We start from the raw sequence: 461,373 nt of genomic DNA on the forward strand, positions 1-461,373 counted from the left end.
TTCCAGGTGGCCGGCCGTACAATAGATCACTATTTCCGGCCGGTCCCCCACTAGTCTTTTGGCGTCGTCTTCGCGATCGCCATGAGGAACTCCGCGTTGTTTTGCGTGTCCTTCAACTTATCAAGCATAAGCTCAAGCGCCTGCTGCTGATCGAGCTGGCCAAGCACACGGCGCAGACGCCACATGATCGCAAGCTCTTCCTTCTTAAACAGCATCTCTTCACGCCTCGTACCCGAAGCATTCACATCAACCGCCGGGTAGATGCGACGCTCAGACAGCTGGCGCGACAAGCGCAACTCCATATTGCCCGTGCCCTTGAACTCTTCGAAGATAACCTCATCCATCTTCGAACCTGTCTCTACAAGAGCCGAAGCAATAATCGTGAGCGAACCGCCCTCTTCGACGTTACGCGCAGCACCAAAGAACTTCTTTGGCGGGTACAGCGCCGAAGCATCCACACCACCGGACAGGATGCGGCCAGAAGCCGGCGCTGCCAAGTTGTATGCGCGGCCGAGGCGCGTGATCGAATCGAGAAGAACAACCACGTCGTGGCCCAGTTCAACCAGGCGCTTGGCACGCTCAATTGCGAGCTCTGCAACGATCGTGTGGTCCGAGGCAGGACGGTCAAACGTCGAGGCAATGACCTCGCCCTTAACCGTGCGACGCATATCGGTGACCTCTTCAGGGCGCTCGTCCACAAGGACAACCATCAGGTGCACATCCGGGTTGTTCTGCGAAATCGCGTTAGCCATCTGCTGCATGATGATCGTCTTACCGGCCTTAGGCGGCGAAACGATGAGGCCACGCTGTCCCTTACCAATCGGCGCCACGAGATCAATGATGCGCGGCGTGATTGCCTTCGGCGTGGTCTCAAGACGCAGGTGCTCATCCGGGTACAGCGGGGTGAGCTTAGAAAACTCGGGGCGTTCGCCAGCCTGCTCAACCGAAATGCCATTGATCGAATCAACCGCAACAAGGGCGTTGTACTTTTGTCGCTGACGCTCGTTCTGACGCGGCTGACGGATAGAACCAACAATCGCGTCACCCGGACGCAGGTTCCAACGACGCACGTTTCCAAGAGTTACGTAAACGTCATTCGGACCAGGCAAGTAGCCGGAGGTGCGAACAAACGCGTGGTTGTTCTGCACGTCCAAAATGCCGGCAACCGGAATCAGTACGTCATCGTCTTGTAGCTGCGGCTCTTCATCATCGCGACGACGCTTTGTGCGATCCCGACCACGGCGCCTGCGACCACGGTCATCGCGGTCCCTACCATCGCGGTTGTTGTCGCGGTTATTGCGTTTGTTTCGCCTACGGTTTGAGCCGTGGTCGTTATCCGATCCATCATCGGAATGTGAATCTTCTGCGGACGGTAGCTTTATGTCATCAAGCAGGTTCGTGGCGCCAGCTCCGTCGTGCGAATCCTGCCGCTCACCCAGCTCTGCCTTCACATCCAACTGGATAGCTGCCGGTGTGCCCCCGTTGCTCTCCGCCCGGCGACGCCTACGACGAGGCTCAGAGGAATCCGCCTTGCTGCTCGACTCGTTCTTGGAAGCAGGAATCGAATCCTCACGCTTATTCTCTGCGGGCTTCTGCGCGGATTTAGTCTGCGGCTTAGGTTTCGCCTGCGGCTTCTCGCTCGCCTGCGGTTTGGATCCCTGCGCGCCTCGAATCGCTGCTAGAAGTTCGGCTTTACGCATCTTCGCCGTGTCTTGAAGCCCCATTTCATTGGCAGCTTCACGCAGTTCAGCAAGACGCATCTGCGACAGTGGGCGCTTTTTAGTAGTTGGGTTTTCGCTCAACGAATTTCCTTACTTTTACCGGCCAAAGGCCATGAAAGACTGCTGTTAAAGCAGGAGCGTTTCCATCATCAATGCGGGAAGAAAGCGACACAAAGGATGAGAATGCATTCTTCCCGGCGATAAACGCAAGATGGAAGATTTAGATAGCTAACAGTAGTTAGCAGCGGCTCAATGAACCGCCCCCAATGCTATCAGTAAAACACTCGTTTTAAAAATATGATCGGCCCGCATAGCCCTACAGGCCTGCATTCGGACTCTCCCCACCCTCGCGGGAAGCCTCCATAGACGCGCCAGCGGGCGTAATACCGGGATTCTTTACCGTCCAGCCGGCAGCCTTCGCCTCATCCACAAGCTGTGGATCAAGCGTTCCAAACACGAGCACCGACGGGCCCGCGCCGGAAACTACAGCGGGTAGACCCTCGCCACGCAAATACTGCACAAGATCATAAGTTGATGGCATTGCCTTAGCGCGCTGCGCCTGGTGAAGACGATCCTCAGTCGCATCCAACAGATGTTCGAGCGGCGCTTGACCCGAAAGAATCAAAGCAAGAAGCGACGCCCTCGAAAGATTAAACGTGGCATCTTTGAGCGGAACCTGCTTCGGGAGCGCCGCCCGCGCTTGCTTGGTTGAAACCGCGAACTTTGGCGTTAAAACCCAAGCGTCAAGGTCTGCGCGGGGCGGCCTCACAACCGTTTTTGCTTCCGTTCCCATCCAAGAGAACGTTACTCCGCCAAAAATAGCCGGGGCAGCATTATCCGGGTGGCCCTCAATCTGCGTGGCCAGCTGGAACACCTCGTCCAACGACATCGATTCTTCGCCCACCAGGCCACGCGCCAACATCAAACCAGCCACCGCGGCGGCCGCTGACGAACCCATACCCGCACCGTGGGGAATCCGATTACGCGCTACCATCCGCAGTCCGACCTGCGGCATATCCAGGTATTCCAGCCCCTTGCGCACCGAACGAACAATCAGGTTGTCCTCGCCCTCGGGAACCTTTCCCGCGCCGTGTCCCATCACCTGCACGAATGTCTCGCCCACAACCGCGCGTAGCTCGACCTCGTCAAAAATACCAAGCGCCAACCCCGCGTGGTCAAAACCCGGACCCAAGTTTGCCGACGTCGCCGGCACCTTCACCCGAACAAAATCATTTGTGAGGCGCATTATGCCTCACCCTCAATTCGGAACACCGATGCGACCTCATCCACCACGGGCAAATCGCGTAGCTTAGAGAGGACTCCGTCCATGCTCTTCCCGGACGTGGCGCTGGTAGACAGGGTTACCCGCGCGGCCTCCCCCGGCTTGGTCATCTCCTGCGAGACAGTGATCAACGAAATGCCGCTTTGCCCAAATACCCCTGCAACTTCGGCCAGCACGCCTGGCTTATCTGCAACCAGCAGAGAAACCTGGAAGCGAGAAGACGCCATACCCGGACTCAAAATCGGTAGCTTCGCGTACCGCGACTCGCGCGGAGCGTGGCCGCCCAGAACGCGGTGTGAAGCGCCCGCCACCAAATCGGAAAGCACCGCTGAGGCCGTAGGAGCGCCTCCCGCACCCTGGCCATAGAACATGAGGCGGCCAGCAGACTCGTTGTCTAACAAAATCGCGTTAAACGCACCAGCAACCGTGGCAAGAGGGTGGGAAACCGGGATCAAAGCGGGGTATACCGCCGCAGTGATGCCTTCTTCACCAGCCGCGCTCGAACGCTCCGCCACCGCGATCAGCTTAATTACCATGTCTGACTTCGCAGCCTGCGCGATGTCCTCCGCAGTAATACTGCTAATCCCCTGCGCCTTAACATCTGCCATTGAAACGCGTGTATGGAATGCGAGCGAAGCCATAATTGAGCACTTCGCAGCCGCATCGAGCCCCTCAACGTCGGCCGTTGGATCTGCCTCTGCGAAACCAAGCTCCTGCGCCTTTGCCAGCGCATCCTTGTACGTAGCACCCGTCGTGGTCATCTGGTCAAGGATGAAGTTAGTAGTGCCATTCACGATTCCAACCAGGCGATTCACCCGGTCACCCGCGATCGACTCACGCAAGCCGTACACAATCGGAATCGCACCGGCCACGGCAGCCTCGTAATAAAGATCCGTGTCGTTTTGCTCGGCAAGCTCATAAAGCTCCGCGCCGTGCTTAGCCAGCAAAGCCTTGTTGCCAGTAATCACCGTTGAACCATTACCGAGGGCACGCTTCACGTATGTGAATGCGGGTTCAATACCACCGATCAGCTCGATCACGATGTCGGACCCGTCGATCGCCTCATTCGCATCCGTAGTGAGTAGAGCAGGATCAACCTCAAAATCACGCTTCGCATTCACATCACGCACCAACACCGACTGAACCTGCAAGCGCGCTCCCGCCCGTGCGGCCAAATCCGTTTGGTGCTCTTCAATCAGACGAATGACCTGCGAACCAACTGTGCCCGCACCTAGAACGGCAATCTTTTGAACACTACTCACTTTTCCTCCACCAGTTCAGTGGTGTTTAGCGCCGCGTCGCGCGCAAACAAATCCTCGAGCTTTTCCGGATAAATCAGCCAATGCGGCTCTCCCATGCCTACGCCGAGTGTGCCCGGACGAGTCAGCATGTTGTAGTTCGACGACATCGAATGCCCGTATGCACCCGTTGCGGGCACAGCAAGCACATCACCCTCGTGAATATCACCGGGCAATGCCACATCAGAAACCACCACATCACCAGACTCGCAATGCTTGCCTACCACGCGAGCCAGACGCGGCGGCGCATCCGAAACCCTGTTGGCCAGCAGCGCCGTGTACTTCGCTTCATAAAGAGCGGGACGGATGTTGTCCGACATACCCCCATCAACCGAGACGTATAGGCGCGAGCCTCCCTCAATCGGCACATCTTTAACCGTGCCCACCCGGTACAGCGTCACCACAGCCCGGCCGATCACCGACCGCCCCGGCTCCACTGACACATGCGGCATTTTAAGATCAAACTTCTCGCATGCCTCGCGAACCGCGCCCGCGAGCGTGCGCGCAATATCCTTTGGCGCGAGGGGCTGAGGGTCTTGTCCCGTGTACGTGATCGCGTAGCCGCCGCCCAAATCAAGTTCGTGGCAAACCACGCCTTCATCAGCCAACTGCTGTGCCAAAGACAACAAGCGCGAGGCGGACTCGGCGAAAGCCTCAAGGTCACGAATCTGGGATCCGATATGGGCGTGCAATCCCATAAACTCAAGCGAATCATGCGCCGCGATCTTGCGGACAGCCTCCAGAGCCGTACCCGCCGCTAACGACAAGCCAAACTTTTGGTCTTCATGCGCGGTTGCAATGAACGCATGACCACCGGCATGTACTCCCGTAGTCACCCGAATCATCACTCGGGCGCGGCGGCCCAACTCCTTCGCAATGCGAGCAACCCGCTCCACCTCGCCTATTGAATCAACCACAATTCGCGCAATGCCACGGGTTCCCGCGCTGATCGCCAAACGTAGCTCTTCATCCGACTTGTTGTTCCCGTGCAAACCCACCAGATCAGGATCTGCACCCGCACGAAGCGCGAGCGTCAATTCGCCCAAGCTCGCCGTGTCTACGCCCATGCCGGCGCTGGTGACCAGTTCAATCACGCGCCCGCTCATCAAGGCCTTAGCCGCGTAGTACGCCGAGCCTCCGCCCATGCCATAGCCGTCCCAGAACTCTTCGGCCATAACCGTAGCCCACACGTTCGCGCGGCCGTACAGATCGGCTTCGTCCAGAACATACAGCGGCGAACCGTATGATTCCACCAGTTGCAAAGCACTGACTTTACCTAACGAAAGCCCAGTTCCGTCATGCCGTGCACTCCACGGCCATAGATCTGGCCGTTCGCTTGGCCTCGGCGCCAAAAGATTACTGAGGTCGTGGCTCATTCCAGCGGCCCTCTACATACGCTCGGGGGCAGATACCCCAAGGAGATCTAGGCCGTTTCGCAGAACCTGCGCCACCGCATCGTTCAACCAGCGGCGAGCCACGTGACCAGTATCAACCTCTTCGTCCGCTCGCGGCGTCACGCGGCACTGCGCATACCAAGTGTGGTAAGCGCCAGCAAGGGTTTCAAGGTAGCGCGCCACGCGATGCGGCTCCAAAAACTCCGCCGCCTGAGCAACCACCGTTGGGTACTGCGCGAGCACACCCAATAACTGCCCATCTGCCGGGTGTGAAAGCGCCGCCGGATCAAACTCGGCGCTACGAGTAACGCCATGTTCCTCCGCGTTGCGCGCCACGTTAGCTGTACGAGCATGCGCGTACTGTACGTAGTAAACCGGGTTGTCATTAGTATTCTGCGACAACAAGTCAAGATCAATGTCGAGGTTTTGATCCATCGACGCGCGAGTAAGAGAATAACGAGCCGCATCCACGCCAACCGCATCCAGCAGGTCATCGAGCGTCACGATCGTTCCCGCACGCTTTGACATACGCACCGGCTTGCCGGAGCGGACCAGGTTAACCATCTGACCGATCAGAATCTCCAAGTTCTCATGCGGAACGTCACCAAATGCCGCGCACATAGCCATCATGCGACCGATGTAACCGTGGTGATCCGCACCCAGCAGATACACGGCCTTATCGGCCCCGCGCGCCCTCTTGTCCAAGTAGTACGCCAGATCGCCCGCAAAATAAGCTGCGTCGCCATCCGACTTCACCAGCACACGGTCCTTATCATCACCAAATTCGGTGGTGCGAAGCCACAGGGCGCCATCCTCTTCGAAAATGTGGCCCCGCTCGCGCAAAATCTGAATCGCTTCATCTACCGCACCGGACTCATGCAAAGAATCCTCGTGGAAGAACACGTCAAACTCAGACCTGAACTCCTTTAGCTTCACCTTAATCTCGGTGAACATGAGCTCCACGCCGCGAGCGCGGAACGCCTCCACGGCCTCGTTTTCGCTCAAATCCAGCGGATTTGGTTCGTCAGCCGCAAGCGAGTCGGCGATCACCTGCTTCGCGATGTCCTCAATATACTGGCCGCCATAACCATCCTCGGGCGCTGGCTGCCCCTTTGCACGCGCATACAGCGAGCGGGCAAAACGATCAATCTGCGCACCGTGATCATTGAAGTAGTACTCGCGAGTAACGTCCGCGCCAGCTGCCTTCAACAGGCGGGCCATCGAATCGCCAACCGCTGCCCAACGTGCGCCACCAAGATGAATGGGGCCGGTTGGATTAGCCGATACATATTCCAAGTTCACATGCTTGCCAGCCTGGGACTCGTTTCGGCCGTATTCCTTGCCCGCCTCCAAAATGGTGCGTGCAAGCTCGCCGGCCGACGCCGCATCCAAACGGACATTAATAAAGCCCGGGCCCGCCACCTCAGCCTGCGCAATACCGGCCTCGGATGCCAAACGCTTCGCAATAATCTGCGCGAACTCACGCGGATTCATCCCCGCCTTCTTCGCCAGACGCATCGCTATATTCGTTGCCCAATCACCGTGCTCGCGGTTACGCGGACGCTCCACCGTCACATCCTGCTCGATGTCCTCGGCATCCAAACTAATCGCACCGTCGCTCACGCAGCCGGTCAGAACCTCATGGATAAGCTTTTCTAAATCTTTAGGAGTCACGCCCCCAATCTTAAAGGCAAACCCCCGCCCCGCGTAACCAGCGCCCACCGAGCGAACAAAGCCACCCGAAGTCAAGGCAAACAAAAGGGCAGGCCCAAACCTGGACCTGCCCTCGATTGCCTTATATCAGTGGTTGTTCTCGTACTCGCTCATCAAACCAATCCGGTAAGCATGACGAGAATCGTCCGAGAACTGGGTGGCAAGGAACACATTCACAAAGTGAGCGGCCTCCTCCATTGTGTGCTGACGGGCACCAATAGCGATCACGTTCGCATCGTTGTGCTCGCGAGCCAACACCGCGGTGGCCTCATTCCACACCAGTGCCGCACGAACACCCTTCACGAGGTTCGCCGCCATCTGTTCGCCATTACCGCTACCACCGATCACAATGCCAAGTGAACCCGGTTCAGCCGCGACCGCCTCGCCACAAGGAATACACATCGTTGGGTATGCGTCGAGGGCATCGTACTCTGTTGCACCGTGGTCAACGACTTCGTGGCCTCCTTCCTTCAACATCTCAATCAGGTAGTTACGAAGCTCAAATCCAGCATGATCAGCTGCAATATGCACGCGCATTGCGACCTCCAAAGAAAGATTGTTTACCTAATTATTACACGAAGCCGCGGAACATAGTTGGCAAGCAAAATATGGCCCAGCAAAAGGGTCCTAACGCGCTTACATCGCGAAGTGCAAAGCGCCCCGAACAGGACTCGAACCTGCGACCTTCTGCTCCGGAGGCAGACGCTCTATCCGCTGAGCTATCGGGGCCTGGCTATCTGAAAAGCCGTTGTAATCGTACCAGTCAGGCAGAGAAACCGTTAAACGAGACCGACGATCACATGGATTTGCGGGCGCGAATAATCTCACGGACCAAAACCGGATCGTCCGAGATGATCGCATCCACACCAGCATCTAGCGCCTGCACGATCTCTTCTGGCTCATTCAGCGTCCACACGTGCACCGCAATGCCAAAGGAATGCGCGAAACTAACAAAGCGTTTAGACACCAGCCGGATATGACCAATCTTTAACGGAATTTGTGCAGCTACTACTCCGAGGCGCGACCAATCCTGCCGTGCAACCAGACGCGGCGTCTGTGTCTGCGCCGCAAGGAACAGACGCGCAACCTCCACTTGTCCCAGCGAAGTTCTAATCTCCGGCGCAACCTCTCTAATACGTTGCAGGCGGCCCGAATCAAATGAGGCTAAACACACTCTATCCATCGCTCCGTGAGCGCGGATGACCTCAAGCATTGGACGCCAAACGTCCTCTTCTTTCGCATCAATATTTAGCTTCAAATGAGGGAAGGTCTGCAAGATGTCAGCGAGGAGAACCGGGCCGCGCGCAGAGCCGTTGATCGTCATGTCTTGCAACTCTTCCAACGTGTGAGCCGAGACAAGACCAAAACCGTCCGAAACTCGATCCAGAATCGGATCGTGTATCAGCACAACGTGGCCATCAGCCGTCAGATGAGCGTCCGTTTCCACGAACTGAAAACCGAGCCTAGCGCAATTTTCGAATGCTTCCCACGAGTTTTCCGGAGCCAAGTTAGCGCCACCACGGTGAGCTACAACCAGCGGGGCTCCTCTACGAGGAACGTCATACATAAACTAGTCACAACCTTGGCCCGGCTGGCGAGCATTATTTTGCTGCAACCACACCATCGGATCCACCAGCTGATTGTCTTTATCATGCACCTCGAAGTGCAGATGTGGGCCCGTAGAAGTGCCCGTGTTACCCACCGAAGCGATCCGCTGTCCCGCGTGTACCTGATCCCCAGCCTTCACCAGGACATCCTCGGCATACATGTGAGCGTAACCGGTGTAAAACACCTCTCCATCGGACTTAGTATGCTTGATCAAAATCCAATAACCGTAGCCCTCCATGGGCTCCGATGCCTGCACCACGCCATCTGATGCGGCAAAAATAGGGGTACCATTCGGGCCGGCCATATCCAGCCCCTCGTGCAACTTGGAATAACCCAGAACCGGGTGAAACCTATAACCGAACGGGGACGCAATATTGAACGTTCCCTCAAGTAGCGGCCAGACAATAGGTGCCGACTCTGACACCGAGCGGTTACCGTTAGCGGGCATCACCTGCAAGCACTGCGAAATCTCAAGTGGGGTGCGAAGCTTTGCCCTCGAGGCCGCACCCGCAACCTCACGCAACCCCTCTGCCTCCGCAACAACGACATCAGCGCTTTTAGCCCACGAGGATTGTGCGGCCGGTGAAGCTACCACCTTTGAAGGTAGCGCAATTGAAGTTTCTGGCCCAACGAAACCAGTTAGCGGAACTGCCACGGTAGCTGCCGCAACAACGGCTACAAGACCGCCCTTCAAAAGGCTTAACCAACTTGGTTTTTGGATCTTTCGCTTCGAGGACGCTTCGGCCTGCTCGCGAAGCTGACGACGCGTAGGGAAAGGCGAGCCGTTTGGAGAACCATTCACAGGCAAAATAACAGATCCCTTCCCAACAGTGCGGAATAAGAGGTTGATTCACACGAACTCACACGGTGAATACATAACGAACTTATAACGCTGAGCCTCGCGGATCAACCCGTTTGAAAAAGCTGTGCACAGACTCACGCTCATCGCTTCAAACTGGCACCAATGAGCTACAAGCCCAAGTTCGACTCACGTATCCAGGTTGCGCTCAATGAGAACATCTTCACGCTGGAGCGAGTCCCTAACCTCGCCGACCAACTCCTCAATAACATCCTCCAAGAAGAGCACGCCAACCGTCTGGCCGTCCTTTACAACCTCCGCCAAATGCGTACCCGAGCCTTGCATAATGCGCAGTGCGTCCTCTACCTCGTCATCTGCCTGAACAACCGGCATCTCCCTAAAACGCCACTCATCCAATGGCAAGTCGCGTTGATCCGGGTCCGCGAACAAGATGTCCTTCAAGTGGAGATAAAAGACCGGCATGCCCTCTTCATCCACCACCGGGTAGCGTGAAAAACCAGTTTTTGCTACCTCACGCTCCAGTTGGGCAGGCGTCACGTCACGTGGCACGCTCACCAGCTCGTCAACCGGCACCATCACGTCACCAGCGTGCTCCTCCGAGAATTCGAGTGTTCCGCTCAGTAGACCGATCTCATCGTGAATCGTCCCTTCCTGCTGGGATAGCTCGACGATCGAGGCAACCTCCTCGGCAGTGAACGACGCGGCAACCTCGTGGCGAGGTTCCAAACCGAACAAGCGCACGAACCAGTTCGCCAGATGGTCAAGACTCACAACGACTGGACGCAACACGTGCCCTATCGCAACCAGTGGCGGAGCCAGAATCAACAGCGCCTTATCAGGAGCCGAAACCGACATGTTCTTCGGCACCATCTCCCCAAAAACCACGTGCAAGTACAACACCAGTAACAAGGCCAAAACAAACGCAACCGCATGCGCGGACGCGGCTGGAAGTCCCACGGAGTGCAAAGGACGCTCCACAAGCCTTGCAATAGCAGGCTCTGCAACCGCGCCCAACGAGGTTGAAGCGATCGTGATGCCCAGCTGGGAGATCGACAGCATCAACGAAACATTCTCAATGGCGTACAGGGCCGTCTTGGCGCCTCGTTTCCCCTCGTCTGCGAGCGGCTCTATTTGCGCCCGACGCGAAGAGGTGACAGCGAACTCGGCGGCCACAAAAAACGCATTCAAAAGGAGCAGGAACAGCGTGATTAGAAGGCCAGCAGTGATACTCATTTGGCATCCTCCTTGCCCTCATCCGTTTGTTCTGGCCAAGCTGCGCGCACCAGTATCTGATCGATGCGGCGCCCATCCATACGCAAGATCTCTAAAGTTGTGTTTTCAACCTGCACTTTGTCATGAGGTTCGCCGATACGGCCAAGCTTGAGCATCATGAACCCACCCAGGGTTTCGTACGGACCGTCCTCGGGAACGAAAATACCGGTGCGTTCCAGCAACTCGTCGGGACGAAGAGTGCCGGGTACCTTCCACGAGCCATCATTCTGGCGTCGAATGCCGTGACGACGGCGATCGTGCTCATCGGCAACTTCACCCACGATTTCTTCTACAACATCTTCCAACGTGACGATTCCCGAAGTACCACCGTATTCATCCACGACCACCGCGATTTGAAGACCTTCTGCGCGGAGCATAAGGAGCAGCGGAGCAAGCGCTAGGGTTTCCGGTACGCGGAGCACCTCCGAAGTGAGCGAGGAAGAGAGTACAGATACTTCGCTTCGCTTATCCCAAGGAACCGCGATAGCGCGGCGAAGCGACACGAAAGCCACGATATCGTCCGAGTCATCACCCACGATCGGGAAGCGCGAGTGGCCCGTAGTGCGCGCAAGCTCAACTACGTCGGCGGCCGAGGCAGACTCGCTCAAATAGACCATCCGACCACGGTCTGTCATCACGTCTATCGCAGTTAGTTCTCCAATGCCAATCGACTTGGTAAGTAGCGTCGCAGTTGAGGTGTCTAGCGTGCCTTCCTGCGCGGAGTGGCGCACCAATGCGGCAAGCTCTGACGCGGACCTGGCGGAAGAAATCTCTTCCATCGGCGTGATCCCCATAGCGTGCAACACCGCGTTTGCAGTATCGTTCAACACCTTAATAAGTGGGTGCAACAGCTTTGTAAACGCCGCCTGCACCGGCGTAACAAGGCTCGCGGTGTGGAAAGGATCGGCAAGAGCCATGTTTTTTGGAACCAGCTCGCCGAACAACATGGAGAACGCGTTTATGAAGATGACGGACAGCACTACCGCGATACTGGTGGCAAGCGTGAGAGCGAGGCCAAAGCTTGCAAACATCTTCGTGAACAGGTTCATCAAAGACACCTGCGTGGTGTAACCCAGCAGAATGGTTGTTAGCGTAATACCCACCTGCGCGCCCGAAAGCTGGGTGGACAGGATACGCAGTGCTTTAACAACCTGCTTCGCCTTCTTGTCGCCTTCATTTGCCCGACGTTCCACCGACGCAACATCTAAAGCCACATATGAAAACTCTGCGGCAACAAAAACAGCTGTGCCCAGCGTGAGAACAACTCCAAATAGGAGCATAAGAACGTCATATATCACCGGCTCATCACCGGCCTAAAACTTCGAGGAGGCTCATCTTTATGCATCTATCCCAGCTTAACCGTTTTTCCATACACGCGCGCAATAGGTGTTGATTACCTCATTGACCCTGGCTTTTCTGATCCCAATTAAGTCTTTTTCAAAGCCTCGAATCCCCTTCAACTTTTAAGGTCCAAGCCATAGGCGATTATCAGTTGAGCAAATAACTGTAAAATCTCTCTATATCAAGAGAAAACGGGGATTATTCGTCCTAAACTGATTGAAGTTGCAACGCCCGATCACCATCGAAGCGATCAACTGGAATCGTTGACAATATCGCGAGCCCAAGGAAACAAGAGCGATGACAGAATACACACCCGGCCCGATTCAAGCAGCACCCCGCCCTCCGGCCCCGCCTGCCCCCCATGATCCGTCTAGGATCTCCGCGGACTCCGCTCCCGTAGAGGCCTCTGCTCCAATCGCCGCGTCCGCGTCGCGTTTCAACCCGAACGCTATCGACGAGACTCGCGCAGACCTCCCTCCCATTCCTAAGTCCAAGGTCGCCGAGGCAACGTCGCCCTACACCCGCCTTGCAAAGGCTCGTGCCGCGTCCATACTCAACAATGAGACGCGTTCCGAGGATGAGACCGAAACCCTGAAGGGAGCGTTCCGCGCCGTTGCGAAGAACATGGAAAGCTCCCTCGAGGTGCCCACTGCAACCTCGGCCCGTCAGATTCCTGCCAAGCTCTTGATTGAAAACCGTGCGGTTATTAACGGCCACCTCGCCCGCACTCGCGGCGGCAAAGTTTCTTTTACCCACCTCATCGGCTACGCGCTTGTTGAAGCCCTAGTAGAGATGCCGTCAATGAACGTGCGCTACACGTTTGACGAAAAGGATAAGCCTGCCGTTGAGCACCTCGCGCATGTTGGCTTCGGCCTCGCAATCGATATTCCTTTGAAAGATGGGAACCGCATGCTCATGGTTCCCGTCATCAAAGAAGCCGACACGCTAACGTTTGCCGAGTTCGTTGCCTCTTACGAGGACATCGTTAAGCGGGCTCGCGAAGGCAAGTTGGGCGCCGGCGACTTCCAGGGTGGCACCGTTACACTTACCAACCCGGGAACAATCGGAACTACGCACTCTGTTCCCCGCCTTATGAAGGGCCAGGGATCGATCATTGGTGTAGGCGCAACGGACTACCCTGCCGAGTGGGCGGGAGCCTCACCGCAACGCCTTGCAAAAATGGGCGTTGGCAAGATCATGACGATGACGTCTACCTACGATCACCGCATCATCCAAGGCGCGGCTTCTGGAGAACTTCTGCGAATGGTGTCGCGCAAGCTTGCCGGTCAAGACGGGTTCTACGACCGCGTGTTCGACTCTATGCAGGTTCCCTATGTGCCATACCGCTGGGAGCGCGACAAGGAATACAACGAGGAGCGCGAGAAGGGCAAGCCCGCACGCATTGTGGAGCTTATCCACGCCTACCGCGTTGCCGGTCATCTCGCCGCCAACACCGACCCGCTCGATTACAAGGTTCGCCGCCACCCCGACCTCAATCTGTCGACGTACGGGCTGAACGTATGGGACCTGGACCGCTCGTTCCCAACCGGCGGCTTTGGCGGCCGCGACCACATGACGCTACGCGAAATCCTCGAACAGCTTCGCGACACCTACACCCGCTCCACCGGCATCGAATACATGCACATGGTTGATCCGGCCCAACGCGAATGGATTCAGGAGCACGTTGAGAAGCCTTGGGAGAAGCCCACGCTTGAAACCCAGCGTCACATCATGACGATGCTGAATAAGGCCGAAGCTTTTGAACATTTCTTGCAAACCAAGTACATCGGCCAAAAGCGATTCTCGCTGGAAGGTTCCGAGTCGCTGATTCCGCTTCTGGACCGCGTACTTTGGGTGGCCGCTCACGATGGGATCGCTGAGGTTGCCATCGCAATGGCACACCGCGGCCGTCTGAACGTGCTGGCCAACATTGCCGGCAAATCCTACGGCCAGATCTTCTCGGAGTTTGAAGGCAACCAGGATCCTCGCTCTGTCCTTGGATCCGGTGACGTTAAGTACCACCTGGGCACCGAAGGTATCTTCACTTCGGACGACGGCGCAGCAACGAAGGTCTACCTCGCCGCTAACCCATCCCACCTCGAAGCTGCCGACGGTGTACTGCAGGGCGTTGCTCGCGCAAAGCATGACAAGCTGAACGAGCCCGGCTGGCCGATTCTGCCAATCCTGATCCACGGTGACGCCGCATTCGCCGGCCAGGGTGTAGTTTATGAGACCCTGAATATGAGCAGGGTCCCCGCCTACCGCAACGGCGGCACACTACACGTGATCATCAACAACCAGATCGGCTTCACCACGCCGAACACGGTGGCGCGCTCCACGAAGTACGCAACCGACATGGCCAAAGGCCTGCAGATTCCAATCTTCCACGTAAATGGTGACGATCCGGAAATGGTTGTGCGCGTCGCAAAACTCGCCTTCGCGTTCCGTCAGAAGTTCAACAAGGACGTCATCATCGACCTGGTCACCTACCGCCGCCGCGGACACAACGAGGGCGACGACCCGTCGATGACCCAACCGGTCATGTACTCCCTGATTGACCGCACGCTCACCACACGTGACCGCTACACCAAGGACCTTATCGGCCGCGGCGATATTACCGAAGAAGAGGCCGACAAGGCACTGGCCGAATACAACGCGCTACTGGACCAGATCCTCGAAGAAACGAGAGGCGCGGACAAGGCCGCAGTGTCGGGCGAAACCGTTGCAGGCCTGGAACGCCCCGAAGCGCAACGCGCGGGCGAAGGCATGATGATCGGTTGGGAATCGGCAGTAACCCGCGAAGTTATTGAACGCATCGGTGATGCACACCTAGCCATCCCAGAAGGATTTACGCCGCATCCCAAGCTTGCGAAGCTACTCGAAAAGCGTCACAAGATGTCGCGCGAGGGCAAGATCGACTGGGGCTTTGGTGAACTGATCGCGTTTGGCTCGCTACTCATGGAAGGCACCCCGGTTCGCATGTCCGGCCAGGACGCGCGCCGCGCTACCTTCGTGCAGCGCCACGCCGTCCTCCACGATCACAACGATGGTCGCGAGTGGACGCCGCTGAACTTCCTGGTGGACGAGCAGCCTAAGCTCGACATTAACGACTCAACGCTCTCTGAGTACGCACCAATGGCGTTCGAGTACGGCTACTCGCTGGAGCGCCCTGAAGCACTGGTTCTTTGGGAAGCCCAGTTTGGTGACTTCGCTAACGGCGCGCAGACCGTCGTTGACGAGTTCATCTCATCCGCGGAACAGAAATGGGATCAGCGTTCCTCCGTGACGCTACTGCTCCCCCACGGATATGAAGGCCAGGGGCCGGACCACTCCTCGGCACGCATCGAGCGCTACCTGCAGTTGGCTGCGGAAGACAACATGTGGATCGCCCAGCCGTCCACTCCGGCAAACTACTTCCACCTGCTTCGAACGCAGGCGTACAAGCGCCCGCGTAAGCCACTGATCGTGTTCACGCCCAAGCAGTTGCTCCGCCTTTCCGCAGCATCTTCCGCAGTTGAGGATTTCACCTCCGGCCACTTCCAGTCCGTAATCGGTGAAGCGGACGAGGCCATCACCGCAGGCGCGCAAGCAGTTGATCGAGTGATTATGTGCTCGGGCCGCGTCTACTACGACCTCGTGAAGGAACGCCAGCGTCGCGGTGATAGCAAGACCGCGATCGTGCGAGTGGAGCAGTACTACCCGCTTCCGCTAGATGAACTGAAAGCAGCGATTGCACCATTTGGCGACGCCGAACTGGTATGGGTGCAGGATGAGCCGCAAAACCAGGGCGCTTGGCCGTTCCTGGCGCTCAACCTGTTCACCCAAATCGACCGCAAGGTCAAGGTAGTATCACGCCCGGCGGCCGCATCTCCGGCAGCTGGCACCATGGCTCTGCATAAGTACCAGCACGAGATTTTGATGGAGGGCGCGTTCGAACGCTAAAAGACCACGGGGCGGGGCTGGCGTTAGCCGGCCCCGCTTTGCGTGTATTGTGAAGGGCTGAAGGAGACGATTGTGAACGACATCAGGCTTTGCGTGATCGGTGACGAACTCGTAGCGGGAACGGGTGACCCTCGTGCCCTCGGATGGATTGGAAGAGTGCTTGCACGCACCAACGTCCCAGAAACCATGAACGTGTTTCCCCTTGCCATGCCGGGAGAATCCACCACCGAAATGTCACAGCGCTGGGAAAACGAGTGCATGCCGAGATTCAAAGACGGGGCCGATAACCGCCTCATCATCGCCGTCGGCAAACAAGATGTGGAGACTGGGCTTTCCACACCCCGAACCCGCCTCAATCTTGCCAATATGGTGGATGTTTCTACCCAACTGGGCATCAAAGTAATGATTGTGGGACCTCCCCCACTTCAAACTTCCGATTCGCGCCAACTGTCAGAGGTTGTACGCGCTTGCCGCGAGGTTGCCGAACGCAGGTCCATCCCCTTTGTGGACACGTTCTCGCCCCTGCTAACACACGACCAGTGGCACGACGATCTCGCGATGTCACAGACCGGCCTGCCAAACCAGGCGGGCTATGGGCTACTGGCGTGGATCGTGTTGCACAACAACTGGTTCGAGTGGATAGGCCTCCCTCCTCGTGCATAGAATCGGTTAGTCAATTTATTCATGAAGATATGTGAGTGATATGCAGTCAAATACGCAGTTAGGGGTTCTAGCTGACAGGTTTGGTCGTGTTGCTCGCGATCTGCGTGTCTCTTTGACGGACCGTTGCAACCTGCGCTGTCAATACTGCATGCCGGCCGAAGGCCTGGAGTGGCTTCCAACGGAAAACACTTTGAGTGATGAAGAAATCCTGCGCTTGATCCGTGTCGGTATCGAAATGCTTGGTATCGAGCAGGTGCGCTTTACCGGAGGGGAGCCTCTACTGCGCCGCTCGCTTGAACAAATCGTTTCACAGACCAAGGCCATGATTACCCATTTGGGCGCGCCGCCACAGATTTCGATTACCTCCAACGGACTTGGACTCGACAAGCGCGCCGAAGCGCTTGCTAAAGCCGGCGTGTCACGGGCAAACATTTCACTCGACTCTCTTGACCCGCAGCGGTACGCATCCATTGCCAGGCGGGACAGACTAGCCGACGCGTTGCGTGGTATCGAAGCAGCAGACCATGCCGGAATGAATCCAATCAAGATCAATGCCGTTGCTATGAAGGGCATCAATGAAGACGACATCGTCGAGCTTCTAGCCTTCTGCCTCGACCACGGTTACCACCTACGTTTCATTGAGCACATGCCGCTTGGCCCCGCCCATTCATGGAGGCGTGACCAGCTACTTACGCAGGCCGACATTTTGGAGCGGCTTTCAACGAAATTCGAGCTAACTCCCTCCTCAACGCCACGCGGTTCAACTCCAGCCGAGCTTTGGGACGTAGCCGCGAGCGCGGACCACCCCGCCGGAGATGTGGGCGTCATTGCTTCTGTAACGAACCCGTTTTGCGCGGACTGTGACCGCACGCGGATCACGGCTGATGGGCAGATCCGTACCTGCCTATTTGCAACCACGGAAACAGACTTACGTGGCCCGCTAAGAGCCGGAGCCAGTGACGAAGAGCTGGCAAGCATTTGGATGGGTGCCACCGAACAGAAGCAAGCCGGGCACGGCATGGGCAGGCCCGATTTTCAATCCCCGAAACGCACAATGTCAAGGATTGGTGGATAGTGGCTACGATACGCCTCTTTGCCGGCGCGGCCGAAGCCGCCGGGTGCTCAACCATTCGCGTCGAACCTGCACCAACCGTTGCAGGACTACTCCAGCAGGTTAGTGCGGGAAACGACGTGCTAGAGAGAGTTGTTTCCCGCTCATTGCTACTGGCTGAGGGCAAGAAGGTTCTCCCAACTGATTCCGCAGAATCGATCGACACTCTCGACGTCCTCCCTCCATTCGCCGGGGGATAATTTAAACCTAATTGCAGGCGTTGCTCGAAACCCGAGTGACGCCTTTTTTCTTGAGACAATCCTTTAGTGGGTCAATCGATACCGTATTTTGCGCATCTAAGAACGAGTTTATTAACACGATTGTTTTTAATTTCACCACGGTTTTCTATTTATGAAAATGCGCAACGTGACTTTCTGGCAGAAACATAGGGATATGAGTCACACAAAATGAGCCAGTCATAGGATTCAAGGAAAGTTGCAGATTTGAGGAGGAAATCGTGTCCTTGGCCGACGTTAAACCACGAGAGGGCGCATCGGGCCCCTCCCGTCGTTCATTTTTGAAATGGAGCGCCGTCGCAGGAACCGCGACCGCGCTAGCCTCATCCCCCGCAGTGTTCTCCGGCAAGCCGGGCATTGGTGAAGTAAACCAAGCGTTTGCCGTTGAAGGCCACCCGGAAGCAGAAAAGACAGTTTGGAACGCCTGCGTTATCAACTGCGGTTCCAGGTGCCCACTTCGACTACAGGTTAAAGATGGACAGGTTGTTCGCGTGCTTCCCGATAACACGGGTGACGACGGCCTATTTACCCGTCAGATCCGCGCGTGTGTACGCGGCCGCTCAATGCGTCAGCGCATTCACAACCCCGACCGCATTAAGGTTCCTCTAAAGCGTAAAGAAGGCACCAAACGTGGTGCAGGAGAATGGGAAGAGATTTCCTGGGATGAGGCTTTCGACCTAGTTGCTGAGCGCTTGAAGTACACGTACGACACGTACGGTCCGCAGGCGGTTTACCGCAACTACGGTTCGGGTACTTGGAACGCCCACATTGCAACCAGTGCGGGATGGCAGAAGCTATTCAACCTCATGGGCGGGTACCTCGGTTACTACGGTAACTATTCCTACGCTCAGATTGGCACGATCACCAAGTACTTCTACGGCTCCCCCGACGAGCAGATTTCAAACTCGTTCGAGGACGCCGCACTGCACTCCGACCTCCTCGTCCTTTGGGGTAACAACCCGATGGAAACACGCATGTCGGGCGGTGGTCTCACGTTCACCTCACTGTGGGCGAAGAAGCACGGCAAGTGCAAGATCATCGTGATTGACCCCCGCTACTCCGATTCCGCTCAGCTACTGGCCGATCAGTGGGTGCCGATTCGCCCCGGAACTGATGCCGCTCTTGTGGCCGGTCTGGTTCACGTGATGCTCGAAGAAAACCTGCACGACCAGGAATTTTTGGACAAGTACACGATTGGCTTCGACGAGGATCACATGCCGGAAGGGGCTCCAAAGAACGCCTCTTACCGCTCCTACATTGAAGGCAAGGGCGAAGACGGCGTTGAGAAGACCCCCGAGTGGGCTTCTAAGATCACCGGCATCCCCGCGCACACCATCCGCCAACTCGCCCGCGAGATTGCAGGTGCGAAGGCCTGCAACATCTCCCAGGGTTGGGGACCGCAACGCCATGCCAATGGCGAGAACCAGGCAACCTCGATCTACCTACTCGCTTGCGTGACCGGTAACGTCGGCATTGCAGGCGGCGGCACGGGTGGACGTGAAGGCTACTACTGGCCAATTACCAAGTGGCTCGACAATGGCGAGAACCCCTGCAAGGCGCAGATCTCTTGCTTCGGATGGACCGAGGCAATCGATCGCGGTGAAGAAATGACCGCAACCCGTGACGGTGTGCGCGGCGTAGACAAGCTAGACACCGGCATTAAGTTCCTGCTAAACTACGGGACCAACATGCCGGGCTCGCAGCACGCGGACCTCAACCGCACGCGCGAACTTTTGCAAGACGAAACCAAGTGTGAATTCATCCTCGCCATCGACAACCAAATGACGCGAAGCGCAGAGCTTGCCGACTTGGTCCTACCCGACACCACAACAGCAGAACGCCATGACCTCGTGCCCTCCGAATACACGGGCGACATGGCCTACCTGCTCATCGTGGACAAGGCTATCGATCCGCTATACAACTCGATGCCCGCATACGAAATGGTGCGCGAGGTTGCAAAGCGACTCGGATTCGAAAAAGAGTTCGAGGACGACCTAGAAACCCTAGCCCGCAAGATGCAGGCCGAAACGGTTCGCGAGCACCCCGAGTTCCCGAGCTGGGACGAGCTACGCGAAATCGGCGTATACCGCTACCAGAACCCCGAGGGCACAACGATTGCGCTAAAGGACTTCCGTGAGGATCCCGAAGCCAACCCGCTTGAGACACCATCGGGCAAGATCGAGATTTACTCGACACAGCTGGCAGAAATGGCAAAGACGTGGGAGTTCCCCGATGCCAAGCCGGGCGACGAAATTTCGCCAATCCCGAAGCACCTTGCAACTTGGGAAGGTGCGGAAGATGCACGCACAAACAAGGAATATCCTCTGCAGTGCATTGGTCACCATTACAAGCAGCGCACGCACTCCACTTACGGCAACCTGTCGTGGCTTAATGAAGCGCACCCCCAGATGGTGTGGATCAACACCATCGATGCCAAGGAGCGCGGCATCGAAAACGGTGACCAGGTATTAATCCGTAACGATCGTGGACGGGTTCGCATTCAAGCACGAGTTACCAGCCGTATCGCTCCCGGAGTTATTTCCCTTCCTCAGGGCGCGTGGAGCCGATTCGATAAGGACGGCGTGGACGCCGGTGGCGCAGTCAACACGTTGACTAGCTGGCACCCAACGCCGGTCTCTAAAGGCAACGGCCAACACACTGCCCTCGTTCAGGTAGAGAAGGCTTAGGAGGTTTATTGTGGCTGCAAAACTTGGTTTTTACTTTGATCAAACCGCTTGCAACGGATGCAAGGCCTGCCAGATCGCTTGTAAGGACAAGCACGACACGCCCATTGGTGTGAACTGGAGGCGCGTAGTTGAGTACACGGGAGGCTCTTGGCAACAAGACGGTGACACGTTCACCCCGAACGTGTTCTCTTACTACACTTCCATCTCTTGTAATCACTGCGAGAACCCGATTTGTGTGCAGGTATGTCCCACCACCGCAATGAGCCAGGACGAAGACGGCGTTGTTACCGTTGATCCGGGTAAGTGTGTTGGTTGCCGTTACTGCGAATGGGCCTGCCCTTACTCGGCCCCGCAGTTCAACGCGGATCTGGGTTACATGACTAAATGTGACCTCTGCTCGGACTACCGTGCTACGGGACAAAACCCCGCGTGTGTAGATGCCTGCCCCTCCCGTGCATTGGACTGGGGGCCGATAGATGAGCTACGCGAAAAGTACGGCGACATCCAAGCCGTGGCACCGCTACCAGATCCATCTATTACCAACCCGAACCTAGTAGTTACACCCCACCGCGACGCTCAACCGTGGAACAACCCCTCCGGTGAGATCGCTAACCGAGAAGAGGTCTAGAAAGTGAACGTTCATGAATGGCCATTAACAGCTTTCACCATTCTTGCGCAAATGGCGGTAGGAGCTTTTGTCACGCTAGGCCTAGTAAACCTATTCGCGCAGACCAAGTACTCCAGTAAGACTGTAGATCGTTTGGCCAAGCCTGCCCTCTACGCAATCGGACCGGTCATGGTGCTAGCATTGCTTGCTTCCATGTTCCACCTTGGCAATCCCCTGAATGCGCCCAACGCGATCCGTCACGTCGCCACTTCGTGGCTGGCACGTGAAATCCTGTTTGGCGCTGGCTTTGCCGTACTTGGATTCATCTTTGCAGCTGCCACCTGGTTTGGCTGGTTCAACGCAAAAATCCGTAACGCACTAGCTATCTTCACCGCCATCTGGGGCCTGGGGTTCATCTGGGTAATGGCCCACGTGTACATGCTTCCAACCGTTCCTGCATGGAACCATTGGACCACCCCCGCCACCTTCTACATCAGCGCGGCCCTAACCGGTAGTCTTGCAATCGCCCTGGCTTTCAGTGCCTGGCCGATTGTCTCAACAAAATGGCCCAAACTGGACCACGCTCTAACCGGGGCTAACAAGAGCTCGAACGATCCGGCGCAGGCACGCGCAGATATTCAAACTGAACGCGAAACCATCAGCCTGACCAACCAGGCAACCAAATGGATCGCAATTACCACTATCGCGATGCTCGCACTCCAACTAGTGGTTGGCACCTACGCCGCCGCGAAACCGGCCGGGCCCAACCCCGCCGAAGTTGATCCATCGCCAACCTGGTACGCCATTCGCCTAGTCCTGCTTATCATCGGCGCGGGCATCATTGGCCTCTACCTGACCCTAACCACCCACAAGAACCTCGAGGGTAGCCAGCACAAGTCACTGCTAGCCCTCACCCTCACCAGCTTTGCCCTCGTAACCATCAGCGAGATCATCGCCAGGTTCCTCTTCTACGGAGAGATGAACAGGATCGGAATATAAGCCGGTAAGGACATGCATTTGAGGGCCACAAACACTTCGTTTGTGGCCCTCACGCTATTATCTGCATCAACTCGAACTTTGGATGTCAGCTATGCCTGTCCACTCGTGGTTACCATCTGGAAAATTCTGTTTCTTCCAAACCGGAACGCGAGCCTTAATCTCATCCACAAAATCACTGGTGGCACTGAACGCCATTGACCGATGCGAGGCAGCAACGACAACAACCATCGCAGTCTCCCCCACTCGAACATGCCCAACGCGGTGAACCGCGGAAACAGCATGTACTCCCTCGCGGCCAGCAATCTCCTCAGCAATCTCACGCAAAATCTCTTGTGCAATCTCATGCGAGGAATACTCGATTGACTCCACGTCCCTGCCCTGGTCATGGTTACGAACCACACCGTTGAACGTGATAACTGCGCCTGCCTTGTCATCCGTAGTGGCAGCTACGACCTCGGCCTCATTAAAAGGTTCCGGGCTAATCTCAACGCGAACAACGCGGCCACCGCTCACTTAGATTCCTCCACGAAATTTTCCTCAATATCAGCAATCAAAGAAGCGATTTTAGCGCGTGCCGTTGCCACCGTGGCTTCATTGTCACCGCCAGCCTGACCGGCAGCTAAACCAACCAAGAAAGCGGTGAGCGGGGTGCCCGGACGCGAGGTGTTATGCGCAGTCATCTGCGCGAGCTTCAACAAATCGACTTCTAGATCCAGAACGACATCCTTATCCACCTCGATTGTTTGCGCGGCGCGCGTGAGCCACTCACGCATGCGTTCCATTTTCTGTGGATCGTCTCTGCGCCCCATGTGACCTCCTAAATCTCAGTGCGCTAGATGCTCTTTCAATACTGCAACTATGCAATTCTAAGCCGCACGGAGGTCAACCGCTCACCGAGTACGACCAGCACCGGACATACAAGGTTAGATAAACTAACAGAACTAAACATTGCAACTAATGTGAGGATTGGCAGGCATGACCGTTTCAGCTGTGGAACAGGCCGAACGCATCTCGGCAGCTGGCAAAGTACTATCTCAGCTGTATCTGAGTGCTCCCGCAGAGCAGCTACGCGAAGCGATGTATTCTGCTCAAATGCTGAACGACTGGCCCCTCACTGACTCAAACTCTATTCAAGGAGTGCGCACCCTTCTTAGCTCGCGCCCCGAAAGCGAAGAAGAAATCAAACGCGACCACCTCTACCTGTTCGTTGGAGCCGGCCGAGCCCTCGCACAACCGTACGAATCGGTACGCACGTCTGAAGAGGGTCTCGTTTTTGAAGAAGAAACGTTTGCCGTGCGCGCCGCCTACGCGAAATTCGGGCTTCGCGCCCCCAACTTTAACCGCGAACCCGATGATCACATTGGCCTCGAAATCGCGTTTTTGAGCGACCTCGCGAGACGTGCTGCCGAGCAGCTAGAGACCGGCGAGGACGCGGAAGAAATTCGCACGGCAATGCGCGACTTCCTATTTGACCACCTCGATCGGTTTGCGGGAGGAGTTGTTGAGGACGTTCGCAAGCACGCAAAAACCGCCCTGTACAAGGCCGTTGCCGAGTTCACGCTCGGTTTCGTTGATAGCGTTCGCGCGTTCGTTGAAACAGCAGGCACAAATGCGGCCCAATAGTCTTGCTAACACAGCAATATCGCGAACAGAGCTCCACTCATGAATGCGAGTCTGCTTAGTTGGATCGGCGATGAGGAGCCCGTCATAACTCTCATCTGTGGCTCCGCTACCCGAACGTACAACAAATCCACTACGCCCCTTCGCGTTGAAGGATGCATTGCCGACACTCCGCTGGCCCTCGCCCCGCAGATTTTAGCTTGTGGGGCCGAAGCGCTCAGCGTTGATGTGGATGCTTGCGAGTGCGCGAACCACGAGCGGGCACGCGAACGATTCGAGGTATGGCAGAACCTGCTCGGGCCAAGGATCAGCGAGTACCAGGGAAGACCCCCTCGATTCCGCCCCGCGAAGGAGGTCTTGACGAACTCTGCTCCAGTTTCACGGCGGGCACTGTTTGGGCTGAGTTCGGATAGTTCATTACCCGTGGATATTTCCGGCAACGAGAGTGCGCAACTGAGCGCCGCCCTCGTAAGCCTGGGAATAGAGCCTGAAATAGCTGACGAGTTTGCAGCTCCCCCAAGCGCGCCACGCCTGATAATCAGTAGTTGCACTGCCTGCGGCGTGTGCGTATCCGCGTGTCCAACCCACGCCCTCGCCCTCGAAAATACAAATGAAAAAGGTAGCTCCACCGCTGTTTTGATACACGATCGCACGATCTGTGAAGGTACTGCGAGGTGTATCGAACTATGCCCCGAAGGTGCGATAAGCCGCGGAGACTCTCTTTCCCTGGCTGAAATGAAACGCGTGGAAGTTGCGCGCGTGCAAACCGCGAAGTGTCGCAAATGCCAATCGCTATTCGAAGATGACGGTGAAGACCTGTGCCCCACATGCAGGCACGTTGAGCAAGATCCATTTGGGTCCTGGCTGCCGCCCGGCTTTGAAAGAAAGTAGAAACGAAATGAAGTTCACTCACCTTAACAATGCGGGCGAGGCCTACATGGTTGATGTCACCGCAAAAGTGCCTACCGTTCGCGAGGCAACCGCGGTTGGTAAAGTCACCGCATCCGAGACAGTAATGCAGGCACTACGCGACGGCACCGTGCCCAAGGGAGACGTGCTGGCAGTTGCGCGTATTGCCGGCATTTCGGCAGCTAAACGCGTCCCCGAACTGTTGCCATTGGCCCACACCATTGGCGTTCATGGCGCAGCGGTTGAGCTGGATCTGCAAGACGATCACGTTGCGATCAAAGCCACCGTTCGCACCGCGGACCGCACCGGGGTAGAGATGGAGGCCCTCACGGCCGTCACCGTTGCCGCCCTCGCAATTATCGACATGGTGAAAGGTGTGGATCGCTCCGCCGCCATTGAAGAGTGCAAGATCATCGCGAAATCCGGGGGCCGATCCGGCAACTGGGTGCGCGATGAATAGCGGTTAGTGGTCACCCCCATCCACTTGAGCCAAGATGTGGGAGGCGACCGTCACCACGACCTCAGCCGCGTCGCGAACGCCACCGGTTGAGCCGGGCGCATTCACCACGAGTGCGCCCTCTTTTGTTAAACCAGCCAAGCCGCGCGTAATGAGGGCGTGGGGAGTGTGTTGCAATCCCTTAGACACGATCGCACTCATTAGATGGGAAAGCTCACGCTTAATGAGTGGCGCCGTGGCCTCGGGGGTGAAATCGCGCGGCCCTACCCCGGTGCCGCCCGTGGTTAGCACGAGGCGAGCTCCGTCAGCTACGGCCTCACTAATCGAACGCTGGATGGCTTCTATCGAGTCAGGAATCACCACAGGCGCCCCCGCGCTAAATCCCGCCTCCCGCAGAATCTGCACAGCAACGGGCCCAGAGCGGTCTTCATACACTCCTTGGGATGCCCGATCCGAAATGGTAATTACGCAAGCTTTCAGGTCCACAGTGCCTCCTTGATGCGCTAGCGTTTTTCACGTCACTGGTTTTAGCTTACGGTTTACCTATGGGTTCACGATACGAACGCAACATTCTAGTTAAAGACTTTGGCGCCCCAGGTCAAGCAGCCTTGCAAAATGCGCGCATTGGCGTGTTAGGGGCCGGAGGATTGGGCTCGCCCGTCCTCTACTATCTTGCAGCGGCGGGAGCCGGCTACTTGAAAGTGGTGGATTTTGACGCAGTTGAGGAATCCAACCTGCAGCGCCAAATCTTGCACGACACCGAGCGTATTGGGTGGCGTAAAGCTGAATCTGCGGCTAGAACGCTCCGCGCTCTCAATCCCGAAATCACTGTAGATACTGTCTGTGAACGTGTAGACGCAGACAACGCAGCACGTATTTTTGGTGACGTGGACGTGGTTGTCGAAGCCTCGGACAATATGGAAACAAAGTTCATGCTGGCCGATTACTGTGAAGCCTCCGGTCAGCCGTTGGTGTGGAGCAGCGCAGTGGGAATGCAGGCGATGGTAACCACGTTCGCTTCGCGCCCGCTTGCCGCGGATCCTAGCGAGAAAACGGCTACTTTGCGCGAGCTGTACCCGCAATTGCCAGATCCGCAGACCACCCCCACAGCTGCAACGCAGGGCGTGCTCGGCCCCCTCGTTGGAGTTGCCGGATCCCTAATGGCGATGGAAGTCATTAAGATTGTGTGTGGCATACCCGGGGTGCTGGTGCGCCGCCTCGCTCTTGTAGATGTGCGCGAAACCGGAGTTAGGCTCGTCGAGTTTTAGGAGAATCCTTGATCAGCGTTGAAGACTACTTTTCGCAAGTAACCTCAGGTATCACTCCCCTTCCAGCAGAAGAACAGCCCCTCGAATCTGCCCTTGGCAGCACCTTGGCAGCGAGTATCGAGGCCCGAGTTGCGGTGCCGCCCTTCACCAACTCTGCGATGGACGGATTTGCGGTGCACGCAGGTGACGTTCAGGCAGCGTCAAAAGATACCGGGGTGACACTGCCCGTTCTTGAGGACGTTGCCGCGGGAGCCACGACCAACGCTACGCTAAAGCCCGGCTTTGCAACGCGTATCATGACGGGCGCTCCCCTACCCGATGGCGCCGACGCGGTGGTGAAAGTTGAAGACACCAACATTCAACCCGGCCCGGTGCAAATGCCGGACCAAGTCACTATATTCAGCGCTGTCCAGCCCGGAACAAACGTACGCAAGGCCGGTGAAAACGTTGCCGTTGGGAGTCCTATTCTTGAGGAGGGAATTGTGGTTACTCCCCAGGTGCTGGCCGCTGCCGCCTCGGTAGGATACGGGAAGCTGACGGTAGTTCCGAAGCCTCGGATTGCGATTATTTCTACGGGAGCGGAGCTCCAGGATCCCGGGATCGATATCGCTCACGGTCAGATTCCTGACTCGAACGGGATCATGCTGGACGGTTTAACACGCTCGCTGGGAGCGGAGGTAACGTATCGAGGTCGCACCGGCGACGCGCCCGAGCATCTCGAGCAGATGTTTAACAAGGTGGGGCGCAATGCGGACCTCATCATTACTTCGGGCGGGGTTTCTGCCGGAGCGTTCGATCCTGTAAAAATCGTCGGTAAGACACACAACTTCACCTTCGAAAAAGTAGCCATGCAGCCCGGAAAACCACAAGGACACGGCGTCATTAACGTGGATGGCCGAGGCGTGCCCGTCATGTGTCTTCCCGGCAATCCGGTGTCGGTCTACGTATCGTTCATGTTATTCGTGCGCCCGATTATTTCCATATTGGCCGGCCGTCCCGGAAGCAAGCTGCAGGCGGTACCCGCTCTGGCCGGCACATCGTTCAAGTCTGCCAAGAATAGACGCCAGTACGCCCCCATGCGCGCCGAACTGAGCACGAGCGGAATTACGGTTTACCCAACCCACTCGCAAGCCTCCGGCTCTCACCTCATCGCCACTTTGCACCAGGCTACCGGACTTGCGGTTATTGCAGCCGACGTGGATGAAGTGGCACAGGGCGACCTAGTGCAATACATTCCGCTCTAAACTGCGCTCTTGCCTGATCCTCCGCAGTCATCTCACACCGCAACATTCAATAACGCAAATGCGCCTTCTCTGCGATAGTAATAACGCATTTGCTGATATAAGGTTTGGGATGTGAAATATTTACGAGTATCAAATGTAGCCACTTTACTTGGCGTATCCACCGACACAGTTCGACGCCTAGTGGAAGATGGCGCGATTAACGGCACGCGCCAGGATGGGCGCATTTTGATCGATGGCAAGTCCCTAGTTGAGTACATTCGCAAGATCGCAGCAAAAGACGATCGTTCTACGCGTGGCACAGAGGTTAACTCCATCCGTAACCAGCTGACCGGCATCGTCACAGACATCACCTCCGATAAAGTCATGACCCGAGTCGAGATGATCTGTGGCCCGTTCCGAATCGTTTCTCTAATTTCCACCGAGGCCGCGCAAGAAATGAAGCTCGAGGTAGGCTCGCTCGCCGTTGCCGGCGTGAAGTCCACCAACGTTTCCGTAAGCCTTCCCTAGATTCGCAATGAGTATGAACATGAAGAAAACAGCTAGAGTTTTCGCCTCCCTCACCGCCGCATCGATGATGCTCGCAGCATGCTCGGGCTCTCCCGCCCCGGCAGATAAGGAAGGCACCGAGCCGCAGACGTTAACCGTTTTTGCAGCGGCCTCGCTAAACAAGGTCTTCCCGCAGATCGCCGAGGAAGTTTTTGAGCCCGCAAATGAGGGCGTGAAGGTGTCCTTCTCGTTCGAGGGTTCCTCCACCCTAGTGGACCAGCTGAAGAACGGCGCCCCGGCAGATGTATTCGCCTCCGCTGACACGCGCAACATGGATAAGGCAACGGATGCGGACCTCGTTGACGCGCCCGAACCGTTCGCACTGAACACACTTACCCTAATCGTTCCGGCAGGAAACCCGGGTGGGGTTACGGGTCTCGACGACTCTTTGAAGTCCGCAAAGGTCATCAAGTGCCATGCGGAAGTACCCTGCGGCAACCTGACCAACAAGGTGCTTGACGAGGCCGGAATCGAGCTCACGCCGGTATCCGAAGAGCAGAAGGTAACCGACGTGCGCGGCAAGATCGAGTCGGGCGAGGCCGACGCAGGCTTCGTCTACATGACCGACGCTATCGCTGCCGGCGACAAGGTGGAGATTATTCCCATCGACGTCAAGGGCGTAAACGAGTACCCCATCGCTGTTGTAAAGGACTCTAAGTCTCCTGAACTCGCACGCAAGTTTATTGAGGCTGTGCTTTCAGATGAGGGCCAGGAGCTGTTGAAGCAGTACGGATTCGCCAGGCCGTAGCCTTACGGATCGCAGGACACAACCGTCCCGGCACGTTGGGCAAAACGCCGCCACCCGGCCAAATGGAACCCGCCGTGCCGGGACGAACTAATGAAAAGCGGGCGAGCACAAATGTGGAAGATCTTGAGCAGGCAGCATAGCAACAGGCGCGAGGCCGCGGCCGGCCCCGCGCCCTGGCTTGGAGTTCCGGCAGCGATAGCGCTGGCTTTTGTGGTAGTGCCATTTATTGGCATGTTCGCCGAGGTGCAGTGGGGAGACCTCCCTGCACTGTTGGCCGGCGAAGCCGCACGAGATGCTCTTTGGCTATCCCTCAAAACAACCTTTGCCTCAACCATCATTTCGCTACTTCTTGGAATCCCCTTAGCGCACATCCTCGCCCACACCAGCCACGGAGCACGCGCAAGTTTGGGTAGCGCCTCACGCCTGCTGGTCACGCTCCCTATGGTTGTGCCGCCCGTCGTCGCCGGTCTTGCGCTCCTGGTCACGTTTGGCCGGCGCGGCCTGATTGGCTCTTACCTGCACGTACTGGGCATTGAGATCGGCTTCAGCACCATCGCAGTGGTCATGGCGCAAGTGTTTGTGTCCATGCCGTTCCTCGTTGTCTCACTCGAAGGCGCACTGCGTTCACGCGGACGTGACCTCGAAAAAGCGGCAAGCAACCTGGGAGCTTCTCGCACTCGTATATTCTTCGAGATCACGCTACCCCTTACTGTTCCCGCAATGGCCTCAGGTACAGCGCTAACCTTCGCGCGCGCCCTCGGCGAGTTCGGCGCAACCATCACGTTTGCCGGGTCCTTGCAGGGGGTGACCCGCACTCTCCCCCTCGAGATTTATCTGCAGCGCGAAATTGACACCGGCACTGCCCTAGCCCTCGCAACCGTGATACTTCTAGTTGCCGGCCTTGTAATCGCTATAACTAGTGCTATTGCAAGGGCATCTGCGCGAAGGTCCAGTGAAGAAGTGCGCGGGCGGGAACCTGAATCTGCGCACCAAAACCAGTTGGACACCATGTGCGAGTTGAGCGAACTCGACATGTCACTAAAACAGTGGGAAAACGCCCCAGTTGGGATCGAAATAAACGCGGGCGTATCCAAACGACACGTTCATATCGATGCAAAACTAAAGCGAGGCGCGATTACGGCTATCGTTGGCCCAAACGGCTCGGGCAAGACAACCGGAATCGAACTGATTGCCGGAACCTTAGCGCCCTCTAGTGGAAGCAGGCGCCTCAACCTAGGAGAAAACCCCACAATCGTGTGGTTAGAGCAACGCGCACTTCTATTCCCCCACCTAACAGCTTGTCAAAATGTGGCGTTCGGGCCGCGAATCAGAGGTCTTAGTTCCGAGGCGGCAACCAAGCGCGCCCTCGCTGAGCTCGAAGCCGTAGGATGCCTGCACTTAAAGGACCGCCTGCCAAACGAACTCTCCGGAGGTCAAGCACAGCGCGTCGCAATAGCACGCGCCCTCGCTGTAAACCCCGATCTCGTTTTGTTGGACGAGCCTTTTGCCGCCGTCGACTCTGAGATTGCCTGGCCCCTTCGCCTGGTCCTGCGCGAGCGCATCCGCGCCGCTAAAGCCACCGCCGTGATGGTCACCCACGACCTCACCGACGCCGCATTCATGGCAGACCAAATCATCACCCTAGAAGAGGGCCAGGTTAGCGAGAGCGGATTCAAAACCCAGGTGTTGCAAGCCCCCTCCTCCGACTTCTTAACACGCCTTACAGGCGCAAACACGGTTACCGAGGGCAATCAAATCGTGGTGGTTCGCCCATCTGATTTCCGCGTTGAGGTGGGGCACACCGGAGGCGGAATTCACGGGCAAATCCTGCGCCGAGTGCTTTCACCAACCGGTGAGATTGCGATTATTAAGGGCGAGGACGGTGAACTGCTCTCCATATCGATCAACGCCTACAACGCCGGTGTGCTTCAGCCGGGTAGCGCCGTGACACTTCACGCCGGGCCCGTCAAGTCCCGGCAGTGAACCAGGCAATAGGCATAGAAACCAAAGAAAAGAGGCTCCCGGAAAATCCGGGAGCCTCGAAGCTTTTGCTTAAGAGTTGGGTCGCTTGCCGTGGTTAGCGGCGCTCTTGCGACGTGCCCTGCGCTTGCGGCCTCGCTTGCTCATTTCGACTCCTCTACCTACTTCATTAAACAGCTTTGCTATTTTCGCACAATTTGCGAAGTTTTAACAGCCCTGCCGGCGCGAAACCACCGAAAAACACGCAAACGTGACTAAATCAACCTGAAACTAGTCCCACTGCCGCGTAATATGCGTGACTCGCACGCTCGCAACCACGCGCGCCCGAAGCGATGATGGCGCTTGCTTCTCGTAGCACTTACGCATCAGTTCACGCACGTGCATTTCCGCATCCACGCGATCCGCGCAATGCCTACACGTCTCCAAGTGCTGTGAAAGGCGATACGCCAACTCGTCCTCCAACGCGTCATCAGCAAACGCGTAGAGGAAGGAGCTCAGTTCCTCGCAAGGATCGCAATCATTGTTGTTAAGCATGATCCTACTTCACTCCAATTCCCATTTGCTTCGCATAGTCTGCAAGCGCCGTTCGAAGCTGCGCGCGGCCGCGATAGATTCTCGACATCACAGTGCCAACGGGGGTACCCATGATTTGGGCGATCTCTTTATAAGAAAACCCTTCAACGTCGGCGAGGAGCACTGCCTCGCGATACGTGTCAGAAAGAGACTCGAGGGCTTCACGAACCGTGTCGTCTGGTAGCGAATCAAGCGCTGCGGCCTCCGCGGATTCCAGGGCAACCGGATGGTGATTGGCGGCCTCAAGTAGCTGCCAGTCCTGCACTCCCTCATCAGAGGTTTGTTGCGGCCGACGCTGATTCTTGCGGTAGGTGTTGATGAACGAGTTCTTCAAGATGCGATACATCCACGCCTTCAAGTTGGTACCCGGCTTGAATGTGTTGAACGAGCTAAACGCGCGCACGTACGCGTCCTGCACCAGATCTTGAGCGTCTGCCTCGTTACCGGTCATACGAAACGCCGCCCCGTACAGCTGGTCTAGCAAAGGGAGCGCCTCTTCTTCGAACCGTGCGCGAAGCTCGGCCTCGTCTACCTGTTCCTTCTTGTCCATCACCATCGAGCATACTTGCACCTCCAACAATTAAGGCAACAACAAAGCCCTCATTTTTCTTCCGACCTCCACTAACGCTGAGATGTAGGTAACATGGACCTATGAAGGTTTTACGGATGATTGCAAGGCCACTAATCGTGGCTCCGTTTATTGTTGATGGTCTTTCAGCTGTGAAAGACCCCGATGCGCACGCACGTCAATTCCAGAAGGTCTCGCCCTACCTTGAGCGTTTAGGGGTACCTCCTGTAATCACATCAGATGCAAAAATGGCCTCGCGCGCACTCGGCGCCGTCACCGTTCTGGCTGGCACCAGCTTTGCGCTTGGCAAAGCACCGCGCACCTGCGCCGCTATCCTCGCCGCTACCGCCGTCCCCATTGCACTGGTTCAAAACCCCGTGTGGACCGCGAAGGACCACACCCAAAAAGAGCGCTACCGCCGCGGCCTGGAACGTTATGGCGCTGCCCTAGGCGGCCTAATTCTTGCAACAGTTGACCGCGAAGGCGAGCCCTCCAAGACGTGGCAGCTTGCCAACTGGCGCGAACATCAGCTAGCTCTAACGCAGGCACGCAACGAAACGTGGGAAGCCGCTAAGGAAGCATTTGACGCCTAACCCTTGGCTCGCGCCGCAGGCAACAAAACCTGTTGATAGCGATGTCACGATTCCCGGTTCGAAATCTTTGACGAACCGGGAGCTCGTGTTGTCGGCGCTCGCGTCTGCTCCCTCCACAATTTGTGGTGCACTTAGCGCCCGCGACACCCGTCTTATGGTTGAGGCGTTGCGTTCTTTGGGAGCGCAGGTAGAGACCGGAGCTGACAACTGGGCGATTACTCCCATTCCGAGCGTTTCCGGTTCTACGCCGATCAGCATTGACTGCGGCCTTGCGGGAACCGTCATGCGATTCATACCCGCCATTGCCGCGCGTTGTTCGCGACCAGTGCGCCTCACCGCTGACAGCCAGGCAAATGCCCGCCCGATGGCTGGCCTGCTCAAAGCACTGCGTTCCATCGGCGTGAGCATCACGCATGAGGGCGACGAAACCTTTCCCCTTACCGTGCAAGGCCCCGCGTACGTGCGCGGCCCCATAAGTTTGGATTCATCCTCCTCGTCCCAATATCTATCCGCACTGTTACTCGTTGCTCCGTTGCTAGCAAGCGATCGAGAATTCATTGAGATTGAGCTGGAAGGCACGCTACCATCGCGGCCACACGTTGAAATGACGCTTGCCTCGTTGCATCTACGCGGCGTAGAAGCCGATTGGACGAGCGAGCGCGCACTGCGAATCCAACGCGGCGATATAAACGCGCGAGACTCAGTGATCGAGCCAGATCTTTCTAACGCCGGCCCGTTCCTAGCCGCCGCCGCAGTTACCGGAGGCCACGTTCGCATCCCCTACTGGCCGCTCCAAACCACGCAAGCAGGCAGCGAGTGGCTACCTATTTTGCGCAACATGGGTGCCGACGTGAACCTCGTGCCGCAAGGCACCGTGTACGGTACGCTGTGCTTGCGCGCCGGAGAGCTTCACGGGTTTACCGGCGACATGTCCCAGGTTGGGGAACTCGTTCCTACACTTGCCGCAATCTGCGCGTTCGCAGCCACTCCCTCAAAACTCACGGGAATCGGGCACCTTCGCGGACACGAAACCGACCGGCTAAAAGCGATCGCCACCGAACTGGCAAAACTGGGTGTGCACGTTGAAGAGGGAGCTGACTACCTCACAATTGATGGTACAAACCGCTGGGTGGGAAACCTTCGCGAACCGGCCCTGCTACATTCCTACGCAGATCACCGGATGGCCACATTCGGCGCCATTATCGGCCTGCGCGCCCCGCAAATCTACGTTGATAACGTGGAAACGGTGGCGAAAACTATGCCTGATTTTGTAAACCTTTGGACGAAAATGCTGGAGCTAAATGTCTAGACGAGACATTGGAACCGACGACCCGCGCGTAAAAGTACGCCCCGGAAAAGGCTCGCGCCCGCGAACCAAACGACGCCCCAGCTATGAGGATGCCCCCACGGGACGCGTGATTGCGGTTGATCGAGGCCGCTACCACGTGATTGCTGAGGACGGCACGCGTGTCACCGCTGTGAAGGCCCGCGAGATTGAGCGCGGCGGCATCGTTGTGGGAGACAGCGTGAAGCTGACTGGCGATCTCACGGGACGCAAGGACACTTTGGCACGCATCGTGCAGGTAAATGAGCGCAAGAGCGAACTTACGCGCTCCGCGGAGGATGCCGAGGCAAAAGGCCGCGAGCGCACCATCGTTGCCAATGCCGAGATCATGGTGATCGTGGTGGCGAAGACGAATCCTCCGGTTCGGCCCGGATTCATTGACCGGTGCCTCGTCGCCGCCTACGACGCGGGACTAACTCCGATTGTGTGCCTGACCAAAGCTGACCTGGGTGATCCAGATGACGTTGCTACGTTCACGGCCTCGCTGGGGATTGAGACCTACACCGTTTCGATGATGCCGGATCACCCCGCACATGCTGGCTACGAGGACGTCATTGGCCGGCTGACCGGGCACACCTCCGTACTCATCGGTCACTCCGGGGTGGGTAAATCCACGCTCATTAACGCGATTATTCCAAACGCGGATCGGGCCACGGGCCACGTCAATGAAGTGACGGGGCGAGGACGCCACACCTCGACCTCCGTCGTGGCTCTACCGATGCCGGGCGGCGGTTGGGTTATTGACACTCCGGGCGTGCGCGGCTTTGGCCTTGCACACGTTGAATCGCACACCGTCGTTGCGGCATTCGATGAGCTTTGGGACGTGACCGAGGAATGCCCGCGCGGCTGCGAACACCTAGCCAACTCGCCAGACTGTGCCCTCGACGACTGGGTTCGAAATGGAGGCCATGACAAGGATATTCGCGATATGCGCGTCCAGTCGGTTCGCCGTCTCCTCGCCTCTCTGAAGGTCGCGCAAGAAAAACCCTGGGAGAACTAGCTCGAGTACATGTCGACGAAGTTCGAGATGATTTTGTGCGCGGGCGCAACGTCAGAGCCAATGCACTGATCGATAATCTGCTGTTGATCATCCGGCTGATAGTAGCCCGAAGCTGCATACCCGATGATACGCAACTTCAGGGCAGGCCAATCAAGTTCGGGATGGAACTGCGTGCCGTACATGTTCTGTTTTACCTTAAACAACTGGATTGGGCAGGCCTCGCCGCGCGCCAGAAGCGTTGCCGATTCGGGCAGTTGCTCACACGCCTCCTTGTGGCCTACATAGGCCCGGAATATGTTTGGAATTCCGCGCGTTATCGGGTCTTCACGCCCCTCTTGCGTGAGCTCAATGACGGGGGCAGAAATAGATTCACCATACTTTTCTGAGATCTTGCCACCCTGGTGACCAAGCAGGGTACCCACGCCATAACAGATGCCAAGAAACGGGAAATCCTTTGCAACCAAATGATCCATGAGGTCCTGAAGCTCTGCTTCTACACGAAGTTGCACATCTGTTTTCTTCTCAATCGGGGCGAGCGAGTCGAAGGGCGATCCGCACAGGATCACGCCGGCCCACTCATTCAGGTTGAGCAGTGGGAGCGGACTCTGTTCAAGCCGGTGCCAGACCAGCTGGTTTGAGTCCAGCCCTGAAAGTTTTCTCAGCATTTCGACCTCGGAGGTCAAAATTGCGGGCTCGGTGCGCGTTGTGATCATTAAGAACTTCGCGTTGGATTTCATTTGCTCAGCTTACGGGATTACCCGGCCATGCGCGCCCGCGCGGGGTAGTTTGGACACATGGATAAGACTTTGCATGGCAGTGGACAAAACACGGCATCGACCGCAGATTTAAAGCTGGCACACGCCCTCGCAGATCGCGCTGACGCAGTGACGATGGCTCGCTTTCAATCGGATGATCTAAAGGTCGCAACGAAGGCAGACCTATCTCCCGTTACCGACGCTGATCGCTCTACTGAGGCCGCGATTCGCGAGCTACTGGCCACCCATCGTCCGGATGACTCAATTTTTGGCGAAGAAATGGGAGTTACTGGAAGCTCCACGCGCCAGTGGGTGATTGACCCGATTGATGGCACTAAGAACTTCCTTCGCGGCGTACCCGTGTGGGCCACGCTTATTGCTCTGGCCCAGGACGGCGAAGTAAAAGTTGGAGTGGTATCTGCCCCAGCCCTTGGCAGACGCTGGTGGGCGGGCAAAGGCCTCGGCGCCTACGTGGGCGTCCAACAGGCACTGCGTGAATCTTCAAACTGTTGCGGCTCTAACGATTGCTGCGCTGATACGCCAGTTTCGGGCGCATTTGATTATGTGAACGCCGGGCAGCGCATTCGCGTATCTACCATCGACCGTTTTGAAGATGCCTCACTGTCTTACTCCTCCTTGTCAGGATGGAAGGCACGCGGCAGGTTAGATCATTTCCTGGACCTTACTGATCGCATGTGGCGAACTCGCGCATACGGCGATTTTTGGTCGTACATGATGGTGGCCGAGGGCGTGTGCGACGTTGCGGCAGAACCAGAGCTAGAAACCTACGATATGGCGGCCCTTGTGCCCATCGTGACCGAGGCAGGGGGCCGTTTCACCTCTTTGCTGGGCGAGGACGGACCGTGGGGCGGCACGGGGGTTGCGACAAACGGCTTGCTTCACGATGAGGTGCTACAAACCCTGGCGTGGAAAGAGGGACAGTAAAATTTTTGTCCGTACCGTTCGCTAACCTGTAGGCATGAAGTTAATTCACACCGCAGATTGGCACCTGGGCAAGACGCTACACAAGCAGTCGCTGGAAGAATTTCAAGAGACGCTTCTTGACCACATTGTCGATTTGGTGCGCTTCGAAAAACCCGATGCGCTCCTAGTTGCCGGGGATGTTTACGATCGTGCGATTGCTCCGACCTCGTCAATGAATCTGCTCGAGGACGCACTGCAGCGCCTCATTGAGCTCACTCAGGTCATCATGATTCCGGGTAACCACGATTCTGCGGCCAGGTTAGGCTTCGGATCGGAGCTGTACACTGAGCGGTTAAAGATCGTTTCGCGTACGGCAGACGTAGGGAGGCCAGTCGTGATCCGAAGCGGATCCGAGGTAGCCAACATCTATCCGATTCCCTACCTGGAGCCCGATATAGCCCGCGTTAGCCTCTCCGATGAGGTCGATGACTCTGGAGTGCTCACCGGCCTTGCTCGCAGTCATCAAGCCGTTATGGAGGCTGCTCTACGGCGAGTAGACGCGGACCTCGCCAAGCGCGAAGGCATGGGCATAGCCATGATTCACGCATTCATTGCTGGATCCGAAACCAGTGATTCTGAGCGTGACATTTCGGTTGGAGGTTCGCAGTCGATTGCCCCCTCAACCTTCAAGGCTATGGGCACAAACAAGCCACTTTCGCGCGGGCTTTCCTACGTTGCTGCCGGTCACCTGCATCGGCCCCAGCAACGCAACACTGATGGGCCAATCATCCGCTACAGCGGGTCTCCCCTGCCCTTTTCATTCTCCGAAGCACGCGACAAAAAGTGCACAACTATACTTGAAATTGAGAACGGAGTTATCGACCTGCGCACTGTGCCCGTGCCCCAACCCTATTCCCTCCACCAGATCCGCGGGACCATTGCAGAGCTTACGTCCGATGTACCCGTATGGGCGAAAACCGGATTCGCCCACGTAGAGGTCACCGACCTCACAAGGCCCGAGCATCTTCACGAACGCATTAAAGCTAGTTACCCAAAAGCTCTTCTGATTCGACATACTCCTCCGACCTCGCAAATCGAAGGAACGGTAGCGGCGATCGAGAAGAAAACACCACAAGAGCTTGCCGAAGAGTTCTTTGAACTCGCGCTTGGACGCAAAGTGCTACCTGAAGAAAGCGACATTATTGAGCAAACGTGGGAAACCGTGTTGCAGGAGGAGAAGTAATGCGACTACTTACACTCGAGTTTCAAGCACTCGGCCCCTTCGCCGGACACCACCAGATTGACTTCACTCGGTTCGAACCATCCGGCCTGTACCTTCTGCGCGGACAAACCGGTTCGGGTAAGTCAACCATTATCGATGCCATCACGTTCGCTCTCTATGGCAATGTTGCTGGAGGGCAAACCTCTACACGTGACCGATTGCGTTCCAACTTTGCTAGCCGCAACACCGACACGTTTGTGCGCTTGCGTTTTGAAACGTCACACGGCGCATTTGAAGTCACCAGGCGTCCAGCTTATGTCAAAGAAGGCAACAAGACGCCGACACCTGCAAGCGCTACCCTGGTTAAGCTCGACAGTAGCTATGACCCTGACAGCGCCCCATTCGTCGGAACTGGCGAAGAAGTAGCGACCAGGGCAAGCGCCGTCACGGATGAAATTACGCGCGTAGTGGGCCTGGGACTAGACCAGTTCCTCCAAACTGTGGTTTTACCGCAGGGCAAATTCGCAAGCTTCATCCATTCAAGCCCATCGGAGCGCAAAGATGTCCTCGAGGACATTTTCGGCACGGTGCATTTTCGCCGTTTCACCGAATCCTTGACTCTGCAGTCGAAAGCTGCGCGCGCCGAGTTTGACGAGCAGCGCAATGCCGTAGCGTTTCAGGCCGGTCAAATCTGTGAGGAAGCAGCCACTGCAGTCAGGCTGGCCAACTACGAAGAAGCAATCGGCTACGCGCTCACCATCTCTAAAGAGCTCGAAGCTGAAGCAAGGCAAGCCGAAGACCGGCTATTCCGCGCCGTCGCCGACGTGCGTGAAATAGAAGCCACCGAGGCTGAGCGCGAGAGGGTTGAAACCACCACGCTTCAGTGGAACGCTGCACGTAAGCAACTCGCCGAACTTGAGCAAACCGCCGGCGAGCACAAACAACGCGAAGCCGAGTTGAAGCACGCACGCGAAGCACTTGCACTTAACGCAGACCTGCTTGCCAAAGAACGTGCGACCACAGCCCTCGAACAGGCAAAAGCAGATGCGGCTTCCAGCATTGATGCAATTAACGAGGAGGACGCTGACCTGCGCAGCACTGCGCGCGGGGCTATCGATGGCTCCTCCTGTGAGGCGATTCGTAAGCGCGATGAGGAGCTAACCCGCGAACTAACTCGGCTCGAAGAAACCGAGCAAAACATCGAGCGGTTAGAACAACTATCCGCGCAGGTTGAACAGCTTGGGGCAACTATTGTCGAGCTGGAACAGTCAGCGTCAGAGCACCAAGCCAGAATCGATCAGTTCAAGCAAGTTGAACAAAATGCTGAAGCCGCCGTGGCTCAGATGGAGCAACAAGGGCGTAGCTACACAGGTCTCTTAGACCAGAAGAATGAGCTCTCACTGCGTCTAGATGCTTCCAAGAGCGCCGACAAAGAAAGAGCACACCTCCTTGAAATCTCCGAAGAGATTGGCCACAAAGCAAAGGAACTCGAGCAGGCTCGCACCCAAGCACAAGGTCTAGCCGCAAAGTGGATAAACAACTCCGCCTTAGAGCTGGCTGCGAAGCTTGTCGATGGAGAAGAATGCATAGTATGTGGATCTACCAACCATCCTCACCCGCATGAGGGCTCACCAACCGACATCCAGCGCGAAGAAGTTGACGAGGCCCGGGTTCTCGTAGCGCGGATCGAAGCGTCTCTTACTGCAACCAGAGAAGATCACCAGCGCATCGTTGAAGCCATCAAAGAACTCAACCAGAAGGCAGGCGCAGACACCGCGTCACTACAGATCGCGTATGACGACATCGACGCGCAAGTTGTAGCGGCCAAACAAGCAGGCGACATCGCCAGCCAGTTACGTAAAGACCTTGCCGAATCGCGCGTGCAGGTTGAAGAATACAAAACCCAGATTGCCAGTGATCAAGCCAAGATTGCGGCGAATACCAAAGACGTTGAGAATAAGACCGCTGAGATTGAGCGTCTCTCACAACTGGTAGAACAGGCGCGTGGCTCCTTCACGTCCGTTGCCGAACGACGCGAAAGCATCGCCACCAGGCAAAACCGAATTCGGCACATAGTCGAGGCAATCACCGCATTTGAAGATGCTCGCAACCGGCACGCGGATGCCGTAGCCGTGCTGGACGAAGCCCTGGCAAATAGTACATTCGCCTCCGCTAACGAAGTCCAAGAAGCACTACTGCCCCAGGCCGAAATCAATGCATTAGAAGAGCAAATCTCCAACTACAACCTGACCAAACGCCAAGCGGGCGCCGCGATCGAAGAAACCGAGCGATCCGGGCTTGTGCGCACCGAATATCCCAAGCCTCTTACTAATGCGCTATCTCGGCTTCGTCGTATCCACGAAGAAGCCACCAGTACACACGCCCTCGCAAAGAATGCCCTCACTCAGCACGAGGGACAAGCGGGCAAACTCAGAGCAGGGATAGAAAACCTGCAGACGTTGGAAAAGGAGTTGGGACCAATCCGACGCCTCGCTGAGCTTGCGCAGGGGGCAAGACTCGAAGATGGTACTCCAATCCCCTTCGACACCTGGGTCATAATGCGACAATTCGAACGCGTGCTCGAAGCCGCCAACCCCTACATACTGGAGTTCTCTAACGAACGCTACCAACTGCGCCGAGTTAGCCTAGACGCTTCTAGAAAGAGTCAGCACGCCGGACTTGGACTCGCAGTCATCGACCTGAGCACAGACACAGAACGCTCCCCCGCATCACTATCTGGAGGCGAAACCTTCTACTCTTCGCTCGCACTCGCGCTCGGCCTCGTAGAAGTAATCTCATCTGAAGCGGGCGGTCTGGACCTAAAATCAATGCTTATCGATGAGGGGTTTGGCTCGCTGGACCAAGACGCGCTAGACAAGGTCATGAATGGACTTCAACGCCTGCGCGCTTCCGGACGAACCGTAGGCGTCGTGTCACACGTAGCCGAAATGCAACAACGCATCAGTGACGGCATCGAAATCAAACATGCGAAATCGAAAGGATCGACACTTGTAATACACGCCGCCGACTAGCGCCGCCGCACTTGAATGCCAGTCCTATTCTCGCGCATTCAATGCCTGGCAGAGCTGGGCGCGCTCACTTATATCAAACCATTCCAAGAAAGCATCCGTGAGCTCTTCCACGGCATCATCAGCTTCCTCTTGCGTTGTAGCCGCGCATGCGCGGCGAACCAGTGGCTCAGACTCAAGGCCGTCCACCAAGATGGCCTGCGCGTTCTCCCACACCGGCTCCCCCTCTAGGGCTACCACAATGCGTCTTTGCGTGGGCTCCTCTAAATCACGCACAAGCTCCAGCGAAATCAAAGAAGCTACCACAGCAGCTTCATACTCGAACCACTCCCGCTCTTCCGCGCAGGTCGCTCCAGAAGATGGAGTAACCAACTCGCGGACAGGCAGATCCCCACAGAGCTCAGACGCAACCAAAGGCAAGAAACAGCGCATAAAACGAGTTTAAAACAGGCCCAAACTATTTGCGACCAAACAACATAAAGCCCGGCCGCTTCGACTTACGCCTACTACGCCTGCGCGCCGGGGCAGATTCGGCTTCCCCAGTACCAATCAGCTCAATAATCTGTGCGATCCCAGCAGCGAACTTGGACTCACCCGATGCCATAACCGTCGCCGCAGAAAGCACTGCCTCATCCACATCCGTGCTGTCCTCAATCACCACGCGAGGAGTCACTGGAGCGATGGAGGCGAGCACCGTATCAATCGGGCGACTCACCGATCCGCCCGTACCCGCGGTGCGCGCCCGGTTTACTACCAAAGCGTCTGGACGCACTCCAGCCTCTTCGGCCTCGTACAGCGTGTGCGTAAGCCGAGTCAGTCCAATCGCATCGCCACGAGCCACAATCAGAACCACATCAGCGTCTTCCAAAACCGTGCGGTTAATGTCTTGTGGCGTTGGCACAAAAGTTAGCTGCGACGGATCATCATCAGCAAGACCGTCAGCCAAATCCACAACCACGTCACCCAGCTTGCGCAGCTCGCTCAGTACGTCCGCAACGACTTCAGCGCGGAGCATTCTCCACTTATCGGCGCGCGTCAGGCCAGAAAGCAAGTGGAAATGCTCATCAACCAGCAGGCGCGCATCGTCTAAAGCCAACCGGGTCATCTCACCCTGGTTACGTAAATACGAAGCCTCCAACAGGCCCGACTGCGGAGCGTCAAATCCCAGCATGAACGCCAGCGACGGGGCGTGAGCATCAGCATCAACGAGCGTCACCTCACGTCCCGCAAGGGCCAATGCGTGAGCCAAATTCAATGCCACCGTGGAGCGCCCCGGTGCACCCGATGTGCCCCACACCGCGATCAAACGTCCTTGATAATCAGCAACGTCGCTAGGCGCCGTAGGAGCAGAGAACACTTGGCTCTCTTGCCCCATCATCCAGTTTTGGATCCCCATCGTCAGGGTGTCCACCACAAACTCAGCACTGGACGCATCAGAGCGCGCGTCCTCCCCGATGGAGGCTGCCGTAATCGGATCATCAACCACCAGCAGAACAAAAACGCCGGCCTCGTGAAACTCATCTACAACAGAGCGATCCAAGCCAGGAGCTCCGCCACGTGCGACCACAACCGAGCCGATTCCCGCACGCACGCACGCGCGTGCTTCTGCTAAATCCGCACATCTACGTTGCACGGAAAACTTCGACGACTGCGCGTTGAGTTCCCGGATCACTTCCGTCTCAAAGGGCTCGTCAAGCCAAACAATTACACCCTTGACCGCCATCGCTACCCCGCGGGAACCACAATCAGGGAGCTCTTGGACCCCGTTGCTGCCAACACTGTGTCCAAATCCGACTCGGGCACTGAAATCTCAACGCTTTGGGCGCGATTTACCAGCGTTGTATCCGGCTCTGAAATCGAAAGAATAATAGCCGAGGACGCAATCATTCTCGGCTCCGTTTGGCTACTGAGCGGCGTATCCGGCGAATCTACGGCCCACACCTCAACCGTGGAGCCGGTGGACACGGATGAAGGAATGCGCGTAGCCACGTTTATTACAACCTGTCTGCGATCGAGCGAAGCCGCGCTTGCTACCGCATCACGAGGAAGCAACTCGCCTGCACTGAGGGTACGGGTTGCCACAGCGCCCTCGGGCAGCGCTCCGGCCTCCAAATACGCCGTTGACCCCGTACGAGCGGACACGATTGAAAGAGCAGAGGCTTGAATGGGCTGGCCTTGCGCAACCGGAGCGTTCAACTGGTAAACGCTCTCGCCTCCGCGAGCCTTTTGCACCAGCCAAGTAGTAGCGAGGATCGACACTACAACCAGGGCAAGTCCAAGAAGAAACCTGGGATCAGTAAACACGTGCGAGCGACGCACTCTGGGTAAAGCTTTAGACACGAGACAATGATGCAGGAATTTTCACCGCTTGTGGAAGATATCCACAGTTTGGTCTCACTATGGAGATTCGCGCTCCAAAATAACCAGTTTTCGCGGTTAATTAGCGGGCCTTTTACACAACTGCATTCGCGGACTGTTCAGAACTGGAACGAAGTGAGACAATATGGACATGAGCCAAAGATTCTTAACCATTGCGGATGTTGCCGAAACTCTTAACCTGTCTCAGTCCGCAACCCGCGCGCTACTCTCTTCGGGTGAGCTGCCAGCCATACAGGTGGGCGGAAAACGAACTTGGCGAATCGAGGCCTCCGAGCTTGAGCACTACATTGAGCGCCAGTACGCAGCCACTCGCGAACGCATCGAATCGGGCAAGATCTAGGCTTCCCACAAATCTGCAGCAACCACCAATCTGCTTAGAATCCCGGCAGGAGGCGAATGCTAAACAAGTGAGATAGCGACACCGAAGAGACCCCGCCTTCGTGCCCTATATCCACGTGATCCATGTAAACCGAAACAATAAAACCGGTTAGAGAAGTTGCTCCCACCTGCACTGCCACGCGGCGACGCTGCCGCATAATTTGGCGCAAAATAGCCGATAACCCCAGGCGCTTGTCTATAAGACTGGGCTCTGGCGCCACTCTTGCGAGCCCTTCAACAACCGCTATCGACGCTGCGGAGACCAACTCTTGCACTGCCCCATCCTCAAGCAACACCCAAGCCGGATTAGAGCGGATTATTCTTCCCTTCGCGCTAACACCAAAGGAAGAAAACACCTTTATTTCAAGGCCTTCTGCGGCCCGCAACCTATCTGATATCCCCGCCGAAACCAGTTCGGCCTCGGCAAGCTCCGCCACCTCTTCACGGCTTTGCAGCGCCTCTTCGCCCGCGAACTCCTGCGCAAGACCGGCAATTATCTTCTCGAAATCCATCTCCTGATTGAAACACATCCAGGATTCAGCATCGGGTTTTCCACCAATTTTCGAAATGCTATTGACTTACTAACCCCTGGCGTGCAAGCATCAATCATCACGAACTGATATGAACTAACACGAAAGAGGGGAAATGGAGTTGAATAGGAACTTAAAATCCAGCGCAAGCATTGCGCTGGCCAGTGCCGCTGCGTTCATTGTTACCGCGGCCGTATCACTCTCGATCGCGATCGACAACGCGAATGCGTTCGACCTTCTTCAAACCGATGCGAATGCAATCTTGCACAGTTCTTTGAATCCAAACGCGTTGGCCCTACCACTGATCACCGCTCTTCTTGGCTTTGCCATAGCTGTGTTGTCTCTGTGGAGCCTCACTTCCCTGCTACTCACCGAGATCCTTCTCATTCTTGCAAGGCGAGGCACACCCGTTCAGCGCCTACTCGAACTCGCGGTTAACACCGCGAGCCCTTTAGTCCGATCCGTGTTGAAGAAGCGGGTCGCAACGCTTGCAGTGTCGGCATCTCTCGTGGTGAGCGCTACCTCAGCGTTTGCACCGGCACCCACAACGGTTCAAGACAATCTGGGATGGCAGGCAGTATCGACACAAGCGACTCGCCCATCCCAAACGAGCGTTCCATCCGACCTCACGCTATCTGACCCATCGGCACCCACTGCACCGACCCCGCAAGCTTCATCGCCTACCCAAGGAGCGCAAGAGACCACCAGCGGCAGTGCTAACCTTCCGGCTTCACATGCACATCTGGCAAATGAATCCTCGAACTCTCAAACCACCGATGCTCTGCCGCAGGTAAATAGAAACAAGAACGCGGCCGCCGGAGAATCTGAGCCGACCATTGCCTCGGATGAAAAATACGTTGTGCGCAATGGGGACAGTCTGTGGACCATAGCCGCCCGCCATCTCCAAAGCAGCGATCCCACCAAGATTTCTGCCGAATGGCACAGAATCTACAACCTAAACAAATCCGTTATTGGCATCAACCCCGACCTCATCTATCCGGGAACAACTCTGACCTTGCCTGAGGAGGACCTCTAATGTCTACAGCACTTGCAGCCCTCGAACCCGTTTACGAACCCGTCGAGCTACGCACCGTCGAGGGCGGCAAAAGCCCTGCAAGACGGCCCTCTGACATCAAGATCAAGCGCGCGCCCAACCCGGTACGAGCCCTCAACGGCATCTTGCCCAAGCCCACACCTGCGGGGCGTCATTGGGCAATGATTGACGCGTCCTGGGATTACTCAAAACCTGAGGCTGAAATTGACACCATTGGGAGAGCAGACCAGCTTCCTGACGCCCGCAACTGGAGCCGCGCCCTGGCGCTCGCGATCGTTGAGACACTCAGCGGACAAAAGTATCCCAGCGCACTAGAACGCTTCGTCACCCCAGACCTTTACGACGCAATCGAACGAAAGGTCGCTCTCGCCACCAGACTGGATGGGCCGGCGGGGCGCTCCGCTAGAACAAAAGCCCTGTCTTCCAGAGTATGTGTGGTCAATGAATCCATTGCGGAGACCACACACGTTGTCGTTAAGGGCGAAACTACCCGAGCCGTTGCCATTCGCCTTGAAGCTCGCAGAAGACAATGGGTGGCCACCGCCCTCGAAATCCTGTAAAGATAGCCCGCCACCTGCAAATGCAAATGGCGGACAATCCTAATACGCTCTTAGCGGCGCTTGCGCTTTTGCGCCCTGCGCTGCGCGCGATTCATCGCAGGAGCCGCTCCACCCTCTGACGGAGCGGAAGCCTGCCTGCGGCCGCTCGGACGGAAAGCGGAACCCTCATCTGGGATTCCATCCGAATCCCCTGACCCAGCAGGGCCAGACATTTGCATCTTTCCAAAGTGAGAACGGCCCACATCGCCCATCACATTGTCACTCTTAGGCTGATTCAAAGCCTTTGCCTGACGAGCAACCGCAGACGCCTTCGCCGCGTCAAGCTTCTCCTCCTGCTGCTGCAGTGCAAGCTCAAACTGGCCAGCAAACGAGAACGCGAGTTTCACAGCCTCCTCACGAATGCGCTCCATCATCGCCTGGAACATCTGCGCGCCCTCAGACCCGTACTCAACCAGAGGATCACGCTGTCCCATCGCGCGAAGGCCGATACCCTCCTTCAAGTAATCCATCTCGTACAGGTGCTCACGCCACAACTTATCAACCGAAGCCAGCACAACGCGGCGCTCCAACGCCCGCATCGGCTCCTCTCCAAGCTGCGACTTAGCTAACGGATTTGCGCCTACCTTCTCAGAAATCTTGTCGTACTCATTGTGGATATCCGACACGTACTCAAACGCAAAATCTTCAGCCGAAGCGCCCGAGCCCTCACCTACTGCATCCACGATCTCTTGCGGACGAATCGACACGGGATAATACTCGCGCAACGTCGAGAACAAACCATCGAGATCCCAATCATGCTCATCGTCTGACGGAATGTACTGGGACACCACCTGGCGCACAAGTTCTTCCATGAAGAACTTCATCTGCGGGTTCATGTCTTCACCCTCAAGGACACGGCGACGCTCACCGTACACAGACTCGCGCTGGCCGGTCATCACATCGTCATACTTGAGGACGTTCTTTCGAATCTCGAAGTTACGAGCCTCAACCTGCGCCTGCGCCGAAGCAATGGACTTTGAGACCATCTTCGACTCGATCGGCAGATCCTCAGGATAGTTACCGGAAGCCATGATGCGCTGGGCAAGCCCCGCATTAAACAAGCGCATCAAGTCATCTTCCATCGACAGGTAGAAGCGGGACTCACCCGGATCGCCCTGACGGCCAGAACGACCCCGCAACTGGTTATCAATACGGCGCGACTCGTGCCTTTCCGTACCCAGCACATACAGGCCACCAAGCTCCACAACCTCATCGTGCTCCGCAGCGACGGCCTCCTTCGCGGATTCCATCACCTTCGGCCACATCTCGTTGTACTTGTCCGCATCCTCCTGCGGATCCAAGCCCTCCGACGCCATGTGAGCAAGTGCAATATGCTCAGCGTTACCACCAAGCATGATGTCCGTACCACGGCCAGCCATGTTCGTAGCCACCGTAACAGCACCCTTACGACCCGCCATGGCCACAACTGCGGCCTCACGCGCGTGCTGCTTGGCGTTCAAAACCTCGTGCGGAATGCGACGCTCCTTGAGCATGCGCGAAACCAGCTCTGACTTCTCCACCGAAGTCGTACCAACCAGGACGGGCTGGCCCTTCTTGTGGCGCTCCTCGATATCCTCCACCACAGCCTTCATCTTGCCCGCAAAAGTGGGGTAAATCAGGTCCGACTGATCCTTACGAATCATCGGCCGGTTGGTTGGGATAGGCACAACACCAATACCGTAGGTAGAAACAAACTCCGCAGCCTCAGTCTCTGCCGTACCGGTCATGCCAGCACGCGAACCCTCCGGGTACAGGCGGAAGTAGTTCTGTAGCGTGATCGTAGCGAGGGTCTGGTTCTCCGCCTTTATCTCCACGCCCTCTTTAGCTTCAATCGCCTGATGCATACCCTCGTTATAACGACGACCTGGCAACACGCGACCGGTGTGCTCATCAACGATCAGCACTTCACCGTCCTGCACGATGTAATCCTTATCGCGCTTAAACAGTTCCTTGGCCTTAATCGCATTATTCAAGTAGCCGATCAGAGGGGTGTGCGCGGCGTCGTACAGGTTGTCAATACCTAGCTGATCCTCAACCTTGTCGATGCCCGGCTCAAGAATGCCGATAGTGCGCTTCTTCTCATCAACCTCGTAATCAACCTCAGGTTCGAGCTGGCGCACCAAACGCGCAAACGTCATATACCAATCATCCGCATTGCCCTGCGCCGGCCCCGAGATAATTAGCGGCGTACGCGCCTCGTCAATCAAAATCGAGTCAACCTCATCGACGATCACGTAGTTATGACCGCGCTGCACCATGTCTTCAGGCACCTGCGCCATGTTGTCACGCAAGTAGTCAAAACCGAACTCATTGTTGGTGCCATAAGTGATGTCGCAGTTGTACTGCTTGCGGCGTTCATCGGGCGTCTGCCCCACCAAAATACACCCGCAGGAAAGACCCAAGAAGCGGTAAACGCGGCCCATCAGCTCCGACTGGTAGGAAGCCAAGTAGTCGTTCACCGTAACCACGTGCACGCCCTTGCCATCCAGCGCGCGCAGATAAGCCGGTAGCGTTGCAACCAGCGTCTTGCCTTCACCGGTCTTCATCTCCGCGATGTTGCCCCTATGCAACGCCGCGCCGCCGATCAGTTGCACATGGAAGGGGCGCAACCCCAGCACGCGATCTGCGGCTTCGCGAACCGTTGCGAAAGCCTCAACCAACAAGTCATCAAGCGTCTCGCCCTCTTCTAGGCGTTGCTTGAACTCATCCGTCTTCGCCTTGAGCTCCTCATCAGTGAGGTCCCGAAAATCGTCCTCCAGGGCATCAACCTGATCCGCAATCGCTTCAAGTTTGCGAAGGGCGCGGCCCTCACCCATCCTCAAGATCTTGTCAATAATAGACACGGCGCTCCAAAAGTTGTCCTTACACAGTTGGTTCCCATTGTAGACCGACAGCCGCGCGGCCGCCGCACCCGACCGGCTCGAAAATGATCGCAACGCCAACAGTCCTGCGTCTAAAACCCCGAGCTCACCCTAACTCATCGCGAACCCGCGCAATAAAGGGGCGAGGACTGCTCGCCCTCGCCCCTGGCCGGTAGAAACCTATTCGGCTTCAACCTTTGTATTCAAACGGATCACACCGTACGTCCAACCCTCGCGATGGTAAACAACGCACGGCTGCATCGTCTCTTCATCGATGAACAAGAACCACGGGTGGCCCACCAACTCCATCTGGTACAGAGCCTGATCAACCGTCATTGGTTCAGCCTCATGCAACTTCTGGCGAACAATTACCGGCGAGTCCCCAAGCTGTTCCTCCCTTGGCTCACCGATCTTCAGATCCTCAGCCGAGCGCAACGTATCGCGATGCGCCTCCTCCTTCAGATCCGGTTCGGCCTCCGGCTCTTCATAAATTCCGCCTAGCTCCGGTGCAATCGGAGCGTTGTAACGCCTGCGATGATCCTTCGCGCGATCACGTGCGCGACGCAGACGCTCAAACAGTTTTGCGGTTGCAATGTCGACCGCCGCATATCGATCCGAGCTGGATGCCTCCGCACGGATGATTGGGCCCTTGCCAAAGACTGTAAGTTCAATCCGCTCCGCGGTCTCAGCTCGACGCGGGTTTGGCTCGTGAGTGAGCTCAACGTCAATACGCTGTGCGCGCGGGTAGAACAGTGTCACCTTTGACACTTTCTCTTCTACGTACTCGCGGAAATTCGGGTGGATTTCGGCATTGCGTCCAACAACTGTGATGTCCATGGTTCCTCCAGGAATACGAGGGAAAAATCCCAACTGATTCGCCAGACACACATCGCGCCTGGCCGTGCGTTTAGTTACCACCCCCTACCAGACGTTTTGCGGCGAAAACCTTGCAAAGGCTTTGCCTGATTATTTAAGTTTACCCGAATTGGGTGACGGGCGTCACTTTAGCGGACGGCAATTGTGAACATCCGCGAGTGCGGCTCCCACAAAGCATTGCCCTCCCGCGTATTCCACAGCCTTTCGGCAAGCTATCATCGTAGCTCCCGTTGTAACCACGTCATCCACGAGGATGCACTGCGCCCCGCGCAACTCCACCAACGCGCTAACCGAGTTACTATGGGCGCGGCGCTGGGCGCCCGACTTCCCGGCCTGAGTCGAACCCCAAGCCTTGGCCAGCACCGGAGCAACCATTACGTCAACCCCTTCGCGATCAAGCTGAGCTGCAAACCCGCGAGCGATGTGCGGCGTAACCATAAGACCGCGCCACGCCCTCGTCCACTGAGATGGAACGGGAACAATGAGTAAGGGACTACCCGCAAGAGGAACATCCACCACCGCGCGATGCGTCATCCACCCCTGCGCTAGCGAAACACCTGCCTGCGCCAACCACTCTTGCAACCTGTTTGCCCGGTCATGTTTTGCCGCGAGGATGATTCTGCGTAGCTTTCCTTCATACTCACCAAGGCTGATGAGGCGCATCGGCATTTCACCCTCCACCAGGCCGGCTCTAGCGGGGCGTTTCGCTATCGCAGCGCACCCAGAACACAGCGCCGTATCCCACGCGCCGCATCCAACGCAAGAAGCCGGAGCGATGATATTCACTAACTCGCTAAACAAAGCCACCACGAGGCAACCATACGTAGGTACGGAAGTAGCGATAGCCCACGCCGGCGAAGGTGTGCAAACACCGGTCCCTAGCTCCCCTGGGGAACCCTGTCACCTTACACCCTAATGAATGGGCAACGAACTAGTGTGGGTAAGACTCCTCTAGGAGATCCGTTGTAGAGCTACGCCAAGACACGCCAAAACGCGAGTAAATCACCTCATCTTTGGTATCCAAAAGCACTGCCTGTGGAGTGGCTCCTCCTGAAATACTAATCGCGTCCGCCGGCGCTTCGAGCGTTTCAGGCACCGAACCAAGGCTCGAAATAGTGACCTTGCCAGCCCTGTCGTAGCGCTGCAAAATCAGTGCTGACGTGTTTCCAGCCCACGATACGTCCAGCACCTCACCCGCATCGAGTTCCACACGCCGCGGCACGTCAATACCCGCAGGTTTGCCCTGCGTATTGCGTTTAACCGCCGCCATCCACACGCTGGAAGCCCCATCCCCATTGCGGTGCAACAATGCACGCGCACCATCTGGAGAAATAGCAATGCTCTGCAGCGAGCGATCATCCTGCCATGGAGATGCGATCCTAACTGAATCATCCCCCGTAGGGTTCGTAGCAACGACCTCGTTGCCCAGCACCGTCCAAATCCAATCCAGTCGATCAATCGACGGGCGAGAAATCCCCTCACCCTCTAAAATCTGCACCGGTTTAGCACCCACGCGGACGGAGAAGAGCTTATCGTCATTGATGAAAGCCAGCGGACTGGAATCAACGGGACCAACCGAAGCGGCATGGGCTCCCGGCTGTTCGCTAGCAGGAACCACCACAGAGGTGAGCGACCTGTCGCGCAGAACCAAACCTGACTTGTTAAAACCAACGCGCTTATCCATTGCCCACGTGGGGCCGGCCGGAATAGCAACATCCTCCAAGCTCATACCGTTGTTCTGCACGAGTATCTCAGTCACGCCCGGCACCTGCGCCAGCGTTGAAGTTACCTGCCACTTCAAAGCCTCCTGCTGCTCTGGGCTAACCAGGTACTCTCCCTCCAGTTGCACGTCCGCAACGCCAGCCGTGACCACAACCTGTTGAAGCGGGAGGCGCGCCCCCGCGGGGATCGCCGAAACTACAGCCGAAGCAATGTCACTAGAAGGCCCCTCAATGAGGGCCTGCATCAGGTGAGACTCTAGACGACGCACCGGATACCAACGCCTATCCGGTACCAATGCGCTGTAGTCGGGCGCAAGAAAATACACCGAAGCCTGCGTGTACACCGCATGAAAAGAGGACTGAGATAGAACCACTCCGTCTGGAAGCTCGTCAATTCGCCACTCGCCCTGCGAATTAGCTGTGAGCTTATACTTCAACGACGTCTTGGATGAGCCCGCCTGTTCCTCATAACTGCCGTCAGGAGTCACCACGGCGTCAACTCCTACCGACACCGAGACCGTATTTGCATCCCCACTCACGAACGGTGTTTGGTCATCCGAATAGATCTGCACCTGCGATTCCGGACGCCATGCGGCCTTCGCGCGATCAGTCAAATACGAGCGCGCCACCTGAAAATCGTCCGACAAACCCGCCGCAGAAGCGCGCAAAAAATCACGTACCAAAACATCGGGAGTAGAGCCAGCCACTGGGCCGTAACCCTTCAAAACCAGCGATTCCGCATCAGGAATATCCCGCTCAAAACTTGTAACCGGCCCCGAGGAAGGTAGCGACGAACAACCTGCAAGCACCAGCGTGCAAGCCATGACCATAGTCAAAATCTTGCGTCTCATAGCTCCTCCCACAGCTTCAGAGGAGTTTGCGCTATCTCAACACCCTGCCGGCGCGGAACTGTCACCATGAACGCAGCGCCCCGGCCCGGCTCTCCATAGACCTCTATCCTACCGCCGTGCAAAGCTACGTCCTCACGCGCAATAGACAAACCTAATCCCGTACCACCGGTTGTTCGGGTGCGCGCCGGATCCGCACGATAAAAGCGCTCAAACACGTGTGCGCGCGTCTCCTCGTCCAAACCAACACCGAAGTCACGCACCCGCACCGAGGTGGCATCAGGGTCCGATCCAACCTCAACCTGCACCGGGCCGCCCTCGGCATGCTCAATCGCATTCACCAAGAAGTTTCGCAACACCCGCTCCATGCGGCGACTATCTGCCTCGGCCACATTCCTGCCCTCACCAGATTTGACCTCTACCTGCACTCCAAGTTTGTCCGCAAGCGCGCGATTTGCGTCCACAACCTTTAACGCCAGCTCCGTGAAATTCACATCATCTAGTTCCAGTGACGCAGACTTTGAGTCGTAACGCGAAATCTCCAACAAGTCCGCTAGCATTTTTTCGAAACGATCCACCTGCTGGTGAAGCAACTCTGCCGATCTTGCTGAGATCGGGTCAAACTCTTCGCGACTGTCGTAGAGCATCTCTTCTGCCATGCGAATGGTAGTCAGAGGGGTGCGTAGCTCATGAGAAACGTCCGACACGAAACGTTGCTCCAGCTTCGACAGCTCATCATACTCCGCAATCTTGTCAGCCAATGAGGACGCCATGTTGTTAAATGCGCGCCCCAGCTGCGACATCTCATCCACGCCATCAGCACTCACGCGCACGCTCAAATCACCATCTGCCAGCTGCGCGGCCGCCTCCGCGGTTCTACGAACTGGTCTAAGCAGACGATAAATCATGTATATGAGGCCCGCTCCAAATAGTAAAATCACCGGTACCGACCCGATTACCAGCGTGCGCATGAGCATCGAAATGGTTGCCTGATCGTCACTGAGTGAATAAACGGTATACAGCTCATACTCACCCGCGAGCGGTAGCGTCACGATATCGCCCACAATGATGCCCGGGCTCGGCTTGCCAATACCAGTATCAATCTCGATCGACTGGTAGTACGGGCCTCCTCCATCGGCCGTCATCTTGCGCATCTGCGGCGTAAGCGCATCAATCACATTGCTATCGATGAGGTCATTAATCGCAAACGTTGCCGAAGCGCTGGGCGCCCGCAGCAACATCGTGCCAACTGCACCCGCACCCGTAGCCGAGGATCGCAGTGACGAAACCAACTTGTGCGCGAGATCTTGAACCTGATCCGGAGTGGTAGCAGTGGACTGGTCAAACGTGGACTGCGCCTGCGCTAAACGAACCGTGGCGTCATCAAGAACCTGCTCACGCCGCTGCTCAAAAACCTCCGTGCGCACCTGAAACGTTACCGCCACAAACAGTAGCGACAAAAGGGTCAACATGAGCATTGTCATGCTAACCGCAACCTTTAGCGACAAGGACCTGCGAATAAACAGAATAGGACGGGCATCTTGGAACGCCCGCACCAACTTGGAGTCGCTCGCCGTCATCAGCTACGCCGGTGTTCCACCCGCACGGTAGCCCACGCCGCGAACGGTCACGATGAGCTCCGGATGCTCCGGATCATGTTCGATCTTCGCGCGCAAACGCTGCACGTGTACATTAACTAGACGCGTATCCGCGGCATGCCGGTAACCCCACACGTCCTCGAGTAGCTCTTCGCGAGAAAACACCTTCCACGGTGCCTTCGCTAAGGCCACAAGCAAATCAAACTCAAGCGGAGTCAAAGCAATGGAACCGCCGCCGCGCGTCACCTGGTGACCGGGCACATCGACCTCGAGGTCGCCGACCTTCAACACTTCGTCGACATGCTCATCACGGCCTCGCAAACGCGCCTTCACCCGCGCCACGAGCTCCTTTGGCTTGAACGGCTTAGGTACGTAGTCATCCGCGCCCGCCTCGAGGCCAACAACTACGTCAGTCGTATCCGAACGCGCCGTCAGCATCACTATAGGCACGTCAGACTCAGCTCGGATCTCCTTACAAATCTGGATGCCATTCTTGCCCGGCAACATCACATCCAACAAGATCAAGTCCGGCTTTACCTGGTGGAAAACGTCAACCGCTGTCTGGCCATCATGACAAAAAGCGGTCTCGTACCCTTCCGAAGATAGTACGAGGCCAATCATCTCTGCCAAGGCAACATCGTCGTCCACAACTAACACGATCGCACTCATATTACGATATTGTCACGACGGCTCGAATTTTTCACGCTTTAGAAGCGCTAGCGCGTCAGTATGACGAGTCTTCGTCTTCCACTCCGCCTTCAACCACCCGGAAATTCGCGCGCCGATTCTTAACACGCATAAATTCCGGCTTAACAGAGGGAGGTTGCGACGCAAGATTCTTACGGGGTGCGGGACGGTTCCCCACCTTGCGAACAAGATCCGCCAGTGCCATCAAATCGTCTGGTGAGGGCGGCGCGGGCTCAAAATTCGTAGCCAGGCGAATCACCTGCCAGCCGCGCGGGGCTGTGAAATTGTTAGCGTGCATTTCACAAAGCTCCATGGTTCCCGGCTCTCGCGAAGGCGAAAGCGGCCCCAAAACAGCGGTGGCCTCTGAATAGTCATAAGTCAAAGTAGCCACCGCAGGCTCGTTACAAGTGGTCTTACTACACGCACGCATCGCATTCACACCTCCAAGAATAGGAGAACTACAGCACTTGTACTACCTGTCCACGCGGCAGGTGGGTAAAGTATGCCTCATGCGCCCAACTAGAAGACGCCGTGACCGGCATGGAAGAGGAAGCCGCGGCCCCCTTTTTGTTCCTGGCGTTCCCGCACGGGCTAACTGGCGCGAATCTTTTGACCAAATAGTGGCGCTGCAAGCAGGCGAAATCACTGCTCGCCACCCCGAGCTTGCACGCATCGAGATTGGCATTGATGAAGTTCCAACCTCGAACCCGGCCTCGTGGGAGCACCACTCTGTGGTCCTGTGCCGCACGTTCCCCGAAAACCGACTCGCGCGTCTTGCTCCCCGTCTGGTGCTGTATCGGCTTCCCATTCAGGCTCGAGCCGGGCGCATATCCGTTCGCCAAATGGGATCCCCCTTGCATGCCCTCGTGAGAGGACTGCTGGTAGAAAACCTGTCCGCGCTCAGCGGCCTTTCCATGGAGGAAATCCACGGCGGCCCCATTGAAGACATCTAAAGTCGGCGGGTATCTGGCTCGGTTGCTAGCTGAACCGATTGACTGTCTAACGCGGGGCGATGAAGCGGAACGTAGGCGTTCCCGAGGTAGCATCTTGCAGTGCAAGAGCAGAGATCAGATTGCCTGAGGCGACCTCGGAAATCGCATTGACCGACGCGTGGATGGGGGCATCAGCATCAATCATTAGATCCGATCCGGATACGGCCTGGCTGATCGCATGCCCACCTGCAAGGCTGATTTCCTTGCCATTCACCCGCACCGCGACGTCCTCATCACTGGAATTGGATAGGAAGAGAGTGTAAGAAACCCCGGAAGCCGCAGGAAGAGGCTCGTGGAAGGTAGTTGCCGCATCCGTGGGCGTCCACACCACGCGATCAGCTAGCGCTTTACCGTCCTGATCCTTCTTACCGGTCATGTATCCCGATGCGGAGGCAAGCAGGGGCTCGCTGGACTCGATTAGCACACTAGCGTATTCATCCTCGAGACCGTCGAGATTTAGCTGGAACACCGCGCCGGGGTCAATCACTACGTCATTGCCGCCAGGAAGCGACGCCCTGCCCTTCTGCGAGAGCACACTGAGAGTAACCTGTGCTTCCTCTTCTCCCACGTTTTGGAGGCGAAGCTTCGGTTCCTCCAACCCCTTCACAACTCCGGATATGAGAGAAGTTCTTGTTGCAATCCCCGATCCGGAGACGTGGTCGAGGCCGCGCGGAGTGAGGCCTGCGGTGCTGATAGTGCGGATCGTTGCGGCCACACCTGGGCCGGACGCCTGCACCTGGACGCTCAGGCGTTCCTCATCGGGGAAGAAGGCAGCCAGGTTTACCGTCTCAACTGAGCCTGCGCGTACGGTGAATGTCGGTTCACCCTCAACCGGACCGATGCTCGACCACCCGCGCAACGTCACTTCGGAGGCCTGTTTGGACGGGTTCATGACTGTGAGCAACGTGGCTTCGCCAACCGTGGTTGCACCCACGTTAAACCAGGAATCATTGCGATCCGTCTGGCACTGATCGAACACCAAGCCGCGCACATCCTCGGTATTAATTTGGCCCAAAATAGCCGAAGGTGCTTTGTTCTCTACCGTGGAATGCACGGACAGGCCGATCGGGTTTTCTGACTCAAATTCGAGACCGCCTTCGCCTTTTGCGCCCGTGATCTCTTTGCCGGTTACGAGGTCTACGGCTCGAGTCAGTTCCACGCCTGAGACATCGGCAATGAACACCTTGGTGGAGGTCTTGTCGCCGAACTCAGTTTCGATACCCGCGGCGCATGCCAGTTCATAGGTCTGGTTGGGCAAGGTCACGACCTCAGAAATCTGGCGGCCAACGTCCTCACCAAAATCGATACTGGACTGCGCGGTTGCCACCAGGCCGAGCGCGACTACGGCAAGCGCGCCGGTTAGTGCGGCACCACCGGCCCGGGCGGCTGAGCGTGCTGACCATTTACGCTTCATTGTGGCGCCTCCTTCTACGGATCGGCGCGCCCGCAATAAGCAGGCTCACAACCGAAAGGGCACTAAGGGCCCACCATAGCGGCATCCATTCAGCATGGTACGCAACCTTGACCACGCCGTTCGCTCCGTCCAGTTTGAACGCCTGCTGCCAACCGTGGTCTGCGACGTCCAGCAACTGGGCTCCAACCGTGGCTCGCCAGTTAGCATCGGCACGTTCTGACAGCACCAGCGTAGCTCCCGGGCCATATTTGTACTTTGAAAGATCTATGGACGCACCAACTAGACCGGAAGGGACGGGCGTGATTTTTCCTGAATCGTCAATATACATGCGAGCCGGCTCTAGGCCCGAGGGGCGCGTTCGCCACAGAAGTCCAGCCTCAGATTCACCCGCTCGCTCTAGGTACTCATTCGAGTCGAGAGCCGTCTGAGCCGCCGTGTAAGAGGTTCCCTCCCCTGACAATGCGATCTGATCCACTGCGAAGCCAAGCAGGCCCGTTGGCTCAGCATTGTTCAGGACTTCGGCTACCGCGCGAGAGAAGTCAGCGTCCGCTTCATCGGGATTGGCCAGCGCCTGGGCTACCTCACCTTGCGGGAGATACTGCATGTTGATCGCGTCTTCGAGGCGGAATCGCGGCGACGAGTCCCCCAGTTCAACGCCGTCACCACGGCGGAGTTGTGCCTGCACTCCCTCGTCATTTACATGCATCACGAGGAAGCGAGCGTGGCGCGGGTAATCCTGAGCGTACTGCGCGGCGGCAGGCGTCTCATACTCTGGGGCAGCTGTGATAGCGCGCGGACGCGCTCCATCAACCGTTATTCCTGCAGCCCACACCGCAACCGGGGCTAGCGCAACCACTAATGTCAAAACCAGGCCCGCCGCTGCAAGCGGCCAAACAACCCGTTCAAGGGCGCTTACACGCGAATTGAGAACAGGCACGGGCGTCACAGCTTGTTCCTCAAGATGTTCGGTTTCGGACTCGTCCGGTTCGACTTCGTCCACGGATTGCACTGCGTCCACCTCAGATTGCTCGACATCAGCCTGGGCAGCCTGAGCATCAGCCTCGTCTAAGACGTCTTTCTTGGGTGCGTTCTGCTGCGAACGCTCCTTGGCTTTCAAGCGACGCTTTGCGGCTGCGTCAAGGCGGCGACGCGAACGGTACGAATAGAGGCGCTCTTGTAGAACCAGAGGACGCAGCAGGCCCGACCACGCAGCAATCATGCATATGCCCGCAATGGACAGAGCCGGTCCTGGCCAAGCAGCAACCAGAGTCCCGTCAAAGGCGATGACTGTGCGGGCTGCCACAATCGCAATGATGAAAGCGATAGTGCCCGTCAAGTAGAAGAAGCGGGTACGTATCCAAGCGTGCGAAAAGTTCACAAGAGCAAGCGTTGCACCCAGAACGCACAGAACACCGGGAGCCAAAGCCAACCAAAAGCCCACGCTACGCGGATCCAACACTAAGTTTTCCGGTATGCCGAGCACGCTCAGCCAAGTTGGTGGGGCATCAAAAGCGAGTGGACGACCCGAATCGGCAAGCAGGAATCGGAGCGCTCTTGATCCTCCGATCTGAACGGCCGCAATCCAGGTGGGTAGCATGATCGCCAGGGGCGGAGTAGCTGCGAGTAGCGTTAATTTCCATTTGCGAGGCCGCACGAGCAACTGGACGATCGTAAACAGTACGAGCGCCAAACCTGCCCATGGTGCGGCGGCAACCACCACCACGAGAGCAGCTGACGCGAGCGCGGCGTAACTGGTAGCCAAAGTACGATCTTGCACCTCTAGTTCGCCGTCTTGCGCGCCGCGGATCCGCAAAGTGGCGCCCAGGCTCAGCATCCTCATCCACCCCAGAAATACCAGTGGAACAGCCACATGCGCCATCACTGCGGCCATACGCCCATCAGACCAGGACAACAAGAACGTGGGAAGCGAAATCCAGATGGTTGCAAACGCAAACCGCCAAACTGGCCGGTGCGTGAGCGTGCTCGTAGCCCAGAACATAGCGAGCCACGCCGCCAGCGGGGCTAGTAGCCAAAAGCCCACCAGCACGTTTTTGGGGCCGATACCGATTAGAGCAAATGGGGCAGATAGAAGCGCCCAGACCATGAGTAGAGGGTCGCTAGGTCCCGCAGCTCCCGCGCCACCAACAACCCAGCCGGCCCACGCCTCGTGCCACAGTTTTGTAAAGGAAGTCGGCAGATTTGCCCAAGCTCCACCCGTTATACCGTTCGTGAGCCCGCTACTAGTAAAGAAAATTGCCACAAGTAATAGCAACGTTCCAACCCCAGCGGCGACGTTTGATGCAATCTTATGTTCGCGAAGTAATTTAGCTGCTACCGGTTCAAGGACTTCAACGGGCTTAGGTTCGCGCTCGCGTTTAGCCAGTGTGCGCTTGGCCTTGGTGATGATGAGGTTCGATTCCTCGAGACTAGCAAGAGCTTTCGCAGGAACCTTACGGGTGCGGGCCAGGCGCAGACGCGCTGAGATGGCCTGAGGAATCCTACTAAACGCGCGCGCAAACCCAACCAGTTCAAGCCAGGCCAGGTCAGGTTGTTTGGTAAACAGGCGCATAAGTGCGCGCAGAAGCGTCCAAAATGGAAGCGAAACCAGCATTAGGACGAACAAGATAGGTGGGTTTGCAACCATCGCGTTGTACAGTTGCGCGCCGCGTCGCAAGCCAAACGAACGGTTAACGTCCGCTTCCTCACCCGCGCGAACATCCCGGTAACTGCCACGCGCGTGCGCGATCTTTGCCCCAGGAGCAACCACCGTGCGGTATCCGAGTTGGCGGGTGCGCCTACACAATTCGAGGCCGTCACCAAACGGTCCCAGCACAGGATCTGGCCCGCCGGTCAGTTCCCACACCGCTGCTCGAATCAGCATGCCAGCCGTGCCAACCGCAAGCACGTCCGAGTCCGAGTCGTGCTGGCCCTGGTCAATCTCACCCGGCATCAAATAATCGAGGCGGCGGCCCGAACGAGATGCCCGCACCCCCACCTCAAGCAGGCGAGCCGAGTCAGACCAGGCGACCTGTTTTGGCCCAATAATTCCTACGGTTAAGCCGCGAGCGCCCTCGGCAATAAGATTCGCAAGAGCATCCTCAAAAGGCGCGCTATCGTCATGCAAGGTCCAAAGCCACTGGGACTGCACTATTGAAGGATCCGCCGATACCGCCTCGCGAATCGCATCACCAAAGTTATTCGCGCCCGGCGCGTCGATTACCTCAACACCGTCAACCGCTGGGAATGCTTCTTTACCAACGCGCACCAGCACAATGCGCTCAGGCAGGTGGGACTGCCCCAAAACCGCGTCAAGAGTGCGCCGCAAGAACGGCGAATTCGCGGGGGAAACAATTAGTGCTGTAACGCTTTGGTCAGCCACTTAGAGAGCCTTATACTGCGCGGCGCTTAAGCCGGCGGCGTTCGCGCTCCGACATTCCACCCCAAATTCCAAAGCGCTCATCATTTTGCAGGGCATATTCAAGGCACTGAGCGCGCACTTCACAAGAAGCGCACACCGCTTTGGCCTCCCTAGTAGAGCCGCCCTTTTCCGGGAAGAAAGCTTCCGGATCCGTCTGCGCGCAAAGAGCCTGCTCCTGCCAAGCGAGAGGACCATCATCAAGGTACGCGCTTTCATCAAATGAAAGCGGTCCTTCACCGAGAATATTCCACACGGTTTTCCCCTCACTTAGATATCGTCTTAATGAATTACACGCGTGTTATACACAATAGTCAAACCGTATGGTGTATGGAAAGTCTTTGAGAACTTTTCCACTCGCCTGAGCGCTCATTTTCGTTTGATATTGCCCACACCTGCGTCAAAATTTGCATTTCATGCAGATGAGGTCTGTGCCTCTCCTATGCTCGGCTTCCCTATCGTATGACTTCGAGCTATGCCTGTGAGAATCTAGGATCATGCTTGACCCTAACGTTTTGACCTGGATGGAATCCACGCCTTCGGCAGTACTTACTTGGTACTCACAATCTGGACGCCTTGAATTTACCGGCCCCGTCATGGCACGTTGGCTTGCAAAAACTGCGAACTACGTTGACGAAGTGCTCGGCGGAGAACAGCCGGGCGTGGCCCTAGCGCTTCCCGCATCTTGGCGAACCCTGGTCTGGGTCACGGGGACAGGACTTGCTGGAGGGAGTGTATACATCATCTCAGAGGCTGACCTTTCCAGGTTCGACATTTTCGTAACCAGCAACGAGGACGAGGCCCGCGCAGCCGCCACCGACGATCCGGGCCTCATCGTATTACTGCAGGACTTGGGCATGATGGCCCTGGAATGGAGCGGTGATCTGCCAGATGGTGTATCCGACGCGATCGCAGAGGTGGGTAGCCAACCCGACGGACTTGCTTTCGCTGGAGCTGTTCCCGCGCGGCTACCCGAGGGCGAGCCTAGCCCCTCCCTCGAGGCCGGTAACCAGCCTGTAGTGGTGTGCGGTGAGCCTTACATCGGCTCCATCTGGGAGGCATGGCGCCTGCAGCGGCCAGCAATCTGGATCGAACCAGGCCTCGACACCGACACAATAATGGCGCAGGAAAACCTCGCTTAGTTTTCCTGCGCCTACGCGCCATGCTACCGATGCTGCTACCTCATCGGGAACTGGCTACGGCTGTGCCTATGCTCTGGCTAGATGTCGGCTACGGTCCTCTTACGCGGGTGGAACACCAGCCCTTTCAGGCCGGCCTTGACGAGGCGAAGCTTGAGGGGCAGCGGAATCTGGCGGCCGCGCATTTGTTTCAGCATGCTCTCCCCAATCTGGGCGACCATGGCGGGGTTTCGTAGCGACCATGCGGCCGATACTTGGTTGCGCACCCCGTACTCGAACTTCCAAATGTTCGATTCGTTAATTTGCCCATAGTTCACGCCCAAGTTCTCCGCCAACAGGTGATCGACCTTCGAACTGGGCACGTAAATGCCGGGGCGGAATTTAGATAGACGCGTGGTGTACTCGGCGTCGTCGTACCAGATGAAGTACTCGCGGTATGGCAGGCCAGCTTCCTCGACACCCTCACGCGTCACGAGGCAGGACACGAAGGAACACGACTTCACATCCACGTGATTGTCCCCATCGATGAGGGGGCGCACCCAGTCCCATACAGTTTCAGGCGAGTTCATCTCGCACATACTTCCGTCCGTCCAAAGCACGCTGGAGCAGGCAAACGACGGCATCGCCCCGCGGCGCTTTGTGGCGGCATCGAGACCTGCGAGCAGTTCTTCTAAGGCTTCGGGTTGTGGAACCGTGTCGTCGTCCATCAACCAGAACCCGTCAAAGCCGCGCTTGTATGCTTCTTCGATACCAAGCGTGAAACCGCCCGCACCTCCCGTATTATTCACGGACGTGATGACAGCGTGAGGGCGCTTCCAATCGCGACCGAGCAAGTATTCGCGCGTGTCATCAGTTGAAGCGTTGTTAATAACGAGGATCTTGTCAACTGGACGGGTTTGAGCCTCTAGGCCCGCGATTGTCTTCTCCAACAGTTCACGGCGATTGAACGTGACAACTACAGCTGCGACTTTCACTTCGCTTCCCTACTTTCTTGCGCGTCGAGTTCCCTCATAATCTGTGCGTAGTGGTTTTCAAAGAATGTTGTTGCTGACTCTAGGCCACGAAGACTGTCGAGTTGGCTGCGCTGCTCTGCAGCCAGTCTACGCACGAACTCAGCGTCAGATGCCAGGCGTGGGAACAAGTGCTTGGCCGCTTTGAAAAATGCGATAGGTTCGCGTGGAAGTAGCGCGCCTGGAGCAATTACAGTCCGCTGCGATCCAACGTCCGTGGATACCACCAAAACACCAGCCGCGTCTGCCTCGATTGTAGTTAGAGTCAGGCCCTCATTTTCAGACGTGATTACGAGGACATCGATATCGTCAAAAAATTCTGCAACCGGCCCCCAAGGACGACGATCAATGGCCACATCAAGACGCATGCGTCGGATTTGTTTCGACACGATTTCTTCGAGTTCGCCATCGCCCTGCATCACGAACTCGAACTTGCCGGGATAACGCTTGTTCAGGTATGCGGCCAGTGCCACGAACAGGACGGGCCGCTTTTGTGGAGATAGACGGCCCAAGAATCCGAGGCGAAGCGGACGGTTTGCTGGCAACTCAACTGGCCGCGGCTGAGCCTGATCAGAGGTGAATGACGTGAGCGGGCGGTATACGACCTTCGCCGAGTCGACACCTCCCTCACGATATAAGCGCTGCAACTGCGGAGAGATCACGTGGTGCAGGTCCACGTATGCTCGCGCGCCGATAGAGGCCGACACGAAGCCGCCTCCGCGGTGCTCAGAAATATGCGTACTGTCTTCAATGCGCACGCCCGGGTAAAGGGACTTCACCAGTGGGATCATGCTGTATGCAAAAATCGAGTGGTGAATGTGGATGCGGCCGGGCCTGTGCGTGGCCATGATTTCGGTTACGAGAGCCGGCCAGTTGCGCCGCGGCACAGCTTGGTCAAACAGGTAGACAAACCGCGACATTGACGAGGCGAGATTGAGCTGCCGCTGGGGCGCGCACCGGTCGAACGTGAAGATCAGGTTGAAGCCGGCTGCTTTGGCGATGCGAGCCTGCTCCCACGCCCAGGCTTCCGCTCCCCCGGACTCCGCCCAGTGCATGGCGATCCACATGGTTTTCGAGTTGAGGTCCCCTCCGGCCTCACCCGAGCGGGTCATTGCCGGCAAAACCTGCGGCTTGCGGCCGCGCCCATGCGTGTTGCGATACTGGCGATACACATCAAGTGTGAGGGGCGCCGCGTGGTAGACCTTCGTGTAGGTCTTCGCGACGAGCGCGGCCAGCTTAGAAGTGTTGAGCTCCATCTTGAAGTTAGCCGGCTTGCCTACTAGCTCCGCGGTAGGCACTGCCATCATGATGCGTTCAAGCGGCACGTCAGTTCTGCTTTGTGCGGTTATGACGCCCACCTCGGCGCCATCTTCGTAAACATGTTCGAAGGGTTTTTGAAGCTCAGCCGGGTTGGACATGGGCTCCACATTTCGACAACTGAGGACAACCTCAATCCGTTCGTGAAGTAAAAGCAAGGGGCGAAGCCCGCTCTCAATCCATGCGTCATCGAGCCTGCCGAGGATGTTCTCACCCTCTTCGCTGAGCATGACAGTGAACTTGTAGTTGGGGAAAACGTCGGCTAGCCGCGCTGCTAGATCCTCGCTATTATTGCTCACTACGCATCCTTTCAATCGCTTCATCCACGGTGCCGTCGACAACGATCTTGCCTTTTTCAAGCAGGATGCCGCGGTCACAAATATCTGCGATCATGTCGAGGTCGTGGCTAACAATCACGAGGGTGGTGCCAGCGTCCTTCATTTCTTGCACGCGGGCGAGACACTTACGTTGGAACGGTTCGTCGCCAACCGCGAGGATCTCATCCACAAGGAAAATGTCCGGGTGGGTGTGCACCGCAACGGAGAAGGCCAGGCGCAGGAACATACCGGAGGAATAGAACTTAACCTCGGTGTCAATGAACTTCTCGATTTCCGAAAACGCCACGATCTCGTCGAACGCGTCCTCAACTTCCTTCTTAGACATGCCGAGGATAGCGCCGTTCAAGTACACGTTTTCGCGCCCGGTAAGGTCGGGGTGGAAGCCCGCACCTACCTCGATCAGGCCCGCTACCTTGCCGCGCACACCCACGTACCCCGAGTCCTCGCGTAGTACGCCAGAGATCAACTTCAAACAGGTGGACTTACCCGAACCGTTGTAGCCAAGTAGCGCAACCGTGTCCCCCTCGTTCACCGTAAAAGACACGTCATCGAGTGCGCGGAAACGTTCTGAAATCTCAGAGCGTCGCCCAGTCATGGACCAGACAAGGGTCTCTTTCAACGTGTGAGTGCGTCGAATGATGAACTCTTTGCGAACGTTCTCGACCATCACCACAGGGCGCGGCTTGTGATTCTTGTTCTCCGTAGCCATCAGAGCTCCTGCGCAAAACGGGGGTCAAGTTTTCTAAACACAGTCTCGCCAACCAGTAGCGTTACAACCGCGGACACACCCGCAATGACGCCCCACATGAACATGTCGGGAGGCCTCGTAGCTGCCTCTTCCATCATCGTTGGCTCCCAAAACACGATGTGAAACATTTCCACGATCGGCGTCAACGGGTTCAGCTGATACAACTTCCACAACCAACCATCACCGAGGAAGTCGTAAACCATCTCCCATTTGTACAGCACCGGTGACGCCCACGTAGTGACCATGAGGATGAGTTCAACGAAGTTCTCAGCATCCCTATAAAACACGTTCAAGGCCCCCATCAAAAGCCCGACACCAAGGCCGAACACGGTGAGAACCAAGAACACGTAGATAAACAGCCCCAGTTGCATTAGGCCGGGTCTCCACCCAAAAACGAGAGCGCCGCTGGCAAGGATCACCAGCTGCGGCACAAAATGCACGAACGCTACCCACGTGGAGGCTACCGGGAAAAGTTCACGCGGCAAGTAGATTTTCTTAACTAGTGGAGTGTTCCAAACTACCGAACGAGTATCGTTGTTGAATATCTCAGCAAAGTAGTTCATCGCAACAACGCCAGCAAACATGTAGATCACGTAGTTTTCAATGGCACGATCCATACCCATGAACTTGCCGATGGCCAGGTAGAACACGAGGAACTGGACTGCTGGTTTCGCGTAGCTCCACAGCATACCCAGAACGGAACCGCGGTAGCGTACCCGCAGCTCCTTGTGCACAAGAAGAGAAGCGAGGAAACGCTTATCGAATACTTCCAGTAGTCCTCGTGAGCGTCCAGGCCTTACGAACTCGTCAGTGGATGTGGTCAAACCGGCTCCTAGTTCTCACCGTCAAGCAGTGGAGCAAGCTGGTTGTCCCACATCGATAGTGCAGAGGCAATGGCCATGTGCATGTCCAAGTACTTGTAGGTTCCCAGGCGTCCTCCGAAGAACACTTTATCTTCACCATCCATTAGCTCGCGGTAACGGGCCAGGCGCTCGCGGTCCTCGTCCGTATTGACCGGGTAGTACGGTTCTTCCTCTCGGCTTGCAAAACGTGAGTATTCGCGCGCGATAACGGTCTTGTCGGCCGGATATTGATTATCTCGCTCGGGGTGGAAGTGACGGAACTCGTGAATGCGAGTGTAGGGAACGTCCTCGTCTCCGTAGTTCATAACGGAGGTTCCTTGAAAGTCGCCAGTGCTTACAACTTCAATTTCGAAGTCGAGCGTGCGCCAGGTGAGGTCGCCTTCGCAATAGTCGAAGTAGCGGTCTAGCGGGCCCGTGTACACTACGGGAACTTTGCCAACCACCTTGTCTTTAGACAGCTCGTGGGAATTATCAAAGAAGTCGGTATCGAGGAAGACATCGATCAGGTCGTGGTCTGCCATACGTTCCAGCCAAGCGGCGTATCCGTCAGTCGGTAGGCCCTCATAGGTATCAGAGAAGTACTTGTCGTTGTACGTGTAGCGCACGGGCAGGCGCGAAACGATGGAGGCCGGCAGCTTCTTCGGGTCGGTCTGCCACTGCTTGGCTGTGTATCCCTTGAAAAACGCCTCAAATAAGGGGCGCCCCACCAGGGAGATACCCTTGGATTCAAAGTCTTTAACGTCAGAGTCTGCAACTTCAGCGGACTGTTCTTTAACCAGTGCACGCGCTTCATCGGGAGTGTATGCAGCACGGAAGAACTGGTTGATGGTGCCCAGGTTCACGGGCATTGAATATACCTCGCCGCCAACCGTGGTTTTCACGTGGTGAACGTAGTTTGTGAATGAGGTGAAGCGGTTGACGTACTCCCACACGCGTTCGTTAGACGTGTGGAATAGGTGCGCGCCATATTTGTGGACTTCAATACCCGTTTCAGGATCGGCCTCGGAATAGGCGTTTCCGCCGATGTGACTGCGGCGTTCCAAAAGCGCAACTTTGAGGCCGCGTTCTTCTGCGCATTGGCGCGCAATTGTTAGGCCAAAAAGGCCGGATCCCACAATTACAACGTCATATTTCAAGGCAAGCTCCTATATCTTGGCGTAGGTACGCTCTTTTAGTTTAGCCGCGTCGGAACCATGAGAGGGTTCCAACCCCCTGGTACAGGAATTTTCTTACGGCAGTAGGAATGAGTCGATAGCCGGCGCGAATCACCACGTTGCGCACGTATTGGGCGGGAGTGACGAAACCTATACGCAGGAGGTTGCGTTGTAGTTCGAGTTCAGAGTCGAACAGATCGCTCCCTCCCCTACGCGCATATGCACCGGCCCCTACGCGGTATGCAACAAGGGGTTCTTCGATGTTGGCGGTTCGCGCTCCGGATGCAATCATGCGGGCAAACAGCCAGTAGTCTTCCATTCGATCCAGATGCTGATAACCACCGGCACGCTCTAGTGCGCTTTTGCGCATAACCACGGTTGGGTGGTTAAACGGATCGCGAAATCTTGCTGTTTTGGCGATGTCTTGATGCTTGACGGGTAGGACGCGAATCATGCCCCATTGGGTTTCGTCATGCTCGAACTCGGCGATGGCAGATCCAATGAGGTCGCGCCCACGCATAAGCGGGAGTTGCTTGGCGAAGCGCTGTGGCAGGGACACGTCATCAGCATCTGCACGCGCAATGATTTCGTGTTTGGCGGCTTTCAGTCCAGCTTCGAGGGCAAGGGCGAGCCCTTGGTTTTCAACCAATCGCACGACGTCAATGTGCTGGCCGGCGATGTCGCTGGCCCTATCGATGGTTTCTTGTAACTCGTCTGGTACGGGCCCATCTTGTACGAGCACTACCTGGTCGGGTTTCAGTTCTTGTTCACGAGTAATTGATACGAGCGCGCGTTCAAACTGCTGCGGATTATCCCCCGCATACACGGATGTGAGCACAGTGAAAGGTTCATTCTCGCCTGCAAAAACTTGGTGCCCGGCGCCTTCAAGCGCTTCAACGTCCCTTGCTACGGGGGTGTGGGAAAGGACCTCGGCGGTGGTGCGAGGCGGCTTCGTTCCCTGCTTTATACCTTCTCGAGCGAAGCCAAGTAGCGCCTTCGGATCGGCCGAGTTCTTCACGGTCATTCCCCAACGTAGCACAGATTTGCCGCCATATAGAGCCTTCTCAACCGGGTTGAGCGCATTCGAGCGCGTGTACATCCAGAGTTTGTTACGTACCTCGTTTACAAAGCGTGGACCAGGGTCGGCGGATGAGTCCCCAAACTTTTTAGTTTTGTGCACCACCACGGAATAGGGCACGTACAGGCCGACGCGGTGACGGAGCAGGCGCGCAGTGTATTCGAAGTCGTCATTCCACAGGAAGTAGTCGGCTTTCGGCAGCCCGTCTTCTTCGATGGCTCGCCTGTCGATCATGATTGAGACGAAGGAGGCCGTGCGGATCGGAATCGCGTCTATTTCTTCAGCTCGACGAGCCAGCTCCGGATCGAGCAGGGGGCGAGGTCGCGGACGGTTCATCGGGTGTTCCCGCCCGTCTGTCCAGATAGCTTTGGATGCGAGGAGGGCCGGTTGGCCCGGGTACCTCCGGCGCGCTTCTAGGAGTCCGGCGAGGGCTGTCTGCGTGGGGACCGTATCGTCGTCCATAATCCACACGAGGTCTGCGTTCCAATGGTTAACGGCTCTAGCTATGCCGGCAGCAAAACCACCTGCGCCTCCAAGATTTTCAGGCATGGTAAGAACTTCATCCACTGCCTCATGCTCTTTAGCGATGGTACGCGAGTTATCCGTGGAGGCATTATCGATAACCACTACGGCCTCGGGAGCCCGAGTTTGGCAGGCGAGGCCATCTAGTGTTTGGATCATTAGATCCTGGCGATTCCACGCCACTACTACCGCTACAACGCGAGGCTTAGTGGTTTTCACCTTTCTCCTTTGCTGACCCAAATCCGATTAGTCCTACTGGGCATTATCGCACGTGGTGATTTCGTATAGTGCGGCTCCCCCACCTTCAGCTACAAGTTTGAACGCGTCGGTATGGTCATGGGCGGCTTCCAGACCGTCATATTTTGCACCAACTGGGTTTTCAGGCCAGTAAACGATGTTGTCGGTATAGAAGTAACGGGCATGGTGGCGATTAAGCAACTCACAAACTGTCGGATCAGATTGTGTGGCCAGTTGAAAATTCTTCCCGATTTCGAGGTATTCGGTGCCCCATTGGCCTTCGACATGTCGGTAGAAGACATCGCGGCCAGTGAGTGCGTATACGAGTGGAAGGCCCGTGCGCGGATCACCAACAATCACTTCCCCCTCGCGAACGTATTTCGGAAGTGTTTGGATGAAACGAAGTTCTTCGGGACTAACCAGACCGTTGAGGCCAGATTCGTTCTTGAACTCGTAGTTCAGATGTAGCTGGGAGGATCCAGAATAGTAGCCCAGATAGTTGGTGCCTACGATCAAACCGACGGCCATAACGGAGACGAGGCCGGCGCGAGCCGGTACTTTTCGTCCGATCTGACCAACCATGCTCATAACGGTGTTGAAGATGAACCACGCGCCAATGCCAGCGATCGGGGCGCCGAACAGCGGGACGATGGCGCCTAGGCGCACAGGGTCGGAGTACCAGGGGCTCACAAGGGCGTAGCCGGGAATGTTGACCACTGCGGATGCAACGAACAGGTAGCTGCCAATGCCGTAGGTAAATACCAGCCACCGCATGCGCGGCACGGTAAGGGCGACGATACCGCCGATGATAGTGAGGACACCGAGCGCCCAGTCTATGTACGCGTCGCCGTATCCCATCCACGAGAGTTGTGATTCGAAGATGACACCAAATGATTCGCGTTTGAAGCTACCGATGGGTTCGCGCGCCCAGTTGGTCACGGTTTGCCACGCGGGGTGGCTCGTCGCAAGGTATAAGCCACCGACGAGCCCAGCCACGCCCGCGGTGAATATGGTTAACTGTCCCCTGCTGAGTTTCACCGTGCGCGCCATCAACCGGGCCAAAAGATCAATCGAGAGAGTGATGATGGCGATGAGCGCTACGAAGATTCCAGTTGGATGAATGATCGCGATACCGATAGCACCGAGCAGACCGATAAAGGAGGTGCGCAGCGCCATGGGTTTTTGATTGGTGCGTCCAAACCAGTCTGCGAGTGCAATGACGACAAGGGGAATAAGCGCGTAAGCATAGACGGTTGGCCAGAGCACCCCGTAAGACGCGGGACGTTCCGGAAACGATGAAAAAGTGGCCGCTAGCAGAGCAGTGAAGATGGGCAGTGCAGGAGATTTGGGCAGAAAGATGGAGCTGAGCTGGGCAACCGCGAGCGGCCAGAGGACGCATGAGATAACGATTACTGCCGCGTTGGTGGCTACGATTATATTCGTGTTCCCCACCATGGTGAGCGCAACGAGATCATGGAATCCTGCTGGGTAGAAGCCGCCGCTACTGGCGCGTGACTGGTCCAGCGAGGTGGCAACAGCGGAGAGGTTGAGGGCCGAGCCGTTGCCTGTTTGGAGGATCCAACGGATCGCTGACAAGTGGAACACGCCGTCCCAGGTTTGGGTTGGGTATTCGGGCCTGCCAATACCGCTAATGAAGGCCCCCACAGTGAAGGGTAACGTGATGAGCATGCCAGCAATGGCTGGCCAGATTGCAGGATTGGCGGGGATTTTACGCGTGGTTTGTGGTGACTGCGGCGAACGCGAACCGGTGCGCTGCCGGGTTAAGTATCCGATTAGATATGCGAGGGCAACAATGACCGCTGTTGCCCCTAGGTACAGGGGCCAGCCCCAACGTACGCCGATGAATGGGCCAGATATAGCGGCTATCCCCATGACACCCGCAGAGGCTAGTGGTGCGAATGTGAGGGCGCGCCATTTGCCTGGACGTAGGGCCGAAGTTACCACTAATCCCGGCCCCCACAGTGCCACGACTGTGAGTAGGGCCGGGATTAGAGCTGGGATCCAGGCGCTGATCAAGGTTTAGCCTTGGGCGTCACCGATTACGAGGCGCGGCGTGCCCTTCCACAGCTGCGGGTCGGTTACGCGACGGCCGTCAAACAGCACCTTGATGCCCGGTAGATCAGCCGGGGTGATGGTCTTGTATTCGGGGTGGTCTGCCTGCACAATGGCGGCGTCAACCGGCTCGCCCATGTTGTAAGCGTCCCAGCCGAAGCCAGCGAGTTCCTCATCGGTAAACATCGGGTCATGCACAAGCACTTTTGCACCGCGCTTACGCAGTTCATCGACAGTTGCAAAAACGCCAGAGAACGCGGTTTCTTTCACCTTGCCACGGTAGGAGGCACCAAGCACAACAACTGTCATTTTTTCAAGGCCACCAAGCACGCTCTCGAGGCGCTTAACGGAGTATTCCGGCATGGATGCGTTGAAGGTGCGAGCGGTGCGAACGATCGAGGCGTCCGGGTCGGTGGATAGGTAGAGGCGCGGGTAGACCGGAATACAGTGGCCACCAACGGCAATACCGGGGCGGTGAATGTGTGAGTAGGGCTGGGAGTTGGAGGCGTCGATGACTGCTTGCACGTCGATGCCCTGCTGGTCTGCAAATACTGCAAACTGGTTTGCAAGGCCGATGTTGACGTCCCTGTACGTGGTTTCAGCGAGCTTTGCCATTTCTGCAGCTTCAGCGGAGCCGAGATCCCACACGCCATTGGGGCGATTTAGGTCGGGGCGCTCATCGAATTGAAGAACTGATTCGTAGAACTCAATGGCCTTCTTAGTGCCTTCTGCGCTTAGGCCACCAACAAGCTTAGGGTAGCGGCGAAGGTCGGCGAATACGCGGCCGGTGAGTACTCGTTCTGGGGAGAACACGAGGTGGAAGTCTTTGCCTTCTTTAAGGCCGGAGATTTCTTCAATCATGGGCTTCCAACGTCCGCGCGTGGTGCCGACCGGTAGCGTGGTTTCGTAAGAGATGAGCGTGCCTGGCGTAAGGTTTTCTGCCAAAGACTTGGTGGCGGCGTCCATCCAGCCGAAGTCCGGCTCCCAAGTTTCGTCATTGACGAAGAGCGGAACTACCAGCACAACGGCGTCCGCGCCCGGGATTGCATCGGAGTAGTCGGTGGTGGCGCGCAGCTTTCCTGCGGGAACCAGCTGCGAGAGCTTTTCCTGTAAGTGTGCTTCGCCAGGGAACGGCTCTTTAGCATCGTTGATCATCTGAACGGTCTTTTCGTTCACGTCAACGCCGACTACTTCATGGCCAGAATCTGCGAACTGAACGGCAAGGGGCAAACCGATTTTCCCCATGGCGACTACGGCGATACGCATGCGCTTCTCCATTTCAAAGAATTTCAAGAATCAATTCATCGCCAGTTTAACACCGCGCTTCGTTCGGCTTGCTGCCGCAATGCGTGCTTCTCCGCTTTCACAAGCTCGTGAACCTGTTTGGCACACCTTTGTGAGGCGCGCCCGCCAAATCCGTATAAAGACGCGGCTTGTATAAGATAGAGGCATGAAAATCATGTCTGTGGTGGGCGCGCGCCCTCAGTTTGTAAAACTTGCTCCGATTGCGCATGCCTGTGAGCGTGCTGGTGTGGAGCACGTCATTGTTCACACCGGTCAGCACTACGATCCAATGCTCTCGGATGTGTTCTTCGAGGAGTTGAACATTCCGACCCCCGATGAACACCTTGGGGTTGGTTCTGGCTCGCACGGCGTTCAGACTGGCGCGATGCTCGCCGCAATGGATGAAGTGATATTGAAGCATGAGCCGGATTGGGTGCTGGTCTATGGCGATACCAACTCCACTCTTGCGGCTGCACTATCTGCGGTTAAGCTCCACTTCCCTATCGCTCATCTTGAGGCTGGTTTGCGCTCTTTTAATCGGGAGATGCCAGAAGAAATCAACCGCGTGCTTACTGACCATGCTGCTGATCTACTGCTTGCCCCCACCGAGGTTGGGGCGAAGCATCTTGCCGATGAGGGCCTGGCTGACCGCACCGTGGTTGTGGGCGATGTGATGACGGATGTGCTGATGGAAACCCGCGCTGAGGTTGCGGACAAGCCGAGCCCGATTATGCAAGAGTTTGGTTTTGCTGAGGGCGAGTATTCGTTGGCTACGATTCACCGCCCCGCTAACACTGACACGAAGGAGCAGCTGGACGCGGTGCTTGATTCACTAGGCAAGGTAGACCACCCCGTGGTGATATTGGCGCATCCTCGCCTGGTGGCCAAAGCCAAGGAGCACGGTCTGACAATTGAGCGGGGGAATTTAAAAGTTCACGCTCCGCTCGCCTACCCTGATCTGGTTGCGTCCACTATGCATGCTCGCGGCGTGATTACCGATTCGGGCGGTTTGCAGAAAGAAGCGTTCCTACTACGCACGCCGTGCACCACGGTTCGCCCACAAACGGAGTGGGTAGAAACTGTTGAAGTTGGCTGGAACGTCCTCGTAGATGCCGGCTCGAAGCTAGTTGAAGCCGCGTCGCGTCCACGTCCGGCCGATACAGATAGCGTCCCATACGGTGATGGCCACGCAGCCGAGCGCGTGGTTGAGGTACTGCAAGAAGCACTTTTATCGTAAGGCCGCAGGTATGAACATTAAGCTGAAACGGCGACATGCCGTAGGAATGACGCTCGCAATCCTTTTGGCGACCGTATTCACTTTTATTCTTTCAGTTGATTACATAAGTGAAGTGGCGACGCGCGCCCGAACAAGCGATCCAGTGATGACACAGATTGCGAAGCTAAGCGAATATGGAAAATCTGCATACGACGGCGGGAAGATACGGGACGACCTACTCGAATCTGAACCAATGGATGATCGCGGAGTGGTGATCACAACGGTTCATGGCGAAGAGGTCTACCACCCTGTAAACACCGCTTGGTTCATCCTTTCGATGCAAGACTCTTTTGAGGCATCTAATAACCCTGAGTACCTAGAGCACGCTCGAATCAATACGCAATACCTACTAGACGGGGCGGAGCGCGCTGACACCGGAACCTGGTTTGCATACCACTTCGAGCATGCTCCCGGCGGGTTAGACAATGGAAATCCCTGGGTTTCAGGAATGGCACAGGGGATGCTTTTATCTGTGCTCTCTAGAATGTATGAGATCACAGGCGAGCAACAATACAAGGACGAGGCTACGGGAGTTTTCCAAACATATTTCGCCCCGAAGTCTGACTCGGATTACTGGTTTGTGAACCAAGATGACTGTAATTGGGTTGGCCCCTGCCTCTACTTCGAGGAATATCCGTCTCGTCAAGAGCAACAAAACTCTCACGTGGTGAATGGCTTTATTTATTCCATTTGGGGCGTTTATGACTATATGCGAGTATTTCAAGATCCCGACGCTCTGTCCCTCTTCAATGCCAGCGTGACCACGTTAGAAAAATCATTTGACCGTTATAGGTATCCGGGGGGGGGCAAGCTGGTACGCAATGAACCAATTTGGACGTGATGCTTGGGGGCGCCCCGAGGGCTACCATATTGGGGTTACGAAGCAGCTCGAAATAACATCGGCGATAACAGGAAGCAAGATTTTAGCTGATCAAGCGCGAACACTCTCTCAGGACTGCTCGTCACAACCTTGTGACGAGCAGCAATAGCGGGAGCATTACGGATAGAATCTGCGACGTCGGTTTGAGGGCGCACTGGTGATGGGCTAGTGGTAGCCACGCGGCCAACAGGCCTTCACAGTACTGAATATAGCTTTAGCTAAGGCGGAATGATGCGGGTGAAAGAAACTCCAGGGACTCACAAGATTTCCTTATTTTTTGCAAGCGCTCTTGGAGCGGTGCTAGTACACCTCGCTGCGCGTCTAAAAGGCTAGAGTCTATCCTTTCGGAACGTACAGTGCCAGGATCCATGATTTTGGGGCCCAATACCTGCCTTTCTATTCGAGGCTTAGAGATCAGATTCTCCAAGGAAGTGGACTTTCAGGGATGACTTTCTCATGGACTTGGGATTAGGCGTCTCATCGATTCCGGACCACGCCACCTAGCTTGGCGATCCAATAACGCCTCTTGCTCTTCTGCTGGTTCCAAGCCATCAGATCCTTGCGGCCTTGCTCATCAGTATTTTGTTGAAAGTTGCCTTAGCAGCTGGCTTCATGCGGCTCTTGATAAACTATTTGAGGCGAGATTTTACCGGCATCATTCCGCTGATCATTTCCGTTGGATACGCCTGCTCTAGTTGGGTGTTTGAACTGGGTCAGTTCGTCCCCCAATGGCTCGATGTTCTGTACGGGATTCCGCTACTCTTTTTTGCCGCGTTAGAAATGCGCAAACCAAGACCCAGGTGGATCCTGGCCGGCGGCGCCGTGGCTCTAGTGTGGTGGACAAATTATTACGTTGCCTTTATGGCTAGTATCGTGGCGGGCTTATTTTCCATCACCGTGACATTAGGGCTGGGTGGTTTTAAACAAGGTATAAAAAATGTGGCGCGTTTCGGTGCAGTTGGCGTCCTGGGTGTAACCATCACTGCTCCTATCCTAGTACCGACTATTAATGTCCTGTTCCAAGGTGTAGGGTACGAGTCCGTAGAGAAACTCATTACTTTCGGAAAGTCAGTTGCTGGAATCCGAACGCTGCCGTTCACGGCCACGGTTACCTACGCACCGCCGCTGTACACAGGCTTTGTCGTGTGAGCTTTTTTTCGCCTTCTTCTTTACTCGGGATTTGACTTGGCGTTTCAAAATAGTCTGGCTGATCACAAGTGCGGTGCTGCTTTTGTCTCTGACTAATATGAAGGCACAAATCGTTTGAAGCCTGTTCCAAACTCCGCATTGTACGCCGTATCGCTGGGTTTTTGTCATCACCGCATGGATGGTAGTGACGGCCGCTTTAGCATGGGAATCGAAATCCGGTAACAACAGGTTTAATGACGGAGAACAACTGGACGGCCCGAACTGGCTTCAGATTGGCGCGGTTTCACTATTGGGTATCGGCGCTTCATTGCTTCTATACCTGCGCGCGCGTGCCGTTAGCTTTACGTTGCCCAGTCTATGGACTCTCACCACATATATGTTTATTCTCTGCGCCTTGTTATTCGCCCTATTGATTGTCAGATGGTATCCAGTACGCAAGACAGCAGTAATTCTTGGACGCACATCTGCAGCATTGCTATTGATAGCAGTTAGTTTTGAATATGTTGATACGGGCGCTCTTGTAGATGAGAAAATCATGCCTCGAATCGAAATAGTTAATACTGACGTTGAAGCCAAACGTATCGAATTGAGTGAACGTCTCACCGCCGATGAGTGGCCTATCCACCGGCTAGGTTGGATACACGACGACTTCACAGATCCTAAGGCTTCTGACAACCTATCTGCCCGCTACATTTACCCTGGAACTGATTACTACTCGACGACGGTCACGTCCCAATACCCCGATACTCTCACTACTTTGGGCATGGTGACGAGCAGCGGGGCGCGTTTCTCGTGGTTACCAGAAGATTCCATTCTCAAGGGCGTACTTTCAGTCGCATCCAAAGATGACCTACCCGCACTTCCGATGGCTCGGGTCTATCCTGACCAGTTCACCCCGAACGACATCACAATGCCCAAGGAATATGAAAGCCGTTCATCCCTTAGTAACGCACCCAATCTGTACCATTTTGAGCCTATTAGCGTTAAAAACGCCGCAACGCGTGCAGAGGAAACAGAACTGCGCGACGGTGAAACCTACTTGTTTTCCACGTCATGTAAGCCGGGAACAACAGTATTTGCCGGAGTGCATCGCTATGACAGGATTTCCGACGCCCCCACGGGATAACACATCGAGGGAGTAAACGGTGTTGCCGCTTCGTCAGACGGCCTGCTGGGCGAGATAGGCCGAGCCACCGAAGCTACCCAAAGTTTCAAGCTACATATGGCAGCGGACCGGACGCTAAATGCAAACCTTTTCGTTGGTTGTGCTGATATTGACGCATACCTGCGCGGCACAGAGAAAATTGTGGACCCATCTGGCCTTGTGATTAAGGCAGAAGAGGTAACGGCTACTTTTACGCAGCCAGTTTCTGGGGAATTCGTCTTGGCTACCCCGGCGGTTGATGGGTGGTCTTGCTCCGCTGATAGCAAGCCGATTTCGGTGTCGAGTCGAGCCGGCTTGCTATCCGCAACCGTTTCGGGTTCAACGACGGCACACTGCAGTTTCACTCCCCCACTGTTTAGAGCTGGAATAGGGATATCCGCGCTGGCTCTCCTCCTGCTATGTATGCCGAGTGTGGTAGGTAGGCTGCGCAGGCATCAAACACATTCGGCTGAGGGAGATCAGCCCACTGCGTAAATTAAATAGGTCGGGAGCAAAATGCGGTTGCACAGTCATTCTGACTTGTGCAACCGCATTTTCAGTACAAATCGAGGATGGATACCTACTCAATGCACGCCTCTTGCCTGCCTGCCAAAATGCAGGTGGTAGCAGTGCGTTCGAATGGGTAGTAGTCGGGTCGATCAGGCGAAGAGCAGAAGTTGATCTTGTAGATCGCTGCACTACCACCCTGGTCGACTTTTTCGAAGCCTTTTCGGAGCGGCACGTTATAAAGCCCCGGGCGCATCATGTCTGTATCCTGCCCGTTATAGTAAGAATGCTTGTCCGCGTAGAAGTATTCAATCCCATGAGTTTCAAGAATCTCGCAGATACGAGCATTTGTCTCAATGTCTTTGAAACTTTGCAACAGGAGAACATCGTCTCGATTACCCGGACTGTTAGGGTATGGCCAAACCGTTTTCACGTTAGACAAAGGTTGTAGTAACGCGGCTCCAGCTGCTGGATCGCCCATCACAACAGCATTCGACGGAAGCGTTTCCTTTGCTCGTTTAATCATCGCGATTTCGTCTTTATCCGCCAAGAATCGGACGTTATCGCGATCAGGATAGAACGCCTGATGAACGCTTTGCGCGATTGCCGGAGCTATCCACGAATACGCTAGGAGAGTAGATAGCATTACTACCCCCCACCTGTAACGGTCTACTCTTGCCCCCCTCGCAACGACTAGCTTATTCCAGATCGTGTCTGCCAAAAGAGCGAACAGCGGAACTACGAAAATAGCAAGCGCCGCCTTGGGCCTGTCCGGATAGTTGTAGTAAAGGCTTGTAATACGGCTCAACCCTGGAATTGGGAAGAATGTGCCAATCACGAGAAGCCACTGCGATAGCCAACCGGCAAGCATAATCCAACGGCGCCGCCTATATGCAACAAACAGAGCCGCTAGGAGCAACAGAAGCACAAAACCGTAGAAAGAAAGGGCTCTTATGCCCCCGTAGGGCATGTAGAGCGTGGCGCTGGCAAATAGTTTTTCTAGGGCGGAATCCCATCCCACTTTAGGGAATCGATGAAACAGGATATTTCGAGCAGGAGTTGGCCCATCAACAACGAATACCATCAGGTAGAAGAGGAACAGGGCACCGGCAATGTTACGAGCAGCCCGTTGCTTGTTACCACGCTTATAGAAGATGACACCAGCCCGCACGAGCTCAAACAGCAGGTACACAAAGAAAGCAAAAGACGGTGGAAGCATGGTAGACGGATGTATACCGATTAATCCAAGAATAGGAACCGCAGTCACAAACAGCACTGCAAAAATTGACAGCGCAATGTTCCGGATCGAAGTCAGTCTTCTGATGGTCTTTGTTGCGTAATACCAAAGCGCCATCATTCCAGGCATCATGACCATTCCGAGAACAAATGGCCACAGCGTAGTCTCTAACTCCAACCTGATCATCGCGATAGGTGCGAGCACAGACCCAAGCAAGCTCCATTCATACAAGCTCTGTTTACCACCAATGGCAACCGACCAAGCACCAACCCCAACGAGCCATATCAAAGGCGTTATTATCATCAACGTATTCGCGGCGATGAGGGCTTGGCTAGGTCCGTTAGTCACGAGGCTTAGCATTGCGTGCCATGTATTTGGGTAGTACCATCCGGCGTCGCTCAAACCCGCCATGGTTGCGTTCGAGGTAAGGGGCGAGGCATTACCTGACTTTTCCATGAGCCACAGCTGGTTATAGTGGTAGCTCGAATCGCCACCTTGCACGATGTCAACGGGACTGATCGTCAAGATGATTGGAAGAATTACTGCGATCCAAACAATTACCGTCATGACCAGGCGAGTTGCTACGCGCCTACCCGACAGGCAGTTTTGAGGAATCATGGCGGCAACACTCTTGCCCAGGCTAGTCCGCGCCAAAATCCAAGCGCCCACCACAGCGATCAAGGTGAAGCCAAGAAACGGTATCAAACCCCATCTAAACGGCAACAGACAATTGAAAAGCGACCATAAAAATATGAGGCCAACACTCCAGGACGGCGCGGTGGCTAACCGTAATATTGGTGAGGCTTTTGGGAATAGAACCGTTGAAACAACCATTCCAGGTATCACTATTATCGCCAAGACCGAAAGGAGCATTGGCAAAATGGGAACCCACTGACTTAAAGTTTCCAAAAGAGTCCTTTATCGTAAGTCATTTCGCAGATCTATCGGCAATGTAATTAGCCACAGCCTTCCCCACTGCCTTCATCGATCGGTTCTCTTCCACCCATTTGTGCAGGCGCTGCGGCTCTCGCGTCTCACGTGTTTCGTTAAGCAGAGTCTCCATAGCCTCAAGCACCGACTCCTCACAATAGGGCACACAAATGCCGAGATCATTATCTTCAATATCGTCTATTGCCGGCCCAACGCCAGCATAGAGAACAGACGTTCCACACGATAGAGCGGTTAGTGCTTTAGTGGGGTATGCGAGGTCATAACCGATTCCCGGCTGAATAGAGACACAGCTGGCAATAGCCTCGCTCTGCCAACTAGCTGCTTCCTGGGGTGGAACGGTCTTTTGGATCACTAGGGGCTCATAGTCCGCACCCGCCACTTGCGCCCTCTTCGCAAGCCTGTCCGCGATTTTCTCAAGCTCAGGGACGCTGTCTCCCCTCGTCAGATAAAGGAACTGAACGTCGCGGTCTGGATTCCAGAACTTCTCAAATGCGTTCGCAAACAATTCAGCGCCCTGCCACCCAGAGGCTGTACCCGCATAGATGAAGTATGGACGCGAGACCCGCATGAGATTCTTCTCTTCTGGAGTAAGCCTTGGAGCCTCGGGATTGAAAAGCTCAGTATCTGCACCATTTGGCACAACTGCCACCGACTTAGCACCCATTTCCTGCACTCTTTGCGCCACGCCGTCGGATACGGCGATGCAACCGCGTGCCCCCCTGACGGCAAACGTCTCGAGGTTTCGTACCGTCTTCTTCACGAAGCCGGGAACATCCATGCTGTCTGTAGCATCAGACCACACATCCGCCGCATACCAAAAATATGGGATACGGCGAATCGTGCATGCCACGCGCGCAACCGTTCCAGTAGTTGGAGGCGGCTCAACCAGGATGAAGTCGACTTTCGGCATTGTGAGTAGCTTCAAGAAAGCTTGGATATCAAACGAGGCATATGACAGGTAACCCTTGACGTAGCCTTCTTTGTCACGCAAAACAGGGACCCGACAGATCGTGCTATCTGGTTCAGCCTCAATACCTACGGGTGGTTCAGTAGTAAACACGCGGACCTTCGATCCTGCTTCTTCCAACCCGCGTTTTACCGCTTTTAAGCGTAGCGATGCTGCGGACGGTTCTGGTGCGAAAATCCGGCTAACAATGAGCCCCGTAAGAATCATGATCCCATTTCCTCAAATGCGCAAAGAGCTTGTTCATAAACATCGGTGTGGAGTTTTGCGTACGCATCTCCTGAGAACCTCTCGTAGGCCACCCGCCTTACCTCTTCTGGTTCTTTAATGACACTGCCCGAGGCAAAATCACGCATCGCATCTACCAGCGCATCGTGATCGTCGATCGGTACCAGAATCCCGGTTTCCTCTTGGACCATGTGTGCACCACCAAAACTTGCTGATGCAATTACGGGAATACCCAACGCTTGTGCTTCTGCAAAAACCATGCCAGCTGTTTCACTTGAAGATACCAAAACCAGTACATCCTTAGTGGAAAGAACTCTCGGTAGTTCATCGCGACTGATTTGGCCAAGCACATTCACCGCACCAGCGACCCCAAGTTTTCGGGTGAAAGCGCGCACCTCATCGCACCGAGCTTCAGACCCGCCGATAATGTCTAAAGAAGCGTCATACCCTTCATTGAGAAGGTCTTTAAATCCGACGATAGTTTCTTCAACACGCTTCCAACGGTCCAAGCTAGAAATGTGAACGAACTGAGTTTTGCCAAGCACGCTTTTATGCAAGGGGTAGTCATAAAACATTTGCGGAACAGGTAGCGTTCCAACACCGAATTCTGCTCCGTATTTTCCCCCAAGTTCCTTCGCGAAGTTTGAAGACACCGCAAGCCTAAAGTCGGCATCTTGAACCGCACGTTTAATGGCTCGAAAACGCGGATTGCTCTCGTTGGCCTCTAGTGTTGATCCTCTGTGCTCCGTAACGCCAAACGGGATATTCCAATATGTAGCCATCACTTTGGCTGTGAGGATACCGGGGAACACTGATTGCGCATGAATAATTTCCGGCTTGCCCCAACGCTTTGCATAGGCTCGAGCAGCCTCAGTCGCATGGCGTTTAATAAGAGTGTAGTCTCCAGGCAGAATTCCGCGCGGTACGGTTTTAACCGTCTGGCGTATTACACGCTTGTCTCGATCTATCTGAAGCTGGCGGTTCCCCTGCTGCCAAAAGCTCTTCGGGTTTAGGTAGTAGACGCCTACCTTATGCCCATGCTCTTGAAGAACCTCTATGGCCTCTTCAAAAAAATGCCCATTAAGCGGGAACTCGGGGCTTGGGTACCATGACGGCGTCCATAAAACGTGCATTATTGAACCTTCATCAACAAATTAGCAACAGCTTGTGCACGTGCACGCCAAGTATTATTCGGCCTGTCGGCAAGCACTTTATTTGTGTGCGTGACTATTTCTTGTCCATCTTGGTTCAAGCGTTCAAACAATTTCACCAGTGTTTGCTCTTCATTGGGAACGGTCCATCCCCAGTTGTTACGCGAAATAACCTTAGCTGCCAAAGTCCCGTCCGTAGCGATTATCGGTTTGCCGCGGCCCACATACTCATAGAGTTTGAAAGGCACAGCGAACGACCAGTAGTGAGTGGGATCAACGGCAATCACCGCTACATTCGCACTCGCGTAGTAGTCATCAAGATCGCTACCTTTGGCGTGCACTACCCGCACGTTGGATTCATGAATGTCGTATTCATGCTCAACGGCCTTCCAGCGATCCTTATCTGTACAAATCGTGAGTGTAACCGTGGGAACGCGCTGAGCGGCTCGCACCAACTGGTGCAAGTTGTAATGAGCACCGATACCGCCAACATAGAACATGTTTAGAGGTGAGGGGGACGCTGGCACGTCTACCGGTTCACCGCCCGGAGGTAACTCTTTTACCTTTGCAACGCGCAGTTGAGGGATCTCTTGTGCCATTTCAAAAGAGGGCACAAAAATTATGTCGGTGTAACGCTTATAGAGTGCTAACTCATACCTGTACAGTGCACGCATTCCTGTTGCGAGTGGTTTACCCACTCGCTCCTCGTATTCGTCATACACCCAGTACAAGTCGCGATAAAAAACCGACGTAGGCACACCATACTTTTTCAGCGTACGAAAAATTTGCGCATCTAATAGCAAATGCGGAAAGTGATTGGAATCCCCAATCATCGCAGGGATAGTCGCGGATTCTGAATACATGAACGCGAACTGTTCCCCGTTGGCTAGCTTCGCCTTCAGCTTGCGGAACTTCGCTCTTCTAACCGAGCTCTGTCCCGTCAAGTCAAAAACTTCAAAGCCCGCATCTTTGAATGCTTGAAGCATCCTTCGCGGTCTGATCGCAGAAGCGGAGACAGACTCATAGTTGAGCTCATACGCGGCATGGTAAATCATCCTTACCAATGTCAGAAGCCTCGCTTCTCAATGCCGCGTTTGTACAGATCAAAATATGAGGTAGCAATCGTGTGTGGCTCAAAACTATCGCCAACCGTTGCAGCAATGCGCTGCGCATCCCAATCAGCGGTATTTTCGAACAGGTCAACAACCGCCTCGGCATATCCGCCGGCATCCTGCACGCTCATGAGCCTGCCAATCGCAGGATCAATGTACTCCCCATGGCCGCCGTTAGCTCCTACAACTAGCGGACGCCCGTTAACAATCGCTTCGGCAGCGGCTACGAAGAAGTTCTCACCTTGAGTCGGGCCAATAAAAATATCAGCCTCTGCCAGCTCCTTTTGCACCCCGGTTTTGTCTACCGTTCCCGGGAACTTCGCATTCACACCTAGTTCAGTAGCAAGCGAGATGGCTTCGTCACGCAACGGTCCATCCCCTAGCCAAGTTAATGTGGCCTCGAAACCGCGCTTTCTGAGCTCATCCAACACTCGCACCGCGAGCAGAGGATCCTTACGCTCAACTAGCGCTCCAGTAGAGATCAAACGGATAACTCCATCACGCTCACGCCGCGCTATCACCTTTTCGGGCGATGGAACCTGACATGGGATAACCTCAACCGGTTTTGAACCGCGGATGCGACGTAGCGGCTCGGCTAGATAATCGCAGACGGCAACAGCAACATCTGGAAGTAATTCCATCTTCAAGAGAGCGGGGCGAAGTTTTTGCCATGACGCGGGCAGAGTTTGCGGGTTGGTTATCCCAGACCAGTGCTCGGTGTGCACCCAAAACTGCTTGGGGCGACCGAACACAAACGGCTCGACAGCGGAGATTGCCTGGGTATGTACCACATCAAAATCTCTAATTAATGGCGCTATTTCAAGACGTGCGCGCACGATGTCTAGCGGATTAGAGGTGCTCATCGGAACCCGAATGGTTCTAATCCCCGAAACAACCGTCTTGCGGCTTCCGTCATCTTCGTGGGGAGGTACTAAATGCACAACGCTTAAGTCCACGCCCGCTTCACACAACGCTTGACTATCTTTCAGAACAAACGCGCCTGAACTCGGGTTCACCTGCGTGGGAAACCACGGCGTAACAATGCCAACCCGCATTCCGCTCTCCCAAAATAGATATCGAAGATTATTTATTCATCCTAACCCACGCCGTGAGTCAAGACGAGTATTCAGCATCCATACGCCTAGCCTGTAAGCTTAGAAAGGCCAGTCGCGAAAGGGATATTCAGTGAAGATTGCGGATGCTCCAAAGTGGGAACAGTTTGATGTGCCAAACGGGCACCTGTGGTGGCGTTCAACCCTAAATGTAGCCCCCGAGCTTTTAACTGGTAGTTCAATCACCGATTTTGTCGCGGCTCAACGTGGGAACTGGGCGGCGATCATTAAACGCGACGATCAGGTTTGGGCAATCACGGATGGTTTGCGTTCGTTCCCGATTCTTTACACCTACATCGACGGTGAATTGGTCCTGTCTTCGTCCCCCTGTGAGCTAACCCGGATGATGAAGAAACCCGTGCGCAATGAAGAGGCGGCGCAAGAGTTTCTTCACACTGCATTCGTGCTTGGAACCGATACGCTCATCGAAGATGTGCAGACAGTACCAGCGGGAACAGTCGCCGAGTTCAGCTCGTCGAAAGACGTTCACTTCACTGCTCACGCTAGCGCGTTTAACCATGAGCAGACTCAGAATGATCCTGGTGCACTCATGGAAGAGTTCTACCAGACCATTCTTGAACTCACTTCCAGTTTTGTAGTTGACACGCGCGGCCACCAAATCTTAATTCCACTCTCTGGCGGCGCAGACTCTCGCCTTTTCATGACTGCGCTAAGAGAAGTTGGCGCCGACAATGTACTCGCGTTTACCTACGGCGTAAAAGACTCATCTGAAGCAGAAATCTCGCGCTTGGTTGCAACCGGCCTAGGGTATGAGTGGAAGTTCGTAGAACTGGATCCTGCAAGGGTTCGGCAACGCTGGTACAGCCCCGAAACCGCCTCGTTTTTGAAGGATACCTGGAGCGGGAACGCCCTACCTCACATCCAAGACTGGTATGCATTGGGCGAACTGAAGAATGATCCAGACGTAGATCCGCTCGGCATCATTAGCCCCGGACACACGGTGGTGGGAAATGAACACGACGCGTGGGCTTACGATCCGAATCTAACGCTTGGATACGCCGACATGGCGCGCGTACTTGCCCAACATCACTTCACCTTGCAAGGCGACCCGGAATTTGCGGCAACCCACAGCTATTCGCGCAATAAGATTTCCGCATTCTTGCAGCAGTACTGGCCAGATGCAGATCAACTAGACAAGATACTGGTATTCATCCAGTTCAACCTGTTAGAGCGTCAGGCAAAATACATCAACAATTCCGTTCGAGCATACGAGCACTTCGGTTTCCAATGGGCAATGCCCATGCTTGAAGCCAAGGCATGGGACAGTTGGTTCACTGGCACACCAAAGGCATGGGGAGACGACCGTGAACCGTACATCCGGTTCACCAACGAACGTTACGAGCATGTCTCCGGCACTTCCCTACCCAACTTCGGCGGCCCCGCTGCACAGTTGGATCCCACGTTCAAGAAGACGCTCAAGAAATCCCTTGATCTTGTTGGGCTGTCAAGCATTATTGAAAAAGCTTACGCGGCGCATGTCACTCGCCACCATCCGATGGCATTTGAAGCCCTCACCGGAAACCTAACGTCCAGACAACTGGATTGGAAGTTACTAAAGGGCAGGACGATCCTGGGAATATACAGCGAGCTTTTCTTGGAAGGGACGTGGACGCCAGAAGGCGCTGTGCTACCTCCAAGCAAATGATCCATGCCTTTGGCCAGGTCTAGGGCAAAGTGCTAGACGGAATCCTCAGTGGCGAGTTCGCGTCGATCAAATCGGCGGGCTGCGAAAACAGACATTACGGTCATTGCAACCAAGAATGCAGCCATAATTGCTCCCATCACGTAGACGGTTCCAAGCAGATCAAGTGGAGACAGAAGCAACCAGGTCAATGGACCGATCGTGTAAAGGATCGAGTAGATCAACAACCAGTGTTGCGTGCCGGTGACAACAAACATCGTCGAAATTGGCGACGTAATGAGTAGCATCGCCATCCATGGGATAAGAGCACGTGCAAAATAACCCGACTGGCTAAAATCTGCTCCGAACAAAATCGGTAGCAGCCACGGCGCTACCAGCCACAGAAGAGCGAACGGAACAACTCCAATCAAAATTGCACGTTTGATTACGTTCTTAACTTCCGGCAACATTTGGCCTGGCTCGACCGTAGAGAGCTTTTGGAAAAATACCTGTGAAACAGCTGAATTGATCAGCATCACGGGGACATTTACTACCTGGTTCGCGATGTTGTACTCGCCAAAATCGCCAATGGAGACTCGCCCAATAAGCAGATTAATGCCGTTGATTCTTACCGCATCAATCAGCACATTCGGGCCATTCAATACAGGCATCTTCCAATGCTTACGAGCAAGTTTGCGCATTGGGCGAGCCCCGGACACATCTAGCGTGCGCAAATCCTTAGCCCTAATCCCAAGATTAAAGAAAGCGTACGCCTGTCCAACAATCTGGCCGCCCACCAGGCCGGGAAGGGTATGGATACCTGCCCAACCAAAAACCACCTGACCGCTACTGGTTCCAACCTGTTGCACCACACGGTTTTTAGCAATGGTCTTGTAATCAGTTTTCCGGTTGTACCAATACTGAAACAAAGTTGCGCCCGCCATAAAAAATGTGGTCAGGCCAGCTAGAGGCATCCAACTTGCAACCGTTTCAGAATAAAGATTGGCTACCACATCACGTAGAGGGAACGCCAACACAGTTATTACTAGCGAATTGATCGCGATCAGGCGCAGCGCCAACATGGCTACTACTTTTGCGTCACGATCATCTTTTTCAAGCATCAACGCCATGTCATAGCGTCCCGCAGCAATCGCCACTGCAATGGCAACTATTGAGTTGAAGGTCCCCAACTCTCCTAACGCTTCACGCCCATAAAGCCGGGTAATGATCATCATCATGAAGAAGACAACCAACTGTGCAAGTGCCGTACCAGTCACAAGAGTCAAGACGTGACGAAGGAACGGAGAAGAAGCCGCGACACTCTTCACATACGAACTAATCCTGTCGAACAACAACTCCCCCTAACCACACTCAAAGAAACGGACAGGGGCAGCCCCGCTCCAAATCTAAGCAGAACCGCCCCTGCGCCAAAGCACTAAGCTACAGCTTCACAGCCTCACCAGACGCGGCCGAATCCAGCATCGCCTGAATCACCTTCATAGTCTGTAGGCCCTCACGCATCGTCACATGTTCCGTACCCGTGCCAAGGATGGCATCACGGAAATGCTCATGCTCAACACGTAGCGGCTCACGCTTAACCAGAGCAAAACGCGTAACCTCGCCCTCAGACACGCCGCGGAATGCCGCGATCTGATCCCACTCAACCGGGAAACGACCATTCTCGTAGAACGTCAAATCAGACATCGCCGTATCAGCCACAAGAGCGCCACGCTCGCCCGTAACGATCGTAATGCGATCTTTAAACGGAGTTAGCCAGTTCACCAGGTGGCTCACCAACACGCCGTTCTTAAAACGGCCAGTAGCCGAGACCATGTCTTCAAACTCGCGGCCCGAACGGTAAGCCGTCTGAGCATAAATTGACTCGTACTCAGAGCCCGCAACCCACGCCGCCAAATCCACGTCATGCGTTGCCAGATCCTTCACCACGCCCACATCCGAAATGCGAGCCGGGAACGGGGACTGACGGCGAGTCACAACCTGGTATACGTCGCCGAGGTAACCCTCCGAAACCAAGCGGCGCATCTCCAGCAACGCTGGGTTACAACGCTCCACGTAGCCAACCGCGCCAACTACGCCAGCCTCGTCAAATGCCTTGACCATGGCCTCGCCCTCTTCAAGGGTGGAGGCCAGCGGCTTTTCAACCAGCGTGTGCACACCGGCCTCAGCCAGCTTCATCACGGCCTCGAAATGGTAAGCGGTAGGTACAGCCACAACGGCGGCATCAATACCGACCTCGAGCATCTGCTCAACGCCCGGCAGAACCTCCATGCCGCGAGCTACATCAAAGCGATCGCCACCCGGATCCGCGAGCGCAACTAGTTCAAAGCCCTCCGTCTCACGCGCATTTCGCACGTGGTGGCGGCCCATGGAGCCAATGCCGAGAACACCAACTCGAATATCAGACATTAAGCACCAGCCTTAGCAAGAGCATTCACGGCCTCAACAATGCGATCCAAATCAGCCTGAGAGAGCGACGGGTGAACCGGAAGCGAAACCACGGTCTTCGCTGCTTCCTCAGTTACCGGAAGATCGAGGCCCGGAGCGTAGGGAGCGAGGGAGGGCAAACGGTGGTTTGGAATCGGGTAGTAAACGCCCGAACCAACCTGGTACTCATCACGCAGAGCTTCCATGAAACGATCGCGGTCAGTATCAACCACGCGGATCGTGTACTGGTGGTAAACGTGAACAGCGCCCTCGGCAACAGCCGGAACAACAACGCCCTCAAGGTTTTCTGAAAGGAACTTCGCGTTCTCCTGACGCTTCTGCGTCCACGCTTCAACCTTCTTCAGCTGCTCGCGACCAATCGCGGCGTGAATATCAGTCATGCGGTTGTTCAAACCAACCAGCTCATTTGCGTAGCGCTTCTCCATACCCTGGTTGCGTAGCAAACGGCTATTGCGTGCCACCTCGGGATCCGTGGTGGTGATCATACCGCCCTCACCGGCCGTCATATTCTTGGTCGGGTAGAACGAGAATGCTGCGAACGTACCGAACGTTCCGACCTTCTTACCATCCAGTGAAGCACCGTGAGCCTGCGCAGCGTCCTCAAACAGCATGAGGCCGTGCTTGTCCGCAATCGTCTTCAGATCATTCATAGGAGCCGGATGGCCATAGAGGTGGACCGGCATAATCGCCTTAGTGCGCTCCGTGATCGAAGCCTCCACGGACTTCGGATCCAAGCAGAAATGCTCAAGATCGATGTCAGCAAACACCGGCTTGGCACCTGCAATAGCAACAGAGTTGCCCGTAGCAGCGAACGTAAACGACGGTACGATGACCTCATCGCCCGCACCAATACCAGAAGCCAACAGGCCAATGTGAAGAGCGGAAGTACCGGAATTCACGGCAATCGACTCGGCCCCCGGCGTCATCTGCTGCGTGAATTCCTCTTCAAAAGCAGCTACCTGCGGGCCCTGCGCAACCATGCCAGAGCGAAGGACTGCAGTAACAGCTGCAATCTCTTCCTCACCAATCAATGGTTTCGCTGCGGGAATCATCTCTCGGGTCATTACTCGCTAACCTCTCTTAGCTCACTATCGCTAATCTGTTCAAAAACCTGCCCAGTCTTTGGGCACTTGAAACGATTTTCACTACCTTCAACCGGTTGTAGCCTCACGCCACTTTGCCCAACCCAACCAATCCGGCGGGCTGGAACACCAGCAACCAACGCAAAATCTGGCACATCCCTCGTGACAACCGAGCCTGCCGCAACAGTGGCCCACTCGCCAACCGTCACAGGAGCCACACACACCGCGCGAGCACCAACAGAAGCTCCACGCTTTAGCGTCACGCCCACGTGATCCCAATCAGATGCACTCTTTAGCGATCCATCCGCATTAATCGCACGCGGGAACAAATCATTAGTCAAGACAGCAGCCGGGCCAACAAAAACGCCGTCGGCAAGCTCAGCGGGCTCATAAACCAGGGCATAATTCTGCACCTTGCAGTTATCCCCCATCTTCACGCCCTCGCCAATATAAGCGCCGCGGCCAACAATGCAGTTCTTTCCGATCTCAGCATTTTCGCGAACCTGCGCGAGGTGCCAGATTGAGGTTCCCTCGCCAACCTTCGCCTCAGCTGAAACGTCTGCACTATCGACAATTCTCGGCATAAGTCCTCCGTTCAGTTGTAGTCAAACCTATTCTACGCTCATTATCACAACGAATAGCGGCGGCTAATCAGCGTTTTTTCACATAAAGATTGTAAAGTGGTTAACGATTAGAGACGTAAATTTGAAGAATCATAGGGCACACATGCAACTGACAGACAAAACTTGGCTCGTTGTCCCCCTATACAACGAGGGCAAAGTCGTGCGTGGAGTACTCACAGAAGTACGCAAAACCTTCCCGAACATCATCTGCGTTGACGACGGTTCCAGTGACAACTCCATCGCAGAGGCCCTCGCAGCCGGCGTCAAAGTTGCCGTACATCCCATTAACCTTGGACAAGGCGCTGCCCTTCAAACCGGGTTCAGCTACGTACTCGAAAACACCGACGCAAAATACGTCGTTACCTACGACGCCGACGGCCAGCACCGCGTTGAAGACGCGCTTGCCATGCTGGATGCAGCAGAGAGCGAAGACCTCGGCTTCGTATTCGGATCACGCTTTCTTGAAGGCAAAGCCGAAACTGGAGCATTCAAGAGACTCGTCCTTAAAACCGCGGCATTCGTCACTCGCATGCGCACCGGTGAGCAACTTACCGACGCACATAATGGTCTTCGAGTAATCCGCCGTGACGCCCTGGAGCAAATCGAAATCACCCAGAACAGGATGGCTCACGCCTCCGAAATCGTGTACCAGCTATTCGACACTAAACTCAAGTGGCGTGAAATGCCCGTACACATCATCTACACGGATTACTCGCGTTCCAAGGGGCAATCACTACTGAACTCGATCAACATTTTGGTCGAACTAATAATGAAGTAGGAGCGGAAATGTCAGCAATATTTGGATCACAATGGTTCATTAAACTCCTGATCGTCGCCATCCTACTGATAGCGACATACTTCATCATGAAGCCCGTTAAATCCGCACAGCACCTCGCAATGCGCCGGCTTTCAATGATGATCTTCATTGCATTCGCAGTAATAGCCGCGCTATTCCCCGCGCTCCTATCCCGCGTCGCAGTTTTTCTTGGTATCGGACGCGGCACTGACCTGTTGCTTTACGGGTTAACGCTTGCGTTCTTCAGCACCCTCGTCACCGCATACCGGCGTGATGCTGCAGTCGAACGTAAGCTCACCCAACTAGCGCGCACCATCGCTCTAACCACCGTTCGCGACGGCGAGCCAAAACCCAAGAAGTCCACAGAAGCCGAGGACTAACGTGAACGATCGCGAAACCAATCATCTCCAGGAAGAGGCCGTTCGCAACCTGGTACGAGACCAGGGCAAGCGGACCCTCACCAGTGGCCCCAAACCAAACAGGCGCCGCCCGCGTTCAGCACAGAAGCCTCGGCACACCGTGTTCCGATTCAAACGGCACACTCTGCGAACCATCGGCGCAGCCCTTTTTGCCATATTACTTTTTGTTGGCACCTCGGCCGGGCTCTTGTACTACGACCTATCAAACCGGGTTGCAAAGTCTGAACTACAAGTCGAACAATTTGCGCCCCGTAACGAAGCACGTCCGCCCATGGACAGCTTCGATGGGCGCCCTGTGAACATCCTTCTACTTGGAACAGACTCTCGCGTTGGTGAAGGAAACTCCCGATACGGAGACGATGAAGACACCTCAATGCGAGCAGACGTGACAATCATCGCGCACATCTCGCAGGACCGCTCACGCGTACAGCTGGTATCCATCCCTCGCGACACTGTTGTGGACATCCCCTCCTGCGTCCTCAAAGATGGAACCGAAACATACCCCCAAACTGGACAAATCAACTGGGCCATGTCCATCGGCTCCGAATACAACCAAGAAAACCTGGACGCCGGCGTGGGATGTAGCTGGAGGACCGTAGAAGAGCTAACCGGCATCCCCATCGACGGATTCATACTATTTGACTTCGCCGGGTTCGAAAGAATTATCAACGCCCTGGGCGGCGTGGATATGTGCTTCGAAGAAGACCTATACGACGAGGCTGCAGAACTCGATATATCCGCAGGATGCCACGTACTCAACGGTCACGACGCCCTCGCCTACGCCAGAGCGCGGAAGGAAGTTGGAAACGGGTCCGATATTTCTCGCATTGGCCGTCAACAAGAACTAATGGGGCGTATCTTCCACACTGCGCAATCACAAAACTTGCTGACAGATTTCCCGAAACTCTACGCTTTCCTGTCCGAATCCCTGGACATCATCAAGACGTCTTCAAACTTCTCGCGGATAAACACGTCCATGGGGCTCGCGTACTCACTATCCGGGCTTTCAGGCGATGGATTGCAATTCGTAACCATGCCACTTACCGAAGCTCCTTGGGACCCCAACCGAGTGATCCCCACGTGGCAAGCAGACGAGCTTTGGCAATCGATCCAAGAGGATGCGCCGCTGCCATCCAACATTTGGATCACCGACTCTGAAGGCAACGTGGTATTCCTCGAAGAATCTTCCGAAACCAGTTCCAGCGAGGACGGACTTGAAGACTCCGATGGCTCTAACGATGAGTATTTGAGGGACAGCGATGGTGAGGGAGAAGGCCTGTGAACGACGGTGAGCCTCCCAAGAGCATTCCACCTACCATTCCACCGCGAGAAGGGCGCAACCGCCCCTCCGTGGAGGGCGCGAAACACGTCGGAAAGAAAACCGGTGGACGGTTGAGTGACAATGCCAGCACGCGCAAAGCCAGCTCAAGCTCAGCGCAAAACGTGCACGGACGCTCCGCGTCCTCCCCCGCAAACCGTAACTATCGAGGTTCCCAAGCTGCCCGTGACGGCGCTCCCAGCCAGCACGCGCGCTCGACCAACTCTTCTACCAAACAAGAACCAAAGCAACCGCGCGAACGCAGACCTAGTGTAGATCGTGGTTCATCTCAGCCGGGAAGACGACAGCCTCCGCCCTCCTACGCACCGGCATCAAACCGATCGCGCGAGCAGACTCCACCCTCGTATGCGCCAAACCGGCGCTCATCTACCTCGCGAACACCTGTGGAACCAGCGCGCCTCAACCGCTCGGTAGCGGCCTCGCCCACCTTGAAGCCACAGCCTCGTCCAACCGCTTCCAATGCGCCAGGCGCGCCTGAAGGAAGTGCTGCCCGACGTAAACCAAACAGACGTCGCCGTGCCCTAGTAAGTGTTTTGGTGATACTTGCAGTACTGCTTGGATGGCCCCTGTTGCTGCTCGGCTGGGCAGGCGGAAAAGTAGAACATGTAGATGCGCTCAGCGGGGCCGCCGACACCCCGGGAACAACCTATCTGATTGCTGGATCGGACTCGCGCGACGGTACACAATTTACTGACGAAACTGAAGGGCACAGGTCGGACACGATCATGTTGCTTCACCGTGCGCCCAACGGCAACGCCTACCTGGTGTCGATTCCGCGCGACACGTGGGTGGATATCCCTGAATACGGGGAAGGTAAAATCAACGCCTCGTTCTCATATGGAGGCCCTGAACTGCTGGTGGATACTGTTGAAGAACTCAGTGGCATCACAGTTGACCACTATGTAGAAGTTGGGATGCAGGGTGTTGTCTACATCGTGGATGCTATGAACGGAGTTGAGCTCTGCCTCGACTACGACGTTGATGATCCTCGCTCCGAACTCGTGTGGCAGGCCGGTTGTCACAACGCGGATGGTCGCACTGCTCTCGCCTTTGCGCGCATGCGCTACTCCGATCCAAATGGCGACATTGGGCGTGCGGAAAGACAACGTCAGGTCATTGGAGCGATCGTGAAGACGGCGGCCCGTCCAACGAATTCCCTAAACCCCGTGCGGCAAATGAAGATATCCTCGGCTGCAGCTCAGTCTGTTACCACCGACCCGGATACATCGAGTCTTGAACTCGCGCGAATGGCATTGGACTTCAGAGCCGCAACATCGAGTGGCAATACGGGCACTCCCCCAATTGCCACGATTGCTCTTGAGACCAGTCAAGGCACTGCCGTGTTGCTTGACGACGATGCTGATGAATTCTTCCGCAAACTCGCCAACGGCACCCTTACCTCTGCGGAGCTAAATGCCAACGGGCTTCCCTAGCGCAGCGTCCTAATAGTTGTGGGGTGAGCGATCCAGACGGACCGCTCACCCCACAACTACTGAACTACTAAAACCTAGTTCTTCCCAAACAGCTCGTTAGTTTCTGCAACGTCAATCTTGCGAGGGCCCGCCTGCCAAGCGCTCCATGCCGACTCCACGATCTGCGTAACGTCATACTCAGCATTCCAGCCCAGGTCCTGAGTGATACGGCTGGCATTGCCAATCAGCTGGGGTGGGTCGCCGGCGCGGCGGCCTTGCTCCTCCGCCTCGAAATTAATACCACTTACCTCGCGGCACGCATCCACAATCTCGCGCACCGACGTACCCTTGCCCGTACCCACGTTGTAAACGTTGTGCTTTAGATCCGATTCGGATGCCAGAGCATCCAACGCGTCAATGTGAGCGCGCGCCAAATCCTTCACATGGATGTAATCACGGATGCACGTGCCGTCCTCCGTAGGATAATCCGTACCGAAAATAGCGGGAGCCTTACCGCGTGCCAAGCGCTCAAAAATCATTGGGATCAAGTTCAGCGTTGCAGGATCACCCAAATCGTCCCAGCCTGAGCCCGCCACATTAAAGTAACGTAGGCCGATCCAACGCAAGCCCCAAGCACGCTCACAATCAGCCATCATCCACTCGCCAATGAACTTCGTTTCACCATAGGGATTAATCGGATGCTTCTCGATGTCCTCGTCCACTACTTCAACCGGTGGCATGCCGTAAACCGCGGCAGAAGAGGAAAAGATCATCTGGTTCACGCCAGCCTTCTCCATCGCCAACATCACGTTAGCCATGCCGCCCACATTCTGCTGGTAGTACCAGGCAGGGCGCGACACCGACTCGCCCACCTGCTTGCGCGCCGCAAAATGAATCACGGCCGTGACGTCCTCGTCCACCATCGTGTTCAACAAAGCCTCGCTCGACGCCGTATCCGCGATGTCAAGCTGTACTAGTTTTGCGGAACCAATGCGATCTTTCGTTCCATACGATAGGTCGTCAACCACCACAACCTCATCGCCGCGTTCTTGCAAAAGCCTAACTACATGGGCGCCAATGTAACCGGCGCCGCCAATCACCATAATGCTCATAACTACAGTCTAAAACTCTCACTAATTGGTTTGTAAAGATCGTTGCAAAGTCTGGTTTTTCTGACCGGACTGCTGGGCCAAATCCTGCTGGAAACGCTCCATCTTCTGTTGCAAAGCCGAATTCGACATAGCAAGCATTCGAACCGCGAGGAGGCCCGCGTTACGCGCCCCACCAATCGAAACGGTAGCGACGGGAACCCCTGCGGGCATCTGCACAATCGACAACAATGAATCCATACCATCCAGGTATTTGAGTGGCACCGGTACACCAATCACCGGCAGTGGCGTTGCTGAAGCGAGCATACCCGGCAGGTGTGCCGCTCCCCCAGCACCGGCAATAATCACCTTTAGTCCGCGCCGGGCGGCCTCCTTGCCGTACTCCAGCATCGCCTCCGGCGTGCGGTGGGCAGAAACCACGCGCGCCTCAAACTCAACGTCAAACTCACGCATAACCTCAGCAGCCTGGCCCATGACCTTCCAGTCCGAATCAGACCCCATTACAATGCCAACTTGAACCATGTCGCTCACTTCCCAAACAGAATATCGATGGCCTTGCCCGCCTTGTCACGAGCCGTCTTCACATCATGGGCACGCACCGTTACGTGTCCGAGCTTACGCCCGGGGCGCACGCTCTTTCCGTACAGATGGACGTGAACTCCGGGCAGCTGCTTCAGCACCTCCGGGAGGGCGTTAGAGGCCTCCTCGTACTTACATCCAAGCAAGTTCTTCATCACCCATACACCCGGAATTGGTGTGGTCTCACCAAGGGGTAAATCTAAGACCGCACGCAAATGCTGCTCAAACTGGCTGGTCAGCGCACCATCAATCGTCCAGTGGCCCGTGTTGTGCGGACGCATTGCAAGTTCATTGACCAAAAGAACCGGCTCTGGTCCATCCACAACAAACATTTCGACCGCCAGGACGCCAGTCACCCCAAGTTCGCGCGCAATCAGGTCACCAACAGCTTGCGCTCGTGCCGCGACCTCTTCAGACAACGCGGGGGCCGGTGCAATCACCTCAGAGCAAATGCCGCCTTCTTGGATCGACTCCGCGACCGGCCACTGCTTCACCTCACCGGAGGGAGTGCGCGCCAAGAGCACCGCAACTTCGCGAGTAAACGGCACCTTTTCCTCCAGCAGAACCGGCCCGGCCGCTATCCAATCATCAACGTCGTGAGCATCCGAAACCACGCGCACGCCCTTGCCGTCGTAACCGCCCGTCGGGGTTTTTGCGATAACGGGCCAGCCTACCTCCTCGCCAAACTCTGCCACGTCCTCGCGACTGGTGGCCTGCATCCACCGGGGCACTGGCGCCCCAATTTCCTCGAGTTTCTTGCGCATGGCGAGCTTGTCTTGCGCGTACAAGAGGGCGCTTGCCGGGGGCTGAATGGAAATACCATCGCACTCGGCGAGGATCTGGGGTGGGATGTGCTCATGTTCGAACGTCAGCACGTCGGCGCCCTTAATCAACGACTTCATATCATCGAGGTTATTCGGATCACCCACGGGCGCATTCACGGTGACCTGCGCGGCCGAACCGTTACTGGCCTCGACCATGGTTCTTAGAGTAATTGCCAGCTCAGTTGCTGGAGGGACCATCATTCTGGCAAGCTGTCCGCCGCCAACCACAGCTATTGTTCGACTCACCCATTCAGCCTATCGCGCACGGCGCAATAGCGGCGGCCCGTCTCACCTGTAGGCCGACCACCTTAGAATCTGCGTTTGCGCCTGCCCACCGACACCAGCATCCCCTCTGGCATGACAACGTCCGGGTCCAAGCTGGTTGGCATTGCCGGTAGAGAGACCGTGAAGATTGCGGGTTTTGCCTGCGTGAGCTCTAGCCGGCCACCCGTTCCTTTAATGAGGTCACGAGCCAGAGGCAACCCAATTCCCGTGGACCCATGCGCAGAGACGCCCTTTTCAAAAACTATCTCCGTCATGTCTTCGGCTACGCCTTCACCTTCGTCAGAAACGTCAATCAGAACTCCACGCGACGATGTACCCTTGCGGCACACCACTCGGGTTGTGCCCGCTCCGTAACGAAGCGAGTTCTCAATCAGCGTTGCCAAAACCTGCGATAGCACCGATGCTGATGCGAGCACGGGTTGCGCAGCCTCGTCGGTGAAAACCAGCTCTCGCCCCTGTGCCTCGAATGCTTCCTCCCACTCTTCGCGCTGCTGGTTGAAGATTTCGAGAACGTGGATCGCCTCCGCGTTGCCTCCCGCGCTCTTGGTTGTGGTCAGGAGGTCACTGATCACCTGCGTGAGGCGCTCAACCTGTTCAAGACACACACGCACTTCGCTCTGAATCTCCGGATCATCCGTGATGAGTTCTATCTCCTCCAAACGCATAGACAAAGCTGTGAGCGGAGTGCGCAACTGGTGTGAGGCGTTGGCAGCGAACTGGCGTTCCGCAGCAAGACGGCCCGCCATGCGCTCCCCTGTGCGCACAAGCTCTTCTTGGACGAGATCGATCTCTTCAATACCGGAAGGGTTCACGCGGGCGCGCACCTGTCCGGAACCGATTTGCTCTGCCTGCGCAGCCAGATAAATAAGGGGCGCGGAAATGCGCCGCGATCCGCGCAAAGCTAACCAATAACCAACTGCGAGGGAAGCCATAATCCCGGCGAGGAATACCGCAACAAGCCGAATGATTGTGAGAATTGTAGGCCACGCTGAGATCTCGCTTCGTACCGTGGTGCCCGACGGCAAGACAACTGACGCCGTCATGCGAGGGGCATCAATATGCTCTCCTCTTTCAACAAGGCCGGCTTCACTTGGATTATTTATGCGCACGTACGCGCTGCTGAGCATATCGTTTCCCAACACCCAGTTGTCTAGGTTGCGTTGCGTGAGTTCATCACCCGATTGGATTCTGCGCTCAACCATGTTGCCGAGTAGTTGCGTGCGCGACTCAAGATCATGCTGTGCGGACTGCCAAACCAGCGCGCCGCCAATGAAAAGCGAGGGAATGCCCAGAATTAAGACCGCCACGGTCACAGCCGTGGCGATCATTTTAATAACGCGTGCGCGCATGTGTTAGGCCCGCTCTTTTTCGAACCTGAATCCCATGCCACGAACGGTGGTGATGTAATGCGGATCCGCAGCGTCGTCCCCAAGCTTGCGACGTAGCCAAGAAACATGCATGTCTAGCGTCTTGGTGGATCCGGTTGGATCCGAACCCCAAACCTCGCGCATAAGCACGTCGCGCTCAACCACGTTGCCTGCCTCACGAACGAGGACGCGGAGCAAATCGAATTCCTTAGCGGTTAGCTGCAACTCGCGGTCCTTGACGAATGCGCGATGCGCACCCACATCGACGCGAACGTCCTGCACGGTAAGCTCGCCGTCAGCCTCTTCGGTTCCCGTGCGGCGCAACAGCGCGCGAACACGGGCGAGAAGCTCTGCGAGCCGGAATGGCTTAGTCACATAGTCATCCGCGCCAGCGTCTAGGCCGACGACCATGTCAACCTCATCCGCGCGAGCGGTCAAAATCAGAATCGGGGTGGACAGCCCAAGTTTGCGCACCTGGCGAGCTACATCCAGCCCGTCCATATCGGGAAGTCCAAGATCAAGAACGATGAGGTCGGCGCTATCAACCTCGTTTAGAGCTCCACGACCGGTGCCGTGTGCCCTAACTTCGTAACCCTCGCGGCCAAGCGCACGGGCTAGGGGCTCTGCAATAGCAGGATCATCTTCAACCAAAAGAACTGTAGTCACGCCTTTATAGTAGGCCATATTTGAGCATTGCACATGTCTTGAGGAAGTAAAATGTAATGCGACATCAAGATACTTTTTACTATTTGAGGGTGCGAGTAATCATTTTTTCGCTACATATCGACGTTTCCTATACGAATTGTTCGCGAAACTGAATGATTACAGTTTAGAGAGATTCAATTGGTAAGTGTTCAACAGGTGGACGGTCCTCAACGGTCACCTGGAACGGGACCACCCGGCCCACTCCTCGCAGATCGGCTTCTTTCGCTGCAGACACGCGATACCACGGCCCAGCCTCACCGCGCGCGATCTTGCCAGCGGTCTCACCGTCGGTAATGATTTGCCCAACCGGCGCGACATCAACTAACCTCGAAGCGAGATTGACGGGCGGCCCAAAGACGTCCCCCGACCTCGAAAACACTGACCCTTGCACGATCGATGCGCGTACGGGCAACATCTTGTGCATGCTGTTTAGGCGTTGCATCAATTCGGTAACTACGCGCAGTCCGGTTGGTAGATCATCAGCGATGTAGAACACGGCATCGCCAATCATTTTCACTACGCGACCTCCCGCAGACGGGATCACAACGCGGCATACGGTTTCGAACTGGTCTATGAGGTCAACGAGGTCCTCTTCGGGAAGCGAAACAGACGAAGACGTGTAGGAGACCATGTCTACGAAACCGAGGGTGCGAATCAGTGGGAAACCGTTTGTCTCCCGTTCGCGACCACGGTGTGAAACTTCCTGGTCTACGCGCGTAATGATTGACTCAAGTTGGCGTTTCCACGAGTAAATGAGCTCCTCTTCGAGGAAGGGCAGGAAGTCGCGGAACTTGTCTAGCGTCACGAGCCTGGCGGACGTGTCATCTAGCGTGTATCGGCGCGCTACGTCATCGACGAGGGCTTCCATCTGCCACAGCACGAGCCGGTCCGTAATGTGTGCTTGCGCGCGAACGAGCGATAGCCCGGTTTGTAGGTCAATGCGACCCGAGTCGATTAGATCGGACCAACGCTGATATGCCTTGAGGTCCTGAGTGGTGAATACAACCTCGCCTTCGACAGCCGGAGCAAACCCCATGGCAACCCAATAGGAATTAACGCGGGTTACTGGGGTTTCAGTGCGCGCCGCTACATCTGCTGCGCTTAGCGTTGGTTCGCCGCCCAGCAGGATCTTCCTGTAAGACCCTGTAGTTGAAGGCGACTGACCGGCGTCGGGGGTGTTATGCATCACCTCAACTCTAGTCTTTTGCCGAGCTGGTTAGCGACTGTTTAGAAACCTGGCAGCAGGCCACGGGCCGTTTTGCGGTTTATTTCGTGCTAACCATTGATTTATTGTTCGTTTTCGCCATATACTTACTTGTTCTTAACAATCGCATTTTGGTTGCGCTGGTTTCCTAAAAATATTTTGGAGGCCACCACCGCGTGCGGGGTTGGGAATGGAAAACTACATAGGGGGATGATCGGTTTCGACAGCGATCTTCAATCGATGTGAAGCGGGCCGAGGATGTCTACTGACCTCGTTAACCATGTATTCAAAACAATAGGTGCTGAACAGAACCGCACCGACTTCGCCCTCGCTGCCTAATCTAGCGAGCAAGTCCGTCAGCCCAAGCAATGCTCTGAGTTTGGTTCCTGGCGTCGTTTTATGAGCCACTGGGTTGCCACCGTGTTGGGAGGCGGTGACCGACACTTTCTCAACTGAGCCACCTAGTTGCAGGTTTGCATGTTGCTAGTGGCTGAGAAACTTATTGCAAACTGCGCCCGGAGAAGAAATTGGGGTGGATCGTTGGACCCGGGTTCAATTCCCGGCATCTCCACTACAGGCCTCCCAGCACCCGCTGGGAGGCCTTATTTTATGCGGCAAACGCTCTGACAATAGCTTCGGGTTGTGATTGTAATGTTCATCCCTTGCCTCCTGGCATGGAAGGCAGCCAGGTTATCGATCAAGATCTGCTAGAGAGCGCTCACGCGGCCGTAGAAAACCGTTACGGTTCGCATGCTCCCGACGCGCGCGAGATCGACTACAAAAAACTCATCCTCGTGACCGACCGCGCTGGGTTGCAACGCATCCTGCAGGAACAAAAATCCCAACACGCGAAGCACGTTCCACCGATTTCACTGGCCAATTCATCAAGAGGACGTGCTATGGGATTGGAGGAAAAGGCGGACACCTCCATGGTCTTAGCCCAACAGAGCAGTTCGAAAAACAGAAAACACCAAGTTTCCAAAACCTTGGACTGCGGAGACGGTCGTTGAAGCTCTAAGGAAAACTATCAATGTCCTTGATATCGAGTTTCCAAAAAAGTCTCAAAGGGTTTTGACCGTCATGTTGATTCGAGCAGTAAACTGGATTTATGAGGGGTTCGTTCATTCCCATCGACCGCACGTTACCACCTGACGAAAGCGTTAAAGGCGTTGCGGCGGATATTCTGCGCGACGTTGTAGCTAGGATTGATAACAGCAAAGATAAAGAATACGTGCTAGAAGCATACTACTGCGGAGAATCCTCAGCCGACGATGCTGTATGGGATGCGCTCGCCTATGTCCGCGAAAAAGGCTGGAAACTAGATTCTTCCTATAAGCAGCGAATCATTGAATTAGCTGCCTCCCTTGAATATGGTGAAGATGCTCTCGAATACGTAGACTTCAGCATCTTCGATGATTAGCGATTACTAAACAGCTGATTCCATTCCAGAAATTCCTCCATTTCCAAGACTTTTCTAGATAGATTGAGCTCATGGCAGACAAGAATCTGATGGATCGCACGGTGGACGAACTAGCCGGCTACGTTCTGACGCCCGAGGAGAACAAGCAATATTTAGATGAAGACTTGAAGAATGTGCTAGCTGGTTTGGGCTTCCCCACTGAGTGGCCCTTTTTCATTCCTCGCCTTCGGGGTGAGATCAGCTGGGATTACATCGACTACTACGAGTAGAAATACGGATGGGCTCCTCTAGCCCATCAAAAAATTCACAGTTTCACCCCAGCCCGTTCGGGCCGGGGCGTTGTTATAACCGAGACAGCTCGGCCGCCGAATAGTGCAATAGCTGCAAGAGATTGGTGGAACGCACACCGGGTACGGACCGCTTGCGCGGTCTCGCACCCGGTGGCATTTTTAGGCAACGAGTGCCTTACTCTCCTCTAACTTCGTCTTTCGACGCAGATTTGCGAGCGTTCTCCACCACTTGTTTGAACAGTTCCTTCACCGCAGGATCATTAACTGCCGAACCTGGAATCATGAACCCGTCCGGATGCATGGGATTGGTAGAACACTCACCATTCGGCTTGGACGTCAAACTGTAGAGTCTCACGGCTTTACTATCGCCTACACAAAGTGCTGTCCCCTTCTCGCGGAACTCGATCCGGGCGTCGGTATGCTTCCTCACATAGGCCAACATGTTCTGGAGTTCTTCTGCAGAGTGATTCCAAAATGTCCATATCTTCTCGTCATTACCAAAAGTAACGTAGTTACCTTCAACGCCGATGATCTCAACCGGATAGATCGGGCCTCTGGTAGAAATCTTTGATTGGATCCAATGCGGCCTATGTCCCGCAATCATCAATTGGCAGGGGCTGACAGGGAAAAGTGGGTCCTTGCTCATAGTGAGCTCCTTAAAAATCGCGCGTCCACCAAACTTTTGTTTAGTGGCGGATCTTCCCTCAGGGGCACCGTGTGCGACACGCGGTTGCCAGCCAACTAGCCGAGGGGCTTAACGTTGGACTTCTTGATCCATCCACAGAATACCCCAAACGGAGCACCTGTCAAGGCATAGCTGTTAGGCTTGAGCGAAGCTCTTACACTAGTGAGGTCGACATGGATCAGCAACAATTTGATGGCCTAGTAAAGCTCTTCGAAGAAGCCAAAGACGGCTCCGGAAACCCGCTCCAAATGGAGTATCTGCTTATCAAACAGGGCAGCAACGAATACCTCCACACCTTCCGCGGACACACCGGACCGTCAGATATTCGATCGATTTCCAAGACCGTCCTCGCCCTCGTTCTTGGTACCGTCATCGAATCGCGCGATGATCTAACCGAAGACACGCCGGTGTGGCCTGTGCTCAAAAACCTATGCGAAGTGAAAGACCCGGAAAACCTTGAAAAGTGGCAACACATCAAAATCAAACACTTGATGAACCACACCATCGGGTTTGACCGCATACTGATGATGCGCGGCGACATTCAAGACATGGACCCCGCTGACTACATCAACTACATCGTCAACGAACCAATCGTGCATGAGGCGGGAACTTACTACCTGTATTCCAACGCGGGCTTCTACCTTATGTCTATCTACCTACAAGAATTCCTTGGCGAGGACCTAGAGGACTACATCAGGCGCACGCTATTTAACCCGCTTGGCATCACCGATTACAGGTGGGAGCGCTACGGCAAGTACCTGGCCGGAGCAACCAGACTATGGCTCCTACCCCGCGACATGCTGAAGATCGGCGAGTTGCTGCTTGAAGGCGGCAAGGGCATTGTGAGCCCACAGTGGATTGAACGCATGAAACAATTCACCGCTTTTACCCCCCACGTGGACACGCCTACAAACCCGTACTTCCGCCGCCACGCCTACGGCTCCAGCCTGTGGCTCTCCAACCGCGGCAACATCTTCTTTGGCCACGGAACCGATGGGCAAACGCTTGCGATCATTCCGGAACGCGGCGCCGTGGTGATCACTACCGCCACCCAAAAGGACGTGAAGCGGCTAGAGGAACTCGTGGACAAGGCCGTGGAACTGCTCTACTAGCGGCCGCTAATCCTCGTCCGAACCAATTTAAGTCGTGGGGTGTTGTTCTAACACAAGAGCAACACCCCACGACTATTTTCTAGCCATCAGCCTGTTTTCATGTACGGCATCCAGGCCCGAATAGCGCCCTAGTTAGCGGCTGGATTGTCAGCCATTCGCGCGTTCACATCTGCGAGGTCGTTGTAAACATCTGCATTCGCCCAAGCGAGGAATGCCTTCTTGAACACCTCGTAGTACTCGTTGTATACCGCATGGTTGCCTTCGTTCGGGTAGATGAACCCGCGCGTGTGCACCATGTTGTCTACCGCCACGTCAACGGAGGGCAGCGCTCCCGCGCCAACACCGCCAAGAATCGCAGCGCCGAGCGCAGCACATTCGGACACGATCAGGCGCTCAACTGGGCGGCCATAAATGTCAGCTTGCACCTGGCTCCAAAACACAGAGTTCGCGCCGCCACCCGACAAGCGGATGGTCTCAAATGGCTCACCCATCGCGTTTTCCATCGCCTCTACGCTCATGCGCAGCTCGTAAGCCACACCCTCGAGCACGGCGCGCGCGGCGTGAGCACGAGTATGAATCTGCGTAATGCCCAGCATCCCGCCTCGCGCATTGTCATGGAAGTACGGATTCGCCTGCGAGTTGAAGAACGGGAAGAAGATCAAGCCGTGCGAGCCCACCGGTGCCTTCGCCGCCTCAAGCGTGATGAGGTCGTACGGGCTCAAATCAAGTTCAGCGGCCGCTCTTACCTCTGGCTGGCCGTAGGTGTCACGCCACCAACGCAAGACCGCGCCCGCGGCGTGTGCAGTGCCCTCCATGTCCCAACGGCCCGGGATCGAATGAGCTCCAAACGACACGCCACTTTGCAGGTTCGCAGCCATGTCGGGTGCCTGGTCAAGCTGGGCAACCATTACTGCAGCCGTGCCGAGCGACAACTCCGCCAGCCCCTGCCTGTTCACGCCTGACCCTACAGCAGCACACTGCTGGTCACCGCCGCCCGGCGAGAGCACCGTGCCCTTCGCAAAACCGGTCTGCTCACTGGCCTGCGCGCTAACCTCGCCGATCGGGCGAAGCTCATGCAACAGAGGCGGCATCATGACTAGGTCGAGTCCCGCACGATCAAACAACTCTGGTGAGTATTCCAAGGTTTTGATGTCGAACATGCCGTTGTAGTTAAGCGCAGACGCATTTGCAAACAGCTCGGTTGAGCCAAGCTTGTGCAAAATCCACTCTTGTCCGTTAACTATCTTCCAAGTCTTCGCGTAAACCTGCGGCCAATTTTCTTTCAGCCACATCAGTTTGGGATATACCCACAGGCTGGAAATGTTCAAGCCTGAAATTTCGTAGTAACCCTCCTCGCCAAACTCCTCCTTCATCCAGCGAGTCTGCTTGCCCGAGCGCCCGTCGGACCACACGATCGCGTCACTGAGCGGATTCCAATCCGCATCAATCGGAATGAACGAGCCGCGCTGCGACGAAACTCCGATCGACACAATGTCTTTCACATCGCCAGGGAATGAGGCTGTTGCCTTCCTCGCGGCATAACAAATGCCTTCCCAAAGCTCATGCATATCCTGATCCACCCAACCAGGATGAGGATGCTTAGTGCGATATTCCTTGTAACCGCTGCTAATGATCTTGCCGGCACCATCGAAAATAATGACGCTTGCGCCTGTTGTTCCTGCGTCAATACCGGCGAAATACTTGCTCATGCCTTCACACGCCTTTCGTCGTTAACCACACCTTTGTGGCCTCCCATCACCCTACGGGAACGCAGAGACGATTTGGCGCTTTCTCAACTAAATGAGAATCGGGCGTCCCCGTTGTAGGCAGGCGCATGCGCGGAGACCTGTTTTAGCGGTGGTTCAAAGCCTCCCGGGCGCATTCAACCAGAGGGGCAATCGAGTCACGGTTCGTGTGATCGTAGCCCTGCGCAATATTATCGGCCACGGCTACAGCCCACTCTCCGCGGTCGCGGTACTTCTGTACTCGCTTAGCAAAGATCTTGAGTAGCGTCTTTTCGGCAGCGGGTAGGCCTTCATAGCGAACCCCGCCCTCGAAGTAGAAGAACGGGAACTCGCCTTTTGCCAGCTCGTTCTTGGTGAACGTGCGGGCTGCGCACTTCCAATCTCGGTCCGGGTGCTGCGGCGTACCTCCGTTTGCCCACACGATTACGCGACCCTGATTCAAAATGCCAGCATCTTTTGCCATCTTGCGGAACTTTCCGAAGCCTCGGATGATCGACATTCGCACGCCCGCACCGTAGACCATCAGGTCATATGACGCGAGGTTAATGCGACCGCTCTTCACACCCTCGATCACCTCAGTCAATGGGCGAAGATCAGCTTCTAAGTCTTCTGCGATCCAAGTCCCATAGGTCTTCGAGAATCCGGTCAGCGTGTTATAGATAACCAAAACTCGAGGTGCGCTTTCAGCTTCGTCCGCCATTATTTCCATCCTTCACTTATGAACCGCATATGAATATACACGGCAACGACCCTAACTTTTCGTTGAAATACAGCGTTTTTTACGACAACCGTGTCAGAAAACTAACGGTGAAGGAGCAACTTCCAATAAGGCAGATTTCATATATTTTGTGGGTTTTCGCAGAATTCCTGTTGATTTTTGTTAATCGTGTAGATAATCTGACGGTGCATTCAACGAAGAATGGAGATTCTAATGACACCTGAGAACAAGCACCACCTTGGTGCTGGCCCCCTTGTTATTGCTATCGACTCGTCCACCACGTCCACCAAAGCGATCATTGTTGACGCCACCGGGCACGTGCTGCACACCGCGAAGCGCAACATTCAGTTGCACACGCCAGCGATGGACTGCTACGAGCACAATCCGATTCGCTGGTGGGAGACCACGCGCGAAGCGATTGGTGAGGCAGTAGAGGCGCTCTCCCCCACAGACCGCGAACGCATTGAAGCAATCGGCATTACGCACCAGCGCGAGAGCTTCGCACCTTTCAAGGCAGATGGCACGCCGCTTCGTAACGGCATTTTGTGGCTTGATGGCCGCGCAACCGAGCAGATCCGCAAGTACGGTTCTGCGCACATCCACCAGCTGTCCGGTAAACCTGCAGGTGTAACCCCTGCGATCTACAAGATGGCTTGGGTTGCCCAGCATGAGCCGGAGGTGTTCGAGAAGGCCGACAAGGTCGTTGACGTCCTCGGCTACATCACTTTCAACCTGACCGGCCGCTGGGCATCTTCACAGGCGGCCGCGGACTCGCTCGGCCTTTTCGATATTGAAAAGCGCGACTACGCGGATGAGCTACTTGAGATTGCAGGCGTGCGCCGCGATCAAATGTCTGAGCTTGTTGAACCAGCTAGCCCAATCGCGATGCTGAAGGATGAACTGGTATCCGAATGGGGCCTGTCGAAGTCAATTCCAGTAATCGCCGGACTTGGCGATGGACAGGCCGCCGGCATTGGCGCTGCGGCAGTTACGCCAGAGATTGGTTATCTTAACCTCGGTACCGCTGTGAATGCAGGCGTTGAATCCCCGGTCTACAAGTACGATCCCGTATTCCGCACGCACGTCTCAGGCATTCCCGGCAACTACGTGTTTGAGGTCCTACAGTCTTCTGGCTCCTACCTGGCCGGCTGGTTCCGCAAGTCGCTGGGTGATCCGAAGCTCCTGGGCGAACCTGACCCGGATCTGGATGAAGCAGCTTCAAAGATTCCTGCCGGTTGCGAAGGCCTCGTAACACTCCCCTACTGGAACGCAGTGCAGTCCCCATACTGGGATTCCGTTGCGCGCGGCGCCGTAGTGGGCTGGCGCGGCACCCATTCGCGCGCCCACATGTACCGTTCGATCCTCGAGTCGATCGGCTTCGAAATGCGCTACAACCTCAACCACATCGAGGAAGGCACGGGCGTGAAGCTTGAGGGTCTACGCATTATGGGTGGTGGCACCCGCTCCAAGCTGTGGCGCCAAATCATGGCCGACTGCACGGGCCTACCTCTCACTGTCTGCCTCGAAGACGAAACCTCCGCCCTCGGCGCCGCTGTTCTCGCAATGGCGTCCACAGATGCGTACGAGGACGTCCAAAGCGCAGCCGTTGGCATGGCTCGCTACGGCGATACCATTGAGCCAGACATGGACGCACACGAAAACTACAAGGAGATTGCGGACATTCAGCACGAGCTTTACCCGAAGCTCAAGGACACTTTCGAGCGCCTCCACGATCTTTCCTTGAAACACCCATCCACGAAGCCCGAGTCCCCTGCGGCTGAGCTTTAAAGATACGGAAGGAAAAACATGTCAATCATTACCGTGCTGGGCGCTGGAGCCATGGGTTCTGCGCTGTGCACGCCGCTCATCGATTCGGGTTGGGAGGTTCGCCTGTGGGGCACGTGGCTTGACGATCACCTCCTCGATGCGATTGAGGCCGGAAAGCCGCACCCACGCACCAACGAGCACGTGGCCAAGGGCGTCAAGCTCTACCGCAGCGGAGAACTGAGCGACGCGCTCGACGGCGCTAATGTCGTAGTCATGTCGGTCGCTTCCGTAGGTGTTGAAAAGGTTACGGAGCTAGCCCTTGACGGCATTGAGAAAGCCGAGGCGCTTTGGCTAACTTCTAAGGGCTTTAATGAAGGCCCAGATGGCAACATCCAGCTACTTCCGGACGCGATCAGGCGGATCGCTAAGGCCAACGGCAAAACCGTCCCGCCGATCGTTGCAATCGCTGGTCCCGTTAAAGCCAATGAATGCGCGGCACGCAAGCCCACCGCAACGATCTTTGGTTCGAAGGACAAGGACCTGGCCACGCGCTTCGCTCGCGAAGCCCGCTCCGATGTTTACTGCATTGAGCCGAGCAGCGACGAAACCGGAGTGGAAATCTGCGCACCCATGAAGAACGTGTACGCCATCGCGCTTGGTATCGCGGATGGCCTTGAGGAAGGAACCGGGGTTCCACACCACAATCTAAAGGCAGCAACGTTTGCGCAAGCCGTGCGTGAGATGTCTCTGCTTGGGCAGTCACAAGGTGCAGATCCGGCAACCGCTTTCGGCCTGGCCGGCGTTGGAGACCTGGAAGTCACCGGCCTGTCGGGACGCAACAAGGTTTATGGTGTGCGCCTAGGCCGTGGAGAAACCGCAAAGGAGGCTCTAGCCGAGATGGATCGACTGGAGCAAACCGTTGAGGGTGTACCGGCAGCAGGCCTGGCAGTTGGCTTTGTAAAGCAACACGCGCCCGACCTGGTGGATGAGCTTCCGCTACTAGCGGCTGTAAGCCGCATCATTTCGGGAGCTGCAACCGACGTCAAGACGGAAGTTGCAGCCGCGGTACTCCCCAAGAGACCGTAACTTTCATCCCCGGCCCCGCGAACCTGACGGATCGCGGGGCCAGGTTTTAATATTGAATAGTCTTCTAGACCGAAGCAGGATTTCAACTAGGGATGGTAGATATGGATAAGAGGAGCATCCACGGACCTAAAGCCCGCAGAAACTCCATACTCTCCCACTTGCTGACCCACGGAAACTCGACGGTTGAGCAGCTCGCGGAGCTTCTTTCTGTATCGCAAATGACCGTCTACCGCGATGTTGCCGAGCTTGAATCACTGCAACTGGTACAGCGCCGAAATGGAATGATCAGCCCCGCAGCATCCTCACTGTCAGAGTCCTCTGCTCACCTACGCCAGCAGGCAAACCGGCCCCAGAAAAAGCGGCTCGCTAAGGCCGTGATGAAGCACATCACGCGCGGCATGTCACTACTAGTTGACGATTCCACCTCCAATATTTCACTCGTTGAAGACCTATCAGAGGTTACTCCCATCACGGTTGTTACCAACGCGGAGTTCATCGCCAAAATTGTCCGGCCGCAAGAAGACGCCAAGCTCATCTTGGTAGGTGGAGAATACGAGCCCTGGGCTGACTCCTACTTTGGAGACATCACCATCAAATCACTGGATCAGTTAAGGGTGGACCTGTGTGTCATGTCAGCCACCGCTCTCACCGCCACGCACGCCTTCCACCCAGACCAGCGCGTGGCCGATGTTAAAAGGCAAATGCTTGCCTCTGCAGGCAAAAAGATTCTCGTTGCCGATTCCAGCAAGTTCACCAAAAACGCGCTTTACAAAGTTGGGCCGCTAACCGATTTCGACCTAGTTATTACGGACTCTGAAACCCCGAAACCCGTATTAGAACAGCTTGCCGATCAAGACATCCGTGTTGAGGTCGTGCGGTAGTTCCCTCTTTGCGCCAAAATCCTTCCGCAGGTGATAAGCGCTACGCTCCTTTGCCTCAGAGAACAAAACGTGATGGACTTCGCATTCTATTTGTAATGATTCTCAGGCTTAACTGAAGAAAATTATCAGGATGCATACAGCTTCACGTTGCTTAATGCTTTTTGATAAATAAAAGAACTGACGCAAAGGAATAGTCTCAGATGTCGTTTGTTAAACGAGCTTGGCTGAACGTCTGGCGCAAATTAGCCAAGTCGCTTACGATCTTTTTAGTATTATTAACCGCCTCCACGCTCCTTCTCTCCACTTTCGCGGTGCGCGAGGCTGTTGCTCGCACGAGCGACGAGGTGGGTTCAGAACTGTTAGCTGGCTTCTCGGTACAAAATAATCAGCGTACTAACCCCGGCACTGCTCGCGGCGCAGGAAACGTTTCTCGCGAACAGATCGAAGCGATCGCGAAACTTCCGGGCATCACGAAGTACGTGACCAACATGAGCTCGGTGGCAGACATTGAAAACGCTGAGATTTTCAAGCTAGATGGTGCGGCATCTGACTATTCACAAGAGCGAGAAGAAAAGTTTGGCAGAGCCGTCATGGTAAACGCGGTGAACAAGTCAGACCTCGCCACTCCTTTCCGCGCGGGAACCTTCACCCTGGCGCAAGGCCGTCACCTCACCGACAATGACCACCACAAAGTAATGGTGCATGAAGAGTTTGCAGCTAAGAACAACCTCAAGGTTGGAGATACCCTGCGCATGCGCGGCAACATTTACGACCCGGACAACCGGTTCCAATCCGACGCCGCTGTTGATGCGGAGATCGTTGGTACCTTTAGCGGCAAGAACTCCCGCCCGGCCGCGCAGCGCCTAGAGCTATACCAGAACGCCATTTTTACTGACCTTGACACGGCACGGACTTTGAATGGCACTACACCTGAAAATGAGATTTACCAAGACGCTGGCTTCTTTGTTAACAGCGTCAAAGATGTTGACGCCGTCATGAAAGCCGCCGCTGCTCTACCCCTCGACTGGGAGCACTATGAGCTAGTGAAGAACACGGACATGCTTGGAGCGCTGGCATACTCGCTTCAGAGCATCAATTCCCTCGTTAATACCACTTTCATTGGCACCCTGATTTTCACCATCGTGGCACTCGCACTGGTCCTCGCCCTGTGGATGAATGAGCGCCGCAAAGAAACTGGAATCCTGCTGGCCGTAGGCGTCAGCAAGGCCAAGATCTTCGCGCAGTACTTAACGGAAAACATTTTTGCTTTCGTTGTAGCCCTCGCAGCATCGTTCGGAACTGCCACGTTGCTCGCGCAGAAGTTGGGCGATGGCATTGTTTCGCGCGCGTCTGCGCAAACCAGTGCGCAACTTAACGGCGGCCAGAACTTTGGTACCGACTTCTACACCTCCACGATTCAAAAGACCGTAGATCACGTGAACGTTGTAATCGAACCATCGCACCTGGTAATGGTTGGGGTTGCCGGCCTGATTCTCGTAATCGTTGCAACCCTGATTGCTTCAGCACCGATGCTCTCGAAGCGTCCAAAGCAGCTACTTACACAGATCGGTTAAGTAATGCAGTTTTGGACTCAAGCGGGTTTGGCTGTAAAGCGCCACCCCAAGAAAAGCGTCACGCTGGCAGCCATCATTTTCGTTATTTCGGCGGTTTTCATACTGCAAGGCATTGTGAGCGCGACCGTAAACACGGTAACGAACGCGGCTACCGAGCGGATTGCTCCCGGATTCACGGTTACTTCCACTGCGGGAGATTTCCAAGAAGAGGCCGCACAGCAGCTACTAGATTATGACCGCCTGACCGGACACAACTTTGTGCTACACACCGCGACAGAAGCGCAGCAGCTCGGATTCGTTTCCGTAACGGGCGCCAGCGACGTGAGCAAGCTACCGACTTTTGCAGAAGAAGATGCGCAGATAGATGAGGCCTCTTTGCAGAAGCTGCAGAGTAGCCAAAGCATCATCTTGCCTGAACTGATTGCGCAGCAGCTAGGCATAAAGACTGGCGACAAACTGAAGCTCGGTAGAGATTCCAGCGAGGTTGAGTTGGAGGTTGCGGGCGTTTACAAGCAGGATATTTCTGGCTCTAAGAACCCCGACACGTCGGTATATGCGAGCCTAGAGACTGCACAGATGCTGGCTGGCAAGACAGCGGTTTCCAGTGCCACTTACCTAACCGAGGCAGAAGACGTTGACCACGCAATCAAGTTCGCGAAGGAGCATGCCGCGCAAGGTTTGGAAGTCGCTAGCAATACTGGAGGCGCCGCAGACCTGCTGGGATCGGTATCCGGGTTTGCAACCCTGCTGTTGCGTTTGTTGCTCGTCATCTTAGCTTCAGGTGGATTGATCCTGGCTTTTGTGCTCGCATTCTTTGTGCGTTCACGCATTCACGAAATCGGGATCTTGCTAACCATTGGTTTTTCAAAGCTGCGGATCTTCGCCCAGGTTGCCACAGAGCTGATTATGCTGACCGTTCCAGCGTTCATTGTTGCACTGGTCGCCAGCGAGATCGCGGGACATTTCCTCTCCGCGCAAATCTTGCAATCAGCTACCGACGGGCAGATTAGCGCCGTCCCGTTCAGTGCGCTAAGCACCTCGGCTATTGCAGCTTTTGGCGGAATCATCGCCATCGTGCTGGCGGCCTTGCTTATCGCGATTCTCCCGATCTTACGGCTTCCGCCTAAACGGATTTTAGCCAAAATGAGCTGACCCCTCGCCCACTACTTTTCACTCACAAAATAGGAAGATTTCCATGACCACGCTAAAACTTGAAAACGTATCTTTTAACTACTTGGCCGGACAGAAGAATGTTCTTGACAACATCAGTGTTGAGTTTGAGTCCGGGAACTTCTACGCCATTATTGGAAACTCTGGAACTGGTAAGTCAACGCTACTGAGCTTGTTGGCGGGCCTTGATGCGCCTACCCAAGGAAGCATTTCGATGGATGGCGAGGACATTGCTAAGCGCGGCTACACGCATCACCGACAGCACAACATTGCTTTGGTGTTCCAAAACTACAATCTGATTGATTACTTGACTCCGCTGGAGAATGTTCGCCTGGTCGACTCGAAGGCGAAAGTTGATTCGCTACTGGAGCTAGGTATTTCTGAGGAGGAAGCGAACCGTAACGTGATGCAGCTTTCTGGTGGGCAGCAGCAGCGGGTTGCTATTGCGCGCGCTTTGGCCGCGAAATCACCCATAATTCTTGCCGATGAGCCTACCGGCAACCTCGATGGTGATACCGCGAGCGAAATGGTGGCGATCCTGCGTAATCTTGCCCACGAGCAAGGCAAGTGCGTCATCGCCGTTACGCACTCAAAACAGCTGGCACGCGAAGCTGACGTGGTTTACCGACTGAAGAACAAGAACCTCGTGAAGCAGTAACGAGCAGGGCTTGCTGGTTCGGCTTAACTGTAGCCGGCAAGCCTCAACTAATACATAGTGTGGGGCGCGCACCGTTTGTGGTGCGCCCCTTACATATAGGGGCATATCGTTGGCGTATGCAGTTGGAGTTGTCAACAGCACCTATCGATCAGACTACAAAGAAGCGTCTACGACGAATCGACATGAAATTCTTGCGCAACTAGGCTACCGCCTCGTTTCCTTTACCTATCACATGAAAGAACCTTTAGGAGAGTTCCTCGTCGAAGAAGTCATCATCAATCTCGTATAAAACGAACTCTTCGCTCCTGTGTACGCCAACTCCGTAAGCAAGCATCAGTGCGGTGAGCTTAATCCCATCAATCAACACGATCTTCCCGTGACGATAATTCGACGCAACAGTCTTGGCTCCGGGCAGGAAGCTTGAAGTCGTAATAAATACACCTCGGTTTGCCGCACGGGAGTCTAAGGACCCGATGAAATTTCGGATCTCCGGTTCACCTACCTTGTTTGTATCCGCATATCGTTTCGCTTGAATGTAAACATTGGTAAGCCCAAGTGCATCCTGACGAATAACACCATCAATACCGCCGTCACCAGAACGCCCCACGTGTTGTTTCTCTCCGTGAGTGCCGCCGTACCCCATGGCCCATAACAGATCTATCACGGCTTTTTCGAAAAACTCAGGAGAAGAACTCTGCAAACGTTGTCGCAACGCGGTTTCGGTTTGTGCATTAAACGTACGCTCACTTGCTTCCATTATTTCGATAGGGTCACTGGCCGTATCTGATGGTCGCGTTATTGCGCTAATAGTGTCTTGTTTTCGCGCAGCAATTTCCTCTTGATAATCGCGCCACTGTTTCCACTCCATCATGTCGTTTTCGGAGTATTTCGTCAGGCCTCGCGCGTTCACGCTCAGCCCATCAGGTGATATCAAGTAATGCCCACGTCTTGGCCGCTTCAGTAACCCCGCTTGTGTTAAACCTGAACATGCCCAGTTAATTCGATTTATGTAACGGGCTTGCCCCGACGCGATTCGCTCACTCCTTACCTGTTCTGAAAGTTGCAACTGATTGGCCACTAATTCGCATAATTTTCGAATATGTCTTTCTTCCCCATCAGCAAGAACCTGCAACACTACAGGGCGGAACTGGTCGATCGTTGGCGTATTATCAGTCATCATCATTACTTCTTTGCACGGAGACTCTCAGAACTCTCACATTAGTGTAACGAAACCTAACACTGCGTATGCTGCTCACGCAGATGAGTTCTCTTCATCCTCAAATGCTACGAGGCCTCGCGCGAAGCAAGTTCTAATATTCTGATTCCCCACCTTTATGGAAACCATTAGGGCCCGTTTACCATCTTAGAGATCGAACACCGGCGGCACACCGCTTCGTCTTGTCTGCTCAGCCCAAGGTCACGTGCACGCTCTTCCACATCATGTTTCTACGTGCCCGAGGAGGCTTCGAACCCATCCTCTAGCCGCACGTATTAATGCGATCAAAACTGGATCACGACTGCTACTTTGCCCTCTATTATGTGGGATCAAACACTCTCAGCCCGTTAGAGCGCCAATTTAGAAACAAATCCAGAAGACGCTCAGAATTTTTATATTTTTTTGCCAGAATCGGCGGCTATTTATAGAAAGTCAATTTTCGACACGTCGGTTTTAGGGAGCATTTTTAACCAAAACGCTTCTCTAAAGTATTAGTAAAGGAGAAAACTGAGTGTCTAAACCTTCACGAATCGTGGGGCTTGATGTAGCGCGCTCACTCGCGATCATCGGAATGATAGTTATCCACATGGCCTCGCTACTTTGGAGTACCAAAGTAATACTCTCTGGCCTACCCGCATCCTTATTTGCCATCATCGCCGGCGCGACGATGATGATCATCGGACGAAACTACACCAGCACCACTTTCTTGCGGCTGATAGCCCGAGGCGCTTTAATCATTCTCATCGGCCTGGCACTACTGCCCGTGGGTGGAGAAATTCAAGTAGTCCTCATCGTAATGGGCCTAGTAATGATCCTGGTTTCGTGGATGCCCGCATTGGGAACATGGTGGAGGCTCGCGCTATTTATTGCTGCCACAATCGCCGCAACAGTCGTTTACGCCCCCGTCGAACTGCCACAGATTTATCCGCTGCTGGCATGGATTGCATACTTTACCGGCGGCATGCTTCTTTTCGACGTGTACCTACGCGGCCGCCTACAGCGTAACCCCGCTGCGAACACCAGCACTAACACTCGCCTGAGCTGGATCGTATCCGCTATCAGCGTTGTCATCGCTGGTATCGGCATCTACTTCCGATTTGACCCAAACATTCCCAGCTGGCTCAGCTTTACCGGTCACACCGGTGTTGCCGGAGAGATTATACTCTCTGTTGCCGTCGCAGCCGTGGTGATTCACCTGTGCCTGATTGTCGGAGACCGCTCTCGGATCGTGGCCTATCCTTTTGCGGCCATGGGAACAATGTCGCTAACCATTTACATTCTGCACATTCTCACAGCTTTCTACTGGCAGCAAAACGTCGCGTTGCATTCCACTTTGTCAGCAATCGGTTTCATCGTATTTTTCCTCGTCGCAGCCAGCTTGTGGAAGAAGTTCGTAGGACAGGGGCCTGCTGAGAAACTCGTTGCCACCACAATCAAGGCCATTGTTCCTTCCAAGAAAGGGAATTAACCGTGAAAAAAACATCTCTTTCGGTCGCTGCCTTTGTCAGCACCACCCTGCTAATGACTGCCACTCCAGCCCTCGCACTCGAATATGGAGATCCGGCGCCAGAAAATGCGGAAAGTAGTTCCGTTGCGGCGCTCAAAATGGGCAAAATCGGCAACTTTGGTGACTGCACCGGCACACTCGTTGCCGACCAGTGGGTACTCACAGCGCGGCACTGCCTAGAGTCAGTCAACAATGAAGGAACCCAAGCACGCATCGCTGGGAAGGTCTACAACGCTGACTCCTGGGCTCTTTCGCCCACATCTGACGCGGGGTTACTTCACCTGACTGAAAAAGTCACTAACGCTACCCCTGCAAAAATCTCTCACGATACTCCAAGCCCAGGGCAGACAGGAACTCTTTACGGTTGGAGTAGCAGCTCATCCATGGCACGATCCGGACAGCTACCAATGGCCAAAATGGTTGTCAAAGAGCTACTAGGTGGCGCGCCTTCCGGTTCTGACACGCCAAGTGCTCCCGAAACTCCTTCCGATTCCGAGGCTCCTACCGGCGCTGACACGTCTACCGAGACTGCCCCGCCACAGGCTTTACAGTCGGCACCTGGAATGTCGCAGTCCGGCCAAACCGAATCTAATCCTGAGGGGATGGAGGAGGTCCCAGCTGACAACTCCATACAGCCTAGGATCGAAACCTCCATCCTGGATGTGGAATCAGTTTCTGGAGCTGGCATGCAGGGCGGTGACTCTGGTGGCCCGTTCTTTGTAGACGGTAAACTTGCCGGACTTGCAACCGCAGGAACTGCTAATGGGGACCCAGACTTACCCTCCCCCAGTGCCGCAATCACCACCATTGCGGGCACCGCTGAATGGATCGACAACATTATCTCTGGCCGCGACACCCAAAGCGTTCTAACCGCAGAAAACACTCCTGCGCCGCCGAAGAACATTCAAACCAGCGGCGATAACATTTGGGGCTACCTAGCGATCGCATTCGTAGGCCTTGCTGTTGCAGCAGCCGGATCACGTATCCGCAATGCGCGCCAGTAACAACACCTACACAGTCGCCTACAAATAGCGAATAATCCTTGAAAGCCGCCTCCCAGAAAATGCTGGGAGGCGGCTAATGGTCTTGCTCCAGCACCTTTGCAAGCCGATCAGGAGGAAGCAGATCCTCAAATTCTTCCACTATGGCCCACAAGCCAAGATGTTCTGGCTTCGACTCGAATGGGTAAACCAAGTCCTCCTCACAAATCCGGTCATCATCCTCCACAGGTAAGCAACTGGGCCACGAGCTGGAATCCCACTGCCCGTTAATCCAGTAGGCAAACCCCAAATGCATCCGTGGCTCCCACACCACGTCTTTATCGACATAGCGAATTTCTGCATCTTCACTTGGATAAAAAGCCTTCACCTCGATAGTTGCCCCAACGCGGTACCTGTCGAGCAGGCTCTGGAACAGTTCTTGTGTGCGAGCGCGCGTTCGTTCAACCAGAGGCATGAAACCATTGGTTGGATAGACTTTGATCGTCGTTGACATGCCACCATTTTACGGATCGCAAGAATGGTTTCGTCACCAAGGAGCAACTAGAGGGCGAATACTCATACGGCTTAGAGATCAGTTCGGAACGCTGAGAGAAAGTTTTATTTCTTACGTTCGTCTTGTTTTCCTACGATCATGAAGCAGACGAGAGCGAGAATCCAGATGGGCAAAGTCAGCAGCATATTTCTCGTGTAGTTCTCTGTAAACAGGATTGCGAAATCTGCAGCGACTGCGGCCACCAGAAGCCAACGCTTTTGTAAGCCTAGCCCCGCAATCGCACCTATTTTCTGCGCATGTCCAAGATAATGGGCACATGAGCTACAAGAGCAGACCACTAAACGGCCTACTAATCGGCACCGCATCCGCAGCCACCCAAATCGAAGGCGGCGACACCAACAACAACTGGTACGAGTGGGCACAAGGCCCCAACATTGCGGACGGCTCAACTCCCTTCCGCGCAAACGATCACTGGAACCGTTGGCGCGGAGACAACGAGCTCATGGGCGAACTCGGGTTCCCAATCGCCCGCATCGGCCTCGAATGGTCGCGTATCGAACCCAAACCAGGCCACTTCGACCATACGGCAATTGACCGCTACCGCGAAGAACTTGCCGACCTCAAAGAACGCGGAATAAAGCCCCTCGTGACGCTCCATCACTTCTCCAACCCGCTCTGGCTAGAACGAAGCGGACAGTGGACAAACCCGCTCAGTATCAAAGCCTTTCTTCGCTATGTCCGCTATGTTGTGCGAGCACTATCCGACCTCGTAGAGGAATGGGTAACAATCAACGAACCTAACGTTTACGCCACACAGGCACACCTATTCCGCGAAGGCCCGCCCGGAAACGTCAGCTTGCGTGACACCCTGAAAGTCATGCGGCACATGGCCATCGCGCACCTATACGCCTACGATCTCATCCACTCCATCACGCCAGACGCGACAGTCACTATTGCTCACCACCTGCGCAGCTTCGCTCCTCTGAACCCAAACAACCCGTGGCACAAATTCCTCACCAGCGCGGACTCCTACCTGTTCCAAGATCAACTAACCGAAGCATTTGGCAAAGGAAAGTTTGGGCCGGTAATGGGACGCTCACCCGTACCCGAGGGACGCTACGTCGACGTCATCGGCCTCAACTACTACTCGCGTACAGCCGTTGACGGGCTCAAAGACGGTACATTCCCCGATGTTCCACTAAACGACCTCGGCTGGGAAATCTACCCGCAAGGCCTCGTTGAATGCTCCAAAAACCTGCATGAAAGGCTCGGCGTTCCCGTCTGGATCACAGAAAACGGATGCGCAGACAACGGCGATGCGAACCACCTCGAAAGCTTCCGACCCAAATTCCTTACCGACCATCTAAGCGCCATCCTTGACTCCTCGGTGCCTATCGAACGCTACTACCACTGGTGTTTTGTTGACAACTGGGAATGGTCCGACGGGGAAATCCCCCGCTTTGGAATTGTCTACAACGATTACGAAACGCAGCGACGCATCGTTAAGCCATCTGGCCGCATGCTCAGCGAAATCGTGAAAAGCGGCGAGCTGAGCAGTGACATCATTGCGCGCTACACCGCGGGACAGACCTACCGCACCCCAAGCAGCGTTAACCGCGCCGGCACCAACCACACGAGCGACCCGCAGGAGAAACCGTGAGTGAGCAGCGCCCGCTGGTAACCCGAGGCTGGATAGCCTCCTTTGGCGTCATGTACCTGGGCATAAACATCGCCTGGGCCGCGCCCTCCCAGCTTCTGATTGCCAACCAAATCCTCGCCTGGCACCCCGCCGACAAAGAGGCGCGCCTGGCATTCATCATGGCGCTCGGAGGCTTCCTCGGCCTCATCGCCGGCCCCCTCGTTGGCATTTTCTCTGACAAAACCCGTAGCCGGCTAGGCAGACGCGCCCCCTGGATCATCATCGGTTCCATCGGCTCGGCAAGTACTCTGCTTGCATTGGCTTTCGCACCCGGATACGTGTGGCTGGTGGTCGGCTGGTGCATATTCCAAATGCTGGTTGCCGCGCCCGTTACCGCCTCACAAGCAATCCCACCAGACCGGGTTAACCACTCCCAATACGGGGTAGTCTCCGGCGTCATGGGAATCAGCTGGACGATGGCTCTAGTTGTGGGCACGCTACTGGGCGAAAGCCTATCGATCAAGGCAGCCTACATCACCAGCGCTACCCTCATGATCCTGCTGTGCCTGCCCTACCTGATAAGACACAACCGGACATCTATAAACACAGAGACAACCGAAGGCGCGTTTGCCGGCGCGATTATGGAAGCCGAGGTTGCCGGCGGACTCACCACCAAAGACGCCACCGGCATAGCGGCCTACCGCGACTTCACATGGGTGTTCATCTCTCGCCTTGCCGCCACTTTGGGTAACACGGTTGCGCTTTTCTACCTGCTTTACTTCCTGCGCGACCAAATCAAACTCGAAGACCCCGACCTAGGTGTACTGCAACTAACCGTCATTTACGCGGTTGTCGTTATTATTGCCTCAATTATCTCGGGTAAAGCATCCGACAAGGTGGGGCGGCGCAAACCGTTTGTACTGTTTAGCTGTCTTGGCATCGCCGTAGCGTGTCTACTCATGGCGTGGGCAACCAACTACACAATCGTGATCATTGCAGCCATCATTTTGGGCGCCAGTTGGGGCATCTTTACGGCAATCGACCAAGCGCTAATCAATCAAGTGCTCCCCTCCGCTTCAAGCCGCGGACGCGACATTGGCATCATGGCCATCGCGGTTGCCACCCCCAACCTGGCATCGCCTATGCTCGCCGCATTCGCCCTGCTAGTACTGGGCGGTTATCCTGGCCTCTACGTAATGTCAGCATCGCTTGCACTAGTCGGTGGAATATCCGTAATGATGGTGCGAGGAAGCCGGTAAGCGAAACGCTAAGCAATCTGGCCTCACGCCCTCCAAACACGGGCGTTGAGCGCTCGGCCTCAGTTAGACCGTGTACTGGAGAGCGATGCGATCTTCCGGATGACGATCATTCAGATAGAGGACGGCCAGGAAGTACCACTCCGCTGGTTTCATCAAAACCCACACCACATCAGCCGCCCACTGTGATCTGATCAGCTTGGCAATCGGGAAACCATACGTGTCATACAAGCGACGAATAACCCGATGAGTTCTGGGCACACGTTCTTCCAACACCTGCTCAAACGCATTTGCCACAAGCAACTGACGATTCACAACTACTGGCCGACCATGACGCAAACCCATGCGAATCGGCTTTACCACCGCTCGATGTCCGCCGGCGGCCACAGTGCAAAGATAGTGCTCGTCAAAAGACACATTCTGGGGAGCAACCTGCTGCGACAGGTTCCAGTCACTGGTCTCTGTAAATGCCCTCACCACCATGCTCGGCGACTGGCCAAATAAAGCTAGAATCCCGACCACCACGGCAAGTAGCGGGAGTGCTACCACGAACCCTAGAAGCGGCCAGCGTTTCGCATCTGCCACCATTGCATCGAGTTTGCTCAATATCGAGGAGCCATCGATGCGGCCTCGTCTATCTTCATCAGCTTCGTAGGCGCGCACTTGGATCGCAACTATTTTCACCACAATTGCAAGGATGGCCAGTAGAGGGAGAATCAGCAACGCATCTAGGGCGGTTTCAAAAGTTGTGATCTGGATAGTCCAGGCCAGGCCGAGCGCAGTGCCCAAGTAGAGCCCCGCAATCGCAATCACAACTACGAGGGGCGGCAACTGCTTGGCTTCGTTAAATCGTAAAAGGAGGAACCCGATCACGAACAGTAGAGAGATGAACAGCACGTGTGGCCATGCCCGCGTGTAAATCGGCGCGTGGGTTTGGGAATTCACCAGCTGAACGTGCCAGTCCGCAGTAGGCACAACCTCTTTGAAACCCTCTAGGTATACAAACTCATAAACCACTATGACGCACAAGGTCCAGACGTCCAGACCAGCATCTAAAACCGACAGGTCCTTACCGCTCGCCGCTTTTGCCGCACGGATTATTTGACTGACAGTCAGCGCTACTGGGTAGCCAGCCGCGAGCGCTATCAGGGCTCCTCCAAGCAGAATCTCAACCAGAGTCTGCCCGAGGGCCTGCCCCGCGCCCGAGGGAGGTTGGGATACGAGGCTGGCAATCGCTCCGGCAATTCCGATCAACAAGGCCAAAACGATTCGCGAAAAAGAGGGGTGCTTACTGGCGTAGCGGTACATCTTCACTTGTCCTCCTCTCCTGCAAAACACGATACACGCGTTTTCTGGAGTCTTGAACCAACGCAGGACGATGCGGCCGCGTATTGATTAGCTTCATTGACACCGAATACGCAACAGAGGCGCGACTCCAGATAGTTTGAAGTCGCGCCCCGCATACGCGCATGGTTAGCGAATCTTGTTGATCACCGCTGTAGTTCGCTCTACAACGAGTTGCACCCTACCGGGTTAGTCCTCCAGCCAGGCGATGATATTGACCTGCGCAGAGTCAACCTTCTCGATACGTAGGGGACCCATCGTGACCAGCTTAAACTTAGGCGAATCACCCAGCGCCACCATGGACATGTCTTCAACAGCAGTGATGAGGTGGTCCGAGTAGTTGCCTAGCAGCCAGTGGTGAGCCTCGGGGCCGTGATCATTAAGCGGCGAGGCTACTGAGAGCCAGTCCATACCCACGCACCGCAAATCCGGGAACTCCTGCGACAACCACTTCGCCAGCTCCGTGTGAATGGCTAGACCTTCACGCTTGTAGATCTCAGGATCCTCGGTACGATACTTCTCGAATCCTGTGCGAAGTAGCAAGAGTCCCTTACCCTTTAGTTCTTCCGCGAAAGGCTCTACATCTTCCTTGGTGATGACCTCGCCAGGCTTGCACTTGTGCGGCAGATCAACAACTAGCACCTCATCACCCATGTAGACGAAATACTCCATGGGAAGATCTTCAAAGTTTGTTCCAGTGGTATTGAAATGATGCGGGCCATCCATGTGCGTGCCGAAGTGGTTTGGCAGCTCCATGATGTAGGCGTTGAAGGGGTAGCCATCAACGCCAGCCTGGCGATCCTGCCTGAGCTTCAGCACCGGCTCTCCAGGGAAAGCAACGTCTTTCTCGCTCATTTTGTGTGACAAGTGTACGAACATCTTTGTTCTCCTTCACTGTTAACTCGTCAAGGTTATTTAAAACGAACATCTCTTGTTCTCAGAGCTCTGACCTCTTGTGTCTAAGCATACGTGACCTACGCGAACATGTAAACGGATTAAATAAAATTGGGACGACCGTTGAAGCGCTACACCTGTGTTGCCATTCGGCATTATAAATCGTGCATCTGGGCGCGTCTTGTAATACTGGCTTCATGTGGATTTCTAACGCGCGCGACCAGTTTGCGGAAAAGATCAAACAAAAGGTGGCGGGGCCGGATAGACAGGCTCGCGCTGATCTGATTTGGCGCACTCCCGGTGAACGCTGGTTCACTAACGATGATCCGATAACCCGCGTGAATGGCGCTCCCACGATGTACATGGCTGGCATCCGCGCCCTCCTGCTGCAAAGCCTGCATCCGCTTGCAATGGCCGGCGTTGCCGGACATTCGGGTTACCAGGATGATCCTTGGGGCCGACTGCAACGGACCGCAGAATACGTTGCTACCACAACGTTTGCGCGAATTGAGGACGCTGAAAAACTGATTGCTCACGTGCGCCGTATCCACACGTTAGTGAAGGGAGAACTACCTGACGGCAGGGCGTATGCGGCATCGGATCCGCACCTACTAGCCTGGGTGCACTGCGCTGAGGTTGAGTCATTCATGATTGCATACCAGCGGTTCAGCCCAACTCCCCTAACACCTGAAGAATGCGACATGTATGCGGCACAGTCAGCGATTTCTGCACAGCTGCTTGGCGTAGTTGATCCGCCTTTGACTGTGGCTCAGCTTTACGAGAGGCTTGCGGCTTACGGCCCGGAGTTGGAGTTCTCGGCCGCTACCGCTGACGTTATTGACCTGCTGATCAATAACCCTCCTTTAGAGCCGCCAATGAGGTGGGGCTACGACATGCTGAAGGTTGGCGCTATTTCGCTACTGCCAGATTCAGCGCGAACACTGCTGGGTCTCGAGGACTCAAACGAGCCTTCGCGAGTTAGCCTGCAAGACTTTTTGTGGAGGCGACCCGTTGCGCGCGTTGCTACTACCGCTTTGCGCTGGACGGTTGGCCAAACGAAACTATCGGCCGAGGTTGAACGAGCGGCAGAACAGTAGCCCACCATCCGTGGGCCGCCTGACTACGACCTGGCGGCACTCATCATCTGTTACCAGTTAGCGGAGGCGCTACGGGTCTGTTAGACCAGCCGGGTGCCTATGCGAACAGCTAGTTCTTTCGCATCCGCTGGCGTGTCCACATCCATGCAATACCAGTTCCTGTCCACAACTTTGACCGGCTCTAGTGCGGCAAAACCGTGGCGAATCGAACCGTTGCGCTCTGCGGGGACCTCGCGCAAAACAGCAAGCCGATAGCAGCCATGCAGAAACTGCGGCCACGCCCTCGCATCCTTCGGAACAGGGACAGAAGCCTGGGCCTCGTCAATCTTGCTACAAAGCTCACCCCAAAGCCTTGGCGTCATAGGGGCATCACACGTCATAAGGGCAACTATCGCGCTACCAGGCAGGTCGTTAAGTGCGGCCACGCCGGCGGCTAGGCCGGCGAGCGGACCCCCGTGGGGAGGATTTTCGAGCGTTAGCTCCACGCCTTCGCGCACCGCCAACTCGCTTGGAGCCACAACAACTATTCGGCCGTCAAACCCGGTGCGCTCAATCTCATCTAGAACAATGTCGATGAGGCGAGCGTTGCCGATCTTGTAGTCAGGCTTAGATACTCCCCCGAGGCGCTTAGCAGTTCCTCCGGCGAGGACGATAACTGCGTCTGGAAGATGCAAACCTTACCCTTGTTGCGTTGGGTCTACCGGAGGTTGCCCCTGCACCGGGCCGGTTGGGTACTGCCCCTGTGCTGGCTCTGCAGGAGGCTGCGCTCCAGAGCCGGCCTGCGGATTACGTAACTGCATAAGTGTGAACACCGCACCCACGATCATCGCGATGCTCGCAAGCGTCAAAAAGATAAGACCGACTCCAATCGAGGCGCCAGTGTCGCTAAGACCGGAAATGCTGCCAATACCATCGATCACGCCAAAGAGGCCGCCAATCAAACCAACCACGCCAGCGGCAATGCGAACTCCGCGGCTTGAAGACATGATCGCGGCGACTCCCAGAGAAATCACCGCGAGCATGAGGATCAGCAAGAATACGCCCTCATTACCCACAAGCTCGCTGAAGTAGTTGATCGAGAAACCAAAAATGTGAGCAATTGGCAGGAACAGCGAGATCAGGCCAAGCACGCCCGCACCCGTCAGGATTATCGGACCGTAAGCGAAAATCTGGCCCTCACTTGATTTGCCCTGCGTTTCGCGCACCGAGTTCTTCGCCACCTCGAACGCTTCGTTGGCCGCGGGGGCCACCTTGTGGTCGTAGAAGCCTTTCATTCCTGAGGCGAACTGCTTGGCACCGTCCTTAATCTGCTGCATGGATGCGTCAGCCTGGTTCGGGGCCGTGTTGGCCGCCTGCGGACCGGATTGCGTGGCCTCAGCCTGAGGGCTACTAGGTGCCGACTCATTTTCTGGCTTCACTTCCGGCGCGGGAACGCTCTCGCGCGGCGTTTGCGATTCTTCAGGCGTAGGTTCGGGCAGATTCTGGTCGGTCATAACTTCCTCCTGGATAGACCTCACACGTGTCGTTCGCAGATTATCACCTTCGCGGTGCGCAAACGACGCCAGCTCGACTTCTAACGGTTGCCACATACTACTTAAACTTATGGAAGCGAGGCTGTGCTCTCACATTTGGTGGAGTGCCATTGACACCCTGGTCTGGTGAGAGTGGGGCAACGCCGTGGAGATGGAACGATCAGTCGCGTTAGCGATCATAGATATTTCTACTATCGGACCACGCACCTATTGGGAATGCTGTGACTGCTAGTGCGGAAGTTCGCTTCAAGGACTCTGGAGTTCACGCACGGATGGAACCTGCAAGTGTTTGTGCACGCCTCAATATTGAACTATTCGCTATCCTCTCGTTCACTCGCACTCACTTGAGGTTCCTCAAGGTATTAGTCACGCAGTCCTCCACAGACGTAATCCCAAGAACAAACACCCTACCTGTGGATCATTTGTCATTTGACAGACTAACTTCAAAGAAACTTAGTCGATTAGAGAGGTTTGACGCATGGATGTTATCTCCACATATGAGGCGCAACTGTATTCGGTCCACGGTGCCGAAGTAATCATTTATTTTTTCATAGGCCTGTTAACGAAATTTATGATCCGAACTGCAGGCCCGTTGGTTCTGCGCGGGAAGTACCTTAAGGAAATCACGAGCTACACACTCAATGAAGAGAGTCAGATTAATATTTTTTACCGGATCCTCTCACCGGTGGTTTACTCGTACTTGATTATCGGCGTTGTATACATTTTATCTTCGCCTTTTAATTTCAAAGGACCTCGGAACCTGATGTGGTTACCAGTCGTCTTCTATTGGTGTATCCAAATTGTCACTGTCTTCCGAGCAAGACATGTCAGATATCCAAAGTGGACCCTGTTCGCTCAAGCTTTCCTCTCGATAGGCGTGGGAATTTACTTTGACTGGGTTGTGGTTCGCGAGATCCCTACAAGAGGGATCGGCTGGTTTGAGCAGACAAATATTGGCTGGCAGTTCATGTTGGTATTCTTCTTCGGCGTCAGCGGCCTAATCTTGTCTGGTTTCGTTAAAGGCAACGGACAACGAGAACACGCTAACGACACTACAAACGACGAGGACGACTCCGACGCTCCACCGAAGTTGTACTTTAGCTCTTCACAGGAAGAAAAATTCTATTCCTACAAACGAAGGTTTCACCACCTTTTACCCGATGTTTTCAACGAGGATCCACTACTCCTAAGCCTGTTCTACTCGATCATGTATATCGAAGACGCAAATCGCCCTGCGTGGCACCGGGCGTTAGAAAGAGCCCTGTTCTTCACAAACAGAGTTCGTTCAACCGGCATAATGCAATTGCGGTCACCCGTTTATTTAACCGATGAAGATAGCGTGATAAAGGCCGCACCTTTTGTGCAATCCATATGGTTTGATTTTCTCGAGGATATTGGCAAGGAACGGCACAGCCCATTGGAGTTGTGCCCGCGTGGATACAGTTACAGATTCCCTGATTTATTAAAGTTTTTCATTGCGCAAAGCAACGTTTTATACGGCCGCTACTGCGGCACCATGACGTATGACGTGTCAGAGACATTTGCTGCGATGTCTGGCTTAGTTATCTATTCCGAGAGCTTCTTCACTCCATCGAGCGTAAGGGTTCGGTCCAAGGCATTCTCAACATATACGGAGTTGTTTTCTAATCACCAACTTGAGTTTATGAATGGAGCGATACGAAATCTGGACAACTATCCCCAAGACCATACGTCAGAAGTCGTTTTACGAACCTACTCCGAACCTCCCATCGAGGAGGTCAAAGAAGTCTTGCGATTTCTCGAGAGAACGGGGTGCGTAATTCATCGAGTTATCCCTGCAAGCCCCTTATATTGGGAGATTTCCGTGCACCCACCCACAATGCCTATTTTTGACGAGCTACGAGGCAAGTTCAAGAACTGGCAAATTGTAGCGACACATTCATACCAGACAGATGAAACAAATCTTTGTCCGTAGAGTTCATTAGAATGATTCAAAAGCCCTTTGCGGCATTTTGGCACGTCGGTGCGCAAGTCAGACTCTACGTAGAGAATCGACTGTGCCAGGTACCCGGGTATGTGTTCGCGTCCGAATAGAAGGAAAGTTTATGGCCGCTAAGAAGAGTAGGAAGAGTCTAGAGCACACCCTCTGGGATGCGGTCGATAAGTCGCGCGGCAATCAGGAGCCATCTGAGTGCATATCTGAGGTGAACCATGGGTGAGCAACTCGTCAAACACTCCACCGGCCAATTCCTCATGTTCACCACCGACGAATCCGCTGGGATTGAAGTGCGCTACGAAGAAGGAACCATCTGGCTCACTCAAAAACTCATGGCGCAACTCTTCGATGTAGACGTCAGAACCGTAAACGAACACCTAAACAACATCTTCGACTCCGAAGAACTAGACGAAACCGCAACTATCCGGAATTTCCGGATAGTTCAAACCGAAGGTACGCGACGAGTGTCCAGACAGGTGCAACACTACAATCTCGATGCCATCATCTCCGTTGGTTACCGCGTGAACTCAATACGAGCAACACAGTTCCGACAATGGGCAACCAACATTCTTAGAGACTTCACACTCCGCGGCTACGTTCTCGACCGCGAACGCATGGAAACCGGCGAAATCCTCGGCCAAGACTACTTCGAACAACTCCTCGAAGAAATCCGCGAAATACGCCTCTCCGAACGACGCTTCTACCAAAAAATCACAGACATCTACTCCACCGCCGTCGACTACACCCCCAATGCGCCCACCACACAACAATTCTTCGCAACCGTCCAAAATAAACTCCACTACGCCATACACCACCACACCGCCGCCGAACTCATCCACGCCCGCGCCAACGCGAACAAACCCCACATGGGGCTGTCCACCTGGAAAAACGCGCCCGACGGGAAAATCCTCAAAAGTGACATCACCATCGGCAAGAACTACCTCACCAAAACCGAAATCCAAGACCTCGGACGCCTCGTTGAAACCTACCTCAACCTCGCAGAATCCCGAGCCAAACGTCGTATTCCCACCACCATGGAAGAATGGGCTCAAATCCTCGACCAAATACTCCAACTAGACAACCGCGAACTACTCGAACACGCCGGCAAAATCACCAAGAAACAAGCGGACAAACACGCCACAATCGAATACAACAAGTTCCGCGTCACGCAAGATGCAAACTACAAGTCCGACTTCGATAAATTTGTTGAAAACGCCAAACAAGTAAGTGACGGGCACGTCTAACGGCAACGAATCCGCTATCGAACAGGCAGAACACCTTGCCGCAGTCGAATAAGACCATGCCTCCACGACAAAACACCAGGTGGAGGAAGCCAAGCTCAATTCTCGCATAATAGTGGCTCAAATGGAGAGATGTCGCATAAAAAGCACTTAAAACTAGACTCTGCCACCATATTTTGAACAATAGAAGTATGGAAAATAGCGAAAATCGAGACACGCAACATACAAAATCAGAAATAACAGATACGCCACCAACAGAAAATACAACCACCGCAACGTCTGAACTTGCGGCGCTACTATCCGAAGAAGAACACATCAACGCGGCAGACCTGCAAGAAAAGCCCGTTGAACTAATTTCTGAAACTGAAGATCAATCCATCAACTGGCCGGTAGTTATCCCCGCCATGCTCCTTGTCCTCGCAATCGTGGTTTGGGGCCTTGGTAAACCAACCAACTTCGAAGCCACCGCAAACAGCATGCTCACCTGGGTACTAACCAACCTTGGCTGGGCATTCGTACTCTTCTCAACCATCTTCGTCATCTTCGTCATCGTCATCGCCGCCTCCAAATTCGGCAAGATCCGCCTCGGAGCCGCAGACGAGCAACCCGAATTCTCTAACGCATCATGGATCGCCATGATGTTCGCAGCCGGCATGGGCATCGGCCTCATGTTCTACGGAGCATCCGAACCCCTCGCCTTCTACCGCGACGGCGTACCAAACCACGCCCCGCATGAGGTAGGTACCGCCATGGCATCGGCCATGTTCCACTGGACCCTCCACCCCTGGGCCATGTACGCCATCGTCGGACTAGCCATTGCCTACTCCACCTACCGGATCGGCAGGCGGCAACTCATCTCATCGGCCTTCATCCCACTCATCGGTGAACGCCACGCCAACGGAGCCATCGGCAAAACCATCGATGCCCTCTCCATCTTCGCAACCGTTTTTGGAACCGCATGTTCACTTGGCCTTGGCGCCCTCCAAATCCGCGCTGGCCTAGAAATTGCTGGCCTCGTAGAAGATCCTGGCACCGGCCTCATCGTCACGATCATCGCGGTGCTAACCCTGGCCTTCCTGCTCTCCGCAATGTCTGGAGTTGGCCGAGGCATCCGTTATCTATCCAACGTAAACATGATTCTCGCATCCCTACTAGCACTGGCAGTGTTCGTATTGGGCCCGACCATTGCGCAGCTAAACCTCCTACCTGGGTCCGTGGGCGCATATCTATCCCAATTCTTCGAAATGGCGGGTCGCACCGCCGTCTCCGCAGACGGCACCGCCGGCCCCTGGCTATCGGGATGGACCATCTTCTACTGGGCCTGGTGGATCTCCTGGTCCCCCTTCGTTGGCATGTTCATCGCCCGTATCTCGCGCGGACGTACTATTCGCGAATTCTGCATGGGCGTAATGCTCGTGCCGGCCGGCCTATCGACGGTCTGGTTCGCAATCTTTGGCGGCAGCGCCATCTTCCTCGAATCCAATGGTCAATCAATCTGGGGTGACGGCAGTGCAGAAAGCCAGCTGTTCAACCTGCTTCACCAGCTACCGGGAGGCTTCTTCTTCGGCATCATCGCCGTCGTCCTCCTAAGCACCTTCTTCATCACCTCAGCCGACTCGGCATCCACCGTCATGGCATCCATTTCACAAGGAGGACGCTCCTCCGCCTCCCCGTGGTTAGCCGGCATCTGGGGCCTACTCACGGCCGCCATTGGCCTGACTTTGCTGGTCTCCGGAGGCGACGGGGCGCTTTCAAACATTCAATCCGTAACCATCGTTGCGGCCACCCCATTCTTGTTCATAGTTGTAGCGCTCATGTTCGCAATCGTTAAAGACCTTCGCAACGACGTGGTCTACCTAGACCAGCGCTCGCAAGAGGCATTCCAACGCCAGCTGGCCATCGAGCGCCGTCACCGCCGCGAACGCGAAGAGATTCGCCGCCGCAACAAGGCCATCCGTCACGCCGTAGGCGCAGACAGGAACCGCAAGAAGAGATAACAAACGCGGCGAAATATAGCGACAAGGGCGCGGGAGGTAACTCCCGCGCCCTTAATCATTCAAGACCTAACGAATGCCCTTAGCAAACCTTTGGATCTCGCGTTGCGCCTCTCGTTTATCCTGCGCTTCACGAAGGGCCTGCCGCTTATCCCACTGCTGCTTACCACGACCAAGCCCGATCAGGAGCTTTGCCCGGCCCTCAATGAAATAAAGCTCCAGCGGCACAATCGTGTACCCCTTGGCCTGAGCCTTCATCCCCCAGCTCAAAATCTCACTGCGATGCATCAACAGTTTGCGCTTACGCGTCGGCGCATGATTATTCCAGGTGCCCTGAAAATACTCTGGAATATTCGCTTGCCTGAGCCAAGCCTCGCCCTCATAAATCTCAACCCAAGCCTCAGTAAGCGAAGCTCTGCCCATACGGAGCGCCTTCACTTCCGTGCCCGTCAGTACAAGGCCAACCTCAAGCCTGTCCTCAATGAAGTAATCATGCGTCGCGCGCTTATTGCGAGCAATTACCTTCTTAGCATCCGCCTGCGCTTTAGCCTTCTGTGCAGGCGACAGCTTCTGCTGCCCAGACTTCGCCATAACAGCCTTCCTCAAAATCAGACCCGCTACTTGCAACGGAATCTGTCATATTACAGGTAATTCGCCGGATCAACATTGGTACCGTTAAGAACCACTTCATAGTGCAAGTGACAACCCGTAGAGGCACCCGTGCTACCCACGTAGCCAACTACCTGACCGCGCGAAACCGTTTGCCCAACCGAAACCGCGGCGCTTTGCAAATGCAGGTAGTACGTCTGATACGAATTCCCGCCAATCAAACCGTAGTTCAGCGACAGATAATTACCGCCAGTAGGCGACCACGTCACCAAACTGACCACGCCGTTCGCAGTTGCCAACGCCGGCGTTCCACAAGGAGCCGCAATATCAGTGCCCTCATGCAAACGCCACGTTTGGTATACCGGATGCCACCTGTAGCCAAACGGCGACGCCAACGGATAACGCTGTCCCAACGGATAACTCAACACACCAGAAGTTTGGACTCCTCCGCCAGTAGCCGGCGGCGGCGTTTGGTTCTGCTGCCACTCCAGCTGCTTGCGACGGTTTTCCTCATCAATGCGCGCAATGTTCTGGCGTGCAACCTCATACTCGCGTTCCGAGGCCGCTAGCTGGCGCTTAGCCTCTTCCCGCACCTTCGAAACATCATCCGCCCGCTTCGCTTCCTTCTGCTCCAGAGACTGCAGTTCACCAAGCTTCGTTTCCGCGAGCGTCTTCGACTCAGACGCAATCCGCTCCGCGTTCTCGGCCTTCGCCTGAAGCTTGCCAATACGATCAGTGAGCGCCTCCTGGCGAGCAGAACGGTTACGCTCCACTGCCAAACTGTCCTGAGCGGCAAGCAACGCACGAGACTGGGCAACAGCCATCGTTTCGGCCCCAGCCGCCCTCCTCGTAATATCCGCCGTAGACTTCGACGTCATCGCAATCATCAACGGTGAAGCCGTGAAATCACCCGAACGATACACCTCGCGAACCATTAGTGAAATACCCTGGCGAGACTGCGTTGACTGCGAACCAGCCTTCGCGATCTCCTCGTCAATACGCGCCTTATCTTCCTTAGCCACGTTGAGACGATCCGTCACCTGCTCCAACTCGCGCTGAGCGCTCGCATACTGGGCCTGAGCCTTATCCAACTCATCCTTAGCTACCGGCAGGTCCTTACGAACATCTTCCAGCTTGCGGTACATCTCCTTCAGGTCATCATCGAGACCCGCAATTTGCTCTTCAAGATCCGAGCTTTCATTCGCAGCCTGGTCGCGCTTATTAACCCAATCATCACGCTCCGCAGCCACAGCGGACACGCCAGAAAGCGCCAACACCGCGCTAGTGAAAGCCGCAATCGCAAATCCAAAACTACGTCGCATGACCTACTCCTTACGCCTTCGTGTACTTTGCCAACGACACTGCCGAAGCAATAACTGCCAGCAAAATAGCCATCACAATCAGGCCGGGAGCCACAATCAAAAGTTCTCTCGTACCCACAAACCTCGTCCATGCGAACGTACTTGCAAGCCACGAATTCACAAACAGATGCAAGCCGCCCCACAGGGCAGCCACCGCACCGATCGCGCCCAGTAGAGCAGCCAACGCGCCCTCAATCATGAACGGCAACTGGATAGTAAGACTCGACGCGCCAACGTAACGCATGATCGTCGTTTCCTTCTCACGCGACATTGCCGAAAGACGAATCGTGGTGGTAATCAGCAAAATTGCCGCGATAGTCATAATTCCAGCCAGACCCAGCGACAAATACTTCGCGTTATCGATTACCGCGAACAGTGGCTCCACAATTTCACGCTGATCCTTTACTTCCGCAACGCCCGGAGCGCCCGAGAACTCCTCCTCAAGCAGGCGATACTGCTGCGGATCCACCAACTTCACGCGGAAAGACACCCACATCATGTCCTCCGTCAACCAATGCGTAAACGGCGTTCCCTCGTAAAGCTCCAAGAAATTCTGGTACGTGTCTTCCTTCGACTCGTAGTAATACTCCGACACGTAACTAGACAGTTCAGCAGACTCTAACTTCGCACGGACAGCATCAACCTCCTGCTCGGTGGCCTCCTGCTGATTACAAGACGCCACTAGGTCATCCTTCGCACACATGTGGATCGACACCTCAATCTTGTCGTACCACTGCGACTTCATCGTGGAAACCTGCATCTGTGCCAGCGCCGCAATACCCACAAACAATAGGGACACGAACGTCACCAGCACAACAGAAATCGCCATCGCCTTATTACGCGACAGGCCCTTACCGACCTCAGAAAAAATATAACGCGCTCTCATTTACTACCCCTGCGTCCCGTATACGCCGCCCTTTTGATCACGAATCACGCGACCATCCGCAAGCTCAATCACGCGCTTACGCATCTGATCCACAATATCGGCGTCGTGCGTTGCCATCACCACGGTTGTTCCCGTCGCATTAATCCGCGTAAGCAAGCGCATAATTCCCAGCGACGTCTCTGGATCCAAGTTACCCGTAGGCTCATCAGCTAGTAGCAACTGCGGGTGGTTCACCATTGCGCGCGCAATCGCAACGCGCTGCTCCTCACCGCCCGAAAGCTCCCAGCGCATGCGGCGCTCCTTGCCATCCAGACCCACAAGCTCCAAAATCTCTGGAACCTGCGTTTCAATCTGGTGACGCGGCTGGCCCAGCACCTGCATAGCAAACGCCACGTTCTCATACACGTTCTTGTTCTCAAGCAACTTGAAGTCTTGGAAGACCATGCCGATCTGGCGACGCAAATGCGGCACCTTCCAACGCGACAACTCGCCCACATTCTGACCGAGCACCCACACATCTCCAGACGTTGGGCGCTCTTCGCGAAGCACCAGCTGCAAAAATGTGGACTTACCCGAACCGGACTTACCTACCAAGAACGCGAACTCTCCGCGCTCGATCTCAAGGCTCACATCATCAATCGCGGGCATAGCGCCGCGCGTATAAACCTTGGTTACCTTGTCAAAACGAATCATTAGTTCACCTACTGCTCCTGGCCGGCCTCAGAATCTTTACGCCACCGAATACCAGCATTAATGAAATCGTCGATCTCGCCGTCGAACACGGCCGCCGTGTTGCCATTTTCATGACCAGTTCGAAGATCCTTCACCATTTGATACGGCTGGAGGACGTAGCTTCGCATCTGATCACCCCACGAGGCCTTCACATCCCCCGCAAGCTCCTTGCGAGCCGCCTGCTCCTGCTCGTGACGTAGCTGCAACAAACGCGACTGCAAAACCCTAAGGGCCGCCGCACGGTTTTGAATCTGCGACTTCTCATTCTGCATCGATACGACAATGCCCGTCGGAATGTGCGTCATCCGCACTGCCGAATCCGTTGTGTTAACCGACTGACCACCCGGGCCCGACGAGCGGAACACATCGACCTTCAAATCCGAATCCGGAATATCAATATGATCCGTCGACTCAATCAGTGGAATAACCTCCACTGCTGCAAACGAAGTCTGGCGCCTGCCCTGATTATCAAACGGGCTGATGCGAACCAGACGGTGCGTGCCCGCCTCCACCGACAACGTGCCATAAGCGTACGGAGCATTCACCTCGAACGTGGCGGACTTAATCCCCGCCTCTTCCGCATATGAAGTGTCCATCACCGTGGTCGGGTACTCGTTGCGTTCCGCCCAACGCAAATACATACGTAGTAGCATCTGCGCGAAATCCGCGGCATCCACACCACCCGCGCCTGAGCGGATAGTGACCACGGCCGCGCGCTCGTCATAATCTCCCGACAGCAGAGTCCTTACCTCAAGGTCCGACAAATCCCGCTGGATCTTCTCTAATGAAGCCGCGGCCTCTTCAAGGAGAAGCTCACGGTCCTCGCCCTCTTCTTCACCCGCAAGCTCCACAATCGCCTCGAGGTCATCGATGCGCTGACCCATTTTCGTCACGCGCGCAAGCTCAGACTGCACGTGCGACAAACTGGACGTCACCTGCTGCGCCGTCTCGGGATCATCCCATAAATCAGGTGCCGCCGCCTGCTTCGACAGGTCCGCGATCCGTTCACGCAACTGATCGGGATGCGTAACCGCCACGATATTCGCGAAAGTTAAGCGCAAACTCTCAATTTCCTCGGGAAACTCAATACTCACGCTTCCAGCTTATGGCATTAATGCAGTTTCGCCGACGCCACCACACGGACAGTCAAAGGTTGATTAATGAAATCCAGCACGCTACCAAACACGGGCATCTCCGGGTTCATCGCTAGCTCCACGCGCACTTCTCCCCCGCTCGCGGTTGCGCTTTCCAACCACGCGACCCTACACACGTCACAAGAAGATGTGCGCAACTGGTTGAACATGTCTGTAGCCCGATCCGACACGCTAGCCTGAGTAACCTCGGCAAAGCCGTCCTCGTAATAACTGGAAGCAGACGCTACCCCCGCTACCGATAGCGCCACCCAATCCGCGCACGAGAGCAACTGCCTGCGCTGCACGTGCACCGTCGTTGCCGCAATCGACGCCAGCACCAGCGCCACCACCAGCAACGACAAGCCCAGCACCAACAACGTGATTCGCCCGTCCTCTCCACCCGCGCCTCTAACTAACCCTGGCGAGAGCTTTCCTAGCCTCGAACGCCCTCGTGTCATCTGCATTACCTCACCAGCTCAATCCGATTCACCGGCACTTGCGCACTTGAAACTATTGGAACAGCTGGATTCAAAACCTTTGCCATGGCGTCCGGAATCAAAGGCAAAGCCACTTGTGCGCGAACCTCAATGTTCACGAACTTAGCCTGACTGCACGGCGTGGGGTCACACACCACCTTCAGACTGTGGCTACCGCTCACGCCATAGTCGGTGAAAATCTGATTCACCTGCCGCTCCACGTGCACATGCGCTGCCGGATCATTCGCCAGTAGGCGGCCACTCTCTCGCGTAGCTGCGTCCGAGGCGAACACCGCCGCCTGTAGCGCCGCAACCGTGAAAATGAAATATGCAACCGGGATCAAGATGATCACCAACATCGCTACAAACTCAACGGTTGCTTCCCCGGATTCATCCCCGCACGGCGGTGTCTTGCGCAATCTTGCCATTACATGATGGGGCGAGGTCGCCCAATACGCCGTTTTGTACCTACCCGCGCCAATATTGCGCCGCCGAATCCTACGGAACACGCTCGCGTTCCTTCCACGAAGACGCCGAGACGTGCAACGTGTTTGCAAAACCAAATGGGCCTAGCAGAGGTAGCGTTGCATCCACCTCGACGCGCACCACAGGCTCGCCATCCACGGCCGTTTCAAACACGCGAACATCGCGCGAAACATCACTACCAAGGGTCGTGTTCATCAGTTGCGAAGTACGATCCGCGCCCTCGGCCAGTGTTGCCCCCAACAGTGACGCTCTCCTCGCCCCCTCCGATGCCGCATCTACCGCAACATTGCGGGTGTGCAGAGCGAATGCCAACTGCAACAAACCGAGAACCACGAACACGACCAGCACCTGAACGAGCACGTGCCCCACAATCTGCGAGCCGTCCTCCCCCTGCGCATTCTCGTGGATTCTTCTCATGGCTACGGGCCGGTAACACCCGCGATCGCGGTTTGGAACAAGTTCGACAACGTGGGCGAAGCAATCGCCCAAATCGCCGTTACCAAACCGGCTGTCATGAGCGTCACGAGTACCCAACCGGGAACGTCGCCGCGCTCTGATTCCTCATCCGCGAGCCACAGGTAAATAAAACTCAGGATTGTATTCATGGGATTTTCCTTTCAAGTTCTCTAGAAGCGGAGTGCAACTAGACCTGGATACAGAGCAAAAACTACTGTCACTGGCAAAATGATGAAAACCACGGGGAAGAGCATTGCCACTTCGCGTTTTCCTCCCGATTCCATCAGGGCTCGGCGGGCCTCATCGCGAAGGTCTCTTGCCTGCTCGCGAAGCGTGGTTGCCAGCGGGGCACCTCGTTCCATGGAAGCGACCAGAGTGTCAAGCAGGCGGCCAAGTTGAGGCGAACGCGTGGTACGGCGCAGCTTTCCAAGCGCCCTAGTCACCGACGCTCCATTATCAATGTCTTCAAGCGTCGCTCCCAGTTGCGCGGCAAGTTCAAGGCCAACGATTTGCTGAACTCTACGCAACGCAGCTGGCACAGACTCGCCGGCTGAGATCGAGAGGGCTAGGAGCTCAGCCGCATCCGCAACCTGGCTGGATACTTTTCGAGAAACCGCGTTCACGCGAACAGTTAAAATACGGTCAAACGCCATGGCGCCGGCAACGAAACCGATCAGCACCATTATGATCCACTGCAGTATCGACACTGGCCTTGCCACTGCTACCCCGAACGTTACTAACGTCATTGCCACAACGCCCGCTATGCCAGCTAAGAACTGTTGCAGACGGAACCGCTCTAGCGTGCTTCTTGACGAGAGGGCATCCAACCGGTCCGTAACCGAAACTGCGGTAGAACCAAGCTTTTCCCACAGAGGCGAAATCCAACCGAGCTTTGAACGCGCCCTACGATCATCACGCCCAAACGCCAGAACTCGAACCACCAGACGTTCCCGCGAAGCAGCCACTGCGCGAGCCATCATCAATACGCCCAAGCTGAACACGCACCCGGTCAAAATCGCCCAAGACAGCATTTACACACCATCCAACCGGCCAATGAGCCTCATCAGACCATACGCGATCAAACATGCGAGGCCCCCACCAAACAGCACCAGAAGCCCCACCGGCTTTGTATATGCCGAAGCTGCATCCAGCCTCGTCGAAATCATCACCAGCACAACCCAAGGGGCAGCCACTGCCAGCCTCGCCGCGTTCACCGTCCAAGACTGGCGCGCAAGCAACTCACCGCGAACCCGCACATCATCGCGCAGCACCGCCGACAAGTCGCGCAACAAATGGCCCAGCTCGGAACCGCCCACCTCGCGCGCCAATTTCAACACCTCGAACAGGCGTGTAGCTCCCGGATCTGACAGGTCCCGCTGTACCCCCTCTAGCGCATCAATGAAGCGGCCACTCGCCCGGTACTCGCGTGCAAACCTTTCAAAATACGGGCGCGTTACCTCCGGACCGTTGTGAGCCAACTGCACCACCGACTCCGGGAGAGTTACACCCGCGCGGATGGACGCCAACACCGAATCCACCACGTCCGGCCACGCCTTACGCACCACGTCCGCGTGCCGCTCGATGCGGGCATACAACCACGCGGGGGCCAGCGAAGAAGCCGCGAGCGCCACCGCTAGAGCCACAGGCCACGCCCTCGTAAGCCCAAGAATCAGCAGGAATACAACTAGTGGAACGGCAACGAGGACGGTGCCAAACACGTTGGTTTCAGATTCGGACAGGCCAGCTCTAGCCCCCAATACGGCAAGCTTGGTACGCGATTTCACTTTGTGTTCTGGCATGGGCGTGCTGACAGACCAATAGATAAGGAGGATGCCTAGGGCAAAAGCGGCTCCAAGAATCATGCTCACGCGAACGCCTCCTGGAACTGGTCTGGTGTGGGCGCTAGCTTCTTGGAAATCAGATCGCTACCGTTCCATTCGAATAGCGTGGCCGCTGAGATCACGCTTCCGTTAGCACCCTCAACGCGCACGATCTCTTGCACGTGGCGCCTGCCGTCCCCATCTCGCACCACGTGCACGACCAAGTCGATGGAGCTGCCAACCGTCGGGATGACGAACGCGGAAGTGACATTCTCACCCGCAAGCAGCGGCAACAAGCAGAGTTTGCGCAGCGCCTCGCGAGCCGTGTTTGCGTGAATAGTTGAAAGCCCCGGAATACCCGCGTTCAAAGAAAGAAGCATGTCGAGGGCTTCAGCACCGCGCACCTCACCCACAACGATTCGATCTGGACGCATACGAAGCGACTCGCGCACAAGGTCTCTAAGCTTCACCTCGCCATGGCCCTCAATATTGGCCGATCGAGTTTGCATAGCAATACAGTCCCGATTAGGCAGGTTCAGCTCGAATACTTCCTCACACGTGATGACGCGCTCTCGCGGCGGGATTTCTCTAGCGAGTGCGCGTGCGAGCGTTGTCTTGCCCGCCTGGGTTGCACCAGCAACCAGCACGGTAGCACCATCTTGGACAGACTCAGATAGGAACTGCGCCGCCTCTCGCGTGAGGGAACCAGCTTCCACCAAATCCCACAGCGAACGGTCCAGGTGCAGATGTTTACGGATATTCAGCGACCACTCACGGCCCGCAACCGGAGGGATCACCACGTGAAGCCTCTCCCCGCCCGGGAGCATTGCATCCACAAATGGAGCAGACAGATCCAGCCGCCTACCCGAATGATGAAGCATCCGTTCAACGAGATCCTTCACGTCCTCGGAGCTTAATATGACGGGTGTCAACTCAGACTGTCCCCGTCTTGCTACAAACACTTTTGACGGCGAGTTTACGTAGAGTTCTTCAACCTCGGGATCATCAAGATACTTTTGGAGCGGGCCGTAGCCGCCAATATCGGCCATAAGAGCAGTAGTTACCGCTTGGCGTTCTTCTTCATCATCAACGCTGTAAACGTCAAACGAGCGGTCCACAATGCTACGAAGCATCTGCGAGTTCATAACCGGGTCAAAACCGGCGTCAGCAACCGTTCGGCGTACCCACTCACCCCGTGCACCCTGCGACATTGCGGTCATGCATCCTCCACCTGTTTTGGTAGACATAAAGTACCTGATAGCCAACAGTAAATACATATGCCCGATCAAAATGTGGATAACTGGGCGTTAGGGCCTTACGGTAGTATTTGTGAGTTCTCAGATTTCCCCTCTCGTTCTTGCCGCACACGCAACTGCAGCAATACCCGGCCTGAAGATTGTTGGTTTGACGGAGCCGTACGACAATGACGGATCGATGGCACGCCAGGGCGTGGTTGACACGCAGGGTAATCGTTGGGTGATTTGCACGCCTTTGACTGACCAGGCTGGGGCAGATATCCAAGCCCAATCAACACTGCTTCGTATTCTGCACCGCTCTTACGAGAAGGGATTTTTGCCGTTCGATGCTCCTGTTCCCGTGGCAAACAAGAACAGTGCAGACGTGCGCGTGATCGTGCACGCTCAAATGCGAGGCAAGCCGGGTACTTGGGAAGACATGGAAGACTCCCAAATGCTTGTGCGTTCCATGGCTAAATCCATCGCGGCCCTGCACAACCTGCCTGCCGAAGCGATTGAGTTCACTGGGTTGCCCGTTTATTCAGCCGCAGAGGTGCAAGCACGGCTACGGCGCCTACTTGAGGAGGGCGTGGCGGCCAGCACGCTACCCGCAAATCTGTTTGAGCGCTGGGACAGCGCACTTGGCGATGAGAGCTTGTTCCGGTTTGAGTGCGTCCCCGTGCATGGAGATTTGGGGCCAGATTCCTTCCTCTGTTCGGCAAACACGGTGTCTTCCGTCTCCGCATTCGCTTCAGCTCATCTGGGTGATCCGGCTGAGGACCTGGCGTGGATCCTGTCTGCATCTGCGCAGATGCAGGACGAGTTCTTGACTGCATACCGTGATTCGCGCAAGGGCGAGTCTGACCTGCATATTTTGACGCGCGCAAGCCTGTGGGCAGAACTTGCCCTATTGCGGTGGCTGTTGCACGGCAAGCGGACCGGCGATGAGGCTGTGATTGATGACGCCAAGCAGATGCTGAAGGATTTAGCGAACGAAGTTGGCGATGACGCTCTGGTGCCGGGGCACACTCATGGCTCTGAGGAGGATGCTCCGTTCGACCTGCGGGTAATTGACGAGGTGTTGCCAAATCCCACGCAGGTCGATCCGAACGCTCCTACGGTTAATCTCAGCGCTGTTTTGAATCGCGAGGATGAGGACTAAAACTGTTTACAAACTGGTCCCACTGCTGCTCGAAGTTGTAATCTCCGAGGAGTTTTTCCAGGTCCTCTAGACGAAGTATTCGCTCGCACGGGGGCGTGTCTACACCCCCGAGGAATACCAGAACAGCATCTACTTGCGACTGGTCTACGCCCTTTTGTTTAGCCAGAGCTCGCCGATAGATCTCTAGCTGCGTGGCGTATTGACGCAGGTACGGGTTTTCAGCACCTAGTTTGGGGGGAGCACCGGTCTTCCAGTCAAGGACCACCCATTCGTCATTGCGGTTAAGGACCGCGTCGTAACGACCACGGATAGTTATCCCACTCTTAGTGTAGGCAAAGTCCGCTTCAACGGAGTGAACGCCTTCAGGGTTGCTGCCTAGCACTTCCTTGGCACGCTTAGCGAGTTGCTCGAGTAGCTTTTTCTCAGCTCCAGTCAGACTTTGCGTATCACCACTTTCGCCGCTGTCTGCTACCGAATCGGTATCTGTTAGCGGCTTGTTAGTTGAGGGCTCAAGGGCATCGTCAAGTTGACCTGCTTTGGCCAGCCACCGCTCCGCCCAGTTGTGGAACACTGTGCCGATTTGGGCGGCTTTGCTGGGTTCGTGTGGGATGGGCCGGCGAACCTGCATCGCGTAGCTCTCAGGATCGTCCAGTAGTCCAAACGCTTGTGTGGCATTCAGCCGGTCTATCTCGATCACAGTAGCCGGAGTGTGAGGGCTATCTTGTCGCTCTATTGCGTCTTGCACTGAGTGAACAAGTGTTGCAATTTCACCGTTATTATCCCCCGCTGCGCTTTCGTGTTCAGTTTTTAATAGATCATCAATCAGCGCATCAAAATCGGTGCTGTCATCTGACTCGTGATCGTAGGTCTCCATAGCCCGAATCACAGCTTGTGCCGCACCCGTCATGAGCTGCCGCGATTTAGAAGGCATGACCGGGAAGACAGCGGGGTCTATAACGCTGTCTTCTGGCTCAGTGGCGTCTTCTAGCTTCAACACCACCGGCTGCGGGATCTCCTCTCCAGTCTCAACTGCTAGGTCTTCTGCAGTAACTGGAATGGCTAATGGCTCTAAAGCTGCGGATTTACCCTGCACCATTTGCATGAGGTAACGCGAAGGCGCCAACTGGGTTTGACCGGCATACCAGGCGCCTGACAACACGAGTTCATCTGACGCTCGTGTCCATGCCACATACGCGAGCCGGCGAGCTTCAGCTAAATCATGCAGGCTAAGTTGCAGACGATACTCATCAAAGACGTCCTTTAACCCAACAACATCTAGGCCTGTCATTTCGGGGAGGGCAGGCAAGATGACTTTGCCCTCATGAGTGCTATCGAGCCGCAGATTGTACGGGATCTCTCCCAGCTCTGATGTCCAGCCACTTGATGGTTGGATAGCGGGTAGCGGCCCCTTTAAATCAACAGTTTGTTTGAGCGCGGAATTACGAGCATCGACAACGCCCGGGAAATCCGATTCTGTCAGGCCAACCACTACGACCTTGTCCCATTCCAGACCTTTCGCCTGGTGAATGGTCAGCATTAGGACCACTCCATCATCGGGTTCGCTAACCGGGGCTTCCAATCTCTCCTCTGTCTCGAGCGTTGTGTCGATCCATTCCAAGAAGTTTTTCACTGAAGCATACGGAGTTTCGGCCTCGTAATTGGCAGCGAAATCAATGAACGCGTCTATCGCGACTTCACCCTGGTTGTCGAACGGATCAGCCGCAATGTCGAGGTCAAGATCGAAAATCCTAACCACCTTCGAGATGAGTGTGGTTATACCGGTGTCCATGTGTTCGCGGGCAAGGTCGAGGCGCCGAGCTAGAAGACTCACTCGACTATGCGCTTCAGAACTAAACCCTTGTCCGCCTCGCTTTTTCCACCCAACCTTTGGAGGTGTCAAAACAGCGTCAAGCAGAAATTCAACGCGCAGATCCGCACCTGCTTCCGGTTTATCAGTCTTGGCCCCCGCTTTGTCCACGTCACTAACAGTGGTGTCGTGATCTCCGGCATCAGATATTCGCTGTTTGCCTAGTTCTCTAGCCCAGTCCCACAAGACTTTTATATCCGCGGCAGACAGGTCAAGATTTGCAATCAGGCGCATCACGGCGGCACCATCATCAGGCACTGCGAGGGCACGCATGACCGCAACAATGTCAGTTACCGCAGGCTCGGTTAGAAGGCCCCCGACACCCACAATCCGCGCGTTTACCCCCAGGTTTTGAAGCTGGGCAAAAAGAGGCGCAAAGAACTTTCGTTTACGCGACAAGATAGCAATCGATGGTTGTTTCTGACCGGCCGGCACGTTCTTCTGCCAGCGTTTAATGAGACGCGCAACCAGTTCGAACTCCTCGTCGCGCGTGGATGGGAACATGTACTTCACTACGCCGCGCCCCGGGTGTTTTGGATTGGCACGCAGGCTTCGCATTTCGATTTGGCTTGCCAAATCCATGTGCGCAAAGGCTTCTTCTCGCGCTTCGGTTTCAACCTTGTCGGCACTAGAAACCACGTTTGCGGCTTCCAAAATGGCAGGCCAGTTACGCCACGCATCGCGAAGCTCAAGTACCCCGCCTCGGCCCTGCGTGTCAAAATATGGAAGGAACATTGAAAGCGAAGCCGCTGATGCTCCGCGCCAACCATAAATTGCCTGGTTTGGGTCTCCAACCGCGGTAACTGCCGTGTCTTTAAACAGGGTGGAGAACAGTTGGATCTGGCCAACCGAAGTGTCTTGGAATTCATCCAACAAAACCGCGCGGTATTGGTCGCGCAGTTCAGTAACGATTGCCGAGTTCGCTTCAATGATTTGGCGGGCCAAAGCCAGCTGATCGGTGAAATCAATCAAATCATGTTCGCGCTTGTAATCCCAGTATCGCTGCACCAACGGCATCAGTAGCGCTTTATCCTCCATGCGCGCTACAAAGCTCTTTGCCCGCGCAGGTAAAGCCTTGCGCGTATGTCCCGTGGGCCCCACTCCAGGACCCGCGGCCTTGATTGACGCTACTACACGTTCAAATTCTCGTGCTGCTCTTGCAGGAGCAATCTGGTGTTCAGTGAGGCTTTGAGAAAGAGACAGTATGGCGTCTCGCATGGTTGCAAGCTTCGCATCCTGTGGCAGCGGCCCTGTGTATTCCTGTAATAGACGCTCAACCACCTGCCAGGCTCTGGCTTCGCTAAGTTGGATGACGGATGGGCTCACACCAATTTGGAGTCCATATTCGCTAACCAGGTTTGTAGCAAACGCGTTGTATGTAGCGACCGTTGGTTCTAGTCCAATAGTGTCCGTGTTACCAAGTAGTCCTGCTTTGCGCATCAGGTCGAGCTGGCGAAGAATCCGCTCGGTAAAGTTAGCGGTTGCTTTACGCGTGAAAGTGAGGCCAAGAATTGAATCAGGCTCAAGGCCGTCACGATACATGAGGTAGAGGGCACGCAGGGACATCACCTCGGTTTTTCCAGACCCGGCGCCGGCAACCACGAGAGTGGGAACGCTGTCAGCTTCAACTACTTTGGCCTGGTCCGGCGAAAGCATGATCTTCTTCTGTCCCGGTTCAAGCTGGGCATTAAGAGTTTCTACAAACTCCATTGCGTTGAGTGTCACTACAGGGTCCTCCTTCCTTCATCTTGGGCTGGGCAAATGTTCTTCACCGGACAACTTCGACATATATTCGCATTCGGTGTTGCTAGGAAGGTATTTCCTGCCGCTATTTCCGCAGCAAGTTTTATGGCCTCTGCCAGTTGCTCTCGCTGGTCTGAAGCGGCCGGATCGCTATCCTTACGTTCGCCCTCGTTAAAGAGAGAATCTTGGATGTACTTGTCTGGAGATTTTTCCCTAAGTGCTAGTAAACGAGCCTTTTGCACATTCTCACCGCGAGCATTCAGCGCGAACTGATAAGCCGCTAATTGCAAATGATTCTGTGTTTCTTTTTGTGATGGGACTCTGCCCGTCTTGATGTCTGTAACGACGACACCATCTTCGGTATGTTCGAGCCTGTCGATTCGGCCCGCGATGCGCAGTTTAGTTCCATCAATATCAACAACTTGCGCAAACGGGTGCTCGATGTCGACCGTCTTGCCCTTCCAAGCTGCGAGGTATTCGGCAAGCTTCTTGACCTTCTCCAATGTGCTTTCATATTCAGCCATGCCGAGGGAAGTCTCTCGGTCGAAATACTCGTCGTCCCACAGCTCATCCAAGTGCGATTTAAGCTCTTCAAAGTCGGCTTCGGGCCATTCCTCTGCCAGTTTATGGACCAAATTGCCTGTCAAGATAGCCTCACCTGCAGGCACTGAACCACCGTGGCGCGTCAAGAACCATTTGGCAGGACAATCAATCAGAGTTTCAATTTGCGAGGGCGAAAGCGTAACCATCTGCTTAGACTCATCTGCCGCGGGAGTGAGCCCACCAATACCATTCCACACGCGCGGATTGGCCTGGTCTACGCCCGCTAAGGCAAGCAGTGCGAGGAGCTTTGCATAAAGCTGTGCGCCATCTTCTTCTAGACGTTGCGCCAGCTTCTGGCGCAGCGCACCCACCAGTGAGCGCGTATCGATACCTGGAGGCACCGGGGTTACCGGCAGATGGTATCCGTCAATCAGAGGGGTTCCTATCCATTTAGCTAGGCGGTAGACGAATTGAGAGGGAACGTCATCCTCATTTTGCACTGCGGATACGTGCAAGGCGGATTTGGCTCTTGAGACAGCCGCTGCGAGCTGGCGATACTCCTCGGTTAACGTAGCCTTCCTTCGCGCCCGCCCGGTATTCCACGATTCTTGATTTGCCCACTCCTGTGGGCTGAGGGAACGCAACTGCGCGATGTCACCAGCCTGACTCAGCTGGTCGCGAAAAGCTAAGTTCGGCCAAGTCCCATCTTGCATTGAGGCCAAGTACACTACGTCCCACTCCTGCCCCACGGCCTCAGATACGGTCAAGATCTGCACGCCGATTGGCCGCTTGCCGGTCTGCGCAAGAGTGTCGGTGGGCAAGCGCTGCGAAAGAAGCTCACTAGCAAATTGTTCTGCACCCGCTCCCGGATTGCGCTGCTGCCACACGTCCGCGCTTCTAAACAGCGACACGACGGCGTCCAAGCGTTCATCGAACACAGCCGAGTCAGTACCCGACCGAATAGCGCACTGGCGCCAATCCTCGGCGACACCAGCGAGTTTCCAAAGCTCCCACAGCGCAATCTGCGGACTTTCAGCGCGGACCTTGCGTCCAAGTTTTAGCAGGTTGAATGCCTTTGTGACATCATCAAGTACTTCTGCCAGGCCAACCTTGCGGGCGTGTTCCTTCAGTGCCTGAACTTCGGGACTATCAGAAGCTAAGTCCTCACACATTTGTAGAACGGACTTTACATCCGCATCAATACGCGCCCGGTACACGTCGCTTAGTTTGCGTAGCTTGGCTGTATGAGCGTTTACTAGTGAGCTTCTAAGTAGCCGGTCAAAAAGCTCGGAATCAGTGGGGCCAAACGGATCTGAGCTGAGCAGCAAAAGCAAGATCGATGTGGTCTGATTTGCCCCATATACTGTTGCGCGGCTGCGGAAGGTGCTCTCGATACCATTACGCATCAAGCTGGAATGCAGGCGCTTCACATCCGCACTATTGCGAGTAATGATGACTTGCCGATCCAGTGGCACGAGCCTGCTGATACCTGGGCCACGGCCCAATTGATAGCGCATAATCATGCGGGCAATTGCATTGGCCTCCTGCGCAGCAGAACCATAGGTATTAACCGAAAGGCCAGAGCTATCCTCACTGGAATCAACCGCGCCCATTAGGCGATGGCGCGCATCATGGCGGACAGTGGTCTGCTCCGAAACCCGTTGCACGACGGCTCTGAGCGCTTGGTTTCCTCTGTGCGTAGGTCCAAGGTAAAAGTGTTCTGCCCCTAGCCGAGCCGCAAATTGACCATCCAAATGCGGCTCACCACCGCGATACACCGAGACAGCAACATCAGAATCTGCGGTCACCACAACCCGTGTTCCCGCCCCGTGCAGAGCTTCGAGCAAGCTCAGCGTTGCCCGCGTGCAGTCTTGCAGGTCATCAACCACTACCGCCGTGGGGGCATCCAGATTGGCCACCACTGCCTCACTGCCAGCGTCCTCTTGCCAACGAGTAATTATCTGCGCGGCCAGCTCTTGCAGTTCGGTAGATTCAAAGCGCCTGGCCTCATCACCAGACTCGCGCTCCGCTTGCTCCTGCCAGATCTGCATGAGACGCCCCGTAGCAACCCAAATTCCGCGCTCTAAATCGCGGCCCACGCTCTCTAGTTGGTGACCGTCCCAGCCGGCCTCACGTGCCCTGGCCATGAGGTTGCGAATCTGCATGCGAAACTCTGGCATCCCCAAAGCCTCATTCAAAGATTCTGGCCACTCCACCAGCTGCGCTTCGATAGCTTCGGCCAGTGCCAAGTCTTCCTGCGCACCCGTCAGTAACTGCGGGGCCGGCAGTGGGTCCTTGCGTTCTACATACCACTTCGAGACGAACGAATACGCGAGTGCAACCGGTGTGCGCACAGGCCGCACAATTCCAGGTAGAGCATGCTCCCCCGCGCTTTGCAACAGATCTGCGCGCAATCTGTCCGGTGCCAGAATAAACACATCACCGCCCAACTGTTCACGCAACTGGTGCGCAACTTCGAGAGCCACTGACGTGCGGCCAGAGCCTGGGCAACCGCGGATAACTGCCGGCCCGTCATGGCTGACCACTTGATGAGCCACTTCTGCGTTCGCTCGGTCAAGCACTCCGAAATCGGCGGGGCGGCCAAGAGCAAGCCGCACCTCGCCACGAGTTTGCGCGTGATTTGTTGTCATGGTTGTATTCCACCACAGGGGTCGGACAAAAGTTTTGAAAGCGTGCTCGCGCATCGCGAAAGCGCCTGGTTTTGCCTACGATAGGAACAAACGAAGATAGGAAAACTATGATCATTCAGATTGGGATTACCGGCGTTACACGCGAGCTCTCTTTCGAAGTGAAGATGAGTGAAGACGAACTGTTCGGCAAGGTTCGCGAAGCGCTAGATGGGAAAACGAACCTTGAGTTCACCGACGCAAAAGAACGCCGCGTCATCATTCCAAGCGACAAGCTCGGTTACGTCCTCGTAGCTGAATCCAAGCGCGGACCGGTGGGCTTCACCGTTTAACCACGCCAATCAAGAACGGTCGGACCAAAGCGAGGTCCGACCGTTCTTGATGCAAGAGTTTTCACGCGCGAGGCCACCTGGCCTCCGCCCCATCAGGCGTGCAAGTGCACCACAGATAGGCGCTCTTTGTGAGCCTTGGAAACACGATCCATCAGCTCATCCGCATCGGTTCCCGAGATAATCTCGGGGTTGGTGAACAAGAACGCGCGCACAAGCGAAAGGGCCTCGCCTCCCACTCGCCTGGTCCACAAAGACAGACGCGCCTCGAGCTGTTTATCTGCCGCAACTGCCGGCTCAAGACGTTCTCGAACCCAATCACCGTGGCCAAAATCATTTACATCTTTCGCGTATTCTTCCTGCCCCTGCAGCTCTGCAATCTCGCGTAGCGCGTCCGTGAAAATACCGATAGCAACATACGTCTTTGTCATGCGCTCCCACCACGTGGTTGGACGCAAACGCGCATCAATGTCGTCCAAAAGCCCCTCGTATGGCGCGATGGCCTCGGCAATATCTATGTCGGAGCGCTCGGCAACTTCACATACGTACTTGAAATTCTCCCACGCTTTACCCGACATGTTCGCCATGTCCACGTGCTCCCAAGCTTTTGGCGCCTGGTCACCATCCTTTGCAAGACGAGTTTGCGCCGCAATCGCCGCGTAAGCTCCGATGCCCAACAAGTTCTTATAAGAATCGTTATTAGCGGTCAAAGTAGCCTCCAAAGCCTTAGCCCCTTCGCGAAGTTTCCATTCCATACTACGTTGAGGACCTAGAAAGAAACCGGTTTGGGACGAGTTTTATACCGCAAGGCGCCGCTTAGTGATCAACAGCACTAAACGCGCGCGTCACAAAAATACTGCTACCCTGAAGAAGAACATGCCGTTCGCACCAGAATGGTTTTTGGCACGCAAAAGATTTTTCTTTAATGAATTGCGCGAGCGGTACCACACCTACTTTCACTTTGTTGACGCTCCCAGGGCGTGCAGGCGAGCTCCAAAGTGAGGAAGACTCACGCTACTTTGCTTGAACAAACTGAAGAAACAAAAACCTACTCTGCCGGCGTTGTGAACCTTGAAGGCGTTGCCCTTCCAGAAAACACAGATGAAGCGAAAGCTGACATCGAGGGCGACGTCACCAAAGAAGAACTAGCGCAGAAAACGTTTGCCGATTTTGGCGTGGCCGCGGACTTCGCGGAGGCACTGGCTGAAAAGGGCATTACCTATCCATTCCCCATCCAGGCTCTGACACTGCCCGTGGCTTTGGGCAAGCGCGATATCATCGGGCAAGCAAAAACGGGAACCGGTAAGACCCTCGGCTTTGGCCTGCCCCTCCTCATGCACGTTGTTCGCCCCGACGACGCGGACTACGCGAACAAAGTGCACTTCCCTGACCGTCCTCAAGCCCTCGTAATCCTTCCCACACGCGAACTGTGTAAGCAGGTGACTCGCGACCTTCGCGAGGCGGCCGCTAGCACCTCCATTCGCGTAACCGAAATCTACGGCGGCGCTGCCTTTGATCCGCAGATACAGCAACTTAAGAGCGGCACCGACGTAATTGTGGGAACGCCAGGACGCCTCATTGACCTCATGAAACGTAAGGTTCTAAAGCTCACTAACGTGCACACGCTGGTGCTTGACGAGGCCGACGAAATGCTGGATCTGGGCTTCCTGCCCGACGTGGAAATCTTGATGTCGCGCGTTCCTGCAGACCGGCACGTCATGCTTTTCTCCGCCACAATGCCGGGCGAGGTGGTGGCGCTGGCTCGCCGATACATGCGTCAGCCAACCCACATTCGCGCCCAGGATCCCGAGGATTCCTCGCCCACTGTTGCCAGCGTTAAACAAGTGATTTACAGGTGCCACGCGCTCAACAAACTTGAGGTTGTCTCGCGCATCCTGCAGGCACGCGGACGCGGACTCACCATTATTTTCACGCGTACTAAGCGCACTGCCTCATCAGTATCCCGGGACCTCGCATCGCGAGGCTTCGCCACCGCGGAGCTACACGGCGACCTCGGTCAGGGGGCTCGCGAGCAATCCATGCGTGCCTTCCGAAAAGGCAAGGTTGATGTGCTCGTCGCAACTGACGTAGCAGCACGCGGCATTGACGTTGACGACGTCACACACGTGATCAACTACCAGTGCCCCGAAGACGAAAAGACCTACGTACACCGCATCGGCCGCACGGGCCGCGCGGGCGCATCCGGCACCGCTGTGACGTTCGTGGACTGGGACGACGTGCCGCGCTGGCGCCTCATTTCTAACGCGCTGGGCCTGGGCGTGCCCGAACCACTGGAGACTTACCACACCTCCGAACACCTATACACCGACCTTGACATCCCCACGGATGTCACCGGCAGACTGCCCCGCAGTGAGCGCACGCGCGCCGGACTTGAGGCAGAAGAGTTCGTTGATGTTTCTGGCAAGGGCGAGCGCTCCCGCGGACGAGGAACCCGCAGGTCCGGCTCACGTGGGCGAAGCGGACAAAAGCGCGACCGCAAGCGCACGCGTCGCGGCGGCGCCTCGCACAACTCGGGCGAGCGCAAATCAAGCCGAGCAGAATCGGCGGAATCGGCGCGAGGTAAAGCCAAGGGAAACCAAGCTCGCCGCCGACGTCGCACCCGCACGCGCAAGAACTCAGCCGAGTAAACGGAACCACAGCAAAACCTGCCACCGTCACTTAAGGCCGTTACGGCCACAGAATCGAGAGCCTGCCCTGGCTCTCGATTTCTTGTATAACCTCAACAGACGTGGTGTTCTCCCCCAACCGGTTGGGCTTACCCGTGCCGTGATAGTCAGAAGAACCCGTAATCAGCAGATCGCGCTCACGGGCCACCTGCAGCAAGAATTCCTGGTCTGCGGCCGGATTATCGCGATGGTGTACTTCAAGGCCGGCCAAACCGGCCTCGGCCATGTTGTAAACCACCTCGATGGGAAGCACCTTTTGCCGGGCACGAGCCCGCGGATGCGCAATGATGGGGACTCCACCCGCGGCCCGCACTTTTTGTACGGCAACCACGGGATCCTCTGCCCACAAGAAGTGATAGTAGGGGCCGCGCGGGTGTAGCACCTGCGCGAACGCTTCATCTCGCGAGGCAAACGAGCCCGCCCTGATCAACGCGTCTGCAATATGCGGTCGCCCCACCACACGCACGTCTTCACCCGCCCCCTCAACCACATCTTCCCAAGTGATCGGGTAGTCCTGCGAGATTTTCTCAACCATGATCTTCGCGCGGTCACGCCGAGACCGCAGCACCTTCTGGCTAGCTTCAACCAGCGCGGGATCTTGCGGATCATGCAGGTAGCTCAGCAAATGAACCGTGATTCCTTGCCAGGCGCAAGACATTTCCATACCGCGAAGCAAAGCAACACCGGCGGCGCGAACTTCGCTCGCAGCTTCGGCGTGACCGGTGGTGACATCGTGATCGGTAAGCCCTACCATGTCAAGCCCCGCATCTGCAGCCCTGCGCATCAATTGCGCGGGCGCGTCAGTCCCATCCGAATGATTGGAATGAGTGTGCGGATCAATCTTCAACATGCCTCCAGCTTAAGCGGACCTCTAGCGGGATGACTATTGCCCGGCAAAGTTAGACAATAGGCACATGAGTGAAAAAGAATCAGTAGAACAATCCATGGCTACGCGCGGCAACAATCGTTCACGCCGCCCCAACTCGCAAGCATTCAAAGACTTCATTGGCACCAACTGGGGGCCGCGTTCATCCGAATTGCCGGCCCGAGCAGAAGTTGCCGACTATTTGCAGGCCCGTCACGACCTCGTTGGCGAAGCATTTGATGGCGAGCGCCTAGTTATCCCAGCCGGTGGATTGAAGGTGCGCAGCAACGACACGGACTACAGATTCCGCGCCCATTCTTCATTTGCTCACATGACGGGCCTAACGGGAGAGCTTGAACCGGACTCAGTTGTGGTGCTTGAACCCACCGCAGATGGATCCGCGCACACGCATGAGGCCGTTCTTTACTTCAAGCCACGCGCCTCACGTTCATCCGAGGAATTCTATGCGGATTCGCGCTACGGCGAATTCTGGGTGGGTGCACGCCCCTCATTGGAAGAAATGGAGGCGCTCACAGGCCTGAAGGTGCGCCACATTGATACGCTGCGCGACGCGCTTTCAAAAGACGCTGGACAGGTTTCCTTGCGCGTTGTACGCGAGGCCGACGCCAACATGACCGCCCTGGTTGACGAGATTCGTCAGCAAGTGGGCCTCCCCCACGGCAACGACGCGCAAGCAATCGATGATGCCCTCCAACAGCAACTTTCTGAAATCCGTTTGAAGAAGGACGCATGGGAGCTTAGCGAAATGCAAAAGGCTGTCGATGCCACCAAGGAAGGCTTCGAGGAGATCATCAAGCAGCTTCCTCGCGCCACCAACCATCCGCGCGGCGAACGCGTTGTGGAGGGAGCGTTTGGTGCTCGCGCCCGCGAGCTGGGCAACGGCCTGGGCTACGACACGATCGCAGCGTCAGGCAACCACGCAAACACGCTGCACTGGATCGATAACGATGGTCAGGTTAAAGACGGCGACCTGATCCTGGTTGACGCCGGTATTGAGCTCGACTCGCTTTACACCGCAGACATCACGCGAACGATGCCCGTTAGCGGCAAGTTCACGCCGGTGCAGGCTAAGGTTTACAACGCTGTACTGGACGCGTGCGAGGCGGCGCTGGCCGTAGCGAACAAGCCGGGCGCTCGCTTCCGCCACGTCCACGAAGCCGCGATGGAGGTCATTGCCGAGCGCCTGGAAGAGTGGGGCATCCTGCCTGTTCCAGCAGCAGAATCGCTGAAGGTAGAATCGCAGCTTCACCGCCGCTGGATGCCGCACGGAACCAGCCACCATCTGGGTCTGGACGTGCACGACTGTGCGCAGGCAAGGCGCGAAATGTACTTGGATGCATTGCTGGAGCCCGGCATGGTGTTCACCATCGAACCCGGCCTTTACTTCCGCGCCGATGACCTCGCAATTCCCGAGGAATATCGTGGGATTGGCGTGCGCATTGAAGATGATGTTGTTGTGAACGAGGACGGCACGGTCACTCGCATTTCGGAGGACATTCCCCGCACGGTAGCTGATGTTGAGGCCTGGATCGAGCGGGTGCAAAACTCCTAACACCCATTCATAACGTCTGATCAATGAGGCTTCAGGCAAAGAAAAATTGCGGCCAAGCGGCCGCAATTTTTATTGTCCTCTACCCGGCTTACCGGTGCGGATTGTCGTTTGCTTCCCCCGACTGGTCTGCGGGGTCATTCGACTGCGGTTCAGACACCGTTCCGTAGGCAGGCTCTGCGCGATCGGCCTCGCCTGCACTTTCAGGCACTTCCAGCGCCGGCGCACCCCCGCTGGCCTGCATGCGCGCCTGGTGGGCCTCACGCTCACGCGGGCTGAGGCGCACGCCGTACTTGGGCTGTTCGCCGGGGCGCGAGCCAAAAGCGCTTGGCTTAGACGAGTCCTCCGCCGGACGGACCGGCTGCGGATCACGAGTCAGGTTGCCCGGAGTGCTACGCAAAACCTGGCGGAACTCACCGGCTCCCTCCTTCGCTAAAATCGCATAACGCGCCGCAACCACTTGCGTTGCAGAGGTGAAATCACGCTTGCCCCGGCTAAGCGCATACGGAACCGACGCTAATGACATTCCAAAAACCGCGCCCATAGCCATACCGACGATGACGATCGCAAGCGAGGCATTGGGAGCCCAAAGCGCCGAAAACAAGCCAATAAACAGACCCAGCCAGATGCCCGATAGGAAGCCATCCCATAGCACTTTGCCCCAAGTCAGGCGACCCGTGATCCGCTCGACCAGCTGCAGGTCCGTACCCACGATCGCAAGGCCGCGCACGTCGTAGGCCTCGTCAGAAAGGTGATCGACGGCCGCCTGGGCCTCCGCATAGGTGCGGTAAGAGGCCACCTCGGTGCCCTGCGCGGGAGTTGGCAAACCGGCAGCAGAAATTGCTTCAATACGTTTCATACCTTCACTTTTACAGATTAATCTGCATATTGCCTTATCGAGTGCCAACTTTTCACTATGAGATGAACCAGTTGGCACTCGCCGGCCTGCTAGCACCTCCGCGCAGTGCCGGAGAGCTCATGACGGCTAGGTCGCAGCAGTCAGGACCCGGGTTTATGAGAAGACCGGCGAGGAGGTGTGTCCCTTCCCATCGCGCGGCCGGCACCGCTTTTGGCGTTGCTCAGCTACCCTTGAAGGGTGAGCAATACAAACCACAAACTTACCCCGCGCGGCACGCGCGTATTCGTAGGGAAAGTTGCCGGAACCGGCGTTTTTGACCCCATCGGAGACCAGGTGGGGCGCATTTATGACGTTGTCTCCATTATGCATGTGAACCGCGCACCCGACGTGGTGGGCTTCGTTGTGGAGGTTTCCAACCGACGCCGCGTTTTTGTTCCAATCTCGCGAGTCACCGCAATCGAACCGGGTGCGGTGATCACCACTGGTCTGCTGAACATGCGTCGATTTACCCAGCGCGAAGCCGAAACCCTCATCATCTCTCAACTGTTTGACCGCGTGGTGTCTATGCGCGATGGCTCAGGCGAGGTCCGTATCCGCGACGTGGGTATGGAGCAGCGCCTCCCGCGCGAATGGCGAGTAACGGAACTATTCGTAGAACGCGTCACTAAATCTACATTTGGGTTTAAACGCGCCGGCGAGAGCATGCTGGTGTCCGTTTCTGAAGTGACGAAACTGTCCACGCAGGGTGGCGTGCAGGATGCCACCAGCCTCATCGCGTCCACACATGACATGAAGGCCGCGGACCTTGCAGACATACTTCGCGATCTACCCGAGCAACGAATGTATGAGGTGGCTTCACAGCTCTCTGACGAGCGCCTCGCTGACGTGTTGGAAGAACTCCCTGAAGACGACTCAGTATCGATCCTCGAACGGCTCCAGGCGAAGCAAGCCGCAGATGTGCTCGACGTGATGCAGCCAGATGACGCGGCCGACCTCATCTCTGAGCTAGCCCCTCTGACCGCGCAGAATCTGCTGAACCTCATGGAACCCGACGAGGCGAAGGACGTCCGCCGACTCATGCGCTATGACGACGACACCGCCGGTGGCCTTATGACCACCGAGCCTGTCATTTTGCCTCCCGATGCCACGGTTGCGCAGATGCTGGCTAACGTGCGAAATAAAGACATCCCACCTGCCCTCGCCGCCATGGTTATTGTTGCGCGGCCGCCGCTAGAAACTCCTACGGGCAAGTTCATTGGGGTGGTACACATTCAGCGGGCACTGCGCGAACCACCGCAATCGTTGCTGGGAACTATTGTGGATACGGATATTGAAACGGTTAACCCGCAGCGCTCCATCCGTTCGATCACCAGAACGCTTGCAATGTATAACCTGACGGCCGTTCCGGTGGTTGATGAGAATGGGCACGTGCTGGGAGCGATCTCGGTTGACGACGTGCTCGACAACCTATTGCCAGAAGACTGGCGCGATTTGGATGACGAGTTTTAAGGGGGTTTGAATGGCTGAGCGACTAGATACTCCGCTAACCAGGCGGCGTTGGCTACCACGTATCAACCTTGAATCCGAGGGTGTGGGACGCGTAGCTGAAGCGATCGCCCGCTTTTCTGGCACCCCGCAGTTCCTCATCTATCTAACTATTTTTGTATTTGCGTGGCTGGGTTGGAACACGTTTGCTCCGGCTCACCTGCAGTTCGACAGGGCTGAGCTTGGATTCACCGCGCTTACGCTGATGCTGTCCCTGCAGGCCTCCTATGCGGCGCCCCTGATCTTGCTTGCGCAGAACCGACAAGATGACCGCGACCGCGTTACCGCTGAGCAGGACAGGCGTCGCGCCGAGCGTACCCTTGCTGATACCGAGTACCTCACGCGCGAGATTGCAGGCCTGCGGCAGGCCCTGGGTGACGTTGCTACACGCGATTTTGTGCGCTCTCAGATCCGCGACTTGCTAGAAGAGATTTTTGAACACGACCTTGCCCGCGATAAGTTGCGCGAGTCGCAAGAAGACAACGAGAGTAAAGAGACGGACACAAAGAAGTAGCCGTTTGCTCAAGCGGTAACCGTTCCCCACGATGGTATGCGGGGAACAATGGGCGGTGTTTAAAGAGCACGCGGGGATGATTATCCACGCCCCTTAAACCGGACCCGTGTTTAGCTAACTACTCTTCGGTGGGGACTGCGTCCGCCTGGCTAAAGCTTGCAAGCGCGTCTACAACGGTCTGAGCGAAAATCTTGGCGCCATCATCGCCCGGATGGACGTAGTCAGAAGCCAGCAGGTCTGTGTGATCGCGAATCGCCGCGTTCCAGTCCGCTACCCGCACAACATCGGAGTGCTTCTGAGCGAACTCGCGAATGAGACTCGCCGACGGTTCAACCCAAGTGGTTCGTGCGGGCCCAAAACCAGTTACGAGAACGAGGCGGCGATCCGGCCCGATAGTTTTTAGCATGTCGTCAAGCTGGCCTGGATCCACCGGCCCGTTGGTTGCCAGGGCAACCACCACGTACGTGCGTAGCGACTCGTCCTCGGCAGCGGCATGCATGAGGTCAATGCCCTGATACACCCAGCGCGACACCTCTGCATCAATCTGCACGCCCGGTAGCAATTCTTGGAGGTGTGCGGCCGAAGCCACCGTCACGGAGTCACCGTAAACCACGGTGTTCTCTCCCGTGGCAGGGCTCAATACCAGCTGCGGCTCTTTCGCGGGCGCCTCTGTCGGGACCTCTGTTGGAGCCTGCGAGGGCGCCTCCGTGGGCTGGGAGCTACCTTGCAACGCGCGCTGACCGCTCTCGACAGCTATCTGTGCCTGCGTCTTCTCGGGCGCTGAGAGGAGGAAACCGATAACGGTTCCAACCACTACAACAGCGACGAGGCCGGGCGCCATGATCCGGCGGTAGCTTTGCCACTGCGGTGCCTTTGGCATCGGCGTGGAAGGATCGATCAGGTCCCACGAGGGGCCGAGCCACCGCTTAATAGTTGCGCCTATCCCCTCTTGCCGCATGGGAACCTCAACGTATCGGTACGAGAGGGTGGCGGCCAACAGCGACACGGCGATAACTATCAGCGCGATCAGTATCACAGGTGCGGCCGGCATCATCTTGCTGGCGATTACCCACAGCGGCCAATGCCACAGGTAGATCCCGTATGAGCGCTCCCCTAACCACACCAGGGGACGCGCGTCCAACACGGTTGCGAGGAGGCGGCCGGGCCCACTTGCCTCATCAATCTCAGGGAGGAATCCCTGAATCAAACCCAAGGTTGCGACCACCGCGATGAGAGTGCCCCACGGGTACACCCACGCACGATCATCGGGAATGAGGAACCAGGTGCTCACTATGATGGCAAGGCAAATCCATGCGAGGACGCCGCGCAACCACTTTTGCCACCCGCGCGCGACCCCGCCTGGCATGCCCATCGGGTCGGTTGCCACCATTGCGAGGGCGGCGCCGAGCATCAGGCCAAAAGCGTGTGAATCCGTACCCTGGTAGGCGCGCGTGAACTCGGTTGTGCCCGAAACCCAAAATGCCATCAAACCGGCTGAGATGACCGCGAGCGTCAACGGCACCGCGGGGCGCCACTTGGGGGGCAAGAACAAAATGCCCACCACCACTAGCGGCCAAAACAGATAAAACTGCTGTTCCACTGCCAAAGACCACACGTTTGTCCATAAATGTGGCTGTGCCTGATTGAAATAGGAGACACCCTGCGAGATTTCCACCCAGTTGTATGAGAACGTGAGGACGCCTACGAACTGCGGCAAAATACCCACCAGCAGATCGCGATTCAAAAGGCCAGCCACGATCAAGGTGATCACCGACATCAGGCCTACTGCGGGGAGCAGGCGGCGAATGCGGCGCAACCAGAACGACTTCAAGTTAATGCCGCCAAACCGTTGTTTTTCACGAATTAGGAGGGCCGTGATTAAAAACCCGGAGAGGACGAAGAACACGTCTACGCCCAAGAAGCCGCCCATCGCTACTCCGGGAATCAGGTGGTAGGCCAACACGGCAGAGGCCGCGAGCGCGCGGAGCCCGTCCAGCCCGCGAACTCGCCGGCTGGTGTGCGCGCCTCGTCGCCGAGCTGGTGTGCGCGCCTCGGGCCGGCGCGGAGCCTGCAACTCCTGCTTGCCTGGTTCTGCCGACGCCTGTTTGCGCACTGGTTCACCATTCACCTATTGCAACCCGCCTCGTAAAATTAATAGCCCCGAGATTTTCTTGCCTCTTAGACTAACCCCGTAAGGCATCCCATCCATGGACCGACTAGTATGGCGTGTATGAGCATCCTTACAGAAGAACAGGTGCGCGAAGCGCTCAGTTCCGTCATTGACCCTGAAATTCAGCGGCCAATCACCGAACTGAACATGGTGGGAGACATCGACATTGACGGCGGCAATGTGACCGTCAACATTTTGCTCACCACCGCGGGTTGCCCGCTTAAGCACACCATTAACGAACAAGTTGAAAAGACCCTTTCTGCCCTCGAGGGCGTTACCGGCGTGCGCGTCATAATGGGCGCCATGAATGAGGAGCAGCGCAAGGCTCTGCGCGAACAGCTTAACGGCGGGGTTGCAGAACGCGAGATTCCTTTCGCCCAGCCCGGCTCCCTCACTCGCGTCATTGCGGTGACCTCAGGTAAGGGCGGAGTTGGAAAATCTTCCGTAACGGCAAACCTCGCAACTGCGATGGCAAAGCAAGGTTTGAAGGTCGGCGTGGTTGACGCCGACATTTACGGTTTTTCAATTCCTCGCATGATGGGCGTTGAACACGAACCGCAGGTTATTGACGGCATGATCATTCCGCCTATCGCTAACGATGTTAAGGTCATGTCGATCGGCATGTTTGTGCCGGATGGGCAGGCGGTTGTGTGGCGCGGCCCCATGTTGCACCGCGCAATCCAGCAGTTCCTTGCAGACGTGTTCTGGGGTGACCTAGACGTGCTTCTGCTTGACCTTCCGCCGGGCACGGGCGACGTTGCCATCTCGATCCCGCAGCTTCTGCCCACGGCTGAGATCCTGGTTGTCACCACCCCGCAGCTGGCCGCAGCAGAGGTTGCCGAGCGCGCCGGATCCATTGCGGGTCAAACTCGCCAGCGCGTTGTGGGCGTAGTGGAGAACATGTCTTACCTGCCCCAGCCTGACGGCACGCACCTGAACCTATTTGGTGAGGGCGGCGGCTCTACCGTTGCGGCTCGCCTATCCAGTGCTCTTGGCTACGAGGTGCCGTTGCTCGCACAGATTCCGCTAGATGTGGACCTGCGTGAAGGCGGAGACGAGGGCAAGCCCGTTGCGCTGTCCGAATCGCCCGCATCGACCGTGCTGAATGACCTTGCCGCAAAGCTTGGCAAGCATGCGCGCGGCCTTGCAGGACGCCAGCTGGGCGTAACCCCTAAATAAGACCGGCCCACAGTAAGCAAAAGGTGGTGGAGCAGTTCAACTGAACTGCTCCACCACCTTTATCCAAACTATTTTGATTGCGGGCACGTGGCTACGGCTACGTCGTATCTATTTTCTGCGCTTTAACGTCTTTGCCCTGGTCTTCATGGTTGGCGAGGATGACGTGCGAATTCGCTTTGGCATGACCACCGCAGGCGCGGACGGTGGAGTGGTCTGAGTAAGCTGAACATCCTCGGCCCTCGTTACCGACTGGACCGGCATTTTGCCGGTGCCACTCCCCTTAGGCACAGACGGCCTAGATGAGGGCGGCATCGGAGCAAGCGGATTCATGAGCTTCTTCCACTCATCCATCTCCTCTTGCACGGCCTCGCGAATCAAACGGCGCGGATCATACTGGCGCGGATCAAGCTTTGACAGATCAACCTGCTTGAAGTCGTCGCCCATCTGATCATCCAGCGAAGCCCGCCACTTGGTGAGTTGTAAGCGTGTGCTCTTCACAATGCGCGTCACGCCCTTCGCCACCGCCGGCATCCTCGAGGGGCCCACAACCAGCATGATGACCACAAGGATCACCAAGAATTCACCGCCACTGATTGAAAAACCCATATCCTCATTCTAATCGTGCACGAAACTATTAACCCAAGACGATAAACTATACGCAACTGCGCAAAATTTTGGGGAAAGGGGCGCATCATCGCTACCGATAAGGCACTCAGTTGGTCCTACTGCGAGGAGTTCGTACCCGAGGGCGAGGTTTTAATGGCCACGCGCCTCCAGGCAGAAGAACTCGGATGCACGCCCATCTCACCCGGCACCGGCGCAACCCTGCGCTCCCTCGTCGCCGCGTGCGGCGCCAAAGCGGTAGCTGAAATCGGCACAGGCACGGGCGTTTCTGGACTGTGGCTGCTATCTGGGATGAGCGAGGACGCCGTCCTCACCAGCATTGACTTTGACACGGAACACCACCGCGTTGCCCGCGCCGCATTTGCTGCAGCGGGAATGAGGCCACCGCGCACCAGGCTCATTACCGGACGTGCACTTGATGTGCTCCCCCGTATGGCCTCGCGCACCTACGACCTCATGTTCCTAGACGGCGCCGTTAGCGAAACCCCCGAATACGTTGAGCACGCAACGCGTATGCTCCGCCCCGGTGGCCTCATGATTGTTGCGCACGCCCTCTGGCACGACCAGGTAGCAGACCCCGCCAGGCGCGAACCAGACACGGTTGCCATGCGCCAGTTGGCCAAAGATATTGCCGACTCCAGCAACTGGGTCACCCAAATACTCCCCGTAGGTGATGGGCTACTAGTTGCCATCCGACGATAAACAAAGCCAAACAAAATGGTGCCGGCAATCAGCCGGCACCATTATCGTAAACGCTAAGAAATCGCCTCTTGAAGCTCCTTCGCAAGCACCTTCGCTTCATCAGGGGTGAGCTCAACAACCAGGCGCCCACCACCCTCAGAAGGAATACGCATCACGATTCCGCGCCCCTCCTTGGACGCCTCCATAGGGCCATCTCCGGTACGAGGTTTCATTGCAGCCACGTGTAAATTCCTTCCCCTCGTCTACGGGCGATCACGATTTAAGCCGCCCCATTCCCCTTTCATTCTATCGTGACACGTAAGTTTCGGCATGAGAGAGCGCAAAACTGCCCGCATTCACACTGCTACTGGTCACATTCACATGCGCTGATCATGCAGTTGTTCAATGTCGTCAGCGAGGAACTTCTCAATCACAGTCATGGCTTGCTCGGGCGTATCAACGAGGTGGATCAGATCCATGTCCTCCTCATTAATCATTCCCTCTTTCACCATCACGTTTTGCAACCAATCCACCAGACCGCCCCAGTAGGAGCTATCAACCAGCACAATCGGGAAACGGCGAATCTTCTCGGTTTGCACCAGCGTGAGCGCTTCAAACAGCTCATCAAACGTGCCAAAACCACCCGGCATCACCACAAAGCCCTGCGAGTACTTCACAAACATGAGTTTGCGCGTAAAGAAGTAGCGGAAGTTCACGCCCAAATCAACCCACTTGTTCAGGCCCTGCTCGTGAGGTAGCTCGATGCCGAGGCCAATCGAAACTCCGCCTGCCTCAACCGCGCCCCTATTCGCAGCCTCCATGGTTCCTGGGCCGCCACCCGTAATCACAGCCAGGCCCCGCTCGGCAAGCATCCGGCCCATCTTGTGTGCAACCGCGTAATCCTCACTCTCGTGATGTGTGCGCGCCGAACCGAACACTGAAATCGCGGGGCCTACCTCTGAAAGCGCGCCAAAACCCTCCACGAGCTCGGACTGAATACGAAGGACGCGCCACGGATCCGAATGAATCCAATCCGCATCTAACTGCGGTCTCAGCAGGTGCGCATCAGTGGTTTCTTTAGGCACCTGCCGACCCCTGTAGAGGAGCGGGCCGCGCCGGTAGGTTGGACGTTTCGTTTTTGGGCTCACATTTCCCTCACAATCAGTGCAACATTCTGGCGACCTCGGACAAAGTGCCCGAGATCGATGGATAAACCGTGTATGCCGAAGACAGCTGATCAACCGTCATACGGTGAGTCACCGCGAGCGTAAGCGGGAAAATCTGCTCCGATGCGCGCTCACAAACGATCACGCCACCCGTGATCACTCCCGTGTCCGCTTCGGCAAAAATCTTCACAAAACCATCTCGAACGCCCTGCATTTTTGCCCGCGGATTACGCGCAATAGGAAGTTGCGCGATCTTGATGTTCATGTGATTCGACCTCGCCTGTTCTTCGGTCATGCCAACCGTGGCAACCTCGGGCAGGGTGAAAATAGTGGAGCCAACGAGGGACACATCCAGGGGCGTCACTGCATCGCCAAGGGCATGCCACATTGCGATGCGCCCCATTTGTGCAGCCACCGAAGCCAGCGGGAACACGCCCGTGCAATCCCCCGCCGCATACACGTGCGAGGCGGATGTGCGCGAGACCCGGTCAACCTCAACGTGACCGCGCTCAGTTAGACGAACTCCGGCCCCCTCAAGCCCAATCCCCTTCGTGGAGGGCACCGAACCAACCGCTATCAGCACGTGGGATCCGCTTAGAACCTCGCCCGATTCCAGCTCAACCTCAACGCCCTCCCCTATGCGCCTAGCGGCCTTGGCGCGCGCGTGGCCTTTGATCACCATTCCGCGCCGCTCAAACACGTCTTCGATCAAGCGGGCCGCGTCCTCATCCGCATTCGGTAGCACGCGATCACGCGAGGACACCAGCGTCACCTTAGTGCCAAGCACCTGGTAGGCGCCCGCTAGCTCCGCGCCCGTCACGCCCGAGCCGACTACAATCAAATGCTCCGGAGGCTCCTTCATGCCGTACAGCTGCACCCAGTTCAAGATCCTCTCGCCATCAAACGGCGAGCCGGGCAATGCGCGCGGGCGAGCCCCCGTGGCGATCAACACCACGTCAGCGCGTAGCGTCATCTCGATCTGATCCCCAGCGGCCGCGTCCCACCCCTTCGACACGAACACCTCGCGAGTGCCATCGGGAAGTAGCGAAGCCCCAATCTTGCCCACGCCATCAACCACGTTCACGCCAAGGGCCTCGAGGCCCGCACGAATGTCTAGAGACTGGGCGCTTGCCAAAGCGCGCACGCGCTCATTAATCCTCATCAAATCAGCCGTGGGGTTATCCGTGCCCACGCCAATACCGAGCTCTTCCGCCTGCTCTGTTTGCGTCAGCCACTGCGCGGTAGCAATCAGCGTCTTAGACGGCACCACGTCCGTCAGAACTGCCGCGCCTCCCAAGCCCTGGGCTTCCACCAGCGTGACCTTGGCTCCAAGTCGAACCGCAACCGTTGCGGCCTCATAGCCGCCCGGCCCGCCGCCAATAATTACAACCTTCGAGCCCTCTCTAACCGGCGACGCTGCCGGCTCAGCCCCAAGGCGGTGCGAACCTGAATCTGCGGCGTGCTCGACGCTAGTCATACGATCAATCCCTCACATAAATTAATAGGTTGCTCCCCCATTGTTACCTATCAAATGGTTCACCATCACAATTTTCCAGTAAAATATATGGTTATGAATGAATCCAGCCGAAACAATGAACTAGACGTTAATGACCCTTTTGAAAACGCTGAAGAAGCAGCGAAATATATCGCGGATCGCACCGGCGTCGAGCAGCACGACATCGCCCTCGTACTCGGATCCGGATGGGGCGGAGCAGCCGAACTCATCGGCAAAACCGTAGCCGAGATTCCCGCCCACGAAGTTCCTGGTTTTTCCAAGCCCGCAGTTGAAGGCCACGTGGGTCTAACCCGCTCCATCGAGCTTCCCAGCGGCAAGCACGCGCTCGTGCTCGGTTCACGCACGCACTACTACGAAGGACGCGGCGTACGCGCCGTGGCGCACGGTATCCGAACCGCTGCGGCAACCGGCGCGAAAATCGCGGTGCTAACCAACGGGTGCGGCGGCCTGCACCCAGAATGGATGCCGGGCCAACCCGTGCTCATCAGCGATCACATTAACCTCACGGCAGCCTCACCCCTGGAAGGGGCAACCTTCGTTGACCTGACCGACCTGTACTCGCATAGGCTTCGTGACCTCGCCCACGAAATTGACCCCACCATTCCCGAAGGCGTCTACTGCCAGTTCCGCGGGCCCCACTATGAAACCCCCGCAGAAGTGCAAATGGCGAAGGTTTTGGGCGCTGACCTGGTTGGAATGTCAACTACACTTGAAGCTATCGCCGCGCGCGAGGCGGGGATGGAAGTTCTCGGCATTTCCCTCGTTACCAACCCAGCGGCAGGAATCTCAAAAACTCCCCTATCACACGAGGAAGTAATCGAAGCCGGACAAGCCGCAGGCCCACGCATCTCGGACCTGCTTGCCAACATTGTCCGCAACCTTTAATAGCGCCCGACCGGGCGCCCCAGCGCACGCGCTGTTACCGGAAGGAAACCCATGGCGACATTCAATGAACGCCTAATCCAACAGTGGATCGACGACGATCCGGACAAGAAATCGAGAGCCGAAATCGAAGGCCTGATCGCCACCTACAAGGCCGGCGGAGAAGGAAGCGACGAAGCTGAAGCTGAGCTGGCCGACCGCTTCGACGGAACCCTCGAATTCGGCACCGCCGGTCTACGCGGCAAACTTGGGGCCGGGCCCAACCGCATGAACCGCGCAGTTGTTATCCGCGCGGCCGCCGGCCTCGTCGCCTTCCTCAAAGAAAAAGTTGGAGACGACTTCACCCTGGTTGTGGGCTACGACGCCCGCTACCAATCCGACCAGTTCGCAAAAGACACGGCCGGCATCGCAACTGCGGCCGGCGGGAAGGTCTACCTGTTCGACCAGCACCTACCCACGCCTGTCACCGCATTTGCGCTCCGCCACCTAAACGCCGACGCGGCCGTCATGGTCACGGCATCGCACAACCCGCCCCAAGACAACGGCTACAAGGTGTACCTGGGCGGACGCGCCGTCAGCGATTCGGGCCAAGGCGCGCAGATCGTACCTCCGTTCGATGCGCAGATTTTCGACCAGATCAAGGCCGTAAAGTCGATCAAGGCCGTGCCGATTGCCGAGGACGGCTGGGAAACCCTGGGCAAGGACATCCTGAACGAGTACCTGACTCGGGCCGCATCGCTAGTCCCCGCAGGAGCAAAAGACCTGCGCATCGTCCTCACCTCCATGCACGGTGTGGGTGGCGACACCTGCCTCCAAGCACTTCACCGCGGCGGTTTCGAGGACGTGCACATCGTCAAAGAACAGCACGATCCAGATCCGGACTTCCCCACTGTTGCGTTCCCGAACCCGGAGGAACCCGGCGCCTTGGACCTATCCTATGAACTCGCACGCAAGATTGATGCGGATCTCATCCTCGCCAACGATCCGGATGCGGACCGCATGTCAGCCGCCATCAAGGATCCGCGTGCCGAAGGCGGCTGGCGTCAGCTGGCCGGTGACGAGGTAGGCACCCTGCTGGGTGAAAAAGCAGTACGCGAACACGCCGGAACCGACGCGGTGGTGGCCAACTCCATAGTGTCTTCGCGCCTGCTGTCCCAAATCGCCGCGCACTACAACGTGGCTTACAAGGCGACACTGACCGGCTTCAAGTGGATTTCGCGCGTGCCCGGCGTTGTGTTCGGCTACGAGGAGGCCCTGGGATACTGCGTTGACCCAGACTTTGTGCGAGACAAAGACGGTATCACCGCATGCCTAGAGCTCGCCCAGATGGCAGCTGAGCGCAAGGCCGCCGGCTCGTCGCTACTGCAGGCGCTGAACGACATCGCACGCCGCCACGGCCTATACGCAACCGCGCCCCTGTCCATCCGCGTATCGGACCTCTCCCTCATTCCGAAGGGTATGAAGAACCTACGCGGAGGCAGCCTGAAGGAGCTTGCCGGCTCTCCATTGGCGTCCGTGACCGACCTGTCGGAAGGATCCCCGGAACTTCCGCCCACAAACGGCCTCGTGTTCCTATCCGAGCGCGGCGACCGCGTTGTGGCCCGCCCATCCGGCACGGAACCAAAGCTCAAGTGCTACCTCGAAACCATTGTTGAGGTTCCCGAGGGCGCCAGCATGGACGACATTCGAGACGAGGCCGATCGCCGCCTCGAGCTCATGAAGAAAGACATGCGCGACGCGCTCGGCATTTAGCAGCTAAACGCCAGTAGATACGCACAAGTTTGGGCCGGGCATTGCACATGCCCGGCCCAAACTCTTGTTAGCTCAGATTAATCATCCATGCCCGCAAGGATAGCCTTCGACGAAGATAGACCCAGGCGGGAAGCGCCAGCCGCGACCATTTCGAGCGCGGTCTTGGTATCGCGGATACCACCCGAAGCCTTAACGCCCAAGCGATCACCCACGGTATCGCGCATCAGCTTCACAGCGTGGACCGATGCGCCACCGGCCGGGTGGAAGCCCGTGGAGGTCTTCACGTAGTCAGCGCCCGCTGCCTCGGACGCCTTGCAGCAAGCCACGATCTCCTCATCCGTCAGCGCAGCAGACTCGATAATTACCTTCAACAGCGCACCCTCGCTAGCTTCGCGAACAGCGCGGATGTCGGCCTCCACCTCGTCAAATTTACCTTCCTTAACGAGCTTCAAGTTCACAACCATGTCGATCTCCTGCGCGCCCAGCTCAACCGACTGGCGAGCCTCCGCGGCCTTGACCTCAGGCATGTGCGCGCCCGAAGGGAAACCACAAACCACGGCAACCTTTAGGCCCTCGGGAACCTCAATCGGCAACTGGTTTGGCGAGACGCACACCGAGAAAGTACCCAGCTGCGCGCCTTCCTCAATCAATGCCTCGACGTCTTTTGCCGTCGACTCCGGCTTCAACAGGGTGTGATCAATCATTTTTGCAAGTTCTGCACGCTTCATTTTCTTTTACATTCCTTTCGGTATAACAGCAACGAGTACGCGTTGCCAATTCCCAAACGCGCGCTCGCGTGTGCAAGAGCGAGAGCGAGCAACAAAACCGCTCCACTCCATCGTCCAATATTTGCCCTCAGCGGGCTCAAAAATCTCTATCTGGTTGCCCCTCATAGAGGCGGTAATCACGTGGCGGGGAATCACATCTGCAAAACACCACGGTTCTTTAACCTTCAGTGTTCCCCCGCCCGTGAAGAATGCGACGTCCTCGCCTCGTTTAAGGGCCGACAACGCCAAATCCTCAATGCCTGGTATCCATGCGTATCGCCGATACTTTAGGCCCGTAGCGCGACTTAGCAGGCTCGTCATCGCCCAAGGAGAAGTGCCCAAACTTCTCGGCCAGGGCATTCCCATGCGCGAGGCGATGCGGTGAACGCGTTCCTGCTGCAAAGCTGCCTCGGCCGCGTTCATGTCCACATACTTCTTGACCGAAGGCACGTGTTTTGAAGCCACCTGGAGGGCGGCCGCAATGCCACACGTCGTATCCGTAGCCTGCCTATGCATCGGTTAGCTAATCCGATCAAGCACCACGGAGGCGCGCTCAGCCGGCTTCTCATCGCCGATGGCGTAGCCGCCTTCCAGCGTCTGCAGTGCGCGCTCAAAACGCTCTGGTGTTGCCGTGTGTAGCGTCATGAGCGGCTGGCCCTTAACTACCCTGTCACCCGGCTTTGCGTGAAGCTCGATGCCTGCAACCGCCTGAACGTCCTCGCCAGCGCGAGCACGACCCGCGCCAAGACGCCAGGAAGCCACGCCAACTGAAAGTGCGTCGAGGCGGGTTAGGTACCCATCTCGTTCGGCAACAACATCGTGCGTGTCCTTCGCAACCGGTAGCGGAGCATCCGGATCACCACCCTGGGCGCTGATCATTTCTCTCCAACGGTCCATTGCACGGCCGTCCTTCAATGCGGCCTCAATATCCGCATCAGGCTTGCCAGCAGCGGTGAGCATCTCGCGAGCAAGCTCAACGGTCAGCTCAACAACATCGGCTGGGCCTCCGCCCGCAAGAACCTCAACAGACTCGCGCACTTCGAGGGCATTACCAACCGTAAGACCAAGCGGAGTAGACATGTCGGTCAGGAGCGCGGAGGTCTTAACACCATGATCAGTACCAAGATCAACCATTGTGCGGGCAAGCTCGCGCGCCTTGTCGAGATCCTTCATGAACGCACCCGAACCGACTTTCACGTCCAAAACGAGTGAGTCGGTGCCCTCCGCAATCTTCTTCGACATGATCGAACTAGAAATCAGCGGAATGCAGTCCACAGTAGAAGTGATGTCGCGAAGCGCGTACAGCTTCTTATCGGCGGGGGCAAGGCCTGAACCAGCTGCACAAATCACGCATCCGGGGCCGGCCAGCATGTCAATGACTTCCTGGTTGGATAGGTTTGCCCTCCAGCCGGGAATCGACTCTAGCTTGTCGAGAGTGCCGCCAGTGTGCCCGAGTCCGCGGCCAGAGAGCTGCGGGACAGCCACGTCAAATGCAGCTACCAACGGAGCGAGCGGAAGAGTGATCTTGTCTCCGACACCGCCCGTAGAGTGCTTATCTGCGGTGCGGCGCGGAAGCGAGCTGAAGTCCATACGCTCACCGGAATTGATCATTGCGAGCGTCCAGCGTCCGATCTCCGCGCGCGTCATTCCGTTTAGGAAGATCGCCATCGCCATGGCAGCCATCTGCTCTTCACCCACGTCACCGCGAGTGTACGCATCGATGATCCAATCAATTTCTTCGGGGGTTAGTTCCCCACCGTCACGCTTGTGACGGATAACGTCTACAGCGTCAAAAGTTTTCTTCATGCTATGACCTTTCAACTTCGTCGAGGTCGTCTGGGCCGAACGCGTCCGGGAGGACCTCGGCCATCGTCTGGATACCCCGAGGCATCTTCATAAGTAGCTGCTTGCCTCCGTGCTCGTACAAGATTTGCCGACACCGGCCACACGGCACGATATGGTCGCCCTCCTGGTTTACGCACGTGAATGCGACGAGGCGGCCTCCACCTCCATTAATGAGGTCGGAAATCACCCCACATTCGGCACATAGCGTGACTCCCAGGCCCGCATTCTCCACGTTGCAACCAGTAACAATGCGCCCGTCGTCTACGAGTGCGGCAGCGCCAACCCGGTAGTTCGAGTAGGGAGCGTAAGCTCTTTTGTTCGCAGCTACCGCTGCTTCATACAGCTTGGTCCAGACTTCATCATTAATCTCAGTCATGATTTTCCTTAGGGTGCTCCGTTAGCCCCCAAAAAATATTGGGGGCTAACGGCTAATTGATTCCGGTTTACGGGTACGGTTTACCTTCTGCGGCAGGCGCGCGGACGACTCCGACGAAGCCAGCAACCGCGAGGATCGTAATCACGTACGGGATCATGAGCAGGAATTCGGATGGAACATTTGAGCCAACGGCCTGCATGATCGCACCCAGGTTCGTGGCAAAGCCGAACAGGAGGGCCGCACCGAATGCGCCCTTCGGGTTCCAACGTCCCAGGATCATTGCCGCCAGGGCAATAAAGCCGTTGCCGGCAGCCATGTCCTTAGAGAACGCGAGACCCTGACCGATCGTGAAGAATGCGCCACCCAGGCCGGCAAGAGCACCGCCCAATAGCACGTTCATCCAACGCGTGCGGTTAACTTTGATACCCACGGTGTCAGCGGCACGCGGGTGCTCGCCACAAGCCCTCATGCGCAGGCCCCAACGGGAGTTGAAGACCATGAACTGCAGGATGATTACCGTGAGGAACATAAGGTAAACGAGGATCGACTGGTTGAACAGGATCGGGCCAATTACCGGAATATCCGCAAGTACGGGGATCTTCAAGTTCGGCAGGCGGTTAACCGAGTTCAAAGTCTCCGCGTTGTACTTCAGAACCGTGGAGTAAAGGAACGAAGTTAGACCAACCACCAGCATGTTCAGCACAACACCCACAATGATGTGATCGGTGCGGAAGTTGATAGTGAACAGTGCCAGTAGTACCGCAACTAGAGCGCCAGCGATTGGCGCGCCAATGAGGCCAAAGTACGGATTGCCCGCAACGGAAGCCACAACCGCGCCAAGGAAAGCACCGAATAGGAGCTGACCTTCAATCGCAATGTTGATAATGCCTGAACGTTCGTTGACTACACCCGAGAGCGCGCCGAATACGAGCGGCGTAGCGAATGCTAGAGCGCCGGTCAGCAGCGACACGGCCGGCAGGTGTGCGTCCTTGCCCGCAATGGTGGAGAGCAAGAATGCGATCACGAATGGTACCGCCACAGCTACAAGTAGCCAGCCGTTTACGTGCTTGCGTTCCTTAGCCAGATACCAGATGTATCCGGTTACGGGTACTGCGATTAGTACCATGATCCACGCGGTCAGACCGGCCGGCAAAGTGGTATCTGGAATGGTAAACCACGAGGTTGCGCCCGCCCACGAGACTGTTGAGTCTCCCTTGGTGGTGAGCGCGATGATTAGCGTGAGGACTGCCATTACTGTTGCTGCGATCGGATCGCGCAACTGCATCTTCAGACGAATGTCGTCGCCTGCCTTCTTGTGTTGAACTACGCTTTCAGTGCTCACTTTGCGGCCTCCTTCTTAGCTCCAGCCGAGGCTCGCGCAGCCACCTTTCGCTTGTTGCGGTAGTACTGAACTGCTTCAGATGCAGCAATCAACAAAACGATGATCGCCTGCGTGACCTGAACGATGTCCACAGGAATTCCAGCGGCTGCCTGCATGGTGGAACCACCTGCAGCGAGTGCGCCAAACAGGATGCCCGCGAGGACGGTGCCAAGCGGCGTCGATTTACCAAGCAGCGCAACCGTGATTGCGTCAAAGCCGTATGATCCGGCCGTAGCGCCGGTAAGGAACTTCTCGGTGCCCAATACGGGAGCTGTACCCGCAAGACCGGCGAGGCCACCCGAAATGACAAGCGTCAAGAAGATGACGCGCGGAACGGATATGCCGGCCGTACGCGCTGCGTGCGGGTTTGCACCTGCGGCGCGAAGCTCAAAACCGAACGTGGAGCGCTCTAAGAGCCACCATACGAATACGGCGGCGAGGATCGCGATAATGAATGAAAGATCAAGACGGTAGCTGGAGCCGAGCAGGCTCGGGTACGTGGCCGTGTCGGCAACGTACATTGACTTACCTGCCGAACCATCACCCTTCATGAACTCCTGGCTCAGCGTCCACGAGAGGAACAGTAGAGCAATAGAGTTCAACATGATGGTCACGATAACTTCATTTGCGCCAACCTTTGCTTTCAAGAAGCCCGGGATAGCGCCCCACAGAGCACCACCCAAAACAGCGCACACGATCGCAACAATGAGGTGCAGGACAATCGGAAGGTGCAGGTGCATGCCCACTACTGTGCCCACAAAAGCACCCATGATCAGCTGGCCCTGCACGCCGATGTTGAACAGGCCTGCACGGAACGAAACCGCGATTGCAAGACCGGCAATGATCAGTGGCACCGAACGGGTTAGCGTCTCAAGAAGAGGCTTAATACCAACCGAGAAAGAATCTGCCTCGTAGTTGTAGATCGAGCCTCTAAACAGTGACGAGAAGAAGCTCTGGAACGTAGAGCCGGCCGCTTGGAAGAAATCAGACGGCTGCGCAAAAAGATAACCGGCAGCGGTTTGTACGTCCTCGTTGAAGATCACAACGATCAACGCACCGAGCACCAGTGCAATAGCAATAGCACCTACGATGACGGCCGTATTGATAGAGAACAGGCGCTGCGTCAGCCGGCTCCCAAATGGAACCTTGTCAGATTCCGCTTTCTTTCCAGTCGGCTTCTCAACTTCGCGCTCTTGCCCGTGAATCTCACCGGAGCGTTTCTGGTCGGTCGGCTGCGGATTTGTTTCCTGACTCATTCGCCAGCCTCCTCAATCTTCGTTGTATGAGCCTGCGCCTACGCCTCTTCAAGAGGCACACCAGCCATCATGAGGCCGAGCACAGAACGGGGCGTTCCAGCCGGAACAATGCCCACGATCTTGCCGCGGTACATAACCGCAATACGATCAGCAAGCGCATCCACCTCGTCAAGCTCGGTAGAGATCACCAGGACAGCGGTATCGTTGTCGCGTTCTTGCACGATGCGCTCGTACACAAACTCGATGGAACCAACGTCGAGGCCGCGGGTGGGCTGTGACGCCACCAGGGCATCTAGATCGCGCGAAAGCTCACGTGCCAAGATAGCCTTCTGCGCGTTACCACCAGAAAGCGTTGAAATCGGATCGTGGATGGACGTCACGCGCACGTCAAACATGTCGCGTAGCTTCTCCGCGTGTTCTTCCACCACCGCGGGCAACATATTGATGCCCTTCGCAAAGGGGGCCCGATCGTAAACGTCTAGAATCATGTTCTCTGCGATCGAGAACGAGGCGATCATACCGTTCGTTGACCGGTCTTCCGGCACGTAGCCGAGGCCCTTCTTCTGCAAACGCTCCTTGATAGTGAATGCGGCAAGATTTTCACCGCTGATCTTAATGGAGCCGGAGTTTGGTTCAATGTCACCGAGGATCGCTTCGGCAAGCTCAGTTTGACCATTGCCCTGCACGCCCGCTACACAGACGATTTCGCCCTTATGAACATCTAGGTTCACTCGGTCGAGCAGGATATTACCCTCTTCGCTTACAACCGACAGATCCGAAACGGATAGGCCCACTTCGCCCAGCTTTGACTCACTCTTATCAACGTCAAGCTTGACGGGGCGGCCAACCATCTGGGAGGCCAATTCGGTTTCTGTAGACTGCGGGGACGCCTCACCAACAACCTTGCCGCGCCTAATCACCGTGATTCGGTCTGCAACCGCTCGCACCTCACGTAGCTTATGGGTGATGAACACGATTGAAGTACCCGATTCCTTAAGCTGAACCATGATGTCCATGAGCTCATCGGTTTCTTGCGGCGTGAGCACTGCAGTGGGCTCATCCAAAATCAAAACCTTGGCCTCGCGCGACAGTGCCTTAATGATCTCCACGCGCTGCTGTGCGCCAACCGAGAGATCTTCAATGCGCGCATCCGGATCAATATCAAAACCGAAACGAGCCGAGAGCTCGTTAACCAGTTTGCGTGCCTTGGCCTTATTTATAACGCCAAGTGCTCCAGTGGGCTCGTAGCCGAGGGCCACAGATTCTGCCACTGTAAAAACAGGGACCAGCATAAAGTGCTGGTGCACCATACCAATGCCAGCTGCGACCGCATCTCCGGGGCCGCTGAAATGAACTGGCTTATCATCAATCAGGATCTCACCGCCATCTGGCTGGTAGAGACCGTAAAGGACATTCATCAAAGTTGACTTGCCCGCACCATTTTCACCAAGAAGAGCATGAATCTCCCCAGGCTCGACGGTGATGTTTATGTTGTCGTTAGCGACGAGCGGACCGAAAACCTTGGTGATGCCTCGAAGTTCGAGTTTCACAATGTTTTCCTTCGTTTCAAAGCTTCCATAAAGCCAGGTAAGGCCCGGATGCCGAGAAGGGCGCCCGGGCCTTACCTACTTGTATTGGTCAGCTCTGTAAATTACGGCTGGTTCTTGGTCTCAACCTTGATCTTGCCAGAGATGATGTCCTGCTTGACCTGCTCGACCTCATCCTTCAGCTCTGCAGGGACCTTCGAATCGAAGTCGTGGAACGGAGCGATCGAAACGCCGCCGTTCTCGAGGTTGCCGACGTACTGCTCCGAAGTCCACTTGTCATCAGCAACAGACTTGATCGTGTCGAACACAGCCTCGCCGATCTGCTTCATCACCGAGGTGAGGATGTACTGGCCCTGCTCCGGCTGAGTGAGGTAACCATCAGCGTCAACCCAGATGACGGAAACGCCATCAGATTCAGAAGCAGCGGTGAGTGCACCGGCACCAACCGGGCCTGCTACAGGCATGATGACGTCAGCGCCCTGGTTAATGAGCTGCTGAGTGGTGTTCTTACCCTTAGCAACATCAGAGAAGTCGCCAGTGTAGGAGCCTTCCTGGCTCTCCATGTTCCAGCCGAGAAGCTTCACGTCGGTCGAGTGAACCTCGTTGTACTTCATCATGCCGCCTTCGAAGCCATCAGCAAAGATAGCGGTCGACGGAATCTTCATGCCGAGGAAGGTACCGATCTTACCGGTCTGGGTCATACCCGATGCGAGGTAGCCAGCGAGGTAGCCAGCCTCAGCAGTGTTAAATACGAGTGCGCGAGCATTCTCTGGCTGGTTCTCAAACGTCGAGTCAACTAGAGCGAACTTAACATCCGGGTGCTCAACAGCCTTAGCCTCGAGCTGAGCGGCCATCTTGAAGCCAACACCGATGATCAGGTCACAGCCCTCATCAACCATGGTGGAGATGTTCGGATCAAAATCAGCATCCGAGCTCGACTCAGCGGTCTTCACCTCAACGCCGAGTTCCTTCTCAGCGCGCTTCAAACCTTCATAGCCCGACTGGTTAAACGACTTGTCATCAAAGCCGCCCTCGTCAGAAACCATGCAAGCCTTTACGTTGCTTGCGCCCTGCGCGCCGCCGGTCTCGCCGCTTGTGCCTTCGTTACCGCCCTGATCCGGGGCCGAACCACAAGCTGCCAGCATCAACGCTGCTGCAGCAGCGACCGCAGATACCTTAATCGTTTTCTTCACAGTTCCTCCTGTGGAAAGGTTTTAGAAGTTTGACGAGTCTCCCCCGCAATCTGGCAAGGTCCGCTCGCATGCACGTAATAGTATAACCGATCCAGAAGCCCGCCAGAACTCGACATTAAGATCGTAAGCGAACAGTTATATTTGCGGGCTTACCTCCCCCAACTCACCCATCACGCCTCAAACCAAATAAAAAAGCGGATTGGGAGACCTCGTCTCCCAATCCGCAACAGCTAAGTGGCTAAGCCGGTGAGGATTACGCCTCTTCCGCAGCCTCTTCCTCTGCCTCAGCTTCGCCTTCAGCGGCTTCGCCCTCTTCGTCCTCGGCAACCTCGGGCTCCGGAACTTCCTCAGCAGCAACGATCGAAACCAGAACCTCTTCTGGATCCATCTCGTGCGTTACGCCCTCAGGCATTTCGAGCGCAGCAACCGTCAGGCTGTCACCCTCGGCCATACCCTCAATAGAAAGCTCGAAGCTCTGCGGAATAGCAATAACTGGAGCCTTGACCAGGATCTCGAAGTGCTCCTGGTTAGCAACCATGTTGTCCTTGACCTCACCGTGAATGACCAGCGGAACAGTAACATCAACCATCTCGTCGCGACGAACCGCAAACATGTCGACGTGCAGAATGTCGCGACGAACCGGGTGACGCTGAATATCCTTAACCAGAGCAAGCTGCTCATTGCCATCGAACACGAGGTTAACGAGAGCGTTCGCGCTGTCCTTAATGACAAGGAAAGTCTCGTGACCCGGCAGATCGAGGTGAATCGGATCAACAAAATCAGAGTAGACAACGGCCGGAACTAGGCCCTCGCGGCGTGCGCGACGAGCAGCACCCTTACCGAACTCGGTGCGAAGCTTCGCTTCCATACGCGTAATATCAGCAGGCATTTATCCTCCTAGGATCTCTCAAAATGAACGTGACCCCGGATGGTGGTGCGAAACAACGCGTTTCGAACGCCCTGTCGATAACGGCCAGCAATGCCAGCCCTCGCCGAGGCAACTTCACTAGTGTAGCGAAATTATGCGACTCCGTCGAATAGCGACGTCACCGAACCATCGTCAAATACCTCACGAATTGCGCGCGCAAGCAGCGGGGCGATGGAGAGAATGGTCAGCTTATCAAACCGCTTGGACGGAACGATCGGAAGAGTGTTAGTCACAACCACTTCCCTAGCACCGCATTCGGAAAGACGCTGAGTTGCCGGATCAGAGAGAACGCCATGGGTTGCCACCACAATCACGTCCTTAGCGCCCGATGCAAGCAGAACCTTCACGGCCTCTGCAATCGTGCCGCCCGTATCAATAAGGTCATCCACCAAAACGCACTCGCGGCCCTCCACGTCGCCAACAACCCGGTTTGCAACCGCCACGTTGGGACGCGTGGTGTCGCGCGTCTTATGGATGAAAGCAAGAGGAGCACCGCCCAGCTTCTGTGACCATTTCTCCGCAACCCGAATACGGCCGGCATCAGGAGAAACCACCGCAACGTTAGACAGATCCACGCGGGTACGAACATAGTCAACGAGTACCGGCATGGCCCACAGGTGATCGACCGGACCGTCGAAGAAACCTTGCGCCTGGGCCGCGTGCAAATCTACCGACATGAGGCGGTCGGCACCCGCGGCCTTGAAAAGATCGGACATGAGACGGGCCGAAATGGGCTCGCGGCCAAGGTGCTTCTTGTCCTGGCGCCCATACGGGTAGAACGGTGCTACAACCGTGATGCGCTTCGCGCTTGCACGCTTGAGCGCATCAATCATGATCAGCTGTTCCATAACCCACTTGTTGATGGGCTCGGTATGTGATTGGATCACAAACGCGTCACAGCCACGAACGGACTCGTTGAAGCGCACGTAAATCTCGCCGTTCGCAAAATCGTATGCCGTGGTAGGTAAAACACCCGTTTGAAGTTCTTCGCCAACAGCTGCCGCCAGCTCAGGGTAGGCTCGCCCTGACACCAGGATCAGGCGCTTTTCACCGGTGGTGATAATTCCAGTCACTTTGATTTCTCCTAAATGCGGTTTTGCAGCTGTTGGAAGGCGGGTAGAAGGGTACCTGCTTCAACCAACGCGTCGAAGGCGAAGCAGTACGGCATTATGGAGCCCTCACCGACTTCTACATTGCGTAGCGTCGTATGAGGGCCAATTTCAGAATAAGAATCAATAAAAGTGTTGCCTTCGAGGATGCAACCCGGCTCAATCGTCACATCCGGCGCGATTTCCACATCAACATCAATCCACGTTGAGGTTGGATCAACCACGGTTACGCCCCCGCGCATGTGCTCTTCGAGGATCCGCCGGTTCATTTCCGCACGAAGCTCGGATAGTTGAACACGGTCATTACACCCCTGTGCCTGCCACACGTCCTCGAGAATGAAAGCCCCGCACCTGCGTCCACGCTCAATAGCCGCTGAAATGGTGTCGGTCAGATAAACCTCACCCTGGTCGTTATCCGTCCCGAGCGTAGGTAGCACCTCGGCTAGGAAAGCCGCATCAAAGGCGTAGATTCCCGCGTTGATTTCCCGCACAGCTAGTTCGTCTTCCGAGGCGTCGCGGTGCTCCACGATCTTCGTAACCGCACCCTCTTCACGAATGATCCGGCCATAACCCGTAGGGTCATCCACAACTGTTGTTACAACCGTAACCGCATTCTTCGCGCTCTCGTGAGCCTCACCCAGCTCGCGCAGCGTCTGTCCGGTAAGCAGTGGTACGTCAGCGGAAGTAACAAACACGGTTCCCGCGAGTTCATCCACGTGCTTCGCGAGCTCCTCCAACCCACATTGAACGGCGCGGCCCGTACCCGGAATCTCATCCTGATCTGCAATCACGGCCTCCGGCGCGAAATCCTGCACCATCTGCGCCACGCGATCACGCTGGTGACGAATCACCACAACCTGCTTGGCCGCCCCGGATTCTTCTGCCGCAACAATGGCGTGCCCCAGAAGCGGACGCCCACACATGGGATGAAGAACCTTTGGAGTATTAGACTTCATGCGCGTGCCCTGGCCTGCCGCTAGGACGATTACAGCCAACGGGTTACTCACATTCCCATCCTTTTGGTTTTGTAAAACCGCGAGAGTTGCGCCAACACCTCCGATCTTAATAGGAACAGAGGCGTCGAGGCGAAAATTTAGGCAGACTCAACATATTTTGGGACGAAACGTGGGCAGACAATAAAAACTCCCACGCGTTTGCGTGGGAGCAACCGTTCCGCCCCTAGGATTCGAACCCAGACCTCAAGGCACCAAAAGCCTGTGTGCTGCCGTTACACTAGGGCGGAAAGCCACAAATCATTGTGCCATACTTTAAAGCTGAGCACCTAAATGAAACCGGTGCCAGTGACCGAAGTTAAAAATGCCCGCAGGGGCGGAGGAAATAAAGTGGCTGCGAAAAGGACCAGGCTAAGCGCAATCGAACGCCGTGAACAACTCATCGCAACCGGACGTTCCGTTTTTGCCGCCCGCGGTTTTGACGCCACCACGGTAGAAGAAATCGCTAGCAAAGCAGGGGTAACGAAACCCGTTGTGTACGAACACTTCGGAGGCAAGGAAGGCCTCTACGCCGTGATCGTGGACCGAGAAGTGCAGCTCCTTGTCACCACTATCACTAGCTCCCTTAACTCGGCGGAGCACCCGCGCCGCATTGTAGAAAATACCGCTCTTGCCCTCCTGGACTACATTGACGAGCACACCGACGGTTTCCGCGTACTCGTTCGAGACGCACCCCTAAACCGATCCGAAGGCTACTACTCCTCTGTAATCGGCGACGTAGCAAACAAGGTTGAGCACCTTGTTGCCGCCCGCTTCAAGGAAGCCAAACTAAATGCCAAAGCCGCCCCAATTTACGCACAGATGCTGGTTGGCCTCATCGCCCAAGTTGGCCAATGGTGGCTAGAAGAGCGAAGCCCCGACAAGAAAACCGTGGCCTCCCACATCGTTAATCTCACCTGGCTTGGCCTTAGAAACCTGCACCCTGATCCGCAGCTACTTAGCGACGCTGAATAAGAAAACCGTCAAAAGCGACGCAGACAAGACTCTTAATTTCAAGTATCTTTGAAACGTGAGAGAAAACAAACGCATCCCCGTCCCAACTCCGGACGACGAGGTCGACCGCATCGTCAGCTCTTGGCAAAAAGAGAGGCCCGACCTCGACTCCACTCCCATGCTTGTTTTCTCGCGCATCACGCGGCTGGCCCGTCACCTCGACCTCGCGCGGCGAAACGCGTTTCTTTCACACGGCCTCGAACCCTGGGAATTTGATGTTCTATCCTCCCTGCGCCGGTCCGGTAGCCCATACGCGCTTACCCCGGGCGTCCTCATGAACGAACTACTCGTGTCATCTGGAACCATGACCAACCGCATCGACAGGCTAGAAGCAAAAGGACTTGTGGAACGTTCCCCTTCTCCATCGGACCGGCGCGCCGTTCTGGTGTCGCTAACCGTCGAGGGCCGTAAACGCGTGGACTCCGCGCTCAAATCACTACTTGACGACGAACGTAATCTGCTGGTTGGTATCAGCGAAGAAGATGAGCAGAGGCTTTCACTACTGTTGAAACCACTACTACTCGCATTCGACGCTTAACGCTTATGGGGGCGCCACACGCGCCTACCAGTTTTATTACCTAACATTTTCGACTCGATTTGTAACCGGTTAAGAGGAAATCGTGAGCAACGAAAACATGAACACGCAAGCTCCCACGAGCTCTACGCAAAGCATTCACAGCACTCGCTTTGATGGACCGCCCATCGCGATAGACGCGCGTGGGCTAACAAAAGTTTTTGGCAACACCATCGCAGTAGGCAACCTAACGCTGGGAATCCCGCGCGGATCTTTCTTTGGCCTAGTTGGCCCTAACGGGGCAGGCAAAACCACCTTCCTTTCTATGGTTACGGGCATGCTCGTGCCAGACGCTGGAACCGCATACATTTCCGGCGTAGATATTTGGGATAGATCCGCAGAAGCAAAAGCCATGCTCGGCGTTCTGCCCGACGGATACCGCCTGTTCGACCGCCTCTCCGGCGCTGCTCTGGTGGAATACATGGGAATGCTCCGTGGGCTCGACAAGGACACTGCCCGCACTCGGGCAAGCGAGCTGCTCGAAGCGCTCGGCCTCGAAAATACCGGCAAGAAACTTGTAGCCGACTATTCGCAGGGCATGACCAAGAAAGTTGCGCTGGCCTGCGCCCTCGTACACGGCCCGAAGATTGTTGTGCTTGACGAGCCGTTTGAATCGGTAGACCCAATCTCCGCGGCCGGTATTCGCAACCTCTTAACCGAATTCGTAGAAGCTGGAGGCACCGTAGTGCTCTCCTCGCACGTTATGGATACGGTTGAAAAACTGTGCGACCACGTAGCGATTTTGAATCACGGTCAAGTGCTTGCTGCCGGCACCACTGAGCAAGTATCAGCTGGTAAGAGTCTGGACGAGCGCTTCCGCGAGCTCGTAGGTGGGGTGAAGGAAACAGGAGGTCTCGATTGGTTGCGTCGATAATTGGCCTTAAACTTCGCTCTTTGTGGAACAACCTAACCCAAAAATGGTGGAAGTTAGTTCTCGTTATCCTAGCTACGCTCTACTTTGGCGTGTTCCTTGGCTTCATGCTCATCGCGCCCCTACTGATTTTGGACGCCGGCTTAATAACCCCGTTCACCCAAATTGTCCTGCTGGTGGCCAGCGCAAGCACCCTAGCCTGGGCGGGCGCTCCCCTATTCGGTATGGGACTAGATGCCACAACCGCGCCAAAGTCCTTCTCCCCTTATGTTGCACCAACCAGGTGTCTATCTAGAGCGCTGCTTTACGCCTCGGTAGCAGGGCCCGCCGGCCTCATCACACTCCTTGTTTTCGTTACCGGCACTGCGGGACTGTTCAAGGTAGATGAGCCCCTATATGGCGTTCTCTCTATAGTGCTGATGCCGTTTGCTCTGGTCTCCCTTGCTCTAGTGTCACGGTTTATCAGCTTCTGGTTTGCCGCCCGCGTTGAGGCCTCTCAAGGCCGACGCGACCTCATGCAAATGGTTGGCGTAGTCCTGTTTGTGGCAATTATGTGGGGATTTTCCTACTTCATGTCTACCTTTGCAGAAGGCGCAATCAGCTTCGACGTTGGCACTTTGGCAAACATCGCGAAATGGACACCACTGGCGGGAATCGTCTCTATCCCCTACCTTCTAGCAGGCGGTGAGCTTATTCCTGCCCTCGTGCAAGTGGCTTACGGGGTGGCCATCTTTGCGGTACTTGGAGCCGGCTGGCACTCGCTAGTTCGCGGCGAAATGGTGGGGCGCAAACACGAACTCACCAGTGCGGCCAAGCAAGCCGTAGCCACGGGCCAAAGCGTTGTGGATCCTACTTTGGTAACCACTGAGATCAACACTGTTGCCGGCCTGGACCAGCAGTTGAAGTCTCTAAACTTCTGGCTAAAACTGGGCCTCAACCCACCAACTGCGGCCTTAGCCGCACGTAACCTTCACATGTGGGTGCGTGACGCGCGCCTAGCCCCCTCCCTCATCATCATGCTGATGATGCCGATTCTTGGGTTCGGCTTTTCGTTAAGCCCAACGGGCGCATCCACGGGCTGGTTTCTATTCGTATTCACTCCCCTGATCTTCGGTCAGACTGCGGGCATGTTGCTTTCATACGACTCAACCGCCTACTGGATGCACGTCAGCGCGGGTGTAACCGGACGAGCCGACCGCTTCGGGCGCCTCTTCGCATCACTTCCCGCTCTAATCGTGGTATCAGTATTCAACGGCGTTCTGGCATCCATTGCACTACCAATCGGAATGTCCTGGTTGGCGCTGACCATCGCCTCGCTCTCGTTGGGCTTGCTTACTGCAAGCCTCATGTCTGCCATAACTGGATACCGAGCATTTGGCGTGCAACCCCCGGGAACCTCCGCCATGTCTACCAAGGGCACGGCAAACCAAATGGCCACATTTATTGGCGGCTTGGTCGTATTCCTCCTCGGTAGTTTGCTGATGGTCCCAGCAGTTCTCGCATACATCTACCTTGGCCCCATCATCACCGAGGCCGCGGTTTACCTACTGGTATTGGTATGGACGCTAGGAATCAGCTACGTGACACTGCGCATCGGAGCAGGCCTGCTAGAGCGCAACCAGGCCGCTATTTTGCAACAGATCAAGAGTTGGCCCGGCCATTAGGCAGAGACTACTTGGCGCGCTCGGCGGCCTCTGCGGCCTCTAGCCACGCCATTTCTAGCTCATCATGCTCGCTTTGAGCATTTTGAAGCGAGGCCGAAACCTGGGCCATCTGTCCGATCTGCTCGCGTGAAGGCTCCGGGTTAGACGCGAGCTCTTCTAACTGAGCCTCGTATTTCTCTATCTGACTGGCCAAACGATCCATCTGCCGCTCGATTCGGCGCGCTTCCTTTTGGGCTTCGCGAAACAATTGCGCGTCGGAAGTTTGTAGCACGGACGAGGTCTTACGCACGCCGTTTTTGCCCGCTTCTTCGCGGCTGCTTTCCGACCACTGCGATGTGCCTCTTCCGGCCACACCGCCCATGCCGGCCTCGCGCATCTGCAAATACTGCTCCACACCGCCGGGGATGGCACGAAGCTTACCGTCGCCAAACAGGGCCAGTTGGTGAGTGGTAGTGCGCTCCAGCAAATAACGATCGTGAGAAACCACTACCAGCGTGCCGGGGAATGAATCCAGCAGATCTTCCATGGCCGCAAGCGTGTCAGTGTCGAGGTCGTTGGTAGGCTCATCGAGCAAAATCACGTTCGGCTCCGACATGAGCAGGCGGATCAGTTGCAACCTGCGCCTCTCCCCGCCCGAAATGTCAGCAACCGGGGTCCACGCCCTACTGCGCGTAAAACCGACTCGTTCAACCAGCTGGGAGGCAGACACCTCTCTATCGCCAATCATCACTGACTGTGCCACGTCAGCCACGGCCTCAACCACGCGCCTATGCGAGACCGCGTCAAGTTCATGCGTATCTTGTGAAAGGGTGCGCACCTTCACTGTTTTGCCGCGCTTTACCCGACCTGAATCGGGCTCCACCTCGCCACTAAGCAGGCGCAGCAGGGTGGTTTTACCCGCGCCATTCACACCTACAATTCCCACGCGCTCAGCCGGAGCCAGACGGTATGTCACGTCCTCAAAAATTGTCTGCTTCTCGTTGCCCTCGCCAAAAGCTAAAGACACGCCCTCTAGGTCAATCACCTGTTTACCTAGCCGCGCGGTGGCCATTCGCACCAGTTCAACGTCATCACGCGGAGGCGGTTCGTTAACGATCAGTTCTTCCGCGGCCTCAATACGAAAACGAGGCTTCGAAGTGCGCGCGGGCGCGCCGCGACGCAACCAGGCGAGCTCCTTACGAAGCACGTTCTGCCGTTTTTGTTCCGCCAGGGCGCTCTGGCGAGCCCTCTCCGCCCGAGCCAAAATGTAAGCCGCGTAGGAGCCCTCGTACATTTCGATTCGGCCCGGAATCTGCGGGCGCGAACCTCCCGGGTCAATACCTGGAACCACTTCCCACACGTGGGTGCACACCGCGTCCAAGAACCAGCGGTCGTGCGTCACCACGATCAGCGCGCCGCTATTGCGGCCCGAACCATCGCGCGGTCCCATCCGCTGATTCAAGTGTTTGGCCAGCCAAGATACGCCCTCAACGTCCAAATGGTTCGTCGGTTCATCCAGCACGAGGACGTCCGCCGGATGCCCCTGCACAACGCCTGCAGACAAAACTCGCGCCAAGTTCACGCGCCTGCGCTGACCGCCCGAAAGCTCACTCATTTTCGCTTCCAGATCAATATCAGCCAAAAGCCCCTCATGAACATCCCTAATCGCGGGCACAGACGCCCACTCGTGAGCTGCCAGCCCGGGGTGGACCACGCTTTGTACCGTCTGCTCGCTAATGATGTCGCGCTGCGATAAGTGCACAAACCTTACGCCATCGCGCACAATAATCTGGCCGCTATCTACCTCACGTTCGCCCGCGAGCATGGCCAACAGCGTGGTTTTGCCGGCCCCGTTTGGGCCGAGCACACCAATGCGATCTCCATCTGCCACCGAAACCGAAATGTCAGCCAAGATCTTGCGCGAACCACCGATCGCACCAATGCTCTGCGTTCCAAAAAGATGTGCCACTACTCCACCTTTGCCGGCTGTGCGGGGCCGGACACCACCAGCGTGTTCTCCACCTCGCACGCCCCTGCCAGACGCCGCTCAATCTGGCGCGCATGCTCCAAGCTACCTGCCAGCGCCGCTACCGTTGGGCCCGAACCGGACAGTAAAACCGCGAGCGGCCCGGCCTCTTCAATCACCATCCACGCTTGCCCAAGCGCGGGGTGCATACCCAAAGCGGTTTCCTGCAGATCGTTTTCTAATAGACCCACCAGTTGCTCAGCGCCTTCAAGCAGGCGCATGTCGTCTTCACGCAGACTTGTAGGCAACATGTCCCGACCTCTACCCTGCGCGTCAAACTCTTTAAACACAGCCGGAGTTGAAAGCCCCTCCCGCATCGTGCACATCACCCAGTGGTGTGCGGGCGTATCGGGCCGGTCAAGTCGCGTCATGTGGTCGCCGTATCCCAGGCCCAGGCTAATCCCGCCCTCCAAACACGCCGGTACATCTGCGCCAAGCCCACGGGCAATCTCATGCATGCGCTCACGATCGAGGTTTAATCCCAGAAGCTTATCAACCGCTACGAGGGTTGCGGCCGCATCTGCAGAGCCTCCAGCCATTCCGCCTGCTACCGGGATGCGTTTCTCGATTTCTATCTCGAGGACGTGGCCGTCTGGAACCGCTGGAATACCAAGCTTCGCGGCCTCCAGAATCAGCGCTTTTGCTGCTCGGAACGCCAGGTGTTTCACAGGTTCTAAATCCAACAGGTCCGCGCCCAGCGTGTGCACAACGATCGGCATGCCGGTACGAGCAGAGCCATCATGCTGCGGGCGAAAACGAACGGTTGCCCGCTCCCTAATACTCAATGTTTCAAAAATCGAATAAAGCGGATGGTAGCCACGTTGGTCGGGTTTACCTACTAGGAGGACAAGATTCACTTTGCCCGGTGCGCTCGCTGTGATCACGAGGCGCCCTGCTTCAACTCGTTGCGCGCCTTAGCTAAGGCCAAGAATTGGTCAATATCCAATACCTCGCCTCGCGCCAGCGGGTCTATACCCGCATTTTCTATCAGCGCGTCTACGTCCACATCCGCCCACTTGTTCAAGGCGGCGCGAAGGGTTTTGCGGCGTTGAGAGAACGCGGCATCCACAACTTCAAAAAGTTCTTGGCGAGTAACACCAGCCTGTTCGGCGGCCGGCAAAGCATCGGCCTCGTAACGCGAAATTCGTACCAGCGAAGAATCAACATTTGGGATGGGCCAAAAGACGCGCCGGGAAATAGTGCCAGCTAGCTCAGCATCGCCATACCAAGCAACTTTGACGGATGGCACGCCGTAAATTTTTGACCCTGGTTTGGCGCTCAAACGCTGCGCAACCTCAGTTTGTACCATCACCAAAAGCTCACGAATGGAAGGGAAGTTATCCAATACACCTAGGATCAGCGGCACAGCCACGTTGTACGGAAGATTTGCCACGAGGCGGGTGGGAGCCTCCCACTCTTGTGTCTCCCCCTCAATAGACTTCGCCTCATTCAGACGCTCCAAAGTGGTGACTTTAAGAGCATCCGCCTGCAGAACCCGAAGCGGCGCTCCCGGCGCATGCCCTGCTACAGTGGCCGGCAGAGCCGTTGCCAAAACAGGGTCTATCTCAATCGCTGTGACACGCGCACCGGCCTGCAACAAACCCAGAGTCAAAGATCCAAGGCCTGGACCGATCTCTAACACGTGCTCCCCAGCTGTAACACTCGCAGCTTTCACAATCTTGCGAACTGTACCGGCATCGTGAACGAAGTTCTGACCCAGCGTTTTTGTAGGTTGGATGTGAAGGGCGGCGCAGATCTCGCGCACATCCCTTGGCGTCAACAACTTAACTTCGCTCATACAACCATTCTACCGGGCAGATACAGACACAAATTACAAGGGGAAGTGGTAGCTGGGCCACCACTTCCCCTACTAGAGCTTTGATTTATCGCAATCCAAGCATCGACGAGCACGCGGGCCACTGTCCCCAACCAGCGCGCTGCTGGAGGATCTGGGCACGCTTCGTCTGCTCTTCAGCCGAAGCATCCGACGGCAGACCACTTCCACCTACCGCTTGCCATGTAGGTAGCGAGAACTGGTACAGGCCGTAAAAGCCATTACCGGTGTTCGTTCCTGGATTTCCACCAGACTCACACTGAGCCAGTGCGGCCCAAACACCTGCTGGCGCGGAACCCGTACCCGAGCCCTGCTGCGGGGCCGCCGCTACGGCTTCTGCCGGACGTTTCTTGGTGCCATGCTCAACGATCTTGTCGGTAGGCTCTTCACGCTTTTCAGAAACCTTGGTAGAAACAAGGACTTCACTTCCGCGCTTCTGCTCGTACTTTACAGTGGTGATCTTGCCCTTCTGACCTTCTTGCACCACGCGGGATTCACCCTCGTAAAGTTCATCCGTGTCACGCTCAATCGTCTTGAAATCAAGTTCTTGCGTCTCGGTTACGTTGCCGCGCGTTTGGCGCACCACGTTTACCTTCACATCATCGGCACCGGTTTCTAAGAAAACCTGGTCAATAGGCGATGGCGTAACGCTTGCGGCTTCGAGGATCTCAGGCACCGTGGCATCCTCAGGGACCTCAACAGATTTGGCCTTACCGTCAACCACAACGCTTACAGTGCCAGCCTCGTCGAGAACAGCGGGCAGAGCCTCGCGAACACTAGAGCGATTCGCAGCGAGGGCAACATCGCGGCCTGAATCAGCAAACACGCTCATCACGCCCTCAAGCGAATCAGCGGTGGACCAAACCTCAGACCGGCCCTTCTCGTCGTGGATCGTGTAAGGCTTCGCAGACGTGAACGTAATCGTCTGGCCCTTCTGAACCGGAGCAGAAACTGCAGGGGTTACGAGGTCATGCTCGCCAACCTTCACGCCAGCTACCTCCAGTGCGCCGCCAACCGTGCCGCCCCAGACCGTTACGATCGAAGTTGCGCCATCAGCGTTCACCAGGACATCGGTACGCGTCGAAGCAATCGAAACACCAGCCGTCGCAACGAGAGCCAAAGCAGACGCAGCTGCAACCGATTTAATGGTCTTTTTCGATGCGTTCGTTGCCCAACGGGCAGACGCTACATTGTTGAAAGCCAAACTTTTACCTCTTGAGTAGATAACTAACTACCCTCTACCGTAACCAGATCGTTATAGAAATAGGAAGCTAATCCGCCGGCAAATTGTGCAAGCTCACACAGAGTTTGTGCCCTTACTTACAAAGCACTTCAAGCGAAGAAAACATTGCCATATACTGCCTCACTATTCTTTTGGAGCTGCTCAAGAGTGGCTTCTTCGCTACGCTCCCACATCTGCGCGATAAACCGAACTGTGTGCGCCATAACGTATGAGGCATTCGGATGACCGCGATAGGGCACGGGAGTGAGATAAGGAGCATCCGTTTCCACCAAAACCCGATCTGGCGACAGCGACTTGAAGGCCTCGCGTAGCTCATCATTAGCCGCAAATGTTAGTGATCCACCAAACGAGGCATACCAGCCGTTCTTCTCTACGTGGCGGGCCAGCTGCGTTCCACCGGAAAAGCAGTGGAACACGATCGGAGTGTGCCCCTTATCTGCGCCCGTGTCGTAGAGGACGTCCAAGCATTCCTCATGCGCATCCCGGTCATGGATTTGCACTGGTAGTGCGCGCTTGAATCCCATGCGCAAATGAGCGGCAAACGAGTCTTTTGCAGCTGCAAGGCCCGCGTCAGCCGTGCGGAACAAATCGATGCCGGTTTCTCCCACAGCCACAATGGACGGATCATCCAGCCGGCTCTCCACCGCGGCAAGAGCCTCATCTAAAGGCACGTGATGTGCCTTCAGTTCGTGCTCCCAACCGTCGGCGGCCACGTCCAGCACGCCCGCGTGTAGGGGCGCCTCATTGGGGTGGAGCGCAATAGCTGCACGCACCCGCGGGAAGCCGGCTGAGTCACCAAACTTGTGGGCAAGCTCGATGGTGGGATCAAAATCGGTAATCTCACAGCCCACAGTGATCAGGCCGCGAACTCCCACCTCGTACGCACGGTGGAGCTGTTCCTCAAGAGGAAGCTTGACGTCGCCAGCTTTGGGGATTTCCCACTCCCCAATGGGCAGGTGCGTGTGATTATCGAGGACGGGACTGGCTAGAGCCGCAGGGGTCTCGGGCCAGTTCCGAGGCTTTTTTCTACTCATCTTTCATTACACCGTCATGCATTTCATCTGCGTCCAAGGTTTCCTCGTTAAGCTCCCCCGCTTCGGCCGGGGAAGACTCATCCTGGGCCAAAGCAGCATTTACAACCTCACGCTCGTGCTTGCGCTTCAACTGGCGTTGCCTCGTTTTACGCTCGAACACAACCAAACCGATCAATAGCATGAGCGCAAGGGCACTGGTGAGCTGTCCCGCCCGCAATCCGATAGGCGTGAAACTCATGTGCACCTGGTTATCACCCGCCTGTACCGGGATCAGCATGAGCGAATCATCGAAAGGCTCTACCTTTGCATTCTGCCCATTAACTGTAGCTTCCCAACCCGGATCGTAAATATTGCTTACCAGCAAGTAGCCGGCCTGGGGCGCGTTGACACTCATATCCATAGAACGCTGCCCCCGTTCAATCTTCACCGGGTTGGCCTGCGCCTTGGCCACGGCACTTTCATAAACGGAATCGTTCATGACGCCCGCTTCAAAGCTGACCGTGCCAGACTTGTCTTTTTCGGTCTTGAACTCCACCAGACCGGTATCGCCCGCGCGCAACACACCCAAGTCAACCAGGCCATTCTTTTGGGTATTTACCTGCACCTTCTGTTCATTCCCGGTGTAAACCGAAACATTTTGTACCTTCACCGTTCCAGACTTGTAGGCGAGGAAGTAGTGGCCATCCTTTTGCGCCGTAACGCTCACGTTCGCGACAGCCTGCCCGGAAGAAGCCTCAAACTTGACCTGCTGACCGAAAGGCTCGTTAGACTCCTCAGACACCGTGCCCGCGGTAGCTGAGAACTCTGCCTTCACTGTCTCATACAGGCCGGAGGTGCCAAACGCAGCCTCGTACATCCTCGCTTGATTGGTAAGAAAACCCTCGGACTCGGTTTTGAAATCCTTTGCCGTGCTATCAACCAGGAACGCCATGGGCAGGGCGTCCGCGTTCTCGTACACATCGAGGCTGGCCGATTCGAAATAGGTTGGGTAGTCAATCAACTGCCCGCGTTCTTTCTCGCTGGTCATTACGTACTTCACGCCGAAGAAGGTATCGAGCGGTTTAGCCGGATTGTAAGCGTAGGAGTTGATACCGTTAGTGGATAGGCCAACACCCTCCATGAGCTTCAACTGCGCCTGGCTGAACGAAGAACCAAACAGCGTGACACCGTCGTAGCCGTAGAGGAATGCGTCGTTATAAGTCTTGCGATTAGCGAGCTCTGCCCGCGGATACCCGTCATTCTCAGCCTTGATCTTGCCGGCAACCTCGCGCACATCTCGGGGGAAGTCACCCGCGGCATAGCCATCACGGTTGCCAAATACCTGCCCGTCTCGCACATCTTTAATGCCCGCAATCGAAGAAGCCAGTAGCTCCACTGAAACCAGGCCGATCATGGTTGCCACTGCAACTCCTTGCGCGGCAAGCACTCGCGGCGACTTCCCCAGTTTCAAAGTGATTTCTTCTCGCCCCGAAATGACTACAAGAACCGCTACGTACAGCGCACTAACCGCGATTGTTGCGACCATCGAACGCGCTGTCACAGCCTCCTTATCGATGCGATACATGACCAGGGCAAGCAGGCCTATTCCGGATGCGATCTTCGCCAGCGGAAGCGGCTCGGTTTTGAGTGCGCGGAAAGCCTCGGCAGCCATTACAACCAGGAGGAACACGGCGGTGAACGCAAACCTGTGGTTCAACTGGTTCGGGTAGTGCATTCCGTGCCAAAAGAAGTTCAACGAGTTGACCGACAAGCTAAGGGCCATGAAGGTCAAGAGGATTCCGTTCGCGATCTTCCCCCTCGTGGAAATGCTTCGAGCCAGGAAATACGCCGGGATCAGCAACAGAACGAGGGCTCCTGCGTAAATATTCGGAAGGCCCTCGCGCACAGCGGGTGCGGACAGGAACATTTGGCGCCCAAACAGATCAATGGGCGAATACATGAAGTCCACTTTGTCTGGCCACGCATCGCCGTATGCCGACGTGTGTTGTAGCTTCAAATAGACCGGGATTAAAAGCACTGAAGCCAGCGCGGCCCCGAACACGGACGCCCCACCAAACAGGATTGCTTTAGCCACCTGATCACGCCAACGTTTGAACGGAACGTTCTCAACCAGAAGGACCAGGAAGTACAGGGCGATAAACAGGACCGCGAAGAACGCCGCGTAATAATTTACGAAGAGGGTTATGGCCGTGAAAATCACGTACGGCACAAGCCGCTCGTATTTGACGATCAACCACGCTCCGTAAGCGAGGAGAGGCAGCATGATCTGCACGTCCAGCCACATGATGTTCCAAAAGTACGCGAGCGTGAACGAGGACAGCGCGTACCCGAGGGAGAACAAGACAGCAACCCACGGGGTGTGAGCACGGCCTCGACGCAAGAAGAAATAGCTGGTGTAGCCTGCCAAGCCCGTCTTCAAAACGACGTCAAACAGCACAAAGTTAGACAGTTGCGAGGCGGGGAACAGCAAAATGAGCAGGTTTATTGGACTTGCCAAGTAGTAGGCGAAGAGCGAAAGGAAGTCGGCACCCAGGCCGCCTCGCCACGAATACATCAAAGTTTCGAAGTTTGACAGCTTGCGCTGATACTCAGCGAGGAACGGCGCGTACTGGTGGTACAGGTCGATAGTGAGGATGTGCCGGTTGCCGCTCGGCCACACCCCCGATGCCTGGAACGCGATGAAAATGATCAGCGCAGGGATGACGAATGCTGCGACGCCCGGGCGATTCTTTGGAGCAAACCAAGCTTTCGGATTCAACAACGCGTCCTTGAACCTGCGCGTCCTGCTCGGCACTGCCGACTCGGCGGATTCCGGCTGCTCAGAAGCATCTATGGGCTGAATACCCTGCTCAGTCTCCTCCGAATGTGCCACCGGCATGCCCTCAGGTTCTGCGTCCGGGGGCGCTACGTCCTGGAGCGCTGCATCGTCCGGCATAAAAATCTCCTTGCTCATCACTACACTGCGACAACAGTATTTTGACAGACTTGCGCGATATCAGCACCTACCTGCATCAAGGACCGGCTTCCCTATAAGCGTTTGGGGAGGGCCGCTCCATGCACTGCCCTCCCCAAAACTGCTTTAGGAAACTACTCCCACTCGATCGTTGCCGGCGGCTTCGACGTCACGTCAAGCACAACCCGGTTGATTTCGGGGACCTCGCTGGTGATTCGCGTAGAAATGCGGTCCAGCACATCAAATGGCACGCGTGCCCACTCAGCACTCATAGCGTCCTCAGAAATGATCGGACGCAGAACAATCGGGTGACCGTACGTGCGTTGATCGCCCGTGACACCCACAGACTTGACATCAGCAAGCAGAACAACCGGGCACTGCCAAATGACCTCGTCAAGGCCAGCATTCGTCAGTTCCTCGCGCACAATGTAGTCAGCTGCGCGCAGAACATCCAGACGCTCCCGAGTCAGCGCGCCAACCACGCGCACACCCAAGCCGGGGCCGGGGAACGGCTGACGCTTCACCATGGAGGCCGGCACCCCGATCTCGAGGCCAAGCTCGCGAACCTCATCCTTAAAGAGGGCGCGCAACGGCTCAACCAGCTCAAAGTTCAAATCCTCAGGCAGGCCGCCCACGTTGTGGTGCGACTTGATGTTTGCCGACCCCTCGGCTCCGGACTCAACCACATCGGGGTAGATCGTACCCTGGACGAGGAACTTAACTTCCTCCCCATCGCGATCAGCTTCCGCCACGAACTTCTTCTGCGCATCCTCGAACACCCGAATGAACTCGCGGCCAATGATCTTGCGCTTCTGCTCCGGTTCGGTGACGTCCTTCAACGCATTCAAGAAGCGTTCGGACTCATCAATCGTGACCACGCGGATACCCATCGTGGCGGCGTAGTCGCGCTCAACCTGCTCGCGCTCACCCAGACGCAACAGGCCGTGGTCCACGAAGAAACAGGTGAGCTGATCGCCAACAGCCTTGTGTACAAGCGCTGCCGCAACCGAAGAATCGACGCCACCAGACAGTGCACAAATTACGCGCGCAGAACCAACCTGCTCGCGAATCTTCTGAATCTCACTATCGATAATCGAGGCCGCGGACCACTCGCCCTCAATACCGGCAATATCGCGCAAGAAACGCACAATCTGATCCTGACCGTGCTCGGTGCGACGAATCTCCGGGAGCCACTCCACGCCGTAAAGGCCGCGAGCTACATCCTCGGCTGCCGCAATCTGCGACTTATCCGTGCTTGCACTCACGCGAAATCCATCGGGGAGCTCCTCCACGCGGTCAACGTGAGACATCCACACATCCTGGTCGCCATCAGCGCCCAGCAGTTTCGAATCCGAAACCGTCACAGTTGCGCGGGCTCGACCATTTTCAGGAACATCTCCAGGGGCAACCACACCACCCAGGGCATCCACCATCACGTGGAAGCCCGACGAAATAGCAAGAACTGGAACCCCAGAATTAAGAATGTCCGCGTCAAACTTAACGTGCGCGGACGACGGACCACCAGAAAGAATAATCGCAGCAGGATTCTTTTCACTGATCTGCTGCGCACTATAAGTCTGGGGAACAATCTCGGAGTAAACATGGGCCTCACGGACCCGGCGGGCAATCAGTTGCGCGTTCTGCGCACCCAAATCGACCACCAGAACCGGGCGATTCTTCATTTCATTTGCGTTAGTCACAGCCAAATTCTACCGCGCAAATTTTGCCTTCCGCCGCTGCGTCCAAAAATAGGGCAGAATACTAAACATGGCACACAAGAAGTCGGCAACGTCTCTTTCCGAAGTCTTCATCCGCAAATGGGGCACGCGCAAGCTCAAAACCCTTACAAAAACGGAAAAACAAGCCATCGCCGCCATCAATCACGACTTCCTTCAAGCCGCCAACGAGGCCGCGACCGCCGCTCACTGCCCCGACACAGCGTGGTTAATATCTCTTTGGACCAGCCCTCGCGACCTCGGAAAACGAAAAGGTCCAGACCTACCTGACCTTGACCTGGTACTTGCCGCTATCAACATCATTGAAAACGAGTACACCAACCGCACGCGAACACTCCCGCGCCGCAAAATTCGCGAACCACTTGCACGCATGTGGCAAGCCCACGAGGCTCGAAAAACCAATCCAAACTGGGCAAAACTAACCGACAGTAAATCTCGCTGGTACACCACCGAGGACCTGCAACAGTGGTACAACAACGTCGAAGAGGGCGCCAAGAACCTTACCGTTTTGCCCACCCGCACCTACCCGCACGCGTTTGTACAAGCCGTGGCGTGGGTGGAAGCGTGGGACGAGTTCCTTAAACTGCGCGGCCACATCGGCGAGCGCTTCTCACTACGTGAAGAACTAACCCGCCTGCATAACTGGCCCGGAGACCAGTGGAACACCGGAGATGACTACGAATCTGCCCAAAACCGCTTCCATCGCCGGCTCGCCAAAGCCCAAAAGCGCGTTGCCGACCCGCTGCGAGACCAGGTGCTTCGCCGCGCCCTCTACCTGCGTGAAGGTCTGCTCACCGAACCCGTTGATCCTCTCGAATGGTTCCTGGCGTCCGCCTCGTACACGGCTATCAACCCCGGCGTCATGATTCCGTGGACGCAAAAGGACTACAACGCCCTGGGCGATCTAGTTGACAGCTTTGAAAACTTGCGTCTGCGTTCCAAACGCAAGTCGTTCGAGGCGAAAAAGTCGGACCTCAAACTAAAACTCACGTCCATTGACGAAAGCGAACTAGCGTGGGTATCCGGACCGCAACAAATGATTGACCTGGATGAGGACGTCGTGGCCGCCCTCCCACCCGGTTGTGCGGTGAAGCGGCTTATCGTCTCACGCCAGCACCCAATTGGGCCAGATTGGATGGTCTACTGGGTTGAATCTGAAGACGGGGGCGCCAAACCTATCCTCAACCTCGTTGAAACCGCGAAGTTGCGCCCGCCAATCCTTTTCGTCTCAGACGGCACGCCCGCGAACCTCGCCTCGCTGGTATCCGAACACCTTGACATTGCCTTTACCATTCCCACCCACCCGCTAAGCGTGTGGAACAAACCCGACCACCCATTCTGATTAACCTTTATAGCGGCTTGACGTACAGTTTAGGTGCGGACCAAGAGTTTGAACTTTGCGTAATAACCGCTGTGACTAAATAAGGAGTAGCACGTGAGCCTCACGATTGGAGTTGACGTAGGCGGCACCAAGATCGCCGCTGGCCTTGTTAATGAAGAAGGTGAAGTTCTTCGCACCGAAGTTATTCAAACGCCTGCACAAGAAGTTGACGCAACCGCGAGCGCAATCGCCACGCTGGTTGCAAAGCTGCGTGAGGGTGAGGAAGTAAGTGCTGTAGGTATTGGAGCCGCGGGTTTTTGCGACGCTGCGCGCACTTCGGTTGTGTACGCGCCAAACTTGGCGTGGCGCAACGAGCCGCTGGCTTCCAAGATCAAGGAGGCAACCGGGCTTCCCACAGTGGTTGAGAACGACGCAAATGCGGCGGCCTGGGGCGAGTTCCGTTTCGGAGCTGCCCGCGAAGCGAAGAACGCCATTGTTATCACGCTAGGTACTGGCATTGGCGGCGGCATCATCGTTGATGACAGGCTGGTGCGCGGCTATCAGGGCTTTGCCGGCGAGGTTGGCCACATGCAGGTCAAGGCGGGAGGACGCCGCTGTGGCTGCGGTAATCGAGGTTGCTGGGAGCGTTACGGTTCGGGCACGGCTCTCGTGCACGAAGCTCGCGAAATCGCGACGGTTGCACCCGCGTCCGCACTGCGACTGCTGGAAATGGCGGACGGCAATCCGCAGCAGATCACCGGACAGATGGTTACCGCCGCCGCGAAAGAGGGCGACCCGGTTGCACTCGACGTGGTGGAGACCATTGCGGAGTGGGTGGGCCGCGGGCTTGCTGACCTTTGCGCCATCCTCGATCCAGAAATGATCGTGCTAGCCGGCGGCGTGGCCTCTGCCGGAGAGCTGTTGCGCGCGCCCGTCCAAAAGTCTTTTGAGAAGAACCTTACCGCTCGCCTTTACCGCCAGCCCGCCCAGATCACTCTTGCTGAGCTAGGCGTTCCCGCTGGCCTGATCGGCGCCGCCGACCTGGCTCGCCAGTCCGGTTAGCATCAAAGTCGCTCAAATAGAGGTGCGCGGTGAGCCGTCCTTACAGACTCGGTTCACCGCGCCCCCTTTTGCTATTCGTGTTGCCAAGCGCTCCACAAGGATGCGTATTCGCCGCCGCGAGCTACAAGTTCATCGTGCGAGCCGAGCTCCACGATGGCCCCATCTACCATCACCGCTACGCGGTCCGCGTCGTGAGCCGTGTACAGCCGGTGCGCGATAGCAACCACGGTTCTCCCCTCCAACGCCTTCCCAAGGGAACGCTCCAACTGCCTTGCCGCCGTTGGATCCATAAGCGATGTAGCCTCGTCAAGAATCAAGGTGTGCGGATTCATGAGGACGATACGGGCAAGCGCTAACTGCTGGGCCTGCGCTGGGCTGAGCGTCAGAGCGCCCGAGCCGACCTTAGTGTCCAGCCCATCCGGTAGTTCCTGTACCCAGCTGGCCGCCCCCATGCTTTTTAGGACATGCCACATTTGTTCAACAGTGGCGTCCGGTTTTGCGAGCCGAAGGTTGTCCGCAATCGTTCCAACAAACACGTGGTGCTCCTGCGTCACCAAGGCTATGTTCTGGTGCAACTCGTTTTCCGTGAGCTCAACCAGGGGAACTCCCCCAACCGTTACCGATCCGGAGGTCGGTGGGTGAATACCTGCAAGCATCCGGCCGAGCGTGGACTTACCCGCACCTGACGGGCCCACGATTGCGAGGGTCTCCCCCGGCCTCAGCTCTAAATCAACCCCGTGCAAAACGGGATGCCCCGGTCGGTACTCAAAGCTCACCTCGCGCGCACTTACCGCCGTCGAGGTAGGCTGCTTGCCTGACGCGATCCTGTCCGATTCCACCTCGTCTACGCCAAAAATACGGGCCAACGAGGTTGCCGCACTTTGAAGTACATCTACCCAGAACGAAAGTTCACCAAGCGGATGCGAAAGTTGCACTCCGTACAGTGCGATCGTGGTTACCACGCCCAGCGTGGCGTAGCCGTTTGGAATCGCCCATGCTCCGGCCAACGCCACCAACAGCGCCGGGGTTTGCAAGAAGAAAATCACGGCACTTAGCAAGAAAATACGCAGGTAGGCGGTGTAGCGCTCCAGATTCCAAATCTGGGTGATAGCCACGTCCAGGATGTTGTTCCTGACCCGGCGCAAGTTCAGTGCATCAACCGTGGAATGCTGCTCAACCGTCTCCGTGGTGATGCCGGACAGCGCTGCCCACTGCGCGGACTCCGCCTGATATCCCGGCACAGCGCGGCGCAAGTACCAGCGCACTATGAATATGAGAGGAATCAGCGGAACCAATAGCAGTAGCGCCAACATGGGGGCAAGCAAAAACGCGGCTACGTAGGTGACTAGCGCAGTTAGCACGATCATAATAATGCGGTAGATTCCGCGCTGGACCAGGTACTGAATGCGGTCAATATCGTGGGTTGTACGCCCAATAAGGTCTCCCGTACCTGCCGCTTCCACAACGGACAGAGGCATGTGGGTAACCGAACTCACCAGATCCTCACGAAGCTGGGCAAAAACCGCCTGGCCGAACACACGCGAGAAGTACTCGCCCAAATAAGTCAGCAACAACTGCGCCGCCACCAGCGCCCCAATAATGAATAGGTAACGGGTCACTTCCGCGCGAGTAGTTCCCACCACGATCAGATCCAATAGCGTACCGATCAGCCACGGGGTTGCCACCACGATTAGAGACGCCACAACTTGGAATACCAAAACCGCGGCAACCAGCTTGGGGAACCGGCGAATAACCGCCCAAAACCTCGAGATTACCTGCGGTCTAGCAGCAATGGGAAGCTTCATTATTCTCCTCCCTGGGCGCGCTGAACGACCCTCAGATACATAAGGCCGCCCTCCTCTCGCCTCAACGCCCGCTGCAGCAGTTCGTCATGAGATCCGCGAGCGGCCTCCTTGCCGTCCTCGCCAATAAACACAACCTCGTCGCACTGTTCTAAAACCAGCGGGGAGGAGGTTACTAGCACCGTGGTGCGCTGCTGGCGCCGCGAGCGCAACCGGCTGGCAATCCGCGCTTCGGTATGCGAGTCCACCGCGGAGGTAGGCTCGATTGCTATTAGCACCTCCGCGTTTGTTGCGAGGGCACGTGCGAGTGCAACACGCTGGCGTTGACCACCAGAAAGCGTGCGGCCCTTCTCTGCCACTGCTCCGTTCAAAGCTCCAGGAATAGAATCCAGCACATCTTGAGCGTCCGCAGTCCACATAGCATCAAGCAAAGCCTCGTCCATCGCGTGCTCCCCCATCTCAACTTCGGGGCGCTCTTCGCGGATCCGACTATCCAGATACGTCTCAATAATGGTGTTCTGCACCATCAGCGGCTCGCGCATATCCGCCCGATCGGCCAGCAGATTGTCTCGCAAACTTCCCCTAAACAGGTGGTCGTGTGCCGAAGCCAGAACGATGTGCCTGCGTACCTCATCTACCGGGCGATCACGCAAGTCATCCTCGCCAATGAATACCGGGTTCTCATCGTTTACCCGACTAAGCCTTGTGGCCAGTTGCGCAGAAACATCCGGATCAGCAGCAACCAGTGCGGTAATCGCGCCGCCCGTCACCTCCACGCCGCTGATACCGTCGCGCAGAGGCTGCAGATACCGGCTGTCCGCTGGACTAGAACCAGCCTGCTTTTCCGGAGCATTGTCCACGTCCTCGTTAGCATCCGTCCGGTCGTGCACACTCGATTTTAGCTCCTGCACGCGAGCCACCTTGCGCAGTCCCACCCACGCGCGCGTGCCCACCTGCATCGCTCCCACGATTACAAACAGCGGGGTGGTCAAATACCCCGCAAAACCGTAAAAGGCGATCATCTCTCCGGCAGATAGCTGGCCTTCAAGAACCAAGAACGCTGCGATTGCTACCACCACGAGAGCGAATGCGTGCGGCACCCCCTGCGATGCGGCGCTTAACAACGCCTGCGGGCGGGCAGCATGAATCCCTCGACGACGAACCTCTTGCGACAACTCCCTGTAACGCTCGTTAAATACGTCTTCCCCTCCGATTCCACGCAAGACGCGCAGACCGGTCACAACATCCGTGCCTATATTTGTGAGGTCGCCTTGCGCATCACGTTGGGATTGCTGGCGCTGCTCAAGTGGTTTTATTAGCAACGAGAGACCGCCAACCACCACCGGCATTCCGATCAGCACCACCAGCCCCAAGGGGACTGAGACAGAGAACATCAGAGCGGCAATCACGACTGTTGTAATCAGGGACGCAGCCAGATCTGAAATGTAAGCAAAAAGTGCGCCAATATGTGTGGAGTCGGTTGTTATCGTGGCAATAATGTCTCCGGTTGCCATGTCTGTTCTTGTATGCCCGCGCCGGTTTGTCAGGTGATACGAGGACATTCGTGCACTTCCAGCTTGGGCTTGGAACCAAGTTCCGATCTCGAACACCTGGTACAACCCCGAGAACACGGTTGCGATTAGAATCAGCGAGAAGAAAATCACCACGGGGCGAACAAGGTGGCTACCCAAGCCCATATCCAGGCCGGCATCCAAAAGGAGCCCGAGCGCCCAAGCCAACAGAGCTGAAGACACCTGCGACAGGGTTGCCACCAATGTGGCGCCAAGAAGCAACCACCTATTCTTGCGCAAGAGCCCTAGCAAAATCCGCTTGGGAGAAGCCTCCATATCCACAGGATCACCCGATGGCGGACGCAAGAAAGACGGCCACCAGCCAGGCTCTTTTGCCACCGTAGGAAGCTCAATGCCGTTCCTGCCCGCAAGACCCCGGCTTATGGCCTCGTGCTTTTTGTTAAAACTCATGCTACGCACCCGCGTAACGTTACATCACACAGGTGATGTGTTCACCACTTAATTGCGCATTTCAGCCCTTTACGCTCTTTTTGACTCTACTTTCACAGTTGTTTTTAACTACCATTGGAACGAGTCATTAAATTATTTAGAAGGAGATAGTTTTGGCACGCACGCTTTTCGTTGCCTCTCCAGAGCCTCGCACCGGTAAACCAATGGTGACTATCGGGCTGGCTTCATTTTTTATTGAAAAAGGTATGACGGTTGGCCTCCTGCGCCCCATTGTGCGAGACCGATCCACCGACGCGATGCTGAACATCTTCAACAACGGCACCGTTATTTCCGGCCCCGCAGTTGGCGCCCTCACCTATGACGAGTACATCGCGGACCCTGATTCCGCTTTGGAAAGCATCGTGCGCACACACCGCAAGCTGTCTGAAAACGTTGATATTGTCATCGTTTCGGGCTCCGATTTTGAAGGCGTCGTTGGCTTTGACGAGTTCGAGTTCAACTGCCGAGTAAGCGCCAACATCGGGGCGCACATGGCCGTTGTGCTATCCGGTATTGACCGCACTCCAGAGGACATCATGGACGCGGGACGCCTGGCCGTAACTACCGCTCGCCAGGAGTTCGCGCACGTTGCAGGCGTGGTTATCACGCGCGTCCCAGAGGACAATGTGGATGACTACCGCCGCAAAGTCGAGAAGATCCCTACCTACGTGATCCCGGAAGACCCGTTGTTGACCGCCCCTCGCGTCATCGACATTATGAACTCCACCAACGCCACACTGGTAAATGGGGACCGCGCAAATCTGCTTCGCGAGGCCGAGAGCGTGCTTGTTTGCGGCATGAACTCCACACACGTGCTTGAACGGCTACAGGATGGCCAGATCGTTATTGCCGCAGCGGATCGCCCCGAGCTTTTGATGACCGTTGCCGCAGCACACGCGGTTGAGGGCAAGCCGAGCCTCGCCGGCCTCATCCTAAACGGCGACTTTGAACTGTCCGCGCAGGTTATGGACCTGGTCGGCAAACTCGTTCCAGACCTACCGATCATGACCGCCTCGACCGGCACTTTTGAAACCGCGGACAGGGTTTCGCGCACCCGCGGCCCCGTGCACCTACACACCCCTCGCAAACTTGAGCGTGCTATCGAACTGGTTCGCGCCTCAATTAATCCGGCCGCGATGGAAGCCATTTCACAGGCGCCTGGCACCGCGCACGTCACGCCGCTCATGTTCCAGATTGATCTGCTTGAAAAGGCTGCGGCCAAGCGCATGCGCATCGTTTTGCCTGAGCCCGACGATGATCGTATTTTGCACGCTACCGACACGATTGTGCGGCGCGGCGTTGCCGATGTGATTCTGATTGGCGATGAGGAGGCGATTCGCGCCCGTGCAGGCGAGCTAGGCGTCGAACTGGCGAACACGCAGATTGTGTCCCCACAAGATCCCGAGCTTTTAGAAAAGTATGCGGCTGAGTTTGCCCGCCTGCGCGCAAAGAAGGGCGTGACTTTGGAGCAGGCGCGCGAGAAGGTCCAAGATGTGTCCTACTTTGGCACCATGATGGTACACATGGGAGATGCGGACGGCATGGTTTCAGGTGCTGCCCACACCACGGCGCACACCATCGTGCCGTCTTTCCAGATCATCAAGACCAAGCCCGGCACCTCGATCGTGTCTTCCACCTTCCTCATGCTGATGAAGGATCGCGTACACGTTTACGGCGACTGCGCTGTGAATCTGGACCCGTCGGCCGAACAACTTGCCGACATCGCGATTTCGTCCGCTGAAACCGCCGCCCAGTTTGGGGTGGAACCTCGCGTTGCGATGATCTCCTACTCCACCGGCACCTCCGGCCACGGCCCGGACGTGGACAAGGTTCGGGAAGCCACCGAACTCGTACGTCAAAAAGCACCCGGCCTTGCCGTTGATGGCCCGCTTCAGTTTGACGCATCCATCGATCCGGTAGTTGCCTCGCAGAAAATGCCAAACTCGGACGTAGCCGGAAAGGCCACCGTGTTCATCTTCCCCGACCTCAACACCGGTAACACCACGTATAAAGCCGTGCAGCGTTCCTCCGGCGCTGTTGCCGTAGGCCCCATCTTGCAGGGCCTCAACAAGCCGGTCAACGACCTTTCGCGCGGCGCCCTCGTGGAAGACATCATCAACACGGTTGCAATCACCGCCGTGCAAGCCCAAAGCATCAACAACGAGCAGAACTAGACAGGAAGCAACCAATGAGTGAAACTCCTCCCCGGGTGCTTGTTATCAACTCCGGATCCTCATCGCTCAAATACCAGCTGGTAGAGCCTGAAGACGGCATCTCCATCGCCTCGGGTATCGCTGAGAGAATCGGCGAACCCGTGTCTCACACCGAACACCGATTCGGAGACAAAGAGGTTGCGATGGACCAACCGATCCTCGACCACACCGCAGCACTGCGCGAAGCCCTGCGCCTATTCGACCAGGTTGGGCCAAAGCTCGAGGAAGCCAACATCGTGGCAGTTGGACACCGCGTGGTCCAAGGTGGCAGGTATTTCTCTGGCCCCGCCCTCATTGATGATCAAACGCGCAACCTAATCGACCAGTTGTCCCCGCTAGCACCGCTGCACAACCCCGCCCACCTAAAGGGCATTGACGTAGCGCGCAAGATGCTTCCAGACGTTCCTCACGTGGCAGTTTTTGACACGGCTTTCTTCCAATCTCTGCCCGACGAGTCGGCAACATACGCGTTGGAAAAGGAAACCGCGGACAAGTACTCGATCCGCCGCTACGGTGCACACGGAACCTCGCACCAGTACGTCTCTGGCCGAGTCCATGACCTGCTGGGACGCAAGCGCATCCGCCAAATCGTACTCCACCTTGGTAATGGAGCGTCCGCTTCCGCGGTCGTAAACGGCGAGGCCGTAGACACCTCGATGGGTCTAACCCCCCTCGAGGGCCTTGTGATGGGCACGCGAACCGGTGACATCGACCCGGCGGCTGTATTCCACCTCATGCGTAATGGCGGCATGAAGATCGATGAGATCGACACGCTGTTTAACAAGCGCTCCGGTCTTAAAGGCCTTACCGGCGACAACGACATGCGTGTCGTTCGCGCCCGCGCAAACGCCGGAGATAAGGAAGCCCGTCTTGCCCTTGACGTCTTACTACACCGCCTGGTCAAGTACGTTGGCGCTTACGCTGCCGAAATGGGTGGTCTGGACGTTCTCACGTTCACCGCAGGTATTGGCGAAAACGACTCGGCTCTACGCCAAGAACTGTGCGACAAGCTGAAGATGTTTGGCATCACGCTAGATCCGGTTGCAAACGTTTTGCGTTCAAAGGATCCGCGCACAATCTCGGCCTCCGACTCGAAGGTGCGAGTAATGGTTGTGCCTACCAACGAGGAGCTAGCCATCGCCCAGCAGGCGATGTCGCTGCTTGACTAAAGCACTGTGGCGCCCCGCTCCCGCGAGAAATCGACCGAGCTGTTCGGTTTTGTTCACGGACCGGGGCGCCATTTCAATTTGGGCTCTAAAATCGTAATCAGGGATAACCAAGCCCTGCTTTACCTGCCATTCGTGAAGGAAAAACATGTACGACTTTCACTCCCCCATCGCAAACGGGTTTGCCCGTGTGACGGCAGCAAACATCCCCATCAAGGTTGGGGATCCCGCCGCGAACGCGGCCAGCATCATTGAAGCAGCCAAGCGGGCGAGCGAAGCCGGAGCAAGCGTCGTCGTGTTTCAAGAGCTCACGCTGGTAGGAGTAACGGCAGACGATCTGCTGTTCCAAGACACTGTGCACGAGGAATGCGAAGCTGCGATAGAGACCATCAAGCAGGCCTCTGTCGATTGGCCCCTAGTAGCTCTGTTTGGCACTCCTCTACGGGTAAGTGGCAAGACTCTGAACGCCGCAATCGCTGTCACCCGCGGCCAAATAGCAGGAATCTGGTTTGATCCCGCCCAAAACGACCCGATGCGAAAACGCTGGTTTAATTCCTGCTCTGATGCCTCCCCCGCCTACTCGGTCATATTGGACCAACCGCTATTTGTTGCGGGTGAGATATCTCTGACGGTCCTGGATATCCCCGGCCTATCTATCGGCGTGCAATTGCACGAAGCAGTCGACTACGAGATACAGGCAAAACGCGGCGTTAGCCTGGTTGTGAGCTTGGGAGGAGCACCCGCGTTTGCGGGGACAGCGCGCCGTCGTTTGGCCCGGGCGCGTGAGGCCTCACGAACCGCAAAACTCGCGGTTGTGTACGCGGGTGCTGGCCAAGGCGAGTCCACAACCGATTACGCGTGGGACGGGCAGACTTTCATCGTGGAGGCCGGCGAGGTACTGGCACAAAACGACCGGTTCGGATCCGGTGTACGCCTCACTTATGCCGATATTGATCTGGCTCGACTGCAGGCAGAGCACAAGCTTTCAAGCCCCGCGCAAGAGGAAATGTTTGCCAGCCAACAGGTGCGGGTGCAACCGCGCAGCGACTGGACGCTAGAGCGCAGGCTTCCCCGCTTCCCTTATTTGGATACGGATCCGGGGCTTTGGGAATCTGACCTCGAGGACATGTTTGGCCTGCAGGTCCAGGCTCTGATGCGCAGACTTGAGGCCACCGGAAACCCGCACCCGGTTATCGGCATATCCGGCGGGCTAGATTCGACCCACGCCCTCCTCGTGTGTGTTGAGGCGATGGAGCGCATGGGCCGGCCACGCACCGACATTTTGACCTTCACCATGCCGGGCTTTGCCACTACCTCGCACACGAAGAACAATGCGACGAAGCTGTGCGAGGTTCTGGGCACAACGTTTGAGGTGATCGATATTCGCGATACCGCCCGCCAAATGCTTGCCGACATGGGGCACCCGTTTGGACGCGGCGAAGAAGTGTACGACGTGACGTTTGAGAACGTGCAGGCGGGTCTGCGCACCGATTTCTTGTTCCGCATTGCCAACGGCAGGCGCGGCCTGGTGATCGGTACGGGCGACTATTCGGAGCTCATGCTCGGATGGTGCACGTTTGGCGTTGGCGACCACATGTCGCATTACAGCGTTAACCCGGGCGTGCCAAAAACGCTTATGCAGCATCTGATCCGTTGGATTATGGCCTCGAATCGTTTTGGCGAGGACGTAAATGACACGCTGGATTCGATTTTGAACACCGAAATCACACCGGAGCTGATCCCCACACGTGAAGGCGAAGAGGCCCAGTCTACGCAGGCAATGATCGGCCCTTACGCGTTGCAGGATTTCAACGCCTACTACCTGGTTCACCTGGGTCTGTCCCCAGAATTCACGGCTTTTCGCGCATTGAATGCTTGGAGCAATGCAGAAGAGGGTGTTTGGCCCGCCGGTTTAGAGGGAGTGGATCGCGCCGAGTTTAACCTTCAGCAGATCCTCACGTGGGAGCGCGTGTTCCTGCGTCGCTTCTTCACAAACCAGTTCAAGCGCTCCACCTTGGCAAACGGCCCGCGTGTACTTGAAGGCGCGAATCTGTCGCCCCGTGGTGGCCTGATGCTCGCATCTGATCTTTCGCCCGCGCCGTGGCTTGCGCGCATAGACAAGTTGGCTGATAGCCTCGACATCGAATTAGAAAAGAGGTAGCTGTGACTGCACTGCTGTTGATTTTTGGGGCACTATTCATAATGTCCGCTACTCTCGGCGTAGCTTTGATTGCGAGCATTGTGAAAGAGGACGCCTGGCAAGGTTCCCCCCTGCGTTTGCCCGTGCAGTCCGATGATACCGAGGTGGTTCGCCACGTGCACCGCGCGTCCTTGCCGATTCTGGGGGCCCTCGTGTTCATTGCTCTGGCTCACGGAGCCACCTTGCTGATCCTAGCTTTCTACCCTTCGGTGACCGTAGCCGTGAAAGTGGCGGTCATCGTCGCGGGCCTCGTAACCGCCACAGGCTTGGCCGCCACGATCATCTCTTACGCAAAACACCCGCACGTGAAGCGCTGAACCACGTTTATAGTTTTGCTCCGAGGCCACTTGAATGGCCTCGGAGCAAAATCATTTTGGACTAATCTTGTACGGGTTTGCGCTCTTCAAGCACAACCGTAGAGGCGATGACCAGAACGCCTCCGATAGGCAAGATCACGATGGGCGCCAGCAGGGACGTTGCGACAACCGCTTGGCCTAGAAGCGGTGGCAACAGCAGGAATGACACGCGCATGAGCCAGGAGACCACCATGAGGCCAACCCCCGGTTTCAGTCCGGGGACGTCGTCTGCGGCGTTCATTGCCAACGGAACGGTGGTGGCAGCGCCAAAGCCCGCTGCGGCGAAGGCAATGACGGTGACGAAGATGTTTTGGAATAGGAGGGCCGCGCTCATACCAACAATGATGAGAGTACCACCCATCAAAATGGTGTGCTTCGCGCCAAGCTGATCAACAAACCTGTCCCCCGTAACGCGACCCAGGAAGTGGAAAGCAAGCATGCACACGTAGGCTGCGGGAGCGAGGGCCGCTCTGGCCCCCAGGTAGTCACGCATGTAGAGCGTGGACCAAGATTGCGCGATGTCTTCGACGAGCACACCGGAAATCGCCAGAAGTAGCAAAAGCGCAATAACGAGGGGAACAGACCAGTTTTTCCAGAGAGCCGGTGAATACTGGGTTCGTCTTGATCTTCCCCGTCACGTCCCGGGAGGGTGCACTTGCTGGCGATGAGGGCAACGAGGCTGAAGAGGACTCCGGCAAATCCGATGTGGTAGCCGATTGGAACGGCGAGCGCGGTGGCTACCATAGCCATCAGTCCTCCGGTCATTGCACCCAAGGACCAGGAGGCGTGGAAACTGTTAATAATGGAGCGTCCGTAGCGTTTTTGTACGCGCAGGCCGTGCGCGTTTTGACCCACGTCAACGATTGCATCTGTTGCTCCGCCGAGCGCGAAAAGAAGGGCGAATGGGACTACGAGGATAGCTCCCCCACCCTGCGCAACGGCTACCAGGATCGCCGAAAGAGTCAGCGCGATTCCAATCAGGAACGTGCCGTAGGCCGCTACTTTAGCGGAGGTAAAACGTTCCACGAACTTCGCGGCGAAGGGCCCGCCAATGATGGCGCCTAGCGGGAACGCCGCGATAATGAGGCCGTAGCCTCCTGCGGTTAGTCCGAATGCGTCTTTTAGTTCTGGGAACCTCGGCGCGAAGTTTGCAAACAGTGCGCCGTTGGTGAAGAACAGTGCGGTTACGCCCGCACGCGCTCTAGCGACATCAGCAGAAACCAACTTGCCTTGCCCTTTCAAAAGTGGATCTCGGTTGATTGTGCCAAAGTCAGCGCACACTTTCCAACTACCGATTATGCGAGGAAACCGGGCCACACAGATAAAAAGACTCGCGTCCAACCTTGCTGGACGCGAGCCTTTTTCAGCTTTGCTAGTTGGCCTTCGGATGGGTCATGGACGCCACATCGAGGGCTTCATCAAGCTGTGCTTCGGTGATCTCACCGCGCTCTACGAATCCGAGGTCAATCACGGCCTCGCGAACCGTGATGCCCTTAGCTACGGAGTGCTTGGCGATCTTCGCGGCGTTCTCGTAACCAATGATGCGGTTGAGCGGGGTAACGATGGACGGCGAGGACTCGGCAAGCTCCTTGCAACGTTCAACGTTTGCGATCAGGCCGTCAACCGTGCGCTTTGCGAGGACGGTGCAGACGTTGCCAACGATGTTGATCGACTCGAGGATGTTGCGAGCCATGACGGGCAGCATCACCAGCAGGTCAAAGTTGCCCTGTGCGCCAGCGAACGCGATAGCCGCGTCGTTACCGATAACCTGGGCTGCAACCATGACGGTGGCTTCAGGAACAACGGGGTTAACCTTGCCCGGCATGATCGAGGAGCCCGGCTGCAGGTCAGGCAGGTGAAGTTCGCCGATGCCGGTGCGCGGGCCGGAGCCCATCCAGCGCAGGTCGTTAGCGATCTTGGTTAGTGACACTGCGATGGTGCGCAGGGCGCCGGACAGTTCAACGAGGGAGTCCTGGGCGGCCTGAGCTTCGAAGTGGTTGCTGGCTTCCTTGAACGGAAGGCCCGTGTTCTCGGCGATGAGCTCGATGACGCGCTCGGAGAAGCCGGCTGGGGTGTTAATGCCGGTGCCCACAGCGGTGCCGCCAAGAGGGAGCTCGTACAGGCGCGGCAGAGCAGCGTGCACACGGTCGATGCCGTAGCGGATCTGGGTGGCGTAGCCGGAGAACTCCTGGCCGAGCATGATCGGGGTTGCGTCCATCAAGTGGGTGCGGCCCGACTTCACAACGTCCTTGTACTCTTCAGCCTTGGCTTCGAGCGACTTCGCGAGGGTTTCAAGCCCGGGCAGAAGAACCTCATCAACGGCCTGAGCGGCAGCAATGTGGATTGACGTGGGGAACACGTCGTTAGAAGATTGTGACGCATTTACATGGTCGTTCGGGTGTACCTTGTCGCCCTTGATACGGGTGGCGAGGGTAGAGATGACCTCGTTGGTGTTCATATTCGAGGACGTGCCCGAACCGGTCTGGAAGACGTCGATGGGGAACTCACAGTCGTGCTTGCCGGCAATGACCTCTTCGGCGGCTTCACGGATAGCGTCCGAGGTGGCCTGGTCGATGACGCCGAGCTCGAGGTTGGCAATCGCGGCAGCGCGCTTCACCTGGCCGAGTGCGGCGATGTGGTGATCGGAAAGTCCGCGCCCGGAGATCGGGAAGTTCTCAACTGCACGCTGCGTTTGTGCGGCGTAGAGGGCGTTCTTGGGAACGCGAACTTCACCCATCGTGTCGTGCTCAATGCGGTATTCGATTTCGGTCATTAGTTCTCCTTCATCGTTGATCGCGCGACGTGCGCGCACTTACTTCTATTGTCTAACACGGGGGCCATGCTGGGGGCGGTTTGCACGCATGCCCAGGCAGGCGGTGCCGTATCGAATATTGGTGAGGAACCTTTAGTGCGGTTCGTAGGGCGCCACCACCATGTCCACGCGTTGGAGTTCTTTGACTTCCAGGTAGCCGGTGGTTGCCATGGTGCGACGGAGCGAACCGATGTAGTTAACGGTGCCGTCGGCGCGTGAGGACGGGCCGAAGAGGATTTCTTCCATGCTGCCAACTGTGCCCACGTGTACGCGGTGTCCGCGGGGAACTTCGGGGTGGTAAGCCTCCGATCCCCAGTGCCATCCGCTTCCGGGGGCTTCTTTGGCGCGAGCGAGGGCTGCACCGAGCATGACTGCATCCGCGCCGCAGGCGATTGCCTTGGGCAGATCTCCAGAAAGCCCAATACCTCCGTCAGCGATGATGTGCACGTACCTACCGCCAGATTCGTCGAGGTAGTCGCGCCTAGCCGCCGCAATGTCCGCGAGCGCTGTTGCCATGGGTGCGTGGATTCCGAGGAGTTGGCGGGTGGAGTGCGCGGCTCCCCCACCAAAGCCCACGAGCACGCCGGCCGCTCCCGTCCTCATTAGGTGTAGGGCGGCGTTGTAGTTGGCTACCCCGCCCACGATGACGGGCACTTCGAGTTCATAGATGAAGCGCTTTAAGTTGAGTGGCTGCACCCTGCTGGATACATGTTCTGCAGATACCGTGGTGCCGCGAATGATGAACAGGTCAACTCCGGCATCAACAACGTAGCGCCAGTACTTTTGGGTGCGTTGCGGGGAGAGCTTGCCGGCAACCACAACTCCGGCCTCGCGAATCTGGCTAAGGCGCTGGCCGATGAGTTCAGGCTTTATGGGCTCGGCGTAGATTTCTTGAAGCCGGCGGTTAGAGGCGCGCGCAGGTAGGCCGCGGATTTCCTCGTAGACGGGTTCGGGGTCCTCATACCTGGTCCACAGGCCTTCGAGGTCGAGGACGCCAATGCCACCCAGTTTGCCTAGTGCGATCACGTTTTCGGGGCTCATGGCCGAGTCCATTGGCGCGCCAAGGACGGGAATATCCACGTTGTACGCGTCGATTTGCCAGGACGTGTTAACGTCTTCAGGGTCGCGCGTGCGCCGGGAGGGGACGATTGCCACGTCGTCCAGCGAGTATGCGCGGCGGGCTTGTTTGCCGCGTCCAATGTTAATCGTCTCAGTCACACTTCCATGATACGAGCCTTGCGTGATGCTTGTTCAAATAGTTGTCCGTATGGGCGTATAAGCTCTACGTAGTGAAACGTTAAGGAGGATCCATGTCTTGGATTGCCGGCCCGTTCTTGGGTTTTGATACGGAGACTACGGGGGTTACTCCAAGTAGTAGCCGGCTGGTTACAGCCTCGATTATTTTTCGAGGAGAGGACGTCGATGAGGTCTCGAATTGGCTGACGGATCCGGGTGTTGAGATCCCCGAAGCTGCCCAGAAGGTACATGGGATAAGCACGGAGTATGCGCGCGAACATGGGCGCCCGCACCTCGAGGTGTTGGAGGAGGTCGCGCAGACTCTAACCCAGGCGCTCGGTAGTGGTATTCCCGTGGTTGCGTTTAATGCGGGGTTTGACCTGGGGCTCATGGAGGCCGAACTCGCCCGCATGCAACTACCCACGCTGACGCAGCGTTTAGGTGCGATCCGCCCGGTTATTGACCCGCTGGTACTTGATCGCGCTCTTGTTCCCAGGCGACGCGGCAAACGCACCTTGGCAGACCTAATGAAGGCCTATGGCGTTAGTGCCGATGAGTCTTTGCACGATGCGGAAGTGGACACGCGCGCAACTTTAGATCTGCTGGGGCAAATGATTCGAAAGCACCCTCGCCTAGCAATGTACAGCCTGGACAATCTGCACGAGTATCAAAAACAGGCGCACGCGATTTGGGCTGCCGATTTTGAGGCGTACTTGCATAGCAAAGGCCGGGAAGCCCATATCAACCGCACCTGGTTGGTTTAGCTTCCCGGCCTGCAGCTACGCTAATTCAGCTGGTTGCCAAGTACTCCTTGGCCCGCTACCCCTCGTTGATGTGGTAGTTCGGGGCTTCGGACGTGATCTGAATGTCGTGCGGGTGCGACTCGCGCAGGCCCGCTGGGGTTACGCGAACAAACCGGCCGTTCTCCTTTAGCTTCGCAATGGTGGGCGCGCCAAGGTAGAACATCGACTGATGTAGGCCGCCAACCATCTGGTAGATCACTGCAGCTAGCGAGCCCGAGTAGGGCACCTGGCCTTCAATGCCTTCGGGAACGATCTTGTCATCCGAAGACACGTCCGCCTGGAAGTAGCGGTCCTTTGAGTAGGATTTACGTCCGCGCGAGCTCATTGCGCCAACGGAGCCCATACCGCGGTAACGCTTGTACTGCTTACCGTTGGTGAATACGAGGTCTCCCGGAGACTCCTCACAACCGGCAAGCACGGAGCCAATCATCACGGTGTCAGCGCCCGCAACCATGGCCTTCGCGATGTCGCCCGAATACTGCAGGCCACCATCAGCGATGAGCGGCACGCCCGCCGGCTTGCAAGCAAGCGATGCCAAGTAGATCGCGGTTACCTGGGGGACGCCAACCCCTGCTACCACGCGCGTGGTGCAAATGGAGCCGGGGCCTACGCCCACCTTCACCGCGTCCACGCCCGCATCAATCAGTGCTTGTGCGCCTTCGGTAGTGGCAACGTTTCCGCCAATAATGTCGATGCCAGCAAAACGCTCATCGGACTTGATTCGGCGAATCATGTCCAGCGCCAACTGTGCGCCGCCGTTTGCGGTATCAACAACCAGGACGTCTACGCCTGCTTCCGCGAGCGCCACTGCGCGATCCCACGAGTCGCCCCAGTAGCCCACTGCCGCGCCAACTAGAAGACGACCCTCCGCGTCTTTTGCCGCGTCCGGGTACTGCTCGGTTTTAACGAAGTCTTTAACGGTGATGAGGCCCGCTAGGCGCCCCTGGTCATCAACGATGGGGAGCTTCTCAATGCGATTCTTCGCGAGGAGTGATTTCGCTTCTTCGCGGCCGATCCCAACGGGCGCGGTGATAAGCGGCGTGGGAGTCATGTGTTGTTCTACTGTTGCGGTTGCCCACTCGCTCGGAGGGATAAAGCGCAGGTCACGGTTGGTGATGATGCCGTGAAGCTTGCCGTCCTCGTCTACAACGGGCAGGCCGGAAACTCGGTAGTGGCCACACAGTTCGTCTAGCTCCTCGATGGTGGCTTCCTTGTGAATTGTCACCGGGTCGCTAACCATGCCGGATTCGGATCGCTTAACCTGGCGCACCTGCTGCGCCTGATCTTCGATAGACAGGTTTCTGTGCAAGATGCCAATGCCGCCCTGGCGAGCCATCGCGATAGCCATGCGCGCCTCGGTAACGGTGTCCATTGCCGCGGACAGCATCGGGATTCTAAGAGTGATGTTCTTTGTTAGCTGCGCGGTCGTATCAACCTCGGAGGGCACGACGTCTGTGATTTCAGGCAGCAACAAAATGTCGTCATACGTTAGGCCGGTAAGGGAAAAAGGATTATCGATCATTTCGCTCACGCGACCAGTCTAACGCAGGGCGCAGGCCCGTCCCATCCGCGCCCGCATAGTGAAGAAAAGCTTCACACACTTGCACGCCCAGGTCCGAGTCTCGGTCCCTCAAAAATCTTCGCTCTTCTAGGCCAAGCGGCGGCCTGTTACGCGATAGCTTCCTTGATTGCACGCGCAAACGTGGGCGCAAGTGGAAGCTCGGGCAGCAGCAGCATTTGGGCCACGTGATAGGCGTCCGGCTTGCCGGGCCAGGTGACGGTGGATGGCTGATTATTCTCATCCAGCTCATGCCACCAGCGGCCCGGCTGCTCAATCAGGTAGCGCTCGCAGTAGTCCCACCAAGCCCCAGCGCGAGCTTTCAGATCTTCTGCCTTCGCTGCGTCACCAGCCACATACCCCTCGTTTCCTTCGAGGGCGCGCGCCAGCGTCACGGCCGCCCCTATCGCTTCACACGCCACCCAGTGCATACGCTCGCGCGCCACGGGATTGCCGTTTTGATCAATGGTGTAAACGAATCCGGGGGCGCCGTCCGCGCTCCACCCGTCCGCCACGGCGCGATCAAAAAGTTCGAGGGCACCCTCTAGCATCCAGTGCGACACTTTTTCTCCGCTACGCGCCAGCTGCGCCCCGGCGTGCAGGGCAAGACGAGCCCACTCAAACCCGTGCCCCGGCGTGAAACCGAACGGACGGAACGGATCCTTGGGCCGATCCCTGTTATAGTCCGGTAGCACCTTCCAGTTCTCGTCGAAATGCTCCGGCACGCGCCAATCGTTCTTCGAGGCTTCCTCAACAACCCAGTTCAGGATCGCCACCGCACGGTTAAGCCACTGCCTCTCATCCGTCGCGTCATATGCGGCCAGGTAGGACTCAACGGTGTGCATGTTCGCATTAACGCCGCGATACTTTTCGCATTCCACAAACTCGCGGTCATAGCTTTCGCGCACCTTAGCCTGGTCGCCCTCCCACCAGAACTCATCCTGCACTGACAGAGCTAGATCGAGCAGGTCCGAGGCGCCCTCGACACCCGCAATTTTTGCCGACGAGGCCGCTAACACCACAAACGCGTGCGCGTAGGCCATTTTGGTGCCATCAACAATCTGCACGTTATCCGCGTCGTGCCCGATGGTCGCGAACCATCCGGAATACTGCTGGTCATAGAAGTATGTGGAGAGTGTTTTGACGCCGTGAGCGGCAAGCACGCTGGCTTCTAGGTCGCCCATCATCGACGCCAGTGAGAACACGTGCGTCATGCGGCAAGTGATCCAAAGCTCCACGGGACGAGAGGAATCTACGGTTCCGCTTGCATCCAGGTAGCCAAAGCCGGTTGGCACCTGGGAGCCTTTTGCAAAATCGATTAGGGCGTCGAAGTGCCCGGCGCGTGTATCTGAATCGAAAGTCATCTGGCACTACTCCAATCGAGGCAGCGGAATAATACTAGTTAACCTCAGCGCATTCTGGGATGGAGCAGTTTCGAGCTGAGTCCACGGCTTCCTCTACGCATGCGGTTAGCGTGCGCAGGCGCGTGGCACCCGGGGCGGAATCCAACGGGCAGTGCCGGCCAACCAGAATCAGGTTTGAAAACCCATCGTCCACGCCTTCGATCACTTTTTCATCGGCTGAAAGCAGGCCTGTGAGGATCAGAACGTGCGCACCAAAACTGTCACGGTATTCTTTGATCGCTTCGCTAACATCTTGCGGGCAGATGTCCGAACCTTCCGCGGGCGCGGTTACGGGAACGATGCGGGCGGGAACGCCCTCCCATTCGAGGGCCACGCCAACAATATGGGCGCGCAGTTCATGTGCCGCATCACAGACAATGAGGACGGGGCATGCATCCGGGAATCCTGCGGAGTGTTCCGGCGCCTGCTTGGCTACCTGATACACGGCATACAACGTTGCCTGCGTGATTAGCGACCTGGGGGCGATGCCGGGTTTATCCCCTTTGGGCGGGTAGTAGGTGCCGCGCATCGCGGGGCCAATGTACTCGTGCCAGGTGTGTAGCAGGCCGTCTCGGGAGATCAGCACGTCAAGATTGCGCTGGAGGGAGTTGAAGTCGCCTTGGCGCGCTGTATCAAGAATTGACTCGACCGTAATTGCAGATTCACTATCGGTGAGAACTTCATCAGAAGATTTAATCGCTTGCGCCGCATCCGAAGGGAACACGCCGGAACGCACCAGGCGAACCATTTGTTCAAGTCGCTTCAGCTCAATCTCGTTATACCTTCTGCGCTTGCCCGGCTCGCGTTTTGGCCCAAGCCCATAACGGCGCTCCCAAGTACGGATCGTAGACGCGGAGACTCCCAGGCGCTGCGCAACCGTTGCGATGGTTAGCGGCGCGGGATTCATGTGCGCGCTTAGATCTGGGCGGGGCATTGTTCATCTCCAGTTTGGACAATTCTCAGAAATTATTAAGGTGCATCACCTATTAATATTGTTACGCCCGAAGAAGCGAAGCGCCACCGGAGCCTAACTTCATAAAAGTTTCGAACAATATGCGGAAGGGTCTTGAACAACTTTTGCATAACTAATAATATAGGTTCTGGTCGCAGACAGAGGCGATATGAAAGGAAGCAGAAGGATGACAGATATCTCCAGGCTTCCCGGTCCCGTAGCGGATCGGTGGGATTGGCAATACCTCGGCGCGTGTCGCGACATGGACACGGAACTTTTCTTCCATCCGGAAGGCGAGCGCGGCTCAACTAGGCGTCGCCGTGCGGAGGCCGCCAAGGCAATTTGCGCCTCTTGCCCCGTACTTGAACAGTGCCGCGAGCACGCCCTACGCGTACAGGAACCATACGGCGTATGGGGCGGTTTGACCGAAGAAGAGCGGCGCGAAATTATTAATCGTAAGAAGCGCTTCCGCGTAGCTTAAGCAACATACAAAGAATCCCACGCCAATGGCGTGGGATTCTTTTTGAAGAGCTAGTTACTTCTCAACGATCGCGAGGACATCGCGAGCAGAGAGAATCAAGTACTCCTCACCGCGGTACTTAACCTCGGTGCCGCCGTACTTGGAGTAGATAACAACGTCACCTTCGGAAACATCCATCGGAACGCGGTTACCATTGTCATCGACACGGCCCGGACCAACTGCAACAACGGTGCCCTCTTGCGGCTTTTCCTTCGCAGTATCAGGAATAACAAGGCCTGAAGCCGTAGTCTGCTCGGCTTCAACCTGCTGGATCACAATACGATCCTCAAGTGGTTTAATGGAGATCGACATTGGCCAACTCCCTTTCACATTCGTAGTTGAACTGCACGCATTTGCTGCATCCGCCGTCGCGGGTGGTCGGATACGGTAAGCGTTACATGTACAAGATTAGATCTTCGATTAGCACTCTTGCAAGCTGAGTGCCAAAAGTTGGATCCGAAGGAGCCTCGTGAGCATTTCTCCTATCGAGCTGGTTCTAAGGCCACTCCCCTGGCAAGCTTTGAGTGAGCTACAGGAACTCGACGAATCTGCACGTGAGGGCGCCGTCGCAAATTTTGAGCTTGAGGCGGGAGAACGCGCGGCTGTGCTCACGCAGCTGACATTGCGGAGGCAAGCCGAAGATAAGTTGGGCGAGTTTGCCCGCGCCATGATCTTCACGCGCGACGGTCTGGAACAGGCAACGAGGTTGCAGGTGGCTGCAATGCATGCCGCTCGGTTCAAGGACGCGGGAATCACCACGGTTGCGGACCTGGGGTGCGGCATTGGTGTCGATTCGCTGGCGATGGCCACTCTGGGCTTGCGCGTGCGATCGTGGGATATTAACCCGGAGGCCGTTGCCTGCACCAAGGTTAATCTGCGATTTATGCCCGATTGCGAGGCCAACCTGGGGGATGTAACCGCTCTCGACATTGAGCATTTAATTAGCGAGGGCGTGCAGGCGATCGTTGCTGACCCTGCCCGGCGCACCGGCGCCGCAGCTGGCGGGAGGCGCATTAGTTCGCCCGAAGAGTGGTCTCCCTCCCTCCCCGCCGCGCTGTCGTGGCGCGAGCCGCTGCGCGAGGGCGGCTTTGACGCGCTCGGACTCAAAGTTGCCCCCGGTTTGGCCTATGAGCATATCCCCTCTGATTTTGAGGCGAACTGGGTTTGTGTGGACGGGCAGCTACTCGAAGCAGGCCTGTGGAGCCCGGCGCTACAAAGCCACGGCCCAGGGCGCAGCGCCACCGTAATCAAGGGTAGTGAGGCATTTACTTTCAGACAGGCTTGCGACCCCTCGGAGCCGGCCAAACAGTTGGACAGCGCGGGCCTTGGCAAATATTTGTGGGAACCGGACCCGGCGATAATCCGCGCCGGCCTCATCGCCCAATTTGTAGACAGCACGGCGCTAGAAGGCCCGATTTCGCCATCTATTGCCTACCTGGCCTCAAACGAAATCGTTGCGGGGAAGGAAGGTAACGCGCTTACCGGATTCGAAGTGCTGGACGTGACGCAGCTACGGCCGAAAGCCGTCTCGAAGGCACTACGCGCACTCGAGCCAACCAGCGTGGAGGTCAAGAAACGCGGGACGGACATTAATCCCGCAGCCTTGCAAACGGCATTAAAACGCATTTTGGCGCCCCGAACGGCGGATCACAACAACCCCATTACCGTCATTGCAACAAGGGTTGACGGGCGTCACCAGGCAGTCATCGCAAAGCGGTTACATTAAACACGTGGAATCACTTCACTCGCCCATAACCGCGAGCGCACGCAGCCGAGGTTCACATGCCGGGAGGCATCTGCGGGCACTGTTGGAAAATCTCGTCAAGATTTCCTTCCATCGGAGTGATCTGAGCGAATGGAGACCACCCTGCCCCCACCTTGTCAGCTTTCGCTTGCGCAACGAAGGTGTCCTCACTGGGCGGGGCAGATATTTCGTACCCGAGGCCTTCAAGGCATTCCTTCTGCTTCACCCAATGGCGGTAAACAAGCCGAATCTGATCATCAGTTAAGGGCAGATCGTTTGGCGCTACTCCCACTTGCGCCTCACACTCGAAGCGAGATTGATTAAATGCGCCCATTTGTTCTTTTGTTACAGTGTCATCCTGGATCCCCCAGTTAACTTCTGTAGCTACGACATTGCTCCAGCCCGCATCATGCATACACTGCACAAGCGCACCCACCCACTCCTCCATGCTGGAGTACTTCAAATCCGAAGTGGAAATAGTGTTCCGAGAGGTCGGGACATCGCTATCGGCTGAAGGAATGCCACTGCACCCGGCGACGGTGAGGATCACGCAGGCAACGCCCGATAAACAAGCGAATCTTTTCAAATCATGCCGGTTCACGGCCTACCCGCAATGCAGTATGCATACGTTCCACCATAAGCGCCAAAACACTTGCCGCAACAAGAACACTTCTGATTCTCTTCATGGAGACCACCTATTCTGCAATTTGTTTGCGCTTGTGCTCATATAAACAGTCACCTAATCTACACACAATACCTATCCGCATTTTGGTACGAATACATTTCATAGTCCCGTCCATAACCGCTAATGGCTATATTTACAACAACAGTTTGCAATGCAGTGAGGAGCCACCGTGCAAGCGAAACTACGGTTACTATTTGCCGCTATCGCAGTACTTACCGTGGGCATCGTTACTGGCTGGGCAATTCGCGAACTGACTTTTCCTAAAACTGAAGTGTTTCAAGGCTCCGATTTTGCACTAGTTGCAGCTAAAGAAGGGGAACTTGCCCGCGATATACGGCTAGACGCTTCCTTGACGTGGGATAAGAGCGTACCAGTTATAGCTACGAGGTCCGGAATCTTGACCCGGCTGAGCGCGGGCGCTTCCAGCTCCTTCGAAAACGGTAGTGAGGTTTTCTCAATCGACCTTGCCCCCACCTTCGCATTGCACGGAGATATTCCGATCTATCGTGATCTTGCTTCTCAAGACGAAGGCCCTGATGTCAAACAATTCCAACAGTTCTTGACTGACACATCTGACGCAACCCTTGAAGCTACCGGTTACTTCGATGAGGCAACACGACAAGCAACTCGCGGTTGGCAGACACAACATGGTCTTGAGCAAACCGACGTCGTAGCCGCATCTTCATTTATCGCCATTCCACAGTTTCCCGCACGCATTAGTTGGGCTGAAGACACACGAGTTGGAATCCGCGTAGAACCCGGTCAGCTTCTTGGGGAAGCGTACTATGGTGAGCCCAGTTTCACGATTGAGGCGCCCGCCGCACAGGCAAGTATCATCACCAGCAACATGAGGGTCACGCTCCAATTCGGCGAAGACTCCTGGGAGGCCACGGTATCTGAAATCGGGGCGCCCAAGGATGATGGTTCCAGCACAGTCATTCTTGCTCCTGCTGCAGGCCAAGAATCAATCTGCGGCGACGGCTGCGCGGCGCTATCAAGCTCAACAGCGCGGATTCCAAGCCTCATTCACGTGGTTGAGCGTGTCGCTGGCATTGTCATTCCTACCGCGGCTATAACCAACGGCGACGACGGCTCTGCAGCCGTGATCGCGCAGGACGGAACCAAGCTACCGGTAACTGTTATTGCTACTGTAGGCGGGCAGTCAATCGTTGAAGGTGTGGATTCGGAGCAAGTGGTACGGGTTGGCCCAAATGCAGGAGCGCGCATTGAGGACACGCAGTGAGTGCCCCCGTCCTCGTCGCCGAAAATGTCAGTTTTCACTACCGTAAGCATCTGCCTCCTGTAGTGAACGACTGGACACAAGAGTTCTTCGCTGGCACTCTGTCCGCTTTGACAGGTCCTTCCGGCTGCGGCAAATCGACGCGCCTGTACCTACTGGCCCTCATGTCACAAATCGCTTCTGGATCGATTCACCTGTTTGGGCACCGAGTTGACGATTTATCCGAGGCTGAACGCGCCACCATCCGGGCACTCTATTTCGGATTCGTGTTCCAGGATGCCCTCCTGGATCCAACGAGGTCAGTGATTGAAAACATCACCGAACCCGCACTATACAGAGGCGAATCACCCGACGCGTATAAAAATCAAGCCCTTGAACTAATCGAACAACTACAGGTTGACATTCCCCCAGAACGCAAACCCACCCAGATTTCAGGCGGCCAAAGTCAACGCATTGCACTATGCCGCGCGCTGATAACAAGGCCAAAAGTGGTGTTTGCCGACGAACCTACGGGCAACCTTGACCCGGCTTCAGCCGCAACCGTTTTCTCCACATTGCGAGAGGTCGCCAACAAGGGCACATGCGTTATTCTCGTAACGCACGACCCTGAACTGGCAGAGCGTGCCGACACCCATCTTGTACTCCCCCAAGTCGGCGGGTGCTCGTATGAGCAATAACCATCCGGCTAGTTACTCGCCTCGACGAGTCAAAACGCGCTCAGGTTTTCGAGAGATTTGGAAATCTACGTTAGCCGCTCCGGTAACTTCCATCGCCCTATTCTTGGTTGTAGCAATTGCTAGTTGCGTCGTTGTACTAACGGCAGGACGAGGCGAGGGCGCGCAAGCACAGGTACTCGCGCAAATCGACTCTGCTGAAATTCGATCAGTCACACTGCATGACAATGCCGGTGCACTGGGGTTAGACACTAGCTGGGTGAGCGAACTCGAACGATACAGCGTGGTTGAAGCGGCAACTGGAATTGGACGCACTGTTGACGTAACTATTTCTGCGAATGAGGACGGCACCCGCGTGTCAGCAAGCGACATCTACACCACTTGGCTACCCGCCGTTGGTCACGCGTTTCCAACTCAGACAATGAAACACCCAACTAGTGCGTTAGCATCCCGAGGGGCTCTGCAAACTCTTGGATTCGAACGTGACACGGGAGTGGTTCGGGTTGTTCCCGAAGGGGAAGACATTGTCATCCGCGGCCCAATCGAGCTACCAGACTCTCTTGATTTTCTTGCAAACAGCGTGATTATTCCTCATAACGCAGACGAATCAGCACCAATAAGCTCTCTGGTTATAACTACGGCACGTGCAGAAGATGTCCCGCTTGTGCTCAAGATCGTTAGCAGTTATCTCACGGGACATTCGCCAGACGACTACAGCCTTGAGTCCTCAACTGACCTCGTTAACGTACGTGAGGCCGTGAAGGGAGAGCTCACCCGGAACAACTATGTGTCCGTACTGATTTCGGTGGGGGTAGCAGCCGCACTCGCAATGACACTCGTGTGGGCCGTCGCACTTCTTAAACGCAGAGACTTTGGCAGGCGTCGCGCGCTCGGCGCGAGCAGAAGAATGATTATCGGCCTGGTGACGGGACAAATGCTACTAATTGCAACCGTTGGGAGTATCAGCGGCACGGCGATCGGCGTCCTGGCGCTCGCGTTTTTGAAAGCCCCCTACCCCACTATTCGTTTCAGTCTCGCTCTAATAATCGCCATGACAGTGCTTAGCACACTGGCTTCTATAGTTCCCGCACTCTGGGCTGGAAACCGCGATCCGCTCACCGAGTTGCGCGTTCCGTAGCTTTCACGTCCTGTCCAAACAGGCAGGACGGCGCGTGCTTCCTTTAGACTGATCTCTGACTGCTGAAAACGCTGGAGACCTGGGGGACAGCATGAAATTCGAACAGTCTGAACGCGGCCTGATTGGCGTGGAGTGGGAACTCCAGATGATCGATAAGGACACGGGCGACCTCAGACAAAGTGCCGATGCCGTCATGGACATCGTGGAGTCTTTGGGCGATGTGCCGAACATCCACCGAGAGATGCTCCTCAACACCATTGAGATCACGTCGAAACCGCGACGCCTCGCCTCTGAATGTTTGGATGACCTGCTTGAGAACATCGCGATCATCCAGCCGGTGACCACGCCGATGCGCATCGACCTGGCAACCGCGGGCACGCACCCCTTTGCAACCCCCGCATACCAGCGCGTTACCGACACGGGCCGCTACAACGACCTCGTGGAAAGAACGCAGTATTGGGGCAGACAGATGCAGCTGTACGGTGTTCACGTGCACATCGGCATTGAGGACGCCGCCAAGGTTCTGCCCATTCTAAATGCCCTACTCACGCGGTTTGCGCATCTGCAGGCGCTGTCTTCTTCCTCGCCATACTGGGCGGGTGAAGACACCGGGTACGCGTCTAACCGCGCCATGTACTTCCAGCAGCTACCCACGGCCGGCATTCCGCGCCAGTTTGAGAAGTGGGATGACCTCGAGCGTTACGTTGAGGACGTGACGCGAACCGGCATTATCAGCGACTTCTCTGAGATTCGCTGGGATATTCGCCCCTCGCCAAAGCTGGGAACCATTGAGATTCGCGTTTTTGACGCAGCCACGAACATTCGCGAGGTGGGCGTGCTCGTTGCCCTCACGGCCACACTGGTTGAATACTATTCGCGCATGTACGACCGCGGCGAAGAACTGCCCCGTATTCCCGACTGGTATGTTGCGGAGAACAAGTGGAGGGCGTCGCGCTACGGCATGGAAGCCAACCTGATCGTTGACGAGGCTGGCAACCAGGAAGATGTGACAACCACGATCCGGAATATGCTTCCCGAGCTGCTACCCATTGCCGATGAGATCGGCTGCCGCGACGAGCTTGAGCATATTCACGAGATTATGCGCAAGGGAGCGGCCTACCAGCGACTCAGCATTGCGGCTGCGCGACACAAGGACGGCCCGCGAGCGATGGTTGAACTTATGCAGGCCGAATTCAAGGCCGGCCACCCGATCGACCCACTTACCTTCCTAGCCAGCAAACCCAACGAGCTCAAGAAAGAAGTGCGCCGGCAGTAGGAGCCGAGGCTATCCGATAGCAACCCTTTAGGGTAGGGCAAATAAAAGTAGTTGGGACAAGAACTGGAGGTTCTTGTCCCAACTACTTTGGATTCCAGAGGTAAGTTTCCTTACTCCTTTGTTTTACTGGTGTGCGGTGAACAGCTCAGTCCACTTAGCGACAACCTCATCTCGGTGTTCGGTGAGCCACTTAACATCCCTGTCTACCCACTTGATGGTGTCGGACTTCGGCAGGAATTCAGATTCGTACGGTTCCTTGGTTGTCACGCGAACGGTGCCAACTCCTTCAGCGAAAGCAACCTGGCCTTCAGGGCTCATAATGTAGTTGATGACTCGCTTAGCAAGGTCCGAGTTCGGACCGCCCTTGATCACCGCTGTTCCGAACGCGGTAGCGCTCGTGCCCTCCTCCGGGTAGACCATGCGGATGTTGTCGGTGCCCGACTTCAGCAGCGACGCAATGCCATCCTCATAGGTCAGTCCCACAACGTACTCTCCATCTGCTACTGCAGTGAACGGAATAGATGACGAGGATGCGATCACGAGGTCATTGCTCAATAGGTCATCGATGTACTTGTACGCCTCATCACTACCATTGCCGAAGACGGACATGATGTTAGAAATGTTGTTCCAGGCCGACGAAGACGAAGTGGGATCCGCCATGGTGATGCGGCCCTTTAGCTTCGGATCAAGCAAATCCGCGTAGCCCTTGATATTCAGCCCTAGCTCTTTTTCAAGGTCGGTGTTAACCGCAAATGCCACAGTCGAGAGGTGGTCTACGTTGTAGAAACCGTTTGGCGAGTGGTAGGCATCTTCAATGGTGTCTTCATAATCGGACAGCCAGTGCTCGAAAATGTCGGAGTGTGCATCTCCGTTAGAGACGTCCAAACCGCCCCACATCATGTCTCCCTGCGGGTTACCCGCTTCCGACTTGATACGTGCAGTCAGTTCGCCAGCAGAGCCATTCACGATCTCAATATCGATTCCGGGAAACTCTTGCTCTAGAAGATCCGAGAGGACATTGAGGTCATTCTCCGTCATCGAAGAATACAGCACGAGGCGATTATTCTCCCCGTCCGCAGTTTCACCTCCTCCACAAGCTGCTAGGCCAACACTAGCCAATGACAGAGCACCGACCACGGCGACGGCTTTTCTGAAACGCATTGTTACTCCTTATAGTTTTGCGGATATTTGAAAATCTCTAAAGCCTGACGTCTTCTTCCTTTGTGAACTTCAAGTACACAATGAGAATGACAGCCGTTATAAGCGTCAATACCGCAGAGAATGCGGACGCAAGCCCGTAATTTCCTCTTGTGATTGCCACATATGCAGACATAGTCAGGGTTATCGTCTGGTTGTTGTACAAAATAATTGCGGCTGACATTTCAGTCACGATGGTTACAAAGCTCAAGATCGCACCCGATGCAATCCCGGATCCCATTAGGGGAACGGTGACCTTCCAGAAGGTCTTCAGCTTAGATGCCCCCAAGCTGCGCGATGCCTCTTCCATCGAAATCGGCTGATGCATCAACGAGGCCGTTGCAGAGCGGATCGTGTATGGCATACGGCGAATAACCAGAGCAATGATCATAATGGTCATGGTTCCGGTTAGGGCAAGTGGAGCCGAGTTAAACGAGATCACAAGAGCAATACCGATGACCGCGCCAGGCATGATGTAGGGAATCATAGACGTGGTGTCGATGAAGTTATTGATCGCGCTAGGTCGGCGAACCACAAGGTATGCGATGAGAATCGACAACACAATGATGATTACCATCGAGATTGCTGCCAGTACGAGCGTGTTGTAGATCGAGCGCTCAAGCAGACGGTTCGCGGCCTGCCGGTATGAATCCAGGGTGTAGCCCGGCAAGAAACGGGATTGGGAGTTCTTGCGGAATGACAGGTACACAACATAGAACTGCGGGAGCAACGCAAATGCGATCAAACCATACTGGTAAATGTAGATGAGGGCACCGCCGATACCACGCGGCTTCTTGGGTTGGATCGGGCGACTGGAGCGCAGCTGGAAGTTAAACTTTCCAGCAACGTACTTCTGAATCAAGAACACAATCGTCGTGACGATCACGCCAATGATTCCAATTGCTGCCGCAAAGTTGTGGTTCTGTCCTGTTTCACCTAGGTACTGGTTGTAAATCTCAACCGTAAATGTCCGATAGTTTTGTCCAAGAAGTAGCGGAGTACCAAAGTCGGCGAATGTGCGCATGAACACGAGCAGGGCGGCTGCGAGTAGCGTCGGAATGGTGAGGCGCAATATGACCTGCCAGATCCGTTTTAGCCCCGTGCTTCCCATCAAAGATGCTGCCTCAAGCAAAGATGAATCGATGCTTCTAAAAGCAGCGTTCATGTATAAAGACACAAGGGGAAATAGCTTCAGACTTAAGACAATAACCAAGCCCCAGAATCCATAGATGCTAGGTGGCTCTATGCTAAGTGTTTGCTTAAAGAACTGCGTAATCAGGCCGTTTCTGCCGAGTAACAAGATCCATGCGTACGCGCCGATGAAGGGTGCGGACATGACGGATAGGACCGCACCAACGAAGAGTACCTTCCGCCCTTTCAAGCTAAAGAAAGAGTAGAAGTAGGAAAACGGCACACCAATTAGCAGCGAAACCAAGGTGACGGTAATACTCAGCACGAAGCTGTTTTTGATGGTCTGAAAATAGTACGAGTTCGCAAAGAAACGGTAGAAGTACTCTAGGGTGAACTCGCCTTCGCCATTAACTATCGATTCGCGCAGAACGTTGAAGAGCGGATATACAAGGAAAAGACCAAATAGCAGAAGTAAAGCAAGCGAAACGCCGCTCCACATATCCAGCTTTGGCAACCGCCTACGCTTTTGTTTCACTGCCCCGCCGGCGGAGACCGGGCTTGCAGAAATATTCGCGCTCATTAGTTTTCCTCACCACCGCGCGCGGCCACTGTAAGCAGGTTGGTAGAGCCGTCTGCTGAGAAAAGATTGACCTTGTTGATTTTTATATCGACGTTAACTTTTGCGCCGTCAGCGTAGGAGTCATCTAGATCCGACTCTTGCTCAGCCTCGATAGCAGTACCATCTTCTAGCCTGAGGAAGTACCGGATGGAGGCACCCAAGTACACCGAATGCTCAACTACAGCGGGGACACTCGTAGACGTGGGTTCGGGGGTAATTTCCAAGTGCTCAGGCCGAATGGAAGCAATTACTCCTTCATCCTTGGCCGCCATCAAACTTTGCGCAAACGGCTGGGGTAGATCAATGGTTTGGTTAGCCAGGTGAAGCTTCAGGCTATCCCCAACATGCTCCAAAGTTCCAGGAACCTCATTCGTTCTGCCAATGAATCCTGCGACAAAGGTGTTGGCCGGGCGGTGGTAGAGCTCGCGCGGGGTTCCAATTTGCTGGATTACACCTTCCTTCATAACCGCAATACGGTCGGATACCGCCATTGCTTCTTCTTGATCGTGGGTGACGTAAACTGTGGTAATACCAACGCTTTGCTGGATCTCGCGGATCACTTCTCGCATCTCCACACGCAGTTTTGCGTCTAGATTGGACAAAGGCTCATCCATCAGCAACACGTCGGGCGACGTAACTAGTGCACGTGCAAGCGCAACGCGTTGTTGCTGACCGCCAGATAGGTTGTCGGGCATTTGGTCAGCCCATTTATCTACGTGCACTAGATCAATGTATTTTTGGGCTCTATCGCGGATATCTTTTCTGGGGAACTTAATATTCTTTAGTCCAAATTCCACGTTCTTACGAACCGAAAGATGGGGGAAAATAGCATAGTTTTGAAACACCATGCCAATGCTGCGCTTGGCGGGATCTACGTCGTTAATCCTTTGATCATTAAAGTAAATGTCACCATCCTCAATGGAGTTAAAACCGGCGATCATGCGCAACAAGGTGGTCTTACCGCACCCTGAAGGTCCTAATAGGGTGAAAAATTCGCTTTCTTTGATTTCCGTTGTAAGACCGGGGATAACAGTCACGTCCCCGAAACGTTTCACAACATCATTTATTTTTATAGTTACGCTCACATCTACTCCTGTTGGCCTTCTGTGATTGTGAATGCGGCCGCAGGCAAGTTACTCACTGCTTAAACAATTAGGGAAAGCGGCTTTGCCTTCACGAATAAGTTCCTTGGAACGAACCAAGTTTACCCAATGTTAACCTCGAAGTGATGTCACAGTAACCAATTTGTAACCTTTGTGATAGCAAGAGACCTAATAAACTATTCGCAACACCTCTCAACGCCCCATTTTCGACAGCTAGAAATCATGCATTGGTAAACTAACCGAGCTTGAGAATGTCCCCCGGCTGACACTGAAGGACCTCACAGATTGCGCTGAGCGTAGAGAACCGAATCGCGCGCGCCTTGCCCGTTTTTAGAATCGACAAGTTAGCCATCGTGATTCCCGTGGCCTCGGATAGCGCGGTGAGCGTCATCCCTCTTTGCAAAAGCACAGCATCTAACGTCACCTCAACGCGATGCGGCAATGGTTTAGACGACATAGTCGAGCTCCTCCCGCATACGTGCCCCCTGCCTAAACGCCGCCCACAGCGCCAGCGCCAACACTCCCGCAAAGAACAGCGCCATGGCAAGTAGCGGTTTCTCCCCCACGACAAGAGTGCCAGACCCAGGGTGCACGGCCTCTTGGAACGCAATCAGGTCCTGCTGCAGGGCAGACCTAGCCGCGTCGGAGACAAAACCACAGACAACTCCACCTAGCGCGAGCACTAGACCGGTCGCTCCCATAAGCCGCACGGTGCGCCTCTCAAAAGCGCGGCCCTTACTGATTGCCCGGATAACCGCAGTACCAATAACGAGGCCCGCAGCGATCACCACAGCGACAAGCGCGGCCTCAGCAATAGCAAGCTGAATGCTAGTGGTCGAGACGTAGCTTAGCGGAACCTCCGATTCGCCCTGCAAACAGAAATTCGGCAAGTCGCAGGCGCTAATTGGAGCGCCACCAAATATGCGTTTCCCACTTGCCAGTTCAATAACTGTCACCGTCTGACCGGCAATAACCAGTAGCGACAGTAGCCACACCAGCGCAACCGCGAACCAGAACGGCACTTTTTCAAGTCGAGACATCACACCCTCCTTATCGTTCATCAATATTATTGATTAACGATAAACCCAGGTGGCGCCAAAGTCAATATCCCAAAAGACCAGTTACTGACATTCACCGTGCGACGCCGCCATCCAAGTTCATGGCACTCCGTCAGCAAAACCGCAGAATGTAGGCGTTTATTCGCGGTTCCAACTATCCTTTCTGTGGCTGACATAGACAAAAAGGGGAAACATGACCGCCGCGCAAGAGCTAACGCCCGCAGAAGAGAAGAAGAAAAGTGGTCTAGCCGCCATCAACGAAGACGAGTTTGACGCTCTCACCGTCATCGGCGGCTGGCGCGTGCTAGTTGAAGCCGTTGTCCCCACGATAATTTTTCTTGTTGGACTGAACATCACGGGAGACTACCTGCTACCCGCTGGCCTGGCTCTTGGTTTTACATCGATCGCCGCACTCATACGCCTGATTCAGCGGCTTCCCGTGCGCCCGGCCCTCATCGGCGTGCTCAGCATGAGCGCCTCGGTATTTGTGGCATGGAAAACGGGACAAGCCGTCAACGTATTTGCCATCTCCATCTTGAAAAACACGTTCTACGGCTCGCTCCTGCTGATCTCCATCCTGGTGCGCTGGCCGCTACTGGGCGTCATGCTCGGAGCAGTGCGCGGGGAGAAAACCCGTTGGCGTAAAGGTGAAGAGTGGAAGCTCACCCGACTGCGCTACTACCAGATCACGTGGATATGGTTCTTCGTGTTCGTAGCCCGCCTCAGCGTTCAAATCCCGCTCTACTTCACCGATAACGTGCAATGGCTAGCGCTCATGAAGCTGTCGTTGGGAATGCCCGCGGACGTCGTAGCTGCATACTTTTCTTGGAGGCTTTTGCGTACGCTACGCCATCGCCATCTCGTCTAGCGACATCTGCGAATCCGGTGAGAACTGCAAGGTTGAGGGCTCCACACCGTTACGCACCAGCTGCGAACCCATTGCCGCGATCTGTGCCCCATTGTCCGTGCAGAAGCGGATTGGCGGAATTCGAACCTCAACGCCAACCGCATTTGCGCGCTCAGTCAAAAGTTCACGCAAGCGCGAGTTTGCGGAAAACCCGCCTCCAACCACAATCGTCTTCACATCGTGGTCAAGCGCTGCCCGAACAGCCTTAGCCGTCAGCGAATCATTCACGGCCTCACTAAAACCAGCGCAAATGTCAGCCTTGCTGATCGGTTCACCACGAAGCTCCTTGGCCTTCACGTAGCGCGAAACTGCGGTTTTCAAACCCGAGAATGAGAAGTCGTAGCGGTAGCGCTCCTTATCGCGTCCACCCGAGAGTCCGCGCGGGAACTTAATCGCTTCCCTATCGCCCTGCTGCGCCAGCCTATCTACGTGTGGACCACCCGGATACGGCAACCCCAGCAGGCGGCCAACCTTGTCAAACGCTTCGCCGGCCGCATCATCGAGGGTGCCGCCCAGCTCGCGCACATCGGTTGCAATATTGTTTACGAGCAAGAGGTTAGAGTGTCCGCCCGATACAACCAGCCCAATGAACTTATCTGGAAGCGGCCCATGCACCAGCTCATCAACAGCCAAATGACCCAGCACGTGGTTCACCCCGTACACTGGCACGCCCAAGGAGGCGGCCAGAGCCTTACCAGCGCAAATCCCAACCGTTAGCGACCCCACCAGACCGGGCCCTGCCGCAACAGCAACCGCGTCCACGTCAGAAAGCTGCACTCCGGCCTCATCTAACGCCGCTTCAAGAGTGGGCAAGAAAGATTCAAGGTGTGCGCGCGAGGCGATCTCGGGGATAATACCGCCGTAACGGGCGTACTCGTCCATCGACGTGGCTGTACGATCAGCCAACAGCTGCCCGCCGCGAACCAGCGCCACGCCAGTCTCGTCACACGTCGACTCAATACCTAAGACCAAAGCATCTTTCATTTCCATCACCTCAAGCATTCTAAACCCTGAGCGGCACAATCCCACACCAGAGCCTATTGCCTCCCCTCTCCATTAGTGTGAGACGATAAAAGTATGAAAAGACTAGTATTCCTCGACCTTGATGGAACCGTTGTTACCCAGCATCAAACCGTTCCCGAATCCGCGCGCGAGGCGCTGAAGAAGGTATACGATAACGGGCACACCCTGTGGATTTGCACGGGCAGGTCTGCACCCGAGATCTACCCGTGGCTGTGGGACCTAGGCTTTCAAGGATTCATTGGCGCAAATGGCGCTCATGCCCGCCTTAATGGGGAAGACCTTTTCGATCACCGGCTCTCTAAAGAGTTCATAGAAGAGGCTGAAGCTTACTTTCGCGAACACGGCATTATGAGCCTGTGGCAAACCCCGGATGGGCTTCATCCAGCTGAGGGGTTTATGGAAATGTTTTTCCAGTCCACTCCCGAAGCAGTTGAGCGATGGAGCGCCTACATAGACCAGGTCACCCCGTACGTCAAGAAAGGACTTCCAGCGGGCTCATCTAAAGGGATGATTACCATTCCCCCAACCTCGGACCTCACGCTCGAAGACGTTAACGCGCATCTTGGCCCCCAGATCCTCATCATTCCCGCTTCGGTTGATACCGGCGTGGCAAATACGGGAGAGGTGATGCTATCTGCATACAACAAGGGCACAGGGCTTAAGGAGGTAGCCGAGGTCCTTGGCTTCCCCATTGAGCAAACCGTAGCTGTTGGGGATGAACTGAACGACCTGCAAATGGTTGCTACTGCAGGCATGGGCATCGCGATGGGTAATGCAGTTCCAGAAGTGAAAGAGGTAGCGGATTTCGTCTCTACCCACATTGAAGAGGACGGCCTCGCAAACGCCCTCAAACACGCAGGACTGTACTAGCCGCTGCACTACGGCAACAAAAAGGTGGCTTCGAGATTATTCTCGAAGCCACCTTTTGCTTGGCCAATACGGCTTGGATTACACGCCCTTCAAGACGGCCTTTCCAAGCTGGCGGTTCAGCGTAGAAATAACATCCAGCGGAATCTGCTTCGGGCAGACGGCCGCGCACTCACCAATGTTCGTGCACGTGCCAAAGCCTTCCGCGTCATGCTGGTTCAGCATGTTCTTCACGCGCATAAGGTTCTCCGGCTGGCCCTGCGGAAGCAGGTTCAGGTGGGTGACCTTAGCGGAGGTGAACAGCATTGCCGAGGCGTTCGGGCAGGCAGCTACGCAAGCACCACAACCGATGCAAGCAGCGGCCTCGAACGCACGGTCAGCGTTCTGCTTTGGAACCGGCGTGGCGTGAGCGTCCGGAGCTGCACCCGTGTTCACGGAAATGTAGCCACCGGCCTGAATGATGCGGTCCAGAGCCGAGCGGTTAACAACCAGGTCCTGAATAATCGGGAATGCGGTTGCGCGCCACGGCTCGATGGTGATTGTGTCACCATCGTTGAACGAACGCATGTGGAGCTGGCAGGTGGTGGTGACCTCCGGCCCGTGTGCAACGCCGTTGATTACAACGCCACACTGGCCACAGATGCCTTCACGACAGTCCGAGTCGAACGCGATCGGCTCTTCGCCAGCCTCGAATAGTTCTTCGTTGAGGATGTCCAGCATTTCCAGGAACGACGAGTCTTCCGACACATTGTGTACCTGGTATTCGTGCATCGCGCCAGCGTCTTCGGGATTGGCCTGGCGCCAAATCTTAAGGGTGATGTTCACTTGTAACTCCGCTGCTTAAGCTCGATGTTGTTGTAAATCAGGTCTTCCTTGTGCAGGGTCGGAACGCCGTCGGCGCCAAACTCCCAGGCAGCCACGTAGGTGAACTTGTCATCATGACGAAGCGCTTCACCTTCAGGTGTCTGGTGCTCTGCACGGAAGTGGCCACCACAGGACTCCTCGCGGTGCAATGCGTCGATACACATCAGTTCACCCAGCTCGAGGAAGTCTGCAACGCGGCCGGCCTTTTCCAAAGACTGGTTCATCTCGCCCTTGGTCTTACCCGGAATGCGCACGTTGTTGTAGAACTCTTCGCGAAGTTCGCGGATCATTCCAATAGCCTTCTTGAGGCCCTCCTCGTTGCGCTCCATACCGCAGTACTCCCACATGATGTGGCCGAGTTCCTTGTGGAACGAGTCAACGGAACGGTTACCGTCGATCGACATGAGCTTGTCAATGCGAGCCTGCGTGGAGTCCAAGGCCTCCTGAACGGCAGGCGAGTTCTCGTCAAGCTTGTCGAAGCCAAACGCACCAGCGAGATAGTCGTTGATCGTGTTCGGAAGAACGAAGTAGCCATCGGATAGGCCCTGCATAAGTGCGGAAGCACCCAGGCGGTTAGCACCGTGATCCGAGAAGTTAGCCTCGCCAGCCACGAATAGGCCCGGCAGGTTGGACTGGAGGTCGTAGTCTACCCACAGGCCACCCATCGTGTAGTGAACAGCCGGGTAGATACGCATTGGAACTTCGTAAGGGTTGTCGCCAGTGATGCGCTCGTACATGTCGAACAGGTTGCCGTACTTAGCGGAAACCGCGTCCTTGCCCATGCGCTCAATAGCTTCTGCGAAGTCAAGGTAAACGCCGCGTGCAACGCCGTTAATCTCCGGGCCCACGCCGCGACCATCGTCACACATGTTCTTCGCCTGGCGCGAAGCAATATCACGCGGAACGAGGTTACCGAACGACGGGTAGATGCGCTCCAAGTAGTAGTCGCGATCCTCTTCTGGAATGTCGCGCGGATCCTTCTTGCAGTCCTCAGCCTTCTTCGGAACCCAAATGCGGCCGTCGTTACGTAGCGACTCTGACATTAGCGTCAGCTTCGACTGCTGATCACCGTGCTGCGGGATGCAGGTCGGGTGAATCTGCGTGTAGCAGGGGTTGCCAAAGTAGGCTCCCTTGCGGTGTGCACGCCAAACAGCCGTACCGTTACAGCCCATCGCGTTGGTGGACAGGAAGAATACGTTGCCGTAACCACCCGTTGCCAAAACAACAGCGTCAGCCGTGTAGGTCTCCAGCTCACCCGTTGCCATGTTGCGGGCAACGATACCGCGAGCGCGACCGTCCGAAACAATGAGCTCAACCATCTCGTGGCGGCGGTGTTCTACAACCGTGCCGGCCTCAACCTGACGCTCAAGCGCCTGGTAGGCGCCAATCAAGAGCTGCTGGCCTGTCTGGCCACGAGCGTAGAACGTACGGGATACCTGCACGCCACCGAACGAGCGGTTATCTAGCAGGCCACCGTACTCACGAGCGAATGGAACGCCCTGGGCGACGCACTGGTCGATGATGTTTGCCGAAACCTCAGCAAGACGATAAACGTTGGTCTCGCGAGCACGGTAGTCGCCGCCCTTAACAGTGTCGTAGAACAGGCGGAATACCGAGTCGTTGTCGTTGCGGTAGTTCTTCGCAGCGTTAATGCCACCCTGCGCAGCAATGGAGTGTGCGCGGCGAGCAGAATCCTGGTAAAAGAATGCGTCTACGTGGTAGCCCATTTCGCCAAGAGAAGCGGCAGCAGCGCCACCTGCAAGACCGGTACCAACGATGATTACCTTGAGCTTGCGTCGGTTGGCCGGGTTCACGAGCTTTGCGTTGAACTTACGGGTTTCCCAACACTGCGCTAGGGGCACATCCAAAGGTGCCTTGGTGTCCGCGATTTTCTCGCCTTCGCGGTAGAGGCCGTGGATAAGCTGATCAGTCATTTCACGTTCCTCAAGAAATAAAGCCGAATGCGATAGCGACCGGCGGCAGCATGAACATCACGAACACGATTGCAGCAACAATGCCACCGATTACAACAGTGACGTGCTGGGTGTTGCGACGGAGCCAGCCCATGGACTGCAGAGCCGACCAGATGCCGTGACCGATGTGCATTGCAAGGGTTCCAACAAAAACGGCGTACAGGACGACGAGGGCCGGGTTAGAGAAGGCTCCAACCATCCTCATGTACGGGGACATCTCGCTTGCTTCGAAGCCCGCAGGAATCGTCGCCGTGGTGAAGTGGAGAATATGGAACACAATCATGAACAGCAAGATCACTGCGGATACGCGCATGGTGCGCGCGGCGTATGAGTCTGCGACGTTCTTCTTAACCGAGTAGCGGTCGGCGCGTGCCTTCTTGGAAACATACCAGGTGTGGAACGCGGCGAGGATGTGCACGAGCGCGAACAGAATCATCGCCGTGCGGAATACAACGATCAGTCCACCTTCAGGCAGTAGCGGATAGAAGGCGTCACCCTTCAACCAGTGAGCGTAGTGATCGTACGCCTCCTGGCCGAGGAACATCTTCAAGTTTCCGTACGCGTGGACGATAACGAACATGACGAAGAAGAGGCCGGAAATTGCCATTAGTTGCTTCACGAACACGTTCGTGTTCCAGGCGCGGCGCTTCCTCGTTTCGAGATTTTTATTGGCCATGTATTCAAGGGTACATACGCGAAACGCAGCTCATACCGTATACGATCGTCACGCCGGTGCAGACCCTTCGCACATATTCCTACTTTTAGGCTATTTGGCGCGAATTAGCAGGCTTTGCTCTGCCGCCCCGACCGAGGGGTTCGCGACGACTTTGAGACTTGTTAATGTCATAAAAACATGTCTATTAGGCAACACTCGGGTTTCATAATGACCGATCGTCATCAAACCGGCGGCAGCGAGCTAGTTTTTACGCGTTATGAGGATGTAATTGGGCCGGTGTTTACCTGCCCACCGATAGGCCCAGCTCCATCACGACGGCTTCTTCACTGGGAGAGCGATAGTAGCGCGGGATCCGTGCAATCTGTTGGAAACCGCGCGATCCATACAACCCGATCGCACTGGTATTAGATGCGCGGACCTCTAGCATCACGCGGCTAACCCGGCGCAGCGAGCGCTCAATGCCAGCCGCGGCTTCGCTTGCTTCCTCACTTGACGTGCCGTTAACACTGGCGGGTTCTGAGCGCGCGTGCTCACCTTCCAGAGGCATCAGGTAGCGCACCTGGTTAGGCGTGAAAAACCGGGCGCTTCTAAGCACCTGCAACAGGTGATCAAGTAGCGCGCCCGCTATCCCCCGGCCTCGGTATTCTGGTAGCACGCCTATGGTCAGAACATCGGCCACCTCGTTTATAGAAGCCCCCGCGGCGGCAATCAGCACGTCGCGGTCAAACACTCCAAAGTGGATGCGATCTGGGCTAGAGAGCTCCGCGATCCAGCTGGCGCGGCTCCACTGGTCTGCTTTTGGGAAAATCTGCTGCTCAAAGTGCAGCACCTGTTCTAAGTTCGCCGCGGTCAAAACCACCGGAGCAGGCTGGCGGGTCACTTCTTTTCGCCGTGAATATCCGGGCGACGCAGATACTGCGGGTCCACCGGGAAGTCCTCTACCCCATTTTCGAGGCGAGCGCGCACAATCCGCGACGCCACAGCCACATCAAAACCTTGAGCGTCGCGCGTGCTCGGCAAAGCGTCAGAGTAGATCTGGCAGGCCGGGCCCGCGAACTCAACGCCGCTCCCTTGGAACCTATTGGCCACAAAACCAGCGGTGTTTACGGCAGGGCCTTCAATTATTTCAACGTCGTTTGGGCCAGCTGCGCGCACGTGCGCCCAATACACCTCGTGACGGCGGGCGTCAGTCACCACCACAATATCGGCGCCGGCAGGCATGTCGTCTAAGTACGCGCGCGCCAAAACCTCCAGCGACCCAATCCCGCGCACGGGGATCCCAGCCACACGGCCAATCACTCGAGCAGTTACGAGGCCGGCGCGAAGCCCCGTGAAAGGAGCCGGCCCGGTACCGACGATCACCTGATCCAGGCCCGCCTCTTTTGCCGTCTTGCCCAGCCCCGCCTCGCTAATCGAAAGCGAGATAAGTTCGGCAAGGCGCTCAGCATGAGCGCGGGAGTTAGGCTCCGCATTTTCCGCTGTGCCGGTCTCGGTTACAACTGCAACTACCGCGCCCCCAGAGGTATCAATGCATAGGTCTTTCATGCGTATGCTCCCTCCACTGCCTCGCGAAGCGTTTCTTCAAGCGCGTCCTCACTGATCCAACGCGGGCCAACCGGGTTGAAAGTGACCTCGCGAATGTTGGAATCAGCGTGCTCCAAGTTTTCACTCAATTCGTCCACGGCGGCCGGGTTTTTGAACGTCACTTCAAGGCGGTTTGCAGAAAGTGACTCGGTTTTGCCCTCGCCCCACTCCACCACAAGAACGGACTCCTCCAGCGCGGTGTCAAGGTCCAAGGTTTCTAGATCGTCAAGATCCTTAATGCGATACGCATCCACGTGCACCAAATCCGGATTGCCCTTATGCACGCGCGCAATGATAAACGTAGGGGAAGCAACGCGGCCCTTCACGCCCATAGCGCGGCCAAGCCCTTGCGTGAACGTGGTCTTACCCGTTCCCAGATCGCCGGTTAGCATAATCATGTCGCCCCCGCACACAAACCGGGCAAGAGCGGCCCCCAAGCTGCGCGTATCATCCGCGCTTCTTGCAGTAATCGTAAACATGGTCTTCCTTTACGTATCAGCGCCGCTCTAAGAGTACGCTCTTGGCACGCGCGCACCCAACCGAGTAATGATCTCGTAGTTGATAGTGCCGCACGCCTGCGCCCAATCATCCGCAAGCGGACACCCGGGCGTGGTTTTTGAGTTGGGATTGCCGAACAGCACCACGGTGTCACCGGCCAGAGCGGGCGGCTCATTGCCCTCCGCGGGCCCGAGGTCGATCACAAACTGATCCATGCACACGCGCCCAACCACGTGCGTGTCGATCCTCCCTGCCCGCGTGTACACGCTGACCGGACCTCTACCCGCAGCGTGGCGCGGAATACCGTCCCCGTATCCGAGGGGAACCAGGCCGAGCCAACGATCCGTGGGAGCAACCCACTGCCCTCCATACGACACGGTTTGGCCCCGTGGGACGCGCTTTACCTGCACCAGGTCAGCCTTCAACGTCATCACCGGTTGCAGCCCCAAATCCAGTGAGGGCGTATTCTGCGGGTCTGGCGAGAGGCCGTACAAGCCGATGCCGTCTCGCACCATGTCGAAATGGGCGTCCTCATTCCAGATTTGGCCCGCAGTTGCCGCCAGGTGGCGCTCAAAATCAGTCAGCCCAGCCTCTACAGCTGCTTGCACGGCCTCGTTGAAAATCTTGATCTGCAGGTCGGTGGCCTGCTTGCCTGCCTCACTGGCTTCGTCGGCGCGCGCCAAATGCGACCACACGCCCACGACCTTTACATGCTTGGCCTTGCGCGCCGCGAGCGCGAGGGCGGGGAACTCCGTTGGGATCGCTCCGGCGCGGCCCATCCCCGTGTCCACTTTCAGGTGAATTCGAGCCGGCAAGCCTTGCCTCTCTATCAGATCAAGCTGGTCCAGGTTAGACACCGACAGTTCAATGCCAGTTTCAATCGCTTGGCGAATGGCACCTTCATCAGACACTGGCAGGATCCAACTAAAAACACTGACCCCATCAATGCCCTCTTGTTTGAGGAAACTACTGAGGTCAAGAGCCTCGGCAAGCTGGGCAATACCCAAGATGTCGTAGCCCGCGCGGGCGAGCACGCGGGAAACCTCGTGGCTACCGTGCCCATAGGCGTCAGCTTTCACAATCCCTAGGTGGCGAGCCTTCGGAGCGAAACGGCGCATGCGCGCAGCATTTGCCACAAGCGCGGCAACATCAACCTCGGCAACCGCCGGATAGTGCGCTAACTGTTCACTCACTGTCATTCCCCTCGAGACTATGACACCACTTGGACGCTACTTACGGGCGGCATCCGTTTTGCTGGCAAACACCACAAAACGCTGGCCCGCATAGTTCAACGCCACAAACAAAATCATACCGAGGCCCATGGACAAGTTATCCGCAACCTTCACCGAAAGCCCCGAAGTAAGCGCATAAACCAGGGGCTTAGCCAACCCGTAGGCAACCAGGTAGCAAGCCGCAATATTCAAAATGAACAACCACACCTGGCGGAGCGAACGCTCCCTATTTTGGAACGTGAAGTACTTATTCAGCACGAAACTCACAATTGAACCAATAATGTAGTTCAGCGCCGAGGACACCCAGTAGCCAAAACCCAGCCAGTTATACGCCAAGAACATGACGGTTGTGCCCACAATCGTGTTCACAACGCCGACCAGGATGAACTTCCATGTAGTCGCGTCAATCAACTTGCGGCGAGGTGGCTCGCCCGCCACAGGGGTTTCAGTCACAGAACCTCCCGGCAGAATGCGTCTGCGCCTGCAGGGCCTGCCCGAAAGCGCCCGGCAGATTGCGCGCAATATCAGAAGCCGCTATCGGGCGGCCACCTTCCAAACCATAACCCGGACGCAGAGCAACTCCGCCAGCCTGCTCATCCACATCATCGAATCCAGCCGCACTCCGCGCCGCCACCCCGTGCAACCAGACAGCGGCCGCTACCGCACGCGTTAGCTCTTCCCATTCGAGGCGGCCCGCTTCCTCCCCGACGCGCGCCTGCACGCCGGAAAGAACACCCGCAATCGCGCCGGCGAGGACATCGCCAGAACCGGCCGTGCCCGCCCATGCGGGGGCCTGCGCCTGCACAAACACGTGGCCGCGCGGGCTCACAATCAGCGTGGCAGCACCCTTCAACGCAATTACCGCGCTAGATAGCCCGGCCAGGCGCATTGCGGCCTTGATTGGGGCTTCCTCCACCCGTTCGCGCGTCCATTCAGATTCATCCAGGATCGATAGTGCCGTTGCGGCCTCCCCCGCGTGCGGTGTCCACACCATCTGCTGCGCCGCCGCGTGACCGGAGTGCACCAGCTGCGCCGCCATCGAAATCGCGCCCGCATCAACCACCAGGGGAACTTCCGCCTCAAAAATCTGTGTAGCGATCCGGCTGCGATCCTCCAAGTTCTGCGGGTCCATACCGCACCCAACTGCCACCGCTTGCGCGCGTCCATCCACTGTTACCACCTCGGGAGCGGCAGCCAGCACCAGGGTGCGCGCAGCTTCATCAGTTACGAGGCGGATCATGCCGGCCCCAACTCCGCGTGCTCCCAAGGTAGCCAAGACCGCCGCGCCCGGATACTTCTGCGAGCCCACCACCAGGCGCACCACGCCGCGTGAATACTTGTGATCCGTAGCAGAAGGGAGTGCAACAACCTCACGCACGCCAGCGCCTTCAAGTACGCGGGCAAAATGAGGCCCCAAATCGAGCCCCAAATCCACTAGGCGGACCTCGCGCTGGTAGTAGCAAGCCGGAGGGAACCCCGCCGACGGCTTCAACGCGCCCATCGTCCCCACGATGTCAGCACGCAACGCATCTGCCGGAACCGTACCGTCCGGTGTTGCTAGTCCCGACGGCACGTCAACCGCCACCACCTTGCGGCCAGGCAACCGGCCCCGCGCCTCTTCTAACGCGGTAACAATCCCAGCCAGCGGTTCCTTCAACGCGCCTTCGGTGCCCGTGCCCACAAGGCCATCGATCCATACAGTTGCGGAGCCAAGCAACGGCAACACGTCAGCGGCGGTCTTAGCAGGCTGGCAGATTTGCACCCCGGCCCCGCACGCGGCAGTCAAAGCACGCTCGTGTGGATGATCGCTCAGCACGATGGCCTTAGCGGGCATGCCCTCCTCGCACAAGAATGCGGCCGCGTACAGTGCGTCTCCCCCATTGTCACCGCCGCCAACAAGCGCAGCTACCTCGCCGGCCTGGTACACGTCTTGCACCGCGTCAGCAACGCCTCGCGCCGCTACCTTCATCAGTTCATCTGGGCCCGCAGCCTTCACAGCTGCGGCCTCCCTGGCGCGGATCATTGACACGCTGAAAACTCGCTGCATTTGCCCTCCTCAACTACACAACTTTACGTCCTAAAACAGGGCGCCATCACCCGAGGCGAAAAAACGCGAAAAATCAGGCAAAATAATTGCGTGCATTTCAATCCGCCTGCCCAGCTCTACGCAGAGCAATCACCGTTCCAACGTTTCACGCGCGAAGCCTGGAGTGACCTTGCAGACTCAACGCCGCTACCGTTGACTGTGGAGGATGTTGAGCGGATCTCCAGCCTTGGCGACCCAATGGATCTTGCGGAAGTGGATGCCATTTACCGCCCTATTTCCGCGCTTTTGCAGATGTATGTGAACTCGGCTCGTAGGCTGTCACACGATCGGCACTACTTTTTACGCGAACCCCACCGCCCTCCGGTCCCGTTCATAATTGGCGTGGCCGGATCGGTAGCGGTTGGTAAATCTTCAACCGCACGCTTATTGCGGGAGCTGTTGCGCCGCTGGCCAAACACTCCCCGTGTGCAACTGATAGCAACGGATGGGTTTTTGTTACCTAACGCTGTGTTGAAAGAGCGGGGCATCATGGCGAAGAAGGGGTTCCCAGAATCCTACGATCGCGCGGCGTTGATGAAGTTCATGGCCGATGTGAAGTCGGGCCGGTCCGGCGTCACCGCTCCCGTTTACTCGCACCTCACTTACGATATTGTTCCCGGCGAGCGTGAAGTGGTGAACCAGCCGGATATCCTCATCGTTGAGGGCCTGAATGTCCTCCAGGCCGCAAGAACCGCAAAAGACCAGACGGGCGCTGTAGCGGTTTCGGACTACTTCGATTTTTCGATTTACGTGGACGCGGACCGAGACCACATTGAGTCTTGGTATATCAACCGGTTCTTGAAGCTACGTTCAACTGCGTTTAGTGACAAGAACTCGTATTTCCGCGCCTACGCGAATCTCAGTGACGAGGAGGCCGTGGCGCGTGCTCACGACATTTGGAACACCATTAACTTGCCTAACCTGACGGACAATATCCTGCCCACCCGCGAGCGCGCTACCCTCGTTATTCATAAGGGAGCAGACCACCGGGTTAGAGAACTGCGGTTACGCAAAATCTGAATTGGGTTTAGAAGAAGACACCTATGGCACACCAGCACTCACATATTTCTCGCACTGCTGAGGCTTCAACAACTTCACCGAGGGCGCGTCTGGTAATCATTGTTCTACTCGCATTCATTACGGCTCTGACCGCTGTTGGCGCGTACGTGCTACGGCCCGACTGGGAGGGGCTTGAGCATGTTCAGGCCCTAACGGGTTATCAAACCGCGCCCGGCGTTTCACGGGAGCAGGCCGAAATTCTTGAAGTGGAGCACCAGTGCGAAAGCACCGCATTGGCCGCGAGCGGAGCGCATTCTTGTGTGACGCTTACCGTCCGGCTGACCACGGGTGAGGATGCGGGGAAAGAGGCCATGATGGAATCGCCCGGCCCTGCCGCAGCCTCGCACCTGTCTGTGGGAGACGTGATTCAGGTAATCAGTTCGCCAGGACCAAACGGCTCGGCGGTTTACAGTTTCACGGGGATTGAGCGCAATCTGCCCATCCTCCTTTTCGCGCTACTGTTCGTTTTGGTTGTGCTGGCCGTAGCTCGGGCGAAGGGAGCTATGGCGCTGGTTGGGCTTGCGTTTGCCGTGCTGGTGCTCGTTCGATTCATGCTGCCGTCGCTGGCGTCGGGAAGACCCGGGATTCTCGTGGGCGTGATTGGCTCAAGTGCGATCATGCTGGTTGTAATTCATGTTGCGCACGGTTTTTCGATGCGAACTGCCTCCGCAATGTTGGGAACGTTTGCGGGCCTGTTGTTGGCTGCTATTCTTGGCACCGTTGCAACCAGGTTCGGGCACCTGTCCGGTTTTGTGGACGAAACCGCGTTTAACCTGTCCTCAAGCCTGCCGGGCCTGGATATGAGCCAGCTTTTGGTTGCGGCCATTATTTTGAGCGGGCTGGGCGTGCTAAACGATGTGACGATCACGCAGTCCTCTGCAGTTTGGGAGCTGCGAATTGCCTCCCCCACTTACACGAAGCGAGAGATCTACTCGAGCGCAATGCGCATTGGACGCGATCATATTGCCTCCACGATCTACACGATAGTGTTTGCCTACACTGGCGCCGCGTTGTCATCTGTCATGCTGATTGCACTGTTTTATGACCAGCCTTTATCAGATCTGTTCGCAGCGGAGAGCCTTGCGGCCGAGGCCCTGCAAATCTTCGCGTCCGGCAGCGCCCTTATTTTGAGCGTGCCCATTACAACCGCGATCGCAGTTGCAGCCGTGCGCGGGCCGCAAGTACCCGCAGACACGCAAACGCCGGAAGCACAACAAGCACTCCCGGCGTAAGGCAAACGTCAGTAGTTCTAAAGCGACAGGCGTTCCTTCACCACTTCAGCGATTAGGCCGGCCTCGTGATCGGCCTGCTCCTGGGTTGCTGCCTCAACCATGACGCGCACCAGAGGCTCCGTGCCCGACGGACGCAGCACCACACGACCGGTCTCGCCAAGTCGTTCCTCAGCCTCACGCACCGCAGCCACAACCGCCTCGTCATCCGTGCGCTTTTTATCCACGCCACCCACATTGATCAAAATCTGCGGCAAACGCTTCACAAAAGCCGTAGCCTCTGCCAGCGAGCGATCCGTCTCCTTCAACATGCGTGCGATCAACAACGACGTCAGCACACCATCACCCGTGGTCGCATGATGTGAGGCAATCACGTGACCGGACTGCTCGCCGCCAAGCGTGTAGCCCTTCGCTCGCATCTCCTCCAACACGTAACGGTCACCCACAGCAGTCTGCACCGTATTAATGCCCTGCTCCTTCATCGCGAGCACCAGACCCAGATTCGACATCACTGTGATCACCAGCGTGTCATCAAACAGCTTTCCACGCCTACGCAGGTCCAACGCCAACGCGCCCATGATCTTGTCACCATCAACCAGGTTGCCCTCAGCGTCAACTGCCAAACAACGATCCGCATCACCGTCATACGCCACACCAAAATCAGCCTTCGACGCCACGGTGAACGCCTGCAGCTGCTCCGGATGAGTAGAACCGCAATCATCGTTGATATTCCTGCCGTCAGGCGACGCGTTAATCACCACAACGTCAGCACCGGCCTCACGAAGCGCCTCCGGGCCGAACTTCGACGCCGAACCATTAGCCGCATCAACCGCGATGCGCAGGCCCTTCAACGACGTGCCAACCGCACCTACAAGATGCTCAATATAGGAAGACGAAGCGCGCGAATCGTCAAACTCGATCTCCCCAACCGCTTCGCCCACTGGGCGCTCCCACGGCTCACCAATCAAGCGCTCAATCGTATCCTCAACGCGGTCCTCCAACTTGAAACCGCCATGGGCAAAGAACTTAATGCCATTATCCGGCATCGGATTATGTGACGCCGAAATCATCGCACCCAGCTCAACGTTCTCCGTAGCCGTCAAATGCGCCACCATCGGAGTAGTCGCCACACCAATACGCGTCACATCCATACCAGCCGCCGCCAGCCCCGCGGCCAGCGCATGATCCAAGAACTCGCCCGACAAGCGCGTGTCGCGGCCAATAATCGCACGAGGACGCGACCCCGAACCATTAGAAGAACGCGCCACGTACCTCGCGGCAGCCTCCCCCAGTTCCAACGCCAAATGCGGGGTTATATCCCTATTTGCAAGCCCACGCACACCATCAGTACCAAACATCCGAGGCATAGCATTCCTCCAATCGCGGGCTACATGCGCCCTCTAACAAACAAAGAAAACGATACTCCTAAAAAACTTTTACCCCACAATCATATGAGCAAAACGCAAAAAGAGGCCCGCACCACGTGGTGCGGGCCTCCAAAACGCAATCAACCAAACATTAACGCTTGGAGTACTGCGGAGCCTTACGTGCCTTCTTAAGACCAGCCTTCTTACGCTCCGTGACACGAGCATCACGAGTCAAGAAACCAGCCTTCTTCAAAGCCGGGCGGTTAGCCTCACGGTCAATCTCGTTGAGCGCGCGGGCAATGCCAAGACGCAAAGCGCCAGCCTGGCCAGACGTGCCGCCGCCATTAATGCGAGCAATCACGTCAAAACGACCCTCAAGGTCAAGAAGTACAAAAGGTGAGCGAACCAGCTGCTGGTGCAACTTGTTCGGGAAGTAGTCGTCCAACGAACGACCGTTGACCTTCCACTCGCCGGTGCCCGGAACTAGGCGCACACGCGCAACGGAGCGCTTGCGACGGCCCAGGCCAACACCCGGAGCGGTAATCGACTGGCCAGCGCCAGTCTTCTCGGTCTCAGTTTCAGTAGTGTACGAGCTGGGGGCGTTCTCCTCTTCCAGCACGTCGATATCGGTGGTCTCAGCCACAGTTCTCCTCAGTTTTACTTACTGGCGTCCACAGCGCTGGGCGCTTACTGGGCGACCTGGGTGATCTCGTAGGGAATCGGATTTTGAGCCGCATGAGGGTGCTCCGGACCTGCGTAGACACGGAGCTTCTTCATCTGAGCTCGACCGAGCTTGTTATGCGGGATCATACCGCGAATAGCCTTCTCAACAGCACGCTCAGGGTACTTGGAAAGAAGTTCACGGTAAGAAATCTTCTTCAAACCACCCGGGAAACCGGAGTGGCGGTAAGCGAACTTCTGATCCAGCTTGTTACCAGTAACGGCGATCTTGTCAGCGTTAATAATGATGACGAAATCACCCTGATCAAGGTTCGGCGTGAAAGTAGGCTTATGCTTCCCACGAAGTAGCCTGGCAGCCGCAGCTGCCACACGGCCGAGGACGAGGTCAGTGGCGTCGATAACGTACCACTTCTTGACGTCGTCTCCGGGCTTAGGAATATAGGTGCGCACGGGCGTGGCCTTCTTCTTCTAATTCGGGAGCGCCGCAATATTCAATGACGAATAATTGCAACCGCTCACATTCAGGTATTGCTCGCGTCATTGCGTCTGGGCGTTAGACCAGTGAGTGGGAAGTTCTGATCCGCGCACACTAGACGCACAACGTCTTACAGCTTAACGACCTTGCGGATCAGCGTCAAAGGAACAGCGCCTATTAGTGGCGTATTACTCATAAAACACGCTGGCGTCGACCTCTTAGCAGTCGAGCGACCTAAACCTGCGCGTTCGTTTCTGCTGGTCCGCCCATTCGTCCTTACCAGGATACTCCACCGCAACCAACGTCAGGCCATGCGCGGGAGCGATCGGCACCGAATGAGACCTGCTGGGCTGTTCCACCAGCTGCTTCAACCATCCACGAGGACGTCGCCCGCGTCCTACCTCCACAAGCGCCCCTACCACGGACCTCACCATCGAATGACAAAAAGCGTCCGCCGATAAACGCACTTCAATTCCCGTTGAGGAGCGCTCCACCCTCACCTCTTCCAACGTGCGAATAGTAGTAGCCCCCTCCCGAGGCTTACAAAACGATAAGAAATCGTGCTCCCCTAAGAGGTATGCCGTCTCCGCCTGCATGGCGCTCACGTCCAACTGCGAGCCAGTCCACCACATCGTGGCAGCGGTGAGAGGATCATTCGTCTCCACCCGATCTGAAATGCGGTAGCGATAGTGACGTTTAAGCGCACTAAACCGGGCGTCAAAATCAGCCGATACCACCCGGACAGACTTCACCACCACATCGGCACCAGCAGCCGCGCTGCCGCGCGACAGCAAACCATTCAAGCGCCCCTTCAGGGCCGCCATACCGGGCTCAAAATCACCCTCACGGTTGAGCTTCGAGATACGGCTCTGCTCCACATCAAAGTTCGCCACCTGAGCCGCCGCATGCACACCGGCATCAGTACGCCCCGCCACTGTTAGCGTCACCGGCGTGCGCAGAAGAGTTGCCAAGGCCTCCTCGACCTCACCCTGCACCGTGCGCAAACGCGGCTGACGCGCCCAGCCGCGAAACGCTGTCCCCAAATACGCTATATCCAAACGGACACGAACCACGGGATCTGCGGCCTGCTCAGATGCGGGCAGCGTGGCCTTTTCTAGACGTTCCAAGCTCGCACCCCACCACGGATACCCGCATCATTAGGCACGATCACCACGTCGTCACCCAAATGTTCACGGTGAGACGGAGTAATCCGTACCCCATTGCCTCCACCGATATACAGGCGGTCCCACATGTACATTGGACGCAGCGCAGCCACCGTACGGCGGACGCGACGCGACCAGTGCGCGTCCCCTAGCCGCAACCGCTCATGCTCCCCCAGGTAATCGTCGTACGTCAAACCCCAACGGATCGGCCCCTGCGAGATCTCCGTGTGCGGCGCAAGCCTGCCTGCATCAAACACCGCGTTTCCTAAACCGGTACCCAGCGTAATGATCATCTCTAGGCCCGTGCCCGCAATCGCGCCAGCACCCGCAACCTCCGCATCATTCAGCACGAGCGTAGGAACCTGGAGGCGCTCCTCCAAACTCCTGCGCATGTCAAACCGCGACCACAGCTGAACCAACTCGGGTAAGACCTTAGAGCGAGGGCCATCCTTCGTAATGTAGTGCGGCGTCGCAATCACCACACCGTGGCGAATCATGCCGGGCATACCCACCGTCACGCGATCCGCATGAGGCAGATGCGCCGATAAATCCACAATCGTGTCAACCAGCAACACCGGCGGCAAAGGATAGGGCGTAGCCGTGCGCACAGCCGGGGCAATCATCGTGCCGTTCTCATCCAGCACCGATGCCTTAATGCCACCCCCACCGCAGTCAACAGCCAGGGTCAAAATCTCACTCATGCTCCCCATCCTAGCGGCCCGCAACCTGCGCAAAACAAAAGGAGGGTGCGGACCAAACGATCCGCACCCTCCTTGAAGCAGTCAGACTTACTTCTCGGTTTCCTCAGCAGCCTCGGCCTCTTCAGCCTCGGGAGCTTCTACAACCTCTTCAGCCTCTTCAGATTCAGGAGCCTGGGCGGTCTCCTGCTCCTTGACCTCGTCCTCAGCCGCCGCAGCCATAGCTGCAGTCTTGTCGGCCTCCGCGATAACAGCCTTCTTCTCAACCTTCTCGGTCACGATCGAAATCTGAACCATCGGAGCGTTGTCGCCACGACGATTGCCGAGCTTCGTGATACGGGTGTAACCACCCTGACGCTCCGGATCAATCGACGGTGCGATCTCATCAAACAACGTGTACAAAACGTCCTTATCCGAAATCGTCTTAGCTACCGTGCGACGAGCGTGAATGTCACCGCGGCGAGCCTTGGTGATCATCTTCTCGGCAAGCGGCTGCAAGCGACGAGCCTTAGCGGCCGTCGTCGTGATCTGTCCGTGAATGAACAGTTCCCTGGCGAGGTTCGCCAGAATGATTTTTTCGTGCGCCGGGCTTCCACCCAGACGAGGGCCCTTCGTAGGCTTGGGCATGATTTCTCCTATAAAACTTCTGTGCGATGCTTACTCGTCGCTGAACTGGATAGAACGAGGCTGATCAGTGGAACCACCGGGCATTACTGCGTCTTTAAGCGTCATGCCAAGACCAGCAAGCTTCTCCCTGATCTCCTCAATAGACTTCGTACCGAAGTTACGAATATCCAGAAGGTCAGCCTCCGAGTGAGCAACCAGCTCGCCAACGGTCAAAATACCGCGGCGACGCAAGGCGTTGTAAGAACGGGACTGCAGCCCAAGCTCTTCAATCGGAAGAGCCAGATCCTGCGCAAGCGTCTCATCCGTAGCGGACGGACCAATCTCAATGCCCTCAGCCTCAGTATTCAGCTCGCGAGCTAGACCAAACAGCTCAACAAGCGTCTTACCAGCCGAAGCAAGAGCGTCACGCGGCGAAATGGCCGCCTTAGTCTCGACATCAACGACGAGACGGTCAAAGTCCGTACGCTGCTCAACACGAGTAGCTTCAACCTTGTAGGTAACCCGCAAAACGGGACTGTAAATCGAATCAACCGGGATGCGAGAAATCTCGGCATCCGCACTCTTATTCTGAGCGGCCGAAACGTAGCCACGGCCACGCTCCACGGTTAGCTCGATCTCCAGCTTGCCCTTCTCAGAAAGCGTGGCAATGTGAAGATCCGGGTTGTGAATCTCAACCCCAGCAGGAAGCGAAATGTCTCCCGCCGTTACCTCACCGGCCTCATCCTTACGGAGGTACATGACAACAGGCTCATCATTCTCAGACGAGAGAACGATCTCCTTGATGTTCAGGATAATCTCAGCGACATCTTCCTTAACGCCCGGCACGGTCGAAAACTCGTGCTGAACGCCATCAATGCGGATAGACGTCACAGCCGCCCCCGGAATGGAGGACAGCAAGGTACGACGCAAGGAGTTACCCAGCGTGTATCCAAACCCCGGCTCTAGGGGCTCCAGTGTAAAACGCGAGCGGTAGTCGCTAACCTTCTCTTCTGTCAGAGTGGGTCGCTGTGCAATGAGCACGTCTGTGATCCTTTCTGCTCAATATCCGCCATATGACATTGAGCGGTGTTACCAGCACTTGCCGGAACAGGTTTGGCGTTGAATAACCGGGAGGCTAATCAACATCGACGTGGAGACTCAAAGGTCTCGATGAAACGCTCAGACGCGGCGACGCTTCGGCGGGCGTGCACCGTTGTGGGGCTGCGGGGTGGCATCCTGAATGGAGCCAACCTCAATACCCGTTGCCTGAAGCGAACGGATAGCAGTCTCACGGCCGGAACCCGGACCCTTAACGAAAACGTCAACCTTCTTCACACCGTGCTCCTGGGCGCGGCGAGCTGCGGACTCCGCAGCAAGCTGAGCAGCAAACGGGGTGGACTTACGCGAGCCCTTAAAACCGACCTGACCGGAGGAAGCCCATGAAAGGACAGCACCGGTTGGGTCTGTGATCGACACGATCGTGTTATTGAACGTCGACTTAATGTACGCGTGGCCGTGGGGCACATTCTGACGAGTCTTGCGCTTGCCCTTACGAGCCACCGATGAACGCTTAGTAGTAGCCATAACTTATTCTCCTGCGAGTAACAGCCAACCCAGCGGGTTAGGCCTTCTTCTTTCCGGCAACAGTGCGCTTCGGGCCCTTACGGGTACGAGCGTTCGTCTTGGTGCGCTGACCGCGGACCGGCAAGCCACGACGGTGGCGCAGACCCTGGTAGGAACCAATCTCAATCTTGCGGCGGATATCAGCCTGAACCTCACGGCGCAGGTCACCTTCCACCTTGTAGTTGCCCTCGATGTACTCACGGAGCTTTACGAGATCCTCTTCAGTGGCGTCCTTTGTGCGCAGATCCGGTGAAACACCGGTTGCGGCCAAGGCTTCCTTAGCGCGCGTGCGGCCAACGCCGTAAATGTAAGTAAGCGCAACTTCCAACCGCTTCTCGCGGGGGAGGTCTACGCCGGCAATACGTGCCATGTTTTCACTCCAATGGTGAAGTAGGAGGTGGTCACTTCATCATCTAGGTTCTAATCCCCAGCCCCGGCCTCCTCAACCGAGGGTCTCGCACCCGGGAAAATACCCCGGAGCGGCCGATGAAATGCTTATTGATTTATAAAACAGCTTTGGGCTTAGCGGCCCTGGCGCTGCTTGTGTCGCGGATTGTCACAGATGACCATAACCTTGCCGTGGCGACGAATCACCTTGCAGTTGTCACAGATCTTCTTGACACTCGGCTGTACCTTCATGGTTCTACCTCCACCGAAAATCGGCTTAGTGTCGGTTTTACTTGTAGCGGTAAACGATGCGTCCGCGCGACAGGTCGTACGGGCTAAGCTCGACGACGACGCGGTCCTCCGGAAGAATACGAATGTAGTGTTGGCGCATCTTTCCGGAAATATGTGCCAGAACTAGATGCCCGTTACCAAGCTCAACTCGAAACATCGCGTTAGGCAGAGCCTCCACGACGGTTCCTTCCATCTCAATGACGCCGTCTTTTTTCGCCATATCCTCCGTCTATCCCCTACAGGTCGTTTGGAAACCCTCAAAACTGAGGGCGAGCCTATGCACACCGAATTTCGGGTACAGATTATGGCCCAACCAACGAGTTTATAGGATAATTGATGGTCTGGAAAGGCCCCGAGCTTGTTAAATCACTCACGCGCCGAGCGGTGTGGATTTCACCCCGTACGGAGCCAAACCGGCTGCGCCGCCATCTGGAGAAGTTAGCACCCAAACGCCCCGGCTTGTGCGCGCTATAGTGTGCTCCCAATGCGAGGCCAAACTTCCATCCGACGTCTTAACCGTCCAGTCATCTTCAAGCACAAATGTTTCAATACTTCCATCGGTAAGCATTGGCTCTACCGCCAAAACCATGCCCGGCTTGATGCGTGGGGATAGACCTCGCGGACGGTAATTCAATACCTCTGGCGCCTGATGCATTGCGGTGCCGATACCGTGGCCCGTGTACTCCTCGATGATTCCGGCCTCCCAGTTGCCGTCGCGGCGTTTCTCCACCACTTCTTCAACCGCGTCACCAATATCGTAGATGCGCTTCCCCTTCGCAACCGCGGCGAGGGCTGCCCACATCGATTCTTCCGTCACGGAGTTCAACCGACGAGCCTCATCCGAACCGGCCTGATCGCCGCCCACAATCATCGTGAATGCCGCGTCACCATGCCACTGCCTGCCTTCGCGCTCCACGTAAGCCCCGCAGTCAAAAGAGACCAAGTCGCCGCGCTGTAGCCTCGTCATGTCCGGAATGCCGTGCACCACCGTGTCATTGACCGAAATGCAAACCGTTGCCGGGAAGCCTCCGTAGCCAAGGAAGTTTGACTTCGCTCCGTGCTTTGCAATCACACTTGCCGAAACCTCGTCCAGCTCCAGCAATGTCACGCCCGGCACTGCCGCCTGGCGTAGCGCCCTATGAATATCTGCTACAACCAGCCCGGCCTCACGCATCCACAAAATCTGCTTATCGGACTTCAGCTCAATTCGAGACATATAAACCTCAACACATACAAAAGCGGTGAACCCGCTGAAATCTCAGCGGGTTCACCATCATCAAACTACTTTTCTAGCAAGCCGTGCTCGATGAGCACCTTGCGGATGCGTTCCCACACCTCATCAACCGTGCCAACACCATCCACTTGCACCAGTTTGTCCTGGTCCGCGTAGTAGGTAACCATCGGTTCCGTCTGATCCTTATACACCTCAAGGCGACGACGAATCACCGGCTCAGTGTCATCCGCTCGCCCCTCGATCTCGGCCCGCTTCAGCAAACGCTCAACGACCTCATCAAGTTCAACCGCGATTTCAAGAACCAGATCCAAATCTCGCCCGGTGGCGGCCAGTGCGTCACGCAGGTAAAAAGCCTGTTCAATCGTGCGAGGGTAGCCATCCAGCAAGTAACCGCCCGCAACGTCCGGCGCCGACAATCGCGCTTCCACCATCGGATTGGTAACCGAATCGGGAACGAACTCACCCGCATCCATGTAGGACTGCGCTCTTTGACCAAGTTCAGTGCGGTCTTTCATGTTCTGGCGGAAAATCGCGCCAGTAGAAATCGCGGGAATCCGCAAAGCTGCAGCAATACGCTTAGCCTGCGTGCCCTTCCCAGCACCAGGTGCGCCGAGAATCAAAATCGCAGGACCAGCATTTGCCTCATTTGGAGTTATCACTGGAGGAACCCTTCGTAGTGATGTTTCTGCAGCTGCGAGTTGATTTCCTTAACCGTCTGCAAACCGACACCAACGATAATCAGAAGCGTCGTTCCTCCAAACGGTAGCTGGCCAGCCTCAAGCTTCAAAGGAATGATCGCAAGAGTTGGAAGCAACGCGATGATAGCGAGGTAGATGGCACCCGCCGACGTAATACGGCTCATCACGTAACGCAGGTAATCCGCGGTTGGACGACCCGCGCGAATACCGGGAATAAAACCGCCATAGCGCTTCATGTTGTCCGCGGTCTCTTCCGGATTGAACGTGATTGACGTGTAGAAGAACGCGAAGAAAATAATCAAGATCGCGTTGATCAGCATGTACATGGCGCTAGTGGACAAGAAGTTACGTTGAATCCACAGGACCCAATTCTCCGTGGGCTCACCAAAGTTAGCAATCATCGGAGGTAGAGCAAGAATAGACGTGGAGAAGATAACGGGTATAACGCCCGACATGTTGATCTTCAACGGAATGTAAGTGGCAGAACCACCCATCAAGCGGCGACCAACCATACGCTTCGCGTACTGCACTGGAATACGACGCTGCGCCTGCTCCACATAAACCACTGCCAAAGTGATAGCAAGAATAAGAGCCACGATCCAAAAGACCTTGCCCCATCCGCCACCACGTCCGATCGACATGAGGCGAGCAGGCAGGGTTGCCGTGATTGACGTGAAAATAAGGAGCGACATGCCGTTACCGATACCGCGCTCCGTAATAAGCTCGCCGAGCCACATGATGACGCCAGTTCCAGCAGTCATAACAATGACCATCAGAAGGAACGTAACCGGACCCTGATTTGGAATCAATGGCACGGAACAGCCCGGGAACAGACGGCCGGACATCGCCAGCGAAATGATGGTCGAAGACTGGAGGACGCCCAGGAAAATCGTCAGGTAGCGCGTGTACTGCGTGAGCTTAGAACGCCCCTGCTGCCCTTCCTTATGAAGATCATCAAAACGGGGAATAACCACGCGAAGAAGTTGAACGATAATCGACGCCGTAATGTAAGGCATGATGCCGAGCGCGAAAACCGACAGCTGCAGGAGCGCGCCACCGGAGAATAGATTCACCAGATCAAGAAGCGAGGTCTGATCCTGCTGTGCCAAACAAACCTGAACATTCGGAGTGGAAACACCCGGCGTAGGAATGAATGAGCCCAGCCTGAACAAAGCCATGACCATCAGCGTGAACAGCATTTTGTTCCGAAGATCAGGTGTTCGGAATGCCTGTGCGAATGCGGAGAGCAAGCGTCCTCCTGGGATAAACAAAATAATCTAAGCGTAATCGATCTTAGACTAGCGCATCATCATGCTAGGTCTGAAACCAGATTAAGCAAACGGCAAAAGTGCGGCCCGACCATACTGATCGGGCCGCACCTCATTTCAAACAGCCGACATTAGCGAGCGGAAATGGATCCGCCGGCAGCAGTGATCTTAGCTTCAGCAGAAGCAGACCACTTATCAACCGTGATGTTGAACTTCTGGGTGAGCTCGCCCTGGCCCAGAACCTTCACTAGTTCGCCACCGCGAACAGCACCCTTGGCTACAAGATCCTCAACGGTGACGTCGCCACCCTTGGGGAATAGAGCCTCAATCTTTTCCAGGTTAACAACCTGGTACTCAACACGGAACGGGTTCTTGAAGCCACGCAGCTTCGGAAGGCGCATGTGCATAGGCATCTGGCCGCCTTCAAAACCTGCGGGAACCTGGTAACGAGCCTTCGTGCCCTTGGTACCACGACCAGAGGTCTTACCCTTCGAACCTTCACCGCGGCCAACGCGCATCTTGCGCTTGTTGGAACCGGGTGCCGGCTTAAGGTCGTGGAGGCGCGTGATTGAGTATTCTTCACTCATGGTCAGTCGACCTCCTCTACCTCGACCATGTGGCGGACGGCGCGAACCATACCGCGGTTGGACTTGTTATCCGGCAGAACAACCGACTGGTTGATCTTACGCAGACCAAGAGCACGCATTGTGGCGCGCTGACGCTCGGGACGACCAACATCGCCGCGAACGCGAGTAATCTTCAGATTCTTAGCCACTAGTTGCTCACCCCTGCCGCAGCCTTATCGTTCTCGGCCTTCTCAGCAGCAGCGCGACGCTCAGCTTCACCCTCCGCGCGAGCGCGAAGCATGGAAGCCGGAACTACGCGCTCCAGCGGAAGTCCGCGACGCGCAGCAACAGCCTCGGGAACCTCAAGTTCCTTCAGCGCTGCAACCGTAGCGCGAACAATGTTGATTGCGTTCTGCGAGCCAAGTGACTTCGTCAGAACGTCGTGGATACCCGCGCACTCAAGCACTGCACGAACCGGGCCACCGGCGATAACACCAGTACCGGGGTTTGCGGGACGTAGCATAACAACGCCCGCAGCGTCCTCGCCCTGAACCTTGTGCGTGATCGTGCGACGGATCATCGGAACGCGGAAGAAGTTCTTCTTAGCCTCTTCAACGCCCTTCGCAATAGCCTGAGGAACTTCCTTAGCCTTGCCGTAGCCAACGCCGACAGTGCCTTCGCCATCTCCAACGACTACAAGAGCCGTGAAGCTGAAACGACGACCACCCTTAACCACCTTAGAGACGCGGTTAATGGTAACTACACGCTCAATGTACTGGTTCTTGTCGTCACGCCGGTTGTTGTCACGGCGCTGATCGCGACCTGAGCGGCGCTCGCGACGCTGCTCGTCGCGTCCCTCAGAGTTTTCCTGATTTTTAGCCATCAGTGTGTTCTCTTCCTTTCGTCGCTTCTTACAGCGTCAGGCCGCCCTCGCGGGCACCCTCTGCTACAGCGGCGACACGGCCGTGGTACTTGTTGCCACCGCGGTCAAAAACCACAGCGGTGATACCGGCATCCTTAGCACGCTGAGCGATCAGTTCGCCAACACGGCGAGCCTTCTCAACCTTCGTGCCCTTGCCATCAAAATCCTTTTCCAAAGTGGAAGCGGATACGAGCGTGTGACCAACCTGGTCGTTCACAACCTGCGCAACCATGTGGCGGTTAGAGCGGGTCACTACCAGACGAGGACGCTCCGCAGTACCGTTAACGTTCTTACGAACACGCTGGTGACGACGCTTGCGGGCAATGAACTTGCCCTTGCCTTTAACCGTGTAAGCCATTACTTACCAGCCTTTCCAACCTTGCGACGTACCTGCTCGCCGGCGTAGCGAACGCCCTTGCCCTTGTAAGGCTCGGGAGCGCGAATCTTGCGGATCTTCGCAGCGGTTTCACCAACCAGCTGTTTGTCGATACCGGAAACAGAGAACTTGGTCTGGTTCTCAACCTTGAACTCGATCCCTTCCGGAGCCTCAACGACTACCGGGTGGGAGAAGCCAAGCTGGAACTCAAGGCCCTTGCCCTTCGCGGCAACACGGTAACCCGTGCCCACAATCTCAAGTTCCTTGGAGTAACCCTGGGTTACACCAACAACCATGTTCTCGATCAAGGAACGCGTAAGACCGTGCATTGCACGAGCCTCACGATCGTCACCATCGCGAGAGACCTTAACCTCGTTATCTTCGATAACCGCGGCAACCGGGCCCTTCACGACGTAGCTAAGTTCGCCCTTCGGGCCCTTAACCTTAACTTCGCGATCCGAAATCGTAACGTCAACACCAGCGGGGATCGGGATCGGAGTCTTGCCAATACGTGACATGAATAGTTCTCCTTACCAGATGTAGGCGAGGACTTCCCCACCTACTCCCCTGTTGTATGCCTCGCGGTCAGTGAGCAGGCCGGACGAAGTCGATAGAATCGCAACGCCAAGACCGCCACGAACGCGCGGCAGGTTGGTGGACTTTGCATAAACGCGCAAACCCGGCTTAGAGACGCGCTTTACGCCAGTGATAGCGCGCTCGTGGTTAGCACCGTACTTGAGGTCAAGCGTCAGAGTTTTACCAACGCGGGCGTCCTCTACCTTGCTAGCGGCAATGTAGCCTTCCCTAACAAGGATCTCAGCAATAGCTGCTTTGAGCTTAGAATGCGGCATCGACACCGACTCATGCTGTGCCGAGCTCGCATTACGCAGACGCGTGAGCATGTCTGCGATGGGATCAGTCATTGTCATCGGGGTTTCTCCCCTTCCTCAACGCGGTTTCCAAAACTGCTTATCAGCATTGGACCTGCGATGTAGTCGTTACCAGCTGCTCTTAGTCACACCCGGAAGCTCGCCGTTAAGAGCGAGTTCACGCAGGCAGACACGGCACAATCCGAACTTGCGGTACACCGAGTGCGGACGACCGCAACGGTTGCAACGCGTGTAAGCACGAACCGCAAACTTAGGCTTGCGGGCGGCCTTTACTTTCAAAGACGTCTTCGCCATTTGTCAGTTCTCCTTGAGCGGGAAGCCCAGGCCGCGCAGAAGCGCACGACCCTCATCGTCGGTTTTGGCTGACGTGACGATCGTGATGTCCATGCCACGAACGCGATCAATGTTGTCCACATTAATCTCGTGGAATACGGACTGTTCCGTCAGGCCGAACGTGTAGTTGCCGTTACCGTCGAACTGCTTCGGGCTTAGACCACGGAAGTCGCGAATACGCGGAAGTGCAAGAGAGATCAGGCGATCCATGAACTCCCACATGCGGTCACCACGCATCGTGACGTGCGTGCCAATAGGCTGACCCTCACGCAGCTTGAACTGCGCGATCGACTTACGAGCCTTGGTAACAGCCGGCTTCTGGCCGGTGATAACGGTCAAGTCGCGAATCGCACCCTCGATAGCCTTCGAGTCACGAGCCGCATCTCCAACACCCATGTTCACGACGACCTTAACCAGGCCACCTACCTCCATGGTGTTAGCGTGCGCGAAGTCCTTCTCCAACTTCGGGCGGACCTCATCAATGTACTTTTGCTTCAAGCGAGGGGTCATGCTCCGATTTCCTTTCCAGGTTCGAGGCCGCGCTTGGTACCACCACGAACCACGCGGATCGGGTTGCGGTTAATACGCTTGCCGTTCTCGTCGCGCTCAACGCGGAAGCCAACACGAACACGCTTCTTCGTATCCGGATCCACAAGAGCCACCTTGGAAATGTGGATCGGAGCCTCAATGTGCTCAATGCCGCCAGTTGTGGCGCCCTGGGCAGACATGCCCTGGCGCGTGTGGCGGGTCTTCACGTTGATGCCCTCAACGAGGACCTTCTGCTCGGCTGGGAACACCTTGATAACGCGTCCCTGCTTGCCCTTATCGCCAGGCGCTAGAGGAGCAAGCCCCTCCGCCTCGCGGCGCTTGTTGCGCTCATCAATCTTCTTCTGATCGCTCGTGCGACCAGAGATGACCTCTACCAGGTCACCCTTCTTAATTTTTGCTGCCATCAGAGCACCTCCGGTGCGAGTGACACGATCTTCATGAACTTCTTGTCACGAAGCTCACGGCCTACGGGGCCAAAGATACGGGTACCACGCGGTTCGCCATCACTCTTAAGGATGACAGCTGCGTTTTCATCGAAGCGGATGTAAGAACCGTCTGGGCGGCGGCGTTCCTTGCGGGTACGCACAACAACTGCCTTGACGATCTCACCCTTCTTCACGTTGCCGCCGGGGATAGCGTCTTTCACGGATGCGACGATAGTATCGCCAACACCCGCATAGCGCCGACCCGAGCCACCGAGGACACGGATGCACAGGATTTCCTTAGCTCCCGTGTTGTCGGCAACCTTTAGTCGCGACTCCTGCTGGATCATTCGTTGTACTCCTGTCGTCGAGCTGGTTCTCATACACGCACAAAATGCGCTTGAGCCTGGCCGAACGTATACGGACTTGTGCGCGAAAACTCGCGCTATGTTACCTCTTCACTTCAGACTCAAGCACACCAGGAAACCATCGGTGCTAGGTCTCTGAAACAAAGCAGGCTGGGTCTTACAACGTGGGCGTGGTGGGTTAAGCCACTCAGTGCTATACGCGCACGTTTGGAAAAATGCGCACACTGCCACTGCTGCAAAGACTGCAACCCCAACAGCTTACGCTACTTCCCCACTCAAACCAAAGAGAGGGCGGAAGAAAAACCCTGTGCCTTTGCTCACCCACATCATAAATAAAGAATGTAGCCACCCACTCGGATGGCTACATTCTGAAAGGTTGCAAGTAGAAACTACTTGGCTCGCTCGATTACCTCGACTACGCGCCAGCGCTTCGTCTTGGAGAGCGGACGAGTCTCCATGATGCGAACCAAGTCGCCAACACGGATATCGTTGTTCTCGTCGTGCGCTTTAACCTTCTTGGTACGGGTGACAACCTTGCCGTACAGAGGGTGCTTGGTGCGATCTTCGAGCTCTACCACGACCGTCCTATCCATCTTGTCGGATACGACGTAACCGCGGCGAACCTTACGGTGGTTACGAACTACAGGCGTTTCGCTCACTTAACTCACTCCTCGCTATTCGGTGCGGTGCGAATACCGAGCTCACGCTCACGCGCCACAGTGTAAATACGGGCGATGTCACGGCGAACAGCCTTAAAGCGGCCGTGATCCTCAACCTGTCCGAGAGCCTTGGAGAAACGCAGATTAAACAGCTCTGCCTTAGCCTTCTCAAGCTCGCTCGCAAGCTGGGCGTTATCCATCTCGTCGAGATCAGCCGTCGTTAGACCCTTCTTGTCTGCCATTATGCGTCACCACCCTCACGGACCACGAACTTGGTCTTAATCGGGAGCTTGTGCTGCGCGCGACGCATAGCCTCACGAGCTACGTGCTCGTCAACACCAGCAAGCTCAAACATGACACGACCCGGCTTCACGTTAGCGATCCAGAACTCCGGAGCGCCCTTACCGGAACCCATACGGGTTTCAGCAGGCTTCTTCGTGAGCGCATGGTCCGGGAAAATGTTGATCCAGACCTTACCGCCACGCTTAATGTAACGGGTCATTGCAATACGAGCGGCCTCAATCTGACGGTTCGTGATGTAGGCGGGCTCAAGAGCCTGAATGCCGTAATCTCCGAACGCAATCTCAGTGCCACCCTTCGCCATACCCTTACGGGTCGGGCGGTGCGGTTTGCGGTACTTAGTCCGCCTTGGGATAAGCACGACTAGGCCTCCGATCCAGATGTCTCAGCCTTCGGAGCAGCTTCTTCAGCTGCCTCCTGCGGCCTCTTGTTCCTGGGCTGATCGCCACCACGACGCGCGCCACGACGGCCGCGGCCACCACGACGGGCGCCACCGCGGTTACCAGCCTCCATAAGCTGCTGCTGGTACTCGCGCTCGGTCACGTTGCCCTTGTAAATCCAAACCTTCACACCAATGCGGCCGAACGTCGTACGAGCCTCGTAGAAGCCGTAATCGATGTAGGCGCGCAGAGTGTGCAACGGCACACGACCTTCACGGTAGAACTCGGTACGAGACATTTCAGCACCACCAAGGCGGCCCGACACCTGGACACGAATGCCCTCGGCGCCACCGCGCATAGCGGACTGAATGCCCTTACGCATTGCGCGACGGAACGACACGCGAGCAGCAAGCTGCTCCGCGATGCCCTGCGCAACGAGCTTCGAATCAAGCTCAGGGTTCTTAACTTCAAGAATGTTCAGCTGAACCTGCTTGCCCGTCAGCTTCTCCAGCTGCTGGCGAAGACGGTCAGCCTCTGCACCGCGACGGCCAATAACAATGCCGGGGCGAGCAGTATGTAGGTCAACGCGAACGCGATCGGTAGTGCGCTCAATAACGACCTTCGACACGCCAGCGCGCTCCAAGTGCTCGTTCAGGAAGTCGCGAATCTTCACGTCTTCAATCACGTAGTCGCTGTAACGCTGGCCTTCCGTGGTGGAGTCAGCGAACCAGCGGGAGCGGTGCTCGGTGGTAATACCAAGCCTAAATCCGGTGGGGTTAACCTTCTGACCCATTACCGGCCTTCCTTCCCTTTGTCGTCCTTCGTACCAACCACCAAGGTGATGTGGCTCGTGCGCTTCAAAATCTGAGCTGCACGACCCTGCGCACGCGGGCGGAAACGCTTCATGGTTGGACCCTCGTTTACGTAAGCCTCAACTACGTAAAGATCCTCTTCCTTGAAACGCTCACCAGCGTTTTCAGCCTTCACTTTCGCGTTGGCTATAGCACTCATCAGAATCTTGCGGATATCTTTTGCGACAGCCTGCGGAGCGAACCGCAGAATGTCCGCTGCCTCCAAGGCATTCTTGTTGCGGATTTCATTCACAACGCGACGTGCCTTGAGGGGCGTGACGCGTACATAGCGCGCCTGCGCCTTGGCTTCCATTAAAACCTGCCTCACTTCTAGCTACAAGACCAGGCTTAGCGCCTGCGTGCCTTGCGATCGTCCTTGTCATGGCTACGGAAGGTGCGGGTCGGAGCAAATTCACCGAACTTGTGACCAACCATTGCTTCCGTAACGAAGACCGGCACGTGCTTACGGCCGTCATGCACTGCAACAGTGTGCCCCAGGAAATCCGGGGTAATGACGGACCTGCGAGACCAGGTCTTAATAACGTTCTTCGTACCCTTATCGTTCTGCTCATCAACCTTCTTCAGGAGATGCTCGTCAACGAAGGGTCCCTTCTTTAGACTGCGTGGCATAATCCAGCTCCTCTATCAGCGCTTCTTGCCGGTCCGGCGACGGCGCACAATGAGCTTGTCGCTGGGCTTATTCGGACGACGGGTACGGACTTCGGGCTTACCCCACGGGCTAACCGGGTGACGGCCACCAGACGTGCGACCCTCACCACCACCATGCGGGTGATCGACCGGGTTCATAGCAACACCACGAACGTGCGGACGGCGTCCCTTCCAACGCATACGTCCAGCCTTGCCCCAGTTGATGTTGGACTGCTCGGCGTTGCCAACAGAACCAACCGTTGCGCGGGCCATGACCTCAACGTTGCGGATTTCGCCAGAAGGCATACGCAGCTGAGCGAAGCGGCCTTCCTTTGCAACCAGCTGGACAGAGGTGCCAGCAGAACGTGCGATCTTTGCACCACCGCCAGGGTAAAGCTCAACAGCGTGAACCACGGTACCAACCGGGATATTACGCAGCGGCAAGTTGTTGCCCGGCTTAATATCTGCGCTTGGACCAGATTCGACGACGTCGCCCTGATTCAGGTTTGCAGGAGCTAGAATGTAACGCTTTGCACCATCGGCGTAGTGCAGCAGAGCGATACGGGCAGTACGGTTCGGGTCATACTCAATGTGAGCGACCTTAGCCGGAATGCCATCTTTATCGTTGCGGCGAAAATCAATCAGACGGTAGGCACGCTTGTGGCCGCCACCGGGGTGACGAGCCGTCACGCGCCCCTGATTGTTACGACCGCCGGTCTTGGTCAGCGGGCGAACCAGAGACTTCTCCGGAGTGCTCCGGGTAATCTCCACGAAGTCCGCCACGCTCGAGCCACGACGACCAGGAGTCGTGGGCTTGTACTTACGGATTGCCATTATTTGTAACCTTCTTCTTCGATGACTCAGGCGAGATCGCCGAAGATGTCAATGGTGCCTTCGCTTACAGTAACGATGGCTCGCTTCGTGTTGTTTCGACGGCCAATGCCATCGCGAGTGCGGTAGCGCTTGCCCTGTCGGTTCTGCGTAGCAACGTGGCTTACCTTCACATCGAAGATCGCCTCGATTGCCTGGCGGATTTCAGTCTTGTTCGCGCGCGGATCTACAAGGAACGTGTACTTTCCAAGATCCATCAGACCGGAAGACTTCTCGGTGATAACCGGCGCGAAAATAATGTCGCGGGGGTTCTTCGACTTTTCGAGACTCACTTGTTGTCCTCCCTCGCTGCAATGAAGCTTTCAAGAGCGTCCTTGGTGAACACAACATCTTCCGCGTTGATCACGTCGTACGTGTTGAGCTGATCCGCCCAAAGAACGTGAACGCTAGGAAGGTTACGAACCGAAAGACGGTTCAGGTCGTCCTCACGCGTTACAACCACGAGAGCCTTGCGACCGTCAACGATCTTGTCAAGAGCTACTCGCGCGGTCTTGGTGGACGGGGCATCGCCCTCAAGGAGGCCGAGAATCACGTGCATGCGGCCACCGCGGAAGCGGTCCGAAAGCGCGCTGTAAAGAGCTGCAGCCTTCATCTTCTTGGGGGTACGCTCAGCGTATGAGCGCGGCTGCGGGCCGTGCACAACGCCGCCGCCTACCCACTGCGGAGCGCGGATCGAACCCTGACGAGCCCGACCGGTGCCCTTCTGACGCCAAGGCTTCTTGCCACCGCCGCGGACCTCGCCGCGGGTCTTGACCTTGTGGGTTCCAGCGCGAGCTGCACCCAGCTGAGCCTTAACAACCTGGTGGATTAGCGGAATATTAAGATCTACGTCAAAGTACTTTGCGGGAAGCTCGATCGTGTCGACTTTCTTACCCTCAAAGCCCAAAACGTCAATAGTCAACTTAGCCATTTATAGTTCACGCACCCTTCACAGAGGAGCGAACCAGAACAACCGCGTTCTTCGGGCCAGGAATGGCGCCGCGAATAAGCAGCAGACCCTTTTCAGCATCAACTGCAAAAACAGTCTGGTTCTGGATGGTACGACGGACATTGCCCATGCGGCCGGCCATGCGGGTGCCCTTAAATACGCGACCAGGGGTCGAAGCACCGCCGATAGAGCCCGGCTTACGGTGAATCTTGTGTGCACCGTGGCCGCCGGGACCGCCAGCGAATCCGTGACGCTTCATCGTGCCAGCGAAGCCCTTGCCCTTCGTGTTACCGGAAACATCAACCTTGTCTCCAGCAGCGAAAACGTCCGCCTTGAGCTCCTGGCCGACCTCAAACGAATCAGCTTCAGAAGTGCGGACCTCAACGAGGTGACGGACAGGCTTAACGCCAGCCTTCTCAAAGTGACCAGCCAAAGGCTTGGTGATACGGCGAGCATCGATCTCGCCAAATCCGATCTGTGCGGCGCAGTAGCCGTCAGTCTCTTCAGTGCGCACCTGCGTAACGACGTTGGTGCCCACCTGCACAACCGTCAAGGGAACGACCTTACCGTCGTTATCCCATGCCTGGGTCATGCCGAGCTTGCGGCCAAGTAGCGCCTTTACGGGCGCAACCGCCTGCTTGGTGTTTTTAGTCATGTCTGCAGGTTTCCTCAGAGTTTAATATCGATTTTTACGTCGGCCGGAAGGTCGAGTCGCATAAGCGAGTCAACTGCCTTCGGCGTCGGGTCGATGATGTCAATCAAGCGCTTATGAGTGCGCATTTCAAAGTGTTCGCGGCTGTCCTTGTACTTGTGGGGCGACCGAATAACCGTAAAAACGTTACGCTCGGTCGGCAGCGGCACCGGGCCCACTACCGTCGCACCTGCGCGCTGCACAGTGTCGACGATCTTGCGCGCGGAGCTGTCAATGACCTCGTGGTCATAGGACTTGAGCCGGATGCGGATCTTTTGTCCCGCCATGCCGTCTTACCTCTCTTAAACAGCTTCTCACCGGTCCCCGCGCTCGGGCGTGTCGCTTTTTCAAACAGCTTCGCGCGGTGGCTCCCCATTGGAGGAACTGGACCGTTTTCTTGTGATCAAGAACATGGAGCATAAAGCCCCTCAGCAGATTGCACATTCATGCTCTCCACTGTTCGCCCTCCCGAGATAGCACTCCCGTTCGGACACAACCACACCAGTTTGACAGATTTAAGCACTGATTCCAAATGATTTGGAATTTAGTGGTGTGATTCTCAAAAGCACCACTTGCGGTCGAGACGCATCTCCCCCATCAAGAAGCAACCGCGACGTCAAGCCATGCCATCTTAAACGTGCACGCGTTTGTAACACGGTGCCAGGCAAAAGTGATGGGGAGTAAATAAGTTGTGGCCCAAAGCGTTCGCTTTGGGCCACAACTAAAAGTCAGTCAGACTTAGGAAAGAACCTCAGTCACACGACCGGAGCCAACGGTGCGACCACCCTCACGGATAGCGAAGCCGAGGCCCGCCTCCATTGCGATCGGCTGAATAAGCTCAACCGTGATCTCGGTGGTGTCACCAGGCATAACCATGTCGGTGCCCTCAGGCAGCTCGATGATGCCGGTAACGTCCGTGGTACGGAAGTAGAACTGCGGGCGGTAGTTGGTGAAGAACGGCTTGTGACGGCCACCCTCCTCCTTCTTCAGGATGTAAACCTGGCCCTTGAACTTGGTGTGTGGGGTGATCGAACCCGGAATGGCTACGACCTGGCCACGCTCAACATCCTCACGCTTGGTACCGCGAAGAAGCAGACCACAGTTCTCGCCTGCCCAGGCTTCGTCCATCTGCTTGTGGAACATCTCGATACCGGTAACGGTGGTCTTCTGCGGCTCGCGAATACCGAGGATCTCAACCTCAGCGTTCAGCGGAAGCTTACCGCGCTCAACACGACCGGTAACAACGGTGCCACGACCGGTAATGGTGAAGACGTCCTCAATCGGCATGAGGAACGGCTTGTCCATGTCGCGCTCCGGGGTCGGGATGTACTCGTCGACGGTCTCCATGAGATCCTCAACCGACTTTACCCAAACCGGGTCGCCCTCAAGAGCCTTAAGAGCCGAAACGCGGTGAATCGGGGTGTTGTCGCCGTCGAAGTCCTGCGAGGAGAGCAGCTCGCGGATTTCTTCCTCAACGAGCTCAAGCATCTCTTCGTCATCAACCATGTCGGACTTGTTCAGTGCAACAACCAGGGTCGGCACGCCAACCTGGCGAGCAAGCAGAACGTGCTCGCGGGTCTGAGCCATCGGGCCGTCCGTTGCAGCAACAACGAGGATAGCGCCATCCATCTGGGCAGCACCGGTAATCATGTTCTTCACGTAGTCAGCGTGACCCGGGGCGTCAACGTGTGCGTAGTGACGCTTGTCGGTCTGGTACTCAACGTGAGAAACGTTAATGGTAATACCACGGTCGCGCTCTTCCGGAGCGTTATCAACCTGGTCGAACGGGGTGAACTCGTTCAGTTCCGGGAACTTGTCAGCCAGTACCTTGGTGATCGCCGCGGTCAGGGTCGTCTTACCGTGGTCAACGTGACCGATGGTACCGATATTTACGTGCGGTTTGGTACGCTCGAACTTGGCCTTCGCCACTTGTGTCCTCCTGGACTCGGGTAGATAAGTTCTTGTCAGCTTAGTGCTAGAAGTAGCCTAACACTTGACTTCGAATACTTCCTACAGGGTTTTCATTAGTGTGGTCTTTATAACGCCACTTTTTGGCTAGATCAGGCTCTTACTGGCCCGAAGCGTTGCCAATGATTTCCTCAGCTACTGCACGAGGAACCTCATCATAGCTATCGAACTGCATCGAGTAGACTGCGCGGCCCTGCGTCTTCGAACGCAAGTCACCAACATACCCGAACATTTCCGACAGCGGAACGAGTGCTCGCACAACCTTCACACCGGAAGCATCATCCATCGACTGGATGGTGCCACGACGGGAGTTCAGGTCGCCAATAACGTCGCCCATGTACTCCTCAGGAGTGCGAACCTCAACAGACATGATCGGCTCAAGAAGCACCGGAGATGCCTTGCGGACACCCTCGCGGTACACCATTGCGCCAGCGATCTTAAACGCCATTTCAGACGAGTCAACATCGTGGTACTGGCCGTCAAGCAGCGTAGCCTTCAAGCCAACCATCGGGTAACCAGCCAGGACACCAGTCTGCATGGCCTCCTGAATACCGGCGTCAACCGACGGAATGTACTCACGCGGAACGCGGCCACCAGTGACCTCGTTGCCGAACTCGTACGTCTTCTCGCCATCCAGCGGGAGCGGCTCGAAGCGAACGATCACCTTTGCGAACTGGCCAGAGCCACCAGTTTGCTTCTTGTGCGTGTACTCAACCTTCTCAACGGTCTTGCGGATGGTCTCGCGGTAAGCAACCATCGGCGCACCAACGTTAGCCTCAACCTTGAACTCGCGACGCATACGGTCAACGAGAACATCAAGGTGAAGCTCGCCCATACCGCCAATAACCGTCTGGCCGGTCTCCTCATCGAGGCGAACCGTGAAGGTCGGGTCTTCTTCGGCCAGCTTCTGAATAGCCGTACCGAGCTTCTCCTGATCCGCCTTCGACTTCGGCTCAATAGCCACGTGGATAACCGGATCCGGGAAGGTCATCGACTCAAGAACAACCGGAGCGTCCTGCGCACAAAGCGTGTCGCCCGTGGTGGTGTCCTTCAAGCCGATGAAAGCGTAAATGTGGCCAGCGTGTGCAACATCCACAGGGTTTTCCTTGTTGGAGTGCATCTGGAACATCTTGCCGATACGCTCGCGCTTACCCTTGGTTGAGTTCATTACGGTCTCGCCGGATGCAACCTTGCCCGAGTAAACACGAATGTAGGTCAGCTTGCCGTAGAACGGGTGAACAGCAACCTTGAACGCCAGAGCAGAGAACGGCTCGTTCTCATCTGCGTGACGCTCAATAACGGTCTCTTCATCGCCAACCTTCGTGCCCTTAACAGAAGGCACATCCAGCGGCGAAGGCAGGTACGAAACCACGCCGTCAAGCATGACCTGAACGCCCTTATTCTTGAAAGCAGAGCCACAGAATACCGGGTAAGCCTGCGAAGAAATAGTGAGTTCACGAACGCCAGCGCGAATCTGATCGTTGGTCAGTTCACCCTCTTCAAGGTAAATGTCCATGAGCTCTTCGTTAGCCTCAGCAGCGGCTTCGATAAGAGCCTCGCGGTACTCCTCAGCCTCAGCCTGAAGCTCCGCCGGAATCTCTTCCTCAACCACGCGTGCACCATAAAGATCGTTGCCATCCTCATCCTTTTCCGGGAAGTAGACGGCCTTCATCTTCATGATGTCAACAACGCCCTGGAAGTCGGCCTCCGCGCCAATCGGGAAAGCCATGACGATCGGGGTTGCGCCCAAACGGTCCTTAATGGTCTGAACCGAGTACTTGAAGTTCGCGCCCAGCTTATCCATCTTGTTGATGAAGCAAATACGCGGAACGTCGTACTTGTCAGCCTGACGCCAAACGGTCTCAGACTGCGGCTCAACGCCTTCCTTACCGTCGAACACCGCTACCGCGCCGTCAAGCACGCGCAACGAACGCTCCACCTCAACGGTGAAGTCAACGTGTCCGGGGGTATCAATAATGTTGATCTGGTTGTCATTCCAGAAACAGGTGGTAGCAGCGGACGTAATGGTAATGCCGCGCTCCTTCTCCTGCTCCATCCAGTCCATCGTGCCAGCACCGTCGTGGGTCTCACCCAGCTTGTAGTTGATGCCGGTGTAGAAAAGGATGCGTTCTGTAACTGTGGTCTTGCCAGCATCGATGTGAGCCATGATGCCGATATTGCGGACCTTCGTGAGGTCGGTGAACACCTCTTGTGCCACGTGTGTTTCCTTCGCTTGTTAGATCTACGAGCCCAGCTGGGATTACCAGCGGTAGTGAGCGAAAGCCTTGTTGGACTCCGCCATCTTGTGCATGTCTTCACGACGCTTCACAGCGCCGCCAAGGCCGTTGGACGCATCGAGAATCTCGTTCATGAGGCGCTCGGTCATGGTCTTCTCACGACGCTGACGGGAGAAATCAACCAGCCAACGAAGAGCAAGAGTGGTACCACGCGAAGAACGAACCTCAACCGGAACCTGGTAGGTTGCGCCACCAACACGGCGGGAGCGAACCTCAAGAGCCGGACGAATGTTCTCAAGCGCACGCTTCAAAACCGCAACCGGATCCTGCTCAGTCTTCTGCCCGACACCTTCAAGAGCGCCGTAAACAATCTTCTGAGCAACGGAACGCTTGCCGTCAAGCAGAACGCGGTTAACCAGCTGGCTAACAACCTTCGAACCGTAAATCGGATCCTCAACTAGAGGGCGCTTGGGAGCTGGACCTTTACGAGGCATTACTTCTTCTCCTTCTTCGCACCGTAGTGGGAACGAGCCTGCTGACGACCGCGAACACCCTGCGTATCGAGAGCGCCGCGAACGATGTGGTAACGAACACCCGGGAGGTCCTTCACACGGCCACCGCGAACGAGCACGATCGAGTGCTCCTGCAGGTTGTGACCCTCACCGGGAATGTAAGCCGTGACCTCGATACCCGAGGAAAGGCGAACACGAGCCACCTTACGAAGAGCCGAGTTCGGCTTCTTAGGCGTGGTGGTAAATACGCGAGTGCAGACACCGCGGCGCTGAGGGCTTCCCTTCAGTGCGGGCGTTGCTGCCTTCGCCGGCTTGGTGCTGCGTCCCTTGCGCACCAGTTGCTGGATGGTAGGCACTACTTCTCCGTCTTCCTTAAACAACAAACTTTTAGTATCGCGACGCCGAAACGCTTACGCGCTACCCCGCGTGGACACACTGGTGTCCGCCGGGGCCGGCCCGCCAACAGCCTCACAGTCGCATATCGTGAGGGTTAAGGATGACGTCCGGAGCTCAGACGAACAGTCAAAGAGCCCACTTGTCAGAAAAATCTGAACGGTGGATACCCGGCGACGCGGGCACCGTCGTCAAATATAAGGCTTTTTGCCTGCAATGGTCAATACCAAGGCCTTTTACCCGCGCCTATTGTGCCTGATCTAACAATGTAAACGCTAAAGAACTCCCTCCCGCCCGACCGCCCTGATGAATTAGTTTCGCCCCCTCCACAGAGGGGGCGAAATCTAAATGCGGTTCAAACCGGATTAGCGGAAGTCGCTATCCGAGAACGGAGCTCCAAAGTCGATCGAGTCGAGCGAAGCGAGGAACGCCTCATCGACCTCACCAACCTGGAAATCAGCCTCAACGTAATCCGCGTTAGCCATCGCCTCTGGCGTGGGCTCCACGTGGATCTTGTTGTAGCGTGCAAGACCCGTACCGGCCGGAATGAGCTTACCGAGAATCACGTTCTCCTTCAGACCAATCAACGGATCCGACTTCGCGCTAATAGCAGCCTCGGTCAAGATCTTCGTGGTCTCCTGGAACGAAGCCGCAGCAAGCCACGAATCCGTAGCCAGCGAAGCCTTCGTGATACCCATCAGCTCCGGACGCCCCGCAGCCGGGCGACCGCCCTGAGCCACAGTTGCACGGTTAATGCGCTTGAAATCGACCTCGTCAACAAGCTGACCGGGCAGAAGCTCGGTGTCGCCCGGATCATCCAGAACCGTGACGCGACGCAGCATCTGGCGAACAATCACCTCAATGTGCTTGGAGTGAATGTCCACGCCCTGCGACCGATACACTTCCTGCACCTCATCAACCAGCTGACGCTGTGTCTCCGACTTGTTGCGGATGCGAAGCATCTTCTTCGGGTCCAGACGACCCGTGGTGAGCTTGGTGCCAACCGCGATGTGCTCGCCCTCCTCCACGAGGAGTTCTTGGCGACGCGAAACCTCAACCACAAGGTCGGCCTCGCCATCATCACGAGTGATCACAATCTTGCGGTTGGTGGGATCCGTATCATCGATGTGGACCTTGCCCGCTGCCTCTGCCATCGTTGCCTCACCCTTCGGGGTGCGAGCCTCAAAGAGCTCCTGCACACGCGGCAGACCCTGCGTAATATCCGCAGCCGATGCAACACCACCGGTGTGGAAGGTACGCATCGTCAGCTGAGTACCGGGCTCACCAATCGACTGTGCCGCGATAATACCCACGGCCTCGCCGATGTCTACGCGCTTGCCCGACGCGAGCGAACGGCCGTAGCAAGCCGCACACGTACCCGTAGCGGACTCACAGTAAAGCACCGAACGCACCTTAATGGTGGTGATGCCCGCATCCACGAGCTTGTCGATCAAGACGTCGCCCACATCCGAACCTGCCTCAGCAACCACGTTGCCCTCAGCGTCCTTCGCGTCAGCCGCGAGCGTACGCGCGTAAGCAGTGGTCTCAACAGTGTCGAGGCGGTGTGCCTTGCCCTCTTCGTCCAGCTCGGCAATGTCCATGTTGATACCGCGACGAGTGCCACAGTCTTCCTCATGCACCACGACATCCTGCGACACGTCAACAAGACGACGCGTCAAGTAGCCGGAGTCAGCGGTACGAAGAGCCGTATCAGCAAGACCCTTACGAGCACCGTGGGTTGCAATAAAGTACTCCAGAACCGTGAGGCCCTCGCGGTAGTTAGCCTTAATCGGACGCTCAATAAGCTTTTGCTTCGGGTCCGACACGAGGCCACGCATACCGGCCAGCTGGCGCACCTGATCCCAGTTACCACGAGCACCCGAATCAACCATCTGGAACAGGTTGTTGCGCTCAGGGAACGCCTCTTCCATCGCGTCTGCAACCTCGCGAGTTGCAGTGGTCCAGATTTCAACCAGCGCGTTGTAACGCTCGTCCTCCGTGATCTTACCGATCTCGTAGTCGCGCTGAATCCGTGCTGCCGCCGCCTCGTGCTGGGCAAGAATCTCGCCCTTATTTGGCGGCGTCATGATGTCATCAAACGCAATGGTGAGGCCAGACCAAGTGGACCAGTAGAAGCCCGCAGCCTTAAGTGCGTCAAGCGACTCGGCAACCAGAACCTTCGGGTAAAGCTCCGCAAGGTCGTTGACCACCTTGCCGAGAACCTTCTTGTTCACAACGGCCTCAACGTAGGGGTACTCCACCGGGAGAAGATCGTTGAACAGGGCACGACCAAGCGAGGTTTCAAGCTCGATCGGATCGCCCTCGCTCCAACCTTCCGGAGCAACCCAGTTCTTCGGCGGCACAATATCCGTGAAACGAATAATCGCACGCGCATTCAGATGCAGGTCACCGCGGTCAAACGCCATGATTGCCTCGGCAACAGAGCTGAAGTGAGGCAGGATCGGCTCGCCCGTCTCCTCATTACGCGGAACTGGAATCGAAGAATCCGGGTTCAGCGTGAGGTGGTACAAACCAATGATCATGTCGTGCGACGGCATGGTCACCGGACGACCATCAGACGGCTTCAAAATGTTGTTCGAAGACAGCATGAGGACGCGCGCCTCAGCCTGCGCCTCCGCACCAAGCGGAAGGTGCACAGCCATTTGGTCACCGTCGAAGTCAGCGTTGAACGCGCCACAAACCAGCGGGTGTAGCTGAATAGCCTTACCCTCAATAAGCTGCGGCTCAAACGCCTGAATGCCAAGGCGGTGAAGCGTAGGTGCACGGTTCAGCAAAACCGGGTGTTCGCGAATAACCTCATCGAGAACGTCCCACACCTCGGGGCGCGAACGATCAACCTTACGCTGCGCAGCCTTGATGTTCTGCGCATACTTCTTCTCAATCAGACGCTTCATAACGAACGGCTTGAACAACTCGAGCGCCATCTGCTTCGGCAGACCACACTGGTGAAGCTTCAACTGCGGACCAACCACAATGACCGAACGGCCCGAGTAGTCCACGCGCTTACCAAGAAGGTTCTGACGGAAACGCCCCTGCTTACCCTTAAGCATGTCGGACAGGGACTTCAGCGGACGGTTACCCGGACCGGAGACCGGGCGGCCGCGACGGCCATTGTCAAACAGGGCATCCACAGATTCTTGTAGCATGCGCTTTTCGTTATTCACGATGATTTCCGGAGCATTCAGCTCAAGAAGACGCTTCAAACGGTTGTTGCGGTTAATCACGCGGCGGTACAGATCATTGAGGTCCGAGGTGGCGAAGCGGCCACCATCAAGCTGCACCATCGGGCGCAAGTCCGGCGGAATCACCGGGATAGCGTCCAGAACCATTGCCTCTGGCACGTTATCCGTAGTCAGGAACGCGTTCACAACCTTCAAACGCTTAAGCGCACGCGTCTTACGCTGACCAGTACCGGTAGCAATAATCTCGCGCAGAGCCTCAGCTTCAGCCTCAAGATCGAAAGACTGCAGACGCTTCTGAATAGCAGCCGCACCCATCGCGCCCTTGAAGTAAATGCCGTAGCGAGCCTGCATGTCGCGGTAAATGAGCTCGTCGCCCTCCAGGTCACCGACCTGCAGGTTCATGAACTTATCCCACACCTCTTCAAGGCGGGCAAGCCTCTGCTCGTAGCCACGACGGATCGCGTTCATGTCACGCTCACCAGCGCGGCGCTCGCGGTCACGAGTCTCCTGCTTGTTACCCTTCTCTTCCATCTCGGCAAGACGGGCCTCAAGAGCCTCCGCGCGGGCATTAATGTCGGCCTCGCGGCGAGCCTCAATGTTCTTGCGCTCAACCTCAAGCTCGTTACGCAGGGTCGGCAGATCCTCGCGGCGAGCCTCCTCATCAACCTCAGTGATCATGTAGGCCGCAAAATAAATGACCTTCTCAAGATCCTTCGGTGCAAGATCAAGCAGGTATCCAAGGCGCGACGGAACGCCCTTGAAGTACCAAATGTGCGTCACCGGAGCAGCAAGCTCAATGTGGCCCATGCGCTCACGACGCACGTCCGCACGCGCTACCTCAACTCCGCATCGCTCACACACGATGCCCTTGTAACGCACGCGCTTGTACTTACCGCACGCACACTCCCAGTCCCGCGTAGGACCGAAAATACGCTCACAGAACAAACCGTCCTTTTCCGGCTTGAGCGTACGGTAGTTGATCGTTTCTGGTTTCTTTACTTCGCCGTGGCTCCACTCGTGGATGTCGTCAAGAGTCGCCAGTCCAATGTGAAGCTTGTCGAAAGCATTGGCGTCGATCAAAGTGTTTCCTTCTGTAGTACACCGGGTCCAGCGTTGGATGGTCCGGCTCCCCTGCCGCCCGCTGGAGCAGCAAAGGCGCCTTCCCGCCACCACCAAGAACCGAGGTGGCGGGTAGGCGGACTAAATGTCATCAAGCAGTGCGCCCGCATTCGGACGAGTATCGAGCGTAATGCCGAGCTCCTCCGAAGCTGAACGCGCCGAATCGTTTTGCGTAGCAAGATCAATCGCGTTGCCGAAAGCGTCAAGAGCCTCAACGTTCAAGCACAGCGAACGCATCTCATACATGAGGACGCGGAAAGACTCAGGAATACCCGGCTCCGGGATGTCCTCGCCCTTCACGATCGAGTTAACAACCGAAACACGACCCTGCATGTCATCCGACTTGATGGTGAGGAGCTCCTGCAGAGCGTAGGCGGCGCCGTAAGCTTCAAGCGCCCACACCTCCATCTCACCGAAGCGCTGGCCACCAAACTGGGCCTTACCACCAAGCGGCTGCTGCGTGATCATCGAGTACGGGCCCGTTGAACGAGCGTGAATCTTGTCATCCACCAGGTGGTGCAACTTCAGCATGTACGTGTAGCCAACCGCAATGCGGCCCGGGAACGGCTCGCCGGAGCGGCCGTCGAACAGCTGCGCCTTACCGCTTTCGTCAATCAGACGATCCCCATCGCGGTTGGGCAGAGTATGCGAGAGCAGGCCCTTCAGAGCCTCTGGCTCCAAACCGTCGAACACCGGCGTAGCAACATTCGTACGAGCCGGAGCCTTAATCCCCTCTTCCGGAATGTACTTCGCCCAGTTCTCACCGTTCTTCACGGCCTCGGAAATGTCCCAACCCATCGCGGCAATCCAGCCCAGGTGGTACTCCAAAACCTGACCCAGGTTCATTCGCGGCGGAACACCCAGCGGGTTCAAAATAATGTCAACCGGCGTGCCATCCTCGAGGAACGGCATGTCTTCAACCGGGAGAACCTTCGACACAACGCCCTTGTTACCGTGGCGACCCGCCAGCTTATCGCCGATCGTGATCTTACGACGCTGAGCCACGTAGACGCGCACCTTCTGCTGCACGCCCGGCTGCAGGTCATCCTCATCCGCGTTCTGCTCGCGAACACCAATCACGATGCCCGACTCGCCGTGCGGCACGCGCATAGAGGTATCACGGACCTCGCGGGCCTTCTCACCGAAGATTGCGCGAAGCAAGCGCTCTTCCGACGTCAGCTCGGTCTCACCCTTCGGGGTGACCTTACCAACCAGGATGTCGCCCGCCTCAACCTCGGCGCCAATGCGCACGATGCCGCGCTCGTCAAGATCCGCGAGCGCATCCTCAGAAACGTTCGGAAGGTCACGGGTAATCTCTTCGTAACCAAGCTTCGTTTCACGGGCTGCGATCTCGTATTCCTCAATGTGAATCGACGTGAGGAGGTCATCCTGTACAACGCGACGCGACAAAATGATCGCGTCCTCGTAGTTGAGGCCTTCCCACGACATGTACGCAACCAGCAGGTTCTTACCCAGTGCCAGCTCGCCGCCCTGCGTTGCCGGGCCATCTGCGATCAGATCGCCAATCTCAACGCGGTCTCCCTCATTAACTGCCACAATCTGGTTGGTGCAGTTACCCGGGTTTGAACGGCCAAACTTCTCCAGGCGGTAGGAATCCGAGCCGCCCTCATCCGTCATAACTACAACAAGATCAGCGGAAACCTCGGTTACCACACCTGCACGCTTCGCGGTCACCATCTCGCCGGAGTCCATGGCGGCGCGACGCTCAATACCGGTACCCACCAGCGGAGCCTCCGTGGTAAGGAGCGGCACAGCCTGGCGCTGCATGTTTGCACCCATGAGAGCACGGTTAGCGTCATCGTGCTCCAGGAACGGGATGGCCGCGGTAGCAACCGACACCATCTGTCGAGCCGACACGTCCATAAGGTCGATCTCTTCAACTGGAACCAGTGCCGGGTCCTCGCCCGCAATACGGCAGACCACGGATTCGTCAGCGAAACGGTTGTTCTCGTCAAGCGCGGCCGAAGCCTGTGCGATCGGATGCGCGTTCTCTTCATCAGCCGTTAGGTAGTGAATCTCGTCCGTTACCCGGCCATCACGCACAACGCGGAACGGAGTCTCAATGAAACCAAACGGGTTAATACGCGCGTAGGTTGCAAGTGAACCAATAAGGCCAATGTTTGGACCTTCAGGCGTCTCAATCGGGCACATACGGCCGTAGTGAGACTGGTGAACGTCACGAACCTCCATGCCGGCGCGATCACGCGACAGGCCGCCCGGGCCAAGGGCGGAGAGGCGACGCTTGTGCGTTAGGCCAGCAAGCGGGTTGTTCTGATCCATGAACTGCGACAGCTGTGAGGTTCCGAAGAACTCCTTAATAGCAGCCGTGACCGGGCGAATATTAATCAGCGAGGTCGGGGTGATCGCCTCGATGTCCTGCGTGGTCATGCGCTCACGGATGGTGCGCTCCATGCGTGCCATACCGGTGCGAACCTGCGCCTGAATGAGCTCGCCCACTGCGCGGATACGACGGTTACCGAAGTGGTCAATGTCGTCAAACTCAAGCGGGAGCAAAACCGGCTCGCCGCCACGCATGCCCGGGAACTTAATCTGATCGCGCTCACGGCCAGTTGCATTACCGCGCTTATGTAGCGCAAGCAGGTACTTTACCGTAGCGATGATGTCTTCCAAACGAAGCGTGGACTCGTCAAGATCAGCCGCAAGACCAAGCTTCTTGTTGATCTTGTAGCGGCCAACCTTAGCCAAATCGTAACGCTTAGGCGTGAAGTAGAAATTATTCAGCAAGTTCTGCGCGGCCTCAGCCGAAACTTGCTCACCCGGACGAATCTTACGGTAGATATCCGTAAGTGCCTCTTCCTGAGTGGTAACCGTGTCCTTCTCAAGAGTCTCAAGCAGAACCGGGTAGTCCTCAAACTCAACGCGAAGCTCCGACTCGGTCATGCCGAGCGCCTTCAGGAAGTGCGTCACCGGTTGCTTACGCTTGCGGTCAATACGCACGCCAACGGCGTCACGCTTATCAATCTCAAATTCCAGCCACGCGCCGCGCGAAGGAATGATCTTCGACGAATAGATCGTGCGGTCCGAAGTCTTATCCGCAGCGGCCTCAAAGTAGACGCCTGGCGAACGGACAAGCTGGGACACAACCACACGCTCAGTACCGTTAATAATGAAGGTGCCGCGCTCCGTCATGAGCGGGAAGTCGCCGAGAAACACCGTCTGCGATTTGATTTCACCCGTAGTCTGGTTCATGAAGTCCGCTTGAACATACAGCGAAGCCTCATACGTCTTGTCTTTTTCGCGGCACTCCTCAACGGTGTACCTCGGCGGTTCAAAGTGGAACTCGCGGAAGTCCAGTGCCATCGTGTTACCTACGTCTTCAATCGGAGAAATCTCCGCGAAGATGTCCTCCAACCCCGAGGTCGTAGGTAGCTTCTGAGCGCCAGAAGCATTCGCCTTCTCAACCCGCTCACGCCACTCGTCAGTTCCAAGTAGCCACTCGAAGCTCTCCACCTGGAGGCTAAGGAGGTTTGGCGCTTGCATCGGCTCGCGCAACTGCGCGAAAGAAATTCGTTTATTCGTGTGCTTTGCGGCAGATTCGCTCTGTGCAGCCAAAGGGGATCCTTCCCTGCTTTACTAATAATCAGCGCGCACGCCTCGAACCCCTCGTGTGATCCATGCCCAACCCACGCTCAGCGCATTCATTAATTGCGTGCAGGCATAGTACACCTCGGATACAGGCGTAATGATCAGAATATCTAACAGGGGTTACTAAACTCTACCCTTCGGCGCGTGCAGTTCATCACTTTCGCCAAAGCGTGTACCATGCCGTCCACCACCCCAATGGTTGAAACCGACATCGCGAATCAAACCAACAAATGTAGCGCTGCCAATACAAAAGGAGCGCGCGAGGAAACCCCTCACGCGCTCCTTAGTAGCTTGAGCTAGAAACTACTTAACGGTGACAGTGCCACCAGCAGCCTCGATGTCAGCCTTAGCCTTCTCAGCGTCTTCCTTCGAAACACCGGAAAGGATGGTGGTCGGAGCACCCTCAACCTTGTCCTTGGTGTCCTTCAGGCCCTCGCCCGTGATGGACTTAACAGCCTTGATGACCTGGACCTTCTTGTCGCCAGCAGCTTCAAGAATGACGTCGAACTCGGTCTTAGCCTCATCAGCCGGAGCCTCGCCACCAGCAGCCGGAGCTGCAGCAACAGCGGCAACCGGAGCGGCAGCCTCAACATCAAACTCTTCCTCGAACTTCTTGATGAAGTCGGACAGTTCAACGAGGGTTAGTTCCTTGAAAGCATCAATGAGCTCTTCAGCGGTGAGCTTTGCCATTTTGGCACTTCCTTCCATTTATTCCTGCTGTAGAAGCAGATGTCAGTATTTTGGACCTCGGCACGGTACCGGGAATCCGGGGTGGCCTTAGGCCGCTTCTTCCTGCTTCTCGCGCAGGGCGTCGATGGTGCGCACAGTCTTGGTAGGCAGTGCGGCGAAAGCGAACGCAGCCTTGGACATTCCAGCCTTGAGGACGCCGGCGGTCTTGGCCAGCAGCACCTCGCGGGACTCAAGGTCAGCGAGCTTCTTAACATCATCAGCGGAGAGCTTCGCGCCCTCCATCACACCGGTCTTCAGAACCAGTGCGGGGTTCTCCTTAGCGAAGTCACGCAAAGCCTTCGCAGCGTCAACGACCTCGCCGTTTACAAACGCGATGGCGGTTGGGCCAACCAGGTCTTCTTCTAGGAAGTCAAATCCAACTTCCTTCGCAGCAATGGTGGCCAGCGTGTTCTTCACCACGGAGTACTGCACGTTACCAGCCATCGAGCGACGAAGCGTCTTCATCTCCTCAACGGTCAAGCCGCGGTATTCAGTCAGCACAACAGCAGACGAAGAGCGGAAACGCTCCACCAGTTCTGCAACTGCAGCTTCCTTGTCAGGCCTTGCCATGGGCCCTCCTTCCGTGATCATCCGCCGGCCCAGATCAAACCCGGAGCAGGGAATAAAAAATCCCCGGCGCGCACGGCACACGGGGGCAGACAAAAAGTCTCACTCGTTCACCTGCGCAGGTTCCATCTGGATTACACCTCAATGAGGTACCAACGGTCTTTGGCTACCCAGTAGGCTACCCAGCCGGGGCAACCAATGCAAGCACGAAAGCTCCAAAGGAGGCAAAATATGAGCGGTTTAACACGAAAACTGGCCCCGGCAAAACCGGGGCCAGCCACGTGTTTGAAGCTAGATTAAGCAGTCTTCACCGCGACGTCCAACGGGATACCAGGGCCCATGGTTGTCGAAACAGTAGCCTTCTTAATGTAGCGGCCCTTAGAGGAAGCCGGCTTCAGACGGATGATCTCGTCAAACACCGCGCGGTAGTTCTCCGCGAGCTGTTCGGCGGTGAAGTTCGTCTTCCCAACGATGAACGCGAGGTTCGAGTGCTTATCAACACGGAACTCGATACGACCGCCCTTAATCTCCTTAACGGCCTTCGCAACATCCATCGTTACCGTGCCCGTCTTCGGGTTCGGCATAAGACCACGCGGACCAAGCACGCGGCCCAGGCGACCAACCTTGCCCATCATGTCCGGGGTAGCAACAGCGACATCAAAATCGGTGTAACCGCCCTGAACCTTCTCAATGAGCTCGTCGCCGCCAACCTCATCCGCGCCAGCATCGAGCGCCTCTTGAGCGCGCTCGCCAACGGCAAAGACCAGGACCCTGGAGGTCTTACCGGTGCCATGCGGAAGAGAGACGGTGCCACGCACCATCTGATCAGCCTTACGCGGATCCACACTAAGGCGGAACATAACCTCAACGGTCGCGTCAAACTTGGTGGTCGAAGTTTCTTTAGCTAGCTTCATCGCGTCGAGCGGAGCGTACAACTCACCGGGGTGAATCTTCTCGACCGCTGCGCGGTAAGCCTTTGAACGAGTAGCCATATCTGCGTTTCTCCTTGCAGTTGTGGTGCCTGTGGGCGGCTATTGCCCTGCCACGAAATAGTTAGTGGAATCAGGCCTCAACCGTGATTCCCATGGAACGAGCGGTGCCAGCAATGATCTTCATAGCTGCATCAACATCATTCGCGTTAAGGTCTTCCTTCTTCATCTCCGCGATCTCACGAACCTGAGCCTGCGTTAGCGAGCCCACCTTCGTGGTGTGCGGGGTGCCAGAGCCCTTTGCAACGCCAGCAGCCTTCTTAATGAGCTGAGCCGCCGGAGGGGTCTTGGTGATGAAGGTAAACGAACGGTCTTCATACACGGTGATCTCAACCGGAATGATATTTCCACGCTGAGACTCAGTGGCCGCGTTGTAAGCCTTCGTGAACTCCATGATGTTCACGCCGTGCTGGCCAAGAGCCGGGCCAACCGGCGGAGCCGGGGTTGCAGCGCCAGCCTGAATCTGGAGCTTAATCAGGCCGACAACCTTTTTCTTCGGTGCCATAAATTTGGGTCCTTTTACTTGTCAACTTTCCAAACTGCCATGTCGCAGATTTGGGCAGTGTCCCCCTCAACGCCCGTGTAGCCATTTTTGGGCACACGAATGCCGAAAGGGTGCACGATCGATAATCATAACGCCCACGCCGCCTCTAAAGCCAGACGGCGTGGGACACATCACCCAGATGGTGACTAGTCGATTTTCTCAACCTGATCAAAGTTGAGCTCAATCGGGGTTTCACGCTCGAAAATCATGATCGAGAGCGTGAGCTTACGCTGCTCTGGGAAGACCCCAGAAACCGTAGCCGGCATGTTCTCGAACGGGCCGTCCTTAACCGTGACAGACTCGCCCACCTCGAACGTGATCGCCGGAGCAGTCACTACCTCAGCGGCCTCCTGCTGCTGCGCCTTCGAAACCCACATCGGGGCGAGCATGTTCACGACCTCATCGAGATATAGCGGAACCGGATCGCGAGCATCGCCCACAAATCCCGTAACCGCAGGAGTTTCCTTGACCACGCGCCAAGACTTCTCATTCATCTCCATGCGCACAAGCACATAGCCCGGAATGCGTACGCGATCCACCTGCTTTTTCTTACCGGCCTTCGTCAGTTCCGTTACGGTCTCCATCGGAACCTCAACCTGGTAAATCCAATCTTCAGCATTCTGCGAAACCACGCGCTGCTCAAGATTAGCCTTCACTCGGCGCTCGTGCCCCGAGTAAGAGTGAATAACGTACCAATCACCCGGCAGGTAGGACAGTTCTTCGCGCTTGGCCTCAATCGGATCTACAACCTCAGGCTCTTCGCTTGGAGCCGGAGCAGCTTGCGCAGAAGACGCTTCCTCAGCGGTTGCAGCCTTGTCCACAACCTCTTCCAAGACCGATGCCTCTACGGCCTCGGCCGCGGCTTCTGGAGCCTGCTCGCCTTCTAACTTTTCTTCAGTGCTTTCCTGATCCACCTAGGACCTCCTTGAACACTTCCTCAATAGGCTAAAAAAGTAACACACCCTTGGCGGCGCCTCGGGTGTGTCTATCAACAATATGAGTTTAACGCATAAGCGCAGGATTTACTATCCAAAAATCCACACGCTCAACTGGCCAAACGCAAAATCAAGAAGACCCGTGTAAATCATGATCGAAACCACGAACACCAGCACGACCAAGAAATAGGTCCACCATTCTTCCTGGCTGGGCCAAATAACCTTCTTCAGCTCGGCAATGACCTGGCGAATGAACAGCAAGATGCGACCAAAAACGTTCAAGTCTTCCTTGACGTTTGGGTTCTGCGAAGACTTCGTCTGGTCTGACATCTTCTTCCTCCTGGATAAACTACAAAGAGCAGGGCAGGCGGGACTCGAACCCACAACCGCCGGTTTTGGAGACCGGTGCGCTACCAATTGCGCCACTGCCCTACGCTCATACCCGGCAAGCGAATATGTGCGACGTCAAGCATAACCCGACACGGCTACCAAGTCCAACTGTCACCCTCTGGCGCCAGCTTTGCGACACAAATAACAGCCGCTTGCCGTCCGCCGTCCAGTAATCGGGCCCGCACTGCTAAGACCGGGCTTCAGTGTTTAGGCTTAGCACGTGAGCAAAAACCGAGTATCAAAACGCCTGGGTGCCATTGCGCCATCAGCCACCCTCGCAGTATCAAACCGCGCAAAAGAACTTAAAGCCGCTGGCGAACCCGTTATCGGATTCGGCGCGGGCGAACCCGACTTCCCCACTCCCGACTACATCGTGCAAGCCGCCATTGCCGCTGCGAATGAGCCGGCCATGCACAAATACACGGCCAATAAAGGCCTGCCAGAGTTGCGCCGCGCAATCGCGGAAAAGACTCTGCGAGACTCCGGCGTTGAGGTGGATCCCGAAACGAACATTCTGGTCACCAACGGCGGAAAACAGGCTGTGTTCCAGTCCTTCGCAGCCGTAATCGACCCGGGTGATGAAGTTCTACTTCCAGCCCCCTACTGGACCACCTATCCCGAAGCCATCACCCTGGCTGGAGGCGTTCCCGTTGAGGTTTTTGCCTGTGCCGAACAGGAATACAAGGTAACCGTCGACCAGCTTGAAGCTGCTCGCACCGAACGCACCAAAGCACTCCTATTCTGCTCGCCTTCTAACCCCACCGGTTCCGTCTACACCCCCGAAGAAGCCGAAGCCATCGGCCGTTGGGCACTCGAAAACGATGTGTGGATCCTCTCCGATGAGATCTACGAACACCTCCTCTACGACGATGCGGAGCCCGCGCACCTGCAAAAGCTTGTGCCCGAGCTATTTGAGCGCATCATCGTCATGAACGGTGTTGCCAAAACCTACGCCATGACAGGGTGGCGCGTGGGCTGGATGATTGGTCCGGCAGACGTCATCAAAGCCGCTTCCAATTTCCAATCCCACCTCACCTCCAACGTGTGCAACGTTGCCCAACGGGCTGCCCTCGCGGCCGTGTCCGGTGACCTTGCCGCCGTTGAAGACATGAGACAAGCATTTGATCGCCGCCGCAAGAAAATGGTGGAACTACTCAGCCAAATCGACGGGTTCAAAGTCCCTACCCCGAAGGGCGCGTTCTACTGCTACCCCTCCGTTGAAGACGTTATTGGACGCGAGATTGCAGGCACGAAGATCGAGTCTTCTGCCGACCTTGCCGAAGTTATCCTCAACGAAGCCAAAGTCGCGGTAGTACCGGGCGAAGCGTTTGGCCCATCCGGCTTCATTCGCCTGTCTTACGCCCTAGGCGACGATGACCTTGTAGAAGGCGTAACGCGTATCAAGAACCTCATAAACGGGGAGAACTAACCACTTCCTTGCAATGGTGGCCAGGCCCGCTTGGGATCTTGGCCACCATTCTTTTGCCTCCACTTGTGGTGGCCGGGAGTAAAGCGGGCAAAACTCATCGCACTTTGGCAAACTTGAAAGCATGAAAGCTGAACTAAAGAAGCACTACGCGGACGATCCCAAAGCAACTGTTCTGATTCTGCACGGATACGCCGAACATCAAGGAAGATACGGTCACCTGATCGATAGCTTGGTTGAAGCCGGCTTCGACGCCGTCACCTATGACCAGTACGGGCACGGCACCGCTCCTGGGCCTCGCGCCAGAGTTGACGTGGGCCAACTCATCAAAGACCACCTTGAAGCACGCGAGCAGGTGCGCCAACAGATGCGCACCGAGGACCTGTTCCTGTTTGGACACTCCATGGGAGGACTCGTTACCGCGGCTTCAAACCTCATCAATCCAAGAGGTGTTACCGGCGTTTCTCTATCTGGCCCCGCGTTCAGCACAGTAGGCGGCATTGAACGAGATAAGGCACGCGCCGTTGCAAAAGCAGTGCTCAAGTTCCCCGCCGGCATGCCCACAGTCTCGCTGGATGCCGAAACAGTTAGCTTTGACCCTGACGTGATTGCGGCATACAAAGCCGACCCCCTCAATTATCAAGGACGCGTGCCCGCCCGCACCGCCGCAACCATGATCTTGCAAGGTATTGAAACACTTGAGCGCGCCGACAAATGGCAAAACCCACTCATCATCTTCCACGGCTCTGACGACACGTTGGCAGATCCTGCTGCCTCTTGGGAGTTCTCACAAAAAGCACGCACCGGTGGTGCACCCGTCGAAATGATCGAGGTTCCCAGTGCTCGCCACGAAGTTTTCAACGAACCTCACGTGAACCGAATGCTCATGGAAACCCTGAACATGTGGATAGCTGGCATTCTTCGCGCCAAAGCCATTACAGACCCGCAGAACTAGGGTTTAGGCGGCAGACGTAAGCCGCGGGAGCTGGCCCTAGCGGCTAGCCTTAGGCGGGGCCGTAACGGTGGCCTCAGAATCCATCCAATCCGAGGTCTGCCCACCACTGGGCTCTCTTGAAGCGCGCTCTTGCTTCGGCCTCGCCGAAACGCAGCGAGGTCGAAGCCGCGAGCGATAGTGTCACCGCAGCGCACCGCGCATATAGGTCAGTAGCTGCAACCTCACGCTCGGCACCTATTCGCCACGCTTCCAAAACCATCTCAGACTCGGGATACGAGCGGCATCGTCTTCCCGGCAAGAACTGATCCAAGCGAGTTCGCCACAGCTCGGTTGGGGATGCGTACACCCACGAGCTTGGAGACAGGAACGGCAACACCGACACGTGGGCCAACAGGCACGCGTAATCATCCGCGCGAGTGCCCGGACCCAGCGAATCCAAATCCAACACCGTGGATATACGCCCTCCCCTCGTCAGCAGATTCGCCTCGAAGAAATCACCGTGTGCCGGCACCAGCTGCTGGTTGGGAGTCAACATCGCATCGATTTGCTCCACCAAACGCGCAGCGGGAGCCTCCAGATCCGGAATCGACTGACCAATCGCCTTCGCGTAGTGGCGCCGCCTATCCGTCCACGACTTTTGGCGCGGCAAATCCGCAACCGCGGGCGGAAGTGCGTCCAAAACCTCTTTTATCTGACCGAACATGCGCGCCGCCTGCAGCGGCTTTTGCGAAATCAGATTCGCAAGCGGCGCCCCCTGCCCGTGTGCCTGCACGATCACCCCCTCACGGGGAGTACCAAGCACGGGTGCAAACGGAAAGGCTGATCCTTCCAAAGCAGAAATCGCCTGCAACGAAGGCTGTTCCACGCCCGGCCGCAACACCTTTACCCACGCACGCGGCGCAGCCCCATCACTCACGCGCACCATTGCCCTGCGGGTAGGGCGGTAAACCACCCTCTTCAAATGCGGCTGCGCAATATCAGTAAAGGCGCGCACCTTCGCCGGATCGCTCGCCCAAACCAGGCCCGGCAGATCCGGATCCCACGGTAGCGTCCACACACTGACCTGCACCGGTGCGGACTCTTTATCCTCGCCGAGGGCTTTCGGATCCACGCGCAACGACGCCGCAGCTCGGCGGCGTACCCGCTCCGTTGAAGCCACCGTCCAAACCGTCCTCACATGCGCGGCAGCTACCAAATGCACCTCGAACACGACGGAAGCACCCGCATTTGGCCGCGCATGGGTTGAAACCACCTGCCACGAAGTGACCTCATAATCACTCAGGTAATGCAAACCATGCAGGGCCTGTGCGAGCGGCAACGGGGGCGCCGAACGCAAGGCCGCGCCGATCAGCTCTCGCGCGCCCTCGCGCGCCCACGCCGGCCATGAACTCCAGCAATCTCCGATGCGAAATCACAATCCAATCCCATCACACAGGTGGTTAATTAGCTGTGTTTCATGGAAGACTTTAGGCATGAAAGACCTAGTTGCCCTTCCCAAAGCCCACCTGCACCTCCATTTCACCGGTGCGATGAGGCCCGCAACTATGGTCCAACTCGCACAGCAAATGCGGATACGCCTGCCCCACCACCTCCTCGAAAACGACCCCATGCGCGTACCCGCAAACGCACGTGGATGGTTCAGATTCCAACGCTCCTACGACTCCGCCCGAGCACTCGTGCGCACCGAAGAAGTCATGCGCCGCATCATTCGCGAAGCTGCCGAAGATGACGCCGCCGAAGGCTCCCGCCGCCTCGAAATCCAGGTTGATCCCACCTCCTACGCCCCGTGGGTTGGTGGCCTCACCCCCGCCCTCGAAATCATCCTGGACGAAGCGAAGATCGCCAGCCGTGATACCGGGGTGGACATCGGCGTAATCGTTGCGGCCTCACGCATCCGTCACCCCCTCGACGCGCGTATCCTTGCACGCCTCGCCGTCCAATACGCCGGCGACCAACCCGGCGAAGTAGTTGCCTTCGGCCTGTCCAACGATGAGACCGCGGGAGATACCTCCCAGTTCTCCGCTGCCTTCCGCATCGCACGCCGCGGCGGCCTCAAAGGCGTTCCCCACGCTGGTGAATTACTAGGGCCAGCCCACGTGCGCGACGTAGTCACCCACCTCAAACCCGGGCGGCTGGGCCACGGGGTGCGCGCCTACGAAGATCCCGAGCTACTCGCCCGCCTCGTTGATGAGGGCATTGCGTTCGAAGTGTGCCCCACCTCCAACGTGTCACTTGGGGTGTTTCAAAACCTTGACGAAGTTCCCCTGCGCACCATGTTTGACGCGGGCGCCACCATTGCCCTTGGGGCCGACGATCCGTTGCTATTTCGCTCCCGCCTGCTAGACCAATACGAGTTCGCCCGAGCCGCGGGATTCACCGATGCTGAGCTGGCGTCCCTGGCGCGTTCTTCAATCGAGGCATCCTTAGCCTCACCTTCTAACAAAGCCCGCTGGAAGCGTGAGATTGACCAATGGTTACACGGACCAGATGACGCCGTTGCGCCAGGCAAATGCGCGGGCAACGCGCTCAGCGCCGAGGGGAAGCAATGAACGACTACACCGTCACAAACTCCCTCGTCTCCATCGGCGATGGGATCCACATGCGAGTACACCGCTTTCGGCGCGACTTCATTGACGAAGGCGCGCCCACGTTCGTCCTCGTTCACGGCATCGGTGTCTCATCCGAATACTTCGTTCCGGTAGCGGAGATACTCGTTGAACATGGCGATGTGATCACGCTTGACCTGCCCGGTTTCGGTGACACCACGCGCCCACCCCACCCACTGTCCATCGCCGGATTTGCCGCCGCCGCACACAAAATCATGCGCTTCGAAGACGTAAAAAATCCCGTCATGCTAGGCCACTCTATGGGCGCACAGGTAGTTACCGAAATGGCGACACGCGACCCCGAATGGATCAAACGCATCCTCCTAATTGGCCCGCCCATCAACGCCTTAGAGCGCACATTCATACAAGCCGGATTACGCTTCGCGCAGTCCTCCATCTTCGAACCCTTCGAAGTCAGCCGATTCGCGGTAGGCGCATACCTGCGCTCCGGCCTCGCCTGGTTCATGGAAACCCTGCCGCAAATGGTTGCCTACCCCATCGGCCTGCGCCTGGCTGACACCCGCGCTCGCACCTACCTCATGCGCGGCCAGCACGACGCCGTGGCACCGCGCGCTTGGCTTGAAGACCTGCGCCTCGCCGCCGTCAGCTGCACCGGCGTGGACGCCCAGATTTTTGAAGTCGAGGACGGTGCTCACTCCGTTATCGTTGCGCACGCCGACGAGGTAGCTCGCGCCCTCATCGCTCTATCTCAAGAGGCGCCAATAGAAATACCGGCAACAACGCAAGCAGGCGTGACTGCCGGGCAGGAGCAAGTCAAACACCTTGCCGAAGCCGCCGCCAGCCCCTCGCGTACGGTTGAAAGCGAACGCGGCGTGTGGGAACAACTGAGTGAGCACTCGGTGGCCCCTCCACCGCTGTGGGCAGCTGTACCGATAGCCCTGACCGATTACGCACGCTCTGGAGTGCAGTCGGTACGTGCCGCGCTCATTCGCAGTGGCCTGGCCGGTAAACCTGCCGAAGCCTTGCGGTTAGAGGGAGCTCCCGTCTGCATCGGCATTCCCGGCATCGTCGAAACCACCGAGCACCTGCACATAGCCGGTCATGCCCTCCGCGGCGCCGGATGGGACGTACACTTTGTGCCAGCCCTCAATCACCTAAACGGGCCCATCCCCCTCTTTGCCCGCAGGTTAGAAAAATACCTCGTCGATCAAGACCTGCAGGACGTTGTGCTATTCGCACACTCCAAGGGCGGACTCATTGGCAAAACTGCCATGACTGGCCCGCAGGGGTGGCGCATCCGCGCGATGGTTACGCTGGGTACGCCCTACGCGGGCTCTCCCCTGGCCAACTACGCTCCCAAACTGCTGCGGGTTGCTGACCTGCGCACCGATGATCTCAACCTGCGAACGCAGTACGAAGACATTAGAGTAAACCCGCGTATTACCTCTATACAAGCCCGATGGGACCAGCAAGTCCCCACCGGATCGTGGCTACCTGGCGCGCGCGTAGTCACCGCCAACATCTACGGTCACAACAACCTACTTACCTCACCCGAAGCCTTGCGCGTGCTCGTGGCTGAAATGGAACGTCGTAAACCGCGCGCGTAAGCACCGTTTAAGTGTTGGCCGCGAGCGGTGGCATATCCCATCCCACGCGAACAGGTTCGGGAACCAGCTCGATCTGCCAGTGCTTCCACACCCCATCGCGCACCGCCTCGGCAAGGCGCGCCACGTCCAGCAGGGTGGCCGCCCCCGTATTCGAGATTGCCAGGACGTGGTCCGAAGACAAAGCCGCCCCCGAAGCTGGATCCAGCTTAAACCCGCGGTCAAAACCCGAATGATTAATTAACCAGGCAGCCGAAACCTTAACCACGCCCTCCTCGACACTATCGCCGTCAGGCACGCTACCTGCAGCAGCCACCTTGCGGACCGGGAACACCGGAGCGTCCTGCGGCAGTTGTTTAGCCGCGTCCTTGGAAATGAGCGGATTAGTGAAGAAAGAGCCGGTGGACCACGTATTACGATTCGCGTCATCAAGCACCATCGACTTGCCGCGACGCAGCTCCAACACCGCCTCACGAACATCCCTCTGATCCACGCGATCACCAACCTGCACGCCAAGGGCCTGCGCCAACTGGCCATAACCGATCGGCAAAGACAGCGATGCGTGCGTGAACTGAAACTCTACCCACAGCACGATCCAGCGACCCGTTGGCCCCCACAAATGCCCCTGCGACAGCGACGAATCATACGTTGAACGCTTGAGCACCGACGTGCGGTAACCAAACTCCAGATCAGCTAGTACCAACGTCTTCCGGCGCTTCTCCAGCCGGTCATAAACCCGGATCGCCGAGATCGTGTCCGCAACCTCTTTGCCGTAAGCCCCCACATTCTGCACCGGGGACGCACCCACAGTTCCTGGAATGCCCGACAGGGCCTCCAAGCCCGACCAATCATTCTCCACCGCGGTGGCCACGAACTCATCCCACGCCATGCCCGCATCCACGCGAACCACAGCGCCACCACAGCCCGTGTCATGCACCAGCGTGTAACCCGAGCGAGCGTCGCGCACCACAACGCCTGCAAACGGCTCACCCGCCACCAGCAAATTCGAACCGCCGCCCAGCATCAACACCGGTATGCCAGCTTCATCCGCGGCACGCACCGCCTCAACAATCTCATCCTCGCTACGCGCAACGACAAAGCTCTTAGCCTCACCGCCCACACCCATCGTGGTCCAATCAGCCAGGCGCTTCGAACCCTCGTCATATTGGCGATTCGACTGCACCGGCGTCACCGGGCTCGGATTCTGCGTCCGAGGGAAAAAACTACACGTATCCATATCGACCTCTCTCACGCCCTCACCGGGCGATGGCGCTAGCAAAGCCAAACTGGCAGTGCCTACGCCTCCTCATCAATATAACGAGCCAAGTACAAAGACAACAGCACCGGAAGCACAACGAAGCCCAGCGCGTTACGGTAGCCCACCCACTGCGCAATATGACCAATCACCGGCGGGCCAACCAAGAACGCGCCGTAACCGATGGTGGACAGCACCGAAATACGGGCAGCTGTCATCTTCGGATCCGCTGACAGCGCCGAGGCCGCCGTGGGGAAACCCAGCGAGGCACCAACCGCCCAGCCTGCGATACCCGCCATAGCCAACCACGGCCACGGTGATAGCGCAAACAGGAGCAATCCCACTACCGCAATCGCAAGGAACACCTGGAGCATCGGGCGCGGGCTCCACCGGCGTTGCATACGCGGCGTTAATAGCCGAGTTGCCGTCAACACCGCCAAGAAGAAAGCAAGTGCCGCCGTACCCATCGCGTGCGAAACATCGAAACCATCAACAATCGCCAGCGGAATCCAGTCGTTTGCCGCGCCCTCCGTCAAGCCTGTTCCGATAACCATGACGCCGATCAAAATCGTGCGCTTCTCACGCCACGCAGCCTTTGTGCGCTTCGCGTTTGACGCGCCTGATTCATCCGTTGATATTGACGCCACAATCCACTGCGGTACGTACATCAGTCCCGCTAAGAACATGAGGACAATCGTTGCGACGATTACGCCAAGTAGGTGAGCTTTTACCCCCACGTGCAAGTATGTCATCAGCACGCCCGACAGCGCGGCAGTTACCGTACCAATCGAATAGGAAGCGTGATACCAAGGCATTACCCGCCTGCGGGCGAGCACCTCAACATATCCCGCCAAAATATTCATCGTCGTATTTGCCACTGACGTGCCCACATTCGCTACGAACAGAGAAATCGCAAGTAGCAACACGTTGCCTTGATCGAGAGTTAAGATCACAGCCAACATGCCCACAGACCACAGCAAGAAACCTGCCCACGCCGTCACTCGCGGACCGAAACGGCCCGCGATCGGTCCCGTAGATGGAAGCGCGATAACCGAGCCCAACGAACCAATCAAAAGGACGTTTCCAAGCGTTGCCGGATCCAACGAAAACGCGTCACGAATCGATGGGATGCGCGAAAGAAATGAAGCCAGGGTGAATCCAGCAAAAAAGAAAGTCACAGCGGTCGCATACGAAGCGCGCGTGTACACACTTGAATCCGGCTTAGGAATCTCCAAAACATCCCTCTCTTCTAACCCGATAGTACAGCCCGCAGTGCGCAAACACCCGTTTACGCATAGCAAAAGAGCCCCCAAAAAACTGGGGGCTCTCAAACCCGAACTTAGCGAGTTTCGCGATGCAGCTTAGACGAGCGGCAACGCGGGCAATACTTCATGAGCTCGAGACGATCCGGCGTGTTACGACGGTTCTTTTTCGTAATGTAGTTGCGCTCCTTGCACTCCGAGCAGGCCAGAGTAATCTTAGGGCGAACGTCAGAAGCCTTGCTAGCCATCCCTTTTCCTTTCAATCTGCTCGGCGTTTCCTCACTGAGGATGAGCCGGTAGCGGGGGCGGGGCTCGAACCCGCGACCTCACGATTATGAGTCGTGCGCTCTCACCAACTGAGCTACCCCGCCGCTTGGGGGTTTGTAAACACTGCCTGTGCCCACAAACAGAGCCCCGAAAGGGAATCGAACCCTTGACCTTCTCCTTACCATGGAGATGCTCTGCCGACTGAGCTATCGGGGCAACGCGTGCAACTTTACTCGAATCCAAGCCACGGGGGCAACCCGCGGAACCGAGTTAATCATCACACAGCCTTTCGGCTTGTGGCGGAGGAGGGATTTGAACCCCCGAAGCATAACGCGGCTGATTTACAGTCAGCTCCCTTTGGCCGCTCGGGCACTCCGCCATCGTCTCAAACATCACAGCTTGGCGACGCCAATGAAGACTATCAAACCTGAACCACAAAACGCCAATTCATTCAGGCATAAAACCGAGGTTAGTGACGCATGTCCTACACGCGCGCGAATCGCACCTCGAAAACCTAGTATCCAGCCATTCGCTCAAGACGCTCAATGCGCTGTTCCATCGGCGGATGTGTGGAGAACAGACTCCGCATGCCCGCTCCCCTGAACGGGTTAGCGATCATCATTGCAGCGGTAGTCTCACGCGATGGCGAAGGCTGCAACGGCGACATGGTATTCCCTCGCTCCAACTTGCGAAGCGCCGAAGCAAGGGCCAACGGATCACCGGAAAGCTCCGCACCATCATGGTCAGCGTCAAACTCGCGCGTCCTCGACACTCCCATCTGCAACATCGTTGCCGCAAACGGAGCCAATAGAATCATCAACAAGCCCGCTATCGGATTTCCACCCTCATTATTTCGACCTCCGCCGAAGAAGAACGCGAACTGAGCGATCGAGGTAATGACCTGCGCCATGCCAGCTGCGATCGTTGAGGTCAAAATATCGCGGTTATACACGTGGCTAAGCTCGTGTCCAAGTACGGCCCTAAGCTCCCTATCATCCAAGAGCTGCATGATTCCAGTAGTGCAACAAACCGCGGCGTTTTGCGGGTTTCGGCCCGTTGCAAACGCGTTCGGAGTGCTCGTTGGGGCAATATATAAACGAGGCTGCGGCTGACCTGCACGCGCCGACAGCTCCTCTACCATCGCGTACAGTTGCGGGGCCTCCTGCGGCGACACCGGCTGGGCCCTCATTGATCGCAACGCCAACTTGTCTGAATTCCAATACGTGTACAGGTTCATACCAAACCCAAGCACAATCGAAACGAACAACCAGGAGCTGTTGCCGGTACCGCGAGAAATCACCCAGCCGATCAACACCACCAGCGCCCACATGGCCGTCAGTAAGCCGGCCGTCTTCAAACCGTTGTTATTCATACTTAACCTCAACAATGCCAAAACCTAGGACACACAATAAACGCAAATGCTTAAAGATTGCTAAGAAACCGCCGAATAACCCATTAGATAGACGAGTGGGGCAATGACTCGCGTCACTGCCCCCACCCTTCAAACTGACTTAGAAAATTTCACTCGCCCGGATTGCCAATCAGATCCGCGTCCCCTAGGTCCTGTCCCTGCGAGATGCGAATCATGGCCTCGCGCGAAACCACCTTCACACGCTCGCGGCCGCCGCGACCACCCACGACCTCACCGAAGTCTGCACCAAGCCTTTGCTCATACTCATCCAAAAGCTCCCAACCATGCCACTCGGTGTAACGCACACCTCGCTCCTTGAGTAGCTCAATCATCGCGTCGTGTCCCACGTCTGCCGAAGTCGCATGAAGCTTGCCCGCCTCCGCGTCCTCCACCAGCATCGCGATCGTCTCCTGCGCGTCCGACTTCGTTGAGCCAATTAGACCCACCGGACCGCGCTTCACCCAACCGGTGGTATAAAGGCCCGTGACAGGTTCCCCCGCCTCGTCAACCACGCGGCCGGAAACGTTAGGAATCACACCGTGCTTGTCATCAAACGGCACGCCCTCAATCGGGCTGGAGAAGTAGCCAATCGCACGGTAAACCGCCTGCACGGGAGTTTCCACGAACTCTCCCGTCCCACTCACTGAACCGTCGCCATTCAGCTTCGTGCGCTCCGTGCGGATCGCCGCAACGTTACCTTCCTCATCCGCCACAATCTCACTGGGCGAGTGGAACATGTGGATGTGAATACGGCGGCTGGCTGTGTGTTCATCCTCCATCGCGTAGTTCGTCAGTGTCTTCACAACCTGCTTCGTCTGATTAGACGCGCGAATGGCCTCCTGGGAGCCCTCGTCGAAATCGAAGTCTTCCTCGTAAACGATTACATCCACGTCCGGCTGCTTGCCCAGCTCACGAAGCTCCAGCGGCGTGAACTTCATCTGCGCCGGACCACGCCTACCAAACACATGCACGTCCGTCACCGGATTCTTAGCCAGGCCCTCGTACACATTCTGTGCGATCTCGGTGGTCAGCATGTCATCGGCGTGCTTCGCGAGGACGCGCGCCACGTCGAGCGCCACGTTACCGGCACCAATGACCGCAATCTCCTTGGCCTCCAGTGGCCATTCACGCGGATAATCCGGATGCGAGTCATACCAGTACACAAAATCAGCCGCGCCATACACCTGGGGCAGATCCGCGCCCGGAATGCTAAACGGCTTATCGCGATCCGAACCCGTTGCAAAGATCACCGCATCATAGTGCTCGTTAAGATCTTCAACCGTAATGTCCTTGCCCACGTGCACATTACCCAACAGGCGAATGTCACCGCGCTGCAAAATCTTGTACAGCGCCACAATGATCTGCTTAATGCGCGGGTGATCTGGCGCTACACCGTAACGAACAAGGCCGTAGGGGGCGGGAAGTTGCTCGAACAGATCAATTGCCACGTCCAAACCGGACTTAGACAAAATGTCGGCCGCGTAAATACCCGCCGGGCCGGCTCCAATAACAGCAACATTTAGTGGACGCGTAGAGCTCACTTACTTCCCTCGATCCTACGGATTAAGAATGCAACCTATAGTTTACGAAAATGCGGGGCCTTATTTCTACAGGACTTCTCTCACTTCTGCCCCACCCCGCGCTTTTGTGCCGATAAAAAACGCCCCTTTTGCAAGGGGCGTTTTAACAAGCTCAGCCGGATTAAGCCATGCGGTCAACCGCCGCGTTGGCAAACTGAACCAGAGCTTCCTTAACCGGCGAATCCGGGATGGGCTCGAGCGCCTCCAAAGCTAGATCGGCCCATTCGCGGGCTTTTGCCCTCGTCTCGTCCAACACCTCGTGATGCTTCAAACGCTCCACCACAGAAGCGAGGAGGTCACCGTCAGTAAGGTCACCACCATCGATGTCAGCCAAGAGTTTCTTGCCATCTTCATCCAGGAGGCCAGCTTCTCCACGCCTACGCAAAAGGAGCACTGGCATCGTGGCAACACCTTCAACCAGGTCAGTTCCGGCACTCTTCCCCGTCAGTGCTTCATCAGAGGCAAAATCAATCACGTCGTCAGCGATCTGGAATGCCACGCCAATCCGTTCACCGAAGACGCGAACCGCGTCCACGAGATCATCATCCGTATCTGACAGCCAGCCACCAAACACAGCGGATGCGGCAATCAAAGAACCGGTCTTATCTGCCAACACTTGAATGTAGAAGTCAACCGGATCGGCGTCACCAGGCCCAAACGTCTCGTGAAGCTGGCCCATGCAGAGGCGCTCAAAAGTCTGCGCGTGATACTCAATAATCCGCTGGCCGAGCTTTGAGACCAATAACGAGGCGCGAGAAAACAATACGTCTCCGGCCAAGATCGCGCGGTTGTTACCCCACTGTAGTTGAGTTGCAGTAACTCCCCTACGCTGTGGTGCCGCGTCCATGACATCGTCATGGTAAAGCGTTGCCAGGTGGGTCAGCTCAACCGCGGTTGCAGCTGCCACGATCTGATCAGAAGCAGGCTGGCCTTCACTACCCAAATGCGCACAAATGAGAGTAAGTGCAGGGCGCAACCGCTTCCCACCAGCTTTAGCAAGGTGAGAGAGTAGCTCGTGGATAAGGTCATCCGACCCCTTCACCGAATCGGTGAGCAACTGCTCGACTCGGGCGAGGTCGGATGACACCTGCTCTTCTAGAGCTTCAAGCGAAAACTTCGAATTCTTCACGGTAGCAATACAACCACATTCGCCAACGCATCAAGAATCGGCTGTGGGAACACGCCCAGTAGCATCGTTGCTACAGCGGCAACAACAACTGCGATGAACGTGTAGCCTTCTGACTTTACAACCACGGTGTTTTCACTAGGTTCGGTGAAGAACATGAGAACCACCAGGCGGAAGTAGTAGAACGCCGTGATTGCCGAAGCTACGAGAGCCAGGATTACGAGGCCGGTATAACCAGCGGAAATACCATCAGCAAACACTACAAACTTGCCGATGAATCCGGACGTTAGCGGGATACCCGCAAACGAAAGCAGGAAGATCAGCATGGCACCAGCCACGAGCGGCGACTTGCGACCAAGACCAGCCCAGCGGGAGATCTCGGTGGCCTCACCCGTAATGTTTGCGTTCTCATCAGCCTGACGCACCAGCGCAACCACGCCGAACGCGCCAACCGTGGCGATGCCGTAACCCAGCAGGTAGAACAGGACCGAGCCCGCGCTGCGCGAGGTGGCCGCCAGAACTCCAATGAGGACGAAGCCGGCGTGAGCGATCGACGAGTACGCGAGTAGTCGTTTAATGTCGGTCTGCACCAGACCAACGAATGTACCGATCGCGATGGTGAGTGCTGCAACCGCTGCGAGGATCCAAATCAGATCCCATTCGAGGCGGACCCCGATGGTCAGGTAAATGCGAACCATCGTTGCAAAAGCCGCAACCTTAACGGCTGCTGCCATGAAACCCGTAATTGGTGTGGGAGCGCCCTGGTAAACATCCGGCGTCCACGCGTGGAACGGCGCGGCACCCACCTTAAACAGGAGACCGACCATAACCATGAACACGCCAACTATGAGCATCCAGTCCATGCCCGGGATCATCGGAACCTTGACCGAGATTTCGCTCAGGACCACCGAACCAGAGAAGCCGTACAAGAGCGCGCCACCCATCAGGACGAACGCAGATGCGAATGCACCAAGCAAGAAGTACTTCAACGCAGCCTCCTGTGACAGCTGGCGACGACGGCGAGCCGTTGCCACCAGAATGTACAGAGGCAAGGAGAGCACTTCGAGGGCAACGAACAGCGCTATCAGCGTGTTTGCCGCGGGGAACACCATCATGCCACTAAGAGAGAACAGCACGAGCGGGAAGATTTCCGTACGCTGGTATCCCTTTGCGATCGAGAGGTCTTCATCCGACGAACCGGGACGGTCCGAAGGCTGAGCAGCAAACGCGCCATCGCCCAGCTCGGAACGATCCGCGATTACGAGGAGCGCCAGGAACGCTACAACCAAAAGCAGGGCCTGGGTTGCGAGCGTTAGCGTATCTTCGATGTACTCCCCGTGCGCCAGAGGATTCTGTGCGATCTCAGTCCAACGCGCCACGATAGCCACGAACGAAACCACTACCGCAATGATCGAAAGCAGAACCTGCGTACCACGGCGGGCCTTGTGCGGCACAAACGCCTCCACAAGGACACCGAGTACAGCGGCTCCCAAAACGATCAGGATCGGGGCAAAAGAAACCCAGGCAATCTGCGGGGCTTGAGTTACAAGATCCATTAGTTGTTGCTCCCTTCCGTGCCATCGAACGAAGTGGACGCTCCGGCGCTGCTAACGAGCTCAATGCGCGGCTGCAGGTGCTCAATAGCACCGTCAGCAACCGGGTTGAGCGCACTTACCAGAGGAGCAGACCAAATACCGAGAACAACCATCGCAATGATAAGCGGGGCGATCACGCCCTTCTCACGCATGTTCATATCGGTGAACTTCTCTGCATTTGTTGGCGGCCCAGTGAAGATCGCCTGGTATGGGATCAACAGGTAGAGAGCCGCAAGAACTACACCCAGCACCGCGAATATGGCTGCCAGCGGGTTAATCTTCCACGTGCCAAGAAGCACCATGAATTCGGGTACGAAGCCCGACAAGCCGGGGAGCGCAACCGACGCGAGGCCCGCAACTAACCAGGTGCCCGCAATGACCGGAGTTACGCGCTGCATGCCACGGTAGGCCGCAATCTCACGCGTTCCACCACGCTCAGTGAGGAAGCCAGAGATCAAGAACATCGCCGCGATGGAGACGCCGTGCGCAACCATGTAGAACATGGCGCCCACCAGGGCCACGTGCGAGCCGATGTAAATACCAAGAACCATGAAACCGAAGTGCGACACGGACGTGAACGAAACGAGTCGCATGAGGTCTTTTTGGCCAATGGCTGCCAGGCCACCGTAGAGAATCGAAATGACAGCGAGGACGATGATGACCGGAGCGGCCACGCTCGAAGCATTCGGAAAGAGCGGCAGGGCCAGGGCGATCATTCCGTAGGTGCCGATCTTGTCGAGGACACCGACCAGCAGAACGGACGTGCCCGGCCGAGCAGCCGCAGCGGTATCGGGTAGCCACGTGTGAACTGGAACCATCGGGGCCTTAATCGCGAATGCGATAAAGAATGAGATGAAGATCCACGTCTCCACGTTCGACGCCATCGGCGTTCCCGCGAGATTTTCCATAAGGAACGCGTTTGGACCGTGATCTGAAACCACCCACAGGCCAATCACACCGGCAAGCATGATAAGGCCACCAAACAGCGAGTAGAGCAAGAACTTCAATGCGGCTGCACGAGCGTTCTTGCCACCGAAACGGCCAATCATGAAGTACAGCGGAATCAGCATCGCCTCGAAAGCAATGTAGAACAGAACCACGTCGCGGGCTGCAAAGATCAGCACCATGAAGCCCTCAAGAATGAGGATCAAAGCCATGTACATGCTGGACTGGCGAGCCTCGTCGCGTTTGCCTGCGTCCTCGCGCCAACCGGCGATAAGGACAATAGGTACGAGCGCAACCGCGAGGACGATCATCGCCATTGCGAGCTGGTTTACGCCAAGGCCCCAACTGACACCGATCGCCGGAATCCAATTCTTTGTTTCAGCGAGCTGGTAGGCACTAGCCGCAGACCAGTCGAGGGCGCCTGCAGCCGCAACACCAAGCGCCAGCTCGATGATCGACACTACAAGGGCGATGGGGCGACCGATAACGCGCAACGGCGCCACGGTTACCACCAGGATGCCCGCGATCATTGGCAGGGCGATCATAATGGACAGCCACGGGATTGAAGCTGCCGAGATAACTTGCATTTCCATCAGTTTCCTCCGCTCTTAAATCCGCGTTGCCAAAATGACGACTAGAGCTAGTAGAACGCCACCTGACACGTACGCCGCGTAGGAGCGGACATAGCCGGTTTGTGCCTTCGATATGGCCCGTCCGGTGCCAGCCGCAAGTTTTGCAAGACCGCGGACGATGCCGTCTACGAAGGAGTGATCTGCCGCGGTCACGCCGCGCATGAGCGCCTGGCCGGGAACCATGAACAGGCCTTCGTTGAGTTGATCCTGGTACAGGTCGTTGCGTGCCGCGTGAACCAGGGCTCCCGCTGCGGGCACGGCCTGCGATACCTCTTCACGTCCGTACTTCTTCCAGGCGTACAGCGCGCCGATAATCACGACGAGGAGGACGAGCACCTGGATTGCAATAACCGGTAGTACTGGCTCTGCGTGCACTGTCTCTCCAGTGACCGGCTCAAGCCAGGTAACGAACGTCGAGTTGATCGTGAGGAGGCCGCCGAGGAACACTGCTCCAACCGCGAGGATAATCATCGGAACCGTCATGAGCGGCGATGACTCGTGCGGCTGGATGGGCTCCCCCGCCATCGTCTTGGTCCAGCGGGCCTTGCCGTGGAACGTCATGAAGAACAGGCGAGACATGTAGAACGCGGTGATTCCCGCACCAACCAGGGCAACCGTGCCAAAGATCCAGCCGGGCCAAGAGGCCTCAATGTTGCCGAAGTTACTGGCCGCGAAAGCTGCCTCGATAATCGGATCCTTTGACCAGAAGCCGGAGAATGGCGGTACGCCAAGGATTGCGAGCCAGCCCATCATGAAGGTGATCCACGTGATCTTCATGGCTCCCTTCAGGGCACCGAAGTTACGCATGTTCACCTGGTTGTCCATCGCGTGCATCACCGAACCGGCACCAAGGAACATGAGCGCCTTGAAGAAGCCGTGGGTGAACAGGTGGAAGATCGCGAACGCCCAGCCGATTGGGCCTAGGCCTGCACCGAGCATCATGTACCCGATTTGGGACATCGTGGATGCCGCAAGCACCTTCTTGATGTCATCCTTCGCGGTACCGATGATCGCTCCGAACAGGAGGGTGATTGCACCTACGATTGCCACTACGGTTGCGGCAATCGGGGCTTGCACATAGACGGCGCCGGAGCGCACGATCAGGTAGACGCCAGCGGTAACCATCGTTGCCGCGTGGATGAGGGCGGAGACCGGCGTGGGGCCGGCCATGGCGTCGCCCAACCAGGCTTGCAACGGGAACTGTGCGGACTTACCGGTTGCGGCAAGAAGCAGGAACAGGCCGATCAGAGTTGCCGCGCCCTGCGATGCGCCAGTTACCTCGGCCGCTACCGTGCGGAAGTCCACAGAGCTGAACTGGGCGAACATGACCATCATGGCCGCCAGCAAGCCCATGTCACCAACACGGTTCATGACGAACGCCTTCTTAGCTGCCGTGGCGTATTCGGGAACGTAGTTCCAGAAGCCGATCAGCAGGTAGGAGGCCAAGCCGACGCCTTCCCAACCGACGAACAGGATCGCGTAAGAATTGCCGAGCACGAGGATCAGCATGGCCGCGATAAAGAAGTTCAGGTAGGCAAAGAACCTGCGGCGGTCTTTGTCGTGTTCCATGTACGCAATCGAGTACACGTGGATGAGCGAGCCAACGAACGTGACCAGCATGACGAACGTCATCGACAGCGGGTCCATGAGAAGCCCGAAGTTTACCGTGAAGTCGCCAGCTGGGATCCACTCGAATAGGTTCATCTCCATCGAGCGTTCGGAGGGGGCCACGCCGAGCATCTGAATGATGATGGCGAGGCCGATGCCGAACGAGGACCAGGATGCGAGGACGGCAAGCCAGTGGCCCCACCTGTCAGACACGCGCCCCAGTAGGAGCAGAAGGATAGAAACCGCGAGTGGGATCGCGATCATCAACCAGCCCAGTGATGCTACGCCGGAGACCGCTGCGGCCTCAACGGGTGCCTGGGGAAGAAGCATGGAGTAGTTCACCTTTCCTCCCTCAGTGCTTCAGTAGGTTGACCTCATCGACCGAGGTGGTGCGACGAGATCGGAAGATGGACACGATGATTGCGAGGCCAACCACGACCTCGGCGGCGGCAACGATCATGACGAAGAACGCCATCACCTGGCCGGTGAAATCACCGTAAATGCGGGCAAAAGTGATGAGGGTGAGGTTCGCGGAGTTCAGCATCAGCTCAACCCCCATCAGTGAGATCACTGCGGAGCGGCGAATCATTACCACTGCGGCGCCGATCGAGAAGAGGATCATTGCCAAGATGATGTAGTACGAGATGCTCACTGCTCATCCTCCTTAACTTCGGGCTCGCCGGCTTCGATTTCGGGGCGGGCCTCGTACTGGAGGAGACCGTCCGGGGCTTCCTCGCCGGCCATGCCCCACGTGCGCGCATGCTCTACGCTCTGGGTGGCGGCGACGCCGTGGTACGGGTGCTCCGGCTGCTTGCCCAGGGCTTGCTCTCCGAGCGAACGCGCGAGTTCCGGATCGAGCGAACCGAGCGAGCGGTCAAGACCGCGCACACGCACAACGCGCGGGATCGATTCTTCAACCGGCTTGTGGGTCTCACCGGAAATAGCACCGACGTCAAATGCGGTGGAGCGAGCGAACACACCGGGCGCAGTGTACTGGCCGATGTGGCGGCCGGTTTCTGCGTAAGCGGACATCTTCGCGTCAACTACCTGCTTTTGCGTGCGCTTCGGGGAGAGGCGATCGCCATGCGTTAGGAGGACCGCGCCAACGGCTGCGGTGATCAGTAGCGCACCGGCGAGTTCCATCGAGAACCAGTAGTTGGAGAACAGGGCAAGTGCCAGATTCTCAACCGGAGCGTTCGAGTAGGGATCAACCCCGAACTCCTTGACCGCCGGGAGATTTGCCTTCCAAACCACTGCGGAGAGGGCGAACGCCATGGCGCCGGCGCCAATCACAGCGAGGACAATGTTGCCTCGTCTTTGGTTCTGGTAGTTATCCGTTGCCTGCAGGCCAATCATCATGAGGACGAACAGGAACAGCATCATGATCGCGCCCGTGTAGACCACGACCTGAACAACACCCATGAAGGGCGCTCCCTGCGCGAAGTAGAGGACGGAGAGGCCAAGCATGACCAGCACCATCGACAACGCCGCGTAGGCCGCCTTCTTGAAGAAGAGGACACCCAGGGCGCCGAGAACCATGATTGCGGCGGTGATCCAGAAGAGGACTGTCTCACCGGTGCCGATCGTGGCTACTGCATCAATTGGGGTCGGGTTCACTTACTCTCGCCTCCTTCGGATTCCAAGCTAGCGAGAGCCATTTCGTTCTTTTCTGCGGCCTGCGCAGCGGCCTCCAGGGTTGGATCGTCTGGGCGGTGTTCACGCACCCATTCAACCTGCGCCTTGGTTGGGCCGGTTACGGCGCCGCGGTAGTAGTCACCATCGGAGAGCCCCTCCACCATCGGGTGCGGAGCGGCAAGCATGCCTTCTTCCATCGGCGCGAGGATCTGATCCTTCTCGAAGATCAGGTCGCGGCGGTGGTAGTCGGCAAGTTCGAAATCATTACCCATCGTGAGGGCGCGCGTGGGGCACGCCTCGATGCACAATCCACAGAAAATGCAACGCAGGTAGTTGACCTGGTAGACGCGCCCAAAGCGCTCACCCGGAGCGTACTGGGCCTGTGGAGTGTTATTGGCCGCCTCGACGAGGATCGCGTCCGCTGGACATGCCCATGCGCAAAGCTCGCAGCCAATGCACTTTTCGAGGCCGTCCGCGTAGCGGTTCAGCTGGTGGCGGCCGTGGAAGCGCGGCTGCACGAAGGGACCCTCAAACGGGTACTGCTCCGTAACTACCGGGCGGAACATCGATGAGATGGTTACGCCAAAACCTGCCACCGGGGCGAACAGGTTGCCCCAGAAGCCCTTCGGATCGTGCTCGTAGAGCATCTCTTCGTTCTTGTCTTTACTCATCGCGCACTTCCTTCTGATCAGTTGCGGCGGTGGCGGCCGGCACCAAACCCGCCCGTGGGGACGGGGGGAGCTGCTGGCCGGGTAGAGGCGGTACCGGGTAGCCGCCCGCGAACGGGTCAAACTCCTCGTCCGCCTTGACTTCAGGCTCGGGGCGATCAAACAGCCACAGGATGATCATGACAACGAGGAACACCGCCACGATTCCGCCCGTGATTGCGAGGAGCGAATCCGTTACCCACATGCGCACGCCCTGCAGCGTTGCAACAAGAACCAGCCAGACGAGGGAGGTTGGGATCAGGATCTTCCATCCGAGCTTCATGAACTGGTCGTAGCGGAAACGCAGGAGCGTACCGCGGATCCAGACCATGCTAAAGAAGAAGAGCCACATCTTCAGGTTGAACCACAGGAAGCCCCACCAGCCGGAGTTGAAGTCGATAAATGGAACGTAAGACAGACCAAACGGTGCATGCCAGCCGCCGAGGAACACCGTGGTTGCAACAGCGGACACGTTGAACATGTTGATGTATTCGGACAGGTAGTACCAGCCGAACTTCATCGACGAGTATTCGGTCATGTGACCGGCAACGAGTTCACCTTCTGCTTCCGGAAGGTCAAACGGGAGGCGGTTTACTTCGCCCACCATCGAGATGAAGTAGACGATGAACGCGGGCAGGAGGGCAAATGCCCACCAAACGCTGTGCTGTGCAGCAACGATTTCTGAGGTAGACATGGAGCCGACCACGAGGAAGACGGACACGAGCGAGAGGCCCATCGCAAGTTCGTAGGAGATGACCTGCGCGGCAGCGCGGACCGAGCCGAGGAGCGGCAGGGTGGAACGCGTTGACCAGCCGCCTAGGACCGTGCCGTAAAGACCGATCGATGCGATCGCGAGGATGTAGAGGATCGCGATTGGGGTGTCAGCCATCTGCAGAGGCGTGGAGCGGCCGAACATGTTCACGTTCGGGCCCATGGGGATGACCGCTAGCACCATGAATGCGGAGAACGCGGAAATAGCGGGGGCAACGAAGTAGATGAACTTCTCTGCCTTGTCCGTCCAAATGTCCTCCTTGAACAGGAGCTTCACGGCGTCCGCGAATGCTTGGAACAAGCCGAGCGGGCCTGCAACATTCGGGCCGGGACGCGTTTGCATACGACCAAGACCACGTCGTTCAACCCAGAGCGCCATGATCACTGACATGATCAGGAATAGCACGATGAACAGGGCCTTAAGTAGGCTCAGCCACCACGTCTCTTCGCTGAAGTCAGCCGGCGCGGTTGTCGGTGGAGCAAACGGCGTAAGAGTTAGCGCAAGAGTACTCACCGGTTCACCTCCGTATTGGCTGCGATGGATACAACGGAACCATTTTTGGCGCCGAGAGTTTCATGAACGTGCGAGCCTGCCGAACATTCGGGCAGCCACACAACGTCCTCGGGTAGGTCAGTCACAGCAACCGGAAGGGTGATCGTGCCTCGTGACGTCGAAACATTTACGAGGTCGCCTTCGGCTACGCCGATTGCCTGCATGGTTGCTACGCTCATGCGGGCAACGGATCGGCGGGCAGTGCCGGCCAGCTCAGGAGCGAAGTCTTGCATCCGGCCTTCGTCGAGCATGAGCTTGTGGGTGGCGAGGACGGCATTGCCAGCGCCGGGTGCCTGCACGGGGGCGGGCGAGATTGCCGGGCTGTCGATGCGCGAGCCATCCCATTCCATGAGCTCGTTGATTTCGGCGTGCGTGTCCTTCAGGGTTTCAACGCCCAGGTTCACGCCCATCAGGCCTGCGAGGCGGTGTAGCACTTCGCGGTCGGTTAGCGCGCGGGTTGCAAGGGCCTGGCCAAAGGGGCGTAGGCGGCCTTCCCAGTTGATGAATGTGCCGTTCTTTTCGGTGACCGGCGCAACGGGGAACACAACGTCTGCCATTTCGGTCAGATCTGTGCGGCGAACTTCCAAAGCAACCACAAATCCGGACTTTTCAATCGCGGACTTCAGGTTCTCCGGGTCAGTTACGTCGCGCGAGTCAACGCCGCCAAGGATCATCGCTGAACGAGGATCAGTTGCGGCCTCGGCCAGAATGTCTACCGTGCACTTGGTTGGATCCGACGGAAGTTTGGCTCCCCACACAGCTTCCATGTCGATGCGGGCACCGGCGTCCGCTGCACAGCGGCCAAATGGAAGCAGGTTCGGGTTCAAGCCAACCTCTAGGCCACCTCGTTCGCCGGCACGGCGTGGGATCCACGCGATGCGTGCACCCGTGCGGTCCGCGAGGCGGGCAACGGCGGTGTAAAGGCCGGGAATCTCCACGGCGCGTTCGCCAACAACGATCACACCATTTGCAAGTTCAGTTGCGAGGTCGCCGCTTACTGCGTCGAGCACCTCGGGTTCAGTGCCGGGAGCTGCGCGAAGAAGATCGGCGTTCATCTTGCGAGTGGAAGGGGTGGTCATCGGAGCGACCACGGAAACCTTAACGGAACCGGCCAGTGCGCCCTTGCGCAACCGCAAGAAAACATTTCCAGCTTCATCTTCGGCCTCGAGGCCAACGATGAGAACGCGGCCGGCCTTCTCAAGATCCTTGTAGGTCATGCCCAGGCCAGTGCCGGCAACGCGCGTGCCAAGGAACTTCGTTTCCTCAAGCGAGGTGGCGCGTACGCGGCCATCAACCTGGTTGGTGTTCATGACGATGCGCGCGAACTTAGACCACGCGTAGCCGTCTTCAACCGTGAGGCGGCCACCGGGCAAAAGTACCGTCTTGCCGGCTTCACGGGCTTCCTTCAAGCCGCGAGCCGCGCGGTCAAGCGCATCCTCCCAAGAGGTGGGAACGAGCTTGCCGTCCTCGCGAACCAGCGGAGCGGTCAGGCGATCTGCGCCGGTGCTCCAGGTGAATGCGAAGCGATCCTTGTCGGTGATCCACTCTTCATTGACGTCAGCGTCCTCACCCGCCAGAACGCGAACAACCTCACCGCGGCGAATGTCGATACGCGTTGCGGCGCCAGAGGCGTCGTGCGGAGAGACGGACGGCGTCGATACGAGGTCGAACGGACGTCCCCTGAAACGGTACGAGGTGGACGTGAGCGCACCCACCGGGCAGATCTGAATGGTGTTACCCGAGAAGTAGGAGGCGAATGGGCGCCCGGATGTGTCGGCTTCCGCGGCGCCAACCGGGCCGGCGTTTAGGCCCGACTCGTAACCGGGGTTACCAAACGGGCCAGCAAAACCTTCGTCACTATTGGTGTTCGAAGCATCGCTATGGAAGCCGAGGACGGCAGTGTCAAAGCGTCCAACCTGCTCCCCCATGAACTGGTGGTCCTCGGTTGGAGCGGTGCCGCCGCCGCGACCCTGCAGGTCAATGAAGGCGTCGCCCGCAATCTGCTTCGAAAAACGCGTGCAGCGCTGACACAGGATGCAACGCTCCCGGTCAAGCGCGATCTGAGTCGACAGCTTGATTGGCTTCACGAACGTGCGCTTGGCATCATCGAAACGCGAAATCTCACGGCCCTCGGACATTGCCTGGTTCTGTAGCGGGCATTCGCCGCCCTTGTCACAGATCGGGCAGTCCAGCGGGTGGTTGATCAGGAGGAACTCCATCACACCCTTCTGGGCCTTCTCGGCTACCTCGGACGTGCGCTGAGTTTTTACCACCATGCCGGGCATGACCGTCATCGTGCACGAGGCCTGCGGCTTAGGGAAGGGACGCAACTCGCCGGAGCGATCAGGCGCCGCTACCTCAACCAAACACTGGCGGCACGCGCCAGCCGGAGCCAAAAGCGGATGATCGCAAAAACGCGGTATGCGGATACCGACCTGCTCGGCAGCGCGGATGATAAGCGTACCCTTCGGGACGGACACCTCAGTGTCGTCGATAGTGAGAGTTACCAACTCCTCACTCATCGGGCACCTCCTTTAGCAAAGTGGGCGGACGCTTCATACGGGAATAGTTCGCGCGCGGGCGTTGTAAGGCCGGCTTCGAACTCTTCGCGGAAATGCGCGATACCAGACTGGACGGGAGCTGCCGAAGCATCGCCGAGGGCGCAGAACGAGCGGCCCGCAATATTTCCGGAAATCTCCAAAAGTTTGTCCACGTCACCGGGAAGTCCCCTACCCTCTTCAAGACGCAGCAGGATCTGCTTCATCCAGTAGGTGCCCTCGCGGCACGGCGTGCACTTACCGCACGATTCGTGCTGGTAGAACTCCGTCCAGCGGGTCACCACGCGAACCACCGAAGTGGTTTCGTCAAACACCTGGAGTGCGCGGGTTGCAAGCATTGAGCCCGCAGCTCCCACCGACTCGTAGTCAAGCGGAATGTCCAGTTCCTTCTCGGTAAAGATCGGGGTGGAAGAGCCACCGGGCGTCCAGAACTTCAGTTTGTGACCGTCACGAATACCGCCAGCCATCTCGATCAGCTCACGCATCGTGATACCGAGCGGAGCTTCGAACTGGCCCGGATTATTCACGTGACCAGACACGGAGAAGAGGCCGTGGCCGGCCGACTTCTCAGTACCCATCGCATTAAACCAACCATCATCGTGCTGGAAAATACCGGCCACGGACGAGATCGACTCAACGTTATTCACAACGGTGGGGCGGGCGTAAAGGCCCTCAACAGCGGGGAACGGAGGCTTTAGGCGCGGGTGACCGCGACGGCCCTCGAGGGAATCGAGAAGCGCGGTTTCCTCACCACAAATGTAAGCGCCCGCACCAGCGTGCACCGTGATACGGAGGTTGAAGTCCCCTGCGGGCCCACGACCCTGGCCGATAATGCCGGCCTCTTCGGCCTCACGCACCGCGGCAAGAAGGCGACGGTAAACGTGGGCGACCTCACCACGCAGGTAGATAAACGCGTGCTCACAGCGAATCGCGCGAGACGTGATTGCCATACCCTCAATCAAAACGTGCGGGTTGGCCATCAGTAGCGGCATATCCTTACAGGTTCCCGGCTCGGACTCATCCGCATTCACAACGAGGTAGCGGGGGCCGCCATCGTCAGGAGGGAGGAATGACCACTTAAGACCCGTTGGGAAGCCAGCGCCGCCACGCCCGCGAAGGCCAGCCGTCTTCACCGCATTCGTAATGTCAGCCGGATCCATCGAGAGGGCGCGCTCAAGACCCTTGTAGCCACCGCGCGAGCGGTACGACTCAAGCGTCCATGAACGTTCCTCGTCCCAACCGCGCGAAACGATCGGCGTGAGCATGCCCGGCTTGGAGAACGTTACTTCACTCATTAGTTGCCCTCCTCAACCTGCGGGGTCGTGCCAGTAGCTTCAGGAGCCACCCAGCCCTTCTCCTTCGCGATCTTCAAACCGCGTAGTGACGCCGGTCCAGCAGACGGGCCCTCATCAACGAGGCCATCTTCAAAACCGGCTAGGAGCCTAGAGATTTCCTTGAACGTGGGCACCTGCTCAGGACCGCGCGTGGACTTGATCGGGCGGCCGGCCTCAATATCATCCACTAGGGCGATCGTTGATTCTGGCGTCTGGTTGTCGAAAAACTCCCAGTTGACCATCACCACGGGCGCGTAGTCACAAGCTGCGTTGCACTCAAGGCGCTCCAGCGTGATCTTGCCATCCGCCGTGGTTTCGTCGTGGCCCACTCCGAGATGACCGGAAACGGCCTCCCAAATCTGGTCCCCTCCCATCACAGCGCACAGGGCGTTCGTGCACACGCCCACGTTGTATTCACCGTTGGGGTGGCGCTTGTACTGCGTGTAGAACGTGGCAACAGCAGAAACCTCCGGGCGAGTAATCCCCAGAGTCTCAGCGCAAAAAGCCACGCCATCAGCAGAAATGTAGCCGTCCACTGACTGCACCAAGTGCAGCATGGGCAAAAGTGCCGAACGTTCGTGGCCCTTCGGGTAGCGCGCCATAATCGCAGCGGCATCAGCGCGCAGGCGCTCCAAAACTTCGTCGCTGTACATCAGCGATCAACACCTCCCAGTACCGGGTCAATCGAAGCGAGCGACACGACGACGTCAGCAAGCTGACCGCCCTCAGTCATCATCGCAAACGACTGCAAGTTAGAGAACGACGGGTCGCGGAAGTGCGCGCGGTACGGGCGCGTACCGCCGTCCGAAACAACGTGAGCGCCAATAACGCCCTTAGCGTGTTCCACCATTCCATACGCCTGGCCGGCCGGAACCTTGAAGCCCTCGGTTACAAGCTTGAAGTGGTGAATGAGAGACTCCATGGACTCACCCATGATCTCGCGAATGTGCGCCAGCGAGTTACCCTGACCATCCGAACCAATCGACATTTGCGCCGGCCACTTGATTGCCGGATCCTGCACCATAACCGGATCGCCCTCGCACTCATCGAGCTTGTCGAGAACTTGGTTAATGATTCGTAGCGACTGGTAGCACTCGTCGAAGCGTACCTGCACGCGGTTGTACGCGTCAGACTTGTCCCGAACTGGAACGTCAAACTCAAGCTGGTCGTAACCGAAGTACGGCTGCGTCTTACGTAAATCGAGCGGGAGGCCAGCAGCGCGCAAGCACGGGCCAGTCATGCCAAGCGCCATCATCGAGGCAAGCGACATGTAGCCCACATCAATGTGACGAAGCTTGAAGATCGGGTTTTCCTGCGTGAGATCCTGCAACTCGCCAATGTCGTTGCGCAAGTTAGGAAGGAGCTCGCGAATGTAATCCGTTGTGCCCGTCGGCAGATCCTGAGCCACACCGCCCGGACGCATAAACGCATGGTTCATACGCAGACCCGTGATGCGCTCAAAAATACGGAGCACGTTCTCACGGCCTCTAAAGGCGATCGTCATCATCGTGGTTGCGCCCAGCTCGTTACCACCGGAGCCGATTGCCACCAGGTGCGAACCAATACGGTTCAACTCCATCAGCAGAATGCGGATCCAGTTAGCGCGCTGGGGAACCTCGTCGGTAATACCGAGGAGCTTCTCCACGGCCTGCACGTAAACAGCCTCATTGAACAGTGGAGCCACGTAGTCCATACGCGTACAGAACGTTACGCCCTGCGTCCACGTGCGGTACTCCATATTCTTCTCAATACCCGTATGCAGGTAGCCCGTATTCAGACGGGACTCGCGCACAGTCTCACCATCGATCTCGAGGATCACACGGAGCACGCCGTGCGTGGACGGGTGAATCGGACCGAGGTTAACAACGATGCGCTCGTTAGAAAGACGCTCAATTTCAGAAAGAACATCTTCCCAGTCGCCGCCGCTTGCTAGAACCTCAGGAATATCGTCGATATCGAGTCCACCGGGCGTTGCGTAAAATACCGGTTTTTCGTTATTCATTAGTTGTACGACCTCCGAGTGTCTGGCGGCGGAACTGTAGCTCCCTTGTATTCGACCGGAATACCACCCAGCGGGTAATCCTTGCGCTGCGGATGGCCTACCCAGTCATCGGGTAGAGCAGTACGAGTAAGGCCGGGGTGACCGGTGAATACGATGCCGAACAAGTCCCACGTTTCGCGCTCATGCCAGTCATTACCGGGGTAGATCGAAACGACGGACGGGATCTTCGGATCCGAATCCGGAGCGGTTACCTCTAGGCGGAGCAAGCGGTTATGCGTCACCGAGAGTAGGTGGTAGACAGCGTGCAGTTCGCGGCCCACCGCGTGCGGGTAGTGCACACCGGAAACGCCCAGACACAGCTCGAAGCGCAGATCCTGATCGTCACGCAGCCAACGGCAAACCTGCAGAATGTGCTCGCGGGTTATAAAGATCGTAAGCTCATCGCGGTCTACAACCACGCGCTCAATTACGTCTTTGACCTCAATGCCGGCATCCTTGATGAGCTCTTCCAGAATGTCCACAACAGAGTCAAACCAACCGCCGTAGGGACGAGCCGATTCACCGGGAAGATCAACCGTGCGCGTGAGGCCACCAAAACCGGTGGTATCGCCAGAACCGCGAACGCCCCACTGACCGTGACGGACGTCAACAGTCTCAGGAGCCGCTCCGCCGCGAACCGGACTGACCTGCTCGGCTACCTCGCCGAACTTCTTCGAGGATGGAGAGTTGTCGCTCATGCAAGCAGTCCCTTCATCAGATGAGTTGGAGTAGCTGCAAGAGCAGCTTCTTCCGCTTTACGCGCAACCTCAATACGGTGAGCACCAACCGGCTCCTTACCGATCTGCTCACGAAGCACCATGATTGCGTTGATCAAAGCCTCTGGACGCGGCGGGCATCCCGGCAAATAAACATCAACCGGAACAACGTGGTCACAGCCCTGCACAACCGCGTAGTTGTTGAACATGCCGCCCGTGGACGCGCAGGCACCCATCGAAATTACCCACTTGGGCTCTGGCATCGAGTCATAAACGCGGCGAACAATCGGAGCCATCTTGTGCGACAAACGGCCAGACACAATCATGAGGTCAGCATGGCGCGGCGATGCGCGGAACACTTCCAAACCAAAACGAGCCATGTCGAAACGCGGCGTGCCCGCAGCCATCATCTCAATGGAGCAGCATGCCAGACCCATAGTTACAGGCCACTGAGAGTGCTTACGGGCAAGATCTAGAACCGCCTCAATGGAGGCTAGACCAACGCCTGCAGGAAGACTATCTTCGATACCCATTTACTACTCCCTCCTATCAGTCCCAATCCAGGCCGCCGCGGCGCCACTCATAAATGAATGGAACCGTGATCAGCGCGATGAACGTAAACATGACAACGAGGCCAAACAGACCAAGCTTCCCGAAGGTCACAGCCCACGGGTATAGGAAGACAACCTCGATGTCGAAAACAATGAACGTCATAGCCACCAGGTAGTACTTCACGGGGAAACGGCCGACATCAGCGTCATGATGGATCGGGTCCACGCCGCACTCGTAGTTACTGGACTTGACCTTGTTCTTGTTAACGGGTCCCAGGATCGCGGAGGCTCCCAGGCCACCGAGTGCGACCAAGACTGCCATCGCAGCCATGATCAATATCGGGATATACGGATTGCTCACTATGCCTCCAACCTGGCGGTTAACAGATCATTCTTTGTAGATTTTGCTGGGGATACCAAACGCTTAATCATACCTTTGGAACCACCTTCGCAAGAGCCGTTATCAGCTTGTCATCCCACTCTCCGCCCGAACGCTCAAAGCCGTCCGAAAGGAGTTTGTGAACGAGTTTCATGAGCCGAGGACGCGGCAGGCCATACTTTGTGCAGGCGTGCATGATCTTCGGGTTCTCGATCAGCTTCACAAACACGCGGCCCAGCTGGTAGTAGCCGCCCCAGTCTGCTCTCAACGCCTCCGTGTACGTTTCCATCGCGCGATCAAAACCCGCATCCGAGGTGCGGCTTAGCGCAGAAACAATGGATTCTGCAGCGTAGCGCCCCGCCCTCATAGCAGGGGCGATACCCTCGCCATCAAAAGCGGAGACCATGCCGCCCGCGTCACCAACGATTACGAGGCCATCGCGGTAGTGGGGCTTGCGGTTGAACGACATTGGCAAAGCAGCGGAACGAAGCTGACCGATCTGGTTCTCTTCGGTCATCTCCCACTCTTCGGGTAGGTTCCCAATCCAGGTCTTGAAGATCTCGCGATACGGCAACTTAGTTGCCTTCGACGTGGAAGAAACGGAGCCGAGCCCAACGTTCACAACGCCATCACCCAGCGGGAACAGCCAGCCGTAGCCGGGCAGAAGATCAGATTCGCCGCGCTTGCCGCTCCATAGCTCAAGGTGTGAATCCATCCACTCAGCATCACCCTTTGGCGACTTAAAGTATGCGCGAGCTGCCACACCCAGCGGACGGTTCTCTATCTTTTCAATGCCGAGAGATGTGGCGAGGCGAGCAGCCACGCCACCGGCTTCAACAACAACCTTCGCGTGGAACTCGATTTCCCGAGCATCTTTGCCCTTGCCGGCCTTCGCGGTTACGCCGCACACGCGGCCAGCAGGAGTTTGGAGGGCGCCCGTAACGTTGAAGCCCTCGTACAAGCGGACCCCCGCGGACTCGGCGCGGCGCGCCAAATCCTCATCCAACTGCATGCGGGCACGCGCCATACCGAAGTTAGGAGCCGACTTCGTTTCTGGCCACGGCAAATAAATAGAGTGGCCTCCACCAATTACATTGAGGCCCTTGTTGCGCTGCCACCCGTCGGTGTCAACCCCCATTAGTTGCACCTCAGCGACCGCAGCCGGCGTCAAGCCATCACCACAAACCTTGTCGCGAGGGAACGTGGATTTTTCTAATAGAGCAACGTCAAGCCCCGCCCGCGCCAAATAATAAGACGTTGCAGAACCTGCAGGGCCTGCGCCCACAACGACGACATCAGCACTGAAGTCGGACGCGTCAGCCAGCTCCACGTGTTCCTCCCGCTCGTTGCTACTCATATAAGTTTTACCAAATTTGCATTCTTCTACAGGCGGAATGCCCATATGTCCCTACCCTATCCACCAGGTGGGGTAGGTCCACAAAATATACAGAAACAAGCCGATTTGGCACGGGAAACGAACGCCTGGCCGCCTCAAAGACAATCGTATTTGATTACGACAGTGTTACTTATTTTATTGATCACAGTGAGCGTACCGCGAAAACCGCGTAACAGCACTTCACGGTTTAACAGCGCGATGCAACGCAAGAATACCGCCCGTGTAGTTGCGGTACTGCACGCGACCCCAGCCGGCCTGGGCGATCATTCTGCCCAGCGTATCCTGGTCATGCCACTCGCGAATCGACTCAATCAGATAGTCATACGCCTCGTCATCCGAAGACAGAAGTTTTGCAACACGCGTCAAAATCTCTTCCAAATAAAACCCGTAAACGGCGTTAAACACCGGCCAAGTCGGTCGTGAAAACTCACAGATCAAAAGGCGCCCGCCCGGCTTGGTCACGCGCGCCATTTCCTGCAATGCTTTCTCAGTGTTTTGCACGTTGCGCAGGCCAAACGAAATAGTCACCGCGTCAAATGAGGCGTCCTCAAACGGCAGATCAGTTGCGTCTCCCTGCACGAACTCCAATTCTGGGTGACGCTGGCGCCCGACCTCGATCATGCCCTCCGACAGGTCACACGCGATCACATGCGCGCCAGTTTCTGCGAGCGCCGCCGTGGAACCACCCGTTCCGGCAGCCAGATCAAGCACTCGTTCGCCCGGTTTCAGATTGAGGGCGCGCACCACTCCCCTGCGCCAAATGTGCACCTGACCAAACGTCAACGCCTCGTTAGTTAGGTCGTATCGACTTGCCACTTTGTTGAACATGCCCGCGACCTCGTGGGGACGCTTCTCTAGCGATGCACGATTTACGTCTGAAGCTTTAAGGTCACGTTTTGCCATGGGATCTATCTTGTCACGGTTCTATGCCAGAGGTGAACTTCAACCAGGTGATGCCCACTCTTCAAGGCTGCCCGATGCCTAAGATTCCAAACAAACATGAGCGTCAGGGTCCCTGCCGCAACGAAAACACGAGGCCAGGTAGTATGGGATACCGTGACCGTATTGAACTCCGCACGACGATTTTGCCTTCGCGATCCGCATGCGCGCCCAAAACTGCGCGTTTCGATCAGCGAGGTTGGTGGCCCCTCCACATTCTTAGAGCTTCTGTGGCGCGTTGATGGCGCACGTAATCTCTCGGTTTGGAGCGGGCCTGCACTCGCTACGGATGCCCAGCCAATCATCGTTGGGGACGGTATAGCACTTGCCATCATTGCAGCAGAGGAGGGCAGCTACGGCCTCGCGCATCCCACTTTCAAAATGCTTTCACGCGCGCTACTGCCCAACCCGCGGCCAGAGAATCCCGGCATAGTTCAAAATCAACCACACATGCAGGTAGCAGGCCGAGACTGGTTGGCGCTAATCGCCGAGGCAAGCGTGGAGGGCGGCGAGGAGTTCTTAGCCCGGACGGGGATACACGCTCCACTGGCGCTAATGTCATTTGGCTTTGCTCCTGGAACGCCGGGGGCGCTGGTATTGCCGCGCATTGCATGGGTGGCATTGGGCGATGCCACGTGGAAGATTGAGACGATTATTGAGGCAGGCGGCGAGGAACTCCGCGCCGTCGCGGACGGCGCGGGTCAGCGCAACACCGGGCACGAGGACGGAGCCGGAGCACCCAACTGGTATTTAGATCCGGGCACCATGTCACGATCCGCATGGAAGCACGCGGTTGCCATGGTCGTGGGCGAACTGCGCGACGGCCGGGCACAAAAAGCTGTTATGGCTCGCGATATTACGGCTCGATCTGACCATCCGATTAACCTAGTTGCGGTTTTACAAGAGCTCGCTAAGACATACCCCACCACCTGGACGTTTAGCGTTGCCGGCCTTACCGGAGCGTCACCGGAAATGCTTGCGTCCGTGCGCGGCGGACAGTTGAAGTCCCGCGTACTTGCCGGCACATGTCCTCCGGGGAAAGGCACCGCCCTGTGGGACTCGGCTAAAGACCGCGAAGAGCACGCCCTTGCCGTGCAATCAGTGGTGGACGCCCTGGCAGGGCTTAGCCGCGACCTCAACGCCCCCAGCCAGCCGTTCCTCTTGGACCTTCCAAACGTCACGCACCTTGCCACCGATGTCACTGCTGACCTCACCGCGATTGAGGAGGGCCTTGCACCCATTTGCGAAGCGGTTCGGGCCCTACATCCCACGGCCGCGGTTTGCGGCGCCCCCACACAGGATGCATTCGAGCTTTTGTCCAAGCATGAACTGACCGATCGCGGCCGCTACTCCGGGCCCGTCGGCTGGATCGACGGGGCGGGCGAGGGAGCGTGCGCAATTGCTCTACGCTGCGGCCAGGTTCTTCCCGACGAGCACTCAATCCGCGTGTTCGCCGGCGGGGGCATCATGCCCGAATCCATTCCCGAGGTAGAACTGGCCGAAACCGGGGCAAAAATGCTGCCCGTACTGCAGGCGATCGGCCTCGAAAACTAATCTTCGAGGCCGATCGCTGAATGTGAGCTGGCCGAGCTAGCTACTTAGCTTTGAGGGCCACTTGGACCTCGGTGATCTCACCGCCGCGAGCTATCCCCAACGTCACCGTGTCACCCGAGTTGTACCTGCGCACAAATCCCGTAAGCGCAGCGGAGGACACCACGTCGTTGCCATCTATCGACACGATCACGTCGCCAACCCGCAGGTTCGCATCTGCGGCCGCTCCTCCTGACAGTACCGACTCCACCTTCGCACCCAGGCGAGTTTCCTCACCCACCTGGACCGCCGCAGTAGAGATGCTCACGCCAAGCTGGGCGTGCACCGCCTCGCCCTTCTCAATCAGCTGGGTCACCACGTTCTTCACCAGGTTCACCGGGATTGCGAATCCGAGGCCGATAGAGCCAGTTGAGCCCTCTTTACCCATCGACGCAATTGAGGAGTTGATGCCAATCACACGGCCCTGCGCGTCAAACAACGGACCGCCCGAGTTGCCGGGGTTAATCGAGGCATCCACCTGGATAGCGTTTGTTACCACGGTTTCTGACTGCGGCGACTGCTGCAGGAAGTACGGGAACTGGTAGTTGAACTGCTCGCTTTGATCGTTTGGCACAGCCGTCTTCACCGCCACCGGGCGATCCAGCGCCGAAACGATACCGGTGGTCACCGTGTCCGTGAGCCCCAGCGGCGAGCCGATTGCCATCACGGCCTCGCCCACCTTCAGCTGACTGGAATCACCAAAGTTACCCGCAACCAAATCAGCGGGCGGGTTCTTCATACGGATAACAGCCAGGTCCGTGGTTGGGTCGATGCCCACAATCTCCGCCTCGTAAAGTCGGCTTCCGCTGGCACGGACCGTGATTTTTGCCTGCTCGTTATTAACTGCGGCAGAAACCACGTGATAGTTCGTCACAATGTTGCCGTTGCTATCCCAAACAACACCCGAACCGGTGTCACCGCCATCGCCCGTGCTGACTTGAATGGAGACCGTGGCGGGGCGAACCGCGTTAGCTACCGCCTGCCAGTCAGTGCCCTCTCCCGAAACCTGAACGGTTGGGGTCTTTTCACCCGATGGCTGCTGAATCTGCTGGCTACTGGCTGCGGGCGCATATGCTCCCGAAAACTTTAGGGTAGCGATCGTGCCACCGACAGCGAGGAACGCAGCAAGTAGCATTGCGATTATGAGTGCGCCCCAACCCGGCCCTTTCTTAGCCGGCTTGCGCGGCGCTGTCTGCACGTCTTGGGCATAGCCAAACGGTTGGCCATACGACTGCTCGGGTTGCGTCTGCTGCGAATAGCTCTGTTGCTCGTAGTTCGCCTGACCGTAATCAGCCCGGCCGTATGACTGCTGTCCGCTAGCTTGCTGACCATATTGTTGCTGGTCATACGATTGCTGCGGTATGGCATCTTGCTGCGGGTAGTTTTGCGAGGCTGCGGGCGCGGAGTATGCCTGAGCCTGTCCTTGCTCTTTTACCTCTTCTTGCTCACGTGGATCCTGCTGGTCTGCGCCTTGTGAATCTGCGGTTCGGTAAACATAGCGCGGCTGGTCCGGGGTTTTGGTGGGCTCGCCCTGCGGGGTTTCAGGGGTAACGGAATCTGGCTCGCCCTCGTAATCCCTGGGACGCTCATTCTCCATCGTGGCTCCTAAAAATTATCTGTACTTTTTCAAAACAATGTATATGTTGACCGGCAGTTCTGAGCGATTTCTTTAGTACACCTGGGTTTTTTCTGGAAAAAGTGATTGCACGCCGGCGCGCACCTCGCTGTGGTCTGCCACCACGTGAATGATCCGCCCCCGCGGCCGGTCTGCGAGCGCCCTCGTCAGTGTTTCAAAAGCATCTGCTTCAACGCCGTTCTTGCCGTTTCGGGTAGCGGAGGTGAAGTCCGCGCGCACGTACTCCCAGCCGGTAGCGGCGGCAAGCGCCTCAAAGTCGAGGCTGTGCGCAACTGCAAAGAACCTTTCGTAGAGCGCGCTTGGGGCAAGGCCGTGTTCGAGCGACTGGAAGATTCGCCCACCTTGATCGTCTATCACAACCACATCCACATCTGGCACGGACTGCCCCGCAGGGAGCAGAAGCGAACCAATGTCATGCATGAACGTGAGGTCTCCAAGCAGTACACGAACGGGGCAATCAAGACCCATCGCAATGCCTTTCGCCGTTGCGATCGTGCCGTCAATTCCCGCCTGGCCGCGCGCGGCAAACACCCCTTTCGCGCAGTTCCCCACAGGCGAATCCGCCGCCAAATCAATGTATCTAATCGAATTTGAAGCGCCGAGTACCAGGGCGTGAGAGACATCTGCCGGTCCATCCGCGCGCGAGGCGTTTGCGTACGCGTCCCACACTGCGCGGGCGGCAATAACACCGTGCGGCACTCGGTGGTGGGTGCCTGAGTTGGCATCCGTCGCGCGCGGATTGTCGCCCTGGCTGTTTCCTTCATGGAGGGAGGAAACAGCGAGCTGACTGAGCTCGCGCGCCTGGATCCACCGGCCAATGTTTTGGGCATGCTCGGCCCAACTTCTTGTCCACGCGCCTTGTGACATCTTCTGTCTGGCAGGGGCAAGCTGCTCAACCACGAGGTCGGCGCTACCCGCAACATCGGGGTATTCGCGTGCGTTCGAGGCTACAACCACCCGTGCAGGGCCAGCCAGCAGGCGCGAAACCGGGCGAGACAAGCTGGGATGGCCAAGCACCACGACCTGTTCTACTTCACCGGCAAACCGAGTGAGCATCTGCTGCTGGAATCCACAAAAAGCGGGAGCTCCAAATGCGCCGGAGGAAGGCTCTGCCAAAAGTGGAACCCCGGCCGCCTGAGCCAGCTGTGCTGTCCCCTCGGCCTTGTCTCCCGCGACAATGACCGTGCGCAAGTCATGCACGGCATCCTCCCACGCGGTCACAGCCGGCTGACGCCGCGCAAGCCGGGCGGGGATCCCCGCGTCTAGATCCGCTACCGCAGGCGCCCCCTCCGGGGTCAAAGGATCACGAAATCCGATATTAATATGCGCCGGACCGCCCGCCCCGCGCACGCCCACAGCCTGCCCCACCAGGCGGCGAACACGGGCAACAAAGGCCCTCGCAACGCCGTCCTCGGACACCGCGAGAGCGTCCGGACTAATCCCCACGTCCGCCGGCACATCCAGCTGCGCCACCACGTGATTGCCAAACAACCCTGATTGATCCGTGGTCTGCGACGCGCCCACCCCCCTCATCTCGAAGGGCCGATCCGCCGAAATCACAATGAGCGGCGCACCCGTGTGGAACGCCTCGATCACCGCTGGTAGTAGGTGTGCGGGGGCCGTACCGGAAGTTGTCACCACCGCAACCGGAGCCTTCGAAGCCTGCGCCAAACCCAGCGCATAGAACCCGGCGCTACGCTCATCGAACGCGGGGTACGCGCACACCATCCCGCTGCCCTCCGCACTAGCAATCGCATACGCAAGCGGAGCGCTACGCGAACCCGCAGCAACCACAAAATCGCGCACGTACGGAGCCAGCGTCGCAATCAACCAGCGCGCATCAACACAAGCAGGCATAACCCTCCCCCGCCACTACAGGCAGTGAACCATTTCTTCAAGCCTAGCGAGCCACCGCGTCAGGTGCTCCGCCTCGTCGCGCCCATGCGGCAAGAACGACACCGCGGCCTCGTCAATCTCGATTTCTTGAGGAGTAATAACCCCATCTACCGGTCGAAGCGGAGTTTTGGTGACGTCCGCCGTGAACATTTGCGAGGTAGCGAGGCCGCAGGCAAACGGTAGCTCGTCCAACGCCGCCGCGCACTCCACACCGCGGGCCAGACCCACCGACGAATCCAAGGCGGAGGAGACAACCGCGGGCAAGCCTGCCCGCTCAACCACATCGATCAGGCGCTTTGCACCGCCCAGGGGCTGCACCTTTACAATCACCAGGTCTGCAGCGCCCGCGCGTGCCACCGCTAGAGGATCTGAGGCGCGGCGCACCGACTCATCCGCCGCAATCCGCACGTCCACCTGCTGGCGAACGCGCGCAAGTTCCTCCACCGTTGCGCAAGGTTGCTCCACATACTCCAGGTCTGCGCCGCCCCCGCTTAGGCACGCCCGATTCAGTTCACGAATGGCCTCCAGTGCTTGAGGCACGTCCCACGCCGCGTTTGCATCCACGCGTATCTGCCCCGCCGGGCCGAGAGCCTCACGGACCGCCTCGATACGCGCGCAATCCTCGCTAATAGTGGAGTTCGGATCCGCCACTTTTACCTTTACCGTGCGAGCGCCACCCGAATTCTTCACAATGTCGAACGCCACCTGCGGATCCACCACCGGCACCGTTGCGTTAACCGGCACGGCCTCGCGCTTACGCGGTAGCGGCTCACTTCGCGCGGCCTCAAGCCCGCCGCGCAGCCACTGGGCTGATTCGCGGGCGTCATAATCCCAAAACGGCGAAACTTCCGCCCAGCCGCCCGGTCCGCGCAAAATCAGGCCGTCGCGCACAGTGATACGCCGAAACCTATTCTTTAGTGGCAACCGAAAATAGAGCAGCCGGTCAATTCCTTCAAACACGTTCACAACCGAGGCAGGAAGCGCCTCAATCGCGACCTCGAGAAGCCGAGCAGAATCAGTGGGGAGGGCATCATTCACATCCCCATTTTGCCAAACTCGCGCGCATTTCGTGGCGCCGCCGGCTCCGGCTCTGCTGCTACCAACACTCGATTCGCGGCAAGTACAGATCCGGACGGCCCTACGCCGGCTCGTGTGGGTAAGCTTGGGACATGACGATCATCGCATTCGTATTGGGCCTGGCTGCCCTAATCGCAACCGTGTGGCTACGCAAAGACACGCCCTCGTCGCGGGCGTGGGAAACCGAAGATGGCATCGTGGATGAACGATTCGCCTTCGTCTTCCTCCCCAGTTTCACCGTCTTGCTTTTCGGCCTGGGAGTTATCGGACTATCCGGCCTGTTCAACGAGTTGACCGGAGGCGTGTGGGTACTGTTTATCCTCGGTTGCCTACTGTCCGCCGTCGGAGCGGTTGGCACCGTGGTCGGCCTGTTCTCAAACAAGTACCCGCTGTGGCTACTGCCGAAGTGGAGGCTCGAGAGTCCACACCGCAAGTAGGCCACAAAGGCTCGTTGAGCCCACCTGCTTTAGCAGAACTACCAGCCCCGCCCCTACCCGCGTGCGAGAGAGGGGCTGATCCCATGCCTTGCCTAGTGATTCAAGATCGCCATTGCGGAGCGGGGTGCGAGCACAGCATGGCCCGTCGCATCCGCCTGCGAAATCAGGTCAAACCCGGTAACTCCAGATAGTTGCACAGCCTTGTCAGAGTGGTTCATGTAGAACGTGACCGGTCCGCGTACAACCCGTTCTACACCGTCGGGTAGCTCCATACCGCTCATGTCTAGGCGCGCGTACGCACCAAGCACGCGCATGAGGGCAGCTCGGCCGGTAGCATCCAGATCCGTTGCCACGTACCACGCGCTGCCCTTATCGATTCTCCTGCGAGTGATTGCCGGCCATCCTCCAAGATCTGACTCGTAAGCAAACTGCGCCATCACCTCGACCTCGTCGTTTAGCCACATCGGGTCAGTGAAGTCGCTGGCCGCGCCCGTTGCCATCACGTACTCGCCCCACGTGCCCCCACGCGGGGTTGGCTGCGGCGTGCCAATCTGGTCCAGCGCTCGTTTCAACTCTTCCGAGCGCACCTCCAAGTTGTGGAAGCCCTGCTTGGAGGGGACGTGCACTGCCCTCGTAATCCGGTCAACGCGCGGGTCCACTTCGTTCAGGCTTGGAACATTCCAACGCTGCGCATTTGGCGATGCCACGGCGTGTTGCGTGACGCGAACGCCCAGCAGATTTGTTAGCGATCCCAAGTAGCCGCCCAAAATCGCGCGGCCAGATTCATCAACTACGCCCGAGGGAGCCGCAACAAGCACATGTGCGCCGCGGCGAGCTTCGGCCTGGAGACGATCAGCAAAGTCCGCGTAGTCGATGAACAGTTCGGGAACTAATATCAGATCGTATCCAGCCAAGTCGTCTTCAATACCGACCACATCAGCGGCGATGTTCATCTCCCATAGGGTTCGGTGCCACGCCCGCGCCCCGTGCATGGCCGGCGGCAGGCTATCGGGGCCGACCACTGCGGCTCGTGCCTGCATGCTGTCCCAATCCGCCACGATGCAAACCTTGGCCTGCACCCGCTGCCCCACCACCGGGGTCAGGCGACGCAAGTACTCACCAAGTTGTACAACCTCGGCCCAAGACTGCGCGTTCTTACCCGCGTGTGCCACCATTGCAGAGTGCATCATTTCCGCTCCGCCAGGGCTTTGTCGCCACTGGAAGTGCAAGATGCCGTCCGCGCCGTGCGCCACGCGGGAAAGAGACCAGAGGGTTAGTTGACCGGACCTCTTCGGACTGTTCTCAGGGCGCCACTGCACTGCTCCGGGCGTTTGTTCCATCAGCAGGAACGGTTGACCGCCGCGGTATCCGCGCATGAGGGCAGAAGTGAATGCGACCTCGTGAGAGCTACCGGCAAGCGCGGGATCCGGGTAGGAATCGTCGGAAACCAGGTCTAGATGCTTAGCCCACTCGCGCCCATTCGTAAAAGGAAATTCGTCCATGAAGTTCGTGGTTACAGGGATAGAGGGATCAACCTCTCGTACCTGATGCATCTCGGCCAGGCACAGGCCGCGAAGCTGACTGTCCACGAAGCGCGCATGGTCCAGCAGCTGCGACGAGTTATGTTGTGCGGGCATCTTGCGCGGCAGGTATATGTCAGTGAAGTCGCTGTAGGTTTGAGACCAAAACCTCGTGTTCCACGCGTGATTCAGCGCCTCAATGGAACCGTATTTCTCACGCAGCCACGCCTGAAACTCACTCTCGCAGGAATCGCAGTAACAGCCATGTACGTGGCAACCGTACTCATTGTTGATGTGCCACATGACGAGGGCAGGATGGTTAGAAAACTCCTTCGCGAGCGCGGCCGCGAGCGCTACCGACCGTTCCTTGTAGACGGCGCTAGAGGGACAGTACTGCTGGCGCGAGCCAAAAGAGAGGCGCACTCCTGCCTCGTCTACGGGTAGAGATTCGGGGTGCTGGCGGGCCATCCACACGGGCGGGGAGGCAGTGCCGGTGGCCAAATCAACGTAGATACCAGCGGCTGCGCACTGATCCATGATTTCGCGGAGCCACTCGAAGTTGTACTGGCCGGGACGCGGCTCCAGTTTGGCCCATGAGAAAACGCCGAGAGTCACCAGGTTCACTCCGGCTTCATGCATCAGTTCGATGTCTTCGCGGACAGTTTCGCCGGGCCACTGCTCGGGGTTCCAGTCGCCTCCGTAGCAAAGTTCGTTTGTAGGCAAAATCGGATTCATTGCGCAGTCCTTTTACTTTGGGGTCTATTCGCGTCCCAGGGAAGCGACCATGACGGCTTTAATTGTGTGCATGCGGTTTTCGGCCTGGTCAAACACGATGGAGCGTTCCGATTCGAATACTTCGTCGCTCACTTCGCACCCGTTCAGGCCGTAACGCTCAAGTATCATCTTGCCAACCTGGGTGTTGGTGTCGTGAATCGCGGGCAGGCAGTGCATGAATTTCGCGTCTGCACCGGCCCGATCCATGAGGGCCGCGTCCACGCGATAGGGCGTGAGTAGGCGAACACGCTCGTCCCACGCGTGCTCGGGCTCCCCCATTGACACCCACATGTCGGTGTGCACAAAGCTTGCGCCCGCAACGGCCTCGACGTCGTCAGTTACCGTAACCGCTCCCGAGGTCGAAGCCGCTAGATCTTTAGCTTGTTCTACCAGCTCAGCGGGCGGCTGCAGGGCGGTTGGCGCAACGATGCGCACATCCATGCCGAGCATTGCTCCAAGAACGAGGAGGGATCGGCCCATGTTGTAGCGCGCATCGCCCACGTAAGCGAATGCTGTTTCGGTTAGCGGCACACCGGAATGTTCACGCATGGTGAGGGCGTCGGCAAGCATCTGCGTGGGGTGCCAAAGATCGGTGAGCCCGTTGAAGACAGGAACACCTGCCCACTGGTGTAGCTGTTCCACAATGTCATGCCTGTCACCGCGAAACATGATGGCGTCGAACATACGGCCAAGCACGCGCGCGGTATCCGACACGGATTCCTTGTAACCCACGTGAGATGACGCCGGATCTAAATACGTGGTGTTTGCGCCTTGGTCAAATGCTGCAACTTCGAAGGCAGACCGGGTGCGGGTAGACATTTTTTGGAATACAAGGGCAATTTGCAATCCCTGCAGATACTGGGTTTCACGCCCCTGTGCTTTCGCGCTCTTCAACTGCCCGGCAAGGTCAAGCAGGTAGGTCCACTCGCTAGTGCTGAAGTCGAGTTCACGCAAAAAACTGCGTCCACGTAGAGGAAAATCCATGCGTCCAGTCTATTAACAGCACCGGACGCGCGCAGGCATGTCCACGCTTTCTTCGTTGTCGAGGCAGCCATTCCTCTTCTGCCTCAAGCCACTTGCGGACCGCGAAATCGCTAAGCGAGGGGCACGGCCACGGGGCGCCCGTTCACGTGTACAACTTCAACGTCTACCTCGAAGATGTCTTCCAAAACTTCAGGACGCACGACGTCGTCCGGAGTGCCGTCCGCTACTACCTCACCATCTTTCAAAGCAATGAGACGATCGGCATAGGCGCTGGCCGTGTTGATGTCGTGAATGACAACCACGGTGGACATGTTCTGGTTTTTTGTGGCGCGTACGAGGTGGCGCATCATGTCGCGCGAGTGCCGCATGTCGAGGGCAGAGAGCGGCTCGTCGAGCAGCAGGTATTTGGCGTCTTGCGCGAGGGTCATGGCGATGAATGCACGCTGGCGCTGCCCGCCCGAGAGCTCGTCCAAGAACCGGTCAGCGAGGCAAAGCATGTCCACTGACTTCAGGGCTTCAGCTACCTTTTCTTGGTCCTCTTGACCGATGCGCCCACGACCGTGCGGGTGGCGTCCCAGCATGACAAGCTCGGCAACCGTGAGCCGTACCGAAAGATGGTTCTCCTGCCTCAAAATCGCAATCTTCTTAGCAAGTTCTTCGCTCTTCCAGTCCTTCACATCAATGTCGTCTACCAGGACTTGACCATCCGCGAGCGGGATGAGGCGCCCAATGCCGGAAAGGAGGGTGGATTTGCCTGCCCCGTTTGGCCCGATGAGGGCGGTGAGTCCACTATCAGCCAAGTTGAAGCTCACGTTTTTTACTACGGGATCAGCCCCGTAGGACATGGTCACGTTGCGCAGCTCGATCATTTCGATCCCCTAACTAGCATGACCAGCAGTAGTGCGCCGCCTACCAGTTCAATCACAACGGGCAAAATGGTGCCTCCTGAAAGAACATGCTCCAAGATAGCTTGTCCGCCTACGAGGACGATGATGCCAATCGCGCTTGCGCCGGGTACGAGGTGGCGGATGGACGTAGATCCGAGGGCATGCACGGCAATGTTTGCTACCAGAAGGCCAAAAAACATGAGTGGACCGACCAGAGCTGTGGCGGCTGAAACTAGCAGAGCGGAGGTTGCCAGCACGGTTTTAACTTCGCGACTGTAGTTAAGCCCCAGGCACGTGGCCATGTCTGGCCCCAGAGCCAACACGTCCCAATCGCGCGACCGTTTGATGGCGTAAGCCAGGCCAATCAGAGTCACCAACGCGGTGATGCCGAGTGCGCTCGTATTAATGGCTGCGAATGAAGCCGTGGAGAGGTCTTGCACGGTCAAGAACTCGTTGGGGTCCATGATGATCGACATCATCGTGGTGATTGAACGCAACAGTGCGCCAACAACGATGCCAACCAGGACCAGCAGATGCGTTGAAGCGCGGCCTTTGCGCATGATCGCGAGGAACATGGTGACGGACAACAGCACCATAAGACAGGCTTGCACCGCAAACATCAGGGCGGGTGGAATCAGATTTGTTACGCGCGCGCTAAGGAAGAACACCAGGCTGGTTGCCACCAGGGTAAACATCGCGTCGAATCCCATGACGGAGGGAGAGAGGATGCGGTTGCGCGTGACCGTTTGAAACAGCACGGTGGCAGCAGAGAGAGCAACGGCCACCACCACGAGGCCAGCAAGGCGTTTGATGCGCAGCGCCGCAATGATTTGCCACGCGTCAAGCGCCCCGTACAGCAGAAAGAACAGCATCGCGATCACGGCTAGACCCACCGCGATGAGCACACGCAGGCGCACGTCTTTAGTTCGTTTCGCCATGACCGCTGCGATGTGGGGAGCACTTCCAACGGCCGTTTCGGATCGAAGCGGGCGCACGAGGGGCAGGGCGATGGTGGTCATAACTTCACCGTTTTCAACAAGATAACGAGGAATATGGCGCCGCCAAGCACACCCATTACGACACCAACGGGAATTTCGGCCGGCGCGATCAGGATGCGTCCGAGAATGTCGGCGACGAGAACAAAACCGGCGCCGCCCATGGCGACGAAGGGTAGCGACCGGCGCAGGTAGTCCCCCATGATGAGTGACACGACGTTGGGGACAACGAGACCGAGGAAGGGAAGCGATCCGGCAACCACGATGGTTGTGCCGGCCACGATGGCGACTATGGCTAGGCCTAGACGAGTGACGCGGGCGTGGTTAAGGCCAAGGTTTGTGGAGAAGTTTTCGCCCAGCCCCACCACTGTGAACCGGTCTGCAAACAGGTATGCGAGAGCGCACGCCCCGGCCACGATCCACAGCAGTTCGTAACGGCCGGAAATAGTGCCCGAAAAGTCACCGGTTAGCCATGCCTGCAAGGTGCCCTGCAGTTGAAATTCCCAGGCGAGGAAGGTGGCTCCGGCTCCGATAACGCCGGAGAGGACAATGCCGAGTAGTGGCACGATGATTGGGTCTTTGCGTGGGATGGAGCGGATCAGGGCGAGGAGCACCAGGGTTGCGCCGAGGGCAAAAATCACGGCGAATCCCATTTTCACCAGGATCGAGGCTGCTGGGAACAGCAGGGTCACAACCAGCACGCCCAGGCCGGCGGATTCGGTGACGCCGGTGGTGGAGGGTTCTACGTAGCGGTTTTGCACCAGCATCTGCATGACGAGGCCGGCAACTGCCATGGAGGCGCCTGCAAGCACGATGGCGAGGGTGCGGGGAATACGCGACACGGTTAGAACTTGAGCTTCCGCGCTACTTAACTGGCCGCTTATCAGATTCGCAATGGATAGGTCTGCGGTACCAACCGTTACGGATACGGCCATTAGCACCGCGAGCAAGGCGGCGCCGCCAGCCAGCCCCAGAGCGTATCGGGACTGGTTGGCAGCTACCGGCTTAGCGGTTAGAGCGGGAGCGCTCATTTGGTGGCGGCCGCTACTTCTTCTAGCTCAGCCATGAAGTTGGATGCGCCCGTCATGACGACGTACCAGCGCTCTGGCGACAGGTAAACGATGTGACCGTTCTTGGCCGCGGGGGTTTCATTTACGAGGTCGTTGTCCAGAACTTGCTGCGCACTGGTTCCAGCCTCGGTGCTGCCAATGGCCGCGTCGCGGTCAATCACGAAGATGTAGTCGGGAGCAAGCTCACGCACGGTTTCAAACGAGATCTTCTGGCCCTTGTGGCCTTCTTCAGCTTCGCCTTCAGTTACGGGCTTGAAACCGAACACGTCATAGATTGGCGCCCACCTGGACTGCGGCCCATGCATTGACACTTCCCCACCATTGGTCATCAAGACCATCGCACTACCGCGCTGCGATTTTTCAGCCTCAGTCTTGTATTCGGCGATTTTTGCAAGGAGTTCATCCTTTAGTTCCGCGCCGCGCTCGGCCTTACCCACGGCGGTAGCAAGCATTTCTACAGATTCGGCAGCGCGCTGCGAGTAGCCATCCTTGTCCCACGGGACGGAGGCGTCAATGGTGGTGAAGTTCTTGGAGAACTCATCGTAGAACTTCGCGGACCTCGCGCCCACAACTACAAGGTCGGGGTTAAGTTTCGCAATGGCCTCTACGTCGGGCTCCTTCAGCGTTCCCACATTTTCGAGGGTGGAATAGTCGATGCCCTGGTCATCCTTCAGCCAGGTGGGGACAGACTTGACGGGCACGCCGGTCACGAGGTCTCCCGCGCCCAGCGCGTCGATGGTGTCGAGCGCGGCCATGTCGAGCACGACGACGGATTTGGGCTGAGACTCGATGGTGGTCTCACCCGCATTGTGGGTGACGGTTGCCGGGAATGCGCCGGCTGCTTCAGTTGTGGTCTCCGTGGTTTCTGGTGCGGAAGACGTGCCTCCGGCCCCGCATGCGGCGAGGGCAAGGGAAGCAAGAACGGCAACGGCGCCGAGCGATAGTTTACGCATTAGTTTTAACTTTCCTTTTCACATAGGTAAGGCTAACCTAACCACATCTCGAAACCTTTTTCAACATTACGTAACGCCTACATTACGTAAATCATGGAAACCTTGGCAACCCTAGTTTTCCCCGATTTTTCGCGGACTCTAACCCGTGCCGGGCGCGCTCTGATGCGGACTAGGTGACCTTTAAAGCTAAAACTCGCAGGAACAACTACGATGTACGCATGAGCGCTTTACCCAATGTTTCGGACACTTTTGACCCCTCCCGCTGGCGTGAGGTGGAAGGTTTCGAGCTTACTGACATGACCTACCATCGCGGCATTTCGCGCGGCGAGGAAGACGGGGCTCCCGCCGGGGAAGACTTGCCCGTGGTGCGCATCGCGTTTGATCGCCCGCACCTGCGCAACGCGTTTCGCCCCCACACCGTCGACGAGCTTTACGCTTGCCTAGATCACGCACGCATGAGCCCGGACGTGGCGGCCGTAATCCTCACGGGCAATGGGCCGTCCGCTAAGGATGGCGGCTACGCGTTTTGCTCGGGCGGAGACCAGCGCATCCGCGGCGCGGCCGGGTATCAGTACGAAAAGACCGATATTTCTGATGAAGCTGAGGTTTCGAAGCGCCGCCAGAACATGGACAATGCGCGGGCCGGACGCCTCCACATTCTGGAGGTACAGCGCCTGATCCGCACGATGCCCAAGGTTGTGATCGCCGCTGTCCCAGGTTGGGCAGCAGGCGGCGGCCACTCACTCAACGTGGTGTGCGACCTGTCGGTGGCCTCCATCGAACACGCGCGTTTCATGCAAACTGATGCGAATGTGGGCTCGTTTGACGCCGGCTACGGATCCGCCCTGTTGGCACGTCAAGCTGGGGATAAGCGGGCGCGAGAGATATTCTTCTTGGCGCGCGAATATAGCTCCGAGGACGCGGAGCGTTGGGGCGTTGTGAACGAAGCCGTGCCGCACGCGGACCTGGAAGCTACCGCGCTCGAATATGCGCGGATTATTGCAACGAAGTCTCCCCAGGCCATCCGCATGTTGAAGTTCGCGTTCAACCTCGCCGATGACGGCTTAGCTGGCCAGCAGGTGTTTGCCGGGGAAACTACGCGCCTGGCGTACATGACCGAAGAAGCACAGGAGGGGCGCGACGCTTTCCTAGAGCGGCGCAGCCCGGACTGGTCAAGCTACCCGTACTATTTTTAACCATTTTCTTCTAGCCACTCCCCCAGCAGACTGGCACCTTGCCCGTTTGCACGCCCGGCATTGTCCAGGCTCCCTCGTATGTGAATGGATTTTTAATGACGTCGATGAACGCTACTGATTCCGCTGCCCAACTGATGATTGTTCCGGGAGGAACCACGCCCGGCGCGGTAACCATGACATATTCGGCGGTACACAAGCTATGGGAGCTATACGAGCGGTTTGAGAAGACGGGCGTGCAGCGCAAGCAGCGCATCATTTTGGCGCCGCGAGAGGCCAGCGAGGCGATGCCTGCGCGCGCGGCTCAAACCAACGCCGCGCTACAAAAGCGCATCAAGCAGTTGCCGGGCAGCGTGGACGTGATTTTAGAGACCTCCGGATCCACCACCGGCAATCCGCGGCTTGTGGGCCTCTCGTTCGGCGCGCTGGTAGCGTCTGCCCGGGCCACGCACGAGGCTTTGGGCGGGCCGGGCCGCTGGATTGTGGCGCTCCCCGTGCATCACGTTGCGGGACTGCAAACCCTGATTCGCACCTGCGTTGCCGAGGCCTCCCCCATCATCGCGGACATGTCAGCCGGTTTTGATGAGGAGGCCCTGAAAGTCGCGTGCCGTACTGCGGCCGACGATGATGATCACCGCTCCTACCTATCTTTGGTCCCTAAACAGTTGTATGACGCCCTCGAGGCTGGAGACGAACTCGTGGAGCAACTCGCGCGTCTAGACGCGGTGCTGGTGGGAGGAGCGGGCACCTCGTCGAATCTGCTGGATCGCGCCCGCGCGGCCGGTATCAATGTGGTCACCACGTACGGCATGAGCGAGACCGGGGGCGGTTGCGTCTACAACGGCACTCCCCTGCCGGGCGTGCAGATCCGCACGGTTGATGGTCGAATTCAGATTGCCGGCCCTGTCCTCATGGATGGATATGTGGACGGTTTTGACCGCCCATTCGACGTGGAGGACGGGCAGCGCTGGCTACGCACCTCTGACTCGGGCGAATGGGATGGCAACAGTCTGCAGGTGCTGGGCCGGTCTGACGACGTGATTGTTTCTGGCGCGGTGAACGTGGCCCCCACGCGCGTTGCGGACGTGATTGCGGCAGCAAAGGACGTTGTCGACGTAGCGGTTGTTGCCCTGTCTGACGAGAAGTGGGGGCAGGTAGTGGCTGCCGCTATCGCCTCGCCTTGCATTAGAGCGAAGATTGACGAGGCCGGTGCGGATCTGCCCGCCCATAAAAATGAGGTGTACGCGAAGTTCGCCAAGCAAATCCGAGACCTGGTTGGCGAGCAGTTAGGGCGCGATCATGCCCCGCGAGTCATTGCGGTTGTGGACGAACTTGCCGTTACGCCGCTGGGCAAAGTTGATAGGCACGCGGTGGGCGCAATGGTTGCAAATTTGGTTGCGTCTGAAGCCGCGTGGGTACGCTGAGCACATGGCGACTTTCAACGACTGGCTCGAAGGCGCACGTCTTCGCACACTCCCCGCAGCAATCGCGCCCGTGCTTATCGGTATTGGCGCGGCGCATTTCCTAGGCGGATTTTCTGCCGTCCGCTCGATCCTGGCTCTGGCAGTGGCGCTTGCACTACAAGTTGGGGTGAACTTTTCGAACGACTACTCCGACGGGGTGCGCGGAACAGATGCGGTGCGCTCGGGGCCTCCTCGCCTAACCGGCGGGGGCAAGGTGAACCCAAAAGCTGTGCTCGCTGCGGCACTGGGATGCTTCGCGTTAGCGGGGGTACTTGGCCTCGTTCTGCTTTACATTTCGAGCCAGTGGTGGCTGCTGGTTCCCGGAGTTGCGGCTGTGGCCGCAGCCTGGTTTTACACGGGAGGGCGCACCCCGTACGGCTACATGGGTGTGGGCCTGTCTGAGCTGTTCGTCTTCGTGTTTTTTGGCCTCATGGCCACGGTTGCAACCACGTGGGTGCAGATTCAGGTGGCGCCTTGGTGGCTGTGGTGCGGCGCGGCAGGTACGGGCATGCTCTCGGTTGCCCTGCTGTTTGTAAACAACATTCGCGATATTCCAACCGATTCAAAGACGGGCAAGAGGACTCTGCCGGTTCGCCTGGGAGATCGCCTCTCTCGGCTCGTATACGCGTGGCTGCTGGGCATTGGTGTGGTTATGACGGGGCTTGGCCTTATACAAACCCGGTTCGTGCCGGCCTATCTGCTTGTGTTTGCCGCGCCCGTGCTACTGATTTCGCGCAAGGTCATGGCTGGGGCGAAGGGCCGTGAGCTACTTCCGATCCTGCGTAATACGGGCTTTTTAACTCTGTTCACAGGTCTGGCTGTGTGCTTTGGCCTAGTGGTGTCCTAAGCCCGGCGAGCATATTCGGGGCCAGTGCATACAATGGTTAAAGACTTATTGAGGAGTGCGAAATGGCTAGAGTTATGATCGTTATCTTGTCGCTGGCAGTGACGATTTTTGCTGTTGCTGACATTGCGCGCACCCCTAAAGATGAGATTCCCGCTCGAATCCCTAAACCGCTGTGGCTTTTGCTGGCGATTTTGCTGACGCCAGTGGGCGGCCTGGCCTGGATTATCGTGTCTCGCGTGACCCAAGCAGAGGCGCGCGGAGGCCAAGTTAATCGTGGTTTTTGGTACTCGCAAGACTCCGCGATAAAACTTCCGCAACGCACCTACACGAACCAGGATCCGTACATGTACGGCGCGCCTGACGATGACCCGAATTTGGCCTGGCACTTGGAAAAGCAGATGCGCCAAAAGAGGTCGGAGAACCTCATGCGCGAATTCGAGCGTCAGATGGACGAGGCCGAACGAGCGCAGGACCGGGACAGTGCGGACCCCGCTGCGCGAGGCGTAGATTCTGGAGCGGAGGATCTGCCCATCCCGAACGGCGAAGACGCCTCAAGCCAGTCAACACCTACTGACTCCTCGGACGCGGATACTCCTCAAGACCTGCATGGGCCAGACAAAGACGAGGACGAAAACAAGGACGAGAACCTGTAGTTAGCTTCCGCACGGTTTGTTCCCCGGCTTCAGAAGCACCCGCGCACGTAGCTAAGTTTCTCCACAACCAATCAGATAAATCGACTTAAACATGACCGTGGGGGTCATTCCTTTTGGAATGACCCCCACGGTTTTGTATTCGACTTCTAGTGCTGGCCGTACACGTTTTGATACCTGTCATACAAGGAATCAATGTGGCGCTGCTCGATCGGAATCACGTCGCCAAGCTGTTTAGCGATGTGAACCGTGCGGGCAACCTCCTCAACCATGACAGCGGCCTTAACCGCAGCCTTTGCGTCCTTACCAATCGTGAAAGGACCATGGTTTTGCATCAGCACGGCCTTCGACCTGTGCCAGCGCAGAGTCTGAACAATTCCGCGACCAATCGAATCATCACCGATGATTGCAAACGGACCAACCGGAATCGGGCCTCCAAACTCATCACCCATCATGGTGAGCACACACGGGATCTCCTCACCGCGCGCCGCCCAAGCGGTGGCATACGTCGAATGCGTGTGCACCACGCCTCCGACCTCGTCCATATGCTTGTAAACGTAAGCATGCGCGGCGGTGTCCGAAGATGGTGAGAGGTTATCGGGCGTCCCGTCCGCTATCTTCTTACCATCCAGGTCGCAAACCACCATGTTGTCGGCAGTCAGCTCGTCATAAGACACCCCGGAAGGCTTGATCACAAACAGGTCGGTGCCAGGCACGCGCTCCGACACGTTACCCGCGGTCCACACAACCAGCTCCCAGCGGGGTAGCTCAGCGTGCAGGCGCGCAACGTTCTCACGAGTACGCTGGACGGCCTCTTGAACTTCTGAAGGTAACTTAGATAGTTCAATCATTTAGTTGATCGCTCCCGTCTACTTCGCGCGACGCTCGTGTGCTTCACGGCGGATGCGTTTCAAATCATGCATCACTTCGTTTTCACGGCCGAAGAGGTCATGCAGGTACTTGTAGTGCTTGTACAGCTCGTCATACTGCTTAGACCTGGTCTCATCCGGCGTGTAGGCAGCCTTCTTCCGCTTGCCCATTGCCGCGGCGGCCTCTGAAACTGTGTCGTACAAGCCCGCTGCAACAGCGCCGAAAATAGCGGAGCCGAGAGCCGGAGCCTGCGAAGACAGCGCCGTAGAAACAGGGAGCTTGGTAATGTCAGAGAACATCTGCATGAGGAACGGGTTCTTAATCAAACCGCCAGCGGCGATGAACTCGTTGATCTCAACGCCGTGCTCTTCGAAGTTCTCAATAATCACGCGGGCACCAAACGCCGTGGCTTCCATGATCGCGCGATACTGATCCTCCGGCTTAGTAGCCAGCGTCTGGCCAACAATCATGCCGGACAGGTTCGCATCAACCAGGATCGAACGGTTACCGTTGTGCCAATCGAGCGCAACCAGGCCGTGCTCGCCAACCTCCTGCTTCGAAGCTTTCTCTGTGAGTAGCTCGTGGAGAGAAATGCCGCGGCTCTCCGCCTCTTCCGCGTAGGCCTTCGGCACGCAGTTTTCAACAAACCAGGCGTAAATATCACCAACAGCGGTCTGGCCACCTTCAAAGCCCCACATACCATCGATGATGCCGCCATCAACGATGCCGAACACACCTGGCACCGGCTGGAAGTCCTTACCCGAAACGACGTAGCAAGAAGAAGTGCCCATAATCGCCGTCAACTGGCCGGCCTCGGTTGCCTGCACTGCAGGAGCGGTTACGTGCGCGTCAATGTTGCCCGACGCAACGGTTACGTTGCCGGAAAGGCCCGTGATGCGCTGGCCGCGCTCGTTCAGCGTGCCTACCTTGCCGCCAAGTGGCAGAACTTCAGCCGCCATCTTCTGTGAGAACACTTCCCCGAAATCAGGGTTTAGCGCCTTCAGGAAATCTTCGTCCGGGTACTTACCATCCTGGTACATGCGCTTGTATCCCGAGTCGCCAGCCGCGTAGGTCAGGTGACCGGTGAGGATCCAGGTCAGCCAGTCCAGGGCGTTCACAATATGATCCGCTGCGTTGTATACCTCCGGAGCCTTCTCCAAGGTCTCCAAGGCCTTCGGTAGTAGCATTTCTGAGGACAGTTCGCCGCCGTAACGGGCCAGCCAGTCCACCTTGCGCTCACGCGCCAGCGCAACAATTCGGTCCGCCTGCTCCTGCGCTCCATGGTGCTTCCACAGCTTCACGTAGGCGTGCGGATTGTTCCTAAACTCTTCCTTCTCACAAAGCGGCGTGCCGTCCTCATCAGTCACAATCACGGTTGCCGAGGTTACGTCAAGGCCGATACCTACAACGTCGTCCTTGTTAATTTTCGCGTCCTCAATAGCACCCGGAATGACAGTTGAGAGGACCTCCAGGTAGTCCCGAGGATCCTGGAGTGCAAAATCCGGCGGCAGCTGCTGGTTATCGCCCGCAGTCAGAGTGTGGTCCATAACCGCGTGCGTGTATTCCATTACTGCTGATCCGAGCTCGTCGCCGTTGCTCGCGTCAACAACTACTGCGCGACCAGACAGAGTGCCCAGGTCGATGCCGATTACGTATTTGGGTGACTCAGTGGTCATAGGTTCCTCCTTGAACTACTTGGCCTGTGGTCCAGAATTAAAGCTTGAATATTTAAATGGCTCGCCGATACCTGGGAGCCGGGGTTGCCCGCACGCCCGGAAATGGAGGGCGCGCGGGCAAACACTAGGCGCGTGTTTGAGGTTATGCCTCGGGGTGGCGGTGCTTGCCCCAGTAGCCATCCGCGGCGAATAGACGCTCGATGACCTCATCCAGCATGCCTGTGTCCGCGAGAACATCAAGCACGGTGTAACGAGGACGAATCTGCTGCGCCTTGGTGTGCGTCAGGCGGAAACGATCCCAATCGATCTCGATCATTTCGGGGTGGTAAGGGGCCTTAGCATCCTTCAGCATGCGTGCAGCCTCTTCCGGCGAGACCAGCTGGTCCTTGACGCGCTCCTTAATCTTTGGCCAAGCAGCCTTGATCTTCGTTAGGCGCTCGCGCAGCTCGTCACCTTCCAGGTGCTTGCCAAGAGTGTGCTTCACAGCCTCGTCAACGATGCGCTCGGACTGGATTTCGCGAACCTTCGCCTCAACTTCAGCCTTGGTGGGCTGCTTTGCTACAACCTCTTCAATGTCTAGATTTTCGATGTCGAGCTTGAGCGTCTCTTCCCAGATCGCACACGATGCAACGGTACCAACGCCCACCTTGAAGCCGTGCGATAGCGGCGGCTCCCAGTCGAGGCCGTGGCCCTCCATCTCCCAAACGTGAGAGAACTGGTGGCCTGCACCCGAAGCGGGGCGGGAGGACTGCGCAGCCTGCATTGCAAGGCCAGACATGATGTTGCCTTCACCAAGCTTTGCGATCGCGTCCACATCACCGGCGGCAATAGCCTTCGGATCCGCGAGCGTGTCACGTAGCGGGCCCTGCACGAGGCTCCACACGTAGTCATCGATCGCTTCGATCCCCAGCTCGTCAGCCAGCATCCAGTCTGCACCCGCCGGGATCTTTTCAATCAGATCGCCATAGCCGGTAGCCGTGAGGCGCTGCGGCGCGTTTGCCATGACCTCAAGGTCTGCAACAAGGGCAGCCGGGGCCGGGCAGTTACGCGTGATCTTGAAGCCGTCGCGCGAAATGGAGGCACCAAACGAGGCGAAGCCGTCCACGGAGGCTGCGGTGCAAACGTTCATGTACTCGCGGCCCAATTCGCCCGAGGCGAGCTTAGCGATGTCGTTTAGCGTACCCGATGCGATGGAGCAAACCACCGTCTCATCACCCAACGGACGGATAACTTCGCGTAGCTTCGATACGTTGTCGTAGTCGCCGTACAGGGTTGGCGTGCCGGGGAAAATGTACGGATCGGCAGCGAACTCAACACCCGCTTCCTTAAGCGACTTCACTACCTCGTCACCGCAAGCACCGTAGGTGTTGCCATCGGCTACGACCAGTACCTTCTTGCCGGGGAAAACCCGGGCGAAAAGCTCGCCAGTACGGCTTACCGCATCGCGGTCAAAAAGGATCTCGCGAGTCTCAGTGGCTGTCTTTAGAGCAGTTTCGATCAATTTGCTTGTCATCACTTACTTCTTTCCTTAGTTGCTTGCTGCCACGTGGTCAACACTCTTGTGGGTGAGCTCCTGCATCTGCGGGTACGCATCCATGTACTGCTGGAGGTAGAACTTGTACTCTTCGTGAGTTGCCATGTTCGGTTCGATACGGTCCTTCTCGTGGACCATGTTGCGAACCGCGTCCTCGATCGACTTGTACTGGCCAGAACCAACCGCTGCGAGGATGCACGATCCGAGCACAACCGCGTCCCCCACCTCGGGAAGAACTACAGGTAGGCCGGTAACATCCGCGTGCATCTGCATCCAGTCACGCGACTTCGTTGCGCCGCCTGCAGCCACCAACTCGGTTGGCTTCAAGCCCGCGTCGCTCATTGCCTTCAAAGTGTGTGCCGTGCCGTAGCAGACAGCTTCCTTGATGGCGTGGTACAGGTGTTCTGGGGTGTGGTGCAGCGACAAGCCCCAGATGATACCGCGTGCCTTCGAGTCGGTGTACGGCGTGCGGTTGCCCTGGAAGTACTCGTTAACGATGAGGCCGTCCGAGCCGGGCGGAATGTGAGCCGAGGCCTTATCCAAATACTGGTACGGGTTCAGACCAACGCGCTCAGTTGCCTGCACAACGTCACGAGCAAAGCCGTCCTTGAACCACTTCAGTACCGAACCGGATGAGACGAGGCCGCCCTCAACCGTGTACTGGCCCTTAATAACACCATCCGTGTAAGAGCCAAAGAAGCCCTTACCGTGAAGCGGCTTATCCGACTGGCCGTTGATCACCTGCGACGAACCGGTGGTAACGGCGATACGTCCCGGAGCAACAACTCCCATGCCAATCTGGCCTGCCCACGCATCCGCGCAACCCTGCGCCACCGGAATGCCGGGAACTAGCGACATGTGGCTTGCAGCCGCCGGGGTTAGCGTACCGATCGGGGTACCGAGGTCCAGCACGGCCTCGGGAAGCTTGTCGAATACATCACCACAGCCGATGTGCTCGTAAAAATCTACCGGCCAGCCGCCGTAGTCACGGTTGTAGTAACCGCGCATGGCTGCCGAGTTGATGTTAACGGTCCACTCGCCTGTCAGCTTGTAGGTCAGCCAGTCCGGAGCATCCAGCAGGCGGTAGGCCGAATCGTAAAGCTCGCGCTCGTTCTCACGTAGCCACGCGGCCTTGAACGGGAACCACTCTGCGGTTGCGCCCAGCGTGCCCCCGCCGTTGTAGAGGCGGGCCCAGTGATCAATAGTCGATGCACGCGCCGCCTGCTTGGTAGCGCGCACGTCCATCCACATGATTGCACGCGAAAGCTCCTGGCCGTTCGCATCCATCGGCACAACCGTCATGGTCGTGGCGTCGTAGGAAATACCCGCGATCTTGCGGGCCGGAACACCCGTGTTATTGAGTACCTGTGAAACGGACGCGCCAAGTGCCTCCCACCAGTCGGCCGGAGACTGCTCTGCCCAACCCGGATGTGGGTGGTAGGTACGGTAGGGCGTTGCGGCGAAGCCAATCGGCTCACCCTTCAGATCGAAAATTGCGGCGCGGCACGATTCCGTACCGAAGTCGATACCGAGCAGGTACGGACCTTCAAAACCCGGATTAACCATTGGATTTCCTTTCAGCGTCATTGCTATAAGTTACGAAAATTCAGTTTTTGTTTCCCGTGGCAGTTCAGTGGATGACCGCCCGGGTATGACTTGTAGGGGGCTGAATTCGCGCAGCGCTTTCAACCTCTACAGGTCATGGGGTTACGGTCTAAGCGTCGTCTTCCGTCCAGCCGTTTTCTTCCCAAATATCAGCGGGAATAAGGCGGTCAAGTCGATCGATCACATAGGTGGGGCGATCTTTCTCGTCGAGTTCTGCAACCTCTTCGATCGTGGAATCACCCGTGAGAGGCATCGCTGAGTACATGCCCGTGCGAACAGCCATCTGAATGTCAGTGTGGAGGCGGTCCCCAACCATCATGCAGTTGGTGGGATCCACATCGAGACCCGCAATAGCCTCTTCCAGCATGACAGGGTTCGGTTTGCCAGCGATCATCTGCACCTTCGTACCCGTGCATGCCTCAATGGCAGCGATTATAGACGCACAGTCCGGCTCGCCTCGCCCCCCTGGGAACGGGCAGTAGCGATCCGGGTTGGTTGCAACGAGAATCGCGCGCTTATGGAACCAAATCGCGTCGAATGCAATCTGTAACTTCCGGTAGTCAAAAGTGCGGTCATAGGAGGCGACAACAATGTCGATTTCCTCTGGATTATCACTCATCTTAATGCCCGCATTTTTGAAAGCATCAATCAAAGGCTGTTCCGCAATGGGGAATACAACCGCGTCCGGACGGTGATCTTTAAGCCACCGAGTCATGGTTACAACGGTGTTTGCGATTTCTGAATTATCAGTAGGAAGCTCAAGCTTGCTGAGCTTTTCTACATACTGACTCGGGTCTTTAGTCGGGTTGTTAGAAAGGTAGCGAACCGGGATGTTGCGCCTGCGCAACTCCTCAATGGTTCGTTTTACACCCGGAAGAAGATGATCACCAAGGTAGATGGTGCCGTCCATGTCGAATACGTAGGCATCGTAGAGTTTGGACGGAAAGCTCAAGGTAGTTTTTGTGTCAGTCATTTTCCCAACTTGTGCTTTGCAGTTGTTTTCGAAACGGCTTGTTATAGGAAAGGAGTGCCGGGAGTATGAGCTACTGCCCGGCACTCCTTAACTGTTTAGTTAGAGACCGTCTTAGGCTAAGAGCGCGCCCAGAGCGAGCACGATCGTGGTGGACGGCCAGATTGCGAATGCCGGCGGGTCAATGTGAGTGTCGCCGTGCGCGTAGCAGAGACGGTTACCAAGCTCTGCAATCGCAGCCGACATCACGCCGAATACCGCGCCAAGGATAAGCGCGAGAACACCCGACTGAGTGACTTCAAAGAAGGTTACGCCTGCCAGACCACCAATAATGGTGATGTGGTGCGAAACCGGGATCGTTACGCCAAATACGAGCAGGAAGATCGTAATAGCGGAGATTGCGAACGGTAGCGTCTTCGCGTTCGCCATCAGGATCGCCGCGGTGTCCGGATCAAGCATTGCACCAGCGTGGTAGTAAACCATGGTTGCAGCGCCCGCACCGAAGAGGCCACCAAGAGCACCAATAGTGATCCACTGGCTCGGCTTCTCTTGCCACGCAATCCAGCGCCTGTCGCCATCAAGCTTGCTTACCCAGCCGAACATGCCGGTACTGGAGAAGAGGAGGCGAGCAATCAAGCCCTGGATGACAACGGTGAAAGCAACTGTATCGGTGTGCGAACCGAACCACGGGATCATCGCAATGAGGTTATTGATTACATAGCCGAGCATGCCGAAGAGGGAGCCGACAAGAAGCACGTCGGGCTCACCGAGTCCGGCAAGTGCCGTGTTAATGTCGCGGCCCTTGCCAGTGTCCTGTAAACGGCCCTTCTTAGCCGCATAGGCTGCTGCTGAAGCGGCACCTGCAAACGTAATGTGCGGTCCAAATACCGGGCCGAATGCCAGGTAGCTAAAGCCCACATCAGAGCCAGTAGCTAGCGTAATGCCAAAGCCCAAGAGAATCAGGATGCCCGTGAAACCGAACGCAAAGTTACCACCGATAGCGGCGCCGAAGAAACCACCACCGGCTGCAGCGATAAGCCAGAACAAATCCATGTTTCCAAGGAATGTAATAGCTGCATCTGGAGTCATTTTTCCACCTTTTGTTATTGGATGGTCTAACCATCTGTAATGGGAATATTTCGAAAACACGCAACATTGCGCGCACGAAAATGCTGACAGATAAACACTACCCAAGTGAGTACGCTTTTGCCCAACGGTTCACCGTTGTGCACGATTTTCCAGCTACGTGACGCAGCTCCTCACTTTTTCCCGAGTAGTGCAGAGTTCTACAAGCTAGCAGCCGTCGTAAGACTCCAGCGCCTCAACCTTCTGCGCGGAAGGAGAGCTCGTATCAAACTCGTAGCCCAACCATTCCTTCGCAAGACGCCTTGCCAACTCAATACCGATGACACGCTGGCCGAAGGTTAGAACCTGAGCATTGTTGGACAGGATCAAACGCTCCACAGAGAACGAGTCATGAGCCACCGAAGCGCGAATGCCTGGCACCTTGTTGGCAGCCATTGCCACGCCCATACCGGTACCACACACGAATAGGCCACGATCGGCCTTACCCTCTGCGATCATGCGAGCTGCCTTGACTGCAACATGCGGGTAGTCGATATCTTCACCGGCGTGAATGCCAGCGTCAATTACCTCATCTACGCGCTCATCAGCCTCAAGGTCCTTCTTAAGAATTTCCTTGTAATCAAGACCCGCAGAATCTGCGGCAACAACTATACGAAAACCCATAAACGTCTCCCTCCTTGGAGCATGTGGTGTGCATCGTCGGCACCAACATATCACAAAACTTGTCATTTTTAACAAGTCTTATTTTAGAAATAACATCAATGCCTTGAACTCAGTATACAAATATGACCCCGGTCACGGGGTCATACCGAGCAGTTGAAACACAGGTTCCACATTTGTTTACGCTCTGGCTTCGCGGTTTGTTACTTCACGGCTTCGCGACGATCACCTTGGCTCCAGAATCTTGCAGCATCTGCAGATCTTCCCGGCTGGTTTCGGAATCAACAACAATCACATCAACATCGGCGAGCTTACCAAATGAATACATAGCTCGGCGCTTGAACTTGGTGTGGTCCAAAAGCAAAATCGTAAGTTCAGACGACTCCATCATTTTTGCCTTCACCGCTGCAACGTCTGCGTACGGGTGATATACCGTCCCGTTTCTAATACCCGAGGCTGAGATCAGGCAAATATCGGCATGCACGGCCTCCAGGTTGCTAATAGTTACGGGCCCCATAGTGGCAGCTGCCCAAGACTGGTACTCGCCACCCAGAAAGAGCAGAGAGTGACGAGACTCCTCCTCCAGTTCACGGGCAACAAGTAAAGAGTTGGTGACAACCGAAATAGGAGCGCTGTCCGCAAGTTCTCGCAACACCCACACGCCCGAAGTCGAATCATCGAGCATCACCGAACTGCCCGGGGGAATAAGCGGCGCGACCGCCTTCGCAATCTGCTTTTTTGAGGTGGCTTCCTGCTTCAAACGATACGAGGCCGTGGCCTCATGCAAGCCCGAGGCTGCCGCTACAACCTTCCCGCGATGCTTATGCAGGATCCCCGCGCCCTCAAGGGCCGCTACATCGCGGTACACCGTCATAAGTGACACGCCGGTGTAGGTGGCAAGATTCTCAACCGAGACCTCGCCGAGCTCAATGACGCGCTTAGCTATCGCGCGCCTGCGCTGACTTTGATCACCCAGGTGCCCGTTCACCTTCGAAATCAGCTTCGATTCGCCCTCGCTCATTTTTGTCCCTTTCCTGTTGCAACCCCAGCGTCGGAACTGCCCGGGACCATATCCGCCGCCCGCTCTAGAAGCTTGCCGGCCGGCTCCCAGTACGTCACTGATTTCAAAGTTGCGTTTTCAAACTGCAGGCTAGTTAGCGAGGCCAACGAGCATTCACGCTTACGCGGATCGTGCCAAAGTGGGCGGCCCTCCACGAACGACCGCAGCGTCCAAATCGGCAGCTGGTGAGACACCATCAGCACCTCGCCACCCTCGAACTGCGCAAGCGCGCTGGAAGTGGCCGCGCTCATGCGAGAAACCAAATCCGAATACGGCTCTGACCAAGAGGGCTTTAGCGGATTAACATAGCGCTTCCAATACTTCGGATGAGCCAGCATCAGGCGGTTACGGTTCACGGCCTCGCCCTCGAAGGTATTCCACGCCTCCACCAGACGCTGGTCGCTTAAAATCGGTAGATCGTACGCGCGGGCCGTGGGCAAAGCCGTCTGCTGCGCGCGTAGGAGCGGCGATGACACCACGCCCGTAATCTCGTGGCCACTATCCACAAGAACTCTGGCCACTTCACTTGCCATCTGCCGGCCAAGCTCAGTCAAACCAAAACCGGGCATTCTCCCATACAAAATCGCTTCGGGATTATCCACTTCACCGTGGCGCATCAAATGAATAACAGTTTGCAAAGCCCGCCTCCGATATCGGTACATATAGAAAAGGCCCCGCAAGTCGGGGCTTTTTCAAACGAAGAACTACTTCTTGTTGCGGCGCTGGTGGCGCGTCTTACGAAGCAACTTGCGGTGCTTCTTCTTCGACATACGCTTGCGACGCTTCTTAATCACGGAGCCCATACGGCCCTCCTAAAACTATGGCCTTACCTTTAACCAAACATAGAGAATCTATAGAAAATTCGCCCAATTTGTCAAACAAATCCCTCCTGCTATGACTCAGCTAACGGTAATCGGGCAATAAGCGCTCGGGATTTCCCCGCCAAGAAAGAGGTTTTCAACGGCGTGTGAACATTCCTCCTATTAAATTAGTAAAGTTAGCGCATAAGTGTTTGAAGGAGGCAGCCTTGGATCCCTTTGCGCCTGGCGGCGAAACCGCGCCGCGGGACACCCCTGCCCCCAGCTATCCAAACATTGAGCCGGAAACGATCTACCAGGCGCAAGAGCCCACGCTCCGCGAGCGTTTCAGAGGCAAAATCGACCATTGGGCGAAGACCTACCCCGCGCGCCTAGCGATGATAGTTTTTGCCTCCATCATCGCGGTAACGACCGCGTTGCTCAGCCTACCAATCGCAACGCAATCCGGGCAGCGAGCACCCTTTGCCGACGCTGTGTTTAACGCGACCTCCGCAGTTGCCGTTACCGGCCTTTCCAGCGTGGATACTGCGAACTATTGGTCCCTGTTTGGTCAAATCGTGCTGGCAACCGCGATCTCAATCGGCGGCATGGGAGTTATGACCATGGCGTCGATACTTGGCCTCGCCGTATCTCGCCACCTTGGCCTCACCCAACGCATGCTGGCCGCAACAGAAACCAAAACGGCCGCGCTCGGCCAAGTGGGTTCGCTGCTACGAATGGTTATCCTGACCGCGTTTGCCATGGACTTCCTGCTATTCGCAGTACTGTTCCCCCGCTTCCTCGCCCTGGGATACGAGTTCACCGAGGCCCTCTGGTACGCCATTTTCATGGCCATCTCAATCTTCAACAATGCCGGATTCGTAGTAATCCCCGAAGGTCTGGAACAGTTCACTTCAGACCTATGGGTCATCGCGCCGATCGTCGTAGGAACTGCGGTGGGCGCGCTCGGCTTCCCCGTCATCATGGACCTGACCCGCAACTGGAAGCAACCCCGCCGCCTGACGCTTCACAGCAAGCTCACGATCACCACCTACATCACGCTAGCCATTGCCGGATCACTGGTGATTGGTGCGCTCGAATGGAATAACACTGGTGGAATGGGCCTGCTATCCGTACAAGACAAGATTGCACACTCCGTGCTCGCCGGAGTAAACGGGCGGTCCTCGGGCATATCCATTTTGGACGAGGGGCAAATGCACGCCACCACCTGGTGGATTCAAGATGCGCTCATGTTCATTGGCGGCGGTTCCGCTTCAACGGGAGGCGGTATCAAGGTGACCACTCTAGCCGTCCTCGCCCTCGCCGTCCTCGCAGAAGCGCGCGGTGACCGCGACATTGAAGCGTTCGGACGTCGAATCTCCTCTTCAACCGTGCGTCTGGCAGTTGCAGTTACAATGATTGGCGCATTCCTCGTTGGCGTCGCCACGATGATCCTCCTGGCGCTCACGCCCTACTCGCTGGACCGCGTCCTGTTTGAAGCCATAAGTGCATTCGGCACGTGCGGCCTATCCACCGGCATAACCGCGAGCCTGCCCGACGCGGGCAAACACACGCTCTCTGCGCTCATGTACTTGGGACGAATCGGCCCCATGACCATCGCTGCGGCCCTGGCCCTGCGCGAACGCCGCCGCGTGATTCGCCAACCGCAAGAAAACCCGATTATCGGCTAGAAGGCACTCCACGCCTTACACTTGAGTGGAACTTATATGAACTTGCGAAATTGCAAACGCAAAGTTTTAGGGAGGAAACGTGGCTGAATCCGATTGGAAACAATCGTCTGGCACGCTGGTTATTGGCCTAGGACGCTTCGGATCGGCTGTAGCGGCAACGCTTGGGCGATTGAAGCGCGAAATCATGGCCGTTGAATCAGACCCGCGCAAAGTGCAGATCTTCGCCGGTCGTATTCCACTTGTGGAGGCGGACGCAACCAACATGGAGGCGCTTGAGCAGCTCGGCGCACGCGAGTTCTCCTCCGCAGTGGTTGGCGTGGGATCCTCCCTCGAGGCATCGGTGCTTATCACCGCTAACCTAGTGGACCTGGGGATTCCCTCCATCTGGGCAAAAGCAACCTCGCGCGAACACGGCCGCATCCTGCGCCGGATTGGCGCCCACCACGTTGTCTACCCCGAGTTTGACGCGGGCCAGCGCACCGCCCACCTGGTTGGCGGCCGCATGCTTGACTACATCGAAATGGACAAACAGGGCTTTGCCATCATGAAAATGCGCCCGCCAAAAGAGGTGCAGGGCTTCACCCTGGAAGAATCTGACGTTCGTGCCAAATACGGCGTCAACGTACTCGGAGTTCTACGCCCCGGCCGCGCTTTCGAATACGCGTCCTCCGACACGCGCATTGACCGCGAAGACATCATCATCGTCTCTGGCGACGGCTCACTTTTGGAGTACTTTGCCAACCGGCCCTAGGGCTACTCCGCGCTCTCTTTGGCTTTTGCCTTCCGAGCCTTCACTCGATCCTTCTCAAGATTCGCAGCCACGTCCTCCACGTAAATATACTTGCCGCGGTCAAGACGCTCATATTCCTTCTGCCCAGCCGAATTTGGCCGCGGCGGAATCTCCACCGGATCCGGCTCAATACGCTTCCACGGAATCTCATTCAACAGATCATTAATGACGTTGATGCGCGAACGCTTCTTATCTTCAGATTCAACCGTGCGCCAACGCGCCCACGGCGTATCTGTTGCCGCGAACATGGCGTCCTTCGCGCGCGAGTACTCCTCCCACCTCGTAATCGACTCCACGTCAATCGGGGAGAGCTTCCAGCGCCGCATCGGATCGGATGAACGGGAGCGGAACCGCGCCTCCTGCTCATCGGCGGACACCGAGAACCAGTACTTAATCACGCGAATACCATCATCTACTAGCATGCGTTCAAACTCGGGAGCCTGGCGCAAGAAACGATGGTATTCCTCCGGCGAGCAAAAGCCCATCACGCGTTCCACTCCCGCACGGTTATACCAGGAGCGGTCAAAAATGACTATCTCGCCTGCCGACGGCAAATGCTGAACGTAACGCTGGAAGTACCACTGCGTACTCTCCCGCTCCGTCGGCTTTGGAAGAGCAACCACGCGCGCGTGGCGCGGATTCAAATACTGGGTGACGCGCTTAATCGCAGAGCCCTTGCCCGCGGCGTCGCGCCCCTCAAACAGGATGATAATGCGCTCACCCTTTGCAATAACCCACTGCTGCATCTCAACAAGTTCGGCCTGGAGCCGCTTCAGCTCCTTCTCGTAGGCCTTCTTATCGAGCTTAGGCAGGTTTTCGTTTTGCGAAATACTATCGGTGCTTGACATGCCTCAACTCTAACGCGCACGGCCATAGCCCTGCCCGGTTTGGCAAGATTTCACGGCCAGAGCCCTTGTTTTGGTGGTTTCAATCCACATAGTAAGCGCCGCCAGATTTCTTGTCCGTACCCACTGCTAACCTTTTATTAACGACAGAAAGAAGAGGCCGTGGCTAAGAAACCTACCGAACACTTTGAGTGCAGCGAATGCGGCTGGACCACCACCAAATGGGTGGGTCAGTGCCGTGAGTGCAGCGCGTGGGGAACCTTGGAACAAACCCAGATTTTAGAGGTCGCACCGCAAGCCGGAGGGGCTAAGGCACTCACCCCCTCTTCTCCTGCTGCTCCGATCTCAAAGGTATCCGCCGAGGTTGCGCGCTACCGCTCCACTGGGGTTTCCGAGTTCGACAGGGTGCTTGGAGGCGGTATTGTTCCCGGTGCGGTGGTTCTGCTTGCGGGCGAGCCGGGGGTTGGCAAATCCACGCTCCTGCTTGACGTCGCCGCTCGCTCCGCCGCAGATGCGGTAGGGAGCGGGCCCGTTCTCTATATCTCTGCAGAGGAATCAGCATCTCAAATTCGCCTACGCGCAGAACGCATCGGGGCACTTCACGACAACTTGTTGCTAGCGGCAGAGGCAAACCTTGAGACAATCTTGGGGCACGTGGACTCCACAAATCCGAGCTTGCTCATAGTGGACTCTGTGCAAACCATTTACACACTTGATATGGAGGGCTCCGCGGGGGGCGTATCCCAAGTGCGCGCGGTTGCGGCCCGTCTCATCAGAGCTGCAAAAGAACGCAACCTGCCCGTCATCCTAGTTGGCCACGTCACCAAAGACGGCGGCATTGCCGGCCCTCGGATTCTTGAACACCTGGTGGACGTAGTCTGCCAGTTCGAAGGCGACCGCCACGCACGGCTACGCCTACTGCGCGCTGTCAAGAACCGCTATGGACCCACCGACGAAGTGGGGTGCTTTGACCTGCGGGACTCCGGAATCGTGGGCCTGCCCGACCCGTCCGGCCTATTCCTTTCCCACACCGGAACAACCACGCCCGGCACGTGCATCACCGTCACCCTGGAAGGGCGTCGCCCCATGCCGACCGAAGTGCAAGCCCTAGTTGCCCACACCAACGCTGGTAGTCCGCGGCGAACCACCTCAGGGATCGACCATTCGCGCGTAGCCATGATGCTTGCCGTCTGCCAAGCCCGCCTGGGCGTGGATACCTCCACCACCGACGTGTACGTGTCCACCGTCGGAGGGGCAAAAACCTCCGAGCCGGCCGCCGACATGGCTACCGCCCTTGCCATCATGTCCGCCGCGTGGAACAGGCCCATCAAAACTGAGCTTATAGCCATTGGAGAAGTGGGATTAACCGGAGAGATTCGGGCAACAGCCGGCGTGCAACGCCGCCTAACAGAAGCTGCGAGACTAGGATTTAAACAGGCCATCGTTCCCAGTACCGGAAGCGAAGACCTCAAAGCAGTTAATGGACTCACCATCTATCCGGTGACCGACCTGGCAACGGCCGCCAAAGTTGGACTTACGCCATCAGACAACACAGGGCGCAAAAGAAAAGAATGACCATGACAACCGCAGAACACGAAACCATGCGCAAAGCCCTCAGGGCACTCGCCCCCGGCACCGACCTACGCGAGGGCCTTGAACGCATCCAACGTGGGCACACCGGCGCCCTCATCGTGCTCGGCTACAACAAAGAAGTAGAAGCCCTCTGTTCGGGCGGCTTCGAACTCGACGTCGCATTCTCTGGCCCGCGCCTGCGCGAACTTTCAAAAATGGATGGCGCCGTCATCATCTCTTCCGACTACAAACGCATTCGCCGCGCCAACGTGCAACTAATTCCCCACGCCGCCGTATCTACCGTGGAATCTGGCATGCGTCACCGCACCGCTGAACGCACAGCGCGGCAAACCGGACTGCCCGTCATCTCTCTTTCCGCCTCCATGCGGGTCATCACCGTCTACGTCGGCTCTCTCCGGCGCAGCCTGGAAGAGCCAGAAGCCTTGCTCTCACGCGCCAACCTTGCGCTCGACACGCTAGACCGGTACACACAACGTCTCGAAGAAGACCTGGCCACCCTCACCGTGCTAGAGCAACGCGAAACCGTTACGGTGCGCGACGTGGCCACCACCCTCCAACGTATGGAAATGATCAGGCGCATCCACACCGAGATCTCTGGCTACCTTGAAGAACTGGGCACCGAAGGCCGCCTCATCGAGCTACAGCTCGATGACCTCCTGCGCGGTTCCGCATCCGAACGCGCCCTCCTAATACGCGACTACATCCGCCAGCCAGACCGCATCAGCGAAGCCGAAACGGAACTATCAAACCTCGATACTGAAGGCATGGTTGACCTCGCCCGCATTGCCGCAGCCATCGGCCAGCCCGTAGTGGATGCATCCGACTTTGACCGTGTTGTATCGCCCCGCGGCTACCGCTCCCTCACTATGGTTCCGCGCCTGCCCTGGAACATCATCGAACAACTCATTAAGAAGTGGGACACGCTTACCAAACTGCGCGAGGCCACCGTAGAAGAACTGCAAACCATCGAAGGCGTAGGTCCTTACCGAGCCAGCCTTATCTGCAAGTCACTCAACAGGCAACACGCAGCGGCATCACCCGAAGTCGTCGGCTGGTAGTCACAGGCCCGTCGGCCGGTCACTACAACTACTCTTGCGGCTCCACAACCTGAACCAGCAGGTCAGCCTTAGCATCACCCAAGTAGCTCACGTGCAACACGTAGGTGCCCGCGGTGCCAGCCTCCCCTGCCTTGCAACTCTCATAATCGTGGCCATCCCACGACAGCGTTGTATTCCAGCTACGACCCGGGCCAATCAAAAGTGGAAGCGACGCGTCCGGCGAAGCACACTTCAAGGTGTCAACCAACTCGTAGGAACCTGAAGTTACCCGCACGCCAAGTGACTTCGCCGACCCATCCGCAAGACACGCGTCCGCGCCTCGATTCGTCACCGTAACCGCGCCGTTCCACGGGCTGCCAACCGGCACAGACTGGTCATAGTCGGTGATTTTGAAGTCCAGATCCGCGGCGCGACACTCCGCAATGGGCTTCACCGCGTCCTGTTCTTGCACAGCCTGCAAGCTCTGCTGGCGCTGCTCCAAGCTCTTCGTAGCCGAAGCACTCAAGAAATAGATTCCCAGCCCCAATGCCGCCAAAATCAGTAGCACCACAGCGATCAAGCGCCCTCGCGTCAGGGCCACACCTGGCCGCGCAACTCGCGCCGAACTTGATCTACCTTTCGCGCCACCAGTAGCGGCCTGGGACTTGTTCGACTTAGCAGGCGTCATTCTCGACGCTGCAGGGCGTGAACCAGCGGCCGCGCCAGCTTTAGCACTCCGTTGCGTCCCACTCGTCGACCTGCGAGTCGAGGAGCTACCGCTCCTGCCAGAAGAGGACTGGGACCTCGAGAACGAATTGCCTGACGTAGACCTACGCGAGGCTGACGGGCGCGAAGATTTTGCGGACCTGCTACCGCCACTTTGGGGCCAGATTTCCCAGTCGCCTCGGCCTTTGCCGTTACCATTCTTTGGAGCCACTAGCTAACACCCTGCTCTACACCAGATGAACTCGCGTCTTCGTCATCATCCAAATGACACCAACGCTCGACCACAAACGCCACCACCAGTAACGCCGCGGCACCCAAAGCCGACAAGATAGCGCCCAACATCGACGTCTGCACGTACTCGGCGTGCGCATTACGGAGCATTGCCAGCACCGCGCCAAAAAAGAACCCGATCGCTGCGGCAGATACCCAGGCGGCCGAATATGCGAACATCGCCACGTTCATCGCCCCTGTGGCGCTTATACGCCGAGACTCACCTTTTCGAAGTGCGTGCACCCGGCGGCCAAAATAGAACAACACCGCGGCAATACCCAAGAAAAGGAGCCCCGTGTACGCAGTGATCATGAGCGTTGGTAGTAGCCCCGCTACCAACGCCCCCACGGCCGTGGCAGCGGCAAATAGGATGACGAGGCTAGATACGCTCAGCGGCTTCACGGCGTCTCATTCTTGTCACGTCGCTTAACAATTGGAATGGCGCCCGTAACTGTTGGACGCACGATTGTACGGCGCGAGGGCCTGGCCGGTTCCTGCGTCAAAGGGATGAGGCCTGATGCGAAATCCTCAGCCAAACCTGACTCCACGCGCGGCTTCTGCGCGGAAGTACTCTTCTGCTGGTCTTCGTCCGCCCGATGAAGCTCGTCCGGGTCGTCAATTATCCTCTGCTCCGCGCTCCTATGCCAGCGTGGCAACGCGATCTTGCGGCCAATAATGGGCTTCGTGTGCCGCGTGGTATCAGGCCAAACCTGTGACTGTCCCGTTGCGGGCGCGGACCCAGACGACGAGGTCTGAGCCTCCTCTTGCGGCGCGGGAGCGGGATCCGATTTCGGCTGGGATTTATCGCGCGGGGGCAACGGCATCCAGCGCGGCTTCGCCTTGGGGGTAAACACAGCTCCACCGGGAGCAGAGGCCGAAGCGCGACGTCGATACACACGTCCCACCGGCGCCGTAGCGTCATTTTGGATCGCTTTGTCTCCTTCGCCTGAATCAGGCTTACGAGCGGCATCTTCAACCCAACTGGTAGCAACCTGCTCGATTTCCTGATCCGCAGTTTCACGCACCAAGATATCTGCGCGGCCGTAACGGCCAACGCGCGCGTTCGGATCAATCTGAAGCCAAGGCAAGAGCACGAATGCGCGCTCGTGGGCGCGCGGATGCGGAAGCGTTAGCTTCGGATCGTCGCTACGAAGTGACCCGTACGTAATAATGTCGAGGTCAAGAGTGCGCGGCCCCCAGTGCTCGGTGCGAACGCGCCCAAATGCGTTCTCGATCATCTGCGTGGCATTAAGCAGATCGAGAGGAGCGAGCGTGGTGCTAACCTGCACGACGGCGTTGTAGTAGTCGCTTTGCGCTTCCTGACCGGGCGCCAACACGGGCGCGGAGCAAAATAGTGCGGAGACCCCGGTGACCGAAATATCCGGCATGGCATCGAGCATCAGGATGGCCTCGGCAAGCGTTTTTGACGCGCTCCCCACGTTCGCGCCCAGAGAGATAACCGCAGTAACGGGCTCTTGCGGAGCTTTTGTTAGCCCCTCATGATCTACAAACGAGTTCACGAGGACGGCGTGTAGCGGCGACAGCGGGGACGTGACCGGAGGCTTGATCGAGTTTGGCGCCGGGCGCGGATCCCCTACCCGCCAGCCCTGCATGGACTGCGCAATGGGAGTGCAAGCGGGGTTTTGCAGATCTTTTTCCAACTGCTCGCTGTGCTCAGCCAGCCACTGTGCGCGCTCGGCACGAGCCATCGCGACGCTCATCATCTGCGCATGCACAGGAGAATCCACTGGCTTCGGTTCCCTCGTCGATGTTGTTTCAAACTTCTGCGCCAGTTCAAAGGCAGCGGCGCGCTTTGCCTCGTGCCTGGCACTACGAGTACGGCGCGGGGGCTTAACCTCGCCCTCTTGCGCACCAGTCGGCTCCTGAACGCTTCTGCGAGCGCTTCTCTTGCCGGGTGCCTTTTCTTCTAGCGTCTCTTGGACATTGATCTGCGACTTAGCCTCGGACGCAGAAGATCCCGGCTCGAAAGAGGATTGTCGCGTGCGCGTGATCGTCATCGAAACATCGGAAAACTCAAGATCCATCGGAGCGTGCGGCTTGTGCACCACGACCTGGACGATCTGGACCGCCTCGTACTTCAACACAACCTGGGCGACTTTTTGCGCGAGCGTCTCAATCAGGAACACAGGCGGCCCGGCAAGAACGGCATTCACATCGGCGGCAACTTCGGAATAGTCAACCGTCTGGCTCAAATCATCACCGCGAGCCGCTCCTCGCGTGTCCACATACATGATCACGTCAACGGTGAACTGCTGGCCTTCGCGGCGCTCAAAGGCGTAAACACCATGACGTCCAGTAGCGGTAAGGCCCAGAATTTTGATCATGTCAAGGTCACTCTTCCTGCGATTCATACTGAGCCTCCCTTCTACCTACTGTTCTAGCTTATTTTACAGACGCGCGGTTCCAATATTCGGCCGCGCGCAAAGCAGCCATATTCCCTCTGGCTTCGTGAACGCGCACAGCCCAGGGGCGAAGCCGGGCGATTAATGCCGTTAGGGCAACCGTCATCTCATCCACATCCGCCATCTCGTCACTGCGAGTCTTTATGAAACGCTTTCGCGAATGCCCAATCAATAGCGGAAATGGGGACTTTGCAATCATCTCATCAAGGCCGGCCAACAGTTGCCAGTTAGCATCCATGGTTTTTGCGAACCCTAGGCCGGGATCCAACACGATCCGCTCCGGCTTCACTCCTGCTGTCAACACGGCCCCAACCTGACGGTCAAGCTCGCGAAGCACCGTATCCACACTGCCATCCGTGAGGACATCCTCGTCTGGAGCTCCAGGAAGGCCGCGCCAATGCTGGATTATGCACACCGCGTCCGTCTGCGCCATGACCTGCGCCATCTGCGGGTCCAAACACGCGCCGGACACGTCGTTTATGATGTGCGCACCGGCCTCACACATCGCTTGGGCCGTTGCAGCGTGGACGGTATCTACAGACACCACCACGCCCTCGCCTACCAGCGCCCGCACAACATCTGCGATACGGGCGGTTTCCTCACCCGCACTAATGCGCTTCGAGTTAGGCCGGGTGGATTCTCCTCCCACATCGATGATGTCCGCGCCCTGGCTCACCAGTTCGAGGCCGCGCGATACCGCCCGATCTGTATCAAACCACTTACCGCCATCCGAGAAGGAATCCGGCGTGACGTTCACAATTCCCATCAGTAGCGTGCGGTCCTCGGGTAACGAAACGCCGTTGAGTCTCGGAGCCAAGAAACTCATTACTTGCGCCCCTCCATCACCAGAGTCATGATTTCTTGGCGGGTAGCGGAAGAGTTCATCACGCCACGCAAAGCCGACGTAACGGTCCACGAACCCGGCTTACGCACGCCGCGCATAGTCATGCACATGTGTTCGGCCTCGATAATCACGCAAGCTCCCTGCGGCTTTAACTTTTTTACGAGGGCGTCCGCAATCTGTGACGTCAAACGCTCCTGCACCTGCGGACGACGCGCGTATCCCTCTACCAGGCGAGCCAACTTAGACAAGCCCGTCACCGTGTTGTTAGCCGGAATGTAAGCCACGTGGGCCTTGCCGTAAAACGGGAGCAGGTGGTGTTCACAAACCGAGTAAAAGTCTATGTCGCGAACCAGCACCATCTCTTCGTGTTCCACTCGAAAATGCGTCTCTAAATGGAGCGACGGATCCTCTTGTAAACCGCCCACGATCTCCGCCCAAGCCCGGGACATACGCGCCGGAGTATCAACCAGGCCCTCGCGGGACGGGTCTTCTCCTATTGCTACCAGTAGGTCATGCACGGCACGCTCGACACCAGCCGCGTCATAAGTCATGACTATTCGCCCGGTCTTTCCTGCGGGCTCGCCTGCTGCGGAGTTTGCGGCTTAGTAGAAGAATCCGAGATTCCTACCGGGTCTCCCCACTTGGTACCCTCAACCGCGGCGTCCGACTGATAGTTCCAAACCGGGCGCTCCTCCTGCTTGATTACGTCCTTGAAAATCTCTTCAAGCTCGTTCTCGGTTAGCGTCTCTTCATCCAGCAGACGCTGAGCCAGATTGTCCAGCACGGAGCGGTTGCGTGACAGGATCTGCCACGCCTCGCGGGCCGCACGATCAAGGAGCGCCCGGACCTCCTCGTCAATCACCGCAGTGATCGCATCCGAAGTCTCGTGGTTATTGCCTCCGCCCTGCGCGCCAAACGGCTCCGTATCAGCGGTGCCGAGCTTCACTAGGCCCAAACGCTCAGACATGCCGTAATCCGTAACCATTGCGCGGGCCGTTGCCGTGGCCTTCTCAATATCATTCGACGCCCCCGTAGACGGGTCCCGGAACACCAGCTCTTCCGCAACGCGGCCACCCAGCGAATACACGAGGTCATCCAACAACTGGTTGCGCGTCTTCGAGTAGCGGTCTTCCGTTGGCATCACCATCGTGTACCCCAGAGCGCGCCCACGCGGCAAAATAGTCACCTTCGTAACGGGAGCTGTATAACGAAGCGCCGCAGCACACAGAGCGTGGCCGCCCTCGTGGTAGGCCGTAACAGCTTTATCATGCTCGTTCATCACGCGCGTGCGCTTTTGCGGGCCGGCTATCACGCGATCAATAGCCTCATCCAAAGCGCGGTTATCAATCAGATCAGCGTTAGAACGAGCCGTCAGCAACGCGGCCTCGTTCAACACATTCGCAAGATCTGCACCAGTGAAACCGGGCGTACGCTTTGCAATCTGATTCAAGTCCACATCTGCGGTCAACGGCTTACCCTTAGCGTGGACCTTCAAGATTTCGAAGCGACCTCGCATATCGGGGGCCTCAACCGCGATCTGACGGTCAAAACGACCGGGACGTAGCAGAGCCGGATCGAGAATATCTGGGCGGTTCGTAGCCGCAATCATGAGGACGTTCGTGCGGTCATCGAAACCGTCCATCTCCACCAGCATCTGGTTTAGCGTCTGCTCGCGCTCATCGTTTCCGCCACCAATACCAGAGCCTCGATGACGGCCAACCGCATCAATCTCATCTACAAAAATGATTGCCGGAGCGGCCTTCTTCGCCTTATCGAACAAGTCGCGAACGCGCGACGCACCCACGCCCACGTACAGCTCCATGAACTCCGAGCCGGACATCGAGAAGAATGGCACGTTAGCCTCGCCTGCAACTGCCTTCGCGAGCAGTGTTTTACCCGTACCCGGAGGGCCGTACAGCAACACGCCGCGCGGCACCTTTGCGCCCACCGCGGTGAACTTCTCGGGTTGGGCCAAGAACTCGCGGATCTCCTGCAACTCCTCCACAGCCTCGTCCTCGCCCGCAACATCCGCGAACGTGACCTCCGGATTCTCGCGGTTAAACTCCTTCGCTCGCGACTGGGCAAAACCGCCCATCATCCGGCCGCCCGCCGCTCGGGTAGTCAGCCAGTAGAAACCCGCCAGCAACAGCAAGATCGGGATCATCAACTGCAGAAGCGAACCGAACAAGCTCGGCTGCGGGTTAAGCACGTTATACCCGCTCTTCGCATTCGCCTTCTCAACCAGACGCAGCATGCTCGGGCCCTGATCCTGCGAATACACAAAAGTGACCTGCTTACCATGGTTCACTTCCCTGTCATCATCAGAAGTCGGCTTATGCACGAAATCCTCAGTCAGCTTGAGCTCCACGCGCTGCGCAGGATCATTCACCACCACGCGCTCAACCGTGTCAGAGCGCAGCAACTCCACGCCCTCATAAGTCTCAATCTGCGCCGGCTGGAACAGCCTCCAAACCATCCAACCAACCAAGAAGAAGATCAACAGAGGAACCAGGACGGCAGCCCAATTCGGCGAATTCTTCTTCTTCGACTTCGAATCCTTCTTGTGCACCGGTCGCTTCACGTAAGGACCCTTTCAAATAGCTTCGAGAAAATCTCTTAATTGTAAACGTGGGGAGCAAGAGTCCCAATGAACGGCAGGTTGCGGTACTTCTCCGCATAATCCAGGCCGTAACCGATCACAAACTCATTCGGAATATCAAAGCCCACGTACTTCACGTCAACTTCAACCTTAGCCGCCTCCGGCTTGCGCAGCATCGTCGCGATTTCCACCGACTCCGGACCGCGCGAAGACAGATTCGACTTCAGCCAAGCAAGCGTGAGGCCCGAATCGATGATGTCCTCAACAATCAACACGTGCTTACCCGTCAAATCCGAATCGAGGTCCTTCAAAATCCGCACAACACCCGAAGACTTCGTGCCCGAACCGTAGGAAGAAACAGCCATCCAATCCATTTCCAGCGGCGTAGAAATAGCGCGCGAAAGATCCGCCATCACCATAATCGCACCGCGCAACACACCTACTAGGAGGATCTCCTTACCCTCGTAATCGCGATCAATCTGTGCGGCCATCTCCACCAGACGCGCATCGATCTGCTCCTTAGTGAACAGGATCTTTTCGAGGTCAGAACCCATGTCGGATGCTTGCATTTTCATCTCCCGTGAAAAGTTAGTGATAGGTACTTCCAGTCTTGCACAAATCAGCTGGATTTCATTATTTTTATCAGCCGGCGAACAGTGCGGCCTCGCTTGCATTCCCCGCGCCCGTTTGCGAGCGGTTCACGCTGTTGTTCTCGCAGTTCGCGTTCGGGTTCGGGCTCGCGTTCGCGCCAGGCTTTCACTCCGCCCGGCAAATCAATCGGGGCGCCGCCTTCATAGCCAACAACCAACTTATCGAGGGCGCTGATATGCGCCTGCGTGAGCTGAGCCGCGCCCGCACGCTCGGCCGCCTCCTTCAGTACCCGCGAGCGCACCGCGGGCGGCAAGCCCGCTAAATCCTCAACCACCAGGGCTTCGCCCTGGCGCCAGCACCGGCCCGCCCACTCTTCCAGTGCGCTCGCATCCGCATCCAGAAGCTGCGCAGACCGCGCCAGTAGCGGCACAACATCGCGTCCAAGTGCTTTACCCAGCGACGGGATCACGCGATGGCGTACCGCTACCCGAGGCAGCGGCCCCCCATCCGCGCGAGCCCAACCGCCATGCAGGCGATTAGACGGATCCTGAACCGGCTCCAAACCGAGCTCGGCACACATGCCCTCCGTATCCCACCTACGCACCCCTAGCAGCGGGCGAACCCACGTGCGCGAGGACGGCGCGTCCTCGCGCACTACCTCTCGCATCCCCGACAGCGAGCGTGCGCCCGATCCTCTGCCGAGCCCCAGCAACACGGACTCAGCCTGGTCATCCATCGTGTGACCCAAGAACACCATTGCGCCCGCGCCCGAGTTCTCTCGCAGTGCCTCATAACGTGCCTCTCGCGCCGCGGCCTCCACGCCGCCCTCACTACCAACACTTACAGGCACTACGCGGGCCGCGATCTTCCACTTTTCTAGCAATAGGCGCGTTTGTTCCGCCTCGTCTGCAGACTCCTGGCGCAACCCGTGATCTACAACCACCGCCTGCACCTCAGCACCCATCCGGCCTCCCAAATCTGCCACCGCAAACGCCAGCGCCAAGGAATCCGGACCACCCGAACAGGCAACCACCCACTCGCCAGGTGTCAAACCGTGACGCTTCACCACATCGCGAAGTGCCAACGTCACCGCCCTCGTATGCCTTGGCGGCGTAGAACCAATCAACTGAGAAACCATGAACTACAACTTCGCGAGCGCAAGAGCGAAATCATCAATCGCCGGGCGAGTAAACACCGCGCCGTCCTCCATACCGCTTGACTGCACGTGGAACGCCAACACGCGGCCCCGCTTTGTCATCACAAATCCGGCCAGCGATGAAACCTCATCGAGCGTACCCGTCTTCGCGTTCACCTGCGCACCCGCGAGGTCCCCCTCGAACCGTCGATTCAACGTTCCTGAAAAATGGCCCACAGGCAGATCGCGCACAATGTTAAACGCAGCTGGTACCCCTGCGTCCTGCAAATACAGCAACGACTCCACTAGGGTTCGCGGGCTCACCCGGTTTTCCACGTTCAAACCCGAACAATCCACAGCGCTCAGCCCGTCCGTGTACACGCCGGTGTTCTTCACCTGTTCTACAAGGTTTTGCGCGGCATCCTCTAACGTCGATCCCGCATCCTGCGCAACACTGCTCAGCCGACACAACTGTTCGGCAAGCGTGTTATCCGAATCCATCAGCATCAGACGCGTCACCTGGGAAATCGGCGCCGACTCCACCTTCGCAAGCAACTGACCCTGTCCGTCGTACGGTTCGCTCGACGCCTGTACCTCTACGTTCACGCCCGCACTGGCCAACGCCTCCTGAAGCGCCCTCGCCACATTCGCCGCCGGATCATCGTAATAGGGCTGATAGCCTGCCCCCGGCATCTCTCCGCGATCAATCGCAAACGGAGCCACATGCCCCGCCCAATGCTCCAAACCATCCGTCAATGCCGGCTCACGCGTTGGCCCATCAAAAATGTGGTCATGGAACACCAGCTTCCCCGCAGACCTCTGGCTATCTTCCAACGCTTTAGCCGTGGCCGCAGCCAAATCAGCAACACCAGCCCGGCCATTCACCTGCGGACCACCAGCCCCCTGTGACAAAAGCAGATCGCCCTCGCCCACAAGGTGAAGTACGCCGTCTTCGTCTAAGAAAACGCGCGTGGCAAGCGTGCCCGCCGGATCTAAACTCTGCGCCGCATTAATAGCCGTCAGAATTTTAATAGTCGAGGCCGGAGGCATCGGCATCTGCCCATTCTTATCCAGCAAAACCTCGCCGGTTAGCGCATCTGCAACATACACTCCCGGAGTGAATTTCTGCTCTCTACCGGCCCGCTCCAGGGCTTCCCACGCGGGTACAAGCTCGCCGGGGTCAACAAGTGGCGCATCCTCGGCCATTCGTGCGCTAACCACCCTGCCGAGTTGCACAGATTCCCCAAGAGGAGGCTCTTTGCCAACAATCGGTTTGGTCTTAGTCAAGAAACCGGGCACAACATCATTAATATCGGCGTAAACATACCCACCCACGCCCGCAACGGCTAAGAAAACACTTAGAATCACGGTAAGAGTTCTTTTTAACACGTGCCCTCCAGTCACTTGACACCCTAAGTGTAAAGCGTTTTTCACGGCCCCTAGTCAGGTAATCTGGAGATCACACTTAGCGAAGGGAAGAAACGGTGGAATTCGACGTCACTATTGAGATTCCAAAGGGCAACCGTAACAAGTACGAAGTTGACCACGAAACAGGGCGCATCCGCCTTGATCGCATGCTGTTCACCTCAACGCGCTACCCCGATGACTACGGCTTCATTGACGACACGCTCGGTGAAGATGGAGACCCGCTAGATGCGCTAGTCATCCTTGAAGAACCCACCTTCCCCGGCTGTGTAATTCGCTGTCGGGCGCTCGGCATGTTCCGCATGCGTGATGAGGCCGGTGGCGACGACAAGGTTATCTGCATCCCATCCGGAGACCAGCGTGCTTCGTGGCGTACCGAGATTGACGACATCTCGGAGTTCCACCGGCTTGAAATCCAGCACTTCTTCGAGGTCTATAAGGACCTTGAGCCCGGCAAGTCCGTTGAGGGTGCGCACTGGGTTGGCCGTGAAGAAGCAGAGGCGGAGATTCGTCGCTCTTACCAGCGTGCCAAGGACGCCGGCTTCTAAATCCGGCCGCGCGCAAAACAATTAGTTGGAGGTTCGCCCGCGGGCGAACCTCCAACTAATTATCTATAGAACTTCTTAGCAAACTTTTCACTTGCCTCGCGGTCCCGCTGCGGACGTCACCGTCTGGTTATGGGCGGCCGCCAAATGGTACAAGGTCACCGTAACGAAGCGGGTTCAAGCGAACGTAGTCACCTGGAACCGTGGCCTCAACCATCATGCCTCCACCAGCGTAAATCGCCACGTGGTAAATGCCGCTGGTCGAACCACCGGGACCGTAGAACACGAGGTCCCCCGGTTGCAGATTATTAATGGAAACGCGTTGGGTAGCCCAATACTGCTGTTGGGACGTACGCGGCAACGATACACCCTGGCTGGCCCAAGCCGTCATTGCAAGACCCGAGCAGTCATAACCACCAGCACCGGTGCCACCCCACAAGTACGGCGTGCCAATGCGGGCCTTCGCAAACGCCACGGCGCCTGGACCACCTGAGCTAGCCTGGGCAGCACGACGGGCCTCTTCTGCGGCTTCCGCTGCACGACGCGCCTGCTCTGCGGCCTCGGCCTGGCGACGAGCCTCCTCGGCTGCACGCGCCTCCGCGGGCCTCGGCCTGGCGACGAGCCTCCTCGGCTGCACGCGCCTCCGCGGCACGCCGTTCCTCGTCAGACTTACGCTTAGCTTCGGCCTCTTCACGAGCGCGCTTCGCGGCCGCTTCTTCTAGAGCCTTGGTGTTGTTTGCATTGGCCTGATCACGCGCGGAGTTCTGGTTAGCATTCTCTGCCTGACGGGCAGACTCGGCCTGATTCACCAAGCCCTGATTGCGCTCAACGCGAGCCCTGTTAGCGGCTTCCTGGCGTGCATTTTGCGAACGCTCGATCTGCGCCTGGCGCTCCTGTTCCTCCGCAATCGTAGTGCCACGACGCTGCGCCAACTGCGCAATCAAACCATCACGACGCTGCTGCACCTGTGCAACCGCAGCCTGCCTACCATCGGCGTAAGCCTGGATCTCCTGCGAGCGCTTCTCTACCTCGGCCTGCGCCTCCTGTACACGCTTCTCGGTAGCCGCCGCCTGGTCTTCCATCGCCTTCGCAACCTGATGCATAGCAGCCACGCGCTGAAGCTTCGCATCCGTAATCTGCGACACCGTGTCAACGATCTTGCCACGACGCTCCATGTCGGCAAGACCATCCCGCGTCAAGAATGGAGCCAACCGCTGCGCATTACCAGAACCGGAACGGTAAGTGGTCTGGGAGAGAGCGGCGAGCGTTTCACGCTCACCCTTGTACTTGTCCCACGAAGACGCCACCGCATCTTTCGCGGCCTTCGCATCCGCCTGTGCCTGCGCCAACTGCGACTGAGCAACAGCAAGCTCCTCCGCGACCTGTTGCACCCTCACATTCGCCTCTGCAGATTCAGCAGACACCTCTGCAAGTTCAACCTCGAGCTGTGCAACCGACAAACCGCTGTAGTCATCGTCAGCAATAGCCAAACCCGGCAATGCCAACACGAGACTTGTAGATACCGCAAGCGCAACTACTGCGCCTTTACCCAAGTACTTACTCACTGAACACAATCTCCAGTTACGAAAACCAATCCACCGATGCGGACTGCTAATTGCTTCTACCCAAGTTACCGCAACATCGCCCCTCATTTCCACAATTCGTAGCCATCGTTACAGCAAGACTCGGCGTGTCGCCTTGAAACTCAAGAATTTTTGCTCGAAAAGCGGTTGCTGTTCAAGCGTTTCGGTTTTTTCTTAGCAGGCACCCACGTATTTTACGGACCGAGAGTTTAAGCTCGATGTATGGGCGACATTAATCCAAAAGCCGGTTTTAGCAACTATCCGATCCCTCGCGCGGGCCAGTGGAGCCCGGATGTGCTCGGCCCTGGCTTTGAGGCGCAAACGATTCAGCTTCTTCCCGACGATGAGGGCGAAGTCCTCGCCACCATCGTGCGACATGACGCCAACCGCGACCCCCACGCCCTCGAAGGCACCCCGAAAGAGCCAATATTCAAAGCACTCTACATTCACGGGTGGAACGACTACTACCACCAGCGAGAACTCGCTCGGCAAGTAGCCCTAGCAGGAGGACAGTTCTTTGGCCTCGATCTGCGAAAATACGGGCGATCTTGGAGAAAGAACCAAACGTTTGGATGGACGCAAAACCTAGCTGACTATGACGAAGACATCGCCGAAGCCCTACTAATCATGGGTGAAGACCTACCCGTAGTTTTGATGGGGCACTCCACAGGTGGCCTAACCGCAACGCTTTGGGCGGCGCACCACCCGGGACGGCTCGCCGGACTCTGGCTCAATTCGGCATGGCTGGAGCTTCAAACTTCTTCCATCGCGCGCGTCCCCACAAAACAAGCAGTGCAACTAATCGCATCGCGTGAGCCCCGCCGGGTTCTTCCCACGGGTGGCAACGACTTTTACGGCATTTCTCTACGAGGGTGGAATAAAGATGACGGAGAGATGCCCAGTGACCTCGCTCCTTACAAAAATGACCCATCCCTAGCCGGCTGGGGGCTTATTCCCGAGTGGAAAGCGACCGGACGGACCATATACGCCGGCTGGCTTGCAGCCGTCATTACCGGCCACCAAGAAGTGGCGGGCGGGCTCGACATTGACTGCCCTGTCATGAACATTTCTTCCACACGCACCTTTGTTGGCTCCGAATGGAGCGCCGACGTGCGCTACCAAGACACTGTGCTAGACGCAGACCTAATTGCCGAGCGCGGAGCGCGACTAGGTAACGACGTCCTCATCCGCCGGTTTGGAGGCGTGCATGATCTGGCGCTTTCGGTTCCTCCTGTTCGCCAGCAGCTGTGGAGCTCCACGCTCCAGTGGCTACGCTTCAGCGTTTTAGGGCAAGAAACCTTTGCGCAGACTGAGTCAGCCGACCTGTTCCGCCTGCGAGTGCCAAAGCCTTCGGACGTACAGCTAGCGCCAAGATAGGACGCAGCGCGAACGGCTGGACGCTAACGGGGATTAGTCGCGACGGCGACGACCCTGCCTGGGCTTACCCAAATTTTGGTATTCGTCTCTAATCTCGCGATTGATCTCCTCAAGAGACTCCGCAAGCGTGGGGCCAAGCACGTCGCCTAGACGCCAGTTTTGCCAGCCGTCAAACCTGCTCGACCCGCTGACCATCGCTGCGGCCTCGTTCGGATCTTTTGTTGACCACCCCAGCGAAGAGATAAGTCCACTTGACGCCAGTGTTGCCGTGTGCAACCCGTTTTCGCTTTGCCACACGAGCGCGGTGTCCTGCCCAAGAATTCCAGCAATCACTTCGAGGCCTTCCACGTCCGGTTTAAGCTGCGGGACCTCTTGCACAGACGGTTGCAACTCGGCTTGACCCGCCTGCGCCGATTCAGCCTCAAACGCGGGTTCCGGCGCGGACTCTACCTCTGCTTCCCCGTGAGCAGACTTCACTTCTGGTTCTACAGGCGCCGGCTCCGCCTCAACTTCCCGCTCTACAGATTCGCGCGTAACTTCTGACGCGGTAACCTCTTGCGAGGTGTCCTTTTCCCACGGGTCAAAGGACCGCGCACCGGCCGAATGCCTGCCGGTTGCGCCCTCAGTTTCTTCAACTGCGTCGGTTTTGTCGCTCTTGCGTTCAAGTTCCAGTGACTGCGGGGTGGATCCTAGAAGCAGATTGGGGTTGTGCCCATAAAGCCGCGGCCCTACCGCCTCAACGTCGATAAACTTGCGCCCATTCGACATTTCACGCACGGAGATTTCATGAACCTCCACGCCAGACGACGCGAGCACGTCCAGTGCGGGGCGCACCGAATCACTAATCTTCCCGGCCACGAGGATCAACCGCGGGCCGGGAGCGGGAGACGGCGGCATGGCATCACGAAACTCGGTCCACCCGGCGCGAAATCCCTGCATACCCGACGGATATTGCGCGGCAAGATCATTCCACCCCAGCGAGGCGGTGTCAGCCAGACGAGAAAGCGAATCGATCATGGTCTGCGAATCCAGTTGCTCAACCACCTCGATTGACACAACCTGCCCGGACGCGTCCAAAGCCGTAAGACGCGGCTCGCCGCTGTCTCGGCCTGCTCCTACCTCGCCGGCATCTTGCCAAAATATGGGGAACAGCGGACGGCCAACGATCTCCAACACTTGCTCGCGCACCGACGCCAAAATGTCGCTAGCTATTTCACCGGGCACACTTCGGCCGAATTGAGCGGGGATCAGGTGACCGTCATCAAATTCGAAAAGCGCCATTATCGTTCCGTCCTAGTCTGAGCTACCTCTATTGTGTCATGAACGCGGTGTGGTTTAACACCGGATTTCTTAGCTTGCAGACATCACGAGCTGGTCCCTGGATCGTTTTGGTTTTGTTTGATTAACGAGGCGAGGTGCACTCCGCCGCGCCGCGCCAACTGCTCCGCCTGGGTGCGGCAAGAGAATCCGTCGGCCAAATAAATCGCATCCGGGTGCTCGGCAAGGGTGGGAAGCAAAGACTGTTGCGCCACCTTTAGCGAAGTCTCGTAGTGGCCCGCTTCCATTCCAAAGTTTCCAGCCAGACCGCAGCATCCAGAGAGCTTGATCAACTTGGCCCCCGCGCGGTTCAACAGAGTCTCGTCCGCATCCCAGCCCATCACCGAATAGTGGTGGCAGTGAGGCTGGGCCACCACCTCTTTACCCATCAAGTTAGGCATCCAATCCGTTGAATCCGGTCCGATGGGAGCCGGCGCCGTGAGGAGTTCTGCCAGCGTGTAGACAGCTGAGCTGACGGTTTCTATCTCTGCGTCAATATTCAGATCCAGAGCATCGTCGCGAAGTACCGCTGTGCATGATGGTTCCACCCCAACGATCGGGATGCCGGCAAGCGCAAACGGGGTTAGATGCTCGACCAGCGTGGTGATTTTTTCGCGTGCCTTATCGAGCTGCCCGGTTGTGATCCAAGTTAGACCACAACAAAGATCGCGTGGTGGTAGTAGCGGCGTGTATCCGGCTAATACCAAGACGTCAATCATGTCTCTAGCACCCGCATCATTAATGGATTGCGAGAAAGAATCTGCCCACAACACAACGTACTTCTTATCGTTTTCGGATCGAGGTACGGAGCTGGTTTTGCGCGCACAAGTATGCTTTGACGCCCAGTTGTTAAACAGATGGTTTTGCAAATGCGGCATCTGCCTGCGTGAGTCTATGCCGGCGATTTTGAATGCCAGATTTCGTATCGGAGGAATCTTCATTGCTGCATTAGCTATCGCCGCCATTGCGGGAATAGTGGCGGTGAGCCTGGTCCACACCGGTAGACGTCCCAGAAGATAGTGCGAGGCGGGGCGCACCTTTCCCCGATAGCGCCGGTAGTAGACCTCGGACCGGTACTTCGCCATGTCAATGCCCGCCGGGCAATCCGACGCGCACGCCTTGCAGGCTAGACACAGGTCAAGGGCGCGGCTCACGCGCGGATCATCCCACGTTGCGATGAGCTCACCGCCTGCTAGTTCTTCGAGGATCCGCGCTCGACCCCTCGTGGAATCAATTTCGTTTTTGGTTGCATTGAACGAGGGGCACATGAACTCCCCGCCCCCACTGTTGTCAGCGCGGCACTTAGACACGCCGGTACAACGGTGCACCGCAGTGGTGAAGTCCGCGTGGTCGTGGCGGAATTGGAATCCGGTTGCGGCCGGAATCGGTTTAGCGGCGGGGCGGCGCAACCCGATCTCAAGATTATCTGGCGCTATCTCTTCTTGCAGTTGCTCAAACGCGTGGTGATCCGGGTGCGAACCCGCAGGCCCTACCAGGGGCTGCGGCCGCGTTAAAACTCCCGGATTCATTAGGTTTTCCGGATCAAATAGATGTTTTACCGCCGCAAAAAGTTGGAGCATCTGCGGGCTGTACATGTATTTAAGTAGCTCGGACCTTGAGCGCCCATCCCCGTGTTCACCCGACACGGACCCACCGTACTTGCCCAGCAGTTTCGCGCTGTCGATCAAGAATCTTTTAGATTTGCCAACTCCGGCTTGCGAACCAAGCGGCATGTCTAGTCGAACATGGACGCAACCATCTCCAAAATGCCCGTACAGCAGGCCGCTAATCCCATAGTCATCCATAAGGGCAGTGAAATCCTGCAGGTAGTCACCCAGATTCTCTGGAGGAACAGCCGCGTCCTCCCAACCGGGCCAAGCCTGCTCATTACCGCCCACAACGTTGCCGTCACCATCCAGCTCAACGGGCGTGCGGCCACCAAGACCGGCACCGTCTGCGCGGATACGCCACAATCGGGCCGCATCGTCCCCGGGTGGATAGATCACAACGGCATCCGAGTTTGCGCCAGCTGCCATGTCATGCGCACGCCTCATCGCATCATCGAGGTCTGCCCCGCCGATCTCGCACATGAGCCATCCCTCGCCCGCGGGAAGCTCAGGCACAGCGCCGGGACCCTTGTGTACGCGTACGACATCAACGAGGCGCTTATCCAGTCCTTCAACAGCGAGGGGCTTATGCGCGAGGATTGCGGGCACATCCCGCCCGGCCTCGATCATGTTCGAATAGCCGATGGCCACGAGGACGGGGGCATGGGGAATATCCACGAGTTTAACTTCGATTTCAAGCACGCACGCAAGCGTGCCCTCAGTTCCAACCAGCATGCCCGCCAGGTTGCCGCCATTTTCGGGTAGCAGGTATTCCAAGGAATATCCGGACACCTGCCGGCTAAACCGGTCCATCTCGGTGCGGATGGGAGCCAGGTTTGCCTCGATCAACTCCTGCAGGCCGGGAACAGCGGCAAGATCTCCTTGGCCTGCAGTGAAGTGGCGGCCATGCCCGTCCACAACCTCCAAAGACACAATGTTTTCGGACGTCTTACCCCACGCGGTTGCATGTGGACCGCACGCATTGTTGCCCACCATGCCACCGATTGTGCACCGGTTTTGCGTGGACGGATCCGGCCCAAAACGCAGCCCGTACTGGCCCGCCTCCTTCTGCAGGGTTGCTTCGATACAACCCGGTTCTACAATCGCCGTTTTCTTTTGCGGATCCACCGAGAGCACGCGGTTCATGTGGCGCAAGAAATCGATAACCAAGCCCGGGCCAATCGCATTACCCGCGCACGACGTGCCCGAACCACGGGGCGTAATCGGCATGTCCAGCTCGCGCGCAGCGTTGATAGCGAGGATGGCCTCCGCCTTATCTACCGGGGCAAAAACAACGCTAGGAACCACGCGGTAATTGCCGGCGTCCGTGGAATATAGAGCCCTCGCCGTCGTAGTGAAATCGAGTTCACCGCTAACCCGTCCGGACAGGCGGGAGGCAAACTGGCGCAATACTTCGGTATCCGGCTGGTTGGGATCCGGATTATTCGGGTAAAGCGTTTTAAACGATTCAGCAGAAGCGGTAGGCATACCTTCAGTGTGTCATGAGTTTGTCCTCTTTTGAGGAAGTGTCCAGCCACAGAAAGGCAACGCACCTTACCTTCGCGATCCGGTGCCTTTTCGCGGCTAAGCCCGCTGAGCCACCACCGCCAACGCACTCAAACTAATCGAGTCGCGAAGTTCTCCCTCTCGGATCATCTCGCCCAACTGTCCTCTTGAGAACCAGTCCTGCGCCTGAACCTCACCGTCACAGGCATCTCTGGCCACGTCCTCGCCCGCCACTTCTACAAGCACAACGGCCACCTCGGAAGCTAAGAAACCAGAATCTGGAAATACCATTCCCAAGAACTCGCCGGCCTTAGCGCTAATCCCCGTTTCTTCGTGTAACTCCCGCAGAGCCGTCGCCACCGGATCAGTGTCCGAAACTTCCGCCATGCCGCGAGGCAGCTCCCACAGCTCGCGTCCAACCCGGATGCGCTCTTGACGCACCAAGAGTACGCGGCCCGTATCGCTAGCAATCGGAACCGCTACAGCGCCAGCAAAAGAGGCCTCGCCCACGCTCACGCGGTAGTGCGTCTGGGACTCTCCCACGGGCGTGCTGACGCTCCTGCTGTCAACACGGACCGGGAAATCCGGGGCGCTCCACTCCAGTTTCCAGCCCACCATTACAGATCCTCCTCGTTACTCATCGTCAAAGTAGCTGTCATTGCAGATCCGCGAAGCCGGAAAAGCTCTGCCAAATCGTCCCACGGCAAACCGGCAACAACACCCAAAACACCGGCAACCGCTACCGCAATAATCTGCGCGCCCGTAGACATATCCGTCAAGTCCGTCATCAAACCCAACGCAGAAATCACAACCGCCAACACGGACATAGACAAAACACGCATGAGCGTCACGAACTTCCTGTGCGAATGCGTATCCCGCGCGCTCACAGCCTCACGCGCAGCGTAGGCCATGTCAAACATTGCCTGCCGCTCACCGCGTTGAATCAGGTCTCGCGCAGACTTTCGGGTTAGCAGATAGAGCTGGGCGAACACAGGAGGTGCGATTACGAGCATGTGGTCCAGTATTTCTCCCTCGATACGAATCGTCTGCGCCTGACGCGAGGAAAAAGCGCGGTCGCGCACCCGTTGCAGCCGTGAGCGGCCCGGCAGTGTGAGGCCGTAGCGCGCGGCCAAGTCCTCGTTACTAGCATCGAATGAGTTGTCGTAAAACGACAGGTACATTGCGCCGTCTTGGCTGGCAATGGCGCGGTAATAGGCGCGCGACCACATGCCCATCGCCATTCGCGCCTCGTGCCACGTGGTGTCCGTGTCGAGTGCGCGCGCGGAGCGATCTCGCGTGCTTGGAGCCGGTTCAGCCTCGCCCTCATTCGCGGTCATCCACGCGAAAACACTGCCCGTCACTTCTTTGCGGAAGTTTGACGTTTGCTCCACAACGAATCGTGCCAGAGGCCTTGGTTGCTCATCCCCCAGTTGCTGCGCCAGCGTTTGCCGAAGCGCTCCCGACACATCGAGCGGAGCAGCGCCCGTCCCTCTATCCCAGCGGTCGACCGCTACGAGGCCATGAACGATGGCCTGTGCCCACTGATCTTGTGCACGCCGGATCAGCGCTTCAATCCGCTGATCTTCAAGCTCGTTCGCATAATTTGTGAGGCCCGCCCCGCGCACCCAATGTTCACCAATCGCGTGGCACAGCCAGTCATTTGGAGCAGCATCGGCCATTGTTGCCATGCGCGCCGAAGAGGCTTGCAAGAACGCCGGATCACGCACTTTCTGGAGCTGCAGATCAACGTTTACGAGGTCACCTTGGCCGGCCTTCGCGCCTCGCATCGCTGGAATCCTCCGGTCACTGTCTCCATCACAGCTATCGGCATATTGGTCAGGCTCGGGCTGGCATTTCACTTTGAGAGGAAGCACAGTTTCGGGGCCAAGCCCGAGCTCTCTGGCAACGCCTTGCGGTCCGAGCGAGAGGAAGAAGATACCGTCAAACAGCTGATTTCGGTCGATGGTGAGTACATCACCCAGCAGGATCGCGGTCCGCAAAACTGCAATTAGCCGCCGCGTGGCTTCCGCGCTGCCGTGCTGGCGCCACATGCTGGCTTGGCGTACCGAGTCGAAGTCCGCCACCTGGATTTGGCGTGGCTCCTCACTGGTTATACCGCCAGCGAGCCCACCTTGAATATCTTTTAGGTCGTGCACACTAGTGTCGCTCACGTAGCAATAATGACAGGCCTACACGTAGCAATAATGACAGGCCTAACTGCCCGGTTCAAGGCTCGCCTACACGTGGGATCAATCATGATGCGTCTATAGGAATTCAAGACTAAGAACAAACATAACGGTTTGGTAACTACTCTCCGAGGACTGGTCTACGCGTGTAGATCCTGTTAGTTTTGTCACTGCAGAAGCGTTTGGCGCAGTTCAAAGGAGACCCGCGTGAAAGATAAAGCAATCGACGCCGTATACATGTGCGCCGGAGATACCGGATTTATTCTGGACAATTCGTTCGGCGGAATCCCCCAGGTTTGCTATTGGGGCCCGATCTTAGGCACTCTCACCGCAAGTGACGTCAAGGCGGCGGTTACTAGCAATCGAGAATCCTTGGATGGAAACGCACCTGATAACCACGTTTTCTCCACCCTCATTCCGCTGGAATCTGACGGTTGGTTGGGGCGTCCCGCGCTTGTTGGACATCGCGCCGACGGAACTAGCTGGTCGCCGCGCTTTAGCTGCGCGGAGATAGGGCTTCCTGAGAATTGCCTTGTTGAAGACGGAGTCGCGTTCGTTGACAACCAGCCCGTTACATTCTCTACAACTTCAGATGGCTCGCAACTCGCTCTAAAGATTTTCGTGGAGCCGTTCGAACAGGGCCCACTGCGTATCCGCGCGGAGCTAACCAACCTTTCCGAGTTCGATTATCACTTGGAAGAGCTGGGCATCTCGCTCAATTTGCCGCTAGAAGCTAATGAAATCTTCGATACCACCGGAAGGTGGGGTAAGGAACGAACAGGTCAGCGCCGCCCCGTAGTCCTCGGCTGTGACCTACGCGAAGGACGCCACGGACGCACCGGATTTGACGCTCCCGGCTTCACTTTCGTTGGTCCGAAAGGCTTCTCGTTCCGCCAAGGCGAAGTTTGGGGCCTACACACCGCATGGTCTGGCAACCACCGCACCTGGGTGGAAAAGTCCATCGGCGGCCAGCAGATCATTGCAGGTTCGGAAGTGCTCATGCCCGGTGAAGTCACACTGAGCAAGGATGAAACGTACTCGACTCCTTGGTTCTACGCTGTGCACGGTTACGGCCTAGACGACGCTGCCCAGCAGGTACACCGCTGGTTCCGCAGCCGCAAGAATCACCCAAAGACTGAGCGTCCCGTAACCCTTAACGTATGGGAAGCGGTCTACTTCAACCATGATCTTCCGAAGCTCCAGAAGCTCGCTCAAAAGGCTGCCGAAATTGGCGTAGAGCGCTTCGTCCTAGACGACGGCTGGTTCCTCGGCCGCCGCGATGACTTTAAGGGACTTGGCGACTGGTACGTAGATGAAGATGTTTGGCCAGATGGACTATCGCCATTGGTTGACATGGTGCACAACCTCGGTATGCAGTTCGGGCTCTGGTTTGAACCGGAAATGATCAACGAAGATTCCAACCTGGCCCGTAAGCACCCGGACTGGATCATGGCCGCGCAGGGAAGCACCGATGCAAAAGACCTACCGCTACAGTGGCGCCATCAACAGGTTCTCAACATCGCAATCCCGGAAGCGTTTGAGTATGTTAAAGACCGCGTCGTGTCGCTAGTACGCGAGTATTCGATCGACTACATCAAATGGGATCACAACCGTGACCTGATTGAAGCGGGTAACACTCAGCTTGGCGGACGCGCTGGCGTATCTGCTCAAACACATGCTGTTTACCGCCTGTTTGACGAGATCAAGGCAGAATGCCCCGGCCTCGAAATTGAAAGCTGTTCTTCTGGAGGTGGCCGCGTAGATCTAGAGGTCCTGCAGCACACCGACCGATTCTGGGTATCGGACTGTATCGATCCGGTTGAGCGCCAAGAGATGACCCGCTGGTACAACCAGGTGTCACCGCCGGAACTCATGGGCACGCACGTAGCATCAACCCAATCGCACACCACTGGACGCCACTCCACTATGGCCATGCGTGGTGGCACCGCTCTTTGGGGCCATTTTGGAATCGAGTGGGACATTCTCGAAGCTACCGACAGCGAGATGTCCGACCTGAAGGATTGGATTGCGTTCTACAAGTCGAACCGCGACTTCCTCCACTCTTCGGACATTGTTCGTTGCGAAACGCCCGATGAAACGATTTGGCTACACGGAGTAGTAGCAAAGGATAAGTCCCACGCACTATTCCAGATGGTTACGCGAGGCCGCTCCGCTATCTCTCCACGCGGAAGGCTGCGCTTTAGCGGATTGGATGATTCGCGCACCTACACTATTCGTCCTGTACTCGTTGGTAGCGAGCCCTCGGGGTTGGTGCCGCCACTGTGGTTTGGCAAGCTTAGCCAGCCCGCTGAAGATGGCCGACGCTACTTTGATGGAATCACTACCACCGGTTCCGTTCTTCAAAATTCCGGTGTGCAGACACCCCGTCTACACACTGACCAGACGCTACTTTTCGAAATAGTCGAAAAGTAGGAAACCAATAAAGACGAAGGAGTCTTTTCACGATGAGAAAAGGGAAAATTTTCGTTGCAACCGTAGCGGCATCAGCACTGGCTCTTGGCCTAGCTGGCTGTTCGGGAGGCTCTGGCTCTGATTCAGGAGGCAGTGCTGACGGCGGATCCATTGACGTGTTCATGAACATGCCTACCGGTTCGCCTCAGGAAGCCGAGATCAAGGAGCTGACCGCAAAGTTTGAGAGCGAAACGAATTCAAAGGTAAATCTCACCATCGCGTCCTCTTCGTTCGAAGATGACATGAAGGTCAAGATGGCTTCGGATTCAGTGCCAGACGTGTTTTCAACGCACGGCTGGTCTGTTAACCGCTACAGCCCCTACTTGCGCCCATTGAATGACCGGCCTTGGGCGGAGTACGTCAGCAAGGGCCTCGACAAGGTCATGTATGACGCTGACGGAAACATCTACGCCCTTCCTCTTGAGTACTCAACCACAGGACTCTTGGTCAACTACGAAATCCTCGACAAGGTAGGTGTTGACCCGGATTCGCTAAAGACCTGGGATGACGTCGACGCCGCCATGCAGAAGATCAAGGACGAGCTCAATATTTCCCCGATCACTGCATCCGGTAAAGAATCCAACGCAGGTGACATTGGCAACTACATTGCTTCTGGCGCATTTACGCCCGAGCAAAACGAAGCGTTTAAGAATGGCGATTTCAGCACTGAACTTTGGGCTCAGGGCGTAACTTCGCACGTTCAGAAGTGGCAGGAAAAGGGATTCTTCAACCCTGACTACGTGTCCGCGACGCTTGACGACATGTCGCGTCAGCTAGCTGACAACACCGCAGCTTTTGCGATCTCTTGGCCGTTCGTTCTTTCCACGGCTTACGAGTACAACCCGGATGCAAACCTTGGCTTCATGCCGATGCCCGGCGTTGACGGACCGTACATGGTTGGTGGCGAAGGCGTGAGCGCATTCGGCGTTTCCAAGACCAGCCAGAACGAAGAGCTTGCTTTGAAGTATGTTGACTTCCTTGCACAGCCAGAAAACGCAAAGCCATTCCTTGGGGCCATGGGCGCTTACGCTGGCCTAACCAACGTTGAAGTAGACCTGGGCAACCTGCAGCCGAGCTTCGACAAGTACGTTGCCCCGGGCGAGATTCCGACCATGCCGTTCTTCGACCGTCTCTACCTGCCTAACGGCATGTGGAACACCATTATTACCACCACTGATGGCGTGATCAATGGTCAAATGACAGCGGAAGTTGCTGCTCAGCAGATGGCAGACCAGTACCAGACGCTGTACTCACAGCAGAAGTAATTATCTGCTTAGAGGTGGGGTAAAATCGCCAGATTTTACCCCACCTCACTACCACGATTAGGTGAACCATGAGTGATACAAAAACAGCGGTGCGCAGATTTTTTAAAGGTTCTTCTGTGAACCTAATGTATGTTCCCGCTTTAACAATCTTCGCTATCTTCCTCGTATGGCCCGTGCTCCAGGGCGCATACCTATCCACCACCAGTTGGGATGGATACTCTCCAACTCTTTTCAGTGCAGGATGGTCTAACTACGCGAGATTAGTACGCGATCCCAACTTTCTTGTGGCAGTGCGTAACACGTTCATTTACGGAATTGGAAGCACGATACTGCAGCAGATCATTGGCCTCTTTCTAGCAGTACTGCTAGAGCGTTCCGGCAAGATTTCCAACAGCGTGCGAGCCATTATCTACCTGCCGGTCCTCATCTCACCGGTCGTTATGGGCACCTTCTACTACCTCGTATTCCGGTTCCGCCAAGGCGCGTTGAACGGGATCCTGGAAGCGTTTGGTGGTCAGCCCGTCGCATACCTTGCAAACTCCAACTTTGCTATCGCCGTAATCGTATTCATCAACTCGTTCCAGTTCGTTGGCGTATCGATGATCATCTACCTATCCGGACTGCAGTCGATTCCAACAGAAGTTCACGAAGCCGCCCAACTTGACGGCGTTAACGGCTGGCAACAGTTCAAAGACATCACCTGGCCAATGCTCCACCCGGCATTCGCAGCTTCCGTTGTTATTAACCTAATCGGCGGACTCAAACTCTACGACATCATTAAGGTTCTAACCGATGGAGGTCCGGGCTTTGACACCAACTCCGTTTCAACGTTGATTGGACGCACCTACTTTGGCAGTCAGGCCGCCGGCTACGCAGCCGCGCAGGGCGTGGTGCTGTTCTTCATAATCGTTCTATTCACGGTTATTACAAACCGCTGGCTTGATAGGCGCGCTACGAGGGTGGGTCTGTGATGAGTGAAAATAAGAATTCTTTGAAAACTCCTAAGCTCATACTTTTCCTCCTGGTACTGGTCTGCCTTGTACAGTTAGTACCTTTCTACCTAGGCGTGGTTGCGTCCTTTAAAGGTTCGCGAGATCAAAGCTCTGCGTGGGCGATCCCATTTGGAGAATCCACATTTGAGAACTTTGTCATCGCCTGGGAGCGCGGACACGTAGGCCAAGCCATTTTAAACTCGGCCATTGTTACTATCCTGGCTACAGCCATCGTGGTAATTGTTGGCGCACTGGCCTCCTACCCGCTTGCGCGACGCCGGACAAAGTGGAATCAAACTATCCTCATGCTGACGCTTACCGTCATGATGATTCCCCCGCTGTCCATCCTTGTTCCCTTGATCCGTCTGCTAAAGAGCTTCGGCATGATGAACACCTACATGGGCCTAGTTTTGCCGCTGGCAGCTTTCGCTCTTCCCCAGGCGATCTTCCTGTACACGCAGTCTCTGCGCGGTATCACCGGAAGTTTGGAGGAAGCCGCGAAAATCGATGGAGCAGGAACGCTACGAACCTTCTTTTCTATCGTTTTGCCGCTACTAAAGCCCGTGACAATCACGGTAGTTATCCTTACCGGCACTAACGTTTGGAACGAGTTTGCGCTGAGTAGCTACATCATGACTACAAATGAGATGCGCACGTTGGCCCCCACTATCGCGTCCTTCTTCGGCGCGGCCGGATCCAACGTGAACGCAGCAATCGCCGGATCGTTCCTCGGCGTAATCCCCGTGCTAGTGGCATACCTGTTCTTGCAAAAGTACTTCATGAAGGGCATGCTTGCAGGCGCAGTAAAGTAATGATTTCAAGGTGGTGGCAACGTGCGGGCTGGACCAAAACGACGGGTAACTCGAGATGAGGTGGCCGCTCGAGCTGGCGTCAGCTCCGCCGTTGTCAGCTACGTTGTGAACAACGGCCCCAGGCCGGTAGCTGAGAGCACCCGCCTTAGAGTGCTTGAAGCTATAGAGGAGCTTGGCTACCACCCCAGTGGCACTGCAAGAGCACTACGGCTTGGAGCTAGGCAGACGTGCGGCGTTGTTATCCCCAACGTGAAACACCTGTTTAACTCCGCCGTAGTGCACCGATTGGACCAAGAGCTGTCGCGTCACAACCTTTCCATGCTGCTTTCTAACACTCACGACAGTCCCGAAACAGAAAAACTAATAATCCGAGAGATGCTCTCATGGGGAGTGGACGGACTCATTATCATGATGTCAACCCTCAACGACGAGTGGCACCACAAAAAGCTTCCCGTACCTACCATTCTGTTGGACCGTCGGAGTGGCTTGGAGCACTTCACCACCCTTGGGCCCGATTTTGCTGCGGGCGGCAGAATTGCTACTCAGCATCTAATCGACCACGGACACGAAGAAATTCTGGCGGTATTAGGTGGCTTATTTCCCGGCGATAACACGAGGCTGGCTGGCTACCAAAGGGCGCTATCCGATGCAGGCTTGCAGTCCCTCACTCCAATCACGACTTCATGGTCGCTAGAGGGCGGATACGAGGCTGGAAAGCAGTTTCTAAAACTAGATTCACGACCATCCGCCGTGTTCTGTTTTTCTGATGCGCTAGCTATTGGCTTCCAAAAAGCAATAACGGAAGCGGGCGTGCGTGTTCCACAAGACGTTGCCATCATGGGGTTCGATGGCACGGACACTGTTAAGTACGTTCAACCCCGGATTACCACGGTAAGACAGCCGATTGACGAGATGCTTACCACCGCAGTTGAGATCCTCGTAAAGGAACCTTACGAGCCCGTAAAAGAACACATGATCTTCCCGGTATCACTGGCGCCCGGAGAATCTTGCGGCTGCCCCCGAATAGAAGGAATAGACTGATGACCGCTTATTTTTCGGAAGAGGGAGTTCGCAGACGCATAGAAGAACGCGAACTGTACTGCGATGCGTACGAAGGCCTGGAAGGCCTCAAAAGCGAGAGGGACCGGGCTAAGCGCCTGGTTGCACGCTTCAATCAAACAACCGTAGATGACGAGGCCCTACGCAAAGAACTCATTGCGGAACTGTTTGGTGACAGCGCTTCAAATGCTTTCCTCGAGCCGCCTATTTCCGTTGCTTACGGACACCGCACAACTTTTTCTGGTAATGCTTATGCCAACACGGGTTTGACGCTTGTAGATGACTACGAGATCAACATTGGCAAGAACGTAATGTTTGGCCCCAACGTGACTCTAACGTCCACTAACCATCCGATTCACCCTAAGTTGCGTGAGGATGGCACGCAGTTTTCTGCTCCCATCAACATTGAAGATGACGTGTGGATCGGTGCGCACGCTGTAGTACTTCCCGGAATAACCATTGGCAAGGGCTCTATTGTGGGCGCCGGAGCCGTGGTGACCAAGAATGTGCCTCCCATGTGCGTTGTAGCTGGCGTTCCCGCAAAAATCATCAGGCGAATCACCGATGAAGATCTCGAGTGGGAGTACAGGGCGCCTGGAACTCTGGAGTTCGAAAAGTAGCTCAATTGGCATAACACGCTGCCCGCGCCGAAACTTTTCCGTTCCTTTTCACAGGGGCCCACTATCATTAGTTTCCGCAGAAAAAATCGGAGGGGTGGGCTCCAAGATCTTGGAGCTCACCCCTCCGACTCAGAATTTTACGCTAGCGCGATCTCCACATCTCCTCCGAGCGGATCTACTGTATCAAGCACATCAGCTGGAATACGGAAGACCCTACCTGGCGCTGCGGGCCACGGCACGCGTTTACGTGCCACTTCCACTCCTTTTTGCCTTACTGACACAGTGGGCGCGGCATCAAAGACGTCAACCCACGCGATAAGACGGTTACGAGCGACCTCAGGCCCTCCGGGCACGTAAGTTGCTGGATATATCCATCTAATCGGACGCGCAGGTTTAATCGTTATCGGATGTTTGGCTTTCTGTTGCCCGGACAGATAAGCCAGTACTTGGTCGGCGACATACTCCCCTTCTAGGCTGACCACATCTGCAGTTTCTACAGGGTGGTTCACGTTACCAACTGTGAAAATACCGGGGACAGATGTTTGCATAGTCTGATCGGTCTTGGGGCCAAGATGATTAGGATCAATATCTACCCCGCGCTTTACCAGCAATTCGTTGTCTGGAATCCAGTCACCAGTGAACACAACCGTGTCGCACTCCAAAATGCGGCGTTGGCCATCTTTTTGCTCAATTTCAACGCTCTGTACTCGCCTCTTTCCATTAATTCGAACTACCTTCGAGTTGGTAATTACCTTTGTTTGGAACAGGGCGCGCCCGCCCAAGCGGAACGCCGAGTAAGACTCCCCTTTAGGGTACTCAGTGACGAGTGCAGTCGTGTCACAACCGGCTTGCTTTAGGGTCATAACCGCTGACCAGCTAACTAACTCTGCACCGACCACCACAGCTCGTCTACCGACCTTTTGGTGGTACAGATGCACAAGGTTCTGCAACTGACCCGTAGTGTAGATTCCAGCAGGCCGATCACCTGGAATTATTCGAGCGGGACGAGGCCTCTCTCGCGCACCGGTAGCGAAAACGAATACATCCGGACGCACATCATAACGGCCGTCAGGGGTTGTCACCTGAAGTGTCCTATCGTCACCCCAGCCGGTTGCCATTGCCTGAGTCATAAGTTTCGCGCCAGCACGCAGAGCATCTTCTGTCAGAACTTTTGCGTAGGCAGGCCCGGACATGAAGCGTTTTCTGTCTCGAATGCCATAACCTAGATGGTCGGCATGGCGGGGAATTCCGCCTGTGTTCTGTTCCCGTTCAATAACTAAGACCTCGCCATCGAGCACGGGAGCGAGTCGTTTAGCTGCACTTAGTCCAGCTGGTCCGCCTCCGATGATTGCAACCGTTGGGTTTAACATCTGCCTACTCATTGTTACCTCCGGCAAGTTCATCAAACGTAGCTTGCACTTTTGCGCCACAGAAGAATCCTTGACAACGACCGTTCATCGCTCGCGTGCGGCGTCTTAATCCGAATAATGTGGATGGAGGGATCGGAGACTGGAACGCGTCCCGGAGCTCGCCTCGGGTCACCCTTTCGCAGAAACAGACCACTTCGCCGTATTGGCTATCACATGCGATTTTTTCGTCATCTTCAAATGGCCTAGTAAGACTTTCGGCTAGTGGAGGCATCTTGTAAGTGGGCGGCAAGTCCTCCCGCATCGTCAGATCCAAGCCTGACTTTTCCATAAGCGAGAATACATACTCAGCAACCGCGAGAGCGGATGTAAGACCAGTTGATCTGATGGCAGCAGCAATTATGTAACGCTTAGAATCGTCGACCTCAATAAGGTAGTCTTTCTGGTTATTCGCAGCTCTTAATCCCGCGTATGCTGCCGTTACTTCCTCTTTCAACAGCTTTGGCATTATGCGCGATCCCTTTTCATAAAGGAAATCAAAGCCTTCTTCGGTGGTGGAAGTGTCAGTCTTATCCGTCATGTCTTCCGAAGTAGGTCCGAGCATGAGGTTGCCAAACGCTGTCGGGCTGATCAACACTCCCTTACCAGCCTTCGAAGGTGCTGCCAGGATTATCTTGTCTGTAAGAGGACGCGACAGCTTATCAAACACAAGAAGCTCTCCGCGCCTTGGATGAACCTTTAGACGATCGTAGCCGAACATAGCGTCGATACCATCAGACCCTAGTCCCGCCGCATTGACAACCCAGCGGGCTCGCAGAGGGCCTTGTGTGGTTTCTAGCTTCGTATATTCAGAACCAACATCAATGGAAGTCACCTTGTGATTCAGAAGTAGCTTGGCACCGCGACAAACCGCATCGGTTGCGTATCCGATAGGAACCGACCAAGCGTCGATTACAGACTCTCCCGGGACTACCAGGCCACCGGTTGCCCCTGGGCCCAAATCTGGAATCTGTTCGTACACTTCATCAGGAGAGATAATGTACGTTTCCGTGTAGCCGTTTTTTTCCGCCTTCTCCTTCAATGAAGGTAGTGATTCCGCCTGCTCATCATCCCAAGCGACGAGGATGGCGCCAGTAGTGTCGACTCCGACTCCAGATTCCGCACAGTATTCTCTAGTTAGGTGATAGCCCCGCGCTACAAGCTGCGCTTCAAGCGTGCCCGGAGAAGCATCATATCCCGTATGCAACAATGCAGTATTTGCTTTGGAAGTCCCTTCAACTACATCTTCTCGGCTGTCAACTAGCACAACGGAATACTTGGTTCCTGCAAAAGCTCGTGCAATTGCTGACCCAACAACTCCAGCGCCAATAACAGCAATATCGTAATCATTCGACATTTGGTTCCCCTCCAGTTTGTTTTGGCTCGACAGGGTTAACTGTTTGTAGATTGTCACCGGCTGCTGCTTGCGACTTCGGATCAAATGCCGGGTAACGTTTACGCGCTATTACGTACGCCAATGCTGTTGCGGAGATAGCGGCCACCAACTTACCCACGATCATCGGAACAATCATCTCTGGTGCCACACCTGCGGTGAATCCCAGATGATCTCCAAGAAGCGCCATTGCGGAAACAGCCCACGCGGTATTGATAAAGATCCCGCGCTTATCCATCTTCGACATCAGGCCGAAGGTAGGAATTGCATTTGCGAGGCTCATAACGATTCCGCCTGAAGCGACCTCGTTCATTCCCATAACTCGCCCGAAGGCAGCTAGTGGTTTACGCGCGACTTTTGTAATCACATACATGAGGGGGAAAGCCCCCATCAAGAATACGCAAATCTGCGCTACGATAGTTAGCCCCTCCTCGATGGGCACTAGCTCCCAACCCGCGGGCATTATTTGCCAACCGGTCAAAAATTCAAACGCTACAATGCCCAGCGCAATCGAGATGATAAAGACGAGCGCTTTGCCGAATCCCAAGAATCCTCGAGTCATTGCTTCGGGAGCTTTCCAAAGTCCAAATGCAATAAGCGCTGCGGCGATGATAATCGGAATGAGATTCTTCAGAATCATTACCACGCCATAACCGGCGACCAAGCCACCTGCTAACACGCCAAGTGGAATAGTGACAACGCCGACCAGGACACCGTTGGCAAAATACGGTCGGTCCTCCTCTTCCACGATTCCTAGCCCCACAGGGATTGTAAACACCACAGTGCAACCCAACATGGAGGCGAGAATAGCCCCGGCGAGCATGGCGGCCTCATCTGATTGCGCCATCTGAACTGCGAGGTGGAATCCACCCATATCGTTTGCGAGCAAGGTACCAGCGAACATTGATGGATCGGCACCGAAAAACTTGTAAATAGGAACAATAACCGGATTCAGCACCTTCGCTAATATAGGCGCTAGGGAAATCATTCCAATCATTGACAACGCTAACGGGCCGAATGTATTAAGCCCCTCTTCCAGTTGCTCACCAAGCTTAAATTTACTTCCAATAGCCCGGTCTAGCGCCGCAACTATGAGCGCAAACGCCATTATTACGACAATAATTTGGTTCAATCCCATGATTACAGCTCCAAGGTTGACTCGACTGCGGCACGCCACGCCGATCTATAAGACTCGACATCATCTGCGCTACGTTGCGGTTCATAAGTTGCAGCTGGCTTCCAATCGAAAGGCCCCTCTTCAATCGTTAGGTCCGGATTCAGAGCCAACCGCATACAGGCAGCTGTGCCCAGTGCAGTGGCGTGAGCAGATGGATAGGTGTCGATTGGGGTCTGCAACATATCGGCCTGCGATTGCATGAGCACCTTGGACCGCGTTAGACCGCCGTCAACACGAAGCCTGCGAAGAGGCTCTCCTAGCTCTCCGTGAGTCAGATCCGCCAGCTCCGCAATTTGTGCTGCGATGCCGTCTAGCATTGCCTTAACTACCTGTGGTTTGCCGGTGGATAACCGCATGCCTGACAAGAAGGCTCCCGCGTCTGGCTTCCACCAAGGCGCTGCCAGTCCGGCAAAGGATGGTGCAAATAGAACACCGCCAGAGTCCTCGGCCGCAATTTCATCCATTTGCGGAGCGCCAGTAATGATTCCCATCTCTTCTAGCCACCGCACCGCAGAGGCCGCTGTGTATACCTGGCCGTCCGAGCAGTAGTTTGTCTTGCCGCGGAGAGTCCACGCTACTGAAGTGGTAAGACCATTATCGAACCTAGGGGCATCTTCGCCCATATTCACAAGAATGAAAGCGCCCGTACCGTAGGTGCACTTTCCTTCGCCTCGATTAAAACACTTCTGGGCAAACAGCGCGGCTTGCTGGTCAACGATTAGACCACCCACCGGCACGGGAGAACCGGTGAAAATGGAAGTTTCTCCAACGATTTCATCACAAGCTACGACCTTCGGCATACGTTCATTGGAGAGCCCAAAGATATCAAGCAGTTTTTCATCCCACTGAGTTGAATCAACGTTCAACAGCAGCGATCGCGACGCCGTTGACACATCCGTTACAAACTCACCTGTCAGCTGGTAAACCATCCAAGTATCAGTAGTAGTTACCACACCTTTGCTGGTGAGGTTTTCACGAAGCCAGGTCATCTTCGGAGCGGTGAAATAACAATCCAGCACTAGACCGGTGCGTTGATGCACCTCATCCGTGAACTCTTGCAACCGTTCCACAACCGTTTGCGCACGGCGGTCCTGCCACACAATACAGGTGGTAAGAGGCTCGCCCGTTTCTGGATCCCACGCGAGGATGGTCTCACCTTGATTCGCTAAGGAGACGCCTTCAATAGGCAGGCCTGCTTTTGCCACAGCCTCTTTGCCCACCTCAATAATGGAGTTCAAGAGCTCCCGCGGATCTTGCTCCACGCCCCCGTTTGGTAAATAGTCTGGGAAGATTGCCTTCTCCACCACCGCGTGAACACCCTGCTCATCGACCACAATCGCCTTCGATCCCGAAGTTCCCTGGTCTAATGCAAGAATAGCCACGTTGCCACCTTTCGTTATCACAGTATCGTTATCGCGCTTGCGACACCTTCGTCGCTTAACAAAATCTCAACGGAATCAGTCGTTTCCGCAATTCTGTTCAGATTGTTGTTTTAAGCGTAAGTCCGTTTGGAATTCAACTCAACGAATGTGGAATAGTGTGGATTATGACCATAAAGATTGTTCAAGAGCGACATCGATACATCATTCAGGAGATTCGGTCTAGCGGTAGCGTCTCCACGTTAGATCTAGCTCGCACATTACGGGTTTCCGGGGAAACCATCCGGCGCGATTTCGCTTATCTAGAACAGCAGGGTTTCCTTCATAGAGTTTATGGAGGTGCGGTACTAACTGATTTAAAGGTAACCACTGAACCCGGTTTTCACGAAAGACGCTCAATCAACCCTCACGCCAAATCTGAAATCGGTCGAACCGCCGCGGAACTGCTCAACGATGAAACTTCTATTTTTATTGACGTAGGCACTACCGCAGAAACCATTGCAGTCGCACTTCCCCCGCAATGGAAGGGCACAGTCTTCACAAATTCTCTTCTTGTGGCTGAAGCACTCCCCTCCCGCAACAAGGTGGAGACTATTCTCACGCCCGGAGTTCTAAACCAGGAGGAGAGGTACGTTAGGGGATCTTCTACCGCATTGTTTCTAGACCGAATTCATTTCGACACCGCATTCATTTCTTGCGGAGGAATTGATATTGCGGGCGCAACCGACTTTGATGCGGACACAATTGAACTCAAGCGCATTGCAGCCTCAAGATCTAATCAGACCTTCATTATTGCCGATTCTACGAAGCATAATCGCATGGGCACATTCGAAGTTTCGCGCTGGTACGAACTATCAGGACTAATCACAAACGAGTTCCCACCGGAGAGAATACGAGCAACCATCGTCCAATCCGGTGGTCGAGTAATAACCCCTAACACGGACGCTTGAGCCATCGAACTGAGTTTTCCCTGTCAAACCTACCTCTATTAACCAGCCGACAGGGGGCAGCCTGCGCAGTGGACTTTCACCTCTTGCGAAGTTCCACCGCCGCAGGCCCCCAAACCGGATGAGCACAGCGACCCTGCGCTTTGCAAGCGCCCCGACCGGTTCAAATGGTCGACCATCACTTGCGCAATCTCAACCCGTAGCCCCGCCCGCTGGGCAGCTGACTCCAAGGTTGCGCCTTGCCTCAGCTCATCCATCAGCCGGTAAAGAGGCGGCCGGTTCTGGGTAATCACCACAGCAGCCTGCCAACCTGGAACACCAGCACCGCCAGCAACCAGGCTGCAGCCAACTGAACGACCATTGCGCCAACCGTCCAGCGCGCCCCGATCTGGCGCTTTTGCTCCGCAACCGTAGCCAAACACGGCGTGTAAGTCAGGACGAACACGAGGAACCCGAACGCCGCCAAAGCCGCGTACTGCTCTCCAGCAGTCCTCTCAAATGATACCGTCACCAACTCGGGTAGCGAACCCAGATCATCGCCACCATCTTCAGCGTCACCTGCCGCAGACTCATCCAGGTTGTAAGAAGTCACGATCGAAGAAATCAGCGTTTCTTTAGCCACAAAGCCCGTCATCAGCGCACCAGTCATGTGCCAATCACCAAAACCAGTGGGCTTAAACACCGGTTCAAGAACGCGCGCGGTAGAACCGTACAAAGAGTTCTCCATCGGCAGTTCCTCATCAGCGAAAGAGTAGCCCTTTGCCATCGGGATTGAGCTCATCAGCCACACCACAAGAGTCATCACCACAATGATCTTGCCTGCGCCCTTCACAAATGCCCACGCCCGGTTCCAAGTATTTTGTAAAATCACGAAAATACGCGGCATCTGGTAAGCCGGCAGTACCAGCATTAGTGGCGCCCTCGACTCTCCCTTTGTGATGAACGGTTTCAGCACGAGCGCTCCGAGCACCACCATGAACAGCGACAAAACGTACATCAAGAACACGATATTGCCGGCGTTATCTGCAAAGAAGATTCGCGCGATCATCAAATAGATCGTGAGCCTAGCTGCGCAAGAGGTGTAAGGAATGATCAGCGTTGTAACCAAACGCTGCTTGGCGTTGGGCAGCGTGCGAGTTGCCGCAAGCGACGGCAAGTTGCATCCAAAGCCCATAATCAGAGGCAAGATTACGCGCCCGTCCAGGCCGATCATACGCATCACGCGATCCCCCAGGAACGCTGCGCGCGCCATGTAGCCAGAGTCTTCCAAGATCGCGATCGCCAAAAAGATCACGAACATAAGCGGAACGAACGAGGCCACTACGCCCAGGCCAACCGCCAGGCCATTAACAAACAGGGACTCAACCCAAGTGCCGGACAAGCCCACGCCCGCAAATGCAAACTTCAAAAGATTAGCCAGCGAGAACGCGCCCTCATCGGTGCTGGAGAACAGCCCGTCGAAGAAGTCCTGTACCGGGCCAACCCAGCTACCCGCAGCCTGGAACAGAAGCCACATGAGTAGGAAGAATACCGGGATACCAACCAACGGGTGAAGAAGGAGGGAATCAATCTTGTCTGAACGTGACGGTTTACGCGCAGAATCGCGTTCACGCCCCGCCTGTTCCTCGACCCGCTCAACCCACGCAAACAGTTTTGCAGCTCGGTCAAACTCGGACGTTCCAGCTAGGCGTGCCGCCTCCGCAGAGGAGTCAGCCGGGCCGATGCTTGTATTCTCTGCACTAGAGCATCCGCAATCTACCGCGCTCGACACCGGAGCGCCCTCACCAATTCCCAAAATCTGCGGGGACTTCGACTTATCAATCTGATCAAACGCCGCCTGCGCTGCTACCTGGTTAAAACCGGGAGCAGTTGGATCCGGCAGAATAGACTTTACGCGAGGCCGAGAAATCAGAGCAGAACGGATCATGTCTTCAACCGCACGCACTCCCTGCTTTGTGCGCACATCCGCCGCCAGAATCGGGATGCCGAGCGTGTTCGAAAGCGCGGCCGCGTCAACAACCTCACCCTCGTGTTCCACGACATCCGCCATCGTTATAACGCCAACCATCGGGCGCCCGGTTTGCGCCACCTGGCCAAGCAGATACAAGCTGCGCGTCATCGCCGAGGCGTCGAGCATCATGACCACCAGGTCAATCGACTGCCCCGACGCCATGTCCGTAGCTGACCCTGTGGCTCCTGCCAAGGTATCGACAACGACCTGCTCATCCTCAGAATTAGCCACCAGCGAGTAGGTGCCCGGAAGATCAATAACGCGTGCTCCGAGCGCCGTGGACCGACCCTGCATGAGCTCCACGGTTGTACCCGGAGCATTAACAACTGCCTGATGAGCACCCGTGACCGCGTTAAAGAAGGTGGACTTACCAACGTTTGGGTTACCTACCAGCACCACGGTGTCACGAGGATGGCGCACATCCTTGACGTCTAAAAGAACAGACCTGGCCTGCGGATTATCGCAAGACTGCGGATTTCCCGGCGAACACTTTGGACAACTCACTTAACCAACTCCACGTCAATCAGCTTTGAAGAACGATGGTCTACCGCGACTCGCGCTCCTCCGATATTTAGGACCATGCCTCCAAAGGCGGCGCGGTTTACGACTGTGAAATGCGCTCCTGAACGCAAACCCAGTTCTTGCACCCGTAGCTGGTAACACGGTTGGACTTCAACATTTTGCAGCTGGCCGACATCGCCGCGCTTACACTCAGAAAGTTTCACACCGGAAAGATTCGATAAGGCATACCTAACCTGCAACGAGCGTTATGTAAATCAGCTCCCCGCCAAAACACTGAAAAGCGCTTTTCCCGTGATTGCAGGCAAATCCACCAATTACCCGAACGCATACAACCCGTAAAATACAAGAATTACGAAACAATACGCGATCATAAATGCCTATATTTACGAAACAATGTTGTTGCATAAATAGTGTTGGGGCTGGAGAAAGGTTTTAAAACTCTCTCCAGCCCCAACTGTGAAGCTGTCAATGAAGCTCCTTAGAAGCCCCTGATTAGCCCTCCATTACCGCTGCGCGACCAGACTCGAGACGGGCCACCGGAACGCGGAACGGTGAACAGGACACGTAGTTCAGATCCGTCTTATGGAAGAAGTGGATCGAATCCGGGTCACCGCCGTGCTCACCGCAAATGCCGAGCTTCAAGTTCGGCTTGGTGCTACGACCGCGCTCTGCACCCATGCGAACAAGGGCACCAACACCCTCCTGGTCGATCGTCTCAAACGGAGAGACACCGAACACAGAATCTTGGATGTAGGTCGGGAAGATCGTGCCCTCCACGTCATCACGCGAGAAGCCCCACACCGTCTGAGTGAGGTCGTTTGTTCCGAACGAGAAGAAGTCAGCCTCGGTAGCCAAATCGGCAGCGGTGACAGCCGCGCGCGGAAGCTCCACCATGCAGCCAAGCGGGAAGTCGTGCTCCACTCCGGCGGCGGCAACCTCGTCACGGATCAAAGCCTCAGCTTCTTCACGAACCCTGTGCAACTCGCGAACCGAACCAACGAGGGGAACCATGATCTCGGGACGAGGATCCAGGCCCTCCTTCTTCAGCTTCAACGCGGCCTCAACAAGAGCGCGGATCTGAAGTGCGAACAAGCCCGGTAGCAAAATACCCAGACGAACGCCTCGGGTACCGAGCATCGGGTTGGTCTCATGCAGACGACGAACCGCCTCAAGAATCGTGCGGTCCTCAGGGGAAAGTTCCTCGCCCTGAGCGCGCTGCACCGCAGCCTTAATCTCAAGCTGAGTAAGGTCTGGAAGGAACTCGTGAAGCGGCGGGTCGATCAAACGAACCGTCATCTCGCGGCCATCCATTACGCGCAGCATTTCTTCAAAGTCGGCAAACTGGAGGCGCTCTAGCTCCGCGAGAGCGTCAGTACGATCCTGCGAATCGGCCGGCGACAAAATCACTCGCTCCACCAGGGCGCGACGCTCACCGAGGAACATGTGCTCCGTGCGGCAAAGACCAATGCCCTCCGCACCGAAGCTAAGTGCGCGAGCCGCATCGTCTGGCGTATCCGCGTTGGCGCGAACAGAGAGGCGGCGCTTCTCATCGGCATGCGTCAAAATGCGATCAACCGACTTGATAAGATCCGCAACCATCTCATCATCTGCAGCCGCTGCCAGACCAGCCTCCAGCCCCTCAGCGAGGTAGGTGGTCACAGCCGAATCCGTAACCGGCACATCACCGACGAACACCTCACCGGTCATGCCGTCAATACCAATCACATCGCCATTGCGCAGAACCTGGTCACCAACCCGGATGAACTTCTTCTTTTCCTTAACAACCAGTTCTTCAGCGCCAACAACAGCGGTCTTACCCATACCACGAGCAACTACGGCTGCGTGCGAGGTCTTACCACCGCGAGCGGTCAAAATACCCTCTGCGGCAACCATGCCCGGAAGGTCATCCGGGTTGGTCTCACGGCGAACCAAGATGACCTTGCGGCCTTCCGCGGCAGCGGCAACGGCGTCCTCGTTATTGAAAACAATTTCGCCAACGGCAGCGCCCGGCGAAGCAGCCATCGCCTTCGTCAGCAGCGTCTTCTCGGCCTTCGCGTCGAACTGCGGGAACATCAGCTGGGTAAGCTGCTCACCCGTCACGCGAGTAAGAGCCTCATCCATATCGATCAAGCCCTCATCAACCAGCTGGGTGGCAATACGGAACGCGGCGGCAGCCGTACGCTTACCCACACGCGTCTGCAGCATCCACAGCTTGCCGTTCTCAATCGTGAACTCAATATCGCACAGATCCTGGTAGTGCTTCTCGAGCTTATCCATAATTGCAATCAGCTCGTCGTACGACTTCTTGTCATGCGTTGCAAGCTGAACCAAAGGCTCCGTGTTACGGATACCCGCAACCACGTCCTCGCCCTGAGCGTTCATCAGAATGTCGCCGTACACACCGGAGTGGCCAGTGGAGGGGTCACGCGTAAAGCAAACACCCGTGCCCGAATCCTCTCCCATGTTGCCAAACACCATGGTCTGGACGTTCACGGCAGTGCCCAAATCATCCGAAATGCGTTCGCGACGGCGGTAAATCTTTGCGCGCTCCGTGTTCCAAGACAGGAATACTGCCTCAATACCAAGATCAAGCTGCTCGCGCGGATCCTGCGGGAATTCACGGCCCGCAGCTTCCTTAGTAATCTGCTTAAACTCAGCGACGAGTTCCTTCAGATCCTCTGCGGAGAGTTCGTGGTCAAAGTGAACACCGCGACTCTCCTTGATGTGGTCAAGTGCATCCAAGTAGAGGGCGCCATCGACGCCAAGCACGGTGTCACCAAACATCTGCACCAGGCGACGGTAGGAGTCCCACGCGAAACGCTCGTTACCCGAAGCCTTTGCAAGCCCCAGCACCGACTCGTCGTTGAGGCCGATGTTAAGCACCGTGTTCATCATGCCCGGCATCGAGAACTTAGCGCCCGAGCGAACCGACACCAGCAACGGGTTGTCCGCATCTCCGAGCTTGCGTCCCATCTTCTCCTCAACAGCAGCCAAATTCTCCGTGACTGCTGGCGCGAGCTCCGCGGGAACACCACCCTGCTTCATGTACTCACGGCAAGCATCCGTAGTAATCGTGAACCCAGGAGGAACCGGGAGTCCGAGCTTGGTCATCTCGGCAAGGTTTGCACCCTTGCCACCAAGCAAGTCCTTCATGTCTTTATCGCCTTCGGAGAAGCGGTAGACGTACTTGACCATTCGTGGCCTCTACTTTCTATAACCAGTTTGTTACATAGCCACGCCATCGCGGCTAGTGCTCACACACTGCTTCCAGGGTAACAACTTGGGGCCAAGTTGCGTTAACTGAGCCGAAGTGCTGCAAAAATGCCCACCCTTTGTGCAAGAATGACCTCCCGGCACTCGAACCGGGAGGTCATGCGCATTATTTGCTACCCGGTTTTGCGTTAGCGAACCGGAGTGAAAGTGAAGTGGCGCTCGCCTTCCTCACCCTCGGCATCAACGCGCACCGTATCGCCGCTCTTGATTTCGCCAAACAGGATCTTCTCTGACAGCATGTCTTCAATCTCGCGCTGAATAGCACGACGTAGCGGACGAGCGCCGAGCACCGGGTCGAATCCCTTATCTGCAAGCAGTAAGCGGGCAGCCTCGGTCATCTCCAGCTTCATATCCTGCTCGCGCATACGCTCATCAAGCCTGGCGATCATCAGATCAACGATCTTAACGATCTGATCCTTCTGAAGCGGCGGGAACACGATCGTTTCATCCACGCGGTTCAAGAACTCGGGGCGGAAGTGCTGCTTCAGCTCCTCGTTCACCTTCTGCTTCATGCGATCGTAATCATTCGCCTGCGTGCCCGTGGCCTGGAAGCCCGTCAGCACGCCCTTATTAATGTCGCGCGTACCGAGGTTCGTGGTCATGATGATGATCGTGTTCTTGAAGTCAACCACGCGGCCCTGCGAATCCGTCAGGCGGCCTTCCTCCAAAATCTGTAGTAGCGAGTTGAAGATGTCGGCGTGCGCCTTCTCCACCTCGTCAAACAGCACCACAGAGAACGGGCGGCGACGCACCTTCTCAGTAAGCTGGCCACCCTCGTCGTAACCCACATAGCCCGGAGGGGCGCCAAACAGGCGCGAGGCGGTGTGCTTCTCCGAGAACTCCGACATATCCAACTGGATCAGGGCGTCCTCATCACCAAATAAGAACTCGGCAAGAGCCTTCGCCAGCTCCGTCTTACCCACACCCGTCGGACCCGCAAAAATAAACGAGCCGCCCGGACGCTTCGGATCCTTCAAACCTGAATGCGTGCGACGAATCGACTGCGACAGCGCACGGACCGCGTCCTCCTGGCCAATAATGCGCTTATGAAGCTCAGTCTCCATGTTGAGGATCTTGTGCGACTCAGCCTCCGTCAGCTTCACCACCGGAATACCCGTAGACATTGCGAGGACCTCCGCGATCTCAGCCTCGCCAATCTCGCCAATCGTGTCCATATCGCCAGCGCGCCACGAACGTTCCTTCTCTTCACGCTGCTCCGTCAGCTTCTTCTCCTCATCACGAAGCGCAGCCGCGCGCTCAAAGTCCTGATCATCAATCGCGGACTCCTTATTGCGACGCACCTCAGAAATACGCTCATCGAGCTCGCGAAGCTCCGGCGGCGCCGTCATGCGGCGAATACGCATACGCGCGCCAGCCTCATCCACAAGGTCAATAGCCTTATCTGGCATGAAGCGATCCGAAATGTAACGATCAGCCATCTGCGCCGCAGCCGCCAGAGCCTCATCCGAAATAATGATGCGGTGATGGGCCTCGTAACGGTCACGCAGGCCCTTCAAGATCGCGATGGTCTCTTCAACCGAGGGCTCTTCCACCTTCACCGGCTGGAAACGCCGCTCCAAAGCCGCGTCCTTCTCAATGTACTTGCGGTACTCCTCCAACGTGGTTGCACCAATCGTCTGGAGCTCACCGCGCGCCAACATAGGTTTCAAAATCTGGGCCGCATCAATCGCGCCCTCAGCCGCGCCAGCACCAACCAGCGTGTGAATCTCATCGATAAACAAGATAATGTCGCCACGCGTGCGAATCTCTTTCAGTACCTTCTTCAAGCGCTCTTCAAAATCACCGCGGTAACGCGAACCCGCCACCAGCGAGCCCATATCAAGGCTGTAAATCTGCTTATCGCGCAACGTCTCTGGAACATCACCACGCACAATCGCCTGAGCGAGCCCCTCAACCACAGCGGTCTTACCCACGCCAGGCTCACCGATCAACACCGGGTTGTTCTTAGTACGACGCGACAGAATCTGCATTACGCGTTCCATCTCTTGCACGCGGCCAACCACCGGATCAAGCGATCCCTCCCGCGCGGCATTAGTGAGCGAGCGGCCAAACTGCTCCAACAACGCCGAATTCGTTTGCGGCTCACGCGCCGGACCGCCCACACCCACGGCCTCGCGCCCGCCCCCAGCCTGACGCTGGTAGCCGCGAAGCAACTGGATAACCGTCTCCCGCAACTGACCCAAATCCGCGCCAAGCTCAACGAGGACCTTTGTAGCCACGCCCTCGCCCTCACGGATCAAACCGAGCAACATATGCTCCGTACCGATGTAGTTATGGCCCAGCTGAAGAGCCTCGCGCAAAGCGAACTCCAAAACTTTCTTCGCTCGCGGAGTAAACGGAATCGTGCCCTCCGGAGCGGAAGAGCCCTTACCGATCATCTCCACAACCGTAGCCCGGACGGCCTCCGGCTCAATCCCAGTCATCTCCAGGGCCTTAGCAGCAACGCCTTCGCCCTCCTCAATCAAACCCAGCAACAAATGCTCCGTGCCGATGTAGTTGTGATTGAGTCCGCGCGCCTCATTCTGCGCTAGAACGACAACGCGGCGAGCGCGGTCGGTAAACCTCTCGAACATAGTCAGCCTTCCTAAGAATCTACTAACTACACAGTAGAGGCAGCGCTACACAAAATCGCGTTTGTTCACCATAAGCGAGAAACGCGCAGACTCACGCCTCCAGGAGTATCGTCACCGGCCCGTCGTTTGTGAGCGAAACCTGCATATCCGCTCCAAACACGCCCGTTTCTACATGCAGACCGTGCTTTGAGCGCAACTGCTCACCCACCGCCGCAACCAAAGGCTCTGCCACACCGCCCGGCGCAGCCGCCTGCCACGTGGGCCGCCGCCCCTTACGCGCATCCCCGTAGAGCGTGAACTGGGAAACCACCAGCACCTGCGCGTCCACATCAGTTGCAGACTTCTCATCATCCAAGATGCGAAGCGAAGCGATCTTGCGCGCGATCGTCTCCACCTGGACCGGCCCATCATCATGTGTCACGCCAACCAGTACGCAAAGCCCCTGGCCCGTGATCGCACCCACGACCTCGCCATCAACCGAGACTGACGCTCCCCTAACGCGCTGAATCACAGCCCTCACAGTGACCGGCCTCCAATACCAAAACCGCCCGGAGATCCCGGATGGCCCGCACCCGGCATTTCGCGGCGCGCCCGGCGAAGCTCCTCGCCCGGCCGTTCCTTTGGCGACGCCGATGAACGTCCCAGCGGATCCACGATTACTTCTTGCGCCGCGGCGACCTCCCCCTCATTCGTCTGCACGTCAAGCTGCACGTCCAGCGGAATCGCACGGCGGATCACCGCGAGCGCCATCGGCCCCCAATCCGCATGACGCGCCACCGAGGTCACTTGGCCAACCTTGCGGCTTTTAAGCATCACATCCGCACCCGGCTTAACCACGCGCGATTGCGACCCGTCAAGTTGCAACAGCACCAGCCTTCGCGGCGGCTTGCCCATATTCACGATGCGTGCCACCGACTCCTGCCCCGAATAGCAGCCCTTATTCAAATGCACTGCCGTGCGTAGCCAGTCGAGCTCGTGCGGAACCGTCTTATCATCAACCTCACGCCCAAAGCGCGGACGCAAATCCTCAATCCGCAAGGCCTCCCAGGCGTTGCGACCAGACCAACTGCCACGCTGGTCCCACGCCGACGCAAACTGGGCAAAGTGCTCTCGGTCTACGCCGTGTAGGACTCGGGTACGCCCCTGCGCGGGGTGAGTGAAGCCGCACGGAGTGTAGCTCGCCCCGCCCTCGGTCACGCCCGGCCACGGATCCACCCAGGTGAACAGGTAGCCCGGCAGATCCGCTACGGACCGGCTCGCGACCTGGTGCAAATCATCCACGTCCGTCTTCACGATGCTTCCAACCACCGCGATCTTGCTGGTCACGTTGCGCACTTCCACGCGCAACATGAACTGCATGCGCTGTAAGAACTCGGTTAAGTCCCCCGCCTTCGCACCCTCCACGAGGAGCGTTGCGACCTGCCCATCATCCAAAATGCCAGCTGCAAAACTAATGCGCCCATTCGGATCCAAAAGAAGTAGCTCGCGAGACTCCCCCGGTTGTAGCGCATTCACCACCTGCGACGAGATGGTAGTTAACCACGAAAGCCTATCTGGCCCCGAAACCTGCACCACCCCTAAGTCCGAGAGGTCAGACAGCGCCTGCCCCACCTCCAACTGCCACTGCTCACCGCTCCAATCACCAAAGCGAGCCGGCACATCCTCATCAAACTCATCTGGCACAGCTCCGGGCATATCCAGCAGTGGAGAGCGCATCACTACTCCTTCTCAAATGTCTCGATCGGTTTCGCTTCCTCAACGCGGGCCACTCGGCCCGAGACCACAAAATCACCCTTATCGGTATTCAAAGTCTCATTAAAGAAAATATCGGAGTTCACCAGGCCCAGCATCCGCTCGCCGAGCGATGCGGCCGGTGCCCCCTCCTTATGCACGGCCGTATCAATCAGCAGGCGAATACGCGGGCCCTGCACCCTGCCCACCCAAAGCCCGGCAATGCCGTCCGTGGACGCGGTGGTTACCTGCAGGTAGTTATCCTCCCCATCGGTGTCTTTGAGCACCTTCCAGTAGGCAGTTTCCTCACTGGCAACGCCCGAGCGGGGTAGCAAATCAATGCCCTCCAACGCGCCCACCTGCGCGTCAACCTCCACCACCGCATCCGTGTTAAACACAGCGAGGCGAGTAGACACCTGCTCGCCCACCACCTGGCAATCAAACTCAAACGTCACCAAGTTACTGCCTTCCGGCGAGCTCTGGGTGCCCCAACCAACCCACGTGCCCAGTAGCCAAGTTAGGGGCGCAACCTGACTGGGAAGATTCTGCGGAATAACGATCATGTACCCAGGCTAAAGCCGCGTGCGGACAATTGTTTGAGGCGTGCGGGCAAACCCTCACATGCCTCCAAGTTCTCAAAACAGGACCGGCACCGAAGCGCTAGAGCAGAGCGCCGACTCGTACAATTACGTAGATAGGCATCACTGCGAGCAGGAACTTCATTGCCCCGCGGGCAAACGCTCCCGCCTCGGAAATACGGCGATTATGCTCACCAAACAGCATGTCTACGATCACGATCACGCCGCCCACTCCCAAACCTATCAGCGCAGACATTAGCAAAAACGACACCTTTGCTGGCACGGCTGACGACGTATTAGAGAATGCGAAGGAGAGCAAGCTGGCAGGCTGGCCAACCGCGAGCGCAACACCTGTAACTACGACGGCACTAAGCGGCCCCAACAGTAGCGCCCAAAGCGCATTTGCCCCCGCGCTTGTGCCCAGCTGGTTACCCACCATGGTGACCATGAATGCCAGTGCAGCGGTGACCATAACGGCAGACCACAATTCTGACTCGCACAGCGTCACCCAAGCGCTACCGATCACCACCACGAAGCCACCAAACACTGAGGCCGACAGTGAATGGAGGAGGTCTGTGCGCGGAAGCGGCCGCGTGGCCTCCATGATCGCCGCCACCAACACCACCATGCCAAGGCCTACGGTTGCCCACGCAAAATCGTCACTGATGCTAATGGCGGCCAACGTGACGAGCCCGACGAGCAGTATCGTTACCAGCGACGTGTAACGCACCGGAGTTTGAACCAGATCAGCCAGGCCGCGCGCGAAGATGACCATCGCAACCACTACCACAAGGCTGACAACCATCCTCGTATCGAACACCAAGTTGCCAATCACGATAGAGCCCGCCAACAAGACAGCGATCGTGGCTGAAAGATAACGAGTGGGAATAGACAAGATTTGCTGCGCCCTACCGCGATTCTTCGTCCCCACGCGGCGCTGCGACACACGCGCCTTCTTCAAGCTTTTTGACACGCGCACAGACTTAGATGCCTCCGCCCCCTCCTTTGGGGCCGACAAACCCGGCGTACCTAAGCGCGAAGCACGCCTATGCTTGCCCAAATCGTTCTTTGCCTGATTCTTCGTATTCTTGTCATCCACACCCAAATGCTCCCACACTTTCAACCTAGAATCCCCACCACAGCAGGCAAACTGGCGCGCTCGAACAAATCCAAGGCCTACTTCGGGCATTTTGAGGTGCACAGTTCACAATTTGCATTAGTATTGAAGCAGGCACCGAACCAACTATGCCCCGGGCTCCAACTTCTGCCGCTACGAGCGGCCTTCGCGCCGACAGGCGCATTTTGGTTCGGTGTCTTTTGCTTTGCGTTGATGCCCGCTTACCGCGCTAGTCTTCTGCGCCTATCCCACCGCGAAAACCGCGCGCCGCATTTGACTCAAACTTCAAAACCCCAAGCAAATCAAGCGTTGCGGGCTGAACCTTTTGCGGAGCCAAATCAAAATCGCTGTCTTGCTCTTGCATCAAGAACACCGTTTCGGTGTCGCGCACACATTCCCACTGAGAAATGACGTCCACCACCGCGTGCTGGATTCCGGGCACATCGTCTGCACGCAACCGCAACATCACGTCATACTCACCCGTAGTCACCGCATAATAGTCAAGCTCTGACAACGCACTAAGCTGCATTCCGAACTGCTTCCACTTGCTCTGGTCAAGCGGAACACAAATGCGCTAACCTTCTTGCCAATCAAGCTCGGATTAATATCGACCGTGAACCGTTCAATAACGCCGGACTCCACCAATGTGTTAAGCCGCGCATACGCATTAGAACGAGAGATTCCCACAGCCTCTGCAAGCGCCGCAACAGACATGCGCGAATCGCGACGCAAATAACGAAGGATCTCCAAATATGTTTCATCCAACTCAAATTCTGGATCTTTAGAATGCTCACCGCTCATACGGCGATTCTAGCGAGACACAATGTCTAAAACCACATGATTATTAAAACAAACTGCTAAAAAACTGCGGGATTCAAAACATAGCTAGTGTCCATCAGGTTCGCGTTCTTTTATCTGCATGTCACTTATAGAGCCAAAAGCACTTTTACCAAAACTTAAACGGCGGATTACTAAAATAGGTCAAATCAGTAAAGTACACTAATGTTGAATTCGCATGTGACCAACGACCGCGTATTGGAGTATGACAAGTGCGTTTTTCTAGGTCCAACGACGACAACATCTTCTTCACTCTTTTCACCAAACAAGCAACTTTTTTGGTATCCGCAGCTGAGCTACTTGCAAAAATCAACGCTGCAACTCCGGAACGTCGTGTCGATCTTCGCGACGACCTACACCACCTTGAACAATCATGTGACGAGGTTACCCACGAGATTGCAGAGCGACTCAACCAAACGTTTGTCACTCCGCTCGACCGCGATGACATCACCTACATCTCCAGCCATCTGGACGACTGCATGGACTACATGGACGAGGCCGGTGACCTCATCGTCCTATACAAGGTTGGCACACTTCCCGCCGGCGTGGCAGAACAGCTCAACGTCATCCAGCGTTGTTGCGACCTCACCGCCCAAGCGATGCCTCGCCTTAAGACTCTTGGCGGCCTACGCGACTACTGGGTTGAGATCAACCGCCTCGAAAACGACGGCGATCAGGCATACAGGAAGACCATCTCTACACTTTTCGAAAGCGGATACGACGCCCTCGAAGTGATCAAGCTGAAGGACGTCATCGAAGTCCTCGAAAAAGCGATCGACTCCTTCGAAGCACTCGCAAACGGCGTTGAGACCATCGCGATCAAGGAGTCCTAAGCGGTGGATCTGAATCTCATTCTCGTCGTTGTTGTAATCGTCATTGCACTTGGCTTTGACTTCACCAACGGCTTCCACGACGCGGCAAATGCTATCGCAACCTCCGTGTCCACCCGGGCGCTAACGCCCCGCGCGGCACTCGGCATGGCAGCGATCATGAACATCGTTGGCGCCCTGCTCGGCACCGAAGTCGCAAAAACCATCGGTGAAGGCATCATCGATATTCAGCACTTCACCACCTCAACCGATCCGACGATGCAGTTACACGGGCTCGGGATCATCCTGGCCGCACTAATAGGCGCGATCACCTGGAACCTCATCACCTGGTGGTTTGGGCTACCGTCCTCGTCCTCGCATGCCCTCATCGGCGGTCTTGTGGGCGCAGGCCTGGCGTCCTCCACCACCGTGTTGTGGGGCGGCATCACCATGCAGGTCATCATCCCGATGTTCCTATCTCCACTCGTAGGCTTCTGCCTGGCGTACATCATCATGCAGATCGCGCTGTACCTTGTACGCAACCTCGCCTACCACCGCACCATGCGTAAGTTCCGCTTCGCACAAACCGTGTCCGCCGCCGCAATGGCACTTGGCCACGGCCTCCAAGACGCCCAAAAAACGATGGGTATCATCGTCATGGCCCTCCTTGCAGGTGGTTACGGGGAAACGCACAACGTGATCGTGGACGGCGAGCTCACCATCCCCACGTGGGTTAAACTCGCAGCTGCACTCGCCATTTCTGCAGGTACCTATTCCGGCGGCTGGCGCATCATGCGCACCCTCGGCCGCCGCGTCATCGAGCTTGACCCAGCACGCGGATTCGTTGCCGAAACCGTATCTGCGACCGTCCTGTACTTCACCGCATTCGTAGTGCACGCGCCGATCTCCACCACGCACACCATCACCTCGGCCATCATGGGTGTGGGCGCCACCAAACGTTTATCCGCCGTCCGGTGGGGCGTGGCCGGAAACATCGTTGTCGCCTGGTTCCTCACCCTCCCTGCGGCCGCAGCAGTGGCAGCAATAATCTACCTATTACTGCACCTAGTGTTACCGTAGAGAACTGATGAGAACCTTTAAACACAATGCGAAGCCCCGCTACATTGGCGGGGTGCTCGCTTTAGCGCTACTTCTATCCGCCTGCTCCACCACCTCGGCGCTCGAACTCGAAGCGGGGAACTGTCTGGACCTACCTGACGATGCCAATATGTCCGCAGGTTTTGAGCTGGCAACCGTCAAAACAGTGGCCTGTACCAGCGAGCACGAAGCTCAGGTATACGCAGAAAAGGAACTAACCGGAGACGAGTTCCCCGGTATGGACGCCATTCAAGACATCGCATCCGAGTTTTGCGCAACCGAGTTCAAGACGTTTGTAGGAAGTGAAATCGGCACTTCTACCCTGGACATCTACCCGCTGATGCCTACCGCAGAAAGCTGGGATCAAGCGGGAGACCGCACGCTTCTTTGCGTTGCTATCAGCCCTACACCGGTAACCAGCACGTTTGAAAATTCCGGCCTGTAACCTCTTCGCACCCAAGACGGCCCGTAGATTTCGATACCGATAATAAAGTGAGGGCGAGGACCCAGTCCTCGCCCTCTACCTTTTGGAAGAATTTATCCGAAGCGGCCTGAAATGTAGTCTTCAGTTGCCTTTTCCGTTGGGTTAGAGAAGATCTTTGAAGTCTCGTCAATCTCCACCAAACCGCCCGGCTCACCAGCTGCACGCAGGTTGAAGAAACCCGTGCGGTCCGAGACGCGAGCTGCCTGCTGCATGTTGTGAGTGACAATCACGATCGTGTAATCATCCTTCAACTCCATCATGAGGTCCTCGATCGCGAGGGTCGAGATGGGGTCAAGTGCGGATGCCGGCTCGTCCATCAGCAAAATATCGGGCGAAACCGCGATGGCGCGCGCAATGCAAAGCCTCTGCTGCTGGCCACCCGAAAGAGACGAACCGGGGCTGTTCAGACGGTCCTTAACCTCATTCCACAAGTTCGCTCCGCGCAATGACTCTTCAACCAAGTCATCCTGATCCGACTTTGGCATCCTCTTGTTATTGAGCTTGATACCAGCCAAAACGTTATCGCGGATACTCATCGTTGGGAAAGGATTTGGACGCTGGAACACCATACCAATGGAGCGGCGAACCTGAACCGGATCCACGTCCTTGTCGTAAATGTTCTTATCCCCAACCTTCACGCTTCCCGTCACGCGAGCGCCTGGGAGGACCTCGTGCATCCTATTCAGTGTGCGGAGGAACGTAGTTTTTCCACATCCAGACGGGCCAATCAACGCGGTGATTGACTTAGCGTGGATCCGCATATTCACATCCTTTACGGCCAAAAAATCGCCGTAGTAAATGTCTTCATTCTCAACAATGATCTCTTTAGCCATCGTTATTCTCTTTTAGCTCCTGCCCTTAGGCGCAAAGTAGTGCGCCACGATTCGAGCAATCAGGTTGAACAGCATTACCAGCAAAATCAGCACCAGGGCGGCGGCCCAAGCGCGATCGTAGTTGATCGTCTCTACACAGTTCTCCAGCGCACCACACGGCGCCAGACCCTGCGAATATTGGCGGTACACGTACACGGGAAGCGTCATGAGGCGCCCCTCGAACACGTCGAAGTTGATCGAATCAATCACGCCCACGGTCATAAGTAGCGGCGCGGTTTCACCAACAACGCGCGCGATTGCGAGCATAACCGCGGTTGTTAACCCGGCAGCGGAGGTGCGGAGCACGACCTTCACAATCGTTAACCACTTTGGAACGCCAAGAGCGTAGGACGCTTCCCTAAGCTCGTTAGGTACTAGGCGTAGCATCTCTTCACTCGAGCGCACAACCGTTGGGATCATCAGCACCGACAGTGCCACCGCGCCCATAATACCCGCGCGATATGCCGGCGAAACGAGTAGACCAAACAGCGCTGCGGCGAACAGGCCGGCGACTATCGAAGGAATACCCGTCATCACGTCCACAAAGAAAGTGGTTGCGCGCGCAAGCTTCGAGTTGCCCGCATACTCAACCAGGTAAATCGCGGTTGCCAAACCGATTGGAACCGAGATGAGCGTTGCCCAACCCGTGACAAGCAAAGTACCAATAATCGCGTGGTAAATACCGCCCGCATCCATGCCGCCGTACACACCGTTCATCGAAACGGTGAGGAAGTACGGAGAGAGGCGACCCCAACCGTTCTCCACCACAATCCACAGTAGTGAAACCAACGGAATAATCGCGAAAGCGAATGCCAACGCCACAAGCACAACCGAGCTCTTGTCAGCCAGCTTACGGCGCCTATCCAAGGCGGGGTTGCGAGAAGCGAACGGGTTAGGGTTCGCTGTTGTTTGAGTTTCGACAGACATTAGTTGGCCCCCGAGAACTCGGCACGCCTAGCGATAATCCAGCGCGCAAGCATATTAACGATCATTGTGATTGTAAACAGTGCCAGACCCGTGGCAATCAAGGCAGACGTGTACGTGCCCGTGGCCTCGGGGAACTGCAGAGCAATGTTTGCCGCGATGGTGGAGTGCTTACCCGCTTGCAAAATGTTGAACGAGTAGCTCGAGCCCACCGAAAGCACCATTACAACCGCCATCGTCTCGCCAAGCGCGCGGCCCAAACCGAGCATCGCAGCTGAAATAATGCCGGAGCGTCCAAACGGCAATACCGCCATTTTCACAACTTCCCAACGCGTTGCGCCAAGAGCCAATGCAGCCTCTTCATGAGCCTTCGGGGTTTGCAAGAACACCTCACGCGCAACCGCCGTGACAATCGGAAGGATCATCACAGCAAGGATCAAAGAAGCAGAGAAGATAACGCGGCCAGTTGTAGACACCGGACCTGCAAACAGCGGGATCCACCCTAAATACTTAGACAAGAACTCGTAGAACGGAACGAGCCTTGGGATTAGCCACATCGCGCCCCACAGGCCGTAAATAACCGAAGGGATCGCGGCCAGCAGGTCAACCATGTAGCCGAGCGGCTGAGCAAGGCGCTTTGGCGCGTAATGGCTAATGAAAAGTGCGATTCCGATAGAGAGTGGCACGGCAAGTAACATAGCGAGGATAGCCGCCAGCACCGTACCGAAAATTTGCGGGCCAGTGAACTGCCAAATGTTTAGCTCTTCCGCACTGCCAACCGTTCGGATACGCACCGAAGAATCGCTGATCGCCGGCCAGGCTCTCACAACCAGAAATGTGGCAACCGCCGCGAGGGTCACGAGGATCGTGACCGCTGCAGCAGTTGCCCCTGACCGGAAGATCTTGTTACCGATCTTCCCGGTGTTGTTCATTTACTTAGCCACCTGGATCATGTCGAGCGAGGACTTGATTTCGCCCTGCATGTTAGCGGAGATCGGAGCCGAGCCAGCAGCCTCAGAAGCGGCAGCCTGGCCCTCAGCGGAAGCCTGGAAGCCAATGAAGCCCTTCACCAGGTCAACCGTTTCCTGATCCTCGTAAGTGGAGCAAACGATCGAGTAGGAAACCAGAACCAGCGGGTACGCCTTCGGATCTTCCGGCGTGCGGTTGATGGTCAAACCAAGATCGCCCTTAACGCCCGAATCTACGCGCTCAGCCGAGTCAACAGCAGCCGCTGCAGCCTCGTTCGAGAACTTCACGTAGCCATCGCCAGCCTTCAGCGCAACCGTACCGAGCGAGCCAGCCTGCGACGCATCCGCGTAACCAATCGTGCCGGTACCAGCGGTCACAGCCTGCACAAGACCCGAGGTCTTGTCACCGGACTCGCCACCAGAAATCGGCCATGCCTTGGCGGCTTCATGCGGCCACGCATCCGGGGCGGCCTTGCTCAAGTAGTCAGTGAAGTTCTGAGTGGTGCCCGACTCATCCGCGCGGTGAACCGGCGTGATTGTCAGATCCGGAAGCTCAACATCCGGGTTCTGCGAAGCAATCGCCTCGTCATTCCACTTAGTGATCTCACCGGAGAACACCTTCGCGATGGTCTCGGCATCCATGTTCAGCGTGTCGATGCCCTCAAGATTGAAAATAACCGCAACCGGGGAAATGTAGACCGGGAGGTTAAGAGCGTCCGAGCCACAACGTTCTTTAGCGGCCGCGACCTCGTCATCCTTCAGGACGGCGTCAGAGCCGGCCCACGCAACCTGCTTGCCAACAAACTGAGTGATGCCAGCACCCGAACCAACCGGGTCATAAGAAACGGTTACACCCTGCTGCTGCGCCTGGTACTTAGCGATCCACGCATTCATCGCGGCTTCCTGAGAAGAAGCGCCCGCACCCGCTACGGAGCCAGAAAGCGTTGCTCCCTCAGCTATCTCCGTCGAGGTCGCGCCCTCATTCTGGGCAACCGGGTTATCCGAACCGCAAGCGGCAAGACCAAAAGCGATCGTGCCCGCTCCAAAAGCTAGAGCTACTCTAGAGAGTCTAAGGTTCATCACGTCAAATAGTCCTCTTCAATAAGGTATTCCCACACGCAAACGCACGGGAGAAGCTGCTTTTTGCAACCGCTAGAAAAGGTATCGACGCAAAGTTAAGGCCAGACGCGAACTAGGTAAACGAACGGTGAATTGTTAAAGCACACGCGGCCAACTTAAAACCGTTTGATAGTCCTTTGTGTTTCAAACGCCACAATTTCCGGAGTTTTCGCATTCGCGGCGGGGTAAGCCAGGTGTGCAACCAGCATTTGTGCGGGCCGTAAATAAGGGTCTTCCGCTGGAATCTGGCGGGCCAGCTGACTGGCCGCAATCGCCTGCAACGGTTCAAACATTGCCGGGAGCGCGGGCCTATGGCCGCACACAACAACCGGCTGCGCCGGGCGCTGCACCAGGCGCTCAATCACCTTCGCCGCTTCCTCCGGAGTGGCCTGCGCTTGCTCCTGCGTAAGCTCCTGTGCGGTAACCAAGTTAAGACCTGCCACCGCCGCGTACGGCTCCAACGAAGACCGGCACCTCACCCACGGACTGGACAGTAGCCTCGAAACACCAAGCGCCGAGAAAATATCCACCAGATCCAGCGCCTGTACAACGCCGGCGCGATTTAGCGGCCTCTTTGCCTCCGCGCCATCCCATTGCGCCCGTGTCAGTGCCGCCCCGTGGCGGACAATCGCGAGAGTTGCCGTTACCAGCCGGCCGGACTCCGCCCTTGCAATCACATCATCCAACAAACGTCTATCACCGCGGCGCGTGAGCATGTCCAGCGCCGTGCGCGGATCCACCCAACGCGTCAAATCAATTTCCTTAGCGGGCGCGGGAACCACCGGGATGCGCGAGCGTTCCACTCCCCCGTGCGTCACCGGCGTACCGATCCAGTAGTGCACTTCCTTTGTCTGCCCCGAACCAAGGCGGTAACGCTGCGTGTTCAGCGGCGCGTGCATTTGCACGAGGACGCCAGTTTCTTCCTCCACCTCGCGAACACCTGCCGCGATGAGGGGCTCGTTGACCTCCGCCTTGCCCTTCGGCCAAGACCAGTCATCGTAGCGAGGCCGGTGGACGATCAAGACCTCGATCTCATCGGCCTTGTACTCTCGGCCGAACTCCACCGGCACATGCCGGTCTCGCGGACGCCAAACAATAGCGCCCGCAGACCTAACAATTCGGCTAGGCACTGGGCTGGGTCTAAATTTAGCCACGGTGAACTTTCGAAATTTACATACCACTGAACGCGCCGCCACTGCGGTGGCGAAAGTTTTCAGGGTTGCGGACACGGACAAATCTGATTTGATTCTACCGGTTTTCACTCTGAGCCGTAAGAGAGTCCGCGAGGCGGCCACGCCCACAGTTTGCGTAATGCGAGCAAGGGGGCAAGTAGCGGCGCCCGCACCTAGGCGGGCACGTCCACGCCCGTGAATGTTAGATAAATGAGAGCGAAGTTCAGCGCCACAATCAAGGCAGAAATCGCGGCCATCGCTATCTTCATTGGCGTGCCGTCGCGGTAATTCCCCATGACATCCTTACTGGCGGTGTACCAGGTCAGCGGAATGATCGCGAACGGAATGCCAAACGAAAGCGCAACTTGCGAAATCACCAGCGCCCACGAAGGATTTGGGTAAACCCACAGCACTATCAACGCAGGAATGAGGGTAACCAAGCGCCTAGCCCACAGCGGAACTCGCACATGCAGCAGGCCGCCCATGATCTCCGATCCCGCATACGCCCCCACCGACGTAGAGGCAAGGCCGGAGGCCAGCAAACCCACCGCGAACACAACGCCAATCCCCGGACCTAACACGGCCTCGATCGCGGCGTGCGCCCCCTCAATCGAGTCGGTGCCCGCGTGTCCGCCCAGCGCGGACGCGGCAAGCAGAAGCAGCCCCAAGTTCACCGCGCCCGCAACAATCAGGGCGAACACCACGTCCGTCCTCGTTGCGCGAAGCAGAATCTTTAAATTTCGATTCTTCTTATTGAACCGGTGGTTTACCAAAGACGAATGCAAATAAATGGCGTGAGGCATAACGGTTGCGCCCAGCATCGACGCGGCGATCAACACCGAGTTCGTGTCACTAAAACGGGGAACGAGGCCGGAAGCCACACCGGTTGCCGAGGGCGGCTCTATGAACAAGCCCGCTAAGAAGCCGCCGGTGATAACTACCAGCAGGGCAACCACGATGGCCTCGAACTGGCGCTGGCGCTGCGCATTTTGGAAAATCAGCAACGACATCGACACGGCGCCCACAATCAAACCGCCCACAATCAGCGGCAAATCGAACAGCAACTGCAATGCTATAGCGCCGCCAATTATCTCCGCCAAATCAGTGGCTGCGGCAATCGTTTCGGCCTGCAACCAAAACGCGACGCGACGCCGCCTGGGCAGACGATCCCCCAGAAGCTCCGGCAGCGAACGACCGGTTACCAGGCCGAGCTTGGCGCTCTGATACTGCACCAGCACAGCCATCAGATTCGCAAGCACCAGCACCCACACCAGCATGTAGGAATACTTAGCGCCCGCCGAGATATTCGCGGCCACGTTACCGGGGTCAACATATGCGACAGCGGCAACAAAAGCCGGCCCCAACATGGGCCAAAGCCTATGCCTGCGAACTTTCTTAGCGGGCGCCACAGTGACCTCTTCCCACCTGAAACCTAACGAACAACCCTCATCATATTTCGGGTAACCGAAATCTTCAAGTGGACAAGCCGCACAAGTGCTAAATGCCTTTATCTACAGGTTTTGCTCAATCCACTCGCGAGCGATTACATCAGCGGACTCCTGGTCCTGCGACGAACGCACATTCAGATCCAGCAAACCATCGGCAGTGAGCTTTGCCTGCACCTTATTGAGTACCTCTACGGCCTTCGGGTCAAGATCAGACACCGTTAGCGGCACCACGTGCGATGAGAGGAACATGCCCTGCGGATCATCCAAAACCACAAGATCATTCACCTTGATGTCCGGGCTGGCCGAGAAAATATTTGCCAACTGCACGTCACCATCAAGTAGCGCCTTCACCGTCAACGGGCCGCCCTTGTCCTCAATCGGCGTGAAATCAACATCCACACCGTAATGCTTCTTCAAACCCTTCGGGCCATTCGGGCGATTCTCAAACTCAGAACTACCCGCAACAACGAGCTTGCCGTCATAATTCTTCAAATCAGCAAGCGAAGTGATTCCACTTTCTTCCGAGAACTTGCGCGAGACCACGTACGAATCCTGATCCGTGGCCTCCGCCTGATCCAACACCTGGAAACCCTGCGGAGCGGTCTTCTTCAACTCCTCATAAATCGCGTCCTTGCCAGTTACCTCATTATCCGGATTCCAGAACTGCAGCAGCGGCCCCGTGTACTCCGGACGAATGTCGATGGAACCGTCCTCCATCTCCTTATTCAAAACCTCACGCGCACCGATCTTGAAGTCACGCTGCACGGCAAAGCCCTCGGCTTCAAGAGCCTGCGCGTAAATCTCCGCAATGATCTCGTTCGAGTAGTAATTCGACGAACCAATCACGATCGCATCTTCGGCAGGCTTCGACGCCTCGCCCTGCTCGAACGATGACGAATCACCACACGCCGCGAGCGACGCAGTCAAACCAACCGCCAACGCAGCGCCCAGAACACGTTTCAAAGACATAAACACTCCTACTATTGATACCTTCAACAAACTAAAGCGGCCGGCAACCCCTGCCTACGCCACACCTGTGCTCCTGCGAGCATGCCTTTCACTTACCTTTATCGCAAGATGAAACGCCAAATCCACAAACAGAGCCAACATAATCACCAGGATGGCGCCACCCAGCATCTCGTCATAACGCCGGGCCGACAAGCCCGAAAAGATGAACCGGCCCAAACCAGCATCCGCCACATACGCGGCCAACGTCGCCGTAGCCACCACCTGCAACGCCGCCGAACCAACACCGCCCATAATCACCGGGCTGGCGAGCGGTAGCTCAACCCCGCGCACGATCTGCCACTCCGACATGCCCAGCGCGCGAGCCGCCTTCACCGCAGTCACATCAACATTTGCCACACCCGAATACGCACCAGCCAACAAAGGTGGGATAGCCAGCACCACCAACACAATCACCGGCGCCTTCAAACCGATCCCCATCAAAAGGCCGAGCAGCGTCAGCAAACCGAGGGTTGGCACCGCCCTTGCCGCACCGGCAATCGCAGCCACCACGCCCTGTCCCCTGCGCGTATGCCCCACCGCCACGCCCGCCGGAAGCGCCACCGCACTAGCAATCAACAGCACCACGAGCGCGATAGCCAAATGTTGGCCCAGGCGCACCCAGATCCCGGACGCACCCAACCAGTTGCCCGGATCCGCCACCCACGCAAGCGCATCACCCAACAAGTTCATCGCGCGCCCTCCTCATCGGCCGGCTCATCCTGTGTCACACCCGCAACCACCAGCGGCCCCGGACCGAGCCGCTCCGCCCTCTTCCATGGGAACAGCAACCAACCAGCCAACACCGTCAGAGCATCCAACGCAAGCGCCAGCACAATCGTGAGCAGCAAACCCGTCACGACCTCGGCAATGATTCCACGCTGAAAACCATCCGTAAACAGCGTGCCGATACTTTGGATACCAATCACTGCGCCAACCGTCACCAAACTGACCGTGTTCACCACAACCACGCGCAGGCCCGCAATGATAATCGAACCAGCAAGCGGCAACTCGATGCGCCAAAACTTCTGCCACGGTGAATAGCCCATTGCCGTAGCGCTACCCAACGCTTCTTGCGGCACCGCCGCAAACGCGTCCGCAGCCGTGCGTTGCAACAGGGCAACGCCGTAGATACTCAAAACAATCACAACTGCTACCGCAGAGCGGATCGAAACGCCTGTAATCGCCGGAATCACAATAAACATTGGTAAAGACGGCACCGCGTAAATCACGCTGATTAACGCAATTAAAGCCTCGCGCGTCAGCTTGTGGCGATTAACGAGCCAGCCCACCGGCACCGCGATCAGCACACTAACCAAAATCGCGCTCACCGACAGCCACAGATGAAGCCACACTAGCTGCGCAATCCACTGCGCGTTGTTAGCCACCCAAGTCATTCAAGCGCCCCAAGTAGCCGGCCCGTAGCGTCCTCTACAATCCGCGAATCACCCCGCACACGCAACCTGCGCGCACCGGACGTGAGGCCAATAAATGATGCGACAAAATCACTAGCCGGATTCGTCAGCAACTCGTCGGGGGTACCCCGCTGAGCTATTTGCCCGCCCGAGCCCAGCACGATCACATCATCAGCCAGCGTGAACGCCTCGTCAATATCGTGGGTTACGAACAAAACCGTTTTACCGAGCTCGCGTTGCAACCGCAAAACCTCATCTTGTAACTCGCGACGCACAATCGGATCAACCGCAGAAAACGGCTCATCCATTAGCAAAATATCGGGATCGGCGGCCAGCGCTCTGGCCACCCCCACGCGCTGCTGCTGCCCGCCCGAGAGTTGCGCCGGATAGCGATTAGCCAACTGCTGCTCTAGCCCCATCAGATCCATCAGTTCACGGGAGCGCTCATACGCCTTAGAACGGGGCACTCCGTTAAGAATTGGAACCGTTGAAATGTTGTCGATGATCGTACGATGCGGCAACAAACCACCCGCCTGCATCACGTAACCGATAGAGCGACGCAACTTAACCGGATTAACCGTAGCCACGTCAACGCCATCGATAAGAACCCGCCCCCTCGTAGGCTCAATCATGCGATTGACCATTGACAACAGGGTGGACTTACCCGATCCTGATGACCCTACAAGCACCGTGGTTGAATGACTAGGCACAGTAAAAGACACGTTAACAACGGCCTGCGTGCCCCCGGGATAGGTTTTTGACACATCGTCGAACTCGATCATCGGTTCTCCTAGCTTCGCCTCCTCCAATCGTATGTAAAACCACGCCGGACCCCGACGCTGAATCAGACAAACCAAGCGGTAAAGCGCCCAAAGTCACATATAAATATCCCGAGGACGCCGCAGGGCATCCTCGGGATTGCCAATAATGCGGATCTGGCCGCTAGAAAACCTTCCTGCCCTTCACCCGGGAGGAAGCGTTCTCCATCAGCAACTGCTGAATATCAGTGAGCTTGCGGCCCTTCTTGCCGTGCGTGTGACGAACCCAAGAGCCATCCGCGCGCAAATACCACGACGTCACATCGGCAGAGGCTTCCGTGCGTAGCAACTTAGACAGGTACGCAATCTGGCCCTCGTCCGTAATACGCACCAGGGCCTCCACGCGCCTATCCAAGTTGCGATGCATGAGGTCGGCCGAGCCGATCCACACCTCTTCACTGCCCTCCGGTCCGAAGCAATAAATGCGTGAATGCTCCAGGTAGCGGCCAAGAATGGAGCGAACCCGGATGTTTTCCGACAGCCCCTTCACTCCCGCGCGAATCCCACAAATACCACGCACAACCAGATCGACGGGCACGCCCGCCCTTGAGGCCCGATACAACGCGTCAATCACGGCCTCGTCAACAATCGAGTTCACTTTGATACCGATGTAGGCTTCCTCGCCGCGCTTCTTGCGCTCAATCTGTTCATCGATGCGTTCAATCAGGCCCGAGCGGATCGACATTGGGGCAACCAGCAGGCGGTGGAACGTGGTACGCGGAGCGTAACCGGACAGCTGGTTGAACAAGCGCGTGAGGTCCTGACCAACTTCGCGGTCGCAGGTTAGCAGGCCCAGGTCCTCATATCCGCGAGCCGTCTTGGGGTGATAGTTGCCCGTGCCCACGTGGCAGTAACGGCGCAAACCATCGGATTCTTCACGAACAACCATGGACAACTTGCAGTGCGTCTTCAGACCAACCATTCCGTAAACCACATGCACACCCGCACGTTCGAGCTTGCGCGCCCACGAAATGTTCGCTTCCTCATCGAAACGCGCCTTGATCTCCACGATAGCCACAACCTGTTTACCGGCGTGCGCAGCATCGATTAGGGCCTTCACAATCGGGGAATCACCCGACGTGCGGTACAGGGTTTGCTTAATCGCCAAAACCTTCGGGTCGGCCGCAGCGGTAGCCACAAAATGCTGCACCGACGTTGCGAACGAATCATACGGGTGGTGCAAAAGCACATCGTGGTTGCGGATGGATGAGAAGATATCCCCCGCCCTAGCCGACTCATACTCCGCCAAGCCCTTCGGCGTTACCGGCACGTACTTGGGGTACTTCAAATGCGGCAAGTCCAAATCATGCAGGTCGTTAAGCGCCGTCAGATCAAGCGGCTCTGGCAAGCGCAGCACATCCTGCTCTGAGATTTCCAACCGATCGATCAAGAAATCCAGCACCGTCTGCGAAATGTCCTCCGCCACCTCCAGGCGCACCACCGGACCAAAACGACGTCGAAGTAGTTCTTGTTCCATCGCGGTTAGCAGGTTCTCCGCGTCATCCTCTTCGACTTCCAAATCCTCATTACGAGTCACGCGGAACGCGTGTGATTCCAGCACCTTCATGCCGGGGAAGAGCGTATCCAAATGCGCGGCAATGATCTCTTCGAGGGGAACAAAGTTTGTGCCCGCCTTCGTGGCCGCGAGATCTTCCGTAGCTACGCCCTCAAAATCGGGCATAACAGACTCGACATTAACCAGGCGCGGCAGGGACTGCGGGACCTTAACCCGCGCGAAATACGTCTTATCCGTGGCCTCGTTCAGAACCACAACAGCAAGGTTCAAAGATAGGCCCGAAATGTATGGGAACGGGTGCGAGGGGTCAACCGCGAGCGGTGTCAACACGGGAAAAACACGCTTTTGGAAGTATTTCGACAAGGCGTCTTGCTGCGCGGAATCAAGTTCACTCCAGGAACGCAGATGCAGACCTTCTTCATGGAGGAGGGGCAGGAGGTCCTCGTGGAACGACTTCACTTGGCGCGCTGTAAGCTCACGCGTCAGCTGTGTAATACCGTCCAGGATCTGGCGTGGGGTTAGACCTGATGCCGCGACCTTTGCGATGCCTGCCGCGATGCGGCGCTTCAAACCGGCAACACGCACCATGTAAAACTCGTCTAAGTTCGACGAAAAAATCGTGGAAAACCAGGCACGCTCAAGTAGTGGGAGTTCGGTATCTTCAGACTGTTCGAGGACGCGGCGGTTGAAGCTCATCCACGAAAGCTCGCGGTCGGCAAACCTCTCTTTTGGTAGCTCATCTACAGCTTCTGGAGCCTTCTTTTTGACGAGCAGGAACATGTCCTTTTGCTCTGCAGATGCGAAAGGCGCGCCAGCCTGGTCCGTGTTTTCAAGGGCCTGCGGCTGCCTGCTGGGCGTAGTATTTTCAGCCATCGTTTCTCGATCTCACTTTTCTATTCAAAGCCCAAGGGGCATCAGATTAGCCGGCCATTTTCAGATCTTATCGCCGCTTCATCTAGTTCTTTAGCGGTTTCAACCAGGGCGCGAGCACGGCGAGTTACCATATTCGCAAGCCTGTCTTTGTCCGTACGAATCCAGGTGGTACCAAATGTGGCACCCGATGCGAGGATCCTCATCGCCAGAGCCGCGTCGCGCAAGAGCTTAGACAAATCTGTGCATCCGGATCCCGTCATCAGCTTATTCAGTCGTTCAAAAAACTCGGCGTCATCCGGAGTTTGCGGTCGAGGATTCGTATCATCCACTCCTGCGGTAAACGGCGCGTTCAGGCCCTCCACGAACCTCTCGTGTACTTTGATTGAGTCGCGCTGATACCACTCGTTCAACAAATACAGACGCCACAGCGCGCCTGGGAGTGTGAACGCAGGGCTGCGTTCCCATAGGTCAGAAACTATGTCCACACCCTCTTCTTGGATTGCCGCAACCAGTTTCCGCACCGCGTTGTCACCAAACTCGTCATCAGCGAGGCCCAGCAGGGCACGCGCTGAAGTCATTGCTACCAAAGCCGCAGCTGCCGGATCTGAATCACCTTCGATCTTCTCAGCGTCCTCAAAACTAAGCATTGCGGGACGGTGGAACCTTGGCTGACTCATTGAACTCATCTCCTAACACTTGCAGTCTAAATTATGCGAGGAGTTATTCGCTGACCACTGCGGTGGCGCGGATGATTTCAAACTGCACGCCAGACAGCGAGGGGGTGTACAACGTTAGGTCCCAATCATCCCCACTGCTCAGCTTTGATACATCTGCGGCAGGAATGGACTCTGCGGTGAGCACCCGGTAACTGTACTGTTCGCCTGTAACAGCCGTAAACCTGATTTGGGCACCGTCTTGTAGGGAGGTAAGGCCGCTAAAGCCCGGCAAGTAGCTCGACACCCCTATTATTAGGGTTCCATTGTTTGCAGCGCCGGCATACACCCCCGGAAACTTGGCCGTTTTGTCCATTGCGCTTAGCACCGGGAAGTCACGGCCATAATCCGAAATAGTCAGCACACCAACCACGTCTTGCCCGCGAATATTCAACCCGGGCATGGCAGGGGTGTTTTCATTATTAACCACTGCAGGTTTAGGGTCGGGCATGATCTTCAGAGCTTGCTCCGCCAGAGCGTGCGAGTTGCGCGCGCCCCCAGGCGCGAGCAACCACACAAGTGCCCCTACGGCCACTCCAACGATTAGCAGGCCGAGAGCCGTTAAAACTCTGCCTCTTTTTCGGCCCTTCGGTGTCATACTAATCGTTATGAGCGCCTACGCAGCGCGAGCCCACCTAGTGCCGCAGCCATGGTTAGCGCACCGAGCAAATACACTACGTACACGCCAACGCCACCAGTTTTTGGAAGCTCAGTTGCGGCTGGCCCCGTAACCTTTACGCCCACCTTCAAAGGAATAGATGAAAGGTTCAGATCGCTACCTGGTGCCTGGTAGTTGTAGCCGAACGTTGACCACGCTATCTCGTCAGGATTAACTTCAGCAGGCTTGGCAACATTCGCGTCAAAAGACAGCGCCAGAGTCGATTCCCCACCGAACGAGAAATCCGAATCTTGAGCCGTTTCGTTCAGCACAAGACGGATAGATCTTGATTTCTCAGTACGTGTAGTGCTCCAGTTGGCAGTTGCATCACCTGCCCAATCCGCAGCAGTGAACGCTTCCGGTTCCTGCTGATCCGAGTATTCGATTCGGTAAGCACTTGCCGGTAGCACCTTGCGAGTGCCGTCCTTGCTAACTACCTCAACCTTCAAGTTCAATTTGTCAGCGAAGCGAACTGGGAAGGCGGAGTTTCTTTCCGGAGCCGAAGCGAACGTGTAGTTATCGCCCACATACGGCAAGTTAGAAATCATCGTGATCCGCTTAACCGGGTCCGACTTGTTGTTCTTAACTTCCATCGAGTAGCGGAAAGTCGAGGACGCGTCTTTAAGGGTAATGTAATTCGGCGACGACGTGGACGTCGCTGCATTCGCAGGATCCGAGACCTCTTCCACCCGTTCGATAGAAGACGTAAATGCATCGCTGCCAATCGGAATCATGGCTTCAGCCTTGATGGTCTTCAGCCCTTTGGCAGTGTGGTTACTTCCAGTGTTGCCGCTCCAGTTAGCATTGTAGAAGTCGTCAGCGAGCTTCAAGTCAATCTCGGTGTTCTCACCTCTCTTGACTTGCTTCGGATCATAATCTTGCCGCTCCAACAGAGTGAAGAAAGCAGTATTGAAAGCAGCCGGATAGTCGCCAGATTGCTTTGGATTCTTCGTAGAGAATTCCATGGTCAGCGACTCACCCGATTTGATGGGCACGCCGCCTACGGCATATCCCAGGGATCCGATTTTCGGAGAATCCTTGTCGGCACGCAAGTCGAACCTGATGCGGCCATCGGAAGTGGATGTCAGCGACAGGTGGAAGATTGCTTGCTGGCCTCCTCGCGACATTATCGCCACCGGATCACCGTCAACTACGAGTTTCTTCGGTCCCACGCTCCAAGCCAGATTCGCAGCCGTAATTTGGACGGCAGTAGGCTTGCCATCTTGCAGCGTCCAATCACCGAATGTGAAAAGCGCCTTGCTACTTCCGTCGGTGAAGCGCGTACTACCCACCGAAAGCTTGACCTCGCCTGTAGGTAGATAGTTCGGATCCCAAAGATCTGAGACTACGTAGCCCTCGATGGTCTCCTTGGCATCATTAAACGCCTTGATCTGCCAGTGCAAGGTATCTGCGTAAGCCGCGTGGGTGGGATCCGCAGTTCGTTCTCCGCCCGTGGATGTCTTGGCGACAATGGATTTTTCGATACCCGGAACCGGCTTGTCTCGCGTCAAACTGACGTTAGAGGCCAGCCACTGTTCGGTACCCGGCTTAGGCGAAAAGCCCTTATCTGAAGCCTTTTCGTTATCCCAAATGAAACGTTCGCCGTCGTTTAGAACCTGGTCACCCTGCTCAATAGACTTGATGGAGGTGTCCGGATTTACGCTCACGCCCTGCCCGGTCACGTCGTCATAAGGCATTGCAACATTATTGACAGCAAAATCATCCGGGGCATTAGGCCCAACCAGCACGATGTAGGAGAATGCGAGCAGCTCATTTGGATTCAAATAGAACTGCTGCCTCTCCTCGTCGTACGCGAGGTTGCCCTTCTGTCCATCATCTCCATTGGATACCTTGAAAATGATCTTCGAAGGGTTGGTGGCATCTGCTAACGCAGTAATGGTAGCGTTCTTCGGTTCCGCACCATCGACGGCGATAGGAACGTCAGAGCTCTTGGCTTGCCAGGTGCGGAAGTTATCTACATTCGCAAGCCAAGCTTTGCCACCCGGGTTATAAAAACCATCCCCCTGAGTAAACTTATCCGTGGTTGGGAAGAACGCTCTATACGTCACGCCCTTGGGGAGCATGTCTTGAATGTCATTCAAATACAGACGCGAACCGCCGTCATTAAATAGCGACACGTAATAGAGCGCGTAAGGACCGTTAAACGACTGTTTCCCTTCGGGATCTGTTGCCGAACGAGAATACACAGTGCGCGCAGCGCTATCGGAATTTGGGTCGAGCATAATGCGCGGCCCATAACCGCCGCCGCCATTTACATAGTTATAACTGCCGGAGCCAAGATCGAAATTACCCGTACCAAGCACGCCTTTTTGTAGTGCGGCGTTAGCGGGCTTCCCATCCTCGCCGCTCTTGGTAACAAAGTGGCTGACGCCATCATTCATAGTCTTTACATGCCAATTGTTGTACAAAGTGTCTTTCAAATACTGAGAGACATAGGCTTCGCCGTCATCAGCATCAGGGAACTTCAACGTGATATAGGCGTAAACCTCGCCTTTCACGCTCAGTTTGAAATCATCACCCCACACTATGTATTGCTGCGTGTCATCCCCGTCATTAGCGCCATTAGGAGGAGTCTGAGAGACACTCCAGTTCTGTCCACCCCGCACCGAAGTACCGTCGGAGAACTCCACGCTAATGTCATCCTTAGTCCACGGCTTACCCGGCAGCGACTTAGGAAGAGCATCGTAAACATCAGCACTGGTGAAGTCGATCGCAGTATCCCGAGAGTTCGCAACCGAGACGCGGTACGTAATAGATTCTCCTGGGCGTACCGGACTTTGTTTAACTAACTCATCCTCACCGGACGTACCGCCCCGCTTCGTGACGATGTTCTTGGTCACGTACTGACGTGAAACCGGATGACGAGTCTCTGCACTCGGTGGTTTACTGTTGCCTGCCGTGTTAATCACGTAGTGCTGTTTGTTGTCAGACGGGTCTAGCTCATCAACCAGCGTCGAATAGTGAGCGGTAACAACCGCGCCTGGACTGTACTTCGAGGCATCTACGTACCACTGGATTCGCGTTGATTCATTGCCGACCTCAACATGATCTGCAATGAAGTCGTGCACTACATCCGCCTTATGCGGAGGGGTTTCCACTAATTCAAAAGTGACGTTTTCGTAAGTGCCGGGCTTATCCAGCACATAGTAGTCAACCTTTTTAATCGTCTTAGTTGTCAGCCCAAGACCACTCAAGCCTGGGTTCTTATCAACTCTAGCGAGCAACTTGTGCGGGCCCGATAACTCGTCGATAAGCGGCATGATGAAGCCTTCTGGGGAGCCAGTCTCCAGCTGCACTCGAATCGAATAGTCAATCTTCTGACCGGAGTTAACTTCCTCATCTTCGGCCGGATCAGAGATTTTTCCGATCTTTGCCTCCGGCATCGCCTTAAACGTGGAGTTACTTGGCGTGTCCCCAAAATATGCCGTGTTCTTTACATCTTCACCCGAATCGTTTTCGATTGGGTCACCGAAAATATAAGTGTCTTTCACTGTGGCGTTAAACGAGAGCTTCAGCTCATTACCACCGTAAATCTTGCCATCAGGCACCGCCCAAGAAAGCGAGTACGCGGTATCCTTCCTCACTGCAAACGCGGCCAGCTTGCTCTCAATTTCAGCAGCCGACAGCGTTTCTTCCGCGCCATTGCCCACCTTGAACGTAATGGAATCGCCGGCACGTTTTATCTCCACGGTGGTTGGGTCGGCAGTACACGCCGGGTTGTATGAGGGAGAAAGCTCTGCTGTTCCCCCAGAGGCAACCTGAACGTTAAGCTTTGCATCACACGGCACGATATTCGAAATTGTGATCGATAAGCCAGAAGATTCCGGCTTGTCCAGCACCTGCCGAACTTGTGCCGGCGTCATGTAAAGAGTTGTGGGTAAATCGTCCTTCACTGTCGCAAGATCCAACGGGCCTGAACCAACGTTCTTGGCGCTAAGAGTAAAGGGAACAGCCTGTCCGCGCAGGTATACTTCCGTTTTTCCGTCACCCGCAGTCTTTACAAACTCACCCTTACCTGGCGCTACCTTTACCGGCGTCGTTACTTCCGCATTGGTTGTCTTCGGATCAGAATGCGTGTAGTGCGCCGTCATTCCAACCCCGTTGCTCACTTCGACGGATCCACCCTCAGGAAGTTTCTTGGCAACGAGTAGATCGTCAGCGAAACGGAGATACAGGCTTCTGGTCGCTGTGTTCTTATTCCGGTACCAAGACAGTGTCAGGGTGCGTCCATCGGCGCTAAGTTTGCCAGTCACTTGCCTGTATTCAAACTGCGGCTGAGCCCAACCGATATCCACCTTATCCAGCTGAAATCCGTGGATGCCAAAAATCGGCGTTTTCTTGCCATTGATGCTAGGGGCGAAAACGAGGTCATTAACGTAATCACCTTCGCGCGTCCACCCTTCCAAGAAGTCAGAAGACATAAGCCCACCACGACCGCTACTGTTCAGCCCGTCTCTGATCCCTTGAATATAGTCAGGATTGATCTCGAAGCCCTCGGGCACAGTGAACGTCTCTTCTACCTTGATCTTCTGGAACGGATCCTGACCTACCCCACCGGTAGGCGGAGTGGGGGAATCCTGAGCCTTTTCAAGGTAGAGCCTGTACCTCAAATTGCGTAGCTCATAAACGCCTTTTGCGGCGTTATAGCCGATGGCTGGCTCCGCGGCTTCTGGCCAAACTTTGGAAACCTTACCCGAGGTGTGCTGACTCTTAACAGCCTGATACTCGTCCCGCACCGTGTCCCATTTCGCGGCGTGGACACCGCAACCAGGATCAACCACAGTGTTGCCTGCGGCCTGCGCCTGCTCCGTTGTGAGCTCGGCTCCCCAAATGCGGGCCGTGCCGCCCGGCGATGCGGGGGAGTCGTACTTCGTCTCTAGATCTACAGAGAACGCTTCACCAATCTTCGAGCCGGGGACCTCAATGTAATAGGTGTTCTCCGCGCCCTCCGCTTTGCGGAAATAATAGGGGTTTAGCTTGTTTTCGCTGTTCTGGTAATACGGCTCATCACGCACTTCCAGTTTCGAACCATTTACCAGGGCGTAACCGTCCGCACTTGAAAACTCCAGGTAAATGCGGTGTTGCACGTTTTCTGCGGCAGCGGTGTTCGAAATACCGATGTGCTGTTTGAACGTCTCACCTGTATAACGCTGCGCAACACTATTGACCACATTGGGATCCTTTTGCGTTGACGACTGCGCGATTTCGATCTGCAAGTCACCAACCACCTGCGGGTTCACAGTGGTCTCATTCTTATCTGCCGGGCACTGCCCAGCAGCCCCGGCATCTGGGGCTGGCTCCCCCACTGGCTGCTGCGCGGCAGCGGTGTCCTCGCTAACGGAAAGCTCGGCAGACTCCTCAGGTTGAGTATCAGGTTGAGTATCGGTTTCAACCGTCTGCGACTCCACCTCCGGCGCAGTTGGATCAGCATAACCAGTAGCGGGCATGACAAACATGACGCCCAGGAGCGCGATAACGCTCACCAGTGCGACAAGAATGCGTGTTCTCGCGGCTTCAACACCTCTAAACATGGCTACGCCCTCTCATTTCTTCCGCGCATGCGCCCTGCGCCTACAAGCACTAAACCAGTTAAGAACAACACGATGGCTACACCGCCAACTTTCCCGTCTATACCCGTTTTTGACAGTGGACCCTTTGGCTTCGGATTCTCAGGCTCAGGAGCAATGTTCGTCAGCGTGAAAACGTGATTATCCACGGCAGTTCTGACCTCGTAAGACCCGCTCAGTTTCTCGGCCACCGACCAGCGGCGCTCCCCCGTCTCGTCCTGCCACTCGAACGTCCAGTTATTCTGCGCGCTCAGAGTCACACGCTCAAAGAGCTTTCCGTCCGCCAAAACGTCCACCTGGATCGAAGTTGGCCTGCGATCCTTCACCGGCTCATCCTGCCAAAGCTTGACCAAACGGTACTTCGTTGGCTCTACCTTCTGCGGCTCCAGCTTTGGCGCGACCACCACGTCGTAATCGAGCTCGCCCTCACTCCCCTTTTGAGGGAGCGAGAAAATCACTGGCGACGCCACGTACCTATATGCCCCCTGCTTCACAGGAGCTGCCGTCATCAAATAAACGCCTACCTGCAAATCCTGCATGCGGACCTGCCCCGCAGAATCGGAAGTGGCCTGCGCCGTTGGAGCCACACCATCTCTTTCCAACAGAGACTGTAAGGTAAGCGTGGCGCTCGCCGCCACATCGGGGTCGCCCGGCTCAGTCGCATCAGTCAACGACTTCCAACCGATAGCCGTGGCGTAAGAATCATCCAACACGAAAGGCAAACCCGGGGCCATCTCAGCGATCCGGTACAGGCGGACCTCCACGCCGGGCAGCGGCTGGTTATCCACCGCGTGGAACATGGCCGACACAGAACCCAGCCGGTCTGCCTCCACATTTTCAAAATCTAAAACATCGGGCCTCGAATCAGCATGAGCCGGAACCAACGAAAATGCCAGCGCAATCGACAACCAAAGCGCTAATAAGCTACTTTTCGTCCGCATGGTTATTATCCTTCCCCATGTGCCTGGGCGCATACACACTTCGCGTCCGGCGCAACACCACAACAAGCCCCACCACAAAAATGGGAACAGCCACAAAAGCTGCCACCAACACCGGGTCTACCCGCACAGCATCCGCCGCGATAGACCCTACAGCCGATAACTCGGTTCGCTCGCCAGTAACCAACAGCCTATGAGTATTAATCCCATACGGCGTGCAGGTAACCAGCGTTACCAAATCTCGATCAACCTCGAGCTGCAGAGCACCAACTTCCGTTGGTAACACCTCAACGATGTCGCTCACGCGATACGCCAGCTCTCGGTTACCCGTTCGGATCACAAAAATGTCACCCGGCTTTAGCTTGTCTAGATCCGTAAAGAGCTTGCTTGACGGCAAACCCCTATGGCCTGTCAGTACTGAACGGGTTCCAACTCCACCAATCGGTAGCGACGTACCCGGAATATGACCGACACCCGCCTGCAACACCGCCTCGTCTGTGGTGTGGTAAATCGGCAGATTAACTCCCAACGAAGGAATCTGGATTGTTCCCATCACCGACGTGCCCGTAAAGTTCAGCATTCGTAGATACTGATCCATCTGCGTAGCAGGTAGCCTACCCGGCTCATAAACAAGCGCATCATTGTACGCTCCCGCCTCATCCAAAAGACGTTCCACCTCAGTGGTGTCCAGTTTTGACACGGCTTCCTCGTAACTCACCACCGCGGCCTTTTGCCTCTGATGGTTATAAAAGTTAGCGACCGGCGGGTAGAGGAAAACCAATAGGCCAAAAATGAACAAGGCGATTAGCGCTATATCTGAAAAACTGCGACGTCCCTTTTTCGTGCGCGGCGTTCCCGCCGACGGCTTAGTTTGTCGGCGGGAACGTCCGCGCGTCGAAAGGGTCAATCTAATCGACCGTTACGGCTGGTGTCTACGCTTTCTTGCGATTGCGTAGAACGAAACCACCCGCGGCAGCAATCATCGCGGTTACGCCAACGATCGTGAAGATCGTGGTACCAATGCCACCCGTCTCCGGAAGCGTTGAACCCTTCGAGTTCTGAATCTGGAGCGTCGAGAAGGTGCCGTCCGCTGGGGACGCATCGGCCTTCTCACCAAGCTTCAGCTCTTCAACAACAGGCTTCTGGCCTGGCTCAGTCTTGAGCGAGGAAGTCAGCTTGATCGGCGTGTACTTCGCGTCGCCAGAAGGAAGGTTGTAGCCAGTTGGGGCCTTAGTCTCTTCCAAGTAGTACTGCACGTCAGCGTCAAGACCCTCAATGGAGAACTCGCCGCCAGCCGGCACGGCAAAGGTGGTGCCGCCAGCCACATTTTCGGCCCAGCCGGTGATCTTACCGTCCGCAATGATGGCAGCCTTGCTCTTATCGGCGTTCACCAAACGGAACTCGGCACCCTCGAGCTTCTTCGCAGCATCATCCGCGTCTACCTTTTCAGCATCCACCTTGTAGGTGAAGACATAAACTTCGGTGTCAGGCGTTTTACCAGGCTCACCCTCATCGTCAGATGCGCTCTTGGAGTACTCCACGTGCACCTTGTTAGGCTGCGCCTTGCCAGCTTCTGACTTCTCGTTCAGCTTCGCAGTGTAACGAACGGTGATCTTCGAATTAGCGTCTACACCCGGAACATCTTTCAGGTTGGCAAAATCAATACGGATACGCGTTCCGTCCTGGTAATCACCGGCATCGGCGATCTTTTCCGAAGTGACCTTGTAGTTCGCCACGTCCACCTTAGTGGTGCCAACGTAAACCTCTACCGAATCAGCGTTGAAGTCGAATCCCTTAGAGAGTTCATCGACAAAAGCGTACTTGTAGGTGTTGTAGTCTGCGATGTTCTTCGAAACGGTACCAGTGAGAAGGAACGGTACGTTCTGACCAATCTCATAGTTAGCCGTCACATCGTAAGCAGTTACACCGTCATTAACCTGGCCGGTCTCAATGCCGGTGTTTTCCTGAACCTTCTTACCCGAAGTAGGAACAGAAGACTTCGATTCAACTGTGACCGGACCAACAACCCGTAGGATCGGAGTGGTCAAAGCCGAAGCGTCCTTGTCCGTATCCACCACTACGTAGTAACCGGCGTCAATCGTGCCAGTCTTGTAGGTGTAGGGAGCCGCATCGCCAGTTTTGGTGAAATCAGCTTTGGTGCCGCTTAGGTTCTTCGAGACCAGCTTTGCAAATGCAAGAGCCTTTGCGTCATCTGCACCCTCCAAAGCCTTTGCGACATCGGCTGCTGAAGAATCTGCGGTAATGCCAGGAAGAAGATTCTCTTGAACCAAAGCATTCAGGAGAGCGTCGGAATTAACACCGGTGCCCCACTCAATGTTGGATAGAACCTGCTTGCCATCAACGTCAGCTAGATCGCCGTCGAAGACCTGGTACGCGCCGTAGGTGTGATCGCCTTCCTGGCTGGTCACAGTGATTGTGGGATCACCCGCAGCTTTTGCCAAGCCCGGGAACGATACCGCCAACAAAAGGGCAAGTACCGTGGCAAACGCGACCGCGACTGCACGTACCCCCCCCTTGCACGGAGATTTGTCGAGACATGAAACTTCCTTCTTTAGTTCGAAAGACGTGCAGTTCGCACCTTTGCAGGCTATCACTTTATTTGTCAGAGTGGGACCGATTGCCTAGAAACAGTTAAAGCCTTCCCAAATGCCCCACCGGCCACACTTGCAACACCACGCGCCCAACGAAATCCTCTCCCGCTACCTCGTGCAATGCGGAAGTATTGCCCTGGCCGATTACTACCAGCACACCGCCCTCAGGCACCGTTGACGGAAACGAAACCTCTGAGCGAGCTAAATCTTCAGGCGTTAACGCAGCTGGGGACTCAAAACCATTTACCGCCAGATGACCGTTGTCCAGCACATCTACTTCATCGCCGGCAATGGCAATAGCCGAACGTACTAATATGCGGTTTCCATGGAAGAACGCGACCGTGTCACCCCGACTGAAATCCGCATGATGCGCGGCAACCAACACGTCATCCTTCTCAAACCCATTTCCCGTGCCGCGGACCTGCAGCACAGTTACAAAAAACGTTGACAAAATAATTGCCAACGCGCTCAATACCAGTGCTGCCTCCGCAACCCGGAGGAACACCCGGGTGACCCGAGCAAGCGAATCCCATTTTCTATCTGGCATCACGCCACCTTAGAACAATCCAGCAACACAGCCAATACAACTACCCACCCGCATTCTATTATGGGCGGCTGGAAACCTGCGCTGGTATTCAGGAGCCGGCAAGTTGCGCAACTACTCGCTTGAAGAAGTGAAGGCTGACCTAGGCCTGGACGATTAGAGTCTCCAAGGACGCGCTAAAGGAACTAGTGAGAACTAGCGAAACGTAAGACGATGGGAAAACAGCTGTGGGGGCAAGTTCAACATTGAGCATGCTCAATAGGGTTCACACCCGCACCCGTGCAGAGCTGACACCTAGGGAGCATTGCGCGCCCCTGTGGTACAAGTTGGATAGATATGGGAGGCATTATGCGCGTTTTTGACATTGAGCAACGCTGGCCCGAATTATTCCAAAATCTTGATGAGCGGCAACGACTCGGCGTGCGCAACACGCTTGCCGCATTGTGGCACGAGGGCTTCGAGGCAACCGAGCGAGATGTTGAAAACCTTACCAACTACGCTGCAGGTATTATTGCCGCTAACGAATACAGGGCTAGAGCACACGCAACGGTAGGCGTGTACCACGGAAGTGAGGAAGCATTATGAGCGTGTCAGCACAACCACATTTAGTATCTCAGGCCGCAGTACGCGAGGCCATATCGTTTGCAGATGCTGCGCTTGCTTTAGCTGGCCACACTGTTACTGACGCCTACATTAGAGATTTGCTTGAGCAGTGTTTATCTGGACAAATCAGCGACGCTGAATACCTCGCCCAAGCTATCCAGCACATCCGCCGCACACAGTGATCGGACAACGTTACTACTCATGGGATGACTACTGCATTCCAGGAACGACCACCCTGAGAAATAAATTCGTGACGGCAACCCACCCCTTTGGGGAGCCTGATGCGAAGAAGCCAAGAACAAAAGGGAAACCGTAGCCGTGTCGAAGTAAAGGCGCTAACACGGTTACGGACAGGGAATGCAATAAGCCTTGCTGGATACGCGGAAACCCCCGCTCTCGCAGGGGATTCCGCCAGGTGGGCCCACCGGGAACCGAACCCGGGCCCCAGTGTTTGCGGCCATCGCTCGCTCGATTGGTGCGATGCCAGAAGTTTGGCTGAGTTACCAGGCGCGCTTCCAAACGGCTCGCTTCCGTCGATCAACTAGACTCGACACCAGCAGGTAAAGGAAAACACCATGAGCACCAGCCAGCCCAACACTCCACCAGAAAAAGTAACCGAGCAAGCCTTGGCGGTTAAACCGGCTTGGTATAAGCGGCCGCCCATTATTACCACTATCGCAGTAGCACTAATCGCCGTCCTAGTAGCGGTCGGGTTGGCATGGAAAACCCAGGCCGACACCAAGAACGCGCGCGAGCAATACCAAACAGCCCAAGCGAGCTACCAGCAAACCCTCACTGAACTGGACCAGGCCAAGACGCAGGCAGGGGCCATGCTTGAAATGGCTGCGCAGCGCGCAAAAGACACCGACACTAAGACCCTTGTCGAAGCGGTAGAAGAAGCAGACAACCTCAAAGATGTTGAGATGCAGGATGCTTCCACGCTAGGGCGCGAAAAAGCCAAGCAAGCCGCAAACGCGGTTAAGAGCGCGCAAGAGCAGGCTCAAAGCGTGCTCGATAAACTCACCGCGTCGTTTAAGGCTGTGCGCGAAGAAGTCGCAGGCAAAGCCTCAACTGATTTTGATGAGGCAGTGAAAACCCTTAACGAGGCAATTGAGCAGGCGGGTAAGGCTAATCGTGAAGGCGTAGAAAAGAGCACTACTGACAAGTTAGACGCGGCGTTGAAAGAAGCTAAAGCTATCGACCAGGCCAAGCCAGAAGCGCTAGAGGCCGTGGCCGACATTGAGACCGTGTTCACCCGCGCTGACGAGGCGAGTAAGAGTGCTAAAGCCTTGACCGAAGCCACCAAGAGTGTAAATGACGCGGCGAAAGCCAAAGCAGAAGCCCAACAAGCGCAACAAGAGCAAAGCTCAAGTGGTTACGAACAAACATACGAAGGCAACTACAGCGGCAATGACTACAGTGGCGGCGGCTATAGTGACTGGAACACAGGCAGCAATGGTGGCAATAGCGGCTCTGGTAGTGGTGACGTGTGTGGTGGTGGGCAGTACTGCTACAACCCAAACTTCCCCGAATATAGCTATGACTACGACGGGTGGGCGCACCACCAAGTTGTGCCAGATGAAAATGGAACGATTACAGATTCGGGTTGCCTGATGGGGTGCGACTAGCATCTGACCATTATCAATCCGCTAACACCAACAGCGGCCCGCAGTAAAACAGCGGGCCGTCTTTGTGCGCGCACACCCCGCACCCGCACAGGGTTGATATCCAGAGAACAGTGCACGCAGCTACAGTAGAATTCGAATAGCAAACAGGAGGCACCATGCGCACTTTTGACATTGAGCAACGCTGGCCTGAACTATTCGAAGGCCTAGAGCCGTCGCAACACGAAATCGCCCTTGACACACTCGCCTTGGGTTGGCACGAGGGAAACGCGCCGACTCGGCGCATTGTCACGAACCTAACCGATTACATGCGCGGAGAAATAAGCGCGGATGAGTATCTAGCCCGCGTAACGGTAGGCGTGCTCCACGGAAGTGAGGGAGCATAAGACAGGAATCAAGGTTATGGACGGGGAGTGTCATGAACCTTGATAGATACGCGGACGCCCCTGCTTTCGCAGGGGCGTCCGCCGGGTGGGCCCACCGGGAATCGAACCCGGGACCCGCGCGTTCCAAGCCGCCACTACCCGGCATTGGAGAAGTGCCGCAGATCAAGAAACTAGACCATCCAACTAGGCACCCTACCCCTAGGCGGATGTCACACCAGAGCGCGAGCGTGGCATTACACAGATAGGAACCAGCTTGAACGCCGGTCATTTTCACCTGTTTTCAGCCTTGGGGTCAAACACCCTAGACCCCTATGGGGGCGTATCTTGTCTCGGATGCCTTCTAGTTCTTCCTTTTGTGTACGTTATATGTATATAATATGTATGTGTTTTTTGAGTGGGACGAGCATAAAGCTGCGTTGAATATCGTCAAACACGGGGTGAGTTTTGACGCTGCTGCAGAAGCCTTTTCAGATCCGTATGCGCGTGTGACTCCTGATATTAAGCACTCAGATGATGAGGAACGTTTTTTCCTAATCGGAATGGATCTTCAAGCTCGTGTCCTTACGGTGTGCCATTGTGAACGTCACGGTGGAGAAGCTATAAGAATTATTTCAGCTAGAAAATCAACGAAAACAGAGTCTCAACAGTATTGGAGGTATCGTCATGAGTGATGTAAAAGATGTTCTAGATATGCCTGCTGAAGTGGACTTTTCACACAGCCAGCCAAACCCTTACGTTGGCAAGGTTCGCCGTCGTATCACAATCAATATTGACGGTGAAACGCTGGACTATTTCAAGGCAGAATCAGCACGTACCGGTGTTCCGTATCAAACAATCATTAATATGTATTTAAGCGAGTGCCGAGATAAAGAAAAGCACCTTGCCTTTGCCTAACTAAGAGATTTCCCTGCCACCCGGAGGAATTCGCTTCGCTCATCGAGCAGCCAGTCGCCGAAACATAAGTCGCCGCGTCCCGCTAGGGGAATATCTAGCCCCTACGACTTACACTCCAGACGAGCGTGCATTATCGACCGATAATGCACGCCTGAACTACCAAAACTAGAAACCGCGTGAAACCAAGCAAACAAAACGTGCAAAACTAGCGCCCAAAACCCTACCCGTGCAGAACCACCACCCATTGAGTAATGCACGCATCTACGGTAGAGAATAAACAGCACTTGGGAGGCATTATGCGCGTTTTTGACATTGAGCAACGCTGGCCCGAATTATTCCAAAATCTTGATGAGCGGCAACGACTCGGCGTGCGCAACACGCTTGCCGCATTGTGGCACGAGGGCTTCGAGGCAACCGAGCGAGATGTTGAAAACCTTACCAACTACGCTGCAGGTATTATTGCCGCTAACGAATACAGGGCTAGAGCACACGCAACGGTAGGCGTGTACCACGGAAGTGAGGAAGCATTATGAGCGTGTCAGCACAACCACATTTAGTATCTCAGGCCGCAGTACGCGAGGCCATATCGTTTGCAGATGCTGCGCTTGCTTTAGCTGGCCACACTGTTACTGACGCCTACATTAGAGATTTGCTTGAGCAGTGTTTATCTGGACAAATCAGCGACGCTGAATACCTCGCCCAAGCTATCCAGCACATCCGCCGCACACAGTGATCGGACAACGTTACTACTCATGGGATGACTACTGCATTCCAGGAACGACCACCCTGAGAAATAAATTCGTGACGGCAACCCACCCCTTTGGGGAGCCTGATGCGAAGAAGCCAAGAACAAAAGGGAAACCGTAGCCGTGTCGAAGTAAAGGCGCTAACACGGTTACGGACAGGGAATGCAATAAGCCTTGCTGGATACGCGGAATCCCCTGCTCTCGCAGGGGATTCCGCCAGGTGGGCCCACCGAGAATCGAATCCGCGACTCGCGAGCCTTAATATCATGATCCACCTGATCGGTGTAGCGGAACTCAATTTTTAACCGAAGGTACCAGCAACGTTTGTGATACCAGCGTTATCGGTATTACAGGTTCCTCTACACCTGGGCACTAAGTCACCAACCCAGACACTTCAGAACACTGCCAGGTTATTGACCGTATATGAACAGGATCAGACTCATACGCGTGTTCAGTCGCACCTGTTGACGGTAGAGTCTTACGCGATTTCAACGTTCTCGTTTGCAGATTCCCTAGTTACCATGAAGAAACCCGGACCAACCAGCAGAGCCACTACAAACAATGCCGACACAAGAAACGCCGGACTAGTCAGCGCATTCACGTTCTTCTCTTCTATCGTCAGAGCACCAGCTTTAGCAAAGTCAAAACAACCATGACCACGATCGCGGTTCCAACGATGTAGACAACACGGCGTAAAGCCTCATTGCCGGTGGCCCACTCGTTGGAGACTGCAAGCATAATGCCGGCAATAACGCAGCCAATCATCGTTGTTGCTCCAGCAATCCACAACAGCCAGTTCAACACCGTCTGCACGATAGCCTCCACTCCCGGAGGAGCCTCAGGAACCGGGTTCAAATCCAAACTAGCCAAGCCCGCCCTCAAGCGCACCTTACCCACACTAATCAGGACAGCGCCTTGAGAAAACACATTCATTAATCTTCCTTTCTAATCAAAGTCAAATCTTTCAAAACTTCACGAACTCCCTCAGAAGTTTCATCCCCTCAAAGTCAGTCGACAGCGCCATGCCTGCTGGCAAGACACCAGCCGCACACACCCCGGCCAAAACTTGGGTATGCATCTGTGTAGAAACGGCCGGCGAACCAGCCCACGGATTAACACCACTCATTGCGACCTCCCTTCTACGTACTACGTAGAATGTGCGCGCACAACAACAAAGGACACAAAATGGTTGGCAATGAAGCGTACTGAGTTTTGTTCCTACCTGTTTTTGAGAGGATTAGGAACATGGCGAAGAGGTATTCACCAGAGTTTAAGGATCGCGCGGTGCGGATGGTTGCGGATCGCCTTGCTGATGACCGGTCGTGCACGCAGTGGAGAGCAATTAACGAGATTGCCCCTCGACTGGGGATTTCAGTTGAGTCGATGCGTCGCTGGTACGAACAGTCTCTGATCGACTCTGGACAACGCCAGGGCTTAACTCGTGAGGAACACGAAGAGATCAAACGGTTAAAACGCGAGAATGCAGAGTTACGGCGGGCGAACGAGATTTTGAAACTCGCGTCAGCTTTTTTCGCACGAGAACTCGACCACCCCGGGAGCAAATGATCGCGTTCATTGACGAATATCGCGAGCGTTTCTCGGTCGAGCTCATCTGCCGGGTACTAGGCGAGCATACGATTGGCAGGTTTATTACCTCCCGTGGCTACCGGCTAGCTAAAAGTCGGCCTGCCAGCGCTAGGAGCATACGAGACCGGATGCTGATCGAGGAGCTAAAGAAGATCCATGCTCGCAATTATGGCGTGTATGGGATACGCAAGATGTGGCACGCTGCCAGGCGTGCAGGGTGGAATATCGGTCGTGACCAGGTCGCCAGGCTTATGAAGATCGCCGGTATTAGCGGTGTTCGCCGCGTCCGGGTGCCTGTGACCACCCGGCCAGCACCAGTCCCAAATACTCGCCCGGATCTAGTGAGCCGGGAGTTCAAGGCCAGCAGGCCCAACGAGCTATGGGTCGCTGATATGACCTACATTCGCACCTTGTCAGGGTTCGTCTACACAGCCTTTGTCACCGACGTGTACTCCAGGAAGATCGTGGGATGGTCCACCAGATCGACCATGACCACCGAGGCTCTTCCACTGGAGGCACTTGAGCAGGCCATCATGGGCGCAAAAGAGGGTCTTGATGGTCTGGTTCATCATGCTGATCACGGCTCGCAATACACATCGATTGCCTACAGCGATAAGCTCGCTGACTACGGGATTAAGTCTTCGACCGGTTCGGTTGGTGACTCTTACGATAACGCGCTAGCTGAGACAGTCAACGGACTGTACAAGAGCGAGTTGATTTACTCCCAGTCCTGGAGTTCATGTACCCAGGTCGAATGGGCTACCTTGAACTGGGTCCATTGGTGGAACACTGAACGGCTCCACGAATCGCTCAACTACACCACCCCCGAAGAGGTCATCACAAGATACAATCAAACCCGGTCAGCCAAGCTGACCCCCGTATAAGAAACGGAACAAAACCCAGGACGCTTCAGCAACCACCAATATCACTCTTTTAGTCGGAAACTCACACAAAGATGTAAGAACTAGGACGCCGCAACGAATACCTCGTTACCTTGAAGGCCAGACCTGAGAACAAGCCGAAAGCAGATACTATGCCGCCCTAGAGTACACGGCAGCCAACACCACTGTGGAAGCGGGACAACACACAACTACAAAGAAGTCATCTAACGCATTAACGACGAGTTCAAACGGATGTAAAAATGCGAAAAACGAAAAGCAGGGTGCAATTTTTGCACCCTGCCCACAAGCTTTCTAGAGATTTGCGCCACATTCATCAGGCTCTGAAAACAAGAGACCCAGCCACTTCCCGCACCACTAAGGCTAATGATTCATTGCCGGCTTTCAAAACACTAGCCTTAACACGCTACAAGATCTAACTAGCATCATCTTCCTTGTCAATTCTAGAGCACAAATCTGCCTCGGACATCATTTTTACCCCTACCGGGTTCTCCACGGCACAAAGATCATCACGGACGAAACAACACCGGTTCATACCGACCGAGCGCTAATCGCCGCGGTAGGTCTCTAGGACATGCAGTAGGCACGTTCCGTGCGATCCCGCGCGTATCAGACACTGCTTCAATATGAAACATGCCCGCAACTACATCCCGTTTGAAATCGCGCTACAAAACTGGCGGCGACGTAGAGTGGAGCCTGCAAGAGCTTCTAACTGTTGCAAATTTCTTCCAAGTCGAGCTAAACGACTTGGCGCCTACCCCTGACGGCGAAGGTAGCTGAAGTCCTGCGGCATTTGTGCCTGGATATGCGAAAGCCCCTGCTCTCGCAGGGGCTTCTGCCGGGTGGGCCCACCGGGAATCGAACCCGGGACCCACGGATTAAAAGTCCGTTGCTCTGCCAATTGAGCTATAGGCCCGTGCAGACCATTTTAACGCCTAGCAGGACAACTGACAAAACCTAAACCCATAACCGCAGCAACAAAAAGAAGAGGGAGCCAGCGGCTCCCTCTTCAACAAAGTAGAAACTAGTTCTTCTTAGCTGCGAAGCTCAAGTACAAGCTAATCAAGCCCATAGCAACCAGAATCGAAATGACCCACTCAAGAACAGAGCCAACACCAATCGCACCCGCGATCCAGCCGCCAATACCTGCACCAAGTGCGCCAAGAATAATCGTCCACACAATACCCATCGGCTGCTCACCCTTCATGAACAAGCGAGCAAGCGCACCAATGATCGCGCCAACAATGATGTACCAAATAATAGCTCCCATTACGGAAACCCCCTTCTCAATGTCTCAACAAGCCCGGCTTACGCCAGGCCTTACACCTTCTAACTTTCCAGAAAGCGAGCCAGACTTCGCGCGCAAACTCTAAAAGAGCGACGATTCGCACAAAATACAGGTAACCAAACCTAGCAAAGTAATATTTTAACCAAGTTGCGGTCAGGTATTCTTAATATTTGGGGTTCTCTTTTGTCGATGCTCAGGAGGCCTCGATGCCATCCACACAGCAACCGACACGAACACCAAACCCACCACCGCAGGCCACGCCGGGAATTGGCGCAACACCACAGCCCCCACAACCAAAGATGTTGCTGGGAGCAACGCGTTTAACAACGCAAATGTTGGCGCGTCGATCCAGCTCATAATGACCTGCTCAATGGAATACGGAATCACCGTAGACAAGAACGCTACGCCCACCACCGTCAGGAAAGTTTGCGTAGACTCGAACGCCGACACGAAGTCGCCCGACACCACCGGGAAATACACCAGCGAACCCGTGGCCGTTGCAATCGAGAGCGAAGTGAGGCCCGACCTTGCCCTCGCGATCCGGCGCCCAATCAGGATGTAGCCCGCCCACAGACCGCCCGCCAACATCGCCCACAAGAACCCAGACACTCCAGCGGAGCTAGTTCTATCAATACCAAATCCGGAGATCAGCAAAACCCCCGCAAAAGCCACCAGGCCCGCAAGTTTACTCAGCCATCCTCGCCCAAAAAATACCGCAACCACCACAGGGCCGAGGAACTCCAGCGAGACCGCAACACCTAAATCTAAACGAGCCACAGCCTCATAAAACGCTATATTCATTCCGGACATGACTACGCCAAACAGAGCTGACGCACCCACCTCGCGAAGCGTCAAATGCTCCCGCCACGGTCTGCGCCACGCCAGCAACACCAGTGCGGCAATCGTGACTCGCCACCACGCCACCGTAGTGGGAGCCATAACCGAAAACAACACCACCGCAAACGCGGCACCCGTGTACTGGGTTGTTCCAGACGCAATAAACAGCGCCGGCGCTAACGCGCGCCTGCCCGAGCTAGTCACCCGCAGTATGCTCAAACGAAAGCGACACCGAGTTCATGCAGTAACGCTGTCCCGTAGGAGTCTGCGGCGCATCATCAAACAAGTGCCCCAAGTGAGAATCGCAATTCGCGCAACGCACCTCGGTGCGCACCATTCCATGCGAAGTATCCTCAACGTACTTCACCGCGGCGTCCTCGGACTTATAAAACGAGGGCCAACCACAGCCCGCGTCAAACTTGGTCTGCGAGCGGAACAGCTCCGCGCCGCACGCACGGCAACGGTAAATCCCCTCGCGGTCCTCATTCAACAATTCACCCGTGAAAGGACGTTCCGTACCGGCCTCACGCAACACGTGGTACTCCATCGGGTTCAAGACCTCACGCCACTGCGCCTGCGTACGAGCCGCTGCATTCACATCAACCTTAGGAGTTTCCATAACTATTCCTGCTCCTCTTCTTGAATCCGCTTCATCTCCGCCTCCACCAACTGCCGGGCAGACTCATCGCCACCAAGCTTGCTGATCGCGGTTTCCTCAGAAATATCACCAAGGCGAAGCGCCCGCAAAGTCTGCGTCTCAATCCGCTTGCGCTGCATCTCTTCCGAGGGGCCCTCCAGCTTCTTCGACCGGGCCTCGGCCTCTTCACTTCCCGAATACAAACGATCCCCAACCGTTGACGTCACCGCGCTATCACTCGCTTCCGGCGCATTATCAGTAGCGGGAGTTTCCGGGCTCTTATCCTGCTGGATCGCAAGAAGCTCCGCAGGCGACAACACGCGAGTAGACTCCGGCTCGGCGACCACTTTCGTGGTCACTTTGCGGTCACGCAACCGCTTGCGACGCACCTTGCTGGCCCGGTTCTTCGCGGCGCGCATGCGAGCCTCCTGCTTCGTTTGCGCAGGCGGCTCTTCCGGTTCAGGCTTTGCCGCATTCTTCTCGCCCTCACGCTCAATCTCACGCAACTCGTTAGCGAGCTCCACGATCTCCCGCTCGGAGCGATCCAGGTTAACCTCAACCACGTCCTCTTTTTGCACGCGAGTACGAGTCAGAGCGTAAGGGGCGTTCTCAACCACCCAATCAATCAAATGCTCGCGCATATAACAACGCAAATCCCACAGATCACCAGAATTCCTAGCCGTCAACGCAATGCGAACGAGCATCCACCCATCCGTTGCATCCGTAACCTGCACACTAGAACTGCGCCTATCCCACAGATCCGTTTCTTCAAGCAGACGCTCAACTTCTCTCCGAATCAAAGGCACGGGCGCACGCCAATCCAGCTTGAGCTCCACAGTGCCAGCGAGCTTCGTATTTGCGCGCGTCCAATTCTCAAACCTGTTCTGCGTGAAATGAGTGGACGGAACAATGACACGCCGATCATCCCAGGCCGCCAGCACAACGTAGGTCAGGGTGATCTCTTCAATCGTTCCGAACTGGTCATCAACCACCACCACGTCGCCCACACGAATCGCGTCTGTAAACGTGATCTGCAAACCCGCGAACGTGTTCGACAGCGAATCTTGCGCCGCAATGCCAGCAACCAAAGAAATCACGCCGGCCGACGCCAAAATCGAACCCATCGCTATTCGAGCCGACGGGAACGTCAAAATCACCGCTACCGCGCCCAAAATCACGACAACCAACTGCACAATTCGGCGCAGCATCTGAGCCTGCGTAGCAAGACGGCGCGACCCCGTTGCCTCCTTACGATGCTTCGCGACGTCCTCAATCACGTACGCACCGGCATAACACATCCAACTGACCATCACGATTGTGATAATCAGCAGCGTGTGTTGCAAGGGCGGAATCCATGTAGCCGCATCCGTTGGGAGCACCTGCACCATATAATTCAGGCCAACCCACGCGCCCGCCACCAAGAACAGCGCGAAGAACGGGATCTTCACACGTCTTGCAAGCCAAGCGAAGTTATCGGACTTACGCGACACCACCCGCAGTGCGACCCACGCCAGCATCGCTATCACCAGCGAAACCAGCACACCTACCGCCACGCCCGCAAATAGTTGGAGCAAATTCAGCGCATCCTGCACAGCCTCTTCAGCATTACCGTCCATACTTAAAGAGTAGGTGCAGAAGCGGATATTTTCTTTTCGGCGCGGCATACCCACAACAACTTGAGCGCCGGTGAGAGGCCTCACAACTTCACACTTTGCCAACATGAAGGTAAGTCGCGTAGACTTTGACGAGTCTGATCGCACGCATTGCGAGCAGAGGCCCCCATCGTCTAGCGGCCTAGGACACCGCCCTTTCACGGCGGCGGCACGGGTTCGAATCCCGTTGGGGGTACGTTGGCCCCGTAGCGCAGTTGGTTAGCGCGCCGCCCTGTCACGGCGGAGGTCGCCGGTTCGAGCCCGGTCGGGGTCGCCACTTCTACCAAGACCCGCAGGGGTCTTTTTTTCATACCAAAAACCGCTGTTCTGTTACCCCTCCTGAACGATTCAAAGCACGGGCGCTACCTTGACAATTAGGGAGAGCATGCTCACACGCATAAAGCAACGCACTAATTTGGCAAGGGTTCAAAAGGCCGGTAATATAATCTTCGCATCAAGGCCCCGTAGCGCAGTTGGTTAGCGCGCCGCCCTGTCACGGCGGAGGTCGCCGGTTCGAGCCCGGTCGGGGTCGCTCGGTCAAGGAAACTTGACCAGAGCCTCTGTAGCTCAGTTGGTAGAGCGTTCGACTGAAAATCGAAAGGTCACCGGATCGACGCCGGTCGGAGGCACAGGTAACCCTCGGAAATCCGAGGGTTTTTCTGTACCCAAACCTCTAGCCCTGGCACCAAATCAGAATCAGCGTTAGTGGACATTCGCGTGCACATCGCAAACAGCGTCCATTTCAACGACAATAGACACATGAGTGTACTCCAGGCCCTAACCACCCCCACCGAGCCCGCGATCATTGCCCGCGGCCTCACCAAAACCTACGGCAAAGGCAACGCCGCTGTCACCGCCCTCAAATCCGTAGACGTATCCATCGGACGCGGCGAATTCACCGCCATCATGGGCCCATCCGGATCAGGCAAATCCACACTCATGCACTGCCTAGCCGGCCTCGACTCCATCACAAGCGGAGACGTAACCCTGGACGGCAACACGATCTCTAGCATGTCCGAGCGCAAACTCACCAAACTGCGGCGCGAACAAATCGGGTTCATCTTCCAATCCTTCAACCTCATCCCCACACTCACCGCGCGAGAAAACATCACTCTGCCAGCCGACATCGCCAAGAAAACCGTCTCCAAAGAACGCTTCGACACCATCGTCGACGCCGTTGGCCTGCGCGACCGCCTGACCCACCGGCCCGCCGAAATGTCTGGCGGACAACAGCAGCGCGTTGCCTGCGCCCGCGCCCTCATTACCGAACCCACCGTTGTGTTCGCCGACGAACCAACCGGAAACCTGGACTCCAAATCCTCCGCCCAAGTACTCAAATTCCTACGCGAAGCCGTGGACACCTTTGAGCAAACCGCCGTCATGGTCACCCACGACCCAACCGCCGCATCACACGCTGACCGCATCCTCTTTCTTGTAGACGGAAGCATCGTTGCCGAACTGCGCCAGCCCACACCTGACGCCGTTTTGGATGCCCTGCGCGAACTCGACGGCTTGCGCAAAACCGACCCGCAAGATGAGGGCGAGCCTGCCAGCCACCCCGCGCCGAGCGAGGATTCCACCCCCGCGCCCGAGCCTGGCGAGCACAAAGCGGTCCTCGAAAATCAAACCACGCCCGCCAAATCCGAAAGCTTTCAAGACGCCGAACGTCAACCCGGCGAAACCCTTGACGAAGCGCTACGGCGCATCGCGCCAACCGGTGAACTCGACGCCGAAACGCAAGACCTTCTAATCCGCGCGCAGAAGCTACTACACGACCTTCCCGGATCCGTCATTCCCGAGGACGACCTTGAACTGACCGGCCAAATCCCCATCGTCAAACGCGTTAAACCCGAACAAGACAACGCGCAAAACGGTAAGGAGCAGGCGTGATCGAAATAGCCCTGCGCGACGTTTGGGCGCACGCCACCCGGTTCCTCATGACAATCTTGTCAGTGGTGCTCGGCGTTGCATTCCTCTCCGGCACACTCGCGCTGCGAACCAGCCTCGAAGACACCTTTGTGCAATCCTTTGCCTCCACCACATTCGGCACCATTCAGGTGGAAGGCAACCCGATCTCCGATGATTCGAGCCAACGCGCGCGAATCGACGCCGGCGCTGCCGACACAATCCGCGACATAAACGGCGTCAAAGACGCCCAGCCCGTCTACATGAGTCCCATCACCGTGCTTCAAGACGGATCACCCGCCACAGGCGTCGGCACCGTCACCCTTGCCACCGGCGCTCTCGCCGGCTTCACCCCCTGGACGATTGAAGGCAAAACCCCGCGCAATGAGAACGAAATCGCGTTCGAAGCGGCCGCTTTGAAACGCTACGACCTGGCCGTTGGCGACCGGATCGAATACATCGCCGGGGGCGAAAAGCACCATGCCCAAATCGTAGGAATCGTGCACCTAGCCGCGGAAGTCTCGCCCATCAACATCATTGCTTTCGACCAAGAGACTGCGCGTTCGCTCAGCCAAACGCCTGAACTGGTGAACGCCATCGCCGTACAAACGGAAACCGACACGGACCAAGGCGTCGCCATTCGCGACATCAAGAACAGCCTTGGAGCGGACTACACCGTCAGGTCCAGCGATGACGCGATCGAGGAATCCGCCGACAACGTCAAAGACACCCTTGGATTCGTCACCACATTCCTACTCGTATTCATTGTCCTCGCCCTCGGTGTCTCAACCTTCATCATCGCCAACACCTTCCACATGGCCGTCAAAGCTCGGCAAAAGGAGTTCGCCTACCTGCGTGCCGTTGGTGCCTCTCCCCTGCAAATCTTCCTTCAAGTTGCCATTCAAGCCCTGGTTATCGGGGTTGTTGGATCCGCACTCGGACTCCTCGCAGGCACCGGCCTACTAGCTCTGGCATCATTCGGCCTCCTCAAAGCCGGAATGGTTACCTCCCTTATCACCGCACTACCCCGCGACGTAATCATTACCGCACTGATTGTGGGCATCGCAGTAACCCTCGTTGGTGCCATCCTTCCCGCCCGCGCCGCCGCGCACACCCCGCCGGTAGAAGCCATGAGGGAAGTCTCCGGAGTACGAGAAGCACCGCTTTGGCCGCGCGCCCTCATTGGCGGCGCACTCATCGCAGGCGGGGCTGCAGGCGTCTACCTCGGCGCGAAACAGGCCGTTACCTGGGCGGGCACCTGCCTGGGACTTGGCGCCGGGGCCGTAGTCATTGGCGCGCTCATTGCCTCACCTGCTCTCGCCAAAGGGATCCTCACCCTCCCCGCCCTCGCGTTACGCAAAACTCGGCTCGTAGCGCTGCGCATCGGCACCAAGAACGCCGTTCGCAACCCGCGACGCACCGGCGCCACCGCCGGCGCCCTCATCATCGGCATGGGTCTGGTGACCCTTGGAACCGTGCTGGCATCGTCCGTGCAGGCCTCCACCACCGAAGCGATCCAATCCGAACTGCACGCCGACCTCACCATCGCTCCCATCAGCCCCGGAGAATCCATCACCGATGAGGTCATAGCCAAGATTAGAGCCACCACGGGCGTGAAATCCGTAGGGGACTCCTACACCAGCGCATTCGCACCCACCACCGTCGATGGCGAAACCTTCCCCCTTGCCCTCACCACCGTGGATACCACCCGCCTCGCCTCCGACTTCAAAGTACCAATGGCCAGCGGCGCCCTCTCTAACATCAACCGTGGCCAAATCCTGCTATCCAAAAACAGCGCGCAAGCTCTCGGTCTTACCGTTGGTGACGAACTCACCGTCCTTGGCAACCTTGGGCCCAAAACCGTAACTATCGGTGGAATCCACGACTCCACGATCCTCACCACAACCTCCCTGGTCACACCCGATACGCTCGAGGGCCTGGGCCTGACCTCATTGGGACGCTCCTTCGTCACCGTATTCAAAACCGACCTGCCCCTGGACGAAGTGCAAGAAAATGTTCGCGCGACTCTCGCTGACCAACCCACCATCGCCGTCTACACCAAAACCGACCTGGTCTCCGAGATAGGCAACACCATCAACACAGTGCTTGCCGTCCTCTACGCCCTGCTCGGCCTCTCCATCATTGTGGCGATCGTCGGCATCATCAACACACTCGGTCTTGCCGTCAACGAGCGCACCACCGAAATCGCACTCATGCGAGCCATCGGCACCAGCAAACTCCAAATCGCCGGGACAATCATCACCGAAGCGATCCTCACCTCCCTATACGGCACCATCATCGGCATCCTCATCGGGCTCGGAACCGGCATCGGCCTAGTCACCTACACCAAAGAAGTAGGCATCTCCGTGCTCTCAATCCCCTGGGCAACCCTGCTGGTACTACTCGCCGGAACCATCGTCATCGGCATCCTCGCCGCAGTTGGTCCTGCCCGGCGCGCGGCACGTGCACCAATTCTCGAATCCATCACCTCCGAATGAGCATGTGAGTTTCAGCCAGAAAGCACCACTATTTCAAGCGACCAACAGCGATTCGTGACAAACTAGAAGCAGTGTGCCCTGCGCACAAGAATTCGCAGCCAATAAGGCCGCAACACAACCGACCCACTCGAGGAGTTCAAGATGGCAGTCGACAGGTCCAAACCAGCCACGCCAGTAATTGTGGAGACAACACAGTCTCGCCCTAACACAAGCATCGGGCAGCTAGTCAACGAACTGTCCAACCAGATCACCACCCTGATCCGCGGCGAGATCGAACTAACCAAGGTCAAAGCAACCACGCTTGCCAAGAAAGCCGGCGTTGGGGCCGCCCTTCTCGCAGGTGCGGGCGTATTCGCCCTCTACCTACTCGGATGGATCTTCCGCACCATCGAGCTTGGCTTCACAAACGTTGTAGCCCCCTGGCTTGCAGCCCTCATCACCGCGGGCATCCTCCTGCTCATCGTTATCATCCTTGCAGCACTTGGAGCCCTCCTCCTCAAAAAAGGCCTGGCAGACAAGCCGAACCCGGGCGACAACATGAAACTAAACGTCGCCGCAGCAAAGAAGGGATTGGAAAAGTGAGCGAAACCCCTCGCACCGTCGAAGAGATCGAAGCTGAAATCCTGCGCACGCGCCTGGCGATGCAGTCCACCGTCAACGAGATCAGCAGCCGCCTCAACCCGCGCGAACAAGCCAAAGCGGTAGCCACACGCGCCAGCGAAAAAGCCGCGCAGTTTGGGCAAAACACGGCAGATGAAGCCAAAGCTGCCCTCAAAGGCGATCCGCGCGCACTAGCCAAGTTCGCATCAGTTGGCGTAGCGCTCGGCCTACTCGCCGGACTCAAGAAACTGCGCAAATAGATCCAGTATTTGAAATCTAAAACGCCAAACAACCGCGGAAAACCCACAGATAATCTCAAAGACGTCTCTAGACGTTAGGATAATCTGTCCGATTTTCGCTAGAATAGGCGCTTGAAAGACCATTAGACGCTCAGGATTCCCACGGGAATCCGCAAGACACTGTGGAGGGGGTCGACGCCAATGGGGCGCGGCCGTCAGAAGGCCAAGCAGACAAAGGTGGCTCGGAAGCTAAAGTACACATCGCCCGAGACCGACTTTGACGCTCTGCAGCGTGAACTCGCTGCAGAGCGAGGCGAATCTAAAGATCCGTACGGGGAGATTCCCCCGGCAACCGACGAAGACAACTGGGATGACTACGACGACTACAAATGAGTCGTAACACCCAAAACAAATAGTCAAGCGAAAATCGGGAGGGCAAGCGCCCTCCCGATTCGTTATGCTTGACCAACCTATAAGTGAGCAGTTCCTAGAGCCGGTAGCTGCCCGTCAGCAGGGCCGCTCCTGCCTGCACTCCCTTAGCGCCCTCCACCAAACGATCCGAATCCGCTACCTGCAGCGAAGACGAAGAAAGCTCGACCTCACCCAGCACCCACGGCTCGCCGCCAACAGCCATCAAGAATCCCAGAGCTTCATCAGCTGCGGCCTCATCCACAATCGCGACCATGCCAACGCCCAAGTTAAACGTCTGCTCCATCGCGTCCCAACTGACTTTGCCCAACTTAGAAAGCGTTGAAAATACCGGCGGCATAGCCCAAGATGAACGATCCACTCGCGCAATAAATCCGGTGGGGATAACGCGCGAAATGTTCGCGCCCAAACCGCCACCCGTAATGTGGGACAAAGCCTTCACTGCGCCGCGAGGAAGCGACTCGATCATCGATAGCATCTGCTTCGTGTACAAGCGCGTGGGCGCAAGAAGCTCCTCGCCGAGCGTGCGGCCAAATTCCGGCACGTCCCGATCAAGCTTCCACGTAGAATCAGCCACAATCTTGCGAACCAGCGAATACCCATTCGAATGCAAGCCCGAAGACGAAATACCAATCAAGACATCGCCAACCGTCACGCGGTGAGCACCAAGCATCTCGTCCGCATCAACCACGCCCGTTGCGGCGCCCGCAATGTCGTAATCCTCCGGATCCATCAAACCGGGATGCTCTGCCGTCTCACCACCAATCAAAGGGCAATCCACCTGCGCACACGCCTGCGCCACGCCGCGCACAATATCCGCAATCTTCTGTGGCTCCACCCGGCCCGTTGCAATGTAATCCGTCATCAGCAACGGCCTCGCACCCATCACCACCAGGTCATCCACAACCATCGCCACAAGATCCTGACCAATCGTGTCATGGACACCCATCGCCTGCGCGATAGCGATCTTCGTTCCAACGCCATCCGTAGACGAGGCGAGCAGGGGCCTCTTCATCCCCTTCAACGCCGACGCGTCGATCATCCCGGCAAAACCGCCCGAATCACCAAACACCGTCGCATTATGCGACTTTGCAACCGCGGCCTTCATCAGCTCAACCGCACGGTCACCCGCCTCAATATCAACACCCGCAGCAGCGTAATCAACCATCAAAACCTCACTTAGTCACGCCAGGCGTACCCGGAATCGGAGTTCCCGGCGGAACCGGCACCGGATACTGTCCATTAAAACAAGCCAAACACAAGCTATCGGCCGGCTGCCCCGACGCCGCAACCATGTCTTCCAGCGACAAATACCCCAAGGAATCCGCGCCAATCCACTCACAAATCGCGTCCTCGTCCATAACCGAGGAAATCAGTTCCGCCCTCGTTGGGAAATCAATCCCAAAGAAACACGGCCAGCCCACCGGGGGCGACGAAATACGCACGTGAATCTCGCTTGCCCCGGCCTCGCGAAGCATCCTCACAATTTGCCTTTGCGTATTACCCCGCACAATCGAATCATCCACCACAACCAGACGCTTGCCCTGCACAATGTCGCGCAGCGGATTCAACTTGAGCCGAATGCCGCGCTGGCGCAAACTCTGCGTGGGTTGAATAAACGTGCGGCCCACGTAACTGTTCTTTACAAAACCCTGCGCGTACGGGATACCGGACTCTTGCGCGTAACCAATCGCTGCGGGCGTGCCCGACTCTGGCGTTGCAATCACATAATCGGCATCCACAGGATGCTCGCGTGCCAGTGCCGCGCCCATCTCTTGACGCGCCAAACTAATCGACCTGCCCGCAATCCTCGTATCCGGCCGGGCAATATACACGTACTCAAACACGCACCCGTGCGGAGTAGCCTTACCGAACTTAAACGAGCGCATACCGTCTGAATCAATCGCGATCAGCTCACCCGGCTCCACCTCGCGAATAAACGACGCGCCCACAATATCGAGCGCCGCGGTCTCAGACGCAAGCACCCAACCCGTATCCAAACGGCCCAAAACCAATGGGCGCAAACCGTGCGGATCACGCGCGCCATACAACGTGCGCTCATCCATAAACACCATCGAGAAACCGCCCTGAATACGCGGCAACACGTTCTTCGCCGCCTCAATCAGCGAACCGCGCTCAGTGGGTAGCCCCTCCCCCAAATGCTGTTCACAGCCCTTCTCAGTGCCGTACCCGCCCAGTAGCGCCGTAATAATCTGCGTGCCCGTCGCATCATCGTCAATCGGGCGATGCGAAACCTTATTTGCCAAATCGCGCAGCTGCAGCGCATTCGTCACGTTTCCGTTATTACCAAGCGCAATCGAACCCGTCGCAGTAGGCCCCAGCATCGGCTGCGAATGCTTCCACTTAGCCGCCGCCTTCGTTGCGTAACGCACGTGTCCTATAGCCAGATGGCCTTCAAGCGTTGAAAGAGCCTCATCATTAAACACCTGCGAAACGAGCCCCATGTCCTTATAAACCATGATGCTCTTGCCATCAGAAGCAGCAATACCCGCCGACTGCTGGCCTCTATGCTGGAGGGCGTACAACCCGAAATACGTTAAACGAGATACTTCCTCGCCCGGCGCCCACACCCCAAAAACGCCGCATTCATCTTTAGGTTTATCCGAATCAGAAACGTCTGCATCCAGCAGTTCATCTTCACGCACGCCCTCATCATTACACATTCACAAAACGAGTTGCGGGGCGCTTCAAAAAATGGACTCAACCGGCCTCTGTTGTGGACGAATCCAAATCTGGATAATCCTTTGGCCGAGCAAAACCATCGCGCGAGCGCGGGTGTTTAATCGAGATTGCCTCCGCCTGCTTGTTATCTACCAGCAACTCATCAACCACCAGATCAGCTGTCTCGAACTCCTGATTGCGATACGTTGCGCGCGCCATCAACTGCGAACCGATCGGAGACGACACCGTCTGCAACACGACAATCAGCAACGCCGCCGCAACCCACTGCCACGACCGCATCGACACAGCCGCACCCGTAGCCATCAAGAACACGCCCAACCACTGGGTTTTTGCCGAAGCGTGCATGCGCGAATACGTATCGCGCAAACGTAGCAGCCCCACACCACTCACCAGCATGAACGAAGCACCGCCGAGCAGAAGCAATGCACCCAACAGATCCCACACGACCTCGAGACTAATCATGCTTCTCACTCGCCTTCTTCGACGCCTTCTTCGCGCGCTCGCCCGCATCCGCGATGCTCTTAGCCGACTGCGTCGAAGCCTGCGCCTCGCGGGCCGCCTTGATTGCCTCGCGCTCCTCCGCGTGGAGTTCGCTTTGCGCCTCACGCATCAAACGCACCTCCTGCGCGCGCAACTGCTCCGGCGTAGTAGGCGAATCCGTAGTGTCTCGCTGGCGCTCCGAAAAACGTCCCAGCGTTACCGAATACATAAACCCGACCATCGAGAACATAATGGCGAGCACCAGCACATCCGTGCGATCCGTTCGCACTGCAAGCACCAGCGTTATTCCTGCGGCCGCCACCGCAAGCACATCCGATGCAACCGCCCGATCCATAATGCTCGGCCCCAATGTCAGCCGCACCAGCGTCATAAAAGCGGTTGCAATCATCGCCATCAGGGCAACGAACAAAATCACCGTTATCCAAGTGCTCACAGTTTCACCCCCACGGTCTCCAACGTCTGCGCGGAAGCCAGCGCCTTCAACACGCGTTCCTCCTGCGCCAGCGAAGCTGCCCTCACGCCTTCAACGCCACCCTGGGTCTCAAGATCGAACACATGCAGGTAGATGACGCCCTCGCGGCGCTTCAAGTCAACCACGATTGTGCCCGGCACCAAATTGATCATCGCAGCGGTAACCGCCATCGTGATATCCGCGCTACTGCGCAAATCGATTCGCACAACCCCGCACTCATAATCGCGGCCCGTCACAACTACGCTTGCAACGTGAACTGCCGCCTTCACCATGTCCACCAAAAACACGCCAACAAGGATCAAACCCTGGCGAATCCGGAAGTTTGCGAAGAACCGCGAGCGTGGCAACGGGAAAATCAGCTGGATGAAAAGTGCTACCAGCAGACCGCTCAGCAACACCAACGGTTCAAACTTCGCAAACAGTAGCGTCCACAAGACCAGCAACCACAGCGTCATAGAAATCGACAGCCGCTTTGACGCGAAAGCTCTCACCCTACTCATTTGCTAACCCCGTCCTCGGGAACGCCGCCGAATAATCCCGCGCCAACTTCATACCTAAAATATGGCTCTGAATGTGCTCATTATTCTCGTCAAGAATGAACGGAGCATGCCACTGGTAACTCCACAGCTCTTGTCCGGTCTGGCGCTTCTCTGGCTCCAGATCGCGCCCGTCACGGCTGAAGTCACGAATCAAATCCTCCTGCGCCGACTTCGCATAATCTTGCAAAATCTTTGGCGCGTCCGCGGCCGCGAACTTCGACTTTCCCGCCCCGCGACCATCGTCTTGCAACACCGCGTGCAGGTACGTGGAGCGCTCCATCTGATCAAGCGCCGCATTCGAAGCATAGGCGTAGATCGGGCCCGCACCCGCGGTCATCGCAAACATGACCAAGATTAGCGAAGCCGCCGAGGCATACATCAAGCGCGTAACAGCCGAGCCCTCCATCTCACTGCGGGTACGGGAGTAAACCTGCATGCGGTCATCTGAATCCGCAATCCGCGAGATTGCCTCGGCAGCGCGTAGCGTTGCCCTCTGATACCTAGCTCCGCGCACTTGAGCAAAATCAGTATCCGTCACGTGCGTATCAGACTTGGGCTGCCAAAACGCGAAATTCCACACCTTAATAAGCGCATACAGTGTCAGGAACGACGTGATGATTCCGGCGGCTAGGAGCGCGTAGCCTTCCCACTGGCCCTGCAGCACCGACGACTGCGCAAGCCCCACCTTGCCGATGAACCCTGTAAATGGAGGAACACCAACGAGGTTCAGCCCCGCAATCATGAACATGATTGCAAGCATCGGATGAGTTTTTGCCAGACCTCCAAGAGCGCGCAAAGACGTAGTGCCCTCGTGACGCTCAATCAGTCCGATAATCAAGAACAGCGTGGTCTGAACCAAAATGTGGTTGGCCGCGTAGAAGATCGCAGCTGCAAGCCCCGCCTTGTTCACCACAGCCAGGCCCCAAATCATGAAGCCAATGTGAGAGACCAACACAAACGACAGCAAACGCCTCATATCGTGCTGCGCGATCGCACCCAAAATACCGACGATCATCGTCGCTATACCCACAACCGTTAGGAGCACCGACACGCCCTCGCCGGGGAACAACAACACCTGCAAACGAATCAGCGCGTAAATACCCACCTTGGTTAGCAAACCCGCAAACACTGCGGTTACCGGCGCCGGAGCCGTCGGGTACGAATTGGGAAGCCAAGCGGCCAGCGGGAACACTGCCGCCTTAATCCCAAACGCCACCAGCAAAACCAGCTGGATAGTAAGCGCAACGCTTGGGTCAATCTCGCGCAGCCTCGTGGAAAGCTGTGCCATATTAACCGTGCCCGTAGCCGCATACGTCAGGCCAATACCAATCAGGAACAGCACCGACGAAACCAGCGAAACCACCACGTAAACCGTGCCCGCACGAATACGGCCTCGCGTACCGCCAATCGTGATCAACACAAACGAGGCGGCAAGAAGAATCTCAAAACCCACGTACAGGTTGAAAAGGTCTCCCGTGAGGAACGAGTTTGAAACGCCCGCAATCAAAATCAAATACGTGGGGTGATAGATCGCAACCGGCACATCCGGATCCTCATCCGCAAGATTTTGCGCCAGCGAATACACAAGCACCGCGAGCGTCACGATCTGCGAAACCACGAGCATCAGCGAAGACAAGCGGTCTGCCACTAGCGTGATACCCACCGGCGCCGCCCACGAACCCACGTCCAGCACCACCGGGCCCGAGTTTGCCGCTACCGCCAGCATGACGCCAACCACCAGCACCGTTGTCAGCGTCACCAGCGAAATCAGCTGCTGTAACTTCGGGCGACGCACAAACACGAGGGCAAAGCCAGCCGCCAATAGCGGCAGCAGTACGGGAATAGGGAGCATCCAGTTCATCGGGTGCCCTCCCCTCGGCTCGATCCGCTCTCAGACGCCTGCGCGGAATCCTCTACGGCCTCCGCATCGTAGAAGCGATGCGGATCTTCCTCACCAGTAACCTCATCTACCCCGTAGTCATCCACACGGTCCTTCGCGAGCCTGCGCGCAAGCCGGCGATCCTCAACATCATCAACCACCTCGTCATGGCCAGACAAACGCCACGACCGGTACGCCAGCGCCATGCCAAACGCTGTAGTACCCAGGCCAATCACAATCGCAGTCAGCATCATCGCCTGCGGGAGTGGATCCGCCATGAGCGTTGGATCCACGTCCTCACCAAGCAAAGCCGGACGCGCTGAACGACCACTCGCCGCGAGGAACAACACGTTCACGCCGTGCCCCATCAGCGCCAAACCAATCAGGATACGCGTTAGCGTGCGCTCCATCACCAGGTAAGCACCTACCGCAACCAGCACGCCCGCAAGAATCACCACAACCAGGGAAGGAGTACTCACTTCGGCTCCCTCCTCACGTCGCTAAGCGCACCCGCAGGCATCTTGTTCTTCACCTGCGCTTGCTCGGCCTCCGCGCGATCCTTATCCACCTGGCCGCCAAGCGCCGTCACCAAATCCAAAACAACCGCCACAACCAGTAGGTACACGCCCACGTCCACAATCAATGCCGACGTGAAGTGAACACTGCCGAGCACGCCGAAACTGAGGTCAATCTCCGTAGACTGCAAAACCGTGTTCCCATATGCCAGCGGCATCACGGCACCAACCGTTGCAGTGAACAGGCCAAAGCCCAGCAGTGCACCTGGATTCACACGGCTGGCCTCACGCAGCTCGAACCGGCCTCCCGCCATATACCGCAGCGTGAACGCAATGCCTGCAAGGACACCGCCCGCAAAACCGCCACCCGGATTGTTGTGCCCCACCCAGAGCAGCCACAGGGAAGCAACCAGCATCGTGGGGAACAAAACCCGTGTGCCAACCTCCAGAAGCAGCGAGCGCGAACGCGCCGACAGCATCGAGATTGCCGGCAACCACGCGCCGGGGGTCTTAGGCCTCTCGCGTTCTAGCGTTGAGCTACGACGCACCAGATAAATCATCGACGCCACGCCCGTAGCGGTCACGAGCAGGACCGACAGCTCACCAACCGTATCCCACGCGCGCGTGTCCACCAAGATCACGTTCACCACGTTCTTACCCGCACCAAACGAGTAAGCTTCCGCAGGAATCAAGTTAGAAATAGGTTCCGCAACGCGGGCCTGAGTAGCCACTATCGTTGCGCCGGTGACTACGATTCCCAAAACGCCCGCCAAACCTATGCGCGCCCAACGTGAAATTGCGAACGAACGCACCGAGAAGTTCTGCGGCAAGGACCGCAACACCAGAACGAACACAACCAGTGAGACAACCTCGACCAGCATCTGCGTAAGCGCCAAATCCGGGGCGCCATACGTCATATAAAGAAGCGAAATAGCGGTACCTACCACACCGAGTGCTAACACCGCGTTAATACGTGAACGCGACCTCGCAGCCACAAACGCAGCCACACCCGCGAGCACTACAATTCCGACCTGCGTAGCCGAATCCCACAAACGCAGATTGAGCTCGGACTGGCCCACCTCGACCAGGCCAAAACCAACTGCCGCTGTGAATACTGCAAAAATCGTGGTTATATCCCACGGCAAAGAACCGCGGTGAAACAAGGAGGTGATGAGCGATGCGAAGTGTTCCAGCTCCAGCATTAGCCACCTGTAGATTTCGCTAATATGCAGGTGCTTAGGAGCCAGGCGCCTCTGAATACGTGCAATGCGGGGGCGTTGCCACGCCATCCACACGCCTCCGGCCAGAATCACGGCCGTTATCAGTGCGGGCCCGGGCCCGGACCAGAGCGCGATGTGTGGCTCGCCCACTCCTCCCTCGGTAATGTACTCCGTCAAAGTCTGGAGCCACGCCGGCTGGATTGCGGCGAAGGAAGCCAGCGCCAAACCCACCACCGGGATCAGCGTAAGAGCGGGTAGCTGCGAGCTATCCATCTCAATCTTGATGCGTTTGCGTCCAAATGCGCCCCACCAATAGCGCCACGAGTACGCGACAGTAAGCACCGAACCGAGCGTCAAAATCACCAGGGCAGCAACATCAAGGCTTGCACCTGCCGAATGGGGTGCGATGCTCGCGGCCCAACCGGCACCAGTTCCCTCAAACAAGCTGGTAATAAACGCCTCTTTACCCAAGAAACCCAGCAGAGGCGGCACGCCAGCCATCGAAAACGCGAGCACCGCGGCGGACGCGGCCAGCACCGGCTGATGCTTGTACAGACAGTTAAGCTCACGCAAATCACGCGTGCCCGTGGCCTTCTCTACCAAACCAACGCTCATAAACAGCGCCGACTTGAACACGGCGTGCGCCACCAACATCGCGATGCCAGCCGCGTAAGTTGCGGCCGTGCCGTAAGCCGTCGCCGCGCTCATCAAACCCAGTTGAGACACGGTGCCGTAAGCCAGCACCAGCTTCAGATCGAACTGACGCAACGCGCGATACGAGCCCAGGAGCATAGTGGCCAGCCCGAGCGCCACAATTATCGGGGACCAACCCGGCACATTCGTAAATCCCGGCGTCAAACGCGCAATCAAATACACACCGGCCTTCACCATCGCAGCCGCGTGCAAGTACGCAGACACAGGTGTGGGGGCTGCCATCGCGCCCGGGAGCCAAAAGTGATGGGGCACCAATGCTGACTTGGTACTCGCACCCAAAATGATCAGCAACGCAGCCACAATCACCTGCGCCGAATCTACCTGCAACGCCCCACTGCTCGCATTTGCCACCAGCAAGTGAACCGAATAGGAGCCTCCCGGGGCCTCAGCCACCATCACGAAGCCAGCAAACATTGCGAGGCCACCAAAGCCCGTTACTTGAATAGATTGGCGGGCAGCCGCACGCGCCGGACGATTATCAAAATGGTGACCAATCAGCAGGTAAGAAAAAACCGTGGTCAGTTCCCAAAACAAATAAATAATCAGCAAATGATCAGCCGTCACCAGGCCGAGCATCGCCGCTGCGAACGCCGTGAAAATCGCAGAAAAGCGGCCCAAACTAGCCGCATTAGAACTGAAATAGCGCGCCGCATACAGCATCACCAGCGTGCCCACGCCGCTCACAATCAGCGTCATCAACCACGACAGCGGGTCGAGCCTGAACGTCACCGCTAAAGAGAGCTCACCCACCCAATTCCACACGAACTGCGGAGGAGAGGCGAACACCTCCCTCGTGTACGAAAGCGCCCACACCACAGCACTAAGCGGCGCCAAAGCCGTTAAGAACAGGACATTTCGCCCCAACTTGCGTCCGAGCAACGGGGCAACACAAGCCGCCAACGCATGAAGAAGCAAAATCGTGACCAAAACTGTCCTCACTCGCGACGAAAGCGGCTAACTGGCTTACAGCAAGAATCAGACTAGCGAATTTTTGAGACAACGGCGCAATAAAGCGATAATACGAACATGCCCTAAACCGTTAAGGAGCGAAGGTCATGACCCCTGAAATCTTGCGCGTAACCCTTTTTGCGATCGCCATCATCGCAACCATCGTCGCAATCTTGACCTTCGTTCGCGCCGTCATAGTCATGTACCAGCGCGTCGCCACCGGTCAGAGCGCACCCGGCCGGCTCCGCCCAATTGGCCCGCGCCTGTGGATGACCATCAAAACCATTCTGAGCCACCGCGAATTCCGTGACCGGCCTGGGGTTCGCATAGCGCACTGGTTCGTTATGCTCTCCTTCCCTATCCTGGCGCTCACTCTTGCCACCGGCATGGGTAAACTTCGTGTCCCCTCATTCTCTCTGGGAGCAATCGACCATTTCCCCCTGTGGGAATGGATCGTTGAACTGTTCGCATGGACCAGCCTCATTGGCATCATCGGCCTTATCACCTTGCGCCTTGCATCCGGCTCTGGCCGTGACCGAGAAGCAGAAGGCGAAACCCGCACCGGCCAAGCCGCCTCACTAGCATCTAGGTTCCTTGGATCCACACGCTGGCAGGCATACTTCGTTGAGTTCGTAGTGCTAACCGTAGTGCTAGCAGTTATTGGCCTACGCGCCCTCGACTACGCGGCAGCAATCAACGAAGTAACCGACGAGGGCGGCCAACTAATCCTGGGCCCCGCCTACGCTACGGCCTTGCACTACCCCACCACCGCATGGCTCGGCAACATCCTGGCTGGATTGTCCAACACTGCCCTGCTTAACTCGATAGCCGTGCTGTCCTTCCTTAAAGTCGTAGTCTCAATGGCGTGGATGACCGTGATTGGTGTGCAGACCAGCATGGGTGTGGCATGGCACCGCTTCCTGGCCTTAATAAATATCTACGCTCGCCGCAACGCCGACGGTTCCAAAACCCTGGGTGCGGCTTCGCCACTCATTGTGGAGGGGGCTCCGCTTCTGAGCGAGGAACAGCTTGATGAGCTAGATGATGACGCGACGCTTGGCACCGGCACTTTGGCGGATCTAACGTGGAAACAACGCCTGGACTTCATGACCTGCACCGAGTGCGGCCGCTGCCAAGAACTTTGCCCCGCGTGGAACACCGGCAAGCCCCTATCCCCGAAATTACTCACCGTGTCCCTGCGCGACCACGTGGCCGCCGTCGAGCAGATGGAAGCCCTCGGAGACAAGGCCTACACCAAAGATGAGGAAGGCAACGTCCTCGTCGATTCAAATGTTCCTAACACCGCGCACACCCCAGACGTTTTACAAGCCCTAATCGCGTCTGGAAACACCGGCGAAACCGGCGTTTCAATGGAAGCCGGCCCGCTGGTTGGCGACGTAGTTTGTGAGGACGCGCTGTGGGACTGCACGATGTGCGGCGCGTGCGTAGACCAGTGCCCCGTCGACATTGAGCACCTGGACACGATCCTGGGAATGCGCCGCCACCAAGTGCTGATGGAGTCCGCCTTCCCGCGCGAACTAGCGCGCCCGTTCCGCTCGCTAGAGACTAAGGCCAACCCGTACAACCAAGCGCCGCGCAAGCGCCTGGAATGGGCTAAAGACCTAGAGTTTGACGTGCCCGTCATAGGCGAGGACGTGGAGGATGCCAGCGAAGTTGACTGGGTATTTTGGGTTGGTTGCGCGGGCGCCTACGATGATCAAGCGAAGAAAACAACGCGCGCAATCGCAGAGCTACTACACGTTGCGGGCGTGAAGTTCGCGGTGCTGGGTAATGCGGAAACATGTACAGGCGATCCGGCGCGCAGGGCCGGCAACGAGCTGTTGTTCCAAATGCTCGCGCAGCAGGCTATCGAGACGCTGAACGAATCGAACGTGAAAAAAATCGTGGTCTCTTGCGCGCACTGCTTTAACACGATCGCTAACGAATACCCCGAACTTGGCGGCACATTCGAAGTTGTACACCACACGCAACTGTTGAACCGCCTGGTTCGCGAAGGCGCCCTCACTCCCGTGCCGCCAAAGCCGGGCGAAGAAAGCCGCAAAATCACCTATCACGATCCATGCTTCTTGGGTCGCCACAACCAGATTTACGAGGCACCGCGCACTCTTCTCAGTTCTGATCCCGCTCTTGAGATGGTGGAAATGCCGCGTTCGGGCGAGCGCGCAATGTGTTGCGGTGCGGGCGGCGCCAGGGCATGGATGGAAGAAACCCGGGGCGTGCGTATCTCGCAGGCGCGCGTGGACGAGGCCGGGCAGACGGGCGCAGAGGTTATTGCAACGGCATGCCCGTTCTGCTCACAAATGCTGGGCTCCACGCCCACTCCCGCAGGCGCGCAGCAGGGCATTGAGATCAAGGACGTTGCCGTACTGATGCTAGATGCCGTGCGCAGGGGCGAAACCGAAGAGGCGGCCAAGTAGCCTCGCCCGCGAGCGCCCCTATTCGTGAACGCCCCTACTCTGGGTCGGAGATCAAGAACTGGTCTTCGTCCAGCATGTATCCGGCAGTAGACCTTGCGATAAGGCTGGCGATCAGCTCAATCTGGTCTTTGACGCGGTTGCGTTCAAAGCGTAGCGCGCGGCCGGGCCGCATAAGTTTATCCCGGTAAACCTCGGGCATGATCCAGCGGACCCCGTACTCGATGGCGCTGCCCTGCGGCCACTGCTCGAAGCGCAGAACGGAGGGCGTGAAATCCGCGGGAGCAACGGTAATGTGCACTCGCGAGGTGTTCCCCACGGATGCGATCAGCGAGTAACCGCGCACAACAAACCCCTCGGCCGCAGCTTTCCTGTCAGCTTCCTGCGCGATTTCAGCTATGCGCACCAACTCGTCTTCGGGAATGTTGATCTTTTTCGCGATTTCTTCCCGCGTTTGCACGCGCTGCGCTGAGTCGATGGGCGTTAGCTTCGCTTCTTCCAACCCGTTCACAATGTCGGGCAGATAAGGGCGTAGCAACGCGGTGAGGTCTTCCTCATCCACCCACCTGGGCGCGTAGACCATCATGTCCACTGCGCTGTCCGCGTCAGGTTCTATGTTGATCCGCGAGGGAGCGGCGTTCACAGCTCCGGCAAGACGCCTGGCAATGCGGATAAGGCCGGCGAGAACTTCGAACTCTTTACCCGCCGGCATACCGTCTGGGAAGGCGCGCGCGAGCGGGTCGGTGCGCATGAGGAAGTCCGGGGCGGCGCTGGTGCGAACAGCGGGCACGTCTACAATCCACGCTTGCTCCATGCGGGCGGGTGTGTTAAGCAGTGCGCGTTCTGCTTTAGTGATGCGCCAGGGGCCTGACAGAGTGGCGCCTTGGGTGAGGCGGAGCAGGCCGGGCGAAAGCCAGCCGGCGTCCTCGGAAATGGAAACAGCTAGAGCTTCAAGCTCGCGTGGGTCCACGTCGTCCCCAGTGACCAGCAGGTGTTTGCCTTCCGCGTCTTTGGTGCTCAGGATTTTGGCGTCCTCGAACTTGATGACAGGCATGTCCACGGATGCGCCATGTTCGACGGCGTTGAGCTCGCCAGCTGCTGTAACAGTGAGGGCGCGCGCCCGCGTGGCGTTCACTTGGGTGGCTAGGTCTGGCATTGCCTGCGTGGCAAGGGAATCCGCCGACGTGGGTGTGGTTTCGCGCGGAACCGTGTTGGATTGGTTTAGTTGCGCGAGTCGCTCGGCGATGGGGACGCGCTCAGACTTGCTCATAGAACCTGCACGTCCCCTTCAATGTGAGGGCTTTGCGCGATCTCTACGCGTTCGAAGTTTCGATGCGACCGGGAGGCGGTGGGGCCGCGCTGGCCTTGGTAGCGCGATCCGCGCGCACCCTTGCCGTATGGGGCTTCGGCCGGCGAGGACAGTTGGAAGAAGCAGAGTTGTCCGACTTTCATACCCGGGTAGAGGAGGATCGGCATGGTTGCGGTGTTGGATAGTTCCAGGGTGACGTGCCCGGTGAAGCCGGGGTCGATGAATCCTGCTGTGGAGTGCGTTAGCAGACCCAGCCGGCCAAGTGATGATTTACCTTCGAGGCGCGCGGCAATGTCATCGGCAAGCGTGACCTGCTCGTAGGTTGCGCCGAGGACGAATTCGCCGGGGTGGAGCACAAAGGGCTCGTTACCTACGTCCACGAGGCTGGTGAGCTCCGATTGGTCTGCGGCCGGATCGATTACCGGGTACTTGTGGTTGTTGAACAGCCTAAAGTAGCGGTCCAGCCGAACGTCGATGGAGGCTGGTTGCACCATGTTTGGGTCCCACGGATCGAGGGCGATTTTGCCGGCGTCAATGTGGGCTCGAATGTCACGATCACTTAGCAGCATGGCTTCATTTTCCCATGAAAACGAGGCCACGTGGTACCGCTTAGATCTTCTGCATATTTTGCAGGGCGGAACTAACATGAGTGGTGTGTATTTCGTTACAGTTTGAATTGAAAGAAAGGATAGACGATGACTGAGTACGCTGGCCAGTTTGACGATCAGGGCAAGAAGCCTTACGTGATTGATATTGAGAAGGAAACGCTTGATAACACGAATTTCCGCACAACCATGTGGACGGGTGAGCACATTCAGCTAACCGTGATGGAAATTCCGGTTGGTGGCGACATTGGTCTTGAGGTTCACGAGGACACGGACCAGTTCCTGCGTATTGAGCAGGGTAAGGGACGCTGCGAGATGGGCCCGTCCAAGGATGATCTGAACTTCGTAAAGGAAGTTGAGGACGACTTCGCGATTTTTGTTCCAGCCGGGGCTTGGCACAACGTGACAAACATTGGCGAGGAGCCGTTGAAGCTGTACACCATTTACGGCCCAGCAGATCATTTGCCCGGCACGGTGCACAAGACGCAGGCAGATGCGGAGGCAGATCCGCACGAGCACTGAGCCGAGGCGCCTGCCGGGGCTGGTACTAGCCGAAGCGGCGAGGGGCTTTAGCGGGCACGTGAGCTAAACAAATAGTGGGTGCGATGGGCATTTGCCCATCGCACCCACTATTTGACCGGTGTTAGTGCGTTCTGCGCACCACCACGATTCCCGCTGCTAGCAGTACCAGCGCGGCAATGCCGAGCGGCAACGTAGCATCTGAAACGCCCGTCTTAGACAGTCCAGTTGCTGGTTTGCCAGTGGTTTGCGAGGGCGAGCTAGGCGAAGTCGAGTTCGACTCGCTTGGCTCAGTTGGCTCACTCGGCTCGGTCGGTTCCGTCGGTTCGCTAGGCTCACTCGGAGTGGTTGGCTCCGACGGCTCACTCGGCTGCGACGGCTCACTCGGCTCCTCGGGTTCTTCCCCATTAGGCACTTCGAATGGGTTCTTGAAGGAGCCATCACCCGTCACCTCGGTTAGACCAGATTTAACGGTGTAGGGTTTCTCTGCGATCTCGACAACGATAGGTTTTGAAAGCTTCACGAATCCTTCGGGAGCTTTCAGCTCTGTAATCGTAACCTTGTCTTCTGGCAGATTCATTACATATAGCATGCCGGCACTGTCACTAACCGTGATCACATCCTTGCCGTCAGCATCCTGGTAACTGAACACAGCACCAGAAAGCGGTTTGCCTTCGTTATTTACCTTCTTCAAGGCAACGTATGGCATACCTTTCAAACGGGCAAAGGCGGAGTATTTTTGCGCGTCTATACTACCTTCCCCGCTTGCACCGGGCTGGACATTACTTGCGAAGGCTTTCACCTTGTTCACAATTTTTTCTGCGTCCGGGTTTATGATGCGCAAACTGGTTGGGTATTGAACCTTGTATGCGAACGGCTTGACGTTATCCGGGGTGTTCGGCAACTTGAAGCGGATCTTATGCGTAGCAGCATCGTATGAGATTCCAACCTCACCGTCTTTAGGATCTCCCTTTACCAGTGTGACTGGCGAGAAGTCCTTGTAATCACCCGTTGGCTGCAGATCATTAGACCTACTGACCGTGAAAGCATCAAGTTTTGGCTGTCCCTCTTCGTCAAGCGAAATAGTGATATTTTCATCGAGTTCGTCCTCGATTATGACATCCTTAAACTCTTGATCGAATGGCTTGTATGTAAACGTCCAATCTAGTTGAGAGTCGTTTTCTTTCGGATCTTCCTTGGTTAGCAAGTAAGGTTTGATTTCCAACTTGGCACCCGTATCAGCAAGGTCCTTGTCACCAGCCTTGAGAGAAACCTTGTTCGTGTACGTCTCAAACTTGGCTTGTGCCGCGTTCTTAACGAGGTCACTAAAGACATCCTCACTCATTTTTGTCTTGATGACAATGAAATAAGGCTTGCCTTCATATTCAGAGAAGTTCCAAGTGAGTTTATCTTTATCGAACTTCACTTTTGCTTCGTCCGCGCTGACGCGCTTCAAAGCCTTGCCTGGAGGCATGAAGGTGACAAATGCGGTGCTACCCGGTATTACAATCCCACCGTGGTCAATGAACTGGGGACTAACCGGCTCTGCCTCGTAAATGGCGAAGTAATCTGCCCCACCCTCAGTTAGTGGCGCGAGCGAGAATCCTTCAGGCAACACGTCCGTGACCGACAAGTTCTTCAAATCCGTGAGGTTCGGCGTACCTAGTGACTTTGCGTACTCAGATAGCTTGAGCCCCGTCGGGTTGACATCGATCCGGAACAGTGCGGTCCGGTCTTTGTAGTTAAACGTCTTTTGTTTATCAACCAATGGAATGTTGGTTACCCAGCTACGGTAGCCGCTCTCCCAACCGTTCTTGGAAACGCTACTCATGCTGTCTAGATCCGTATCGTACTCAATCGCGTACTTATCTAGCAGCCTGCCTTCCAAATCGTATTTTGCGGCGGCTGGCACCGTCTTCAAGGACTCGCCGGCTCCGGTTACCAAAACGGCGGTGTTCTTATATCGCGAGGAGTAAGAACCACCGGATTTATCTGTTAGGTCCAGCAAATTCTGCACGTGGGTTTGGAGCTGGAACTGGTAAGACTTAACGGCGGTGAAACCACTGATTTGAACCAGTTCACCTATCTGTTTCCCACCTTCGTTAAAGAGCGGGAAAGTCTTTGCCGTGAGCTTATCCTCCTCGTTCGCGGGCTTGAGAGAATCCTTCAGGTAGCTCTGGTTAAAGTTAACGAAGCCTTCGCCTTCACTATTCTTGCCGTTTATAAGTGACTCTAGAGTTCCCTCCGGCAAGGCATCTTTTACGTTCAGCCCTTTTTCGCTCTTGTATTCATCTTCTGATCCGTAGTAGAACAGCTCGTAGACGTAGCGATGTTCGGACGGGAAAACCCTGGAGAAGTCGGTCGTAATACTCCAGGGGATATTTCCCTGGTTCAAGAACTTCGGATCGTAAGCCTTCACCGCTCGTTTGGTGATAGTTGCAACACCGTCGTAAACCGGTGGTGTTACCGGCAAGACATTGTCGCCACAAGTCCGAATCTCAGCGTCGTTTTGGAGCTTTCCGACCTCATCATCCTTATCAAAAATGAGTTTTACCGTAAACCGGTACTGTCCATTAAGTTCCTTAAGGAATATCCAATGGTTTTGTAGCTCTTTATACTTTGACTTTGGGTCAGCTTCTCGGGTTCCTGCATGCCAGCCAAGACCGAGATCGTACACTTCCTTTGTATACGCTGACGTGTCAGGGCAGGGCGCATTCTCGTCAGCAGGAAAATCCGGGAAGTTCTTGGCGGCGTCCGCGCTCAAGGTTTCGATGTTCTCCTTAGCCACAGGCTGCCATGTGCCGTCTTTACCCGAAACGCTGTGCTCAATCGTTAGCTCTTGACGTTTAGGAGCTTTTTGGCCCTCGAACTCTGTCCGGAGAATGTCACCAATCCAGGCTGACCCATAGTTAAAGTGCGGTGTTCCTGCCACAATCGTCCAGATCATAGCCTTTTCAGTGCTGTCTTTTTCTACTTCAATTCCCGACAAGCTCTTAGCGATTCGCGGCTTTTTGTAGACCGGAACCTTTGCTTCGGCTGTCTTGGAATCCTCGTGAGAGTATGCAAGGTTAGCCACGTTCTTGACTTCAGGAGTCTTAGGGTCTGCGATCTTAGTGGCAAACGTTATAGTCGCTTCGGTTTTATCAAAGTCGGCAGGAAACTCGTAGGCAAGAGATTTCGTTTCTGCTTTGTAGGCACCATCAACTGGGGTGTCATTTACTTTGAACGAATCCTTGACGTACTCGCCGACCTTCGTTAGATCGTCTGTGAACTTCTCGCCAGCGAGGTTTTTGCCCGTGTTCGACTTCTTGCTTACCTTAACCGTCCAGAGGATTTCATCTCGTCTGGCCGGATCAGTGATTTTACCCGACTTAGTGAAGTCGTACTTTATCTCCTCTTCAACTTTCGGAAGCTTGTATTCCTTGTCGAATACTTTCACGACGCCCTGCTGCGAGCCAGGTTCGCTTCCTTCACCAGCGGCAGCTGAAAACTCTCCAGTAAAGGTGACAGCCACTTCTCTAGGGCCGTCCGCTTCGTAATTGAAGCTTCCGTCAGGGCTATGGAAATCCATCCTAGCCGTGACGCTCCGGTCACTACCCTGGGTGAGGGTGATCGTACCAATTTGTTTTCCATTATCCGCTTCACCCGGCGCATTCACATACACGGGAACTTTGGTTCCGGAGGCATCTTCCGGCTTAAAATTCTTACCCAGATTGAAGACGGCATAGTCTCCATCATTAATTTGGGCGTCTTCGGTAAGTCCGTTCGCGACCGGGGTGCCGATCAGCTTGTCATCTATAACGGAGAATTTGAAATCCATCTGAATTTCAAAAGGTTTCTCAGGATCAATGGTGTCACCTAGCTCCTTGCCCCCTTGCGTAACAACTCTGCTGGTGACCGTAACAGCATCGGTCTTATCGTTTCCGTCTGCCGCATTCGCCATCGAGGTGCCCGGGAAAATAAGCCCCGACAACCCCAGCAATATAGACATAACGACAAAACTCAACAAGATTCTGGATCGGCGTAACAACATGTCTCCTCCACACCGCCAATAGTGTTCTGGCGTCAGAATACGCACCTTTGTAAAGCTTATTCCTCAATTCCTCAACGCGGGGCGAAATGCGCGACGATGGTCCCAAATGACTCACTTTGTGGGACCGCCGATTACCTGTCGCATTAACACCGTAACTCAACGGGCTCCATTAGCTGGCGCGGATTGATGTCGGCGCCCCACCCGCAGAGGCGTTGGTAGCTCACCATCTTCTCTGAAATCCCTCCACCCCTTATTTTCAAGAACGCTGTAGGTTCTTCTTCGGAACTACAACCCCGCACGCCAAAGGCGCCAACAAGAGTTCAGCCAATTAACGCAAACGAGAAGGTGTGATCCTCGTCACTTTCTCGCTTTCTAATGGATTAATTCTGCATCAAATGAGACACTAGTCACTACCCGCTTGAGAGCGCTCTCACCAAGCACCATAGCCGAGAGAGCGTTCTCACAGATCAGGAACACTGGAGTTCTCGATGAAGGAGTACACATGACTCAAAAAACAACGCTTAAGCTCCTCAGTATTGCTGCTGTCTCAGCCCTCGCCCTCTCGGCCTGCGGTGGCGGTAGCAACGCCGGCAGTGGCGATTCTGGAGAAGAGGGAGGCGAAATCACCCTCACCGTTGCGACCTTCAACGAATTCGGGCTGGAGAACCTCTACAAGCAATACATGGAAGAACACCCGAACATCAAAATTGTTGAGAAAAAGGCAGCGACCTCGAATGAAGCGCGCGACAACATGAACACGCGTCTCGCGGCAGGCTCGGGATTATCGGACATTGAGGCCGTAGAAATCGACTGGATCCCCGAACTCATGCAGTATCCAGACCAGTTCGTTGACCTGTCTTCCGATAACGTCAAGGACCGTTGGCCTGACTACAAGACGGCCCCTGTGACTACCGAAGACGGTAAGCTCATCGGATACGGCACCGACGCCGGTCCGCAAGCACTGTGCTACCGCGCAGACCTCTTCGCAAAAGCGAACCTACCAACCGATCGCAACGAAGTAGCCAGCCTACTCGAAGGAGGGTGGGATAAGTACTTCGAAGTTGGCAAACAATTTGTCGACAAGACCGGTATCCCCTGGTATGACGGCGCAGCCGCTACTTACCAAGGCATGCTCAACCAGATCGAAAACCCGTTTGAGAACTCCGACGGCTCCGTCATTCCCCTAGCAGACAATCAGCCGATTAAGAAGATCTACGACGAACTTGCCACGCAAACAGATAACGGCCTCTCTGCAGGCTTTTCGCAATGGAGCGAAGACTGGACCAATGCGTTCCAAAACGACGGGTTTGCAACAATGCTCTGCCCGCCCTGGATGCTCGGTGTTGTTGAAGGCAACGCTGCCGGTGTCGAAGGCTGGGACGTAGCCCCCGTATACCCCGGCGGCGGTGGCAACTGGGGCGGTTCCTACCTCACGGTCCCCACACAAGGCAAGCACCAGGAAGAAGCTAAGGCCCTAGCAGATTGGCTCACTGCCCCCGAACAGCAGATTGAGGCATTCAAGACCAAGGGCAACTTCCCCTCGCAGACCGATGCTCTAGATAACCCAGACCTTCTCGAATACAAGAGCGAGTTCTTCAACAACGCCCCCGTTGGTGAGATCTTCTCCGAGATGTCCAAACGCATCACCGTCTCTCCGTACAAGAGCACGCACTTCTTCCCAGTAACCACTATCGTCACCGACGCCCTCACCCGCGTTGACGTAGATAGCACGGACACACCACAGTCCTCCTGGGAGAAGGCCCTAGCCGAGTTCGATCAGCTCGGAATCAACTAGCGAACACGTGTGGTGGGAGGGCAAACCTCCCACCACACACTCACAGAAAGGCACCGCATTGTCGATCACCTCTAGGCCTACACCTACCGGCCTCAAAAATCGGCGTAAGAACGGACTTGGCGCCACGCCTTACGTATTCATTGCGCCTTTCTTCATCATTTTCGCAATCACCGGTCTATTCCCGCTCATCTACACTGCCTGGGTTTCACTCCACAACTGGCATCTGATTGGAGGCCAGCAGAGCTTTGTCGGAATGGAAAACTTCTCACTAGTCTTGCAGCACCCCACCTTCTGGATCGCGTTGCGCAACACCTTCTCCATATTCCTGCTCTCGTCCGTCCCCCAAATCATCATTGCGATCCTCATCGCATACATGCTGGACGCCAACCTTCGCGCTAAAACCTTTTGGCGCATGGGTGTTCTCTTGCCATATGTGGTTGCTCCAGTTGCCGTTTCAATCATTTTCTCCAAACTGTTTGCTGACCAGTCAGGCATGATCAACGTTATCCTTGAAAACATTGGACTTACTGGCGTTGGATGGCATTCAGATGCCTTTTGGGCGCACATTGCAATCGCCTCCATGGTGAACTTTCGCTGGACCGGCTATAACTCCCTGATTCTTTTGGCGGCCATGCAGGCCGTGCCAAACGATCTTTACGAGGCGGCAACGGTTGACGGAGCAGGTAGAGCGCGCCAGTTCTTCTCAGTTACTATCCCCCAGCTTCGCGCCACACTAATCTTCGTGATTATTAACTCCACCATTGGCGGCCTCCAGATCTTCGATGAGCCGCGCATGTACGACCAGATTGGCACGGGAGGCAGCGACAATCAATGGCTGACCCTAACCATGTACCTGTACAACCTGGCGTGGGGCGATCAGAAGAGCCTCGGTAAGGGTTCAGCCGTTGCAATCATCCTGTTCATCATCATCCTCATCTTCGCCCTCATCTCGTTCTATCTGACCAAACAGATCGCCTCTAGCGCCATGCCCACTGCAAAAACCCGTCACCATCTCAAGGGTTCGGGGCATTCCAACGCGAGTGCGCAAGCAGCCACAACCGTCCTCACCGAAAAAGGAGCATTCGAATGAGCAACGAAGTTTCAATCGCAACGCTCAAACAAACCGCGGGGCCAGGTGTGGCCAAGGCAGCAGCCCGGAAACGTAAGAAGAGGACCAGTACGGCTATTGGATCGTCGCGCCAGCCAGGTACGTTCAACTATGCGTTTCTCGTTATCCTAATCGTGCTTTCCGCTGCGCCGCTTTATTACGCATTCTTACTGGCATCCTCAAACGCTGTCCACATTGCGCAAAACCCGATTCCTTCTCTGATACCACAAGGACAATTTTTCGAAAACATTCAACGGGTGCGCGATTCCGGTCTAGACCTGATAGGTGCACTCACAAACTCGATCCTGGTTGCCGTGATCACTTCGCTTAGCGTCGTGTTCTTTTCTACCCTCGCCGGATTCGCGTTTTCAAAACTTCGTTTCCGAGGCCGTGAAGGTCTGCTTACATTCGTGATCGCAACTATGGCGATTCCAGCGCAGCTGGGCGTCATTCCACTGTTCATGGTGATGGCCAAACTCGGTTGGACAGACGAGCTGAAAGCCGTGATTATTCCGGCAATGGTCTCTGCATTCGGCGTGTTCTGGATGACTCAGTACATTCGTGACGCCCTGCCATACGAGCTGGTGGAATCTGCACGCGTGGACGGCGCCTCACTATTCCGCGTGTTCTGGTCCGTTGCATTACCAACCGCACGCCCGGCAGCATCGATGCTCGGCCTATTCACATTCGTTGGCTCATGGACAAACTTCTTCTGGCCATTCATCGTGCTTGGAGCCTCTAAACCAACCCTGCCGGTGGCGCTACAATTGCTCCAAGCTTCATATTTCAAGGATTACTCCCTAATCATGACCGGGGTTGTCATTGCAACCGTCCCGCTTCTACTCTTATTCTTCTTCGCAGGACGTCAGTTGGTTAGCGGAATCATGCAAGGAGCGGTAAAGGGGTAAATGCGATGAATGCCGAACGGGTAACGCTGGAGGACGTTGCGGCACGCGCCCGAGTATCTAGGGCAACCGCGTCACGAGTTGTTCGCGGAGAACAAAATGTGAGCCCGAAGAAGATGAAGGCAGTACGCAAAGCTATTGCCGAGCTTGGATACCACCCAAACTCGGCAGCACGCACCCTCGTCACCAAGCGGGCAGGAGTGATCGCTATCGTCATCCCCGAGCCCGACAGTCGCGTTTTTTCTGACAGCTTTTTTGGCCGTACCATTCAAGCAATCTCCAGGGAACTAGACCGAAGGGATTCTCAACCCGTTCTCGTATTCTTCTCCACCCCGGAAGAGTCTAGACGCACAGAAGCGTTCCTAACCAGCGGTGCTGTGGACGGAGCGATCGTGCTATCACATCACCAGCAGAGTGGCGAAATTGACCGTCTTCGTAACACGTTTGTGCCAACCGTTTTCATTGGTCGTCTGGAACAAGACGCGCGTTATTGGGTGGACTCCGATAACTACCATGGTGGCGAGGAAGCAGCGAATGCGCTGATTGAGAGCGGGTGCAAGCACCCAGCGACGATCTCAGGCCCGCTAAACATGATCGCAGGCAAGGATCGCCTAGCTGGATTCACAGATCGTCTGGCCGATAACAACCTGCAGGCCGTGGTCCACGAGGGAGACTTCACCTACCGCTCTGGCTACGATGCCGGACAGAAACTTTTGCCTGCCATCGTCGCGGGAGAAATTGATGGAATATTTGTTGGCTCTGATCTGATGGCAAGCGGTGTCCTAGACGCACTAAAAGAGACCAAAACAACGTTCTCCCTGCCAATAATCGCCTTCGATAATTCACCGCTTGCAGAGCAACTGAACCTCACTTCTATTACGAACCCTACGGAACAACTCGCGCGAGAGGCAACAAATCTTCTTGAGGCGCAACTAAGCAGAACATGGGACGGAAACCCCGTGGTGTTGCCGGTAGCCTTGATCCCGCGCCGCACCACTCATACCTTCCGAAACAGCCAAAATTAAGGCTTTGAAAGGCAGATCATGACGAACGAAATGCTCTCGCAAACCTCTACCAAGGCATCGGGCGATGGAGCAGGACTTAATCCGAAACTCGCCGAACTTGCTGGAATAGCAGCGGCCAAAGGAGCCACGCTTCTGCGAAACAATGGGGTTTTGCCCTTAGAAGAGGGCAATACGCTGGCAGTTTTTGGGCGCGTGGCACGCGACTGGATTGCGGTGGGCTACGGCTCGGGCGGCGATGTGAACCCACCCTACGTTACAAATCTGATTGACTCACTGCGCGAACTCGGGGTTGCCATGGATGCCGACCTCGCTACCAAATATGAGGAGTGGTGCGCGGCAAACCCCGTGGATCCGGGCGAAGGGTGGGGGAAGTGGCCGCTCTCGTTTGACGAGATGCCTATGTCGGATGCGGACATTGAGGCCGCGGCATCCCGTTGTGGCACTGCCCTGGTGGTTATTGGACGCGCAGCCGGTGAGGACCGCGACTCTTTGCTGCAGGAGGGCTCCTACTACCTCACTAATGACGAGCTATCCCTGCTAGAGCGGGTGAACAAGGCGTTCGCTCGCACCGTTGCCATCGTCGTGACCGGTAACGTCATGGACCTGGCGTGGGCGGAAGAGCTTGACGTTGACGGCCTGCTGCTCGCGTGGGCGGGCGGGCAAGAAGGAGCCCGCGCAATCGCGAAAATCTTGGTTGGCGAGCTGGAGCCGGGCGGACGTCTAACCGACACGATCGCATACCGCTACGAGGACTACCCCAGCCACGAACACTTTGGCGACCTAGATGCGAACACCTACGTTGAGGACATTTACGTTGGCTACCGTTATTTCGAAACTTTTGCCAAAGAAAAAGTGCAGTACCCGTTTGGTTTCGGCTTGGGGTATTCAACGCATGAGTATTCCGACCAGACCATCCAGATTTGCGCCGAGGGCGTGAGCGTATCCGCAACTGTTACGAACACTGGATCCGCGAAGTCCTCCGCGGTGGCGCAACTATACGTGCGCAAACCGGGCCGGCTGAACGGGGCGCCCGAGCGGGAACTCGTAGGATTTTGGCGCTCCCCCGACCTCGCTGCCGGCGAAAGCGCGCAATTCACAATTACCGCAACGCTGCGAAACCTCGCGGTTTACGATGACCGGGCGGGCCGGGACACCAGCCACTGTTGGGTTTTAGAGGAAGGCAGCTACGCCCTCTTCCTCGGAGATGATGTGCGTGAGGCGCGCGAGATCGGAAAGGTTCAGTTCGACCACAAAGTTTTGGAGCGGTTGGAGCAGGCCGCAGCTCCCGTCGTTGCGTTTGACCGCTACGTTCGCGAGGCGGGCGCGGATGCTGTGAAGCTGGAGCCCGTTCCGATGAGTGAGGTTGATTTAGCCGGGCGCGTCACGCAGTGCTTGCCGAAGTCCTCTGGCAATCCCGCGAGCGCCGAAAATGCGCGTTTCGAAGACGTCTTGGCCGGGCGCGTTTCTACCGCTGATTTTGCGGCGTCGCTGTCTAATCGCGACCTCGCTGATCTGACTTACGGTGACGTGACCATGAACTCGCCGCTGGGAGCGCCGGGCAACGCGGGGGCTTTAGGCGGAGTGACGCAGGCTTTGCGCGCTAAGGGGGTTCCTCCCGCAATCACCACGGACGGTCCGTCCGGGCTACGTTTGAATGCGGCCGCCACGCTTCTTCCATGCGGGACGGCACTGGCCTCCACTTGGGATCCGCAGCTGATTGAGCAAATGGCGGCTTTGCATGGGGAAGAAATGGCTCGGCTGGGCTCCGACATCATTTTGAGCCCAGGTATGAACATTCACCGCGATCCGCTGTGCGGGCGAAACTTTGAATACTATTCGGAAGACCCACTGATCACGGGCCGCTTTGGTGCCGCGATTGTACGGGGTGTTCAAAGCCGGGGACGCAGCGCATGTCCGAAGCATTTTGCGGTCAACAACCAAGAAACGAACCGCATTTACAATGATTCGCGCCTGTCCGAACGCGCGCTACGCGAAATCTATTTGCGTGGTTTTGAAATGGTGGTGAAGGACGCCGGCCCGCATTTCATCATGACATCCTACAACAAGATAAATGGGGTGTGGGGCCACTACCACTACGACCTGGTGCAGACCGTGCTTTTTGGTGAGTGGGGTTACCGCGGTGCGGTGATGACGGACTGGTGGATGCGGATGGCTCCGGACCCGAACTTTGCGGGCGTGTACGATTCGGCATACCGCGTGCGCGCGGGCGTGGACGTGCTGATGCCCGGGGGCGACGTGCACCAAGGCACCACTCGGGAAGACTCCGTATTCGAATGCTTGGAGGCCGGCACCTTGACGCGCGGTGAGGCCGAACGTAGCGCGGTGCGAGTGCTCGACTTCCTCAAAATGCGATACGCAACCCTGAGCGCAAAATAGAAAACGTTGTGCCGGCCCCGGAAGTAAGGCCGGCACAACGTTTATACGTGTTACGTCAACACGTAAACACTAGCGTTCAAGCATTTTGCGTAGAGTCCCCACGGTAACAAGTTGCTCATCGAGAATTTCGGGAGAACCCTTAAGAAGTTTTGCGGGCTCCTCCTTACTTCCCAAGCAGGACACAATCGCGGTTGCACCTTCGAAATCCTCGTTATGAGAGTAGTGCGATGGTGTGATAAGCACCTTGCAACCCGCTCGAGTGCCGGCAAGACAACCGATCCTCGTGTCTTCGACAACCACCACGTCTTCTGGGTTGAGTCCCAACTCGCCAAGTGCGTACAAGTACAACTCAGGATCAGGCTTAGAATTCGTGACATGCTCACCGCCGAACACCCGAATTTTTGCAGCCATCTCTTCGCCTACAACGTGTAGCAGAACCTTCTCTACGGATGCCACAGCCGAAGACGACACCACAGCCACCGTAAGATCGTTCTCAAGTGCTTCTTGAATCAGACGCCTAACACCTGGGCGGGCAGGCAGCTTCCCAGAATCTACTATTTCGATAAACGACTCGGACTTGGACTTATGCAAAGAATTTACATAGTCCTGTCGCTCAGCTTCAGACTCCGGCAGGTCAGGGAAATCCCAATCTCGCTGATCCAGATAGTTGCGAATGCGGTTCTTTCCACCCCCGATTTTCACATACTCAGCGTATTCTTCAGGCTGCCACCTAAATGGAAGCCCGAATTTCTCAAACGTGTTGTTAAACGCAACCCGGTGTCCATCGCGTTCTGTCTCGGCTAGAACACCGTCGCAGTCAAACAAAATTCCTTTAAGCGTAGCCATCACGCACGTCCTTTAGATTGAAAGATCCTCATATACCGTTTAGCCATGTCTCTAACCGCATCGTGTTGCGCCTGAATCAAGGCCAAAGGTTCCTTAGATTTCCAACTATCGATGCCGATCGACCCACAACTAGGATCAAAATTCTCGGTTACAAACCTCTGAACTGCCTCAATGTAAGCAACCTTCAAATCTGTTGAAATGTTGATCTTAGAAACACCGGCCTCAATAAACGTGGCGAAATCTGCGTCACTAAGCCCAGTGCCCCCGTGCAAAACGATCGGAATATCAGTACGAGCTGCAAATTCTCCCGCGCGCTCAGGCTGGAGTACCGGATCGGACTTATACAGCCCGTGAGCCGTACCCAACTGCGGAGCGAGCAGATCGGCTCCAGTGCGTTTTGCAATATCAACTAGTTCATCGACTGTGCATGAGCGGAGCACCTCATCAGTGCCCACACCGTCCTCGACACCTAGGATGTTCTCGACTTCAATCTCTACCGTTGCGCCACGTTCGTGAGCATAAGAACAGATTTCACTCAAAACCGGTTCCACTTGCTCATCGGGAAGAGCAGAGACATCCATCAACACCGACGACCATCCGGCATCAATTACCTCTTTGCAAAGGTCAATATTCGGACAATGATCTAGATGCAAAACCACTGGAACCGATACTCCAGCAGAAGCATTTTCAGCTGCGCTCGTTGCCTGTTGCAAGCCCCACTGCCGAACTGTCTTTACCGACAATTGCAGAATAACCGCCGATTTACACTCTTGCGCCGCGTCAACGACAGCGCGGAGAGAATTCTCATCAACCACGTTAATAGCAGGAACTGCGTATCCGCCTTCGCGCGCCGAGTTACACACCTCGAGCAGTGATGAAAACTTCACAACAAACCTCCTTGTTTGACGCCTCTCAAACGAGGCTCCTCCTAAAACAGATTGCCGTCCAGGGAGTCGTAGCATTCAACAAATTTTTCGAATGCCTTATCGTATTCAGCGGCAACATCAGGGTTCGGCTCATAGCGCGCCGAAACCTTAACAGCACGTTTCGCAGCATCCTCGCAATCCTCATATGCGCCCACACCCACGCCGGCGTACATAGCAGCACCGAGGCAACCAGCTTGATTCGAACTCAGAATCTCGATCGGATGCCCCAACGAGTCTGCAAGCATCTGGCTCCAGAATTCTGAGTTTGCAGCACCACCGACCAGGCGAATAGTGCCCACTTCGACTCCAGCAGCTTCCTGCGCGTTCAGGATGTCTCTCATCTCGAAACATATTCCCTCTAGGACCGCGCGCGCAATGTCGTTCTTATTCGTCGAAAGCGACATACCAAATAGGTTGGCGCGAGCATCAGAGTTCTGACGAGCACCTGCCGCACCCGCAAGGTACGGGAGGAACGTAACGCCGGACGCGCCGATAGGCGAGCGCGACGCCTCACGAGTCAACAGGTCATACGGATCGATCCCAACAACCTGACCAGAAGCGGTCTCAAGCTGACAGAAGGTATCCCTGTACCAGCGGAATGCCGAGGCAGACGTGTTAGAGAACGCTTCAATAGTCCAGTTCGGCATACCGTGGTTGGGCTTCACAATGAGTTTGCGCTTTGGATCGCGCATTGGCTTGTCCATCACCACGTAACAAGAACCAAACGTTCCCATAACCATGGCGGTGTCCCCGCCCTTGATGGCACCAGCTCCGAAAGTACAGCAGTTTTGGTCGTGCCCGCCTACACACAGGGCTACCCCGTCGGGCAATCCTGCCCTAAGCGCAATGTCACCGGTAACAGTGCCTACGACTTGTCCTGGAACCTTGGACAGCTTCGCACGCTTCTCTAGGGGAATTCCCACCAAATCGTGAATAGGCTTTGACCACTCAGCCTCATTCACATCCAGCATGCCTTCGCGCGATGCGGATGACAGGTCCGTCCAGTAATCCTCAGCACCCCAAATTTTGAGCAAGTACTCTTGCTCTGATAGAAGCCAGCGGGCGCGCTCAAAGTTCTCCGGCTCGTTATCCCTCAGCCAAGCCCATTTAGGCGCAGCAGAGTTCGTGTTCAGCGGGTCACCAGTCTCCTGGTAGTACTTTTCGCTTCCATAGGCCTCGCGCAACTCCTTAATGTACGGCGCTCCGCGTAGATCTTGCCAGGACACGAAGTCCCTCATCAAGAAGCCTTCTTCGTCAAGCATCGTCAGAAGGGGGGCTTGCGAGGAGAATGCCACTGCAGCGATGCGCTCACGTTTGACTCCCGATTTTTTGATCGCAACACGACAGGAATCTACAAGTGGCGGAATAATGTCGTCGTATGTTTGCTCTACCCACCCCTCTTTCGGGAATCGAGAGGGGTACTCCCGATAGTCAGAGCCCAAGGCATTGCCGTCAAGATCGAATACAACGGTCTTACATCCCGTTGTTCCTGCATCTATTCCAACAAGATACGTTTCGGCCACTTCTAGTACCCCCTCTTGAGGTATTCCTCGTATTCTTTAACGAGGCGTGCGGCGCTACGCGTACCGATCAACGAGACGCCGAGCTTTTCAATCATCCATAGTGTGGCCGGCATGGTGAAGGTTCTCGGAACGCCCGAAACCTTCAGTTTTGTCTTGTCTCCAGAGAGGTTCTCCTTCATGATCCGAATCTGATGCTCGGAGGGGAAAGCCTCGGAACCAGTAGCCGTCTTCACATAGTCAATGCCAACTTCGCAGCACAACTTAGTTAGATCGGCGATCTGTTCATCGGTAAGGAACCCAACTTCAAAAATAAGCTTTGTAATTGCCTTGTCTTTACAGCGATCCACAAGACCAACGAGTTCTTTTTCGACCAATGAGTAATTGCCGTCATGAACTGCTCCGATGTTCACCACCATGTCAACAGCCGTAGCGCCTAGCTCAAGGCCTTCCTCAATTTCCGCAAACTTCATTGCGGTTGACGTACAGCCATACGGGAAGGAAATAGCGGTGCCAACTCGCACATCGCTACCCTTTAAAACATCCGCGACCACGGGAGTCCAGAATGAGTTCGTGTAACATGCTGCCACTCCCGTGTCCCTGGCGGTTTGCGCATGCTTCCTAATGTCATCTTCGGTGGAACTTTGCAGATGCAAAGCCATGTCAAAATGTTTCGCGTATTGGGGAACTGTTAGCTCCATGATCTTCTC

General features: G+C 56.5%; 423 protein-coding genes, 11 tRNA genes, 1 other RNA gene, 1 pseudogene and 1 riboswitch. Of the genes and pseudogenes, 139 read left to right on the plus strand and 297 right to left on the minus strand.

Going from position 1 to position 461,373, the window contains the following annotated elements; genetic code table 11:
• Nucleotides 1–50 precede the first annotated feature (50 nt).
• The 11 genes from rho to BQ7114_RS03970 all read right to left on the minus strand — a co-directional run bounded on the left by rho (nt 51) and on the right by BQ7114_RS03970 (nt 12,403).
• Nucleotides 51–1,802: a transcription termination factor Rho gene (gene rho / locus BQ7114_RS03920; RefSeq protein WP_072342198.1), complete on the minus strand. Its 1,752-nt coding sequence runs from the start codon at nt 1,800–1,802 to the stop codon at nt 51–53.
• A 235-nt stretch (nt 1,803–2,037) separates the two neighbouring features.
• The gene (gene thrB / locus BQ7114_RS03925) at nt 2,038–2,967 is read right to left on the minus strand and encodes a homoserine kinase (RefSeq protein ID WP_072342201.1); all 930 of its coding nucleotides are present in this window, start codon (nt 2,965–2,967) and stop codon (nt 2,038–2,040) included.
• Nucleotides 2,967–4,265 carry a homoserine dehydrogenase gene (locus BQ7114_RS03930; protein WP_072342204.1) on the minus strand — a complete coding sequence of 433 codons (1,299 nt, stop codon included), beginning with the start codon at nt 4,263–4,265 and terminating at the stop codon, nt 2,967–2,969. Before BQ7114_RS03930 ends, thrB begins: the two co-directional genes overlap by 1 nt.
• Nucleotides 4,262–5,677, minus strand: a complete 1,416-nt coding sequence (gene lysA, locus BQ7114_RS03935; RefSeq protein WP_072342207.1) for a diaminopimelate decarboxylase — start codon at nt 5,675–5,677, stop codon at nt 4,262–4,264. Before lysA ends, BQ7114_RS03930 begins: the two co-directional genes overlap by 4 nt.
• A 12-nt stretch (nt 5,678–5,689) precedes the next feature.
• Entirely contained in the window at nt 5,690–7,369 is a 1,680-nt protein-coding gene (argS, locus tag BQ7114_RS03940) for an arginine--tRNA ligase (RefSeq protein ID WP_072344766.1), read from the minus strand.
• 126 nt (nt 7,370–7,495) lie between these two features.
• On the minus strand, nt 7,496–7,945 hold the full coding sequence (locus tag BQ7114_RS03945) for a ribose-5-phosphate isomerase (protein WP_072342210.1): 450 nt from the start codon (nt 7,943–7,945) through the stop codon (nt 7,496–7,498).
• A gap of 119 nt (nt 7,946–8,064) precedes the next feature.
• Nucleotides 8,065–8,137 (minus strand) — tRNA-Arg (locus BQ7114_RS03950).
• 67 nt (nt 8,138–8,204) lie between these two features.
• Nucleotides 8,205–8,975 (minus strand): glycerophosphodiester phosphodiesterase family protein, encoded by a 771-nt coding sequence (locus tag BQ7114_RS03955; RefSeq protein ID WP_072342212.1) that lies wholly within the window; start codon nt 8,973–8,975, stop codon nt 8,205–8,207.
• 3 nt (nt 8,976–8,978) lie between these two features.
• Nucleotides 8,979–9,818, minus strand: a complete 840-nt coding sequence (locus BQ7114_RS03960) for a M23 family metallopeptidase (protein WP_083431730.1) — start codon at nt 9,816–9,818, stop codon at nt 8,979–8,981.
• Between the two features lie 186 nt (nt 9,819–10,004).
• Entirely contained in the window at nt 10,005–11,069 is a 1,065-nt protein-coding gene (locus BQ7114_RS03965) for a hemolysin family protein (RefSeq protein ID WP_072342214.1), read from the minus strand.
• Entirely contained in the window at nt 11,066–12,403 is a 1,338-nt protein-coding gene (locus BQ7114_RS03970; RefSeq protein WP_143236852.1) for a hemolysin family protein, read from the minus strand. The genes BQ7114_RS03965 and BQ7114_RS03970 overlap by 4 nt, the downstream gene beginning before the upstream one ends.
• 343 nt (nt 12,404–12,746) lie before the next feature.
• Here BQ7114_RS03970 and BQ7114_RS03975 point away from each other — a divergent pair, with 343 nt between their 5' ends.
• The 7 genes from BQ7114_RS03975 (at nt 12,747) to BQ7114_RS04005 (ending at nt 22,694) form a co-directional block, all read left to right on the plus strand.
• The gene (locus BQ7114_RS03975) at nt 12,747–16,391 is read left to right on the plus strand and encodes a multifunctional oxoglutarate decarboxylase/oxoglutarate dehydrogenase thiamine pyrophosphate-binding subunit/dihydrolipoyllysine-residue succinyltransferase subunit (protein ID WP_072342219.1); all 3,645 of its coding nucleotides are present in this window, start codon (nt 12,747–12,749) and stop codon (nt 16,389–16,391) included.
• Between the two features lie 81 nt (nt 16,392–16,472).
• Complete coding sequence (locus tag BQ7114_RS03980) at nt 16,473–17,054, plus strand: GDSL-type esterase/lipase family protein (protein WP_072344772.1); 582 nt, start codon at nt 16,473–16,475, stop codon at nt 17,052–17,054.
• Between the two features lie 40 nt (nt 17,055–17,094).
• On the plus strand, nt 17,095–18,129 hold the full coding sequence (gene moaA, locus BQ7114_RS03985) for a GTP 3',8-cyclase MoaA (RefSeq protein WP_072342222.1): 1,035 nt from the start codon (nt 17,095–17,097) through the stop codon (nt 18,127–18,129).
• Nucleotides 18,129–18,365 carry a MoaD/ThiS family protein gene (locus tag BQ7114_RS03990; RefSeq protein WP_083431731.1) on the plus strand — a complete coding sequence of 79 codons (237 nt, stop codon included), beginning with the start codon at nt 18,129–18,131 and terminating at the stop codon, nt 18,363–18,365. Before moaA ends, BQ7114_RS03990 begins: the two co-directional genes overlap by 1 nt.
• Before the next feature lie 257 nt (nt 18,366–18,622).
• Nucleotides 18,623–21,088, plus strand: coding sequence for a DMSO/selenate family reductase complex A subunit (locus tag BQ7114_RS03995; protein ID WP_083431732.1), 2,466 nt, complete (start codon nt 18,623–18,625; stop codon nt 21,086–21,088).
• Between the two features lie 10 nt (nt 21,089–21,098).
• Entirely contained in the window at nt 21,099–21,716 is a 618-nt protein-coding gene (locus BQ7114_RS04000; protein WP_083431733.1) for a DMSO/selenate family reductase complex B subunit, read from the plus strand.
• A gap of 3 nt (nt 21,717–21,719) precedes the next feature.
• Nucleotides 21,720–22,694, plus strand: coding sequence for a dimethyl sulfoxide reductase anchor subunit family protein (locus BQ7114_RS04005; RefSeq protein WP_072342228.1), 975 nt, complete (start codon nt 21,720–21,722; stop codon nt 22,692–22,694).
• 66 nt (nt 22,695–22,760) lie between these two features.
• Here BQ7114_RS04005 and BQ7114_RS04010 read toward each other — a convergent pair whose 3' ends face one another.
• Nucleotides 22,761–23,207 (minus strand): molybdenum cofactor biosynthesis protein MoaE, encoded by a 447-nt coding sequence (locus BQ7114_RS04010; RefSeq protein WP_072342231.1) that lies wholly within the window; start codon nt 23,205–23,207, stop codon nt 22,761–22,763.
• A complete protein-coding gene (locus tag BQ7114_RS04015; RefSeq protein ID WP_072342234.1) occupies nt 23,204–23,503 on the minus strand; it encodes a DUF6457 domain-containing protein in 300 nt (99 codons plus the stop codon). Before BQ7114_RS04015 ends, BQ7114_RS04010 begins: the two co-directional genes overlap by 4 nt.
• Before the next feature lie 166 nt (nt 23,504–23,669).
• Here BQ7114_RS04015 and BQ7114_RS04020 point away from each other — a divergent pair, with 166 nt between their 5' ends.
• The 3 genes from BQ7114_RS04020 to moaC are packed head-to-tail and all read left to right on the plus strand — an operon-like array spanning nt 23,670 to nt 25,683.
• Nucleotides 23,670–24,317: a TorD/DmsD family molecular chaperone gene (locus tag BQ7114_RS04020; protein ID WP_072342237.1), complete on the plus strand. Its 648-nt coding sequence runs from the start codon at nt 23,670–23,672 to the stop codon at nt 24,315–24,317.
• A gap of 39 nt (nt 24,318–24,356) precedes the next feature.
• Nucleotides 24,357–25,205 carry a 4Fe-4S dicluster domain-containing protein gene (locus BQ7114_RS04025; RefSeq protein ID WP_072342240.1) on the plus strand — a complete coding sequence of 283 codons (849 nt, stop codon included), beginning with the start codon at nt 24,357–24,359 and terminating at the stop codon, nt 25,203–25,205.
• A gap of 7 nt (nt 25,206–25,212) precedes the next feature.
• Entirely contained in the window at nt 25,213–25,683 is a 471-nt protein-coding gene (moaC, locus tag BQ7114_RS04030) for a cyclic pyranopterin monophosphate synthase MoaC (protein WP_072342243.1), read from the plus strand.
• Between the two features lie 3 nt (nt 25,684–25,686).
• On the opposite strand, the gene BQ7114_RS04035 is transcribed toward moaC, so the two are convergent.
• Complete coding sequence (locus BQ7114_RS04035; RefSeq protein ID WP_072342245.1) at nt 25,687–26,166, minus strand: MogA/MoaB family molybdenum cofactor biosynthesis protein; 480 nt, start codon at nt 26,164–26,166, stop codon at nt 25,687–25,689.
• A 59-nt stretch (nt 26,167–26,225) separates the two neighbouring features.
• On the opposite strand from BQ7114_RS04035, the gene BQ7114_RS04040 reads away from it, so the two are divergent.
• The 5 genes from BQ7114_RS04040 (at nt 26,226) to BQ7114_RS04060 (ending at nt 31,469) form a co-directional block, all read left to right on the plus strand.
• Nucleotides 26,226–26,948: a HesA/MoeB/ThiF family protein gene (locus BQ7114_RS04040; protein WP_072342248.1), complete on the plus strand. Its 723-nt coding sequence runs from the start codon at nt 26,226–26,228 to the stop codon at nt 26,946–26,948.
• Between the two features lie 8 nt (nt 26,949–26,956).
• On the plus strand, nt 26,957–28,192 hold the full coding sequence (locus BQ7114_RS04045; protein WP_072342251.1) for a molybdopterin molybdotransferase MoeA: 1,236 nt from the start codon (nt 26,957–26,959) through the stop codon (nt 28,190–28,192).
• Between the two features lie 111 nt (nt 28,193–28,303).
• Complete coding sequence (locus BQ7114_RS04050; RefSeq protein WP_072342253.1) at nt 28,304–28,699, plus strand: TOBE domain-containing protein; 396 nt, start codon at nt 28,304–28,306, stop codon at nt 28,697–28,699.
• Nucleotides 28,700–28,718: 19 nt separating this feature from the next.
• Nucleotides 28,719–29,486: a molybdate ABC transporter substrate-binding protein gene (gene modA, locus BQ7114_RS04055; RefSeq protein ID WP_072344780.1), complete on the plus strand. Its 768-nt coding sequence runs from the start codon at nt 28,719–28,721 to the stop codon at nt 29,484–29,486.
• 123 nt (nt 29,487–29,609) lie between these two features.
• On the plus strand, nt 29,610–31,469 hold the full coding sequence (locus BQ7114_RS04060; RefSeq protein ID WP_230205958.1) for an ABC transporter permease: 1,860 nt from the start codon (nt 29,610–29,612) through the stop codon (nt 31,467–31,469).
• A gap of 69 nt (nt 31,470–31,538) precedes the next feature.
• On the opposite strand, the gene BQ7114_RS09135 is transcribed toward BQ7114_RS04060, so the two are convergent.
• From BQ7114_RS09135 to BQ7114_RS04070, 3 genes are all read right to left on the minus strand, one after another.
• Nucleotides 31,539–31,613 carry a 50S ribosomal protein bL37 gene (locus BQ7114_RS09135; protein WP_370870625.1) on the minus strand — a complete coding sequence of 25 codons (75 nt, stop codon included), beginning with the start codon at nt 31,611–31,613 and terminating at the stop codon, nt 31,539–31,541.
• A gap of 123 nt (nt 31,614–31,736) precedes the next feature.
• The gene (gene rsrA / locus BQ7114_RS04065) at nt 31,737–32,000 is read right to left on the minus strand and encodes a mycothiol system anti-sigma-R factor (RefSeq protein WP_034500396.1); all 264 of its coding nucleotides are present in this window, start codon (nt 31,998–32,000) and stop codon (nt 31,737–31,739) included.
• 4 nt (nt 32,001–32,004) lie between these two features.
• Nucleotides 32,005–32,595 (minus strand): sigma-70 family RNA polymerase sigma factor, encoded by a 591-nt coding sequence (locus BQ7114_RS04070; RefSeq protein WP_072342259.1) that lies wholly within the window; start codon nt 32,593–32,595, stop codon nt 32,005–32,007.
• A gap of 95 nt (nt 32,596–32,690) precedes the next feature.
• On the opposite strand from BQ7114_RS04070, the gene BQ7114_RS04075 reads away from it, so the two are divergent.
• From BQ7114_RS04075 to rsgA, 3 genes are read left to right on the plus strand one after another with little or no spacing between them, the layout of a single operon-like run.
• Nucleotides 32,691–33,200, plus strand: coding sequence for a DoxX family membrane protein (locus BQ7114_RS04075; RefSeq protein ID WP_072342261.1), 510 nt, complete (start codon nt 32,691–32,693; stop codon nt 33,198–33,200).
• A complete protein-coding gene (gene aroA, locus BQ7114_RS04080; RefSeq protein WP_072342264.1) occupies nt 33,190–34,509 on the plus strand; it encodes a 3-phosphoshikimate 1-carboxyvinyltransferase in 1,320 nt (439 codons plus the stop codon). The genes BQ7114_RS04075 and aroA overlap by 11 nt, the downstream gene beginning before the upstream one ends.
• A complete protein-coding gene (rsgA, locus tag BQ7114_RS04085) occupies nt 34,502–35,545 on the plus strand; it encodes a ribosome small subunit-dependent GTPase A (RefSeq protein ID WP_072342267.1) in 1,044 nt (347 codons plus the stop codon). Before aroA ends, rsgA begins: the two co-directional genes overlap by 8 nt.
• Here the strand turns inward: rsgA and BQ7114_RS04090 are convergent.
• On the minus strand, nt 35,542–36,282 hold the full coding sequence (locus tag BQ7114_RS04090) for a glutamine amidotransferase (protein WP_072342270.1): 741 nt from the start codon (nt 36,280–36,282) through the stop codon (nt 35,542–35,544). The genes rsgA and BQ7114_RS04090 overlap by 4 nt on opposite strands.
• Before the next feature lie 57 nt (nt 36,283–36,339).
• On the opposite strand from BQ7114_RS04090, the gene BQ7114_RS04095 reads away from it, so the two are divergent.
• The 3 genes from BQ7114_RS04095 to BQ7114_RS04105 are packed head-to-tail and all read left to right on the plus strand — an operon-like array spanning nt 36,340 to nt 41,478.
• A complete protein-coding gene (locus tag BQ7114_RS04095) occupies nt 36,340–37,245 on the plus strand; it encodes an inositol monophosphatase family protein (protein ID WP_072342272.1) in 906 nt (301 codons plus the stop codon).
• 34 nt (nt 37,246–37,279) lie between these two features.
• Nucleotides 37,280–38,467 (plus strand): exonuclease SbcCD subunit D, encoded by a 1,188-nt coding sequence (locus BQ7114_RS04100; RefSeq protein WP_072342275.1) that lies wholly within the window; start codon nt 37,280–37,282, stop codon nt 38,465–38,467.
• Entirely contained in the window at nt 38,467–41,478 is a 3,012-nt protein-coding gene (locus BQ7114_RS04105) for an AAA family ATPase (RefSeq protein ID WP_072342278.1), read from the plus strand. The genes BQ7114_RS04100 and BQ7114_RS04105 overlap by 1 nt, the downstream gene beginning before the upstream one ends.
• Before the next feature lie 24 nt (nt 41,479–41,502).
• On the opposite strand, the gene BQ7114_RS04110 is transcribed toward BQ7114_RS04105, so the two are convergent.
• The 3 genes from BQ7114_RS04110 to BQ7114_RS04120 are packed head-to-tail and all read right to left on the minus strand — an operon-like array spanning nt 41,503 to nt 43,815.
• On the minus strand, nt 41,503–41,907 hold the full coding sequence (locus BQ7114_RS04110) for a DUF6912 family protein (protein WP_072342281.1): 405 nt from the start codon (nt 41,905–41,907) through the stop codon (nt 41,503–41,505).
• Between the two features lie 25 nt (nt 41,908–41,932).
• A complete protein-coding gene (locus BQ7114_RS04115; protein ID WP_072342284.1) occupies nt 41,933–43,198 on the minus strand; it encodes a CpaE/TadZ family protein in 1,266 nt (421 codons plus the stop codon).
• Nucleotides 43,199–43,200: 2 nt separating this feature from the next.
• Nucleotides 43,201–43,815 carry a hypothetical protein gene (locus tag BQ7114_RS04120; RefSeq protein ID WP_143236787.1) on the minus strand — a complete coding sequence of 205 codons (615 nt, stop codon included), beginning with the start codon at nt 43,813–43,815 and terminating at the stop codon, nt 43,201–43,203.
• A 169-nt stretch (nt 43,816–43,984) separates the two neighbouring features.
• Between BQ7114_RS04120 and BQ7114_RS04125 the strand changes: the two genes are divergently transcribed.
• A complete protein-coding gene (locus BQ7114_RS04125) occupies nt 43,985–44,194 on the plus strand; it encodes a helix-turn-helix domain-containing protein (protein ID WP_072344783.1) in 210 nt (69 codons plus the stop codon).
• 34 nt (nt 44,195–44,228) lie between these two features.
• Here the strand turns inward: BQ7114_RS04125 and BQ7114_RS04130 are convergent, their stop codons facing one another.
• Nucleotides 44,229–44,744: a hypothetical protein gene (locus tag BQ7114_RS04130; RefSeq protein WP_143236788.1), complete on the minus strand. Its 516-nt coding sequence runs from the start codon at nt 44,742–44,744 to the stop codon at nt 44,229–44,231.
• 133 nt (nt 44,745–44,877) lie between these two features.
• Between BQ7114_RS04130 and BQ7114_RS04135 the strand changes: the two genes are divergently transcribed.
• Both BQ7114_RS04135 and BQ7114_RS04140 read left to right on the plus strand, forming a co-directional pair.
• Nucleotides 44,878–45,798, plus strand: coding sequence for a LysM peptidoglycan-binding domain-containing protein (locus tag BQ7114_RS04135; protein ID WP_072342293.1), 921 nt, complete (start codon nt 44,878–44,880; stop codon nt 45,796–45,798).
• Complete coding sequence (locus BQ7114_RS04140) at nt 45,798–46,376, plus strand: Rv3235 family protein (protein ID WP_072342296.1); 579 nt, start codon at nt 45,798–45,800, stop codon at nt 46,374–46,376. The genes BQ7114_RS04135 and BQ7114_RS04140 overlap by 1 nt, the downstream gene beginning before the upstream one ends.
• Nucleotides 46,377–46,426: 50 nt before the next feature.
• On the opposite strand, the gene secA is transcribed toward BQ7114_RS04140, so the two are convergent.
• The 7 genes from secA to BQ7114_RS04175 form a co-directional block, all read right to left on the minus strand.
• On the minus strand, nt 46,427–49,258 hold the full coding sequence (secA, locus tag BQ7114_RS04145; protein WP_072342300.1) for a preprotein translocase subunit SecA: 2,832 nt from the start codon (nt 49,256–49,258) through the stop codon (nt 46,427–46,429).
• A gap of 198 nt (nt 49,259–49,456) precedes the next feature.
• Nucleotides 49,457–50,113 carry a ribosome hibernation-promoting factor, HPF/YfiA family gene (gene hpf / locus BQ7114_RS04150; RefSeq protein WP_072342303.1) on the minus strand — a complete coding sequence of 219 codons (657 nt, stop codon included), beginning with the start codon at nt 50,111–50,113 and terminating at the stop codon, nt 49,457–49,459.
• 162 nt (nt 50,114–50,275) lie between these two features.
• The gene (locus BQ7114_RS04155; protein WP_143236789.1) at nt 50,276–50,938 is read right to left on the minus strand and encodes a ComF family protein; all 663 of its coding nucleotides are present in this window, start codon (nt 50,936–50,938) and stop codon (nt 50,276–50,278) included.
• Between the two features lie 145 nt (nt 50,939–51,083).
• Entirely contained in the window at nt 51,084–52,724 is a 1,641-nt protein-coding gene (locus BQ7114_RS04160) for an LpqB family beta-propeller domain-containing protein (RefSeq protein WP_072342309.1), read from the minus strand.
• Nucleotides 52,721–54,301 (minus strand): MtrAB system histidine kinase MtrB, encoded by a 1,581-nt coding sequence (mtrB, locus tag BQ7114_RS04165; RefSeq protein WP_072342313.1) that lies wholly within the window; start codon nt 54,299–54,301, stop codon nt 52,721–52,723. The genes BQ7114_RS04160 and mtrB overlap by 4 nt, the downstream gene beginning before the upstream one ends.
• A 3-nt stretch (nt 54,302–54,304) precedes the next feature.
• Entirely contained in the window at nt 54,305–54,988 is a 684-nt protein-coding gene (gene mtrA, locus BQ7114_RS04170) for an MtrAB system response regulator MtrA (protein WP_072342316.1), read from the minus strand.
• A 55-nt stretch (nt 54,989–55,043) separates the two neighbouring features.
• A complete protein-coding gene (locus tag BQ7114_RS04175) occupies nt 55,044–55,397 on the minus strand; it encodes a DUF3499 domain-containing protein (protein WP_407638950.1) in 354 nt (117 codons plus the stop codon).
• 118 nt (nt 55,398–55,515) lie between these two features.
• Here BQ7114_RS04175 and BQ7114_RS04180 point away from each other — a divergent pair, with 118 nt between their 5' ends.
• The gene (locus tag BQ7114_RS04180; protein WP_072344786.1) at nt 55,516–55,959 is read left to right on the plus strand and encodes a metallopeptidase family protein; all 444 of its coding nucleotides are present in this window, start codon (nt 55,516–55,518) and stop codon (nt 55,957–55,959) included.
• Between the two features lie 46 nt (nt 55,960–56,005).
• On the opposite strand, the gene BQ7114_RS04185 is transcribed toward BQ7114_RS04180, so the two are convergent.
• The 3 genes from BQ7114_RS04185 to BQ7114_RS04195 are packed head-to-tail and all read right to left on the minus strand — an operon-like array spanning nt 56,006 to nt 61,083.
• A complete protein-coding gene (locus tag BQ7114_RS04185; protein WP_072342322.1) occupies nt 56,006–57,412 on the minus strand; it encodes a DUF5719 family protein in 1,407 nt (468 codons plus the stop codon).
• Nucleotides 57,402–60,791 (minus strand): glycosyltransferase family 2 protein, encoded by a 3,390-nt coding sequence (locus BQ7114_RS04190; RefSeq protein WP_072342325.1) that lies wholly within the window; start codon nt 60,789–60,791, stop codon nt 57,402–57,404. Before BQ7114_RS04190 ends, BQ7114_RS04185 begins: the two co-directional genes overlap by 11 nt.
• 10 nt (nt 60,792–60,801) lie before the next feature.
• The gene (locus BQ7114_RS04195; protein WP_034506413.1) at nt 60,802–61,083 is read right to left on the minus strand and encodes a WhiB family transcriptional regulator; all 282 of its coding nucleotides are present in this window, start codon (nt 61,081–61,083) and stop codon (nt 60,802–60,804) included.
• Between the two features lie 241 nt (nt 61,084–61,324).
• Between BQ7114_RS04195 and BQ7114_RS04200 the strand changes: the two genes are divergently transcribed.
• Nucleotides 61,325–61,969 carry a hypothetical protein gene (locus tag BQ7114_RS04200; RefSeq protein ID WP_072342328.1) on the plus strand — a complete coding sequence of 215 codons (645 nt, stop codon included), beginning with the start codon at nt 61,325–61,327 and terminating at the stop codon, nt 61,967–61,969.
• Between the two features lie 77 nt (nt 61,970–62,046).
• Here the strand turns inward: BQ7114_RS04200 and BQ7114_RS04205 are convergent, their stop codons facing one another.
• The 8 genes from BQ7114_RS04205 to BQ7114_RS04240 are packed head-to-tail and all read right to left on the minus strand — an operon-like array spanning nt 62,047 to nt 72,572.
• Nucleotides 62,047–62,940, minus strand: coding sequence for a glycosyltransferase family 2 protein (locus tag BQ7114_RS04205; RefSeq protein WP_072342331.1), 894 nt, complete (start codon nt 62,938–62,940; stop codon nt 62,047–62,049).
• Nucleotides 62,937–64,592: a glycosyltransferase gene (locus BQ7114_RS04210; protein WP_072342334.1), complete on the minus strand. Its 1,656-nt coding sequence runs from the start codon at nt 64,590–64,592 to the stop codon at nt 62,937–62,939. The genes BQ7114_RS04205 and BQ7114_RS04210 overlap by 4 nt, the downstream gene beginning before the upstream one ends.
• Nucleotides 64,582–65,340, minus strand: a complete 759-nt coding sequence (locus tag BQ7114_RS04215; RefSeq protein WP_072342337.1) for an ABC transporter ATP-binding protein — start codon at nt 65,338–65,340, stop codon at nt 64,582–64,584. Before BQ7114_RS04215 ends, BQ7114_RS04210 begins: the two co-directional genes overlap by 11 nt.
• Nucleotides 65,340–66,203 carry an ABC transporter permease gene (locus BQ7114_RS04220; RefSeq protein ID WP_072342340.1) on the minus strand — a complete coding sequence of 288 codons (864 nt, stop codon included), beginning with the start codon at nt 66,201–66,203 and terminating at the stop codon, nt 65,340–65,342. Before BQ7114_RS04220 ends, BQ7114_RS04215 begins: the two co-directional genes overlap by 1 nt.
• A gap of 8 nt (nt 66,204–66,211) precedes the next feature.
• Nucleotides 66,212–67,378: a UDP-galactopyranose mutase gene (gene glf, locus BQ7114_RS04225; RefSeq protein ID WP_072342343.1), complete on the minus strand. Its 1,167-nt coding sequence runs from the start codon at nt 67,376–67,378 to the stop codon at nt 66,212–66,214.
• A gap of 40 nt (nt 67,379–67,418) precedes the next feature.
• On the minus strand, nt 67,419–69,215 hold the full coding sequence (locus BQ7114_RS04230) for a glycosyltransferase (RefSeq protein ID WP_072342346.1): 1,797 nt from the start codon (nt 69,213–69,215) through the stop codon (nt 67,419–67,421).
• A gap of 33 nt (nt 69,216–69,248) precedes the next feature.
• The gene (locus BQ7114_RS04235; protein ID WP_143236790.1) at nt 69,249–71,270 is read right to left on the minus strand and encodes a DUF6541 family protein; all 2,022 of its coding nucleotides are present in this window, start codon (nt 71,268–71,270) and stop codon (nt 69,249–69,251) included.
• A 3-nt stretch (nt 71,271–71,273) separates the two neighbouring features.
• Nucleotides 71,274–72,572, minus strand: coding sequence for a nucleotide sugar dehydrogenase (locus tag BQ7114_RS04240; protein WP_072344789.1), 1,299 nt, complete (start codon nt 72,570–72,572; stop codon nt 71,274–71,276).
• A 184-nt stretch (nt 72,573–72,756) separates the two neighbouring features.
• On the opposite strand from BQ7114_RS04240, the gene wecB reads away from it, so the two are divergent.
• The 5 genes from wecB (at nt 72,757) to BQ7114_RS08845 (ending at nt 77,534) form a co-directional block, all read left to right on the plus strand.
• Nucleotides 72,757–73,827, plus strand: coding sequence for a non-hydrolyzing UDP-N-acetylglucosamine 2-epimerase (gene wecB / locus BQ7114_RS04245; RefSeq protein ID WP_072342352.1), 1,071 nt, complete (start codon nt 72,757–72,759; stop codon nt 73,825–73,827).
• A 10-nt stretch (nt 73,828–73,837) separates the two neighbouring features.
• On the plus strand, nt 73,838–74,707 hold the full coding sequence (locus BQ7114_RS04250) for a D-glucuronyl C5-epimerase family protein (RefSeq protein ID WP_230205960.1): 870 nt from the start codon (nt 73,838–73,840) through the stop codon (nt 74,705–74,707).
• A 555-nt stretch (nt 74,708–75,262) separates the two neighbouring features.
• Nucleotides 75,263–75,895: a YfhO family protein gene (locus BQ7114_RS04255; protein ID WP_083431737.1), complete on the plus strand. Its 633-nt coding sequence runs from the start codon at nt 75,263–75,265 to the stop codon at nt 75,893–75,895.
• 121 nt (nt 75,896–76,016) lie between these two features.
• Nucleotides 76,017–77,021, plus strand: a complete 1,005-nt coding sequence (locus tag BQ7114_RS04260) for a YfhO family protein (RefSeq protein ID WP_143236791.1) — start codon at nt 76,017–76,019, stop codon at nt 77,019–77,021.
• Between the two features lie 96 nt (nt 77,022–77,117).
• The gene (locus BQ7114_RS08845) at nt 77,118–77,534 is read left to right on the plus strand and encodes a hypothetical protein (RefSeq protein ID WP_143236792.1); all 417 of its coding nucleotides are present in this window, start codon (nt 77,118–77,120) and stop codon (nt 77,532–77,534) included.
• An 85-nt stretch (nt 77,535–77,619) separates the two neighbouring features.
• Here BQ7114_RS08845 and BQ7114_RS04265 read toward each other — a convergent pair whose 3' ends face one another.
• Genes BQ7114_RS04265 through BQ7114_RS04290 form a run of 5 tightly spaced genes read right to left on the minus strand, consistent with a single transcriptional unit; the run spans nt 77,620 to nt 84,244 of the window.
• Nucleotides 77,620–79,656 carry a DUF6541 family protein gene (locus BQ7114_RS04265; RefSeq protein ID WP_326844861.1) on the minus strand — a complete coding sequence of 679 codons (2,037 nt, stop codon included), beginning with the start codon at nt 79,654–79,656 and terminating at the stop codon, nt 77,620–77,622.
• 55 nt (nt 79,657–79,711) lie between these two features.
• Nucleotides 79,712–80,908, minus strand: coding sequence for a glycosyltransferase (locus tag BQ7114_RS04275; protein WP_072342370.1), 1,197 nt, complete (start codon nt 80,906–80,908; stop codon nt 79,712–79,714).
• Complete coding sequence (locus BQ7114_RS04280) at nt 80,905–82,059, minus strand: glycosyltransferase (RefSeq protein ID WP_072342373.1); 1,155 nt, start codon at nt 82,057–82,059, stop codon at nt 80,905–80,907. Before BQ7114_RS04280 ends, BQ7114_RS04275 begins: the two co-directional genes overlap by 4 nt.
• A complete protein-coding gene (locus BQ7114_RS04285) occupies nt 82,059–83,132 on the minus strand; it encodes a glycosyltransferase (protein ID WP_072342376.1) in 1,074 nt (357 codons plus the stop codon). The genes BQ7114_RS04280 and BQ7114_RS04285 overlap by 1 nt, the downstream gene beginning before the upstream one ends.
• Nucleotides 83,133–83,143: 11 nt before the next feature.
• The gene (locus tag BQ7114_RS04290; RefSeq protein ID WP_072342379.1) at nt 83,144–84,244 is read right to left on the minus strand and encodes a glycosyltransferase family 4 protein; all 1,101 of its coding nucleotides are present in this window, start codon (nt 84,242–84,244) and stop codon (nt 83,144–83,146) included.
• Between the two features lie 130 nt (nt 84,245–84,374).
• Here BQ7114_RS04290 and BQ7114_RS04295 point away from each other — a divergent pair, with 130 nt between their 5' ends.
• Nucleotides 84,375–85,967 carry an asparagine synthetase B family protein gene (locus BQ7114_RS04295; RefSeq protein ID WP_072342382.1) on the plus strand — a complete coding sequence of 531 codons (1,593 nt, stop codon included), beginning with the start codon at nt 84,375–84,377 and terminating at the stop codon, nt 85,965–85,967.
• A gap of 32 nt (nt 85,968–85,999) precedes the next feature.
• Here BQ7114_RS04295 and BQ7114_RS04300 read toward each other — a convergent pair whose 3' ends face one another.
• From BQ7114_RS04300 to BQ7114_RS04315, 4 genes are all read right to left on the minus strand, one after another.
• A complete protein-coding gene (locus BQ7114_RS04300; protein ID WP_072344792.1) occupies nt 86,000–87,295 on the minus strand; it encodes a lipopolysaccharide biosynthesis protein in 1,296 nt (431 codons plus the stop codon).
• An 88-nt stretch (nt 87,296–87,383) separates the two neighbouring features.
• On the minus strand, nt 87,384–88,370 hold the full coding sequence (locus tag BQ7114_RS04305; RefSeq protein ID WP_072342385.1) for a Gfo/Idh/MocA family protein: 987 nt from the start codon (nt 88,368–88,370) through the stop codon (nt 87,384–87,386).
• Nucleotides 88,370–89,473 carry a DegT/DnrJ/EryC1/StrS family aminotransferase gene (locus BQ7114_RS04310; protein ID WP_072342388.1) on the minus strand — a complete coding sequence of 368 codons (1,104 nt, stop codon included), beginning with the start codon at nt 89,471–89,473 and terminating at the stop codon, nt 88,370–88,372. The genes BQ7114_RS04305 and BQ7114_RS04310 overlap by 1 nt, the downstream gene beginning before the upstream one ends.
• Complete coding sequence (locus BQ7114_RS04315; protein ID WP_072342391.1) at nt 89,473–90,075, minus strand: acyltransferase; 603 nt, start codon at nt 90,073–90,075, stop codon at nt 89,473–89,475. The genes BQ7114_RS04310 and BQ7114_RS04315 overlap by 1 nt, the downstream gene beginning before the upstream one ends.
• Before the next feature lie 142 nt (nt 90,076–90,217).
• Between BQ7114_RS04315 and BQ7114_RS04320 the strand changes: the two genes are divergently transcribed.
• From BQ7114_RS04320 to BQ7114_RS04330, 3 genes are read left to right on the plus strand one after another with little or no spacing between them, the layout of a single operon-like run.
• Nucleotides 90,218–90,892, plus strand: a complete 675-nt coding sequence (locus tag BQ7114_RS04320) for a glycosyltransferase family 2 protein (protein ID WP_072342394.1) — start codon at nt 90,218–90,220, stop codon at nt 90,890–90,892.
• An 8-nt stretch (nt 90,893–90,900) separates the two neighbouring features.
• Nucleotides 90,901–91,290, plus strand: a complete 390-nt coding sequence (locus BQ7114_RS04325; protein ID WP_072342397.1) for a DUF2304 domain-containing protein — start codon at nt 90,901–90,903, stop codon at nt 91,288–91,290.
• A 1-nt stretch (nt 91,291) separates the two neighbouring features.
• Nucleotides 91,292–92,611: an LCP family protein gene (locus BQ7114_RS04330; protein ID WP_072342401.1), complete on the plus strand. Its 1,320-nt coding sequence runs from the start codon at nt 91,292–91,294 to the stop codon at nt 92,609–92,611.
• Between the two features lie 355 nt (nt 92,612–92,966).
• Here BQ7114_RS04330 and BQ7114_RS08900 read toward each other — a convergent pair whose 3' ends face one another.
• Nucleotides 92,967–93,128 (minus strand): hypothetical protein, encoded by a 162-nt coding sequence (locus BQ7114_RS08900; RefSeq protein WP_154665474.1) that lies wholly within the window; start codon nt 93,126–93,128, stop codon nt 92,967–92,969.
• 76 nt (nt 93,129–93,204) lie between these two features.
• Between BQ7114_RS08900 and BQ7114_RS04340 the strand changes: the two genes are divergently transcribed.
• The gene (locus BQ7114_RS04340) at nt 93,205–94,101 is read left to right on the plus strand and encodes an LCP family protein (protein ID WP_230205963.1); all 897 of its coding nucleotides are present in this window, start codon (nt 93,205–93,207) and stop codon (nt 94,099–94,101) included.
• A 74-nt stretch (nt 94,102–94,175) separates the two neighbouring features.
• Here the strand turns inward: BQ7114_RS04340 and galE are convergent, their stop codons facing one another.
• The 6 genes from galE to BQ7114_RS04370 all read right to left on the minus strand — a co-directional run bounded on the left by galE (nt 94,176) and on the right by BQ7114_RS04370 (nt 100,135).
• Nucleotides 94,176–95,192, minus strand: a complete 1,017-nt coding sequence (galE, locus tag BQ7114_RS04345; protein ID WP_072342407.1) for a UDP-glucose 4-epimerase GalE — start codon at nt 95,190–95,192, stop codon at nt 94,176–94,178.
• A 21-nt stretch (nt 95,193–95,213) separates the two neighbouring features.
• On the minus strand, nt 95,214–95,711 hold the full coding sequence (purE, locus tag BQ7114_RS04350) for a 5-(carboxyamino)imidazole ribonucleotide mutase (protein ID WP_072342410.1): 498 nt from the start codon (nt 95,709–95,711) through the stop codon (nt 95,214–95,216).
• Between the two features lie 5 nt (nt 95,712–95,716).
• A complete protein-coding gene (locus BQ7114_RS04355) occupies nt 95,717–96,838 on the minus strand; it encodes a 5-(carboxyamino)imidazole ribonucleotide synthase (RefSeq protein WP_072342413.1) in 1,122 nt (373 codons plus the stop codon).
• 62 nt (nt 96,839–96,900) lie between these two features.
• Nucleotides 96,901–98,226, minus strand: a complete 1,326-nt coding sequence (locus BQ7114_RS04360) for an ATP-binding protein (protein WP_072342416.1) — start codon at nt 98,224–98,226, stop codon at nt 96,901–96,903.
• Nucleotides 98,227–98,229: 3 nt separating this feature from the next.
• Nucleotides 98,230–98,910 carry a response regulator transcription factor gene (locus tag BQ7114_RS04365; protein WP_034506722.1) on the minus strand — a complete coding sequence of 227 codons (681 nt, stop codon included), beginning with the start codon at nt 98,908–98,910 and terminating at the stop codon, nt 98,230–98,232.
• Between the two features lie 163 nt (nt 98,911–99,073).
• Complete coding sequence (locus tag BQ7114_RS04370; RefSeq protein WP_072342419.1) at nt 99,074–100,135, minus strand: adenylate/guanylate cyclase domain-containing protein; 1,062 nt, start codon at nt 100,133–100,135, stop codon at nt 99,074–99,076.
• 224 nt (nt 100,136–100,359) lie between these two features.
• Here BQ7114_RS04370 and ssrA point away from each other — a divergent pair.
• The 4 genes from ssrA to BQ7114_RS04390 all read left to right on the plus strand — a co-directional run bounded on the left by ssrA (nt 100,360) and on the right by BQ7114_RS04390 (nt 101,842).
• Nucleotides 100,360–100,727: a transfer-messenger RNA gene (gene ssrA, locus BQ7114_RS04375) on the plus strand.
• A 100-nt stretch (nt 100,728–100,827) separates the two neighbouring features.
• Nucleotides 100,828–101,163, plus strand: a complete 336-nt coding sequence (locus BQ7114_RS04380) for a hypothetical protein (protein WP_072342422.1) — start codon at nt 100,828–100,830, stop codon at nt 101,161–101,163.
• A 98-nt stretch (nt 101,164–101,261) separates the two neighbouring features.
• The gene (locus BQ7114_RS04385) at nt 101,262–101,573 is read left to right on the plus strand and encodes a hypothetical protein (protein ID WP_072342429.1); all 312 of its coding nucleotides are present in this window, start codon (nt 101,262–101,264) and stop codon (nt 101,571–101,573) included.
• Nucleotides 101,574–101,644: 71 nt separating this feature from the next.
• On the plus strand, nt 101,645–101,842 hold the full coding sequence (locus BQ7114_RS04390; RefSeq protein WP_072342434.1) for a hypothetical protein: 198 nt from the start codon (nt 101,645–101,647) through the stop codon (nt 101,840–101,842).
• A 196-nt stretch (nt 101,843–102,038) separates the two neighbouring features.
• On the opposite strand, the gene BQ7114_RS04395 is transcribed toward BQ7114_RS04390, so the two are convergent.
• Nucleotides 102,039–102,509, minus strand: coding sequence for a hypothetical protein (locus BQ7114_RS04395; protein WP_072342440.1), 471 nt, complete (start codon nt 102,507–102,509; stop codon nt 102,039–102,041).
• A 14-nt stretch (nt 102,510–102,523) separates the two neighbouring features.
• A riboswitch (SAM riboswitch) is annotated at nt 102,524–102,638 on the minus strand.
• A gap of 83 nt (nt 102,639–102,721) precedes the next feature.
• Between BQ7114_RS04395 and BQ7114_RS04400 the strand changes: the two genes are divergently transcribed.
• Nucleotides 102,722–103,660: a serine hydrolase domain-containing protein gene (locus BQ7114_RS04400; RefSeq protein ID WP_072342443.1), complete on the plus strand. Its 939-nt coding sequence runs from the start codon at nt 102,722–102,724 to the stop codon at nt 103,658–103,660.
• A gap of 128 nt (nt 103,661–103,788) precedes the next feature.
• On the opposite strand, the gene BQ7114_RS04405 is transcribed toward BQ7114_RS04400, so the two are convergent.
• Together BQ7114_RS04405 and BQ7114_RS04410 are read right to left on the minus strand one after the other, a co-directional pair.
• Entirely contained in the window at nt 103,789–105,369 is a 1,581-nt protein-coding gene (locus BQ7114_RS04405; protein ID WP_072342447.1) for an FGGY-family carbohydrate kinase, read from the minus strand.
• Between the two features lie 142 nt (nt 105,370–105,511).
• A complete protein-coding gene (locus BQ7114_RS04410; RefSeq protein ID WP_230205964.1) occupies nt 105,512–106,105 on the minus strand; it encodes a flavodoxin domain-containing protein in 594 nt (197 codons plus the stop codon).
• Nucleotides 106,106–106,336: 231 nt separating this feature from the next.
• On the opposite strand from BQ7114_RS04410, the gene BQ7114_RS04420 reads away from it, so the two are divergent.
• From BQ7114_RS04420 to BQ7114_RS04445, 6 genes are all read left to right on the plus strand, one after another.
• Entirely contained in the window at nt 106,337–107,911 is a 1,575-nt protein-coding gene (locus BQ7114_RS04420) for a xylulokinase (protein ID WP_072342458.1), read from the plus strand.
• A gap of 18 nt (nt 107,912–107,929) precedes the next feature.
• Nucleotides 107,930–108,976, plus strand: coding sequence for an NAD(P)H-dependent glycerol-3-phosphate dehydrogenase (locus BQ7114_RS04425; protein WP_072342465.1), 1,047 nt, complete (start codon nt 107,930–107,932; stop codon nt 108,974–108,976).
• A 101-nt stretch (nt 108,977–109,077) separates the two neighbouring features.
• Nucleotides 109,078–109,857 (plus strand): DeoR/GlpR family DNA-binding transcription regulator, encoded by a 780-nt coding sequence (locus BQ7114_RS04430; protein ID WP_072344798.1) that lies wholly within the window; start codon nt 109,078–109,080, stop codon nt 109,855–109,857.
• 200 nt (nt 109,858–110,057) lie between these two features.
• Nucleotides 110,058–111,431: an ABC transporter permease gene (locus BQ7114_RS04435; protein ID WP_072342469.1), complete on the plus strand. Its 1,374-nt coding sequence runs from the start codon at nt 110,058–110,060 to the stop codon at nt 111,429–111,431.
• A 3-nt stretch (nt 111,432–111,434) separates the two neighbouring features.
• Nucleotides 111,435–112,583, plus strand: a complete 1,149-nt coding sequence (locus BQ7114_RS04440) for an ABC transporter permease (RefSeq protein ID WP_072342475.1) — start codon at nt 111,435–111,437, stop codon at nt 112,581–112,583.
• A 43-nt stretch (nt 112,584–112,626) separates the two neighbouring features.
• Nucleotides 112,627–113,259, plus strand: a complete 633-nt coding sequence (locus BQ7114_RS04445; RefSeq protein WP_072342479.1) for an ABC transporter ATP-binding protein — start codon at nt 112,627–112,629, stop codon at nt 113,257–113,259.
• 244 nt (nt 113,260–113,503) lie between these two features.
• Here the strand turns inward: BQ7114_RS04445 and BQ7114_RS04450 are convergent, their stop codons facing one another.
• Complete coding sequence (locus BQ7114_RS04450) at nt 113,504–114,439, minus strand: restriction endonuclease (RefSeq protein ID WP_072344800.1); 936 nt, start codon at nt 114,437–114,439, stop codon at nt 113,504–113,506.
• A 547-nt stretch (nt 114,440–114,986) separates the two neighbouring features.
• On the opposite strand from BQ7114_RS04450, the gene BQ7114_RS04455 reads away from it, so the two are divergent.
• Both BQ7114_RS04455 and BQ7114_RS04460 read left to right on the plus strand, forming a co-directional pair.
• On the plus strand, nt 114,987–115,943 hold the full coding sequence (locus BQ7114_RS04455) for a DUF418 domain-containing protein (protein ID WP_072342481.1): 957 nt from the start codon (nt 114,987–114,989) through the stop codon (nt 115,941–115,943).
• 2 nt (nt 115,944–115,945) lie between these two features.
• The gene (locus BQ7114_RS04460; RefSeq protein WP_072342485.1) at nt 115,946–116,986 is read left to right on the plus strand and encodes a trypsin-like serine protease; all 1,041 of its coding nucleotides are present in this window, start codon (nt 115,946–115,948) and stop codon (nt 116,984–116,986) included.
• A gap of 73 nt (nt 116,987–117,059) precedes the next feature.
• Here the strand turns inward: BQ7114_RS04460 and BQ7114_RS04465 are convergent, their stop codons facing one another.
• Nucleotides 117,060–117,476, minus strand: coding sequence for a hypothetical protein (locus BQ7114_RS04465; protein ID WP_230205965.1), 417 nt, complete (start codon nt 117,474–117,476; stop codon nt 117,060–117,062).
• Nucleotides 117,477–117,792: 316 nt separating this feature from the next.
• Here BQ7114_RS04465 and BQ7114_RS04470 point away from each other — a divergent pair, with 316 nt between their 5' ends.
• Both BQ7114_RS04470 and BQ7114_RS04475 read left to right on the plus strand, forming a co-directional pair.
• Nucleotides 117,793–119,136 (plus strand): glycoside hydrolase family 1 protein, encoded by a 1,344-nt coding sequence (locus BQ7114_RS04470; RefSeq protein WP_072342491.1) that lies wholly within the window; start codon nt 117,793–117,795, stop codon nt 119,134–119,136.
• Complete coding sequence (locus BQ7114_RS04475; protein ID WP_072342497.1) at nt 119,133–120,374, plus strand: MFS transporter; 1,242 nt, start codon at nt 119,133–119,135, stop codon at nt 120,372–120,374. Before BQ7114_RS04470 ends, BQ7114_RS04475 begins: the two co-directional genes overlap by 4 nt.
• Before the next feature lie 63 nt (nt 120,375–120,437).
• On the opposite strand, the gene BQ7114_RS04480 is transcribed toward BQ7114_RS04475, so the two are convergent.
• Both BQ7114_RS04480 and BQ7114_RS04485 read right to left on the minus strand, forming a co-directional pair.
• The gene (locus BQ7114_RS04480; protein WP_230206026.1) at nt 120,438–121,679 is read right to left on the minus strand and encodes a DUF6688 domain-containing protein; all 1,242 of its coding nucleotides are present in this window, start codon (nt 121,677–121,679) and stop codon (nt 120,438–120,440) included.
• Nucleotides 121,680–121,904: 225 nt separating this feature from the next.
• Entirely contained in the window at nt 121,905–122,594 is a 690-nt protein-coding gene (locus tag BQ7114_RS04485) for a cyclase family protein (protein ID WP_072342508.1), read from the minus strand.
• A gap of 212 nt (nt 122,595–122,806) precedes the next feature.
• Here BQ7114_RS04485 and BQ7114_RS04490 point away from each other — a divergent pair, with 212 nt between their 5' ends.
• Nucleotides 122,807–123,706 (plus strand): oxygenase MpaB family protein, encoded by a 900-nt coding sequence (locus BQ7114_RS04490; protein WP_072342511.1) that lies wholly within the window; start codon nt 122,807–122,809, stop codon nt 123,704–123,706.
• 80 nt (nt 123,707–123,786) lie between these two features.
• Here BQ7114_RS04490 and mobA read toward each other — a convergent pair whose 3' ends face one another.
• Both mobA and BQ7114_RS04500 read right to left on the minus strand, forming a co-directional pair.
• On the minus strand, nt 123,787–124,380 hold the full coding sequence (mobA, locus tag BQ7114_RS04495; protein WP_072342513.1) for a molybdenum cofactor guanylyltransferase: 594 nt from the start codon (nt 124,378–124,380) through the stop codon (nt 123,787–123,789).
• Nucleotides 124,381–124,383: 3 nt separating this feature from the next.
• Nucleotides 124,384–125,199, minus strand: a complete 816-nt coding sequence (locus tag BQ7114_RS04500; RefSeq protein ID WP_072342516.1) for a hypothetical protein — start codon at nt 125,197–125,199, stop codon at nt 124,384–124,386.
• Nucleotides 125,200–125,716: 517 nt separating this feature from the next.
• On the opposite strand from BQ7114_RS04500, the gene BQ7114_RS04505 reads away from it, so the two are divergent.
• The 3 genes from BQ7114_RS04505 to BQ7114_RS04515 all read left to right on the plus strand — a co-directional run bounded on the left by BQ7114_RS04505 (nt 125,717) and on the right by BQ7114_RS04515 (nt 130,451).
• Nucleotides 125,717–127,192 carry a hypothetical protein gene (locus BQ7114_RS04505; RefSeq protein ID WP_072342519.1) on the plus strand — a complete coding sequence of 492 codons (1,476 nt, stop codon included), beginning with the start codon at nt 125,717–125,719 and terminating at the stop codon, nt 127,190–127,192.
• Nucleotides 127,193–127,428: 236 nt separating this feature from the next.
• Nucleotides 127,429–128,457, plus strand: a complete 1,029-nt coding sequence (locus BQ7114_RS04510; RefSeq protein ID WP_072342522.1) for a virulence RhuM family protein — start codon at nt 127,429–127,431, stop codon at nt 128,455–128,457.
• A 188-nt stretch (nt 128,458–128,645) separates the two neighbouring features.
• Nucleotides 128,646–130,451, plus strand: a complete 1,806-nt coding sequence (locus BQ7114_RS04515; RefSeq protein WP_072342525.1) for a BCCT family transporter — start codon at nt 128,646–128,648, stop codon at nt 130,449–130,451.
• A gap of 66 nt (nt 130,452–130,517) precedes the next feature.
• On the opposite strand, the gene smpB is transcribed toward BQ7114_RS04515, so the two are convergent.
• The 12 genes from smpB to BQ7114_RS04575 form a co-directional block, all read right to left on the minus strand.
• Nucleotides 130,518–131,039, minus strand: a complete 522-nt coding sequence (gene smpB / locus BQ7114_RS04520) for an SsrA-binding protein SmpB (protein ID WP_072342528.1) — start codon at nt 131,037–131,039, stop codon at nt 130,518–130,520.
• 50 nt (nt 131,040–131,089) lie between these two features.
• The gene (locus tag BQ7114_RS09090; protein WP_072342530.1) at nt 131,090–132,379 is read right to left on the minus strand and encodes a peptidoglycan DD-metalloendopeptidase family protein; all 1,290 of its coding nucleotides are present in this window, start codon (nt 132,377–132,379) and stop codon (nt 131,090–131,092) included.
• Nucleotides 132,380–132,389: 10 nt separating this feature from the next.
• Nucleotides 132,390–133,304, minus strand: coding sequence for a permease-like cell division protein FtsX (ftsX, locus tag BQ7114_RS04530; protein ID WP_072342533.1), 915 nt, complete (start codon nt 133,302–133,304; stop codon nt 132,390–132,392).
• Nucleotides 133,305–133,307: 3 nt separating this feature from the next.
• The gene (ftsE, locus tag BQ7114_RS04535) at nt 133,308–133,997 is read right to left on the minus strand and encodes a cell division ATP-binding protein FtsE (RefSeq protein ID WP_072342536.1); all 690 of its coding nucleotides are present in this window, start codon (nt 133,995–133,997) and stop codon (nt 133,308–133,310) included.
• A gap of 8 nt (nt 133,998–134,005) precedes the next feature.
• The gene (prfB, locus tag BQ7114_RS04540; protein ID WP_072342539.1) at nt 134,006–135,130 is read right to left on the minus strand and encodes a peptide chain release factor 2; all 1,125 of its coding nucleotides are present in this window, start codon (nt 135,128–135,130) and stop codon (nt 134,006–134,008) included.
• A 17-nt stretch (nt 135,131–135,147) separates the two neighbouring features.
• Nucleotides 135,148–135,633: a hypothetical protein gene (locus tag BQ7114_RS04545; RefSeq protein WP_143236793.1), complete on the minus strand. Its 486-nt coding sequence runs from the start codon at nt 135,631–135,633 to the stop codon at nt 135,148–135,150.
• Nucleotides 135,633–136,073, minus strand: coding sequence for a hypothetical protein (locus BQ7114_RS04550; RefSeq protein WP_072342545.1), 441 nt, complete (start codon nt 136,071–136,073; stop codon nt 135,633–135,635). Before BQ7114_RS04550 ends, BQ7114_RS04545 begins: the two co-directional genes overlap by 1 nt.
• A gap of 70 nt (nt 136,074–136,143) precedes the next feature.
• The gene (locus tag BQ7114_RS04555; protein ID WP_072342548.1) at nt 136,144–136,548 is read right to left on the minus strand and encodes a TadE/TadG family type IV pilus assembly protein; all 405 of its coding nucleotides are present in this window, start codon (nt 136,546–136,548) and stop codon (nt 136,144–136,146) included.
• Between the two features lie 2 nt (nt 136,549–136,550).
• Complete coding sequence (locus tag BQ7114_RS04560; protein WP_072342551.1) at nt 136,551–136,736, minus strand: hypothetical protein; 186 nt, start codon at nt 136,734–136,736, stop codon at nt 136,551–136,553.
• Between the two features lie 21 nt (nt 136,737–136,757).
• Nucleotides 136,758–137,618 (minus strand): type II secretion system F family protein, encoded by an 861-nt coding sequence (locus BQ7114_RS04565; RefSeq protein WP_072342554.1) that lies wholly within the window; start codon nt 137,616–137,618, stop codon nt 136,758–136,760.
• Nucleotides 137,619–138,449, minus strand: a complete 831-nt coding sequence (locus BQ7114_RS04570; RefSeq protein ID WP_072342557.1) for a type II secretion system F family protein — start codon at nt 138,447–138,449, stop codon at nt 137,619–137,621.
• Between the two features lie 2 nt (nt 138,450–138,451).
• Nucleotides 138,452–139,627: a TadA family conjugal transfer-associated ATPase gene (locus BQ7114_RS04575; protein ID WP_072342559.1), complete on the minus strand. Its 1,176-nt coding sequence runs from the start codon at nt 139,625–139,627 to the stop codon at nt 138,452–138,454.
• Between the two features lie 109 nt (nt 139,628–139,736).
• Here BQ7114_RS04575 and BQ7114_RS04580 point away from each other — a divergent pair, with 109 nt between their 5' ends.
• Nucleotides 139,737–140,804, plus strand: a complete 1,068-nt coding sequence (locus tag BQ7114_RS04580) for a phosphotransferase (RefSeq protein WP_072342562.1) — start codon at nt 139,737–139,739, stop codon at nt 140,802–140,804.
• On the opposite strand, the gene BQ7114_RS04585 is transcribed toward BQ7114_RS04580, so the two are convergent.
• Both BQ7114_RS04585 and BQ7114_RS04590 read right to left on the minus strand, forming a co-directional pair.
• Nucleotides 140,770–144,396 (minus strand): ATP-dependent DNA helicase, encoded by a 3,627-nt coding sequence (locus tag BQ7114_RS04585; RefSeq protein WP_072342565.1) that lies wholly within the window; start codon nt 144,394–144,396, stop codon nt 140,770–140,772. The two genes, BQ7114_RS04580 and BQ7114_RS04585, sit on opposite strands and share 35 nt — an antisense overlap.
• Entirely contained in the window at nt 144,396–147,608 is a 3,213-nt protein-coding gene (locus BQ7114_RS04590) for a PD-(D/E)XK nuclease family protein (protein ID WP_072342568.1), read from the minus strand. Before BQ7114_RS04590 ends, BQ7114_RS04585 begins: the two co-directional genes overlap by 1 nt.
• Nucleotides 147,609–147,715: 107 nt before the next feature.
• Here BQ7114_RS04590 and BQ7114_RS04595 point away from each other — a divergent pair, with 107 nt between their 5' ends.
• Complete coding sequence (locus tag BQ7114_RS04595; RefSeq protein ID WP_072342570.1) at nt 147,716–147,937, plus strand: DUF3107 domain-containing protein; 222 nt, start codon at nt 147,716–147,718, stop codon at nt 147,935–147,937.
• A 92-nt stretch (nt 147,938–148,029) separates the two neighbouring features.
• Here BQ7114_RS04595 and BQ7114_RS04600 read toward each other — a convergent pair whose 3' ends face one another.
• Nucleotides 148,030–148,689: a ferritin-like fold-containing protein gene (locus BQ7114_RS04600; RefSeq protein WP_083431741.1), complete on the minus strand. Its 660-nt coding sequence runs from the start codon at nt 148,687–148,689 to the stop codon at nt 148,030–148,032.
• A gap of 243 nt (nt 148,690–148,932) precedes the next feature.
• Here BQ7114_RS04600 and BQ7114_RS04605 point away from each other — a divergent pair, with 243 nt between their 5' ends.
• Nucleotides 148,933–150,582 carry a DEAD/DEAH box helicase gene (locus BQ7114_RS04605; RefSeq protein WP_072342576.1) on the plus strand — a complete coding sequence of 550 codons (1,650 nt, stop codon included), beginning with the start codon at nt 148,933–148,935 and terminating at the stop codon, nt 150,580–150,582.
• Between the two features lie 40 nt (nt 150,583–150,622).
• Here the strand turns inward: BQ7114_RS04605 and BQ7114_RS04610 are convergent, their stop codons facing one another.
• The gene (locus tag BQ7114_RS04610; protein ID WP_072342579.1) at nt 150,623–151,471 is read right to left on the minus strand and encodes a PHP domain-containing protein; all 849 of its coding nucleotides are present in this window, start codon (nt 151,469–151,471) and stop codon (nt 150,623–150,625) included.
• A gap of 64 nt (nt 151,472–151,535) precedes the next feature.
• On the opposite strand from BQ7114_RS04610, the gene BQ7114_RS04615 reads away from it, so the two are divergent.
• Entirely contained in the window at nt 151,536–153,059 is a 1,524-nt protein-coding gene (locus BQ7114_RS04615; RefSeq protein WP_072342583.1) for an aminopeptidase P family protein, read from the plus strand.
• A gap of 88 nt (nt 153,060–153,147) precedes the next feature.
• On the opposite strand, the gene BQ7114_RS04620 is transcribed toward BQ7114_RS04615, so the two are convergent.
• Nucleotides 153,148–153,915, minus strand: coding sequence for a general stress protein (locus BQ7114_RS04620; protein WP_072342586.1), 768 nt, complete (start codon nt 153,913–153,915; stop codon nt 153,148–153,150).
• 237 nt (nt 153,916–154,152) lie between these two features.
• Between BQ7114_RS04620 and BQ7114_RS04625 the strand changes: the two genes are divergently transcribed.
• Nucleotides 154,153–155,424, plus strand: coding sequence for a magnesium transporter MgtE N-terminal domain-containing protein (locus BQ7114_RS04625; protein WP_072342589.1), 1,272 nt, complete (start codon nt 154,153–154,155; stop codon nt 155,422–155,424).
• Nucleotides 155,425–155,434: 10 nt separating this feature from the next.
• Nucleotides 155,435–155,974 (plus strand): DUF1003 domain-containing protein, encoded by a 540-nt coding sequence (locus BQ7114_RS04630; protein WP_072342593.1) that lies wholly within the window; start codon nt 155,435–155,437, stop codon nt 155,972–155,974.
• A 118-nt stretch (nt 155,975–156,092) separates the two neighbouring features.
• On the opposite strand, the gene BQ7114_RS04635 is transcribed toward BQ7114_RS04630, so the two are convergent.
• On the minus strand, nt 156,093–158,102 hold the full coding sequence (locus BQ7114_RS04635; protein ID WP_083431742.1) for an acyltransferase family protein: 2,010 nt from the start codon (nt 158,100–158,102) through the stop codon (nt 156,093–156,095).
• Between the two features lie 93 nt (nt 158,103–158,195).
• Between BQ7114_RS04635 and BQ7114_RS04640 the strand changes: the two genes are divergently transcribed.
• The gene (locus BQ7114_RS04640) at nt 158,196–159,323 is read left to right on the plus strand and encodes an Mrp/NBP35 family ATP-binding protein (RefSeq protein ID WP_407638952.1); all 1,128 of its coding nucleotides are present in this window, start codon (nt 158,196–158,198) and stop codon (nt 159,321–159,323) included.
• Nucleotides 159,324–159,431: 108 nt separating this feature from the next.
• On the opposite strand, the gene BQ7114_RS04645 is transcribed toward BQ7114_RS04640, so the two are convergent.
• The gene (locus BQ7114_RS04645; RefSeq protein ID WP_072342599.1) at nt 159,432–159,929 is read right to left on the minus strand and encodes a twin-arginine translocase TatA/TatE family subunit; all 498 of its coding nucleotides are present in this window, start codon (nt 159,927–159,929) and stop codon (nt 159,432–159,434) included.
• A gap of 153 nt (nt 159,930–160,082) precedes the next feature.
• On the opposite strand from BQ7114_RS04645, the gene BQ7114_RS04650 reads away from it, so the two are divergent.
• A complete protein-coding gene (locus BQ7114_RS04650) occupies nt 160,083–160,649 on the plus strand; it encodes an O-methyltransferase (RefSeq protein ID WP_230205967.1) in 567 nt (188 codons plus the stop codon).
• A 53-nt stretch (nt 160,650–160,702) separates the two neighbouring features.
• Here the strand turns inward: BQ7114_RS04650 and BQ7114_RS04655 are convergent, their stop codons facing one another.
• From BQ7114_RS04655 to BQ7114_RS04665, 3 genes are all read right to left on the minus strand, one after another.
• Nucleotides 160,703–160,870, minus strand: coding sequence for a DUF3117 domain-containing protein (locus tag BQ7114_RS04655; protein WP_070617939.1), 168 nt, complete (start codon nt 160,868–160,870; stop codon nt 160,703–160,705).
• Between the two features lie 135 nt (nt 160,871–161,005).
• Nucleotides 161,006–161,713: an LOG family protein gene (locus BQ7114_RS04660; RefSeq protein ID WP_195906714.1), complete on the minus strand. Its 708-nt coding sequence runs from the start codon at nt 161,711–161,713 to the stop codon at nt 161,006–161,008.
• A 76-nt stretch (nt 161,714–161,789) separates the two neighbouring features.
• On the minus strand, nt 161,790–163,271 hold the full coding sequence (locus BQ7114_RS04665; RefSeq protein WP_072342608.1) for an NAD(P)H-quinone dehydrogenase: 1,482 nt from the start codon (nt 163,269–163,271) through the stop codon (nt 161,790–161,792).
• Between the two features lie 93 nt (nt 163,272–163,364).
• Here BQ7114_RS04665 and BQ7114_RS04670 point away from each other — a divergent pair, with 93 nt between their 5' ends.
• Nucleotides 163,365–164,195: a purine-nucleoside phosphorylase gene (locus tag BQ7114_RS04670; RefSeq protein ID WP_072344805.1), complete on the plus strand. Its 831-nt coding sequence runs from the start codon at nt 163,365–163,367 to the stop codon at nt 164,193–164,195.
• Between the two features lie 51 nt (nt 164,196–164,246).
• Entirely contained in the window at nt 164,247–165,944 is a 1,698-nt protein-coding gene (locus tag BQ7114_RS04675; protein WP_072342611.1) for a phospho-sugar mutase, read from the plus strand.
• 77 nt (nt 165,945–166,021) lie between these two features.
• On the opposite strand, the gene deoC (BQ7114_RS04680) is transcribed toward BQ7114_RS04675, so the two are convergent.
• From deoC (BQ7114_RS04680) to BQ7114_RS04735, 12 genes are all read right to left on the minus strand, one after another.
• Nucleotides 166,022–166,672 (minus strand): deoxyribose-phosphate aldolase, encoded by a 651-nt coding sequence (deoC, locus tag BQ7114_RS04680; protein ID WP_072342614.1) that lies wholly within the window; start codon nt 166,670–166,672, stop codon nt 166,022–166,024.
• A 6-nt stretch (nt 166,673–166,678) separates the two neighbouring features.
• Entirely contained in the window at nt 166,679–167,227 is a 549-nt protein-coding gene (locus BQ7114_RS04685; RefSeq protein ID WP_072342617.1) for a hypothetical protein, read from the minus strand.
• A 3-nt stretch (nt 167,228–167,230) separates the two neighbouring features.
• Complete coding sequence (locus BQ7114_RS04690; protein WP_072342620.1) at nt 167,231–168,517, minus strand: thymidine phosphorylase; 1,287 nt, start codon at nt 168,515–168,517, stop codon at nt 167,231–167,233.
• Nucleotide 168,518: 1 nt separating this feature from the next.
• Nucleotides 168,519–168,932 carry a cytidine deaminase gene (locus BQ7114_RS04695; RefSeq protein WP_072342627.1) on the minus strand — a complete coding sequence of 138 codons (414 nt, stop codon included), beginning with the start codon at nt 168,930–168,932 and terminating at the stop codon, nt 168,519–168,521.
• A 67-nt stretch (nt 168,933–168,999) separates the two neighbouring features.
• Nucleotides 169,000–170,274 (minus strand): ABC transporter permease, encoded by a 1,275-nt coding sequence (locus BQ7114_RS04700; RefSeq protein ID WP_072342632.1) that lies wholly within the window; start codon nt 170,272–170,274, stop codon nt 169,000–169,002.
• Nucleotides 170,271–171,569 carry an ABC transporter permease gene (locus tag BQ7114_RS04705; protein ID WP_072342637.1) on the minus strand — a complete coding sequence of 433 codons (1,299 nt, stop codon included), beginning with the start codon at nt 171,567–171,569 and terminating at the stop codon, nt 170,271–170,273. The genes BQ7114_RS04700 and BQ7114_RS04705 overlap by 4 nt, the downstream gene beginning before the upstream one ends.
• A gap of 38 nt (nt 171,570–171,607) precedes the next feature.
• The gene (locus tag BQ7114_RS04710) at nt 171,608–173,119 is read right to left on the minus strand and encodes an ABC transporter ATP-binding protein (RefSeq protein WP_072342640.1); all 1,512 of its coding nucleotides are present in this window, start codon (nt 173,117–173,119) and stop codon (nt 171,608–171,610) included.
• 101 nt (nt 173,120–173,220) lie between these two features.
• On the minus strand, nt 173,221–174,309 hold the full coding sequence (locus tag BQ7114_RS04715) for a BMP family lipoprotein (RefSeq protein WP_072342645.1): 1,089 nt from the start codon (nt 174,307–174,309) through the stop codon (nt 173,221–173,223).
• Between the two features lie 253 nt (nt 174,310–174,562).
• Nucleotides 174,563–175,198, minus strand: a complete 636-nt coding sequence (locus BQ7114_RS04720) for a 50S ribosomal protein L25/general stress protein Ctc (RefSeq protein ID WP_072342652.1) — start codon at nt 175,196–175,198, stop codon at nt 174,563–174,565.
• A 131-nt stretch (nt 175,199–175,329) separates the two neighbouring features.
• A complete protein-coding gene (locus tag BQ7114_RS04725) occupies nt 175,330–176,310 on the minus strand; it encodes a ribose-phosphate diphosphokinase (protein WP_072342656.1) in 981 nt (326 codons plus the stop codon).
• A gap of 11 nt (nt 176,311–176,321) precedes the next feature.
• Nucleotides 176,322–177,353: a bifunctional UDP-N-acetylglucosamine diphosphorylase/glucosamine-1-phosphate N-acetyltransferase GlmU gene (locus BQ7114_RS04730; protein WP_072342662.1), complete on the minus strand. Its 1,032-nt coding sequence runs from the start codon at nt 177,351–177,353 to the stop codon at nt 176,322–176,324.
• 164 nt (nt 177,354–177,517) lie between these two features.
• Nucleotides 177,518–177,589 (minus strand) — tRNA-Gln (locus tag BQ7114_RS04735).
• A gap of 100 nt (nt 177,590–177,689) precedes the next feature.
• On the opposite strand from BQ7114_RS04735, the gene BQ7114_RS04740 reads away from it, so the two are divergent.
• The 4 genes from BQ7114_RS04740 (at nt 177,690) to BQ7114_RS04755 (ending at nt 181,461) form a co-directional block, all read left to right on the plus strand.
• On the plus strand, nt 177,690–178,313 hold the full coding sequence (locus tag BQ7114_RS04740; RefSeq protein WP_072342669.1) for a TetR/AcrR family transcriptional regulator: 624 nt from the start codon (nt 177,690–177,692) through the stop codon (nt 178,311–178,313).
• Nucleotides 178,314–178,368: 55 nt separating this feature from the next.
• Nucleotides 178,369–178,890: a MarR family winged helix-turn-helix transcriptional regulator gene (locus tag BQ7114_RS04745; protein ID WP_195906715.1), complete on the plus strand. Its 522-nt coding sequence runs from the start codon at nt 178,369–178,371 to the stop codon at nt 178,888–178,890.
• Nucleotides 178,891–178,987: 97 nt separating this feature from the next.
• On the plus strand, nt 178,988–179,800 hold the full coding sequence (locus BQ7114_RS04750; RefSeq protein WP_072344808.1) for an ABC transporter ATP-binding protein: 813 nt from the start codon (nt 178,988–178,990) through the stop codon (nt 179,798–179,800).
• Nucleotides 179,801–179,820: 20 nt separating this feature from the next.
• Nucleotides 179,821–181,461, plus strand: a complete 1,641-nt coding sequence (locus BQ7114_RS04755) for a hypothetical protein (protein ID WP_143236794.1) — start codon at nt 179,821–179,823, stop codon at nt 181,459–181,461.
• A 7-nt stretch (nt 181,462–181,468) separates the two neighbouring features.
• Here BQ7114_RS04755 and BQ7114_RS04760 read toward each other — a convergent pair whose 3' ends face one another.
• From BQ7114_RS04760 to guaA, 7 genes are all read right to left on the minus strand, one after another.
• Nucleotides 181,469–183,409 (minus strand): ABC-F family ATP-binding cassette domain-containing protein, encoded by a 1,941-nt coding sequence (locus BQ7114_RS04760; RefSeq protein ID WP_072342678.1) that lies wholly within the window; start codon nt 183,407–183,409, stop codon nt 181,469–181,471.
• Nucleotides 183,409–184,350, minus strand: a complete 942-nt coding sequence (gene ispE / locus BQ7114_RS04765; RefSeq protein ID WP_072342684.1) for a 4-(cytidine 5'-diphospho)-2-C-methyl-D-erythritol kinase — start codon at nt 184,348–184,350, stop codon at nt 183,409–183,411. The genes BQ7114_RS04760 and ispE overlap by 1 nt, the downstream gene beginning before the upstream one ends.
• A complete protein-coding gene (gene rsmA / locus BQ7114_RS04770) occupies nt 184,347–185,264 on the minus strand; it encodes a 16S rRNA (adenine(1518)-N(6)/adenine(1519)-N(6))-dimethyltransferase RsmA (RefSeq protein WP_072342688.1) in 918 nt (305 codons plus the stop codon). The genes ispE and rsmA overlap by 4 nt, the downstream gene beginning before the upstream one ends.
• Before the next feature lie 85 nt (nt 185,265–185,349).
• The gene (locus BQ7114_RS04775; RefSeq protein WP_072342691.1) at nt 185,350–186,504 is read right to left on the minus strand and encodes a resuscitation-promoting factor; all 1,155 of its coding nucleotides are present in this window, start codon (nt 186,502–186,504) and stop codon (nt 185,350–185,352) included.
• 128 nt (nt 186,505–186,632) lie between these two features.
• Nucleotides 186,633–187,577, minus strand: coding sequence for a TatD family hydrolase (locus tag BQ7114_RS04780; protein ID WP_072342694.1), 945 nt, complete (start codon nt 187,575–187,577; stop codon nt 186,633–186,635).
• Nucleotides 187,570–190,512, minus strand: a complete 2,943-nt coding sequence (locus tag BQ7114_RS04785) for a YfhO family protein (RefSeq protein WP_072342697.1) — start codon at nt 190,510–190,512, stop codon at nt 187,570–187,572. The genes BQ7114_RS04780 and BQ7114_RS04785 overlap by 8 nt, the downstream gene beginning before the upstream one ends.
• Before the next feature lie 152 nt (nt 190,513–190,664).
• Complete coding sequence (gene guaA, locus BQ7114_RS04790) at nt 190,665–192,212, minus strand: glutamine-hydrolyzing GMP synthase (RefSeq protein WP_072344811.1); 1,548 nt, start codon at nt 192,210–192,212, stop codon at nt 190,665–190,667.
• Between the two features lie 85 nt (nt 192,213–192,297).
• On the opposite strand from guaA, the gene BQ7114_RS04795 reads away from it, so the two are divergent.
• Both BQ7114_RS04795 and BQ7114_RS04800 read left to right on the plus strand, forming a co-directional pair.
• Nucleotides 192,298–193,608 carry a hypothetical protein gene (locus BQ7114_RS04795; protein ID WP_072342699.1) on the plus strand — a complete coding sequence of 437 codons (1,311 nt, stop codon included), beginning with the start codon at nt 192,298–192,300 and terminating at the stop codon, nt 193,606–193,608.
• Between the two features lie 93 nt (nt 193,609–193,701).
• Nucleotides 193,702–194,649: an ROK family glucokinase gene (locus BQ7114_RS04800; protein ID WP_072342701.1), complete on the plus strand. Its 948-nt coding sequence runs from the start codon at nt 193,702–193,704 to the stop codon at nt 194,647–194,649.
• Nucleotides 194,650–194,720: 71 nt separating this feature from the next.
• Here the strand turns inward: BQ7114_RS04800 and BQ7114_RS04805 are convergent, their stop codons facing one another.
• A complete protein-coding gene (locus BQ7114_RS04805; RefSeq protein ID WP_072342703.1) occupies nt 194,721–196,454 on the minus strand; it encodes an ABC transporter ATP-binding protein in 1,734 nt (577 codons plus the stop codon).
• On the minus strand, nt 196,454–198,433 hold the full coding sequence (locus BQ7114_RS04810; protein ID WP_072342704.1) for an ABC transporter transmembrane domain-containing protein: 1,980 nt from the start codon (nt 198,431–198,433) through the stop codon (nt 196,454–196,456). Before BQ7114_RS04810 ends, BQ7114_RS04805 begins: the two co-directional genes overlap by 1 nt.
• Before the next feature lie 152 nt (nt 198,434–198,585).
• Between BQ7114_RS04810 and pta the strand changes: the two genes are divergently transcribed.
• The 4 genes from pta to BQ7114_RS04830 all read left to right on the plus strand — a co-directional run bounded on the left by pta (nt 198,586) and on the right by BQ7114_RS04830 (nt 204,368).
• Nucleotides 198,586–200,646, plus strand: coding sequence for a phosphate acetyltransferase (pta, locus tag BQ7114_RS04815; protein ID WP_072342706.1), 2,061 nt, complete (start codon nt 198,586–198,588; stop codon nt 200,644–200,646).
• 14 nt (nt 200,647–200,660) lie between these two features.
• The gene (locus BQ7114_RS04820; protein WP_072342708.1) at nt 200,661–201,854 is read left to right on the plus strand and encodes an acetate/propionate family kinase; all 1,194 of its coding nucleotides are present in this window, start codon (nt 200,661–200,663) and stop codon (nt 201,852–201,854) included.
• A 145-nt stretch (nt 201,855–201,999) separates the two neighbouring features.
• Nucleotides 202,000–204,012, plus strand: coding sequence for an NAD(+) synthase (locus BQ7114_RS04825; RefSeq protein WP_072342710.1), 2,013 nt, complete (start codon nt 202,000–202,002; stop codon nt 204,010–204,012).
• 2 nt (nt 204,013–204,014) lie between these two features.
• Nucleotides 204,015–204,368 (plus strand): hypothetical protein, encoded by a 354-nt coding sequence (locus BQ7114_RS04830; protein WP_072342712.1) that lies wholly within the window; start codon nt 204,015–204,017, stop codon nt 204,366–204,368.
• Between the two features lie 61 nt (nt 204,369–204,429).
• Here BQ7114_RS04830 and BQ7114_RS08995 read toward each other — a convergent pair whose 3' ends face one another.
• The 4 genes and pseudogenes from BQ7114_RS08995 to BQ7114_RS04845 all read right to left on the minus strand — a co-directional run bounded on the left by BQ7114_RS08995 (nt 204,430) and on the right by BQ7114_RS04845 (nt 208,437).
• Nucleotides 204,430–204,942 carry an MFS transporter gene (locus BQ7114_RS08995; RefSeq protein ID WP_230205969.1) on the minus strand — a complete coding sequence of 171 codons (513 nt, stop codon included), beginning with the start codon at nt 204,940–204,942 and terminating at the stop codon, nt 204,430–204,432.
• A 158-nt stretch (nt 204,943–205,100) separates the two neighbouring features.
• Nucleotides 205,101–205,724 (minus strand): annotated as a pseudogene (locus tag BQ7114_RS09140) (hypothetical protein); the annotation flags it as partial.
• A gap of 55 nt (nt 205,725–205,779) precedes the next feature.
• Entirely contained in the window at nt 205,780–207,180 is a 1,401-nt protein-coding gene (locus BQ7114_RS04840; protein ID WP_072342714.1) for a class II fumarate hydratase, read from the minus strand.
• Between the two features lie 132 nt (nt 207,181–207,312).
• Entirely contained in the window at nt 207,313–208,437 is a 1,125-nt protein-coding gene (locus tag BQ7114_RS04845; protein ID WP_072342716.1) for a GuaB3 family IMP dehydrogenase-related protein, read from the minus strand.
• 92 nt (nt 208,438–208,529) lie between these two features.
• Between BQ7114_RS04845 and BQ7114_RS04850 the strand changes: the two genes are divergently transcribed.
• Entirely contained in the window at nt 208,530–209,219 is a 690-nt protein-coding gene (locus BQ7114_RS04850; protein ID WP_072342718.1) for an exonuclease domain-containing protein, read from the plus strand.
• Between the two features lie 55 nt (nt 209,220–209,274).
• Here BQ7114_RS04850 and guaB read toward each other — a convergent pair whose 3' ends face one another.
• The 3 genes from guaB to BQ7114_RS04865 all read right to left on the minus strand — a co-directional run bounded on the left by guaB (nt 209,275) and on the right by BQ7114_RS04865 (nt 213,153).
• A complete protein-coding gene (gene guaB / locus BQ7114_RS04855; RefSeq protein WP_143236854.1) occupies nt 209,275–210,780 on the minus strand; it encodes an IMP dehydrogenase in 1,506 nt (501 codons plus the stop codon).
• Between the two features lie 146 nt (nt 210,781–210,926).
• A complete protein-coding gene (locus BQ7114_RS04860) occupies nt 210,927–212,180 on the minus strand; it encodes an AGE family epimerase/isomerase (protein WP_072342722.1) in 1,254 nt (417 codons plus the stop codon).
• 34 nt (nt 212,181–212,214) lie between these two features.
• On the minus strand, nt 212,215–213,153 hold the full coding sequence (locus BQ7114_RS04865) for a MerR family transcriptional regulator (protein ID WP_072342724.1): 939 nt from the start codon (nt 213,151–213,153) through the stop codon (nt 212,215–212,217).
• Between the two features lie 205 nt (nt 213,154–213,358).
• Here BQ7114_RS04865 and BQ7114_RS04870 point away from each other — a divergent pair, with 205 nt between their 5' ends.
• Nucleotides 213,359–213,652: a WhiB family transcriptional regulator gene (locus tag BQ7114_RS04870; protein ID WP_034506846.1), complete on the plus strand. Its 294-nt coding sequence runs from the start codon at nt 213,359–213,361 to the stop codon at nt 213,650–213,652.
• A gap of 54 nt (nt 213,653–213,706) precedes the next feature.
• Here the strand turns inward: BQ7114_RS04870 and groES are convergent, their stop codons facing one another.
• Nucleotides 213,707–214,003 (minus strand): co-chaperone GroES, encoded by a 297-nt coding sequence (groES, locus tag BQ7114_RS04875; protein WP_016444087.1) that lies wholly within the window; start codon nt 214,001–214,003, stop codon nt 213,707–213,709.
• Between the two features lie 157 nt (nt 214,004–214,160).
• Here groES and BQ7114_RS04880 point away from each other — a divergent pair, with 157 nt between their 5' ends.
• Nucleotides 214,161–215,417 (plus strand): THUMP-like domain-containing protein, encoded by a 1,257-nt coding sequence (locus tag BQ7114_RS04880; protein ID WP_230205971.1) that lies wholly within the window; start codon nt 214,161–214,163, stop codon nt 215,415–215,417.
• A gap of 52 nt (nt 215,418–215,469) precedes the next feature.
• Here BQ7114_RS04880 and BQ7114_RS04885 read toward each other — a convergent pair whose 3' ends face one another.
• A complete protein-coding gene (locus BQ7114_RS04885; RefSeq protein ID WP_143236795.1) occupies nt 215,470–215,898 on the minus strand; it encodes a hypothetical protein in 429 nt (142 codons plus the stop codon).
• Nucleotides 215,899–216,289: 391 nt separating this feature from the next.
• Between BQ7114_RS04885 and BQ7114_RS04890 the strand changes: the two genes are divergently transcribed.
• The 4 genes from BQ7114_RS04890 (at nt 216,290) to BQ7114_RS04905 (ending at nt 220,448) form a co-directional block, all read left to right on the plus strand.
• Nucleotides 216,290–217,363 (plus strand): peptidoglycan-binding protein, encoded by a 1,074-nt coding sequence (locus tag BQ7114_RS04890; RefSeq protein ID WP_072342730.1) that lies wholly within the window; start codon nt 216,290–216,292, stop codon nt 217,361–217,363.
• Nucleotides 217,360–218,037: an ABC transporter ATP-binding protein gene (locus tag BQ7114_RS04895; protein ID WP_072342733.1), complete on the plus strand. Its 678-nt coding sequence runs from the start codon at nt 217,360–217,362 to the stop codon at nt 218,035–218,037. The genes BQ7114_RS04890 and BQ7114_RS04895 overlap by 4 nt, the downstream gene beginning before the upstream one ends.
• Before the next feature lie 256 nt (nt 218,038–218,293).
• Nucleotides 218,294–219,172: an ABC transporter permease gene (locus BQ7114_RS04900; protein WP_230205972.1), complete on the plus strand. Its 879-nt coding sequence runs from the start codon at nt 218,294–218,296 to the stop codon at nt 219,170–219,172.
• 91 nt (nt 219,173–219,263) lie between these two features.
• On the plus strand, nt 219,264–220,448 hold the full coding sequence (locus tag BQ7114_RS04905) for a glutamate--cysteine ligase (RefSeq protein WP_072342739.1): 1,185 nt from the start codon (nt 219,264–219,266) through the stop codon (nt 220,446–220,448).
• 123 nt (nt 220,449–220,571) lie between these two features.
• Here the strand turns inward: BQ7114_RS04905 and BQ7114_RS04910 are convergent, their stop codons facing one another.
• From BQ7114_RS04910 to BQ7114_RS04930, 5 genes are all read right to left on the minus strand, one after another.
• Nucleotides 220,572–221,609, minus strand: a complete 1,038-nt coding sequence (locus tag BQ7114_RS04910) for an extracellular solute-binding protein (RefSeq protein WP_072342742.1) — start codon at nt 221,607–221,609, stop codon at nt 220,572–220,574.
• A 37-nt stretch (nt 221,610–221,646) separates the two neighbouring features.
• Nucleotides 221,647–223,356 carry an ABC transporter permease gene (locus BQ7114_RS04915; RefSeq protein WP_083431744.1) on the minus strand — a complete coding sequence of 570 codons (1,710 nt, stop codon included), beginning with the start codon at nt 223,354–223,356 and terminating at the stop codon, nt 221,647–221,649.
• On the minus strand, nt 223,356–224,480 hold the full coding sequence (locus BQ7114_RS04920) for an ABC transporter ATP-binding protein (protein WP_072342745.1): 1,125 nt from the start codon (nt 224,478–224,480) through the stop codon (nt 223,356–223,358). Before BQ7114_RS04920 ends, BQ7114_RS04915 begins: the two co-directional genes overlap by 1 nt.
• A gap of 253 nt (nt 224,481–224,733) precedes the next feature.
• A complete protein-coding gene (locus tag BQ7114_RS04925; RefSeq protein ID WP_072342747.1) occupies nt 224,734–224,955 on the minus strand; it encodes a helix-turn-helix domain-containing protein in 222 nt (73 codons plus the stop codon).
• On the minus strand, nt 224,945–225,538 hold the full coding sequence (locus tag BQ7114_RS04930; RefSeq protein WP_072342750.1) for a DUF2975 domain-containing protein: 594 nt from the start codon (nt 225,536–225,538) through the stop codon (nt 224,945–224,947). Before BQ7114_RS04930 ends, BQ7114_RS04925 begins: the two co-directional genes overlap by 11 nt.
• 211 nt (nt 225,539–225,749) lie before the next feature.
• Between BQ7114_RS04930 and BQ7114_RS04935 the strand changes: the two genes are divergently transcribed.
• Nucleotides 225,750–226,424, plus strand: a complete 675-nt coding sequence (locus BQ7114_RS04935) for a DUF3159 domain-containing protein (protein WP_072342753.1) — start codon at nt 225,750–225,752, stop codon at nt 226,422–226,424.
• Here BQ7114_RS04935 and tsaD read toward each other — a convergent pair.
• The gene (gene tsaD, locus BQ7114_RS04940; protein ID WP_072344819.1) at nt 226,401–227,447 is read right to left on the minus strand and encodes a tRNA (adenosine(37)-N6)-threonylcarbamoyltransferase complex transferase subunit TsaD; all 1,047 of its coding nucleotides are present in this window, start codon (nt 227,445–227,447) and stop codon (nt 226,401–226,403) included. The genes BQ7114_RS04935 and tsaD overlap by 24 nt on opposite strands.
• A gap of 93 nt (nt 227,448–227,540) precedes the next feature.
• Here tsaD and BQ7114_RS04945 point away from each other — a divergent pair, with 93 nt between their 5' ends.
• Nucleotides 227,541–228,356 carry a Cof-type HAD-IIB family hydrolase gene (locus BQ7114_RS04945; RefSeq protein WP_072342756.1) on the plus strand — a complete coding sequence of 272 codons (816 nt, stop codon included), beginning with the start codon at nt 227,541–227,543 and terminating at the stop codon, nt 228,354–228,356.
• Between the two features lie 78 nt (nt 228,357–228,434).
• On the opposite strand, the gene BQ7114_RS04950 is transcribed toward BQ7114_RS04945, so the two are convergent.
• From BQ7114_RS04950 to BQ7114_RS04990, 9 genes are all read right to left on the minus strand, one after another.
• Nucleotides 228,435–229,178, minus strand: a complete 744-nt coding sequence (locus tag BQ7114_RS04950; RefSeq protein ID WP_072342759.1) for a succinate dehydrogenase/fumarate reductase iron-sulfur subunit — start codon at nt 229,176–229,178, stop codon at nt 228,435–228,437.
• On the minus strand, nt 229,175–231,151 hold the full coding sequence (locus BQ7114_RS04955) for a fumarate reductase/succinate dehydrogenase flavoprotein subunit (protein ID WP_034506866.1): 1,977 nt from the start codon (nt 231,149–231,151) through the stop codon (nt 229,175–229,177). Before BQ7114_RS04955 ends, BQ7114_RS04950 begins: the two co-directional genes overlap by 4 nt.
• A 10-nt stretch (nt 231,152–231,161) precedes the next feature.
• Nucleotides 231,162–231,866: a succinate dehydrogenase cytochrome b subunit gene (locus BQ7114_RS04960; protein ID WP_070618073.1), complete on the minus strand. Its 705-nt coding sequence runs from the start codon at nt 231,864–231,866 to the stop codon at nt 231,162–231,164.
• Nucleotides 231,867–232,146: 280 nt separating this feature from the next.
• Nucleotides 232,147–232,746, minus strand: a complete 600-nt coding sequence (locus BQ7114_RS04965; RefSeq protein WP_072342762.1) for a GNAT family N-acetyltransferase — start codon at nt 232,744–232,746, stop codon at nt 232,147–232,149.
• Entirely contained in the window at nt 232,743–233,411 is a 669-nt protein-coding gene (gene tsaB, locus BQ7114_RS04970) for a tRNA (adenosine(37)-N6)-threonylcarbamoyltransferase complex dimerization subunit type 1 TsaB (protein WP_072342765.1), read from the minus strand. Before tsaB ends, BQ7114_RS04965 begins: the two co-directional genes overlap by 4 nt.
• A complete protein-coding gene (gene tsaE, locus BQ7114_RS04975) occupies nt 233,408–233,929 on the minus strand; it encodes a tRNA (adenosine(37)-N6)-threonylcarbamoyltransferase complex ATPase subunit type 1 TsaE (RefSeq protein WP_072342768.1) in 522 nt (173 codons plus the stop codon). Before tsaE ends, tsaB begins: the two co-directional genes overlap by 4 nt.
• Before the next feature lie 27 nt (nt 233,930–233,956).
• Entirely contained in the window at nt 233,957–235,147 is a 1,191-nt protein-coding gene (gene alr, locus BQ7114_RS04980) for an alanine racemase (protein WP_072342771.1), read from the minus strand.
• A 30-nt stretch (nt 235,148–235,177) separates the two neighbouring features.
• Nucleotides 235,178–235,633 (minus strand): GtrA family protein, encoded by a 456-nt coding sequence (locus BQ7114_RS04985; protein WP_230205973.1) that lies wholly within the window; start codon nt 235,631–235,633, stop codon nt 235,178–235,180.
• Nucleotides 235,626–237,227 (minus strand): bifunctional ADP-dependent NAD(P)H-hydrate dehydratase/NAD(P)H-hydrate epimerase, encoded by a 1,602-nt coding sequence (locus tag BQ7114_RS04990; RefSeq protein ID WP_072342774.1) that lies wholly within the window; start codon nt 237,225–237,227, stop codon nt 235,626–235,628. Before BQ7114_RS04990 ends, BQ7114_RS04985 begins: the two co-directional genes overlap by 8 nt.
• Nucleotides 237,228–237,317: 90 nt before the next feature.
• Here BQ7114_RS04990 and coaA point away from each other — a divergent pair, with 90 nt between their 5' ends.
• Together coaA and BQ7114_RS05000 are read left to right on the plus strand one after the other, a co-directional pair.
• Entirely contained in the window at nt 237,318–238,286 is a 969-nt protein-coding gene (coaA, locus tag BQ7114_RS04995; protein ID WP_072342777.1) for a type I pantothenate kinase, read from the plus strand.
• A gap of 23 nt (nt 238,287–238,309) precedes the next feature.
• Nucleotides 238,310–239,557, plus strand: a complete 1,248-nt coding sequence (locus tag BQ7114_RS05000; RefSeq protein ID WP_072342780.1) for a YibE/F family protein — start codon at nt 238,310–238,312, stop codon at nt 239,555–239,557.
• A gap of 17 nt (nt 239,558–239,574) precedes the next feature.
• Here the strand turns inward: BQ7114_RS05000 and glmM are convergent, their stop codons facing one another.
• The 48 genes from glmM to BQ7114_RS05240 all read right to left on the minus strand — a co-directional run bounded on the left by glmM (nt 239,575) and on the right by BQ7114_RS05240 (nt 277,074).
• Nucleotides 239,575–240,921, minus strand: a complete 1,347-nt coding sequence (gene glmM, locus BQ7114_RS05005) for a phosphoglucosamine mutase (RefSeq protein WP_072342783.1) — start codon at nt 240,919–240,921, stop codon at nt 239,575–239,577.
• Between the two features lie 151 nt (nt 240,922–241,072).
• A complete protein-coding gene (gene rpsI, locus BQ7114_RS05010; RefSeq protein ID WP_016444107.1) occupies nt 241,073–241,564 on the minus strand; it encodes a 30S ribosomal protein S9 in 492 nt (163 codons plus the stop codon).
• Between the two features lie 44 nt (nt 241,565–241,608).
• Nucleotides 241,609–242,052, minus strand: a complete 444-nt coding sequence (rplM, locus tag BQ7114_RS05015; RefSeq protein WP_072342786.1) for a 50S ribosomal protein L13 — start codon at nt 242,050–242,052, stop codon at nt 241,609–241,611.
• 243 nt (nt 242,053–242,295) lie between these two features.
• A complete protein-coding gene (gene truA, locus BQ7114_RS05020; protein WP_083431746.1) occupies nt 242,296–243,204 on the minus strand; it encodes a tRNA pseudouridine(38-40) synthase TruA in 909 nt (302 codons plus the stop codon).
• Entirely contained in the window at nt 243,192–243,941 is a 750-nt protein-coding gene (locus BQ7114_RS05025) for an ROK family protein (protein WP_072342789.1), read from the minus strand. Before BQ7114_RS05025 ends, truA begins: the two co-directional genes overlap by 13 nt.
• Nucleotides 243,942–244,028: 87 nt before the next feature.
• On the minus strand, nt 244,029–244,565 hold the full coding sequence (rplQ, locus tag BQ7114_RS05030; RefSeq protein ID WP_072342792.1) for a 50S ribosomal protein L17: 537 nt from the start codon (nt 244,563–244,565) through the stop codon (nt 244,029–244,031).
• A 30-nt stretch (nt 244,566–244,595) separates the two neighbouring features.
• Nucleotides 244,596–245,585 carry a DNA-directed RNA polymerase subunit alpha gene (locus BQ7114_RS05035; protein ID WP_072342795.1) on the minus strand — a complete coding sequence of 330 codons (990 nt, stop codon included), beginning with the start codon at nt 245,583–245,585 and terminating at the stop codon, nt 244,596–244,598.
• Nucleotides 245,586–245,723: 138 nt separating this feature from the next.
• Nucleotides 245,724–246,128: a 30S ribosomal protein S11 gene (rpsK, locus tag BQ7114_RS05040; protein ID WP_072342798.1), complete on the minus strand. Its 405-nt coding sequence runs from the start codon at nt 246,126–246,128 to the stop codon at nt 245,724–245,726.
• Between the two features lie 37 nt (nt 246,129–246,165).
• Nucleotides 246,166–246,537 carry a 30S ribosomal protein S13 gene (gene rpsM, locus BQ7114_RS05045; protein WP_016444114.1) on the minus strand — a complete coding sequence of 124 codons (372 nt, stop codon included), beginning with the start codon at nt 246,535–246,537 and terminating at the stop codon, nt 246,166–246,168.
• A 152-nt stretch (nt 246,538–246,689) separates the two neighbouring features.
• On the minus strand, nt 246,690–246,806 hold the full coding sequence (gene rpmJ, locus BQ7114_RS05050) for a 50S ribosomal protein L36 (protein ID WP_016444115.1): 117 nt from the start codon (nt 246,804–246,806) through the stop codon (nt 246,690–246,692).
• Between the two features lie 37 nt (nt 246,807–246,843).
• Entirely contained in the window at nt 246,844–247,065 is a 222-nt protein-coding gene (infA, locus tag BQ7114_RS05055; protein ID WP_016444116.1) for a translation initiation factor IF-1, read from the minus strand.
• Nucleotides 247,066–247,215: 150 nt separating this feature from the next.
• Complete coding sequence (map, locus tag BQ7114_RS05060) at nt 247,216–248,061, minus strand: type I methionyl aminopeptidase (protein WP_072342801.1); 846 nt, start codon at nt 248,059–248,061, stop codon at nt 247,216–247,218.
• Between the two features lie 65 nt (nt 248,062–248,126).
• A complete protein-coding gene (locus BQ7114_RS05065; RefSeq protein WP_072342804.1) occupies nt 248,127–248,738 on the minus strand; it encodes an adenylate kinase in 612 nt (203 codons plus the stop codon).
• A complete protein-coding gene (gene secY, locus BQ7114_RS05070) occupies nt 248,735–250,027 on the minus strand; it encodes a preprotein translocase subunit SecY (RefSeq protein WP_072342807.1) in 1,293 nt (430 codons plus the stop codon). The genes BQ7114_RS05065 and secY overlap by 4 nt, the downstream gene beginning before the upstream one ends.
• A 149-nt stretch (nt 250,028–250,176) precedes the next feature.
• A complete protein-coding gene (rplO, locus tag BQ7114_RS05075; RefSeq protein ID WP_072342810.1) occupies nt 250,177–250,632 on the minus strand; it encodes a 50S ribosomal protein L15 in 456 nt (151 codons plus the stop codon).
• 2 nt (nt 250,633–250,634) lie between these two features.
• Nucleotides 250,635–250,820 carry a 50S ribosomal protein L30 gene (gene rpmD / locus BQ7114_RS05080; protein WP_016444121.1) on the minus strand — a complete coding sequence of 62 codons (186 nt, stop codon included), beginning with the start codon at nt 250,818–250,820 and terminating at the stop codon, nt 250,635–250,637.
• Entirely contained in the window at nt 250,820–251,494 is a 675-nt protein-coding gene (rpsE, locus tag BQ7114_RS05085) for a 30S ribosomal protein S5 (protein ID WP_072342813.1), read from the minus strand. Before rpsE ends, rpmD begins: the two co-directional genes overlap by 1 nt.
• A 28-nt stretch (nt 251,495–251,522) precedes the next feature.
• Complete coding sequence (gene rplR, locus BQ7114_RS05090; protein WP_034506912.1) at nt 251,523–251,891, minus strand: 50S ribosomal protein L18; 369 nt, start codon at nt 251,889–251,891, stop codon at nt 251,523–251,525.
• On the minus strand, nt 251,891–252,427 hold the full coding sequence (rplF, locus tag BQ7114_RS05095; protein ID WP_070618135.1) for a 50S ribosomal protein L6: 537 nt from the start codon (nt 252,425–252,427) through the stop codon (nt 251,891–251,893). The genes rplR and rplF overlap by 1 nt, the downstream gene beginning before the upstream one ends.
• A gap of 12 nt (nt 252,428–252,439) precedes the next feature.
• On the minus strand, nt 252,440–252,838 hold the full coding sequence (gene rpsH / locus BQ7114_RS05100) for a 30S ribosomal protein S8 (RefSeq protein ID WP_034506916.1): 399 nt from the start codon (nt 252,836–252,838) through the stop codon (nt 252,440–252,442).
• A gap of 69 nt (nt 252,839–252,907) precedes the next feature.
• Nucleotides 252,908–253,093 carry a type Z 30S ribosomal protein S14 gene (locus BQ7114_RS05105; RefSeq protein WP_016444126.1) on the minus strand — a complete coding sequence of 62 codons (186 nt, stop codon included), beginning with the start codon at nt 253,091–253,093 and terminating at the stop codon, nt 252,908–252,910.
• Between the two features lie 3 nt (nt 253,094–253,096).
• Nucleotides 253,097–253,642: a 50S ribosomal protein L5 gene (gene rplE, locus BQ7114_RS05110; protein ID WP_070618138.1), complete on the minus strand. Its 546-nt coding sequence runs from the start codon at nt 253,640–253,642 to the stop codon at nt 253,097–253,099.
• Entirely contained in the window at nt 253,639–254,085 is a 447-nt protein-coding gene (rplX, locus tag BQ7114_RS05115) for a 50S ribosomal protein L24 (protein ID WP_016444128.1), read from the minus strand. Before rplX ends, rplE begins: the two co-directional genes overlap by 4 nt.
• Nucleotides 254,085–254,453: a 50S ribosomal protein L14 gene (rplN, locus tag BQ7114_RS05120; RefSeq protein WP_016444129.1), complete on the minus strand. Its 369-nt coding sequence runs from the start codon at nt 254,451–254,453 to the stop codon at nt 254,085–254,087. The genes rplX and rplN overlap by 1 nt, the downstream gene beginning before the upstream one ends.
• 407 nt (nt 254,454–254,860) lie before the next feature.
• A complete protein-coding gene (rpsQ, locus tag BQ7114_RS05125; RefSeq protein WP_016444130.1) occupies nt 254,861–255,130 on the minus strand; it encodes a 30S ribosomal protein S17 in 270 nt (89 codons plus the stop codon).
• 5 nt (nt 255,131–255,135) lie between these two features.
• Nucleotides 255,136–255,372, minus strand: coding sequence for a 50S ribosomal protein L29 (gene rpmC / locus BQ7114_RS05130; protein ID WP_072342816.1), 237 nt, complete (start codon nt 255,370–255,372; stop codon nt 255,136–255,138).
• Entirely contained in the window at nt 255,372–255,791 is a 420-nt protein-coding gene (gene rplP / locus BQ7114_RS05135; protein ID WP_034506926.1) for a 50S ribosomal protein L16, read from the minus strand. The genes rpmC and rplP overlap by 1 nt, the downstream gene beginning before the upstream one ends.
• Nucleotides 255,792–255,793: 2 nt before the next feature.
• Nucleotides 255,794–256,603 (minus strand): 30S ribosomal protein S3, encoded by an 810-nt coding sequence (rpsC, locus tag BQ7114_RS05140; protein ID WP_070618143.1) that lies wholly within the window; start codon nt 256,601–256,603, stop codon nt 255,794–255,796.
• A complete protein-coding gene (rplV, locus tag BQ7114_RS05145) occupies nt 256,603–256,974 on the minus strand; it encodes a 50S ribosomal protein L22 (RefSeq protein ID WP_016444134.1) in 372 nt (123 codons plus the stop codon). The genes rpsC and rplV overlap by 1 nt, the downstream gene beginning before the upstream one ends.
• Nucleotides 256,975–257,009: 35 nt before the next feature.
• Entirely contained in the window at nt 257,010–257,291 is a 282-nt protein-coding gene (rpsS, locus tag BQ7114_RS05150) for a 30S ribosomal protein S19 (RefSeq protein WP_034506934.1), read from the minus strand.
• A 15-nt stretch (nt 257,292–257,306) separates the two neighbouring features.
• On the minus strand, nt 257,307–258,143 hold the full coding sequence (gene rplB, locus BQ7114_RS05155) for a 50S ribosomal protein L2 (protein ID WP_072342819.1): 837 nt from the start codon (nt 258,141–258,143) through the stop codon (nt 257,307–257,309).
• A gap of 26 nt (nt 258,144–258,169) precedes the next feature.
• Nucleotides 258,170–258,472, minus strand: a complete 303-nt coding sequence (gene rplW, locus BQ7114_RS05160) for a 50S ribosomal protein L23 (protein WP_016444137.1) — start codon at nt 258,470–258,472, stop codon at nt 258,170–258,172.
• The gene (rplD, locus tag BQ7114_RS05165) at nt 258,469–259,110 is read right to left on the minus strand and encodes a 50S ribosomal protein L4 (protein WP_034506939.1); all 642 of its coding nucleotides are present in this window, start codon (nt 259,108–259,110) and stop codon (nt 258,469–258,471) included. Before rplD ends, rplW begins: the two co-directional genes overlap by 4 nt.
• A gap of 7 nt (nt 259,111–259,117) precedes the next feature.
• A complete protein-coding gene (gene rplC / locus BQ7114_RS05170) occupies nt 259,118–259,783 on the minus strand; it encodes a 50S ribosomal protein L3 (protein WP_072342821.1) in 666 nt (221 codons plus the stop codon).
• Between the two features lie 14 nt (nt 259,784–259,797).
• Nucleotides 259,798–260,106 carry a 30S ribosomal protein S10 gene (gene rpsJ, locus BQ7114_RS05175; protein WP_016444140.1) on the minus strand — a complete coding sequence of 103 codons (309 nt, stop codon included), beginning with the start codon at nt 260,104–260,106 and terminating at the stop codon, nt 259,798–259,800.
• 451 nt (nt 260,107–260,557) lie between these two features.
• The gene (tuf, locus tag BQ7114_RS05180) at nt 260,558–261,748 is read right to left on the minus strand and encodes an elongation factor Tu (RefSeq protein WP_016444141.1); all 1,191 of its coding nucleotides are present in this window, start codon (nt 261,746–261,748) and stop codon (nt 260,558–260,560) included.
• Nucleotides 261,749–261,887: 139 nt separating this feature from the next.
• A complete protein-coding gene (fusA, locus tag BQ7114_RS05185) occupies nt 261,888–264,005 on the minus strand; it encodes an elongation factor G (protein ID WP_070618155.1) in 2,118 nt (705 codons plus the stop codon).
• A gap of 42 nt (nt 264,006–264,047) precedes the next feature.
• On the minus strand, nt 264,048–264,518 hold the full coding sequence (rpsG, locus tag BQ7114_RS05190; protein ID WP_072342823.1) for a 30S ribosomal protein S7: 471 nt from the start codon (nt 264,516–264,518) through the stop codon (nt 264,048–264,050).
• Entirely contained in the window at nt 264,518–264,892 is a 375-nt protein-coding gene (gene rpsL / locus BQ7114_RS05195; RefSeq protein ID WP_016444144.1) for a 30S ribosomal protein S12, read from the minus strand. The genes rpsG and rpsL overlap by 1 nt, the downstream gene beginning before the upstream one ends.
• A gap of 402 nt (nt 264,893–265,294) precedes the next feature.
• Nucleotides 265,295–269,212 (minus strand): DNA-directed RNA polymerase subunit beta', encoded by a 3,918-nt coding sequence (locus tag BQ7114_RS05200; RefSeq protein ID WP_072342826.1) that lies wholly within the window; start codon nt 269,210–269,212, stop codon nt 265,295–265,297.
• A 120-nt stretch (nt 269,213–269,332) separates the two neighbouring features.
• Complete coding sequence (gene rpoB, locus BQ7114_RS05205) at nt 269,333–272,773, minus strand: DNA-directed RNA polymerase subunit beta (RefSeq protein ID WP_407638975.1); 3,441 nt, start codon at nt 272,771–272,773, stop codon at nt 269,333–269,335.
• Between the two features lie 408 nt (nt 272,774–273,181).
• Nucleotides 273,182–273,568 carry a 50S ribosomal protein L7/L12 gene (gene rplL, locus BQ7114_RS05210; protein ID WP_072342836.1) on the minus strand — a complete coding sequence of 129 codons (387 nt, stop codon included), beginning with the start codon at nt 273,566–273,568 and terminating at the stop codon, nt 273,182–273,184.
• 87 nt (nt 273,569–273,655) lie between these two features.
• Nucleotides 273,656–274,177, minus strand: coding sequence for a 50S ribosomal protein L10 (gene rplJ, locus BQ7114_RS05215; protein ID WP_072342842.1), 522 nt, complete (start codon nt 274,175–274,177; stop codon nt 273,656–273,658).
• Nucleotides 274,178–274,470: 293 nt separating this feature from the next.
• Complete coding sequence (rplA, locus tag BQ7114_RS05220; RefSeq protein ID WP_034507031.1) at nt 274,471–275,166, minus strand: 50S ribosomal protein L1; 696 nt, start codon at nt 275,164–275,166, stop codon at nt 274,471–274,473.
• 70 nt (nt 275,167–275,236) lie between these two features.
• On the minus strand, nt 275,237–275,668 hold the full coding sequence (rplK, locus tag BQ7114_RS05225; protein ID WP_072342848.1) for a 50S ribosomal protein L11: 432 nt from the start codon (nt 275,666–275,668) through the stop codon (nt 275,237–275,239).
• A 185-nt stretch (nt 275,669–275,853) separates the two neighbouring features.
• Complete coding sequence (nusG, locus tag BQ7114_RS05230; RefSeq protein WP_072342854.1) at nt 275,854–276,621, minus strand: transcription termination/antitermination protein NusG; 768 nt, start codon at nt 276,619–276,621, stop codon at nt 275,854–275,856.
• 111 nt (nt 276,622–276,732) lie between these two features.
• A complete protein-coding gene (gene secE / locus BQ7114_RS05235) occupies nt 276,733–276,972 on the minus strand; it encodes a preprotein translocase subunit SecE (protein ID WP_034500361.1) in 240 nt (79 codons plus the stop codon).
• A gap of 29 nt (nt 276,973–277,001) precedes the next feature.
• Nucleotides 277,002–277,074, minus strand: a tRNA-Trp gene (locus tag BQ7114_RS05240).
• Nucleotides 277,075–277,252: 178 nt separating this feature from the next.
• Between BQ7114_RS05240 and BQ7114_RS05245 the strand changes: the two genes are divergently transcribed.
• Together BQ7114_RS05245 and BQ7114_RS05250 are read left to right on the plus strand one after the other, a co-directional pair.
• Nucleotides 277,253–278,461: a pyridoxal phosphate-dependent aminotransferase gene (locus BQ7114_RS05245; protein WP_072342859.1), complete on the plus strand. Its 1,209-nt coding sequence runs from the start codon at nt 277,253–277,255 to the stop codon at nt 278,459–278,461.
• Between the two features lie 121 nt (nt 278,462–278,582).
• On the plus strand, nt 278,583–279,413 hold the full coding sequence (locus BQ7114_RS05250; protein WP_072342865.1) for an alpha/beta hydrolase: 831 nt from the start codon (nt 278,583–278,585) through the stop codon (nt 279,411–279,413).
• Between the two features lie 73 nt (nt 279,414–279,486).
• On the opposite strand, the gene BQ7114_RS05255 is transcribed toward BQ7114_RS05250, so the two are convergent.
• Nucleotides 279,487–280,749, minus strand: a complete 1,263-nt coding sequence (locus tag BQ7114_RS05255) for a phosphotransferase (RefSeq protein ID WP_230205974.1) — start codon at nt 280,747–280,749, stop codon at nt 279,487–279,489.
• 136 nt (nt 280,750–280,885) lie between these two features.
• On the opposite strand from BQ7114_RS05255, the gene BQ7114_RS05260 reads away from it, so the two are divergent.
• Complete coding sequence (locus BQ7114_RS05260) at nt 280,886–281,962, plus strand: adenosine deaminase (protein WP_072342876.1); 1,077 nt, start codon at nt 280,886–280,888, stop codon at nt 281,960–281,962.
• Nucleotides 281,959–283,587, plus strand: a complete 1,629-nt coding sequence (locus BQ7114_RS05265) for an alpha/beta fold hydrolase (protein ID WP_072342880.1) — start codon at nt 281,959–281,961, stop codon at nt 283,585–283,587. The genes BQ7114_RS05260 and BQ7114_RS05265 overlap by 4 nt, the downstream gene beginning before the upstream one ends.
• Nucleotides 283,588–283,594: 7 nt before the next feature.
• Here BQ7114_RS05265 and BQ7114_RS05270 read toward each other — a convergent pair whose 3' ends face one another.
• The 25 genes from BQ7114_RS05270 to BQ7114_RS05390 form a co-directional block, all read right to left on the minus strand.
• Nucleotides 283,595–284,821: a UDP-N-acetylmuramate dehydrogenase gene (locus BQ7114_RS05270; RefSeq protein WP_072342882.1), complete on the minus strand. Its 1,227-nt coding sequence runs from the start codon at nt 284,819–284,821 to the stop codon at nt 283,595–283,597.
• A gap of 59 nt (nt 284,822–284,880) precedes the next feature.
• Entirely contained in the window at nt 284,881–286,074 is a 1,194-nt protein-coding gene (locus BQ7114_RS05275; protein WP_230205975.1) for an MFS transporter, read from the minus strand.
• A gap of 104 nt (nt 286,075–286,178) precedes the next feature.
• Nucleotides 286,179–286,349, minus strand: coding sequence for a 50S ribosomal protein L33 (gene rpmG, locus BQ7114_RS05280; protein ID WP_016444173.1), 171 nt, complete (start codon nt 286,347–286,349; stop codon nt 286,179–286,181).
• 49 nt (nt 286,350–286,398) lie between these two features.
• Nucleotides 286,399–286,472: transfer RNA gene (locus tag BQ7114_RS05285), tRNA-Met, on the minus strand.
• A 39-nt stretch (nt 286,473–286,511) separates the two neighbouring features.
• Nucleotides 286,512–286,584: transfer RNA gene (locus tag BQ7114_RS05290), tRNA-Thr, on the minus strand.
• An 81-nt stretch (nt 286,585–286,665) separates the two neighbouring features.
• Nucleotides 286,666–286,747: transfer RNA gene (locus BQ7114_RS05295), tRNA-Tyr, on the minus strand.
• Between the two features lie 135 nt (nt 286,748–286,882).
• Nucleotides 286,883–287,740 (minus strand): zinc metalloprotease HtpX, encoded by an 858-nt coding sequence (gene htpX / locus BQ7114_RS05300; RefSeq protein WP_072342888.1) that lies wholly within the window; start codon nt 287,738–287,740, stop codon nt 286,883–286,885.
• Nucleotides 287,741–287,889: 149 nt separating this feature from the next.
• Nucleotides 287,890–289,320 (minus strand): FAD-dependent oxidoreductase, encoded by a 1,431-nt coding sequence (locus BQ7114_RS05305; RefSeq protein ID WP_072342891.1) that lies wholly within the window; start codon nt 289,318–289,320, stop codon nt 287,890–287,892.
• 160 nt (nt 289,321–289,480) lie between these two features.
• On the minus strand, nt 289,481–290,488 hold the full coding sequence (locus tag BQ7114_RS05310) for a polyprenyl synthetase family protein (RefSeq protein WP_072342894.1): 1,008 nt from the start codon (nt 290,486–290,488) through the stop codon (nt 289,481–289,483).
• Nucleotides 290,485–292,041, minus strand: coding sequence for an NADH-quinone oxidoreductase subunit NuoN (gene nuoN, locus BQ7114_RS05315; RefSeq protein ID WP_072342897.1), 1,557 nt, complete (start codon nt 292,039–292,041; stop codon nt 290,485–290,487). Before nuoN ends, BQ7114_RS05310 begins: the two co-directional genes overlap by 4 nt.
• The gene (locus BQ7114_RS05320) at nt 292,041–293,618 is read right to left on the minus strand and encodes an NADH-quinone oxidoreductase subunit M (RefSeq protein WP_072342900.1); all 1,578 of its coding nucleotides are present in this window, start codon (nt 293,616–293,618) and stop codon (nt 292,041–292,043) included. Before BQ7114_RS05320 ends, nuoN begins: the two co-directional genes overlap by 1 nt.
• Nucleotides 293,619–293,633: 15 nt before the next feature.
• Nucleotides 293,634–295,595: an NADH-quinone oxidoreductase subunit L gene (nuoL, locus tag BQ7114_RS05325; RefSeq protein WP_072344827.1), complete on the minus strand. Its 1,962-nt coding sequence runs from the start codon at nt 295,593–295,595 to the stop codon at nt 293,634–293,636.
• Nucleotides 295,596–295,617: 22 nt separating this feature from the next.
• A complete protein-coding gene (gene nuoK / locus BQ7114_RS05330) occupies nt 295,618–295,917 on the minus strand; it encodes an NADH-quinone oxidoreductase subunit NuoK (protein WP_072342903.1) in 300 nt (99 codons plus the stop codon).
• Nucleotides 295,914–296,882, minus strand: a complete 969-nt coding sequence (locus tag BQ7114_RS05335; RefSeq protein ID WP_083431749.1) for an NADH-quinone oxidoreductase subunit J — start codon at nt 296,880–296,882, stop codon at nt 295,914–295,916. Before BQ7114_RS05335 ends, nuoK begins: the two co-directional genes overlap by 4 nt.
• Nucleotides 296,879–297,571 (minus strand): NADH-quinone oxidoreductase subunit NuoI, encoded by a 693-nt coding sequence (gene nuoI, locus BQ7114_RS05340; RefSeq protein ID WP_072342906.1) that lies wholly within the window; start codon nt 297,569–297,571, stop codon nt 296,879–296,881. The genes BQ7114_RS05335 and nuoI overlap by 4 nt, the downstream gene beginning before the upstream one ends.
• A complete protein-coding gene (nuoH, locus tag BQ7114_RS05345; protein ID WP_034507110.1) occupies nt 297,564–298,892 on the minus strand; it encodes an NADH-quinone oxidoreductase subunit NuoH in 1,329 nt (442 codons plus the stop codon). Before nuoH ends, nuoI begins: the two co-directional genes overlap by 8 nt.
• Nucleotides 298,889–301,453, minus strand: coding sequence for an NADH-quinone oxidoreductase subunit G (locus BQ7114_RS05350; protein WP_072342909.1), 2,565 nt, complete (start codon nt 301,451–301,453; stop codon nt 298,889–298,891). Before BQ7114_RS05350 ends, nuoH begins: the two co-directional genes overlap by 4 nt.
• Nucleotides 301,450–302,784 carry an NADH-quinone oxidoreductase subunit NuoF gene (gene nuoF, locus BQ7114_RS05355; RefSeq protein ID WP_072342912.1) on the minus strand — a complete coding sequence of 445 codons (1,335 nt, stop codon included), beginning with the start codon at nt 302,782–302,784 and terminating at the stop codon, nt 301,450–301,452. The genes BQ7114_RS05350 and nuoF overlap by 4 nt, the downstream gene beginning before the upstream one ends.
• Nucleotides 302,784–303,476: an NADH-quinone oxidoreductase subunit NuoE gene (gene nuoE, locus BQ7114_RS05360; RefSeq protein ID WP_072342915.1), complete on the minus strand. Its 693-nt coding sequence runs from the start codon at nt 303,474–303,476 to the stop codon at nt 302,784–302,786. Before nuoE ends, nuoF begins: the two co-directional genes overlap by 1 nt.
• Nucleotides 303,476–304,825 carry an NADH-quinone oxidoreductase subunit D gene (locus BQ7114_RS05365; RefSeq protein WP_072342917.1) on the minus strand — a complete coding sequence of 450 codons (1,350 nt, stop codon included), beginning with the start codon at nt 304,823–304,825 and terminating at the stop codon, nt 303,476–303,478. Before BQ7114_RS05365 ends, nuoE begins: the two co-directional genes overlap by 1 nt.
• Nucleotides 304,825–305,562 carry an NADH-quinone oxidoreductase subunit C gene (locus BQ7114_RS05370; RefSeq protein ID WP_072342920.1) on the minus strand — a complete coding sequence of 246 codons (738 nt, stop codon included), beginning with the start codon at nt 305,560–305,562 and terminating at the stop codon, nt 304,825–304,827. Before BQ7114_RS05370 ends, BQ7114_RS05365 begins: the two co-directional genes overlap by 1 nt.
• Nucleotides 305,559–306,113, minus strand: coding sequence for an NADH-quinone oxidoreductase subunit B (locus BQ7114_RS05375; protein ID WP_034507127.1), 555 nt, complete (start codon nt 306,111–306,113; stop codon nt 305,559–305,561). The genes BQ7114_RS05370 and BQ7114_RS05375 overlap by 4 nt, the downstream gene beginning before the upstream one ends.
• A gap of 16 nt (nt 306,114–306,129) precedes the next feature.
• Nucleotides 306,130–306,492, minus strand: coding sequence for an NADH-quinone oxidoreductase subunit A (locus BQ7114_RS05380; protein WP_072342923.1), 363 nt, complete (start codon nt 306,490–306,492; stop codon nt 306,130–306,132).
• 67 nt (nt 306,493–306,559) lie between these two features.
• Nucleotides 306,560–307,867, minus strand: a complete 1,308-nt coding sequence (locus BQ7114_RS05385) for a geranylgeranyl reductase family protein (RefSeq protein WP_072344833.1) — start codon at nt 307,865–307,867, stop codon at nt 306,560–306,562.
• 219 nt (nt 307,868–308,086) lie between these two features.
• Entirely contained in the window at nt 308,087–308,809 is a 723-nt protein-coding gene (locus BQ7114_RS05390; RefSeq protein WP_072342926.1) for a demethylmenaquinone methyltransferase, read from the minus strand.
• A 96-nt stretch (nt 308,810–308,905) separates the two neighbouring features.
• Here BQ7114_RS05390 and BQ7114_RS05395 point away from each other — a divergent pair, with 96 nt between their 5' ends.
• Entirely contained in the window at nt 308,906–310,399 is a 1,494-nt protein-coding gene (locus BQ7114_RS05395) for an isochorismate synthase (protein ID WP_083431750.1), read from the plus strand.
• A 40-nt stretch (nt 310,400–310,439) separates the two neighbouring features.
• On the opposite strand, the gene BQ7114_RS05400 is transcribed toward BQ7114_RS05395, so the two are convergent.
• The 3 genes from BQ7114_RS05400 to BQ7114_RS05410 form a co-directional block, all read right to left on the minus strand.
• Nucleotides 310,440–312,032 carry a S1C family serine protease gene (locus tag BQ7114_RS05400; RefSeq protein ID WP_230205976.1) on the minus strand — a complete coding sequence of 531 codons (1,593 nt, stop codon included), beginning with the start codon at nt 312,030–312,032 and terminating at the stop codon, nt 310,440–310,442.
• A gap of 72 nt (nt 312,033–312,104) precedes the next feature.
• Nucleotides 312,105–313,928: a thiamine pyrophosphate-binding protein gene (locus BQ7114_RS05405; RefSeq protein ID WP_072342932.1), complete on the minus strand. Its 1,824-nt coding sequence runs from the start codon at nt 313,926–313,928 to the stop codon at nt 312,105–312,107.
• 15 nt (nt 313,929–313,943) lie between these two features.
• Nucleotides 313,944–315,005, minus strand: coding sequence for an o-succinylbenzoate synthase (locus BQ7114_RS05410; protein ID WP_072342935.1), 1,062 nt, complete (start codon nt 315,003–315,005; stop codon nt 313,944–313,946).
• Between the two features lie 131 nt (nt 315,006–315,136).
• Between BQ7114_RS05410 and BQ7114_RS05415 the strand changes: the two genes are divergently transcribed.
• Nucleotides 315,137–315,481, plus strand: coding sequence for a hypothetical protein (locus BQ7114_RS05415; RefSeq protein WP_072342938.1), 345 nt, complete (start codon nt 315,137–315,139; stop codon nt 315,479–315,481).
• A 92-nt stretch (nt 315,482–315,573) separates the two neighbouring features.
• Here BQ7114_RS05415 and BQ7114_RS05420 read toward each other — a convergent pair whose 3' ends face one another.
• From BQ7114_RS05420 to BQ7114_RS05445, 6 genes are all read right to left on the minus strand, one after another.
• Nucleotides 315,574–317,736: a beta-galactosidase gene (locus BQ7114_RS05420; RefSeq protein ID WP_072342941.1), complete on the minus strand. Its 2,163-nt coding sequence runs from the start codon at nt 317,734–317,736 to the stop codon at nt 315,574–315,576.
• 24 nt (nt 317,737–317,760) lie between these two features.
• Nucleotides 317,761–318,759 (minus strand): ornithine carbamoyltransferase, encoded by a 999-nt coding sequence (argF, locus tag BQ7114_RS05425; RefSeq protein ID WP_072342944.1) that lies wholly within the window; start codon nt 318,757–318,759, stop codon nt 317,761–317,763.
• Between the two features lie 110 nt (nt 318,760–318,869).
• The gene (locus BQ7114_RS05430) at nt 318,870–319,628 is read right to left on the minus strand and encodes an iron ABC transporter ATP-binding protein (protein ID WP_072342947.1); all 759 of its coding nucleotides are present in this window, start codon (nt 319,626–319,628) and stop codon (nt 318,870–318,872) included.
• A complete protein-coding gene (locus BQ7114_RS05435) occupies nt 319,625–320,665 on the minus strand; it encodes an iron chelate uptake ABC transporter family permease subunit (RefSeq protein WP_083431751.1) in 1,041 nt (346 codons plus the stop codon). Before BQ7114_RS05435 ends, BQ7114_RS05430 begins: the two co-directional genes overlap by 4 nt.
• Nucleotides 320,662–321,672: an ABC transporter permease gene (locus tag BQ7114_RS05440; protein WP_230205977.1), complete on the minus strand. Its 1,011-nt coding sequence runs from the start codon at nt 321,670–321,672 to the stop codon at nt 320,662–320,664. Before BQ7114_RS05440 ends, BQ7114_RS05435 begins: the two co-directional genes overlap by 4 nt.
• On the minus strand, nt 321,669–322,664 hold the full coding sequence (locus BQ7114_RS05445; RefSeq protein WP_072342950.1) for a siderophore ABC transporter substrate-binding protein: 996 nt from the start codon (nt 322,662–322,664) through the stop codon (nt 321,669–321,671). The genes BQ7114_RS05440 and BQ7114_RS05445 overlap by 4 nt, the downstream gene beginning before the upstream one ends.
• A gap of 218 nt (nt 322,665–322,882) precedes the next feature.
• Between BQ7114_RS05445 and BQ7114_RS05450 the strand changes: the two genes are divergently transcribed.
• The 4 genes from BQ7114_RS05450 to BQ7114_RS05465 all read left to right on the plus strand — a co-directional run bounded on the left by BQ7114_RS05450 (nt 322,883) and on the right by BQ7114_RS05465 (nt 326,820).
• Entirely contained in the window at nt 322,883–323,860 is a 978-nt protein-coding gene (locus tag BQ7114_RS05450) for a 1,4-dihydroxy-2-naphthoyl-CoA synthase (protein WP_072344844.1), read from the plus strand.
• Nucleotides 323,861–323,955: 95 nt separating this feature from the next.
• The gene (locus BQ7114_RS05455; RefSeq protein ID WP_072342953.1) at nt 323,956–325,281 is read left to right on the plus strand and encodes an AMP-binding protein; all 1,326 of its coding nucleotides are present in this window, start codon (nt 323,956–323,958) and stop codon (nt 325,279–325,281) included.
• A 4-nt stretch (nt 325,282–325,285) separates the two neighbouring features.
• The gene (locus BQ7114_RS05460; RefSeq protein WP_072344847.1) at nt 325,286–326,167 is read left to right on the plus strand and encodes a 1,4-dihydroxy-2-naphthoate polyprenyltransferase; all 882 of its coding nucleotides are present in this window, start codon (nt 325,286–325,288) and stop codon (nt 326,165–326,167) included.
• Nucleotides 326,168–326,229: 62 nt separating this feature from the next.
• On the plus strand, nt 326,230–326,820 hold the full coding sequence (locus tag BQ7114_RS05465; RefSeq protein WP_072342956.1) for a PLDc N-terminal domain-containing protein: 591 nt from the start codon (nt 326,230–326,232) through the stop codon (nt 326,818–326,820).
• Between the two features lie 146 nt (nt 326,821–326,966).
• Here the strand turns inward: BQ7114_RS05465 and BQ7114_RS05470 are convergent, their stop codons facing one another.
• The 10 genes from BQ7114_RS05470 to BQ7114_RS05515 all read right to left on the minus strand — a co-directional run bounded on the left by BQ7114_RS05470 (nt 326,967) and on the right by BQ7114_RS05515 (nt 337,081).
• Complete coding sequence (locus BQ7114_RS05470) at nt 326,967–327,668, minus strand: L-ribulose-5-phosphate 4-epimerase (protein ID WP_072342958.1); 702 nt, start codon at nt 327,666–327,668, stop codon at nt 326,967–326,969.
• 18 nt (nt 327,669–327,686) lie between these two features.
• Complete coding sequence (locus BQ7114_RS05475; RefSeq protein WP_072342961.1) at nt 327,687–329,363, minus strand: ribulokinase; 1,677 nt, start codon at nt 329,361–329,363, stop codon at nt 327,687–327,689.
• Between the two features lie 142 nt (nt 329,364–329,505).
• Nucleotides 329,506–330,876, minus strand: coding sequence for a sn-glycerol-1-phosphate dehydrogenase (locus BQ7114_RS05480; RefSeq protein WP_072342963.1), 1,371 nt, complete (start codon nt 330,874–330,876; stop codon nt 329,506–329,508).
• Between the two features lie 15 nt (nt 330,877–330,891).
• Entirely contained in the window at nt 330,892–332,463 is a 1,572-nt protein-coding gene (locus BQ7114_RS05485; RefSeq protein ID WP_072342966.1) for an FGGY-family carbohydrate kinase, read from the minus strand.
• A gap of 148 nt (nt 332,464–332,611) precedes the next feature.
• Complete coding sequence (locus BQ7114_RS05490; protein WP_072342969.1) at nt 332,612–333,475, minus strand: HAD-IIA family hydrolase; 864 nt, start codon at nt 333,473–333,475, stop codon at nt 332,612–332,614.
• Between the two features lie 111 nt (nt 333,476–333,586).
• Nucleotides 333,587–334,561 (minus strand): DUF7973 family transport facilitator, encoded by a 975-nt coding sequence (locus tag BQ7114_RS05495; RefSeq protein WP_072342973.1) that lies wholly within the window; start codon nt 334,559–334,561, stop codon nt 333,587–333,589.
• A gap of 204 nt (nt 334,562–334,765) precedes the next feature.
• Nucleotides 334,766–335,221 (minus strand): ribose-5-phosphate isomerase, encoded by a 456-nt coding sequence (locus BQ7114_RS05500; protein ID WP_016444216.1) that lies wholly within the window; start codon nt 335,219–335,221, stop codon nt 334,766–334,768.
• Between the two features lie 205 nt (nt 335,222–335,426).
• Complete coding sequence (locus BQ7114_RS05505; RefSeq protein WP_083431752.1) at nt 335,427–336,239, minus strand: DeoR/GlpR family DNA-binding transcription regulator; 813 nt, start codon at nt 336,237–336,239, stop codon at nt 335,427–335,429.
• The gene (locus tag BQ7114_RS05510; protein ID WP_083431753.1) at nt 336,236–336,916 is read right to left on the minus strand and encodes a histidine phosphatase family protein; all 681 of its coding nucleotides are present in this window, start codon (nt 336,914–336,916) and stop codon (nt 336,236–336,238) included. Before BQ7114_RS05510 ends, BQ7114_RS05505 begins: the two co-directional genes overlap by 4 nt.
• A gap of 66 nt (nt 336,917–336,982) precedes the next feature.
• Nucleotides 336,983–337,081 carry a 30S ribosomal protein bS22 gene (locus BQ7114_RS05515; RefSeq protein ID WP_005504750.1) on the minus strand — a complete coding sequence of 33 codons (99 nt, stop codon included), beginning with the start codon at nt 337,079–337,081 and terminating at the stop codon, nt 336,983–336,985.
• A gap of 224 nt (nt 337,082–337,305) precedes the next feature.
• On the opposite strand from BQ7114_RS05515, the gene BQ7114_RS05520 reads away from it, so the two are divergent.
• Together BQ7114_RS05520 and BQ7114_RS05525 are read left to right on the plus strand one after the other, a co-directional pair.
• Nucleotides 337,306–338,766, plus strand: coding sequence for a TrkH family potassium uptake protein (locus BQ7114_RS05520; RefSeq protein WP_072342980.1), 1,461 nt, complete (start codon nt 337,306–337,308; stop codon nt 338,764–338,766).
• A 79-nt stretch (nt 338,767–338,845) separates the two neighbouring features.
• Complete coding sequence (locus tag BQ7114_RS05525; protein ID WP_034507172.1) at nt 338,846–339,517, plus strand: potassium channel family protein; 672 nt, start codon at nt 338,846–338,848, stop codon at nt 339,515–339,517.
• Between the two features lie 2 nt (nt 339,518–339,519).
• Here the strand turns inward: BQ7114_RS05525 and ppk2 are convergent, their stop codons facing one another.
• Nucleotides 339,520–340,404, minus strand: a complete 885-nt coding sequence (ppk2, locus tag BQ7114_RS05530; RefSeq protein ID WP_072342982.1) for a polyphosphate kinase 2 — start codon at nt 340,402–340,404, stop codon at nt 339,520–339,522.
• 159 nt (nt 340,405–340,563) lie between these two features.
• On the opposite strand from ppk2, the gene radA reads away from it, so the two are divergent.
• Both radA and disA read left to right on the plus strand, forming a co-directional pair.
• Nucleotides 340,564–341,976, plus strand: coding sequence for a DNA repair protein RadA (gene radA, locus BQ7114_RS05535; protein WP_072342988.1), 1,413 nt, complete (start codon nt 340,564–340,566; stop codon nt 341,974–341,976).
• Nucleotides 341,973–343,052, plus strand: a complete 1,080-nt coding sequence (gene disA, locus BQ7114_RS05540; RefSeq protein WP_083431754.1) for a DNA integrity scanning diadenylate cyclase DisA — start codon at nt 341,973–341,975, stop codon at nt 343,050–343,052. Before radA ends, disA begins: the two co-directional genes overlap by 4 nt.
• A 28-nt stretch (nt 343,053–343,080) precedes the next feature.
• Here the strand turns inward: disA and BQ7114_RS05545 are convergent, their stop codons facing one another.
• Nucleotides 343,081–343,611: a hypothetical protein gene (locus BQ7114_RS05545; RefSeq protein ID WP_195906718.1), complete on the minus strand. Its 531-nt coding sequence runs from the start codon at nt 343,609–343,611 to the stop codon at nt 343,081–343,083.
• An 85-nt stretch (nt 343,612–343,696) separates the two neighbouring features.
• On the opposite strand from BQ7114_RS05545, the gene BQ7114_RS05550 reads away from it, so the two are divergent.
• A complete protein-coding gene (locus BQ7114_RS05550) occupies nt 343,697–343,975 on the plus strand; it encodes a hypothetical protein (protein WP_072342997.1) in 279 nt (92 codons plus the stop codon).
• Here BQ7114_RS05550 and BQ7114_RS05555 read toward each other — a convergent pair.
• From BQ7114_RS05555 to dacB, 8 genes are read right to left on the minus strand one after another with little or no spacing between them, the layout of a single operon-like run.
• Nucleotides 343,968–344,429, minus strand: coding sequence for a DUF3180 family protein (locus tag BQ7114_RS05555; protein ID WP_072343000.1), 462 nt, complete (start codon nt 344,427–344,429; stop codon nt 343,968–343,970). The two genes, BQ7114_RS05550 and BQ7114_RS05555, sit on opposite strands and share 8 nt — an antisense overlap.
• Nucleotides 344,426–346,399: a 2-amino-4-hydroxy-6-hydroxymethyldihydropteridine diphosphokinase gene (folK, locus tag BQ7114_RS05560; RefSeq protein ID WP_072343003.1), complete on the minus strand. Its 1,974-nt coding sequence runs from the start codon at nt 346,397–346,399 to the stop codon at nt 344,426–344,428. The genes BQ7114_RS05555 and folK overlap by 4 nt, the downstream gene beginning before the upstream one ends.
• Nucleotides 346,400–346,430: 31 nt before the next feature.
• Nucleotides 346,431–347,276: a dihydropteroate synthase gene (gene folP, locus BQ7114_RS05565; protein WP_072343008.1), complete on the minus strand. Its 846-nt coding sequence runs from the start codon at nt 347,274–347,276 to the stop codon at nt 346,431–346,433.
• Complete coding sequence (gene folE / locus BQ7114_RS05570) at nt 347,276–347,845, minus strand: GTP cyclohydrolase I FolE (protein WP_072343010.1); 570 nt, start codon at nt 347,843–347,845, stop codon at nt 347,276–347,278. Before folE ends, folP begins: the two co-directional genes overlap by 1 nt.
• Before the next feature lie 2 nt (nt 347,846–347,847).
• Nucleotides 347,848–349,875: an ATP-dependent zinc metalloprotease FtsH gene (ftsH, locus tag BQ7114_RS05575; RefSeq protein WP_083431755.1), complete on the minus strand. Its 2,028-nt coding sequence runs from the start codon at nt 349,873–349,875 to the stop codon at nt 347,848–347,850.
• Nucleotides 349,876–349,910: 35 nt separating this feature from the next.
• Nucleotides 349,911–350,462 carry a hypoxanthine phosphoribosyltransferase gene (gene hpt / locus BQ7114_RS05580; RefSeq protein ID WP_072343013.1) on the minus strand — a complete coding sequence of 184 codons (552 nt, stop codon included), beginning with the start codon at nt 350,460–350,462 and terminating at the stop codon, nt 349,911–349,913.
• 50 nt (nt 350,463–350,512) lie between these two features.
• Nucleotides 350,513–351,622: a tRNA lysidine(34) synthetase TilS gene (gene tilS, locus BQ7114_RS05585; protein ID WP_083431756.1), complete on the minus strand. Its 1,110-nt coding sequence runs from the start codon at nt 351,620–351,622 to the stop codon at nt 350,513–350,515.
• 3 nt (nt 351,623–351,625) lie between these two features.
• Nucleotides 351,626–353,008, minus strand: a complete 1,383-nt coding sequence (gene dacB / locus BQ7114_RS05590) for a D-alanyl-D-alanine carboxypeptidase/D-alanyl-D-alanine endopeptidase (RefSeq protein ID WP_195906719.1) — start codon at nt 353,006–353,008, stop codon at nt 351,626–351,628.
• 95 nt (nt 353,009–353,103) lie between these two features.
• Here dacB and BQ7114_RS05595 point away from each other — a divergent pair, with 95 nt between their 5' ends.
• A complete protein-coding gene (locus BQ7114_RS05595) occupies nt 353,104–353,592 on the plus strand; it encodes an inorganic diphosphatase (protein WP_016444233.1) in 489 nt (162 codons plus the stop codon).
• A 127-nt stretch (nt 353,593–353,719) separates the two neighbouring features.
• Here the strand turns inward: BQ7114_RS05595 and BQ7114_RS09005 are convergent, their stop codons facing one another.
• Together BQ7114_RS09005 and BQ7114_RS09010 are read right to left on the minus strand one after the other, a co-directional pair.
• Nucleotides 353,720–354,064 (minus strand): C40 family peptidase, encoded by a 345-nt coding sequence (locus tag BQ7114_RS09005; RefSeq protein WP_072343023.1) that lies wholly within the window; start codon nt 354,062–354,064, stop codon nt 353,720–353,722.
• 19 nt (nt 354,065–354,083) lie between these two features.
• Nucleotides 354,084–355,154, minus strand: a complete 1,071-nt coding sequence (locus BQ7114_RS09010) for a coiled-coil domain-containing protein (RefSeq protein WP_072343026.1) — start codon at nt 355,152–355,154, stop codon at nt 354,084–354,086.
• A gap of 240 nt (nt 355,155–355,394) precedes the next feature.
• Here BQ7114_RS09010 and BQ7114_RS05610 point away from each other — a divergent pair, with 240 nt between their 5' ends.
• Nucleotides 355,395–356,549 carry an alpha/beta hydrolase gene (locus BQ7114_RS05610; RefSeq protein ID WP_072343029.1) on the plus strand — a complete coding sequence of 385 codons (1,155 nt, stop codon included), beginning with the start codon at nt 355,395–355,397 and terminating at the stop codon, nt 356,547–356,549.
• Nucleotides 356,550–356,582: 33 nt separating this feature from the next.
• On the opposite strand, the gene BQ7114_RS05615 is transcribed toward BQ7114_RS05610, so the two are convergent.
• The 4 genes from BQ7114_RS05615 to BQ7114_RS05630 form a co-directional block, all read right to left on the minus strand.
• Entirely contained in the window at nt 356,583–357,830 is a 1,248-nt protein-coding gene (locus BQ7114_RS05615; protein ID WP_072343032.1) for a hypothetical protein, read from the minus strand.
• Between the two features lie 83 nt (nt 357,831–357,913).
• Nucleotides 357,914–360,961 carry an FAD-binding and (Fe-S)-binding domain-containing protein gene (locus tag BQ7114_RS05620; RefSeq protein WP_083431758.1) on the minus strand — a complete coding sequence of 1,016 codons (3,048 nt, stop codon included), beginning with the start codon at nt 360,959–360,961 and terminating at the stop codon, nt 357,914–357,916.
• Nucleotides 360,962–361,057: 96 nt separating this feature from the next.
• On the minus strand, nt 361,058–361,597 hold the full coding sequence (locus BQ7114_RS05625) for an NUDIX hydrolase (protein WP_072343035.1): 540 nt from the start codon (nt 361,595–361,597) through the stop codon (nt 361,058–361,060).
• Nucleotides 361,597–363,150 carry a hypothetical protein gene (locus BQ7114_RS05630; RefSeq protein WP_143236797.1) on the minus strand — a complete coding sequence of 518 codons (1,554 nt, stop codon included), beginning with the start codon at nt 363,148–363,150 and terminating at the stop codon, nt 361,597–361,599. The genes BQ7114_RS05625 and BQ7114_RS05630 overlap by 1 nt, the downstream gene beginning before the upstream one ends.
• Before the next feature lie 222 nt (nt 363,151–363,372).
• Here BQ7114_RS05630 and BQ7114_RS05635 point away from each other — a divergent pair, with 222 nt between their 5' ends.
• From BQ7114_RS05635 to BQ7114_RS05660, 6 genes are all read left to right on the plus strand, one after another.
• Nucleotides 363,373–365,598 (plus strand): alpha-galactosidase, encoded by a 2,226-nt coding sequence (locus BQ7114_RS05635; protein WP_072343041.1) that lies wholly within the window; start codon nt 363,373–363,375, stop codon nt 365,596–365,598.
• A gap of 32 nt (nt 365,599–365,630) precedes the next feature.
• A complete protein-coding gene (locus BQ7114_RS05640; protein ID WP_072343044.1) occupies nt 365,631–366,902 on the plus strand; it encodes an ABC transporter substrate-binding protein in 1,272 nt (423 codons plus the stop codon).
• Between the two features lie 68 nt (nt 366,903–366,970).
• Nucleotides 366,971–367,873 carry a carbohydrate ABC transporter permease gene (locus tag BQ7114_RS05645; RefSeq protein ID WP_072343047.1) on the plus strand — a complete coding sequence of 301 codons (903 nt, stop codon included), beginning with the start codon at nt 366,971–366,973 and terminating at the stop codon, nt 367,871–367,873.
• Entirely contained in the window at nt 367,873–368,706 is an 834-nt protein-coding gene (locus tag BQ7114_RS05650; protein ID WP_072343050.1) for a carbohydrate ABC transporter permease, read from the plus strand. The genes BQ7114_RS05645 and BQ7114_RS05650 overlap by 1 nt, the downstream gene beginning before the upstream one ends.
• Before the next feature lie 21 nt (nt 368,707–368,727).
• Nucleotides 368,728–369,747, plus strand: coding sequence for a LacI family DNA-binding transcriptional regulator (locus BQ7114_RS05655; RefSeq protein ID WP_072343053.1), 1,020 nt, complete (start codon nt 368,728–368,730; stop codon nt 369,745–369,747).
• Nucleotides 369,747–370,385: a sugar O-acetyltransferase gene (locus tag BQ7114_RS05660; protein ID WP_072343056.1), complete on the plus strand. Its 639-nt coding sequence runs from the start codon at nt 369,747–369,749 to the stop codon at nt 370,383–370,385. Before BQ7114_RS05655 ends, BQ7114_RS05660 begins: the two co-directional genes overlap by 1 nt.
• A gap of 137 nt (nt 370,386–370,522) precedes the next feature.
• Here the strand turns inward: BQ7114_RS05660 and BQ7114_RS05665 are convergent, their stop codons facing one another.
• The 4 genes from BQ7114_RS05665 to BQ7114_RS05680 are packed head-to-tail and all read right to left on the minus strand — an operon-like array spanning nt 370,523 to nt 375,743.
• Nucleotides 370,523–371,767 (minus strand): NAD(P)/FAD-dependent oxidoreductase, encoded by a 1,245-nt coding sequence (locus tag BQ7114_RS05665; protein ID WP_143236798.1) that lies wholly within the window; start codon nt 371,765–371,767, stop codon nt 370,523–370,525.
• The gene (locus BQ7114_RS05670; protein WP_072343062.1) at nt 371,760–373,148 is read right to left on the minus strand and encodes an NAD(P)/FAD-dependent oxidoreductase; all 1,389 of its coding nucleotides are present in this window, start codon (nt 373,146–373,148) and stop codon (nt 371,760–371,762) included. Before BQ7114_RS05670 ends, BQ7114_RS05665 begins: the two co-directional genes overlap by 8 nt.
• Nucleotides 373,138–374,322: an ethanolamine utilization protein EutH gene (locus tag BQ7114_RS05675; protein WP_072343066.1), complete on the minus strand. Its 1,185-nt coding sequence runs from the start codon at nt 374,320–374,322 to the stop codon at nt 373,138–373,140. The genes BQ7114_RS05670 and BQ7114_RS05675 overlap by 11 nt, the downstream gene beginning before the upstream one ends.
• Nucleotides 374,323–374,324: 2 nt before the next feature.
• On the minus strand, nt 374,325–375,743 hold the full coding sequence (locus tag BQ7114_RS05680) for an FGGY family carbohydrate kinase (RefSeq protein ID WP_072343069.1): 1,419 nt from the start codon (nt 375,741–375,743) through the stop codon (nt 374,325–374,327).
• 164 nt (nt 375,744–375,907) lie between these two features.
• Here BQ7114_RS05680 and BQ7114_RS05685 point away from each other — a divergent pair, with 164 nt between their 5' ends.
• Nucleotides 375,908–376,690: a DeoR/GlpR family DNA-binding transcription regulator gene (locus tag BQ7114_RS05685; protein ID WP_072343072.1), complete on the plus strand. Its 783-nt coding sequence runs from the start codon at nt 375,908–375,910 to the stop codon at nt 376,688–376,690.
• 38 nt (nt 376,691–376,728) lie between these two features.
• Here the strand turns inward: BQ7114_RS05685 and BQ7114_RS05690 are convergent, their stop codons facing one another.
• The 11 genes from BQ7114_RS05690 to BQ7114_RS05740 all read right to left on the minus strand — a co-directional run bounded on the left by BQ7114_RS05690 (nt 376,729) and on the right by BQ7114_RS05740 (nt 389,314).
• Nucleotides 376,729–376,980, minus strand: coding sequence for a hypothetical protein (locus tag BQ7114_RS05690; protein WP_143236799.1), 252 nt, complete (start codon nt 376,978–376,980; stop codon nt 376,729–376,731).
• Nucleotides 376,977–379,202, minus strand: a complete 2,226-nt coding sequence (gene feoB, locus BQ7114_RS05695) for a ferrous iron transport protein B (protein ID WP_072343075.1) — start codon at nt 379,200–379,202, stop codon at nt 376,977–376,979. Before feoB ends, BQ7114_RS05690 begins: the two co-directional genes overlap by 4 nt.
• Nucleotides 379,199–379,423 (minus strand): FeoA family protein, encoded by a 225-nt coding sequence (locus BQ7114_RS05700; protein WP_072343078.1) that lies wholly within the window; start codon nt 379,421–379,423, stop codon nt 379,199–379,201. Before BQ7114_RS05700 ends, feoB begins: the two co-directional genes overlap by 4 nt.
• 289 nt (nt 379,424–379,712) lie before the next feature.
• Nucleotides 379,713–382,415, minus strand: coding sequence for a pyruvate, phosphate dikinase (gene ppdK / locus BQ7114_RS05705; RefSeq protein WP_072343081.1), 2,703 nt, complete (start codon nt 382,413–382,415; stop codon nt 379,713–379,715).
• A gap of 206 nt (nt 382,416–382,621) precedes the next feature.
• On the minus strand, nt 382,622–385,087 hold the full coding sequence (locus BQ7114_RS05710; RefSeq protein WP_072343084.1) for an ATP-dependent Clp protease ATP-binding subunit: 2,466 nt from the start codon (nt 385,085–385,087) through the stop codon (nt 382,622–382,624).
• Between the two features lie 91 nt (nt 385,088–385,178).
• A complete protein-coding gene (gene dtd, locus BQ7114_RS05715; RefSeq protein ID WP_072343087.1) occupies nt 385,179–385,607 on the minus strand; it encodes a D-aminoacyl-tRNA deacylase in 429 nt (142 codons plus the stop codon).
• The gene (ygfZ, locus tag BQ7114_RS05720; RefSeq protein WP_072343090.1) at nt 385,604–386,803 is read right to left on the minus strand and encodes a CAF17-like 4Fe-4S cluster assembly/insertion protein YgfZ; all 1,200 of its coding nucleotides are present in this window, start codon (nt 386,801–386,803) and stop codon (nt 385,604–385,606) included. The genes dtd and ygfZ overlap by 4 nt, the downstream gene beginning before the upstream one ends.
• Nucleotides 386,804–386,805: 2 nt before the next feature.
• A complete protein-coding gene (locus BQ7114_RS05725; RefSeq protein ID WP_072343093.1) occupies nt 386,806–387,381 on the minus strand; it encodes a heme-binding beta-barrel domain-containing protein in 576 nt (191 codons plus the stop codon).
• 97 nt (nt 387,382–387,478) lie between these two features.
• On the minus strand, nt 387,479–388,495 hold the full coding sequence (locus BQ7114_RS05730) for a hypothetical protein (protein WP_143236800.1): 1,017 nt from the start codon (nt 388,493–388,495) through the stop codon (nt 387,479–387,481).
• Between the two features lie 247 nt (nt 388,496–388,742).
• Nucleotides 388,743–389,042 carry an Lrp/AsnC ligand binding domain-containing protein gene (locus BQ7114_RS05735; RefSeq protein WP_072343099.1) on the minus strand — a complete coding sequence of 100 codons (300 nt, stop codon included), beginning with the start codon at nt 389,040–389,042 and terminating at the stop codon, nt 388,743–388,745.
• Entirely contained in the window at nt 389,000–389,314 is a 315-nt protein-coding gene (locus BQ7114_RS05740; RefSeq protein ID WP_072343102.1) for an Lrp/AsnC family transcriptional regulator, read from the minus strand. The genes BQ7114_RS05735 and BQ7114_RS05740 overlap by 43 nt, the downstream gene beginning before the upstream one ends.
• Before the next feature lie 248 nt (nt 389,315–389,562).
• Here BQ7114_RS05740 and BQ7114_RS05745 point away from each other — a divergent pair, with 248 nt between their 5' ends.
• From BQ7114_RS05745 to BQ7114_RS05755, 3 genes are read left to right on the plus strand one after another with little or no spacing between them, the layout of a single operon-like run.
• A complete protein-coding gene (locus tag BQ7114_RS05745; protein ID WP_072343105.1) occupies nt 389,563–390,183 on the plus strand; it encodes a DUF47 domain-containing protein in 621 nt (206 codons plus the stop codon).
• 3 nt (nt 390,184–390,186) lie between these two features.
• Nucleotides 390,187–391,239, plus strand: coding sequence for an inorganic phosphate transporter (locus tag BQ7114_RS05750; protein ID WP_072343108.1), 1,053 nt, complete (start codon nt 390,187–390,189; stop codon nt 391,237–391,239).
• A gap of 7 nt (nt 391,240–391,246) precedes the next feature.
• A complete protein-coding gene (locus BQ7114_RS05755) occupies nt 391,247–391,702 on the plus strand; it encodes a septum formation family protein (protein WP_072343111.1) in 456 nt (151 codons plus the stop codon).
• A gap of 92 nt (nt 391,703–391,794) precedes the next feature.
• Here BQ7114_RS05755 and pstB read toward each other — a convergent pair whose 3' ends face one another.
• From pstB to BQ7114_RS05845, 18 genes are all read right to left on the minus strand, one after another.
• A complete protein-coding gene (gene pstB, locus BQ7114_RS05760; RefSeq protein ID WP_072343114.1) occupies nt 391,795–392,574 on the minus strand; it encodes a phosphate ABC transporter ATP-binding protein PstB in 780 nt (259 codons plus the stop codon).
• A gap of 12 nt (nt 392,575–392,586) precedes the next feature.
• Complete coding sequence (gene pstA, locus BQ7114_RS05765) at nt 392,587–393,540, minus strand: phosphate ABC transporter permease PstA (protein WP_072343117.1); 954 nt, start codon at nt 393,538–393,540, stop codon at nt 392,587–392,589.
• On the minus strand, nt 393,540–394,469 hold the full coding sequence (gene pstC, locus BQ7114_RS05770) for a phosphate ABC transporter permease subunit PstC (RefSeq protein WP_072343120.1): 930 nt from the start codon (nt 394,467–394,469) through the stop codon (nt 393,540–393,542). Before pstC ends, pstA begins: the two co-directional genes overlap by 1 nt.
• Nucleotides 394,470–395,585, minus strand: coding sequence for a phosphate ABC transporter substrate-binding protein PstS (gene pstS / locus BQ7114_RS05775; RefSeq protein WP_072343123.1), 1,116 nt, complete (start codon nt 395,583–395,585; stop codon nt 394,470–394,472).
• Nucleotides 395,586–395,740: 155 nt separating this feature from the next.
• Nucleotides 395,741–396,754: an NUDIX hydrolase gene (locus BQ7114_RS05780; RefSeq protein ID WP_072344862.1), complete on the minus strand. Its 1,014-nt coding sequence runs from the start codon at nt 396,752–396,754 to the stop codon at nt 395,741–395,743.
• 215 nt (nt 396,755–396,969) lie between these two features.
• Nucleotides 396,970–398,205 carry an Nramp family divalent metal transporter gene (locus BQ7114_RS05785; RefSeq protein WP_072343126.1) on the minus strand — a complete coding sequence of 412 codons (1,236 nt, stop codon included), beginning with the start codon at nt 398,203–398,205 and terminating at the stop codon, nt 396,970–396,972.
• Between the two features lie 102 nt (nt 398,206–398,307).
• Entirely contained in the window at nt 398,308–399,213 is a 906-nt protein-coding gene (locus BQ7114_RS05790; protein ID WP_072343129.1) for a glycine betaine ABC transporter substrate-binding protein, read from the minus strand.
• Nucleotides 399,214–399,267: 54 nt separating this feature from the next.
• A complete protein-coding gene (locus BQ7114_RS05795; protein WP_072343132.1) occupies nt 399,268–399,942 on the minus strand; it encodes an ABC transporter permease in 675 nt (224 codons plus the stop codon).
• Nucleotides 399,939–400,646: an ABC transporter permease gene (locus tag BQ7114_RS05800; RefSeq protein WP_072343134.1), complete on the minus strand. Its 708-nt coding sequence runs from the start codon at nt 400,644–400,646 to the stop codon at nt 399,939–399,941. The genes BQ7114_RS05795 and BQ7114_RS05800 overlap by 4 nt, the downstream gene beginning before the upstream one ends.
• Complete coding sequence (locus tag BQ7114_RS05805) at nt 400,643–401,446, minus strand: ABC transporter ATP-binding protein (RefSeq protein WP_072343137.1); 804 nt, start codon at nt 401,444–401,446, stop codon at nt 400,643–400,645. Before BQ7114_RS05805 ends, BQ7114_RS05800 begins: the two co-directional genes overlap by 4 nt.
• Nucleotides 401,447–401,606: 160 nt before the next feature.
• On the minus strand, nt 401,607–403,871 hold the full coding sequence (locus BQ7114_RS05810) for an RNA degradosome polyphosphate kinase (RefSeq protein ID WP_072343139.1): 2,265 nt from the start codon (nt 403,869–403,871) through the stop codon (nt 401,607–401,609).
• Between the two features lie 41 nt (nt 403,872–403,912).
• Nucleotides 403,913–404,548 carry a hypothetical protein gene (locus BQ7114_RS05815; protein WP_083431761.1) on the minus strand — a complete coding sequence of 212 codons (636 nt, stop codon included), beginning with the start codon at nt 404,546–404,548 and terminating at the stop codon, nt 403,913–403,915.
• Nucleotides 404,549–404,591: 43 nt separating this feature from the next.
• Nucleotides 404,592–405,182: a sortase family protein gene (locus BQ7114_RS05820; RefSeq protein ID WP_143236801.1), complete on the minus strand. Its 591-nt coding sequence runs from the start codon at nt 405,180–405,182 to the stop codon at nt 404,592–404,594.
• Between the two features lie 8 nt (nt 405,183–405,190).
• The gene (locus BQ7114_RS05825; RefSeq protein ID WP_230205979.1) at nt 405,191–410,746 is read right to left on the minus strand and encodes an LPXTG cell wall anchor domain-containing protein; all 5,556 of its coding nucleotides are present in this window, start codon (nt 410,744–410,746) and stop codon (nt 405,191–405,193) included.
• A gap of 50 nt (nt 410,747–410,796) precedes the next feature.
• Nucleotides 410,797–411,771, minus strand: coding sequence for a Cna B-type domain-containing protein (locus tag BQ7114_RS05830; protein ID WP_195906722.1), 975 nt, complete (start codon nt 411,769–411,771; stop codon nt 410,797–410,799).
• Nucleotides 411,755–412,675, minus strand: a complete 921-nt coding sequence (locus tag BQ7114_RS05835) for a class C sortase (RefSeq protein WP_083431763.1) — start codon at nt 412,673–412,675, stop codon at nt 411,755–411,757. Before BQ7114_RS05835 ends, BQ7114_RS05830 begins: the two co-directional genes overlap by 17 nt.
• A gap of 25 nt (nt 412,676–412,700) precedes the next feature.
• Nucleotides 412,701–414,383: a SpaH/EbpB family LPXTG-anchored major pilin gene (locus BQ7114_RS05840; RefSeq protein ID WP_072343161.1), complete on the minus strand. Its 1,683-nt coding sequence runs from the start codon at nt 414,381–414,383 to the stop codon at nt 412,701–412,703.
• A gap of 37 nt (nt 414,384–414,420) precedes the next feature.
• Nucleotides 414,421–414,927, minus strand: coding sequence for a S26 family signal peptidase (locus BQ7114_RS05845; RefSeq protein WP_143236803.1), 507 nt, complete (start codon nt 414,925–414,927; stop codon nt 414,421–414,423).
• A 345-nt stretch (nt 414,928–415,272) separates the two neighbouring features.
• On the opposite strand from BQ7114_RS05845, the gene BQ7114_RS05850 reads away from it, so the two are divergent.
• The 8 genes from BQ7114_RS05850 to BQ7114_RS05885 all read left to right on the plus strand — a co-directional run bounded on the left by BQ7114_RS05850 (nt 415,273) and on the right by BQ7114_RS05885 (nt 419,165).
• Nucleotides 415,273–415,509: an antitoxin VbhA family protein gene (locus BQ7114_RS05850; protein ID WP_072343173.1), complete on the plus strand. Its 237-nt coding sequence runs from the start codon at nt 415,273–415,275 to the stop codon at nt 415,507–415,509.
• Nucleotides 415,506–415,709, plus strand: coding sequence for an antitoxin VbhA family protein (locus BQ7114_RS05855; RefSeq protein WP_072343178.1), 204 nt, complete (start codon nt 415,506–415,508; stop codon nt 415,707–415,709). The genes BQ7114_RS05850 and BQ7114_RS05855 overlap by 4 nt, the downstream gene beginning before the upstream one ends.
• A 393-nt stretch (nt 415,710–416,102) precedes the next feature.
• Nucleotides 416,103–417,155 carry a hypothetical protein gene (locus BQ7114_RS05860; RefSeq protein ID WP_072343183.1) on the plus strand — a complete coding sequence of 351 codons (1,053 nt, stop codon included), beginning with the start codon at nt 416,103–416,105 and terminating at the stop codon, nt 417,153–417,155.
• A 155-nt stretch (nt 417,156–417,310) separates the two neighbouring features.
• Nucleotides 417,311–417,538, plus strand: a complete 228-nt coding sequence (locus BQ7114_RS05865) for an antitoxin VbhA family protein (RefSeq protein ID WP_072343187.1) — start codon at nt 417,311–417,313, stop codon at nt 417,536–417,538.
• Nucleotides 417,539–417,921: 383 nt separating this feature from the next.
• A complete protein-coding gene (locus tag BQ7114_RS05870) occupies nt 417,922–418,209 on the plus strand; it encodes a BrnT family toxin (RefSeq protein WP_230205981.1) in 288 nt (95 codons plus the stop codon).
• Nucleotides 418,202–418,432, plus strand: a complete 231-nt coding sequence (locus BQ7114_RS05875) for a BrnA antitoxin family protein (protein ID WP_230205982.1) — start codon at nt 418,202–418,204, stop codon at nt 418,430–418,432. The genes BQ7114_RS05870 and BQ7114_RS05875 overlap by 8 nt, the downstream gene beginning before the upstream one ends.
• Before the next feature lie 296 nt (nt 418,433–418,728).
• Nucleotides 418,729–418,965, plus strand: coding sequence for an antitoxin VbhA family protein (locus tag BQ7114_RS05880; protein WP_072343173.1), 237 nt, complete (start codon nt 418,729–418,731; stop codon nt 418,963–418,965).
• Nucleotides 418,962–419,165, plus strand: a complete 204-nt coding sequence (locus BQ7114_RS05885; RefSeq protein WP_072343178.1) for an antitoxin VbhA family protein — start codon at nt 418,962–418,964, stop codon at nt 419,163–419,165. Before BQ7114_RS05880 ends, BQ7114_RS05885 begins: the two co-directional genes overlap by 4 nt.
• Nucleotides 419,166–419,656: 491 nt before the next feature.
• Here the strand turns inward: BQ7114_RS05885 and BQ7114_RS09070 are convergent, their stop codons facing one another.
• Genes BQ7114_RS09070 through BQ7114_RS08905 form a run of 3 tightly spaced genes read right to left on the minus strand, consistent with a single transcriptional unit; the run spans nt 419,657 to nt 420,304 of the window.
• Nucleotides 419,657–419,779 (minus strand): hypothetical protein, encoded by a 123-nt coding sequence (locus tag BQ7114_RS09070; RefSeq protein ID WP_268258626.1) that lies wholly within the window; start codon nt 419,777–419,779, stop codon nt 419,657–419,659.
• Nucleotides 419,780–419,796: 17 nt separating this feature from the next.
• Nucleotides 419,797–420,111 carry a hypothetical protein gene (locus BQ7114_RS05890; protein ID WP_072343196.1) on the minus strand — a complete coding sequence of 105 codons (315 nt, stop codon included), beginning with the start codon at nt 420,109–420,111 and terminating at the stop codon, nt 419,797–419,799.
• A gap of 31 nt (nt 420,112–420,142) precedes the next feature.
• Nucleotides 420,143–420,304: a hypothetical protein gene (locus tag BQ7114_RS08905; RefSeq protein ID WP_154665476.1), complete on the minus strand. Its 162-nt coding sequence runs from the start codon at nt 420,302–420,304 to the stop codon at nt 420,143–420,145.
• 119 nt (nt 420,305–420,423) lie between these two features.
• Between BQ7114_RS08905 and BQ7114_RS05900 the strand changes: the two genes are divergently transcribed.
• Together BQ7114_RS05900 and BQ7114_RS08910 are read left to right on the plus strand one after the other, a co-directional pair.
• A protein-coding gene (locus BQ7114_RS05900) for an IS3 family transposase (protein WP_143236805.1) occupies nt 420,424–421,649 on the plus strand; the annotation gives its coding sequence in 2 pieces (ribosomal slippage) (nt 420,424–420,703 and nt 420,703–421,649; 1,227 coding nt in all).
• A 648-nt stretch (nt 421,650–422,297) separates the two neighbouring features.
• Nucleotides 422,298–422,444, plus strand: a complete 147-nt coding sequence (locus BQ7114_RS08910; RefSeq protein WP_154665477.1) for a hypothetical protein — start codon at nt 422,298–422,300, stop codon at nt 422,442–422,444.
• Between the two features lie 63 nt (nt 422,445–422,507).
• Here BQ7114_RS08910 and BQ7114_RS05905 read toward each other — a convergent pair.
• The 5 genes from BQ7114_RS05905 to BQ7114_RS05925 all read right to left on the minus strand — a co-directional run bounded on the left by BQ7114_RS05905 (nt 422,508) and on the right by BQ7114_RS05925 (nt 426,042).
• Nucleotides 422,508–422,580, minus strand: a tRNA-Lys gene (locus tag BQ7114_RS05905).
• A gap of 108 nt (nt 422,581–422,688) precedes the next feature.
• Nucleotides 422,689–422,934, minus strand: a complete 246-nt coding sequence (locus BQ7114_RS05910) for a GlsB/YeaQ/YmgE family stress response membrane protein (protein ID WP_072343205.1) — start codon at nt 422,932–422,934, stop codon at nt 422,689–422,691.
• A gap of 171 nt (nt 422,935–423,105) precedes the next feature.
• The gene (locus BQ7114_RS05915) at nt 423,106–423,993 is read right to left on the minus strand and encodes an EamA family transporter (RefSeq protein WP_072343208.1); all 888 of its coding nucleotides are present in this window, start codon (nt 423,991–423,993) and stop codon (nt 423,106–423,108) included.
• Entirely contained in the window at nt 423,986–424,408 is a 423-nt protein-coding gene (gene msrB / locus BQ7114_RS05920) for a peptide-methionine (R)-S-oxide reductase MsrB (protein WP_072343211.1), read from the minus strand. Before msrB ends, BQ7114_RS05915 begins: the two co-directional genes overlap by 8 nt.
• Before the next feature lie 2 nt (nt 424,409–424,410).
• Nucleotides 424,411–426,042 carry a mechanosensitive ion channel family protein gene (locus tag BQ7114_RS05925; protein WP_072344871.1) on the minus strand — a complete coding sequence of 544 codons (1,632 nt, stop codon included), beginning with the start codon at nt 426,040–426,042 and terminating at the stop codon, nt 424,411–424,413.
• 159 nt (nt 426,043–426,201) lie between these two features.
• Between BQ7114_RS05925 and BQ7114_RS05930 the strand changes: the two genes are divergently transcribed.
• The 9 genes from BQ7114_RS05930 to BQ7114_RS05970 all read left to right on the plus strand — a co-directional run bounded on the left by BQ7114_RS05930 (nt 426,202) and on the right by BQ7114_RS05970 (nt 431,713).
• Nucleotides 426,202–426,274: transfer RNA gene (locus tag BQ7114_RS05930), tRNA-Glu, on the plus strand.
• 4 nt (nt 426,275–426,278) lie between these two features.
• Nucleotides 426,279–426,355, plus strand: a tRNA-Asp gene (locus BQ7114_RS05935).
• 181 nt (nt 426,356–426,536) lie between these two features.
• A tRNA-Asp gene (locus BQ7114_RS05940) sits at nt 426,537–426,610 on the plus strand.
• A 24-nt stretch (nt 426,611–426,634) separates the two neighbouring features.
• Nucleotides 426,635–426,707 (plus strand) — tRNA-Phe (locus tag BQ7114_RS05945).
• Nucleotides 426,708–426,837: 130 nt separating this feature from the next.
• Nucleotides 426,838–427,968, plus strand: a complete 1,131-nt coding sequence (locus tag BQ7114_RS05950; protein WP_083431835.1) for an ABC transporter ATP-binding protein — start codon at nt 426,838–426,840, stop codon at nt 427,966–427,968.
• Nucleotides 427,965–430,481, plus strand: coding sequence for an ABC transporter permease (locus BQ7114_RS05955; protein ID WP_072343217.1), 2,517 nt, complete (start codon nt 427,965–427,967; stop codon nt 430,479–430,481). The genes BQ7114_RS05950 and BQ7114_RS05955 overlap by 4 nt, the downstream gene beginning before the upstream one ends.
• Before the next feature lie 141 nt (nt 430,482–430,622).
• The gene (locus BQ7114_RS05960; protein WP_072343220.1) at nt 430,623–431,063 is read left to right on the plus strand and encodes a phage holin family protein; all 441 of its coding nucleotides are present in this window, start codon (nt 430,623–430,625) and stop codon (nt 431,061–431,063) included.
• Nucleotides 431,060–431,341 (plus strand): DUF3618 domain-containing protein, encoded by a 282-nt coding sequence (locus BQ7114_RS08930; protein WP_072343223.1) that lies wholly within the window; start codon nt 431,060–431,062, stop codon nt 431,339–431,341. The genes BQ7114_RS05960 and BQ7114_RS08930 overlap by 4 nt, the downstream gene beginning before the upstream one ends.
• A 180-nt stretch (nt 431,342–431,521) precedes the next feature.
• Nucleotides 431,522–431,713 (plus strand): DUF3073 domain-containing protein, encoded by a 192-nt coding sequence (locus BQ7114_RS05970; RefSeq protein ID WP_072343226.1) that lies wholly within the window; start codon nt 431,522–431,524, stop codon nt 431,711–431,713.
• 94 nt (nt 431,714–431,807) lie between these two features.
• Here BQ7114_RS05970 and purM read toward each other — a convergent pair whose 3' ends face one another.
• From purM to BQ7114_RS06010, 8 genes are read right to left on the minus strand one after another with little or no spacing between them, the layout of a single operon-like run.
• On the minus strand, nt 431,808–432,917 hold the full coding sequence (gene purM / locus BQ7114_RS05975) for a phosphoribosylformylglycinamidine cyclo-ligase (RefSeq protein WP_072343229.1): 1,110 nt from the start codon (nt 432,915–432,917) through the stop codon (nt 431,808–431,810).
• A gap of 7 nt (nt 432,918–432,924) precedes the next feature.
• On the minus strand, nt 432,925–434,433 hold the full coding sequence (gene purF / locus BQ7114_RS05980) for an amidophosphoribosyltransferase (protein WP_072343232.1): 1,509 nt from the start codon (nt 434,431–434,433) through the stop codon (nt 432,925–432,927).
• A 37-nt stretch (nt 434,434–434,470) separates the two neighbouring features.
• Entirely contained in the window at nt 434,471–434,914 is a 444-nt protein-coding gene (mnhG, locus tag BQ7114_RS05985; RefSeq protein ID WP_072343234.1) for a monovalent cation/H(+) antiporter subunit G, read from the minus strand.
• Nucleotides 434,907–435,386 carry an MrpF/PhaF family protein gene (locus tag BQ7114_RS05990; RefSeq protein WP_072343237.1) on the minus strand — a complete coding sequence of 160 codons (480 nt, stop codon included), beginning with the start codon at nt 435,384–435,386 and terminating at the stop codon, nt 434,907–434,909. The genes mnhG and BQ7114_RS05990 overlap by 8 nt, the downstream gene beginning before the upstream one ends.
• Entirely contained in the window at nt 435,383–435,925 is a 543-nt protein-coding gene (locus BQ7114_RS05995) for a Na+/H+ antiporter subunit E (protein ID WP_083431765.1), read from the minus strand. Before BQ7114_RS05995 ends, BQ7114_RS05990 begins: the two co-directional genes overlap by 4 nt.
• The gene (locus BQ7114_RS06000; RefSeq protein ID WP_072343241.1) at nt 435,918–437,825 is read right to left on the minus strand and encodes a Na+/H+ antiporter subunit D; all 1,908 of its coding nucleotides are present in this window, start codon (nt 437,823–437,825) and stop codon (nt 435,918–435,920) included. Before BQ7114_RS06000 ends, BQ7114_RS05995 begins: the two co-directional genes overlap by 8 nt.
• On the minus strand, nt 437,822–438,322 hold the full coding sequence (locus BQ7114_RS06005) for a Na(+)/H(+) antiporter subunit C (protein ID WP_072343243.1): 501 nt from the start codon (nt 438,320–438,322) through the stop codon (nt 437,822–437,824). Before BQ7114_RS06005 ends, BQ7114_RS06000 begins: the two co-directional genes overlap by 4 nt.
• Nucleotides 438,319–441,219 (minus strand): Na+/H+ antiporter subunit A, encoded by a 2,901-nt coding sequence (locus BQ7114_RS06010; RefSeq protein ID WP_072343245.1) that lies wholly within the window; start codon nt 441,217–441,219, stop codon nt 438,319–438,321. The genes BQ7114_RS06005 and BQ7114_RS06010 overlap by 4 nt, the downstream gene beginning before the upstream one ends.
• 128 nt (nt 441,220–441,347) lie before the next feature.
• Between BQ7114_RS06010 and BQ7114_RS06015 the strand changes: the two genes are divergently transcribed.
• Entirely contained in the window at nt 441,348–443,678 is a 2,331-nt protein-coding gene (locus BQ7114_RS06015) for a (Fe-S)-binding protein (RefSeq protein ID WP_072343247.1), read from the plus strand.
• Nucleotides 443,679–443,712: 34 nt separating this feature from the next.
• Here the strand turns inward: BQ7114_RS06015 and BQ7114_RS06020 are convergent, their stop codons facing one another.
• Nucleotides 443,713–444,945, minus strand: a complete 1,233-nt coding sequence (locus BQ7114_RS06020) for a hypothetical protein (RefSeq protein ID WP_072343249.1) — start codon at nt 444,943–444,945, stop codon at nt 443,713–443,715.
• Nucleotides 444,942–445,553 (minus strand): dCTP deaminase, encoded by a 612-nt coding sequence (gene dcd / locus BQ7114_RS06025; RefSeq protein WP_072343252.1) that lies wholly within the window; start codon nt 445,551–445,553, stop codon nt 444,942–444,944. Before dcd ends, BQ7114_RS06020 begins: the two co-directional genes overlap by 4 nt.
• A 126-nt stretch (nt 445,554–445,679) precedes the next feature.
• Between dcd and BQ7114_RS06030 the strand changes: the two genes are divergently transcribed.
• Nucleotides 445,680–446,111, plus strand: a complete 432-nt coding sequence (locus BQ7114_RS06030) for a cupin domain-containing protein (protein WP_070665143.1) — start codon at nt 445,680–445,682, stop codon at nt 446,109–446,111.
• A 121-nt stretch (nt 446,112–446,232) separates the two neighbouring features.
• On the opposite strand, the gene BQ7114_RS06035 is transcribed toward BQ7114_RS06030, so the two are convergent.
• Nucleotides 446,233–450,081: a prealbumin-like fold domain-containing protein gene (locus BQ7114_RS06035; protein WP_230205983.1), complete on the minus strand. Its 3,849-nt coding sequence runs from the start codon at nt 450,079–450,081 to the stop codon at nt 446,233–446,235.
• A gap of 562 nt (nt 450,082–450,643) precedes the next feature.
• Here BQ7114_RS06035 and BQ7114_RS06040 point away from each other — a divergent pair.
• Genes BQ7114_RS06040 through BQ7114_RS06060 form a run of 5 tightly spaced genes read left to right on the plus strand, consistent with a single transcriptional unit; the run spans nt 450,644 to nt 457,371 of the window.
• Complete coding sequence (locus BQ7114_RS06040; protein WP_072343258.1) at nt 450,644–451,936, plus strand: ABC transporter substrate-binding protein; 1,293 nt, start codon at nt 450,644–450,646, stop codon at nt 451,934–451,936.
• Between the two features lie 58 nt (nt 451,937–451,994).
• On the plus strand, nt 451,995–453,026 hold the full coding sequence (locus BQ7114_RS06045; RefSeq protein ID WP_083431837.1) for a carbohydrate ABC transporter permease: 1,032 nt from the start codon (nt 451,995–451,997) through the stop codon (nt 453,024–453,026).
• Nucleotides 453,023–453,952, plus strand: a complete 930-nt coding sequence (locus BQ7114_RS06050) for a carbohydrate ABC transporter permease (protein WP_072343261.1) — start codon at nt 453,023–453,025, stop codon at nt 453,950–453,952. The genes BQ7114_RS06045 and BQ7114_RS06050 overlap by 4 nt, the downstream gene beginning before the upstream one ends.
• Before the next feature lie 5 nt (nt 453,953–453,957).
• Nucleotides 453,958–454,974, plus strand: a complete 1,017-nt coding sequence (locus tag BQ7114_RS06055; RefSeq protein ID WP_072343264.1) for a LacI family DNA-binding transcriptional regulator — start codon at nt 453,958–453,960, stop codon at nt 454,972–454,974.
• 18 nt (nt 454,975–454,992) lie between these two features.
• Nucleotides 454,993–457,371 (plus strand): glycoside hydrolase family 3 N-terminal domain-containing protein, encoded by a 2,379-nt coding sequence (locus BQ7114_RS06060; RefSeq protein WP_072343267.1) that lies wholly within the window; start codon nt 454,993–454,995, stop codon nt 457,369–457,371.
• 69 nt (nt 457,372–457,440) lie between these two features.
• Here BQ7114_RS06060 and BQ7114_RS06065 read toward each other — a convergent pair whose 3' ends face one another.
• From BQ7114_RS06065 to deoC (BQ7114_RS06080), 4 genes are read right to left on the minus strand one after another with little or no spacing between them, the layout of a single operon-like run.
• Complete coding sequence (locus tag BQ7114_RS06065; protein WP_070618512.1) at nt 457,441–458,217, minus strand: HAD-IA family hydrolase; 777 nt, start codon at nt 458,215–458,217, stop codon at nt 457,441–457,443.
• Entirely contained in the window at nt 458,217–459,104 is an 888-nt protein-coding gene (locus BQ7114_RS06070) for a class II fructose-bisphosphate aldolase (RefSeq protein ID WP_072343270.1), read from the minus strand. The genes BQ7114_RS06065 and BQ7114_RS06070 overlap by 1 nt, the downstream gene beginning before the upstream one ends.
• Nucleotides 459,105–459,145: 41 nt before the next feature.
• Nucleotides 459,146–460,666: a xylulokinase gene (locus tag BQ7114_RS06075; protein WP_070618517.1), complete on the minus strand. Its 1,521-nt coding sequence runs from the start codon at nt 460,664–460,666 to the stop codon at nt 459,146–459,148.
• Nucleotides 460,667–460,668: 2 nt separating this feature from the next.
• Nucleotides 460,669–461,364 (minus strand): deoxyribose-phosphate aldolase, encoded by a 696-nt coding sequence (deoC, locus tag BQ7114_RS06080; protein WP_072343273.1) that lies wholly within the window; start codon nt 461,362–461,364, stop codon nt 460,669–460,671.
• Nucleotides 461,365–461,373: the final 9 nt, after the last annotated feature.

Source organism: Actinomyces urinae, assembly GCF_900119695.1.
In the GTDB taxonomy this organism is placed as follows: Bacteria; Actinomycetota; Actinomycetes; order Actinomycetales; family Actinomycetaceae; genus Gleimia; species Gleimia urinae.

Coding starts and splice junctions, on each gene's coding strand:
- thrB (WP_072342201.1), bottom strand. CDS start 2,967: ATGCGCCTCACAAATGATTTTGTTCGGGTGAAGGTGCCGGCGACGTCG.
- lysA (WP_072342207.1), bottom strand. CDS start 5,677: ATGAGCCACGACCTCAGTAATCTTTTGGCGCCGAGGCCAAGCGAACGG.
- BQ7114_RS03945 (WP_072342210.1), bottom strand. CDS start 7,945: ATGCGCGTGCATATTGCAGCTGATCATGCTGGATTTGAGCTTCGTAAC.
- BQ7114_RS03955 (WP_072342212.1), bottom strand. CDS start 8,975: ATGTATGACGTTCCTCGTAGAGGAGCCCCGCTGGTTGTAGCTCACCGT.
- BQ7114_RS03965 (WP_072342214.1), bottom strand. CDS start 11,069: ATGAGTATCACTGCTGGCCTTCTAATCACGCTGTTCCTGCTCCTTTTG.
- BQ7114_RS03975 (WP_072342219.1), top strand. CDS start 12,747: ATGACAGAATACACACCCGGCCCGATTCAAGCAGCACCCCGCCCTCCG.
- moaA (WP_072342222.1), top strand. CDS start 17,095: ATGCAGTCAAATACGCAGTTAGGGGTTCTAGCTGACAGGTTTGGTCGT.
- BQ7114_RS04015 (WP_072342234.1), bottom strand. CDS start 23,503: ATGGGGCGCAGAGACGATCCACAGAAAATGGAACGCATGCGTGAGTGG.
- BQ7114_RS04020 (WP_072342237.1), top strand. CDS start 23,670: ATGACCGTTTCAGCTGTGGAACAGGCCGAACGCATCTCGGCAGCTGGC.
- BQ7114_RS04025 (WP_072342240.1), top strand. CDS start 24,357: ATGAATGCGAGTCTGCTTAGTTGGATCGGCGATGAGGAGCCCGTCATA.
- moaC (WP_072342243.1), top strand. CDS start 25,213: ATGAAGTTCACTCACCTTAACAATGCGGGCGAGGCCTACATGGTTGAT.
- BQ7114_RS04040 (WP_072342248.1), top strand. CDS start 26,226: ATGGGTTCACGATACGAACGCAACATTCTAGTTAAAGACTTTGGCGCC.
- modA (WP_072344780.1), top strand. CDS start 28,719: ATGAAGAAAACAGCTAGAGTTTTCGCCTCCCTCACCGCCGCATCGATG.
- rsrA (WP_034500396.1), bottom strand. CDS start 32,000: ATGCTTAACAACAATGATTGCGATCCTTGCGAGGAACTGAGCTCCTTC.
- BQ7114_RS04070 (WP_072342259.1), bottom strand. CDS start 32,595: ATGGTGATGGACAAGAAGGAACAGGTAGACGAGGCCGAGCTTCGCGCA.
- BQ7114_RS04075 (WP_072342261.1), top strand. CDS start 32,691: ATGAAGGTTTTACGGATGATTGCAAGGCCACTAATCGTGGCTCCGTTT.
- rsgA (WP_072342267.1), top strand. CDS start 34,502: ATGTCTAGACGAGACATTGGAACCGACGACCCGCGCGTAAAAGTACGC.
- BQ7114_RS04090 (WP_072342270.1), bottom strand. CDS start 36,282: ATGAAATCCAACGCGAAGTTCTTAATGATCACAACGCGCACCGAGCCC.
- BQ7114_RS04095 (WP_072342272.1), top strand. CDS start 36,340: ATGGATAAGACTTTGCATGGCAGTGGACAAAACACGGCATCGACCGCA.
- BQ7114_RS04100 (WP_072342275.1), top strand. CDS start 37,280: ATGAAGTTAATTCACACCGCAGATTGGCACCTGGGCAAGACGCTACAC.
- BQ7114_RS04105 (WP_072342278.1), top strand. CDS start 38,467: ATGCGACTACTTACACTCGAGTTTCAAGCACTCGGCCCCTTCGCCGGA.
- BQ7114_RS04110 (WP_072342281.1), bottom strand. CDS start 41,907: ATGCGCTGTTTCTTGCCTTTGGTTGCGTCTGAGCTCTGTGGGGATCTG.
- BQ7114_RS04115 (WP_072342284.1), bottom strand. CDS start 43,198: ATGGCGGTCAAGGGTGTAATTGTTTGGCTTGACGAGCCCTTTGAGACG.
- BQ7114_RS04125 (WP_072344783.1), top strand. CDS start 43,985: ATGAGCCAAAGATTCTTAACCATTGCGGATGTTGCCGAAACTCTTAAC.
- BQ7114_RS04130 (WP_143236788.1), bottom strand. CDS start 44,744: ATGGATTTCGAGAAGATAATTGCCGGTCTTGCGCAGGAGTTCGCGGGC.
- BQ7114_RS04135 (WP_072342293.1), top strand. CDS start 44,878: ATGGAGTTGAATAGGAACTTAAAATCCAGCGCAAGCATTGCGCTGGCC.
- BQ7114_RS04140 (WP_072342296.1), top strand. CDS start 45,798: ATGTCTACAGCACTTGCAGCCCTCGAACCCGTTTACGAACCCGTCGAG.
- hpf (WP_072342303.1), bottom strand. CDS start 50,113: ATGGACATCACAGTTGTTGGACGCAATGCCGAAATCCACCCGAATTTC.
- BQ7114_RS04160 (WP_072342309.1), bottom strand. CDS start 52,724: ATGAGACGCAAGATTTTGACTATGGTCATGGCTTGCACGCTGGTGCTT.
- mtrB (WP_072342313.1), bottom strand. CDS start 54,301: ATGACGGCGAGCGACTCCAAGTTGGTGCGGGCGTTCCAAGATGCCCGT.
- mtrA (WP_072342316.1), bottom strand. CDS start 54,988: ATGAGTGCGATCGTGTTAGTTGTGGACGACGATGTTGCCTTGGCAGAG.
- BQ7114_RS04180 (WP_072344786.1), top strand. CDS start 55,516: ATGCGCCCAACTAGAAGACGCCGTGACCGGCATGGAAGAGGAAGCCGC.
- BQ7114_RS04185 (WP_072342322.1), bottom strand. CDS start 57,412: ATGAAGCGTAAATGGTCAGCACGCTCAGCCGCCCGGGCCGGTGGTGCC.
- BQ7114_RS04200 (WP_072342328.1), top strand. CDS start 61,325: ATGCTTGACCCTAACGTTTTGACCTGGATGGAATCCACGCCTTCGGCA.
- BQ7114_RS04215 (WP_072342337.1), bottom strand. CDS start 65,340: ATGGCTACGGAGAACAAGAATCACAAGCCGCGCCCTGTGGTGATGGTC.
- BQ7114_RS04240 (WP_072344789.1), bottom strand. CDS start 72,572: ATGCGTATCGCCGTAGTCGCCATGGGGAAAATCGGTTTGCCCCTTGCC.
- wecB (WP_072342352.1), top strand. CDS start 72,757: ATGAAAATCATGTCTGTGGTGGGCGCGCGCCCTCAGTTTGTAAAACTT.
- BQ7114_RS04250 (WP_230205960.1), top strand. CDS start 73,838: ATGAACATTAAGCTGAAACGGCGACATGCCGTAGGAATGACGCTCGCA.
- BQ7114_RS08845 (WP_143236792.1), top strand. CDS start 77,118: ATGGCAGCGGACCGGACGCTAAATGCAAACCTTTTCGTTGGTTGTGCT.
- BQ7114_RS04265 (WP_326844861.1), bottom strand. CDS start 79,656: ATGCTCCTTTCGGTCTTGGCGATAATAGTGATACCTGGAATGGTTGTT.
- BQ7114_RS04275 (WP_072342370.1), bottom strand. CDS start 80,908: ATGATTCTTACGGGGCTCATTGTTAGCCGGATTTTCGCACCAGAACCG.
- BQ7114_RS04280 (WP_072342373.1), bottom strand. CDS start 82,059: ATGCACGTTTTATGGACGCCGTCATGGTACCCAAGCCCCGAGTTCCCG.
- BQ7114_RS04285 (WP_072342376.1), bottom strand. CDS start 83,132: ATGATTTACCATGCCGCGTATGAGCTCAACTATGAGTCTGTCTCCGCT.
- BQ7114_RS04290 (WP_072342379.1), bottom strand. CDS start 84,244: ATGCGGGTTGGCATTGTTACGCCGTGGTTTCCCACGCAGGTGAACCCG.
- BQ7114_RS04305 (WP_072342385.1), bottom strand. CDS start 88,370: ATGTCTGATATTCGAGTTGGTGTTCTCGGCATTGGCTCCATGGGCCGC.
- BQ7114_RS04310 (WP_072342388.1), bottom strand. CDS start 89,473: ATGACCCGAGAGATGATTCCCGCAGCGAAACCATTGATTGGTGAGGAA.
- BQ7114_RS04315 (WP_072342391.1), bottom strand. CDS start 90,075: ATGCCGAGAATTGTCGATAGTGCAGACGTTTCAGCTGAGGCGAAGGTT.
- BQ7114_RS04320 (WP_072342394.1), top strand. CDS start 90,218: ATGCAACTGACAGACAAAACTTGGCTCGTTGTCCCCCTATACAACGAG.
- BQ7114_RS04325 (WP_072342397.1), top strand. CDS start 90,901: ATGTCAGCAATATTTGGATCACAATGGTTCATTAAACTCCTGATCGTC.
- galE (WP_072342407.1), bottom strand. CDS start 95,192: ATGAGCATTATGGTGATTGGCGGCGCCGGTTACATTGGCGCCCATGTA.
- purE (WP_072342410.1), bottom strand. CDS start 95,711: ATGGTTCAAGTTGGCATTGTAATGGGGTCTGATTCGGACTGGAAGGTC.
- BQ7114_RS04360 (WP_072342416.1), bottom strand. CDS start 98,226: ATGCGCGCACGCGTTATTAAAATGATCGCCACGGCTGTGACCGTGGCG.
- BQ7114_RS04370 (WP_072342419.1), bottom strand. CDS start 100,135: ATGCATAACACCCCCGACGCCGGTCAGTCGCCTTCAACTACAGGGTCT.
- BQ7114_RS04380 (WP_072342422.1), top strand. CDS start 100,828: ATGGAAGGCAGCCAGGTTATCGATCAAGATCTGCTAGAGAGCGCTCAC.
- BQ7114_RS04385 (WP_072342429.1), top strand. CDS start 101,262: ATGAGGGGTTCGTTCATTCCCATCGACCGCACGTTACCACCTGACGAA.
- BQ7114_RS04390 (WP_072342434.1), top strand. CDS start 101,645: ATGGCAGACAAGAATCTGATGGATCGCACGGTGGACGAACTAGCCGGC.
- BQ7114_RS04395 (WP_072342440.1), bottom strand. CDS start 102,509: ATGAGCAAGGACCCACTTTTCCCTGTCAGCCCCTGCCAATTGATGATT.
- BQ7114_RS04400 (WP_072342443.1), top strand. CDS start 102,722: ATGGATCAGCAACAATTTGATGGCCTAGTAAAGCTCTTCGAAGAAGCC.
- BQ7114_RS04405 (WP_072342447.1), bottom strand. CDS start 105,369: ATGAGCAAGTATTTCGCCGGTATTGACGCAGGAACAACAGGCGCAAGC.
- BQ7114_RS04410 (WP_230205964.1), bottom strand. CDS start 106,105: ATGGCGGACGAAGCTGAAAGCGCACCTCGAGTTTTGGTTATCTATAAC.
- BQ7114_RS04420 (WP_072342458.1), top strand. CDS start 106,337: ATGACACCTGAGAACAAGCACCACCTTGGTGCTGGCCCCCTTGTTATT.
- BQ7114_RS04425 (WP_072342465.1), top strand. CDS start 107,930: ATGTCAATCATTACCGTGCTGGGCGCTGGAGCCATGGGTTCTGCGCTG.
- BQ7114_RS04430 (WP_072344798.1), top strand. CDS start 109,078: ATGGATAAGAGGAGCATCCACGGACCTAAAGCCCGCAGAAACTCCATA.
- BQ7114_RS04435 (WP_072342469.1), top strand. CDS start 110,058: ATGTCGTTTGTTAAACGAGCTTGGCTGAACGTCTGGCGCAAATTAGCC.
- BQ7114_RS04440 (WP_072342475.1), top strand. CDS start 111,435: ATGCAGTTTTGGACTCAAGCGGGTTTGGCTGTAAAGCGCCACCCCAAG.
- BQ7114_RS04445 (WP_072342479.1), top strand. CDS start 112,627: ATGACCACGCTAAAACTTGAAAACGTATCTTTTAACTACTTGGCCGGA.
- BQ7114_RS04450 (WP_072344800.1), bottom strand. CDS start 114,439: ATGATGACTGATAATACGCCAACGATCGACCAGTTCCGCCCTGTAGTG.
- BQ7114_RS04465 (WP_230205965.1), bottom strand. CDS start 117,476: ATGTCAACGACGATCAAAGTCTATCCAACCAATGGTTTCATGCCTCTG.
- BQ7114_RS04470 (WP_072342491.1), top strand. CDS start 117,793: ATGAGCTACAAGAGCAGACCACTAAACGGCCTACTAATCGGCACCGCA.
- BQ7114_RS04480 (WP_230206026.1), bottom strand. CDS start 121,679: ATGTACCGCTACGCCAGTAAGCACCCCTCTTTTTCGCGAATCGTTTTG.
- BQ7114_RS04485 (WP_072342508.1), bottom strand. CDS start 122,594: ATGTTCGTACACTTGTCACACAAAATGAGCGAGAAAGACGTTGCTTTC.
- BQ7114_RS04490 (WP_072342511.1), top strand. CDS start 122,807: ATGTGGATTTCTAACGCGCGCGACCAGTTTGCGGAAAAGATCAAACAA.
- BQ7114_RS04500 (WP_072342516.1), bottom strand. CDS start 125,199: ATGACCGACCAGAATCTGCCCGAACCTACGCCTGAAGAATCGCAAACG.
- BQ7114_RS04505 (WP_072342519.1), top strand. CDS start 125,717: ATGGATGTTATCTCCACATATGAGGCGCAACTGTATTCGGTCCACGGT.
- BQ7114_RS04510 (WP_072342522.1), top strand. CDS start 127,429: ATGGGTGAGCAACTCGTCAAACACTCCACCGGCCAATTCCTCATGTTC.
- BQ7114_RS04515 (WP_072342525.1), top strand. CDS start 128,646: ATGGAAAATAGCGAAAATCGAGACACGCAACATACAAAATCAGAAATA.
- smpB (WP_072342528.1), bottom strand. CDS start 131,039: ATGGCGAAGTCTGGGCAGCAGAAGCTGTCGCCTGCACAGAAGGCTAAA.
- BQ7114_RS09090 (WP_072342530.1), bottom strand. CDS start 132,379: ATGCGACGTAGTTTTGGATTTGCGATTGCGGCTTTCACTAGCGCGGTG.
- ftsX (WP_072342533.1), bottom strand. CDS start 133,304: ATGAGAGCGCGTTATATTTTTTCTGAGGTCGGTAAGGGCCTGTCGCGT.
- ftsE (WP_072342536.1), bottom strand. CDS start 133,997: ATGATTCGTTTTGACAAGGTAACCAAGGTTTATACGCGCGGCGCTATG.
- BQ7114_RS04545 (WP_143236793.1), bottom strand. CDS start 135,633: ATGCAGATGACACGAGGGCGTTCGAGGCTAGGAAAGCTCTCGCCAGGG.
- BQ7114_RS04550 (WP_072342545.1), bottom strand. CDS start 136,073: ATGGCAAGATTGCGCAAGACACCGCCGTGCGGGGATGAATCCGGGGAA.
- BQ7114_RS04555 (WP_072342548.1), bottom strand. CDS start 136,548: ATGAGAAGAATCCACGAGAATGCGCAGGGGGAGGACGGCTCGCAGATT.
- BQ7114_RS04560 (WP_072342551.1), bottom strand. CDS start 136,736: ATGAATACAATCCTGAGTTTTATTTACCTGTGGCTCGCGGATGAGGAA.
- BQ7114_RS04565 (WP_072342554.1), bottom strand. CDS start 137,618: ATGCTGTCTTGGGCGATTTTGACCGGGTGCGTGTTCAGCTTGGGCGTA.
- BQ7114_RS04570 (WP_072342557.1), bottom strand. CDS start 138,449: ATGATTCTTGGAGCCGCTTTTGCCCTAGGCATCCTCCTTATCTATTGG.
- BQ7114_RS04575 (WP_072342559.1), bottom strand. CDS start 139,627: ATGACCGCAATGTCGCAGGGTGCACGGGGTGAGTGGGTACGCCGAACG.
- BQ7114_RS04590 (WP_072342568.1), bottom strand. CDS start 147,608: ATGACAACAAATCACGCGCAAACTCGTGGCGAGGTGCGGCTTGCTCTT.
- BQ7114_RS04595 (WP_072342570.1), top strand. CDS start 147,716: ATGATCATTCAGATTGGGATTACCGGCGTTACACGCGAGCTCTCTTTC.
- BQ7114_RS04600 (WP_083431741.1), bottom strand. CDS start 148,689: ATGGAATGGAAACTTCGCGAAGGGGCTAAGGCTTTGGAGGCTACTTTG.
- BQ7114_RS04610 (WP_072342579.1), bottom strand. CDS start 151,471: ATGTTGAAGATTGATCCGCACACTCATTCCAATCATTCGGATGGGACT.
- BQ7114_RS04615 (WP_072342583.1), top strand. CDS start 151,536: ATGAGTGAAAAAGAATCAGTAGAACAATCCATGGCTACGCGCGGCAAC.
- BQ7114_RS04620 (WP_072342586.1), bottom strand. CDS start 153,915: ATGAAACGTATTGAAGCAATTTCTGCTGCCGGTTTGCCAACTCCCGCG.
- BQ7114_RS04630 (WP_072342593.1), top strand. CDS start 155,435: ATGGCTGAGCGACTAGATACTCCGCTAACCAGGCGGCGTTGGCTACCA.
- BQ7114_RS04640 (WP_407638952.1), top strand. CDS start 158,196: ATGGCGTGTATGAGCATCCTTACAGAAGAACAGGTGCGCGAAGCGCTC.
- BQ7114_RS04645 (WP_072342599.1), bottom strand. CDS start 159,929: ATGGGTTTTTCAATCAGTGGCGGTGAATTCTTGGTGATCCTTGTGGTC.
- BQ7114_RS04650 (WP_230205967.1), top strand. CDS start 160,083: ATGGCCACGCGCCTCCAGGCAGAAGAACTCGGATGCACGCCCATCTCA.
- BQ7114_RS04665 (WP_072342608.1), bottom strand. CDS start 163,271: ATGACTAGCGTCGAGCACGCCGCAGATTCAGGTTCGCACCGCCTTGGG.
- BQ7114_RS04670 (WP_072344805.1), top strand. CDS start 163,365: ATGAATGAATCCAGCCGAAACAATGAACTAGACGTTAATGACCCTTTT.
- BQ7114_RS04675 (WP_072342611.1), top strand. CDS start 164,247: ATGGCGACATTCAATGAACGCCTAATCCAACAGTGGATCGACGACGAT.
- deoC (WP_072342614.1), bottom strand. CDS start 166,672: ATGAAGCGTGCAGAACTTGCAAAAATGATTGATCACACCCTGTTGAAG.
- BQ7114_RS04685 (WP_072342617.1), bottom strand. CDS start 167,227: ATGCATAGGCAGGCTACGGATACGACGTGTGGCATTGCGGCCGCCCTC.
- BQ7114_RS04690 (WP_072342620.1), bottom strand. CDS start 168,517: ATGAAGAAAACTTTTGACGCTGTAGACGTTATCCGTCACAAGCGTGAC.
- BQ7114_RS04695 (WP_072342627.1), bottom strand. CDS start 168,932: ATGACTGAGATTAATGATGAAGTCTGGACCAAGCTGTATGAAGCAGCG.
- BQ7114_RS04705 (WP_072342637.1), bottom strand. CDS start 171,569: ATGAGTCAGGAAACAAATCCGCAGCCGACCGACCAGAAACGCTCCGGT.
- BQ7114_RS04720 (WP_072342652.1), bottom strand. CDS start 175,198: ATGCCTGCTGATATTACGCGTATGGAAGCGAAGCTTCGCACCGAGTTC.
- BQ7114_RS04750 (WP_072344808.1), top strand. CDS start 178,988: ATGAACACGCAAGCTCCCACGAGCTCTACGCAAAGCATTCACAGCACT.
- rsmA (WP_072342688.1), bottom strand. CDS start 185,264: ATGAGCGAAGTTAAGTTGTTGACGCCAAGGGATGTGCGCGAGATCTGC.
- BQ7114_RS04780 (WP_072342694.1), bottom strand. CDS start 187,577: ATGAGTAGAAAAAAGCCTCGGAACTGGCCCGAGACCCCTGCGGCTCTA.
- BQ7114_RS04785 (WP_072342697.1), bottom strand. CDS start 190,512: ATGCCGGACGATGCAGCGCTCCAGGACGTAGCGCCCCCGGACGCAGAA.
- guaA (WP_072344811.1), bottom strand. CDS start 192,212: ATGAAGAATCGCCCGGTTCTGGTGGTCGATTTGGGTGCGCAGAACGCG.
- BQ7114_RS04795 (WP_072342699.1), top strand. CDS start 192,298: ATGGCACACAAGAAGTCGGCAACGTCTCTTTCCGAAGTCTTCATCCGC.
- BQ7114_RS04805 (WP_072342703.1), bottom strand. CDS start 196,454: ATGAAGCTTCCCATTGCTGCTAGACCGCAGGTAATCTCGAGGTTTTGG.
- BQ7114_RS04810 (WP_072342704.1), bottom strand. CDS start 198,433: ATGAGTTTTAACAAAAAGCACGAGGCCATAAGCCGGGGTCTTGCGGGC.
- BQ7114_RS04820 (WP_072342708.1), top strand. CDS start 200,661: ATGAGTGAAACTCCTCCCCGGGTGCTTGTTATCAACTCCGGATCCTCA.
- BQ7114_RS04825 (WP_072342710.1), top strand. CDS start 202,000: ATGTACGACTTTCACTCCCCCATCGCAAACGGGTTTGCCCGTGTGACG.
- BQ7114_RS04840 (WP_072342714.1), bottom strand. CDS start 207,180: ATGACCGAAATCGAATACCGCATTGAGCACGACACGATGGGTGAAGTT.
- BQ7114_RS04850 (WP_072342718.1), top strand. CDS start 208,530: ATGTCTTGGATTGCCGGCCCGTTCTTGGGTTTTGATACGGAGACTACG.
- guaB (WP_143236854.1), bottom strand. CDS start 210,780: ATGATCGATAATCCTTTTTCCCTTACCGGCCTAACGTATGACGACATT.
- BQ7114_RS04860 (WP_072342722.1), bottom strand. CDS start 212,180: ATGACTTTCGATTCAGATACACGCGCCGGGCACTTCGACGCCCTAATC.
- BQ7114_RS04865 (WP_072342724.1), bottom strand. CDS start 213,153: ATGCCCCGCCCAGATCTAAGCGCGCACATGAATCCCGCGCCGCTAACC.
- BQ7114_RS04870 (WP_034506846.1), top strand. CDS start 213,359: ATGACAGATATCTCCAGGCTTCCCGGTCCCGTAGCGGATCGGTGGGAT.
- groES (WP_016444087.1), bottom strand. CDS start 214,003: ATGTCGATCTCCATTAAACCACTTGAGGATCGTATTGTGATCCAGCAG.
- BQ7114_RS04905 (WP_072342739.1), top strand. CDS start 219,264: ATGAAATTCGAACAGTCTGAACGCGGCCTGATTGGCGTGGAGTGGGAA.
- BQ7114_RS04910 (WP_072342742.1), bottom strand. CDS start 221,609: ATGCGTTTCAGAAAAGCCGTCGCCGTGGTCGGTGCTCTGTCATTGGCT.
- BQ7114_RS04915 (WP_083431744.1), bottom strand. CDS start 223,356: ATGAGCGCGAATATTTCTGCAAGCCCGGTCTCCGCCGGCGGGGCAGTG.
- BQ7114_RS04925 (WP_072342747.1), bottom strand. CDS start 224,955: ATGTCGTCTAAACCATTGCCGCATCGCGTTGAGGTGACGTTAGATGCT.
- BQ7114_RS04930 (WP_072342750.1), bottom strand. CDS start 225,538: ATGTCTCGACTTGAAAAAGTGCCGTTCTGGTTCGCGGTTGCGCTGGTG.
- BQ7114_RS04935 (WP_072342753.1), top strand. CDS start 225,750: ATGACCGCCGCGCAAGAGCTAACGCCCGCAGAAGAGAAGAAGAAAAGT.
- tsaD (WP_072344819.1), bottom strand. CDS start 227,447: ATGAAAGATGCTTTGGTCTTAGGTATTGAGTCGACGTGTGACGAGACT.
- BQ7114_RS04945 (WP_072342756.1), top strand. CDS start 227,541: ATGAAAAGACTAGTATTCCTCGACCTTGATGGAACCGTTGTTACCCAG.
- BQ7114_RS04955 (WP_034506866.1), bottom strand. CDS start 231,151: ATGACTGATCAGCTTATCCACGGCCTCTACCGCGAAGGCGAGAAAATC.
- BQ7114_RS04960 (WP_070618073.1), bottom strand. CDS start 231,866: ATGGCCAATAAAAATCTCGAAACGAGGAAGCGCCGCGCCTGGAACACG.
- tsaB (WP_072342765.1), bottom strand. CDS start 233,411: ATGAAAGACCTATGCATTGATACCTCTGGGGGCGCGGTAGTTGCAGTT.
- tsaE (WP_072342768.1), bottom strand. CDS start 233,929: ATGTTTACGATTACTGCAAGAAGCGCGGATGATACGCGCAGCTTGGGG.
- alr (WP_072342771.1), bottom strand. CDS start 235,147: ATGACAGTGAGTGAACAGTTAGCGCACTATCCGGCGGTTGCCGAGGTT.
- BQ7114_RS04990 (WP_072342774.1), bottom strand. CDS start 237,227: ATGCAGCGAGTTTTCAGCGTGTCAATGATCCGCGCCAGGGAGGCCGCA.
- BQ7114_RS05000 (WP_072342780.1), top strand. CDS start 238,310: ATGGCACACCAGCACTCACATATTTCTCGCACTGCTGAGGCTTCAACA.
- glmM (WP_072342783.1), bottom strand. CDS start 240,921: ATGCCTCGGATGTTTGGTACTGATGGTGTGCGTGGGCTTGCAAATAGG.
- BQ7114_RS05025 (WP_072342789.1), bottom strand. CDS start 243,941: ATGAGTGAGATTTTGACCCTGGCTGTTGACTGCGGTGGGGGTGGCATT.
- rplQ (WP_072342792.1), bottom strand. CDS start 244,565: ATGCCCAAGCCTACGAAGGGCCCTCGTCTGGGTGGAAGCCCGGCGCAC.
- rpsK (WP_072342798.1), bottom strand. CDS start 246,128: ATGGCTACTACTAAGCGTTCATCGGTGGCTCGTAAGGGCAAGCGCAAG.
- rpsM (WP_016444114.1), bottom strand. CDS start 246,537: ATGGCACGTATTGCCGGCGTAGACCTCCCCCGCGAGAAGCGGTTGGAA.
- rpmJ (WP_016444115.1), bottom strand. CDS start 246,806: ATGAAGGTACAGCCGAGTGTCAAGAAGATCTGTGACAACTGCAAGGTG.
- infA (WP_016444116.1), bottom strand. CDS start 247,065: ATGGCGAAAAAAGACGGCGTCATTGAGATGGAAGGAACCGTCGTGGAG.
- map (WP_072342801.1), bottom strand. CDS start 248,061: ATGTCTCGAATTGAGCTGAAGTCCGATAAGCAGATTTTGTGGATGCGT.
- rplO (WP_072342810.1), bottom strand. CDS start 250,632: ATGAGTGAAGAATACTCAATCACGCGCCTCCACGACCTTAAGCCGGCA.
- rpsE (WP_072342813.1), bottom strand. CDS start 251,494: ATGGCTAAAAATCAGGAAAACTCTGAGGGACGCGACGAGCAGCGTCGC.
- rplR (WP_034506912.1), bottom strand. CDS start 251,891: ATGGCTTACACGGTTAAAGGCAAGGGCAAGTTCATTGCCCGCAAGCGT.
- rplF (WP_070618135.1), bottom strand. CDS start 252,427: ATGTCACGTATTGGCAAGACTCCGATCCCGATCCCCGCTGGTGTTGAC.
- rpsH (WP_034506916.1), bottom strand. CDS start 252,838: ATGACAATGACTGATCCCATCGCAGACATGCTCACGCGTCTGCGTAAT.
- BQ7114_RS05105 (WP_016444126.1), bottom strand. CDS start 253,093: ATGGCGAAGACGTCTTTGAAAGTAAAGGCCGCCCGCAAGCCTAAGTTT.
- rplE (WP_070618138.1), bottom strand. CDS start 253,642: ATGACCCCTCGCTTGAAGCAAAAGTACATTGATGAGGTCCGCCCGAAG.
- rplX (WP_016444128.1), bottom strand. CDS start 254,085: ATGGCAGCAAAAATTAAGAAGGGTGACCTGGTAGAGGTCATCTCTGGT.
- rplN (WP_016444129.1), bottom strand. CDS start 254,453: ATGATCCAGCAGGAGTCGCGACTAAAGGTTGCCGACAACACGGGAGCT.
- rpmC (WP_072342816.1), bottom strand. CDS start 255,372: ATGGCAGACAAGAAGGGTCTAACGACGGCTGATCTCGACGAGATGGAT.
- rpsC (WP_070618143.1), bottom strand. CDS start 256,603: ATGGGTCAGAAGGTTAACCCCACCGGATTTAGGCTTGGTATTACCACC.
- rplV (WP_016444134.1), bottom strand. CDS start 256,974: ATGGAAGCCAAGGCGCAGGCGCGCTATGTACGCGTCACGCCCCTCAAG.
- rpsS (WP_034506934.1), bottom strand. CDS start 257,291: ATGCCACGCAGTCTAAAGAAGGGACCCTTCGTTGACGAGCATCTCCTG.
- rplB (WP_072342819.1), bottom strand. CDS start 258,143: ATGGCAATCCGTAAGTACAAGCCCACGACTCCTGGTCGTCGTGGCTCG.
- rplD (WP_034506939.1), bottom strand. CDS start 259,110: ATGGCTAAGTTGACTATTGACGTTTTGGGCTTTGAGGGTAAGAAAGTC.
- rplC (WP_072342821.1), bottom strand. CDS start 259,783: ATGACTAAAAACACCAAGCAGGCGGTTGCGCCCGTAAAGGCGCTACTT.
- rpsJ (WP_016444140.1), bottom strand. CDS start 260,106: ATGGCGGGACAAAAGATCCGCATCCGGCTCAAGTCCTATGACCACGAG.
- rpsG (WP_072342823.1), bottom strand. CDS start 264,518: ATGCCTCGTAAAGGTCCAGCTCCCAAGCGCCCTCTAGTTGAGGATCCG.
- rpoB (WP_407638975.1), bottom strand. CDS start 272,773: ATGCAAGCGCCAAACCTCCTTAGCCTCCAGGTGGAGAGCTTCGAGTGG.
- rplL (WP_072342836.1), bottom strand. CDS start 273,568: ATGGCAAAGCTCACCGCTGAAGAGCTCATTGATGCTTTCAAGGAACTA.
- rplJ (WP_072342842.1), bottom strand. CDS start 274,177: ATGGCAAGGCCTGACAAGGAAGCTGCAGTTGCAGAACTGGTGGAGCGT.
- rplA (WP_034507031.1), bottom strand. CDS start 275,166: ATGGCTACTCGTTCAAAGGCTTACCGCGCAGCGGTCGAGAAGATTCAC.
- rplK (WP_072342848.1), bottom strand. CDS start 275,668: ATGGCACCGAAGAAAAAGGTTGTCGGCCTGATTAAGCTCCAGATTCAG.
- secE (WP_034500361.1), bottom strand. CDS start 276,972: ATGTCAGACCAGACGAAGTCTTCGCAGAACCCAAACGTCAAGGAAGAC.
- BQ7114_RS05250 (WP_072342865.1), top strand. CDS start 278,583: ATGAAAGCTGAACTAAAGAAGCACTACGCGGACGATCCCAAAGCAACT.
- BQ7114_RS05260 (WP_072342876.1), top strand. CDS start 280,886: ATGAAAGACCTAGTTGCCCTTCCCAAAGCCCACCTGCACCTCCATTTC.
- BQ7114_RS05265 (WP_072342880.1), top strand. CDS start 281,959: ATGAACGACTACACCGTCACAAACTCCCTCGTCTCCATCGGCGATGGG.
- BQ7114_RS05270 (WP_072342882.1), bottom strand. CDS start 284,821: ATGGATACGTGTAGTTTTTTCCCTCGGACGCAGAATCCGAGCCCGGTG.
- rpmG (WP_016444173.1), bottom strand. CDS start 286,349: ATGGCTAGCAAGGCTTCTGACGTTCGCCCTAAGATTACTCTGGCCTGC.
- htpX (WP_072342888.1), bottom strand. CDS start 287,740: ATGAATAACAACGGTTTGAAGACGGCCGGCTTACTGACGGCCATGTGG.
- nuoN (WP_072342897.1), bottom strand. CDS start 292,041: ATGGATCTTGTAACTCAAGCCCCGCAGATTGCCTGGGTTTCTTTTGCC.
- BQ7114_RS05320 (WP_072342900.1), bottom strand. CDS start 293,618: ATGGAAATGCAAGTTATCTCGGCAGCTTCAATCCCGTGGCTGTCCATT.
- nuoL (WP_072344827.1), bottom strand. CDS start 295,595: ATGCTTCTTCCCCAGGCACCCGTTGAGGCCGCAGCGGTCTCCGGCGTA.
- nuoI (WP_072342906.1), bottom strand. CDS start 297,571: ATGAGTAAAGACAAGAACGAAGAGATGCTCTACGAGCACGATCCGAAG.
- BQ7114_RS05350 (WP_072342909.1), bottom strand. CDS start 301,453: ATGAGTGAGGAGTTGGTAACTCTCACTATCGACGACACTGAGGTGTCC.
- nuoF (WP_072342912.1), bottom strand. CDS start 302,784: ATGAGTGAAGTAACGTTCTCCAAGCCGGGCATGCTCACGCCGATCGTT.
- nuoE (WP_072342915.1), bottom strand. CDS start 303,476: ATGTACAGCGACGAAGTTTTGGAGCGCCTGCGCGCTGATGCCGCTGCG.
- BQ7114_RS05365 (WP_072342917.1), bottom strand. CDS start 304,825: ATGAATAACGAAAAACCGGTATTTTACGCAACGCCCGGTGGACTCGAT.
- BQ7114_RS05370 (WP_072342920.1), bottom strand. CDS start 305,562: ATGAGCGACAACTCTCCATCCTCGAAGAAGTTCGGCGAGGTAGCCGAG.
- BQ7114_RS05375 (WP_034507127.1), bottom strand. CDS start 306,113: ATGGGTATCGAAGATAGTCTTCCTGCAGGCGTTGGTCTAGCCTCCATT.
- BQ7114_RS05385 (WP_072344833.1), bottom strand. CDS start 307,867: ATGAGTAGCAACGAGCGGGAGGAACACGTGGAGCTGGCTGACGCGTCC.
- BQ7114_RS05390 (WP_072342926.1), bottom strand. CDS start 308,809: ATGGCAAAACGTGACCTTAAAGCTTCAGACGTAAATCGTGCATCGCTA.
- BQ7114_RS05395 (WP_083431750.1), top strand. CDS start 308,906: ATGAGCGTCAGGGTCCCTGCCGCAACGAAAACACGAGGCCAGGTAGTA.
- BQ7114_RS05400 (WP_230205976.1), bottom strand. CDS start 312,032: ATGGAGAATGAGCGTCCCAGGGATTACGAGGGCGAGCCAGATTCCGTT.
- BQ7114_RS05405 (WP_072342932.1), bottom strand. CDS start 313,928: ATGCCTGCTTGTGTTGATGCGCGCTGGTTGATTGCGACGCTGGCTCCG.
- BQ7114_RS05415 (WP_072342938.1), top strand. CDS start 315,137: ATGACGATCATCGCATTCGTATTGGGCCTGGCTGCCCTAATCGCAACC.
- BQ7114_RS05420 (WP_072342941.1), bottom strand. CDS start 317,736: ATGAATCCGATTTTGCCTACAAACGAACTTTGCTACGGAGGCGACTGG.
- argF (WP_072342944.1), bottom strand. CDS start 318,759: ATGGATTTTCCTCTACGTGGACGCAGTTTTTTGCGTGAACTCGACTTC.
- BQ7114_RS05430 (WP_072342947.1), bottom strand. CDS start 319,628: ATGATCGAGCTGCGCAACGTGACCATGTCCTACGGGGCTGATCCCGTA.
- BQ7114_RS05435 (WP_083431751.1), bottom strand. CDS start 320,665: ATGACCACCATCGCCCTGCCCCTCGTGCGCCCGCTTCGATCCGAAACG.
- BQ7114_RS05440 (WP_230205977.1), bottom strand. CDS start 321,672: ATGAGCGCTCCCGCTCTAACCGCTAAGCCGGTAGCTGCCAACCAGTCC.
- BQ7114_RS05445 (WP_072342950.1), bottom strand. CDS start 322,664: ATGCGTAAACTATCGCTCGGCGCCGTTGCCGTTCTTGCTTCCCTTGCC.
- BQ7114_RS05450 (WP_072344844.1), top strand. CDS start 322,883: ATGAGCGCTTTACCCAATGTTTCGGACACTTTTGACCCCTCCCGCTGG.
- BQ7114_RS05455 (WP_072342953.1), top strand. CDS start 323,956: ATGACGTCGATGAACGCTACTGATTCCGCTGCCCAACTGATGATTGTT.
- BQ7114_RS05460 (WP_072344847.1), top strand. CDS start 325,286: ATGGCGACTTTCAACGACTGGCTCGAAGGCGCACGTCTTCGCACACTC.
- BQ7114_RS05465 (WP_072342956.1), top strand. CDS start 326,230: ATGGCTAGAGTTATGATCGTTATCTTGTCGCTGGCAGTGACGATTTTT.
- BQ7114_RS05470 (WP_072342958.1), bottom strand. CDS start 327,668: ATGATTGAACTATCTAAGTTACCTTCAGAAGTTCAAGAGGCCGTCCAG.
- BQ7114_RS05475 (WP_072342961.1), bottom strand. CDS start 329,363: ATGACCACTGAGTCACCCAAATACGTAATCGGCATCGACCTGGGCACT.
- BQ7114_RS05480 (WP_072342963.1), bottom strand. CDS start 330,876: ATGACAAGCAAATTGATCGAAACTGCTCTAAAGACAGCCACTGAGACT.
- BQ7114_RS05485 (WP_072342966.1), bottom strand. CDS start 332,463: ATGGTTAATCCGGGTTTTGAAGGTCCGTACCTGCTCGGTATCGACTTC.
- BQ7114_RS05490 (WP_072342969.1), bottom strand. CDS start 333,475: ATGACTGACACAAAAACTACCTTGAGCTTTCCGTCCAAACTCTACGAT.
- BQ7114_RS05495 (WP_072342973.1), bottom strand. CDS start 334,561: ATGACTCCAGATGCAGCTATTACATTCCTTGGAAACATGGATTTGTTC.
- BQ7114_RS05500 (WP_016444216.1), bottom strand. CDS start 335,221: ATGGGTTTTCGTATAGTTGTTGCCGCAGATTCTGCGGGTCTTGATTAC.
- BQ7114_RS05505 (WP_083431752.1), bottom strand. CDS start 336,239: ATGAGCGAGGGCGAATCGAAGCTGATTTCGAAGGTGAACGGGCACCTG.
- BQ7114_RS05515 (WP_005504750.1), bottom strand. CDS start 337,081: ATGGGCTCCGTGATTAAGAAGCGTCGCAAGCGTATGTCGAAGAAGAAG.
- ppk2 (WP_072342982.1), bottom strand. CDS start 340,404: ATGTCAAGCACCGATAGTATTTCGCAAAACGAAAACCTGCCTAAGCTC.
- disA (WP_083431754.1), top strand. CDS start 341,973: ATGACCATGACAACCGCAGAACACGAAACCATGCGCAAAGCCCTCAGG.
- folK (WP_072343003.1), bottom strand. CDS start 346,399: ATGAATCGCAGGAAGAGTGACCTTGACATGATCAAAATTCTGGGCCTT.
- folP (WP_072343008.1), bottom strand. CDS start 347,276: ATGAGTTTCTTGGCTCCGAGACTCAACGGCGTTTCGTTACCCGAGGAC.
- folE (WP_072343010.1), bottom strand. CDS start 347,845: ATGACTTATGACGCGGCTGGTGTCGAGCGTGCCGTGCATGACCTACTG.
- hpt (WP_072343013.1), bottom strand. CDS start 350,462: ATGCAAGCATCCGACATGGGTTCTGACCTCGAAAAGATCCTGTTCACT.
- tilS (WP_083431756.1), bottom strand. CDS start 351,622: ATGGTTTCTCAGTTGATTGGTTCTACGCCGCCAAGGCATACGAGGGCG.
- BQ7114_RS05610 (WP_072343029.1), top strand. CDS start 355,395: ATGGGCGACATTAATCCAAAAGCCGGTTTTAGCAACTATCCGATCCCT.
- BQ7114_RS05615 (WP_072343032.1), bottom strand. CDS start 357,830: ATGGCGCTTTTCGAATTTGATGACGGTCACCTGATCCCCGCTCAATTC.
- BQ7114_RS05620 (WP_083431758.1), bottom strand. CDS start 360,961: ATGCCTACCGCTTCTGCTGAATCGTTTAAAACGCTTTACCCGAATAAT.
- BQ7114_RS05625 (WP_072343035.1), bottom strand. CDS start 361,597: ATGGTGGGCTGGAAACTGGAGTGGAGCGCCCCGGATTTCCCGGTCCGT.
- BQ7114_RS05640 (WP_072343044.1), top strand. CDS start 365,631: ATGAGAAAAGGGAAAATTTTCGTTGCAACCGTAGCGGCATCAGCACTG.
- BQ7114_RS05645 (WP_072343047.1), top strand. CDS start 366,971: ATGAGTGATACAAAAACAGCGGTGCGCAGATTTTTTAAAGGTTCTTCT.
- BQ7114_RS05650 (WP_072343050.1), top strand. CDS start 367,873: ATGAGTGAAAATAAGAATTCTTTGAAAACTCCTAAGCTCATACTTTTC.
- BQ7114_RS05660 (WP_072343056.1), top strand. CDS start 369,747: ATGACCGCTTATTTTTCGGAAGAGGGAGTTCGCAGACGCATAGAAGAA.
- BQ7114_RS05665 (WP_143236798.1), bottom strand. CDS start 371,767: ATGAGTAGGCAGATGTTAAACCCAACGGTTGCAATCATCGGAGGCGGA.
- BQ7114_RS05670 (WP_072343062.1), bottom strand. CDS start 373,148: ATGTCGAATGATTACGATATTGCTGTTATTGGCGCTGGAGTTGTTGGG.
- BQ7114_RS05675 (WP_072343066.1), bottom strand. CDS start 374,322: ATGGGATTGAACCAAATTATTGTCGTAATAATGGCGTTTGCGCTCATA.
- BQ7114_RS05685 (WP_072343072.1), top strand. CDS start 375,908: ATGACCATAAAGATTGTTCAAGAGCGACATCGATACATCATTCAGGAG.
- ppdK (WP_072343081.1), bottom strand. CDS start 382,415: ATGGTCAAGTACGTCTACCGCTTCTCCGAAGGCGATAAAGACATGAAG.
- BQ7114_RS05710 (WP_072343084.1), bottom strand. CDS start 385,087: ATGTTCGAGAGGTTTACCGACCGCGCTCGCCGCGTTGTCGTTCTAGCG.
- ygfZ (WP_072343090.1), bottom strand. CDS start 386,803: ATGCGCTCTCCACTGCTGGATATGCCCGGAGCTGTGCCAGATGAGTTT.
- BQ7114_RS05725 (WP_072343093.1), bottom strand. CDS start 387,381: ATGATCGTTATTCCGCAGAATCTTCCCAGTCAGGTTGCGCCCCTAACT.
- BQ7114_RS05735 (WP_072343099.1), bottom strand. CDS start 389,042: ATGCAGCTTAGTGCGTTGTCAGAGCTTGACTATTATGCGGTGACTACG.
- BQ7114_RS05740 (WP_072343102.1), bottom strand. CDS start 389,314: ATGAGCGGTGAGCATTCTAAAGATCCAGAATTTGAGTTGGATGAAACA.
- BQ7114_RS05755 (WP_072343111.1), top strand. CDS start 391,247: ATGAGAACCTTTAAACACAATGCGAAGCCCCGCTACATTGGCGGGGTG.
- pstB (WP_072343114.1), bottom strand. CDS start 392,574: ATGGCTAAAGAGATCATTGTTGAGAATGAAGACATTTACTACGGCGAT.
- pstA (WP_072343117.1), bottom strand. CDS start 393,540: ATGTCTGTCGAAACTCAAACAACAGCGAACCCTAACCCGTTCGCTTCT.
- pstC (WP_072343120.1), bottom strand. CDS start 394,469: ATGAACAACACCGGGAAGATCGGTAACAAGATCTTCCGGTCAGGGGCA.
- pstS (WP_072343123.1), bottom strand. CDS start 395,585: ATGAACCTTAGACTCTCTAGAGTAGCTCTAGCTTTTGGAGCGGGCACG.
- BQ7114_RS05790 (WP_072343129.1), bottom strand. CDS start 399,213: ATGTCTTTGAAACGTGTTCTGGGCGCTGCGTTGGCGGTTGGTTTGACT.
- BQ7114_RS05795 (WP_072343132.1), bottom strand. CDS start 399,942: ATGAACTTGTTGGGTGATGCGCTTGCGTGGGTGGCGGATCCGGGCAAC.
- BQ7114_RS05800 (WP_072343134.1), bottom strand. CDS start 400,646: ATGACTTGGGTGGCTAACAACGCGCAGTGGATTGCGCAGCTAGTGTGG.
- BQ7114_RS05805 (WP_072343137.1), bottom strand. CDS start 401,446: ATGATCGAGTTCGACGATGTGTCAAAAACCTATCCCGGGGGCACGCAG.
- BQ7114_RS05810 (WP_072343139.1), bottom strand. CDS start 403,871: ATGGCTGAAAATACTACGCCCAGCAGGCAGCCGCAGGCCCTTGAAAAC.
- BQ7114_RS05815 (WP_083431761.1), bottom strand. CDS start 404,548: ATGAGTCAGCCAAGGTTCCACCGTCCCGCAATGCTTAGTTTTGAGGAC.
- BQ7114_RS05820 (WP_143236801.1), bottom strand. CDS start 405,182: ATGACACCGAAGGGCCGAAAAAGAGGCAGAGTTTTAACGGCTCTCGGC.
- BQ7114_RS05830 (WP_195906722.1), bottom strand. CDS start 411,771: ATGCGGACGAAAAGTAGCTTATTAGCGCTTTGGTTGTCGATTGCGCTG.
- BQ7114_RS05845 (WP_143236803.1), bottom strand. CDS start 414,927: ATGCCAGATAGAAAATGGGATTCGCTTGCTCGGGTCACCCGGGTGTTC.
- BQ7114_RS05850 (WP_072343173.1), top strand. CDS start 415,273: ATGCGCGTTTTTGACATTGAGCAACGCTGGCCCGAATTATTCCAAAAT.
- BQ7114_RS05855 (WP_072343178.1), top strand. CDS start 415,506: ATGAGCGTGTCAGCACAACCACATTTAGTATCTCAGGCCGCAGTACGC.
- BQ7114_RS05860 (WP_072343183.1), top strand. CDS start 416,103: ATGAGCACCAGCCAGCCCAACACTCCACCAGAAAAAGTAACCGAGCAA.
- BQ7114_RS05865 (WP_072343187.1), top strand. CDS start 417,311: ATGCGCACTTTTGACATTGAGCAACGCTGGCCTGAACTATTCGAAGGC.
- BQ7114_RS05875 (WP_230205982.1), top strand. CDS start 418,202: ATGAGTGATGTAAAAGATGTTCTAGATATGCCTGCTGAAGTGGACTTT.
- BQ7114_RS05880 (WP_072343173.1), top strand. CDS start 418,729: ATGCGCGTTTTTGACATTGAGCAACGCTGGCCCGAATTATTCCAAAAT.
- BQ7114_RS05885 (WP_072343178.1), top strand. CDS start 418,962: ATGAGCGTGTCAGCACAACCACATTTAGTATCTCAGGCCGCAGTACGC.
- BQ7114_RS05890 (WP_072343196.1), bottom strand. CDS start 420,111: ATGAATGTGTTTTCTCAAGGCGCTGTCCTGATTAGTGTGGGTAAGGTG.
- BQ7114_RS08905 (WP_154665476.1), bottom strand. CDS start 420,304: ATGAGTGGTGTTAATCCGTGGGCTGGTTCGCCGGCCGTTTCTACACAG.
- BQ7114_RS08910 (WP_154665477.1), top strand. CDS start 422,298: ATGCCCGCAACTACATCCCGTTTGAAATCGCGCTACAAAACTGGCGGC.
- BQ7114_RS05910 (WP_072343205.1), bottom strand. CDS start 422,934: ATGGGAGCTATTATTTGGTACATCATTGTTGGCGCGATCATTGGTGCG.
- msrB (WP_072343211.1), bottom strand. CDS start 424,408: ATGGAAACTCCTAAGGTTGATGTGAATGCAGCGGCTCGTACGCAGGCG.
- BQ7114_RS05925 (WP_072344871.1), bottom strand. CDS start 426,042: ATGGACGGTAATGCTGAAGAGGCTGTGCAGGATGCGCTGAATTTGCTC.
- BQ7114_RS05950 (WP_083431835.1), top strand. CDS start 426,838: ATGAGTGTACTCCAGGCCCTAACCACCCCCACCGAGCCCGCGATCATT.
- BQ7114_RS05960 (WP_072343220.1), top strand. CDS start 430,623: ATGGCAGTCGACAGGTCCAAACCAGCCACGCCAGTAATTGTGGAGACA.
- BQ7114_RS05970 (WP_072343226.1), top strand. CDS start 431,522: ATGGGGCGCGGCCGTCAGAAGGCCAAGCAGACAAAGGTGGCTCGGAAG.
- purM (WP_072343229.1), bottom strand. CDS start 432,917: ATGGTTGATTACGCTGCTGCGGGTGTTGATATTGAGGCGGGTGACCGT.
- purF (WP_072343232.1), bottom strand. CDS start 434,433: ATGTGTAATGATGAGGGCGTGCGTGAAGATGAACTGCTGGATGCAGAC.
- mnhG (WP_072343234.1), bottom strand. CDS start 434,914: ATGATTAGTCTCGAGGTCGTGTGGGATCTGTTGGGTGCATTGCTTCTG.
- BQ7114_RS05995 (WP_083431765.1), bottom strand. CDS start 435,925: ATGAGTAGGGTGAGAGCTTTCGCGTCAAAGCGGCTGTCGATTTCTATG.
- BQ7114_RS06000 (WP_072343241.1), bottom strand. CDS start 437,825: ATGAACTGGATGCTCCCTATTCCCGTACTGCTGCCGCTATTGGCGGCT.
- BQ7114_RS06015 (WP_072343247.1), top strand. CDS start 441,348: ATGACCCCTGAAATCTTGCGCGTAACCCTTTTTGCGATCGCCATCATC.
- BQ7114_RS06020 (WP_072343249.1), bottom strand. CDS start 444,945: ATGAGCAAGTCTGAGCGCGTCCCCATCGCCGAGCGACTCGCGCAACTA.
- dcd (WP_072343252.1), bottom strand. CDS start 445,553: ATGCTGCTAAGTGATCGTGACATTCGAGCCCACATTGACGCCGGCAAA.
- BQ7114_RS06030 (WP_070665143.1), top strand. CDS start 445,680: ATGACTGAGTACGCTGGCCAGTTTGACGATCAGGGCAAGAAGCCTTAC.
- BQ7114_RS06040 (WP_072343258.1), top strand. CDS start 450,644: ATGACTCAAAAAACAACGCTTAAGCTCCTCAGTATTGCTGCTGTCTCA.
- BQ7114_RS06050 (WP_072343261.1), top strand. CDS start 453,023: ATGAGCAACGAAGTTTCAATCGCAACGCTCAAACAAACCGCGGGGCCA.
- BQ7114_RS06055 (WP_072343264.1), top strand. CDS start 453,958: ATGAATGCCGAACGGGTAACGCTGGAGGACGTTGCGGCACGCGCCCGA.
- BQ7114_RS06060 (WP_072343267.1), top strand. CDS start 454,993: ATGACGAACGAAATGCTCTCGCAAACCTCTACCAAGGCATCGGGCGAT.
- BQ7114_RS06065 (WP_070618512.1), bottom strand. CDS start 458,217: ATGGCTACGCTTAAAGGAATTTTGTTTGACTGCGACGGTGTTCTAGCC.
- deoC (WP_072343273.1), bottom strand. CDS start 461,364: ATGGAGCTAACAGTTCCCCAATACGCGAAACATTTTGACATGGCTTTG.